Raw genomic sequence first — 446713 nt, 5'->3', positions numbered from 1 at the left:
CAAGCATGGGATTCACGGGCGGCATTCGCCGCGCATCGGCCCGCCAGGGCATCGCCGATCTTGACGTCATCGTGGCAGTCGCCGATTTCTCCAGCGCGCCACAGGCCTTGCCGCAAAGACCGCTGGCCGGCCGGCCCGCCGCCAATAACAGGCCCGCCAACGGGTGTTGCCTTGACTCCCGCTCAACCTTCGGTTAGGGACAGCGCGCAATCGGCGTGGAGGGTTCTTCCGCGCCGCTTGTTTTTTGAACCCGCAGACTGACAAAAAGACGGCCGAACCGCCAGACGCGGTTCATCAAGGCCGACCGAACAGCGAAAGGCAAAAAATGTTCGCAGTCATTAAAACGGGCGGCAAGCAGTATCGCGTCGCCGCCAACGATCTCCTGAAGATCGAAAAAGTCGAAGCCAATGTCGGCGATATCGTCGAGATCGGCCACGTGCTCGCGCATGGCGAGGGCGAGAATGTCACGTTCGGCGCGCCGTTCGTCGACGGCGCCCTGGTTACCGCCGAAGTCGTCGAGCAGGGCAAGAACCGCACGGTCATCGCTTTCAAGAAGCGCCGCCGCCAGAATTCGCGCCGCAAGATCGGCCATCGCCAACTTTTGACCACCGTGCGGATCTCCGAGATCCTGCTGGGTGGCGCCAAGCCGACCAAGAAGGCGGCCGTGAAGGCGGAAGCCAAGGCTGAAGTCGCCGCCGAGGCCGCGCCGAAGGAAGCCAAGGCCAAGAAGGAAGCCAAGCCGGAGGCTGCTCCGAAGGACGAAGCGAAGGCCGAGACGGCCGCCGCGCCGCTGTTCAAGGCGCCGAAGGGCGAGCCGGACGACCTGACCGTGATCAAGGGCATCGGCCCGGTCGCCGCCAAGGATCTCGCCGAGCAGGGCATCATCACCTTCGCGCAGATGGCCAAGCTGACCGACAAGGACGTCGCCAAGATCGACGAGCACATGCCGTTCAGCGCCGACCAGATCAAGGACTGGCGCGAACAGGCCAAGGAACTGGCCAAGAAGTAATTTTTCCGGCGAAACATCAGCCGGATCGGACTTGAAACGGAACGCGAACGCGTTCATAAGGCCTTTTAGGCGCCTTGCGGCGCAACGGAGTTAGTTAGATGGCACACAAGAAAGCTGGCGGCTCGTCGCGCAACGGTCGCGACTCGCATTCCAAGCGTCTGGGCGTGAAGAAGTTCGGCGGCGAAGCCGTCATCCCGGGCAACATCATCATTCGTCAACGCGGCACCACCTGGCATCCCGGCGTCAATGTCGGCATGGGCACGGACCATACCCTTTTTGCGCTCGAATCCGGCGCCGTGACGTTCAACAAAAAAGCCAACGGCCGAACCTACGTATCGGTCAACCCGATTACCAAAGCCGCGGAGTAGCCGGTTCCGCACTAGAACACCGGCGCCCATCTCGGGAACCGGTGTCTGGCAAAACCAGGAAAAGGATCAGGGGAGATGGGTTTCCATCTCCCCTTTTTCTTGTGCCTGGAGGACGTTCAAATGGTTGCCGAAGCGGAAGACAGTGAAGACGAAAGTTACGCGATAGACTGCCCGGTGCTGGTCACCGAACGGCTGGTGATGCGGGCGCCGCGCGAAGAGGACATCGCGCAACTGGTCAAGCTTGCCGACAACCGTCATGTCGCCGAGATGCTGGCGCGCATGCCGCATCCCTATGGCGAGGACGAGGCGCGCGCCTTCCTCGCCATGACCAGGTCGCGCCGGGCCGGCATTGCCTATGCCCTGACGCTGGCCGGCACCGACACTTTCGTCGGCTGCGCGGGCTTGAACACCACCGATCGCGGGCTGGAGCTCGGCTACTGGATCGGCGAACCCCACTGGAAGCGGGGCTATGCCACCGAAGCCGCCCATGCACTGGTCGACCTCGCCTTCCAGAAGACCTCGATCCAGGTGCTGCATGCCTCGACGCGGGTCATCAATCCGGCCTCGCGCCGGGTGATCCACAAGTGCGGTTTCCAGTATGCGGGCCAGGGCATGCTGAACTCGATTGTCGCCGGCCAGGTGCCGGTCGAGCGCTACAGGCTGGACCGCAAGACGTGGACGAGCCTGCGCAACTGGGTGCATTTCTGATGCATGGCACCGGTGAGGCCAATGGTTGAGGACAGCAGCGATATTGAATCGGTCGAGATCGCGCCGCTAGCGCTTGGGCACATCGAAAGCTTTCATCACGCGCTCGATGTCGTTTCGCGTGAGCGAAAGTATTTGTCCTTTCTCGAGGCGCCGCCGCTGGATCAAGCCAGAAGATTTGTGATGGACCGAATCGCAAGGGGCGATCCAGGCTATGTAGCCGCCGTTCGTGGCGAGGTTGTCGGCTGGTGCGACATCACTCGCCATGATCGGCCCATACACGCTCATCGCGGCACGCTTGGGATGGGCATTGTCCCGCATTATCGCGGGCATGGCCTTGGACGGAAGCTCATCAATGCAACTGTGGCGCAGGCGCGCAAGGACGGCTTTGTCCGTATCGAGCTTTTCGTGCATTCCGACAATGCCCGCGCCATCGCGCTTTACGACAAGGTCGGATTTGTGGGAGGGCGTGCAGCGCGACGCGATCTATATCGATGGGGAATATCGCGATGCGATCGTGATGGCGATCGTCGAACGCGAAAACGCTGCGGGATGAATGGTCATCAGCCCAGTTCGACCCACACGGGCAGGTGGTCCGAACCCGCTGCTTTCCGGTCGACCCACAGGCGCTTCAGCGACCGGGCAAGCGAGGCGCTGGTGAAGACATAGTCGATGCGCTTGTGGCGGCTGGCATTGGCAGGATCCTTGGGATCGACCCAGCTGACGAGATCGTCGCCGGCGACATCCAGGCGCACGGCGGCATCGACAGCGAAGTCGGCGGTCAGCGGCATACCGAACTCATGGTCCGGCCGGCCGGCGAGTTCAACATATTCGGGCGAGGCGGCCAGCATGTTGAAATCGCCCATGGCCACAAAGGCCTCGGGATGCGGCAGTTCCGGCAGGCCGATCTCGGCGACGCCGGACAGCGCGCCGCCTTCGAGCGCGTAGTTCAACAGGCGCCGGCGCAGGAACTGGATCTGGCTGGCGCGTTCCACGGGGCTGCGATGATCGAGATGGATGGAATAGAAACGGATGAAACCAAGCGATGTCTCGATCAGCGCTTCCAGCGCGCCGCGCTGGAAGTTCATCATCTCGAAGCTGCGGCTGCGCGGCAAAAGCAGGTTGCGCGACAGATGAATGGGCGTCTTGGACAACACCATATTGCCGAGCTGGAAGGTCGTGGTGATGGCGCGGCCGTTTTCGATGCGCGAACCGATATTGACCTCGAAATTGCTGCCATAGACGGCGAAATAGTCGGGCAGCGCCTCGCCGATCTCAGCGACCATGTCGCGGTTGCCGTTCCTGGGATTGTTGCGAGTGACCTCCTGCAGCGCGATCACGTCGGCGCCGCGTACCGCGTCGGCAATACGCGCGACATCGTAGTGCGCATCAAGGCCGATGCCGTACTGGATGTTGTAGGTTACAAGCTTCATACCGACATCTCTCAGGCCCACCCCGCGCGGCCATTGTCATAAAACGGCCTCGCCCTTCGCCGCACCTTGGTTTAGAGCAAGGCCCAAGGTTTAGAGCAATGCCGCAAGGCCAATAAAAGAAACTGCAATCCCATGAAATTTCTCGATCAAGCCAAGGTCTATGTCCGCTCCGGTGACGGGGGCGCCGGTTCGGTGTCGTTCCGGCGCGAGAAGTTCATCGAGTTCGGCGGGCCGGACGGCGGCGATGGCGGCCGTGGCGGCGATGTCTGGCTGGAAGCGGTCGACGGGCTGAACACGCTGATCGACTATCGCTACCAGCAGCATTTCAAGGCCAAGACCGGCGTCCACGGCATGGGCCGCAACATGACCGGCGCCAAGGGCGCCGACGTCACGTTGAAAGTGCCGGCCGGAACCCAGGTGTTCGAGGAAGACAATGAGACGCTGATCTGCGACCTTACCGTGGTCGGCCAGCGTTTCCTGCTTGCCAAGGGCGGCAATGGCGGCTTCGGCAACCAGCATTTCAAGACTTCGACCAACCAGGCGCCGCGCCGCGCCAATCCCGGCCTGCCGGGCGAGGAGCTCAACATCTGGCTGCGGCTGAAGCTGATCGCCGATGCCGGGCTGGTCGGGCTGCCCAATGCCGGCAAGTCGACATTTCTCGCGGCCGTCACCGCGGCCAAGCCGAAGATCGCCGATTATCCCTTCACGACGCTGCATCCCGGCCTTGGTGTCGCCCGCATCGATGCGCGCGAATTTGTCATCGCCGACATTCCGGGCCTCATCGAAGGCGCGCATGAGGGCGTCGGCATCGGCGACCGTTTCCTCGGCCATGTCGAGCGCACGCGCGTGCTGCTGCATCTGGTTTCGGCCCAGGAGGAAAATCCGGGCAAGGCCTACAAGACCGTGCGCGCCGAATTGGAAGCCTATGGCCAGGGGCTGACCGACAAGGTCGAGATCCTGGCGCTCAGCCAGGTCGACACGCTCGATGCGGATGGGCGCAAGAAGAAGGTCGCCTCGCTGAAGCGCGCCGCCGGCCGCGCGCCGATGCTTCTGTCCGCCGTCACCGGCGAAGGTGTCGAAGCGGTGCTGCGGGCGCTGATGGCGGTGATTGCCGAGGCGCGCGCGGAGGCTGCACCCGTGGTCGAGACGCGCTGGGAAAAGTAGTGCCATGCAGTCGCTGAAAAAATACCGGCGCATCACCGTCAAGATCGGCTCGGCGTTGCTGGTCGACCGCGCGAGCGGCCTGAAGCGCGACTGGCTGGCTTCGCTCGCCGACGACATCGCCGTGCTCGCCGAGGGCGGCGCCGAAATTCTCGTCGTGTCGTCCGGTGCCATCGCGCTTGGCCGCACCATCCTTGGCCTTGGCAAGCGCGCGCTGAAGCTCGAGGAGAGCCAGGCGGCTGCCGCCGTCGGCCAGATCGCGCTCGCCGGCGCTTGGTCGGATGCGCTCGGCAAGGGCAGCCTGAGGTCGGGTCAGATCCTTTTGACCCTTGGTGACACCGAGGAACGCCGGCGTTATCTCAATGCGCGGGCGACGATCTCGACGCTGCTCAAGATGAAGGCGGTGCCGGTCATCAACGAGAACGATACGGTTGCCACCTCCGAAATCCGCTATGGCGACAATGACCGGCTGGCCGCGCGGGTGGCGACAATGATGGGCGCGGATCTGCTGGTGCTGCTCTCCGATATAGACGGGCTCTACACCGCACCGCCGGCGCGCGATCCCCAGGCCAAATTCATCCCGGTGGTCGACCGCATCACACCCGACATCGAGGCGATGGCGGGAGCGGCCGCGTCCGAATTGTCGCGCGGCGGCATGCGCACCAAGCTCGATGCCGGCAAGATCGCCACCGCCGCAGGCACCGCCATGATCATTACTTCGGGCACGCGGCTGTCGCCGCTGATGGCGATCGAGCGCGGCGAGCGCGCGACCTTCTTCCGGCCCAGCGCCAATCCGGTCAAGGGCTACAAGACCTGGATCGCCGGCCAACTCGAACCGGCCGGCCGGCTGACGGTCGATGCCGGCGCCGTCGGCGCGCTCACGTCGGGCAAATCGCTGCTGCCCGCCGGCGTCAAGCTGGTCAGCGGCAATTTCTCCCGCGGCGACACGGTGGCGATCCTGTCGCCCGAGGGCCGCGAGATCGCGCGCGGACTGGTTGCCTACGATGCCGCCGATGCCGTAAGGATCGCTGGCCTGAAGACGGCCGAGATCGAAACCGTGCTCGGTTACGAAGCGCGTTCGGCGATGATCCACCGCGACGACCTCGTGGTGAGTCACGCCGGGGGCGACATAAGCGGAGGATAAGCCATGCTGAAGCTGCATGAAAAATCCGGGGATGACACCGTGGCGCTGATGGCCGATATCGGCCGCCGCGCCCGCGCCGCCGCCCGACCGCTGGCCATCGCAACCACCGACGCCAAGAACGCCGCGCTCCTTGCCATGGCCGACGCGATCGTCGCCCGGGAACAGGATATTCTCGACGCCAATGCCATCGATGTGTCGAATGGCGAGGAATCGGGGCTGTCCGCCTCCTTCATGGATCGGCTGAAGCTCAATCCGGCTCGCATCCGCGCTATGGCCGACGGCATCCGCGAAATCGCGGAACTCAAGGATCCGGTTGGCGATGTCATCGCCGCATGGCAGCGGCCGAACGGGCTGCAGATCGAGCGCGTGCGTACGCCGCTCGGCGTCGTCGGCGTCATCTATGAGAGCCGGCCGAACGTCACGGCCGATGCCGGCGCACTGTGCCTCAAGGCCGGCAATCCGGTGATCCTGCGCGGCGGCTCGGATTCGCTCAATTCGTCCGCTGCCATCCATGCCTGCCTGGTCGAAGGCCTGAAGGCCGCCGGCCTGCCTGAAGACGCCATCCAGCTTGTGCCGACAACCGACCGCGCCGCTGTCGGCGAGATGCTCAAGGGGCTTGGCGGTACGCTCGACGTCATCATCCCGCGCGGCGGCAAAAGCCTGGTCGGGCGGGTGCAGAGCGAGGCGCGCGTGCCGGTCTTTGCCCATCTCGAAGGCATCTGCCACCTCTACATCGACCGCTCGGCGGATCTCGACATGGCGGTGAAGATCGCCGTCAACGCCAAGATGCGGCGCACCGGCGTCTGTGGCGCGGCCGAGACGCTGTTGGTCGACCGCGCGGTGGCGTCCACCCATCTGGTGCCGATCCTTGACGCACTGCGCGCGGCTGGCTGCGAGATCCATGCCGATCAAGAAGTGCTGAAACTGTTTTTCGATGCCAAGCCGGCTGATGATGCCGACTGGGTGACGGAATATCTCGACGCCATCATCGCGGTGAAGCTGGTCGACGGCGTCAGCGGTGCGATCGAGCATATCGAGACCTTCTCCTCGCATCACACCGAGGCGATCATCGCCGAAGATGCGAAGGCGGTGGAGCGGTTCTTCAACGAGATCGACTCGGCCATCCTGCTGCACAATGCCTCGACGCAGTTCGCCGATGGCGGCGAGTTCGGCATGGGCGCCGAGATCGGCATCGCCACCGGCAAGATGCATGCGCGCGGCCCGGTCGGCGTCGAGCAGCTGACCTCCTTCAAATATCGCGTGCGCGGGTCGGGACAGGTGAGGCCTTGACGCTTTTCGTTGCTAGAGCCTGAGGCTATGCTGGCATCCTCCGAAGCGGCGGTCCCCTCCCGTTACCTGAAGATGCCGCATGCCGAAAAGGGCCTCACCGTCGGCCTGTTCGGCGGCTCGTTCAACCCGCCGCATGCCGGTCATGCACTGGTCGCCGAGATTGCGCTCAGGCGCCTGGCGCTCGACCAGTTATGGTGGATGGTCACGCCAGGCAATCCGTTGAAGAGCACGCGCGAGCTGGCGCCGCTGGCCGAGCGGCTGCAACTGTCGGAGCGGATCGCCAAGAACCCGAAAATCAAGGTCACCGCCTTCGAGGCGGCGCATCATGTGCGCTATACCGCCGACACGCTGGCCCTGGTCAAGGCGCGCAATCCGGGCGTCGACTTCGTCTGGATCATGGGCGCGGACAGTTTGCGCGACTTTCACCGTTGGCAGCGCTGGCGCGAAATCGTGCTGACCTTCCCGATCGCGGTCATCGACCGTCCGGGCGCGACGCTGTCGTTCCTGTCGTCGGTCGTCGCCAAGACCTTCGACTATGCCCGCATCGACGAAGGCGACGCGCCGCGGCTCGCCCGCATGAAGGCGCCGGCCTGGACCTTCATCCACGGCCCGCGCTCGTCGCTGTCGTCGAGCGCGATCCGGAAGATGGCAAAGGGGTGATTGGTCCAGCATCACCGACAGCGCTCAATAGTAAGTGAGCGATCCGGCAGCGTTCGCTGCTATCGCAACCCTGACATTGACGGGCTACGGCGCCTCTGCCATCAAAGACGAGTTCGTCGGCGATACAGTTGATCGCGTGCGAGCGCTGTCTACATCAATTTTTATCTCTTTAATTTTTACCTCTTTTCGGCGGGGGAAGTTGTTGTGAGAATTAGTTTCGGCAAAAGGTATGGGGGCTTGGCGCACGGGTTGGACTGCCCTTGTCATAGTCCGCTTGCACTCAACCTCTTCGATCGATTGAACAGAGACATTTCACGCCGCTCTGTTCTTTCCGGTATCGCCGGGATGTTCGGTGTTTCGGCGCTCGGCCTTGCATCCCCATCCTTCGCGCAGGCAGCGGGTAAGCCGATCCTGCTCAGCAATGCCAGGATCTTCGACGGCCAGGCAAGCAAGCTCATCGAAGGCAAGTCTGTCCTTATCGACGGGAAGACGATCAAGGCTCTGCTTGGCGCCAGCGAAACGGTTGCCGATGCCGAGGTTATCGACTGCGCAGGCGGCACGCTGATGCCGGGCATGATAGATGCCCACTGGCATGCCTTGCTTGCCGGTATCTCGCAGGTCGCGGCCATGACAGCCGACGTCCCTTACGTCCATCTCGTCGCCGCGCAGGAGGCCGAGCGGACAGTGTTGCGCGGCTTCACGACGGTTCGTGATGTCGGTGGTCCGTCATTTGCTTTGAAGCGCGCCATCGATGACGGGCGACTGGTGGGTCCCCGCATCTATCCTTCCGGCGCCATGATCTCGCAAACTTCGGGGCATGGCGACTTCCGCATGCGCACGGATTTGCCGCGCACGCCGCAAAGCAACGCGAGCCTGGCGGAAGAGGCTGGTATCGCCGAGATCGCCGATGGTGAGGCGGAAGTCCTGCGCCGTGTACGCGAGCAGCTCATGCTGGGGGCGAGCCAGATCAAGATCATGGGCGGGGGAGGCGTCGCCTCGCCGTACGACCCGATCGATGTTGTGCAATACACTGAAGCCGAGATGAAGGCTGCCGTATCCGCGGCGGCAGACTGGGGCACCTATGTGTGCATCCACGCCTATACGCCCGCCGCCGTGCAGCGTGCGGTCGCCAGCGGTGTGAAGTCGATCGAGCATGGCCAACTCGCTGACGAGGAGACCGCCAAGCGCATAGCCGATGCAGATGCGTGGTGGAGCATCCAGCCCTTCCTTGCCGACGAGGATGCCAACACCTACGCCTTGCCGGAACAGCGCGCGCAGCAGCAGACAATCGCCGAAGGTACGGCGCGGGCCGTCGAGCTTGGGCGCAAATACAAAATCAAGATGGCCCTGGGTACGGATATCCTGTTCAACCCGAAAGGCACCTCGACACAGGGAAAGCAACTCGCCAAGTTCAGCCGGTGGTATGAAAATGTCGATGTGTTGCGGCTGCTGACCAGCGGCAATGCCGAGCTTGCCGGCCTTTCCGGCCCGCGCAATCCGTACCCCGGAAAACTCGGACGCATCGAACCCGACGCCTATGCCGACGTGCTCATCGTCGACGGCAATCCGCTCGAGGACATTTCCCTCATCGCAAATCCGGATCGGACGTTGAAGCTCATCATGAAGGATGGGCGCATCCACAAGAACACGCTGGGGGGATGATCTTGAGAGCAATCCTTGGGATAGGCATGCTTGCCGTCTCCGCCTTCGTTTCCATGGAAGCAAGGGCGGCTGACGTGCTTGCGGGAAGCGCCGATACGACCGCGGATGGCGAAAAGAACTGGGCCCTGCAGGTCACGCCCTATCTCTGGGCGGCGGGCATCAACGGCGACATATCGCCTTTCCGCAGGGCACCGACCATTGGTGTCGACAAATCATTCTCGGACGTCATGAATGATTTGAACATCGGCGGCTTCATCAATGTATGGGGGCGCTACGACCGCTTGGTCTTCTCCGCCGACGCCATGTATGTCGACACGACAGACGAGAAAGCAACTGGCCCGCTTCCGCCCCTGCCCCCGCCATTGCCGCAAATCCCCAGCATCAGCGGCAGCGTGGACACCAAGGAATTCACATCGACACTGCAGGCCGGCTATCGTGTCTACGACAGTCCAGCCTTCACCCTGGATGCGCTGGGCGGTGTTCGCTTGTGGCATATCTCCAACCGGGTGACCGTGCAGGCGGCAGGGTTGTCGGGCAGCTACAAGGAGAGCTTTGGATGGGCTGATCCGGTCGTTGGCGCGCGCGCCTTTCTCAGGATGACGGACAAACTCTCGGCGCAGGTTCAGGCGGATGTCGGCGGCTTCAACGTCGGGTCCAAAACCACCTGGCAGGTGCTGGCAACCGCCAACTACATCATAAACGACCATCTTTCCGTCTCGGGTGGCTACAAAGTACTCAGTGTCGACTACGAGTCCGGCGGTCACGTCTTCGATTCTCGATTGTCTGGGCCGGTGCTGGGGGTGACCTGGCGATTCTAATGATCTGTGCCCAATCGATGACGATGTCAGGCCCCCCGATGAATGCGACCCAATCCGATGGGTTGTCTGAAGGCCGTGTACATCGATCATGATCGTGCTCAACGGTGTACGGGCCGAACGACCACGCTGCACGGTGCGATCCACCTTGGAGTATTCGTCATGTTCCTTTTGATTGCAGCCGTGCCGTAAAGACCTAGATATCCAATTGACGTACTGCACAGGAGTTTGGCCGGCAAAGCGTCGTTTCGAGCACCGTGAATCGGCTGCCGCCGCTGCCATGTCGCTTTTATTGCTCCCTTGGCAGGGTTTCCCAGGCAATCCTGAGCAGACATGCCGATTCTCGATGGAAACCGCACCGAAACCGACCGCGGGCATGGCAGTGCGCCCACGCCGCTGATCGCGATTGCCAGCGTCATCGTGTCGATGGCGCTGATCGCCATCGGCAACGGGCTGATGTTCGCCTACATCCCGGTTCGGCTCGGCGTCGAGGGTTTCGACCCGACCTGGGCCGGGCTGATCATAACCGGCCTGTCGGCCGGCGGCCTCGCCGGCTGCATCCTCACCGGACCACTGGTGCGCAGAGTCGGCCATGCCCGCGCCTTCATGGTGCTGTCGGCGCTGATCGCGCTGGCCAATGCCGCCGTCGGCGCCGGGCCGTATCCGGTTTTGTGGATCGCCGCCCGTGCCCTTTACGGCTTTGCCATATGCGGCCTGTTCATCGTCGCGCAGAGCTGGCTGAACGATGCGGTCGCCAATGCCATACGTGGCAGGGTGATGGCCTTTTTCTACGTCGCCTACGTCGCCGGGCTGGGTGTCGGCTATGCGACGCTGGCGCTGGTCGATATCAAAACGGCGGACGCGCCGCTGATCGGCATCGTCTTCACCGCTCTGTCGATCCTGCCCGTCGGCATGACGCGGCTGGCGCAGCCACCCGCTCCGCAGGCGGCCTCGGTGGCGCTGCGCCGCGCCTGGCGGATCTCGCCGGTCGGTGTTGCCGGCATGCTGGCGGTCGGCGGGCTGTCCATGTCGATTGCGGGTTTCGCGCCGATCCATGCGACGGCCAAGGGTTACAGCCAGGCCGATGTGGCGCTGCTGCTTTCGGTGATGCCGCTCGGCACGCTGATCCTGCAGCTTCCCTTCGGCTGGATTTCCGACCGCACCGACCGCCGTTACGTGCTGATCGGAGCGTCCGCGCTAGCTGCGGCGGCCGGCATGTTCGCGCTCGGTTTCGACGGCGGCGCGCTGCCGGCGCTGCTGGTGATCTATATCTTGTGGGACGGCGCCTCGGAATCGATCTATTCGCTGTCCAGCGCGCATGCCGCCGATCGTGCCGGCAAGGACGACATGGTGACGCTGTCCAGCTCGCTCTTGTTTGCCTGGTCGCTGGCCGGTTTTGTGGTGCCGGGCATCGTGACGGCGCTGTCGGCCGTCTTCGGCACGCAAGCCTTCATCTATGTGGCAATCGTCATTGCCTGTGCTTTCTGCCTTTTCGTGCTGTTGCGTGTGTTCACCACACAGGCCGTGCCTGCCACTGAGACCGGCAGCTTCGCACCGATGACGGCGCAGGCGCCGCTGCCGGTCGAACTCGCCTATGCGCCGGACGAGCCCGCAGGCCGGGCCAAGGACTGAAGGCTGTTTGTCTCGCCGCAACGCCGGGCGGAAACCGCTCCGGATTGCCGCGATTGCTTACTGCTTGCGAGCTTCGGGCGCCGGCGCTTCCGGTGGCGGCAGCGGAATGGAAATACCCTCGCTGTCGAAAGCCTGCTTGGCGCGTTTCGTCATGTCGATATTCGTGGAGAAGTAGTCGGCCGCCGAGGTCCAGTAGCGCAAGGTAAGCGAAACGGTCGTGTCGCCGAGGCTTGCCACGAAGGCGATCGGCGCCGGTTCGCGACGGATGCGTTTCTCGGCGCCGGCAATGGCAAGCAATGTCTTCTGGGCGCCGTCGATGTCGTTCCACGAGCCGATACTCAGGCTGATATCGGCGCGGCGCACGCCATTGCGCGAGAAATTGCGCACCGGCTGGTTCCACAGCGTCGAATTGGGCGCCAGTATGTAGAGGCCGTCGGCGGTCCTGAGCTTGGTGGCGAACAGGCCGATTTCCTCGACCGAACCGGCAATGGAACCGACCTCGACGGATTCGCCGATGCGGAACGGCCGCAGCGCCAGGAGCATGATGCCGGCGGCGATGTTCTGCAGCGTACCTTGCAGCGCCAGCCCGATGGCGAGGCCGATGGCGCCGATGGCGGCGATGATCGAGGCGGTCTGCACGCCGAACTGGCCGAGCACCATGATGACGACGAGTATCAGGATGGCGTAGCGAACGATCTTGGAAAAGAAATGCCGCAACGTCGCATCGAAACCGTGGATATGACCCAGGCCGGCAAAGATCGAACGCTCGGCGAGGCCTGCGACGATGTAGCCGACCACCAGGAGGATGACGGCGCCGATGGCGGAGAAGGAATAGGAGACGATCAGCGTGCTGAGCTGCGCGAGGCCGGCCTGAACGGTGAGAAGGGTGTCTTGCGGGTCGATCGGCATGGCGTGATTCCGGTTGGTCGGTCAGCCGATAACCGCCGCGCGACGCCTGGGTTCCGATCTTTTTTGCGTGCCGCATGGAACAAGCGGGCAATCGGCGAGTTCGCGTGAGTCGGGACTGCGTCTTGAAACTGCAACGGAACTCTGCCTATCTAAGTGGTGTCACCTGCTTTTGGGGGTGATTTGGTTGTTCTTGCTGCGAAAGGAAATACACTGAGAACAGCACTGCGGAAGAAGGCCGATATCATGCCTTCGCCGGCCGGGATCAGCGTAGACGACGCCGTGTCCCGCGCCATCAAGACAGTCCTTGCCAGTCTGGAAGACTCCAAGGCCGAAAATATTGTCTCAATCGACATTCAGGGGAAATCGAGCCTCGGCGACTATATGGTTGTCGCGTCGGGCCGATCGCACCGTCATGTCTCGGCTGTCGCCGACCATCTCCTCAAGGCGCTCAAGGATGCCGGCCTCGGCACGGCGCGCGTCGAGGGGCTCTCCGGTGCCGACTGGGTCCTGATCGATTCGGGCGATATCATCGTCCACGTCTTCCGCCCCGAAGTCCGCGAATTCTACAATCTCGAAAAGATGTGGCAGGCGCCGGATCTCGAGGAAGAGACCCTTCACTAAGCTGCTTCGTGTCGTTGCCCGGAAGTCGGATTTCGCCTTTGGGTGACGTGCATTAACGGCTTATAGAGGCGGGATGAAGATTTCAGTTCATGCCGTGGGCCGAATGAAAGCCGGCCCCGAGAGGGAATTGGCCGACCGCTATTTCGAGCGCTTCGCCAAGAGCGGACCCGCGATCGGGCTTGAATTCGCCGGGATTACCGAGATCGCCGAGGGTCGGTCGCAGAGCGCTGCCGAACGCCAGCGCGACGAAGGCTCCAGGTTGCAGGCGCAGCTGCAGCCGGGCACGGCGCTGATCCTACTCGATGAGCGCGGCAAGAGCCTTTCCTCGCAGGATTTCGCCAATCGCATCGGACAGTTGCGCGATGGCGGGCGCAAGGCGCTTGTGCTCGCCATAGGTGGCGCCGATGGTCACGAATCGTCGCTGCGCGGCCAAGCCGATCTGGTGCTGTCGTTCGGTGCGCTGACCTGGCCGCATCAGCTGGTTCGGGTGATGGTGGGGGAGCAGCTCTACAGGGTGGCGACGATCCTTTCCGGGCACCCCTATCACAGATCCTGAAAGCTCCCGGATCGCACCGAATTCCGCCCCAATGCCGCGCGAGATCGGGCTGGGAGACTATTTTTCCATGTGCATGCCGCTATCCCAGTACAACCGCGCGGTTTTGGGCGACAGGCGTTAACATGGTTGATGGTTCGTTAACGAAGCCGCGGATAGAGTCGACCGGGAATGTCTGAAGGCTGGAAATCGACACCGGGCTCAACAAGGGGCTCATCAACCGGGCGCTTCGGGCGCGCGCGTTGCGGCATCGCGGCGGCGGCGATCCTTTTGTCGCTCCACGCGGCGCGGGCCGAGAACACGCTCGACATGGCGCCTGATCCGGACCAGAGCCGCGCCGAGTACGAGCAGGTTTCCAAGGAAATAACGCTGTCGTCGGAACGGCTGGCCAAGCTCGCCGCCGATATCGCCGCGGTCAAGAAGGAACATGCCTCGATCACCGCCGCGCTGATCCAGTCGGCGATGACCGAGCAGAAGCTTGGCCAAGACATCGAGGATATCGGCGCCAAGCTGGAGGGGTTGAAGGGCCAGCAACAGAAGATCCGCGCGTCGCTTGTGGCGCGGCGTGACGTGCTGGCCGAAGTGCTGGGCGCGTTGCAGCGCATGGGACTCAACCCGCCGCCGGCGATTCTGGTCAAGCCGGAGGACGCGCTGTCGTCGGTGCGCAGCGCCATCCTGCTCGGCGCCGTGGTGCCGGAATTGCGCCAGCAGACCGACCGCCTGCTGGCCGACCTCAAGGAGCAGACCCGGGTGACGGCTTCGATCGAGGCCGAGCGGGCGCGGCTGACGGAAGCGGTCGGCGAGCAGGTGGCGGAAAAGAAGCGGCTCGGCATGCTGCTCGAAGCCAAGCAGAAGCTCGAGGCCGATACGCAGGCGCAAATGGCGGCCGAACAACAGCGTTCAGAGCAACTGGCGGCCAAGGCCTCCAGCCTGAAGGACCTGATCGCCTCGCTCGAAGCGCAGGCCGACAAGACCCGCAAGGCCGCTGATGCCGCCAAGGTGGCCGCCGCGGGCCAAGCGGGTGACGATAAGACGGGCGGCGACACAACGGCATCGCTGGCGGCAATCCCTGTCCCCGAAGGCAACCGGCTCACCGCGACGGCCCCGTTCTCGGCGCTGCAGGGGCAGATCGCGCTGCCGGTCACCGGCCGCATCAAACGCCGGTTCGGCGCCGATGACGGTAACGGCGCGGTGATGCTTGGAGACATGCTTGCGACACAATCGGGAGCCATCGTCACCGCTCCGGCGGATGGGAATGTGCTTTATGCGGGGCCGTTTCGCTCCTATGGTCAACTCTTGATCCTGAATGCCGGGGACGGCTATCATGTCGTTCTGGCGGGGATGAGCAGAATCAGCGTCGTGACTGGCCAGTCGGTGCTCGCAGGAGAGCCGGTCGGCGCGATGGGAGAGGCCCGGGTGGCAAGCACCTCGGTTTCGAAGAATGGAAATGCCACGCCGGAACTTTATGTCGAGTTCCGCAAGGATGGAAAACCCGTCGATCCGGCCCCATGGTGGGCGGACCGTTTTTCTGGAAGGACGTGAAATGATGCGGAAACTGTCGCTTCTGTTTGCCGGTGCGCTGATGGGCGCATCCGCCATGAGCCTTGTCTATGGGGCTCCTGGCTCTTCGGCGAACGCTGCGGGATCGGAGACCTACAAGCAGCTGGCGATCTTCGGCGACATCTTCGAGCGGGTGCGGGCACAGTATGTCACGCCGCCCGACGACAAGTCGCTGGTCGAGAACGCCATCAACGGCATGCTTTCGTCGCTCGACCCGCACTCCTCCTACATGAACGCCGAACAGGCGCAGGACATGCGCGTGCAGACCAAGGGCGAGTTCGGTGGCCTCGGCATCGAGGTCACCATGGAGAACGACCTGGTCAAGGTGATCACGCCGATCGACGATACGCCGGCCGCCAAGGCTGGTGTGCTGGCCGGTGACTACATCGCCAAGATCGACGGCGAAGAGGTTCGCGGCCTGACGCTCAACGACGCGGTCGACAAGATGCGCGGCCTGGTCAACACGCCGATCAAGCTCACCATCCTGCGCCAGGGCGCCGACAAGCCGATCGAGCTCACGGTGGTGCGCGACATCATCAAGGTCAAGGCGGTCAAGTTCCGGGTCGAGAACGACATCGGCTACATGAAGATCACCTCCTTCACCGAAAAGACCTATGACGACCTCGAGAACGCCATCGACACGATCAAGAAGCAGGTGCCGGACGACAAGCTGAAGGGCTATGTACTCGACCTGCGCCTCAATCCGGGTGGTCTGCTCGACCAGGCGGTGAGCGTGTCCGACGCCTTCCTGAAGCGCGGCGAGATCGTCTCGACGCGTGGTCGCGATCCCAAGGACGTCACCCGTTTCGACGCCAAGCCGAAGCAGACCGACGACATCAACGGCAAGCCGATGATCGTGCTCGTCAATGGCGGCTCGGCCAGCGCTTCCGAAATCGTTGCCGGCGCGCTGCAGGATCTGCGCCGCGTCACCGTGGTCGGCACGCAGTCCTTCGGCAAGGGGTCGGTGCAGACCATCATTCCGCTCGGCGAGAATGGCGCGCTCCGGCTCACGACGGCGCTCTATTACACGCCGTCGGGCAAGTCGATCCAGGGCAAGGGCATCACGCCCGACATCAAGGTCGACCAGCCTCTGCCGCCGGAACTGCAGGGCAGGGACCTGACGCGCGGCGAATCCGACCTCAAAGGCCATATCAAGGGCGCCGATGAGAGCTCGACGGGCTCGGGCTCGGCAGCCTATGTGCCGCCGGATCCGAAGGACGATCTGCAACTGATCTTCGCCGAGCAGTTGCTGCGCGGCGAGAAGACCGATCCGGCCTTCCCGCCCAATCCGGAAAAGGCCGTGCTCAACCAGTAAAATTCACGGCCAGCAACAGTCTGGCCGCCTGAACGAAGCAATGCGATGCTGCCGGGGCCGAAAGGTTCCGGCAGTTTGATTCGGGGGCAAGGCGAGGCCCCCAGATATGGCGCCAGGGGTGCGCCGGGGTTGATGAATTTGCGCATGTCTTGCCGAAGGGGTCGCTTTCGGAACCATGCGCTCCGGGGACAGGGCTTGGCTGATATCGGCAAGGACATTGAACGCCCGCTTGGACAGACCGTCCGGACGCCGCGCGCCGCCGGCAAGGTCAGCGTGGGCATTGTCGCGGCGAGCATTGTCGTGCTGGCGGTGGTCGGCGTTTCGGCCGCGATCGCGCTCCGGGACAAGCCGTTTCGCAAGCCGCAAGAGGTCGCCATTTCGACGCCGAAAGTGACGGCGGCCGAGCCCGCCGCCGCGCCATCCGCCCTGGCCCCCGTCGCGTCGTCAAAGGTTGAAACGCCAGCCAAGACCGGTGGTCCCCAGATCATCCATGTGCAGAAGGAGGAGGGCGATGGTCCGCCGCAGGCAGCCATCGTCATTCGCGACCCTTCGAGCATCGGGCAGAACCTGAAGATCGCCCATCTTCCCGACAGGGCGCTGATCGAAGCCAGCGATACCGGACCCTTGCCGATACGCTCCGCCGACGGAAGGCGGCCGTTCGATGTCTATGCGCGGCCATGGTCCGGCGCGCGCGGGGCGCGCGTGGCGATCGTCATTGGCGGGCTTGCCGTCTCCCAGACCGGCACCCAGGCGGCGATCGCCAAGCTGCCGCCGGAAGTGACGCTGGCCTTCGCGCCGCAAGGCAACAGCATCGGCCGCTGGATGCAGGCCGCCCGACAGAGCGGCCATGAGATCGTCATGCAGGTGCCGCTCGAACCGTTCGACTATCCCAACGTCAATCCCGGCCGCAACACGCTGATGGTGGCGGCGAGCGCCGAAGAGAACCTGAAGAACCTGCACTGGGCGCTGTCGCGAACGACGAACTATACCGGTGTCATGAACTATATGGGCGCGCGTTTCTCCGCCGATACGGCGGCGATGGAGCCTTTCATGGCCGAACTCGGCAAACGCGGGCTTGCCTATATCGACGATGGCTCGTCGGCGCGCAGCCTGGCGCCCGACCTGGCGCTGAAGGACGGCGTGCCCTTCGTCGCCGGCGACACCGCGATCGACGCGGTGCAGGATCGGGGCTCCATCCTGAAGAAGCTGGACAGTCTCGAAGCCACCGCGCGGGCCAAGGGAACCGCCGTCGGCATTGGCTCGGCCTTCGACCTGACCGTCGACACCGTCTCGTCCTGGATTGCCGAGGCCAAAAAGCGCGGCATCGAGATCGTGCCGATTTCAGCGGTGGCGATAGACCCGCAAAAAGGCTAGCCACGCCTGGCCGCGAACCTCTCGGAGCACAGATAATGGCGAAGACGAAAAAGGTCGACCGCGAAACGCTACCCTACCGTCCCTGTGTCGGACTGATGATCCTCAATGGCGAGGGCCTGGTCTGGGTCGGGCATCGTATTGTCGAACCCGACAGCGAATTCGCAGGCGCGACGCGGCTCTGGCAGATGCCGCAAGGCGGCATCGACAAGGGCGAGGAGCCGCTGCAGGCCGCGGAGCGGGAGCTCTATGAGGAAACCGGCATGCGCGGCGTCTCGCTGCTCGCCGAGGCACCGGGGTGGATAAACTACGATCTGCCGGACCATCTGGTCGGTATCGCCTTCAAAGGGCGCTATCGCGGCCAGACTCAGAAATGGTTCGCCTTCCGCTTCCATGGCGATGTCAGCGAGATCCAGATCAATCCGCCGCCGGGCGGCCACACCGCCGAATTCGACAAATGGTCGTGGCGGCCGATGCGAGACCTGCCCGACCTGATCGTGCCGTTCAAGCGCAAGGTCTATGAAGACGTGGTGGCGGCGTTCCGGCACCTCGTGCCGTAGCTGGACGGATGGCTGCCATGGTTCGAAGGGCCGCAGTTGCCGCGCCGGCCCAGCGGTCCTATTGATGCTTATCCGCCACAAGGAGGGTCGCCATGAACGACGCCCCCATAAAATTGCCGCCCGAGGACGTTGTTGCCATAAGCGAAGCGGCGGCCGGAGCAATCCTGACCATTGATCTCGATGCGATCCGCGAAAACTACCAGCGTCTGAAGACAAGGCTGGGCGGCGTGCGCTGCGCCGGCGTGGCCAAGGCCGATGCCTATGGTCTCGGTGCCGCGCAGGTGGCACTGGCCTTGATGAAAGAAGGCTGCGACATCTTCTTCGTCGCGCTGCTGGCCGAAGGCATCGCGCTGCGCGAGGTGGTTGGGAGCGAACCGGAAATCTACGTGCTGAATGGACTGCCGCCGGGTTCCGAGCCGGAAGCGGTGGCGGCCGGCCTGTGCGCGGTGATCAACAGCGGTGTGCAGTTGAAAGCCTGGAGCGCGGCCGCGAGCGACGCCAGGCGCCGGCTTCCGGCCGCCATCCAGGTCGACAGCGGCATGTCGCGGCTTGGCATGGCGCCAGCCGAGGTCGAGGCGGTGGCCAAGGATACCAGCGCGCTCGATGGAATCGACGTCAGATATGTGATGAGCCATCTGGCTTGCGCCGACGAGCCGCGCCATCCGGCCAACGAAGAACAGCGGCTGGCTTTCGAGCGGCTGCGCGCCATGCTGCCCGAGGTGCCTGCTTCGCTCGCCAACTCCTCCGGCATCTTTCTTGGTCAGCGCTATCACTATGATCTCGCCCGGCCGGGGGCGGCGCTCTACGGCATCAATCCGAGGCCAGGCGGGCCCAATCCAATGCTGCCCGTGGTGCGGCTGCAGGCCAAGGTGGCGCAGACGCGCCGGGTCGAAAAAGGCACCGGTATCGGCTACGGTCACACCTACTACGCGGACGGTCCGTTGAGCCTGGCGACGATTTCGTTCGGCTATGCGGATGGCTGGCTGCGACGTTCCGCTTCGGCAGCCTGGTTCGAAGGGATACGCTTGCCTTTCCTTGGGCGCGTGTCGATGGATTCGATCATTCTCGACATTTCCGCCCTGCCGCCCGGCAGATTGCGCGAGGGTGATCTCGTCGAGCTGCTGGGTCCTTCGCAGAGCGTCGACGATGCCGCCGGCCATGCCGGCACCATCGGCTATGAAATCCTGGCCAGTCTTGGTCCCCGCTTTCACCGGCACTATGTCGGCGGTTGAGCGGTTTGGCCACGCTTGACAAGCGGGCGCCTGTCGGCAAGGTTCGGGGCATGAGCAACCTCGCTTACATCAGAACCTTGTTCAGGGTCTGCCCGATCGCGGGATCGTAGCCCCGGCGCGGCCGCCTTTTGGCGTCCGTCCGTACCGGGGCATCCATACATCCAAAATCGCCATCAAGCCGTCCAGCCTTTTGCCGCTGGCGGCTTTTCGCAGCGCCGCCAGTGCGGCGGCAAGCGCGCATTCGTTCGACGCGCCGATCCATGAGGTTTGCCATGCAACATGCTACGGGACTGCGTCCAAGCAGCCAGATACTGATCAGCGACACCGACCATGACAGGTTGACCGGCCTGGCGAGAGCCTTGCTCGACCGTGCCCCCGAGACGGCCGAGGAACTGCTTTCGGAGATGGACCGGGCCGTCATCACGGACGCGGCGGCGATGCCGGCCGGCGTGGTGCGCATGGGTTCAATCGTGACGGTCCGCGCCGAGGGCGGCGATACCCAGCGCATCATGCTGGTCTATCCCGGCGAAGCCGACATTGCCGAAAACAGGATTTCGGTGCTGACGCCGATGGGAACGGCGCTCATCGGAGCGGCGATCGGGCAGGCGGTGTGCTGGAGCAGTCGGGGCGGCCGGGAACTGTCGGTGACCATCGAAGCCGTCGACTCGCCGGCCTCCGGCCAGCAGCGGCGCTGATCGTGGAGGCGGTGATGACGAGCACGAATTGCTGCCTGACGACGAAGGACTTCGCCGTCCTCGAAGTCATGCTGGAGCGCCGGCGGGCATTCGCGGATCCGATCGTGCACATGCTTGAACACAAGCTTTCAAGCGCCGATGTCGTCCCGATCGATTCGGTCGGCCCTGATATCGTTACGCTGAACAGCAGGGTGGTGTTCAGCGTCGATGCCGGTCACACCGAGACGCGCACCCTGGTGCAGAACGAGGTGCGCGGACCGGTCGGCTCGAGCCTGTCGGTGGCAACCAGGCGCGGGCTCTGCATGCTTGGCATGGCGCAAGGCCAAACGGCTTCGATCGAGCACGCCGATGGCCGGCGGGAGTCGATCCTGATCAAGGCCGTGCTTTACCAACCGGAGGCTGCCCGGCGCGCGGTCAGGCAGAAAGACCGGCGACCGCACGGGCTCACTCTCGTCTATAGCGCCGCAGCCGATTGGCGGCCTCTTGGCGAGACGGCCGGAATGCGGCAGACAGAAGACGACGACCCCGGTCCCTCGGCGGCGTGAATGGGCCACAGCGCAGGGTTCTCGAAAATCGGCATCGATTTTCATCTGGGATCATGCGCAAATCGAGAAATGCGGTCGCGGCCAATGGCGTCCTGGGGACGCGCGGCGCGGCAAGGAGTGAACGATGAAGATCATGGTACTGGGCAGTGGCGTCATCGGGGTGACCACGGCCTACTATCTCGCCGAGGCCGGCCATGAGGTGACGGTGGTCGACCGCCAGAAAGGCCCGGCACTGGAAACCAGCTTTGCCAATGCCGGCGAGATTTCGCCCGGCTATGCCTCGCCCTGGGCCGGGCCCGGCATTCCGCTCAAGGCGATCAAATGGCTGTTGATGAAGCATGGTCCGCTGGTGGTGCGGCCGGCTTTCGATCCGCATATGTGGACCTGGCTGGTCAAGATGCTGCGCAACTGCACGGCCGAGCGCTATGCGGTCAACAAATCGCGCATGGTGCCGCTGGCCGAATACAGCCGCGACACGCTGAAGGCGTTGCGCGAGGCGACCGGCATCACTTACGACGAGCGGACCCAGGGCACGCTGCAGTTGTTCCGCACGCAAAAGCAGCTTGACGGCACCGCGGGCGATGTCGATGTGCTGAAGAAATATGGCGTGCCCTACGAGATCCTCGACCCGGACGGCTGCATCGCGGCGGAACCGGCGCTGGCCGGCGTGCGCGAGAAATTCGTCGGAGGGCTGCGGCTGCCGCATGACGAGACCGGCGACTGCAAGATGTTCACCGACAAATTGACGGAACTCTGCGTGGCGCGCGGCGTGAAGTTCGAGTACGACACGACGATATACCGCGTCATCCGCAGCCGCAACCGCATCGCCAACCTCAGCACCAGCAAGGGTTTCAAGGCCTCCGACGCCTATGTGATGGCGCTGGGCAGCTATTCGGCGGGCTTCATGCGCCGGATGAAGCGGTCGATCCCGGTCTATCCGGTGAAGGGCTATTCGATCACCGTGCCGATCAAGGATGCCGACTTGGCGCCTGTGTCGACCGTGATGGACGAAACCTACAAGGTGGCGATCACCCGGCTGGGCGACCGCATCCGCGTCGGCGGCACGGCCGAGATCTCCGGCTTCGACCTCAGGCTGCATGAATCGCGGCGCCGCACGCTCGAACATTCGGTCGGCGATCTCTTTCCAGGCGCCGGCGCCATGCGCGAGGCGACCTTCTGGTGCGGGCTGCGGCCGATGACGCCGGATGGCCCGCCGCTGATCGGCCGCACCGAGCTTTCCAATCTCTATCTCAACACCGGCCATGGCACGCTCGGCTGGACCATGGCCTGCGGCTCGGCCAAGGTGCTTGCCGACATCATGTCGAACCGGGTGCCCGACATCGACGCCCGTGCCCTGGCGCAGGAACGCTACCTGAAATAGGAGCGGCGCGTCCTCTTGGGTGGATGCAATTCCGTACGGAAAACCGCTTTACACTTTTCCTGGAATTGCATCAGAACGCCTGCCTGACCCAGGCCTCGTCGAACAGCAGCCGGTAGGCCCAGGGGATCGTCACCTCGGTGGAAACCGGGTTCGAGTGGGCGAGATAGTCGTCGTAGATCGGCTTCATCCTGACGTAGAAGGCGGGATCGAGCACCATCATGCCGTTCTCCGAATCGTGGAAGAAGCTGCGGTTGTTGAGGTTGACCGAGGAGATGGCGACCAGCCTTTCGTCGATCATCATGATCTTGGAATGCAGCACCACGTCGGGCGCCTTGAATTCGCGGATATTGATGCGGTCGCCATATTTCTCGACGAACAGCTTGTTGAGCGCGGTGAGGAACTTGCCGCCAATATCGCCCTTGAGATCGATGCGGCCGACAATGTCGATCTTGACGCCGCGGGCGAGTGCCCGGTCAAAGGCGTGGGCGAGGCTCGGCGTCAGGTTGAGATAGGGGTTGACGATCTGGATATGGTGCTGGGCGGCATCGACCAGCTCGACGAAATAGTCCTCCAGAGCATGGTCGTCCTCGTAGGGCACGGAAATGAAATGCCGGGCGTTGCCCAGGGGGCGGCCATCGGCGCGAACCGGGATGGAGAAGGGGCGCGCCAGATTGGTGTCGGCGTCGCGCTGCCACACGGTCGACAGGTGCGCGGCAAGCGTCTCGACCGTCGGCCTGTCGGCGAACTCGATGTCGAAGTCGCTCCAGTTCGAATAGTAGTTCAGCGAAAAGCCGTCGGTCTTGCCGTATTGCTCAAGGTTCGGATAGCGCGACAGGTCGATCGGCTGGTGGAACAGGAAGCCGTCATGGATGTTGCGGCCGCCGATGATGACGCGCGAGCGCGCGGGGTCCTGCGCCAGCGTCGCCAACATCTTGATGTGAAGGACCTTGTGCAGTTGTGAAATCTGCTCGTCGATCGGCGCGCCATGATCGGCGCGCCAGCGGTATTCCTGCAACTGGACGTTAGGGAACTCGGCCGCCAGGCGGTGCAGCATGGCATCGTCCTTGTCGCGTTCCAGCACATCGGTGACCATGATGCGCACCTTGGTGCCAAGGGCCGCATGATGGCGAATCAGCCGTTCGATGATGCGGCCGGAAAAGTCCGCCTTGAATTCCAGCGAGGACAGATAGATCAGCTTCAGCCTTGGCGCCCTGGAGAAATCGAGCGGCAGTTCCGGGTCGCCCTTGTCTATTGCCGCATCGGACAGCGGCGCGCCCATCAGCGCCTCGACCTTGGCGTTGAAGCCCTCGCGCGACTTGCGCAGCAGCTTGGGTGCGCCGATCGGCATGGCGCAGGTCTGCGACAGCCAGCGGCTGGCATAGAAGGCGCGCTCAAGCGCGTCGAGGCCGGCGCTGTCGGGAACCGGGCAACGCTGGTAGCGGCTGTCGAAGCTGGCGAGCGCCGGATCGGCGGTCTCTTCGCGCCGGATGGTGAGCGGTGCGCCTGCCGGGTCAAGGCTGGAACGGATCCTCGCCGTGCAGCGGCTCAGGCTGTCGCCGGGAAACAGGCTGACCGCATCGTCCTCGCCCGACAGGCGAAAGCGGAATTCCGCGCCGGCGGCGATGGTGCGGGAGGCTCCGGCGGTCCGGATCGCCAATGCGCCGTCGCAGGTGCCCTCGATGTCGGCAGGCTGCTTGCCGGCCTGGCGTACGACGATTTCGGTGCTGCGTGCCTGCAGGCCGGAGAAATCGAAAGTCTTGGGTGCCGAGGCGCGCGCAGCCGCATCGATGTAGAGCGTCTGCCGCGAGACCCGCCAGCGTCCGGCGAAATGGCCTTCGCCGCTGCCGCCGCCGGCTGGCCGCAGATGCGCCTTGGCGACTGGTCCGGCGAGTTGCTGCAGCGTCGAATAGGTCGCCTGGAAGTCGCGATTTTGGACATCGCGGCGGTTGCGCCCGAAAGGGCCGGTGCCGTTGGCGCGATCCATGGCGCCAAGCTGGTTGTGGGCGAGCAGTGCCAGGAACCGTCTTTCATAGTCGTTGGTGCCGGCATCGCCGAAAAACCGCGACGCTGCCACCTGCGGCCCGGGCGTGCTGGCCGACAGCGAGGGCCGTGTGCAGGCCTCCTGGCCAGGCAGGAGGTCGCAGGCATCGCGGCTTGCGCCGGCGCAGCCGGCAAGGGCGATGAGCACCAGTCCGAACACGGCAGGGAGGGCGGATGCGCGGCGGTTCACCCGGCGGCTCCGGCCTTCATGGCGCTCAACTGCGCCGGGTCGCGCGGCGGCATGAAGCCTTGCGGAAAAACCTTGCAGGCCGGGATGGCGAAAGTGGCGATCAGCAGTTCCGCCTCGCCGCGCATTTTTCGCGGCGCCGTCTTGTCGTCGCGGATTGCCCTGGCCGAGGCGACAAGCGCGCCGTCGCAGTCGCAATGATTGTGGCGGGCGATATAGCAGGCGTCATGGGTCTGGCATACCGCATCGAGGCGGTCGACCGGCCGGGCCGACAGATCGCCGGTGCGGGTGCCGGGGCCGCAGTAATTGCCGATGACGAAGGGCGAGGGGCGGGCCATGACGTAGCGGATCGGTTTGGGCAATTCGGCTTCCGGCACCTTCGTCCATGGATTGGCGCATGCGGAAACCAAAAGCAGCGGCAGGATGGCAAGAACGGCTCGCATTTTTATCCGCGCCAGCTTTCTGAACGATTTTCCCCACCCGGTGGCCCTGCCTAGTGGCCGACGACCGCATGCCTGATGCCACACTGGTCGGTTTTATGGCAAGGAAAAGGCGGCGTGTGTTGGCGGGCAGTGATATTGTCGCTGCGATACAATCTTCCTGAAGGGCGCACAAACCCGACAGGCATTTGGGGGACAAACAACGATGCGGATCTACCCTCTCGTTACGATGGTAGGACTTCTTTGCTGCGTTGCAGGAGCCAATGCTGCCGACAAGACCGTTCATGACCGAAACAACGGGGTTTCGCTGACCTTTCCCGAGGAGTGGATCAATGAGCCGCTTTCCGACGAGGGGATTTTGATGAGTGTAAAATCCAGCGATCAGGGGCTTACCTGTATGGTCTCCGGCTCTCTCTACAGCCCATCGGGTTCGCCGCCCGATCCGCGCAAGTTCATCGAGGATTGGTCGATGGATACGTGGAAGTGGATGATAGGTAGATCATACAGCACAGCCAATTTCAGCAATGACAAGCTTGCAAAGTTTCCGGACGGCTACCCCGTGCGGCTTGCCGATCTGGACTTTACGGTTATCGACAAGGATAGGACCCTGTATGGCCATTCCAGGTTTGCGTTTTCGGTGCGAGGAGTGCGCTACGGCTATGTCAACTGCGCGGTGATGAGCCAGAGCGCCGAGCAGGTGAAGCAGATGTGGGCGCCAATGGCGGACAAGGCTGAGCGTGTGGTGAATTCTTTCGTTCTCGACCCGACTTAACAGCGCACTGCGATTGCCGGTTTGCCGAAAATTAGCTGAACAAGCCCCGTTCCCGCTCAACCGCCTTGGTGATGAAGCTGGCGACAATCTGGATGCGACGCAGCGGCCTGACCGATTCGTGATAGACCAGCCAGTAGGCGCGGCGGATGGGCGCCACCACATCGACGGCCACCAGTTCCGGCATCGAACGCGCGACGAAGGTGTGCAGGATGCCGATGCCTGCGCCCGAGCGCACCGCTTCGGCCTGGCCGAGCGCGGACGAAATGGCGAAGCTGGTGCGCCAGTCCGCGCTGAACTCGGCCGCGTAGTCGAGCGATGGGCTGACGATGAGATCCGGAACATAACCGATGAGCGTGTGCTGGCCGAGTTCGGCGGCGGTCCTGGGCAAACCATTGGCGTCGGCATAGGCCCGCGAAGCAAACAGGCCGAGCGAGTAGTCGACCAGCTTTCCGGCCACCAGCCGGCCCTCCGTCGGCCGCTCGACGGTGATGGCGATGTCGGCCTCGCGCCGGGACAGGGAGAAGGAGCGCGGCACCGGCACGAGCTGGATCGTCAGCTCGCGATGCAGTGCGGTCAGTTCGCCGAGACGCCTGGCCAGGAAGGCGACGCCGAAGCCGTCGGGTGCTCCGATGCGCACCGTGCCCGAAACGTCGTCCTCGCCGGCAATGGTCGAGCGCGCGGCGATCATGTCGCCCTCCATGCGCTCGGCAATATCGAGGAAGCGCTCGCCGGCGGGCGTCAGTTCGCTGCCGGTGGTCAGGCGGCGAAAGAGTTTTGTACGCAGCGCGTCTTCGAGCGCGGCGATGCGGCGCGACACGGTGGCGTGGTTGAGCTCCAGCCGTCTGGCGGCGCCAAGGATCTGGCCGGCGCGGGCGACGGCGAGGAAGATGCGGACGTCATCCCAGTTCATGGGAATCCTTCAGGAGATATGTTGTGACCACCATTTGCGAGAATTGATGCGCGCTCGTCAATCGATATCTAATTTTCGCACAACGGTTGCGTTCTCCCTCGCGTTGCCTTCGACCCCGCAAAGGCGGACAATACAGCATCACAAACCAGGGAGAGAAATCATGATCGAATACGGTCATTTCATCGGCGGCAAGCGTGTCGCCGGCACCAGCGGCCGCAAGCAAGATGTCATGCAGCCCATGGACGGCTCCGTGCGCGGCACGGTGGCGCTGGCCTCGCAGGCGGAACTGCGCGCGGCGGTCGAGGATGCCAAGGCGGCGCAGCCGAAATGGGCCGCCACCAACCCGCAGCGCCGCGTGCGCGTGCTGATGAAATTCCTCGAACTGGTCGCCCGCGACTATGACGAACTGGCCGACATACTGGCGCGCGAGCACGGCAAGACGATCGCCGACGCCAAGGGTGACATCCAGCGCGGCCTCGAAGTGGTGGAAGTCTGCATCGGCGCGCCGCATATGATGAAGGGCGAGTTCACCGATGGCGCCGGCCCCGGCATCGATGTCTACTCGATGCGCCAGCCGCTCGGCGTCGTCGCCGGCATCACGCCGTTCAACTTCCCGGCGATGATCCCGCTGTGGAAGATCGCGCCTGCGATTGCATGCGGCAATGCCTTCATCCTGAAGCCGTCCGAGCGTGACCCGGGCGTGCCGATCCGCATCGCCGAATTGTTCCTCGAGGCTGGCCTGCCGGCAGGCATCCTCAACGTCGTCAACGGCGACAAGGAAGTCGTCGACGCCATCCTCGACGATCCCGACATCAAGGCCGTCGGCTTCGTCGGCTCGACGCCGATCGCCCACTACATCTATTCGCGCGGCACGGCGGCCGGCAAGCGCGTGCAGTGCTTCGGCGGCGCCAAGAACCACATGATCATCATGCCCGACGCCGATATGGACCAGACCGTCGACGCGCTGATCGGCGCCGGCTACGGCTCCGCCGGCGAACGCTGCATGGCGATCTCGGTGGCGGTTCCGGTCGGCAACGACACCGCCAACCGGCTAATGGAGAAGCTGGTTCCGCGTGTCGAGAGCCTGAAGGTCGGCCCATCGACGGATTCGGCCGCCGATTTCGGCCCGCTGGTGACGGCGCAGGCGCTGGAGCGCGTGAAGGGTTACGTCGACACCGGCGTCAAGGAAGGCGCCAAGCTGGTCGTCGACGGCCGAGGCTTCAAGATGCAGGGCTACGAGAACGGCTACTATATGGGCGGCTGCCTGTTCGACAACGTCACCGCAGACATGCGCATCTACAAGGAAGAGATCTTCGGGCCGGTGCTCTCGGTGGTGCGCGCCCCGACCTATGAGAGCGCGATCAAGCTCGCCAATGACCACGAAATGGGCAATGGCGTCGCCATCTTCACCCGCGACGGCGACGCCGCGCGTGACTTTGCCTCGCGCGTCCAGGTCGGCATGGTCGGCGTCAACGTGCCGATCCCGGTGCCGATCGCCTATTACACGTTCGGCGGGTGGAAGGCGTCGTCCTTCGGCGACCTGAACCAGCATGGCCCGGACGCCTTCCGTTTCTACACCAAGACCAAGACGGTGACCTCGCGCTGGCCGTCCGGCATCAAGGACGGTGCGGAATTCGTCATCCCGACGATGAACTGATCGGGAAACGTTCCAAATGAAAAGAGGCGGCTCATCCCGCCTCTTTTTGTTTTTGTCGTTCGCTTGCCTCCTTCAGACCGTCGGTATGGTGCCGCCGTCGATGACGTATTCGGCGCCGTGGATTGCCGAAGCGCGGTCCGAAACAAGGAATGCCACAAGTTCCGCAACCTCCTGCGGCCATGCCGGCCGGCCGATCGGGATGCCGCCCAGCGCATCCATGATGCCCTGGCGGGCGGTTGCCTCATCCGAGCCCGAGTGGGATGCCAGCCGCTTCACCATGGCTTCCGATGCGCTGGTGTGGATCCAGCCCGGGGCCACGCTGTTGACCCGGATGCCTTTCGGACCGAGTTCCTTGGATAGCGCCTTGCTGTAGGTTGAAAGGGCTGCCTTGGCCGCCGCATAGGCGATGGTGGATTCGTGCAGCGGCAGGCGGCGCTGGATCGACGATATGTGGATGATCACGCCTGCGCCTTGCTCGATCATGCCGGGAATCAGCAAGCGATCGAGCCGCACCGCCGCCAGCAGATTGAGGCTGAGCTCGTCCTGCCAGAGCTGATCGGTCAGTCCGGCAAATCCGCCGCCGGGGCTTTTCGAACCGCCGACGCTGTGCACGATGATGTCGATGCCGCCAAGCTGCTTCATTATGGCCGCGGCCACTGTCTCGGTGCCCGCCAAAGTACTCACATCGGCCTGCACGAACAGCTCTTGCGATGATGCTTCGGTCGCTGAGCGGGCAGTGGTAATAACGATCGCGCCTGCCGCCGAAAGCCTGCGCACGATGGCTTCGCCGGCGCCCTTGGTGCCGCCGGTGACCAGAACGCGCTTGCCGGCAAATTCCCGGTCGTCGAACGCAAATTTCTGAACGATGGTCATGCGCCGATCTCCAGTCGCATGATCCGGTCGCCGGCCAGCGTGAAGACGTAGTGGAGCGTCGCTGGGCTGCCCGGGAAATTGCCTGAGACGATGCCGGCGATCCACCATGCATCGCCATGGACCGTCGCGTCGGCGACCTCGACGGTCACCCGGTATTTGCGTGTCGTCTCCTCCATCCAGCCGCGGATGGCGGCCGGACCCCGATGGGTTTTGCCTTCGTCCTTGACCGTGGCGTCCGACGCGAAGGGCGCCAGCATGGCGTCGATGTCATGCCTGTTCTTGGCGGCGAAATAGTTGGCCAGCGGCTGCGGAAGGTTTGCGGTCATGGTGTCGTCTCCGGTGCGGGTTGCCGCCGCCGGGGGAGGCCGGCGGCGCTTGTGCGGCCTCTAAAATGAGATATGCTGGTGAAATGACAAGAACCGACGAAAAAGTAAGGTACTTACCTGAAAGTAAGGCTGGGCCTGAAAGTAAGGCTGGGCCTGAAAGTAAGGCTGGGCCTGAAAGTAAGGTTGAGCCCGAGACACTGACGCCGTTGTCGGCGGCCAGCGGCGTCGAGAATGTGCTGCGTATCCTAGAGGGCCGCTGGAAGCTGGTGATCCTGTTTCATCTGTTCGGCGGCAAGGTGCTGCGCTTTTCCGACCTCGAACGGGCGATCCCGACAATCTCGCAGAAAATGCTGATCCAGCAGTTGCGGCAGATGGAGAGCGACGGCATCGTGCGCCGTATTGTGCACCACCAGGTGCCGCCCAAGGTCGAGTACTGCCTGACCGATTGGGGTCAGGCCCTGTGCCCGGCCCTCGACGCCTTGTTGAAATGGGCGGCACTCCGCGACCCGGCGGAAGCTTGACGGGGTCGTCGTCTGCATCGCGCCGCGAGCTCCGGAATGACGCTTGTTTTCGGATCGGGACCTCACCATATCGATTCCAGGGAATGGTAAAGTTCCCAGACGACAGACCGGAAACCAGAAGGAGTGACGTGATGAAGACGTCGAACCCGGCCTGGAGCGTTCCGGTGCATTGAGGCTGCCCCATGTGCCTCCCTTTGCCGGAACGCCAAGGCGAAGGAGGTGCCAAATGGCACACAAATTTTCGTTTCGATGGATCAGGATAGCCGTGATCGGCGCCGCGCTCGCGCTGTCGGCGCTATCGGCGCAGGCGCAGTTTATCTGCGGCGGCCACAGCGACATCGTCGCGGGACTGGCGCAGGCCTTTCAACAAAAGCAGATCGGCTACGGTGTTGTCGGCCAAGCCGCCATTGTCGAGGTCTATGTTTCGGCGAGTGGGACCTGGTCCATGCTGGTGACCGATGTGAACGGCCGAAGCTGCATCTTCGCGACCGGCGATGGATGGGAGAATACCGCCATCAACGCCGCGCAAGGGATCTGATCGCCCGTTCAGCGCGTCGCCGCCGTCTCGGCATGGCCACGCAGGAGCGCCATCAGCCGCTTGGCATCCTTGGCCGCGGCCTCCTCATCGCCGTCGAGGATCGAGCGGATCAGCGCGACGTGATGCTCGGCTGACTCGGCCAGGCCCGTATCCGCCTTGTAGCGGAACCAGAAGCGGCGGCTGTGGGTCTGCAGGGGCGCGGCCAGACGGGCGGCGAACGGATTGTCGGCGGCCAGCGCCAGCGCTTCGTCGAGCGCCTTGTCGGCCTGGATGAAGGCAAGCACATTGCCTGATATGACCGCCTTCTGCATGGCCAGCGCCGCCTCGTGAAACAGATCGGCGGCCTCGCGGGTGACGAAGCGGGCGGCCGAGCGGGCAAGCACCACCTCGACGCCGCGCCGGGCATCGAGAACGCGCAACCAGTCGCCGGGATGCAGCGGCGCGATCGCGATGCCGGCGCGGGGCCTGACGTCGAGCAGCCCTTCCCAGGCCAGTCGCTGGATCGCCTCGCGCACGGGCGTGCGGCCGAGCGCCAGCCTTTCGATGAGCGCGCCCTCGGTGACAAAGCTCGCCGGCGCCAGCTCCAGCGTGACGATCATATGCTCGAGCACACGGTAGGCCTTGGTCGCGGCCGGCTCGGATGCCGATCCTGGTTCGATGGATATCAAAGGTGGTCTCCTGATATATCTAGAATATATCATAACAGATTCCGCATTGACAGCGGCTTTCTTAATAGATATACGACTGATATATCAGATGGAGAGATAGCTATGTGGACCGGAGTTTTCCCCGCAGTCACGACCAAATTCACCGCCGACGATCGGCTCGACCACGCCGAGATGGAGCGCTGCTTCAACCTGCAGATGGAGGCCGGCTGCGACGGCATCATCGTCTGCGGCTCGCTCGGCGAAGGGCCGATGCTGTCGCATGACGAGAAGATCGAGGTGCTGAAGACCGCGCAGAAAGTCGCCGGCAAGAAGCCCGTGCTGCTGACGGTCAACGAGGCGGGTACCCGCGAGGCGGCCAGCATCGCCAAGCGCGCCGCCAAGGAAGGCGCCAACGGCCTGATGGTGGTGCCGAGCCCGATCTACCACACCAACGCGGAAGAGACTGTCGCGGCGCTGCGCGCCGTCGCCGAAGCCGGCGACCTGCCGGTCATGATCTATTCCAACCGGCTTGCCTACCGTGTCGACGTCACCGTCGATCAGATGGAGGAGCTGGCATCGGACAAACGTTTTGTCGCCATCAAGGAATCCTCGGACGACATTCGCCGCTCGACAGAGATCATCAACCGCCTGGGCAGCCGCTACGACCTGTTCACCGGCGTCGACAATCTGGCCTTCGAGGCGCTGTCGGTCGGCGCCATTGGCTGGGTGGCCGGCCTGGTCACCGCCTTCCCGCGCGAGACCGTCGCCATCTATCAGCTGATGAAGCAGGGCCGCCGCGAGGAGGCACTCGCCATCTACCGCTGGTTCCGGCCGCTGCTCGACCTCGACGTCTCGACCTATCTGGTGCAGAACATCAAGCTCGCGGAAGTCTTCGCCATCAACACCAATGACCGTGTGCGCATGCCGCGCCAGCCCTTGTCGGGCGAGCGCCGCAAGGCGGTCGAGAAGATCGTCAAGGACGCTCTGGCGGTTCGTCCGAAGCTGCCGCAGTTCTGAGGGCTTTCTTCTCCCCGTTCACCGGGAGAAGATGGTCGCGGTCAGGGGAGAGGCAGCATAGACGTGCAGGGAAATTCCAAATCTCCAGACGAGAGGCGCCGTCCCTCATCGGCCCTTCGGGCGCCTTCTCCCCGTGAACGGGGGAAGGGGAAGACATCGCCATCATCGGCGGCGGTATCATCGGCATTTGCGCGGCGGCCTTCCTTGCCGAGGCCGGGCGAAACGTAACGGTCTTCGACCGCACCGGCATCTGCGAGGAAACGAGTTCCGGCAATGCCGCCGCCCTTGCCTTCTCCGACGTGCTGCCGATGGCGCACAAGGGCATGATCAAGAATCTGCCGAAATGGCTGGCCGATCCGCTCGGCCCACTCAGCATTCCACCGGCCTACCTGCCGAAGCTGCTGCCCTGGCTGATCCGCTTCTGGCGCGCCGGCGCACCGGCGAAATACGAGGCCAGCCTCGCCGCCCAGGCCGGCCTGATGAAGCTCGCCGAAGCGGAATGGATGGGCTTGCTCGATCGTTCCGGTACAAGGCGCATGCTGCGCGAGGATGGCTCGCTCGAATTCTATGAAAGCGAAGCCGAGTTCCGCGCCTCGCTGCCGGGCTGGGCGGCGCGCGAACGTTTCGGCATCGGCTTCCGCCATGTCGAGGGCGAAAGTCTGGCGGATCTGCAGCCGGGCCTTTCACCGCGCTTCATCAAGGGCACCTTCGTACCGGGCTGGAAGACGGTCGCCGATCCAAAGCTGCTCGGCAAGGCGATTTGGGCTTACGCCGAGGCCAAGGGTGCCCGCTTTGAAATGGCGCGCATCGACCGGATAGCGACGGACCAGAATGGCGCGACACTGACACTGGCCGACGGCACCAGTCGGCAAGCCAGGCAGCTCGTCGTCGCCGCCGGCGCCTGGTCGCACCTTTTGGCGCGACAGCTCGGCGACCGCATCCCGCTGGAGACCGAGCGCGGCTACAATACGACCTTGCCGCGGAACGCCTTCGATGTGAGGCGGCAACTGATCTTCTCAGGCCATGGCTTCGTCATCACGCCGCTCGAAACGGGCCTGCGCGTTGGCGGGGCGGTCGAACTCGGCGGTATCGAGCGGCCGCCCAATTTCAACCGGTCGAAAGCGCTGTTGCGGAAGGCGCAGCAATTCCTGCCGGGGCTCAACCCGTCCGGCGGCCGCGAATGGATGGGGTTCCGGCCCTCACTGCCGGATTCCGTGCCTGTCATCGGCAAGGCGCCGGGAAGCCGGTCGGTTGTCTATGCCTTCGGCCATGGCCATCTCGGCCTGACGCAGGCGGCGGCGACCGGGCGGTTGATCCGGGAACTCGTCCTGGGGCAGACTCCGCAGGTTGATCTGGCCCCTTTCAGCCCACAACGGTTTTGATTTTCGAGGAGCGACATGGCCAAGAAATCCTTCTTCTGCATCGACGGCCACACTTGCGGCAATCCGGTGCGGCTGGTCGCCGGCGGCGGCCCGCTGCTTGCGGGCTCGACCATGATGGAAAGGCGCGCGCACTTCCTCGCCGAATATGACTGGATCCGCACCGGCCTGATGTTCGAGCCGCGCGGCCACGACGTGATGTCGGGTTCGATCCTCTATCCGCCGACGCGCGAGGATTGCGACATCGCGATCCTGTTCATCGAAACCTCCGGCTGCCTGCCGATGTGCGGCCACGGCACCATAGGCACGGTGACGATGGCGATCGAACACGGGCTGATCAAGCCGAAGACGCCAGGTGTGCTGAGGCTCGACACGCCGGCCGGCCTGGTCATCGCCGAGTACAAACAGGTCGGCGAGTATGTCGAAGAGGTGCGCATCACCAACGTACCGTCGTTCCTCTATGCCGAAGGCCTGACGGTCGAATGTCCCGGGCTCGGCGAGATCACCGTCGATGTCGCCTATGGCGGCAATTTCTACGCCATCGTGGAGCCGCAGAAGAACTTTCGCGACATGGCGGATTATTCGGCCGGCGATCTTATCGCCTGGAGCCCGGTGGTGCGGCAGCGGCTCAACGAGAAATACACCTTCGTGCATCCGGAAAACCCCGGCATCAACCGGCTCTCGCACATGCTGTGGACGGGCGAGCCGACGGTGGAAGGGGCCGATGCCCGCAATGCCGTCTTCTACGGCGACAAGGCGATAGACCGCTCACCGTGCGGCACAGGCACCTCGGCGCGCATGGCGCAGCTTCATGCCAAGGGCAATCTGAAGGCCGGCGACGCCTTCGTGCATGAATCGATCATCGGTTCGCTGTTCAAGGGCAAGGTCGAAAAAGAGGTCACCGTGGCTGGCAAGCCGGCGATCATTCCCTCGATCGGCGGCTGGGCACGGATGACCGGACTGAACACGATCTTCATCGACGACCGGGATCCGTTCGCGCATGGTTTTGTTGTCAAGTAGGAGGAATCCTGCCCTTGCGGAAAGGTATGTGGCAAAAGAACGAACCATGTCAGGAACGCAACAATTCGTCCTATCACCTAATTTTGACGGCAGTTTCTTCGAAACGGAGCGCATTATACGTCTGAATCATCAAGGACATTGCGTTATGCCAATGCTAGGGTCCGCGATAGTCCAGGGTCGGGTGCAAAGAATGGGCGGTCGGAACGACGTGAATCGGAAACACGCGGGGCGATCAAAAAAATCACGTTGCAATCCGGGCTCGAAACTTTACGACTAGGGGAAATACGAAAAGGGATGCGTCTGCATGGGCGACATTCCAGGGGAGCCATGTACACATGCAGTACTTTGTCCAGCAGCTTATCAACGGGCTGACGCTGGGATCGATCTATGGGCTGATCGCGATCGGCTACACGATGGTCTACGGCATCATTGGCATGATCAACTTCGCCCATGGCGACATTTTCATGGTGGGCGCCTTCACGGCGCTGATCGTCTTCCTCATCCTCGGCGCGCTGTTTTATTCGGTGCCCGTGGTCATCGCGCTGCTGGTCATGATGATCGTGGCGATGCTGCTCACCAGCCTCTATAACTGGACGATCGAGAAGGTGGCCTACAGGCCGCTGCGCGGTTCGTTCCGGCTGGCGCCGCTGATCACCGCCATCGGCATGTCGATCGCACTGTCGAACTTCGTCCAGGTCACGCAAGGCCCGCGCAACAAGCCGATTCCGCCGATGGTCAGCCAGGTCTATAACATCAACGGCGTCAGCGTTTCCCTCAAGCAGATCATCATCGTCGTCGTCACGGCGCTGCTTCTGGTGCTGTTCTGGTACCTGGTCAACAGGACCTCGCTTGGCCGCGCCCAGCGCGCCTGCGAGCAGGACCGCAAGATGGCCGCGCTGCTCGGCATCGATGTCGACCGCACAATCTCGATCACCTTCATCATGGGCGCGGCCCTTGCCGCCGTCGCCGGCACGCTGTTCCTGATGTATTACGGCGTCATCGCCTTCTCCGACGGCTTCGTCCCAGGGGTGAAGGCGTTCACCGCGGCGGTGCTTGGCGGCATAGGCTCGCTTCCCGGTGCCGTGCTCGGCGGGTTGCTGATCGGCTTCATCGAGAGCATGTGGTCGGCCTATTTCTCGATCGACTACAAGGACGTGGCGGCGTTCTCGATCCTGGCCATCGTGCTGATCTTCCTGCCTTCCGGCATATTGGGCCGGCCAGAAGTCGAAAAGGTCTGAGACCATGGCCGTGACCGTTTCTCCCGACCGCGACACCGTCGCCAACCCCGTGCCGCGCGCATTGCGCGAGGCCTTGTATGCTGGCGCCATCGCGCTTGGCCTGTTCGTGCTGTTCATCGGGCTCAGAACCGACCAGAACATGTCCAACGAACTGGTCGTCGTGCAGCGCTGGGGCCTGCTCGCCGCCGTGGTCATCGCGACCGCGGTCGGACGCTTTCTCTACGTTGCCTACGGCCAACCCTTCATGGCCAACCAGAAGATCGCCAACGTAGCCACCGGCCTGTTGCCGGCCAGCGTGGCGTCGCGTTTCTTCACGCTGCCGGCCTTCATCGGGGCCATCGTCGCGGCGGTGCTGTTGTTCGTGTTCAACAACTCGCTCGCCGGATGGGTGGGAGCGGAACCGGCGGGCTACCTGCAATTCCTGCGCGCCCTGGCGGTCATTTATGTGCTGGCCTGCGTGATCTACTATTTCCGCGGCTTCATCCATGCCAACTTCACCAAGCTCGGCATTGCCGCGCTGGTGCTCTACCCGATTCTTGTCGTCGCCGTGCTGTCGCTCATGTCGTGGTCTGTCGCCACCGGGCTGCAGGGCTCGCTGAAATGGGTCGACAATTTCGGCATCCAGATCCTGATCTATGTGATGCTGGCCTGGGGACTGAACATCGTCGTCGGCCTCGCCGGCCTGCTCGACCTCGGCTACGTCGCCTTCTACGCGGTCGGCGCTTACGCCTACGCGCTGCTCGCCACGCATTTCGGCCTGTCGTTCTGGATCCTGCTGCCGGCCGCGGGCGCCATGGCGGCGCTGTGGGGGGTGCTGCTCGGCTTTCCGGTGCTGCGCCTGCGCGGCGACTACCTGGCGATCGTCACGCTCGCCTTCGGTGAGATCATCCGCCTGGTGCTGATCAACTGGCGCGACGTGACCAATGGCTCGGCCGGCATTTCCGGCATTCCGAAAGTCACCTTCTTCGGTCTGATGACCTTCAACGTTTCGGACCCCAACTACATCGCCAAGGTTCTGCACCTCGCGACCTCGAGCGCCTACTACAAGATATTCCTCTACTACCTGATCCTGGCGCTGGCGCTGCTCACCGCCTTCGTCACGATCCGCCTGCGGCGCATGCCTGTCGGCCGTGCCTGGGAAGCGCTGCGCGAGGACGAGATCGCCTGCCGCTCGCTCGGCATCAACACGACGACGACCAAGCTGACGGCGTTTGCCACCGGTGCCATGTTCGGCGGGTTCGCCGGCTCGTTCTTCGCCGCGCGGCAAGGTTTCGTCAGCCCCGAATCCTTCGTCTTCCTGGAATCGGCCATCATCCTGGCCATCGTCGTGCTCGGCGGCATGGGGTCGCTGGTCGGCATCGCGGTCGCCGCGATGGTGATGATCGGCGGCACCGAGGCGCTGCGCGAACTCGACTTCCTCAAGCAGGTCTTCGGGCCTGATTTCACCCCGGAACTCTACCGCATGCTTCTGTTCGGGATGGCCATGGTCATCGTCATGCTGTGGAAGCCGCGCGGTTTCGTCGGCAGTCGTGAACCAACCGCCTTCCTCAAGGAGCGAAGGGCTGTCTCAAGCTCCTTCACCAAGGAGGGCCACGGCTGATGAATGCGACCACGCAAATGAAAGAAGCCATCCTGCAGGTCGATCATCTGTCGATGAAGTTCGGCGGCCTGGTCGCCATCGGCGACCTGTCCTTCACCGCCAGGCGCGGCGAGATCACGGCACTAATCGGCCCCAACGGTGCCGGCAAGACCACCGTGTTCAACTGCATCACCGGCTTCTACAAGCCGTCGGAAGGCATGATCACGCTCAACCGCGCCGACGGTTCGAGCTATCTGCTCGAACGGTTGCCCAACCATGAGATCCCGGCGCGCGCCAAGGTGGCGCGTACCTTCCAGAACATCCGCCTGTTCTCGGGCATGACGCTGCTGGAGAACCTTTTGGTCGCCCAGCACAACAAGCTGATGAAGGCATCGGGCTATACGATCCTAGGCCTGTTCGGCTTCAGCGGCTACCGCAAGGCCTCGGCCGAATCGGTGGACCTGGCCAGACATTGGCTCGAGAAGGCCGATCTCGTCGACCGGGCCGACGATCCGGCCGGCGACCTGCCCTATGGCGCGCAGCGGCGTCTCGAGATCGCGCGTGCCATGTGCACCGGGCCCGAGCTTCTGTGCCTCGACGAGCCGGCGGCCGGCCTCAATCCGAAGGAATCGGCGGCACTCAACGAACTCTTGATGGACATCAAGCATACAACCGGCACCTCGATACTCCTGATCGAGCACGACATGTCGGTGGTCATGCAGATTTCCGACCACGTCGTGGTGCTGGAATACGGTCGCAAGATCTCCGACGGCAATCCGCAGTCGGTGCGCACCGATCCGCGCGTCATCGCCGCCTATCTCGGCGTCGACGACGAGGAGGTCGAGACCGTGCTGACCGAGGTCGGCGACGAGGACGTCATCGAGCAGCTCGACATCGGGCCGGATGCCGCGCATGGCCCGGGGACATCGTCATCCTACCTGGCAGGACCGGTGACCGACACCGTCGGACACAGCGAGGGCGAGCGCGTCACCGTGTCGAAGGGCGCCTCGAAAGCGGCGCAGATCGATGCCCGCGCGGCCACCGTGGTGAGCAAACCTGTCGGGACACCATCAAGATCGGCCGCGAAGGCCGGAGCGGCGAAGGCCGCACCGAAGAAAACCGCCACCAAGGCGCCCGCGGCGAAGGCTGAAGGCATTTCGAACCGCCTTGCCGCCCCTCGTGGCGGCAAGGCAGACAATCTGACCCGCATCAAGGGCATCGGCACGGTCAACGAAAAGAAGCTCAACGAACACGGCATCTTCCACTTCGACCAGATCGGCGCCTGGAAGAAGGCCGACGTCGAGGCGGCCGAAGCCTATCTCGCCTTCGACGGGCGCATCGCGCGCGAGGAGTGGGTCAAGCAGGCCAAGCTGCTCGGTCAGGGCAAGGATACGGAATTCTCGCGCCGTGTCGACGCGGGCAAGGTGGCAGCCAGCCATACTTCGGCAAAGAGTGCCACTGCGGCATCCGGGAAGGCCGCGGCCAAACCTGTGTCGAGCAAGCGTGGAGGGGGCAAATAATGGCCGGGACAAGGCTGCTCGATATCAAGGGCGTTGAGACCTACTACGGCAACATCCGGGCGCTGAACGGCGTCGATGTCTCCGTCAACGAGGGCGAGATCGTGGCGCTGATCGGCGCCAACGGCGCCGGCAAGTCGACGCTGATGATGACCATTTTCGGGGCTCCGCGCGCCCGCACGGGCACAATCACCTTCGCCGGCACCGACATCACCCAATTGCCGACGCACGAAATCGCACGCATGCGCATCGCGCAATCACCCGAAGGCCGACGCATCTTCCCGCGCATGACGGTGATGGAAAACCTGCAAATGGGCGCCAGCCTCGACAATCTCAAGCACTATGACGAGGACGTCGAGAAGGTGTTCACGCTGTTCCCGCGGCTGAAGGAGCGCATCGCCCAGCGCGGCGGCACGCTGTCGGGCGGCGAGCAGCAAATGCTGTCGATCGGACGCGCGCTGATGGCGCGGCCGAAACTGCTTCTGCTCGACGAGCCGTCGCTGGGGCTGGCGCCGCTGATCGTCAAGCAGATCTTCGATGCCATCCGCGAGCTGAACCGCACGCAAGGGCTGACCGTGTTCCTCGTAGAGCAGAATGCCTTCGGCGCGCTGAAGCTCGCCACGCGCGGCTATGTCATGGTCAACGGCAATGTGACGATGAGCGGCACCGGCAAGGAACTGCTCGCCAATCCGGAAGTGCGCGCCGCCTATCTCGAAGGCGGACATCACTGAGTTCAGGAGTCCTCACCATGCAAGGCATTCTCTACGAAGAACCGTCAATCTGGCAGTTCTTCTTCGTCACCTGCCTGCTCGGCGGTTGGGCAGCCTGGATGACTGGCAAGGCCAGCGCCCAGACATGGCGCAGCTTCATCCAGCTGTTCGCTTATCTGCTCGGGCTCGGCATCGGCATCCGCTTCATCCACCATGCGCTGTTCAACGGCACGATGTTCTCGCTGCATTACTATATCGTCGACACCATCGTACTGATGATACTGGGTTTCGTTGGCTATCAATACACACGAACCAACCAGATGGTCACACAGTATAATTGGCTCTACGAAAGAGCTTCAATCTTGAGCTGGAAACCCAAAGGTTGAGGCTCGTCATTAACGCCGCGTCAGGGATGAATCGGCGTGACAAGTGCCTGAAAATCGGCAAACTATGCTTTCTGCGATAAGGGTGGGCATCGCATGAAAGCTTCATCCACGCCCACTCCGTTAATGGGAGCGTTTAAATGAAAAAGTCACTTTTGTCCGCCGTTGCCCTGACCGCGCTGGTCGCGTTCAGCGGCAATGCGTGGGCTGATGTCATGTTCGGCGTGGCCGGTCCGATCACCGGTCCGAACGCGGCCTTCGGCGCACAGCTGCAGAAGGGCGCCGAAGCGGCCGTCGCCGCGATCAATGCCAAGGGCGGCATCAACGGCGAGCAGATCAAGCTTGAAGTCGGCGACGACGTCTCCGATCCGAAGCAGGGTATCTCGGTCGCCAACAAGTTCGTCGGCGACGGCGTCAAGTTCGTGGTCGGCCACTTCAACTCGGGCGTGTCGATCCCGGCCTCGGAAGTCTACGCTGAAAACAACATCGTCGAAGTCACGCCGGCCGCGACCAATCCGAAGTTCACCGAGCGTGGCCTGTGGAACGTGTTCCGTACCTGCGGACGCGACGACCAGCAGGGCGGCATCGCCGGCGCCTATATCGCCGCGAATTTCAAGGATGCCAAGGTCGCCGTCGTGCACGACAAGACGCCCTATGGCCAGGGCCTTGCCGATGAAACCAAGAAGGCGATGAATGCCGCCGGCGTCACGGAAGTGATGTATGAAGGCGTCAATGTCGGCGACAAGGACTTCTCGGCGCTCATCGCCAAGATGAAGGAAGCCGGCGTCACCCTGATCTACTGGGGCGGCCTGCACACCGAAGCCGGCCTGATCATCCGCCAGTCCGCGGACCAGGGCCTCAAGGCCACGCTGATGTCGGGTGACGGCATCGTCACCGACGAACTCGCAGCGATCGCGGGCGACGCTGTCGCCGGCACGCTCAACACGTTCGGTCCCGACCCGCGCCTGATCCCGGCCAACAAGGAACTCGTCGAAAAGTTCCGCGCGCAGGGCTTCGAGCCCGAGGCCTACACGCTCTACGCCTATGCCGCCGTGCAGGCGATCGCCGAGGCGGCCACCAAAGCCAAGTCGAACGATCCGCAGGCTGTTGCCAAGGCACTGCATGAAAACGGACCGTACCCGACCGTTCTGGGCGATCTTGCCTATGACGCCAAGGGCGACCCGAAGCTGCCGGGCTACATCATGTACGAGTGGAAGAAGAAGGACGACGGAAAGTATTCCTGGTTCCCGAAATAAGCTGCTTCAGCAGGTCTGATATCCATGATGCCCGGCGCGTTGCGCCGGGCATTTTCTTTGACCGTCGACGTGGCATGACGGGCGCCGCACAACAGGCACACAGCACGCTCTTTAGCCGGTAAACATCGAAGCACCGGCGGCGCTCGCGGCCATGAGGCCAAACTTTCGAGCCGATGCGGGCGGGTTCCTGATAAAAAATCCATTTAAATCGGTTTAATCGCGCGCCGATTCTGTTTGCACTGCAGCATTTTCACGCTAATCATTGCGCCGATTTCCCGTCCCCTTCCGCTGCTGGAGCCCAGTCCTTGGCAATCACGAAGATCCTCGTCGCCAACCGGTCAGAAATCGCCATCCGCGTCTTTCGCGCGGCCAACGAACTGGGCCTCAAAACCGTGGCGATCTGGGCCGAGGAGGACAAATATTCGCTGCACCGCTTCAAGGCCGACGAAAGCTACCAGGTCGGGCGCGGCCCGCATCTCAACAAGGACATGGGGCCGATCGAGAGTTATCTGTCGATCGAGGAAGTGATCCGCGTCGCCAGGCTTTCAGGCGCCGATGCCATCCATCCGGGCTACGGGCTGCTGTCCGAAAGCCCCGAATTCGCCGAAGCCTGCGCGCAAGCCGGCATCACCTTCATCGGCCCGAAGCCGGACACGATGCGCCGCCTCGGCAACAAGGTCGCGGCGCGCAACCTCGCTATCGAGGTCGGCGTGCCGGTCATCCCAGCCACGGACCCGTTGCCGGACGATATGGAGGCGGTCAAGAGACTGGCCAAGGAGATCGGCTATCCGGTGATGCTGAAGGCCTCGTGGGGCGGCGGTGGACGCGGCATGCGCGCCATCCGGTCCGAGGCCGATCTCGCCCGTGAAGTCACGGAAGGCAAGCGCGAGGCCAAGGCCGCCTTCGGCAAGGACGAGGTCTATCTCGAAAAGCTGATCGAACGCGCCCGCCATGTCGAGGTGCAGGTGCTTGGCGACACGCACGGCAATGTCGTGCACCTGTTCGAGCGCGACTGCTCGATCCAGCGCCGCAACCAGAAGGTCGTCGAACGGGCGCCCGCTCCCTATCTCGAAATGTCGCAACGCGAGGAGCTTTGTGGCCATGCGCTGAAGATCGCGCGCGAAACCAGCTATATCGGTGCCGGCACGGTCGAGTTCCTGCAGGATGCCGATACCGGAAAATTCTATTTCATCGAGGTCAATCCGCGCATCCAGGTCGAGCACACCGTCACCGAGCAGGTGACCGGCATCGACATCGTCAAGGCGCAGATCCACATTCTCGACGGCTTCGCCATCGGCACACCGCAGTCGGGCGTGCCGGCGCAGAGGGACATCAGGCTGAATGGCCATGCCCTGCAGTGCCGCATCACCACCGAGGATCCCGAGCACAATTTCATTCCGGACTATGGCCGCATCACCGCCTATCGCGGCGCCACCGGCTTCGGCATCCGCCTCGACGGCGGCACCGCCTATTCAGGCGCGGTCATCACCCGCTTCTACGATCCGTTGCTGGAGAAGGTGACGGCGTGGGCGCCAACACCGGCCGAGACGATTGCCCGCATGAATCGCGCGCTGCGCGAATTCCGCATCCGCGGCGTCGCCACCAATCTCACCTTCCTCGAAGCGATCATCAACCACCCGAGCTTCGCGGACAATTCCTATACGACCAAGTTCATCGACACGACGCCGGAGCTGTTCCAGCAGGTCAAGCGTCAGGATCGGGCGACCAAGCTGCTCAACTACCTGGCCGATGTCAGCGTCAATGGCCATCCCGAGACGCGCGGCCGGCCGATGCCGAAGGCCGATGCGGCCGCACCCGTCGTGCCCTACCTCAACGGCAATGTGCCTGCTGGCAGCAAGCAGAAGCTCGACGTGCTGGGGCCGGAGAAATTCGCCGTCTGGATGCGCGAACAGAAAGAGGTGCTGGTCACCGACACGACGATGCGTGACGGCCACCAGTCGCTGCTGGCCACGCGCGTGCGCACACACGACATCGCCGGCATCGCCGGTACCTACGCACGCGCCCTGCCGCAGCTTCTGTCGCTCGAATGCTGGGGCGGTGCGACCTTCGACGTCGCCATGCGCTTCCTCACCGAGGATCCGTGGGAGCGGCTCTCGCTGGTGCGCGAGGCGGCCCCCAACCTGTTGCTGCAGATGTTGCTGCGCGGCGCCAACGGCGTCGGCTACACCAACTATCCCGACAATGTCGTGCAGCATTTCGTCAAGCAGGCGGCGAGCGGCGGTATCGATCTGTTCCGCGTCTTCGATTGCCTGAACTGGGTCGAGAACATGCGCGTCGCCATGGACGCCGTCGGCGCCGAGGGCAAGCTGATCGAAGCGGCGATGTGCTACACCGGCGACATTCTCGACCCGGCGCGGGCCAAGTACGATCTGAAATATTATGTCGGGCTGGCGGGCGAACTGCAGGCCGCCGGCGCCCACATCATCGCCGTCAAGGACATGGCCGGGCTGCTGAAGCCGGCGGCGGCACGCGTGCTGTTCAAGGCGCTGCGCGAGGCGACGGACCTGCCGATCCATTTCCACACCCATGACACGTCGGGCCTGTCGGCGGCGACAGTGCTGGCGGCGGTGGAGAGCGGCGTCGACGCCATCGACGCGGCGATGGACGCCTTCTCCGGCAACACATCGCAGCCTTGCCTGGGGTCGATCGTCGAGGCGCTGAAGGGCACCGAGCGTGACCCGGGCCTCGACCCGCAATGGATACGCAAGATCTCGTTCTATTGGGAAGCGGTGCGCAACCAGTACGCCGCCTTCGAAAGCGACCTGAAAGGGCCGGCTTCGGAAGTCTACCTGCATGAAATGCCGGGCGGGCAATTCACCAACCTCAAGGAACAGGCGCGTTCGCTCGGACTGGAGACACGCTGGCACGAAGTGGCGCAGACCTATCATGACGTCAACCTGATGTTCGGCGACATCGTCAAGGTGACGCCGTCGTCCAAGGTCGTCGGCGACATGGCGCTGATGATGGTGAGCCAGGACCTGACGGTCGCCGATGTCGAGAATCCGGCCAGGGACATCGCCTTCCCGGATTCGGTCGTCTCGATGCTGCGCGGCGATCTCGGCCAGTCGCCGGGCGGCTGGCCGGCAGCGCTGCAGAAGAAGGCGCTGAAGGGCGACAAGCCGATCACGGCGCGGCCCGGATCGCTGCTCAAGCCGGCCGACCTCAAGGCCAACCGCAAGGAAATCGAGGAGAAGCTCGAGCGCAAGCTCTCGGAATACGAGTTCGCCTCGTGGCTGATGTATCCGAAGGTGTTTACCGACTTTGCCGGCGCGCAAGAGACCTACGGCCCGGTCAGCGTCCTGCCGACGCCGACCTATTTCTACGGCATGAAGTCCGAAGACGAGATCTTCATAGACATCGAGAAAGGCAAGACGCTGGTCGTGCGTTGCCTCGCCATCGGCGATGTCGACGAGAAGGGCATGGTCACCGTGTTCTTCGAACTCAACGGCCAGCCGCGTCGCGTGAAGGTGCCTGACCGGGCGCATGGCGCTTCCGCCGCCAAGGCCCGCCGCAAGGCCGAGCCTGGCAATGAGGCGCATGTCGGCGCGCCGATGCCGGGCGTGGTCTCCGCCCTTTCCGTCACTACCGGCCAGGCGGTGAAGGCGGGTGACGTGCTGCTCTCCATCGAAGCCATGAAGATGGAGACGGCTCTGCATGCCGAGCGAGACGGTACCGTCGCCGAGGTGCTGGTCAAGGCCGGCGACCAGATCGATGCCAAGGATCTGCTGATCGCCTTCAACTGAAAGCTCGCGAAAGAGCGGGCAGGCTGTCGGCTTCTGTCGGCAGCCCTTGGTGAGCTGTTCGATAACGGCTTGACCCGTCGCCCCCGGTCGGGCATCGAACCGCTGAAATTCGCTGCCGGCAACTTTGCGAGTCGCGGCGCAGAAACAATCTTTGGAGAAGAACATGGCCGACGATATCACCGAGACCAGCCAGACTGTTGCCGCCGGCCAGCTGCGTGCCCTCATCGAGCGCATCGAGCGGCTCGAGGAAGAAAAGAAGACGATCGCCGACGACATCAAGGAAGTGTTCGCCGAGGCCAAGGGCACCGGTTTCGACACCAAGGCGATACGCACCATCATCCGTCTGCGCAAGAAGGACCAGGCCGAACGGCAGGAAGAGGACGCCATCCTCGACCTGTACATGGCCGCGCTCGGCATGGAGTAGGACCAGAGCGTTCTCCGTTTCACGCAAACGGCGAACTGCCCTATCTCTTTGTTGATGCAATTTCCAAGGGAAGGCGTTTCACACTTTTCCTGGAATTGCTTTGGCCACCCGGAGCCCGATGCGCCTGCAGGAGATACGGTTTGAACCATGAGCGAATTCGACTTCGGCGGCCGCCGCGCCTCGGAATTCCGCCATCGCGGCTTCTGGACGCTGTTCGCTGAGCGGCATCCGGAAGAGAGAGCCCGGCTGGCACGGCGCGGACCCTGGTTCTGGCAGCGCGGGTTGCCTGACTTCGCCCTGGTCATTTCCATGTATGTCGCGCCGGCGCAGAATCATGTCGGCGTCTTCTTCGGCCGCAACGAGAAGTTCGGCGCGACGCAAAGCTGGTCGCGGCTGAAGCCGTTCCAGCCAGAGATCGAGGACCGGCTGAAGCTCAGGCCGGAACAAAGTTGCGAAGGCCTCGGCATCAATTCGATGTGGCGGGTCAATTGCTTTGCCGAGGATAACTGGCCGGCGATGACCGACTGGCTGGTGACCGAATGCTCGCGTGTCGAGCGCGCCGTCACCGAAGTGCTCGGACAGGGATAGGGCGCCGGTGTCACAGGAAGGCGTCAGGTCCTTCTTCCGCTCGCGTTGGCTTGGCTTGGTGCCGATCGGCCGGCTGTTCTGGCGCGACATGTTGCTGGTCGGGACGGGGATCAACGTTGCATCGTCCGCGGCAGCGCTGATCCTGCTTGGGCTGAAGATGCCGCTCGGCCTTGTGCTGGCGGTGCATCTCGCACCGGTGCCGTACAACATCTTTCTCACTATCGCGGTCTGGCGGACGGCCGAGACATCAGGCGCCAAGGCATTGTTGATGATGCTGGGCTCGGCGCTCTGGCTGATAGCGACAGTTGTCATCTGAGGCGATAGTCAGTTGAGCGCGTACGAAAAAGGGCGGCCGAAGCCGCCCTTTGCCGAAACCTACAGGATATCGTTCAGGCCGCAGGCTCGAATGTCAGCGCCACGCCGTTGATGCAGTAGCGCAGACCGGTCGGCGGCGGACCGTCCTCGAAGACATGGCCGAGATGGCTGCCGCAGCGAGCACAGTGGCATTCAGTGCGGACCATGCCGTAGCTGCGGTCGACCGTGGTCTCGATCGAACCCGGCACCGGGTCGTTGAAACTCGGCCAGCCGGTGCCGCTTTCGAACTTCAGCTTGGATTCGAACAGCGGCTGATCGCAGCCGACGCAGAAGAAGGTGCCGGCGCGCTTCTCGTAGAGAAGAGCGCAGCTTCCGGGGCGCTCAGTGCCGTGGTTGCGCATGACCGCATACTGCTCCGGCGTCAACCGGGCGCGCCATTCGGCATCGGTGCGGGTGACGGGGTAGGTGTGGGTGTCCATTTGATCTCCTCAGCCTTGGCGGCTCGTTATTGGTTGCAGCTCATATTCGCATGAACATAGGCATTTGTTACAGGTTCGCCCAGCGGCGGACTTTCGACAAGATCAATGTTTCCGAGAAAGCTGCTTGGTCGCGCCTTCAAGCCCGGCCAGCGTCAGCGGGAACATGCGGCCGCCAAAGATGTCGCGGATCATCGCGATCGAATGGGTGTAGCCCCAGTTCTTCTGGTTTTCCGGATTGAGCCATACCGCGTTCGGCCATTGCTGCAGCAGGCGGCCGAGCCAGACGGCTCCGGCCTCCGGGTTCCAGTGCTCGACCGAACCGCCGGGGTGGGCGATTTCATAAGGGCTCATCGAGGCGTCGCCGACGACGATCACCTTGTAGTCCGGACCGTATTTGTGGAGGAGGTCTGATGTCGGGATTACCTCGGCATGGCGGCGCCGGTTATCCTTCCACACGCCTTCGTAGAGGCAGTTGTGGAAATAGAAATATTCGAGCTGACGGAATTCGGCTCGTGCCGCCGAAAACAGCTCCTCCACGCTCTTGATATGGTCGTCCATCGAGCCGCCGACATCGAAGAACATCAGCAGTTTCACGGCATTGCGCCGTTCAGGCCGCGTCTGCACGTCGAGATAGCCGTGCTCGGCGGTGGCGTGGATGGTGCCGGGCAGGTCGAATTCCTCCTCGGCGCCCTCGCGCACCCAGCGACGCAGCCGCTTCAGCGCTATCTTGATGTTGCGAGTGCCGAGTTCCACCGCATCGTCGAAATTCCGGAACTCGCGTTTGTCCCACACCTTCACCGCGCGTCGGTTGCGGCTTTCGTGCTGGCCGATGCGCACGCCCTCGGGATTATAGCCATAGGCGCCGAAGGGTGAGGTGCCGCCGGTGCCGATCCATTTCGAGCCGCCCTGGTGGCGGCCTTTCTGCTCCTCCAGCCTTTGCTTCAAGGTTTCCATCAGCTTTTCGAAGCCACCGAGCGCCTCGACCAGCTTTTTCTCTTCCTCGGTCAGGTGTTTTTCGGCAAGCCGGCGCAGCCATTCCTCGGGAATATTGGCGACGTCGACCGCATCCGGTCCGCCCAGCGCCTCGATGCCCTTGAAGACATGGGCGAACACCTGGTCGAAGCGGTCGATGTGGCGCTCGTCCTTCACCAAAGCGGCGCGGGCAAGGTAATAAAAACCCTCGACGTCATAGTCGACCAGCCCGGCTTCCAATCCTTCCAGCAGCGACAGATATTCCCTGAGCGAGACGGGAACACGCGCTGCCTTCAGTTCGAGGAAGAAGGGGATGAACATCTTCTACCTATAGCAGATCATACTCGATGAAGCCGGTGCGACGCGCGACATGGTCGTAGAGCTTGCGCGCGGTGGTGTTGGTTTCGTGCGTCATCCAGTAGACATTCCTGACGCCGATTTTTTCCGCCGCGTCCTTCACCGCCTTGATCAGCGCCGCACCGATGCCCTTGCCGCGCACGTCCGGGTCGGCGAACAGGTCCTGCAGATAGCAGTTGTTTTTCTCCGACCAGCCGGAGCGGTGGTAGAGATAGTGGGTGAGGCCGACCGCCTTGCCGTCGAGCGTCGCGATAAAGCCCTTCGGCTCGAACTCGCCTTCCGTGAACAGCCGCTTCCAGGTAACGACGTAGACCTCTTCCGGCAGCTTGGTTTCGTAGAAGGTGAGGTAGTCGGTCCACAGGCGCTTCCAGTCGGCGTGGTCGGACTGCGCGAGCGGGCGGACGATAATCTCAGACATTTCATTCCTCCGAAGGGTTCTGGCCGAAGCTGCCTTCCTGTCCTGCCGGCAGCAACGGTCCACAGAAGGGCAAAGCGCTATTGCTGCCTGCCTATTGCTGCCTTCTCGCCATGAAGGCCAGCCGCTCGAACAGATGGACGTCCTGTTCGTTCTTCAGCAGCGCGCCGTGCAGCTTGGGCAGCGCGTTCTTGGGGTCGGCGCGCAAATCCTCCGGCGCGATGTCGTCGGCCACCAGCAGTCTTATCCAGTCGAGCGCCTCGGAGGTCGAAGGCTTCTTCTTCAGGCCCGGTACGTCACGGATTTCGTAGAACTGGGTGAGGGCCGCCCGCACCAAATTCTGCTTGATGCCGGGATAGTGGACGTCGACGATCCTGTGCAGCGTGTCGACGTCGGGAAAACGGATGTAGTGGAAGAAACAGCGGCGCAGGAAGGCGTCAGGCAGCTCCTTCTCGTTGTTGGAGGTGATGATGACGATGGGGCGCACGGCGGCGCTTATGGTTTCGCCGGTCTCGTAGACGAAGAACTCCATGCGATCGAGTTCCTGCAGGAGGTCGTTGGGGAATTCGATGTCGGCCTTGTCGATCTCGTCGATCAAAAGCACGACCTTCCTGCCGGCCGCGAACGCTTCCCACAGCTTGCCGCGCTTGATGTAGTTCTTGATGTCGTTGAACCTGGCATCGCCGAGCTGGCTGTCGCGCAGTCGCGAGACGGCGTCATATTCGTAAAGACCCTGCTGCGCCCGCGTCGTCGATTTGACGTGCCATTCGATGAGGTCGAGGCCGAGGGCGGCCGCCACCTGGTGGGCAAGCTCGGTCTTGCCGGTGCCGGGCTCGCCCTTGACCAGCAGGGGCCGTTCCAGCGCGATCGCCGCGTTGACGGCCACCATCAGGTCCTTGTCGGCGACATAGGCCGCCGTGCCTTCGAAACGCATTTTTGCTCCTTCGTTCATTCCGGGCGACCGTAAGGAGGCGGCTCGGCCCGCGCAAGAGTGAGGCGGCGATGGCGACGTCGCGAGCCCCGCACGGAAAGAATGGCAACTCTCTGGCGCTCGGGGGACCATCGGCCTATATTGAGGGAGACGGTCTGCGCTTCCCGGCAGGAGAACATTTTCCCCGGGGCCTTAACGATCCTTAGGGAGCTGTCCCTGGGAAGACCCGTGGGTTTTCTCACACGGCGCCCACCTACTTTGTAGGTTCCCGGGATCGCTCTCTCCACCGGTTGCGTGGATCGTCACTTCTTGCATGCGCTCGTGGATTCCGGTGGATGATGCGGTAGAAAACGTCGCTCCTAAAACGCCATCCATATCCGGCCTTTTCTATCGTCCGCGCATGACATCTCTCAAAGACCTGAAAAAACAGCTGCGGCGCGAAGCGCTTGGACGCCGCGACGCGCTCGATGAATTCTGGCGGGTCGAGGCAGCGCTCGAAATGGCCGAGACGGCGCGCGATCATCTCGCTATCGAGCCCGGCCAGATCGTATCCGGCTTCTGGCCGATGCGTTCGGAAGTCGACGTCAGGCCGTTGATGTTCGCCTTGCGCGAAAAGGGCGCGAGACTTTGCCTGCCGGCCATTCTCGACAAGACCACGATCGTCTTTCGCGAGCTGGTTCGCGGGGCACCGATGGTGGATATGGGCTTCGGCACGGTCGGACCCCATGAAGAGGCCGAGGTCCTTGATCCCGAGGTGATGCTGGTGCCGCTCGCCGCCTTCGACGCGCGCGGCCACCGCATCGGCTATGGCGCCGGCTATTACGACCGGGCGATCGCGAAGCTCGTCGACAAGGGGCATGCACCCCGGCTGATCGGCATCGCCTTCGAATGCCAGGAAGTCCCGCAGGTTCCGGATGAGCCCCATGACGTCGTCATCCCGGAAATACTCACAGAGAACGGGTTGCGCCGCTTCGCACCGAAATTGTAGATAATGGAGGCATGATCTTTTCGCGGACGTCATGCAGCTTTTGCTTCGCTGACTTTCGGTGCGGGATCATATGAGACTTCTCTTCCTCGGAGACATGGTTGGAAAAACAGGACGCACGGCGGTGTGGGAACAACTGCCTGGCCTGATCTCGGATTTCAAACTCGACTTCGTCATCGTCAATGGCGAGAACGCCGCCGGCGGTTTCGGCATCACCGAAGAGATATTCCGAGAAACGATCGCGGCCGGCGCCGATGTCGTGACCACCGGCAACCATGTCTGGGATCAGCGTGACGCACTCGCCTTCGCGCCGCGCGAAGAGCGCTTCCTGCGCCCTTCCAATTTTCCCAGGGGCACGCCCGGGCGCGGGTCCGGCGTCTATATCGCCAGGAGCGGGGCCAGGGTCCTGGTCGCCAACATCATGGGCCGGGTGTTCATGCATCCGGAGCTCGACGATCCGTTCCAGGCTGGTGAGCGCGAGCTTGCCGCCTGTCCGCTCGGCGAGCAGGCCGATGCGGTGGTGATCGACTTCCACGCCGAGGCGACCTCGGAGAAGATGTGCTTCGCGCATTTCGTCGACGGCCGCGCCAGTCTCGTCGTCGGAACCCATACCCACCAGCCGACCGCCGATCACCAGATCCTCAATGGCGGCACGGGTTACATTTCCGACGCCGGCATGTGCGGCGATTATGATTCCTCGCTCGGCATGGACAAGGAGGAGCCGCTCAACCGGTTCCTGTCGAAAGTGCCGAAAGGCCGCTTCGAGGCTGCGACTGGACCTGCAACATTGTGCGGTGTCGGCGTGACTATTTCCGATCGCACGGGCCTGACCGAAAAGATCGCGCCGTTTCGTCGCGGGCCGAGACTTGAAGAAACGGCCCCGTCTTTCTGGTCGTGACATTGATATAGAGGTTTGTAGTACCTAACTGCCGGCGACACTGCTCTAGATCGTAGAGGGGACGACCTCCATGCAGCTCATTGAGTTCCTGGCGCCGCATTTTCAGTTTGTATCCGATCCAACGGCCTGGGTCGCGTTGCTGACGCTGGTGGTGCTCGAGATCGTGCTCGGCATCGACAATCTGATCTTCATCTCGATCCTGACCAACAAGCTGCCGGAAGCGCAACGGGCCCGCGCCCGACGGCTCGGCATCTCGGCGGCACTGGTCATGCGGCTCGTGCTGCTGGCCACCATTTCGGTCATCGTCCAGCTGACGACGCCGGTATTCACCGCATTCGACCACGGCTTCTCCTGGCGCGACCTGATCCTGATCGCCGGCGGCCTGTTCCTGGTGTGGAAGGCGACGAAGGAAATCCATCATACCGTCGATCCGGACGACCATCAGGACACGATGCTGGGCGAGACGCTCAAGATTTCGCTGGCCGGCGCCATCTTCCAGATCCTGCTGCTCGATCTGGTCTTCTCGATCAACTCCATCATCACAGCCGTCGGCATGACCGACGAGATCGCCATCATGTATATCGCGGTGATCGTGGCCGTCACCGTGATGATGCTGGCTGCGGGGCCGCTGGCCAACTTCATCGCCCGGAACCCCAGCATCGTCATGCTGGCGCTGGGCTTTCTGTTGATGATCGGCATGACGCTGATCGCCGATGGCATGGGCTACCATGTGCCGAAGGGCTACATCTACGCGGCGATGGGTTTCTCGGCGCTGGTCGAGGGGCTCAACATGCTGGCACGGCGGCGCAAGAAAGCGAAATCCGGCGACGGGCATTGAATCCAGAGTTGGCTCTTCCCCAGAACACCGGCAATCCGGCCGACATCGGTCATCAGGCGCAAGCAGACGTCCCGGATACGGCGCGCTGGACGAATTGAGCCGATTTATCTATAAGCCGGCCATTCCGACAGAGAACGCCGTGCTTCCGTGGGTTGCACCTGGGACGCTCTGAAATTTTGAATTCGAGCATTTTTGCGAAGGGCAAGGTGATCCACCTGGCTGCAGGATGCTCTAGCCGAGAAGACGACAGGGGTGCCATGGCTGGCCATTCGCAGTTCAAGAACATCATGCACCGCAAGGGCCGTCAGGACGCGGTGCGGTCGAAAATGTTTTCCAAGCTGGCGCGCGAAATAACCGTTGCCGCCAAGAGCGGCACGCCCGATCCATCGATGAACCCACGCCTGCGGCTGGCGATCCAGAACGCCAAGGCCGTGTCGATGCCGAAGGACAATATCCAACGCGCCATCAACAAGGCCTCGATGGGCGATGCCGAAAACTACGAGGCTGTGCGCTATGAAGGCTATGGCCCAGGTGGCGTCGCCGTCATCGTCGAGGCCTTGACCGACAACCGCAACCGCTCAGCGTCGAATGTGCGCGCGGCCTTCACCAAGGCCGGCGGCGCGATGGGCGAAACCGGCTCGGTGTCCTTCATGTGGGACCGTGTCGGCGAGATCTACTATCCGGCATCGGCCGGCAGCGCCGACAAGGTCATGGACGCGGCGATCGAAGCCGGCGCCGACGATGTCGAGTCGGACGAGGAAGGCCACACGATCTACTGCGCCTTCGAGAATCTCGGCGAGGTGTCGAAGGCGCTGGAGGCTTCGCTCGGCGAAGCGGAATCGGTGAAGCTGATCTGGAAGCCGCAAAACAATGTTCCGGTCGACGAGGAGCGGGCACAATCGCTGATGAAGCTGGTCGCCACGCTCGAGGACGACGACGACGTGCAAAGCGTCTACGCCAACTTTGAAGTCGACGACGAGACCTTGGCCAAGCTCAGCGCGGCGTGATCGGCGGGATATGAGCAGAGCTCAATCCGATATGAGCGAGAAGCCGTTGCCCGCCATCCGCATCACCTATTGCACGCAGTGCCAGTGGCTGTTGCGCGCCGGCTGGATGGCGCAGGAGCTGCTCTCCACCTTCGGCACGGATCTCGGCGAGGTGACGCTGGTGCCCGGCACCGGCGGCGTCTTCACCGTCTCCTGCAACGACGTGCTGGTCTGGGACCGCAAGCGCGACGGCGGCTTTCCGGATGCGGCAAAACTCAAGCAGCTGGTGCGTGACGTGATCGACCCGGATCGCGATCTCGGTCATTCCGATCGCAAGGGCCACACGTCAAAAGGGCACGCGCAAAAAGACCCTGCCTGAGCTGAGGCTTTTGCGTTTCATCGACTGCTTTGTTTGACGCAATTCCCAAGGGAAAGCGCTGCGCGCTTTTCCCGGGAAAACCGCCTCACACTTTTCCTGGAATTGCTTCTAGCGCAACGCGAAGATAAAGCAGGCCATCGCCACGATGGCGGTGATGGTGCGGACGTGGTTCCACATCACCCATTGGCTCAGATGGTTCGCCCACACGGCGGCACCGTTGCTGCTGGCCGGGTCGACAGCGGCAAGCGCATCGTTGAGAGGCACGTTGAAGACCATGGTCACGATTGGGTTGCCGATGACGTAGATCACCGCGCCGGCGAGCAGCCAGTACGAGCCGGACTGGGCCCAGCCCATAATGGCGGCGGCGATAAGCACCAGACAGAGCAGGCCGGTACCGAAAAGCGCCGTCATGAAAGTGGGCGTGATCACCGTGATGTTGATCGAATTCATCGCCGCGATGCCTTGCGGGACAGGCAGCCGGGCAAGCGCCGCCATGACGAAATTGGAAAAGGCGAAGAACACGCCGGCGACGAGTCCCGAGCCGATCGCGGCAATGATGGTGAGAGCGGGAAGAAGCTTGATCATCTCAGTTGCTCCAGATTCGGCTAGCGGCGGTTTCGGTTGCGTAGGCGGAGAAGTCTTTCGGTGGACGGCGTGCCGGAACGGGAGCCGATCCGTACCGGAATGCCCCGCGCCGTCAGCCGCTCGGCAAGACGGCGGCCGGTCTTGCCGGTGCCGCCGAGGATCAGGATTGGCTTGGTGTCGGTCATGGTGGCTTTCCTTCGGTTCAAAACATGAGTAATACTCACATTTGCAAAACGTGATAAACCCTCGTATTTTGCGAGTCAAGCCATTTCCTCGGCGATCGTGCCGAGTGCTTTATTGGAGACAGCCCATGGAAGGCACGCCGGCCAGCGAGCAGATCGCTTCGCCACGGCGGGCGCCGAGCCAGCAGCGCAGCCGCGAGCGGGTGGAGCGCATGCTGGCCGCAGCCTCGGCGCTGATCACCGAGCAAGGCAGCGATGCCATGCGCATGGGCGAAGTCGCGGAACGGGCGGGGGTGTCGATCGGCTCGCTCTACCAGTTCTTTCCCGACAAGCGGGCGATCATCTGGGCGCTGGCCGAGCGCTACACAGCCGAGAGCCAGGCCTGCATTTCAGCGGCACTCGCCAATGTCGGCGATGCCGAAGGCCTGCGGCGGGCTTTCTCGGACCTTGTCGATATCTATTACGGGCTGTTCCTGGCCGAGCCTGTGATGCGCGACATCTGGTCTGGCACGCAGGCCGACAAGGCGCTGCGCCAGCTCGAACTCGCCGACAGCCGGGCCAACGCTGAATTCCTTGTGGCGGTGCTGAAGCGCCTACATCCGGGCGCCGACCCGGTCTCCCTGGAGACGACCGCATTTCTCGTCTGGCAGATGGGCGAGGCCGCGATGCGGCTGGCCATCTCGGTCGACCGGCAGGAAGGCGACAGGCTGGTCGCCGCCTACAAGCGCATGGCGCTGCGGGAACTGACCGGAGACTGAGTGGCCCTGCGCATGTTCATCTTCCTCCCTCCGGCAAAGATGTGGCCGGCAAGGATGTGACCAACATCGCACCGCCTGGCGGCTGGTGCTCAAGCCGCCAGGCCTTCGGGCTCAGGCCGGTGATGCGCAGGAACTCGCGGTTGAAGTTCGATTTGCTGAGGAAACCGGCGTCGAACATGATGCGGGTGATCGGCGCGTCCGTCGTCGCCAGCAGGCGGCGCGCCTCGTCGATCCGCTGGTTGTTGACATATTGCGACACGCTCGATCCGTGAATGCGATTGATCGCCGACGACACTTGCCGTGCCGGCAGGCCGAGCCGCCTGGCGATGCGCCCAAGGTTGAGATCGACATCCTTGTAGAGTTCCTTCGACTGCATCAGCGCGTCGACCGCCGCCGCGACCGCGGAGTCTTCGCTGGTTATCCGCGGCGCGGCTTGCCCCCGAGGCTCATCCTCTTCTTCCTGGTCTTCGTCCGGTGCGGCGGTTTCGCTGGCGACCGCGGCAGCACCGCCGAGAAGCAACAGCGCCAGCACGTTGCCGCCGGCAATCACCGCGCCGGAATGAGATCCGCCGGTCCATTGCATGTCGAGACTGATGATGATGTCGGTGACCGGCGACGCGAAGATCGCCAGCGCCGTCACCCACAGCGACCGGTAGGACCGCAAGACGCCGTCGAGGCGCGATTCGACAAGGACATCCGGGCCGGCCAGTGCAAGCCAGAGAAGCGCCAGCCCATACGACAGGAACACCAGGATGATCACCGGGCCGACCGGCTCGCGCCAGAAGATCAACAGCAAGGCAACCAGGCAGGCCGGCAGCAGATGCGGCCACAGCCGTGCCAGGCGATGCTCCGATCGTTCCTTCGTCAAGCCGCTGAAGGCGATCCAGGCAAGCGGTGCGATCAGCGTCGCCAGCACCGACTGGACCGGCATCATGGCCCTGACATCATAACCCCAGCGGATGCCGATCAGCACCGACTGCAAGGCATAGGCGGCCATCAGTAGCATGAAGGCGATGTGCTCGCGCAGATCGGCCTCGTTTGCGCGGATCATCTGCACAAGCAGGATCACGAGCAGCAGGGCGACGACGAACGGCAGGGGAATGAAGATCATGATCGCAAGCGTGGTCCCAGGGCTGGCAGCGACCGACAATGACCTGGATTGCGTTCACGGTCGTCCCGGATCGCGATCGAGGTCGCGGAAATCGGCGTCCCGGGTCATTCCGACAGCGCCACGGTCCAGCCGGGACCGCCACACATGATCGGAGATATCAATGAAATCCGCAATTCTTGGCCTGCTGTCATTCGGCAGCGTCGTGCTTGCGTCACCGGCAAGCGGGGATGCCGGCAAGACACTTGATCTCGCCGGCGTGAGCGCCGTCGTCATATCGGGCGAAGCCAGTTCCGTCAGACTCACCACTTCGGCCTCGGCGCCTTACCAGGCGACGATCGGCAGCCGGCGCGAAGGCTGGTTCGCGCGCTGGTATTCGAGCTGGTTCGCCAATGACTGCAGCCTTGCCAGCGACATGAAGCTGGAGGCCTCGACATTGCGTATCGACGTTGCCCCCTCCTCATGGCTGGATCCCTCCGACTGCAGGGTCGAGATCAACGCCAACATTCAGCCCGAGAGTTCGGTGTCGATCGACCAGGCCGCGCTGCAGGCCAACATGTCGGGGGATTTCTCCACCATCGCCATAACCAGCAAGGCGGCCGATATTTCGCTGGATGGGCATGCCTCGACCGTCGACCTCAGAGGCGACGCGCTGAAAGCCGATCTCGCCTTCGGCAGTGTCAGGCAGGACGAAAACATCGCCATCACCGGCAAGGCGCTGGATGCCACGCTGTCCTTCGGGCAGGGGGTTGCGATCAGCTATTCGGTCACCGCGACGGCGTCCTTGGTCGACAGTTCGCTTGTCAGCACCGCCGGCGCCAAACCCTCGGTTGCCATCAAGGGTGACTTTGTTCGTGCCACCATTCGTTGAACAAAAAACCCGCCTCGAAGGCGGGTTTTTGATCTGCGGCAATGCCGAAAGGGCTTAGAGGCCGAAACCTTCGAAACGCTTCTTGAACTTCGACAGGCGGCCGCCGCGGTCGAGCAGGGTCTGCTGGCCGCCGGTCCAGGCCGGGTGCGTGGTCGGGTCGATATCGAGGTTCATCGTATCGCCTTCCTTGCCCCAGGTCGAACGGGTCATGTATTCGGTGCCGTCGGTCATGACGACCTTGATGGTGTGGTAATCGGGATGGATAGCGCTCTTCATGGCTCGGTTCCTGGCTTGCCGGCGCGGCTGACGGGCATGAGCCTGCGTCGATGCGCCTCTTTTTAAAACTCGAAGCCGCAGCTATTGAGGAGCCACGGCTTCTAAAACGGTCGGCGAGCCTATACATCAGGCGGAATTGAATCACAAGGCCGCGGCAAGCGCATATTGCGACGCCTAGAGCTGAAGCGGCTAGAGGAAACACCGAGATGGCGCAATCAAGCAGCGCAGACGAGCGCCGACGCTCGCTCAAGCCGCTCCGACGCCTGTTCCCCTATATCACGCAATATCGCACGCTGGTCGTCGGCGCCCTCATCTCGCTGACCATCGCGGCGGCAACCACATTGGCGCTGCCGCTGGCCGTGCGGCGCATGATCGACCATGGTTTCTCGTCGTCCAGCACCACTTTCATCGCCGAATACTTCGCGGCGCTGGTGGCGATGGCCGCCATGCTGGCGGCGGCATCGGCCTGCCGCTATTATTTCGTCATCACGCTGGGCGAACGCGTCGTCGCCAATATCAGGCGCGATGTCTTTGCCCATGTGACGACGCTGTCGCCTGCCTTCTTCGACACCGCGCAGTCGGGCGAGATCGTCTCGCGGCTCGCCGCCGATACCACACAGGTCAAATCGGCGGTCGGCGCCACGGCCTCGGTCGCGCTGCGCAACGTCATCCTCGGCCTCGGCGCGGTGGGAATGATGGTCATCACCAGCCCGAAACTGTCCGGCCTGGTCATCGCAGCCATTCCCATCATCGTGCTGCCCCTGGTCGCCTTCGGCCGCTCGGTGCGGCGCAAGTCAAGGCAGGCGCAGGACACGCTTGCCGAGGCGACAGCCTATGCCAGCGAGCAGATCGGCGCGGTGCGCACGCTGCAGGCCTTCACCAATGAGAAACTGGTCACCGGGCGGTTTTCGGGCGCGGTGGAAGCTGCCTTCGAGGCTGCACGCGCCTCGATCTTCGCTCGCTCTTTCCTCACCTTCTTCGCCATTTTCACCATCTTCTCGTCTGTCGTGGCGGTGCTGTGGTTCGGCTCGCGCGATGTGCTCGACGGCAATCTGTCGCCAGGCACGCTTGGCCAGTTCCTGCTCTATTCGGTGTTCGCCGCCGGCGCGCTCGGCGCGCTATCGGAAGTCTGGGGCGAACTTGCCCAGGCGGCTGGCGCGGCCGAACGGCTGACCGAAATCCTCGCCGAGAAGCCGGCGATCCAGGCACCGGCCGATCCGAAGCCGCTGCCGTCGGTCGCCAAGGGCGCGATCGTCTTCGACAACGTCTCCTTCTCCTATCCGGCAAGGCCCGACCGTGCCGCCGTCCACTGCTTGAGTTTTCAGGTCATGCCCGGCGAGACGGTGGCCATCGTCGGTCCTTCAGGGGCCGGCAAGAGCACGGTGTTTTCGCTGATCCTGCGTTTCTACGATCCCGAAACCGGCAAGATCCTGATCGATGGCGTCGACGTGCGCGAAGCCGATCCGGTTTCGGTGCGCAAGCGTATCGCCATCGTCCCCCAGGACGTCACCATCTTCGCGGCGAGCGCGCGCGACAATATCGGCTTCGGCCGGCCGGGCGCGGGCAGTGCCGAGATCGAGGCGGCCGCGAAGGATGCGCTGGCCGATGAATTCATCCTCAAGCTCGAACACGGCTACGACAGCCAGGTCGGCGAACGCGGCGTGACGTTGTCCGGCGGCCAGCGCCAGCGTGTGGCGATCGCCCGTGCCATCCTGCGCGACGCGCCGATCCTGCTGCTCGACGAAGCGACCTCGGCGCTCGATGCCGAAAGCGAGACGCTGGTACAGACGGCGCTGGAGCGGCTGATGCAAGGCCGCACCACCATCGTCATCGCCCATCGGCTGGCAACAGTGCTGAAGGCCGACAGGATTCTGGTCATGGATGGCGGCCGCATCGTCGAGGAAGGCACGCATCAGAGCCTGGTCGCCAAGGGCGGCATCTATGCCAGGCTGGCCAAGCTGCAGTTCGAGACCGGCGCCAGCGCCTTCAGGGGCGCGGCGGAGTAGGTTCCGGCAGCCGGAGAGTATTCGAGAAAACGGCTGCACAGTGACTGAGACAGCACGCTGAAATCGCGGCGAGCGTCGAATTTAAGTAAAACAATAAATTAGATCATTCTGAAATGTAGTCGTCATATGCCGACTGTGCGTCTTTACTAGTCTGGGATAAAGTACAAAATCTTCTGAGCTTCGTACCGGAAGATATGTGCGGCAGCTACACATCGTAAAGACGAATACTCACGCGCGGCGGGCGTATAAAATGTGGAGCAGTCCGTTCATCGGACCGGCGTAAGTTTTAGCTGAAATCGGCGCGCCGGAATCGGTTGATCATTCCTGATCCTGAGGAGGCAAATGCAATGAACGACTCCATAGCCATGGCGAAAAGAATACCCAGAGCTTCGCTGTCCAGTTCCATGGAATTCTTCAACCGGGACGGATCGAAGCGGAAGAACGCAAGCCCATTCGTCGATCTGATGACCGGGCTGCGCAAGAAGGCGAGCAGTGCTGCGCAATCCGGCGTGGATCCCATCGCCGCAAGGGCGGAATTGCAGAAAGGGGTGGCAGGCCAGGAGTGGACGGGCGTGCGTTCCATTCCGGCCAACAAGTCGATCAAGAAGCTGGGGCAGAGGCTCATTTCAGAAGCGTTCCTCAGTTCCAGCATCAGTGTCTCCGAACTGGCCGACAGTTTGGGCACTATTCACTTTCGGGACCAATCAGGTGATGGGTCGTGGGGTCAGGATGTTTTCGGAACCCGTATCAATCTGGGCTCTATCGGCTGGTATTGGGACGCGTGGGCCGAGGAGACCGGCGACGGCGTTATCAAGAAAATCGAGACTTACCAGAATGTCGATACGTCCAAGATGGGCGGCTTTCTTCGCGCGGAGAATTTCAGTCCCGATGGCAGGGACTACATAAACGGTCATGCGGAAAGCGGCTTTTGCTGGGACTACACGCCCAGCCGCGATTGCCACTTGGAGATCCGTGCCTTGGTTGTGGAAACCTACTCGCGCAGCCGGCGAAGGCTTGGCGACCAATGGATGCAGGTCAGCAACTGCCAGATAGACCAGGAGAATTACCTCACGGCCGGCTATTTCTCGAGCGGCATAGAAAGCTATGGGAAGGTGTTCCGAGACGTCGGGCCGAGTTCAGCCTATGTCGGCGACGGGGACCACAGCCAGGACGATGCTTCCCAATACGGAACCAAGAATACGTACTATGGGTATCCGGATGTGGACATCGTGACCCGAGGCGACAGCCGAACGTTGGAACTCGCCATTTCACCCATCGGCCAAATGTACAAGGACCGATCCGTGACGTGTTTTCTCGGTGCCAGGTCGCAGATGTTCGCGTCGCTGGACGACGTGACCGCCGACCTCTGGCAGGGAGGTACGTGGAAGGTCATAAATCTGTTCGTCAGGGAGATCTGACGGCAGCCTGCTCAGAGTTGTTTTGATGCAGTTCCGGACGGAAAACTGCCCCACATTTTTCCTGGAATTGCCCTACTGGTGCCGGATCACGAACGATCCCGGACCGACGGGCGTGAGCAGAGACCATCTCATGGTCCCGCTCACGCCCCGTAGCGTTGCTTCAGGTGATTGACGAAGTACACGGCGTTGAGTTTTTCGCCGGTGGCGCGTTCGAGCAGGTCCGGTGTCGACCATCGCGACCCCTGCGACCATATCTTCTTGCGGCGCCAGCCGTTGATTGCTCCGAAATTGCCTTTCGCCAGGTCGTCGTCGGCGGCAGGATGCTCGCGCGTCAGCGCGGCCCATTGCTGCGCCGCCATCATCGCGCCCAGCGTGTAGGACGGGAAGTAGCCGAAGGCGGCGCCCGGCCAATGCACATCCTGCATCGGCCCGTCGGCCGGATTGTCGATGGTGGAGAGGCCGAGATAGTCGCGCATCTTGGCGTCCCAGGCTTCGGGGAGATCAGCCACCTCCAGCCTGCCCGAGACCAGGTCCTGCTCCAGTTCGTAGCGCAGGATGACATGCAGCGGATAGGTCACCTCGTCGGCGTCGACGCGGATCAGGCCGCGCTCGACGCGATGCACATGCGGCAGGAGATCGTCGAGCGACCAGGCCTCGCCGAGATGCTTTTCCACCACCGGCAGCGCCCAGCGCCAGAAGGCGGGATTGCGGCCGATCTGCTTTTCGACGAACAGGCTCTGGCTTTCATGCACGGCCATGCCGCGCGCCTTGCCGAGCGGCCAGTGCGACCATGCTTTCGGCAGGTTCTGCTCGTAGAGCGCGTGGCCAGTCTCGTGCAGCACGCCCATCAGCGCCGACAGGAAATCGGACGTCTTGTAGCGGGTGGTGATGCGCACGTCGCTGGGCACGCCGCCGCAGAAGGGATGGTGCGAGACCGACAGCGAGCCGTGCGTCAGGTCGAAGCCGACCGCCGCCATCATGGCAAGGCCGAGCTCGCGCTGCTTGTCGATCGCATAGGTACCCGAGAGCGGCTTCAGCGGATGCTTGCGCAGCCGCGCTTCCTGGATCGCCAGCGCCTCCGGCACGAAGCCTTTGAGAAAGGCTTTCAGGTCGGCGAAGACGGGGGTGATGTCGGCGGTACGGTTGCCGGGGTCGAATTGCTCCATCAACGCATCGTAAGGGGCGAGGCCGAGCACGTCGGAGCGCAGGGCCGCCTCTTCGCGCACCAGCGCCACCACACCCTCGAGCGCCGGCTGGAAGCCCGCCCAATCGTTCTTGGCGCGCAGATCGCGCCACAGCTGCTCGCAACGCATGCGCGCCGTCGTCTGGCGTTCGACGAATTCGACCGGCAGGCAGGTCAGGTTGGTGTACTGCCGCCGCAATTCGCCCAGCGCCGCGCGCTGCTCGTCGTCGAGCGCCTCGGCTTCGGCGGCGGCGATCCAGTCGGCGATTTCCGGTGCGGTTGCCCTGGTGTGGTACATGCCGGCCAGTGCCGCCATCGCCTCGGCACGCTTCTCGCCGCCGCCGACGGCCATATGCGTCGCTTCGTCAGCGCCGAGGATGGCCAGCGCATGCTCGAGCGCTTCGAGCTTGTGGCCGAGGTCGTCGAGTTTCTGAAAGGACATGGCGACTTCCGTGATTGAGGACGGCGCGAAAAGACACCAACGCAAAAGCGTTGGCAACCCTCAGAGCGGTTCTCCGTTTAACGGAAACGGCAACTTGCTCTCACTCATTGTCTTGACGCAATTCCCCAGGGAAAGCGCTGCGCGTCTTTCCTGGAATTGCTCTGGATACCGTCCGGCAGATGCACCTTGCGCAGCCGATGCCACACATGAAATGCTGCGGGCAACGCGTGCAGGGGGAGCAAATGGCCGGCAACATCCTGGTCGGGCTGGTGGCCTTGATCCATGTCTACATCGTCTATCTCGAGATGATGCTTTGGGACACGCCGCGCGGGCACAAGACATTCCGCCTGACGCCCGAATTCGCCAAGGCCTCGAAGGTGCTTGCCGCCAATCAGGGTCTCTACAACGGATTTCTCGCCGCCGGACTGATCTGGGGGCTCTATCTCGGCGCCTCCGGTTTTCAGGTCAAGGTCTTCTTGCTGCTGTGCGTGGCCATCGCCGGCCTCTACGGCGCGGCGACGGTCGGCCGCAAGGTCCTGTTCATCCAGACCGTGCCGGCGGTGGTCGCCCTCGTCGCGCTCTGGCTTGGTTGGTAGCAAGCTGGGCTGGTGAGGAAAAAGGACGCCCGCGGAATTGGGGTCCCGAAGGCGCCAAGTGGTCCCTTCCTCTTTGACCGTTCCAGAGGCCTCAGCCGTTCGGGTAGTTTCCCCCGTCGGAACCATCGCCCATCAGGAAGCCGCTGCCGGTGTCGACCCTCAGCCGCTGGTCGACATTGTCGAGACGGCGCAGCAGTTCATGATATTGCGCGGCCGGTATCCTGCCGTGATCCGACGCGGCTATCTTCTGGGCTGCCTGGTTGATGCGCGCGGTGCGCATTTCCAGGCGCTCAGCCACGGCCGGGGTAATGTTGTTGGCCAGCCTGGCGTCGACAATGCCCTGGTGGACCCCCTGAACCTGTTGCATGAGAGCCTCGACACGCGGGCCGGTCATGTCTGTCGGGTCGGTCGCGTCGAGAGCGCCCTTGTGATGGCCCGCGGCATAGGCGCCGGCGAGCGGAATGGCGATAAAGGATGCGGTCAGTGCTGCAGTTCTGAGCGTGGGGTTAAAAGAGCGCATCGTCGCGTCTCCTCCAGAAGAGGAAGGCAGCGGTTCTTTCGTCTGCCTTCCAGCCGCGGGCCGTCGGGTTCCGTCGCGTCGCGATGGGAGGCATCGCCGGCGGTTCTCGGCCCTGGGCGGCAGGCTAGGAGCGCTCCGGCGGGAAGTGGAATTAAAAAAAGATAATGTTTTCAGGCCTTGCCGACAGCCGTCTGCGCCCTAGAGTTGAGTCGTCGAACAAATTCGCGTGACATCGCGTGATGATGGTTCAACGTTCGGTGAGCTTCAGTTCAATGCGGCGGTTCTTGTTGCGCGCCTCGTCGGTATCGGCAGGGTCGAGCGGCTGGAACTCGCCAAAGCCGGCGGCGACCAGCCGGTTGGCCGGCACGCCGTTCTCGATCAGGAACTTGACCACCGAAGTCGAACGCGCCGTCGACAGTTCCCAATTGTCGCGGTAGCGGCCGGTGCCGGAGAGCGGCTTGTTGTCGGTGTGGCCATCGACACGCAGCACCCAGTTGATCTCCGGCGGAATCTCCTTCTGCAACTCGATGATGGCGTCGGCGAGTTTCTTCATCTCGACCTTGCCGGCATCGTTGATGACCTCGGAGCCGGTCGGGAACAGCACTTCCGACTGGAAGACAAAACGGTCGCCGACAATGCGGATGTTCTCCCGGTCGGCGAGGATCTCGCGCAGGCGTCCGAAAAAGTCGGAGCGGTAGCGGTTCAATTCCTGCACGCGCTGCGCCAGGGCGACGTTGAGGCGGCGGCCGAGATCGGCGATCTTGGTGTTGGAATCGCGGTCGCGGGCCTCCGAAACGTTGAGCGCGTCCTCGAGTGCTCCGATCTGCTTGCGCAGTGCGGCGATCTGCTGGTTGAGGATCTCCACTTGGCTCAGTGCCTGCTGGCTGATCTGGCGCTGGTTGTCGAGTTCGCCGCCCAGTTCCGCGGCACGCTGGTTGGCCGCGTCCCCGGCGCCGGCACCTTGCGCCAGCAATTGCTCGAGCCGGCTCTTTTCCGCCTCCGCCGCCGACAGCGACGCCTGCAGGTTGGCGAGCGAATCCTCCTTGTCCTGCGCCGTCGAGCGCTCCAGGGCCAGAAGCTGGGTCAGTTCGTTGATCTGCGAGTTGAGACGATTGAGCACCGTGTCCTTGCCGGAGATTTCACGGCCGAGCAGGAACTGCGCCAACACGAAAACGGTGAGCAGGAACATGATGGCGAGCAGCAGCGTCGACAAAGCGTCGACAAAGCCCGGCCAGTAGTCGATGCGGCGATCGGTACGCCGGCCCCTGGCAAGCGCCATGTCAGTGCACCCCGGGCTTCTTCAGGGCGTCGGCGATCTTTTCCAGCGTGTTGCGCATCGCCTTCTGTTCATCGGACTGGGCCTCGACCCAGTCGCGCATGATCTGCTGCTCGGAGCGCATGTTCTTGACCAGGCCGGAAATGCCATCGGCGAGATTGGCCATGGCGGTGGCGACACGAGGATTGGAGCCGCCGCCATTCTCCTGCATGCTACGCAGCCGCTCCGACAACAGGCGGATTTCGTCCGACGGTTCGGACTTGGCCGGATCGGAGACGACGATGTCGGAAGAGAGATCAGTGACCGAAGATAGCCAGTTCTCAAGCTCGGTGTAGAAGCGCGTCTGGGCGCGGCCGGCCTGCAGGTCGAGGAAGCCGAGGACAAGCGAGCCAGACAGGCCGAACAGCGAGGACGAGAAGGCCGTGCCCATGCCGGCCAGCGGCGCCGAAAGTCCCTGCTTCAGCGAATCGAGCACCGCCGCCGCGTCACCGGTGCCGGGGTCGAGCGATTCGATGGTCTCGCGGATCGAGCCGATCGTGTTCAACAAACCCCAGAAGGTACCGAGCAGCCCGAGGAACACCAGGAGGCCGACCAGGTAGCGCGAGGTGTCGCGGCTTTCGTCGAGGCGCGTGGCAATGGAATCGAGCATTGTGCGCATCGAAGAGGTCGAGAAGGCCATGGTCGAGGAACGGCCGATCATGGCTTTCATCGGCGCCAGCAGCACCGGTTCGGTGGTTTCCGAGCCGGCGCGGAAGGAGTTGACCCAGCGCACCTCGCGAAACAGCCGCCCGACCTGGGCGAAGGCGAGCAGGATGCCGACCATCAGCACGCCGATGATCAGGCCATTGAGGCCGGGATTGGTGACGAAAGCCGTCGAGATCTGGCGGGTCAGGATGGCGGCAATGAAGGCGACGATGGCCAGGAAGATGACCATGGTCAGCAGGAACACCTGCGGACTCGATAGTTTATGCGGATCGTAGATCAGTACGTCGGAGCGCCTGCCCATGCCGAAGGATCTGAGAAAAGCCATCCGTGCCCCGTTTCCGATGCCGCTGCCGCCGATCACGTAGTTGGCGACTCTAAACGGAATTGTGACCAAATTGAATGGCGCTTGGCAATATTGCCGCGAGCGGATCAGAAGCGGTTTATCACCAGGCAGTCGACCATGGCCGCCAGATGCAGGCCCGCTCCAGTGACGACGAAGCCGTGCCACAGCGCGTTGTGGAAACGCAGCCCCTTCCAGGCAAAGAAAATGACGCCGCAAGAATAGACGACGCCACCGGCGACGATGAGCACGATCGAGGTCGTCGGCAGTGTCGCGACGAGCGGCTTGACCAGGACGATGCCGCTCCAGCCGATGGCGAGATAGAAGACGATCGCCAGCCGGTCGAAACGGCCGGGAACGAACACCTTGATGGCGATGCCTGTCGCCGCCGCGATCCAGACCAGCGCGATCATCCAGTGGGCCAGCGGCGAGCCGTCGAGCTGGGCCAGAAAGGGCGTGTAGGTGGCGGCGATGAGAAGATAGATCGCGGCGTGATCGAAGCGCCGCAGAACCCATTTGGCCGGTGACGATACCGGCCACAGATTATAGGCCAGCGACACCGAGAGCACGGTGAGCAGCGAAACGACATAGAAGGCGGCGGCGACGTACTCGCCGGGTCCGACCCGAAACGCCGCCAGCGCCAGCAGCGCCGAGCCGGCCGCGATCGCCAGCACGATGCCCACAGCATGGACAATGCCGTCGGCGATCATCTCCGCGCGGGAGTAGTGCCAGCGCCCGACAAAGGGGATTTCGAGTTGCGGCGGTGTTTCGGTCATCGATCGTCCTGCGTCACCCCGTATCTGGGCAACCGCCGGACAGTATTTCAAGCTTTGGTGGCGGTTTTGCGACTGCGACCGTTCAGCGCGGCGGAAGGCTTTAGCGGGGTGCGAGGGGCTTTTTCACCGTCTTCAGCAGCGCGCGCTGGATGACTTCGTTGCCGGCGACGACGGAGCCGTTGTCCAGCATGTCCTGCCCGCCATCCATGTCCGAGACGAAACCGCCGGCTTCGCGGATCAGCAGCAGGCCGGCGGCGATGTCCCAGGGCGACAGGCCGATCTCCCAGAAACCGTCCATGCGGCCGGCGGCGACATAGGCAAGGTCGAGCGAGGCCGAGCCGAGGCGCCTGATGCCGGAAACCTCGGCCATGACGTGGCGCAACTCGATCAGGAAATTGCCGTGCTGGCCGCGCCCCAGATGCGGCACGCCGCAACCGATGACGGCGTCGACGAGCTTGGTGCGGCCGGCGACGCGCAGGCGGCGGTCATTCAGGAAGGCGCCACCGCCGCGCTCGGTCGTATAGAGCTCGTCCATGGCCGGATTGTAGATCACGCCGGCAACGATCTGGCCCTGACGCTCCAGCGCGATCGAGACGGCGAAAAGCGGAATGCCGTGCAGGAAATTGGTGGTGCCGTCGAGCGGATCGACGATCCAGCGGTGCTGGCTGTCGTCGCCGGCGACCGCGCCGCGCTCTTCCATCAGGAAGCCGTAGCCCGGGCGCGCCTTCGACAATTCGGCGAAGACGATGTCCTCGGCCTTGCGGTCGGCCTGGCTGACATAGTCGCCCGGACCCTTCATCGAGACCTGCAGGTTCTGGACCTCGCCGAAGTCGCGCGACAGCGAGCGGCCGGCCTTCATTGCGGCCTGGACCATGACGTTGAGAAGGGCTGAGCGTGCCATATCGTTGAAACTCCAAAAGCCTGGGGCGGATCAACTCAAATTGGATCGCGACCCCGCTTCATCTGCTTGTCTTTGCACGCACGATCTTGTCCGAAAAGTCTGCAACTTTTCGGGATCATGCTCTAGTCGGCGCGGCGCACGTAAGTGATTTCGTTGGTGTCGACGATGATGCGTTCGCCGGCGCCGATGAAGGGCGGCACCAGGACGCGAATGCCGTTCTCCAGCACCGCCGGCTTGTACGAGGATGCCGCCGTCTGGCCCTTCACCACCGGATCGGCCTCGGTGATGGTCAAGGTCACATAGTCGGGTAGCGAGATGCCGATCGGCCTCTCCTCATAGAGCTGGACCGTCACCATCATGCCGTCCTGTAGGAACGCGGCGCGGTCGCCGACGAAATCCTTGTTCAGTTCGAGCTGTTCGTAGCTCTGGGTGTCCATGAACACCAGCGCGTCGTCCTGCTCGTAGAGGAAGGAAAAATCCTTCAGGTCGAGGCGGATCTGTTCGACCGTCTCGGCCGAGCGGAAGCGCTCGTTGAGCTTGGTGCCGTTGATCAGGTTCTTCAGTTCGACCTGGTTGTAGGCGCCGCCCTTGCCGGGCTTGACGGTGTTGGTCCTGACCGCCACCCACAGGCCGCCATCGTGCTCGATGACATAGCCGGGACGGATTTCGTTGCCATTGATCTTGGCCATGATGATGGGATCCGGAATGAGATTTTCGCCGGGACAAGCGATTTAGGGGCTCCCAAGACCACAAATCGCCCGGAGAGGCAAGGGAGCGGGCAGGAATGGACGGTTGCACGAGCGCCATCACGGCAGGCGGTTTGCCTTCTGCAGGGCCTGCTTGGTCTGGTCGTCGCTCAGCCCTTGCAGGAAGTCGTCCATGTCGGGGTCGATGAGACCGGCGCGGCGGGCGACGATGTACCAGGCTCCGGCGAGCACGAGGTCCGGGTCGGTGCCGATGCCTTGCATATAGAGTTTCGCCAGGCGGTTCTGGGCGGCGACATTGCCGCCCTCGGCGGCCTGCTTCGTCCAGCCGAAAGCCGATTTCAGATCACGGGCACCGCCGCGACCCTCGATCATCCAGGCGGCGAGATCGATCTGCGCGGTGTCATAGTTCTGTCGTGCGGCCTGCGCCAAGAAGCGCCTTGCCTGCGCATCGTCGTGCGGCTTGCCGCCGACGCCATTGGCGTAGATCTGGGACATGGCGTATTGCGCGTCGGGGAGCCCGGTCGCGGCGGCGCGCTCATAATAGGAGACTGCTTTGGTCAGGCCGGCGTCGCCGGGATCCTGCTGGACCAGCATCTGCGCGAAATTGAACTGCGCCAGCTGGTTGCCGGCTTCGGCCGCGGCCTGCATCAGGGCATAGGCCTCCTTCGTGTCCTTCTTGACGTAACGGCCGTCGAGCAGCATCAGAGCGTATTGGAACTGTGATTCCGGCACGCCCTGTTCGGCGGCGGCGGCGTACCATTTGGCCGCCTCCGCTGCGTTGAGCGGTACGCCCAGCCCGCGCGACAGGATCTCGGCCACCAATGTCTGCGCCGCCGGGTCGCCATTTTTCGCGCGGACCAGCGCAAGGTTGTAGGCCGTCTTGTAGAGCCCGCGCTGGAAGGCGCCGTAGGCCGCGTCCGCCGGCTTGGCCCCGAAGCGGTCGGGATTGATGCTGTCGGCCGAGGGCAGCGGCGCCGGCTCCGCCGTGGTGGCGGGTTGCGGCAGCTGCTTTTCGATCGGTTTGTCGGTGTGCACGCCGATTTCGGGCTTGGGCTGCGGCAAGGGAATCGTTTCGGCGGCGGCGGCGGCCTGGATCATGACCGCTGCAAGCAAGGCCTGAAGGGGAAGCCTCACCGGAGCCACATCAGTCCTCGAAGCGCGGCGCGGTTTCGTCGAGCAGCGCATTGGCCCGGCTTATTGCCGCCTGCGGATCGACGCCATCGGCGAACACCGCGCTCGACAGCGCGACGAACTCGGCACCGGTGGCGGCCACTTCCTCGACGGAAGCCAGATCGGATCCGGCCATGACGATGCAGGGGATCTGGATCATTTGCGCCCACCACTCGCCCAGTGACAGATTGCGCGGATGGGGCTCCGGCTTGTTGTCGTAGCCGAAGCGGCCGAAGAAGATGTAGTCCGGCCTGACCTCACCGAGTTCGAGTGCGTCATCCCGCTTCTTGGCGCCGCCGGCGCCGACCATCATCTTCGCCTGGAAATGTTCGATCGTTTCGGCGAGTTCGGCCTTGGACGCCTCGACATGGATGCCGTCGGCCTGGACACGGCCCGCGATGCGGGTGTCGCCGGCGATGATCACGGCCACGCCCGCAGCCTGGGCCGTCGGCACGATCTGTTCGGCAAAAGCCTGGAAGGAGGCCTCGTCCATGCCGTTCTCGGGCAGGATCAGCGAGGCGACGTCGCCGCCGTCGAATGCGTTGGCGATGCGGGCGGCCGGCACGCCGGGCGGCGCGATCAGCACGATGCGGCAACGATTTGGGGGTATGGCGTCGTTCATGGTTCTTGGATCCCGGGTTTCGCCTATGCCGGGCGAAGATGGTTGGATTGCGGCATAGAACAAACTGCCGGGATTGAACAGGCGTCAGCTGTCAGACGGCATCAGGCGGAACGAAGAGCATTGCGGGCTTTCGTGACGATGTCGAATACTTTCGACGGATCCTCGATGCCAAGGAATTGCGGCACGGGGTCGAGAGCCGGCGACCAGCTGCCAAAACTTTGATAGCGCGACTGAGACCAGCCGCCCGGACTTCCGAACAACGATGCCGCCGCGCCGAAGCGCAAACTGCCACGCCTTTCGCCCTCGCCGGTGAGCTGGATGTCGGGAAGACGCTCAAGATCGATCGATGTGAAGTTGGCGAAAGGAGGGGTGCGCATGATGAGGATGCGTTTGTCCGTGACCGCATAGGCGATCCGCTGTCTCAGCCACGCGTCGACAGCAAATCGGCCAAAGACGAAGAAGAGCCCGATGCAGATGAACATTGCTCCCCATGCGTCGAAGAAAAGCGGCGCGCCTTGCCTTGCCGCGGTATAGGTCCAGAAGATTGCAAAACCACACCAGAGCAGGCTGAACGGTATTAGAAACATGTCCTTGCTGGTGAAGAACAGGCCCTGCGCGGGAAGGCCGCTCCATAGGATGTGTTCGCGGGGCAATAGCCGCCCCTGAAAAGATCCGCTCGCCACGCCTTTACCCCGTTGCTTTGTGCCCCCATCCACATCGCACGGACGGCGATCGCCGAGCAAATCAGCAACACGTTATCCGCCCGCAAGACCATGGGTTCGAAAGTATCGCCGCCGCGATCCAACAGTCGAGAACGTTATGTCGGCACTTTCGACTTCCACAGCGACCAGCCGAGATTCATGCCGGCCGCCGCCGTCAGGATCAAAGCGGCGCCGGCGACCTGGCTGAGATGCAGCCGATGGCCGAAAGCCACGACGTCGACCAGGATGGCGACGACCGGATAGATGAAGGACAGCGATCCCTGCAGATGCGTCGGCAGCTTCTGGATGGCACCATACATCAGGATGTACATCAGGCCGGTGTGGACGATGCCGAGCGTCGCCAGCATGGTCCAGCTCCACGGGTCGGGGGGAAGATGCGAAAGATCAGCGAAGGGCCCCAGCATGACGACGCCGACGCAGACCTGGATCAGCGCGATCAGATGCGGTGGCGTGCCCTTGAGCTTCTTGGTGACGATGGCCGCGATGGCCCAGAAGAAGGCCGCGGCCAGCGCCATCAGGATGCCGGCAAAATAGTTGGTGCCGACATCGCCGGCGTCAGGGGCGGCCTCGACGATGAGCACCATGCCGGCGAAGGCTATTGTCAGCCAGGTCAGCTTGCTCAGCGTCAGCCGTTCCGCGAAGAAGAGCGCGCCGAAGCCGACCAGCATGAAGGGCTGGGTGTTGTAGACGGCGGTGGCGATCGAGATCGAGGCGCGCGAGAAGGCGCTGAACAGAAGCAGCCAGTTGATGACGATGGCCGCGCCGCCAAGCGCGGCCAGGCCGATGACGCGCAGGGGCAGCCTGTCGCGCAGCAAGCCGAGCGAAGCGCAGATGACGAGCAGTGTCGCCGCGCCGAACGCGCAGCGCCAGAACACGACGTCCATGATCGGTTGGCCGGACATGATGACGAACCATCCGATCGTGCCTAGGATCGTCATTGCGGCCGACATCTCGACCGTGCCGCGTACCGTATCGTTCATGATAGACCTCTGTGCCCGCTGAGGCGGCATAATCTCATGCTAGGTGAGTGCTTTCTATCCGATTGAAAAGGCAGTATGGAGAGATAACCTAATTATATTAGGTCGCGGCTGCGAATTCGTGAGAAATCTAAAATGCTGGACGATCTCGACCGAAATCTCCTCGAAATCCTGGTGCGGGATGCACGGACCTCGCTGAAGGAGCTGGCTGCCCAGGTCGGGCTGTCGTCGCCGAGCGTTTCGGAGCGGCTGCGGCGGCTCGAGGAGCGCGGCGTCATCCGGGCGTTCACCGTCGAGATCGATCCCCTGGCGCTCGGCTATACGCTGCAGGCGATCGTGCGCATCAAGCCTTTGCCAGGCAAGCTGCACATCGTCCAGAAATTGATCGAGGAGATCGCCGAGTTTGGCGAATGCGACAAGGTGACGGGCGACGACTGTTTCGTCGCCCGTCTGTTCGTGCGCTCGATCGGCGACCTCGACGGCATTCTCGACCGCATCGCCGACAAGGCCGAGACCAGTACCGCCATCATCAAGGCGCAGCCGATCCGGCGGCGGCCGCCACCGCTCGGGGCGCCATCGGCCTCATCGGCCTCATCGTCTTGACTCAGCAAGGCAGTGGTGGAAATGCGGCGCCTGTCCACCAAAAGTCGGTCTTCCACCAGACGATTGGCCGAGAGACGAGGAAGAAAACATGGCGCAAAATATCTACGACCAGCCGGAGTTCTTCGCGGGCTACAGCCGGCTTGGCCGGTCGATCGAAGGCCTGGACGGTGCCGCGGAATGGCCGGCGTTGCGCGCGATGCTCCCTGAAGCCGGCGGCCTGCGGATCGTCGACCTCGGCTGCGGTTTCGGCTGGTTCTGCCGCTGGGCGCATGAGCACGGAGCGAGCCACGTCCTTGGGCTGGACCTGTCGGAGAAGATGCTGGCCCGGGCAAGAGCCGCCGGCCCGGACACCGGCATCACCTATGAGCGGGCCGACCTCGACCAACTCAGCCTGCCGCCAGGCGGATTCGATCTCGCCTACAGCTCGCTTGCCCTCCACTATGTCGAGGATGTCGCGCGCCTGTTCAGTGCGGTGCATCAGGCCCTGTCGCCCGGCGGGCATTTCGTCTTCTCCACCGAACATCCGATCTACATGGCCCCGACCAGGCCGGGCTGGGTGGTCGACGAGGAAGGCCGCAGGACATGGCCTGTCGACCGCTATCTGGTGGAAGGTCCGCGCGAGACAGACTGGCTGGCCAAGGGCGTGGTGAAACACCACCGCACCATCGGCACGACGCTCAACGCGCTGATCAAGTCCGGCTTCACGATCAAGCATGTCGAGGAGTTCCGCCCCACGGATGCGCAGGTCGCGGCCAAGCCCGACCTGGCCGAAGAACTCGAGCGGCCGATGTTCCTGCTGGTCTCGGCGCGCCGATAGGATAGTCGAGAGGACAAGGGCGTCATTGGCGAGACGCGCCATGCCTGGATTTGCTGTCGCTCCGCTCAGAATTCTGGGCTATTCAGGCGGTGACGCACTTTCCCTCCAGACCAGTCCCTCCCATGTCAGGCCTGCTTCTCGATCCGTGGTTCTACGCGGCCGCCGTTCCGGCGGTCATTCTGGTCGGGCTGTCCAAGGGCGGTTTCGGCGGCGCTGTCGGTTTCGTCGGCGTGCCGCTGATGGCGCTGACTATTCCGCCGGTGCAGGCGGCCGCCATCCTGCTGCCGATCCTGTGCCTGATGGACATCGTCTCGGTGTGGACATGGTGGGGCGTTTACGACCGCAAGATGCTGGCCGACATGATGCCGGGCGCCGTCATCGGCATCGGCCTCGGCTGGCTGACGGCGGCACTTGTCACCGAGGAGGCGGTGCGGCTCATCGTCGGCGCCGTCGCCATCATCTTCGTGCTGCGCTGGCTTTATCTGCAGTTCCGCCACGGCTCCGACCATGCCGCCGAACCCAATCGTGTGGCCGCCGCGATCTGGGGTACGGTCGCCGGTTTCACCAGCTTCGTCGCCCATGTCGGCGGGCCGCCTTTCCAGGTCTATGCGCTGCCGATCCGCCTCGACCCCAAGGTGCTGTCGGGCACGGCCGCGATCTTCTTTGCCGCGACCAATGCGTTGAAGCTCATCCCCTATTTCGCGCTCGGCCAGTTCGACACCGCCAATCTGACGGCGTCCGCCGTGCTGATGCCCCTGGCGCCGCTGTCGACCATCGCCGGCGCCTGGCTGGTGCGGCGCATGCGGCCGGAGATCTTTTATCCCTTCACCTACGCGACAGTGGCCGTCGTGGCGGTCAAGCTGCTGTGGGACGGCCTCGCCGGCCTGATGTAGCAGGCGAGGCGGCTGCCCAGCCGCTCTCGCCATCAAGGGGATCAGGCGGCGCTGGGCACGAGGCGGTTGCCGCCAAAGGCCAGCGTCGCGCCCATCGCTATGACCAGCGCCATGCCGGCGAGGATGCCGATGTCATGCGTGGTCGGCTTGAGCACCATGTCGGCGACGATCACCAGCATCACCGCATAGTCGAAGCGCGCCGCGCTCATCATGCGCTGGCCAATGGCAAGCACAGCCGGCGTGACGCCCTCCTTGGCGATCATCGCGCCCATGCGCTCGCCGGTCGGCTTGAAGATGAACATGCCGATCGAGAAGGTCGTGGCGTAGCCGACCAGGCCGATGATGATCCACAGGTCGGAGAAGCCGACCCAGAAGCCACACATGATGAGGCCGAAGATCAGGGTGAGCATCGACATCGGCGCGAAGAAACACCCGCCCAACTGCCCGCTGGCGCGCATCGCCTGAAGCTTGTCCGCGATGTTGCCGGCGCGTTCGGCAAGAACGCCGAGCAGGAACAGCACGAAGCCGCCTCCGAGCCACAAAATGGCAGAGACGATATGGAGAAATTTGACGATCGAATACCAGTCCATCGGTTGCTCCTGGGGTATTTCTGGTGGTTTTGCGGCGGAGCGGATATTCGCCTGCCGTCAGAGGAGCGGGCGTTTAGCGTGGCGCCTGTTTCGGAACGATGTCGCGAAAAAACAGCTTTTGTTTCGGCGGTTTTCGGCCAGCGCCGGCTCTCAGCATCCACCGATGCGCGGTTCATTTTCTGCTATCGTGAAAAGTGCGGGAGGGGGCGGCGCGACATCGTCCAGAAACATTGCCGATGCTAGTGCGCCGAGCCGGAAGCCCGGTGGCGACAGAAATCGCCTGACGATCAACCCATTCCCGAAAACGGGAAAAGGCAATTCGAGGGGACAAGCATGCAAGGGGTAGCACGGAATTTCTTTACGCTGGCCATCATCTATTCACTGTGCGGCATGGCGCTCGGCATTCACATGGCCATCAGCGAAGACCATGGCCAGATGCCAACCCACGCCCACACGATGGTGGCCGGCTGGCTGATGTCGGCGGTCTTTGCCTTCTTCTATCATCTGTTTCCGGCTGTCGGGCAAAAGATGATCGCCGTCGTTCACTTCTGGCTGACGGCAATCAGCGGGATCGGGCTTATGATCGGCCTCTACATCCTGCTTGCCGGCAATCCGGCAATCGAACCTCTGCTGGGGATCGCTTCGATCGGCTTCTATGCAGGCATGCTTCTGTTTGCCTTCATCTCCCTGCCGGTGGTCTGGAAGAAGGCCTGAGCAGGGCGGGAACTGACCTCCGGCCTGTGCTGTTACGGCACAGGAATCGGGTGTTCGATCAAAAAACTTCGGGGCTGTTAAAGGTTCATTAAGCTTTACAGGCGTTTACTATGTGCATCCAGTGATCTGGATTCTTACCGAGTGGTTGGAGCCACTTTGTTTGACGCCTCCCTGTTAAACTCCTGAGAGCCGCCTTATCCGCGGCTCTTTTTTTGTCCGCATTCCGGCGGCACCTCGCGCGGCGGATGGCTGTTAACCTTCTGTTAAACATGTGCTTGCCTTCACCCCCTGCGAAGCGCATTTTCAAGCTTCAGTTATATAGGGTGCCGGGTGTATCGGCAGTGAGCCGAATCGACCGGTCGCAAGTGCAGGGGCGTATCAATGAACGAGCCTTCGAAGGGCAGTGCGAAAACCGTGAAGCTGGCGGAACGCCGGGTTTTTTCGCACTCCTTCAAACCGCTTTACCAGGAAGGCATGGGACTGGTCGAACAGGCGGCGGAATATCTCGATGGCAAGGGCCGCGCCGAGGCCAAGAAACTGTCGCGGCTGGCGGCCACGCTCTACGCGGCCGAATCAATGCGGCTGACCACCAGGCTGATGCAGGTTGCCTCCTGGCTGCTTTTGCAGCGCGCGGCGAATTCGGGTGAAATGACCCGGGACCAGGTTGCGTCGGAAAAATCCAAGGTCCGCCTCGATACCGCTTCCGCGCATGACGAAGCCGCCGGCTGGGCCGAACTGCCCGAGGATTTCCTCGACCTCGTCAACCGCTCGCTTCGCCTGCAGGCACTGGTGCGCCGCATGGATGACGAAATATACGGCGACGGCTCCGTGGTCGACATGCAGCCGTTGAGCCGCCGGCCCAATCCGGTTTCGGATCAGATCAGCCTGCTCAATACGGCGTTCGCCCGCAACTAGGCGACTTCGGAATTTTTTCCGGCTCGACAGGTCACTGTTTCCGGTTTGTTCACATTTCGCTGGCATCGCTGTCCGCCCAAGGGGTAAAGTTACCGAATGGGGGACGCGATTCGCATCATTGGCATCGATCCGGGGCTCAGGCGCACCGGATGGGGCATCGTCGAGAGCCTCGGCAATTCCTTGCGCTTCGTCGCCTCCGGCACCGTGCGCTCCGAGGACAAGGCGGCGCTGGCGACGCGGCTATGCCAATTGCATGACGGGCTCGCCGAAGTCCTGCATGCGGCAATGCCGCATGAGGCTGCCGTCGAACAGACCTTCGTCAACAAGGATGCCGTGGCGACGCTGAAGCTCGGCCAGGCGCGCGGCATCGCCATGCTGGTGCCGGCGCGGGCCGGCCTCGTCGTCGCCGAATATGCGCCCAATGCTGTCAAGAAGGCGGTGATCGGCGTCGGCCATGGCGACAAGAAGCAGATCCACATGATGGTGAAGGTGCTGCTGCCGAAGGCGACCTTCGATACCGAACATGCCGCCGACGCGCTGGCCATCGCGATTTGCCACGCGCATCACCGGCAGAGCGCCGCCTATCGGATGGCGCTTGCGTCATGAGAGGCTGTTGGAAATGATCGGCAAGCTCAAGGGCACGCTGGACGAGATCGACGAGGATCATTGCCTCGTCGACGTCCATGGCGTCGGCTACGTCGCCTATTGCTCGGCGCGCACGCTGGCCGCGCTGCCTTCGCCCGGCGAGGCGGTGGTGCTGTTCATCGAGACCTATGTGCGCGAGGACATGATCCGGCTTTATGGCTTCCAGTCGGCGCTCGAGCGCGAATGGTTCCGGCTGTTGATGAGCAATGTGCAGGGCGTAGGGGCCAAGGTGGCGCTGGCCATCCTGTCGACATTGGCGCCGGCCGACCTCGCCAATGCGATCGCGCTGCGCGACATCGCCATGGTTTCCCGCGCCCCAGGCGTCGGCAAGAAGGTGGCCGAGCGCATCGTCACCGAATTGAAGAACAAGGCGCCGGCCTATGCGGGTTCGGCCTCCGGGACCATCGGCCTGAAGCAGGAGCTCGGCGAAGGCGTGGCAGCCGCGCCGATCACCGACGCGGTTTCGGCGCTGGTCAATCTCGGCTACTCGCGCGACACCGCTGCCAATGCGGTTGCCGCGGCGCTGAAGACGGCGGGCGAGGACGCGGACGCCTCGAAGCTGATCCGCTTCGGGCTGAAGGAACTGGCGCGGTGAGGGCTCGCTTGTCCGGTCCTCTGCCTTATGCGAGGAAGGCAGCATGAGCCTTTCGCCCCGTCTCATTGCTCCGGAAAAACGCGGCGAGGATGCCGACCAGACCTTGCGGCCGCAAACGCTTGCCGACTTTGTCGGCCAGGCGGCGGTGCGGGCCAATCTCAAAGTGTTCATCGAGGCCGCCAAGGGCCGTAACGAGGCGCTCGACCACGTGCTGTTCGTCGGGCCGCCGGGGCTGGGCAAGACGACGCTGGCGCAGATCATGGCGCGCGAACTTGGCGTCAATTTCCGCTCCACATCCGGTCCGGTCATCGCCAAGGCCGGCGATCTTGCCGCACTGCTTACCAATCTCGAGGAAGGCGACGTGCTGTTCATCGACGAGATCCATCGGCTGAACCCGGCGGTGGAGGAAATCCTCTATCCGGCGATGGAGGATTTCCAGCTCGACCTGATCATCGGCGAGGGCCCGGCGGCGCGTTCGGTCAAGATCGACCTTGCCCGTTTCACCCTGGTCGCGGCCACCACGCGGCTTGGCCTGCTCACCAATCCGCTGCGCGACCGGTTCGGCATTCCGGTGCGGCTCAACTTCTACACGGTCGAAGAGCTGGAGCAGATCGTGCGGCGCGGCGCCCGCATCCTGCAGATGCCGCTCGGCGACGATGGCGCGCTGGAGATCGCGCGGCGCGCGCGCGGCACGCCACGCATCGCCGGACGGCTGTTGCGCCGCGTGCGCGATTTCGCCTCGGTCGCCGGCGACGGTCACGTCGATCGCCTGATCGCCGACGAGGCGCTGACACGGCTGGAGGTCGACGCGCTCGGCCTCGACGCGCTCGACCGCCGCTACCTCTCCATGATCGCGCGCAATTTCGGCGGTGGACCGGTCGGCATCGAGACGATCGCGGCCGGCCTGTCGGAGCCGCGCGACGCCATCGAGGACATCATCGAGCCCTATCTGATCCAGCAGGGCTTCATCCAGCGCACGCCGCGCGGCCGCATGCTGACGGCCAATGCCTGGCGCCATCTCGGCCTCGACGCGCCGAAGGACCTGGCGCAGCAGCAGATCAACCTGTTCCAGGAAGAGTAGGGACGCAGGCCATCAGGCGCTGGTTCCCGGTCCAGCGATCAAGCATCCGTGAATGCGCGAAATCTGCTCGCCTTTGCCGATTTGCCGGCGCAATCGTGGATTTTATCGGCGCTGTCTCGCGGCATGCCGCCGCGGTGCATGTGCCGGAGCCACGGAATGATAACCAGACGCGGGTTCCTGCGCTTCATCGGCGGGTCTTTCCTGACTGCTGTCGCGCTTGGCGCCTATGCGGTCGGCATCGAGCCGATGCTGCTGGCGCATGTGAAGCGCTATGCCCTGACGCCGCCGCACTGGCCTGATGGCCTGAAGCTGCGGGTCGTGGCATTTGCCGACATCCATGCCTGCCGGCCCTGGATGACGCAGGAACGAATTGCCTCGCTCGTTGACGATGCGAACGCGTTGCAGCCCGACCTGATCGTGCTGCTTGGCGACTATACTGCGGGCATGCCCCTGGTGACGGGGCCGGTTACGCCGTCGCAATGGGCGTCCGCGCTGTCGGGCCTCAAGGCGCCGCTCGGCGTGCTGTCGATCCTTGGCAATCACGATTGGTGGAGCGATGGCTTCGCGCAGCGCGCCGGAGCCGGGCCGATCATAGCACGCAAGGCCTTGGAGAAGGTCGGCATCCCGGTGCTGGAGAACGATGTCGTGCGCCTGGAGAAGGATGGCCATGGCGTCTGGATCGCCGGCCTGGCCGACCAACTGGCGTTGCTGCCGGCCAGGAAGGGCGACCCGTGCAAGGGGCTCGACGATCTCGACGGCACGCTGGCCAAGGTCGGTGACAGCGCGCCTGTCATCCTGCTCGCCCATGAGCCGGATATTTTTCCCACCGTGCCATGGCGCGTCTCGCTGACCCTGTCGGGCCATACCCATGGCGGGCAGGTGCGGCTGTTCGGCTATTCGCCCGTCGTGCCGTCGCGCTTCGGCAATCGCTATGCCTATGGCCATGTCGTCGAGAACGACCGCAATCTGATCGTCTCGGGCGGGCTCGGCTTCAGCATCATGCCGGTGCGTTTCGGCATGAGGCCGGAAATCCTGCAGATCGACCTCGGTTGACTTGAATACAGCACTAACTCTTTGTTTTAACGCAATTCCCAGGAAAGCATTTTCCCGGAATTGCCCTAGTGAAGTGACCGGATCACATCCATCACGTCCGGCTCGGCCTTGTCGCCGTTGAAGGCGTCGACGATGCCGAAGGCGCCGCCATAACTCCACACCGACCATGAGAAACCACGCGCCTCGGCGCGCGCGATCATGTCCTTGACATAGGCGGCGCGGTATTCGGCCGGCATCACATAGGCATTGCCGTATTCCTGGCGGATCATGCCGAACTCGCCCAGCGTGATGTTTTCCGGCTTGATGCCGTTGGCCTTGGCCCACGCCTCGACCCTGCTGAAGGGCGCATCCATCAGACCAAGCAGCTTGGCGGGACTGTCCATGCTGGCGACCTGCTCGTCGAGATATGCAAGCAGGCCGCTCTGCCGTGTCCACGGCGCCTCGGCCTTGATGCGGGCGCGGATGGTGTCCAGCGTCACGTCTAGCTGCGCCTTGGGCACTGACGTCAGCGGATAGGGCAGGCCTGTCACATAGGGAATGAAGTCGCCGGCCCAGGTCGCACCCTGGTGGGTGAGCAGGAATGGATCATAGGAATGGAAGGTCCAGATGACGTTGTCGTCGGGAATCTCCTTCGGATCGATCTTCTCCAGGGACGAGGCGGCGGAATAGCAGGCGCCGGTCAGCACCAGGGTCAGCTTCGTCGCCGACGATCGCGCCGCGGCGAACAATTTCCGCTGGCGGTCCGGCCACAGGCTGGTGCCGGCGCTGTCACAATCGACGATCGGTTCGTTCATCGGCTCGAAGGCAACCTTCTCGGGATCCTCGCCGGCCAGGGTGCGGGCCATCTTGCGTATCATGTCGACATAGCTGTCGAAGGTCCGCGGATCGTCCATCACCTCGGCCATGCCGATCTTGCGGCTGCCGCCGGCCGGGATCAGGTGCATGTCGACGATCACCTTGAGGCCGGCGCGGTTGATCATGCGCACCGAGTCCAGCACGCCGGCATAGAGGTCGTCACGCAACGCCGTTGTCTGGTCGGACAGGAAAGGCGAGGGGTCGACCGGCATGCGCAGGAAATCGAAGCCCGCCTCCTTGAGCGCCTTGAGATCGTCCTCCTTGAGGAATTTGCGCCATTCCGGATAGGGCAGTATGGCCTTGGCATCGCTCCACTGATCCTCGCCCGGCCAGGTGACCCACTGGTCGAGATTGAGGCCGCGCTTCATAGCAAATGTCGCAGCCTGGCCGGGCACCGCCAAGGCCGCCAGCACCAGCAGCGCCGCCATCAAACTCTTGATCATCGCCGTCAACAGTGCCATCCGATGTCAGATCAGGATGACGTTTGGTTGAACCGTCTTCCTGATCTATTTCTTTCTGGAGCATGGTCTCTGGACAAACGGAAACCGTTTGTCCGAAAAAACCGGTTTCCACTTTTCGGGATCATGCTCTAGGTCACGCGCGGAACTGGTGCCTCGCCGCGACTGAAAAAGGAAGCGCAATGGGCGATCATGGTGAATCGGCGACGCTGCTGGCCGGCCTTTCCGGCGCGCTGACGACGTTTGGCCATCGGCTGATGGCGCGGGTCTATTATGCCGACACCGATTTCTCGGGCGTCGTCTACCATGCGCGCTATCTCGAATTCCTCGAGCGCGGCCGCTCCGATTATCTCAGGCTCACCGGCGTGCATCACACCGAACTCGCCGACGGCAAGCATGGCGAGAAGATCGTCTGGGTGGTGCGCCGCATGGAGATCGACTTCCGCATCCCCGCCCGCATCGATGACATCCTGACCGTCGACACCCGCACCGACACCATTTCCGGCGCGCGCATCTTCATGGCGCAGCAGCTCAAGCGCGGCGACGAGGTGCTGGTCGAGGCCAGGGTCGAGGCGGCGATCATTGGCGAGAATGGCCGGCCGAGACGCTTTCCCAAGGAATGGGTAGCGGCCTTCATGCCCAAGGTGGGCTGATATTCAGGTGATGCCGGCCTGCAAACGACTGATACCTGCGCTTCCCCGTTCTACTGCGTCGCAGTAGAACTGAGCTTACGTACCCAAAAGTACGCTCCGCTCCGGTTCTCGGTGTCAGCCGTTTTCGACTCGGCCTGACCTGAATCTCAACCCACCTTTGGCGGCGGATGAGTTGGCCAGGCCGGTCTCGGTGATTGATGGGCGCGGCAATGCGCCGCGCCTAATTCACTAACCCATCCTTAAACCCATCCTTAACCATAACGGTTCATGAAGAGATTGGTGAAGATTGGCGCCATCCAACGCCTTCCTTTCACCAATATTTGCCCTGAAAAGGCCGCTAACGGCACGGTTTGGGGTGTCCGGTAGCTTCGTGCGAACCGACCACAAGGGATGCCAGGGGCCAGCCGCCAGCTTCGCCCGGAAATCTTAAGGACGTAACGATGGAAAATATCGCACTCGCCGATCCGGGCGCGCAATTGTCGATTTGGGCGCTGTTCATGCAGGCCAGCTGGGTGGTCAAGCTGGTCATGATCGGCCTGCTTTGCGCCTCGGTCTGGACCTGGGCGATCATCATCGACAAGCTGGTTTCCTATGGCCGCATGCGGCTGGCGCTGAACCGATTCGAGCAGGTCTTCTGGTCCGGGCAGTCGCTGGAGGAGCTCTACCGCACGCTCGCCGACCGCAAGACGTCAGGCATGGGCGCCATTTTCGTCGCCGCCATGCGCGAGTGGAAGAAGAGCTTCGAGAAGGGCGCCAAGACGCCGCTCGGCCTGCAGACCCGCATCGACAAGGCGATGGACCTGGCGCTGACCCGCGAGATGGAGAAGCTGGAGGGGCGCCTCGGCTTCCTCGCCACCACCGGTTCGGCCGCCCCCTTCATCGGCCTGTTCGGTACCGTCATCGGCATCATGACCTCGTTCCAGGCCATTGCCGGCTCCAAGAACACCAGCCTCGCGGTGGTTGCGCCCGGCATCGCCGAGGCGCTGCTGGCGACGGCGATCGGCCTGCTCGCCGCCATCCCGGCGGTCATCGCCTATAACAAGCTGTCATCGGATGCGAGCAAGATCGCTGTGCGCATGGAAGGGTTCTCCGACGAGTTCTCCGCCATACTCTCGCGCCAAATCGATGAAAAAGTCGCGCCGAAGGCCTGAGGAGTAACTGATGGGTATGTCCGTAGGCATGGCGGGACGCGGCGGGCGCGGCCACAGGCGGCGCGGCCGCCACCATGGGCTGATGTCGGAGATCAACGTCACGCCGATGGTGGACGTCATGCTGGTGCTTTTGATCATCTTCATGGTCGCGGCGCCGATGCTCACGGTCGGCGTGCCGATCGACCTGCCCGACACACAGGCCAAGGCCATGAATGCCGACACGCAGCCGATCACTGTCTCGATCAATGCCGCCGGCCAGATCTATCTCCAGGAAACCGAGATTCCGATCGAGGAACTGGTGGCCAAGCTGCAGGCGATCTCCAAGACCGGCTACGAGGAACGCATCTTCATCCGTGGCGACAAGGCCACCGACTATGGCACGGCGATGAAGGTGATGGCCCGTATTTCGGCTGCTGGCTACAAGAATATCGGCCTGGTTTCGCTCCAGGAACAGGATCAATAGACGCGAGATGAAGACCGGCCTCACCACATCGGTGATACTGCATACGGCGGTGCTGGCCTTCGGCCTGTTCACCCTGTCGGCGCCGGCCGCGCTGCCGTCCGCCGATGTCGAGTCGGTCGCGGTCGACATCGTGCCGATGGAAGCCATTGCGCAGACCTTGCAGGGCGACAAGAAGGCCGTGATGCATGAGAAGCCGGCGCCGCTGCCGACGCAGCGTCCCGACATCGTCCCGGCCGCCCAGAAGGTTGGTGAAAACAGCGTCGACACCGACAAGCCGATAACGCCGGAGGCCAAGCCGAAGCCCGTCGACACGACCTCGGCTCCGCCGCCCGCGCCGACGCCGAAGGAAATCCCGAAGACCGAGGACGTGCCGAAGCCGCAGGAGAAGCCCAAACCCACTCCGGCGACGGAAGTGGCGCCGGCGCCGCAGCCCAAGGAAGAGGTGAAGCCCGAGCCGGTCAAGCAGACGGAGCCCAAGCCCACGCCGGCCAAGCCGGCACCGACCCCGCCGCCGCAGGACAAGACCGCCGCCATCGACCCGACGCCCGAGGTCAAGCCGGATGCCGTCGCCGAGGCCATAGCCAAGGATCCGCCTACCGAAGAGACGCAGTTGCCGAGCTCGGCGCCGGCGCCGGAAGCACGGCCGAAACCGCAGCCGACACCGGCTGAAAGCGCCAAGGCGCCAGATCGCAAGAATGCCGACAAGCCGGTCAAGGAAGCCTCGTCGAAACCGAAATCAGACGACAAGCAGTTCAACGCCAACGAAATCTCCGCGCTGCTCGACAAGCAGAAGCCATCCGGCGGCGGCGCCAAGCGCTCGACGCAGCAGGCCTCGCTCGGCGGCGACAAGGATCAGGGCCAGAAGCTGTCGAGGTCGGAGCAGGGCGCCCTGGAAAGCCAGTTGGGCGGTTGCTGGACATTGCCGGTTGGACTGGAAGGCTCGGAGAATTTCGTCGTCGTCGTGCGCTTCAACCTGGACAACTCAGGCAAGCTCGACGGTCGCCCATCGGTCGAAAAGTCGAGCGGCAATCGGCAGTTCGATGAAAGCGCGGTTCGCGCGGTTCAGAAATGCGACGTGGCCGGCCTGCAGGTTCCCGCCGGCAAGCAAGACATCTGGAACGACATCCGCGTCACGTTCGATCCAAGAGAGATGCTGGGCCTCTAGGCCCTGACATCCGAAAAAAATCAGTATGAGAAGCGAGAAGACATGAAATCAATCCTCAAGCCGCTCCTGATGATAGCAGCCATGGCCATGGGCATGACGGCAGCCGGCACGCTACCGGCGCTGGCGCTCGTCGAGCTCAACGTCAACAAGGGCAATGTCGAGCCGCTGCCGATCGCGATCACCGATTTCCAGGGCGGCGATGCGCTTGGCGCCCAGATTTCCCAGATCGTCACCGCCGATTTGAAACGCTCCGGCCTGTTCGCGCCGATCGACAAGAGCGCCTTCATCGAGAAGATCACCAATCCGGATGCCGCCCCCCGCTTCGACGACTGGAAGGTGATCAACGCGCAGGCGCTGGTCACCGGCAGCGTCAGCAAGGAAGCCGACGGCCGTATTCGCGCCCAGTACCGGCTTTGGGACACTTTTGCCGGCCAGCAGATGGCGGGCGAGCAGTTCTTCGCCAATGACGCCAACCAGCGGCGCGTCGCCCACATCATAGCCGACGCCATCTACGAGCGGCTGACCGGCGAGAAAGGCTATTTCGACACGCGTGTGGTGTTCATCGACGAGTCCGGCGCCAAGAATGCGCGCAAGAAGCGCCTCGCCATCATGGACCAGGACGGCGCCAATGTCCGCTATCTCTCCGACGGCCGGTCGATCGTGCTGACACCGCGTTTCTCGCCGAACCGGCAGGAAATCACCTATATGTCCTACGAGAGCGGCCAGCCGCGCGTCTATCTCCTGCAGATCGAAACCGGACAGCGCGAACTGGTTGGCAATTTCCCCGGCATGACGTTTGCGCCGCGCTTCTCGCCCGACGGCCAGAAGGTGATCATGAGCTTGCTGCGCGACGACGGCAATTCCAACATCTTCGCCATGGACCTGCGCAGCCGCTCGACGACGCGGTTGACCAACTCGACCGCCATCGACACCTCACCCTCCTATTCGCCGGACGGCAGCAAGGTGGTGTTCACCTCCGACCGCGGCGGCCGCGCGCAAATCTATGTGATGGGCGCCGATGGCTCGGGCCAGACCCGCATCTCCTTCGGCGATGGCGTCTACTCGACGCCGGTGTGGTCGCCGCGCGGCGATCTCATCGCCTTCACCAAGCAGACCGGCGGCGAATTCCAGATCGGTGTCATGAAGACCGACGGTTCGGGCGAGCGCATCCTGTCGTCCGGCTTCCAGCAGGAAGGGCCGACCTGGGCGCCGAATGGCCGCGTCTTGATGTTCTTCCGCGACGCCAATGGCGGACCGAAACTGGTTTCGGTCGATCTCACCGGCCGCAACGAACAGCCTATCCCGACCGCGAACTTCGCGTCCGACCCGGCCTGGTCGCCGTTGCTGGAATAAGAGGGAAATGGAGAATTGAGGAATTGAAGAATTGAAGAGATGGAGAAGGCAGGCAGCTACATAAAGCGTGCGAAGGATCTGGAAGTCTATAAGCGCGCTTATGCGGTTTCTCTTGACGTACATAAAGCTACGCTCGCTTTCCCGCAGATTGAGCAATACGCGCTGGCCGATCAGTTGCGTCGTTCCAGCAAGGGAATCTGCGCCAAGTTGGCGGAGGGATTTGCCAAGCAGACCCACTCCAAAGCCGAATTCGCGCGGTCATTTCAATGGCCTTGGGGTCATGCGGCGAGGTCGAGACGTGGATCTCTTACGCATTTGACCTTGGGTACATCACGCAGGCGCAGCTGGATGAATGGCTGCAATCCTATTCCCAGATCTACGAAATGCTGGTGAATCTGAGAGAAGCTGAAGTGATTTGTCTCTTCAGTTCTTCAATTCGCCAGTTCTCCAATTCCTCATTTTCCATGCATTGGTCGCGTTTTGGCCGCATTTCCGCCTAGGGTCCGCGCCAACTGTGGCCCGGATCAAAGAGGTTGCGGACGGGCAGCTAAACCAATTTTTAACCGTGTTTCTTGAATGCCGGTTAACCCAAACGTGGTTACTGGGTGATCAACGAAATCACTCGAATACGATCACTCGCAATACGAAGGAGAGGCGGCATGGGCCGTATCGCAGCACTTACCACAAACCCGGTCATGATCGCGCTGGTGGCGATGCTCGCCATCACCGGTTGCGCCTCCAAGAAGACTCCGAACAACGCCGCTGAGCTTGGCCTCAACGGCGCCGGTGCTGCAACGCCTGGTTCGGCGCAGGACTTCACCGTCAATATCGGCGACCGCATCTTCTTCGATACGGACTCGACCTCGATCAGGGCTGACGCACAGCAGACGCTTTCGCGCCAGGCGCAGTGGCTGAACCAGTACAAGCAGTATGCCATCGTCGTGGAAGGCCATGCCGACGAACGCGGCACGCGCGAATACAATCTGGCGCTCGGTGCCCGCCGCGCCGCCGCCACCCGCGACTTCCTGGTCTCCAAGGGCGTGGCTTCCAGCCGCCTGAAGACCATTTCCTACGGCAAGGAGCGTCCTGTCGCTGTCTGCGACGACATCTCGTGCTGGTCGCAGAATCGCCGCGCGGTCACCACGCTCAGCGGCGCCGGCTCCTGAGTCGGATACATCCGATCGGCGCGTTGCGAGATGCGCCGCTGTCGAGCGACAAAAATACAACACACCCTTGCGAAAGGCGGCCCTCGGGCCGCCTTTTTCATATCTGGACACCTGAAACAAAATTTGGCCGAAGTCTCGGGCCCTGCTATGAGCCGAGGGCGCTTGGCTGGTCCCACTGTGGTTGGAAGGCGCGAAAAGACTAACGACACACGGCGAGAGGCACATGCATTTGAGATCGGTTCTGAGCGGCACGCTTGCGCTGCTGCTCCTATCAGGCGTCACCGCCCCGGCTAGTGGCCTGGGGGCCAGCGGCACGGGGCAATCAACCGACAGCGGCTTTTCCTTCCATCTGCCCAGCATCGAGCTGCCCAGGCTTTTCGGTGAAAAGAAGAAGCCGGATCAGGTCCAGATGGTGCAGTCCGATCCTACTGCCGTCACCAGCCTGGAAGACCAACTGCGGCAGATGAACGGCAAGATCGAGGAACTGAATTTCCAGGTCCTGCAGATGCAGGAGCAAATCCGCAAGCAGCAGGAAGACAACGAGTTCCGCTTCCAGCAGCTGGAAGGCGGCTCGCAGGGCGGACAGGCACCGGCGGCACCGAAGAAGAAGTCCGACGCCACCACCGACACCAACACCGACGTGGCCGCGGCCCCGGCAACCCAGGCGCCGGCTGATGCCGGCGCCGCCACCGGCAGCGATCAGTCGAGCGGCGGCAAGACGGTTGAGGATGTCATCGTCGAATCACCCGATGGCGATCCCGGCAAGGTGATCCCCGGCACGGGAGCGCCGGAAAAGACCTTTGGTTCGATCACCGTCGACAAGAACGGCAATGTGATCGACGCCAGCGGCAACACCCAGGCAACCGCGCCGGCGCAAGACACCGCCCCGGCCGCCGGCGCACCGGCCAAGGCCGGCAAGTCCGACGGCACGGTGGTTGCAGCACTGCCTTCCACCAACGACCCGGAAGAACTTTACCGCAATTCCTACCAGTTCATCCTGTCGGGCGACTACAGCACCGCCGAACAGGGTTTTCGCGATCATATTTCTCGCTTCCCCCGCGATGCGAAGACGGCGGACGCGCATTATTGGCTGGGTGAATCGCTGCTTGGCCAGCAGAAATACCGCGACGCGGCCGAGGTCTTCCTCGCCGCCAGCAAGGACTACCCCAAGGCCAAGAAGGCACCCGACATGCTTTTGAAGCTTGGCGTGTCACTGGTCGGCCTCAAGCAGCACGACGTCGCCTGCGCTACCTTCAGCGAGGTCGGCAAGCGCTACCCCGATATCTCCAATGCGCTCAAGGAACGGGTCAAGCAGGAGAAAGCCCTGGCTGCTTGCTGATTTTTCTCCCGCATGTCCTATCCCCGGAACCGGGACCACTTTTTGGCGACACGCGTTGATGCTCGAGACCGAGCCTGATCTTTCGACCAGACTTTTTTCGCATATCGATTTTACCCGCGGCGCCGTTGCGGCCGTGTCCGGCGGCAGCGACTCGACCGCCCTGCTCCTCCTCCTCAAACAGCATCTTGACCGAACCGCGCCCTCCGTGAGGCTACTGGCCGTGACGGTCGACCATGGCCTCCGGCACGGTTCGGCGCTCGAGGCGCAAGCCGTGGCGCAGCTGTGCGCCGGGCGCGGCATTGCCCACCGCACCATGGTCTGGGTCGGAAGCAAACCATCGGCCGGCCTGCCGGCGGCGGCGCGCGAAGCGCGCTATCGGCTGCTTGCAGAGGCGGGGCGCGCGCATGGCATCGGCCTGATCGTGACCGGCCATACGGCCGATGACCAGGCCGAGACGGTGCTGATGCGGCAGGCGCGGGATGAGCCCCGGGAGTTTGCCGAAATGGCAGGCCGTGGGCTTGCCGGCATGGCACCGGCCACCCTCTATGACTGGCGCGAATGGATCGTTCGCCCGCTGCTGGGCACGCGGCGCGAGGCGCTTCGCGATTTCCTGCGGCGTGAACATATCGGCTGGGCCGAGGACCCTACCAACATCGACGAGGCCTTCGAGCGGCCGCGGATGCGTGCCTCGCTTGCCGGTGACAGTTTTCGGCGTATGGACGATGCGCTGGCGCTGGCCAACCAGGCGGCTGTCGAACGCAGGCAGATTGGCGAAGGCGCCGCCGATCTGATCCATCGCTTCGCCAGCCAGCCGACCACGGGTCTCATCCGCCTCGACCCGCGCCTGCTTTCGGCCGGCGACGACCGGGCGGCCATCTACGCGTTGCGTATCTTGCTGGCCACCGCTGGAGGCGTCGCCTTTCTTCCGGACCAGGCGCGCAGCGAGGCGCTGTTCGGCCGGTTGAAGGCCGGATTCCTTTGCGCCACATTGTCGCGGACCGTGGTCGATTTCCGGCGCGCCGGCATCTTCCTGCGGCGCGAGACAAGGGGCTTGCCGCCCACCGCCACGGCCATCGACAACACCATCTGGGATGGCCGCCGCCACATCACATTGGACGACAGTTCCGGCGCATTGTTGATCGCACCGTTGGGGAGCGCGGCGACGAGACGGCTGGCAATCGCCAAGGGAGAGACACCGCAAAGCCTGATGCGCGCCGCGTGTGCCGCTGAACCGACGTTGCGGCAAGCCGTTGAAAACGCTGGACCGCGAGGCGACGAGCCGGTCCGCCAAGGGTTCGCGGTGCGGCCGGTCGTTGCTCCCTTTGCCCGCTTCCTGCCGTCCTTCGATCTGGCGCCGGCGCGGGCCGTTGCCGAACTGATCGGCGCGCCACCGCTTCCCGCCCCGCCTTTCAGCAGCCACAGTGCCGGCTGATGGTGGTCGAAAGCTTAACCCAGACGTGCTGTTCTGCTTGGCAAGGGGAGGCGCTCTCCCTATGTTAGGCCCAAGTTTCCTCTCATGATGCTGTCCGTCCGCGGACACCAACGGGACAATTGATGAATCCGAACTATCGCAACCTCGCGCTCTGGGCGATCATAGCGGTCCTGCTCATCGCTCTCTTCAATCTGTTCCAGACGCCGCAGACGCGTGGGGCTTCGAGCGATGTGCCTTATTCGCAGTTCCTGCAGGATGTCGCGGCCGGCCGGGTCAAGACGGTGACCATCGCGGGGGCCCGCATCACCGGCACCTACACCGACAATTCCAGCGGCTTCCAGACCTATTCGCCCGGCGATCCCCAGCTGGTGTCGCGGCTGCAGGACAAGAACGTCACCATCAATGCTCGGCCTGAAACCGACGGTTCCAATTCGCTGTTCGGCTACCTGATCTCGTGGCTGCCGATGATTCTCATCCTCGGCGTCTGGATATTCTTCATGCGCCAGATGCAATCCGGATCCGGGCGCGCCATGGGTTTTGGCAAGTCGAAGGCCAAGCTTCTGACGGAGGCGCATGGACGCGTCACCTTCCAGGACGTCGCCGGCGTCGATGAGGCCAAGGAAGATTTGGAAGAGATCGTCGAGTTCCTGCGCGACCCGCAGAAGTTCCAGCGCCTCGGCGGCAAGATTCCGCGCGGCGTGCTGCTGGTCGGCCCTCCCGGCACCGGCAAGACGCTGCTTGCCCGCTCGGTCGCCGGCGAAGCCAACGTGCCGTTCTTCACCATTTCCGGTTCGGACTTCGTCGAGATGTTCGTCGGCGTCGGCGCATCCCGTGTGCGTGACATGTTCGACCAGGCCAAGAAGAATGCGCCCTGCATCATCTTCATCGACGAAATCGATGCCGTCGGCCGCCATCGCGGCGCCGGCCTCGGCGGCGGCAATGACGAACGCGAGCAGACGCTGAACCAGTTGCTGGTCGAGATGGATGGTTTCGAATCCAACGAAAGCATCATCCTGATCGCGGCCACCAACCGTCCCGACGTGCTCGATCCGGCGCTGTTGCGTCCGGGCCGGTTCGACCGCCAGGTGGTGGTGCCGAACCCCGACATCGTCGGCCGCGAGAAGATCCTCAAGGTGCATGTGCGCAACGTTCCGCTGGCGCCCAATGTCGACCTCAAGGTCGTCGCGCGCGGCACGCCGGGCTTCTCCGGTGCCGACCTGATGAACCTGGTCAACGAATCCGCGCTGATGGCGGCGCGGCGCAACAAGCGCCTCGTCACCATGGCCGAGTTCGAGGACGCCAAGGACAAGATCATGATGGGCGCCGAGCGTCGCTCGTCGGCCATGACCCAGGCCGAGAAGGAGCTGACCGCCTATCACGAGGCCGGCCACGCCATCCTGGCGCTCAACGTGCCGTCGGCCGACCCGCTGCACAAGGCCACCATCATCCCGCGTGGCCGCGCGCTCGGGATGGTCATGCAGTTGCCGGAAGGCGACCGCTATTCGATGAGCTACAAGTACATGATCTCGCGCCTCGCCATCATGATGGGCGGCCGCGTCGCCGAGGAGTTCAAGTTCGGCAAGGAGAACATCACCTCGGGCGCTTCCTCGGACATCGAGCAGGCGACCAAGCTGGCGCGCGCCATGGTCACGCGCTGGGGCTTCTCCGACAAGCTCGGCCATGTCGCCTATGGCGACAACCAGGAAGAGGTGTTCCTCGGCCATTCGGTGGCGCGCACGCAGAACATCTCGGAAGAGACCGCGCAGATCATCGACGCAGAAGTGCGCCGCCTGATCGACGAGGCCTATGTCTCGGCCAAATCCATCCTGACCAAGAAGAAGAAGGAATGGATCGCGCTGGCGCAAGGCCTGCTCGAATACGAGACGCTGTCTGGCGAAGAGATCAAGCAGCTGATCGCGGGCAACAAGCCCTCGCGCGACCTCGGCGATGACACGCCGCCGAGCCGTGGCTCGGCCGTGCCGAAGTCCGGTGGTCGCCGCAAGAAGGGCCCCGAGCCCGAAGGCGGCATGGAACCTCAGCCGTCGAGCTGAGCAGAACGTTGTTGAGTTTAAGAAAACGCCGCGGCCTTCTCCGCGGCGTTCTCGTTTGTGAAGGCACCGCCGTGGTACGCCGGGACCAAGGCCGGCCAATTGTTGAAGTCGGCGCCGCCCCTCATTGCCTTGCCGGGCATTTCTCCCCGTATAGTGACGGGGAGAAAGTAGCTTGCCGCAACGCTGGCGCTTTTTTGCGGCGCTAGTGATTGGCGAAACTATAGATGCGAGCGCCCCTCTCCCCGTCACTATACGGGGAGAGGATGCCGGCAGGCAGGTGAGGGGCAGCGCAAACGCGTGTAGATCGCTCGGCAAAGAAAAAGCCAGCGAACCTTGCGGCTCGTGGGCCTTGTGAGCTATTGCTGCCGATCAGGTCTTCAGCTTGGCATTGCACAGGCTGTAATAGCCGCCACCCTTCTGGATCCACTTGAGGCCGCTCAACGTTCCGGCATCCTTGTTGCTATGGTAGCCTTGGAGGCAGGTCTTCATTCGCGCCTTGGCGGGTTTTTCGGCCTGAAATTCGGCCGCGAGCGTGGTCGGGAACGTCACGCCAGCCGGCGCTAAGGCGGGTGCGGTCGCCGCGCTGGCTTCCTTCTTCGGCTGTTGTGCCGCTTTGGCCGTGTTCGCCTCGGCACTTCCCGTAGCGGACGTTGCGCATTTATCCTTGCGGAAAGCGTTCCAGTCCATGCCGTTCAGGGTACCGCTTTCCTTGGCGGTCCGATAGGTCTCGCCGCATTCCTTCATCGTCATTGCGTTTCCCGGGATGGCACCCCAGGCAATAAAAGTCGTTGCAGCCAGCGCCGTCAATTTCAAGCCAGACATCAAACCCTCCATATCGAGTACAGATTGAACATCTTTTGTATACTTTTTGTTCTTCTTATGTTCAACTAGAATCTTCTGCCTCACCCAGAAAACCTCCCGCACCCGGCTGCCGGGCGTGGGGCGACCACGCTATCGGTTCAAGGCCTTCGCGGTAGCGGAAGCAGGACCATTGAGCTTTCAACGCAACAAAAAGCCCGCGAACCTTGCGGCTCGCGGGCTTTGTTTTTCAGATGCAGCTATCGATCAGCCCTTCAGCTTGGCATTGCACAGGCTGTAGAAGCCGCCGCCCTTCTGGATCCACTTCAGGCCACCAAGCGCGTTGGCGTCCTTGAGGACATAGTATTGGTCGAGGCAGGTGTGCATGCGGCCCTTTCCCGGGGTCTCGCTGGCATATTTCGCCGAGATCGCGGACGGGAAGGTGACGCCCTTGGGGGCAACCGTCGTCGGCTTGGCCGGCTCCTTGGTGTAGCTTGCCTCGCTCGGAGCAGGCACGCTGTCGTCATCCGAGGCGGCGGCGCCGCATTCGGCCTTGCGGAAGTCGTTCCACTTCTGGCCCTTCAGCGTGTTCGCGGTCTTCGCAGCCTGGTACTTGGCGCTGCACTCGGCCATGGTCAGGCCCTTGCCGCCATTGTCGGCGGCAGCCGCGGCGGCCTTGGTGGTTGCCGGCTTGGTGGTGTCGGCGGCGGCGGATGCGCCAGCGGCGCACTCGCTCTTGCGGAAGTCGTTCCACTTCTGGCCGTTCAGAGTGCCGGCGGCCTTGGCCGCCTGGTACTTGGCGCTGCATTCCTTGGCCGTCAGGCCTTTCGCGGCGCTGTTGTCAGCGGCCGCTGCCTTGGCAGCCTTGGCCGGCTTGGTCTCGGCGGCCTTCTTCGGGTCGGCCGGCTTGGTGTCCGTTGTGGCAGCCGCGTCGGTGCCGCACTGCGCCTTGCGGAACTGGTTCCAGGTCGCGCCAGCAAGTGTCCCCGCGTCCTTGGCCGCGTTATATTTCGTGCTGCACTCGGCCATCGTCAGCGCGTTGGCTGGCGCAGCCAGGAACAACGTCGCTACGGCGAGGCCGGTCAGAGTGGCAAGTCGGTGGATGAGCATAGCGTTTCTCCGTTGCTGCAGCCCATTATACGTCCCTGCAAATCAATAACGCTCAACGATCGGTTGCGCCAGATGCTAAGTGAGGTATATATCGCCGGCAGCGCGCTCCTCCCGATAAGGTGATGAAATCATTGCCCCTTGCCGGGTTGAAAACAAGATTTTCCGCGTGCACCTGCGCCGAATAGCTCGCAGAACGGTATGTTGCAGTGCTACAGTGCCATGATGTTATGCTGGGGCGTTGTTGCGTGCAGTGCACAACAAGGATTTTCTAAGGATTGGTAACATACAATCACACAATGTGATCATGGCGGACCTCCCAATTGTGGCATGAGACGCCGGCAAAGAACCGTCAGGGAATCTAACCAGCATGGCAGGGAATTACTTCGGCACGGACGGCATTCGCGGACGCGCCAACAAGTTTCCGATGACCGCTGAAATCGCCATGCGTGTCGGCATGGCTGCCGGCCTTTCGTTCCAGCGCGGCAGCCACCGCCATCGTGTCGTTCTCGGCAAGGACACCAGGCTTTCCGGCTACATGATCGAGAATGCCATGGTCGCCGGTCTTTGCGCCGCCGGCATGGATGTGTTCCTGCTCGGCCCGATCCCCACGCCGGCTGTCGCGATGCTGGTGCGTTCACTGCGCGCCGATATCGGTGTCATGATCTCGGCATCGCACAACCCCTATTACGACAACGGCATCAAGCTGTTCGGGCCAGACGGGTACAAACTCTCCGACGAGATCGAAGAGCGCATCGAGAGCATGCTCGACAAGGATATCGAACTCTCACTCGCCGATTCCGACGGGCTTGGCCGGGCCAAGCGCGTCGACGGCGTGCATGACCGTTACATTGAATTCGCCAAGCGTACCTTGCCGCGCTCGATGTCGCTTTCGGGTCTGCGGATTGTCGTCGATTGCGCCAACGGCGCGGCCTACAAGGTGGCGCCCGAGGCGCTGTGGGAGCTTGGCGCCGAAGTCGTGGCCATCAACGTCGAACCCAACGGCTTCAACATCAACAAGGAATGCGGCTCGACCCATCCGGCCGGCCTGCAGAAAAAGGTGCATGAAGTGCGCGCCGATATCGGCATCGCGCTCGACGGCGATGCCGACCGGGTCGTCATCGTCGACGAGAATGGCGCGATCGTCGATGGCGACCAGATCATGGCCCTGATCGCCGAGTCCTGGCACCAGAGCGGACGGCTTGCCGGGGGCGGCGTCGTGTCGACGGTGATGTCCAATCTCGGCCTCGAACGCTTCCTCGGCGACATGAAGCTGCAACTGCACCGCACCAAGGTCGGCGACCGCTATGTCGTGGAACATATGCGCGCGCATGGGCTCAATGTCGGTGGTGAACAGTCGGGCCACATCGTGCTGTCGGATTTCTCGACCACCGGTGACGGCCTCGTATCGGCGCTGCAGGTGCTGGCCTGCATCAAGCGTCAGGGCCGTCCGGTCAGCGAACTGTCGAAGAAGTTCGAGCCGGTGCCGCAACTCTTGAAGAATGTCCGTATCGCCGGCGGCAAGCCGCTCGAGGAGGCTCCGGTCAAGGCCGCGATCGAGGATGCACGCAACCGTCTCGGCAAGGCCGGGCGGCTGGTCATCCGTCCGTCCGGCACCGAGCCGCTGATCCGGGTCATGGCCGAGGGCGACGATCCGCAGTTGGTCGAGGCCGTCGTCAACGACATCGTCGAAGTCATATCGGAAACCCGCAGCGCCGCCTGATTTCCGGCGCGTCCGCGGGGCGCCATAGTCGCTTCGGTTACATCCAGGCCCGCCCTTCCGGCGGGCTTTTTTGTTGGCCCGGAGTGGTGCCGGTCTCCGGTTGTCGAAATTTGCTTATGAATCCCTTGGATTTTAGCGATTCGTGGTTAATCGACAGGGTTAAACGCGTTTTAACTTTTCCAATTCATTATCCACGCCTGAAAGCCAATCTCATTCGGACACGATCGCCGTTCCGAGGTTCCTAGGGGTGACAAGCATGTTCAATACAGCAAGAAAGACACTGCTCGCGCTGCTGTTTGCGGGCTCGGCCGGACCAGTGTTCGCAGCCGACCTGCCAGAGCCGCAGGTCGAAGAAGCGCCGCCGCAGGCTGTCTACGAGCAGCCGGCAGAGGTCGGCGGCTGGTACATCCGTGGAGATCTCGACTACCACAAGTCTGATGTGCGCGGCATCGACTACACGACCTACACCGTAGATCCCATCACCACCATCATCACGCCTGGCGACCGGAGTTTTGATTTCGGCAAGCTCAAGGGCAGTTTCTCGCTCGGAGCCGGCGTCGGCTACAAGATCAATGATCATCTGCGCGCGGATGTGACCGCCGACTACTGGTTCAAGTCTGACTTCAATGGCGGTACTTCGGATCTCCTGACGACATCGACCGAGGTGTCGAAGATGAGCGCCCTGCTGCTGTTGGCCAATGCCTATGTCGATATCGGCACCTGGCATGGCATCACGCCCTATGTCGGCGCTGGTATCGGTGGCGCGCGCGTCAAGTGGGATACCGTCTACGACCCGAATACCACCGAGACCAACCCCGGAGCATCCAACTGGCGCTTCGCTTACGCTCTGATGGCCGGTGCTTCCTACTGCCTGACCGACAAGGTCATCCTCGATGCAGGTTACCGCTTCTCCCATATCCAGGGCGGCCGCATGTTCGAATGGGATGCGAGCAGCTCCGGTCCTGGCTACGACCGCGGCTTCAACACCCACGAGGTGCGAGGCGGCCTGCGCTATCAGTTCGGCGGCAACAATGGGTGCAGTGCACCGGTGGTTGCCTACCAGCCCGAACCTGAGCCGATCTACACCAAGTAAGAAATCCACTGCCTCGAATATACGCGAACCGCCCGGCCTGGCCGGGCGGTTTTCGTTTGAGCTGCCGCCAATGAGGTGCCCAGGCAGGAGGACAATTTGGGGCGTCATGCATTAGCGAGAATGAATTCGCTAACGCTCTGTTAGCCTTAACCGCGACTTAACCACTATGGTTAACAATGCTCCTTGAAACGATGGCTACCGCTGTGATTGCAAGCGTCGCCAAATCCGGGAGTCGGGGACCATGACACTCACATCGCGTATCGTGCTGGCGCTTGCCGGATTCGGGCTCTTGCCGCTGACGCCAGCATTGGCCGCCGACTATGATCCGCCGATCTATGTCGACCAAGCGCCCGACTATGTGCCGGTCGAGGTCGGCTCGGGCTGGTATCTGCGCGGCGATGTCTCGTACCTGGTGCAGAAGAGCTTCAAGGACGATGATTTCGCCTTCACGCCGGCAAGCTTCAGTGAAAAGGAAGATCCGATCTTTGCGAGCATCGGCTTCGGCTACCATTTCAACGATTATCTGCGTGCCGATCTCAATCTCGGCTATCTGCCCGGCAACAAGATCGGCGTCGGCTATGACGATTCGGGGACCACGGTAGCTTACACTCAGGCGTCGGCCGCGCTGAAGAATTACGCGTACTCGCTCATGCTCAATGGCTATGTCGACCTTGGCACCTATGTCGGGATTACGCCCTATGTGGGCGGCGGCGTCGGTATCGTGCAGAGCACGAGCAAGCTTTCGGCGAGCTATTTCACCAACAATAGCGATCCTACCGACGATTTCGTCCAGAGCGATGACAGGACGAAATATTCCCTCGCCTATACGCTGAATGCGGGCCTTGCCTACCAGGTGACGAAGAACGTTTCCGTCGATCTGGGCTATCAGTATTTCTCCGCCCCGAATGCCGAGTATGTGACGGCCGAAAGCCTGACCTCCTATCCGATCAAAAAGGGGATCAGCAATCACCAGGTCAAGCTCGGGCTGCGCTACGACCTCTGGTAGGCCCGGGATAGATCAGCATTTTGACGGCGGATCCCTGCGGTCCGCCGTTTGCGTTTGAAATCACGCGATCCTGATCGCGGATCGCCGGTATCCCGGTAGCGACAAGAACTTTCCTCTTGACGCCCGAAGCCTGAACGCATATCGCCGTCCGTGGGCCACCCCTCCCCAACGAGGGGCCACTATCTGGAAGGATAGACCACGATGACGACGCATACGAAGCCCGGACTCCGTCCGGCAAACCCCAATTTCTCCTCAGGTCCCTGCGCAAAACGTCCCGGCTGGTCGGTCGAGGCGCTCAAAAACGCCGCGCTCGGCCGTTCCCATCGCGCCAAGATCGGCAAGACCAAGCTCGAACAGGCGATCGAGCTGACGCGCGAAATCCTCCAGGTCCCGGCGGACTACCGCATCGGCATCGTGCCGGCGTCCGACACCGGTGCGGTCGAGATGGCACTGTGGTCGCTGCTCGGCGAGCGCGGCGTCGACATGGTCGCCTGGGAAAGCTTTGGTTCCGCCTGGGTCACCGACGTGGTCAAGCAGTTGAAGCTGCCCGACGTGCGCAAGCTCGAGACCGGCTACGGCGAATTGCCGGATCTCACCAAGATCGACTTCGACCGCGACGTGGTCTTCACCTGGAACGGCACGACGTCGGGCGTGCGCGTGCCGAACGGCGATTTCATTCCCGCCGATCGCAAGGGCCTGACCATTTGCGACGCGACTTCGGCCGCCTTCGCGCAGAGGCTCGATTTCGAAAAGCTCGATGTCGTCACCTTCTCCTGGCAGAAGGTGCTGGGCGGCGAGGGTGCGCATGGCATGCTGATCCTGTCGCCACGTGCGGTTGCGCGACTGGAGAGCTACAAGCCCTCATGGCCGCTGCCGAAAATCTTCCGCCTGACCTCGGGCGGCAAGCTGATCGAAGGCATTTTCAAGGGCGAGACCATCAACACGCCGTCGATGCTGTGCGTCGAGGACTATCTCGACGCACTCCTCTGGGCGAAGTCGATCGGCGGTCTTGATGCCCTGGTCGCAAGGGCGGATGCCAATGCGGCGGTTCTCGATGGCTTTGTCGGCAAATCGTCCTGGCTGGGCCATCTCGCCGCCCTGCCGGAGACGCGGTCGAATACTTCGGTCTGCCTGTCCTTCACCGATCCGGATATCGCGGCGCTCGACGCCGACGGACAGGCGGCTTTCGCCAAGGGTCTTGTCTCGGTGCTCGACAAGGAAGGGGTCGCCTACGACATCGGCTCCTACCGCGACGCGCCTCCTGGCCTTCGCATCTGGTGTGGCGCGACCGTCGAGACCTCCGATCTCGAAGCGCTGCTGCCATGGCTCGACTGGGCCTTCGCGGCACAGAAGGCTTCGCTGAAAGCGGCTGCCTGAGATTTCCGTGGCGGCCCGCGGGCCGCCCATTCCCGGATCAATCCCATTTTTCAAGGAGGTCGCCATGGCGCCCCGTGTTCTCGTCTCTGACAAACTCTCTCCCACCGCCGTGCAGATATTCAAGGATCGCGGCGTCGAGGTCGACTACCTGCCCGATCTCGGCAAGGACAAGGAAAAGCTGCTCGAGGTTATCGGCCAGTATGACGGCCTCGCGATCCGCTCGGCGACCAAGGTCACCGAAAAGCTGATCAACGCCGCCACCAGGCTCAAGGTCATCGGACGCGCCGGCATCGGCGTCGACAATGTCGATATCCCGGCGGCGAGCCGCAAGGGTATCATCGTGATGAACACGCCCTTCGGCAATTCGATCACGACGGCCGAACACGCCGTGGCGATGATCTTCGCGCTCGCCCGACAGATCCCGGAAGCCAACGCCTCGACCCATGCCGGCAAGTGGGAGAAGAACCGCTTCATGGGCGTCGAGATCACCGGCAAGACGCTGGGCGTCATCGGCTGCGGCAACATCGGGTCGATCGTCGCCACGCGTGGCGTCGGCTTGAAGATGCATGTCGTTGCCTTCGACCCGTTCCTCTCGGACAAGCGCGCCGAGGAACTCGGCGTCGACAAGGTGGAACTCGACGAACTCTTCGCCCGCGCGGACTTCATCACGTTGCACACGCCGCTGACCGACAAGACGCGCAACATCATCGATGCCGGGGCAATCGCCAAGATGAAGAACGGCGTGCGCATCATCAATTGCGCCCGCGGGGGACTGGTCGTCGAGGCCGATCTGATCGCGGCGCTGAAGAGCGGCAAGGTGGCGGGCGCCGGCATCGACGTGTTCGAGGTCGAACCGGCAGAGCAGAACCCCCTGTTCGGCATGGAAAACGTGGTGGCCACGCCGCATCTCGGTGCCTCGACGGCGGAAGCGCAGGAGAACGTCGCGCTGCAGGTCGCCGAACAGATGTCGGACTACCTGATCAAGGGCGCCGTCTCCAATGCCATCAACATGCCTTCGATCACGGCGGAAGAAGCGCCGCGGCTGAAGCCGTTCGTCAAGCTCGCCGAAGTGCTCGGCGCCTTTGTCGGCCAGGTCACCGAGGATCCGATCAAGGAGGTCGAGATCCTGTTCGACGGCTCGACCGCGACGATGAACACGCGCGCGCTGATCAGTGCCGCCCTTGCCGGGCTGATCCGGCCGCAGGTCGCCGACGTCAACATGGTTTCAGCGCCGATCATGGTGAAGGAGCGCGGCATCATCGTCGCCGAGGTCAAGCGGGACAAGTCGGGCGTATTTGACGGCTACATCAAGCTCACTGTCAAGACCGAGCACATGACGCGCTCGATCGCCGGCACCTGCTTCTCCGACGGCAAGCCGCGCTTCATCCAGATCAAGGGCATCAACCTCGACGCTGAGGTCGGCCAGCACATGCTCTACACGACCAATGCCGACGCGCCAGGCATCATCGGCCTGCTCGGCACGGTGTGTGGCGAGAATGGCGTCAACATCGCCAACTTCCAGCTTGGCCGTAACCGGCCGGGCGGCGACGCCATCGCGCTGCTCTATCTCGATGCGCCGTTCCCGGAGAAGGTGCTGGAGCAGGTGCGGGCGCACAAGTCGATCGACTCGGCCAAGCGGCTGCAGTTCGACGTGGGCGGGATCTGACCCCCGCCTTTCCCAGAGATCGGAAGGCGCGGCCTATGTCGCGCCTTCTTGCTGCTCGGCACGCCTTGGCGGCGGGATCATCGCCATCTTGCGCCCGCTGTATTCGGCAAGCGCGATGCCGCCCAGCACGAGGACCAGCGCCAGTGCCTGATAGAGCTGAAACGTCTCGCCGACGATCAGCACCGAAAGCAGCGTGCCGAAGATCGGCACCAGGTTGATGAACAGGCCGGCGCGATTGGCGCCGATCAACTCGTTGCCCCTGATGTAGGTTACCTGCGAAATGACCGAGGCGCCGATCGCGGTATAGACGATCACGGTCCAGCCGCGCGCGTCGGGCACGATGGCCTTGCCGGCGGCGACCTCCCACAGGAGGAAGGGCAGAGAGGTGACGAGCGCGGCGACCGACATGGCCAACATCAGGCTCTGCCAGTGCATCACCGGTTTCAGCCGCAGGCCGACCGTATAGCCGCTGTAGAGGACGACCGCGACCAGCATGATGGCGTCGCCGAAATTGAGTTCCAGCGTCAGCAGTCGGCGCGGGTCGCCGTGGCAGGCGGTCAGGATCACGCCGGCAATGGTCAGCACGACGCCGGCAATCTGCGCCCAACTCACACGCAGGCGGAAGAAGATGAAGTTGGCGACGATGATCAGCACCGGCATCGCCGCCTGTTCGATCGAGACGTTGATGGCTGTCGTGTAGTTGAGCGCCGTATAGAAGATGGTGTTGAACAGGGTGAAGCCGCTGGCCCCAAGTGCCACCAGCACGAACCAGTGCCGGCGCACCACCGGCCAATCCTGCTGGATCGTGCGCCAGCCGATCGGCAGCAGGATCGCGACCGCCAGCACCCAGCGCAGGAAGACCAACGTCATCGGCGAGACATGATCGACCGCCAGCTTGCCTGCCACCGAATTGCCTCCCCACAGCAAGGTGGTGAGCAGCAGGAATATGTAGGCGCTTCGATGCATCGCGGGATTCCAGCTGCGGCGGGCGCGCCGGGGTGTTTGCCGGCCTACTGCGCCGGCGAGCCCAAGTAAATGATGTCAAAGCCGAAAATTGTTGTGCCTCAGGGCATTTTCGGCGGCAAAGAAAGGTCGCACTCGCGAGGTCTTGACGCTATAGAGGCCTGTCGTTTCGAACCATATCCAGGCCGCTCGGCGGCATCTCAAGGGAAAAGAAACATGGCCAATGTGGTGGTCGTCGGCTCGCAGTGGGGTGACGAAGGCAAGGGCAAGATCGTCGACTGGCTGTCGGAGCGCGCCGATGTCGTGGTGCGTTTCCAGGGTGGCCACAATGCCGGCCACACGCTGGTCGTCGACGGCAAGGTCTACAAACTGTCGCTGTTGCCGTCCGGTGTCGTGCGGCAGGGCAAGCTGTCCATCATCGGCAATGGCGTGGTCTTCGACCCGCATGCTTTCGTGGCCGAAGTGGCGAAACTCAAGGCGCAGGGCGTCGAAGTGACGCCAGATCGCCTGAAAATAGCCGAAAACACAGCGCTTATCCTGTCGGTGCACCGGGAGCTGGACGGATTCCGCGAGGACGCCGCCTCAAATTCCGGAACGAAGATTGGCACGACCCGCCGGGGTATCGGTCCGGCCTATGAGGACAAGGTGGGTCGGCGCGCGGTGCGGGTGATGGATCTGGCGGATTTGGACACGCTTCCCCTGAAGGTCGACAGGTTGCTGACGCATCACAATGCGCTGCGCCGTGGGCTTGGCCACGCGGAAGTCACGCATGACGCGATCATGGCGGAGTTGACGTCGGTCGCGGATGAGATCCTGCCCTATATGGACCGTGTCTGGAAAATCCTCGACGACAAGCGCCGCGCCGGCGAGCGCATCCTGTTCGAGGGCGCGCAAGGCACGCTGCTCGATATCGATCACGGCACTTATCCCTTCGTCACCTCATCCAACACGGTGGCCGGACAGGCCGCCGCCGGCTCCGGTGTCGGTCCGGGCGCCATCGGCTACGTGCTCGGCATCACCAAGGCCTACACGACGCGCGTTGGCGAAGGTCCGTTCCCGACCGAACAGAAGAACGAGATCGGCGAATTCCTCGGCACGCGCGGTCATGAGTTCGGCGTCGTCACCGGGCGCAAGCGCCGCTGCGGCTGGTTCGACGCGGTGCTGGTGCGCCAAGCCGTCGCCGTCAACGGCATCAAGGGCATCGCGCTGACCAAGCTCGACGTGCTCGATGGGCTGGACGAGATCAAGGTCTGCACCGGCTACCGTCTCGACGGCGAGACGATCGACTACCTGCCGGCGAGCCAGGGCGCGCAGGCCCGTGTCGAGCCGGTCTACGAGACGCTGGAGGGGTGGAAAGGCACCACTGCCGGCGCGCGCAGCTGGAACGACCTGCCGGCCCAGGCGGTCAAATATGTCCGCTACATCGAGGAGTTGATCGGCGCGCCGGTAGCACTCCTCTCCACCAGCCCGGAACGGGATGACACGATACTTGTGACCGATCCGTTTCAAGACTAGTTTCTGAAGCCTTTCCGGGCATCGCGGCTGATTTGCGGGGGCCGGCGCGGGAGCAAAATACAGGTCGACTGAAGCATGGCAGATTTCGTTGCTATTCTGAAAAAGGCGCTCGACAAGCACGGCGACGAGACGCCCGAGAAGCGTACGCGCATCTATGACAGCGTTCGAACCATGCTGGCGAAGAAGCTTGCGGAATATTCGCCGCCGCCGGCTCCCGAAGCCATAAACACGCAGAAGCGCTCGCTGGAAGACGCCATCGTGGTCGTCGAGCGGGACTATGCCAAGAGCGTGCCGGAAACAGACCCGCTCGCCGAGCTGGAGCACATCTTTTCCTCCATCGACCGCAACAAGAACCAGCCGAGCCACACGCGCCAGCCGGCGAAGGCCGAGCCGGCGTGGCCGACGCCGCCAGCCGCCAAGCCGGAACCCTACCGGCCGGCGCCACCGCCCGCCGCCAAGGCCGAGCCGAGCTGGCAGAAGCCCACGCCGGTGCAACCGGCGGCTCCGAACCTTGCCGACCATGCCTTGCCGGGCATGGATGCGGACCAGGACGATGACCGGGCCGATGTCTTCCCGAATGACGAAGAGCCGGAGGCGGCCGATACATTCCAGCGCTTGCGTCCGGCCGAACGCAAGCGCAGCTATGGCGGGCTGATCGCCGCCGTTGCCGCCTTGCTGGTCGTTGCCGGCGGCGGCTATGGCATCTGGCTGAACAAGGACGCCTTCAGCAGGATGCTGGGCCTGGACGGCGGCAAGGTTGTTGCCAAGACCGAGCCGGTGAAACCGGCGCCGGCCAAGCCGGCTACCGACGCAGCGGCGACGCCACCGGTGCCGGCAGCCGGCGCCGAAGGAACCAAATTCACGCAGCGCCTGACGCCTGAAGGCGGCGAAACCGATCCCGGCCCGGCCGGGGGACAAAGCGGCATAGGCGAGGGTGAATCCGTCGCCGCGCTGACGACGCCACCTTCGGCGACCAACGCCCCGGCCACTCCGCCACCAGTCACCGGCGCGCCTGCCGCGACCACGCCTGCGCCGGGTGCCGCGCCCGCGACACCGCCCGCCAACGGAACCGCACCCGCGGCACCGGCCGATGCCGCCGCCACACCGTCGCCCGCGCCGGCGGGCGCCTCGCCCGCGGCGCCGGCGGCCGCTCCGGCGACGGAAGCTTCGGTGCCGGTTGGCCAGAAGGCGATCTTCTATGAGGAGCGCACCAGCACGGCACAGGGGTCGGCCGAGCCCGGCAGCATCGTCTGGTCCCTGGTGCAGGAATCGCCAGGTGGCGACCTGCCGCCCGAGCCGGCGATCCGTGCCGAGGCGACCATCCCCGGCAAGGATATCCAGTTGCGCATGACCATCCGCCGCAACACCGACCAGACGCTGCCGGCCAGCCATATCATCGAGATGATCTTTCTGACGCCCGACGGTTTCGAAGGCGGCGGTGTCGACAACATCCTGCGCGTCGCCATGAAGAGCTCCGAACAGGATGCCGGCAGCCCACTGATCGGCATTCCGGCCAAGATCGCCGACGGCTTCTTCCTCGTCGCGCTCAACGACACCAAGGCCGACGAGGACGCGAACATGACCCTGTTGCGCGGCCAGGACTGGATCGACGTACCGGTGGTCTACAAGACCGGACGGCGGGCGCTGCTGACCATGGAAAAAGGTATTCCCGGCGAGAAGGTGTTCGACGAGGCGATCAAGGCCTGGCAGGCGAAGACGGCAGGCTGAGAGAGCGGCCGTTTCAAGAGCAGTATGGCTATAGTCACGGGGTCAAAACGGCCGATACTTGGCTAAGGGCAGTCCGTTGCGCCTGACATAATCGTTCCAGCCTTCGATGGCTTGCTTGTTCTCTTCCTGCCATCGGCGCGTCTTTTCCGCTGCAATCACCTTGGCGATACCGGTCTCCGCGGCACGAGAGATGTCGATGCCTAATCCCTTGGCGTCTTCGAGCAGCTGCAAGCTGATCGATATCTTGACGGATTTTCGCTGAAGTTTGCGTTTCGATTGAAGCATGGGGTTGCCCTCTATGCGTCCAACATAGACGCATAACCTCGCAGGCACCCAACTACCCCTCCATCTCCTCGCGCAGCATCTCCAGCTCCAGCCATTCTTCCTCGAGCGCGGCCAGCGTCGCGCGTTCCTTGTCGAGGGCGGCGATGGTCTTCTGGAACGAGGCCGGATCGCGCTCGTAATAGGCCGGGTCGGCGATGTTGTTCTCCAGCCGCGAGATCGATGCGGTCACCGCCTCGATTTTCTTCGGGAGCGATTCCAGGGCGAATTTCTGCTTGAACGACAGTTTTTTCGCGGGCCCTTTTGGGGCTGCCGGCTCGCTCTTGCCTGCCGCTGGCGCATCGGCGGCTTCCGCCTTGGCACGGGCCTTGCGGTCGTCGAGCCTGGTGCCGCCGCGCTGCGCCAGCATGTCGGAATAGCCGCCGGCATATTCGACCCAGCGGCCGCCGCCGTCCGGCGCGATGACGCTGGTCACGGTGCGGTCGAGGAAATCACGGTCGTGGCTGACCAGGATGACGGTGCCGGCAAAACCAGCGACCAGTTCCTGCAGCAGTTCCAGCGTCTCCATGTCGAGATCGTTGGTCGGCTCATCGAGCACCAGCAGGTTTGCCGGCCGCGCCAGCACGCGCGCCAGGATCAGCCGCGCCCGCTCGCCGCCGGACAGTTCGCGCACCGGCGTGCGCGCCTGCTCCGGCTTGAACAGGAAATCCTTCATGTAGGAGACGACATGGCGCTGCTCGCCGTTGATGACGAGGTTCTCGCCGCGCCCGTCGGTGAGGTATTGCGCCAGCGTCTCCTGCGGGTCGACCGCCTCGCGCTTCTGGTCGAGCGTGGCGATTTCCAGATTGGTGCCGAGACGCACCGAGCCGGCATCCGGCGCCAATTCGCCGGTCAGCATCTTCAACAACGTCGTCTTGCCGGCGCCGTTCGGCCCGACGAGGCCAACACGGTCGCCACGCTGGATGCGGGTCGAGAACCCCTTGACCACGGTAAGGTCGCCAAAGCTCTTCTCGATGTTCTTCGCCTCGATCACCAACTTGCCGGATTCGGCGGCATCGCTCGCCACCATGGTAGCGTTGCCTTCGGCGCCGCGATGGCCGCGGAAGCGCTGGCGCATGGTCTGCAGCTCGCCGAGGCGGCGCATGTTGCGCTTGCGCCGCGCCGTCACGCCATAGCGCAGCCAATGCTCCTCGCGCACGATCTGGCGGCCAAGCTTGTGTTGCTCGCGCTCTTCCTCCTCCAGGATGAGATCGCGCCATTCCTCGAAATGGCCGAAACCCTTGTCCAGCCTGCGGGTCTGGCCACGGTCGAGCCAGACAGTGGCGCGCGACACGCGTTCGAGAAAGCGGCGGTCGTGCGAGATGACGATGAGCGCCGAAGAGGTGCGGACGAGCTCTTCTTCGAGCCATTCGATGACCGACAGGTCAAGATGGTTGGTCGGCTCGTCAAGCAGCAGAATGTCGGGTTCCGGCGCCATGACGCGGGCCAGGGCGGCGCGCCTGGCCTCGCCACCTGAGAGATCGCCCGGCCGCTCTTCGCCCGACAAGCCAAGATGCTCCATCAGATAGGAGGCGCGGTACGGATCGTCGGCGGGCCCGAGCCCCGCCTCGACATAGGCGCGCACGGTGGCGAAACCTTCCATGTCGGGCATCTGCGGCAGATAGCGGACGGTCGCGGAAGGTTGGCGGAAGACTTCGCCGTCCTGCGGCTCGATGAGGCCGGCGGCGATCTTCAGCAGCGTCGACTTGCCGGAGCCATTGCGGCCGACCAGCGCGATCTTGTCGCCGGCCGAAGCGGTCAAGGCGGCGCCGTCGAGCAGCGGCGTGCCGCCGAAGGTCAGTTTTATCCCATCGAGATTGAGAAGAGGCGGGGCCATGTCAGCTTTCGGGCAAAGGATAGGGATGGGCGAGCAGCAGCGCGCGGCCATGGCCGAGCGCGATATCGAGGCGCCCCCCGGTTTCATCGAACTTGACCTCGTTGGAGATGGTCAGTGATGAGCCGAAGGCCACCTCGACCTGGTTCAGCGGCCATTTGGCTCCAGTGACGGTCAGGCCGGCAAGTTCCGAAAAGCCGAGGATCGAAAACAGCGTGCCGTCGGCATAGTCGAAGCCGGCCTTTCCCAACAGCAGGGGCACGCCTTCCTGGGCGCCGCTGGTCAGCAGCACCTCGGTTCCGGCCTCGGCCAGGCGCAGGGCGAGCGCCAGATGCAGGAAGGCATGGTCGGCACGCTTGCCGCCGAACGCGCCCGCCAGCACAAGGCGGGTCGCTCCGCGCTCGAGTGCGGCGGCGATGGCAAGTTCGCCATCGGTCTTGTCTTTTTCCGCCGGGAAGGTCTGGCGAGGCACCGCGGCGAGGTCGTCCGGCAGATCGGCCGGCACTGAATCGAAATCACCCACCCACAGTTCCGGGACAAGGCCGAGCAGCCTGGCATGTCCGATACCGGCATCGGCGGCGATCACGCGCGAGCCCTCGATCTGGCGGTCGAGCCGGGGCGTGCGGATGAGATCGCCGCCAAGCAGGATGGTGAATGTGCTCATATCTGGTGGCCTGTACCAGCCCGGCAGCGGAAACGGAAGGCGGCAAACTCCCACTTGCGCGGTTCCTCGGCCGGGCCTATGTGTCGAAACGCTCTAACGGGGTGCCGGACGCGATCTTTCGCGGACCGGCTGAGAGGCAGTCTCGCCAACCCGCTGAACCTGATCCGGTTTGTACCGGCGGAGGGATTAGACGTTTCGGACAGTCCGACGCCTCAATTCCTTGTCACGCGAACGAAGGAGGCGCCGATGCGCACGCTTTTATACTCTCTAGTCTCAGCCGTGGTTGTTGCGTTGTCGGGGCCGGCCTTGGCCAAGGACAAGCTCACCGTCTACACCTATGAAAGCTTTACCGCCGACTGGGGTCCAGGTCCCGTGGTGAAGAAGGAATTCGAGGCCGAATGTGGCTGCGATGTCGAGTTCGTCTCGGTTGCCGATGGCGTGGCGCTGCTCAACCGCGTCAAGCTCGAAGGCGCGTCGACCAAGGCCGATATCGTCCTCGGCCTCGACACCAATCTAACCGCCGATGCCAAGGCCAGCGGGTTGTTCGCGCCGCACGGCGCGGTGAGCGACGTCAACGTGCCGGGCGGCTGGAGCGACGATACTTTCGTTCCATTCGACTACGGGTATTTCGCTGTCGTCTACGATACCGAGAAGCTGAAGAGCCCGCCCAAGAGCCTGAAGGACCTGATCGAAGGCAGCGCCGACGACAAGATCGTCATCCAGGATCCGCGCACCTCGACGCCGGGCCTGGGCCTGTTGTTGTGGGTGAAGTCGGTCTATGGCGACAAGGCGCCGGAGGCCTGGGCCAAGCTCAAGGCCAAGGTGCTGACCGTGACGCCCGGCTGGAGCGAGGCCTATGGCCTGTTCACCAAGGGCGAAGCGCCGATGGTGCTGTCCTACACGACGTCGCCGGCCTATCACATGGTCGCCGAGAATACGCAGCGCTACCAGGCGGCTTCCTTTGAAGAGGGCGAATACCTGCAGATCGAGGTCGCCGGCATCACCACGACCGGAGCCAAGAACCCGCTGGCGGCAAAGTTCATCGCCTTCATGACCGGACCGAAATTCCAGGACGCCATCCCCGAGACCAACTGGATGTTCCCGGCCGGCAAGACCGACAAGCCGCTCAACCCGGCCTTCGACAAGCTTGTCAAGCCGACCAAGACCTTGCTGTTCAGCCCGGAGGAGGTCGCGGCCAACCGCAAGGCCTGGGTCGATGAATGGCTGGCGGTGATGAGCAAGTAGATTGGCCGTATGATCGAAAGATGATTGCTCTGCGGCGCCCCCCTCTGTCCTGCCGGACATCTCCCCCACAAGGGGGAAAATCGGATGCCATCGGTGATTTCGCCAATCGCCGACGCAGCGGGTATGAGCGAGGCGCGGAAACTGCCAAACTCCCCCCTCGTGAGGGAGTTGTCCGGCAGGACAGAGGGGGGCGCGAAGGAACGCGACGCTCGCTAGAGGCCTTCTGGGCGGTCCAGCGTGCAGCGCGCTGACTCCCGCATCGCCGCCGGCATTGCCGCACTCGTCGCGATCACATTGCTGATCGGCGGAGCGTTTGCCGGCCTGCTCGTCGAAGGCGCTCATGACTTCTCGGGCGCATGGGCAGCCTTCGATTTTTACCTCTTGCGCGTTGTCCGCTTCACGCTCTGGCAGGCGATCCTTTCGACGCTGCTTTCGGTTATCCCGGCACTCTTCGTTGCACGCGCCCTGTCGCGGCATCCGCGCTTCTTTGGCCGCGCCTTCATCCTGCAGCTCTTTGCCGTGCCACTGGCGCTGCCGGCGATCGTCGCGGCGCTCGGCATCCTGGCGCTCTACGGTCGCGCCGGCTACCTCGCCGGGCTGTTCAGTGCGATTGGCGGCCGAGGCTGGCCTGGTATTTACGGCCTGTCCGGCATTCTCGTCGCCCATGTCTTCTTCAATCTACCGCTTAGCGTGCGATTGTTGCTCGAGGCGCTGCAGACCATTCCCGCCGACCAGTGGCGGCTGGCGAGCCAGCTCGGCATGGGTGCGCGGCCGGCGTTCCGGCTGATCGAATGGCCGACGCTGCGCGCCGCTCTGCCCGGCGTCGCCGGGCTGGTCTTCATGCTCTGCATCACCTCCTTCACCATCGTGCTGACACTTGGCGGTGGGCCGGCCGCGACGACGCTGGAGGTCGGCATCTATCAGGCGCTGCGCTTCGATTTCGATCCCGCGCGCGCGGTCGCCCTGACATTGCTGCAGATCGCCCTGACCTTTGTCGTGGTGCTGGCGCTGACTCGACTTGGCGGAAATGTCGTCGGCGACACCAACCTGCCCGTCGCGCCGCGCCGCTATCTCTCCATCAACGGGACGGAGGCGTCGCTCAACGCCGTGCTCATCGTGTTGGCACTGCTGTTCGTTGTCGGGCCGATGGCCGCGACCGTGGTCGCCGGTTTGGGCGCCGATCTCAGCCGGCTGGCAGGCGAGGCCACCGTCCAGCAAGCGACACTGACCAGCGCGGTGCTCGCTTTCCTGTCGGCGCTGCTTTCGGTGATGCTGTCGCTGGCGCTCACCATGGCGCGGCGAGCGCTGGCGCTGAGCCGCCGCGCCGGGCCAAGGACATTGCTTGAGCATGCAACCGACACCGGCGCGGGGTTTGTGCTGGTCGTGCCGCCCATCGTCATCGGCGCCGGCTGGTTCCTGTTGCTGCGCCGTGCCGGCGATGTCTTCGCCATCGCCCCGGTGATGGTTGTCACCGTCAATGCCGTCATGGCGATGCCGTTCGCGCTGCGCGCCGTCCGCCCAGCCTATGACGCGGCGAGCGAGCGTCACGAACGGCTCTGCGCGCTGTTGGGTATCTCCGGCTGGGCCAGGCTGCTTCTGGTCGACTGGCCATCACTGCGGCGTCCGCTCGCCACCGCTTTTGCTTTCGCCATGGCACTTTCGCTCGGCGATCTCGGCGTGATCGCGCTGTTCGGCAGTGATTCCGTGCAGACCTTGCCCTACCTTCTCCTGGCGCGCATGGGCAGCTACCGCACCGAGGACGCCGCCGGCCTGGCGCTGTTGCTTGGCTTCGTCTGCCTCGCATTGGTGCTGGCCGCGGATTGGCTCGGCAGGGAAAAGGTCGGCAATGTCTGATGGGGCAATGGACAGGAAGGGCGTTCCGGTGTGGCTGGACAAGGTTTCGTTCAGCTATGGCGAGGCCCCGCTCGCCTTCGATGTCGCGTTCGCCGCAGCGGAAATCACCGCCATCATGGGGCCGAGTGGTTCGGGCAAGTCGACGCTGCTCAACCTCATCGCCGGGTTCGAGACGCCGTTGTCCGGCCGCGTGCTGATCGGCGGGGCCGATGTCGGCGCCGCGCCACCGGCCGAACGGCCAGTGTCGATGGTGTTCCAGGAAAACAACCTTTTCGCCCATCTTTCCGTCGAGCAGAATGTCGGGCTGGGTCGCTCGCCGTCGCTGCGGCTGACCGAAGCGGACCGCGCCGATATCGCCGGGGCGCTTGCCCGCACAGGCCTTGGCGGCAAGGAAAAACGCTTGCCGCGCGAACTCTCCGGCGGCGAGCGCCAGCGTGTTGCCCTGGCCCGCGTGCTGGTGCGCGATCGCCCGGTGCTTTTGCTAGACGAGCCCTTCGCTTCGCTCGGGCCGGCCTTGCGCGACGACATGCTCGATCTGGTCGCCGGTGTGCATGCGGAGCGCGGCATGACGGTGCTGTTCGTCACGCACCAGCCGGAGGACGCCCGTCGCATCGGCCAGAATGTGGTGTTTCTGGACAATGGCATTGTGGCGGCCACCGGCAGCGCGGGCGATTTCTTTGCCGGGGCTGGTCCCGACGCCTTCCGGCGCTATATCGGTGCCAGTGCCGGGAATGCCGTATCACGAGATATTGCCCGGAAGCGGACATAATTTACGGTCAAACCGGCATCAGGCGATGGGGCGCTTGCTTGCCATGGCAGAAGTAGTGTGGCTAGGTCCGCCCTACTTGTCCGGCACAAGCCGTGATTTGCCTACAGCATCCGCCACACGTCCGGAGGGACGCGTGACGGATGCTGTAGAAGTTTGTTTTTGCGCATGACAGGTTCCGAAGATCGCCCCCGATTTTCGTGATCATGCGCCGGGACCTGAAAGGAAGCCGTTCTGGCGATCGGCGTTGACAAGCTGCGAATGAATCCGCTGGCGCGCTTTGTGGCGCTGGCCGGCTTTGCCGTGGCGCTTGCAAGCTGCCAGATGTTCACGCCTCCGGAAGTCCAGGAATCCGGCTTCCAGCCGTCCGACAAGCCGATCACGGTCGACAATGTCGCCGCCAACAACAAACTCGCGGAACTCGCCAAGGCGCAGCATCCGCGCATTCTGGCCACCTATGGCGGCGAGTATTCCGATCCCAAGCTCGAGCGCATGGTCGCCAAGGTGGTCGGCAATCTGACCGTTGTGTCGGCGAACCCGACCCAGACCTACCGCATCACCATCCTCAACTCGCCCAACGTCAACGCCTTCGCGCTGCCGGGCGGCTATCTCTACATCACGCGCGGGCTGCTGGCGCTGGCCAATGATTCGTCCGAGCTCGCCGCCGTCATCGCGCATGAGATGGGTCACGTCACCGCCAATCACGGCCTGCAGCGCCAGCAGCTCGAGGCCGAGGAAGGCCTGGCGACCAAGGTGGTCTCGGATGTGCTGGGTGACAGCCCGACCGCCAAGGCGGCACTGATCCGTGGCAAGCTCAGGCTTGCTCAGTTCTCGCGTAACCAGGAGCTGGAGGCCGACGCCATTGGCATCAAGTCGATCGGCGAAGCCGGCTACGATCCCTATGCCGCCGGCCGCTTCCTGCAGTCGATGTCGGCCTATACCGATTTCCGGTCGATCAGCGGTGCCACCGATGCCAGCCTCGACTTCCTGGCCACGCATCCCAACACGCCGCAGCGCATCGACCTGGCGCAGCGCCATGCCCGCCAGTTCGGCGCACCCGGCGTCGGCACGCGCGACCGCGATTCCTTCCTCGCCGGCATCGACGGCCTGCTCTACGGCGATACGCCGGAGGAAGGCTATGTTCGCGGCGAGACCTTCCTGCATCCGGGGCTTGGCGTGTCGTTCACGGTACCGGACGGCTTCATCATCGACAATTCGGCGGCAGCGGTGACGGCGACCGGACCGGGCGACATCGCGATCCGCTTCGACGGCGTTTCGATCGACAAGAACCGCGCCTTGACCGACTATATCAGAAGCGGCTGGGTGGCTGGCCTCGACGACAGCACGGTCAAGCAGGAAACCATCAACGGCAACGAGGCGGCGACCGCGCATGCCGGCGCCGAAGGCTGGCAGTTCGACATCGCGGTGATCCGCGCCGGCGGTCAGGTCTACCGGCTGCTGACCGCGGCACCCTCGGCCAGCACCTCGCTGGATTCTGTCGCGCGCTCGGTCAGCGGCTCGTTCCGTATCCTGAGCGCCGCGGAGAAAGCAGCCTTGAAACCGCTGCATATCCGCGTGCTCACCGTGCAGCCGGGCCAGACCATGGGCACGCTCGCCGCGCAGATGGTCGGCGTCGACCGCAAGCTCGACCTGTTCCGGGTGCTCAATGCGCTGTCGCCGGGGGCCGCGGTTTCGGCCGGCGACAAGGTCAAGATCGTCACCGACAAATAAGCCGGTCGCGCGGGATCAGGCGGCTGTCGCCAGAAACTCCGGATTCTGCTTCACCAGCGCGACCTTGAGCTTTTCCATGGCGCGCGCCTCGATCTGACGGACGCGTTCCTTGGAAATGCCAAGCGTCTCGCCAAGCGCCTCGAGCGTGGCGCCCTCGTCGTTCAGCCGGCGCTCCTCGATGATCCTCAGTTCGCGTGCGTTGAGCGCGCGCAGTGCCTCTCGCAGCCAGAGCGAGCGGCGCGCGACATCGATCTTGTCGCCAACGATCTCGTCGGGCAGCGGATCCTCCGAGACCAGGAAGTCCATGCGCTCGGTGCCGCCCGAATCGTCGGCTAGCGGCATGTTGAGCGAGGAGTCGGGTGCCGACAGCCGCGAATCCATCATCGCCACATCAGCCTCGGAAACGCCAAGTGCAACCGAAACTTCGCGGTAGAGAGTTGTGTTGGAGAGTGGCTCCGCGCCGTTCGCCAGCCGGGCGCGCAGGCGCCGCAGGTTGAAGAACAAGGCCTTTTGCGCCGAGCTGGTGCCGCCGCGCACGATCGACCAGTTGCGCAGGATGTAGTCCTGCATCGAGGCGCGGATCCACCACGTCGCATAGGTCGAAAACCGCACTTCGCGTTCCGGCTCGAAGCGGGCGGCGGCCTCGAGCAGGCCGACATGGCCTTCCTGGATCAGGTCGCCGAGCGGCAGGCCGTAATGGCGGAATTTCGAGGCCATGGAAATGACCAGCCGCATGTGGGCGACGGTGATGCAGTGCAACGCGTTCTGGTCGCTGTCTTCCTTCCAGAGCAAGGCCAGCCGATGTTCCTCATCCCGCTCGAGATAGGGGGCCTTCATCGCCGCGCGGACCATGATCCGTCCTGCCGTGTCTTCCATCATGAGGCGCTCCCTGGTTCAGGCGATACGAATTGCGAACTTGGCAGGGCACCGGTTGAAATCGCGGCGTCGCGCCCTAGAACAGCCAAAACTGCCATGCGCGAGAAAGGTTCCGCCCGCGCGGGCGGGGGAGTGACGCTGCCGAGGCGATTTTTAAACCGTCACCAGGAAGCCTTGGTTCCTGCAAAAAATCCCCTTTTGAGCATGACGTTTCGGAGATTCTTTGTTTTCGAAATTTTATTCCTTATTCTTTCTGTCTGCATCTGTCATTTTCCAGCCCACACAACAGGCCGGATTTCAGGCCAAGGACGGGATCACAAAAAGATGAAATGGCTCAAGTCGCTTATCGTCGCCGGAACGCTGCAGGCCCTGGCGGTCACTTCAGGCCATGCGGGCGCCAATCTCGATCAGATCAAGCAGGCCGGCGTCATCAAGGTCGGCACGGAAGGCACCTACGCCCCCTTCACCTATCATGACGCTTCGGGCGCGCTGGTTGGCTTCGACGTCGAGATCGCCAAGGCGATCGCCGACAAGCTGGGTGTCAAGGTCGAGTTCCTCGAAGGCAAGTGGGATGGGCTGATCGCCGGTCTCGACGTCAGCCGCTATGACGCCGTCATCAACGAAGTCGGCATCACCGACGCGCGCAAGGCCAAGTATGATTTCTCCGATCCCTACATCGCCTCCAAGGCGGTGCTGATCGTGCGCGGCGACAACACCGACATCAAGACTTTCGCCGACCTCAAGGGCAAGAAGTCGGCGCAGTCGCTGACCTCGAATTTCGGCAAGCTGGCCGAGAGCAACGGCGCCGAGCTGGTCGGCACCGATGGCTTCGACCAGTCGATCCAGCTTCTGCTGACCGGCCGTGCCGACGCCACGATCAATGACAGCCTGTCGTTCCTCGACTTCAAGAAGCACAAGCCCGACGCCAATGTGAAGATCGCCGCGCAGGAAGAAAACGCCGATTATTCCGGCGTCATCGTGCGCAAGGGCGATCCGGAGCTGGTCGCGGCCATCAACAAGGCGCTGGCCGACATCAAGGCCGACGGCACCTACAAGAAGATCGCCGACACCTATTTCGGCCAGGACGTGTCGAAATAGTTGATTGTCGAGGCCGGTTTTCGGCCTTGCAACATGCCCAGCGGCGAGCCGTTTTTGACGGCCCGCCGCTTTTGTCGTGATATGGCGCCTGCATTCGTATTTCGATAACGCCGCCGCGATCATTCTGGGGGTCTTTCGTGCCGCACTGGCTGCAACTGATGCTGGAGTCGCTGCCTTCGCTGCTCTGGGCCGCTCTCATCTTCACCGTGCCGTTGACGCTGTTGTCGTTCGTGCTTGGCCTGACGGTTGGTCTCGGCGCAGCGCTTGGCCGGTTGTTCGGACCAAGGCCGCTGGTCGCGGTCGTGCGCTTCTATGTCTGGATCTTCCGCGGCACGCCGCTCCTGGTGCAGCTGTTCCTGATCTTCTACGGCCTGCCGTCGGTCGGCATCCTGCTCGACGCCTTCACGGCAGCGTTGATCGGCTTCACACTCAACATCGGCGCCTACACGTCGGAGATCATCCGCGCGGCAATCGGCTCCGTGCCGAAAGGCCAGTGGGAAGCCGCCTATTCGATCGGCATGACCTGGAGCCAGGCGATGCGCCGCACTATCCTGCCGCAAGCCGGTCGGGTCGCGGTGCCGCCGCTTTCCAACACCTTCATCTCACTGGTCAAGGACACATCGCTGGCCGCCGCCATCACCGTGCCGGAGATGTTCCAGGCGGCGCAGCGCATCGTCGCCACGAGCTATGAGCCGCTGATCCTTTATGTCGAGGCGGCGATCCTCTATCTGGCGATGAGCTCGGTGCTATCGGCACTGCAGACGCGGCTGGAGGAGCGGCTCAATCGCTATGGCGGCTTCCTGGAGGCGCGCTCATGATCGGCCTCACCAATATCGAAAAGCGCTTCGGCGACAATCTGGTGCTGAAGGGCGTGACCGTCGCCATTGCGGAAGGCAGCGTCACCGCGCTGGTCGGCCCTTCGGGCGGCGGCAAGAGCACGCTGTTGCGTTGCATCAACCTGCTGGAAATCCCGACTTCGGGCACGGTGCGCATAGGTGACGAGACGCTCGAGTTCCGTCCGGGCGTCAAGGTGCCGGCGAGCGACATCAGGCGGTTGCGCCTGCAGACCGGCATGGTGTTCCAAAATTTCCAGTTGTTCCCGCATCGCACCGCGATCGAGAATGTCATGGAAGGCTTGGTCACGGTGTTGAAATGGTCGCCCGAGAAGGCCCGCGAGCGGGCGCTCGCCTTGCTGGAAAAGGTCGGGATGGCGCACAAGGCCGACGCCTGGCCGGCGACGCTGTCGGGTGGCCAGCAGCAGCGCGTGGCGATTGCCCGTGCTCTGGCGCCATCACCGAAGGTGCTGCTGTGCGATGAGCCGACATCGGCGCTTGATCCTGAATTGGCGCAAGAGGTGGTCGATGTGCTTGGCAAGCTCGCCAGCGAAGGCACGACCATGGTGATGGCGACGCATGACCTGCGGCTTGCCTCCAAGATCGCCCAGGAAGCGGTGTTCCTCGATGCCGGCGTCATCGTCGAGAAGGGGCCGTCCGCGGTGCTGTTCGGCAACCCGGAGCGCGAGCGGACGAAGCGGTTCATCGCGACGCTGAAGCAGGAGGCGGAGAGGGAAGGCGGCAACTGAGCTCTCCACGTCACTTGTGGGGAGGGCAAGTCAAAAAACAAAAAACCCGGCGCGAGGCCGGGTTTTTCAAATTCGAAGGCCAAAGAGCCTCAGGCAGCTTCTTCCTGCTCGGCTTCCTCATTGTCAGCCTTGGCACCGCGCTTAGGGCCCTTGTTGAGGTTCACCTCGATCAGGCGCACGGCTTCGGTTTCCGACATGCGGTTGACGGCCGCGATCTCGCGGGCCATGCGGTCGAGCGCGGCTTCATAGAGCTGGCGTTCGGAATAGGACTGCTCCGGCTGGTTGTCGGCGCGGTAGAGGTCGCGCACGACTTCCGAGATCGAGATCAGGTCACCCGAATTGATCTTGGCATCATATTCCTGGGCGCGGCGCGACCACATGGTGCGCTTGACGCGGGCGCGGCCCTGAACGACCTTGAGCGCGCGCTCGACATAATCCTCTTCCGACAGCTTGCGCATGCCGATGGAGGTCGCCTTGGCGACCGGCACCTTCAGGCGCATCTTGTCCTTCTGGAAGTCGATGACGAACAGTTCCAGCTTGTGACCCGCCACTTCCTGCTCGTCGATCGACACGATTTGGCCGACGCCGTGCGCCGGATAGACGATGTACTCACCAGTCTTGAAACCGTGACGCGCTCCGGTGGACTTCTTCTGCGGGGTGATCGTTGCCATTACGCCCTGAACTCCTTGTTGTGGTACCGGCGTCCTGCCGGCCCGAACTCGTGCGACCGGGGAAACCGATCGTTAGCCGCACAACGGGTGAACCCATCGGAAAGGCTGGGACCGGCAAACCGCATGGATTGCGACCGCCTGGCCCAGATCGCTCTGGTCCGGAATGGGATTTTTCACCTTTCAGTGATTTGGGGCGTCTGCGCCATAAATCGACGTTGTGTCACCGGCATGTTTCGCTGATGTAACACAAAAAGTCGGAAGAATCAAGGTTTTGCTGCGTTCGCGAAGGCCACAGGTTCGCGCCGCCTGTCAAGGCGGTTTATGTGACATGTCTCTTACGCTGCGTAATACCGACCTTTACGGCCGCATTGTCAATCACCTTCACCGGGCTCGGCCGAGAAGTATTTCTCGAACTTGCCGGCCTCGCCGTCGAAGGTCTTGGCGTCTGCCGGAGGCTCCTTCTTGGCGGTGATGTTGGGCCATTTCTCGGCATATTCGGTGTTGATCTGCAGCCATTTGTCGAGGCCTGGCTCGGTGTCCGGCTTGATAGCGTCGGCTGGACATTCAGGCTCGCAGACGCCGCAGTCGATGCACTCGTCGGGATGAATGACGAGCATGTTCTCGCCTTCGTAGAAACAGTCGACCGGACAGACCTCGATGCAGTCCATGTATTTGCATTTGATGCAATTGTCGGTCACGACATAGGTCATCGGTCGGCTCCGGGACGCCCCAGCTTTAATGGGCCAGTTTTGTTGGGCTTTTTCCGTGAGGTAACGCCTTTGTCCGTCGCTTGCAAGGGCGGCCATGCGCGGCGGCATCGTCGTTTCCGGAATGGAATTCCAGACGGCGGGCACGGCGGAAGCCTGTGATGTCCTCGTGAGGGTCTTGTTTGCCGGGTTCGGCCTTGCCCCAAGCCGCGTCATTGCCGTAAAGCCCTATGCGGTGTTGAGCGACAGGGATCACTCTTCGCCAAGCAAGCGGTCGGTCTGTCGGCGTTCTCTCTTGGTCGGGCGGCCGCTGCCGGCCTCGCGCAGCGCCGGAATCGCATCGGGAAGGGCCTCACCCTTCGGTGCGGGTGGCGGCGACATGTCCTCATAGAGGGTGCGGGCTTCCTCCGCCGGGCCGCGCCGTACGCCAGCGCCGATCACCTTCCAGACGAAAATGCGCCGGTCCAGCGTGATGGTCAGCACGTCGCCCGGCTTGACCAGATCGGATGCCTGCGCTGCTTTGTCGCGATTGATGCGCACGCGCCCGGCGACGACGAGCTTCGCCGCCAGCGAGCGCGATTTGACCGCGCGCGAGAAGAACAGCCATTTGTCGATGCGCTGGCGGCCTTCGGCAACCATCGAACCCTACCGAGCCTACTTCTTCAGCTGGTCGCGCAAGGCGGCGAGCTTGGCGAAGGGCGAGTCCGGATCGAAGCGCACCGGGCGTTCCTCGCGCGGCTTCGGCTGGAAGGCCGGCTTTGCGCCCCCCTTGCCGCGATCGGGGCCACCCTTGCCCTCGGGCCGGCCACCCTTCCAGTCGGGGCGGCCTTCGCGGCGCTCGGGACGATCGCCCTGGGGGCGACCGTCACGGCGCTGTTCACCTTCACCCTGCGGCTTGGGCTTGAACTTCGACCGGTCGAAGCGCGGCTTGCCGGCGCCGTCACGCCGCCCTTCATGGGCGGGGCGTTCTCCCGGTACGCCGGTCGCTTGAGCGGCGCCGGCCTCGGCCGGTGCATTGCCGCGGCCGCGCGCTTGTCCGTTGCGCTGGCGGTTGTTGCGGCCTTCGTGATGACGTGGGCGCTGCTCGAAACGGCCCTGGCGCCAGAGCAGGATCGGCTTGGGCGCTTCGGCTTCTGGAGCGGGCTCGCCGGGGGTCGCTTCGGCCATCACGGCAGGCACGTCCGAAACCGCTTCCGTCGCGGGTGCAGCTTCGGGAACTGGCTCCGCCGTGGCTTCGACAGATTCAGCTTCCGCCTCTGGCTCGGCAGCAGGTTCAGCAGCTGCTTCGGCGACAGCCTCGGGCTCATCCGTGACTTCGGCCGGAGCTTCGGTTGGCTCTTCCGCGACTGGCTCTGCTGCGGCTTCCGCGATGACCTCGGCCGGAGCTTCGACAGCAGCCGGTTCCGAACCCTCGATTGCCGCTTCCGCGGCGGCGTCCGTTGCGGCGGCTTCGGCCGCCTTGGCCTGCTCGGCGCGCGCGGCTTCTTCCGCCGCGAACTTGGCCGCGGCGGCTTCCCGCGCGGCGGTGTCCTGCGCCTCGAGCCGTGCCTTGACCTCTGCCGCCGGCTTCGGCTCGGCGCGGTAGCCCAGGCCCTTCAGGATCTCTTCCATGTCGTCGGCGGTGGCGCCGAGGATCGACATCATCGGCGGCGTCACCATGAAGGACTGGCCGTCATAGGCGCCGTCCGGACGCTGGCCGAGGCCAGGCTTCCAGTTGGTCGCCGGACGGATCAGGTCGGCCAGCCGCTCCAATATGTCGATGCGCACGGCGCGGCGGCCGAGATTGCGGTAGCCGGCGAGCTTGTAGAAGGCCTTGTCGAAGGCCGGATCGATGACCACCGAGGTGCGGCCGGACGCCAGCGCGTGGACCACGTCGCCAAAGCCGGGCTTGTCCTTGCCGTCATTCTTCAGGGCCCACAGCAAGGTCACCAGTCCGGCGGGTGCCGGCTTGATCAGCGCCGGGACGAAGACATGGTAGGCGCCGAAGCGCACGCCAAGCCGGCGAAGTGCCGCGCGACCTTCCTGGTCGAGCGATTTCATCTCCTCGGCGATGTCGCGGCGGTTGATGAGGCCGAAATTCTCGACCAGCTGGAAGGCGATACCACGGCCGATGCCGGAAATCTGGTCGGCGTTCTTCAGGTCGACCAGTGGCTTCAGCAGCGACTCGATCTGGAAATTGACGAAACGTTCGGCGCGCGCGGCGACCTTGTCGCGCGCCGGGCCGGTCAGCTGTTCGTCGGCCAGCAGCACGAGGCGCGGCTTCAGCGCGTCTTCGCCGGAGACCAGCGTGCCGATCGGCGCGCCAATCCAGCGCAGCGTGCCGTCCGAGCCAAGTGCCAGATCGCCATTGGCGCAGGCGCCAAAACGGTCGGCGCGCGCCTCGAACTCGGCAGCCAGCGCCTTTTGCGCTGCGGTGCGCACGGCCTTGGCGTCTTCGCCGCCGGCGGTCTGATCGGCGGTGAAGCGGAACCCTTGCAACTCGCCGACATGATGGCCTTCGACAAGGACGGTTCCGGTAGGGCTTATTTCGGCTTCAGGCATGGTATTTTCTCTAAGGCGCCGCATGAGGACGGAAGTCCTGCGGTCTACGAAGCGTTTCGTCAACCGCTCATGCAGCGCATCCGACAATCTGTCTTCGATTTCGCGCGTCTTTTCCTGCCAGTGTGCCTGATCGGCCAGCCAGCCGGGCCGGTTAGACACGAATGTCCAGGTGCGGATCTGGGCAATGCGGTGCGACAGCGTGTCGATGTCGCCCTCGGTGGTGTCGGCGCGGCGCACCTGCTCGGCCATGTAATTCTCGTCGACATGGCCTCGCTTGGCGAGGTCCATATAGATCGACGCGATGAGGTCGGCATGTTGCGCCGGGGCGATCTTGCGGTAATCGGGCAGCGCGCAGGCTTCCCACAGCAGCGCCACGCGTTTGGCGTCGGTAGCCAGCGCGCGGATATCCTCATCGCGGGAAAGATATTCGAGCGCCTGCGCGTCAACCGCCGGCAGCGCCCGGGTCAGGCCCTCCACCGGAGCGTTGGTCTCGATCGAGCGCTTCAGCGCGTCGAGACTGGCGAAGTCGAAATGCGCGGTGCGCCACTGCAGCACCTTCACCGGATCGAAGTCATGGCCTTCGATCTTCTTGACCAGTTCCTCGTCGAGCGGATCGACCTGGCCGGTGACGCCGAAAGTGCCGTCGCGCAGATGCCGTCCGGCACGGCCGGCGATCTGGCCGAGCTCGGCCGCCGTCAGGTTGCGGTACTGGTAGCCGTCGAACTTGCGGTTCTGGGCGAAGGCGACATGGTCGAGATCGAGATTGAGGCCCATGCCGATGGCATCGGTGGCGACGAGATAGTCGACATCGCCCGATTGGAACAATGCCACCTGGGCGTTGCGGGTCCGCGGCGAGAGCGCGCCGAGCACGACGGCGGCACCACCTTGCTGGCGGCGGATCAACTCGGCGATGGCATAGACCTCGTCGGCGGAGAAGGCGACGATGGCGGTGCGGCGCGGCAGGCGCGTCAGCTTCTTCGAGCCCGCATAGGCAAGATGCGACAGCCGGGGCCGCGTCACCACCGAGACGCCCTTCAGCAGGCGCTGCAGGATGCCATGCATGGTGGCGGCACCGAGCAGCAGCGTTTCCTGGCGGCCGCGAAGATGCAGGATGCGGTCGGTGAAGATGTGGCCGCGCTCGAGGTCGCCGGCGAGCTGCACCTCGTCGATGGCGACGAAGGCGGCGTCGGTCTCACGCGGCATGGCCTCGACCGTACAGACCGAATATCTGGCGCCTGGCGGCTGGATCTTCTCCTCGCCAGTGATCAGAGCGACCTTATGAGCACCGACCTTTTCGCAGACGCGCGTGTAGACTTCCCGCGCCAGCAATCTGAGCGGCAGCCCGATGACACCGGTTTCATGCGCCACCATGCGCTCGATGGCGAGGTGGGTCTTGCCGGTGTTCGTCGGACCAAGCACGGCGGTCACGTCGCGGCCCGACAGGATCAGCGGCTCGGTATGTTTCGGCTGGATGTTCATCGGCTCGGAAATAAGGCTTTCTGGCCTCTCATTGTCGGGAGCGTGCCTCAACTGGCGCGTATGACAGGCGACACATAGGGATTTCGGGCGCGAAGCGAAAGCGGAATGTTCCGTAGGCGGCTCGAAGGCCTCTTTGTCCAGCGCTAAATTGGCTGCCGCTTAACTGATGGAACGAGTCTGGAACGAATCAGCGACGAATCAGTGACTCGACCAGATTCAGCTTTTGTTCACGGCTATATGTGGATTTCGTGACCGTGACTCTCACCACATGCTGAATCCCTGAACTGGCCCGTTTTATGCTAGGCGAACTCAACGGTTAAGCTTTGCCGGGAAACGACGACGCCGGCACGATACCCATTACTCAAGATTATGAAATTGTTAATCTTTCTGAATTTGGTGTTAAGGATTTGCAGGCGATTCCGGCCTATTAACGTTAACTTGCGCTCAAAGCCGGAACAAATCGGCTACAAATCAGCGCCGGCGACGTTTTCCCTTTTTGTTCCCCCAATATCTTGTGTTGTGAACAGCTTATCCACCGGCAATCCACAGGCTTGGCCACAGGGTTCCGCACAGGCGGCGTCCGGCCTGACCAGTCTATTGGCGTGGCGGCAATCACACCAAGATAAGTGTCCATCTATTTCGCTAATGGACACTCATTAATGTCGGTTGATGAGGATGTTGTTCTGTCGGTTCGTAAGACCCGACGTGTGCGGGACAAGGAAGAGAACAGCCGGATCGGGGCGGCACTCTGCTGCGGGTGCATCGGTTTCCGAGGTTGGGCGCCGGCACGATGTGGACACCAACGTGGTATTCACTTGGCGTCGTGGAGCCAGACAGGGACAGCTGCCCCCTGTCACCCGATAAACCGGATCGATGAGTTATTGCCATGGAATTGGTCAACGCCTATTTGCTCGAAGAGACAGCCCCTCCGTCAGGCGCTAATTGGTAACGGCAGGGCCGCAATTAGGTGCAAAGAGCCATTCAGGGCGAAGCCGAGGTGATCTCTTTCAGCACCTCAATGAACGTGCTTGTCCTAACGCCCTTCGGATTGTGTTTCGGATCGACAGTTTGAACCACGACCAACCGTTTTGAAGAGACAACGGCAATGACCTGACCACCGTAGCCCGACGCATAGAAGGCATTTGGACCCCAAGTGTCAGCAGGGAGCGTCCACCACATATAACCATAGCCCTGCCGTATTCGCTTGGCGAAGGAATAAGGGGTCGTCGATTCCTTGACCCACGATGCGGGCACAACCTGCTCGTCGCCCCAGCGCCCGCCGTTCAGGAACAATTGGCCGAAACGCGCTGCGTCTCGGGCGCTTAGGTTGAAGGGATAGGCAGGGTGCTCGGAGAACTTCTCGGTAAAGTAGCGGCCATCCTTTGCTGAGAAGTCCTCCATGCCGAGCGGCTCGGCAATTCTGCGGTTGAAGCTCTGGAAGATGTCCTCGCCGGTCTGATGCCGGTAGATCGTTCCCAACGTGTTGAAGTCCCAGTTGTTGTAAAACCAGAAAGATCCGGGCGGATGGCTGCCACGCTGAGGCCGTTTGCGCTTGATGTCCCCAGTCTCATAGGCAGCAGGATGATAGATGCCAGAGCGCGCCATCAAGAGGTCGCGGACAGTTGCCGTCTTCTCGCTTGCCGTCAAACTAGGCGCATTGTCGTCAATGCCAAGATCGGCGAGGCTGCTCGAAAGGTCAATCCGTCCCTCGGAAACGGCAATGCCATAAAGGGCACTAAGAAGGCTTTTTCGGACGGAAGCAACATTTACCTTATGGGATGTATTACCCCAGCTGGCAACGACCCTGCCGTCCTGCACGATCATTACGGCTGTCGGTTTGAGCGCCGTCGAATGTTGCTTGGCGACTTTCAGCTTGTCCGCAGACCAACCTACCGTCGTCGGGTCGACCTCCTGCCACGCTTGGGCATTCGCGGTTCCGGTGAGCAGGGCTCCGATGATCAATAATGATGCGAGCCGAATTCTGAACATACAGCTTCTCCGCCAATGTGGTGCGAAGGAACAGGGGCAAAGCGGCGGTTTTCGGGCGCGCGTCTCCTGAGGGCGGGAACCTCCGATTGGAGATCAGGATCCCCGCAGGCACGCCTCAGGCCGGACGCTACTCCGCAAAGGCGGTGCTGCCGCCATTAACCCTGCATGCCGGATTGGAGGCATTGCGCCGCGGCGGGGGCTCTTTCGCCTCCAAGGGTATCAACAGAAACGGACCGGTTTCCCGGTCCGCTGGTTACAGTCTGAAGCCGTTGGACGTCTCAGGCGACGTACTGGCCGCCATTGGCGGTGAGGGTCGAGCCGGTGATGAAACCGGCATCCTCGGAAGCGAGGAAGACGACGCAGCGCGCGATCTCTTCCGGCTCGCCGAGGCGGCCGACCGGGATCTGCGGCAGGATGCGCTCGTTGAGCACCTTCTCATCGATTGCCTTGACCATCTCGGTGGCGATGTAGCCGGGACAGATGACGTTGACGGTGATGCCGGCGCGAGCACCCTCCTGGGCGAGGGCCTTGGTGAAGCCGATGTCGCCGGCCTTGGCGGCGGAATAGTTGACCTGGCCGGCCTGACCCTTCTGGCCGTTGATCGAGGAGATGGTGATGACGCGGCCGAACTTGCGGTCGCGCATGCCGCCCCACAGCGGGTGCGTCATGTTGAAGACGCCGGAAAGATTGGTGTCGATGACCTCTTTCCACTGCTCACGGGTCAATTTGTGGAACATGGCGTCGCGGGTGATGCCGGCATTGTTGACCAGCACCGAAACCGGGCCGAGGTCGGCCTCGACTCGGCTGATGCCGGCGGCGCAAGCGTCATAGTCAGCGACCGACCATTTGTAGACCGGAATGCCGGTCTCGGCCCTGAATTTCGTTGCCGCCTCGTCGTTGCCGGCATAGTTGGCCGCGACAGAATAGCCGGCGTTCTTCAAGGCGATCGAGATCGCCGCGCCGATGCCGCGCGATCCGCCCGTGACGATTGCAACCTTGGTCATGCATTTCCCCTTTTTTGATATCGCCCTGTTGTCGGGCTTGGCAGGCACTGGATATGAAACGGGCGGCCTGCGCCGCCCGTTCAGTATTTTCTTCAGAGGGCTTCCACGCACATGGCGACGCCCATGCCACCGCCGATGCACAGGGTGGCGAGGCCCTTCTTGGCGCCGCGACGGCGCATCTCGTAGACCAGCGTGTTGAAGATGCGGGCGCCCGAGGCGCCGATCGGGTGGCCGATGGCGATAGCGCCGCCGTTGACGTTGACGATCGAGGGATCCCAGCCCATGTCCTTGTTGACCGCGCAGGCCTGCGCGGCGAAAGCCTCGTTGGCCTCGACCAGGTCGAGATCGCCGACCGACCAGCCGGCCTTCTCCAGCGCCTTGCGCGAGGCGGGAATGGGCCCGGTGCCCATGATCGCCGGATCGACGCCTGCGGTCGCCCAGGAGGCGATGCGCGCCAGCGGGGTGATGCCGCGCCGTGCGGCTTCCGCTTCGCTCATCAGCAGCGCACCGGCCGCGCCATCATTGATGCCGGAGGCGTTGGCGGCGGTCACGGTGCCGTCCTTGTCGAAGGCCGGCTTCAGCTTGGTCATGGCGTCCAGCGTCGCGCCATGGCGGATGTATTCGTCCTGGTCGACGATGGTGTCGCCCTTCTTGCCCTTGATGGTGAAGGCGACGATCTCGTCCTTGAACTTGCCCGCCTTCTGCGCCGCCTCGGCCTTGTTCTGCGAGGCCAGCGCGAGCTGGTCCTGGTCGTCCCGGGTGATCTGGAACTGGCGGGCGACGTTCTCGGCGGTGTTGCCCATGTGGTAGCCGTTGAAGGCATCCCACAAGCCGTCCTTGATCATCGTGTCGATCATCTTGTAGTCGCCCATCTTGACGCCGGCGCGCAGATGCTGCGCGTGCGGCGACAGAGACATCGATTCCTGGCCGCCGGCGATGATCACCTTGGCGTCACCGGTGGCGATCTGCTGCATGCCGAGTGCAATGGCGCGCAGGCCCGAACCGCAAACCTGGTTGAGGCCCCAGGCGGTGGTCTCCTTGGGCAGGCCGGCAATAATCGAGGCCTGGCGGGCCGGGTTCTGGCCCTGGGCCGCGGTCAGCACCTGGCCGAGGATAACCTCGTCGACCTCCGCCGCTTCGACCCCGGCGCGCGACAAAAGTTCCTTGATGACGACGGCGCCGAGCTCATGCGCCGGCGTGGCGGCGAACGCGCCGTTGAAGGAGCCGACGGCCGTGCGCGCGGCGCTGGCGATGACGATGGAATCGGACATTTTCTTCTCCAGACTTCAAGGATGTTGTTCTGTCGTTGAGGACTTTTCTTGCCCTTTCCCAACCCCAAGTCAAACCGGAAATCGGCATGGCGCCCATGCACGCCAAGCAGGTCACGCACCGCCATGCCTGCGGGCTGGCCGCTGCTGCGCAGCATATTTTGCCTGCTATGCAGCATTATATGATCCCGCACTGCACAAACTGCTTGGAATTATAAGGCTTTTGCGCATATCCTCAAAAAGGGCGCAATCGTTACCGGCCGCTTACTCAGGCGCGCCGGTGTCCGGGGAGGATGCAGATGGCCGCAAAAGACGACCCGATCATTATCAAGAAATACGCCAATCGCCGCCTCTATAATACGGGGACGAGCACCTATGTGACGCTCGAGGATCTGGCCGAGATGGTCAAGAAGGGCGAGGAGTTCACCGTCCAGGACGCCAAGACCGGCGACGACATCACGCATCCGGTACTGACCCAGATCATCTTCGAACTGGAGAACAAGGACGGGCAGAACATGCTGCCGATCCCGTTCCTGCGCCAGCTGATCGCCTTCTACGGCGACCAGATGCAGATGATCGTCCCAAGCTTCCTCGAGCAGTCGATGATCGCCTTCTCCAAGGAGCAGGAGCGCTTTCGCGAGCAGATGAAGGGCACGATCGGCAAGTCGCCGCTGGATGTGATGAAGATGGCGACGCCGATGAAGGCGCTGGAAGAACAGACGCGCCGCAACATGGAGATGTTTCAGAACGCGATGCGGCTGTTCACGCCTTTTCCGCCCGCGGGCTCGGCGCCGGCCGCAGCCCCCGCCGAACCGGCCAGGAAGGACGCGCCGGCGGAGAAGTCCGACGATCTGCAGCAGCTGAAGGATCAGATCGCGGCCATGCAGCGCAAGCTCGATACGATGTCGTAGGCCTGCAGCCGGTCGGGCGCAGCCCAAGCAGGCCGTGCCTTATCCGTCGATGGTCAGCTTCCACAATTCCCAGGTGTCGTCGGCCCGCCCGTCAAGTGAGCGATAAAAAGCCTTGGCCGGCAAATTGGATTGCAGCACCGTCCACTTGATGGCGGATGCACCGATGCTGGTGGCATGGTCTAGGAGCCGTTCCACAAGGGCGTGGCCGACCGACATGCCGCGCGCCGCTTCAGCCACGTAAAGTTCCTTCAGCGCCACGACTGGCTTCAGATCATAGGTCCAGGGGATGAGATAATGGACGGCGATGCCGACGATTGTGCCATCGACTTCCGCCACGAACACGCCGAAACGGGGCGATGGCCCCAGCCCATGGTCGACGATGTCGGCCTCGGTGACGCGGAATTTGTCGTCATAGCCCTCGAAGACGGCGAGCGCCCGCATAAGGACGAGCACCTTGCCGACATCCCGCCGCTCGAACGGGCGGACGACCGCTTTGCGCGCTGGGCTCGGAGTTGTTGGGGTCATGACCTCAGAGTGCCAGGCGCCTTGCCCGAGGCGAAAGGAAGCTCTTCATCCTGCCACCCTGTCATGCCACCGATCATGATCTTGACCGGCAGGCCGAGGCTGGCCAGTTTGAAGGCCGCCCGGTCCGCGCCATTGCAATGCGGCCCGGCGCAATAGACGATGAACAGCGTGCCTGCCGGCCATTCCGCCATACGTTCCGCCGAGATCTCGCGGTGCGGCAGGTGTAGCGCGCCCGGCACATGGCGGCGCTCATAGGCTTGCGGCGAACCGACCACATGCAGAAGGACAAAGTCCGGCTCACCGGCGCGCAGTGTCCCGGCGACGTCGGAACAGTCGGTCTCGACCGAAAGTCGACGCAGGAAATGGTCGCGCGCAATCTCCGGCGATGCCGCCGGAATGTCTGTCACCAGGCTCATCAAGGGTCTCCATCACTGATGGAGCTGGTCTCCATCACTTTTGATGGAACCGAGGTAGCGCAACGGGCCAGCGATTGCAGCTGGCAGCTTTGCCATATATCGTCAAGATCATGCCAAATCCGCCTCTTGCCAATCCATTGGTCGTTGCCATTGCCTATGATGGGCTGTGCACGTTCGAGTTCGGCGTGGCGGCCGAAATGTTCGCCTTGCCCAGGCCGGAGATGGGCGCGGATTGGTATCGTTTTGCCGTCGCCGGCATTGATGCCGGCGAAATGCGCGCGATGGGCGGCGTGCGCATCGTCGCCGATGGCGGGCCCGATCTGATCGGCGAGGCCGGCACGGTGATCGTGCCGGGATGGCGCGGTGTGGAGTGTCCGGTGCCGCCCTTGCTGATCGAGGCGCTCCGGGCGGCCAATGAGCGGGGCGCACGCATCCTGTCCATCTGCTCGGGCGTCTTCGTGCTCGCCGCGGCCGGCCTGCTGTCGGGCAAAAAGGCAACCACGCATTGGCGCTACAGCGAGAGACTGAGGGAGATGTATCCCGACATCACGGTGGTTCCTGACGTCTTGTACATCGATGAGGGGAATGTCCTGACATCGGCCGGCAGCGCGGCTGGTATCGACCTGTGCCTGCATCTGGTTAGGCGCGACTTCGGCACCAAGGCCGCCAACATGGTGGCGCGACGGCTGGTCGTGCCGCCGCATCGCGACGGCGGCCAGGCACAATATGTCGAGAGCTCGGTTCCCGAGCCTCATGAACGCAGCCGGCTCGGACCGTTGATCGACAGGATGCGCGCGGATATTTCCGCCGACTATCCCATTGCCACCCTCGCCAAGCTGGCCGGAATGAGCGAGCGGACATTCTTGCGCCGGTTCGCGGCCGCTACTGGTGTCACGCCGGCGCGCTGGCTGCTTTCGGAACGGCTATCGCGGGCGCGCACATTGCTGGAAGACACCGCCATGCCGATCGAGCGGATTGCCGAGACCGCCGGATTTGGCGCGGCGGCGACGTTGCGGCATCATTTCCGTCAGCAATTCGCAACGACGCCCGCCGCGTACCGGGCGCGGTTCGGGACCGGTGCCAACCCAGCCTGACGGCCTCACCGCCGTCAGGGCAGCAATCCCTCATAGCGGCCGCGCGGCCGGATGATGCTGCCGCTCACGATCTGCTCGACCATATGCGCGGCCCAGCCGACGCTGCGCCCAAGTGCGAACAGATGGAACGGTGCATCGCGCGGCAGGCCGAGGCTGCGCGTCAGCACCGCCAGGGCAAAATCGATGTTCGGCTGAGCGCCGGTCGCGGCAATAGCGGCGGTTTCCAGCGACCGCAATGTCTCGTCGGTGTTGCCGATGGCGGCCAGAAGCGCCGTGGCCCGGGGATCGCCTTCGGGGTAGAGTTGATGGCCGAAACCCGGCAATGGCCGGTCATGGCCGAGCCAGCGTCGGATCGTTGCATCGGCGCCGTGCCGTGCCGCATCTTCGGCGAGATGCATCACCGCCTCGCCGGCGCCACCGTGCCGCGGGCCGGACAGCGTCGTCAGCCCCGCCAGTAGGCAAGCGGCGGGTGAAGCTCCCGTGGAGGCGGCAACGCGAGCCGCGAAGGTCGATGCATTGAGTTCGTGATCGGCGAGCAGCACGAGGGCGCGCCGGATCGCTTCCGCACCGTCATTGCCGACCGACCAGCCCTGCGCCAGTCGCCGATGCACCGGATCCGGCCCCGCCTCGGCACCGAGGGCGCCGGCCAGCACGCCGATCGCGCGCGCCGCGTCGGCGCATAGCGAGGCGGCGCTGCGTCCAAGCGAGGGCCGCGCCTGGCCGGCAAGCAAGGCGAGTTGCGCGAAGGCCGGGCCTCGGCCCGGTTGGCGCGGCGCATCTGGCGACGGCGCCTCGAAGCGGACCGGTTCAGGCAGGGCCCAAAGCACGGCGGCGGTTTCTTCCAGCGTCGCATGGTCGGACAGCGCAACGGCATCCCGGCCCCGATAGATGAGATGACCGTGCCAGACGGTCGAAATCGCCGTTGCGATCGACGGTTCGCCCCAGGCAATGGCGCTTTCGGCGATGGCAGAGGGGCTGCGCCCGCGTGCCCTTCGCGTTGCCAGCGCGGCGATGTCGTCGGCGCGATATTCGCTGCGGCGCGGGTCGGCACGGTCTGGACGCATGCCGATGCGACCGCGGCTGACATAGGCGTAGAGCGTCTGCGGTCTCACCCGCAGCTTTTCCAGCGCCTCTTCCCGCGACAACCATTCGGACATGGCGAGCCCTTATATTGATTCTATTGATCAAGATTGATGACGGTCCGGCCTACCCTTATCTCCCACATGGAAAAGCTTCAAGGAGACAAGGCCATGGCGAATGGGCTCGATGATGTGGTGGCGGCCGAAACCGTGCTGTCCGATGTGGATGGTCTGGGTGGCCGGCTGACGATCCGTGGCTATTCGCTGCCGGAACTGGCCGGACGATGGAGCTACCCGCAGGTCGTCCGCCTGCTGCTGGATGGCTTCTTCGATGATCTGCCTGGCGATGCCGAACTGGCGGCGAGACTGGGTGGGGCCCGCGTCGAGGTGTTCGAGCGGCTCCTGCCTTCGCTGCCCTTGCTGGCGCCGCTCAAGATCTACAGCGCCATGCGCGCCGGCATGGCCCTGCTGCCGGATGGCGAGACGCTGGCGGATGCCTTGCGGCTGATTGCGGCGCCCGCCGTGCTGACGCCGGCCTTGCTGCGCCTGCAGCGCGGCGAGCAGCCGGTCGCGCCGGACGGCAAGGCCGGTCATGCCGCCGACATGCTGAGGATGCTCAATGGCGTCGCGGCATCGCCGGCATTGGCAAAAGCGCTCGACACCTATCTGGTGACCGTCTGCGACCATGGCCTGAATGCCTCGACCTTCGCCACCCGTGTCGTCGCCTCGACATTGGCCGGCCTGACCTCGTCGGTGCTGGCCGGGCTCGGCGCGCTCAAGGGGCCGCTGCATGGTGGCGCGCCCGGACCGGTGATCGAGATGCTGGATGCGATCGAGGCGCATGGCGACGCGGCCGGCTGGCTGCGCGACGAAATCGCCCATGGCAAGCGCATCATGGGTTTCGGCCACCGCATCTACCGCGTACGCGATCCGCGTGCCGATGTGCTCAAGGCCGTGGTGCGGCAGCTTGGCGGCGAAGACGAAACCGGCCGCCGGCTGGCCTTCGCGGAAACGGTCGAGCAAACCGCGCTCGAAGTGCTGCGGATCGCCAAACCGCAGCGCTCGCTGCAGACCAATGTCGAGTTCTATACCGCACTGGTGCTGGAAGCGGCGGGTTTCCCGCCGCGGGCTTTCAGCAATGTCTTCGCCGCGGGCCGTGTTGCCGGCTGGATCGCGCATGCGCGCGAACAGCAGACCACCGGGCGGCTGATCCGCCCGCAATCGCGCTATGTCGGCCCGGTGCCAGACCTCGTCGCCTAGCCCATCAAAGGCACGACCTCTCCGCGTCGAAGCGGAGGGCTTTCGGCATGAAGAAATTTCACGTGATCACGCGACCGTGTTCGTGTGTTGCCATGGTCCATCCTTATATGCTGCACTGCAACATAGAGCGATAGTGGCTGCTCTCTCCATTGACGTTGGGGCAGGCTGAGGCATCAGGATGACAGGAACGCCATGACGAAGAACGGCAAGGCGGAGGACAAGAAGAAGATCAACATCGCCCTTCAGGGAGGCGGCTCGCACGGCGCCTTTTCCTGGGGTGTGCTCGACCGCCTGCTGGAGGACGGCAGGCTGGAAATATCAGCCGTTTCCGGTACCAGCGCCGGCGCCATGAACGCGGTGGCGCTGGCCGACGGTTTTGTCCGCGGCGGGGTCGAGGGCGCGCGCAGGAAGCTTGATGATTTCTGGCATGCCGTCGCGGCGAAGGGCCGGTTCAGTCCGGTGCAGCGCTTGCCGTGGGACGTCGCCTGGGGCAACTGGTCGATCGAGAACACGCCGGGCTATGTCTTCTTCGATACGATGTCTCGGGTGTTCTCGCCCTATGTTGCCAACCCGCTTAGCCTCAATCCTCTGCGCGACGTGGTCGCGCAGGAGATCGACTTCGAGAATGTCCGCGCCTGCAAGTCGATGGAACTGTTCATCTCCGCCACCAATGTCGAGACCGGGCAATTGAGGGTCTTTTCCGATGGCGAGATCGACCTCGACTCGGTGATGGCCTCGGCATGCCTGCCGCAATTGTTTCGTGCCGTCGAGATCAAGGGCGTACCCTATTGGGACGGCGGCTATGGCGGAAATCCGGCGCTCTATCCGTTCTTCAAGACAGCGGCGACCGAGGATGTGCTCCTGGTGCAGATCAACCCCGTGGTGCGCGAGGGAACACCGAGGAGCGCCAACGAAATCCAGAACCGCATCGACGAGATCACCTTCAACGCGGGGCTGTTGCGCGAATTCCGCTCGATTGCCTTCGTCAAGGAACTGATCGCCGCCGGCCGCCTGCCGCATGGCGAATACCGCGACATCCGCATGCACCGCATCGATGCCGACGAGGCGTTCAAGGACTTGTCGGCGTCATCGAAGGTCAATGCCGAATGGGCGTTCCTGACCTATCTGCGCGATCTTGGCCGCACCGCCGCCAGCGACTGGCTGGAGGAGAATTACGACGCCGTCGGCAGCCATGCCACGCTCGACCTCTCCGGTGAACTCGATGACGGCTTCAAGCCGGTGCGCGGTCCCGCACCCGGCCGTCGGGTCAAGGAATTCCTCGCCGTGCGCAAGAACCCGGAAGCCGAGCGCCGCCGGGCCTGAACCTGCCGGGCTTGCGCCTCAGCGCCAACTCCGATTTCCGGGAGACCTCGCCGATGTCTCGATCGACCCGGCATCCTTCGCCCGATCCGGCAGGACGACAACCTTCGCGTGTGAAGGATGCTGCATCATGCTGACGCCTCCTGCCACCCACGTGCCGACGATGCAGCGCGGTGTTGCCGAACCGGCGGGCCGGACGATGGCCAGGGCTCCAACGAATAGCACGGAAGACAGTTCGGATTTCCGCGGTCGCACCGCGCCCGTTGTCCTGTCGCGAGCCGGGAGGTTGCGCCGATCCCCGATGTTCCAGAACAGGGCACATCGAGGTTGCCGACACCAGGTTCCATGGCAACGAAACCGACCTCGGCGATCCCGGCCTGATTGGCTTTTTCAGCTATTTCGCAAGTAATTCCAATGCATTGAACATGCTCCCCAAGGCGGGGGTAGCGTCGTTCACCGATTTGGCTCGTCGGTCTAAATTCGCCTCAAGATTCAAGAATCCGCGCGTGGCGGACGTCGTGCTGCCTGTCGGCAATGGCAGACCGGCCATTCGCGCAGGCCATGAGGGAGGGATCGTGAGCCGCCTGCAGGGTCCGCTGAACTGGTATTTTAGCGGATCAACAACAGTTTCGCGGCGGCCGCACCTTGTCCCGTCATGCAATGCTGTTGCAACTTTCGGACTATATTGCGGTGCAACTTTGATGTAGAAGCGCGCTCGCCGATCACGGCAATTTGAACACGGTCAGGCGCGCACCCATATCGGCGACGCGCCCGCGTCATGAAGGCGCGGCACTGGCCGAACCCGCAACGGAAAAACGACGATGCCTAAAATCAGGTTTCACAAACTTGCAGCCATTGTTGTGCTCATCGGCTTCGCGGCCTGGATGGCGACAGGCGAATTCTCGTCGGTCGGAAGCGTCGCGGCGAACAAGGCAAAGGCGGCCGAAGTCGAGCAGGGCAAGGCACCAGACGCGGGCAAGCCGAAGACGGCGGAAGCCGAACCGAAAGCGCCGTTGCGCACCGTCGCGGTGGTGACGCCGCCGCGCAAGACCTATGCGCGTGCCATCCGCATTTCAGGCCTGACCGAGGCCGACAAGCGCGCGGTGCTGGCAACCCGTGTCGGCGGCGTCATCGACAAGCTGCCAGTCAGCCAGGGGCAGCACGTCAAGACGGGTGATCTGGTGCTGATGCTCGCGGCGGAGGAGAAGATCTCCAATGTGGACAACGCCAAGCAGTTGCTGGCGCAGCGCAAGGCCGAACTCGATGCCGCGGAGCGGCTCGCCAAGACAGGCAATTTGCCCAAGCTGCAGCTCGACACCGCCCGCTCCAACCTGACCCAGGCGCAGTCCCAACTGGATACCGCGCAGGCCGAACTCGACCGCAACGAAGTGAAGGCGCCGTTCGACGGCGTTATCGACCGGGTGCCGGTGGAACTCGGCAGTTCCGTCATGCAGGGCAGCGAGGTGGCGACCATCCTCAAGCTCGATCCGGTGATCGCCCGCGGCGAGATCAGCGAGCGCGACCTCGGCTATCTCAAGATCGGCGACAAGGCCAAAGTGCGACTGGTCAGCGGCCAGACCGTCGAAGGCACCGTGCGCTACATCAGCCGCGACGCCTCGTCGGCGACCCGCACCTTCCGTGTCGAGGTCGCCATCCCCAATGCCGACGGTTCCGTGCCGGCCGGCATGACGGCGGAAATCCAGCTCAGCGCGTTGCCCACAGACGCGGTTCTGCTGCCGCGCTCGGTGGTGACGCTGGGCGACAAGGGCGATCTGGGCATCCGCGCCGTCGGCAAGGACAACAAGGTGGCGTTCTTCCCGATCGACCTGGTCGACGACACGCCGACTGGTCTGGTGCTTGGCGGAATCCCGGCCGACGCGCGCATCATCGTTGCCGGCCAGGAACTGGTGAAGGAAGGCGATGAGGTCAATCCGGTCGAAGCCGACCAGGCGACCATCAACAAGCTGATCGGCGAAGCCACCGCCGGCACGCAGTAGCGCAGGGGCGACGACGCCGGACCTTCCGGCGACAGACGTCCGTTCGCCACTTCCGAAAGCAACCGCAGGCATAAGTCATGGATATCGTCAGACTTGCAATCAACAATGCCCGCCTGACCATCTCGGTCCTGGTCTTCCTGCTGATCGCAGGCTGGGTCGCCTATCAGTCGACGCCGAAGGAAGCGGAACCCGACGTTCCGATTCCGATGATGTATGTCAGCCTGATCTATCAAGGTATTTCGCCGGAGGATTCCGAGCGCCTCCTGTTGCGGCCGATGGAAAGCAAGCTGAAAAGCCTGAAGGGCCTCAAGGAAATGCGCTCGGCCGCCTTCCAGGGCGGCGGCTATGTGCTGGTCGAGTTCCAGCCGCAGACCAATCTGGCGACGGCGCTGCAGGACACACGCTCCAAGGTGCAGGACGGCAAGGCCGACCTGCCGCAGGCGGCCGAGGAACCGGTCGTCACCGAAGTCAACATTTCCGAATTTCCGGTGCTCGTCGTCACGCTGTCGGGCGAATTGCCCGAGCGTGTGTTGGCCGCCGCCGCACGCGAGTTGCGCGACCGCATCGAAGAGGTGCCCGGTGTTCTGGAAGGCTCGCTGCAGGGCTCACGCGACGATCTCGTCGAAGTCGTCATCGATCCGATGAAACTATCGTCCTATGGCTTGCAACTCGAGCAGCTGATCGGTGCGGTGGGCGCCTCCAACAGCCTGGTCGCCGCCGGCAACATCGAAGGGTCGGAGGGGAAATACGCCGTCAAGGTGCCTTCGCTGATCGAGACGCCCGAGGATGTGGCGGCGCTGCCGGTGGTTGCCGGTCCCAACGCGGTGGTGCAGGCCAAGGATATCGCGACGATCCGTTCGACCTTCGCCGATGCCGACACGATCACACGCCTCAACGGCAAGCCGGCCATCGCCATCGAGGTGAAGAAGCGGATCGGCGCCAATCTGATCGACACGCTCACCAAGGTGAGGGCGGTGTCCGACGCCTTCGTCAAGACGATGCCCGAGGGGATGCACGTCACCTACACGCAGGACAAGTCGGTCTTCGTCAATCAGCTGCTGGGGGACCTGCAGAACCACGTGATGATCGCCGTCATCCTGGTGTTCATCGTCATCCTCTATGCGCTGTCCGGCCGTGCCTCGCTGCTCATTGGCCTCGCCATCCCGTCGTCCTTCCTGATCGGCATCCTGCTGCTCGCGATGATGGGCTACACGATCAACATGATCGTGCTGTTCAGCCTCATCCTGGCCGTCGGCATGCTGGTCGACGATGCCATCATCGTCACCGAATTCGCCGAACGGCGGATGAGCGAAGGGATGCCGAAGCAGGAAGCCTTCGCGCTTGCCGCCAAGCGCATGGCCGGTCCGGTCATCGCGGCGACGATGACACGCATCGCCGCCTTCTCGCCATTGCTGTTCTGGCCGGGCATCATCGGCGATTTCATGAAGTACATGCCGATCACGCTGATCGTCACGCTATCGGCGTCGATGCTCTACGCGCTGGTCTTCGCGCCGACGCTGGGCGCGATCTTCGCCAAGGCGCCGGAGCATCATGAGGATGACAATCGCGACGGCTGGTACATGGCGGTCGTCAAGCAAGCCGTGCGCTTCCCAATCACCGTTCTGGTGCTTACCGTCGTCCTGCTGGCCGGCATCTTCGTTGGCTATTCGAAGTATGGCGCCGGCGTCGAGTTCTTCCCGAGTGTCGAACCGGATTACGGCCTGCTCTACGTGCATGCCCGCGGCAATCTTTCGCTGGCCGAAATGGATACGGCGACCAAGATCGCCGAAAACAGGCTGCTTGGCTGGCCCGGCATCAAATCGGTCTACACCCGCGTCGGCAAGACGCAAGGCGGCGGCCAAGACGTCCCGGAAGATGTGGTCGGCGTCATCCAGTACGAGTTCATCGACTGGCGCGAACGCAAATCGGCGAACCAGATCCTGAACGATCTGCGCGGTGTCATGGCCGGTATTCCCGGTGTCGACGTCGAGGTTCGCGTGCCGGAAGCCGGGCCGCCGACCGGCAAGCCAATCCAGATCAGGCTTTCGGCCATCGACCCGGCAGGCCTTGACGACAAGGCGCGTGCGGTGGCGGCGCGGATCGCCAAGGTGCCCGGCGTCATCGACATTTCCGATGGCCTGCCGCCACCCGGTGTCGACTGGGCTCTCGAGGTCGACCGTGCCAAGGCTGCCCAATACGGCATCAGCCCGACCTCGGTTGGAACGGTGGTGCAGCTCGTCACCAATGGTTTGAAGCTGTCGGAATACCGGCCTGCCGGCGCCGACAAGGCGGTCGACATCCGGCTGCGCTTGCCGGAGGACCGGCGCACGCTGTCGACGCTCGACGAGCTCAGGGTGCAGACCGCGCAAGGTTCGGTGCCGATCTCGAATTTCGTCGTCCGCAAGGCAAAGCCGAGCGTCGGTATCCTCAACCGCATCGACGGCGCCCGCACCGTGGTGGTGCAGGCCAACGTCGCCGCCGGCGCCCAGGTCGCCGCCGTGCAGCAGGAGGTAACCCAGGCCGTCACCGACATGAACCTCGGCAGCGGCATCCGCTGGAAGCTGGCCGGCTCGAACGAGGACAGCGCGGAAGCCAGCGCCTTCCTCAGCAAGGCCTTCGGCGCCGCGATCTTCCTGATCTTCCTGGTGCTGCTGGCGCAGTTCAACAAGTTCACCAGCGTCTGGCTGGTGCTGTCCTGCGTGGTCATGGCGACGATCGGCGTATTCCTCGGGCTGCTGATAACAGGCGAGACGTTCGGTATCGTCATGTCAGGCATCGGCGTCATCGCCCTCGCAGGCGTGGTGGTGAACAACAACATCGTGCTGATCGACACCTATGACCGGCTGCGTGAAGAAGGCTGGGACAAGATGGACGCCGTGCTGCAGACCTGCCGCGAGCGCGCGCGACCGGTGGTGCTGACGGCGGTGTCGGCCATCCTCGGCGTGCTGCCGATCGCTTTCGGCCTTGGCCTGGAAATCTTCCATCACGAGACGACGATCAACGCGCCGTCGACGCAATGGTGGATTTCGCTGTCGTCGGCGATTGTCTTCGGCCTGTCCTTCGCCACGGTGCTGACGCTGGTGGTGACGCCGTCGATGCTGATGGTGTTCACCCGCGCCAAGGTCAAACCCGGCGCACGGCGTGGCTTGATCAGCCGGCTGTTCCGGCGCGGCAAGGGCGAGATCTCGTCGGACGCGGCGACGGCGGATGCCGGCGCGGAACCCGCGATCGCCTTCCCGAAAGCCGCCGAATAGGCAGGCTTCCCGATCTGACCGGCAAAGGCCGCCCGGAACAACCGGGCGGCCATTTGCATTGTCCCCCAAGAGCGATGCAAGGCATCGTCTCGTAGCAGAGCGTCAAAGCGGGGAATTTCTCATGCCGATCAGCACCGTTGTCATCGTCGTCCTGATCCTTGTCCTCATCGGCGCGGTGCCGGCCTGGCCGCACTCGCGCTCCTGGGGTTATGGACCTTCGGGCATTATCGGCGCGGTGCTGGTGGTGGCTCTGGTGTTGCTGCTGATGGGGCGGCTCTGAGGCGCTTTTCAGTTCGTCGAGACGCCTTTCCAGCGTCAAGAGAAGTGCTGGGATGGCCCGCCGACTGCCTCAGGCCGCTTTCGGCGTGCCCACCAGAGTGGCGATACCGATGTCCTCGAGGGCTTGGGCGACCGCCTGATCGAGTGGCGTATGCGGGATTTTTCCGATGATACCTTCCAGCCGCGTCGAGGCCAGTTGGTGCTGCTCGAAGCGCAGATAGGACATCGAGACGATCTCGCGCCACATCGCCACGAACGGGCCGCCGGCGCGCAGTACCCACCAAGGCATCGAGGTCATCTTGAGCGACCGGCCGAGCGCCTTCTCGGCAGCGGCCTTGATCTCAATATCGGTGACGGCATGGCCGGGAAAGTTCAGCGCCTCGTAGGAGCCGAGCTTGTCGAGATTCCTCGCCAGCGCGACGAAGCCGACAGCGAAGTCTGGCAGGTAGGCCCATTCATGCACGAGGTCGGCCGGACCGGGCGCGGTGTAGACGCCCTTGTTGATCTTGGCGGCGACGACCAGGTCGAACCAGGAGCCGCTGCCAGTGCCGCCGAAGAAATCGCCGGCGCGTAGCACAATGGTGCGCACACGGCCTGCATCGGCCTCGCGGTGGAACAGATCCTCCATGGCGCAGCGGATGCGGCCCTTCTCGGTCGTCGGGTGGAACGGCGTGTCTTCCGTGATCATCGCCGGCATCGGCGAGCCGTAATTGTAGACGGTGCCGGGAAACAGATGCAGCGCGTTGTTGGCATGGCAGGCGGCCATGACGTTTTCGGCCATCGGCAGGCATTTGCCCCAGTCGGTATAGATCGGGTTGAGGCCGTTGAAGATGATATCGACGCCTTCGGTGGCGCGGATCAGCGATTGACGGTCCAGCGCATCGCCGGCAACCGCCGTGGCGCCTTCAAGCTCGGCCGGTACCTTGCCGGTGCGGGTGACGGTGCGGACGTCGAAGCCGGCGTCGATGAAGGCTTTGGCAACCACGCGGCCGAGCCGGCCATTGGCGCCGAGAATTGCGATCTTGGTCATTGTTCGTCTCCTTGTTTGCCCTGAAGCGACGGGACGAGCCCGCCGCTTTCAGGATCGTTCGAGAACCGCCCTTCAGCGGTTGCCGAAGAGGTTGTGGTTGGCGCCCTGGATGACCGGTTGCTGATCGGCGGTCCCGGACTTCTCGATCGACGTGGTGATCGTGCTGTCGGTGCTGGTGGCGGCGGGCTGGTTGGCATCGTTCGAGCCGAACTTGTCGCTGCCGGCAAAAGCAGTGCTGGCGGCGATGAGGAGGGCGGCGGCGGTGAGTGCGATCTTGGTCATTTGAATTCTCCTGGTTGGTGTTTGCAGTCCGTATCGGTGTTTGCAGGGCGAATATGATTGCCTCAGGACTGAATTGAAATTGACCATGGATGCAGTTTTGATATTCATTATTGAATGGACAATATCGATTGGAACCTGATCAAGAGCTTCGTCACGGTCGCGGAAACCGGGAGCCTGTCGGCCGCCGCCCGAAAACTGTCGGCCAGTCAGCCGACGCTGGGACGTCACATCGGGGAGTTGGAGCAGGCGCTCGGTGTCACGCTGTTCCGGCGTGGCCGGAGCGGCTACGCGCTGACGGAAGCCGGCGCCACGCTATTCGAGCGCGGCAAGGCGGTCAGCGAGCAGGCGAGTGCCTTTTCACGGCTGGCGCTGGGTTCGGTCGAGGCCATCGAAGGCACGGTGCGCATTGCCGCCAGCGAGGTGGTGGCGGCCTATGTGCTGCCCGACATGATGGCGCGGCTCGGCATGGAGGAGCCCGGCATCGAGGTCGAGATCGTTGCCTCGAACCAGGTCGAGAACCTGCTGCGCCGGGACGCCGATATCGCCATCCGCATGGTCAAGCCGGCGCAGAACGAACTGGTGGCGCGCAAGGTCTGCGATATCCCGCTTTGCGCCTGCGCGGCCATTTCCTATCTCGATCGGCGCGGCCGTCCAGCGGGGCCGGCCGACCTCGTCAATCACGCCCTGATCGGCTTCGACCGGAGCGATGAGATCATCAGGAACTTCGTCCAGCATGGTATCCCGGTCACCCGTGGCAGCTTCCGCTTCAGGGCCGACAACCAGATCGTGCTGTGGGAGGCGGTGCGGGCGGGAAACGGCATTGGCCTTGGCCAGGAGCCACTGGCCGAGCGCGATCCGCTGGTGGAGAAGGTGCTTCCCGGCCTGCCGTTGCCTGACTTGCCGGTGTGGCTGGCCATGCATCGCGATGTGCGCGGCAGCGTGCGCATCCGCCGCGTGGCGGACTTTCTCCACGAGGAACTCAAACGCTATGCGGCGGGTGCCGTTTCGGGAGCGAATTCGGCGCGGTGAGCGAGGCCCGCCATCAGCAAGACAACGATCAGCAGGACCGACATGGCGATGAAGATCGGCCCGAAGCTGGAATGCTCGGCGACGAAGCCGATCGCCGACGGCGCCACCAGAATGCCCGAATAGCCCATGGTGGTGACGACGCTCATGCCGGTGCCCGATGACATGCCTTCCTGGTTGCCGCCGGCCGAAAAGATGATCGGCACCATATTGGCGATGCCGAAGCCGCACAGCGCGAAGGCCGCGATGGCGAGCCAGGGCGAGGGCGACAGGCCGGCGATCAGCATGCCGGCGGCGGCGACGACAGCCGAGCCGCGCAGCGTCGTCACCGCGCCGAAGCGGTTGCGCACGCCATCGCCGAAGAAGCGCATGATCGCCATGACGCCGGAAAAGGCGGCATAGGCAAGACCGGCGACGGCAAGGTCGGCGCCGAGTTCCTGTCTGAGATACAGCGCCGCCCAGTCGAGCACCGCGCCCTCGGATATCATAGTCAGCAGGGCCATCAGGCCGATCAGGTAGACCAGCGGGTTTGCCGGCAGGGTGAATTTATGATGCTCGGCCGCCCGTGGTCTGTCCTCGGCAACGAGATAGCCGACCGCCATGGCGATCGCCGCGAAGGCAAGCACGGTCACGACTGCGGCATGGGCGAGGTGGCCATAGTGCTGGATGGCAAAGCCGCCGAGGCCGCCGCCGGCGAAACCGCCGAGGCTCCAGAAGCCGTGCGAGGACGACATGATGGCGCGGGACATTTTTCGCTCCACCACCACCGCATTGGCGTTCATGGCGACATCCATGCCGCCGATCGAGCCGCCGAAAATGAACATGGCGATGGCCGCCAGCGGCACGTTGGGCGCCAGCGCCACCAGGAGCAAACCGAGACTGCCGCAAAGGCCGAACCAGCGCAGCACGGTGCGCGAGCCATGTTTCGAAATCAGGTGGCCGCACAAGGTCATGGCTGTGACCGCGCCGGCGCCGAACAGAAGGATCAGCAGGCCGAGCGTGAATTTCGAAATGTCCAGCCGGGTCAGGAATACCGGAATCTGCGGCGCCCAACTGCCGGTCAGGAAGCCATTGGCAAGGAAAATGGCGGCCACGGCCCATCGCCCGCGAATGGCAGTCTGCATGGCGTTCAACGCGTTCATAGGGCGAATCCGGTCAAAAAATGGCTTTGCGCGGCAAATTAGATCGATTCAATTCGCAGTCAAGCGTCGGTCGCAGGGGAATGCTTGGACCAAAGGCCGAAATGGGACAGGATTGTTCGTGTTAGACTTGTCTGACGTTGGAGATCAGCGAAAACGCCTCTGCCTTCGTCATCCACGAGCGTAGCGACGCTGCGCAGACCCTAGATGACGAAGGCGCGGAAGTCTGGCCCATCCGCGACGCCGGAAGAACCTAATGATCCTTAGGCCGCCTGGCCTCGAATTCGGCTTTCTTGGCGTCCGACGCTTCTGTCTGGTTGAGCGCCTGCCACTCGGCGTAAGGCATGCCGTAGACGATCTCGCGCGACTGGTCCTTGGAGAGATCGACACCCTCGGCGTTGGCGGCCTCGCGATACCAGTTCGAGAGGCAGTTGCGGCAGAAGCCGGCGAGGTTCATCAGGTCGATATTCTGCACGTCGTTGCGTTCTCTGAGATGCTCGACCAGCCGGCGAAAGGCAGCGGCCTCGAAGTCGCGCTTCTGCTCGTCGCTGAGTTTGGTCATCGAAACCTCCGTCATAGCGGCCCGGTGCGCGAGCCGAACATTTTCACGACATGTATATCGGGACGGCGGTCGATGGCGTCAACGATCGGCGCCAGGCGCCCGGCCCACGCGATCGCGCCCTTCTGGTCTGAAATCAGGTCCTGGCGGATCTCGATCAACGCGTGGGCATAGCCATTGATAATGGCATGCTTGAACATGGTGTCGCCACGCAGCGCGCCGTCATAGGGCTCATTGTCACCGACGACGAGGCTCTTGTCTTCGGCAAGCATGTCGATCAGCGGCCGCGCCACCCGGTCGTCCCGATCCCAGAGGATGCCGACATGCCACGGCCTCTGCCTGCCCTGCATGACCGGGGTGAAGGAATGCACCGAGAAGATGAAGGGCGCCTGGCCGGAAGCCTGCGCGACCGAGGCAATCAAGGCGCCGACAGCGTCGTGATAGGGCCGGTAGAAGCGGTCGAGCCGCCTTTCGCGCTCCTCGGGTGCGAGCGGATAGTTTCCCGGCACGACAGTGCCGTCATAGAGCTGGCGGATGAGCGTCGGATCGTCCTCGCCACGATTGGGGTCGATCAAGAGCCGTGAAAAGTTGGCGATCAGCGCAGGCACGCCGAGCAAGGCCGCAAGTTCGCGGGTCACCGCTTCGACGCCGATGTCGTAGGCGATGTGGCGGTCGAATTCCGCCGCCGGCAGGCCAAGGCTGCCATAGTCCTCGGGCAGGTCGCGGCGGGCATGATCGGCCAAAAGCACGATGCCTCGCTTGCGGTCGCCCTCGACGATATCGAAAGGCGCGAAAACTGTGGATCGGGTCATTGGCGGGAGATGGTCTGTTCGCTGGCTTCCGGGGAGGATGCTATCGTCATTCCACGAAGACGACGCGTGCGCAATGCCGTTGTTTGGCCAAGGTTTCCGATGAAATCTGGCAAGGGGCGACGGATAGTGCGCCGGGAGCCTTCCTAAATCGATTGGAATTGGTCCAAACGGCGCGTTGACATGCGCGCGGACTTTTCCGAAAAGGGGCGCAGAGAGATGCTGATGTGGTTCTTGAGGGGTATTGGGATGGGTTCCGCCGGCAGGCAGCGCATGCGCTCTGCCTTTGCCATGCCGCTCCTGATCCTGACCGTTGGGGTGTCGGCGGTGGTCATGGCCTCGCCGGCGCGCGCCGATTTCCGCGTCTGCAACGCCACGCAGAACCTGGTCGGCGTCGGCATCGGCTATCGCGCCAAGGCCGGCTGGATCACCGAGGGCTGGTGGCACATTGAAGGATCGAGCTGCAAGACGTTGATCGAAGGGCCGCTGTCATCAAGGTTTTACTATCTTTATGCAGAAGACGCCGAGCGCGGTGGACGCTGGGACGGCCCGATCAACATGTGCGTGGCTGAAAAAGAGTTCAAGATCGCCGGCGTAAACGACTGCGTCGCCCGGGGCTTCCAGCGCGCCGGATTTCAGGAATATGACACGGGCGAACAGGCAAGCTGGATGGTCCAGCTGACCGATGAGCCCGCAACGGGAGGCGCCCCAGCCGCCCCGGGAACCAACAGTCAATGAGACGCAGCCGCAAGGTCAAGATCCTAGCCACAATCGGTCCGGCCTCCTCCTCCGAGGAGATGCTGAAGAAGCTGTTCGAAGCGGGCGCCGATGTGTTCCGCATCAATATGAGCCATACAGATCACGAGCTGATGCGCACGCTGGTCGGACGCATCCGGGCCGTCGAGGAGCAGGTTGGCCGGCCGATCGGTATCCTCGCCGACCTGCAAGGCCCCAAGCTGCGCGTCGGCAAGTTCGCCAATGGCAAGGAAGTGCTGACACCGGGCCAGACCTTCACACTCGACGACAATCCCGAGCCGGGCACGTCGACCAGGGTCTACCTGCCGCATCCGGAAATCCTGAGTTCGGTCGAGGCCGGTCACCGTCTTTTGATCGACGACGGCAAGCTCGAACTGAAGGCGGTTAAAAGCGACGGCAAGTCGATCGTCTGCACCGTCGTCGCAGGCACCACGATTTCCGACAAGAAGGGCGTCAGCCTGCCCGACACCGACCTGCCGGTCGGCGCGCTGACCGAGAAGGACCGCAAGGACCTCGACGCGGTGCTCGCAACGGGCGTCGACTGGATCGCGCTGTCCTTCGTGCAGCGCCCCGAAGATCTGGCCGAAGCGCGCAAGATCGCGCGCGGCCGGGCGCTGATCATGGCCAAGATCGAAAAGCCGCAGGCCGTTTCCCGGCTGGCCGAGATCATCGAATTGTCCGACGCGCTGATGGTCGCCCGCGGCGATCTCGGCGTCGAAATGCCGCTCGAAGCCGTGCCCGGCATCCAGAAGCAGATCACGCGCGCCGCGCGCCGCGCCGGAAAGCCGGTGGTGGTCGCCACGCAGATGCTGGAATCGATGATCACCGCACCGGTGCCGACCCGCGCCGAAGTGTCGGATGTTTCGATCGCCGTGTTCGAGGGCGCCGATGCCATCATGCTGTCGGCGGAATCGGCGGCGGGTGCCTATCCGGTCGAAGCGGTGGCGATGATGAACCGCATCGCCACCAAGGTCGAAACCGATCCGACCTATGCCGGCATCATCAACGCGCAGCGCTCCGAGCCGGAAGCGACCGGCGCCGACGCCATTTCGCTGGCCGCCCGTGAAATCGCCGAAACGCTGAAACTGTCGGCCATCATCACCTACACCGCGTCCGGCACCACCGGCCTGCGTGCCGCCCGTGAGCGTCCCCAGGTGCCGATCATCGCGCTGTCGCCGATCGTCAACACCGCGCGGCGGCTATCGCTTTTGTGGGGCACGCATTGCGTGGTCTCGCCCGATGCCACCGATCTCGACGACATGGTCAACCGCGCCTGCCGCATTGCGCTGGAAGAAGAGTTCGGCAAGCCCGGCGACCGCGTCATCATCACGGCCGGTGTGCCGCTGAGGACGCCCGGCTCGACCAACATGCTGCGCATCGCCTATGTCGGCTCGGACGTGCAAAGCAGCCGGTAATCTGCTGATTTCCCGACGCAACCATCCGGCGCGATTTTGTGCCGAGGTCGCTGTGGCCATATTGCAACGAAGGCACGGACAATGATCCCGGCCTTTGTCTCGACACAGGGTCGCCGCGATCGCCTCCACAAGGCACGGGTGAGGCGGCATCAACGGTCGCCCCTCGCCGTCGGCCTTCCCATCATTTTGAGAGTATAGTGAATGTCATCTCTTGTTTCGCGCCGGTCGCTTCTGACCGGGCTGTCGCTTGTTGGCATATCGGCCATCTCGGCCTGTGCCCAAATGCCCAGACAGTCGATCGGCATGGTAGCTCCTCTCAATCCGCCGCCGCTCGAGCCGGCACCAGAAAAGGCGCCGATCGAAGATGCGGCGCCTGAAGCCGCCGCCCCGGCGTCGCCCGATTACGCCAGCATGTATAGCGCGGCCGAAGATGGCGGCCATTCGCTGCCGGCGATTCCCGTCAGCAAGGTCGACGGCCGGTTCCTGCGGCAGATCGTCGACGATCCGACTGGAGAAAAGCCCGGCACGATCGTGGTCAACACGGCAGACAAGCACCTTTACTGGGTGCTCGAGGACGGCAAGGCGATGCGCTATGGCGTCGGCTTGGGGCGCCAGGGTTATTCCTGGAAGGGCCGCGCGATCGTCCAGTGGAAACGCAAATGGCCGACCTGGACGCCGCCTTCGGCAATGATCCGCAGGGATCCGAAGCTGGAAAAATGGCGCCAGGGCATGCAGCCCGGTGTCAGCAACCCACTGGGGTCACGCGCGCTGTACATCTTCAAGGACGGCGTCGACACGCTCTATCGGATTCATGGATCGCCGGACTGGAAGTCCATCGGCAAGTCAGCGTCATCGGGCTGCGTGCGCATGTTCAACCAGGATGTCATGGATCTTTACGAGCGGGTTCCTGGCAAGACACCGCTGCTGGTCATCTAGCGTAGGGCTCAGCGTAGCCGCCTCTTCCCTGTCGGCCAAAGGAGATCAGGTCGGAGCGAGCTCGGCCTGAGGCTCCTTGAGGTCGGCGCATTTGCCGGCGCCATAGGCGTCGCCGGCAATCCGCGCTTCCGCCGTTCTGGCCATCGCCGCCAGATCGATATCCTTGCCGGCGACCTTCTCGATAGCGCCGACGACGAGGTCGGGGGTGATCCAGTCCGGCTTGTGGCCGAGATTGTGCACCCAGACGAGCTCGGCGCCAGCTATGTCGCGTACCAAGCCGACGGAATGGATGTGGGCGTAGACGACCTTGTCGCGGTCGCCCGAAATGACCACGGTCGGTGCCGTGATCTCGTTGTAGTGCGGTGCGGCACCAAGCGCGTAGCTGTAGAGGCCGGCAACGTCGGTGGCATTGGCGCGAAAGACCGATGGCCGCAACACCAGCGGGATCGCGGCCATGCCGAGATAATTGTCCGGCACCTTGTTGGGCGCGAACACGCAGGTCGTGGCGTCCGCCATTTGCAGTGTTCCGGCCGGGTAGGTCAGCGTCTTGGAAAACAACCAGCCGATCACCGGAATGGTGGTCAGGTCGTAGTACCAGGACGTCGCGCCGCCCGGCCAGGGATGGGTTGCCGGCGCCAGGAAGACGAGACCGAGCGTCTTGTCGGCATGCTCGCGGCCGAAAGCGGCTGTGACCACGCCGCCGAAGGAGTGGCCGACGATGATCGCCTTCCTGATGCCGAGACGGTCCATCAGGGCGGCGATGGTGGCCGCCTGCGCCGAAGGGTTTTCATTGTTGCCGGCGCCGCGCCCGGACCAGCCATGACCCGGCCGGTCGAAGAACAGCATCTCGGCGCGGCCTTCGAGCTCCGGCCTCAGCGGCAGCATCTGATCCCTCAGATTGGCGCTGGCGCCGTGGATGAAGACGATTGGCGGCAGGTCCGCCTTGGTGGAGGCGGGGATATGGACATAATGGATGCGTGCGCCTTTGATGTCGGCAAATTCGCCAACCGGCTGGTCGCGGCGCTCGATCAGCCATGAGCCGACGCGGGTAACGCCGATCAGGGCAAGGACGAGTGCGAGGATAAAGGTGACCGCGGCGTAGATCAGGTTCATGCGGGGAGATACGAGGTGGGACGGGATTAGTTCTGGTAGGGCAGTAGGGCTGTGGGTTCCGCAGGATCCCCTACTGCCTTGCTGCCGTATTCCCTTACTCCCTTCAGAGTATCAAATGCCTTCGCCGGCAAGCTCTTCCGAAAGGGTGGCGACCTGGTCCTGGGCGCTGCGCATCATCGGGTAGATGGCCAGCACCTTCTGCCAGGCTTCGAGCGCCGACTGCTTGTGGTCGGTCAAAGCCATGATCTGCGCCAGACCCGACAGCGCGCCGAAATGCCGCGGCTCAAGCTGCAGCGTGCGGTCGATGTCCGACATCGACTTGCCGTAGTTCTTCATCATGAAATGCACCGTGGCGCGCCGGTTCCAGCCCTCGGCATAGCTCGGCTGCAAGGTCACCACCTGGTCGAGGAAATCGAGCGCGACGTCGAACTTCTGGTTGTCCATCGCTTTTTGCGACCACAGCATCATCAGGTCGATCGAGGCGCTGCCGGACTGGGACCATTCGTTCCAGATATTGCCGGCGATGCGTTCGGCGGCTTTTTCGTTGCGTTCGCGCTTGAGGTCGGAGAACAGCTTGTCCAGCCGAGCCTGTTTGGTCATCGGCGGCGCCGGAGCCTCCGGGGTGGCGGGCACTGCCGGCTGGTCGTCCGCGGCTCTGGCCGGCAAGCTTATGGCACCGCAAACAAGCAGAGCTGTCAAAAATGCAAAAAGAATCCGCATCGCCCGATCCTAGTCCCGGGCGGCGGAACATCAAAGTGATTTTAGCGTGAGAAGGTCGGCGGGCCGACAAGCATCAAGGGGCGGAGGCAAAAGCCTCCGGCCGAAAACTCAACCCTGGCGCGCCTTGTAGCGCGGGGCGGTCTTGTTGATGATGTAAACGCGGCCCTTGCGGCGAACCAACTGGTTGTCGCGGTGACGCGCCTTCAGCGCCTTGAGCGAATTCTTGATCTTCATGGTCTTGCCTGTCGGTGTGGACCCGGTGCCGGGTCGAAATTTTAAGGCGCGCCAGAAGACGCGCCTTTTGAACGGTGGGTGGCTCATAAACGAGGACCCTTGTCCGTGTCAACCGCAAGCGTGCGCCGCATCCTGATATCATCAAATATCCGCAATGTCGTCCCGGCGGCATTGCACCGCTCCGGGCGGACTGGGAAGATACGCTGTATCTCAAGTGATTTGGGGACCATCATGCGCCCAACGTTCTTGTCCGCCTGCCTTGTCTTGTTGGTGGGAGCGTCGGTTGCTCGCGCACAGGAATGCGACCGCTCCGACGACAGCCAGCAGATGATGAACATCTGTGCCGGAGCGGATTACCAGGCCGCCGACGCCAAGCTCAACGCGGCCTATCAGAACCTGATCGGCTCGGATGATGCCGATGGCAAGAGATTGCTGCAGGCGGCGCAGCGCGCCTGGATCGCTTTCCGCGACGCCGAATGCGCGCATATCACCGCCGCCAGCACGGGCGGTTCCATCCACGCGATGGAGGTTTCGCAATGCCTGACCCGGTTGACCAACGACCGCATCAAACAACTCGCCGCCTCGGCCAATTGCGAGGAAGGCGATGCGAACTGCGCCAGTTCCGACGAGGTTGAAGGCGACGAGGTGCAGTAAACTGCGTCCGCGATAAAGCGGTTCACCGTTTCACGGAAACGCCGATCCGATCTATCTTATTGTTTGCACGCAATTCCGGACGGAAAACCGTGTCACACTTTTCCTGGAATTGCTCCAGTGATGCGGGTGAAGTGGCCCATCTTGCGGCCGGGCCGCGCCTCGGCCTTGCCGTAGAGATGCAGCATCAGATCGGGCTCGGCCAGCAGGGCCGGCACGCGCAGCACGTCGTCGCCGATCAGGTTTTCCATCACGCAATCGGAATGGCGATCCGGGCTGCCGAGCGGCAGGCCGGCAACGGCACGGATGTGCTGCTCGAACTGTGAAACGACGCAGGCGGCTTCGGTCCAGTGGCCGGAATTGTGGACGCGCGGGGCGATCTCGTTGGCCAGTAGCGAACCGTCGGCCAGCACGAAGAACTCGACGCCGATGACGCCGACATAGTCGAGCGCGGACAATATCCTCGATGCAGCCGCACGCGCCGCTGCCGCCGTCTCGGGCGTGATGGCGGCCGGCAAGGTCGAAGTGTGGAGAATGCCGTTGCGATGCACATTCTCGGCCGGGTCATAAGCGACGACCGCTCCGTCCAGCCCCCGTGCCGCGATCACGGAGATTTCGCGATCGAACGGCACGAAGCTTTCCAGGATCAGCGGTACATTGCCCATCGCCTCGCAGGTGCCGGCGAAGCCGCCCGTTTCCATGTTGCGGAAGACCCGCTGGCCCTTGCCGTCGTAGCCCATGCGCCGCGTCTTCAGGATGCCGCTGCCGCCGAATGTCTTCAGCGCCGCCGTCAGCTCGCCGTCGGTGTCGACCGGACGAAAATCGGCGGTGGCGATGCCGATGCCGTTGAGGAATGTCTTTTCGTTCACCCGATCCTGCGCCACGTCAAGCGCGCGCGCCGGCGGATAGACCGCGACGTTGGCGGCAAGCGCTTCTGCCGCGGCGACCGGCACGTTCTCGAACTCGTAGGTAATGACGGCACTCGCGGCCGCCAGTTCGGCAAGGGCGGCTGGATCGTCATAGGCAGCTGTTATCTGCCGGTTGGCGACCTGGGCAGCGGGGCAATCCGGCTGCGGCTCCAGCACGATGGTGCGGTAGCCGAGGCGGGCGGCGGCCATCGCCAGCATGCGGCCAAGCTGGCCGCCGCCGATGATTCCGATGGTCGATCCGGCGGGCAGGCTCACGGCGTATCCGTCGGTTCAGCGGCGACCTTGGCGGTCTGCGAGGCTCGCCAGGCGTCGAGCCGCTGGGCGAGCTTGTCGTCGTTCAGGGCCAGCACGGCGGCGGCCAGGAGGGCTGCATTGGCCGCACCGGCCTTGCCGATGGCCAGCGTCCCCACCGGAATGCCGGCCGGCATCTGCACGATTGAGAGCAGCGAATCCTGTCCCGACAGCGCCTTCGATTCCACCGGCACGCCGAATACCGGCAACGGTGTCATCGCCGCCGTCATGCCGGGCAGGTGCGCCGCACCCCCGGCGCCGGCGATGATCACCTTGTAGCCGGCGGCCTTGGCGCCCTTGGCGAATTCATAGAGCCGGTCGGGCGTGCGATGCGCTGATATGATCAGCCGTTTGTGCGGAACGCCCAGCGCCTCCAGCGTTTCGGCAGCCTGGCGCATCGTCGCCCAGTCGGACTGGCTGCCCATGATGATGGCGACGTCGGCGCGTTGGTCGTTCAAGCTATTGCTCCCCGGCGACAAAGGCGCGCCTTAGCGGAATTCGCGCGGGGCCGCAAGGATTTCAGGCCATCGGCCAGATGCCGACGGCCACAATCCGGGTCAAACCGCCGCCTTGCGGAAGCGGGCGACGAAGTCGTCAAGCTCGGGCCGTTCCATGTCGGAGATCGCCCAATAGGAGAAGGCGCCGTCGCTCCATTGCACCATCGAGAAGCCGCCCGAAGAAAGGTCGTCGGGCTGAGTGGCCTTGCCGCCCTGCTTCGGTTCGGCGACCAGCGTGATCAGGTGTTCGCGGTGGCGGTAGACCAGGGCCGGCACCGGCCTGCCCGATATCACCTCGACCCGACCGCCGATCAGCGCGTAACCGTCCTGGGCAAGGTCCGGCGCCGGCGGCGAGACGCCGATCCGGGCGTCGAGCCAAGGCTTGACCGTATGGCGGTCGGACGAGACGATGTCGATCGGGCTCGCCGCAAGCAGGCTGCGGCGATGGCCGCTGGCGACCGCGGCGGCAAAGCCGTCATCGACGCCACTCTGCATCACCCATTGCGTCGCCCCGCTGGCGAGCACCGCGCTGATCATGATCGACGCCGCCATGGCGCGCCAATCGAACGAGCCGAAGCGGCGCGCTCTTGGCGATGGGCGCGCCAGGGAAGGACGTGTCCCGGCTTCCCGTCTCTGGCCGCCGCCGGCGCCTGCAATCAATCCCGGCAATGCCGACGGCGCGCCCCGCTGCGGCTGCGCCACCTCGGCCGGCGCCTGTTGTTCGGTGCCGGCCATGCCGATCGCCGCAATGCGGGCGCGAAAGGCGTCGCTGACATCGGGGCGCGGCAAGCGGCTGACGGCGCCTTGCAAGGCGACAATGCGGGCATGCTCGGCGGCAAGCGTGGGGTCGGCAGCGATGCGCCGTTCCACGGCCAGTGCCGCGGCCGCATCGAGTTCGCCATCTACCAGAGCGTGGATCATCAGCCTGATGCCTTCGGGATCATTGGGCAGTCCGTCGTCGTGCGTCATGACGCTCTCCCCAGTTCAGACGCCAGCAGACCGCGGGCGCGCGCCAGCCTGGACATGACCGTGCCGATCGGCACGGCAAGCATGGCCGATATTTCGCGGTAGCTGAGGCCGTTGATATCGCGCAGCACCAGCGTTTCGCGAAATGGCTGTGGCAAGGCGGCGATCGCGGCCTCGAGTGCCGCCGTATCGGCCCTGGCGATCAGGCTCGCCTCCGGGCCGTCCTCGTCCGGCAGGCTGCTGCCGTGTGCCGCGGCCATGTCGTCGAGATCGCCGAGATCGCCGACGGCCATCATGGCGCGCGGCCGGTTGCGCGACATCCAGGTGTAGGAGGTGTTGCGCACGATGGTCAGCAGCCAGGCGCGGGCGTTGCCGCCGGCATAGCCTGACATGCCGGCATGTGCCTTGATGCAGGCGTCCTGCACGACATCCTCGGCGTCGGCGGCATTGCCGGTCAGCCAGCGGGCAAGCGCCAGCGCGTCGCCGAGATGCGGCAGCACCACCTCGTTGAAGCGTTGTGCCTGCGCCCTCTCGCTCAAAGCAGCACCATGATCCGATACCCCGGGAGGAACAGGCCGTGCGCTTTCAGAGAGCGACGGCGATCTTGCCCTGCCTGCGCGGGCGAAACCCGCGGAAGCAGGCAACGCCGCCTGCTGTGGTGAAAGTGAATTCATCTGTGTCACCAGTGTCAAGCGTCCTGAAGGAGGGACTGGTGACGATCTTGCTCGCCAGCACATGGTGACGGCTGACGCCGCAACCATATCCGCTGTCCTGGCAATGATGCGGCATGCCGATCTCCTCAACGCCAGCAGTGGCGTATACCGAGGAGACTTGTCGCGCCGCCGGTTTATTCCCGCCGCGTGCAAATCCGGCTGATCACAGTCGTGTGATCGGCCCGGGGCATTTCGGGATTGCCGGTCGGCCTGGTACTCAATCCGGCCAGCGCAAGACGCCGGACGAATCCTTGTGGGCGGCTTTCATCGCATCGGCGGGACGGTCCTTCGCGGTTAGTATGGCGCGCAGCCGTTCCGCGACGATCTCGGCCTCGCCGGGATGCAGATTGCAGGGGTCGAGGAAGAAATGGCCGCGCTCGATCTCGTGGTTGCGCACGATGATCGGCGGCGAGCCCGAGGCAAGCGCCGAGGTGAGCCCGGCGGCGGTAAAGCGGCTCTCCGGCGATACGAAGATCTGCAGCCGGTCGAGCGGATTGGCTGTCGGGTCGGGAATGATCTTGGCAAAGATGCCTGGGATCCCCTGCAGCGCGTCCTTCCACAGGTTGAGCGCGGCCTCCTCGCGCCGGCGGATGCCGGCGTGGTCGCGCTTCTCCCAGGCTTCCAGTGCCGCCATGGTGCCGGCGATGCTTTCCTTGCCGACCTTCATGGCCCGCGCCACGCCGCGGTTCTGCAGATAGGCTGATCGCACCAGATCCTTGCGGCCGGTGACGATGCCGCTGGTCGGCCCGCTCAGGAATTTGTGGCCGCTGTAGATGACGACGTCGGCGCCGCGCGCCAGAAAACCGCGCAGATCGTATTCGGACGCGGCATCGACGATCACCGGCACGCCCTTGGCGTGGCAGATCTCGCAGAACTCCTCCAGCGACAGCATGCCGTACTGCACGGTGTGGTGGGCGACGACGTAGAGGCCCGCAGCCGTGCGCTCATTGATCGCTTCACGCACATGATAGTCCTGCGTCACGCTGACCGTGCCGGCGGGTACCACCCTGGCGCCGGCGACGCGGACCGACTGGTCGATCGGTGCGCCGTAGTTGACGATGTGGCCAAGCTGGATGACGACCTCCGACTTGAGGTCGCCGGTATCATCGGGCAGACGCTCGATGGCGAGCAGGTTGGTTCCGGTCATCGCACCGGCGATCGCCATGGTGATGCCGCTGGCGCAGCAGGCGGTGATGAAGCCGGCCTCGCCGCCGGTGAGGCGCGCGACGACGGTGCTAGCGGCACGCTGCAGATCGTCCATCTCCACCCATTGCGAGGCCATTTCGGCCATGGCGCTGATCGCTTCCGGGACGATGATCGATGCGCCAAGCGCGGTCATGGTGCCCGAGACATTGATGATTGGCCTCAAGCCCAGCCGTTCGCGGATGGTGGTGTTGGAGCCGGTGTCGGAATAGGTTTTCATGTGAGCGGATCCCGTGGGTGGCAGATCAGGCGGCGATCTCGACGACCGCTTCGATTTCGACAGTGATGTTTCCAGGCAGCGAGCCGACGCCGATGGCCGAGCGGGCATGGCCGCCGATCTTGTCGAAGACATCGGCGAACAGGTCGGAACAGCCATTCACCACCTTTGGGTGGTCGCTGAAGGTCGGCGTCGCGTTGACGAAGCCGAGCAGCTTGACGACGCGCACGATGCGGCCGAGATCGCCGGCGGCGGCATGCATGACGGCGAGCAGATTGAGCCCGGTCAGGCGCGCATGCTCATAGGCCTGCTCGACGGTCACATCCTCGCCGACCTTGCCGGTGCAGAGCGTGCCGTCGGCGCGCAGCGGGCCCTGGCCGGACAGGAAGATCAGCCGCCCGCTCTCGGCATGGGTGACGAAGTTGGCGATCGGGGTTGGCGGCTCGGGCAGCGTCAGGCCCAGTTCGGCGAGCCGGATGTAAGGCGTCATGGAAGAAGGCTCCCTTGGTTGGCTTCAGCCATCCGATATTCAAAAATGAGACGGCGTCAGCCGTCCGATGTCAGAAATGCGAGGCGCGGAAGCGCGCCAGGAAGGTGCGGAGGCGCTCGTTGGTGGTCTCCGCCGCGAGAATCTCCTTGGGCGGGCCGACGGCGCTGACGCCGCCATCGGCCATGAAGACGATGCGGCTCGAGGCGTCGCGGGCAAAGGCCATTTCGTGCGTCACCATCAGCATCGTCATGCCGTCCTCGGCAAGGCTGCGCACCACGGCCAGCACCTCGCCGACCAGTTCGGGATCGAGCGCCGAAGTGATCTCGTCGAGCAAGAGGATCTTCGGCTCCATCGCCACGGCGCGTGCGATGCCGACGCGCTGCTGCTGGCCGCCGGAAAGCTCCGCCGGCAAGCTGTCGGCCTTGTGGGCGAGGCCGACGCGGCCGAGCCAGTGTTCGGCGGCCTGGCGCGCTTCGGCCTGGCTCTTCCCGCGCACCTTGGTCAAGCCCAGCATGATGTTGCCGGCCGCCGTCAGGTGCGGAAACAGGTTGAAGCTCTGGAAGACCATGCCGGTCTCGGCACGCATGGCGGCCAAGTCGCGCTCGCTGCGGCGCTGGCGCGTTCCGGCTGAGAGATAGCCGACCTCCTTGCCGTCGATGCGGATCGAGCCGCTATCGTAGCTTTCGAGGAAATTGACGCAGCGCAGCAGTGTTGTCTTGCCGCTCCCGGAGGGTCCGATGACGGTGACCACCTCGCCACGCTTAACCTGAAGGCTGACGGAACGCAGCACCTCGACGGCGCCGAAAGCCTTTGAGACATCGCGCACTTCGAGCAGTGCCGGATTGGCGTTTGTGGTGTCGGACATCTGCTATTCCCGAATGAAGGAGAAGCGCCGCTCGAGCCGCCGGCTGGCGAGCGAGAGCGCGTAGTTGACCGCGAAATAGATCAGCGCGCCGAGGATATAGAGCGGCATCGCCTCATAGGTGCGGCCGATGACCTGGTTGATGGCCTGCATCAAATCGGTGATGCCGAGCAGCGAGACCAGGGCGCTGCCCTTGACCGCGTCGGTGACGCCGTTGATCCAGGGCGGCAGGAAGCGCCTGAAGGCCTGCGGGAAGATGACGTAGGTCAGCCGCTGGCGGAAAGTCAGCCCGATCGCCATTGCGGCCTCGGACTGTCCCTTTGGAATCGAGGCGACCGCGCCCCTGAGATATTCGATGACCTGCGCCGTCTTGAACAGGGTCAGCGCCAGCACCGCCGCCCAGAACGACGGCAGATGAAGTCCGATGGCGGGCAGGCCGTAATAGACGAAGAACATCAGCACCAGGATCGGAATGCCACGGATGGTGTCCGAGAAGATGCGCACCGCCCAGCGCAACGGGGCGGGACCGTAGACCAGGGCGACGCCCAGCAGGACGCCGGCGATGAGCGACAGGACCACGACCAGAAGCGATACCCAAAGGGTCAGGGCGAAGCCTTTGGCGAGGAAAGGGAGAGCGTAGAGGATCTGGCCCAGCATATCAGCGCGCCGCCCTGAACCGGCGTTCGACGAGCCTGAGGGCAAAAAGCAAGGCGTAGCCGGTCACCAGATACATCGCCGTCGTCACCAGATAGACCTCGACGATCCGGAAGGTGTTGAAGTTGATCCACTGGGCGCCGAAGGTAAGCTCGGGCACCGAGATGACCGAGGCGATCGAGGTGTCCTTGAACAGCGAGATGAAGGTGTTGGACAGCGCCGGCAGCGTGATGCGCAGCATGGTCGGCAGGCGCACGTGGAGCAGCCTTTGCCAGGGTGTCAGGCCGATTGCCTTGCCGGCATCGAGCTGGCCGCGCGGGACAGCCTCCAGGCCCGAGCGAAACACCTCGACCAGATAGGCGCCGCTGTAGACCGAGAGTGTCAGGACAAACGAGGTCGGCGCGCTGTAGGCCAGGTCGACCACGGTCGGCAGGCCATAGAAGACAAGGTAGACCAGCAGGATCAGCGGCACGTTGCGGATGAATTCGACATAGGCGGCGATGATCGCTCGCACCACGCGCCCGGCCGAGACATACCAGACCGCGAGCACCAGCCCGATGACGACGCCGATGGCGATCGAGATGACGGCAAGCTCGAGGCTGAGCAGCAGACCGCCCCACAGTTTGTCGAAATGCCGCCAGATCAGATTGAAATTGAGGGCATAGCCCATGCGTCCGCCTCGGTGTGAAGGGCGTCGGAAGAAGTAGGCGGAAGGGCGCGGAATGCCCCTTCCGCCCGCTGGGTCAGATGACCGGGAACCCCGGATGACGCGCCGGCGGCTCCTGGCCGAAATAATCCTTGAAGGCGGCGTCATAGAGCGCCGATTCATGGCCGAACATGGCAATGGTGAAGGTCTGGTTGACGAAGGTCAGCCAGTCGAGGTCGCCTTGCCGAAGCGCGGCGCCGTAGAGCATCGAATACCAGCTCTTGCCGGCGTCGAAATATTTGTCCGGATTGCGCGAGGCGAGCCAGCGCACGGTGGACAGATCGACGGCGGCAGCGTCGGCGCGCTTGGATTCCAACGCCTGCAGAACGTTGGCCTGGGTGTCGATCTGCAGCACCTGCGCCTGCGGAAGGGCGTAGTGGACGGAGCTTTCGGCGTCGACATTCTGCAGGATGGAGATGCGCGTCGCCGAACCGCCGGCAAGCAGCTTGTCGAAGGTCTTGTTCTCGGCGGTGGGAAGCGTCAGCAGGGCAACGCCTTCGACATAGTACGGCCGGGTGAAATTGATCAACTGCGAGCGCTGCGCCGTCATCGTCATGAACTGGATGGTGATGTCGACCTTGTTGGTGGTGACGTTGGGGATGCGCTGCGCCGGATCCTGCATGACGAACTCGACCTTGGTCGGATCATCGAACAGGCCCTTGGCAAGGATGCGCCCCATGGTGATGTCCATGCCGACCAGTTCGCCGGCATCGTTCTCGAAATGCCAGGGCGCGTTGGTGCTGCCGGTGCCGACGATCAGCTTGCCGCGATCGAGCACGGTGCGCAGCAGGCTGTCGGACGCGGCCTGGGCGGCGGCCTTCTGCGCATCGACGGTTGCCAGCACGCCGGCGGTGGCCAGTCCCGCCATTCCCAATTTCAGAAAATCACGTCTTCCGGATGTGTCGTTCACGGCGACCTCCTTTCGTGTTGTGTTCCCCTATGCACAGGCAATACACGCGACGGTGATCATCAGAAGATTGTCTCTTACAAGAGACGCATGTATCCTGTACAAGACAGATACTACCACCAGGAATCGACAATGCAAGATGGCAATGCCTTGGCCGTTTCGGCCGACGAAAAGACGACGGCTTCCCGCGAAAAGGGCCTCAACCGGGTGCTCGAGATCCTGGACTTCCTGCACACGACGCAGCGCGCGATCGGCATCGGCGACCTTGCCAAGGGGGTGAATGCGCCGCGCTCGACGACCTACACGCTGGTGCGCTCGCTGGTCGACGCAGGCCTGCTGGAAATGGCCGGCGACGGCAACCGCGTCTATTTCGGCAAGAAACTCTATCTCTATGGAATGGACTATGTGCGCGGCAACGATCTGCTGCGGCGCGGGCGCCAGGAGGTCGACCATCTGTCGCGCGAGACCGGGGAAACCTCGGAACTGTGCATGCTGCAGAGCGGCCGCTACACCATCGTCCACTCCAGCCCCGGCACCAGGCCGTTCCGCATCAGCTCGGCCACCGGCCTGCAGATACCGCTGCCCTGGACCGCTTCGGGCCGGCTGCTTCTGGCGGGGCTGGAGCGGGCCGCGATCGAGGACATGGTGTCGCAGGACGATCTCGTGCTGCCCGATGGTCGCAAGCTGCGGCTCGATGATTTCATCGCCGACATCGCCAAAGCGCGGGTCACCGGCTACTGCGTCACCTCGGGGCTTGTCGACGCCTACACCAAATGCCTTGCCGTGCCGGTCTTTTCAGCGCCGGGCAAGGTCGAGGCGACGATGTGCCTGGTGGTTCCGATCGATACCACCGAGGAGCGGACCGGCAGTCTCATCGGCCTGCTGCGCGAGCGGGCCGGCAGGCTCTCTATCGGGGGATAGGCGAAACGTGACGAGGATCGCGCGGCCCGCGGCTCAAGCGATGATGTCGGGAATGATCTTGTCTTCCAGCTTCATCAGCCGGTCCTTCAGCGCCAGCTTCTTCTTTTTCATGCGCTGGATCTGCAGCGGGTCGCAATTGGTGGCGATCATCGCGTTGATCGCCGCGTCGAAATCGGCGTGTTCCTGCTTCAGCCGGGAAAATTCGAGGCGAATATCGGCCTGTTCCTGATCGGACATTCTCTACCGTCTGCACGTCTGCGGCGCCCAAAACTGGGCCTGATTGGGCGGGGGCGGCAATTTCTGCCACCGGCGCGCAGCCAATATCACATTTCACATTGCCGTGGAATGCTACCACGCAGCATTCGACATCGTTGTCGGAAGGTGGCAAAGTGTCATTGTGCCGTCACAGAAGCGACCTGCGGTGGACGCGCCTTTGGCGGCTGCAATCGAGGAAACCATGAAAGGGAGAACCAATCATGTCTCTTGCATCCCATCTTGATGAGTTGCAGCGGAAACACGGCGACATCGAACGCGAAATCGATGACGCGATGAACCACCCGTCGGTGGACGACCTCGAAATCGTGAATCTCAAGCGACGCAAGCTGGCACTCAAGGATGCGATTGAGAAACTGAAAGCGCAACCGACCACGCATTGATGCCCGACTGACGTAGCCGCCACTATGCGGTCTTCCTTGCCGGCGGCAACCGCCGCCGGTGCAGGTGGTTTGATTTTCAACACTACGTCATAAGCCGCAGCTAATATCCTTCCGGTCACCGTTTTACGCCTCGGCCACCGCTGGATCGTGCCCTGTTTGGGCGCAGGCGGGGGTCAATTGCGGCCAGTGGCGACCTGTCGCCATTGACAAGCCATCTTTGCTCCTCCACCTCATGCCCGGACTTCAGCGCATCGGCCCCGGGGAGTGCTTGTGCGTCCGAGCGGACGTACGGGGCTTCAGAGACAAAAGGCTGCCGGCATGACCGGATATTTTTCCTTTCCCTTCCCTCGCCGCACCTCGGTCGGCGTCGATGTCGGCGGCGTGGTCGTCGGCGGCGGCGCCCCGGTTGTCGTGCAGTCGATGACCAACACCGACACCGCCGATATCGACCAGACGGTCGCGCAGGTTGCCGCACTGCACCGCGCCGGTTCCGAGATCGTGCGCATCACCGTCGACCGCGACGAGAGCGCCGCCGCCGTGCCGCGCATTCATGAGCGGCTTCTGCGGCTCGGCATCAATGTGCCGCTGGTCGGGGACTTCCACTATATCGGCCACAAGCTGCTCGCCGATCACCCGGCCTGCGCCGAGGCACTGGCCAAATACCGCATCAATCCAGGCAATGTCGGCTTCAAGGACAAGAAGGACCGGCAGTTTACCGATATCGTCGAGATGGCGATCAAGCACGACAAGCCGGTGCGCATCGGCGTCAATTGGGGCTCGCTCGACCAGGAACTGCTGACCCGACTGATGGATGACAATCAGGACAAGGGTTTTCCGCTGACGGCGCAGGAGGTGACGCGCGAGGCGATCGTGCAGTCGGCGATCCTGTCGGCCGAGATGGCCGAAGAGATCGGCCTGGGCCGCGACAAGATCATCCTGTCCGCCAAGGTCAGCGGCGTGCAGGACCTGATCGCCGTCTATACGGAACTCGCCACCCGCTCCGACCATGCGCTGCATCTCGGCCTCACCGAGGCCGGCATGGGTTCGAAAGGCATCGTCGCCTCGTCGGCGGCGATGGGCATCCTCTTGCAGCAAGGCATTGGCGACACCATCCGCATCTCGCTGACGCCCGAGCCGAATGGCGACCGCACGCGCGAGGTGCAGGTGTCGCAGGAATTGCTGCAGACGATGGGCTTCCGGCAGTTCGTGCCGATCGTCGCCGCTTGCCCTGGCTGCGGCCGCACGACATCCACCGTGTTCCAGGAACTCGCCCAGAACATCCAGGCGGATCTGCGCAAGAACATGCCGGTGTGGCGCGAAAAATATCCGGGTGTCGAGAACCTCAAGGTCGCGGTGATGGGCTGCATCGTCAACGGCCCTGGCGAATCCAAGCATGCCGATATCGGCATTTCGCTGCCCGGCACCGGCGAGACGCCGACGGCGCCTGTCTTCGTCGACGGCAAGAAGGCGGCGACGCTCCGCGGGCCAGCGATCGCGGCGGATTTCGAGAAAATGGTCGCCGACTACATCGAGCAACGGTTCGGTCGCAGCGGCAAGGCCGCGGCAGAGTAGGCCAGATGCGGCGTTTCCCCCGGGCGGCGCTGATTGTCCTGTGCAGTGTGGCTTGGTCGACGCTTGCCCAGGCCGATCCGCCGCAATCGGCCAAGCAGCGGCTGATCGACAAGGTCTGCAATTTGATCCAGGCCCATGCCGACCAGAACGGCCTGCCCCGGGATTTCTTCGCCCGGCTGATCTGGAAGGAAAGCCGTTTCGACCCCAGCGCCGTCAGTCCCGTCGGCGCCGAGGGCATCGCCCAGTTCATGCCGGGCACCGCCAAGATGCGAGGGCTCGAAAATTCCTTCGACATCAACCAGGCGATCCCGGCCTCGGCGAAGTATCTCGCCGAAATGAAGACCAGCTACGGCAATCTTGGCCTGGCCGCCGCCGCCTACAATGCCGGCGAAAGCCGGGTGTCGCGCTGGCTGGGTTCGGGCGGTTTCCTGCCGATGGAGACCGAGAGCTATGTCTTCGACATCATGGGCGAGCCGGTCGACAAGTTCACCGACCCCGCCTATGCCGGGCAGGTCGCGCCGCTCGACGCCAAGACGGATTTTGCCGTCGCCTGCCGCAAGCTGCCGGTGATCATGTCCCAGACCGTGGCGATGGCCTCGATCAACGTCAAACCATGGGGCATCCAGGTGGCCGGCAATTTCCGCCGCAGTGCCGCAATCAGCCAGTGGCTGCGGGTGAGGAGCCGTTTTCCGGCTCTGCTTGCCGGTCATGATCCGGTGGTGAGCCGGGTGCGTACGCCGATCGGCCGGCGCGGCATCTACGCGGTCAGGATCGGAATCGACGACCGCGCCGCCGCCAATGTCATCTGCCAAAAACTGCAGAGCGTCGGCGGGGCCTGCGTGGTGGTGCGCAACCGTTAAGGGCTGAAGCCGGCTCAATGCTTGAAAGAGAATCGAACGTGAAAGCCAGGATCGTCCTGCTCAATGGCGTCGGCAGTGCCGGCAAAAGCTCGATCGCCAAGGCGTTGCAGACAATAACCGCCGAACCGTTCCTGCATGTCCAGATGGACACCTTCATCGAGATGCTGCCCGATGCCTTGCAGGACCATGCTGGCGGCTTTTCCTACGAGACCATCCGGCAAGGCGGCCAGCCCTCGGTCGTGATCAGGACCGGACCGACGGGAGCGCGTGCCCTGCGCGGCATGCGCCACGCCGTCGCCGCCATGGCCGTGCAAGGCAACAACCTGATCGTCGACGATGTGCTGTGCAATGGCGAAATGCCTGAATATGTCGAACTGTTGTCGGCCTTCAATCTCCATCGGGTTGGCGTCATGGCGCCCCTGGAGGTCCTGGAAGCCCGCGAAGCCCAGAGGGCCGACAGGCGGCCGGGCCTGGCGCGATGGCAATATGGGCGCGTGCACGCGGGCATAGTCTACGATCTCGAGGTCGACACCAGCCATCTCACCCCGCTGGAATGCGCCCGTCGCATCCAGCAACAATTTCGACTATAGGCGGCGATGGATCGGCCGGGTTTGCCCTGCCTGCGAAACGACAAGGGCAACGGAATGTTCGACGCCTACATTATCTGCGGCACGCCGAGAACCGGCAGCACGTTGCTGTGCAAGCTCCTGGCATCCACCGGGACATCAGGCGATCCGCACTCATTCTATCGGCGGCAAGACGTGCCGGAGTGGGCCGAGGAGTGGGGACTGCCCGGCCGCGACACGATGGGCGAGCTTGAATTCAATGTTGCCTATCTCGATGCGGCCATCACCGCCGGCAAGGGCGGCACCGCGATTTTCGGCCTGCGCCTGATGCGCGAAAACCTGGATGAACTTTCGGCGATCCTCGACCGGATTTTCCCAGGGCTGGCCTCGGACACGGCGCGTTTCGAAAGAGCTTTTGGCCGCGTTCTCTACATACATCTGTCGCGGGAGAACAAGCTCGCGCAGGCGGTCTCGCTGATCAAGGCACAGCAGACCGGCCTTTGGCACATCGCGCCTGACGGCACCGAGATCGAAAGGGTCGCACCGGCGCAAGACCTCCAATACAATTTCGAGCGGATCAAAGAACAGCTTGGCGAACTTGAATCCTATGACGCGGCCTGGAACATTTGGTTCACGGCGCAAGGCATAACGCCGCTGCGGGTTGGCTATGAGCATCTGTCCGCCGATCCGGCGGCGGCGTTGCTGGGCATTTGCGAGGCCCTCGGCGTTCAGCCTCCGAATGCCGACGAGATCCGGCCGGGCGTCGCAAAGCTCGCCGACGAGACAAGCCTCGACTGGATGCGCCGCTTTCGTCTGGACGCGGCCAGCTGAGTATAGAAGGCCGAGCAGGCGCAAACGTCATCGGCGGCGTGGATTGTGCCTGTCGGGTATGGCAAGCATTTGGGCTATAGGCGGCGACATGACCGATTTGATCTACAATGATCCCGACTTCGTTCAGTTCTACGACATCGAGAATCAGGATGGCCGCTCCGATTTCGACTATTGCATCCGTCTTGCGCGGGATGGCGGCTCGGTCCTCGATCTTGGTTGCGGCACCGGTCAACTGGCAGCCGACTTGGCCGAAAGGTGCAGCGTCACCGGTGTCGATCCCGCATCGGCCATGCTCGATGTCGCGCGGCGCAGAGCCGGCGGTGACAAGGTCGACTGGGTTGTTGCCGACGCGCGAACGGTGCGGCTTGGAAGACGGTTCGATCTGGTGCTGCTGACCGGTCACGTGTTCCAGGTTTTCCTGACAGAGGCGGATCAGCGGGTGGTGCTGCGCACCATCGCTGAACATCTCGCTCCCGGTGGGCGCTTTATCTTCGACACGCGAAATCCCGCCGTGGAGGCGTGGCTGGAATGGACGCCGCAGCGCTCCGAACGGATGGTGGAGCATCCCAGCCTTGGCACCGTCAGGGCCTGGTATGATGCCGACTGTGATGCCGCCACTGGGGTGGTCACCTATTCGACCTTTTATGAAATTCCGGGCGGCAGACCGATTCTGGGCGCTGAATCGAAAATCGCGTTTCCGAAAAAGCAGGATCTCGCCGGGATGCTGGGCGAGACCGGCCTGCTGGTGGAGCAATGGCTCGGCGACTGGCAGGGCGAACCCTATGCGGACACCTCTGCGGAAATCATCCCGATCGGTCGGCTGCGCTGATCCGGCAGCCCAGCCGGATACACCTCAGGCCGTCTTGGCCATCACCGTTTCGCTGAGCCATGTGCCGATCTTGGCGCCGAGGCGGTCTGGCGAGACCGGCTTCGGCAGATAGTCGTCCATACCGGCCTCGATACATTTGTCGCGATCGCCCTTCAGCGCGTGCGCGGTGACGCCGACGATCGGGATATGGCCGCCCGACGCGGCCTCGATCGCCCGGATGGCGCGGGTTGCCTCGTAGCCGTTCATCTCGGGCATCGAGACGTCCATCAGGATCAGTTTCGGATGCAGCGACCGGTACATCTCGACCGCCGTGCGGCCATTGCCGGCGATGCGATAGCTCAGACCGAGCCCGTTGAGGATCTGGCCGAACACCAGTTGGTTCACCTCATTGTCCTCGGCGATGAGGATGTCGATCGGGCCGTTCGGCGTGGTGGTCGATTCCGATACTGTCATGGCCGGCACGGCTGGGCCACGGATCACCGTGAAGGCAGGCGGAGCCGCCTGCGGCGTCTGGACCGGCTCGCGAACGAAATGCGCCTTGCCGGCCTGCGAGCGGGCCTTCTGGATAACCGAGATGACCGTGCCGAGCAGGATCGCCGAGCGTGCCGGCTTGGTCAGATGCGCCGATATGCCGAACTCGATGATCATCTTGCCGAAATCGACCTGGTCGACGGAGGTCAGGATAACGATCGGGATGGCGGACAGCCGGCTGTCGGCGGCGATGGCTCGGGCGACATCGGCGCCATTCATGCCGGGCATCTGGTAGTCGAGGATGATGCAATCGACGCTGGCACCCAACTGGCAGGCGCGATCGAGGAAGGCGAGCCCCACGGCGCCGCTTTCGGCAGCCGCGCAGTCGAAGCTCCAGCTTCTGAGCTGCTCAAGCAGGATCTCGCGGTTGACCGGGTTGTCGTCGATGACCAGCACGCGCGCGCCGGTGACGTCGACCGGCACGACCGCGTCGCGCGCCTCGGCCCGATGCACGGGCAGCGGCACCGCGAACCAGAAGACGGAACCGCGCCCGATCTCGCTTTCGACGCCGATCTTGCCGGCCATCAGGTCGACGAGGCGCGCGGCGATGGCAAGCCCCAGGCCGGTGCCTTCGTGACGGCGGGTCGAGGATCCGTCGACCTGGGCGAATTTCTCGAACACGTTCTGCAGTTTCTCGGCCGGGATGCCGATGCCGGTATCCTCGACGCGCAGCTTGAGGTGGACAACATCGTTGACGGTCTCGCCGCCGACATCGATCAGCACATGGCCCTTCTCGGTGAACTTCACCGCATTGCCGACCATATTGGTGACGATCTGCCGGAACCGGCCGGCGTCGCCGACGACATGGGCCGGCAGGCGCGGATCGACGCGCACGATCAGTTCGAGGTTCTTTTCGGCGACACGTGCCGAAACCAGCGTCGCCACATCCTCGACCGCTTCGGAGAGACGGAACGGGGCAGGGTCCAGGGTGAGCTGTCCGGCATTGATCTTGGAGAAATCGAGGATGTCGTTGATGATGGTGAGCAGCGCATTGCCCGATTTGACGATGACGTCGGTGAAGGTCTTCTGGCGCGCGGTCAATTCGGTCTTGGCCAGCAATTCGGCCATGCCGAGCACGCCGTTCATCGGTGTGCGGATCTCGTGGCTCATATTGGCCAGGAATTCGGACTTGGCGCGGTCGGCGGATTCGGCCTTGAACAGGGATTCGGCCGATTGGGCAAAGGCGCGGCGGATTGCCTGCTCCATCGGCCGGAAGATCCAGAAGGCGACGATGGCCAGGACGCCGAACAACAGGCCGCTCGCCCACAGCAGCAGCCGGTCGCTGGAAGCGTCGGCCAGATGGCGCTCGTCATCCATCGCGGTGCGGACACGCACCAGCATCGGCTGGACAAACAGGTCGTTCTGGTTGCGGATTTCCCGGTAGCTCCATTCATCGGCTTTTTGCGCCACCGACATCAGGTTGAGGTTGCGCACCATGTCGCGCGGCGACCAGAACAGATCGCCGTTGACCGAAGAGGCTTCGAGTTCGTTGATGGTCTTGGCCGACAGGCGCGGACGTATCGCGGCGAGCTGGGCGGTCAGTGTGTCGATCTCGCGGGTCAGGCGTTCGGAATGGTCACGCGCCGAAGCGGTCAGCGCATCGCGCGTTTCGTTGCGCCAGGCGGACCCCGTCGTCTCGGCGAAGCTGGTCGCGTTGCGCAGGTCGCGGGTGAAGACGACGAGGTTGCTGCTCAGCGCATCGATGTCATGGCGGAAGGAATTGACACGGTCGAGCGCAATCATGATGGCCATGGAAGCCAGCGCGAAAATCAGCAGTCCTGAAAGGTAGCGGATCCGGACAGACCGGATGAAGGAAGAATATTCCGGCATGCGCAACCCCAACACATACGCATTATTTTAACGATCGGGATTACGCTTCATTTACATTAAGATTCCGTTCGCGTGGACGGCGCGATTGCTCTTGCATAGGGCGTCGCGACGGATCAGATCGATGCGGTGATGCCGCCGTCGACATAAAGGATATGACCGTTGACAAAGGACGAGGCATCGGAGGCCAGGAACACGCAGGCCCCGACCAGTTCCTCGACCTTGCCCCAGCGGCCGGCCGGCGTGCGCTTTTCAAGCCAGGCGCTGAAGGCAGGATCGGCGACGAGGGCCGCATTGAGCGGCGTATCGAAATAGCCGGGTGCGATGGCGTTGCATTGCAGGCCGTGTTTGGCCCAGTCGGTCGCCATGCCCTTGGTCAGGTTGCCGACCGCGCCTTTCGTCGCCGTGTAGGGCGCGATGCCGGGGCGGGCGAGTGCTGTCTGCACACTGGCGATGTTGATGATCTTGCCGCGGCCTCGCCTGATCATGTGGCGTGCGACCGCCTGACCGACGTGGAAGACGCTGGCGACATTGGTCTGCAGCATGCGCTCGAACGCATCGGCGGGGAAATCCTCAAGCGGCGTGCGGAACTGCATCCCGGCATTGTTGACCAATATGTCGATCGGCCCGCCGGACAGCTCGAATTGTCAATCGCCGAGCGGACCGCGTCATGATCGGTCGCGTCGAAGGCGAGCGTTTCCGCCGCAGGGATCTGCGCCGCCGCCGCGCCGAGTTTCGCGGCGTCACGGCCGTTGAGGATCACGCTCGCGCCGGCTTGCGCCAAGCCCTTGGCCAGGGCGAGCCCGATGCCTTGCGACGAGCCGGTTACGAGCGCCCGGCGCCCGCTGAGGTCGAACAGATTGGACGACATCGAAGCTGATCTCCCATTTGCCTCTCGCCACGCCGCCGATATCGGACCTGCCGTCAGCTGTTGCGCGTCGCGACGAAGGTCGCGGCTTCCTTCAGCAGCGCCGCCTTGTCGCCATAGGGGTCGAGCAGCGCGTGCGCCTGGCCAACAAGGCCATGCAGCTGGCTGCGCGCCCAGTGCACACCATGCAGCGCCACCAGGGTTGCCTTGCCGGCGGCGGCGTCCTTGCCGGTCGCCTTGCCCATCTGGCTGGCGTCGGCCGTCAAATCGAGCAGGTCGTCGGCAAGCTGGAAGGCGAGGCCGATCGCCGAGCCGAATTCGGCGAGCCGTTCCCGATCCTCTGCCGGCGCGCCGGCGACGATGGCACCCGCCTCGCAGGCGAAGCGGATCAGCGCGCCGGTCTTCATCGCCTGCAGCCTTATGATGCCGGTCTCGTCGGGCGGCGTCTGTTCGGCTTCGAGGTCGAGCTTCTGGCCGCCGACCATCCCGCCGGCACCGGCGGCGCGGGCAAGCGCCAGCACCAGGGCGGCCCGCCGCTCGGCCGGCAACACGGTCGCCTCACCGGCGATGATGTCGAAGGCCAGCGTCAGCAAGGCGTCGCCGGCCAGGATGGCGGTCGCCTCGTCGAAGGCCTTGTGCACGGTCGGCTGGCCGCGGCGCAAATCATCGTCGTCCATCGCCGGCAAATCGTCATGGATCAGCGAATAGCAATGCACGCATTCGAGTGCGGCGGCGACGCGCTGCGCGGCCTCGCCATCGGCGGAAAACAAGGCCGCACTTTCCATGACCAGGAAGGGACGAAGGCGCTTGCCGCCGTTCAGCACGCCATGGCGCATCGCCGCCATCAGACGATCGGGCCGCGCGATCTCGCCCGAAAGCGGACGGTCGTCGAGCAACCGCCGCAGCAGCACCTCGATGGCGGCTGCCCGCCGGATAAGCGCCATTTCGAACGCCATTTCGTCGTCATTCGTCATGGCCGGGAGCGGTAGCCGACACTCAGACGTTGCGCAAGAAGGCAAGCGCCATTATGCCGGAGCAGTAAGAGCCCGTTTGGAAACTCTCCTCCTGCGGTCATCTGAAGGCGTTTTCCGGGCTTCCGGTGCTTGCGTACTCGAATGTACGCTCCGGTCCGGTTCTCGAAAACACCGTCATATGATGCACAGGAGCGAGTTTCAAAACGATCTCTCTGGCACGGGTTGGGCGGCTTGGCGGAACCGATCGTCGATCATGAAACCGAAAAGCTGGACATGGCGACGAGATCGCGCGGCGTGAACCGCAGCAGTCTCAGGCGCTGGGTCCGGCGCGGCCTCATCGCGGCCGCCGTGCTGGCGCTGATCCCGACAGTGCTGACCTTTCTTTACCTGCCGTCCTTCGTGCATCCGGTGTCGACGTTGATGCTGAAGGATCTGGCGACCTTCTCCGGCTATGACCGGCGCTGGGTGTCGATCGACGATGTCGCGCCGGTGCTGGCCCATTCCGTCATCATGTCGGAGGACGGGCAGTTCTGCTTCCACCGCGGCGTCGATCTCGGCGAACTCAGGGGGGTCGTCGACGATGCGCTGGCCGGCGAGGCGACGCGCGGCGCCTCGACCATCACCATGCAGACGGTGAAGAACCTGTTCCTGTGGTCGAGGCCGCTGGGCTCGGTGCGCAAGGTCGTCGAACTGCCGCTGGCCGTCTATTTTGACGCGGTGATGTCGAAACGGCGGATCATGGAGATCTACCTCAACATCGCCGAATGGGGCCCCGGCATCTATGGCATCGAGGCGGCGGCGCAGCACCATTTCGGCATTCCGGCAAAACAGCTGTCCAGACGGCAGGCGGCGCTTCTGGCCGTCACGCTGCCCAATCCGATCGCCCGCAATCCGGCGAAGCCCGGGCCGGGTTTGAGACGGCTCGCCAATCTGATCGAGCGCAGGGCTGGCCGCTCCGGCGCGTATGTCGGCTGTCTCGAGTAGGGTATATCGATGTTCAGGTGATGCCGGCCTGACCTGAACCTCAATACGCCCCAGCCTGGCCGGCTCAAAAAAATTCACTGTAGTGCTGGCCAAAACAGTGTCAGGCGTGTATAGGCACCCGACTTTCTCAGATTTAGGCCCCGACATGGCCCTTTCACGAGGGCGGGCGGGGCTTTTGACCATGTAGTGGAGCATATCCATGGCCGTTCCGAAACGCAAAACCTCTCCGTCCAAGCGCGGCATGCGCCGCTCGGCCGACGCCCTCAAGGCCCCGACCTATGTCGAGGACAAGAATTCCGGCGAGATGCGCCGCCCGCACCATATCGACCTGAAGACCGGCATGTATCGCGGTCGCCAGGTGCTGACCCCCAAGGAAAGCTGATACCAGCTCTTTTTGAAGGTTTGAGTTACAAAGGACCGGCCTCTGGCCGGTCTTTTTGCGTTTGGCGGAACTTAACAAGCAAGGTCGACGCCCGGGCCACCGTCCCCACTCCAGGATACCGACAAGCTCTTGAGGCTGTCTCCGACGGGGGCTGTGCCCAAGCGCGTCGGACACCCGCGCGCCGCGCGACCCACCCTGGCTGACGTCCATCGACGCGACTTCCCTCAACACCAGGCCCAGCTTCCAGCATCTCATCCGTCCATCGACAGGCCTTCTTTCGATGTTTTTCGGCATGGGTGGGATTGTCAATGACGGTTTCTTATGCAATTTTCAAAATAATAGTCGTAAATCGACATCAGTGGGGAATTACATGTGGGATTTCGTCAGCACGAGTGATCTCGACGACACCGAACAGGCGGTGCTTTCCCAACTCAAGGTCGACGGGCGGATGTCGAGCGTCGATATCGCCAAGCGCATCGGCGTCACCGAAGCGACGGTGCGGCGGAAGATGGCGCGCGTGCTCGAGGATCCGGATATCTGCATCCAGGCGGTCGTGCGCCCCCTGCGCAGCGATGTCGGCATTGCCGCCATCGTCGGGTTCGATGTCGATCGCGAGCACATCATCAGCGTCGCCCGGAAACTGTCGGAATATTCGTTCGTCGACAGCGTCTACGCCATGACCGGGCCGTTCGACATCATCATCCAACTCACTTTGCCATCAACGACCAGCTTGCATGACTTCCTGGTCAGCGAACTGGCGAACGTTCCCGGGATCAAGGATTCCGAGAGCTACATGATCGGCCGCGTGTTCAAGCACTCCGGCCGGGCCTACCAGCGCAGCAAAACCGAAGAAAAAAGAGGGTAACAATGGGTGAGTTCCTTTCCGCATCGCGCCGCCGCGTCCTGTCTCTGCTCGCCGCCGCGCCGCTCTTCCTGTCCTTCGCATCCGCCGCTCATGCCGACGGGCTTGTCGACCAGATCAAGCAGCGCGGCACCATCGTGGTCGGTACCGAGGCCGCCTTCGAGCCGTTCGAGTTCGTCCGCGACGGCCAGATCGTCGGCTACAACAAGGATATTCTCGACTATGTGGTGAGCCAGCTCGGCGTGAAGCTCGACCAGCTCAACCTGCCGTTCCAAGGGCTGCTGCCGGGCCTGCTGGCGAAGAAGTTTGACCTGATGGCCACCTCGACCGGCATCAATGCCGAGCGGGCGGCGAAATATGCCTACACGAGGCCGACGGGCTCGTTCGAGAATGTCATCGTGGTGCGCGCCGATGAGGAGCGCATCAAGAAGCCGGAAGACATCAACGGCATGGTGGTGGCGACGCAGCTTGCCTCGTCCGTGCAGCCGATCATCGAAGCCTATGACAAGGAACTCAAGGACAAGGGCGGCAAGGGTGTCGGCGAACTGAAGCTGTTCACCTCCTTCCCCGAGACCCACGTTGCTCTCGCTTCCGGCCAGGTCGATGCCATTGTCATTGCCTCGCCTTCGGCGGCGGTGCTGATGAAGAACGTCCCCGACACCTACAAGGTCGTCGGCTCGATCGGCGAATTCTCCTACCTGTCCTGGGTCGTTCGGCCGGAGGACAAGGATCTGCGCGAATTCATCAACACCAAGATCGGCGAGCTGAAGGACAGCGGCAAGCTGAAGGAGCTGCAGCTGAAATGGTTCGGCTTCGAGATGAAGACGCCAGACCAGGGCTATCTACCGCCCGGCGCGCTCTGAACCGTTTCTCCTGAACTTGTCTGGCGTGGCGTGGGCGATGCGCTGCCGCGGCTATCGCCCGCGCCGACGACGGACAGTGCTTCTCCGTTCGAGCTGAAAAATGTTCCATTTTTCAAAAACACTGACCTTCCTGCCGCAATTCCTGACAGGCGCCGGCATCACGCTCGGCGTCTCAGCACTGGGGTTCCTGGCCGGCACGCTGATCGGCTTCGGCCTGCTGGCCTGCGGCCGGTCGCGCTGGCGCCTGGTTCGCTGGATCGGTGCGCTCTACACCAGCTTCATCCGCGGCACGCCGTTGATCGTGCAGATCTTCGTCGTCTATTACGTGCTGCCGGGGCTGGTCGGTATCGATCTGCCGCCGCTCCTGGCGGGCGTGCTGGCGCTCAGCTTCAACAGCGCGGCCTTCGTCGCCGAGATCCTGCGCGCCGGGCTGACGCGCATTCCGGCCGGCCAGTATGAAGCGGCCAAGGCGCTCGGCCTGAAGCTCGTGGTGACCTGGTTCAAGATCATCATGCCGCAGCTGTTCAGGGCCATCATCCCGCCGATGGTCAACGAGTTCACCATGCTGGTGAAGGCCTCGTCCATCCTGTCGGTGATCGCCGTGGTTGAGCTGACCCGCACCGCGCAGAACATCATGAACGTTACCTACCGGCCGGTCGAGGCGTTCTGCATCGCGGCGGTGCTGTATTTCATCGTGCTGTTTTCCTGCAGCCTTTTGACCCGGCATCTGGAGCGCAAGGCGGAAGGCGCGCGCGCATGACGTTCGATTTCGCCGTCATCGCTGACAACTGGCAGATCCTGGCCAAGGGCTTTGGCAATACGGTGCTGATGTGCGCCGTGTCGCTGCCATTCGGCTTCGCACTCGGCATCTTGCTGGCGCTGGTGAGGCTGAGGGGCGGACGGCTGCCGGGGGCAATCGTGTCGGCCTATGTCGAGATCTTCCGCAACATCCCGTTCCTGATCCAGATTTTCCTTCTGTTCTACGCCTTGCCGATGTTCGGCATCCGGCTCTCGCCGGTGGTGGTTTCGATCGGTGCGCTGTCGGCCTATGCCAGCGCCTATTCCGCCGAGATCATCAGGGGAGCGATCCAGTCCATCTCATATGGCCAGGTCGAGGCCGGCTATGCGCTGGGCCTGCGCTACCTCACCATCTTCCGCAAGATCCTGGTGCCGCAGGTGCTCGGCTATATCCTGCCGGCGGCCACCAACCTCACCATCACATTGATCAAGGAATCGGCGATCCTGTCGGCGATCACCGTGCCAGAACTCACCTACATGGCCCAGAACATCATCGGCCGCACCTTCTCGCCGGTGGAGATCTTCACCGCCATCGCATTGCTGTATTGGGGGCTGACCGCCCTTGTCGCGGCAATCTCGCGCAGCCTGGAGCACAAGCTGCAGCCCCATCTCGCGGCCCGCCGTGGCGCCTGATCCAAAAAAGCCTTTCAACACAGAGGAGACCCCATGTCCAAACTTACCACCGCGCCGCGCGATGTCTTCCAGACATTCCTGAATTTCCCGCAGGTCGAGGATCTCGACACTCTGAAGGCCGATGTCGCCATCATCGGCATGCCCTATGGCGATCCCTACACGATCGACGAGCTGATCAACGACCAGACCAACGCGCCGACGGCGGTGCGGCGCGCCTCGCAGCGCATCAGCCAGGCGCTCGACCGCTATGATTTCGATATTGGCGGGCCGGTCTTCGCCGGCCAAGACATCAAGGTGGTCGATGTCGGTGACGTGCCGGGCAATGCCGCCGATCATGTCGGGCACTACGGCAGGGCCGAGGCGGCGATCCGCAAGATCCTTGCCGCCGGCGCACTGCCGATCACCATCGGCGGTGACCACGGCATTCCGATTCCGATCTTCCGGGCGCTCGACGGCGAAGGCCCGATCACGCTGGTGCAGCTCGATGCCCATCTCGACTGGCGCGACAATGTCAACGGCGTCAAGGAAGGCTATTCCAGCACCATCCGGCGGGCCTCGGAGATGGCGCATGTCAAGGATATCTTCCAGGTCGGCATTCGTGGCCAGGGCAGTGCGCGCACCGAGGAAGTGGAGGCTGCCCGCGCCTACGGCGCCAACATCATCACCACCAACGAATGGCAGGATATCGGCACCGCCGCGCTGCTCAAGCGCATTCCGGATGGCGGCCGCTACTACCTTACCATCGACGCCGACGGACTTGACCCGGCGGTCATGCCGGCGGTGGAGGGCCCACAGCCGGGCGGCATCAGCTACCGCCAGACGATCGACCTGATCAAGGGGCTGGTCGGCAAGGGTCGTCTCGTCGGCATGGATATCGTCGAGATCGCGCCGGCGCGCGATATCAACGAGATCACCTCGATGACGGCCGGCCATATCATCCTCAACGTCATCGGTGCCGCCGTGCGTGCCGGCTACTTCAAGCGCTGAGCCTTTTGTCCTCGTTTGCTCCATGTCAGCCGGGCAACCGGCTGACATGGTTGTTGCATCCGGTCTTCGACCGTGTTTGCGGCTGCGCACGAAAAATCTTGACGGCGTGCCTGCGGCGCATTCTACAGAAGGTGCCCCCTATGGAGACGCCAGATGTTCGGTGCCGTCCCGCTTTTGATCGTGCCTTTCATTCTCTACAATCTCGGCCTGCTGGGTATATTCGGCGGCGGCGACGATCCATGGGCGAGCGAGATCTTCTCATTCCGCATGATGTCGGGTGGAGTTTTCTCGATGACGCTTGGCGACCTGATGGTGCTGCTCGGGCTGATCTTCCTGTTCCTCGAAATGGTCAAGGCGGCGCGCACGACCGGCGCTTCGATCATGGACCACCTTCTGTCGACGCTGGTCTTCGTCGCCTTCCTGGTCGAGTTCCTGCTGGTCAAGGGCGCGGCGCATTCCATCTTCTTCACGCTGATGATCATCGCGCTGTTCGATGTGCTGGCCGGGTTCGCGGTGTCGATGCGGTCGGCGAGCCGGGACATCAACTTGAACTAGGTCCTTCAGCGGAGGTTTGACGGGCGCTTGTGCCGACAGTTGGCGGAACGTCCGTCGGGTCTCCGGCCCTTAGCCTGGGTCGGCGGTAAAGCCGGCGGCCTCGATGCCGGCGATGGCCGCTGCCTCGTCATTGTCCGAGGTGTCGCCGGAAATGCCGACGGCGCCGATGATGGTGCCGGCCTTGTCGCGGATCAGCACGCCGCCGACCACAGGCAGTACGCGTCCGCCCGACACATCGGAAATGCCGGCGACCAGATGGGGCCGTTCCTTGGCGAAGGCCTCGACCTTACGTGAGCCCATGCCGATGGCCAGTGCGCCATAGGCCTTGCCCGCCGACATTTGCGGGCGCAGGAACGAGGCGCCGTCCTGGCGCTGGAAGGCGACCAGATGGCCGCCGGCGTCGAGCACTGAGACACCCAGCGGCTTGAGCTTGAGATCGGCACCCTTGGCGAAGGCGGCATCGATGATTTGACGGGCTTTTTCGAGCGGCAGTGCGGTCATGGCAATCTCCTGTTTGAAAAGGACAATGATCGGCGGCCGGTCGCGCGAAGCAATCCCGGTTTCGGTTGAAATTGCTTCTCGCGAAGCGATGGGATGAAGGCCGGGGCTGTCCGAATGGTGCCGTCGAACTGATGTATCCGAGCAGTGTCGGTTCGCTGGAGAGCGGCGCTATTTCTTCTTGGCGCGCGCAGGCTTCTTGGCTGGCACTGCCGGCGCGTTGGCGAGGTCTTCGGCTTCCTTGGCGAGCCGCAGCGCCCGCAGCTTGTCGGTCTTGGCTTTGCGGGCATCACTCTCCGCGGCGTATTCCGCCATCGCTTTCTGGCGGACGGTTGCCGCCTCTTCCTGCTTCTTGAAGCGCAGATCGGCGCGCGCGCGGGCGGCATCCCGAGAGTTCTCAACCAAGACCTTATCCAATCCCGTGAATTGTGGTTTCCGCTTCTTCTAGCAGAGCCGGCCACTTAGCGGGGAAAATAGTTGGTCACGCGGCCGGGCTGGTACCGAGAGCCTTGCCGGCGACCACGGCTTCATAGGCGGCCTGCAGGGTCGCGCGGACAGAAGGGCCAGTCGCCGGATCGAGCGGCGTGCCGAGATGCTCATGGCGCAACTCGTCCATGAATTTCTCCCACAATGGCGGTCCGCCCTTTTCCAGGAGCTCGGCGCGGATCGAGAGTTCCTCGCTGGTCGGCAGCCAGACCCGGCCCCAGGCGCCAAGATGGGCCAGGATCGGCACCAGCGTGATGGCCATCTCGGTGAGGCTATAGATTGCCTTCTGTTTGTGCGAGGGATCGTCGGCCTTGGTCAGCATGCCGAGCTCCATAAGCCGCTTCAACCGGTCGGCGAGGATGTTTGAGGCAATGCCTTCCATCGATCCGTTGAGCAGCTCGCGAAAATGACGCCTGCCGCCGAAAATCATGTCACGCAGGATGATCAGGCTCCAGCGGTCGCCGAACACTTCCAGCGACAGGTTGATCGGGCAGCCGGATCGGCGATCAAGGCTCATTCGATTCTCTCCATAAAACCAGTTGCATTATCGTATCAGTTTCATTACAGTGCAACTGATTGCAAAATGCAATCAGTTTGGGAGACCATGCAATGGCGACTATCAACCGTCCCCTGATCCTGTCCGAAACCTTCGGCGATCCCGAAAGTCCTCCGCTGCTGTTGATAATGGGCGCGATGGCTTCGATGCTGTGGTGGCCGGTGGCATTTTGCCGGGAGTTGGCGGATGCCGGGCTGTACGTGATCCGCTACGACAATCGCGACACCGGTCGCTCGACCAAATATCCGCCTGGCGAGCCGCCCTACACATTCGACGACATGGCGGACGATGCGATTGGCGTGCTCGACAGTCATGGCATCGGCAAGGCCCATGTCGCCGGCATGTCGATGGGCGGCATGATCGCGCAACTCGTGGCGCTCAGGCACCCCTCCCGTGTTGCATCGCTTACCGTGATCAGCAGCTCGCCGATGGCGATGGACACCTCGCATCTGCCAGGGATGAGCGACGCCTATATCGAGCATTCGGCCGAGGGCGCCGACGTCGACTGGACGGATCGCCGCCAGGTGATCGACTTCATAGTCAGGGATGCGCGCGCGATCGCCAGCATCGCCCATCCATTCGACGAGCCCGGGATGAGAGCCTTCATCGAACAGGATTACGACCGAGCCGGCGGGTTCCTGAGCGCGACCAATCATTTCTCGCTCAAGGGTGGCGCCGAGTGGAAGGGTCGCCTGCACGAGATGCAAGCCCCGCTGCTGGTCATCCATGGCACCGCCGATCCCATTTTTCCGATCGAACATGGCGAGGCGCTGGCCCAGGCGGTCACCGGCGCGAAATTCCTTCGCGTCGACGGCGGCGGCCATGAATTGCATCCTCAGGACTGGCCGGCGATATCGGCCGCCATCATCATGCATATCAGGTCCAACCAGGGGACCTGATGTGCCGGCCTTGACGGGCAAGGCGCGGCACAATAGTGAAGTAAATGCTTCAGTATTGACCCGGCAGGACATGCGGTTCCCGCCCCGCCGACGAACCAGAAACAGGCGAGCAAAGAATGTCCCTGACGCTGCATTTCCATCCCCTGGCCTCCTTCTGCTGGAAGCCGCTGATCGCGCTCTACGAGAACGGCACCGCCTTCAACCCGGTCATCGTGGATCTCGGCGACGAGCAATCGCGCGGGGCCTTCCTCAAGATATCGCCGACCGGCAAGATGCCGGCGCTGCGCGACGATGCGCGCGGCCGCACGGTATTGGAATCGACCATCGTCGTCGAATATCTGGCCGCGCATTATCCGGGGCCGGTCGAACTCGTTCCCGCCGACGTCGACCCGGCGCTGGCCGTCCGCCAGGCTGACCGCTTCTATGATTTCTATGTGCAGGAGCCGATGCAGAAGATCGTCGGCGACCGGTTGCGTCCGCAGGACAAGACCGATCCGTTCGGTGTCGAGCAGGCGCGGGGCCAGCTGCGCACCTCCTACGCCATCATCGAACAGGAGATGCAGTCGCGGAGCTGGGCGGTGGGCGATGCCTTCAGCCTGGCCGATTGCGCGGCATCTCCAGCACTCTTCTATGCCAACAAGGTCGAGCCGTTCGGCGACAAATATCCGGCCGTGAAGCGCTATCACGACCGGCTGCTGCGGCGCCCTGCCTTCGCCAGGGTGATCGAGGAGGCGCAGCCCTACTTCAAGTTCTTTCCCTACAATAATGGCTGACCGGGATGCTGCACGATCCCGCCCAGCTCGACCTGATGTTCCAGGCGCTTGCCGATCCGGCGCGACGGCAGATGGTCGACCGGCTGTCGCGTGGCCCCGCCTCGGTCAGCCAACTGGCCGAGCCGCTGGCGATGTCGCTGTCGGCCGTCGTCCAGCATCTCAACGTGCTGGAGTCGAGTGGCCTGGTGCGCTCGCAAAAACTGGGACGGGTGCGCACCTGCCAGATCGAGCCGAAGGCATTGAGAGCGGCCGAGCACTGGATCAACGAGCGGCGCAACGCCTGGGAACGCAGGCTGGACCGGCTCGGCGATTTTCTCGCCGAAACCACCGGCGAAACATGAAGGAGGCTTGAGTGAACCAACGATCCGTCGTCCACTCCACCTTTGTCGTCGAGCGCTTCTATCCGGCGGCACCTGCAAGAGTCTTCTTCGCGCTCAGCAATCCTGATGCCAAGCGGCGATGGTTCGTCGATCCCCACGACCCGATGTCCAGCCGGCACGAAATGGACTTCCGCGTTGGCGGCAGGGAAACCAATGCCGGCTGCCCGAGCGATGGGCAGATGCATTTCTTCAACGCGGTCTATCAGGACATCGTGCCGGACAGCCGCATCGTCTACAGCTATGAACTGCTGTTCGGTGAAACCCGCGTCTCGGTGTCACTGGCGACGATCGAGCTCATGGCGGAAGGCGGCGGCACGCGGCTTGTGATGACGGAGCAGGGGGCCTTCCTCGATGGCCACGACACGCCGGCCACGCGTGAGCATGGAACGGGCGAACTGCTCGACGCGCTTGGTGCATTCCTGCATGTACAGACCTGACCATCGGGGCGTTGTCGAAGGTTGAGGGCGCTGGATCAGGCCTCCCAGAATTGATCGAGCCAGATGTTGAGCTTCAGGAAGCCGGCGTTGCTTACCGTATAGACACGCCGCGTGCCTTCGGCCTTGGCGTTGACCAGTCCGGCGTCGAGCAAGACTTTCAGATGCTGTGAAACCGCTGGGCGCGACACTGGCAGCCCGGCCGCCAATTCGTTGACGGTCTTCGGACCGCGTCGAAGTTCTTCCAGAAGATGGCGCCGATTGGGGTCGGCGATCGCCATGAAGGCGTCGGAAAACATCATGCCTCATTTGTGAGGCAAAGTTTTTCAAATCTCAACTGTCTGTTTCTTCTTTTCTTCTTGGATCAAGCCGCAATGCTTCCGGCGTCACGGAGCGGTCGGCCGGTTGCGTCTTGAACGCATCGCGATCGCCGATCGGCACCGGAGCGCGGCGGCTGATGCGCAGCAGCGTGTAGCCGGCCAGCGACAGATGCGCGAAGGCGGTCGCCAGGAACAGGCCCTCAGGGCGCATCCAGCCCATCAGCGCGGCTGCCAGCAACGGGCCGATCATGGTGCCAAAGCCATAGAGCAGCAGAAGGCCGCCCGATACCTTGACGAAATCCTCGGCACGGGCGTGGTCGTTGGCGTGCGCCACGGCGATCGAATAGAGCGTGTAGGCGAAAGCGCCGTAGGCAGCGGTGAGGACGATGACGAAAATGCCGGAGCGCGGTTCGAACAGGAAGATCATGAGTGCAAACAGCGCCGCGCCGAAAGCGGCTCCGGCCAGCACGAAACGCCGGTCGGTCTTGTCGGAGAGACGCCCGGCCGGCAGTTGCATGGCGGCGCCGGCGACGACCACAAGGCTCATCATCAAGGCGATCTCGGCGGTGGAAATACCAATGCGGGCGCCGTAGACAGCACCAAGCGTTCCCCAGGCGCCGTTGGCGATGCCGATCAGCAGGCAGGCGATCGCCGACACCGGCGAGTTGGCGTAGAGCCCCTTGACGTCGAGTTTGACGTCCTGCAGCGGTTTGGGGTGCGAGGCCGTCGAAACCGCGGTCGGGATCAGCGACAGGCAGAACAGGATGCCGGTGATCATGAACAGCGATGCCGATTTCACATCGCCGCCGGCGACGATCATCTGGCCTCCCATGATCGAGGCATAGGTGACCATCATATAGAGGCCGAAGACGGTGCCGCGGTTCTCGTTTGTGGCTTTCTCGTTAAGCCAGCTTTCAATGACCATGAAGGCGCCGGCCATGGTGAAGCCGGTGAAGGCGCGCAGCAGGATCCAGACATATTCGTCGATGACCAAGCCGGTGAGCAGCGCCACGATGGCACCGGACGCGGCAAAGGCGCCGAAAGCGCGCACATGCCCGGCGCGGCGCACGATGCGCGGTGCAAAAAAGCAGCCGGTGACGAAGCCGCCGGCCCAGGCCGTGCCCATCAGGCCAAGCGAGGCTGTCGAAAACCCTTCCACCTGGCCGCGCAAGGGCAACAGCAGCCCATGCAGGCCCGATGCCGCCAGCAGGAAGGCAGTGCCGCGAAGCAGGGAGAGGATCGGCCTGTAGGATGCGAGCATTTTTTGATCCGGCTGGACTCTGGGAGGGACAGAAGGTCTGAAGACAGTCGCATTCGGGCTTTTCGGCGGCGGGCCGTTGCGCTCGTCGCCTATCCGCGGCGGAACAGCGCCTCGGCGGCCGATTTGGTGTTGTCCTTGGCCTTGAGTTCGGCCTCCAGCCGGGCGATTTCGTCGCACAGGATGCCGATGCGCTCCGACAACTCGCCAACCGAGAGCAGCGACAGGTCCTGCCCGATCTCGTGCGGACGCGCCTTCTTCTTGGGTTCGTCGTCGAAGATCGCCATGGTTGCTCCTCCTCCGCCAGACCAGATTGGCCATTTGCCTGATTTGGCAATGAGCATACATAGGGCAAGGGTGTCGATGCAAACAGCCGGTAAGAACGCGGCGAGGAAGATGGGAAAGTTCATGGCGAACGGACAGAAGATTCCGGCAAGGATGACAGCGATCGCGATCTCGGAGCCAGGCGGTCCACGGGTGCTGAAACCGGAAACCCGCGACGTGCCCCGGCCTGGTCCCGGCGAGATCCTGATCAAGGTGCATGCCGCCGGCGTCAACCGGCCCGACGTGCAGCAGCGCAAGGGGGCCTATCCGCCACCGCCCGGCGCATCGGACCTGCCGGGCCTCGAGGTCTCGGGCGAAGTGGCCGCGCTTGGCGACGAGGTATCGCGCTGGCGCATCGGCGAACGGGTCTGCGCGCTCACCCCCGGCGGGGGTTATGCCGAATATGTCAAGGTTCATACCGGCAGTGTGTTGCCGCTGCCCGCGGGCTTCACCCATACGGAAGCGGCGGCGGTGCCGGAAAACTATTTCACGGTCTGGCACAATGTCTTCGAACGCGGCGGCTTGAAGAAGGGCGAGACGCTGCTCGTGCATGGGGGCTCGTCCGGCATCGGCACAACGGCGATCCAGCTTGCCTCGGCTTTCGGCGCCTATGTCATCACCACCGCCGGATCCAAGGAGAAATGTGACGCCTGCCTGAAACTCGGCGCCGACCGGGCGATCAACTATCGCGAGGAGGACTTCGTCAAGGCGGTCAAGGAGGCGACAGGCGGCAAGGGCGCCAATGTCATCCTCGACATGGTCGGCGGCGACTATGTCCAGCGCAACTATGAGGCGGCCGCCGTCGAGGGCCGCATCGTCCAGATCGCGGTGCAGGCGGGCGCTGTTGCCACAGCCGACTTTTCCAAGATCATGGTCAAGCGGCTGACACATACGGGTTCGACGCTGAGGCCGCGCACCGTCGAGTTCAAGGCGGCAATCGCGGCGGCGCTGGAAGCCCAGGTCTGGCCGCTGCTCGGTACGCGCAAGGTCGCTCCGGTCATGGACATGATCTACCCCCTCACGGATGCCTGGCGCGCGCATGAGCGGATGGAGGAGGGCGAACATATAGGCAAGATCGTGCTCGACGTCGGCTAGGACGTGTCGATATTCAGGTGAGGCCGGCCTGCGAATGCTGGCCTCCCGCGCTTCCCCGTTCCACTGCGTCGCAGTAGAACTGTGCGCACGTACCTTGAGTACGCTCGGCTCGGCCTGACCTGAATCCCGACACGTCCCGGCGTGGGTGTCAGTGCCTACAAGATGAACAGAAGCTTAATGGTGCAATGCAGCATTTGCATCATTGCTATGCAAAATCGGCCGTTCAAGTCCTCATCGATGATCACTATCTGTGCAGCCTCGAAACGAACACCCCATCAGGAGGACCATCATGAACCCGATCCGCGCTTTCCGTAACTGGCGCATGTACAACGAGACCGTGCGCGAATTGAACCGTCTCAACGCGCGTCAGCTCAGCGATCTCGGTATCAACCGCGCCGACATCGAACGGATCGCCCGCCAGGCGATCTGATTTCAAGCACGACCCGGCCGCAAGGCCGTGCACGTGCCGAGAAGCAGAGCCGTCGCAGACGCTTCCCGTCTCCGGTTCCGAACCCGCTGGACCCCGTCCAGCGGGTTTTGTCTTTTGGGGCAAGCGTATAAGCCGCCGTTAGACCTCTATCAGGCGCCGGGCAGGCTTGACCTCAGTTTTCAGCATGCCATCTTGACAGAAGGGGATCGGTTGCTGCGTGAGGGCGTGGTGGTCCGGCCGGCAAGCCACAACGCCGAAGAAGGCTTCCACGCTCGATGTTGGATGATCTTACCGACAAGATCTACGAAGCTGCTTTCGTGCCGGATCTGTGGCCGGACGTGCTGGAGGGCATAAATGCTGCTTCCACGTCGGTGGGGGGCGCCGTTTTCCTTTTCGCCGACGAGCAGCCGGTGCGCGGAAGAACGGTGCCGTTGTTGCAAGACCTGCTAAGCGAGTTTCTCGTCGGAGACACTCTGCAGTTTTCGACAGCGGTTTCGCGCATGTGCGCGGTTCAACCGGCGAGCTTCGTCGATGTCGAAAGCTTCCTGACGGCCGAGGAAATCGAGAATGATCCGGTCCGTAAACGCCTGCGTGCGCTCGGTATCGGCGCCCATACGTGTACCGCCATTCCGATGCCAAGTGGCGAACTGGCGATCTTCGTGTTTCAGCGTAGGCTGGGCGAAGGCAATTACGACCGCAGCGGCTTCGATGTGCTCGACAATCTCAGGCCGGCCATGGCAAGAGCAAGCCTGGTCGCCGCGCGGCTCGGCCTCGAAAAAGCCAGGGGGACTGTCGCGGCCATGACCGCCATCGGCTTGCCGGCGGCGGTCCTCTCCTCGAGCGGGCGGGTGCTTACCGCCAATCCGTTGCTGGAAGCGATGTCGTCCGTCTTTCTTCCAGTGGCCCTTGGCGGCATGGCTATCGGGGATGCCGATGCCAACCGGCTGTTTCAGCACGCCATCGTCGCGGCACGCAGCGAAGTCGAACCGCCGGTCCGATCGATCCCGATCCCGGCCGCCGCCGGCCGGCAGCCTCTGATCCTCCACCTCTTGCCGTTGCGCCGCGCCGCGCACGAGATTTTCTCCGGCGCGGACATTCTGGTCGCGGCAACGGCGTTGAGCGCCAGTTCCACGGTCCCCTCGCCAAGCTTGCTTGCCGGGCTTTTCGATCTGACGCCTGCCGAAGCGCGTCTGGCCGCATCCCTCTCGCAAGGGAAAATCCTGGTCGACGCCGCCGCCAATTCGAACATCACGGTGAAGACCGCCCGGACGTATCTGGAGCGGATCTTCGCCAAGACCGGGACCGGCCAGCAAAGCCAGCTTGTCGCGCTGCTCAAGAGCGCGGAATTACCCCAGATAAACATGCGCGAGCAGGGATGATCGTCGAACTGACCGATCGTATCTACGAAGCCGCCTTTGTACCCGAGCTATGGCCTGGCGTGCTGGACCAACTGAGCACGGTCTCCAATTCGGCCGCCGCCTCGCTCGTCCTGTTCCGCGATCGCGCGCCACCGAAATTCATTGCGACCGATCTGATTGCGCCAGTGCTTGAGGCCTTCGACGCTGCCAATGGCTGGCAGAAGAGCGAGGAGGTGCAACTCATGTTTTCGATGACGCCGCCTTCAGCCTTTATCTACGACGCCGATTACTTTCCTCCGGAAGCACTGGAGAGCAACCATCTGCGTCTCGAACGAACCCGACCGCTGGGGATCGGCGGGCAGGTCGGCTCTTTCGTCTTCATGCCGACAGGCGACATGGCGCTGTTTTCGACCGAACGATGGCGTCACAATGATCGTCCTTCCGGGGAGGACATGGCGCGCTTGAATGCCTTGCGGCCGCATCTTGCTCGCGCCGGTCTGGTAGCATCAAGGCTTGGGCTGGAACGTGCCCGTGGTACCGTCTCGGCCATGGAGACAATGGGATTGCCGGCTGCCGTCCTGTCCTCGGCGGGCAGGGTTCTGATAGCCAATCCGCTCCTGGAAGCGATGCCGGCTATTTTCCGTCCTGCTGCTCTTGGCCGCATGACGATCGGCGACTCGGATGCTGATCTTCTGTTCCAGAAATGCGTCGGGGCGATGGTTGGCCATGGGGAATTTTCCGTCCGGTCAATCCCGTTGCAGGCGCAAGAGGGACGGCCACCGCTCATCATTCACCTGTTGCCGCTGCATCGCTCCGCTCACGATATTTTTTCGGGCGGCGATATCTTAATGGCTGCGACGGCGCTGAGCGCCAGTTCAATGGTCCCATCACCGACCCTGCTCACCGGCCTCTTCGATCTGACGCCGGCCGAGGCGCGTCTGGCCTCGGCACTCTCGCAAGGCATTGCGCTGAAAGACGCGGCGGCCACGTCGAAGATCACCGTCAAAAGCGCGCGAACGTATCTCGAACGGATTTTCGCCAAGACCGGTACACGCCAACAAAGCCAGCTTGTGGCGCTTCTCAAGGGCGTTGACCGTTTCTCGGCGCCATGATCACGGCTTTTATCTTCGGCCCAAGAGCTCGATCGACTACCGGCGTTGCAGCGGCTCGGTGCTCTTGAGCAGGGCCACGAGTTCGCTTTGCTGTCGTGTGCCGGTCTTGGCGAAAATCCGCTTGAGATAGGTGCGTCCGGTCTCGGTCAATCTGAAGCCGAGCGGCCCGCAGGCGCCAGATACACCCGTCGCCGATCAGCCCAAGCCAAAGGCTTCAGGCCCTCCGCCCGATGCGCCGTCCATTGCCGTACAGCCGAAGGGCGACGCCAGGCCAGTCAATCCTTAGCTGTCGCGCCATTTGCTGGCCTTCCCAAAAACATTGCGAAACGGCAAGGGAACGGTTATACAGGCCGCGAATTTCCCATTTTGGTGGCTCTAAACCACCGCCCGCGCGGGAACGCGGGCGAACGAGAAGGATTTTTAAAATGGCCAATACGCTGCTGATGCCCAAGGCGACCGCCGTCTGGCTGGTCGACAACACCGCGCTCTCCTTTGAGCAGATCGCGCAGTTCTGCGGGCTGCATCCGCTCGAGGTCAAGGCGATCGCCGACGGCGAATCGGCGCAAGGCATCAAGGGCATGGACCCGATCATGACCGGCCAGCTGACCCGCGACGAGATCGCGCGCGCCGAGAAGGATCCGAACCAGCGGCTGAAGCTTTCCGACCCCAAGGTGCGGGTGCCGGAATCCAAGCGCAAGGGACCGCGCTACACGCCGCTGTCGAAGCGCCAGGACCGGCCGAACGCCATCCTTTGGCTGGTGCGCAACCATCCCGAACTCAAGGACGCGCAGATTTCGCGTCTCGTCGGCACCACCAAGTCGACGATCGAGCAGATCCGCGAACGCAAGCACTGGAACTCGGCCAATCTGCAGCCGATGGATCCCGTGACGCTGGGTCTTGCCTCGCAGATCGACCTCGACATGGAAGTCAACCGCGCCTCGCGCGGCCGCGAGCAGGCGCAGCCGGTCGGCGACACGCTGCTGCCCGCCGCCCTGACCGAGCGGCTGGTGCCGGCTCCCGAAAAGCCGAAGGACGAGGATGCCGAACTCGACGCCAATGCCGTGTTTGCCAAGCTCTCGGCGCTGAAGTCGAAGAACGAGGACACGGACGACGAGTAAGGGTCTCGACAGACCAAAAAAAGCCCGCTTCGAGCGGGCTTTTTTATTGGGCGATCTCAGCTTCGCGCCACGCGGTCAGGCGCCATGCCGTAATCCTCGCTGCGCTCCACCGCCCGGTAGAAGTCGGCAAGCTGCTTGCCGCGCTCCGGCTTGAAGATGCGGCCGGCGATCACCACCGAGGCGATGCGGTCAATGCGGAAGGCGCGGAAGTCGTCGCGCATCTCGCACCAGGCGACCAGCGTCCACACCTTGCCCCAGAACCAGAGGCCGAGCGGCCTGATGTCGCGCGCGGTGCCGCGGCCGGCCTCGTCCGAGTAGTCGATGGTCAGCACCTGGCGCTTCTCGACCGCACGCTCGATCAGGTCGATCGCCTCGCGGGCGGCGTCGCTGACCACCCACATCGGCGTGTGGATCTCGGTGCGGGCGATGCGGTCCTTCTCGGCATCGGGCAGCACGGCGCCGATCTTGACCAGCGCCTCGTCGGCGGCGCGTGCCATGGCGGCGCCGCCAAAGGCGCGCACCATGCGCGCGCCGGCAACCAGCGCCACGATCTCGTCACGCGTGAACATCAGCGGCGGAAGGTCGAACCCCTCCCTCATCATGTAGCCAACACCGGCCTCGCCGTCGATCGGCACCCCGGTCGACTGCAGGTCGGCTATGTCGCGGTAGATTGTTCGCTCGGAAACCTCGAGCCACGTGCCAAGCTTCTGGGCGGTGACCAGACGGCCACCCCGCAGATGCTGCACGATCTGAAAGAGCCTGTCGGCGCGGCGCATCGTTTGCTTCCCCAGTGGTTCTCCTATGCATGCCGTGGCTCCCAGACCGGATCCACTTGCAGATGACATGCATTACGGCTTCAGTCCTTCGCGCTTGCGCTGCGCGGCAACGAACTCCGCGCCAAAGGACAGTTTCTTCGTTGTCGGCGTCTTGGCATCGAGCACGCGCCAGAAGGGAGCGATGTCGCTCAGCATCATGCCGCGCTCGAGGTCTTCCTTGGCGGCTTCGGCAACCGTGCGCAGATGATAGCCGACAGTGACCGGACATGTCACTTCGGCGCCGTTTTCGATGGCAAGGGCGGTGCGCAACGCACGGATATCCATCTCGACGCCTTTCGGGATCGAGCGGATGAAATCGTCTACTTGGCGAGCGGTCGGCACCAACATCGGTTGGCCTTCGACCACGTCACCTATCGTGCGCGGCGTCGGTTTCACGCCGTTGATGCCAGGCGTGTTCAGCCTGTCGTTCCAGCTTTTCATCGATCGTCCTCTCGGCCGGCCTTGCGCATTGTCCCACCATCGCACGCGCCTCCTGACAGCATACTGTCAGGAGGCTTCAGCATATTCCCTGGCGAACAGCGTTCGCATCTGAGCGAGATCGCTGCTTCTTTCAGGATAGAGCGTCTTCAAAAAGGCAAGGGCAAAGGTGCCAGGCGCCGATCCCGGCGCGGACACGATCTTGCCGTCGGCGACGGCATGCGGCACGTCCTGATAGTTGCTGTCGCCGGCATAGCCGGCTTCATGGCCGTTGATCCAGTCACGGCCATTGCTGGTATGCTTGGCTTCCTCGAACATGCCGGCCCGGGCCAGCGCCAGCGTGCCGGCGCAGATACCGCCAACCACGCCGCCGCGCGTTGCGACGGCGTTGAGCAGTTCGGCGACATCCGGCGGCGCCTTGCCCGCCCACTGATCGGAACCGATGACGGCGACAGCATCGAGATCGGCATTCTCTTCAACGCCGGCCGAGCGGTCAGGCGTCAGCCGAAAACCGCTGATGCCGGTCACCGGCCTGCCTTCGGGGGTCAGCGACACGGCGCGGGCGCCGAACCATTCAACCGCCGAGGCCGCAAGCAACCCATATTCCCAGTCGGCAAACCCCTCGATGAAAAGGAAACCGATTGTCTTCTGATCGGGCATAAGCTCGCTCCATCCCTCGGCGCGCCGTAGCTCTATTTTCATGCATATTGTGCCCCCAAAAACGGGGGCCACTTTTGGGCGACATGCATTGATATCTGGGCATTGGCGCGTCCACGTCCAATATCGACGTCGAAAAATTCGCCTCAATTGCCGGGGGAGCGACGTTCCGCATACATATCCGGCCAGCCGATATCCTTGCGGATGTCCGCGGGCAGTGCGTTCATGAAACGCTGCGTGCGGATCTCGTTGCGCATCGTGCGAACCTTGCCGACATAGTGCTGCATGCCGCGCAGAATGGTGAAACCGTTCATGGCTATTCTCCTCTCTCTGACTGAAGGCAGTATCGCACACCCCTCCTGACAACAGTCTGTCAGGAGGATGGCAGGGTTCGCGGCGATAGTTCCGCTTGGTACAGATCCTCGGCAGGCCGTCCTCGAACCGCAACCTCGGACCAGCACACGGGAAGGAGGATTGTTCACTGTATGAGTGCTTATCAAGGCGCTATTGTTCAACCCATGACGACGGACTGTCGGGATACAAGGCCTTCAGCGATGGGATCGCAGTTCTGATATGACAGGAGAAAATTCTTCCCCAAAAACAGGGAGACGATCATGAGCCTGCAACTGACAGGAATCCACCATCTGACCGCCATCACCGCCAATGCGCCTGGCAATCTTCACTTCTACACGAAGGTGCTGGGCCTGCGGTTGGTCAAGAAGACAGTGAACCAGGACGATACGTCGGCCTACCACCTCTTCTATGCCGACGGTGAGGCAACACCGGGCACCGACCTCACCTTCTTCGACTGGCCGGTGGGCCGCGAACGACGCGGCACCCACAGCATCGCGCGGACCAGCCTCAGGGTCGGCAGCCAGGAGAGCCTAGCCTGGTGGAAACAGCACCTGGCCGCTGAGAACATCGTGACAGGAGAGATTGCCGACATCGGCGGCTACCCCGGCCTGGATCTCGAGGATCCTGAAGGCCAGCGTCTGCGGCTGATCAGCGATGGCGGCAAGGGCGGCAGCCACCCCTGGGCGCAAAGCCCGGTACCGGCCGAGCATCAGATTCGCGGGCTGGGGCCAATCGTCATCAGCGTCCCCGACATCACCAATACCGAGGCGGTGCTGACCAGGGTGATGAACATGCGCAAGGTCCGTGACTATGCCTCGCCGGACGGCGAGGGCCGGGTCCACGTCTTCGAAATGGGCGCGGGCGGGCCGGCGGCGGAGCTCCATGTCGCCGTGCAGCCCGGCCTGGCGCCGGCAAGGCAAGGCGCCGGCGCGGTTCACCACGTCGCCTTCAGGGCGCCGGACCAGGAGACGCTGCATCAATGGACCGCCCGCCTGGGCGAATTCCGCCTGCCGTCGAGCGGCGAGGTCGAGCGCTACTACTTCCGCTCGCTCTATTTCCGCGAGCCGAACGGCATCCTGTTCGAGATCGCCACGGATGGGCCAGGCTTCACCGCAGATGAGCCGCTGGAGACGCTGGGCGAAAGCCTGGCCCTGCCGCCATTCCTCGAACCGAAGCGCGCCTCGATCGAGGCCGGCCTCAAGCCGTTGAAGTAGATCGCTCCCCAGTCAAGAGCAGGCGCCACGGTCCGGGATCGTGGCGCCGCCCTGTCATTCGCGGATGAATGGAGCGCTTTGACAGCCGGCCGTGATGCAGGTCAAAAAGGGCGGCATGTCGAAACTCCTCGCGCCCAGGCCATGACCGTCAGCCAGTCGATCAAGCAAACCGGCTGGGTCGGCCTGGCACAGCGGGGCGATTCCCAGGTGCTGGCTATGTTGGTGCTGGCCGCGATCTCGGCATCGCTGGCCTTCTACAACATCGATTTCCCGTACGGGATACAGCCGGACGAGTCGATCAAAGTGGCGTTTGCCGCAGGGCAGCACCACAATTACGCACATCCGCCATTGTTGATCGTACTGGCGCGCTTCGCGGGATGGCTTTCCGGCGCGTCGAACGAACATGACTATTTGCTGGCTGGCCGAAGTGTCAGCGCGCTGGCCTGTGTTGCGGCAAGCATCCTCTTCTATATCGTGTTGCGGCGATACGCGGATGATATCAGTGCCTTCCTGTGGGCCTGCGTTTTCGCGGTCTCGCCAGCCATCGCGGTTCACGCGCATTACTTCAAGGAAGACGCTGTCCTGATCTTCGCCCTGTGTGTCGGGCTGCATGCGCTCGTGCGGCTGAAGGAGCAGGCCAACTCAGTCAATCTCGTCTATTTCGGATTTGCGCTCGGCCTCGCCGTCTCGGCGAAATATGTGGGTGCCGGCAACAGCCTCGTTCTTTTCATCGTGGCGATCGTCTACTGCCGGCTCGGCCTCAGGCAGACCATCATCATCGTCGCCACTGACGCGCTTACCATATTGGCGATCTTTGGCGTGTCGCTGCTGACCGAGGCCGGAAGTGGCCTTTCAACGGTGATCAAAGGCCTTGGCTCGGAACTGATGCACGCTGAAACGGGCCACGACCTCAAGGAGTGGTTCTGGGAGGGATATGGACTTACGCATTTCCGTTACCACCTGATCCCCAGCCTCACCGGCCCGACCGTAGCGATCGCGCTTGGGGCGATCGCTTTTGCCATCATCGCCGACCGCAACAAATATGTTGCCGCCTACGCGGGCGGGGCCTTCATCTGGCTCTTCCTGCTCGAACTCTCGCCGCTCAAACTCGTCGGCTCCATGCGTTACGTCCTGCCGGTGGTTGTCTATCTGCTGTTGGCCACGGGTATTGCCTGTTCCAGGTCGATCGGGTCGCGAAGCAGGCCGGTGGCGATCGGACTTGGACTTGCCGCGATGGTTGCCAGCGCGCATGCCGGCATGGCCTATGTCGCGAACCTGGGCCGGGAAAAAGATACACGCTTTGCAGCAATGCGCTTCCTCGAGAAGCAAGGCGTAACGCGTTTCGTCGTGGATTTTCCAATGGGAGAGCCGGCACCGGTAACCAGGGACTACCGCGACCTCTCGTCAGCAGACTACCTCGTATCGTTGAAGTTTCAGCGACATCTGCGTGGCGGAGGATTGAGAGCGCAGGATCCGCTAATCTATCAGCTTGCCGGCATGTTCCATTGCCTCGATGGCCATGTCGCGGCGCAATTTTCGAAGCCATATGGGGACTATGGCTATGTCGCGCCGACGGTAAGGATCTATGATCTGCGCAACGCGCGATCCTGCATCCCCGCTAGCATGGTCCGCTGATGGTATGCGCTGAAACATCTGGCTTCGGCCGGTGGTTCATAAGCAGGTTTTGACAGCCGGTCGCGTTGCTGGTCAAAGGCAGCATGACAAAACTCCTCGCCCTTGTCATCGTCGGCTTCATGGTCATCCAACTGATCAAGCCAATCGGCTGGCCCGGGCTCAAACGGCGCGCCGATTTCTGGAAGCTGGCGCTGCTGGCGATGGCCGCGATCTCGCTGGCGGCCGTGCTCGGGCATTTGACATAGGCCTTCCCAAGACAAGATCGGCTTCCTCGCTGTCAGCTGGCGAGTACCATGCCGACGAGATGTTCCGCCCAGGCCCGGTAACCCGCCTCCGAGGCATGAAAGCCGTCCGAGGCAAAACCGGCCTCGGGATTGGTGATCGGCAGGCGGGGTGCGGGCACTGCGCCGCGCTCCAGGCAAAGTCGCTCGCCCATCCTGTTCATCGCGGTGGCGCGAATTTCGAGGATTTCGCCCAGCAGCGTCGGCATGGCCGGCGCCCGCGTGAACTCCAGCACAGGCGACCACACCACGCGCGCCTCCGGCCATTTGGCGCGCAGCGCGTAGAGCAGTCCGCCGAACTCCTTCTTGAAGCGGGGCACGGAATGAAAATTCTTGGTGTCGTTGGTGCCGATGGCGAGCACGATATGCGTCCACGGATCGGCCGACAGATTCGGCAGGACGTGATCGCGGATCTGGCCCGACGTCGCCGAATTGAAGCCGGCGGCGCGCCAGCGCACGGCGTGGCCGGTACGTTGCGAGATCAGAATGGCGAGCTGCGCGGCAAGCCCGTCCTCGGAATTGCCTATGCCGACCGAGGCGGCGGAGGAATCGCCCAGCACCAGCAGCGAGATCGCCGGTGGCTGGCCTGATATCTCGTGCATGACCGGTCCCTGCGCGGGCAGCATCCGTGAGGTGCGGCGGCGCACACCCAGTCCCTGCCAGACATAGACGGGGAAGGCGAGCCAGGTGAGAAGGGCGGGAAAACGCATGGCGATACCGTGGAATGATCTGCGGCAGGCTTAGCGCATGTTTCGGCGGAGGTGAACGCCTTCAGTCGCAGCAGCCCGGCTGAGCCGACTGCTTGTCCTGATATTCGTCGTGCAGCCGCACCCAGTCCATCAGGCCATGATAGGGGCCATTTTCATTGCGGCCTTTCGGCGTCATATCGAGATAATCATAGGCGCCGATCTGCGCCTCGCCGCCGCGGGCACGCGACAGGAAGGTGAGGAAGATGTCGCCGTTTTCGTCCTTGTAGAAAACACTGGTGCCGGGAAGCTCCTTCGATGTCCGCGGACGTGTCTCGAAATTGTAAGTGGTGTCGCCGGCCGCAATCTGCTTGTCGGTAAAGGAAACCTGCATGTCGAAGTTGAAGTCCGAGGCATAGGACGACACCCAGTCGAATTTCCAGCCCATGCGCCGCTTGTAGGGCGCAAGCTCGGCCAGCGGCGCGCGCGAGATCACCACCAGGGATACGTCGTGATGCCTCAGATGCTGGTTGGCGCCGTCTATATGATCGGCAAGGAACGAGCAGCCCTCGCAATGATGCCTGCAACCCGGCCCGAACATGAAGTGGTAGACGATCAGCTGGCTGTTGGCGCCAAACAGGTCGGCCAGTTTCTTCGGCCCCTGTTCGGTCTCGAAGACATAATCCTTCCTCATCTTCAGCCAGGGTAATTCACGCCGCTCGGCCGCGATGCGCTCGCGAAGCCGGGTCAGTTCCTTCTCGCGGGCCAGATGTGCCTTGTGCGCCTGGAACCAGTCTTCGCGTGAAACGATCTTGTTGCGATGCATGAATCTCTCCCTGTCTGCACCCCAAGGACGTTCGGGATGAGCGCAAACCGACATCGCTCGTTGGTTGAGCATGATCTCTGGACAAACCGGCTGCCGTTTGTCCGAGAAGACCGGCTTCCACTTTTCGGATCATCCTCCAGCGCCGAGAGGGAGATAAGGATGGACAGGCTCCATCCCAAGCCCGGGCCTGCCGCAAACAAAACCCGGGCGCATTGGCCCGGGTTCGAAAAAGACGAGAGAACCGTCTTCAGGCGGCCTGTTCGAGGCTCGCCTTCCATTTTCCGAGCGCCGCCAGATAGTTCATATGAGCGCGATGGGTGAAGGCGGCCTGACCGGCGGCGACGTTCGATGCCTTCCCGCTCCAGGCCTTCTGCGGGGCGGCCTGCAGCGCGCGGCCGTAGGAGAAGGTCAGCTTCCACGGATGCGGACCGATGGCGTTGATGGCGTTGAGGTTGGCGGTTGCCTCCTCGTCCTCCTGGCCGCCGGAAAGGAAGGCGATGCCCGGGACCGCCGCCGGCACCGTCTCGCGGAACAGTTTTATGGTCATCTCGGCGACCTTTTCGGGACTGTCCACCGTGCCCGACTTCTTGCCCGACAGCACCATGTTGGGCTTCAGGATCGTGCCTTCGAGCACGACACGCGCCGCGTAGAGCTCGTCATAGAGCTTAAGCAAAGTCATCTTGCTGATCTCGTAGCACGTGTCGATCGAATGGGCGCCGTCCATCAGCACTTCCGGCTCGACGATCGGCACGATGCCGGCTTCCTGGCAAAGGGCGGCGTAGCGGGCCAGTGCATGGGTATTGGCGCCGATGGAGGTCGCGGACGGCACGCCCTTGGCGGTGTCGATGTCGATCACCGCGCGCCATTTGGCGAAACGGGCGCCAAGCCTGTAGTAGTCGGCAAGGCGTTCACGCAGGCCGTCGAGGCCCTCGGTGATGGTGTCGCCGGGGAAGCCGGCCAGAGGCTTGGCGCCGGCATCGACCTTGATGCCGGGGATGGCGCCTGCCGCCTTGATTATGTCAACCAGCGGCGTGCCGTCGGCGGCCTTCTGGCGGATCGTCTCGTCATAGAGGATGACGCCGGAAATATACTTGGTCATCGCGTCCTTGGCGCGGAACATCATCTCGCGATAGTCGCGGCGGCTGTCGGCGGTCGATTCGACGCCAATGACATCGAAGCGCTTCTTGATCGTGCCGGAACTTTCATCGGCAGCCAGCAGGCCCTTGCCGTTGGCCACGATCGCGGCGGCAATGTCTTCGAGACGTTCGCTCATCATGCTTCTCCTGAACCGGTTGATCTGCGCCTAGCAGAACACTACCGCCAAAGGAATGACGCCGGAAAGCTCGAATCGATTGAAAGTCTCAGGCGCCCTCGTTTGCTCCCGGTGAGTTGATCAGGCTGTTTGTTTTGGCCGCATTTCTGCAACGCCAGGCATTTCTGCCTGGCTGCGAAATGCCATTGCGCGGTTCATCGTTTTGCGAAAACGCCGAAACACTCAATCTCTCTGCCTTGACGCAACTCCGGACGGAAAGCCGTTGCACGCTTTTCCTGGAATTGTTTACCGCTTCAGCACGTCGACGCCGGGCAGGGGCTTGCCTTCCATCCATTCCAGGAAGGCGCCGCCGGCGGTCGAGACATAGGTGAAATCGTCGGCGACACCGGCGTGGTTGAGCGCCGCCACCGTATCGCCGCCACCGGCAACGGAGACCAGCTTGCCGGCCTTGGTGCGCGCCGCCGCGTGCTGGGCGGCAGCCACCGTGGCGTGGTCGAACGGCGCGATCTCGAAGGCGCCGAGCGGGCCGTTCCAGACCAGCGTCGCGGCACGGTCGATCCACTCGCCGATCGTCGTCACAGTCTTGGCGCCGACATCGAGGATCATGCCGTCGGCCGGCACCTCCGATATGGCAACGGTCTCGCAGGCCGCACCCGCCTTGAACTCCTTGGCGACGACGCCGTCGACGGGCAGGATGATGGCGCAGCCGGCCTCGGCCGCCTCGATCATGATCTGCTTGGCGGTCGAGGCCAAGTCATGCTCGCACAGCGACTTGCCGACATCGGTGCCGCGCGCGGCAAGGAAAGTGTTGGCCATGCCGCCGCCGATGACCAGGGCGTCGACCTTCTTCACCAGGTTCATCAACAGGTCGATCTTGGTCGAGACCTTGGCGCCACCGACAATGGCGACGACCGGACGGACCGGGTTGCCCAGGCCCTTCTCCAGCGCTTCGAGCTCGGCCTGCATGGTGCGGCCGGCAAAGGAAGGCAACAGACGCGCCAGCCCCTCGGTCGAGGCGTGGGCACGGTGCGCCGCCGAAAAGGCGTCATTGACGAAGATGTCGCCATTGGCGGCGAGCCTTTCGGTGAAGGCCGGGTCGTTCTTCTCCTCGGCCTTGTAGAAGCGGGTGTTTTCAAGCAGCAGCACGTCGCCCTTGTTCATGGCGGCGACAGCACTTCCCGCCGTGTCGCCGATGCAATCCGAGGCGAAGCCAACGGGACGGCCGAGCACCTCGGCCGTCGCTTTCGCGATCGGCTCGAGCGAGAATTCGGCCGATGGGCCATCCTTGGGGCGGCCGAAATGAGCGAGCAGGATGACCTTGGCGCCCTTGCCCGACAGTTCGGCGATGGTCGGCGCGATGCGTTCGATGCGGGTGGCGTCAGTGACCTTGCCGTCGGCGACGGGAACGTTGAGGTCGACGCGCACCAGCACGCGCTTGCCGCTGATGTTGCCGATGTCGTCCAGTGTCTTGAAGGCAGCCATGCCGGTCCCTTTCCTCGGAAAATCGCCGGGACCATACCTCGCATCAATGACGATGCAAGGCTTTGGCCGCGGTGCGGTGCGAAATTTTGAGACGGGCGGGGACATAGTCCGTGAAGATCGCCCATGCGGAAGGGGTGACGCAAACGATCGCCCTTGTCAGCTTCCGGTCGTTGCCTTTTCAACCGGCGGCTCGGGGGCGTCTTCCGGCTCTGCCGGCGCCTGCGTCTCGATCGGCTTGCGCCAGTTACGGACAAAGGCACTCAGACGGTCGCCCATCTCGCCGGCGCTGAGGAACACCGGCACCCGGGCCACCGGTGCGGTCGGCTCGAAGGAAAGACCGAGGCCCGTGATCCTGCCCTTGTCGTCGACGTCCCTGACGATCAGTTCGATCGAGCCGATGAGCACGCGGTCGGCATATTCGGCGTGCCCGCCGAGTCGCGCCGTGACCAGCGCGCCGACGGTCTGCTTCTGCTCCGCCTCGGTCAGGCCCGGCGCGTAGGCGGCCTCCAACTCGGCGGCGGAGCGCGCCGGATCGACGGCGAAGGCGCCGAAGAAATCGGCATCCTCGGGGTCGACCACCGCGCGGCTGGCAAACAGCTTGTCGAGCAGGCGCGGATAGCGGTCCGGCACGAAGATGTAGACCTGGTCGCCGGCGGCGAGCCGGCCCATGTCCTGGAAGCGCATCGATCGTCCGTCGCGAAGCACCAGCGAGGGCCGTGCCCAGCGCGGAATGCGCTCGCCGCGCGCCACCGGGCTGCCGTGCGCCACGCGATAGGCGAGAAGCTCATGATGGGCGGAGCCGGGAAGTTCAAGTTCGACCTTGTCGAGCGGGCCGAGGCGCGCCGGCACGATGAGACCAAGGCGGCGCGCCAGCGGGCCGACGGTCCAGCCCTGGATGACCAGCGACACGAGCACGATGATGAAGGCGGTATTGAAGATGACACGGCCATTCTCCAGCCCGCCGAGCAGCGGGGTGATGGCGAGCAGGATGGAGACCGCGCCGCGCAGACCGACCCAGGAGACGAAGGCGACTTCGGGGCGCGGCAGGCGGAACGGGATCAGGCAGAGCCAGACCGCGATCGGCCGGGCGATGAACATCAGGAACAGGCCAAGCGCAATCGCCGGCACCATGATCGCCGGAAACTGCGAGGGCGTCGCGAACAGTCCGAGGATCAGGAACATGATGATCTGCGCCAACCACGACATGCCGTCCTGGAAGCGCTTCAGGATGGTGACGGCGCGGATGTCGGAATTGCCGGCAATGAGGCCGGCGAGATAGACCGCCAGAAAACCCGAACCGCCGATCGCGCCGGCGGCGGCGAAGACCATCAGCGACAGGGTCAGCACGAAGATCGGCAGCAGGCCATGGTCGAGGTTGAGCCGGTCGACGAGGCGCACGATGGCGAGGCCGCCTAGCACGCCGACAATGGCGCCGAGGCCCATATTGAGGATGAAGCCGAGGATCAGGTTGGTGACCAGGACATTGGTCTCGGGGTTGGCGTGGGCGGCGATGATCTCGACCAGCGTGATGGTCAGGAAGATGGCGATCGGGTCGTTGGTGCCGGATTCCACCTCGAGCGTCGAGCGCACGCGTTCGCGCAGATTGATTTCGCCGGCGCGCAGCAGGAAGAACACCGCGGCTGCATCGGTGGAAGCGACGGCCGCACCGAGCAGGAAAGATTCGAGCCAGGTCAGGTCGAGCAGGTAGTGGGCGGCGGCGCCGAACAGGCCGGTGGTGATAAGCACGCCGAAGGTCGCCAGCGACAGGGCCGGCCCCGCCGCCTGCCGCAGCGCGTTGAGCGGCGTGCCGAAGCCGGAATCGAACAGGATGACAGCCAGCGCCAGTGAGCCGGCAAAATAGGCAATACGGGCATTGTCGAATTCGATGCCGAGGCCGTCGGTTCCGGTGGCGAGACCGATGCAGAGAAACAGAAGCAGCAGGGGGGCGCCGAAGCGGAAGGCGATCAGGCTCGAAAACGCGGCGGCGACAACGAGCGCCGTGCCGACCAGCGTGACGAGATAGATCGCATGCTCCATCCGTGATTTGCCCCTCGAATTCCTCTTTGTATCGATTTACGGGAGAGTGGGGCGAAGGGATGGCCAGTGCAAGGCGGGAGGGTGGTTTTTTGGCCGAAGCCGATGATTTTCGGGCGGTCAGGCGTTGCTGCTCCGGCAAACGAAAAACGCCCGGACAAAGCCGGGCGTTTGAAGCTGCGAGACTGCGAGCCTGTGATCAGGCGATGGTCTTGCCGAAGGCGACGGCGGTATCGCCCATGCGGTTGGAGAAACCCCACTCATTGTCGTACCACGACAGCACCGAAACGAAGTTTCCGTCCATCACCTTGGTCTGGTCGAGCGCCATGATCGAGGACCGCGGATCGTGGTTGAAGTCGATCGACACGTTCGGGTGATGAGTGACGCCAAGAATGCCCTTCAACTTGCCATTGGAAGCGGCGATGACCGCGTCGTTTATTTCCTGGACCGTGGTCGGGCGCTTGGCGATGAACTTGAAGTCGACGACCGAGACGTTCGGTGTCGGCACGCGGATCGAGATGCCGTCGAGCTTGCCCTTGAGATCGGGCAGCACGAGGCCGATCGCCTTGGCGGCACCGGTCGAGGTCGGGATCTGCGACAGGGCCGCGGCGCGGGCGCGATAGAGATCCTTATGCATGGTGTCCAGCGTCGGCTGGTCGCCCGTGTAGGAGTGGATCGTCGTCATCATGCCCTTTTCGATGCCGACCGTCTCGTGCAGCACGGCGGCCAGCGGCGCGAGGCAGTTGGTGGTGCAGGAGGCGTTCGAGATGACGATGTGGTCCTTGGTCAGCTTGTCGTGGTTGATGCCATAGACGACGGTGAGGTCGGCGCCTTCGGCAGGGGCCGATACCAGCACGCGCTTGGCGCCGGCGGTGAGGTGCGCGGCGGCCTTGTCGCGGGCGGTGAAGATGCCGGTGCATTCGAGCGCGATGTCGACGCCGAGTTCCTTCCACGGCAACTGCGTCGGGTCCTTGATGGCGGTGACCTTGAATTTTTCCTTGCCGACCGTGATCTGGTCGCCGGACACCGACACTTCATGCGGGAAGCGGCCGTGCACGCTGTCGTAGCGCAGCAGGTGCGCGTTGGTCTCGACCGGGCCGAGGTCGTTGACGGCGACGACGTCGATGTCCTTGCGGCCGGATTCGTGGATGGCGCGCAGGATGTTGCGGCCGATGCGGCCGAATCCGTTGATGGCAACTCTGACGGTCATTTTTCTCTCCCTGGGAGCTGGAGGGCAGACGATGGGTCCGCAGCTTCATAGCGGCGCAAGCGGAAAGAATCCAGCCGCAGCGACGCGGATTTAAATCGATTAGGTTGGGCCAGACCGGCGAAATCGCTTTGCGTGACTTCGCCGGGGCATTCTTGTTTCGTGCATGTCTTTACTCCAAAACCGCAATACGGTTTGGGCACATGCACAGGCCTTACTTGGCGTGCAGGCGTGCTTCCGCCGCCTTGGCCGCCGCTTCGGCGGTGATGCCGAAATGCGGGTAGAGCTGCTCGATCGTGCCCGAGGCGCCGAAGCCGGTCATGCCGACGAAGATACCGTCCGAGCCGATGAGATGATCCCAGCCCTGGCGGATGCCGGCCTCGATCGCCATCTTGATCGGCGCGTTGCCGATTGTCTTCTTGCGATAGTCGTCGCTCTGCTTGTCGAACAGCTCGAAGCAAGGCACCGAGACGACGCGCGTCGGGTGGCCGTGCTTCTCAAGCAAGTCACGGGCGCCAAGAGCGATCTCGACCTCGGAGCCGGTGGCGAAGATGGTCACCGCCGCCTCGCCGCTGGCCGCGGCCAGTTCATAGGCGCCCTGGCTGCTCAGGTTCTTGGCGGAGTGCTCGGTGCGCACCGTCGGTAGGTTCTGACGGGTCAGCGCCAGGGTCGACGGCGTCTTTTCGGATTCGAGCGCGATCTGCCAGCATTCGGCGGTTTCCACCGCATCGGCCGGACGGAAGACATTGTGGTTGGGAATGGCGCGCAGGGCCGCCAGGTGCTCGACCGGCTGATGGGTCGGGCCGTCTTCGCCGAGCCCAATGGAATCATGGGTCATGACGAAGATCGAGCGGATGCCCATCAGCGAGGAAAGCCGCATCGACGGGCGGGCATAGTCGGAGAAGCACATGAAGGTGCCGCCATAGGCGATGAGGCCGCCATGCAGCGTCAGGCCGTTGATCGCGGCCGCCATGCCATGCTCGCGGATGCCGTAGTGGACATAGCGCTGACCATAGTCGTCGGGCGTGATGTTCTTGGTCTGGCTGGTCTTGGTGTTGTTGGAGCCGGTCAGGTCGGCGGAGCCGCCGATGGTTTCCGGCACGGCGCCGTTGATGACTTCCAGCGCCATCTCGGACGATTTGCGGGTGGCGACCTTCGGCTTGTCGGCCGAGAGCTTCTTCTTGTACTCGGCAATGACGGCGTCGAAGTTGGACGGCAGCTTGCCGGTAAGACGGCGCTCGAACTCGGCCTTCAGCTTCGGCTCGGCCTTGGCGAGGCGGCCTTCCCAGTCGGTACGAGGCTTGGCGCCGGCCTTGCCGGCTGCGCGCCAAGCCTCGAGGATTTCGGCTGGAATCTCGAAAGGCGGCGACTCCCAGTTGAAGAATTTGCGCGCGCCGGCGATCTCGTCGGCGCCGAGCGGCGAGCCGTGCGCCTTGTTGGTGCCGGCCTTGGTTGGAGCGCCGAAGCCGATGGTCGTCTTGCAGGCGATCATCGTCGGCTTGTCGGAATGGCGGGCGGCCTCGATGGCGTAGGCGATCGCTTCCGGATCGGTGCCGTCGATATGGCTGGCATTCCAGCCGGAAGCCTGGAAGCGGGCGACCTGGTCGGTGTTGTCGGCGAGCGAAACCGGACCGTCGATCGAGATGTTGTTGTTGTCCCAGAAGACGATCAGCTTGTTGAGCTTCAGATGCCCGGCAAGCGCGATGGCTTCCTGGGAAACACCTTCCATCAGGCAGCCGTCGCCGGCCAGCACATAGGTGTAGTGGTCGACGAGGTCGTTGCCGAAGGCGGCGTTCATGATGCGCTCGCCAAGCGCGAAGCCGACCGAATTGGCCAGTCCCTGGCCGAGCGGACCGGTCGTCGTCTCGATGCCGGTTGCATGACCGTATTCGGGATGACCGGCGGTTTTGGAGCCCAACTGGCGGAAATGCTTGATCTGGTCGATCGTCATGTCCTCGTAGCCGGTCAGGTAGAGCAGCGAATAGAGCAGCATCGAACCATGGCCGGCTGACAGGATGAAGCGGTCGCGGTCGGCCCAGTGCGGCGCCTTGGGATCGTATTTCAGGAAGCGGGTGAACAGTACCGTGGCGATGTCGGCGCAGCCCATGGGCAGGCCGGGATGGCCGGAATTCGCCTTCTCGACAGCGTCCATGGAGAGAAAACGGATCGCATTGGCCATCCGGTCATGTTGTTCACGCGACGTCATGGTTCCTCCAGGGTGGGGGTTTGGGGGCTTGGGAGAACCCTTGAAAAGGGTGCGCGACACATAGCAGGCGCGGGCTTTTAGTCAACAAATCGGGCGCACATTTGCCAGTCTTGTGATGCCGGCGGCGGACCTACATTAGCGTTAGCGGGGGACAGTCGCGAGAGCTTTGTTGACGTTGCCTTCACCCGGTGCCTAATGTTTCCCAGATAACGCGTTCTGAACGCGAACGATTCGGTGATGGGCAGGGCACAGGACGAAGCCATGACCGGGGAAAGCACGCTCAAGGAAGTAATCGCCAGGCTGGGCAAGGCCATCGAAGGGCTGGAGAACGCCGTCGCGGCCAAGCTGGAGCACGAGCGCGACTATTCGGAAGCCGAGGCCGAAGTGCAGCGGATGAATGCCGACCGCTCACGGCTGGCGCAGGAACTCGACAATTCCGAAGCGCGCGCCGAACGTCTGGAAGACGCCAACAAGGAAGTCTCGCGACGGCTGGTGACCGCCATGGAAACCATCCGCGCCGTGTTGGACAGATAGGAGCTGGCCCATGGCACAGGTCACGGTTTCAATCGACGGCAAGCAGTATCGCATGGCCTGCGACGAGGGCCAGGAAGAGCATCTGATCGACCTTGCCGAGCGCTTCGACCGCTATGTCTCACACCTGAAGGACTCGTTCGGCGAGATCGGCGACCAGCGGCTGACGGTCATGGCCGGCATCATGGTGATGGACGAACTGTCGGAGCTGCAGAAACGCGTCAAGGGCATGGAAAGCGAAGTGCTGACCTTGCGCAAGACGCGCGACGAGGCGTTGACCAAGGCCGACAAGAGCGACAGCGTGCTGACCAACGCGCTCGGCGCGCTGGCGCAGCGCATGGAAGATCTGACGGCGACGCTGGCGATCAACAAGGCCTGAGTTGCCGAGGCCTTGCGCGTGCAACCGGAAGCTCTTGCGCCGATGCCGTCGGCAGGATGAAAATGCTCATTCCGCCGCCGACAAGAGTTTCATATTATCTTGCGGTCACGATTTTTGCGCTAAGATGCGGCTGTGCCGGTGGGCGGGCGCTTGGTGGCGGCACGGTTTGCCGCCCGTCGCGCTGACCGGGGACCAGATCAGTTACAGGGGAAATGTGCCATGAGCCTTCGTATCAACGACATCGCGCCGGACTTCACCGCAGAGACCACGCAAGGAGAGATCAAGTTCCATGACTGGATCGGCGACGGCTGGGCGATCCTGTTCAGCCATCCGAAGAACTTCACACCGGTCTGCACGACCGAGCTTGGCACGATGGCGGGACTGGAAGGCGAGTTCAAGAAGCGCAACGTCAAGATCATCGGCATCTCCGTCGATCCGGTTGCGAGCCACGACAAGTGGCAGGCCGACATCAAGACGGCGACCGGCCATTCAGTGAACTATCCGCTGATCGGCGACAAGGACCTCAAGGTCGCCAAGCTTTACGACATGCTTCCCGCCGGTGCCGGCGAAACCTCGGAGGGTCGCACGCCCGCCGACAACGCCACGGTGCGCTCGGTCTATGTCATCGGACCGGACAAGAAGATCAAGCTGGTGCTGACCTATCCGATGACCACCGGCCGCAACTTCGACGAGATCCTGCGCGCGGTCGATTCCATGCAGCTCACCGCCAAGCATCAGGTGGCGACGCCGGCCAACTGGAAGCAGGGCGAGGATGTTATCATCACCGCCGCCGTTTCCAACGAGGATGCAATCAAGCGTTTTGGTGCCTTCGAAACCATCCTGCCCTATCTGAGGAAGACCAAGCAGCCATCCGCCTGAGCGCTTCGGAACGGTTTTTGGCTTTCTTGCCCTTGTGAGCGAAGGGATGCTTGACTGGGCCACCCGAGTGGACAACCATGCTCCTCTCGGGTGCCGCCAGAGAAAATCATTCCTGTCGGCTGGAGCGGTCCATCGTTTCACGGAACCGTGGAACACTCTAATCCGTTGTTTCGACGCAATTCCGCACGGAAAACCGTGTCACGCTTTTCCAGGAATTGCTTCAGGGGTTTGGGGAAGCCGAAATTGGACGTAGCTTTGGCCAGGCCGCAGGTCAGCGGCTTCTATGACAAGCCGACCGGGGCCATCCAGTATGTCGTCGCCGACCAGGCGACGAAGCGATGCGCCATCATCGATCCGATCCTCGATTTCGACGAGAAGTCCGGTGCGACCGGTACGAAGAATGCGGACGCCTTGCTCGATTTCATCCGGGAAAACGGGCTCGAACTCGAGTGGATCCTCGACACCCATCCGCATGCGGATCATTTCTCGGCGGCGCACTACCTGAAGCAGAAGACCGGGGCACCCACCGCCATCGGCGACAGGGTCGTCGAGGTCCAGAAACTATGGAAGGCGATCTACAACTGGCCGGATTTTCCCGCCGATGGCTCGCAATGGGACAGGCTGTTCAGGGAAGGCGAGACGTTTCGGATCGGCAGCCTTCCGGTCAAGGTGCTGTTCTCACCCGGACATACGCTGGCCTCGATCACCTATGTGGTCGGCGACGCCGCCTTCGTGCATGACACCCTGTTCATGCCGGACAGCGGCACGGCGCGGGCGGACTTTCCCGGCGGCAGTGCCGCGCGGCTGTGGCGGTCGATCCAGGGCATACTGGCGTTGCCCGACGAGACGCGCGTCTTTGTCGGGCATGATTATCAGGCCGGTGGCCGCGAGCCGTTGTGGGAAAGCACGGTAGCCGCGCAGAGGGCGACCAACATCCATCTCGTTGCAGCGCGCAATGAGGCCGAGTTCGTCGCCTTGCGCGAGGCACGCGACCGGACATTGCCGATGCCGCGGCTGATCCTGCATGCGCTCCAGGTCAACATGAATGGCGGACGGCTGCCGGAACCGGAAGCCAATGGCCGGCGGTATCTGAAGTTTCCGCTGGATTCGCTTTGAGGGTACGCCGTTGCTGAAACTGCCAATCTCCCCCGCAAGGGGAGATTGGCAGTAGCCTCGTCTTCGCCAACCGACGGCGCCGACGCTAAGACACAAAAAAGCGGCGCCAGTTTCCTGACGCCGCCGTTCTGTTTCATTACCGAACCCGGGCTTTAAGCCGCCGGCTGGGCCTCGATGGTGCGCAGGGCCTGGGTCTGGCGCTTGGCGGCGGCCTTGACAGCATCCTGCACCTTCTCGAAGGCGCGCACCTCGATCTGGCGCACGCGCTCGCGGCTGATGTCGAACTCGGCCGACAGCTCTTCCAGTGTCAGCGGCTCTTCGGCGAGGCGACGGGCCTCGAAGATACGCCGCTCGCGCTCGTTGAGCACGGCAAGAGCGCCCGACAGCATGCCGCGCCGGTTTTCCAGCTCGTCCTGCTCGATCAGCATCTCTTCCTGGCTTTCGTGGTCGTCGACCAGCCAGTCCTGCCATTCGCCGGATTCGCCTTCCGTCGCCCGGATCGGCGCGTTGAGCGACGCGTCGCCCGACAGGCGGCGGTTCATCGACACCACTTCGGCTTCGGAAACGTTGAGCCGTGTGGCGATCTCGGCGATCTGGTCGGGCTTGAGGTCGCCGTCGTCCAGCGCCTGAATCTTGCCCTTCACCTTGCGCAGGTTGAAGAACAGACGCTTCTGGTTGGCGGTCGTGCCCATCTTGACCAGGCTCCACGAGCGCAGGATGTATTCCTGGATCGAGGCCTTGATCCACCACATGGCGTAGGTCGCGAGGCGGAAGCCGCGCTCGGGTTCGAATTTCTTGACGGCCTGCATCAGGCCGACATTGCCTTCCGAGATCACTTCGCCGATCGGCAGGCCGTAGCCGCGATAGCCCATGGCGATCTTGGCGACGAGCCTCAAATGGCTGGTGACGAGCTTGTGCGCAGCGGAAGTGTCTTCATGCTCGGCATAACGCTTGGCGAGCATGTACTCTTCCTGCGGCTGAAGCATGGGAAAGCGGCGGATTTCTTCCAGATAGCGGCTGAGGCCGCCTTCGCCGGAAACGATACTGGGTAGTGACTGGGCCATGATAGCGCCCCCTCTCTATTGGAGTGATGCCCCCGAAACGCGGCGGGCATGTGACGCGAACACCAAAAGGCTCGCTCGCGACATCAGATCTTATACAGGAACAAAACCAGAAAAGACAGACATTTGTTCAACACGAAACAGTGTGTCACGTTGAAGTGAACAATGCCGGTCAGGTTTTTGATGGCTGGTTTCGAGCTCGTTGATGGCAGGTTCAGAGATTACGGAAGCCGCCGACGAGTTCCTCCATGTCCCCCGGTATCGGCGCCTCGAACCTCATCGGTAGATGGGTATCCGGATGGCGAAATGCAAGGAGCCAGGCATGCAAAGCTTGCCGGGAAAATGCCTTGACCTGACTTTTCAGGGGCTCCGGCAGCCGATTGGCCTTGGTTCGGAAGGCCTGGCCGTAGTCGGGGTCGCCGATCACCGGGTGGCCGATATGGGCCATGTGGACGCGGATCTGGTGGGTGCGGCCCGTTTCCAGCCGGCATTCGACCAGGCTGGCGGTTGCAAATGCCTGTTGGTTCTCGCCAAAACGCTCCTGAACGGCGAAATGGGTGACGGCATGGCGGGCGTCGTCGCGGCCTTCCGGCACCACGGCGCGGCGCACCCGGTCGGCGGCGCGGCCAAGCGGCGCATCGACCGTTCCGGTCGGCCTTTGCGGGATGCCCCAGACCAGGGCCAGGTAGGCGCGTTCGAGATCGCCGGTCCGGCCATGGTCGGCGAAGGCTTCGGACAGGGCCTTGTGGGCGCGGTCGGTCTTGGCCACCACCATGACGCCGCTGGTCTCCTTGTCGAGACGATGGACGATGCCTGGCCGGCGCACCCCACCAATACCGGAAAGGCTGTCGCCGCAATGATGGATCAGCGCATTGACCAGCGTGCCGGTCCAGTTGCCGGCGCCGGGATGCACGACCAGCCCCGCCGGCTTGTTGATGACGATCAGCGTGTCGTCTTCATAGAGTACGTCGAGGGCGATGTCCTCGCCCTGTGGCGTGGCCGGCTCCGGCTCCGGCATCGCGACCGATACACGTTCGCCTGGTGTCATCTTGCGCTTGGTCTCGTCGACCGGCTTGCCGTCGACCTTGACCGCGCCTTGCCGGATCAGCATCTGCACGCGGCTGCGCGACATATCAGGGCCAAGGCTGGCCGCCAGCCATTGGTCGAGCCGCTGGCCGGCCGCATCCTCGCCCGCTATCAGCACGGCGCGTGCCGCCTTCGTCAATTGGTCCCCTATCAATTCGGGGGCCTCTTCGTTATGAGCGCTCATCGAAAAACCGTTCCGGAATGTTTTGCCATGGCCCGGCCCGCTGCCGAAGAAGATCAGGAAAAGCCGCTCGATCCCGAGGTCGAAAAGATGCGTGGCAAGCTCGTCCGCTTCATGGCCATCAATCTCGGCCTGCTGTTGCTGGCCCTTATGGTGGTGATCGCGGCGATTGTCTACAAAGCCCGTAAAGCATCTCCCGAGAACCCGCCATCGGCCGGCGATATCCAGGTGCCCGCCGGCGAGCCGTTGAGCGGCGACATCGTGCTGCCGGTCGGCGCCAAGGTGGTCAGCCAGTCGCTGTCGGGCAATCGCATCTCGATCGATGCCGAACTTCCCGACGGCGGCCGCACGATCTTCGTCTATGACATCGGCGAGCGCCGCCTGATCGGCCGTTTTGCTGTTCGCAACAAATGACAGGCCGCAACAACGAACAGGCCCAAGGCATGAAGGGTTTTGCCGAACATCGCCGTGTCGCGACCGTGGCACTGGTCGTCGCCAATTATGACGAGGCGATCGCCTGGTATGTCGGGCGGCTGGGCTTCCTGTTGCTCGAGGATGTCGATCTCGGCGGCGGCAAACGCTGGGTGACGGTGGCGCCGGCCAACGGGCAAGGCGCCAGGCTGCTGCTGGCCGAGGCGTCCGACGAGGCGCAAAGGCAAAGCATGGGCAACCAGACCGGCGGCCGGGTTTTCCTGTTCCTCGAAACCGATGATTTTGCAGGTGACCATGCGGCGATGCTGGAAAAGGGAGTCGAATTCCGCGAGGCGCCGCGTTTCGAACCCTATGGCACGGTTGCTGTTTTCGCCGATCTCCACGGCAATCTCTGGGACCTGATCGAGCCGAAACGGTAAGGCGCGGGCGGCTTTTCATTCGATCTGGTAAAGCCGCCGAACGCCAGTTGCTTTTTCCCGGCCGTCAGCCTATATCGCCGGTTCTTGAGCGCGCCCATCGTCTAGCGGTCAGGACACCGCCCTCTCACGGCGGGAACAGGGGTTCGATTCCCCTTGGGCGTACCAAGCTTCCCTCTCTGTCCAGATTGGCCATTTTTTGCCGCTCGGCTTACCCTGAGCATGCGCCTGGCCGCACTCTGGCTGTCGATGGCCTCAAGCCGCTCACCTTGCGCGAAGAAGGCACAGGGATGATGATGACGGCCGCAAGGCTTCCTCGTTCGTATGGATTGAAGGGGGAACCTGCACCGACCTCCAGGGCTGCCAACCAGATGTTGCCTCCATGATCGACCCTTCCAACCGCCAGGGCGGCCATCCCGACGACGCCATCGAGCCGGCTTTTCAGGCAATCGAGGCAGGCAGGGTTCCCTTGCCCGGCGGCTACCGACAAGGTGTGATCTCCGCGATCACCGTATTGCTCGGATTTTCGCTTCTCTTCCTGCGTTACTGGAATTTCGAAGCTGATGGCGGATGGACGATTGCCTCGATCCTGGCGACGGTCCTTCTCGCACTGGCCATCGTTCTGCAACTCGTCGCACTGTGGCGTTCGCTGCTCCCACGCGACGACGACGAGCCGGTCTATCGGGTCACGCTGCGCTGGTTCCTCGCCTCCATCATCGCTCTCCTTGCGGGCGTGCTGCTGGCCGGGCTGACCGCCTCGCACGTCTTCAATCTTTGATCGAGGCGATTCCGGCTGCGCCACTATCCGCGCCTGCGCCCCGAGATCGTCCTGATTGCCTGCATGGGAAGGCCCGCCGACCGGGAGTCAGGCGGGCCTTGGAGTAGTCGCAAAGGGACTGGCTTCGGACTGCTCGGTGATCCGTAGGATCACGTTCAATATGGCCCTCAGGATGAGTTGGCGCATCGGCCGAATGGATGAAAGAGGCAGCCCTATCCACGTTTCGTGGCGATCCAGCTCTGAGAATAGAGAGGGCTCGGACGATGCTCGGGCACGCATCCGCGCGGATCGCGTCTGGCCAGGGGATTGGCGAAATTTCCGAGAGCCCGGAGGCTTAAAGCCTTCGATCCACCCAATTTAAGTCAGGCTGCGGCGCTTGAAAGCGCAGCGATCTCTGTTACTTGCGGTGCCGGGGTAGCATCCGCGGCAGTGCGGATTTTTGGGTCGGTAGAGTTGGAATGGCGTCACTGAAGATGATTTGCCCGCGTTGTCATGGCGGCGGCAAGGTTTTCGATTGCTCCAGATGGAGTGCCTCGAAAGGGCACTGCTGCCCACAAGGGACACATCAGACCAGTTGCCCGGGGAAGACCCTCACTTGCACAGAGTGTGGCGGCGTGGGGATGCTTGCGGAAGCCGAGCTCAGGGCCGTCGCCTAGTCTCGCTTCGGCCGGCACGCGATGCGGACGGCTTTCGCGTCGCGATCGTGCCGCCATCCCTTGAAGATCCCGCAGGCTTTTGCGGCCAAGAGCGGTCTCGCCCTTCGTGCAATGATAGGACGTGCCGCTTCTGGCGCGGCGTCGCCGATTGCATTAGCATCACGTCATGGATTTCGAGGCACGGCTGAAGCGCCGCGCGGAATGCCGGGTGCCAGGCAGATCCTGACGGGCAATCGATGCCGCGGGGAGAAGGCCAATGCAGAAACTGCAATCGCAGGGCGTCCACCACATCACGCTGGTCGGCGCAGGGCGCCAGACCTCGATCGATTTCTGGGAAGGCGTGCTCGGCATGCCGTTCATCTTCGAGCAGCCCAACCTCGACAAGGCCAGCGAAAGCCATCTCTATTTCGATCCAGGCGACGGCCGGCTCATCACCGTCTTCACCGATGAGAGCCGCACACCGGTCAAGCGGCGCACGCCGACCGATACGGGCTGCGTGCATCATATCGCTTTCGCGGTGTCGCGCGTCACCTTCCTGCAGGCGGTCGCCAGGCTCGACGAGCGTGGCATCAAGCACAGCGGCGTCAAGGATCGCGGGTTCATGGATTCGATCTACTTCGAGGATCCGCTCGGCCTGCTGATCGAACTCGCCTCCTACCGCTTCGAGCCGCCGGCGGGTTTCACCCATGCCGACGTGCTGATGCAGGCACACAGGCTGCGCGTCGCGCGCGGCGACTACAACATCGCCGAGGTGCATCTTGCCGATGCGATCCAGGCGCTTGTCGAAAGCTCCCGCGCGACCTTGTCGGACGACCGGTCGCCGAAGAATCCATACTGACGGCCAACGAAACAGAGGGAGGACAACAATGGTAAAGACAGTGACCAAGAGCGTGAAGAAACCGGGTGCCAAGGTAAAGCCGAAAGCAGCCGCCAAGCCTGCCGCAAAAACAGTCGCGAAGCCGGCGGTGAAGGCAGCAAAGGCCGCGCCGAAGGCGGCCGCGAAAGCCTCGGCAAAACCGGCAGCCAAAAAGCCGGCGCCGAAGACCGCCAAGGCCAAGGCAGCGAAAAAGCCGGCACTGAAGCTCAGCATGCTGAAGCCGAGCGTCAACAACATGACGGTGCGGGTGTTTGCCCGCGCTGCAGGGTTCGATGCCGCCGAGACGGACGCCTGGGGTCACACGCGCTCGTCCGAATACATGGCGCGCAATCCGGCGCATCTGACGCCGATGATCGAGGACAAGGGGTTGCCCAGAGGCGTGCTTTGGGAAAGCTGCGCCATCATGCAGTATCTGGCAAACAAGTACGGGCTGGAGAAATTCTATCCCAAGGCGCCGGCCAGGCGGGCGATGGTCGATAGCGCCATGTTCTACCTGATTGGCACACTGTACCCCTATGTGGCGCGCGCCACATACCCCGCGCTGGGGTTCCCGCAATATGCCGGCGAGGTCGGCCACAGCGATGCCCATCCCGACAAGAAGTCCGAAGCGCAGAAGGCCGCGATGGCAGCGATCGCCGAGCCGCTGGAGGTTTTCCATAGCTTCTTCAGGGACGGCAAGCCGTTCATCGGCGGCCAGAACCCGTCGATCGCTGACATCCGGCTGGCGGCGACGCTCGAGTTCCTGGCGGTCATCGACTACGCGCTGCCGCCATGGGCGACCGAATATATGGCGGCAATCGAGAAGAAGCTTGGCAAGGCCTACACCGAGCCGGCCGGCGACGTGCGTGGCTACATCGCCTATGTGAGATCGCAGGCGAAGGCCTGACGTTAAGGATTCGTTAACCAAAGCCCTATCTACTGTCAGGAATTCGCCGCGCGACCACGGATGTACTGGCGCAATATCGGTGAAAGGAAAGGTCGGCTCCGTGCCGGCCTTTTTGCTTTTCCGAGCCCCCTGCCGGGACATCGCGTGACGGTGACCAGGCAAACCCGGAGCATCAACTTTTTGCGTCGGGATATTGTCATCGTCGACGTTGGCTCTAACATCCCGTCCGGCGAATCCGGCCTGGAATGCCGGCCTGGAGTGAGATGAGGGTTTGCGATGAAATGCGTGGCGGCAATGCTGATGATCGCCGGTGGAATGCTTGCCGGGACGCTTCTCCCATCGCGGGCCGCGACGCTCAATACAATGGATGATGTCGGGGCCGCGATCCAAGCGTGCTGGACGCCGCCTGCGGATGCAGGAAATTCCACCGTCACTTTGAGTTTCAGCTTCAAGCGCGACGGCTCGCTCATCGGTCCGCCGCGGCCGACCGCCGCCAAGGTCGCCGGCGATGACAAGGCGCGGAAGGCGTTCATCGACGCGGCCATTGCCGCCGTCAGGAATTGCACGCCCCTGACTTTTTCACCGGCCTTGGCGCAGGGCATTGGCGGCAACGTCTTCACGCTGCAACTGACTTCCCCGAAGCAATAGCAGTCCGCCGGCCCTTCAGCGGGAAGTGGCGGCACGTGGATTTCGTAACCTCGCGACTGGGCGAGGAAATGCTTCCAAACGGCAGATTGACCGTCAGGGCTTTCCAACCCGCCAGACCGGTTCTTCAAACCAACGGCTCAATGGCTTAGGCGTCGTACCTCGGCATGCCGGGCCAGGTCCGGTGTTTCGAAGACGTAATCGCTCCAGGCCGATTCCGGAATTTGTCCGGCCAGGTAGCATTCCAGCAGCAGATTTTGCTCGGGATTGAGCGGTCGTGGCGCGCGCTCGTGATCCAGCCCGAGGGAATGAAAAAGGTTCCTTGTCAGTTCCGATACCGTGAAGTGGATCGACATCTGCGTTCTCCCTTGTCCATGAACGCCGCGGCCAGGCAAAGGTTTCAGCGTCATGCACCCGGTAACGCCGGATTGATCGTTCGCCAGAGACCATGGCCTGTCAACGTCGACAGCGCCGGTCTGGTCGTACTTGTTTTCCGGTTCGTCTCAATCTTGAAATAAAAATGTAATACCGAATTTACAGGAGTCCTTCTATTGCACTAGATAAAAGTCTGTCTAGATCGGAAAGTCTTAAGTATTAGGTATAGCTCATTTAGTACAAGATTACCCAAGTAGAAATAACGCCTTCCCCACGTCGTCAGCAACAGGGACAGTGTCGTCGCGATGATCCGTTTCTGGCTTCCCATGATGGTCGCGCTGCTGACGGTGGCTGCCTTTGCACTCGGCACGACGTCTTCCTATGCGGATAGTTGCAGCGCGATCAGAAGCCAGTTGCTTTCTGGCGGCCGCGGCGGGGGCGTGAGCCCCGAACTGGCGCAATTGCGCCGCCAGCTTGCGGCAATCCGGGGCCTGGAGAGGCAGCGCAGGTGTACGGCGCAAAGTGCCACGGGCGGCTTTTTCAACGCCTGCGCCGACCTTGCCAGAAACCGGGCGGAGGTGCAGCGCCAGATGGCGGCCGCGTCCAATTCCGGCCGGGACATTTCGGGCCTGCAGGCGCGCCTCGCGGCGCTCGGCTGCACATCCGGGGCAAAGGAGCAGCGTTCGGCACCGAAGACCCAAGCCGCAACGGGTGGAGCAACGTATACCGGCAATACGATGCTGTTTTGCGTGCGCCTGTCGGATGGATATTTCTTCCCGGCGCCAAAGTCGCAATTCGCCGGCAGCGGCGATCTCAAGCAAACGGCCGATCAGTGCCGTTATATCTGCGATGATCCGGCCGTCGATCTCTACACGTTGGGCGATGCCAGTCTGGAAACCGAAAAGATGATCGCGCTTGATACGCGCAAACCCTACACCGAACTGCCATCGGCTTTCCGCTACCGAGACGATGCAAATTTCAAGGCCTGCGACGTCAAACGTTATTATTCGCGTGTTGCCGAACTCAGGGCAAGGACGGTGACGCCGACAGACATGTCCAACGCCATCATTCCCCTGCCTCAGCCGAAGCCGGACCTCGGCAGTGTCGCGGCAATCCCGCAATCCGGCACCGAAGCCCCGGGTGTTGCCCAGCTGCAGTCGATCGAGGCCGGCAAGCGGACGGTGCGCGTGGTCGGCCCGGCCTTTTTTCCGGCGGAATAGACCACTTCTTTCTTCCCATTCGGCGGATACGACTTGCAGCGAGCCGCCGGCGCGGCGGCAAGGTCAGTTGGAACAGAGGGGCGCTCACGGCGTTGTGATCGACATCAGCCAGGAGAAACGCCATGGCCACGTTCCGGGAAATGCGGGTGCAGGAAATCGTCGAGGACGAATCCCTGTCCACCGAACAAAAGATCGCCGAGTTGCGTGAGATCGAATCCGAGGCACGTGGGCTGCAACGGGCGGCATCGGAGAGCTCGATGGGTGATGATGACGGCTGGCAGGACGATTTGCGCCAGGTTCGGTTCGCGCTCGACAAGCTTGGTGCAAAGGAGCCGAAGAAAGGCGCGGCATCACTGTAGAGCCTGCTCGCGACTTCGGTTTGTACTTCCAGGGCTCAGTCGCAGACCATGCGGACTCGCTGGCCTGGCGCGCTCACGTTCCTGCACGCCAGTTGTTTTTTCGGCTCCGAGGACGCGGGAGACGGCGGTGAAAGCCTCGTGTGGTGTCGTCTCTGTACGGCAGGTTTCGAAATCCTGCGTTCGGAAAATTGTTCGGGCGGCTGTGGTGGCACCGGAAAGGCACCATTGTCGACTTGCGGCGCGTAATCGACATTCGGGGGCGGCCGTTCCCAGAAGCGCCTGGCGTCGAGCGGCCGCGGGATGATGACCGTGCCGTCATAGCTGCGCGAACAGCCACTGCCGAAAAGCAGTGTCACGCCCAGCAAGAAAGGCCCTATCCGTCCGTACATTAGCAACACCCCTGCATGGACTTATAACGCAGCCTTGGTCCGCCCGACAACCGGGCGGAATAACGCAGGCCGAGCGTGCCGGTCGCGCCGTTAAGGTTAGCGGATCGTTAATGCTTCTCGGGCACATTCCGCCGACGAACCGCGGAGGGAGGGTTCGACCTTGATTTTCGGGGTGGGGACAGCATGGCGGAAGCGGACGAAGCAATCGGTGCGCGCGGCAGGCGTGGGTCCGGCAAGGCGGTGCATCGTGGTGACGCGCCAGCATGCGCGGACATGGATTCGGCCGACGCGCTTCGCCAGCTGGTCGAGGCAGGCTCGGACTGGATCTGGGAGACCGACGCCGAACTGCGCTTCTCCTGGCTTTCACCCACCTATCAGGCGGCCACCGGCATCGATCCGGCTGATGTGCTCGGCCGGTTCCGCTTCGATTTCCTGACCCAGGTCCTGAAAGGCAAGCGCAGCGCGGCGGCGCATCTGGAGGATCTGGAGGCGCACCGGCCTTTCCGCGACTTCGTCTATGAACTGAAGGGAGGTCGCGCCGGCTGTCGCTGGGTGCTGACTTCAGGCTTCCCACGGTTCGACAGCGAAGGAAAATTTGCCGGCTATCGCGGCATAGGCCGCAATGTCACCGCACTGGCCAGCGCGTTCGAAGACATCGCGTTCGAAGACATGGAGCCAAGGCAGGAACCGCCAGTCGGCGGCGACACCGCCGGGCATCTTGCCGATCTCGAGCGGACGATGGATGCCATGCGCATGGGGATCGTGCTTCTCGACGCGAAGCTCGACACGCTGATTATCAACAAGGCCTATCGTGACATCTCCAAGATGTCGGAAGGCGATGTGGCCGTCGGCGCACCCTTCAGCCTGCTGATGGAGATCAATCGGCGCAACGGCATTTATGGTGATATCGCCCAGCCGGAATGGGAGCGCTATCTCGCCAGCCGGCTGGATGAGATCCGAGCCGGCAGCATCTCGGCTCGCCAGTTCCGCCATGCCGACGGCAAGACGATGCTGTTCTCCATCACAGCCTTGTCGGGTGGCAAGCGACTGCTGACCTATTACGACGTCACCGAGCTGAAGCTGCGCGACGCCGAGCTCGCCGATGCGCTGGAAAAGGCGCGGCTCGCGGAGGCGGTAATCAACGCCGTCGAGGATCCGATTTTCGTCAAGGACGATCATCTCCGGTTCGTCTTCGTCAATGAGGCATTCGCGAAACTGTTCGGCCAGACACCGCAAGCCATGCTTGGCAGACCCGGTGGCGATTTCCTCGGGCCGACCCAGGTCGCGCTCTTCGAACGCAGTGAACGGGAAGTCCTGTCGACGGGACAAATCTATGAAGTCGAAGAGAATTTCGACGATGAAGGCGCCGCTCGTTCGCGCATTGTCAGGAAAAACCGCGTCCGCATGCCAAGCGGCCGCGACTATGTCGCCGGCTTCCTCTTCGACATTTCCGATATGAAACGGCGCGAGACCGAGGCGCAGGATGCGCGCAAGCATCTCGCCAGCGTGCTGGAATCGCTGCCGGCCGGTGTGATCATCTACGATCGCGATGACAAGTTCGTCTTCGCCAACCGCAAGCTGCAGGATACGCTGCCGGCGTTGAAACCTTTCTGGCAGCCCGGCCGGAGTTTCCGCGAGGCGTTGGAATTCGGCCGCTCAGTCGGCTATTTCCGCTCGAGCGGCGATAGCGGGATCGACGGGCTTTACGAATCCGAACCCGAACGCTGGCTCGACAGCATATTGGAGCGCTACCGGCTGCCAAATTCTTCCTACGAGCGCCTCAATGCCGATGGACGCTGGTATCAGGTCTACGACATGCGCGCCGATGACGGCACGTTCATCGGTGTGCGCGTCGACATCACCGATATCAAGAGCCGCGAAGCCGCCCTGCGCGATTCCATGCGCCAGATCGACCTGTTCCGGCACGTCATGGATGAGTTGCCGGTGGCCGCCTTCATCAAGGCGCAGGACCTGAGCATCGAATTCGTCAACAAGGCCTGGTGTGCGATCACGGGCCTCGCCAAGGAAGACGTCATCGGCCGGACCGACCGCCAGCTGTTCGGCGCCGCGGAAGCGGAAGCCTACAGCCATGACGACACCGATGTCGTGGCGACCGGCGCCGTGCGCGAGGTCGAGGAGCCCGTCACCCATCGCGACGGCACGGTGCGGCAATTGATGACGCGCAAGAGCCGCCTGGTGGCGACCGACGGATCGGTGCATCTGGTCGGCTCCAGCACCGACATCACCGACGTCAAGGCGCGCGAGCGGGCTCTGGAAGAGAGCATGCGCGAGAACGAGGTGTTCCGCAGCCTGATCGACAATGTGCCGGTGTCGATCTACGCCAAGCGCTCCGACCTCAGGCAGTTCTATGTCAACAAGGGCTGGTGCGACCTTACCGGCTTCAGCAAGCAAGAGGCGATCGGCAAGACCGATGTCGAGATCTTCGGCCCGGATGGCGAGGCCTTCGTCGCCGGCGATCTGGCCGTGCTGCGTACCGGCGAAACCCAGGAGATCGAGGAGAGCGTGACGCTTCCCGATGGCAGCGTGCGCCACCAGTTTGCGCGCAAGGGCGCGATGATCGCGTCGGACGGGTCGCTCTACCTCATCGGATCGACCACCGATATCACGGAGCTGAAGATGCGCGAGGCGGAGCTCAGCGAGGCGCGCCAGCGCGCCGTGCTCGCCGACCGCGCAAAGTCGGAATTCCTCGCCAATATGAGCCATGAAATCCGCACGCCAATGAACGGTGTGCTGGGCATGGCGGAACTCTTGGCCAAGTCCAATCTCGATCCGAAGCAGAAGACGTTCACCGACATCATCGTCAAGTCGGGCAACGCGCTCTTGACCATCATCAACGACATCCTGGACTTCTCCAAGATCGATGCCGGCCAGATGGTGCTCGATCCGGCGCCCTTCAACCTTGCCGAGGCGATCGAGGATGTGGCGACGCTGGTGTCGACGCGTGCCAAGGAAAAGGACCTCGAGCTTATCGTGCGCGTCGAGCCAAGGCTCGAAAACCTGTTCATCGGCGACGTCGGCCGCATCAGGCAGATCGTCACCAACCTGCTCGGCAACGCGGTGAAATTCACCGATGAAGGCCATGTGCTGGTCGACGTGACCGGCGAGAGGGTCCCGACCGGAACCAAGCTGACGATTTCGGTCACCGACACCGGGATCGGCATCCCCGAGGAAAAACTGAAGCTGGTGTTCGAAAAATTCAGCCAAGTCGACACCTCTTCGACACGGCGGCACGAGGGCACCGGGCTTGGCCTTGCCATCACCTCGCGGCTGGTCGAACTGATGGGCGGCGAGATCGGCGTCGAGAGCGCCGAGGGCAAGGGCTCGACCTTCTGGTTCACCGTGACGCTGCCCAGTGCCGGGCAGCAGAACGGGCAGCGCATCATGCCGGTGGACGTGACAGGCGCACGGGTGCTGATCGTTGACGACAATGCCGTCAACCGGGCCATCCTGACCGAGCAGATGACCTCGTGGACGTTCGATTCCTGCGCCGCCGAAAGCGGCGCCGAGGGCCTCAAGGTGCTGATCGCGGCCGCCGCCTACGGCGTGCCCGTGGATTGCGTCGTGCTCGACTACCAGATGCCTGGGATGAGCGGCGCAGAAATGGCGCGCATCGTGCGCAACACCGAAGGTCTCGCCGACACGCCGATCATCATGCTGACCTCGGTCGACCAGTCGCTCGCCAACACCAGCTACCGCGATCTCGGCATCGACGCCCAGTTGATCAAGCCGGCGCGTTCCTCGGTGCTCCTGGAGACGTTGGTCGCGACCATACAGCGCCATCGCCATGCCACGGATGGCCACGCCGCCCAGCCGTTCGCAGGCGAGGGGCCTGGCGCTTCTCCGCCGCTGGCATTGTCCGAACAACGCGCGCAATTGCAGCCGCCACCGGTTCGCCCCAGGCTGCCTGCCACCGCTGCTGGCGGAGACAGGCTGGACATCCTCGTGGCCGAGGACAATGAGGTGAACCAGATGGTCTTCACCCAGATCCTTGGCGAAACCGGCTATGGTTTCGAGATCGTCGGCAATGGCCGCAAGGCGCTCGACGCCTTCGGCAAGCTCAATCCGTGCATGATCCTGATGGACGTCTCGATGCCGGAGATGAGCGGGCTCGAGGCGACCGCCGCGATCCGCCGGCTGGAGCAGGAAACCGACACGCATGTGCCGATCGTCGGCGTCACCGCGCATGCGCTCAAAGGCGATCGCGAGCGGTGCCTGGAGGCGGGCATGGACGACTATCTGCCCAAGCCGATCAGCCCCAGGGCCCTGCTGGAGAAGGTCGAGCGCTGGATCGGCGCCGGCCGCCAGGTCCAGCGCAACGCGGGATAGCATCGCGTTGCCTGTCCCGGGGATGTCAGAGGCAAGCCAAGGGAATCAATCGCGGATTTACCGCTACGCCCGCGTGCAATGACTATGGCGCGATCGCACCATATCTAAGGTGGCGCCCAGCCGAGACAATAGCAAAATCGAATTCCGCCCTTGCAGTTACGGGCGGGAGCAGCGACCGCCGGCAAAGAAGCAGCGTCAACCTACCCCAACGGACCTGTTTTTGGCGATGGCCCGGCCACGACACGCTCTGGCCTTGAGCAACGCGCTCCCGTCCGGATTTTCTTCCCCCGAGAAAGCCCCGTCGAATCCGGCGGCGGCTCCGGCTGGCGGATGGCCCAAGTCACTGATTCCGAGAGCAAACTCGGATCAGGCCGCGACCGCCCGATGCCACCGCCCTTGCCAGTGCCCGTGACGCGTTACCGGGCTGACACGAAACTGTCATGCGACTGTTATAATCGAAGGCTATTGGCCTCAGCGGGCGCCGGTTACGAATGGCGCCGAGAGACCATCTTCCGAACAGGAGCAGGCCACATGAGACATTTCATCCGCTCGGCGGCCGTTGCGATTGCAATGGCTACGGCGTCTACCTTCACCCTTTCCGCGGCAATGGCAGCTGACCTTTCCGGCGCCGGCTCGACATTCATCTACCCGGTGTTCGCCAAGTGGGCCGACACCTACAAGAAGGACACCGGCATCGGCCTCAACTACCAGTCGATCGGTTCGGGCGGCGGCATCAAGCAGGTCATCGCCAAGACCGTGACCTTCGGCGCCACGGACAAGCCGATGTCCGACGCCGACCTGGAAAAGAACGGCCTCGTGCAGTTCCCGATGGTGATGGGCGGCATCGTGCCGATCGTCAACCTCACCGGCGTCAAGCCGGGCGAACTCGTGCTCGACGGCAAGACGCTGGCCCAGATCTATCTCGGCGCCATCACCACCTGGGACGACGCCGCGATCAAGGCGCTGAACCCCACCCTCACCCTGCCGTCTACCGCGATCGCCGTCGTGCATCGTTCGGACGGTTCGGGCACCACCTTCAACTTCACCGACTACCTGGTGAAGCTCTCGCCCGACTGGAAGGACAAGGTCGGTTCCGACACCGCCGTCGAATGGCCGACGGGCGTTGGCGCCAAGGGCAGCGAAGGCGTTGCCAACACCGTCAAGCAGACCGACGGCGGCATCGGCTACGTCGAATACGCCTATGCGTCGCAGAACAACCTGTCCTATTCCAAAATGCTGAATGCTGCCGGCAAGGTCGTCGAGCCGTCGCTCGAATCCTTCGGTGCGGCAGCTTCGAATGCCGATTGGAAGGGTGCCAAGAACTTCAACGTCATCATCACCAACGAGCCGGGCGACACCACCTGGCCGATCGCGGCTTCCACCTGGGTTCTGATCCACAAGGCTCCGGACGACGCAGCCGCCACCGGCGACGCCCTGAAGTTCTTTGCCTGGGCCTACAAGGACGGCAAGGAAACCGCCAAGGCGCTCGACTATGTCTCGATCCCCGACAGCGTCGTCGACCTGATCAAGGCTTCGTGGAAGGCCGACATCCAGGCCGGCGGCAAGCCCGTCTACGCCGGCGAGTAACATCTTCCAAAGGAGCGCCGCGACCGTGGCGCTCCTTTCCCTTCAACCTGAAAGAGCCGAGCTTGACATGAGCGCTGTCCAGGAAGCCTTGCCAGCCGTCAGAGGTTCCCGCGATGCCATCGTTCGACGGTTCGCGCTGACCGACTCAATCTTCCACGCGACAACCCGCGCCGCCGCGATATTGGTGCTGGTCCTGCTTGGCGGGGTCGCGATCTCGCTGTTTGCCGGCTCCTGGCAAGCCCTGTCGACTTTCGGCTTTTCCTTCCTGACCAGCGAAAGCTGGAACCCGGTGACGGAGAAGTTCGGTGCTCTGGCCCCGATCTACGGCACCATCATCACCTCGGCGATCGCCATCCTGATCGCCGTGCCGCTCGGCATCGGCATCGCCATCTTCCTCACCGAGCTCTGCCCGCGCCCGCTTCGGCGCCCGATCGGCATGGCGGTGGAATTGCTGGCCGGCATCCCTTCGATCATCTACGGTATCTGGGGCCTGTTCGTGCTGGCACCGTTCCTGCAGACGGCCGTGCAGCCTTTCATCATCAGCGTGTTCCACGGTATTCCGGGCCTCAACAGCCTGTTCGCCGGCCCCCCTTATGGCATCGGCCTGCTGACCTCGGCGATGATCCTGGCCATCATGATCCTGCCTTTCATCACCTCGATCACCAAGGACGTGTTCGATACGGTGCCGTCTGTGCTGAAGGAATCGGCCTATGGGATCGGCTGCACGACCTGGGAGGTCACGCGCCGGGTCGTCATTCCCTACACGCGCATCGGCATCATGGGCGGCGTTATGCTGGCTCTCGGCCGCGCGCTTGGTGAAACAATGGCGGTGACCTTCGTCATCGGCAACGCCCACCGCATCAGCACTTCGCTGTTCGCGCCGGCAACGACCATCTCGGCGACCATCGCCAACGAATTCACCGAAGCCGTCGGCGATCTCTACACCTCCTCGCTGGTCGCGCTCGGCCTGATCCTGTTCGTTATCACCTTCCTGATCCTTGCCATCGCACGCTATATGCTGATGCGCATCGATGCCCGCACGGGAGCCTGACCGATGTCGATAGCCGCATCGCTTCACCACAGCCGCAAGCGCAAGAATGGCGTGATGATGACGCTGTGCGTCGTCGCCGCCGGCATCGGCTTGGCCTGGCTGGCGCTCATCCTCGGCGCTCTGCTCTACAAGGGCCTCGCGGGCGTCAATCTTTCGGTCTTCACGGAAATGACGCCGCCACCCGGCGACGCCGGCGGCCTGCTCAATGCCATCTACGGCAGCGTGGTGATGACGGTCATCGCCGTTATTGTCGGCACGCCGATCGGCGTGCTGGCGGGCACTTATATGGCCGAGTACGGCCGCTTCTCGAAGCTCACTACCGTGGTGCGCTTCATCAACGACATCCTTCTGTCGGCGCCATCGATCATCATCGGCCTGTTCGTCTATGAGCTGATGGTGCGGCCGATGGGGCATTTCTCGGCGATCGCCGGTGCCGTCGCGCTGGCCATCCTGGTCATCCCGGTCGTCGTGCGCACCACCGAGGACATGCTCAATCTGGTGCCGAACGCGTTGCGCGAAGCCGGCACCGCGATCGGCGCGCCGCGCTGGGTGGTCATCCGTTCGGTTGCCTATCGCGCGGCACTTTCGGGCATCGTCACCGGCATATTGCTGGCTATCGCCCGCATCTCCGGCGAGACCGCACCCCTTCTTTTCACGGCGCTGAACAACCAGTTCTGGTCCAGCAATCTCAACGCTCCGATGGCCAGCCTGCCAGTCACCATCTTCCAGTTCGCTCTCAGTCCCTACGAGGAATGGCAGCAGCTGGCCTGGACCGGCGCACTCATAATCACATTGACGGTTCTCGCGCTCAGCATCTTTGCGCGCAGCCTGACCGGACGCAGAGAGGACAAATGAGCCAGATGTTGTCTCCAGACATGACGATCGCCGCCGAGGCGGCGGCCAAGGCCAAGATCGAGGTCAAGAACCTCAACTTCTACTACGGCCAATCGAAGGCGCTGAAGGATATCACGCTGTCGCTGCCTGAGCGCAGCGTCACCGCCTTCATCGGCCCTTCCGGCTGCGGAAAGTCGACGCTGCTGCGCGTCTTCAACCGCATCTACGAACTCTACCCCAAGCAGACCGCCGAGGGCCAGGTGCTGCTCGACGGCCAGAACATTCTCGACCGCTCGCAGGACCTCAACCTGCTGCGCACCAAGATCGGCATGGTGTTCCAGAAGCCGACGCCGTTCCCGATGTCGATCTACGAGAACATCGCCTTTGGCGTCAGGCTCTATGAGAAGATCAGCAAGGCCGAGATGGACGGCCGTGTCGAGCAGGCGCTGAAGCGCGCCGCTTTGTGGACCGAGGTCAAGGACAAGCTCAATGCCAGCGGCCTCAGCCTGTCGGGCGGCCAGCAGCAGCGGCTGTGCATCGCCCGCACGGTGGCGGTGAAGCCGGAGGTCATCCTGCTCGATGAGCCGGCCTCCGCGCTCGATCCGCTGTCGACCGCCAAGATCGAGGAACTGATCGACGAGCTGCAGGCCGACTACACGATCGTCATCGTCACCCACAACATGCAGCAGGCGGCGCGCGTCTCGAAGCAGACCGCCTTCATGTATCTGGGCGAACTGGTCGAGTTCGACCGCACCGAGAAGATCTTCACGTCGCCTCGCGAGAAGCGCACGCAAGACTACATCACCGGCCGCTTCGGCTGATCGCACGCATTACGAGGACCAGGATCATGGCCGAACACACAGTCGCAGCCTTCGACGAGGATCTCGGACAGATCAGCAGGCTGATCAGCGACATGGGCGATCTCGCCGGCTCGATGGTCGGCGGCGCCACCAAGGCACTGCTGAATTCCGACAACGCGCTGGCACAGCGCGTGGTTTCCGACGACGCCATCATGGATGCGCGCCAGCGCGAACTCGACGATCGCGCCATCACGCTGATCGCCAAGCGCCAGCCGATGGCAGACGATCTGCGCCATGTCGTCGGGTCGATCCGCATGGCTGGCGACCTCGAACGCATTGGCGACCTTGCCAAGAACATCGCCAAGCGCGTCGGCACCGTCGGTCTCACCGCAACGCCGCGCGACCTGTCGCATTCCATCGACGCCATGGCGCAGCTGGTGCTGATCCAGGTGCAGGGCGTGATCGAGGAGTATGCGGCGCGCGATGCCGCCGCGCTTGCGAAGCTGCGCGCCGACGACGAACGCATCGACGTCAAATACACCTCGGTGTTCCGCGAGCTGCTGACCTACATGATGGAGGATCCGCGCAACATCACCGCTTGCACGCATCTGTTGTTCTGCGCCAAGAATCTCGAACGCATCGGCGACCATGTGACCAACATCGCCGAGAACGCGTACTATGTCCTGACCGGCACGCAACTGCCCGCCAACCGCCCCAAACAGGACGAGACGGCGATGTCGGCGCCGGCGGCTTGAGCGTTGGAGCGGTTCATCGTTTCGCGGAAACGCCGAACCGCTCTATCTCTTTGTTTCACGCAATTCAGGATGGAAAACCGTTACATATTTTTCCCGGGATTGCTTTAGAGGTGACCAGTCAATGATCGCACCACGCATCATGGTGGTGGAGGACGAGGAGCCGCTCGGCGTGCTCCTCCGCTACAATCTGGAATCGGAAGGCTATCAGGTCGAGGTGGTAACCCGCGGCGATGAAGCCGAAATCCGGCTGCAGGAAAACGTGCCCGATCTTCTGGTGCTCGACTGGATGGTGCCGGCGGTGTCCGGTATCGAACTCTGTCGCCGGCTAAGAATGCGGCCCGAGACCGAACGGCTGCCGATCATCATGCTGACGGCGCGCGGCGAGGAGAGCGACCGCGTGCGTGGCCTTTCGACCGGTGCCGACGATTATCTGGTCAAGCCGTTCTCGACGCCGGAATTCATGGCGCGCGTCAAGGCGCTGCTGCGCCGCGCCAAGCCCGAAGTGCTGTCCAGCGTGCTCAAGGTCGGCGACATCGTGCTCGACCGTGAATCGCATCGGGTCTACCGCAAGAAGAGCGAGATCCGGCTCGGGCCGACCGAATTCCGCCTTCTGGAATTCATGATGCGCCATCCCGGCCGCGTGTTCTCGCGCAGCCAGTTGCTCGACAATGTCTGGGGTGAGACGATTTATATCGACGAACGCACCGTGGACGTGCATGTCGGCCGCCTGCGCAAGGCGGTCAACAATGGCCGCATGCCCGACGTCATCCGCACCATCCGTGGGGCAGGCTACGCGATCCGCGAGGATTAAAGGAGCGCTCAGCCGGCGCGAGTGCGAAAGATAATAACGGCAAACATCAATACGCCCGCGAATACCAGCAAAGATGATGCCGCGACAACGGAAGTCCACGTGGCGAAACATTCCTCGCCTCGCGGAAATGGCCATTCAATTCGCCGTGCCGTTGCCATGTCGAGCGTGCTGTCGGGTTTGCGCATCTGCACCGGTGTCGAACTTTCCACTGTCTCCTGCGTCGGCGTCGCTCCGATCACACGGCATGGATGTCGCGATTGCCGAAGCCGTCGATGGCTTGGGACGCTCAGTCAAGCGGTTGAGACGCGCAGTCACGGCGCCCGGCCGTGCCTTTCCAGAAGTCCAAGGGGTTCCGCGCGGGTTTCAGGCAACGCTCTTTCCAGCACTCCCTCTTGCCTGCACGCCCGGCGCGAAGATCTCCTGATCGACGAAGGTCAGTGCGCGCATGGCGCAGCCCTCGCGGATCAGGGGGAGTTCGTTCGGTTCGGTGTCGAACGAAATCGATTTCGAGTGCTGGCCGCCGGCGGTCTGGGCGATCGCCTCGCGCAATGCCGGCTCGATCAGGTCGAAGGCGGCGGCGCTGACGCCGACCATGGCCACGGGTGCGGGATCGATCAGCGCGAACAGGCTGCCGAGGCCATAACCCAGTGCTTCGCCGGCCTTGCGATAGGCTTCGCGCTCGGGCCCGGCCCGTTCCCGTGCCGTCGTCGCCAGTGCCCGCATCTGCGTGTCGCTGACGTCGGCGACCGGTTCGGTGTCCTCGCCAAGCTGCCTGGCATTGCGCCAGATGGCGTAGTTGCCGGCATAGGCCTCGACGCAGCCGCGCCGCCCGCAGCGGCAGAGCGCGCCGCCTGGCCGATGGATCATGTGGCCGAACTCGCCACCCGACGAATGGGTGCCGGTGAACAGTTCGCCCTTCAGCACCAGGCCCATGCCGATGCCGTGCGACAAAAGGATGGCGATGAAGTCGTCGCGGTAGCGTTCGGGGTCGCGCCAGCGCAGCGCCACCGCCATCATGTTGCAGTCGTTCTCCATGGTGGCCGGGATGCCGAACTCGGCTTCCAGTATGTCGGCGAAGGCGATGTCGGTCTGCGGTGTGATCGGCGACCACAGCATGGCCCTGGCCTTGGTGTCGGTTATGCCCTGGATCGCCAGTGCGATGCGGGCGACGCTGCGCACGTCGATATCGGGATCCTCGAGGCGGCGCCGTACAATGGCGACGCATTCACCGATCAGCGCCTCGCGCGACATGGTCAGCGTGTCCAGCCGGCGCTGTTCCTCTGATATCACCTGGCCGGCATAGTCGATGACGGCGACGGACAGGAAATTCAGCGACAGCACGACGGTCATGATGGCCGCGGCCTCCGGGTTGAGGCCGAGGCCGACCTGTGGCCTGCCGCGTTTGAGCGTACCGGCCTCGCTCGGCTTGCCCTCGGCCAGGATGCCTTCGCCGATCAGGTCGGAAGAGATCGCCGATATGGTCGAATGGCTGAGGCCGGTGGTCGCGGCGATCTCGGTGCGCGAGGGTTGGCCGGCCCGGCGCACGGCCGCAATCACCATGGCGCGGTTGCGCCGGCGCAGATCGTCGTGGCGGATTCCGACCGACATACTTTCCCACATCCTCCCGGTCGCCGCGGTTCTTCCTGCCCCTCGAACACTGCCGGCAACTGGGGCAAATACTGGCAGAAGCGGCTGGTGCTGTCATTTATTTATTGCGGGGCTCGAAAAAAGTCCGCGACACCTCAAGATCCATCAGAATCGATGTTGACAGCGTTCCGACGATGGATCAGTATTTTTTTTGAGGCTCGAAAAAATAGAGCCTCTGTGCCGGCCTTTGGGTCAGTTTGGTCGCGCCATACGCGGCGCAGGGAGGATATCATGAAGAGATTCACGGCCGCCATCCTGGCGGGTGTCGCCATGTCGCTGACGCTTGCGTCGGTCGCGCAGGCGAAGGACAAGGTTATCGGCGTTTCGTGGTCGAACTTCCAGGAAGAGCGCTGGAAGACCGACGAGGCCGCTATGAAGAAGGCGATCGAGGCCGCCGGCGACAAGTACATTTCCGCCGATGCGCAGTCCAATCCCGGCAAGCAGCTTACCGATGTCGAGAGCCTGATCTCGCAGGGCGCCAATTCGCTGATCATCCTGGCGCAGGATGCTTCGGCGATCGGCCCGGCGGTGCAGAAGGCACTGGACGAAGGCATTCCGGTCGTCGGCTATGACCGCCTGATCGAGAACAAGGACGTCTTCTACCTGACCTTCGACAACAAGGAAGTCGGCCGCTTGCAGGCCAGCGCAGTGTTCAAGGTCAAGCCGGAAGGCAACTATGTCTTCATCAAGGGCTCGGGTGCCGATCCGAACGCCGATTTCCTGTTCTCGGGCTCGATGGAAGTGCTCAAGGCGGCCATCGACAGCGGCAAGATCAAGAATGTCGGCGAGGCCTATACGGACGGCTGGCTGCCCGCCAACGCCCAGAAGAACATGGAACAGTTCCTGACCGCCAACGACAACAAGGTCGATGCCGTGGTCGCCGCCAATGACGGCACCGCAGGCGGTGTCGTCGCGGCGCTGACGGCGCAAGGCCTTGCCGGCACCGTGCCGGTGTCGGGCCAGGACGGCGATCATGCCGCGCTGAACCGCATCGCGCTCGGCACCCAGACGGTGTCGGTGTGGAAGGACGCGCGCGAGCTCGGCAAGAATGCCGCCGAGATCGCCTCGCAGCTGGCTGACGGCAAGAAGATGACCGACATCGCCGGCGTGAAGGATTTCACGACCCCCGGCGGCAACACCGTCAAGTCGCTGTTCCTGACCCCTGTCGCCATCACCAAGGACAATCTCAATCTCGTCATCGATGCCGGCTGGATCAAGAAGGATGAAGTCTGCGCGGGCGTCGCCGCCGGCAGCGTCGCGGCCTGCAACTAGAACGGCGCAGCACGGTTCGTCATCGACGCCGCGGCCCAAAAGCCGCGGCGTTTTCTCAAAAAGATTTGTGTTTCCGCATCAGGCGGATAGCTTCTAGGCTGCGTTCCGGCTCCGCGCCGGATGGCCGGCCGGTGGGAGGAATCATGACCGACACGACGTCCAGCCCGCAGGCCGACACCGCGCGCGCGTCGGAGCTTGGCGCGGTCGCCCGGTTCCTGAAGGCAACCGAGATCGACACCCGCATGCTCGGCATGATCGGTGCCCTGTTGCTGATCTGGGTCGGGCTGCACGTGATTTCGAGTCTGCGTCTGGGCGTCAATCCCCTCGATTTCGACAGCCGCACCTTTCTCACTCCGCGCAATCTGTGGAACCTGTCGGTGCAGACTTCCGCTGTCGCGATCATGGCCTGCGGCATGGTGCTGGTCATCGTCATGCGCAATATCGACCTGTCCGTCGGCTCTGCCGAGGGTCTGATCGGCATGGTCATGGGCTTCGCCCAGGTGCATTTCCTGGTCCGGTTCGTCGGGCTTGAACTCGGCAATCCTTGGATCTGGGTTCTAGCACTGGTCATCGGGCTGGCGCTCGGGCTGCTGATCGGCGCTTTCCAGGGCTTCATCATCGCCTATCTCGAAGTGCCGGCCTTCATCGTCACGCTGGGCGGCCTACTGGTCTGGCGCGGTGCCGCCTGGTGGGTCACCAGCGGCCAGACCGTGGCACCGCTCGACGCCACGTTCCAGCTGATGGGCGGCGGCCCGGCCGGATCGATCGGTGCCACCTGGAGCTGGATCGTCGGCATCGTCGCCTGCCTCGCCGTCGTGTTTGCACTGTTCAATGGGCGGGTGCAGCGCAAGCGCTTCCGCTTCCCGTTGCGCCCGGTCTGGGCCGAGGCGCTGCTTGGCACCGTCACCTGCGCCGTCATCATGGGCGCGGTGTGGCTGGCCAATTCCTATCCCTGGCCCATCGGCATCGTGAACAGATACGCCGCCGCCAACAACATCACCGTGCCCGAGGGTGGCCTGTTCATCGCCCACGGCATTGCCATCCCGGTGCTGATGGCGATCGCCGTCGGGCTGATCATGACCTTCATCACCAACCGCACCCGTTTCGGCCGCTATGTCTTTGCCATCGGCGGCAATCCGGAGGCCGCCAACCTGGCGGGCATCAATACACGCTGGATCACCATGAAGGTGTTCATGATCATGGGCGTGCTGGCCATGATCGCCGCCGCGATCTCGTCTGCCCGGCAGAACTCGTCGACCAACGTGCTTGGCACATTGGACGAGCTGCTTGTCATCGCCGCCGCCGTCATCGGTGGCACGTCGCTGGCCGGCGGCTCCGGAACGATCATCGGCGCCATGCTCGGAGCACTGCTGATGCAGTCGCTGCAGTCCGGCATGGTGTTGCTTGGCGTCGACTCGCCGTTGCAGAGCATCGTCGTCGGCGCCGTGCTGGTCATCGCCGTGTGGCTCGACACCGTCTATCGCAAACGGGTTTAGGGGGAGAAAGATCATGGCTGACAAAACCTCTCCCGCCGCCGGCACGCCGCTGATCGACATGCGCAACATCTCGATCGCCTTTGGCGGCATCCGGGCCGTCGACGACGCCTCGATCGATCTTTTCCCGGGCGAGGTCGTGGCGCTCCTCGGCCACAACGGCGCCGGCAAGTCGACGCTGATCAAGATCCTGTCGGGCGCCTATAAGCGCGACGCCGGACAGATCTTCGTCAATGGCGAGGAGGCTTCGATCTCCAACCCGCGCGACGCCAAGAGATACGGCATCGAGACGATCTACCAGACGCTCGCCTTGGCCGACAATGTCGACGCCGCTGCCAATCTCTTCCTCGGCCGCGAACTGATGACCGCCTGGGGCACGCTCGACGATGTTGCCATGGAGGCCGAGGCGCGCAAGGTGATGGGGCGGCTCAATCCCCGCTTCCAGCGCTTCAAGGAACCGGTGATCAAACTGTCGGGCGGACAGCGGCAATCGGTGGCGATCGCACGCGCGATCCTGTTCAACGCCCGCATCCTGATCATGGACGAACCGACGGCGGCCCTCGGTCCGCAAGAGACGGCTCAGGTCGGCGAACTGGTCAGGCAGCTCAAGTCCGACGGCATCGGCATCTTCCTGATCAGCCACGACATCCATGATGTGTTCGAGCTGGCCGACCGGGTCTGCGTGATGAAGAACGGACAGGTCGTCGGCACCGCGCGCACCACCGACGTCACACAGGACGAGGTGCTCGGCATGATCATCCTGGGCAAATGTCCCCCTGGCGCCATTCCCGGACCAGGTGCGTTGAAGATCGCCGCCTGAGGGCTTTCGGCGGGGTGCATTGGCTCTCCCGCACGTCCCCGTTGCCGCTCACGTGATGTGCCAGTGATCGCGATGGGTTGGCCTTGCCATTGTGTTGGCCCGGCGACTTGACCATAAAGGTCCGGTATTGCTCATGGGCCGCATCATCCGTTGAAAAAGCTTTTTCCGATTGTCGCGTTCATCGCCGTTGCGCTGATCAGCATGACCATGGCGGGGTTCGCCTATTTCGCGACGCAGGAAGCCGCCCGCATCAAGTTCGAGGCGGCGGCCGATGACGCACTCAACCGGATCGAGAGCCGTATCGATCTGCATTTGTCGCTGCTGCGGTCGACGCAGGCCCTGTTCGACGCCCGCAATGGCGACATCTCCCAGAACGAGTTCAAGGCGTTCTTCAACGCGCTGGATGTCGACACCAATTTCGCCGGCCTGCGCGGCATCGGCTTCCTCGGGCTGGTCAAGACGGGCGATGAGGCGGCGGTCGAACGCGACATCCTGCACGATTTTGGCGCCAGCCATCCGGTCTATCCGGAGACGACGCAGCCATGGCGCGCGCCCATCATGCTCTTCGAGCCGATGGACCCGTCCAACCAGGCCAGCATCGGCTACGATATGTTCAGCGAACCAGTGCGGCGCGCGGCGATCGAGAAGGCGATGGCCGATGACCAGCAGCACGCGAGCGGGCTGCTGCAACTGGGCCAAGGTACGGGCGCCACGCAGACCTTCACCGGCTTCCTGGTCTTCGTCCGGCTTAACGTCGAAACAGCGCCCGAGGTCATCAACGCATCGCGATCCTCGACCGCGGGCTTTCTCTACGCGGCCTTCCGCGCCCGCGACCTGTTCCAGATCGCGCTCAGCCGTGCGCCGCTGTTGCCGGTCAACACGGAAATCTATGACGGCGCGGTGAACAGCGACGACCTTCTGTTCCAGTCGGAGACGCCGCCGGTTTCGTCCTTTGGCGATCGGCTGCTGGTCACCCGCAAGATCACGGTGGCCGGCCGGCCATGGACGGTATTGTTCAGGCCGACCAGCGCCTTCTCGCAGCCGTCGTCGCGCGCCATCCCTGTGATGCTTGGGCTGTTCGGCCTGCTGGCGGCGGGCGCCATCGCGCTGGTGGCGCGCTATCAGGAGCGTGCCTATGAGGCGGCGTCGCGCTTGCACGAGACAACCGAGAAGAGCCTGCTCGAAAAAGACCTGATGCTGCAGGAGATGAAGCATCGCATCAAGAATTCGATCACCAGGGTGCTGGCGATCGCGCGGCAGACAGCTTCGCGAGCCACCGACGTCAATGAGTTTTCGGCCTCGTTCTCGGCCAGGTTGCAGGCGATGGCCGCTTCCCAGGACATGCTGACGCGCTCGCGCTGGCAGAAGGCCGATCTCGCCGATCTCCTGCGCATCGAACTTGGCCAGGTATTCGGCAAGGACCTGCCGGAGGGGTTGTTGACCGGTCCCGAGGTGCTGCTCGACGAGACCACGACGCAGGCGCTTGGCCTCACCTTCCATGAACTGGCGACCAATGCGCTGAAATATGGCGAAGCCGGCAATTCCGCCAATGCGCACCGAAGTGACTGGGCGCTTAAAGTGGACTGGTCGCTGGAAGGGCGGGGGCGCGAGCGGACGCTGGCTCTGAACTGGCGAGAAGCCGGGAAGAAAAAGGTCGAGGCGCCGGTCGAGACCGGATTCGGTACCAAGCTGATCGACCTCAATGTCACGCGCGAGTTGCGCGGCACGATCAAGCGCGATTTTCAGGCCGATGGTTTGAAGGTGGAAATAAGAATTCCGCTCACGGGCTGATGGTCAGTGACCGCGCCGGTAGCGATGGAATGCCATACGTGCAAAATCCGGAGGCTGGCATGGCCGGCCTCCGGATCGAAGTTTCGACTATCGCCGAATTAGTTGCAGCGGGCCGTGTAAATCCGGCCGTGACGGTCGCGATACTGGCAATAGCCGTTGCGCAGGTTGCGAACCAGCAAGCCCGATCCGGCACCGACAGCCGCCCCGATCAGGGCACCCTTGCCGCCGCCCACCAGACCGCCAATGCCAGCACCAATCAAGGTGCCGCCAGCCACGTCCTTCTCGGTCGAGGTGCAGCCGCTGAGAGCGGCAACCGCAACCATCGCAATAATCATCTTCCGCATTGAGTCACTCCTCACTTGTGTCCACACTTTAGTTGGCTCCAGCAGCCATTTAGCTTAGTTGGGTCCAGCAGCCATTTAGCACGAACTGACGGCCTTTGCTGCTCGAATTTATTGTTGGCTAAGATAGTCTTTTTCTGGGCGCGCCGCCGCCGATGCCATCACCACATTGGAAATCGCCAATGATGCATTGAGGCTGCCGTCGGGGCGCACATTCCAGACTATTTGATCGTAGTCATCCTCAAGCGCGGGATCGACCGCGAGGCATTTGGCGACAACATGCTGCGCCTGCCCTTGCACGTCGCCCATCGCGAATGGCCGTTCAGCGGCGCATTCGTCGGCGGTCGCGAAAACACTGACGGGCACCTGCAATTCGTGGCAATCGGCCATTGAGTTCGAACAGCCGATGACCAGCAACAACGCGGCTATGTGTTCCATGACGAGATGTCCTCTCGCCGCAACAACGGCGCACATCGTCAAAAAGTTCCTGTCATGCCACAAGGACAAGCAAATAATGACGGTGTGAAGAACTGAGTTTCCGCACGGCCAGAAGGCTGCCAGCGACAAGCCGGCCTGGGACCTGGGCAAGTTAGCGGCTTCCAGCCGAGAGCGCCGGGGAGGGCGAGCAGGACTTCGGTCAGGTCAACTGGAACAGAGCGGCCAGGAGTATTATCGCGGCCAGCGTCAGGCCGATCCCTTTCATCAAGCCGTGACGTGCATGAGGGCGTGTTTCCGCGGCAGCTTCGGCATCCAGAAATTCGCCCATCGAAATACGGGCGGCCTGTTCCAATCTGTTGATGTCGGCAACCGTCAAAACATTCCTCCCCTACCGTCTGAAGTCCTGCTGCCAACAATGTCCGAAGGCTGGACAGGTTCCGGCGGTGTCTGGGTAAAAAACCATCCGCTTTTATGGTGAACGGCTGGTTAAAGTCGTTGCTTGCCGCAAGCCGCTCACTGCGCCTCGAAATTGCTGTGTGGGACGACGAGGCGGTATTCGAGGCGGCCACCCGTGATGTCGAGCGTCGCGGTTCCGCTCAGGGATGTCGGCACCACCCGCTCCAGCGCGACGCTGCCGAAGCGCTTCTCCGTCCCCCGACCGCCATTGACTCCGATGGCTTCGGCCCATGTCAGCGAGAGTGTAACCTCACCGGTCGCGGCGGTGTTGAGATCGGCGGTTACCTCTACAAATCCATCCGGCCGGGACAGAGCGCCGTAGCTGACCGAGTTTACGGCGAGCTCATGCATTGCGAGGCCGATATGAAGCGCGGCGTTGGGATTGAGGTAAGGGTTAGCACCCCGGAAGCGAAGGCTGTGCGGTGTGTTCGTCCCATAGCGGCCAACCTGGCTCGTCACCAGTTCATGAAGCGCCGCACCGCGCCAGTTCGAGGACGTAACGAGATCCTGTGAGGAGGCAAGGGACTGCAGCCGGCCGCGAAAGCGCGTCAGGAAGTCGCCGATGCCATCTGAATAGCGGCCGGTCTGGCTCGCGATGCTCTGGATGATCGCCAGGAGATTCTTCGAGCGGTGGCTGACCTCGCGCAGCAGCGTTGTCAGTGTCTGTTCGCGCCGCTTCTGCTCGGTCGTCTCGACCATGGTGGTGACGACACCCTGCACGTCACCGGCGTCGCCCCGATCGGCATCGACCCAAACCTGAAACCAGCGGACGCCATTCTCGACCGGAACACTGATTTCAAGGCGCTCCGGATTGCCGGTCGCAACCACATCGCGCTTGGCGGCGCTGATCCGGTCGGCCTGCGCCGTCGGCAGGATGCCGTTGCCGTCGGAATTGTCCGAAGCCCAGGGCGCACGCATGTTGCGAGCCCACACGGTCTTCATGTCGCGATCCTGATAGAGGACGGAAATGCCTGCATTGTGCAGTGCGTGGAGAAGGGCGCGGCCAAGCTGCATGCCACTTTCAGCCGGATGCAAGGCGATGACTTCATCGCTCCGTGCGCCTTCCGTTTTATCTGCAGTCCTGGAGCGCATCGGTCTATCTGTCCACCCAACTCAGGCTGAACGGCTCACTGTCGAATGGGTTCCAAAATGAAATGTCCCGAGAACCTGCCCCTCTAAAGCGGTCCGCCGGACGGTGTCCCTTGGAGGGATACCGCCCGGCGGTGGCTGGAAACCGTTTGAGGGGTGCGGCTTCCAGTGTTCGCTCGGAGAAGCGCTCGCCCTCACGCCCGTTTGAACAGGCCGGCCAGAAGCGAAATGACCAGGAAGGCGAGAAAGATGAAGAACAATATCTGCGCTATACCGGCGGACGTGCCGGCGATGCCGCCGAAACCAAGCGCGCCGGCAATGATTGCCACGACGAGAAATACAAGCGCCCAGTAAAGCATGGTTCATCTCCTTCCGAATGGTGCAGGGAAAACGTGGGTGGATGCGGTTTGTTCCACCATTTGCCGAAAAAGACGATGCTTGCAAACCGTTAGAGGCGGAACCGATAGCGAAATTCAGGAATGACGGTCTCGGCTGCCAAAAGGCCGCCCGACGCATCGCGTCGGACGGCCTCTGATTCTGGAATATTCGTGCTGGAAAACAGCGAACCTATGCGGCGGCCTTTGCCTGGCGGTCGAAGAACAGCGCCTGGCTGATCAGTGCCTTGACCATATCGGGATTGAACGGCTTGGTCACCAGGAAGGCCGGTTCGGGGCGCTCGCCGGTCAAGAGCCGCTCGGGGAAGGCGGTGATGAAGATAACCGGCACCGAGGTTGACGACAGGATCTCGTTGACCGCCTCGATGCCCGAACTGCCGTCGGCGAGCTGGATGTCGGCCAGCACCATCTTCGGCCGCGTCTTGCCGAACATCGTCACCGCCTCGGCATGCGTGCGCGCCGTTCCAACGACACGATGACCGAGGCTCTCGACCATCTCCTCTATGTCCATGGCAATCAGCGGTTCGTCCTCGATGATGAGCACGTCGGTCGCCACCTGGCGGGAAATCTCATTGCTTGCCTGGGCAAGCAGTTCGGAGAATTGCTGGTCGCCGACATCGAGAATCTCGGCCGCCTCGTCCTCGCTGAAGCCTTCGACGGCAACCAGCAGGAAAGCCTGGCGGGGCAGCGGCGCGATCGCATTGAGATTGGCGGCGGCGCGCTGCTCCCACGCCGATTGCGCCTGTTCCTGCGGCACGCGGATGGCGACGGAAGTGAACAGCTTGGCGAAAACCTTGTACAGAGCGATGCGGTCGCTCGATGCCTCGGGGAAGATGTCGATGTCGGCGATGATGGCCTCAAGCATCGCAGCGACCAGCGCGTCGCCGCTCTCTTGCGATCCCGAGACAGCGCGCGAGAAGCGGCGCAGGAACGGCAGATGCGGTGCGATGGTGGCGGATAAACTCATGGTAAAACGTCTCCCTCAGAATGACGTGATTGCCTGGATTTGCAGGTCAAGCTGATTGCAAGCCCCGCTAATACAACGCGGGTTTTGTGAAAAAGTTCCGGCCGATATGGAACGAATAGGCGGGAACGGCGTTTGGTGTCGGGATGGGCAACCAGACGAGGGTGCCGCTCGCCTTGTATTGAGTTGAGTATGAGCGGCCTAACGCTGGGAATATAAGGGCGAAATGAAGGATATGACGAAAGATATTGTGGCTGGCGCCGAGGACAGGCGCCGGAACGGTGTCGGCGACCCTCTGGGGCCGAACTCCGAGATCGGACGCAAACTCAAGCAATATTATGACGAGCTGGTCTCGGATGATGTGCCGGATCGCTTTGCCCAGTTGCTTAGCCAACTGGAACAGACCGAACCCGCACAGAAGAAGGACTGAGGCATGGCCGCGGTCTCCCAAGGCTTCAAGACCGATCTGCTTGGGGCAATCCCGAGCTTGCGGGCCTTTGCCGTGTCGCTGACGCAGAATGCCGACAAGGCTGACGACCTTGTCCAGGAAACGCTGGTCAAGGCCTGGGACAAGCATGAGAGCTTCCAGCCCGGCACGAATCTCAAGGCATGGCTTTTCACGATCCTGCGCAATGAATTCTACTCGCAGATGCGCAAACGCGGCCGCGAGGTTCAGGACAGCGACGGCATCATGACAGCCAGGCTCGCGGTGCATCCCGCCCAGCACGGCCAACTCGACCTCAAGGATTTTCGTGGCGCTCTCGAGCAATTGCCGGAAGACCAGCGCGAGGCCATCATCCTCATCGGCGCATCGGGCTTCTCCTATGAGGAGGCCGCCGAAATCTGCGGTTGCGCGGTCGGAACGATCAAGAGCCGCGTCAGCAGGGCCCGCACGCGCCTGCAGGAAATCCTGAAGATTTCCGGCGAGGACGAATATGGTCCCGATGCGATCTCGGCTCAGGTCACGGGGACCGCGGCGCATTGACGTAAGGTTCCGCGAGCGGATTCGAACGCACTGTATCAATCTCACCCCGCAGAGCCGCGTCCGTAGGCCCGCGCCACCGCTTCGACGAGATCCTCGCCTGAATAGGGTTTGGTGACCAGCCTCACCCCCGGGAAGGACGCCTTGATCTCGTCCGCATCCGAATAACCGGAGGCAAACACGAACGGGACGCCTGTTTCCCGCAAGCCGGCGGCGAATTCGAGCGTCGACGTGCCGCCCAGCATCAGATCGACAATGGCCGCGTCAAACTGCATCGCGACCTTTCCGCCGTCGACCTCGGCCAGGTCTCGGGCTATCACCACCTCCCGCGCACCGTGGTCGCGGCAAAGCTGCTCGACATCCATGGCGATGAGGAATTCGTCCTCCAGGACAAGAATCCGCAATCCGTCAAGCAATGTGGGCATCACAGGTGAAGGCTCCTTGAAACGCCGGGAGTCATGATCGCAATTGGGTGTGTTGTCATTTAAAAAAGACATGCCTTTCAACCCGGAACTCCGGTCCCGGCAAAACGTTTAAGGATACCTGCTGACCGGCAGGCTTTCGAGAGGGGTCGAAATGCCAGGGCAGAACGGGCGTGCTTCATCGAGTCGACAATATCCTTGCGAGAAATGTCCTCTACGGCCATTGCCGGTTTTCCGCGAGTTCGAAAATCAGGAACTGGCCTTCATCAGCAAGTTCAAGAAGGGCGAACTCGCGGTCGACAAGGGCGCCACGGTGCTCGTGGAGGGGAGCCATAGCGCCCATCTCTACACCGTACTGTCCGGCTGGGCGTTCCGCTACAAGCTATTGCCGGACGGCAGACGACAGATCCTCAACTATCTCATGCCCGGCGATCTCATCGGCCTGCAAGGCAGCGTCATGGGCGAGATGCAACATTCCGTCGAGGCCTTGTCGCCGATGCTGCTTTGCGTTTTTGAACGCGACAATCTGCACGAACTCTACCGCAACCATCCGGGCCTCGGCTACGACATCACCTGGATCGCGTCGCGCGAAGAACGCATGCTGGACGAGAACCTGCTCAGCGTCGGCCGCCGCAGCGCGATCGAGCGCGCCGCTTATCTGATTGCCTTCATAGCCAGCCGCGCCAAGGTCGTCGGGCTGAACGGCAAGCAATCCATCCAGATTCCGATCACGCAGCAGCACATCGCCGATACGCTTGGCCTGTCGCTGGTTCACACCAACAAGACGATCCGCAAACTGATGGACCGCAAGCTGATCTTTTGGCGGGATGGCGGTTGCGAGGTGGTCGACACTGAAGGGCTCAAGCAACTCGCCGGCTGGGAAGGGTTGGGCGAGGGGCGTCGCCCACTGATCTGACGACGCGCGCCTCTCCTCATGGTTTGGTGACTGGTGCGTACGCGCGCGTTTTCGGCTAGTTTAGCCCGATGCCGGAACCTTGAGACGCAAGGCGCGTTTGAAATCGAGCAATCACAAGGAGTTAAGCAATGGCAACCGCCGCAGGAAAGACCGCCAACGAAGCGCGGACGAATTCGGACCTCGAAGCCGACATCAAGCAGCTGAAGGCTGATATCGACAAGCTTACCAAGCAGTTGGCCAAGACCGGCGAACACGGCTATGGCACGGCGCGCCGTGCGGCTGCCGAGGGCGTCGAGCAGTTGCGTGCCCAGGGGGAAGCGGCCTTCGACAGCCTGCGCGGCAATGCCAGGGATATCGAAGCACAGATGGTGGCGAGCGTGCGCGAAAAGCCGGTGACGTCGCTGGCGATCGCAGCGGGCGTCGGCTTCCTCTTCGCGCTGCTCGCGCGTCGCTAGATCCGCCCCAGATGGGACTGCTGGCATCCCTGCTTTCGGGTTTCGCCTCGGGTGAGACCGTGGCCGCCATACGCCGCGCGCGCACGGCGGCCATCATCTATGCGCTTGCCGCGTTGGCGGCTTTGTGCGGTCTCGGCTTTCTGGTTGGGGCAGCCTATATCTGGGCCGCGGCCCGCTATGGATCGTTCGCGGCGGCGCTTGGCTTCGGCATCGGCTTCCTGGTGGTCGCCGGCCTCGTTCTTCTCGTCCATCGCTTGATGTCCGGCGCCCGCGCTCGCCGCGAGGCTCGGCGGCGCAACGCCGATATGAAGGCGATCGGCATCACGGCCGCACTTGCCGTGCTGCCGGCCTTGCTCAAGGGAAAGGGTGGCCTCGGCATTATTCTGGGTCCGGCCGTGGCACTCGCCGCCTATGCCATATACCGCGAGAATACGAAGCCCGACGATCCGGATGCAGGGCACGGGACATGACGCCGCCGCTCCGGCCCTGGATCAGATCCGTCACTTGGACAGATCTTCCAGCGGCATCGATATTTCGGCGAAGACGCCCTCGGGCCGGAATTCATGGGTGACTTCGCTTGAAATGACCTTGGCCAGGCTGCGGCGGATGAGAATCGAGCCGAAGCCATGGCGCTGCGGCGGGGCGACTTCAGGGCCGCCGCTTTCGCGCCAGGTCAGCACCAGGCGCCGGTCGCCCTTCCTGCCTTGTGTCTTCCAGTCGAGATCAACCTTGCCCGATGCAACCGACAGGGATCCATATTGCAGCGCATTGCTGGCCAGTTCGTGCAGGATGAGCCCGAGGCCGACGGCCTGATCGGGTGACAGCAAAAGGTCGGCGCCGGAGATGGTGATACGCGGCTGGTCGTCGGTGTCAAAGGGCCTGATCTCGATCTGGACGAGTTCGCGGATGCCGATGCCGCGCCACTCGCGGTCGGACAAGAGATTGTGGGCGATGCCCAATGCCTGAAGCCGGGCGCTGAACGCCTCGAGGAATTCACTCGGCTGGCGGGCATGGCGAACGGTCTGCGTCGCCAGCGCCTGGACGGTCGCCAGCGTGTTCTTGACGCGGTGGTTGAGTTCGCGCAGCAGGAGCCGCTGCCGCTCTTCGCCGAGCTTGCGTTCGGAAATGTCGTAGTTGACGCCGAAGATCAGCGTCGGCTTGCCGTCGCCGTCGCGCTCGATGACGCTGCCGCGCGTGGCCACCCAGCGCGGCGGATGAAAGTCTTTCACCCGGTATTCGCCGAAATAATCGTCGCTGCCGGTCAAGGCGTCTCGAAAGCGGGTTTCGGTCTGATAGACATCGCGCGGATCGATGGCGGTCAGGACGTCGCGTGCCCGCAGCCGGGTCGAACGCGGCAGGTTGAACAATTCCGACAATCGGACATCGCATTCGATGATGTCCGTGCGGACATCCCATGCCCAGCTGGCCAGCGATGCAGCGTCGAGCGCGATGGCACGCCGCTTCTCCTCGCGCGCAAGTGCTGCCTGGGCGATGGCGCCGCTGCGGGTCGCATCCTTCAAGGTAAACAGGCTGGCGGCAAGGCCTGCCAGCGTCTTCAACTGGTCGAGCTTGGCCTGTGACGGAAAGGCATGTGGCTTGCGGTCGAGCACACACAGCGTGCCGATCCTGGCGCCTGCCACGAGCATCGGCGCGCCGGCGTAGAAACGCACATGGTGCCTGCCGGTGACCAGCGGATTGGCCTTGAAGCGCGGATCTGTCGCCGCGTCGGTCACCACCATGGGATCGTCGCCGGCGGCGATGGCGTGGGCACAGAAGGAGATGTCGGTCGAGGTTTCGGTCTCGTCGAGACCAAAGCAGGACTTGAACCATTGCCGATCGACATCGACGAGCGTCACCAGGGCGACAGGCGCCTGCATCACGGATGCGGCAAGGCCGGTGATGCGGTCGAAATCCGGGTCGGCCGCCGTATCCAGCATCTCCAGCCCGTGCAGCACGGCCAGCCGGTCTTCGTCCTCTATCGAGCGCGCGACCTCGGCCGGCAGGCTCGACCCTATTTCCGCCTTGCTATTCACCCCAATCCCCAATGCCCACGCCGGTCTTCGCCGACTTGCCAACCAACCGGCCCGCCACGGGCTCGCTTTCCCGGAACCATCCTAGCAGGGAACCGTTACCCGACCATGTTTTGCCGAGTGCGCCAACAAGCGCAGAACGTAACAAGGATCGGCCATGACCAAGATCATTCCCGAAAACAAGGCGCGACAGGGCCGATGGGGCTGGCACGGCCTGCGCATCCTGATCGCCGCGCTGCTCCTGGCTATCGCTGCCTGGGGCATCGCCGAAATCTATGGTGAGGTGGCCAAGACACCGGCGACGGAGCAGGGAAGTGCGCCGAGCGGCTAGCGCAATTCCAGGAAAAGCTTGAAGCGGCTTTCCGTCCGGAATGGCGTCAGAACAATGCTCTGGATTCTCGGCCGTCATGGTTCGGGACAGCATCAGGCGGCCTTTGCCTCGGCGATGCTGGCGGGCACCAGGACGTTCAACGCACGAGGCTTGATCTCGATGGTCGTTTCACGATCGAGCCGGACGAGTTCGCCATCCATGACGGCGCGGAACCTTCTGCTGCCGGAATGGATTTTCAGGACAGTGCGGTCGGACTGATGGATTTCCACATGTTCATTGTCCCGCCATTTGCCGCGCGCCACGTTGAAGAAGAACTTCACCAGTTCGGCGCGCTGCTGCGCCACGGTGACATAGATGCCGAGCACGCCGCCCGAAGGGTTGTCCGCATAGGGGAGGTGGCCCTCGCCGAACAGGTTGTTGGTGACGCCGATGCCTGTTATGCGCGCCGTCATCTCGGCGTCGCCGATGCCGAGCGTCACGTTCATCGCAGGCGGATTCTTGATCGTCGCCCATGCCGCCTTGGCCGAAGCTCCGATCTTGCCGAGGCGCGACCCAAATTCCATGCCTTGGCGCAGTTGAACCATCTTGGCATGCATGCCGATCGAGAACTGATGGACGAAGGGTTGGCCATTGGCCGTGGCCATGTCGACCGCGATGATCTCGCCGTCGGCGAAGGAGTCCAGCGCGGCATTTAGCGACTGCGGAATGCCGAGACCGCGTGCGAACAGGTTCATGGTGCCGGCCGGCAATATGGCCAGCGCCTTCTTCTTGCCCATCAGCCTGGCGGCCGCGGCTGAAATGGTTCCGTCGCCGCCACCGGCGAGCACGACATCGATGGTGCGGCGCGAGGCGGCGCTGTCGAGGGCTTCCACAACGTCCTTGCCGGCAACGACATCGATGCTGAGAGAATGGCCTGCCGTCTCCAGCGTCTGGCGCATCTTGTCGGAAAGGGCGGCGAGGTCGGTGGTGCGCAACGTGCCGCCGTCCCGGTTCAGCACCGCCGCAAATTTCATGCCCCGCTCCGTTTGTCAGTCAAAACGTGCCGGGGCGAAGCCCAGCCGCAGGCTGCAACGTGGCGGTCCGGGAAAGGTTCCATTGGAGCGGTGCAATTCTGCGCATGTTCTCAAGCCGCCGCGCAACCGCTCGAATCCTGGCCAATTTTGTCGGAACAACAGCATGGTCACGACGTTGTGAACCCGTGGAGATGCCACGCCCGATCTTCCCAGCGACGGTTCAATCGGGCGCGGCGTGCACGAAATGACGCACGAGGAGAGACTAACATGATCCGCACCCTTTTAGCCACGACCGCACTCGCAACGCTGATCGCGACCGGTGCCTTCGCACAGAGCGCGACGACCCCGGCTCCAGCGGACGCACCTGCCGTTCAGGAGCCGGCCGCAGTTGCACCGGTGCCGCGCGCCGAAGGCAGCATCGTCACCAACATCATCGGCGAATCCGTCTATAACGGCACGGGCGACGATGCCGAGAACATCGGCAAGGTCAGCGATGTCGTCTTCGACAAGGATGGCATGGCGAAATCCGTCGTCATCGGCGTCGGCGGCTTTCTGGGCGTAGGCGCGAAAAATGTCGCCTTCGACTACGACAAGCTGCAGTGGGCCGAGAAGAATGGCGACCGCTGGCTGGTTGCCCAGACAACCAAGGAAGAACTGACGGCGCATCCGGAGTTCGACAGCAAGCCCTATGGACCCGCACCAGCGCCAGCCGCTTCCACGGATGCGACAGCTCCCGCGGCGCCCGCCACGACGGATACCGCGCAGAAACCTGTCGACATGAATGCTACCCCGGCCGAGCCGGTGAAGCGCGCCGACGGCAACCTTGCCACCAATATCATTGGTGAGACCGTCTACAACGGTACCGGTGACGACGCGCAGAATATCGGCAGCGTCAACGACATCGTGCTTTCCAAGGAAGGCAAGGCCGAATCCCTGGTTATCGGCGTGGGTGGGTTTCTTGGTCTAGGCGCCAAGAATGTCACCTATGATTTCGGCAAGGCACAGTGGGCCGAGAAGAATGGCGACCGCTGGCTGGTGGCGCAGACGACAAAGGAAGAGCTGCAGGCGCAGCCGGATTTCAACCGCAAGGCTTATGATCCGGCGCCGGCGACGACCGCTTCCAATGAACCCTCGACGACTGCACCGGCCGCGACCACGGCTCCCGCCGCCGCTCCGGCGGACAAGACAGCCGAGGCTCCGGCCGCGACGGCTCCCGACCAGACGCAGACGGCTGCCATCGACAAGTCCACGCTGACCGCGATGCCGGTCGGCGAGATCAGGGCCGACGACCTCAAGGGCACCACGGTCTACGGCGCCAATGATGCCAAGGTCGGCGAGATCGGCGATGTCGTGCTGACGCCGGACAACAAAACCGATGCCGTGATCGTCGACGTCGGCGGCTTCCTCGGCATCGGCGGGAAGGAGGTCGCGGTTGGCCTGGATAATCTCAAATTCATGACCGACAAGGACGGCAAGAAGTATCTCTATACGACCTTCACCAAGGAACAGCTGCAGGCGCAGACTGCCTATGACAAGGGCAGCTATGCCGAGAAGCGTGACCAGCAGCGGATGATTGTGAGGTAGGGCAGTAGGGCAGTAGGGCAGTAGGGCAGTAGGGTCGGCGTCGGTGCCGATGGCCCAAACATACCGCCTTGCTGTCCTATTCCCTTGTTGCCTTGCTCACATGGCCAACCACGCCATTTTCCGTCAATTCCGCCAGCGCCAGTGACTGGTCGAGATGCTCGGCCCGCCAGGCGAGAAGCCGCTCGGCGAATTCCAGGCGAGTGGACAGATGTGCGGGGCTGGTGGCGAGGTTGGTCAGTTCGCCCGGGTCCGCCTCGATATTGAAAAGCAACGGCGGCAGGCCGCCGCCAAAATGCACGTATTTGAATTTCTTGGTCCGGATGACCGCCAGGTTGCACTGGCGTGAGCCAATGCCGAAATGCGCTTCAGCCTCGCCGCCTGCGATCGAGCGGAAGTCGAATTCCCAGTGCGCGGCATCGCGCCAGCTAGCCGGGGTTCCGCCGCTCAGGAATGGTTTCAGCGAACATCCGTCGAGATGCGGTTTGGGCGGCTCGCCAAGCAGGTCCACAAGCGTGGGCAAGATGTCCACCGCTTCGGTGAAGCGATCGATGCTGGTGCCGGCAGCCTTGCGATGTCGCGGGTCGCGAATGATCAGCGGAATGTGGTAGCTGCCGTCGAAATAGCCGCCCTTGCCCAGCATGAAATGATCGCCCATCATTTCGGCGTGGTCCGAGGTGAGAATGATGATGGTATCGTCCCACGCGCCTGAAACCTTGACTGCCTGCCAGATGCGGCCAAGCTGTGCGTCGACCTCCGAAATCATGCCGTAGTAAATCGCCCGGATGCGGCGGAAATCGTCCTCGCTCCAGTCGTGCACCCTGCCTGTCGTGCCGGGACGGAACTTAGCGCGTTTCTGGCGGCCAAGATCATAGGCGAGATAGGGATGGCTCTGCGCTTCAGCCCGCCAACTCTCCGCGCGGTGAAACGCCGGGCCATCGGCCGGATCATATAGCGTGTTGTAGGGCTCCGGGACGATGAAGGGTGGATGCGGGCTGATGAAGGAGAGATGCGCGAACCAGGGCGTGGCCTGCTCCTGCTCGCCGAGCCAGCGGATGAACTCGCCAGCAAGGAAAGCCGTCGGCGTATGGTCTTTGGAATAGATTGGCGGCGTCTCGGTCACCGCGTCGGCGTCGCCTTCCTCGTCCACGGGACGATGGATGTCGGGAGATCCGGCGCTGGCATCGATGCCACGCAGCTTCAGCCAGGACAGCCATTGCTTCTGGTGCTCGGGCAACAGTTGCCGCACCGTGAAGCCAGGCAGGACGCCTTCATAGCTTTTCAGCCTTGGATCGCTTGAAGCCAGCAAGCGAGGATCGAGCGACACGTCGGTGTAACCGAACAGGGTCGGATCGTAGCCGAGGCCGCGCGCGTGCAGTGCGATGTTGCCGTGGCGGGCGTCAAGTGGCGAGCCGTTGCGGCAGACCCGGTTGTTCATCTGGTAGAGGCCGGTGTAAAGGCAGGCACGGGCGGGCGAACAGGGCGCCGCGCCGCCATAGTGACGCTTGAACAATACGCCCTCGGCGGCCAGCGCATCTGCGTTCGGCGTCTTGACCACGGCGTGGCCGGCGGCCGACAGGCAATCACCGCGCCACTGGTCGCAAGTGATCAGGAGAACGTTGGGGCGCCTGGCTTTTCCTGTCACTCGCGATACCTTTCGCTGCATGTTCGACGCCGCTCATGGAAACGATTTCCGGCAACGGCGCAAGGCCGCTTCCGTTGCCTAATTGGTGAACAAATCTCTTTTGATTGTTCACTTTTACAGCACAGTCCATTCTGCGTTTGCCGCCTTTGCCGCAAGTGGTGGTGTCCTCATATTGGCGTGGACAGCGGCGAGGGCCGCACAAACACAAGGGAAGGAGCAAGACAATGCTCGACCAGATCAAGGGCCTCCATCACGTCACCTCCATGGCTGGGGATGCGCGCCGGAACAATGATTTCTTCACCCACAAGCTCGGCCTGCGCCGGGTCAAGAAGACAGTCAATTTCGATGCGCCCGACGTCTACCACCTCTATTATGGAGACGAGGTCGGCACGCCCGGTTCGGTGATGACCTATTTTCCGTTTCCCAACATCGGCAAGGGCCGCCGCGGCGTCGGCGAAGTCGGCACCACGGTCTACTCCGTGCCGCAAGGCACGCTCGCCTATTGGGAAAAGCGCTTCGCCGACGAAGGCGTGGCGGATGTCGCCCGCGAGGAGAGCTTTGGTGAGAAACGGCTCAGATTTGCGGGTCCCGACGGAGACGGTTTCGCGCTCGTCGAGGCCAAGGCAGACAGCCGTGCGCCCTGGGTCAAGGGCGGTATTCCGGCCGACGAAGCGATCCGCGGCTTCCACTCGGTTGCGCTTCGGCTGAAGGATGGCGGCGCCACCGAAGAGCTCTTGAAGTTCATGGGCTACGAGGAGATCGAGAAATCAGCCAATGTCAGGCGGCTGGCCGTGAAGAACGGCAATGGCGCCGATGTCGTCGATATCGAATCGCTGCCGACCGCGGCCTTCGCCGATCTCGGCGCCGGCTCCGTCCACCATGTCGCCTTCGCCGTCGAGAACCGCGCCAAGCAGCTCGAAGTGCGCAAGGCGTTGATGGATACGGGTTATGGGGTGACACCGGTGATCGATCGCGATTACTTCTGGGCGATCTATTTCCGCACGCCGGGTGGCGTGTTGTTCGAAGTCGCCACCAACGAGCCCGGTTTCGACCGCGACGAGGACACCGCGCATCTGGGCGAAGCGCTGAAGCTGCCGACGCAGCATCAGCATCTGCGGCCCTATCTCGAGCAGCATCTGCAGAAGCTGGAAGGCTGAGATCATGAGCAAGGACGCTTACATCCACAAGGTGCTGCCCGGTTCGCCGGGCGGTCCCATGCTTTTCGTCTTCCATGGCACTGGCGGCGACGAGAGCCAGCTTCTGTCGCCGGGGCGCGATCTTGTGCCCCAGGCCACCATCATCTCGCCGCGCGGCGATGTGTCGGAACACGGCGCGGCGCGCTTCTTCCGCCGCACCGGTGAGGGTGTCTACGACATGGACGACCTGGCGCGGGGGACGAGCAAGATGGCTGAATTCGTCAAGGCGCATGTCGAAGCAGCCCATGTCGGGGCGGCCAAGCCGTCGGCGGTGCTGGGCCTCGGCTACTCCAACGGCGCCAACATACTGGCGTCCGTGGTGTTCGCCGAGCCAAGTCTGTTCGACGCCACGGTGCTGATGCATCCGCTGATCCCGTTCGAACCAAAGGTGGAGGGTAGCCTCGCCGGCCGACACATCCTGCTGACCGCCGGCAAGCGCGATCCGATCTGCCCGCCGAACCTGACGACGCGGCTCGAAGCCTATTTGCGTGCCGACGGCGCCGATGTCACAGTGGAGTGGCACGAAGGCGGGCACGAGGTGCGGCCAAATGAAATCGAAGCGGCGCGGCGGCTCTTTGCCGGTGTCGCGCAAGGAGTCTAGAAATGCCCGACCAACTGCCTGAGATCGAACTGGAAGACCGCGGCTCCAAGGGCCGCTATGTCCTGCGCGGCCCCGGTGGCGCCGAGGCCGAGATGACCTTCACCAAGATTGGCGAGCACCAGATCATCATCGACCATACCGAAGTGCCGGACGCGTTTCGCGGCCAGGGTGCCGGACTTCGGCTGGTCACCCGCGCCGTCGAGGATGCGCGCGCGGCGGGCAAGAAGATCATTCCGCTTTGCCCGTTCGCCAACGCCCAGTTCCGCCGCCATCCGGAATGGGCCGACGTGCTGAAGCAGTAGGGAGCGCGGCACTTCGTTGACAGGCGGCAGCGGGTGGATAAAGGGGCAACTCCCGCTGCCGGTCGGCTTTGTCATTTGCCGCGACCGGATATCTTGCCTAGATATGATATCTCGCCGTGCCGACAAACGAACTGAATGATCCCCTGATGACCGAAACAGACCTCGTCCCCGTCTTCGACGGCCACAACGATACGTTGCTGCGCCTTTATCAGTCCAAGAACGCGGACGTCGAAAAGCTGTTCATCGAGGGGAAATCGGGCGGTCATATCGACCTGCCGCGCGCGAAAGCCGGCGGCTTTGCCGGCGGCATGTTCGCGATCTTCCCGCCGCCGGTCGAGAAGGCCAGGCGAAGTGCCGTGCCATTGGCGCCCAGCGACAGCGAGCCGCTGCCGCCGGAGGTGCCGCGCGCCGATGCGCTCAATTCGACGATTGCGATGGCTTCGATCCTGTTCCGGCTGGAAAGGGCCGGGGCGCTTGCCGTCTGCCGCAGTGCCGGCGACGTGCGCAACGCCATGGCGCAAGGTACGATTGCCGCAGTCTTTCACATCGAGGGCGTCGAGGCGATCGATCCCGAACTCACCATGCTCGATGTGCTGCATGCCGCCGGCCTGCGTTCGCTCGGCATCGTCTGGAGCCGTCCAAATGCCTTTGGCCACGGCGTACCGTTCCGCTTTCCGTCCTCGCCGGACACGGGCCCGGGTCTGACCGATGCCGGCAAGGCGCTGGTCAAGGCCTGCAACGAGCTGAAGATCATGATCGATCTTTCGCATCTCAACGAAAAAGGCTTTCGCGATGTCGCCGGGCTCAGCGATGCGCCGCTGGTCGCCACGCACTCCAACGTGCATGCGATATGCGGCCACTCGCGCAATCTGACCGACTGGCAGCTCGGCGCGATCCGCGAGTCCGGCGGCATGGTCGGGCTGAACTTCGCCACCGGATTCCTGCGCGAGGACGGCCGCATGAATGCCGATACCAGCCTCGACATCATGGTACGCCATGTCGATTCCCTGCTGCAGGCGCTGGGCGAGGATGGCGTGGGCCTCGGCTCGGATTTCGACGGTGCCATGGTCCCGGCGGTCATCGGCGACGTCGCCGGCCTGCCGAAGTTGATCGATGCGCTGGCAGCGCGCGGTTTCGGCCGCGCCTTGATCGAAAAGATCGCCTATCGCAACTGGCTAAGCATGCTCGAAAGAACGATAGGTTAGAATTCGAAGCCCATGCGCTTCAGCCAGTCCCTGCCGACGCCGCGATCGCGGATGATCGGCAGCGGATCTTCGGAATCAAGCCGCGCGCAGATGCGGTAGACCTCGAGTGTCTCGGCGCTCATTTCGCCGCGCTTGTAGAAGAACATGGCAGCGGCATAGCGCGTGCGGCCGGACCATTTTTCACCGAGCGGCGTGTTGACCAGGTCCCACTGCTCGGCGGCTTCCCCATCTTCTTGCTGCTTGTCCGCTTCGTCGGCCATGGTCAGAAATCCGCCGGCGGATTGGCGGTGCGGCGGTCGAGTTTTATGAAGGGCCGTGCCACCACCTTGGCCCGCTTCATCAGCTTCTGGTATTGCAGCTCGCGCATGGCGTAGATCTCGACCCAGAGGTCGTCCACCATGGTATCACCATAGGGCCGCGCCAGCGAGGCGATGGCGATGTTGCGCTTGGCCATCGGCGACCACATGGCGGCGCTGACCAGGCCAACCTCCTGGCTTTTCTTGTGGTAGACGATGGCGTGTTCGGCGGGGATGTTGCCTTCGATCTCCAGCCCGACCAGCACATGGCGCAGCCTGCGTTTGGCGCGCGCTTCGAGGATGGCGCGGCGGCCGTTGAAGTGTCCTTTCTCCGGATCGATCATGAAGCCGAGCCCGATCTCGTCGGGCATGCGCAGGCGATCGGCGCGGATGGCATGTTCGGCGGTGGTGAAGTCGGCATTGGCAACGATCAGCCCGGCCTCGAGCCGCGCGCGATTCAGCGCCGTGTAGCCGATGGCACGGATGCCGCGCAGTTCGCCCGCTTTCATCAGCCGGTCCCACAGGCTCAGCGCCTTGTCGGCGGTCACGAACAACTCGTAGCCGAGATCGCCGGTGAAGCCGGTGCGCGAGATGGTGACGGTGCCGCCGTCATGGGCGAATTCGGCGAGGTCGAAGATCTTCAGTCTCTCGACACCGGTGAAGCCGGCATCGCGCAGCACGGCGAAGGAAGTTGGCCCCTGCAGGGCGAGCCCGGCGACGCCCTCGGTTTCTTCCTCGACGGTGACGTCGAATCCAATGGCGCTGTCCAGCAACCAGGGCAGATGCCGCTCCTGCGAACACAGGCGAAAGCGCGTCGGCGACAGGCGAAACAGCGTGCCGTCGTCGAGGACAAAGCCTTCGTCGTCACACCAGGCGGTATAGTGGACACGGCCAGGTCTCAGCTTGGTCACGTCGCGCAAGGTCACGCGGTCGAGGAAGGCCTCGGCATCCGGTCCTTCGATCCGGTATTTGGTCATCGGCGAGATGTCGAACAGCGCCGCCTGGCTGCGGATGGCGAAATATTCCAGCTCCTCGTCCCACAGCGAATGCGGCGCGCGGTAGCCCGCCCAGTTATACCAGTCCTGAGTCCTGGCCAGTGCATCGAGGCGCGGCTGGAACGGGGTGCCGAGGCGCAGCGTGCGGAAATGGCCTTGCGCGGCGATGCGCGCGGAAACAGCCGCGCTGGCGGTCTTTGCAACGGGCTTCTTCCTGGTTGCCTGGGCCATGACCTACCTCTTCATCGCAATGATGCGCCGCGCGGCGTTGAGCCCGGGTGCGCCGGAGACACCGCCACCGGGATGCGAGCCGGCACCGGCCAGGAACAATCCTTCAAGCGGCGTGTCGTAGCCGGACCAACCCGAGACGGGACGCGAGATCAGCATCTGGTCGGCCTGCAATTCGCCGTGGTGCCAATGGCCTCCCGGCATGCGGTAACGCGTGTCGATATCGGCCGGCGTCAGCAACTCGGCATGGACAACGCTCTTGCCGATGCCCGGCGCGTAAGCCTCGAGCTGCGCCATGACTGCCTTGAGGAATTTCGGCTTGCCGGTTTTCCAGCCTTCCTTCAGCGCGTAGGGGGCGTATTGCACCACAGCCGACAGCACACAGGCTCCATCAGGCGCGAGCGACGGATCGGCGAGGCTGGGCAGGGTGATCTCCATCACCGGCTCGGCCGAGAACTCGCCATATTTGGATGGATTGAAGGCGCGTTCGACATGATCGGGCGAAGGCGCGATGACCAGCCTGCCCTTGTGGCCGGCGGCATCGACGCCGGCGAATTGCGGCGGCCGATCGAGCGCCAGATTGAGTTTCGCCGCGTCGCCCTTCATCCGAATGTTCTTCACCTTGCGCACGAAGCCGGTGTCGAGCTCGCGCGGCCCGACAAGGTCGAGGAAGGTTGTCGCTGGATTGATGGCGGAGATGACCGTCCTGGCGCGCAGCTCCTCGCCGGTGTCGAGCGTGACGCCTATGGCGCGGCCTTTCTCGACGATGATCTTTCCAACGGAAGCCGATGTCCGGACGGTGACGCCGGCCATCTCCGCCGCGGCGCGGATGGCGGCGACAACGGCCCCCATGCCGCCTTGCGGCAGCATCTGTGCTCCGGATGCCCCGCCGTTCTCGCCGGCGAGGCGATAGTAGAGGCCGAGCAGCGAGGTCGGCGAGCGCGGGCCGAGATGGCTGCCGAGCGTCGCATCGAAGGCGAGCAGGCCTTTCAGCCGGTCGTCTGCGAGCTGTTCGTCGAGCAGGTCGGCGACGTTCATGAGCAGCACGCGCAGGAAGTCGCGCATGTCTTCCTTGCCGAGCTTTTTCAGCGCCAGCGCGGTCTGGCCGAGTGACGCGGTCTCGAGCAGCGACATGCCGGCGAGATCGGGCGCGCGTCGAGACAGGAACGGCTTCAGGATGCCGGCATAGCGCAGCAGCTGCGCGCGCAATTCCTTCCAGGCCGATTGCTCGGAGGAACTGGTACCGGTCAGCACTTCGCCATAGGCGCCATGCAGGACCAAAGATGGGCCGTCCTTCGACAGTGCCGCCGATGGCAGGAAGTCCGCGCGGGTGATTTTCAGCCCGTGTTTCTCCAGCTCCAGCGTCTTCACCACGTCGGGGTGCAGCCGGTTCAGCACATGGGCGATCGATGAGACGCGAAAGCCCGGCGCGAATTCCTCGGTGCGCGCGGCGCCGCCGGTTTCGCTGCCCGCTTCCAGCAGGAGCACCTTGCGGCCGGCCTTGCCAAGCGTCGCCGCGGCGACGAGACCGTTGTGGCCGCCGCCGATGACAAGCACATCCCATCTTGGTGCATCAAATGACGTCATGGGCCGGGCTCATATGCGAGGTGGATTTGGCGAGATCGCGCAGGATTTCGGCAGCGGCATTGCGGCCGGGCGCGCCCATGACGCCGCCGCCCGGATGGGTGGAGGAGCCGCACATATAGAGACCGCCGACCGGCGAGCGGTATTGCGCGTAGCCCGGCACCGGGCGATTGAACAGAAGCTGGTCGAAGGTCAGTTCGCCCTGGAAAATGTTGCCTTCGGTGAGGCCGACCTCGGCTTCGATCTCGCGCGGCGTGCGCACCTCCATGTGGATGATGCGGTCGCGGAAGCCCGGCGAATACTCTGATATCTGCGCAATCACGCTCTCGGCGAAGCCGTCGCGATCGGCATCGGTCCATTCGCGGCCGTTCACCTTGGGCGGCGCGTATTGCACGAAGCAGCTCATGAAATGCTTGCCCGGCGGCGCCATGGTCGGGTCGAGCATCGTCGGGATCACCATGTCGAGGAAAGGATCGGCCGACCAGCGCCCGGCCTTCCAGTCGTCATAGGCGCGTTCCATGCGTTCCATCGAATCGGTGAAATGCATGTCGCCGCGATAGACCGGCGAATCCTTCGGCAGCGCCGGGAATTCCGGCATCGAATCGAGCGCGATGTTGACCTTGCCTGACGAGCCGCGGATCTTGAAGTTCCTGACCCGGCGCAGGAAAATGTCGGGCAGTTCCTTCTCCTCGACAAGCTTCAGGAAGGTGCGCTTCACGTCGGCATTGGAGACGACGAGCTTGCCGTAGATCTCCTCGCCGCCAGCCAGCACCACGCCCTTGGCTTTGCCGCGTTGGACCAGCACATGGTCGACCTCGGCGCCGGTGCGGATGGTGCCGCCCGAGGCCTTGAACGACGCGGCCAGCGCCTTGGTGACCGCGCCCATGCCGCCGCGCGCATAGCCCCAGGCGCCGACCGAGCCGTCGACCTCGCCCATATAGTGATGCAAGAGCACGTAGGCTGTGCCGGGCGACATCGGCCCGAGCGCGGTGCCGATGATGCCGGACAGAGCGAAGTTGGCCTTGATGACATCGGTCTCGAAATACTCGTCGAGGAATTCCGAGATCGACATGGTCCAGAAGCGTAGCGTCAGCGCCATTTCTTCCGCCGACAGGCCGGCAAACTTCCTGCCGAGATAGAGCAACTCGCCGAGGTCGCGCGGCTTGAGGCTGGTCGGGTCGGGCGCGGTGCGCATCAAGAGCGGCTGAATGAAACGGCACTGCCGTGTCACGTCGCGGGCGTAGCGGTCATAGGCTTCGGCGTCTCGCTTCGAGAAGCGGGCGAATTCGCGCCGGTGCGCATCATGGTCGCGGTAGTTGGCGAGGTAGTCGCCGTCGCGGGTGAACACCGCGCCGCCCTCATAGGAGATGACCTGCAGGCCGAAGCGCGGCAGTTCGAGGTCACGCATGATTTCGGGACGGAACAGCGAGCAGACATAGGAGCAGTTGGAATAGAGGAAACCGGGTGTCAGCTCGCGGCTGGTGGCGGCACCGCCGACCCAGTCGTTCTTCTCCACCACCAGCACGTCGAGCCCGGCGCGCTGCAGATAGCAGGCGTTGACCAGGCCGTTGTGTCCGCCGCCGATAACGATCGCGTCCCAAGCTTTCATTGTGGCCAGTCTCTTTGTTTCTGCGCAATTCCCAAGGCGTGCGCTGTGCGGTTTCCCGGGAAAACGCTCATACTTTTCCTGGAAATGCCCAGTGCGACCCGCTGTTCATTTTTGCGTGATCTATTCCCGAATATGCGGAATTTGGCATGGCATCGGCCATTCTGTCCAGCCATTCTGAATGAATGTTCAACAAATGATGTTGCGTTTTCTCGGGCATGCGCTAGGCTTTGCCGGCGTTCGAACTGGGCAATCATCGATTGGGGATCGAGGGCTGATGATCGAAACGGCAGACGCCGAGCCGGAGTATGACGACACCGCGATCCGCTTCCTCGAGGCGCTGTGGGGCGAGGGATATCTGTCGCCGGGCGGTCCCGATGAGGTCGACCGGGTGGTCGAAGGGCTTTCGCTCAAGGGCAAGACGGTCCTCGATATCGGCTGCGGCTCCGGCGGCATCACCTTGCATCTGATCGAGCGCCACGGCGCCGCCCATGCCACCGGCTTCGATGTCGAACAGCCGGTGATCGAAGCGGCCAGACAGCGAGCCGCGACGCGTGGCTTCGCAAATCGCGCCAGCTTCGTTCAATCGCCTCCTGGACCGCTGCCTTTTGCCGATCGCTCCTTCGATGTCGTCTTCTCCAAGGATGCGCTGCTGCATGTGCCCGACAAGGACGCCTTGTTCGCCGAAATCTTCCGCGTGCTGAAACCGGGTGGCGTCTTTGCCGCTTCCAACTGGATGATTTCGCATGACGGCGAACCGTCACCCGAGATGAAGGCCTATGTCGCCGCCGAAGGGCTGTCCTTCGCCATGGCCTCGCCGGCGCGCTATGCGCAGGCGATGCGTGGCGCCGGCTTTGGCGACATCACCGTGCGCGACCGCAACCCCTGGTACCGCGAGGTCGCGCGCGGGGAACTCGCACGGCTCAAGGGACCGCTCTACCTCCAGGCCGCGGCCGCGGTCGGCGCGGCCTATGTCGACAAGAACATCAGGACCTGGGAGGCAATGCAGAAGGTGCTTGACAGTGGCGAGCACCGCCCCACTCATCTGCGCGGTTGGAAGCCGGTTGGGTAGCCGGCAATGCTGGAGACCGTCACATCCATGAAGACTTCCGAGGCCAGGGACGTTCTCGCCGAAACGACGCGAAAGAGCGACGCCGAAAAGCGCGGCCGCAAGGCTTCGAAGGAGGTCCGTCAATTGCAGCTGATCGAGGCAACGATCGATTCGCTGGCCAGGCGCGGCTACGCCGAGACGACGATGGCCGATGTCGCCGATGGCGCCGGCCTCTCGCGTGGCATCGTCAACTTCCATTTCGAGAGCAAGGAAAAGCTGCTGATCGCGACGCTGCAGCATATGTATGACGAGTACTCTGCGCATTGGCGCGCCGCGCTGCAGAAGGCAGGCGACGATCCGGCACGGCAGCTGCAGCAACTGGTGTGGGCCGACTTCGATCGCTCGATTTGCAACAAGCGCAAGCTCGCCGCCTGGCTGGCCTTTTGGGGCGAGGCCAAGTCGCGGCCCACCTATCAGGCGCTGAGCAGTTCGCGCGATAATTATTACCAGCAGGTCTTCATCGATCTCTGCACGGCGCTCAAGCAGAGCGGCGCGTATGCCTATGAGCCCCAGGTGATGGCGCTGGCGCTGTCGGCCATGCTGGAAGGGCTGTGGCTGCGGCTGATGATGGGCACCGAGGACACAACGCGCGAAACAGCCTTGCAGGCGGCCAATGCTTTTTTGGCCGCTGCCTTCCCGAAGCATTACGGTTAGCAACAGCCGGCCGCCAAGACCGGCAAGACCAAAAGAGGATGGAACAGCATGAAGAAACTTAGCCGACGCCTGACATTGACATTGGCGCTGGGCGGCGCGCTTGCGGCTTCGGCGGCAGCGTTCGCCGTCGCCGCGGACAAGGACCTGATCGTGTTCGACTGGTCCGGTTACGAGGACCCGAGCTTCCACCCGAAATATGTCGAGAAGAACGGCGATTCGCCGACCTTCGCCTTCTTCGGCGACGAGGACGAGGCTTTCGAGAAGGTCCGTTCCGGCTTCAAGGCCGATCTCGGTCACCCCTGCTCGCAGAGCGTGACGAAGTGGCGCGAAGCCGGGCTGCTGCAACCGCTCGATACCTCGAAGATCACGGGCTGGAAAGACCTCAATCCCGGCATCATGGCGATGAAAAATCTCGCCACTACCGATGATGGCAAGGCATGGTTCATGCCGTGGGACTGGGGCAACACGCAGCTCACCTACAATTCCTCCAAGATCGACGCCAAGGACGTGCAGTCGCTGAAGGCGTTCGCCGATCCGAAGTTCAAGGGCCGGGTGTCGATCGGCGACAATGTCGACGATGCCTATGCGCTGGCGAGCCTGGCCATCGGCCTGCGGGACTGGACCAAGATGACGGACGACCAGTTCAAGCAGGCGTCCGACTTCCTGCGCCAGGTGCACAAGAACGTCCGCTCCTACTGGACCGATACCACTGACATCGTGCAGCTGCTGAGCGGCGGCGAGGTCGACCTAGCCTGGGCCTGGAACGACGCGACGGTGCAGTCCGTCAAGGCAGGCGTGCCGATCAAGTCCGTAAAGGATACCAACGAAGGCATCTCGACCTGGGTCTGCGGCTATGTGCTGTTCAAGGATGCGCCCGGCAACATCGACAAGGCCTATGATTACCTGAACGCTGTCAACGATCCGGAGACCGCCAAGGTGCTGGTCAAGGACTGGGGCTATGGCCAGGCCAATGCCAAGGGCATGGCCGGCGTCGATCCTGCGATCCTGAAGGAAAAAGGCTATGACGACGTGCAGAAATTCGTCGACAAGACGCTGTTCCAGTCGCCGCTGCCGTCCGATCTCAAGCTGAAGATGATCGCTGAATTCGAGAAGATCAAAGCCGGGTACTGAGCTCGTTCCACGGTCCGTCCGCTGCCGCCTCGGTGCAGCGGACGACCCTCGCCAAAGCAGATGATTTCTCCTAACCTCGCGGCAGCTTTTTCGCCAAGGGGGAGTTTCACATGACGCCAATGCTACGCCGCCTTGCACTTGCCGCCGCCTGCATGATCGGCGCCGGCGGGGTCTATGCCTGGGCGGAAGGCGGCGGCGATCTCGTGGTGTTCGACTGGTCCGGCTACGAGGACCCGCTGCTGCATCCGGCCTACACCGCCAAACACGGCGCCGAGCCTACCTTCGCCTTCTTTGGCGACGAGGATGAAGCCTTCGAGAAGATGCGGGCAGGCTTCAAGGCCGATATCGCGCATCCCTGTTCGCAAAGCGTGGCGAAGTGGCGCGATGCGGGGCTGTTGCAGCCGCTCGATACATCCCGGATTGCCGGCTGGAAGGACCTCAATCCCGGCATCATGGCGATGAAGAACCTCGCCACCACCGAGGACGGCAAGGCCTGGTTCATGCCGTTCGACTGGGGCAATACGGCATTGCTCTACCGCACAGACAATGTGACGGCCGAGCAGGCGCAGTCGCTGCGGATCCTGGCCGACCCGAAATTCAAGGGCCGCGTCACCATCGGCGACAATGTCGACGACGCCTACGCGCTGGCGAGCCTGGTGATCGGCCTCAAGGACTGGACCAAGATGACCGACGCGCAATTCAAGGAGGCATCCGATTTCCTGCGCCAGGTGCACAAGAACATCCGTCTCTACTGGACCGACTCGAGCGATATCGACCAGGCCTTTTCCGGCAATGAGGTCGACCTCGCCTGGGGCTGGGGCCAGACACTGATCGCCATGAACGGGCAAGGCGTTCCCGTCGCCATGAACCGCGATACCAAGGAAGGCATGTCGACCTGGGTGTGCGGCTACGTGCTGATGAAGGACGCGCCGGGCAAGCTCGACCAGGCCTATGATTTCCTGAATGCGGTCAACGCGCCCGATATTTCGAAATACATGGTCACGACATTCGGCTACGGCCATGGCAACAGCGCCGGCATGGCCGCGATCGACCACAAGGTGCTGGCCGAGCGCGGCTTCGACGACATCGACAAGTTCCTCGACAAGACGCTGTTCCAGCAGCCGGTCGCGCCTGATCTGAAGAAGCGCATGGTCGACGAATTCGAGAAGATCAAGGCGGGCTATTGACGAGCGAACTGGAAAGAACCGACGTCGTCGTCGTCGGTGCCGGCTTCACCGGCCTGTCGGCTGCGCTTGAGTTGAAGCAGGCCGGCATAGGCTTCCTGCTGCTCGAAGCGCGCGACCGTGCCGGTGGACGGGTCGAGGCGGTCCGCAACGGACTTGGCGAGCGCATCGACAGCGGCGGCCAGTTCCTGTGCGAGGACATGCCGGAAGTGATGGCGCTTGCGAAGGCACGCGGCAAGACGTTCGTCACCACCTATGTCGAGGGCGATTTCATCACCCATCCGTCGATGCCGGCCAAGGAGGCCAAGCAGACCTATCATGGTGCGATGGCGATCCGCGAGCGCATGAACGGCATCGAGCCGGGCGATCCTTCGATAGAAGGCATGAGTGTCGCGACCTGGCTGGAACGCCAGCGTGATCCCACCGATGCCAAGACGGCCTTCCGCTCGATGATCGAAGGCCTGTGGTGCCTGCCGATGGACAAGGTGCCGCTCTGGTACCTGATCGACAATGACCGGCGCATCACCAACGAAGTGCCCGAACTGCAGTATTCCCTGCGCGAGACCATGCAGTCGCTGGCCGAGGATCTTTCTGGCGATCTCGGCGACCGGGTGCGGCTGAACGAACCGGTCACGCGCATCGAGCATGGGCCGCAAGGCGTTCGTGTCGTCACGGGCAATGGCGCGATCGAAGCGCGACACGTGCTGGTCGCGTTCCCGCCGGCGAGGTCCGCGAAGCTCGATTTCGCACCACCCTTGCCGACGAGACTCGCGACGGCGCTTGGCGTCTGGGAAAGCGGCGCGGTGATCAAGATCCTGGTGCGCTATCCCAAACCATTCTGGCGCGAGCAAGGTTTGAGCGGCATGGTGATGTGGCGCGACCTGCCCGGGCTGTTCGCCTGCGATGCCAGCAAGGATGCGGAGCATGCCGCGCTCGTCGTCTTCATCGGCGGACCTCTCGCGCTGCGCTGGCGGGGGCTGAGCGAAACGGCACTTCGTGCGGAAGTGACGGCACGATTGCAGGAAGCGCTCGGTCCGGATGCCGGCGATATCCTTGATTTCAGTTCGCGCGATTGGATACACGATCGCTGGAGTGGCGGCGCCTATAGCGACCTCATCGTCGACGTGACGGCCAGGGATGCCGAGCGGACGATTCTTGCGGGTGCGCCGCCGGTGCATTTCGCCGCTTCGGAACTGTCGCCGTCATTCCCCGGCTATGTCGAAGGCGGGATCGTCGCCGGGCGCATCGCGGCCGGAAAGATAATCGCCGAGCTTGTTGGCTGAGCATGATCCTTTCCGCTATTGGGGATGATACTTCAATCCCCCATCGCCACCAGCGCTTCCGGATCGTAGGCGAGACGGATCGGGGTGCCGACGGGAATGTCGTCGGCACCGAAATCGTTGGTCTCGGTCACCGATAGCGGCTTTTCCAGTCCGGGTATCTCGACGATCAGATGGGTGATCTCGCCGAAATAGTGGCGTTCGACCACCTTGCCGGCGACCTCGAATTTTGCCGTCGCATTGTCCCACAAAACACGCAGGCGCTCGGGCCTTATGCCGAGCGTAGCGGCGCCGCCATTGCGCACGAAAGTCTTCGGCTTGTCAGTCTTGACGCGACCGAAGCCCAGCGTGTCGACGACCAGCGAGGCACCGTTCTCCTCGACGATCTCGGCCTTGACGAAGTTCATGCCGCCGAGGAAGTCGGCGACCTGGCGGTTGACCGGACGCTGGTAGATTTCCTTGGGCGAGGCGACCTGCGCGATCCTGCCGCCGAACATGACGGCGATCCGGTCGGACATGGCGAGCGCTTCGTACTGGTCGTGGGTGACCAGCACGAAGGTGATGCCGACTGCCTGCTGCAGGCGGCGCAGTTCGACCTGCATCTGCTCGCGCAGCTTCTTGTCGAGCGCCGACAGCGGCTCGTCGAGCAGCAGCACCTTGGGCCGCATCACCAGTGCGCGGGCAAGCGCCACGCGCTGGCGCTGGCCGCCTGACAGTTCGGTGGCCAGCCGCTTGCCAAGGCCGGTCAGCGAAACCTGCGCCAATGCCTCCTCGACGCGGCGCTTCTCTTCGCCGCCCTGCAATTTCAGCCGCTTCAGCCCATAGGCGACATTCTGCTCGACATTGAGGTGCGGGAAGATCGCATAGCTCTGGAACACCATGTTGGTCGGCCGTCGGTTGGCCGGGATGCCTTCCATCGGCTGGCCGCCGACCGCGATCGAACCGCTGGTCGGGTTGTCGAAGCCGGCGATCATGCGCAAAAGCGTGGTCTTGCCGCAGCCGGACGGCCCGAGCAGCGAGAAGAATTCGCCCTCCCGGATGGTCAGGGAGGCATCGTCCAGCGCCTTGAACGATCCATAGTTGCGGGTGACGTTGCGGATCTCGATCATTGCCCGATCGGACTGGGCCCGATCGGATTGGAGGCGCTCGATCTGCGGCTGTTCAGGCATAGAGGCCTCCCTCGTTCTGGGTGCGTCTGGCCGCGCGGCGGCGCAGGATTTCGGCAACTGTCATCAACAGGAAAGAAGCAACGAGCAGCAGCGTGCCCAGCGCCAGCACGCCTGGCAGTTTCGAGGCGAAGCGCAACTGGCCCCAGATGTAGATCGGCAGCGTCGCTTCGGTGCCGGTCAGGAAGAAGGCGATGATGAATTCGTCGAGCGAGATGGTGAAGCAGACGAGCAGGCTCGAGATGATGGCCGGCGCCACCATCGGCAGCGTCACCCGCCGGAAGGTGCCGAAGGCGCTTTCGCCGAGGTCGGCGGAGGCTTCCTCCAGGCTGCGGTCAAAGCCTTCGAAACCGGAGGTCAGCACCGTCATCGAATAGGGGATGCAGACCAGCACATGGCCGAGCACGACGGTGAACAGCGACAGGCTCAAGCCCAGTTGCAGCATCACCAGCAGCATGGAGATGGCGACGATCACCTCGGGCAGCACCAGCGGCGCCATGATCAGGCCGTTGATGGTGCGGCGACCGGGATAGCGGTAGCGGGTGATCGAGCGGGCGGCGAGGATGCCGAGCACCGTGGCGAGAACCGATGCGCAGACACCGACTTTGAGGCTGTTCCAGGCGGCGTCGAGCAGGGCCGGCGTGTGCGGCAGGTCCGCATACCATTGCAGGGTGAAGCCGGTGAGCGGGAATTTCGGCGTAGGTGCGGTGTTGATCGAGAAGATCGGCAGGAAGATGACGGGCAGATAGAGGAAGACGATATAGAGGAACGCATAGACGGACAGCCAGCCGCCCGAAAGGAAACGCCGTGCCCTCATCGTGCCAGCCTCTGCAAGGCGCGGATGATCAGCACCGTGGCGCCGGCCATCAAGGTGACGATCAGCATGGTGGTGACGGAAAGGGCGGCACCAAGCGGCCAGTTGGCGGCCTTGCCGAACTGCGCCTGAATGGCATTGGCGATCATGACGCCGTCCTTGCCGCCGACGAGCTTCGGCGTGACGTAGTCGCCAACGGTCGGGATCATGACGATCAGCGCCGCCGAGATGACGCCTGGCGCCGACAGCGGCAAGGTCACGCGCAGGAACGAACGCAAGGGGCCATCGCCAAGATCGGTGGCCGCTTCGACCAGCGTGCGGTCGACCTTCTCCAGCGAGACGAAGATCGGCAGGATGGCGAAGGCCGCCCAGGCGTGGGTAAGCGTGATGATGACGGCGCTCGAATTGTAGAGCAGGGCCGTCGAAGGCTCGTCGATGATGCCGAGGCCCATCAGGCCGGAATTCAGGACCCCATTGTAGCCGAGGATGACCTTCCAGGACATGACGCGCAGGAGATAGCTGGTCCAGAACGGGATGGTGATGAGAAACAGCCACAGGCTCTTGTGACGGCCGCCATGGAAGGAAATGAAATAGGCGATCGGGTAGGCGAGGATGACGGTGAACAGGCTCACCGTCAGCGAGATGTAGAGCGAGCGCAACAACAGATCCCGGTAGATCGGTTCGGTCAGCGCGACGCGATAGTTTTCCAGCGTGAAGGTGCGGTCGATGGTCAGGTAATGCTGCGTCCAGAAGGAATGGGCGATGACCACCAGGATCGGTAGGACCAGCAGGATGAGCGCGTAGAGAAAGGTCGGGCTGATCAAGGCAAAGCCCTGTACCGGCTCGGACTGCAGAAGGGCATTTCGTCTGGCCCGCGTCATGCGCAGCGGGGGCGACCCTTCCGCAGCCGCCGTCATTGCCAGGCTCCCGGGGGCAGGGTTCCGGGCGTGATTTCGGTTGCTGGCCTGGACTGTTCCGCCATGCGGCATCCCATTGTGCTGGCGCCGACTTGTTGTTCCCCTTGCCGGCTTTCTTTCATCATGCCCGTATCCGCGGATTGAAATCAAGCGCTATTTCTGCAATATTGATTGAACGGACATTCAGAATGAAGCCAAGAAAGCCAGGATTTTCGGCATTTGACGCTGAATTGCATGCCCGAGAAGAAATCGACGAGATGATGTGGAGGCGATCATGGCGGCTGCGAGAGATCTAAGGGCGACCGAGACGGCCGAGGCCGGCGGCGACGATGCCATCGAACTGGCCAAGCACCATCTCATCCAGCCCTGGCCTTATGCCGGTTCCGTCGGTGCGGAAGCACGCGCGCTGATCGGCGAGGGCGACGGCATCTACATCACCGACAACACCGGCAAGCGGCTGATCGACGGTCCGGCCGGCATGTGGTGCGTCAATGTCGGCCACCGCCGCGAGGAACTGGCGAAGGTGATGTACGACCAGGCGATGGCGTTGTCCTACAACACGCCCTGGTACACGATGAACGCGCCATCGGCGGAGCTTGCCATGCGCATCGCCGGCCATGCGCCGGGCGATCTCAGCCATGTCTTCTACACCACTGGCGGCTCTTCGGCCGTGGAGACGGCACTGCGCTTCATGCAGTTCTATAACAATGTGCGCGGTCGCCCGGAAAAGAAGCTGATCCTCTCGCGCGGCGGTGCCTATCACGGCTCGACCTATCTGTCGGCCTCGCTCAACGGCCGCCCGCGCGACCGCGACTGGATGGATGGTGCCGACGAGCTGGTGATCAAGCTGTCCTCGCCCGATCCGTTCCGCCGTCCGCAAGGCATGAGCCTTGCCGCTTTCACCGATTTCCTCGTCGACCAGTTCCGCGACACGGTCGCCCGTGTCGGCGCCGACAGAATAGGCGCCTTCGTCGGCGAGCCGGTGCAGGCCTCCGGCGGCGTCGTCGTGCCGCCCGATGGCTATCTCGGACGCATCCGCGAGATCTGCCGCGACAACGACATCCTCTATGTCTCCGACGAGGTGGTGACGGGCTTTGGCCGGCTTGGCCATGTCTTCGCCTCGGGCGACGTGTTCGGCATCGACCCCGACATGATCACCTTCGCCAAGGGCGTCACCTCGGGCTATTTTCCGCTCGGTGGCGTCATCATCTCGGAACGGCTGCTTGAAGAACTGCGCCGCTCGAACCATCCCGATGCGATGTTCGGCCACGGCCTGACCTACACCAGCCATCCCGTCGGTTGCGCCGTGGCGCTGAAGAACCTCGACCTGCTGGAAGAAAGCGTGCTTGCGCACACGCAGGCGGTTGCCCCTTATTTCCAGGCGCAGCTGAAGACGCTGGAAGAATTGCCGTTGGTCGGCGAGGTGCGCGGCGTGGGGCTGATGGGCTGCGTCGAATGCGTCGCCGACCGCGACAGCAAGGACCCGCTGCAACTTGACAAGGATGTCGGCAAACGCATCGACGCCCATTGCCATGAGCTTGGCCTGCTGGTGCGTCCGCTGATCAACATGTGCGTGATGTCGCCGCCGCTGATCATCACGCGCGAGCAGATCGACGATATGGTCGAAATCCTGCGCGAAGGCATTTCACGCACGATGGATGACTTGCGTCGGGAAGGCGTGTGGCAGGGGTAAGGCTGACCTTCTCCCCTTTTCACGGGCGTGAACGTCTGTTGGACCATCCGGGCCCAGCAGTGCAACGCGCCCCGCGCTCCAAATTGTGCGACCCGACCAGCACGGTGAAGCCGTGCGTAACCAGGTCCTTCCCGATCTGAAGGCCGATGCCCTGGTTGGCCCGGTGACCAGGGCGACGGGTTTGTCCTGCATGGTGATCTCCTCCGGTCTTCCGGATCTATGCAGCGGCGCGTTCGCCGGCAGGCCGGCGGCGCAGATCGGCTTGCAGGATCGCCGGCGGGTTGTAGTTGGCCTCATTCAGTCCGACATCGGTTCCCGGCGGGACGATCTGATCGATCCGATCCAGAACGTCGTCGCCGAGGCGAACCTCGGCGCCGGCGAGCAGATCGTCGAGATGCTGCATTGTGCGCGGTCCAAGAATGGCCGATGTCACGCTCCGATGAGCCATCACGAAAGCCATCGCCATGTGGGTGAGTGACAGTTCGGCTTCGTTCGCCAACGGGATGAGTTGCTCGACCGCATCCAGGCTGCGCTCATCCGACATTTGCCTGGGCATGTATTTTACCCGCAGGCTGTCGGGCATCTTCTGCCCCTTGCGGTAACGCCCGGTGAGCATGCCTTTCGACAATGGACTCCAGACCATCGCTCCCATTCCATGTCGCTCGCAGGTGGGAAGCACGTCGCGCTCGATGCCGCGATCGAGGATCGAATAGGGCGGCTGTTCCGTGCGGAAACGGGCTAGCCCGTGCCGCTCGGCGACCCATTGGGCCTCGACGATCTCGGAGGCCGGGAAGGTCGAGGATCCGATCGCCCGCACCTTGCCGGCGCGCATCAGATCGGTGAGCGCGGAAAGCGTTTCCTCGATGTCTGTGTCCGGTGCTGGCCGATGGATAAGGTAGAGATCGATATGGTCCGTTTGCAGACGGCGCAGCGACGCCTCCACAGCCTGCATGATCCAGCGTCGTGAATTGCCCTGGCTGTTCGCGTCTTCCCCCATGGGGCCCATTCACCTTGGTGGTCAGCACGATGTTGTCGCGCCGGCCCTTCAGCGCCTTGCCGACGATCTCCTCCGACTCGCCGCGGCTATACCGGTCGGCGGTGTCGATAAAGTTGATGCCGTGATCCAGGGCCTTGTGGATTATGCGGATGCAATCGTCGTGGTCGGGATTGCCCAGTCCGCCGAACATCATCGCGCCCAGGCAGTAAGGGCTGACCTTGATGCCGGTCCGTCCCAGTGTGCGGTAGTGCATAACGTTCTCCTTGGTGCAGGGTTGTGGCCAGCACTGCCTTGCTGTGCTATTCAGCCTAAGCGGAACAGTATTCCGTTTTATACGGAACAATGTTCCGTTTTGTAAGCGGGTGTGCCGTGAACGACCAGACAGACGATTCGGATGGTGGCCTGGAGCCTCAGGCTCGCGCCGACCGGCGCGTGCGCGCCGACGCTCGGCGCAATCTCGAAACGCTGCTCCAGACGGCCATGGCGGTGTTTGCGAGCTCCGGCGTGGATGCGCCGGTGCGCGAGATCGCGGAAAGGGCGGGCGTCGGCGTCGGCACCGTCTATCGGCACTTTCCGCAGCGCTCCGACCTGATCGCCGCCGTCTTCCGCCGCGAGATCGATGCCTGCGCGGACGCAGCATCGATCCTGTCGGCCGGCCACGGACCCTTCGATGCGCTGGCGAACTGGATGCAGCGATACGCGGCCTTCGTCGCGGCCAAGCGCGGGCTCGCCAAGGCCCTGCATTCAGGAGATCCGGCCTTCGACAGTCTGCCGGGTTACTTCGACCAGAGGTTGCGGCCTGCCCTGCGCACGCTTCTGAAGACCGCGACCGACGCCGGCGAAATTCGTGCCGATGTCGATGCCGACGAGCTTCTGGGCGCGGTGGCGAGCCTGTGCATGTCGGCCCACAATGCCGGAAGCGGCCGCGCGGAGCGCATGGTCGCTCTCCTCGTCGACGGGCTGCGCCACGGCGCGAAGTCGTCGTAGCGGGGCCGCACCAGCATCGCTCGGCCCGGTTTGAAGCGAGCCACATTTGCCCGCACGGGGTCCGGTTGCGCCTCGCCTGGAGCAATTCCAGGAAAAGTGTGAAACGGCTTTCGGTCCGGAATTGCGTAAAAACAAATAGCCAGAGCGGTTCGCCGTTTCCGTGAAATAGTGAACTGCTCTAGGACCGCGACCTGAGCGCGTCGTTCAGATTCCACATGTCCTTCTCCTCGGGCGCGGTCTCGAGGCCCAGCACCGGCAGCATCTTGCGCAGATGGTCGTGGTGGGTCCGCACACCGTATTCGAGGTCTGAGAGATAAAAGCCCTCAAAGGCTTCGGAGAGCATGGATTCGTTCGACCACACGGACAGTTGCACATCTTCCGACATGGTGTCGCGGTCGATGCGGAAGGACAGGTACCTGGCGGCGGCCTGCTCGCGGCTTTCGTCACGGTAACGGTAGATGGCGCCGCGCAGCAGGGTCTGACCCGTCGACAGCGGAAACTCCTGATAGAACTGCACGGATTCCGGCATCACCGAAATGACCGCATTGGGGAAAATGCCGTAGTAGACCCATGCCTTCTTCAGATAGTCCGGCAAGTGCGTCGGCTCAGGCGCGATCTTGACGTAGTTCCTGACGCTCCAGCGGCGGCCGGCATGCGGGTTGTAGGTGGCGAAGGATCGCGACACGCCGTTGATGAAGGGCTCATCGAAATAGGTCGCGCCATAGAGATCCTGCAAGGCGGGATGCGCCATGGCGACGTGATAGCCCTCATTGTCGACATCGCGCACCGACTTCCAGTTGACCGGGGTCTTCTGGGTCCAGATGCCCCAGGACGGCACCATGTCGGCGGCATTGTAGTGCGCGAATTCGGGTTCGATCGGCTTCATCAGTTCGGCGACCGAAGGCTGCGGGCCGCCATTGCGGAAGCGGATGAAAATGAAGCCCATCCAGATTTCGAGATCGAGCTGCATCAGGCCGAACTCGGTCTTGTCGAGGTCGGGGAAGGAGCGCGGGCGCGCGGCGCCGCGTAGTGTGCCGTCGAGATTGTAGACCCAGCCATGGAACGGGCACACCAGCGCGTTCTTGCAATTGCCCTGGCTGTCAGCGACGACGCGGCTGCCGCGATGGCGGCACATGTTGTTGAAGCCGCGCACGACGCCGTCCTTGCCGCGCACGATGAGGGCACGTTCGCCGACCACGTCCATGGTCAGGTAATCGCCGGCGTTCGGGATGTCGGAAACATGGCCGACGATCTGCCAGTGGTTGCGGAAAACATGCTCCTTCTCGAGTTCGAGAAGGGCATCGGAATGGTAACTCCAGCCCGGTAGTCCCCGCCGGTCCCAATCGTTGGGGATCGCCACGTCACGGAGGTGCGGGTTCATAAAACGTCTCTTCTTTTTGTTGAATAATCATTCAATAAAATCATATTTTGCATTGAAATGCAATGGCTTGTGAAAATACGAAGGATTCTGAGGCGAGACTTGGGCGTCGCCTTCGGCTGAATTCGATATGGCTGCTGCCCAGGAAAATCGCGGAGAATCCGGGTGTTAGCCTCGGTTCCGAGACGCCGTTTCAGCACGATTTCCCGAGGCGCGGAAACCGAAGGGCAAGACGCCTGGCCGGAGGCAAAAAGCGCGCCGCGCCCCGGCCGATCTGCTGTTCGGCAGGCGCTGGGGCCGGGATCGCGTGTGGGACTTGAGGTTCGCTTGCCTCGGCCAAATTCGAGCTGGGATGACCGATTCTGCCCGATTTTGCCCGAAACTTCTGTTTCGGCCTGGTTACATTTCCAGGTCTACACCACGTTCATGCTGTTACAAAGCGCGAGTAAGTTCGTTTCATCATCAAAAAGAAACGCAACGAAGGGGAAGGCAATGCATGCGAAAGTCAAGATCATCAGCGGCGAGCACCGCCTCCAGGCTCCAGAGCGCGCTGACCGCCGCCCGAAACTGGCGCTGCGCCAACGCGCCAGCGACCACCCGATGGCTATGTTCATGGGGCTGGCTGCTTGCGCCTTCGTCGGCATGGCGCTTACGCCGACAGTCGGGCCGGCCTTCGCTTCGTTGAACCCGCCGGCCAACGTCGTTGACGGCGCGCCGACGACAATCAAGACCGCGCGCCTGCCGATGCCGACGCTCGATTTCGCCTGCAAGGGACAGGCCTGGGGCGCCGAGAGCGTGGATTGCCTGCGTGCTATCGCCGAGCAGTCCGGCACGCACAAGGCTCGCGCGATCCGCATGATCGCCAATGCCGCACCGCTGACCAAAACGCCAAACATTTTCTGATTTCCGTCGAAGCGTGATCCCGAAACCGGTTCCCATTTCGGGATCACGCTCTGACCTCCCCGAGCGCTCCCTCCAGCGCTCTCTTCGGCTCCCGCCGCGCAGTCGGCCGGGAGCCTCTTTTTACCCTTTCGCCGCCGCCTGCTCGGCAATCGTTGAAAGCACGCTGCGCACGTCCAGCGTGCTGAACGGCTTTTCCAGGATCTGCGGCCGCTGCTGCGCCGGCAAGGCCTCGATTTCCGCCTTGGCGCCGATCAGATCGCCGGTGACCAGCACGAAACGTCGTGCGAGGTCAGGCCTCTCCGCAAGCAGTTCGCGGTAGATCGCAATGCCCGATGTGCCGGGCATGCGCAGGTCCGAAAAGACGATGTCCGGCGGCATATGGCCGCTCAAGGTGGCGGTGCCCGATACCCAGACAGGCGCGATCCGCGACTTGATGCCCATCAGTTCGAGAATGTCCGACAGCGAGCCGGCGACGTCAGGTTCGTCGTCGATGATCAAGGCATGGCGCAGGCCGCTCGAGCGTGGCTGCGTCTCGCCGGCGGCGGCGATGCCCGTCGAGATGGCCGGTAGATGGACGACGAAACGCGCGCCTCTGGGCACAACTTCCTCGAACCAGACATTGCCATTGTGCCGTTCGATGATCGATTTCGAGATCGACAGGCCAATGCCGGTGCCCACGCCGACGGGCTTGGTGGTGAAATAGGATTCGAAGATGCGGTTGCGGATCGCCTCGGGAATGCCGGGCCCGTTGTCCTCGACCGAAAAGCCGGGATTGCCGCGATCGGTACGGAATGTCCGCACCTTGATCAGCCGGTCGCCGGCAATGCCGGCAAGCGCATGCTGGCTGTTGATCAAGAAGTTGGCAGCCACCTGCGTCACGTGGTCGGCGTCCGCCATGGCCAGCAGCGGGCCGGGCGCGAAATCGGTATCGATGATGATGCCGCTCGAGCGGGCGCCATAGGCTGTCACCTCCAGGGCGGCGCGGATCACCTGGTTGAGATCGGTCTCGGTCTGCGCCGCCGGATGCAGGCGCACCATGGAGAGGAAGCTCTTGACGATGCGGCCGCAGCGCTCGGCGGCGGCGCGGACCTTCTCGGCACGGACCTTGGTCTGTGGATCGGTGGCGAATTCATGCAGCAGTGTCGATTGCGCGACCACCACGGCCAGTGGGTTGTTGAGCTCGTGCGAAACACCCGCGAGCAGCGAGCCCATCGCCGCCATCTTCTCGTTCTGGTGCAGTTTCTCGCGCTGCCGGTTGATCTCTTCCTCGGCGCGTAGCCGGTCGCGCAAATCGCGGATCGAGCCGAAGATCAGGCGGCGGTCGGCCACCCGCATCTCGGTCGCCGTCAGTTCGATCGGAAACACCTCGCCCGCGGCATTCTGCGTCACGGTCTCGAGCCGCTGGCCAACCATGGGGGCGCCGCGGCCCGACATGTAATCGGCGCCCGAGGAATAGCCCTTGCGGTAGTATACGGGCACGACGGTGTCGAGCAGGTCCTTGCCGAGGATGTCGCTGCGCCGGAAGCCGAACATCTTTTCGGCGGCAGGATTGAATTCGATGATCGATCCGGCCTCGTCGATGACGATAATGGCGTCGAGCGAGGCCTGTAGCATGGTTCGCCGGATGACTTCGCTGGCATGGGCGTCGGAGGGCGAGTGTTCGATGGCGTCGCCGATGGCGAGCGCGATGATGTGCAGCGTCGCCTCTTCCTCATCGGTCCACTCGCGCTCGCCGACGCAGTCATTGACGGCCAGCGTGCCCCACAGATGACCATGCGCGAAGACCGACACCGACAGGAACGACTTGATGCTCTGCTTTTCGAAATCGGTTCTCAGGAAGCCTTCGAGATTGCGCGTGTGCCCGGCGAAGATCTTGCCTTGCCGTTCGTCCTCGGCTACCCGCTCCAACAGCGGATCGGAGTTGACGATCGACTGCATGATGACGGTCGGCGAGGCCAGTTCTCCACCGAAGTCGGGGTCGATCCAATAGGCGGACACCGACTGGGCAAAACCCTGTCCAGGCAGCTCACGCAAGCGGAACAGGATGCCGCGCTGGCATTCGATGGCCCGGCACAGCGTTTCCAATATCCCGACCATTTCGCGCTGCCAGTCGCCGGCCTCGCGTAGCCGACGAACGACGCGCACGGCCGCCATCGCCGCGCCCTGCCTGAATCCCTGCATATCCGTGCTTGTTGCTTCGCCCGTCATTGTCAGCCGTTATTCCAAGGTCATTGCCAATTCGATCGGCCCAAATTCGATCGGCGAGCAACGGCTGCGAACCTGAACCCTGTGGGCCTGACGCTCAGTTGCCGTCGCCGGTCGGCAGCGAGAAGATATAGCCTTCGCCGCGCACCGTGCGCAGGAATTTCGGGTTGGCCGGGTCCATCTCGATCTTCTTCCTCAGGCGCATGATGCGGATGTCGACGGCGCGCGACGATTCCGGATCCTCGGTGAAGCCGATGGCCTCCGAGATCGCGGCGCGCGTCAGCAGCCGGTTGGCGCGGGTCAGAAAGACCTCCAGCACGTCGAATTCGCTCTTGGCCATGTCGATCACGGCGCCATTGGCACCGGTGACCAGCCTGCCGTCGAGATCGGCCTGGAACGGGCCGAAGGCGACCGAGCGGCGATCTGTCTTCGCTTTCCTGTCGAGCAGCTCGGTCGGCTGCGGAACGCGGCGCAGCACGCTGCGGACCCTCGCCAGCACTTCGCGCAATTCGTATGGCTTGACGATGTAGTCGTCGGCGCCGAGTTCCAGCCCGACGATGCGGTCGAGCGCGGTGCCGGCGGCGGTCGCGTAGATGATGCCGATCGGCATTTTCGAGCGCAGCCAGCGGCCAAGCGACAGCCCATCCTCGCCCGGCATGGCGATGTCGAGGATGGCCAGATGGAAGGGTTGCGTCTCGATCAGGCTGCGCGCGGCGGCCGCGGTTTCCGCGGTCGCCACGTCATAGCCGGCGGCGCCGAGATATTCGGCAACCGCGTCCCTCAGGTCGGGCTCATCCTCGACGATAACAATTCTTGCCCGCACGATGCACTCGCTCCCACTTTCAGTGGAAAGTAGATTGGGTATAAACATCATGTCCAGCACTCATATCCGGTTGCAAGGGAATGGTTGGAAAACATGGCCTCACGAGCCGTCATCGCGCTTGTTTCCGTCGCCGAGGTGGTCGCGACCGAACTTGCAGACCATCTCGAGCGGCGTGGCCATGACGTGCGCCAGGCGCGACAGCCGTGGGAGGCGGAATCGCTGCTGGCGGGCAAGGGCATCGATGTCGTTGTCGTCGGTGACAGTCTCAGCCAGGCGGAAGGGCGGGATCTGCTCAGGCGTCATGGCGGCCAAGGCGAGGGCGGCGGGGATGGCCCCGACTTCATCCTGATCTGCCGGCCTACCGATCTGGTCGACAAGGTGCTGGCGCTCGAACTGGGTGCGGCCGACGTTGTCGAAAGCCCGCTCAATGTCAGGGAACTCGCCGCCCGTGTCGGCGGCCTGCTTTCGCGGCGCGGCAGGGGCACCCAGGAATTGATCGTGCTGGAGAATGCGACCGTCGATTTGAGGTCGGCCATCGTCATGCACCGCTCCGGCGCGGAAGAACAGCTTTCGCCCGGCCAGGTGGCGCTGCTCAGGCTGTTCCTGGCGAGCCCCCGCAAGGTGCTGACGCGTGACGACATCATCGCCGCGGCACCGGCCGAGAACGCCGACGCCTTCGATCGCTCGATCGATTCGCGCATCGTGCGGCTGCGTCGCAAGCTCGACACCGAGACCATCACCACCATACGCGGCGCCGGTTACCGGTTTGATCCGCCGCAGCAATTCGCCGACTGATGGCAGGGTGCCCGGAAGATCTTTCTGGCTGAGCATCGGATTTCCCCCCCCTCGTACCGATGCTCCCGAAGCTCAGCGTACCACCAGCAGCGACGGCCCTGATGGCATGTCGTTGCTCATGACGAGTTCATTGGCCTGGGCACGATCCCTCAGAAGCACGGTGGCAAGGGCGGCAAAGCCGAGCAGGCCCTGCGCATAAAGCAATGCGGAAAGCACCGACGCCGCGAATTTCGTTTTCATCGTTCCAACTCCCCAGAAATGCCAATTCGTCAAAAATCAATGTGCCGCGGGTCACTTCAGGAAACTCCCGAAGTGCCCGCGCCGCCCACGGAGCCCCCCGTCGCGGCGCGGGCCTTCGGTCCTCTCGGCAGCAAGTAGCCGGAGGGGCCGCGCAATGCCAGCAAGGCCAACCCGCCAGAGGGCCTTGAGCCGGGCGATGCGCAGGCTGGAAACAATCCAGACCGTGGCTGAAAACAGGGCGGCGTGCAGGGTAGAGATCTCGTTCGAACTCATCGCCGCCAACCTCGCCACGGAACCGCCGGCAACCGTGCCGACACCGCCGATGACCGCTGCCGCGATGCTGATCCTGAAAAGCCAGGACCGCGTGTTCGTTTTCGTTCCCATGGTCGTTGCCGTCTGCTTTCGTTACGTCAACTTTGCTTCGGGCCCGTATCCGGATCATGCCGCCAGACCTAACGTTTTGTTGCAGATTGGTTTCGAGATTGACATCCGGTCTTTCATATAAGGAAATACGAACTTTCGTTTCATGGAAAATACCTATGTGCCGCATCCCGTCCCGGTTTGTGCGAGCGAATGCAGGGCGTCGCGGTCGTTTGATTTGTTAACCAGAGGAAACAGATTCGAAACACAAACGAGCACACCGCGAAATCTGTCCGAAACATGCCGCAGCGATAAGCCGCTCATCGAATTGGAGCCGGCCGGACCGGCAGAGAGAGGGGATATCATGCACACCACCATTTCCGCCAAGCTCATCAACATCACCGCCGCCGCGTTCACGGGTGCCGCGCTTCTGTTCGGCGCCGACGCAGCGCACGCCGCCAACAAGATCGTTGCACGGGTCTCGCTTTCACAACAGATCATGGAAGTCTCGGTCGATGGCCGGCCGACCTTCGCCTGGAAGGTTTCCACCGGCGACCGGGCGCATGTGACGCCGACTGGCTCGTTCAAGCCGACGCGCATGCATGAGATGTGGTATTCGAAGAAGTACGACAACGCCCCGATGCCACACTCGGTGTTCTTCAGCGGCGGCTACGCGGTGCATGCCACCTATGCGATCAAGCGCCTCGGCCAGCCGGCCTCGCATGGCTGCGTTCGGCTGCATCCCGACAATGCGGCCGATTTCTACCAGCTTGTCGAGACCTTCGGGCCGGCCAACACCAGCATCGTCATCGTCAAGTAGCAGGCTGGGAGCGGGCCGGCGGACCGCCGTGCCCGTTCAGGACTCCCGCAGGACCATTTCCCGCGGTTGAGCGCAGCCAAAAAAAGAGGCCGGGAAATTCCCGGCCTCTTTTTTGTTCTTCGGCTTTCTATCAATCCGGCAGCGCCGGCATCAATTTCGGATCCGGCTTTTCCGCGTGATGCGGCAAGTCCTTGCTGGCGATGAAGGTGTAGAACATGGGCACGACGAAGAGCGTGAACATGGTGCCGACCAGGATGCCGGTGAAGATGACCAGGCCCATCGAGTAGCGGGCCGCGGCACCAGCGCCGCTCGACGTGATCAGCGGCACAACGCCAAGCGCCATCGCCGCCGTCGTCATCAGGATCGGCCGCAGGCGCACCTTGGCCGAGGCGATGATGGCGTCGCGACGCCGCATGCCATGGGCCTCGCGCTGCTGGTTGGCAAACTCGACCAGCAGGATGCCGTGCTTGGTGATCAGGCCGATCAGCGTGATCAGGCCGACCTGCGTGTAGATGTTGAGCGTGCCAAGGCCCAGATTGAGCGGCACGATAGCGCCGAAAATCGACAGCGGCACCGCCATCATGATGATCAGCGGGTCGCGGAAGCTCTCAAACTGCGCCGCCAGCACCAGGTAGATGACGATGACTGCCGCGCCGAAAGCGATCAGGATCGTGTTGCCCTGTTCCTTCTCCTGCCGGGACTGGCCGGAATAGTCGATGAAGAAGGTATCGGGCAGGCTCTCCTTGGCAATGTCCTCCAGGACCTTCAAACCGTCGCCGGTGGTGACGCCGGGCAGCGGCAGCGCGGAAATCGTCGACGAATTCAGCTGGTTGAACTGCTCGATTGCCGCCGGGGAGGCATTGTTCGAAATCTTTACCACGGCCGACAGCGGCACCATCTCGCCCGTCACGCTGCGCACGAAATACTCGCCGAGCCTTTCCGGGTTGTCGCGGAATTCCTGCGGCACCTGAGGGATGATGTCGTAACTGTTGGAGTCGCGATCGAACTGCGCCACTTCGGCGCCGCCGACCAGCAAGGTGAGCGTGCGACCGATATCGGCGATCGGCAGGTTGAGCGCCGCTGCGCGGTCGCGGTCGATGGTCACCGTCACCTGCGGCGCGTCATAGGCCATCGAATTCTGCACGACGATGAAGCGGCCGGAGGCCTGCGCCTTGTTCTTGATCTGCTCGGCCGCCTCGTACACTTCAGCGGAATCACCGGTCGAGCGTACCACCAGGGAGATGGGCAAGCCGCCGCCGGACCCCGGCAGCGTCGGCGGTGCGAAGACGAAGGCCTGGACGCCCGCCACCTTGGCGATACGAGCGGTAATGTCGGCCTGCAGCTCTTTCGAATTGCGCTTGCGCTCCGCCCAATCCTTGAAAGCAAAACCGACGAAGGCGCTGTTCGTCGTACCGCCGAAGGCAACGGCCGAGAACTGCGCCCGCGTTTCCGGAATGTCCCTCACCAGGCCGAGAATCTGGTTGACGTAGGTCTCGGTGTAATCGGATGTCGCATAACGCGGCGCGGTCACCAGCGAGAGCAGGAAGCCCTGATCTTCTTCCGGTGCCAGCTCGCTCGAGGTCTTGGTGAACATGAAGCCGGTCACGCCGACAAGAGCCAGCACGATGAGCAGCGTCAGCGGGCGGTAGTTCAACGAACCGGTGACGGCTCGCTCATAGACGTGCTCCACCCGCGCGAACGTGCCGTCGACAATGCGCTGGAAACGGCCTGCTTTGCCGGGCTTCAAGAGGCGTGCCGACATCATCGGGGTGATGGTGATGGCGATGATGCCCGACAGCACCACCGAGCCGGCGAGCGTCACCGCGAATTCACGGAACAGCGCGCCGGTCAGGCCGCCCGTAAAGGCCAGCGGTGCGAACACGGCAGCCAGTGTCATGGTCATGGCGACGATGGCACTGGCGATTTCGCGCATGCCGTTGAAGGCGGCCTGCATCGGCGACATGTGGTCCTCTTCCATGTGGCGGTGGATGTTCTCCACCACCACGATGGCGTCGTCGACGACAAGGCCGATCGCCAGCACCATGGCCAGCAGCGACAGAAGATTGATCGAGTAGCCGACCGCGAACAAAAGGAAACAGACGCCGATCAGCGACAGCGGGATGGTGATGATCGGCATCATCACCGAACGGAAGGAGCCAAGGAACAGGAGGATGACGACGACGACGATGGCAACCGCCTCGCCGATGGTCTTGAACACTTCGTCGATCGAGGCGCTGATCTGTCCGGTCGCGTCGTAAACGACCTCGATCGTCATGCCTTTCGGCAGCGTCTCCTGGATCTGCGGTACGAGCTTGGTCAGCGCTGCCGCAGTGGTCAGCGGATTGGCCGCCGGGGTCGGGAAGATGGCGAGGAAGGTGCCGGGCTTGCCGTTGAACGAGACCCTGGTGTCGGTGTTCTCAGCGCCGAGTTCAACGCGGGCCACGTCGCGCAGCCGCACGACATTGCCGTCGGTCGAGCGCAGCGGCAGTTCGGCGAAGGCCTCCGGCGTCTGCAGCGTCGAGCGCACGGTGATCGACGAAACGACGTACTCGTTCTGGGTGTTACCGGGGGCCGACAGGAAGTTTGAGTTGTTGATCGCCGCCAGCACTTCCGCCGCCGTCACGCCACGCGCCGCGAGCCTGACCGGATCGATCCAGACGCGCATCGAGTATTCCTGGGCGCCGAAAATCTGCACGTCGGCGACGCCTTCGACCGTCGACATGCGGGGCCTGATGACGCGCTCGATATATTCCGTCAACTGCTCCTTCGTCATGTTCGGATTCTGCATCGAGATGTACATCATCGCGAACTGCTGGCCGGTGCCCTTGACGATGACCGGATCCTTGGAGGCGTCCGGCAAGGTGCCGCGCACGCCCTGGACCTTGGACAGCACTTCGGTGAGCGCGACGTCCGGGTCGGAGCCGAGCTTCATCTGCACCGTCACGGTGCTGGAGGATGGACGGCTGGACGAGGTGACGTAGTCGATGTTCTCGGTCGAGGCGACGGCGCGCGCGATCGGGGCTGAAATGAAGCCCTGGATCAGGTCGGCGCTGGCGCCCGGATAGGCCGTCGTGATCGTGATCGCGGTTTCGTCAACCTTCGGATACTGCCGGATCGACAGGTTGAAGATGCCCTGGAAACCGAGCAGCAGGATCATGCAGGCAAGAACCGTCGACAGGACGGGCCGGCGAATGAAGAGATCGGAAAAGCTCATTGCTGGTCGGCCTGCTTGTTCGCCGATTTGGTCGGGTCGATCGTGTTGTCGACGTTGACGGACATGCCGTTGAAGAGGCGGTTCTGACCCGCGGTGACGACCTCGTCGCCAGCCTTCAGCCCTTCGACGATCTCGACCATGCCTTTATTGCGGCGGCCGGGCTTGACGAAGACCTGCGACAGGACAAGCGCGGGCTTGTCGCCTTCCGCCGCCGGTTTGGCAGGGTCGGCGGCTGCCGGTTTGGTGGCATCGGAAGCGGCCTTGTCCACTGGCTTGGCGGCATCGGCGGCAGGCTTCATGGCATCAGCCGCCGGTTTCATCGCGTTGGCCGGCTTGGCGTCCGCCGGCTTGTCGGTGGCGGCCGACGCCGGCTTTTCCTCTGGTTTGGCGGTCTGGGCCGGGGCCGCCCCGGCGGGCTTCGCCTGCTGCACCACGAAGATGTAGTCGCCATAAAGGCTGGTGGTCAGCGCCGTTTGCGGCAGCGCCAGCACGTTCTGCTCCTCGGGCAATTCGACACGCACCTGCACGAACTGGCCAGGAGTAAGCTTGCCTTCCGGATTGGCGACTTCCGCCCTGATGTTCACCAGCCGGCTGGACGAGTCGATCTTGGGGTCGATGCCGCGAATGGCGCCGGCGAACGGCATGTCCGCGCCGCTCAGGCCCAGCCGAACCGTCTGACCGATCTTGAGCAGCGGCAATTGCTGTTCGGGAACCGAGAAGTCGACCCGCATCGTGTCGAGATCCTGCAGCGTCACCACCGAGGTGCCGGGTGCAATGTACTGGCCCAGGTCGATCCTCGGAATGCCGACCGTGCCGCCGAAGGGCGCCGTCAGTTGCTTCTGGTCGAGCACGGCCTGCAACCTGGTGACCTGGGATGCCGAAGCGGACGCCGCCGCTCGCGCACTGTCCAGCGTCGAGTCGGAGCCGACGCCACGCTTGGTCAGTTCGATGGCGCGGGTCAGCGACACCTGATCGAGCGCGGCCTGCGCCTTCTGTGCGTCTAGATCGGCGCGTTCGACGGCGTCGTCGAGTTGCAGCAGCACCGCGTTGGCCGCCACCTTCTCGTTGGCATGGAAGGGGATTTCCTTGACGATGCCGGCGGTCTCGACGGTCAGGTCGACACCGCGCACGGCGCGCACCGTACCGATCGCCTCGATGCCCGGCGTCCAGTTCGACGGTTTGGCGATGGTCGTCGAAACGGTCGCCGCCGGCGGCTTCATCGTGGCGAAATACTGCTTGATGCCGTTGTCGCGCAGGAAGTTGAAGCCGACGATACCGCCGACCACAATGACGAGCACGGCCAGGACGAGAACGATGAGAAAGATACGTAGTATGCGCTTGAACAAGGAAGTCCCCTCAGTCGAAATCCGGCGCGAAGCTCGGACATCGGGACACATATCGACCGCGGGTCCCGATTTCAAATAGTGGCGGTCTTACTGTACCGTCTGGACGGTCTTGTCAATTGGGCCTAAGCTTGCGATGGGAGGCGCCATGAGAGCCCCACGACCGAACTCGCGCGAGAAGATCCTCGCAGCGGCGGCTGATGTTGCCCGGGAATCCGGGCCCGGCAGCCTATCGCTGGACGCCGTCGCCAGCCGCGCCGGCGTATCGAAAGGCGGGCTGCTCTACAATTTCCCGACCAAGGCCAAATTGATGCAGGGGTTGGTCGAGGGTTATCTGCGCGATTTCGAGCAAGCGCTGGAAGCCGCCAGCAGCGGCGACGATGGCGAAAACCCGCTCGCCGCCTATATCAGGCTGTCGGCCAGTGAGTGCGAGGAAAAGCAGCCCTCGGCCTCCTGGATTTTCTCGGCGATCGCCGAGGATCCCGATTTCATGACGCCGATAAAGACATTCAAGCGGCAGCTTTTCGAGCGGCTGAAGGGCGAGACATCAGACCTCAAATCGCTGCTGATCTGTTATCTCGCCATCGAGGGGCTGCGCAGCATGAACCTCTTCGATTTCGACGTGCTGTCGAAGGATGAGCGCGAGTTCTTGGTGGCGTCGTTGCTGGAGATCGCCGGATCACCCGAATCGGAGCAAGTCTCCGGGACGCGATCCTGAAGGGCTTTCACGAGCAGGCACGGCTTCCATTTTCGGGTCAGGCTCAAAAAGCCCTGCCCGTGTCAGGGTCGAAGAGCCGCAGCGCGTCCTCGTCTAAGGCAAAGAGGCTTGCCTGACCCTTCGAGACGCGGGCTGCCGGCGGCAAGCAGGCGGTCAGCCGCTGTGTGCCCACCCGCGCGGTCGTGACCAGTTCGGGGCCGGTCAATTCGACAACCTCTATTTCGACCGGCACTGACGGTTCGGCAGCCCCCGCCGCGATCCGCAGCGCCTCGGGTCTTATGCCGACCACGACGCGCGCGCCGTCCCCAACCGCATGGCTGAAACGGGCCGGCAAGGGCAGCCGCGCGTCCGAGCCATCGATTGCCAGCGCGGCTCCCTTGACGGTCGCCTGCAGCATGTTCATCGACGGCGCGCCGACGAAGCCGGCGACGTAGAGCGTGGCCGGCTCGTTGTAGATCTCCTCGGGTGTGCCGAGTTGCTCGATCCTGCCGTCGCGCATGACAGCGATGCGGCTCGCCAGCGTCATCGCCTCGATCTGGTCGTGGGTAACGTAGACGACGGTGGTCTGCAGCATCTGATGCAGGCGCTTCAACTCGGTGCGCATTTCCAGCCGCAGCTTGGCGTCGAGGTTGGACAACGGCTCGTCGAAGAGGAAGACCTGGGGCTTGCGCACCAGCGCCCTGCCGATGGCGACGCGCTGGCGCTGGCCCCCGGAAAGCTGGCTCGGCTTGCGGTCGAGCAAGGCCTCTATCTGCAGCAGCCTTGCCGCCTCGTTCACCGCCTTTTCGCGCTCATCGGCGGCGACGCCGCGCATCTCCAGGCCAAAGCCGATGTTGCGGCGGACAGTCAGGTTCGGATAGAGCGCGTAGGACTGGAAGACCATGGCGATGTCGCGATTCTTGGGGTGAACGCCAAGGATCGAGCGGCCGCCGATCAGCACATCGCCGCTTGTCGCTTCTGCGAGGCCCGCGATGATGTTGAGGAGCGTCGACTTTCCGCAGCCCGAGGAGCCGAGCAGCACCAGGAATTCCCCGCTCTGCAGCGCAATGTCGATGCCCTTGAGCGTTTCGACATTGCCGTAGTTCTTGCGAACGTTACGGATTTCAAGCGCGCTCATGCGTGGCGTCCTCGAGGTGCATCGGCCCGCCATAGTTGCGGGGCAAGGTGGAGATGGCGCGCGAGGCGACATGCGTCGCGGCTGAAAGGCAAGCGGACAGTGGCTGGTCCCGCGCCATGGCCGCCAGGAAAGCGGCGTTGAAGACATCGCCGGCGCCGATCGTGTCGACCACGCGGACATCGGGCGCCGTTGCTTCGACAAGCGTGCCGTCGGGACCGACGGCGATGGCGCCTCGCGGTCCGCGCTTGACGACGAAGGTTGCGCCGTGCCGCATGCTGGAGCGGATCTGGCGCGCGGCGTCCGTTGGGCTCGACATTCCCGCCAGGGTCACCGTCTCGACTTCATTGAACAGCGCCAGCGCGCAGCGCGAGAGCCATGCGCGGGTGGCAGCGCAATTGGCCTCGGTCCAGCCATCCATCGGCCAGCCGGTGTCGAGCGCGACGGCGATGCCGTGGCTGTCCGCCCAGTCGAAGAACGCATCGTATTCGCGGGTAAGGTCGTCGGTCAGGAAAGAGCCGCACAACAGCGCGTACCCGCCGGAGAGCGCACTGCCGTCAAGGACAGAAAAGACGTCGGCAAGGCTGAAACGCGGCAGGTGTCCGCGCGTGGTGAAGAAGGTCCGTTCGCCATCCGGGTGGGTCATGCCCACGGACAGCGTCGTGCCTTCGGGACGGACCGGCCAGATCTCGGCGCGATGGCCAAAAGCCTCGCGAAGCCAGCGGCCGAACTGGTCGTCGCCGACATTGGCGGCAATGGTGAAGTCGACGCCCAGCGCTTCCCAGGCGAGCGCGCTGTTGCCGGCCTGGCCGCCGACGCGCAATTCGTCATGGTCGACGACGGTTTCCGTTCCCGCCTTCGGCCATGGCTCGACGGGACCGACGATCAGGTCGACATTGACGTTGCCGATCACCGCGAGCGGACGCATCACTCGCTCCTGGTGATCTTGGTGGAGCGCACGGGCGTGCCGGCATTGTCGACACGGCTATCGGCGAAGGCGATCATCAGGCGCTGCGCCACCGGCAGCATGGCGAAGACCGCGGCGAGACCCGAAGCCGGCTTGAAGGAGAGCGTGGCGGCGCCCTCGATGGGTGGTTGCCCGGAGGCGTCGAAGATCACCAGCGGCGCGCCGGCCTCGACCACGGAAAGAGCCATCGCCGTCACCAGCTCCGCCGTTGGGTCGTTGCCGCGAAACAGGATGACGCCGACCTTCGGCCCGAGCATCTCCATAGGTCCATGCCGCAACTGGCCGCCTTCGAGCGAAAAGCAGGGCAGGCGCGATAGCTCGGTAAGACCGAGCGCCAACGCCTCGGCAACGCCTTGCAGCCGGCGTCCCGAGGTGACGATGGTGGTCACCTTTTCCAGCGCTGCGAGTGCCTGTGTGATGTCGTTGCCCTGCCCCTGATCCAGTGCGCCGAGCGCGGCAGTCGGATCCTCCCCAAGTGCGGCAAGAATGGCCAGATGCAAGGCGAAGGTCACGGTCAGGCTGCGGGTCGCGGCGAAGGCGAGTTCCGTTCCGCCGGCGCCAACCAGGCAAGGCGCGGTGCGGGCGAGGAAAGAGCCGCCCTCAAGCGTCAGGCCGAAAATATCGGCAGTGTTGCCGGCCTCCGCAAACCACCTGACGACTTCGGCGCTCTCGCCCGACTGGGAAGTGACGAGTACCGTCCGACCCGCCAGCGGCAGAGGCTGGCCGAGCTGTTCGGAGAGCGGCAGCGCCAGCGCATCGATGCCAAGCGCGCGGTAGAGCGGCTCGACGGCGCGCCCGACCGCATGCGAGCCGCCCATGCCGAGCAGCAGCAGACGCCCGGTCTTCCTGATCGAGGCGGCAACGTTTGCCGCCATGGCGGCATTGCTCTCGAACGAAGCACGCGCGTCCGTGTGCTGGCGCGCCATTTCGCGGTCGATGGCGAGCAGTCCCGCCGGCCGAATTTTTGTTGCAGTCATCATCATCCTTTCACGCCGCTACTGGTCAGGCCCGAGATCAGCGCACGCTGCATGACCAGGCCGATCAGAACCGGCGGCAGCGCGGCCAGTACGCCGGCCGTCGCGATCAATCCGTAGTCGGAGACACGGCCGCCGGCCAGATCTGCGATGGCGACGGTCAAGGTCTTGGCCCGCTGGTCGGAGGTGAACAGCAGCGCATAGAAGAATTCATCCCAGGCCAGCAGCACGGCAAACAGCGCTGACGTTGCCATGACAGGTGCCGCCAGCGGCAGCGTGATGATGCGCAAGGTCTGGAACAGGCCGGCACCGTCGATCATCGCCGCCGCCTCGATCTCGCGCGGGATAGAGTCAAAGCCGGACTTCATCAGCCAGGTGGTGAAGGGCGCCAGAATGGTCAGGTAGACAAGCGCCAGGCCGAAGACATTGTTGAGCAGGCCGAGATGCGACAGGCCCATATAGAGCGGCACGGCGAGCGCCACTGGCGGCAGCATGTAGGTGGCGATGACCATCGACAGCGACCAGCCGATCGCCGGCGTGCGCGACACCGCCCAGCCGGCGGGGATCGCCAGAGCGAGTGCCGCCAGCGTTGCCATGCCTGATATCTCCAAGCTGTTGCGCAGTGACGAGGTGAAGGCCGCGCCAGCACTGTTTTCGGCTGTCGACAGCAATGTCTGGTAGCGCGAGAAGTCGGCTGTTTGCGGCCACCAGCGCAGCGGCTTGGCGGCGAGATCGGCGGCCGGCGAAATGCTCATGATGAACAGCCAGGCGATGGGCGCCAGGATGATGGCGGCAAGCAGCAGTGCGCAGGCATGGATGAAGACGGTGAAGGCGGGGCTCCTGCGTTCCATCAGGCAGCGCTCCCGGCGGTTTTCCTGACCAATGCCGCATAGGCGGCGGCGAGCACGGTGACGAGCAGGGTTACGATCAGCGCCAGCGACGCACCGGAGCCGGCGCGCTGGAAGGAGAAGGCTTCCTGGTAGACAAGGATCGACAGTGTGCGCGTGCTGTTGGCCGGGCCGCCGCGGGTCATCACCCAGATGATGTCGAAGACCTTGAAGGCCTCGATGGTGCGCAGCACCAGCGCCACCATCAGCGGGCCGGCGAGATAGGGCAGGATGACGAAGCGGAAGCGGTTGAAAGCTCCGGCGCCATCGACGAGCGAAGCAGCGGTGATGTCGCGCGGTACTGCCTGCAGCGCGGCAAGCGCGATCAGCGCCACCAGCGGAAAGTTCTTCCAGCAGTCGGCGACGATCAGGGCCGCCAGTGCCGTGCCGGGTTCGCCGAGCCAGGAGCGATAGGCGTCGATCAGATGCAGTTGCGTCAAGGCAGCGTTCAGCGCGCCATATTCGGGGTTGTAGATCAGCCGCCACAGCGTGGCGTTGACCACGGTCGGCAGTGCCCAGGGCAGGATCATCAGGGCGCGCAGGACGGCGCGGCCGTGAAACTGCTGATTGAGCAGCAGGGCGGCGAGCACGCCGATCACCATTTCGGCGGCAACCGAAATCACCGCGAACAGCGTCGTGGTAACCAGCGTGCGCGAAAAATTCGAGCTCGACAGCATGTTGGTGTAATTGTCGAAGCCGACGTAATTGCCACCGGTGCCGACTAGCTTGGCGTCGGTGAAGGACAGGCCGACCGTATCGACCAGCGGCCAGCCGATGACGGCGACCATGACCACGAGCAGCGGCAGCATCAGCAACCAGGCACGGGTCGTCATCCAGGTGCTCGACATCAGAGCAGCCTCTCTTCGTTCACGGTGATTTCAGACATAGCACGGGCGGCACTCGCGCATGACCCCGGAAGTCGGAACCGACTTCCGGAAAGGATCATGCGCAAGACTTGGAAAGCGCTACAGCGTCCTTTGCCCGTCCAAGTGGACGGGCGGCGCTGTAGTGCCGCCCGTGATCGGAGAACAATACCTAGAGGCCGCTGTTCTGCGCGGCGGTCTTCAGCGCATCCTCGGGCGAGGACTGGCCAAGCAGCGATTCCTGGATGGCCTGCTGCAGCGCGGTCGACAGCTCCTGGTACTTGGGCGTGGTCGGGCGCGGATACATGGCGGCCAGGCCGAGCTTGGCGGCGGCGATCAGTTCCTCCTGGCCCTTGGTCACGGCCGGGTCGTCATAGGACGAGGCCCAGATCGGCAGCGAGAGCTTGGCATACTGGTTCTGTGTCGCCTGCGAGGTCATGAAGGTGATGTACTTCCAGGCCTCGTCCGGATGCTTGGAGACCGCGGTGACGCCAAGACCCATCGAGCCGTTGACGGCCGACACCTCGCTGATGCCGGTGACGCCGGGCGCCGGCACGACGCCGACCTTGCCGGCCACCTTCGAGTCCTTCGGGTCGTTGGCCATGTTGTACATGTAGGTCCAGTTCAGCGCGAAGGCGGCATCACCGTTTTCGAAGACCTTGCGCACGTCCTCTTCCAGGAATTCCTTGGAATTCGGGTTGGTGAGGCCGGACTTGTAGCTGTCGACCATGTATTTCAGTGCCGAGAGGCCGCCGCCGTTCTGGAAGTCGGGCTTGCCGTCCTTCAGGAAGTCGCCGCCATAGGCACTGACCAGCGTGGTGTAGTCGCAGATCGCGGCTTCCGCCTGCGACCAGCTCCACGCGATCGGCGTCTTCAGCAGACCCTTGTCCTGGATGATCTTGGCCTGTGCGCCGAGCTCTTCCCAGGTCTTCGGGGGTGTCTTGATGCCGGCCTTTTCCAGGATGTCCTTGTTGTAGAACAGGTATTTGGTGTCGAGGATCCATGGCATGCCGTAATATTTGCCGTCATACTGGACGGTGGTCCAGGCGCCGGGCAGCACGCCCTTCTTCATGTCGTCGGTGATCTTCGACGTCACATCGACCAGCACCTTGTTGGTGGCGTATTCGGCCGGCCAGATGACGTCGAACAGCACGACGTCGTAGCCGCCGCCCGAACCCTGTGCGAGCACGGTCTTATCGTGCAGGCCTTCATAGGGAACGAATTCGAGATTGACCTTGACGTCCGGGTTGGCCTTGGTGAAGGCGTCGGTCATGGCCCGCACGTCGGCCTCGCTGTAGGCGGCCTGAGCCATGAAAAGCGCATTGAGCGTGGTTTCGGCGAAGGCGTGGGGGACAAGCAGTCCTCCGGCGAAGACCGCGCCGATTAGTGTCTTGGTGATTGTCCTAAGCATTTTCTTCTCCCATTTCCGGCGTTGACGGGCCGGCAATGCGGGCGTTTCGCATCGTCTTCCCGGATCCATGTCGCGTGACCTGATGGTTATCCGGCTGACCAGTGGCGACAGGCGGAGGCCCTGGCCATCTTGTTCTGGGTCGTTCCGTTTGCATTAAGTCAACTCGCTTGACTTAATTAGTCGATCAATATTCTAATGGAGTCAAGAGGGGAAACGCCGATGGACGACATCAGCCCGATCCGCGCCAAAAGCGGCACCAATCAGGAAGGCACCAGCGCGCACAACCGCCGCGTCATGATCGAGGCGCTGCGCCTCAATGGCGCCCTGTCGCGGGCCGACCTGGCGCGGGCGACGCAGCTCACCAAACAGGCGGTGTCCAACATCATCGAGGATCTCGAAAGCGACGGCCTGGTCGCCGCGCTCGATGCGGTGCGCAAGGGCAGGGGACAACCCTCGACCCCCTACAGGCTGGTGCCCGAAGGCGCCTTCGCCATCGGCCTGCAGATCGACCGCCACCTGACGCGGGCGGTTGCGGTCAATTTGATGGGCAGCGTGCTGGCGCGCGCCGAGGCGAACCTGCCTTTCGATGAACCGTCGAAGGGCGTCGAGGTCATTCTCGGCCTGATCGACGGCGTGCGTCGCGACCTGGCCGGCATCTCCTCGCAATCGGAGAAACGGCTTGTCGGTCTCGGCATTGCCATGCCCGGCCCTTTCGGCCTGAAGAACTCAGATGACAAATGGATGATGCCGGCCTGGCAGAAGTTTCCGCTGCTGGAGACGCTGGCTGCGAGGACGGGACTGAATGTCGGCCTGCAGAACGATTCCGCCGCCTGCGCCACGGCCGAGCGCATCGTCGGCGCGGCGCATGGCGTCGATCACGCGGTCTGCCTCTATGTCGGCTATGGCATCGGCACCGGGCTGATCCTCAATGGCGAACTCTACAGCGGCGGCCATGGCAATGCCGGTGAAATCGGCATGGCACTGCTGGCGCCTGCCGGTCCGGGCTCGACGCCGCTCGAACACCGCGCCTCGCTGGCCTCGCTCTATCAGCACCTCGGCCTCAATCCGGCTGACAGTGATATCTACGAACAGATGAACGCCCTGGTGCTGGCCGAGGATGCGAAGATGATGGCCTGGATCGATGGCGCGGCGCACGATCTGCGCTGGAGCGTGCATCTCATCGAAACGATCTTCGATCCGCAGACAGTCATCCTGACCAGCGGCGCGCCGGAAGCGCTGGCGCGCCGCCTTGTCGAGGCGATGCATCCGCTGTTGCCGTCGATCGCCGACCGGCCAAATAGGACTTTGCCGCGCCTGCAGCTCGGCACCACGGACCCCTGGTCGATCGCGCTCGGCGCGGCCGCGGCGCCGATCAGCCGCGCCTTCGATCCCTTGTTCTCGGCGATCCTGAAGACCAGCCCCGGACTTGCGTGAAGGAGCGGCCACCCGGAGGGCAAACGCCTCTCCGGCGTCACACAGGGTTCATCGTCCGGACATAGCGTTCCCCCCGGTTCTTTGCTGCGATGCAATAGGAGTGGGACATGGTGGACATAGTTTCTAGCGAGGCGGGCATTCCGAGACCGGATCATCCGCTGGACAGTTCGGGCAGCGCGAAGTGGTTCCTGCCGGCTTTCGGCGTGCTGGTGCTGGTCGGCATCATCTATGTCGGCTACGCACTGAGCCAGGACCTGGCCGAAGCCAAGACCGTGCCGTGGATCCTGCTGGGCATCGCCTTGCTGATCGCGTTGGGCTTCGAATTCGTCAATGGCTTCCACGACACCGCCAATGCGGTGGCGACGGTCATCTACACACGCTCCCTGCCGGCCGAGTTCGCCGTCATGTGGTCGGGCGTCTTCAATTTCCTCGGCGTTCTCACGTCCAGCGGCGCGGTCGCCTTCGGCATCCTGTCGCTGCTGCCGGTCGAGCTCATCCTGCAGGTCGGCTCCTCCTCCGGTTTTGCCATGGTGTTCGCGCTGCTGGTCGCGGCGATCGTGTGGAATCTCGGCACCTGGTTCCTCGGCCTGCCTGCCTCGAGTTCGCACACGATGGTCGGCTCGATCATCGGCGTCGGCCTTGCCAACCAGTTCATGGCACCGGCAGGCAGCGCCACCAGCGGCGTCGACTGGTCGCAGGCGACCAATGTTGGCGTGACCTTGCTGGTGTCGCCGATCATTGGCTTCTTCGCCGCCGCGATCCTGCTCTATGCGATGAAGCTGCTGGTGCGCAATCCGGCACTCTACGAGGCGCCGAAAGGCAACACGCCGCCGCCATGGTGGATCCGCGGCCTGCTGATCTTCACCTGCACCGGCGTCAGCTTCGCGCATGGCTCCAATGATGGGCAGAAGGGCATGGGCCTGATCATGCTGATCCTGATCGGTGTCGTGCCGACGGCCTTTGCGCTGAACCGCACGCCCGACATCAACTATCTCGAGGCCTACAAGTCGGCTTCTGCCGGCGTCGAGCAGGCGCTGGGCAAATATGTGAAGCCCGGTATCACTGTCGCCGACGCCAAGGCTGCCGTTCAGGATGCCGTGCGCACCCGGACCTGGAGCGACCAGACGACGGTCGCGCTGCAGACCTACATCCACAACACCACGGCTTCGCTGCAGCCCTATGCCTCGGTCGACAATGTTCCGACCGACCTGGTCAGCAACGCCCGCAACGACATCTACCTGATCGGCGAGGCGCTCAAGCTGATCGACAAGAAGCAATTGCTGCCGATGCAGGCCGCCGATCTCAAGGCGGTTACCGACTACCACAAGGCCGTCGACAACGCGACGAAGTTCATTCCGCTCTGGGTGAAGGTCGCGGTGGCGCTGGCGCTGGGCCTCGGCACCATGGTCGGCTGGAAGCGCATTGTCGTCACTGTGGGCGAAAAGATCGGCAAGAGCCATCTGACCTATGGTCAAGGTGCGGCGGCCGAACTCGTCGCCATGGTGACCATCGGCATGGCCGATCGGCTCGGCCTGCCGGTGTCGACAACCCATGTCCTGTCGTCGGGCGTCGCCGGAACGATGGCCGCCAACGGTTCGGGCCTGCAATGGTCGACGGTGCGCAACCTGCTGCTGGCCTGGGTGCTGACCCTGCCGTGCTCGATCGCGCTGGCCTTCGTGCTGTTCATCATCTTCCGCCAGGTGTTCTGAGCGGAGCGCAAGAGCTCTCAAACAAAAGGCAGCGCCGGTCGCCGGCGCTGCCTTTTCCTTGAGGGGGGTGCGGTGTTCAGGAGGCGAGAACGTATTCGTTTCTGGTGGCGTGGAACGTACCTGGGAAATTGGCCAAAACATCGCTTCGTCATCCTGTCGCGGAGCAAGGAGCGAAGCGACTCGGCGCAGACCCCTGGAGCTGCTCCGCAGCCCAAGGGATCCATGCCGCGACTTCAAGCGCGCTGCCGCGGTGCGGAATTCTGCGTTGCCGCGCCCTTCGATCGAGGATCCCTGGATCTTCGCTCCGCTTCGCCCAAGGGCGACGAAGTCGGGGCTATGTCGGGTCTTCGCGATGCAGGTCGTGGATAGCGACGCCGTCGACATTGGTCGGCAAGGTCAGCCAGTTGCGATGACGCAAGGTGCGCTGGGTGTCTTCCAGGCCTGTCTCCCAGTGCTCGCGCATCGAGGTACCGGAGAATTCATAGTCCTTGGCGTGCCCTTCATAGCCTTTGTGCTGGTAGATCAGGTGCACGATGTTGACGATGCCGGCGTCGGAATAGTCCGCGATCAGCGCTTCCTCCGTCGGCGTCAACTGCTCCTTGGGCACGCGCTTCAACGCATCGAGCAGGCGCATCTTCAGGCCATGGATGCGCTTGAAATTGTCGGTGTTCTGGCGCGTGCGGCTGGAATACATGATGTCCTTGTGGCGGGACAGCACGTCCGGCATGCTGCGTGGCAGCACGCCGCGGGCGCTGAACAGGTCGACCTGGAACACCAGGGAAGACCGGTCCTCTTCCTGATCGAGCAGATATTGAAGCGGCGTGTTGGAAACGATGCCGCCGTCCCAATAGTACTCGCCCTCGATGCGGACCGACGGAAAGGCGGGTGGCAGCGCGCCGCTGGCCATGATGTGCTCGGGTCCGATGCGCACCTTCTCGGTATCGAAATAGACGAAGTTGCCGGTGCGGACATTGACCGCGCCGACGCTCAGCCGCTTCTTGCCGTCGTTGAGGATATCGAAGTCGATCAGGCTCTCCAGCGTGTCCTTCAACTCGGCGGTGTTGTAGAAGCTGGTGGCGCCCTCGGCGCCCGGATGCTCGAACCAGGGATTGGGATTGCGCGGCTTGAAGAAGCCGGGCTGGCCCATGGTCATGGTCATCCATGACGAGGTGCGGTTGCGAATGTCGCGGTAGATGTCGCCTTCCGGCGTATAGGCCCAGATCTTGCGGCCAGAGATCGTCTGCCAGAACTGTTCGAGCCGCTGCAGTCGTCGGCTCGGTTCGTTGCCGGCGATGATCGAGGCATTGATGGCGCCGATCGAGACGCCGGACAGCCAAGTCGGCTCGCAGCCGGCATCGGCCAGCGCCTGGTACACCCCGGCCTGGTAGGCGCCGAGCGCGCCGCCACCCTGGAACACCAGGGCGATGCGGTCATACTGCGCCGAGATTTCCTCGATGGTGGCCGCGGCTTCCTTGTTTCGGTTGCGTTCAAGCACGAATTTTCTCCGGCTGGGCTGTGCTGGTTGCGAGCCGGTCGTGATCGGCAAGATAGTCGTGGACGACCTCGCCCAGCCCAAGTGTCAGATCGGCCTTGAAGTGGACGGCGGAGACGATGTCGAGCACCGGCAGCTTCGCCACGTCGGCCATGACATGGGGCCGCAGGTCGAGTGCCGCAGGCGCCGTCCATGCCTCCTTCAGGGTGATATCCGTGAGGTAGTAGCGCACCAACTCGCAAATGCGGGGCGTGCCGTCGACATGCGGGATGATCTTGATCAGGAAGTTGGGGGCGGCGAGCGCGGCGAGCACGGAATCGTGATCGGCTTCCCGGTGCTTGTAGCCCATCGTGCCGGTGGCGCACAGAACGCTGCCATAGTGCAGCGTGCCGACGATCACCTCGCCCTCATGGACGATCTTTGGGTTGGCCAGTTTCTTCGGAAACCCCCAGAGCTCACGGCCGCCGGCGATCGGCGCGTCGTCGTCGAGATACATTGAATGGACGTAGCCGCCGTGCCGGCCCTTGTATTTCACCGGAATGACCTGGCCGGTCTCGGTGTAGTCGCCGAAGCCCGTGGAATCAGGCATGCGGATGAATTCGTACTTGACCAGCGGCTCGTCGATTTCCAGCGGCGCCGGCACGACGGCCTCGAGCGCCTCGCGTGTCGTGCGATAGGTTATGATGATGTATTCCCGGTCGAAGAAACGGTAGGGCCCGGGCGGGAAAGACGGATTGGTCAGCGGCATCGCATAGGCGCGCTTCACGACATCGGCGATTTCCAAGCTGCACCCCCCAAGGTTCCGTCAGGCGAAGTTCTGTCGGGCGAATTTCGTTCAGGAATGACCGCGCGAATGCGCTACCGATTATGTTGCACGGCACCATGACAGTGCCGTGTCAGCCAGACGACCATGGTCTCGAGCCGGTTGAGGCCACACGGAGGCTGTCGTCTGGCTGTAATCGCATCGACACATGGCTCTGTCATTGTCATGCTGCGACGCACAATTATATCTTCCTATTCCCCTCCCACCTCTCGCGAGATCACCATGGGTTCCCTGTCTTCGAAGAATGCCCTCGTTACCGGCTCGACCAGCGGCATAGGCCTGGCCATCGCCCGCGCCTTTGCCGCCGAGGGCGCCAACGTCACCATCAACGGCCTTGGCGATGCCGCTGCCATCGAACAGGAGCGCGCCGGCATCGAGAAGGATTTCGGCGTCAAGTGCCGCTATTCCGATGCCAACATGATGGACGGCGCTGCCGTCACGGCGATGGTTCACGACGCCGAGGCGGCGTTTGGCAGCCTCGACATCCTGGTCAACAATGCCGGTATCCAGCATGTCGCGCCGATCGAGGAATTCCCCGACGACAAGTGGGAAGCGATCATCCGCATCAATCTCCTGGCGGCCTTCTATGCCATCAAGGCGGTGGTGCCGGGCATGAAGGCACGCAAATGGGGCCGCATCATCAACACGGCGTCGGCGCATGCGCTGGTCGCCTCGCCGTTCAAGTCGGCCTATGTCTCGGCCAAGCACGGCATTGCAGGCCTGACCAAGACGGTCGCCCTGGAAGTCGCGCAGGACGGCATCACCGTCAACGCCATAGCGCCGGGCTACGTCTGGACGCCGCTGGTCGAGAAACAGATTCCCGACACGATGAAGGCGCGCGGCATGACCGAGGAACAGGTCAAGCATGATGTGCTGCTCGCTGCACAGCCGACAAAGGAATTCGTCACCGTCGAGGAGCTTGCCGCGTTGGCGCTGTTCCTGTGCTCGGATTCCGCCAGGCAGATCACCGGCACGACGTTGCCGATGGATGGCGGCTGGACGGCGCAGTAACGCGTCCGTCGGAACATTTCTGCTTTTATCGACCAGTACCCAAAAAGGCGGTTCCCTATCGCTGAGGGATGATTGTATCCTGATGGCGGCCGCGGAAGGATTGGGAGGTTTTCCGCAGCCATGGGCCGTGTCGGACTGACCGGCTGATGAAGGGAGAGAGGAGAGCTTTCCCTTCCGGCGATCGCATGTGCCGGTCCATGGCCCGGTGATGCAGGCCGCAGCCTTTGTTGGACGTTCATCGGAAAGTCCCTACCGATGCATATTCCTGCCTTTCCGCACAGCTTGTGTCCAGGGACAAGCCCATCATCCGCCTAAGTGACAGGCACGCTGCCGCTGTCGTGTCGCGACGGGTCAGGAGGCCTGTTCGAGCGGAGGAAGCTCGAGCAGCGCCTGGGCGGCGGCGACGTCGGTGATGAGAAGCTTGGCGTTGGTCGCCGCGATGCCGGCGCGGATGGCGTGGATCTTGCGCAGTCCGCCTGACGAGATGATGACCTTCGGCACCCTGCTGATGTCGGCGGGATTGATGGCCATGGCGCGATGGTTGACGGGATGGTCAAGCACATTGCCGTCGGCATCGACGAAATGGCAGAGCACATCGCCGACGGCACCGGCATCCTTGAGGCTCTTGGCGTCCGACCAGTTGAGGATGCCGCGGCGGAAGATCGAAGCCTGGGTGCCGACATCGCCGACGCTGAGCAGAGCGATGTCGACGGCACGTGCCCGCTCGTAGAGTTGTTTGAGATCATCCTGTTTCCACAGTGCGTCGGCCAGTTCGCGGTCGGGCACAAAGACAGGCGCGGTGATCTGGTAGAGTTCCGTGCGGTAGAATTCGGCGAAGCGCCAGGCGACGGCCGACGGATTGTGCGCGGTCGCATGGGTCAGGCCGCCGAGCAGTGAAATGACGGTCATGTCGTCGACCTCGCGCCAGATCAGCGACCGCATGCAGACCTGCAGCGTGGCGCCCCAGCCAACCCCAATCGACAGTCCGTTGGTGACCTGTTCGGAAATGTAGCGTCCGGTGGCGTGGCCGACGACGGCCGCGACGCTCTCCTCGTCCTGGCTCGACGCGGGCACGACGATCGCCTCGGTCAGGCCGAGGTGCTTTTCCAGGTTCCGCTGCAGGCGGATCAGCGATTCGGCCTGCGAATTGATGGTGATCTGGACCGTGCCGTCCTCACGCGTCGCCGCAAGCAGGCGCAGGGCCTTGATGCGGCTGATGTCGAGATGCTGGGCAACCTGTTCCTGGGTCATGCCTTCGACATAATAGAGATAGGCGGCTCTCAGCTTGAGTTCGTCCTGGTCGGACTGGAATTTCGTCCGCCTCGGTCGCTTTTCCGAACCTGCCATGCCCACTTCCCTCAAGACGTATCCCCATTAGACGATTTGCCGGCGGAGGGAAATCACGCGGCCGCTCGCGCGCCGGCCGCCCGTCGAAGTCGAGCAAGCCGAAAAGCTTGGTCGATTCATCTTACGGAATTGTACAATAATTCTCAATATGACATAAATGTACGAATTGTGAAGACGCTTGGGCGCAGCCAGAAGGATACGATATGCGAATACTGCTCTCCAATGATGACGGAATCGACGCGCCCGGTCTGGCGATCCTGGAAAGGGCGGCGGCGCTGCTGAGCGACGACATCTGGACCGTGGCGCCGAGCGGAAACCGCAGCGGCTTTGGCCATTCGATCACGCTGCGGCAGGCCTTTGCCGTTGAGCAGGTCGCGTCCCGGCGCTATTCGTGCACCGGCACTCCGGCCGACTGCGTCATAGGGGCGATGCACTGGGTGTTCCGCGACGGCGCGAAACCCGATCTGGTTCTGTCGGGCATCAATGAGGGACGCAACGTCGCCGAGGATGTCTCCTATTCCGGCACCATGGCGGTGGCGCGCGAGGCGGCCCTGTGCGGCATTGCAGGCGTCGCTTTCTCGATGCCGCGCGACAGCCAGACCTATGGCGATGGCGAGGTCGCATGGCTGGCGGCGCGCATCGAAGGTTTTTGGAACACCCGCCAGGAATGGGCCCAGGAGGGGCATTGGCTGAGCGTCAACCTGCCGCGCAATGTGCCGGCGCCGATGCGTTCGGCGCGCATCGGCCGCGATAAATGCGCGACGCGGGTCATCATCCATGCCGAGGATGGGCGCAGCGCCCGCATCGAGCCGCTGGCCGACCGCAACTACGCCACGACGCCGGGTGACGAAAACAGCCTGATCGATTCCGGCATTGCCTCGGTCACCTGCCTGAACTGGATGGGCCATGCCGTCGTGCCGGCGGGCGCCTTGTCGGAACTCGACGGGGCCCTCGAACAGGCGGTCGCCTAGAACTTGATCTCGAAAAGATCGGACTAACCGGATTCGAACTGAAAAGGGCGCCCGGATCACCGGATCGCCCTTTTTGCGTTATCGACCATTGGGAGATCAGTATTTCGGGTAGACCTCGAGCAGGCAATCGTCGAGATAGCTGTTGACGAAGCCGGGAATGGTCACCGCGCGGGTTTCGATGCCGCCGTCGTCATGCAGCACGTGCTCGAGATAGCCGACCTCGCGGTTGCCGCCCATTTCGGGCACCAGTTCCTCGCGGGTGGTGAAGGCGATGGACGAGCACCATTCGAGCCTCACACCATCGTGGCCGCGCGAGCGTTGCTGGTGAAGATGCCCGCTGGCGATCATCTTCAGCTGCTTGTGCTCCATCAATTCGTGCAGGTTCTCACGGCCGATCGGATCGACTGTCCAGTAGGTCAGCTCGGTGCTTTCCGGCGTGTCGACATAGAGCGGCTGATGCGAGAACAGCGCCAGGTGCCGCTGGCCAAGCGTTGCCAGCTGTTCGCCGATCCAGTCATATTGCTGCTGCTCGCCGTCCAGTCCCGAACCGACACGCAGCGAATTGATGCCGAGCAGCCGCCAGTTGCCGCGGTCGATCGACCATCTGTCGGCGCCATAATAGCGCTCGTAACGGTCAAGCCTGGTCGGACTGATGGCGCTGCCCATGGCGGTTTCGGGCTGCGACAGGCGTGGATTGTCGCCGACATCGTGATTGCCGGGAATATAGCGGATGTCCTTGCCGGCGCGCTCCAGGAACGAGCGGCAGAAGGGGTAGTCTTCCTCGAAGCGTATGCCGTCGAGCGTGATGTCGCCGGTATGGACGATCAGGTCGTGATCGGCGGCCTTCAGCACGTCGATCATGAGTTCGTTGTTCTCGTGAAACCGGTGGGTTCGCGGCGACAGGTGGGTGTCGGATATCTGCATAATTCGAATCGAGGCCATGGATCTCTCTTTGCCAGTGGTCGTGGTCTGACGCGTCGCTGCTTCAGAATTGTACAATTGTATTGACTTGAGAATGATAGTTCAATATTCGATTTTAGCGATCAACGGATCGCCAGCCCGAGCGCGCCTTCGCAGCGCGGATTCCGGAGGGATCGGGCGGGAGGTTACCGGAACAGGGAGGCACCATGTCCGGCATCGAGATCAGGAACCTCAACAAGAGGTGGGCGACCTTTGACGCCGTGAAGGATGTCAGCTTCGAGGTGAAGCCCGGCACCCTGACGGTGCTGCTTGGGCCGTCCGGCTGCGGCAAGTCGACGACGCTGCGGCTGATTGCCGGCCTCGATGCGGTCACTTCGGGCCAGATCTTCATCGGCGGCAAGGACGTCACCGCGCAGCCGCCGGCCAAGCGCGGCCTGGCCATGGTGTTCCAGTCCTATGCGCTCTTCCCGCACCTCAGCGTTGCGGAAAACATCCTATTCGGTCTCAAGGTGCGGCGGGTGCCGGCCGGGGAGCGGGCGCGCCGCCTCAAGAAGGCAGCCGACATTCTCGGGCTGGGGGCGCTTCTTGACCGCAAGCCTTCCCAGCTTTCGGGCGGTCAGCAGCAGCGCGTCGCCCTCGGCCGGGCGATCGTCGCGGAGGCGTCGGTGTGCCTGATGGACGAGCCGCTGTCCAACCTCGACGCGCAGCTTCGCCACGAGATGCGCAAGGAAATACGCACCATCCAGCAGGCGCTGGGCATGACCATGGTCTATGTCACCCACGACCAGATCGAGGCGATGAGCCTTGCCGATCAGGTCATCCTCATGCGCGGCGGCCGCATCGAACAGAAGGCGGAGCCGGCAGGGCTTTATCTGCGGCCGGCGACATCGTTCGCGGCAAGGTTCATCGGCACGCCGCCGATGAACCTCGTCTCGCTGGCCGATGGGCCGGCCGGCGCCATCATCAAGGGATCGGCGGGGCCGGCACTGGTCGAAGGCAAGGGCGATGGACTGTCGCTCGGGTTGCGGCCGGAGGAGATCCGGATCGAGCCGGATGGCGTCGTTCCCGCCATCATCCGCGGCATCGAATATCACGGCGCCGACAGCATTCTGGAGTGCGCCGTCGGCGACCAGCTTCTGCAGGTGCGCGTGGACGGCATCCGCCGGCAGTCCGTTGGCGACCAGGTGCGGCTGGGCTGGCTGCCCGATGCCATGCACGTCTTCGACGAGGCGGACGGCAACAGGGCCGAGCGTAAGGTATTGGTCGGTCAAGCTGCCGGCGAGCGCGTGCTGCGCGCGGTGCCCTGACCTGCCGGGAACGGCCCACGGCCTCGAAACAGGCCGATTGGCGACGACAACGAGAAAACATCACAAACCGGAGGAAACGATGTTTGTAAGAAGTGGCAATTGGCTTGGCGCCGCGCTGTTGGGAGCAGGCCTGAGCCTCGGCGTGGCGCAGGCCGAGCCGGTCGAAATCAGTTTCTATTATCCCGTGGCCATCGGCGGACCGGTGACCAAGATCGTCGATGACCTGATCACTCGGTTCGAGGCGGCCAATCCCGACATCAAGGTCAAGGCGATCTACTCCGGCACCTATTCCGAGACGATCAGCAAGTCGCTGACCGCGTTCAAGGCCGGCCAGCCACCGGAACTGGCGGTCATGCTGTCGGCCGATCTCTTCACGCTGATCGACGAGGGCGCGATCGCGCCGATCGACGACATGGCCAAGACCGACGACGACAAGGCCTGGCTCGCCGGATTCTCGCCGGTGTTCATGATCAACAGCAAGAGCGAGGACAAGACCTGGGGCATCCCCTTCCAGCGCGGTACGACCGTGTTCTTCTGGAACAAGGATGCCTTCAAGGCGGCCGGCCTCAACCCGGATGTCGGCCCGCAAAACTGGGAAGAAGTCGTTGATTTCGCCACCAAGCTGACCAAGCGCGACGCCAGCGGCAACGTCACGCAATGGGGCATGCAGGTGCCGTCGTCGCTGACCTCCTACTGGTTGCTGCAGGGCTATGTCGCCCAGAATGGCGGCACGATCGCCGATGTTTCGGGCGACAAGACCTATTTCGATTCCCCCGAGGTCGTCGAAGGACTGCAGTACTGGACGGACCTTGCGCTCAAGCACAAGGTGATGAAGCCCGGCGTGATCGAGTGGGCGACCAACCCGAAGGACTTCTTCGAGGGCCGTGCCGCCATGATCACCACGACCAGCGGCAACCTGACCAATGTCAAGACCAACGCGCCGTTCCCGTTCGGCGTGCAGATGCTGCCGGAGCACAAGAAGCGCGGCGCGCCGACCAGCGGCGGCAACATATTCATCTTCAACGGCACGGCGCCCGAGAAGCAGCAGGCGGCCTTCCAGTTCGCGAAATGGCTGACCTCGGCCGACCAGGCCGCCGAATGGAGCATCAAGACCGGCTATATCGCGCCGCGCGACGATGCCTGGAACACGCCGGCAATGCAGGCTTATGTCAAGGAATTCCCGGGTGCCGCCGTCCCGCACGACCAGATTCCCTACATGGTGCCGGAGCTTTCGACGCATGAGAACCAGCGTGTCGCCCGCGTCATCGATGACGGCATCGAGGCCGCGCTGACCGGCACCAAGACGCCGGCACAGGCGATGAGCGATGCGCAGCAGGAAGCCGACCGCATCCTGAAGCAGTATCGCTGACCGATACGAAGGGCGGTGGGTCGAAGCCGATCCGCCGCCCTTTCCGCCACAGCGACAGGAAAGGGTGTCTCGTGACACAGGGACGAAATCAGATCACCGCCTGGCTGCTGCTGTTGCCGGCCGTCGTGCTGCTGGCGGCGTTCACCCACATCCCGGCGGTGATGACGCTGGTCAACAGCTTCTACAACACGCCGCGCGGCGTACGCCCGGCAAAGTTCGTCGGGCTCGGCCACTACAGCGACATGCTGAGCGACCCGGTGTTCCTGGCCGCGCTGAAGAACAATGCCATCTATGCCATCGGCACGGTGCCGGTGGCGATCGGCCTCGCCATGCTGATGGCGTTGATCGTCAACTCGTCCATCCGCGGCAAGGCCCTGCTGCGCATGTCGTTCTTCCTGCCCACCATCCTGCCGATGATCGCGGTGGCCAACATCTGGCTGTTCTTCTACACGCCCGGCTACGGTCTCATCGACCGCTTCCTTGGCCTGTTCGGCTTTGCCGAACGCAACTGGCTGGGTGATGGCTCGACGGCGCTGGGCAGCCTCATGGTGCTGGCGGTCTGGAAGGAAGCCGGCTTCTTCATGATCTTCTACCTGGCGGCGCTGCAGCAGATCAGCCCGTCGCTGTCGGAGGCCGCGGCTCTCGAGGGCGCCGGGCGCTGGTACTTCTTTCGCCGCGTTACCTTCCCGCTGCTGATGCCGACGACCTTGTTCGTGCTGATCAACGCCATCATCAATTCGTTCCGTCTGATCGACCACGTCATCGTCATGACCCGTGGCGGCCCCGACAATGCCAGCACGCTGCTCCTCTACTACATCTACCAGACGGCGTTCCGCTTCTGGGATACCGGCTATGCCGCCGCGCTGACCATGGTGCTTTTGGCACTGCTCGCAGCACTCGCCTTCGTGCAGTTCGGCATTCTCGACCGGAGGGTCCACTACAAATGACCGTCACCGCTCTCCCCCAGCCGATCCAGTCGCGCGAACAAGGTTTCTGGCACGCCATCGAGGTGATCGGCTGCTATCTGCTCGGCGCGCTGTGGATCCTGCCGCTGCTCTATGCGGTGTGGATGGCGTTCCATCCCGCCGAGTACGAAGTGCGCTTCGACCTGACGGCGCCCCTGACATTCGGCAATTTCATCCAGGCCTGGAATGCGGCTCCGTTCGCGCGCTATTTCCTCAACACCTTCGTGCTGATCACGGTCATCCTGGCCTGCCAATTCGTCATCTGCACGCTCGCCGCCTATGCCTTCGCCCGCTACGATTTCCGCGGCAAGACGCTGGTGTTCATGTTGGTGCTGATCCAGCTGATGATCATGCCCGAGGTGCTGCTGGTCGAGAATTACCGCACCATGGTCAAGCTCGGCCTCGTCGATACCGTGCTGGCGATGGGCCTGCCCTACATGGCGTCGGCCTTCGGCATCTTCCTTCTGCGCCAAGCCTTCCTGACCGTGCCCAAGGAGCTCGACGACGCCGCACGCGTCGAAGGGGCCGGGCCGCTTGGCATCCTGCTCAAGGTCTACGTCCCGCTGTCGCGCCCGATCTATGTCGCCTATGGGTTGGTCTCGGTCAGCTACCACTGGAACAATCTCCTGTGGCCGCTGGTGATTACCAACTCGGTCTCGACCCGGCCGCTGACGGTCGGCCTGCAGGTCTTCGCCTCGCCCGACCAGGGCGTGCAGTGGAGCATCATCTCGGCGGCCGCCTTGATACCTCGGCGCCGCTGCTGATCGGCTTCCTGCTGTTCCAGCGCCAGTTCGTGCAGAGTTTCATGCGGGCTGGCATCAAGTAGCCGCCTCTGCCGGAACATCGCGGCGTCCGCCGCTCGGCTTTGCGGCTCGACGGCTGTTCCGCATCCCGGACAGCCTGCCGCAACGCGTGGCGTCCGGCTTTTGCCTGCGGCCATTCCGTGCCTGTCGGAAGCCTCCGGAAAGGGCACGAAAGTGCGGTGATTTTGGACATTAGTCTTGACAGAAATACAGATGTTCAATACCCGTCAAGCACTTGAACAAGCCTGCAATGTGGGAGGAATAAGCGGTATGGCTTCCAATATTTCGTTGACGGGCCTTGCCCGCGATCTCGATGAGCGTGGCAAGTCGGGCAAGCCCATCCGCATCGGCCTGATCGGCTCCGGCGAGATGGGAACAGACATCGTCACCCGCGTCGCCCACATGTCCGGTATCGAGATCGGCGCGATCTCGGAGCTGAACCTGCCGGCCGCCAGCAAGGCGGTGGATATTGCCTTCCAGGAAACCGGCCATGCGCGGGAAGTGTCGAACGCTTCGGCGATGACGGCTGCCATGGAAGCCGGCAAGGTGGCGGTCACCAACGATGCCGACCTTGTCATCAACAATGATCTCATCGACGTGGTGATCGACGCGACCGGCGTTCCCGCCGTCGGTGCCGAGATCGGCTTGCGCGCCATGGAGCACGGCAAGCATCTGGTGATGATGAATGTCGAGGCCGACGTCACCATCGGCGCCTATCTGAAGAGCGAGGCCGACCGGCTCGGCGTCACCTATTCGCTGGGCGCCGGCGACGAGCCGTCCTCCTGCATGGAACTGATCGAGTTCGTTTCGGCCATGGGCCATCCGATCGTCGCCGCCGGCAAGGGCAAGAACAACCCGCTCAACATCGACGCCACGCCGCCCGCCTACGAGGAAGAGGCCAAGCGCCGGCACATGAATGTGCGTATGCTGGTCGAATTCGTCGATGGCTCCAAGACCATGGTCGAAATGGCGGCGATCGCCAATGCCACCGGCCTGGTGCCGGACAAGGCCGGCATGCATGGCCCCGCGGCGACACTCGGCGAACTCTCGAAAGTCCTGGTGCCTGAAAAGGATGGCGGCGTGCTGTCCAAGGTCGGCGTCGTCGACTACTCGATCGGCAAGGGCGTGGCGCCCGGCGTCTTCGTCGTCGCCGACATGTCGCATCCGCGCATTTCGGAGCGCATGGAAGACCTGAAGATGGGCAAGGGCCCGTATTTCACCTTCCATCGCCCCTATCACCTGACCTCGCTCGAAGTGCCGCTGACCTGCGCCCGCGTCGTCCTTTACGGCAAGGCTGACATGGTGCCGCTGGCAACGCCGGTGGCTGAAGTTGCCGCGGTCGCCAAGAAGGACATGCAGCCGGGCGATAAGCTCGATGCGATCGGCGAATATTGCTACCGCGCCTGGATCATGACGGCGCCGGAAGCGCATGCGGCGCGAGCCATTCCTTGCGGCTTGCTGCAGGGCGGTTCGGTGACGGCGCCGATCAAGAAGGGCGAGCTCATCACCTATGCCAATGCCGCTCCTGTGCCGGGCTCCAAGATTGCGGAGCTGCGCGCCCGCCAGGACAAACTCGTCTACGGAACCGTGGGAGCCTGATCATGGCCACAGCCAGCAAAGCCGTCGCGGACAGCCGCGCCAACCTGCCTTTCGTCTATCGCCAGTACAGCGCCGAGCAGCTCAAGCAGGTGCTCTACAAGATGTACCTGATCCGCCGCTTCGAAGAGGGCGCGGAGGAAAGCTACATGCGTGGCCTGATCCACGGCACCATGCACCTGTCGATCGGCCAGGAAGCCAGCGCCATGGGCATCTGCATGCCGCTTGGCGAGGATGACCAGATCACCTCGACGCATCGCGGCCATGGCCACTGCATCGCCAAGGGTGCGGAGGTGAAGCGCATGTTCGCCGAGTTCTTCGGCAAGACAACCGGCTACTGCAAGGGCCGTGGCGGTTCGATGCACATCGCCGATGTCGCCAAGGGCAATCTCGGTGCCAATGGCATTGTCGGCGGCGGCATTCCGATCGCCGTCGGTGCTGCGCTCTCCTCCAAGATGATGAAGACCGGCAAGGTCGTCGTCTCCTTCTTCGGCGATGGCGCCAACAATGAAGGCGCCTTCCACGAAGCGCTGAACATGGCGGCTGTCTGGAAGCTGCCTGTCATTTTCGTCTGCGAGAACAACGGCTACGGCATGTCGACATCGACGGCCCGTTCGACCGCGGTGAAGAACATCGCCGATCGCGCCGCCGCCTATTCGATGCCCGGTGTCATCGTCAACGGCAACATTTTCTCCGAAGTCGCCGAGGCTTCGTACAAGGCCGTCGAGCGGGCGCGCGCGGGCGAAGGGCCGACGCTCATCGAATCCAAGACCTACCGCCATCGCGGCCATTCCAAGAGCGACCGCAATCGTTATCGCACCAAGGAAGAGATCGAGGACTGGATGTCGAACCGTGACCCAATCACGCTGTTCGAGAACGAATTGCGGGAATTCGGCTTCATCGACGACAAGGGCATCGAGGCCATTCGCGACGCCGTGGCGCAGGAGATTGCCGACGGCATCGAGTTCGCCAAGGCGAGCCCTTCGCCGGATGTGAGCGAGACTGGAAATTATGTGTATACGGAGCAGGCGTGATGGACGCGATGGTGCGTGAACTGAGCTACGCCCAGGCGATCCAGGAAGCCATGGCGATCGCCATGGACATGGACGAGCGCGTCTTCCTGATGGGCGAGGATATCGGCGTTTATGGCGGCGCCTTCCAGGTGACCGGCGACCTGGTCGACCGTTATGGCACTGACCGGGTGATGGACACCCCGATCTCGGAGCTGGGTGGTGCGGGCGTCGCTGTCGGCGCCGCCGTCACCGGCATGCGGCCGATCTTCGAATTCCAGTTCTCCGATTTCGCCACGCTCGCCATGGAGCAGATCGTCAACCAGGCGGCCAAGATGCGTTTCATGCTGGGCGGCGAGGTTTCCGTTCCCGTGGTGATGCGCTTTCCGGCCGGCTCCGGCACGGGTGCCGCCGCGCAGCACAGCCAGAGCCTGGAGGCCTGGCTCGGCCATGTGCCGGGCCTGAAGGTCATTCAGCCGGCGACGCCCTACGATGCCAAGGGCATGCTTTTGGCCGCCGTCGCCGATCCCGATCCGGTGATGATCTTCGAGCACAAGCTGCTCTACAAGGTGAAGGGCCCGGTGCCTGAAGGCTACTACACGGTTCCGATCGGCAAGGCCGACATACGCCGCGAAGGCCGGGATCTCACCATCGTCGCCACCTCGATCATGGTGCAGAAGGCACTCGAAGCCGCCGCCACGCTGGAAGCCGAGGGCATCGACGTCGAAGTCGTCGATCTTCGGACCATCCGGCCGATGGACAAGCAGACCGTCATCGACAGCGTCAAGAAGACGTCGCGGCTGATGTGCGTCTACGAAGCGGTCAAGACATTGGGCATCGGCGCCGAAGTCAGCGCCATGATCGCCGAGAGCGAGGCGTTCGACTATCTCGACGCACCGATCGTGCGGCTGGGCGGCGCCGAGACGCCGATCCCCTACAATCCGGAGCTCGAAAAGGCCACCGTGCCGCAGGTTCCCGACATCATCACCGCCGCGCGCGACCTCGTGAAAGGGGTTCGCTGAGACATGCCGACAGAAGTCATTCTTCCCAAGGTCGACATGGACATGGCGACCGGACAGATCTCGCGCTGGTTCGCCACGGAAGGCCAGCAGGTCAAGAAGGGCGACGTGCTGTTCGAGATCGAGACCGACAAGGCGGCGATGGAGATCGACGCGCCGGCCAGCGGCGTGCTGCGCGACGTGACCGGCAAGGAAGGCGTCGACATTCCGGTCGGCGCGCCGGTCGCCTGGATCTATGCCGATGGCGAGGCTTATGGGGCCAAGCAAGACACGGCGCCAATCTCCCCCCTTGTGGGGGAGATGTCGACCAAGTCGACAGAGGGGGGCGCTGTCCCGCCAACGTCGCATTCTGTCACGCCCCCCTCTGCCTTGCCGGGCATCTCCCCCTCTGGGGGGAGATCGGCCAATCGCCGTCGGGCGCACGCGCGACACCGCTTGCCCGACGTCTGGCGCGTGAGGCGGGCCTTGCCCTTGCCAGCGTCACCGGCACCGGTCCTTACGGCCGCGTGGTCAAGGCGGATATTGACGCGGCGATTGCCAAGGGCGGTGCCAAAGAGGCCCCAGCATTGGCTCCTGAAGCTCCCGCCGCCGCCGCTGCTTCCGCGCCTGCCGTGAAGGCGATGTCGGACGACCAGGTGCTGAAGCTGTTCGAGGAGGGCTCCTACGACCTCGTCCCGCACGACAATATGCGCAAGACCATCGCGCGCCGCCTCGTCGAGGCCAAGACCACCATTCCGCATTTCTACCTGACGCTCGACTGTGAACTCGACGCGCTGCTGGCATTGCGCACGCAGATCAATGCCGCCGCCCCGGTGAAGAAGACCGACAAGGGCGAGGCGCCCGCCTACAAGCTGTCGGTCAACGACATGGTCATCAAGGCGATGGCCATGGCGCTGAAGGCGGTGCCGGATGCCAATGCCTCATGGACCGAAAGCGCCATGGTCAAGCACAAGCATGCCGATGTCGGCGTCGCCGTCTCGATCCCCGGTGGCCTGATCACGCCGATCATTCGGCATGCCGACGAGAAGTCGCTGTCCACCATCTCCAACGAGATGAAGGATCTGGCGAGCCGTGCGCGCAGCCGCAAGCTGAAGCCGGAAGAGTATCAGGGCGGCACCACGGCGGTGTCGAACCTCGGCATGTTCGGCATCAAGGACTTCGCCGCCGTCATCAACCCGCCGCATGCGACGATCCTGGCGGTGGGTGCCGGCGAGGAGCGGGCCGTGGTCAAGAACGGCGAGATCAGAATAGCCACCGTGATGTCGGTGACGCTGTCGACGGACCATCGTGCCGTCGATGGGGCACTTGGCGCCGAACTGCTGGTCGCCTTCAAGCGGTTGATCGAAAACCCGATGGGGCTGTTGGTATAGGGCGTGTTGACAATTGGGTGAGGCCGACCTGCAAAGCCGGCTCACATTCAGAAACGACTTGTCAGGCGTCGACCCTTGACCCATGTTCCCCAGTGGATTGCGTTCAAGGGAGGCCAGCATGCCTGCATTCGACCCGTCTGACGTCAAAACCTTATTCGGCAAGGTCATGGGTGCCTCGCCGTCCGATATCAAGCTTGTAGCGCAGCGCCTGCACGATCACGCTTTCGAGCCGCGCATGTCGGCGGACGAGACGAAGCAGCTTGTCGCCGGCCTTGGTTATGACAGCCTGGACGCGTTCTGTGCCGATATCGGCCTGCCCGCCCATATTGCCGAGCGCTGGAGCCGTTTCGGCGTTTCCGGCGAGATGAAGCAGGTGTTCACGTTGCTGGTGGCCCAGCGCAGGCGGATTGCCGAGGCGATCGCCGAATTCGAATCAATGACGCATGTCGGCGTCGAGGATTTTTTGCGCGAGCGCGGACTTATTTAGCTCGAACCGACGGCCAGAGCGAAAGCTGTCTTAGCCGCCCTTGGCCAGCAGCGCGGTGGCCGTGTCGCTGTCGGTGATCAGCACATTGGTGCTGACGGCTTCCAGCGCGGCCAAGATCGCCGCCACCTTGCGTTTTCCGCCAGCGGCCAGCACGACATTCGGCACCTGGCCGACCATTTCGAGATCGATGGCCATGACGCGCCCGTTGACCTCGTGATCGACCAGCCTGCCGGCGGCATCGACAAAGTAGCACAACATATTGGCGACCGCGCCTTTCGCCTTCAATGGCGCGATCAGCGATGACGGCACGATGCCATGGCGGAAGATGGTGGCGTCCGGCGACATGTCGCCGACGGTGAGCAGAGCAATATCGGCGGCCGCGGCGCGGCGGCGCACGTCCTGCAGGGTCGGCTGTGCCCATAGGAGATCGCGAAGCGAAGGATTGTCCACCATCACCGGCGCGGTGATCTGGTAGCTGTCGACCTCGAAGACATCGGCGACCTTGGCCGCGACGATCGACGGGTTGATCCATTGCGAATGCGGCAGGCTGCCGACAAGGGCCACCACCGAAGCGTGCTTCAGCTGCCGGCGGGCGAGGAAACCCAGGCTGGCATGCAGCGTCGCGCCGCCGCCGATCGCCAGCGTCATGCCGTCCCGCATCTGCTCGCCGAGATAGGCCGCCACGGCATGGCCGATCGCCTTCTCCAGATGCTCATGCGCCGAGGGTGTCGGGATGACGACGGCGGCGTTGAGGCCCCAGCGCTTTTCCAGCTGCCGCTCGAGCGCCACCTGCTCTGCTGTCGGGGCGTTGATCATGGTGACGACGATGCCTTCCGCGGTGCAGGCGGCCAGCGTGCGCATGACCTTCACCCTGGAAACATCGAGCTTCTCGGCGATCTGCTCCTGGGTGAAGCCCTCGACATAGTAGAGCCAGGCCGTCTTGACGTTGAGGTCCGACGAGACCATCGGCAGGCGAGCCGGTCTGGGTTTTTCGGCGGGCATCGGTTCTGGTCCCTCATGAGCCGTGGTCTGACGGCGTTGCCCTCATCGGAGGAACGCCGGCCGGATGTCAACTGGATGCCGGGTTGCGGCATGCCGATTGTCGCACATCTCTGTTCATTTGTAATTGACATTGTACATATGAACATATTTTGTGGGTTCCGCGCGCTGTGTCATCCACCAGTCATATGCGCCGTGCAGGGAGGAAGAGACGGGGAGCCGGCCAGGGGCCGGACCGGTCATGCACAGACAAGACAGGAGGTCTCATGAAGACGCTATTCATCAAGCTGCTGGCCAGCCAGCTGGCGCTCGCCACAACTTTGTTTGCCGGCGTGGCAAGTGCCGAAACACTGACGCTCTACACATCGCAGCCGGAAGCCGACGCGGCCAAGACGGTGGACGCCTTCAAGAAGGCGCAACCCGGCATCGACGTGACCATCTATCGTTCCGGAACCAGCGACATCCTGACCAAGATGGCGGCCGAGTTCGCCGCCGGAAGCCCGCAGGCCGACGTGCTGTTGATCGCCGACGCGGTCTCGATGGAGCTGCTGAAGAAAGATGACAGGCTGATGGCCTATCCCGAGGCCAAGCTCGACGGCATCGAGGCCGACGCCTATGACGCCGACAAGACCTATTTCGGCAGCAAGCTGATCACCACCGGGATCGTCTACAACACCGCCGCCGCGGAAAAGCCGGAGCATTGGGCCGACCTCGCCAAGCCGGCCTATGCCGATGGGTTGGTCATGCCGAGTCCGCTCTATTCGGGTGCGGCCGCCTATCTGCTCTCGGGCTTCGCCGGCGATACGAACTATGGCTGGGATTTCTTCCAGAAGCTCAAGACCAACAACACCGTCAGCGTGCGCGGCAATGGCGCGGTGCTGAAGTCCGTGGCATCAGGCGAGAAGCCATATGGCATCCTCGTCGACTTCATGGCGATGAACGCCAAGAAGAAGGGGTCGCCAGTCGAGTTCGTGTTCCCCTCGGAAGGCGTTCCGGCGGTGACCGAGCCGGTGGCCATCATGAAGACAGCCAAGAACGTCGATGGCGCCAAGAAGTTCGTCGACTTCATTCTGTCGGACGAAGGCCAGAAGCTGGCGCTGTCCATGGGTTATCTGCCGGCACGCGCCTCGGTCGGCCGCCCCGACTGGCTGCCGGAAGGCGTCAAGGTCAAGGTAATGCCGTTCGACACCAAGGCAATCGTCGCCAAGACCGACGCCGACAAGGCGAAGTTCCAGGAACTGTTCGGCGGCTGAGCCGGCAATCGCGGGGGATGCCGATCAGACGGCATCCCGACCGCGTCGACGGATCGATTCCAGGAAGCACAATCATGTCAACACGCATCAGGGAAAGTCGGGGGCAGGAAATGGCCCTGACGACGGCGGTGGCGGTCGTTATCGTGCTGCTTTCGCTGCTGCCCATGCTGCGCCTCGTCAAGGAGATCGTGGCACCCGGCGGAACCCTGTCGACCGTGGCCGTGCAGGCCGGGCTGAGAAGCCCGGCGACCTGGATCGCGACATGGCACACACTGGTCGTCGGCATCGGCGGGACATTGCTTGCCGTGCTGTCGGGAACGCTGGTGGCGGTCCTGGTCTCGCTGACCGACATACGCGGCCGCGGCGCCCTGGTGCTGTGCTACGTCATGCCGCTGATGATCGCGCCGCAGGTGACGGCGCTGGCCTGGCTGCAACTGTTCGGTCCAGCAAGCCCCTTCCTCAAGCTGTTCGGCGCCGCACCGCCACTGGGCACGAAGAACCCGCTCTATTCGACCTCGGGCATCATCCTGCTGCTTGGCGTGCAATACGGCCCGCTGGTCTTCCTGCTGGTGCGGGCCGGCCTGCGCAAGCTGCCGCGCGAACTGGTCGAGGCCGCACGCGCCGGTGGCGCCGGCTGGTTCACCGTGCTTGTCACCATCGTGCTGCCTTTGATGACGCCGTCGATCATGGCGGCCGCGGCGCTGGCCTTCGTCTCCTGCGTCGGCAATTTCGGCATTCCGGCCTTTCTCGGCATTCCGGCCAACTATCTCGTGCTGCCGACGCTCATCTATCAGAAGCTGGCCGGCGGCGGTCCGGCGGTGCTCGGCGAAACCGCATTCCTCTCGGTGCTGATCGGGGTCATCGCCATGGCCGGCATCCTTGTCCAGGAGGTGATGAGCCGCCGCCGCGACTACCGCATTTCCTCGACATCGCTGCCGGCTGAACCCTACGAGCTCGGCCGCTGGCGGCCCGCCGTCCAGGCCGGCATGTGGCTCCTGATCGTGCTGGTACTGTTCCTGCCGCTGTTCGGGCTGGTGCTGACCTCGCTGGTGCCGGGCTATGGCATCGCATTGACCGCCAAGACGGCGACGCTCGACAATTACCGTTTCGTTCTGTTCGAGCACGATGCCGCAAAGCGCGCCTTCTTCAACAGTTTCTGGCTGTCGATCGCGGCGGCTTTCTTCGCGGTCATCGTGGCCGTGCCTGTCGGCTATCTCATCGCCTGGGGCAAGCAACGCTGGGTGCGGCTGCTCAACCTGTCGGTCGAACTGCCCTATGCCTTGCCCGGCGTGGTGCTGGCGATCGCCTCGCTGCTCTTGTTCCTGCGGCCGATCCCGTTCACCGGCATCCAGCTCTACAACACGGTCTGGATCATCCTCTACGCCTATCTCGCCAGATTCCTGGTGTTGGCGCTGCGGCCGACCATCAGCGGCTATCACCAGATCGACCGGGCGCTGGAAGAGGCCGCGCAGGTGGCCGGCGCCGGCCTGTTCACGCGCATGCGCACCATAGTCTTTCCACTGGTCGCCCCGGCGGCGATCGCAGGCGGCCTGTTGATCTTCATGACGGCGCTCAGCGAACTTACCGTCTCGGCGCTGCTGTGGTCCTCGGGCTCCGAGACGATCGGCGTGGTGATGTTTTCCTTCGAGCAAGGCGGCGATTCCAACTATGCGGCGGCGATGTCGGTCATCACGGTCGCGGTCACCTTCGTGCTCATGCTGGTGACCAATCTGCTTGCCCCTCATCTTCCGAGCGGAGTTCTGCCATGGCGCGATTGACCCTTGACCATGTGACCAAGAGCTTCGCCGATTTCGATGCGGTGAAGGACGTCTCGATCGACGTCGCCGACGGCGAGTTTCTCGCCGTGCTCGGGCCTTCCGGCTGCGGCAAGACGACGTTGCTGCGGCTCGTCGCCGGCTTCGAGAAAGTGACATCGGGCGAAATCCGCATCGGCAGCGAGGTGGTGTCGGCCAAGGATGGCAGCGTCGCGCCGGAAAAGCGGCGCGTCGGCATTGTCTTCCAGAATTATGCGCTGTGGCCGCACATGACGGTTGCCGAAAACATCAGCTATTCGCTGAAGGTGGCGAAGCTCGACAAGGCGGTTGCGCGCCAGAAGGTCGAGGACGCGCTCGCCTTGGTCAATTTGCAGGGGCTTGGCGAGCGCAGACCCGCCAATCTCTCCGGCGGCCAGCGCCAGCGCGTGGCATTGGCGCGATGCCTTGTCGCCGCGCCCTCGCTGGTGCTGTTCGACGAGCCGCTCGCCAATCTCGACGTGCATCTCAGAGCCTCAATGGAGGACGAGTTCGCAGCCTTCCACAAGCGCACCGGCACAACCATCGTCTACATCACCCATGATCAGGCCGAGGCAATGGCGCTGGCCGATCGCATCGCGGTGATGGATCACGGCAGGCTCGTGCAGCTGGCGACGCCGCGCAAGCTCTATCATGAGCCGGCAAATGAAATGGTGGCGTCCTTCATCTCGCAAGGCATATTGCTGCCGGCGGATGTTCTGACGGGCGAGGAGGGCGGCCATTGCAAGGTCAGGGTTCTCGGAGCCGAGCTGGTGGTCCGCTGCGGCCTCGGCGAGCGACCGCGCGCGGGTGCCAAGATCTGCTGTCGGTCCGCGGATCTCGACGCATCACCGGATGGTCCGGGTTTCGACGGCCTCGTCAAGCGGGTGATCTATCAGGGCGGCGCGGCGCGCGTCGAATTCACGCCTGCGGCCGGTCCCGAGCTTACCTTGCATTTTGAACAGCCAGACCCGGTCACGCTCGAGAGCGGGGCTCAGGCGCGGCTGCGGATAAGATCCGGATGGCTCATCCCGGCGGAGGCGGTATCGTGATGATGCTGGACCTGCTCGGCGGCTTTGGGGAAAAGGGCCGTACCAGCCTCGCTGTCAACAACGGCGACGACCGCATCCTGCTCGATGTCGGCATCAAGGTCGGCGCTTCCGGCGCGGAGTATTATCCGGCGCTCAACGGATCGGTCGGCGACATCGATGCGCTTTTTGTCTCGCACGCCCACGAGGATCATGTCGGCGCGCTGAGCTGGCTGTTGTCGCGCGGCTATACCGGCCCGATCTTCATGACAACCGAAACGCGCGACGAGGCGCCGGCCACGCTCGCTGCCTATGCCGAGCCGGAGGATTTCAGGCGCTTTCCGTTCCCGCACGATCGTGTCGAAATCTTCGAACCCGGTGATACATTGAAGAGTGGCAATCTTACGGTCCGGACCGGGCGGTCGGGACATGTCGTGGGCGGTGTCTGGTTCGCCGTCGATAACGGGAAAAGCCGCGTCGCCTATTCGGCCGATGTGGTGCCAGATAGCCATGTGTTCGTGATGGACACGATCCCGCACTGCGATCTTCTGGTCTTCGATGCCTCCTACGGCGCCGATCCAGTATCAGGGACGGCGCGTGCGCGGGAAATTTCCGAATGGGTGGCAAGGCATCCGCAGGGGTGCCTCCTGCCGACGCCTTTGTCGGGGCGGTCGCTGGAATTGATCGCGGCTCTGCCGGGCCCGTTTGCCATCCATGCCGGCATGCGTTTCTCCCTGGAAGCACAGATTGGCGCCACGGCGGCCTTGTTGCCTGGGGTTTCCGAGCTTCTGCGTGTCCGCTTGGCGGGCGCTGTCGACTGGACCGATGCCGATCCGTTGCCGCCGCTGCCGTTGCTGGCCGATGACGGCATGGGCGAGGCCGGGCCGTCGTCGCGCCTGTTGCCGCGCGCCGATCAGGCCGGGTTCCCTGTACTGCTTACCGGGCATCTGCCGGCGGGTTCTCCGGGCGATCTCCTGTACAGGGCCGGCCGGGCGGACTGGGTGCGCATGCCGACCCATCCGACGCTGTCGGGCAATGTCGATATCTGGGAAAAGGCAGGGCGGCCTGAGGCGCTGGGACATTCCTGCGCCACGGATCTTCTCGCCGACCTCAAGAGCCACATCCCGTCACTGCGCACGCAATGCCGCACAGGCCAGCGCATCGCGGTGCCGCAAGGAAGCAAATAATGAGAATCCTGATCTGCAATGACGACGGCATCGAGGCGCCGGGCCTTGCCCGCCTCGCCAACGCCGCCGGCGGGTTGAGCGACGATGTGTGGGTGGTCGCGCCCGATGGCAAGCGCACCGCCGCCAGCTCGTCGCTGACCATTGCGAGGCCGTTGACGATGCGGCGCGTCAAGCCGAACTGGTACTCCTGCTCCGGCACGCCGGCCGATTGCGTGGTGAGCGCGATGACGTGGCTGTTCGCAGACGCCATGAAGCCGGATCTGGTGCTGTCGGGTGTCAATGACGGCCGCAACGTCGCCGAGGACCTCGCCTATTCCGGCACGCTCGGCATTGCCCGGGAGGCAACTTTCTGGGGGGTGCTGGCGATCGGCTTCTCACGGGTGAAAAATCCTGACTTCACTGATGGCGACGACCAGTGGCTTGGCGCGCTGATCGCCTCATTGTGGCAGTCGCGCGCCGATTGGGCGAGCGAAGGCCATTGGCTCAGCGTCAATCTGCCGACCGCCTTGCCAGCTGAAATCCGTCAGCCGCGCATTGGCCGCGATAAGATCGGCCGCAAGGCCGAGGTCGTGGAAAGCGACGGCGATCGCACGGTCATCACGGTTCCGCGCGGGCGCGCCCATGCCAGTGAGCCGGGCGACGAGAACGAGGCGATCGATGCCGGCTTCGTCAGCATCAACCGGCTGAACTGGTTTGGCGAAACGCGGCTGGACGAACGATTTCTGGACGGGATTCCGGGCAACGGCGACGCCAGCTGATTTCAGGTCTGGATCGTCGAGCTGCGCGAGTGACGCTAGCGTTTTGGAGGCCGGCTCGCGAGACCGCAGATCACCAAGCTGTCAGCGGTCAAATTGCGTCAATCCAATGCTTATGCTTGAAGCTGCCGTTATTTCATTCCACATCGGGCGCAATGAATGGCAAGATACGAGAGTGGTTTCGCAATTGGCGATGGGCCTTGGCCGCATCGCTGATCCTGCATGCCATGATCGCGGCGTTCTTGTTCTTTGGCGTGCCGAGGTCCGAGCAGCAACCGGTTCAGCAGGAACAGCCCGTCAATGTCGCGATCGTGCCGCCGCCCGAGAAGCCTAAGCCGAAACCTGCTCCAAAGCCACCGGAGCCTAAGCCTGAAAAGAAGGCTGAAAAGCCACCTGAACAAAAGCCGCCTCCGGAACCGCCGAAACCGCCAGACGAACAGGTTCTGAAGCGCGTTTTTCAGTACGGCCAGAAAGATACTGGGCCGGAGAAATCGCTCGACGGAAGCAGCGCTAAACCCAGCACGCCGTCGCCGGCCAAGGATGAGGCGGCGAAGCCGCCTATAACACCGACGCCTGCGCCGGCCCAGCCCGCCCCGGCTGCAACGCCTCAGCAGAAGGCAGAGCCCAGCAAACCTGACGAGAAGCCTGCCACCGTTCCGCCCGACGAAAAACCCGCGCAAAGCGAGGAAAAGCAAGCGACCGAGGATGCCGATAAGCAACAGTCGGACAAGCAGGAGCCAGCATCGCAAACCGCCGAAAAACCAGAGGTCGTGACGCCAAAGCCATTGGCGGCTGAGACCGGTGACAAGCCGGCGCCTCCAGCCTCAACTGGAAAGGCAAAGCCCAAACCTGCCAAGACAATGGCGTTCAAACCGGCAAGAGCCTTCAAGGCGCCGGTTGGGAATGCTGGAAGGTCAAACCCCACCAACAACGACGTTGCGGGATCACCGATCTATTCCGGCCTTCCGGGCGTCAGAAAGCTCTACTCGCCGGGAGCAACCGGCGATGCGTTCGCCACGAGCTCAATGGATAAAGTGCCGCGTGGGGTGCGCGCGGCCACCCTTTGCGGCAACGTTCTGAGCCGAGAATTGCAGAATGCCGACTATACGATCAAGTGGGTTCCAAACAGCCCGTTGGACGCAGGCAATGTCCTCAATCCTCCGAAAGCCGCCTTCAGCACCAGAAGCGCCTGGTACAATCTGGACTTCCGGTGCGAAGTCGACGCCGATGCGACGAGGGTCCTGTCCTTCAACTTCCATGTGGGCTCATTGGTCCCGCGTGGCGAATGGGCCAGTCGCGGATTTACAAAGTATCCGCTGAATTAGGCTGGCACGCCGAGCCGGGACAATTGCTGGCTATTTTCTTGCCAGTCGGCGCAGACGAATCGGCACCAGCCTCCGTCAGGTGGGCGGCATGGCGGCAGCGAACTGTCCGGTCCCCTTGTCTTGATGGGGCGGATCGTGTGGCAGCGGCTCGTTGAGCCGCCCCTGCGCCTTGGCCGGGCTGGCCCGGGTGTGGTGAATCGACAAGCTACACGCGCAAATCCAATGCCTATGCTTGAAGCCGCCGCTATTTCATTCCACATCGGTCAGGATGAAGGACGAGGCACTGGAACGGCGTCGGTATCTGTTGTGGGGCATCCCCGCATCGCTGATCCTGCACGTGCTTGTCGCGGCAATCCTGATATATGGCCTGCCAATTCCTCCGCAAAAGCCGCAGGAGGAGCAGCCAGTCAATGTGGCGCTCGTACCTCCGCCCGATCAGCCGAAACCGAAACCTACTCCCGTATCGCCCCCTAAGTCACCGGAACCGAAGTTTGAAAAACCACCGGAGCCTAACGTAGAACAACCGCCCGAGCAGAGAGTTGAAAAGCCACCTCCGCCCGAAAAGCAGGCACAGAAGCCCCCGCCGGTAGAGGTCCTGAAGCCCGTTTTTCAGTTCGGCGACAAGGATAACGGCCCGAGGAAATCCTTGGATGGGGCCAGCGCTCAGGACAGTTCGCTGGCGCCGGCCAAGGATGACGCTTCGAAGCCGCCGGTCGAGCCGCCGGCAGAAAACCAGCCTGTCAAGCCGGCAGACTCCGAGCAGCAGGCAGATCCAACCAAGGCTGAGGAGAAGTCGGCAACCGCGACGACGGACGCCAAGCCGACACAGGATGCGGAGAAACAGGCGGCGATCGACGCCGCCAAGCAACAGGGCACGGCACCAGCGCCTTTGGCTGCCGACGGCGAGATCGAGCTTCCCCCATCAGCCGAAGCGCCGAAGTCCAAACCTGCAAGTGCGCCGAAGCCCAGCACTTCTAAGGCCTCGAAGTCTGCATCGCGGAACGGTTCGGGCCTTCCAAGTGTTCGCAGGCTCTATTCGCAGGGCGCAACCAGCGATGCGCTGGCCACCACCTCGATGGGCGGCGTGCCTCGCAATGAGCGTGCTTCCCTACTTTGCGCCAGCGAGTTGCAACAGCAACTGGTGGAAGGTTCCTATTTTCCTATTCAGTGGCCGAAAGTTCCGCTGAAGGGGGGCAATATAATTTACGCTCCGGATGTCGCCTTCAGTACGACAACCACATGGTACCATCTGAGCTTCCGGTGCGAGGTCGACACCGATGCGACGAGGGTCTTGTCGTTCGACTTCCGTGTCGGCGCTGAGCTTCCACGCAGCGAATGGCCGCGGCCTCTCTAGCCTGCCAGTCTAGGCCGGCACGCGGAGCCCGGCCAATTGCCGGCTAATTTCATGCCAGTCGGCGCAGACGAAATCGGCGCCGGCCGCGGTCAGCCGCGCGGCATGCTCGGCATAGGTGTGGCCGCCGCCGGTGTAGCCGATCGCCGTCATGCCGGCGGCAACCGCGCCCTGGATGCCGAAAGGCGAATCCTCGACGACGATGCAGTCGGCCGGGTAGGCGCCCATTTTGGCGGCGGCGAACAGGAAGATGTCGGGCGCCGGCTTGCCGTTCTTGACCATCGAGGAGCTGTAGATCGCATCGCCGAAGAAATGCGCCAGCCCGGTGACGGCAAGGCTGTGGTTTATCCGCTCGACGGAGGACGACGAGGCAACGCAGCGGTCGCCCTCGAGCGCTTCCAGAAACGCGGCGATCCCAGGGGTGGGCTTCAATTCCTCGGTGAACAGGACCTTGGTCTCGGCCCAGATGTCGCCGTCGGCCGAGGCCGGAAACTGGTGGCCCGTCAATTCCCTGATCCGCACGATGATGTCGGACTGCTTCATGCCGACGCACTGGGCGATGATGCCGCCATGGACGCCTGGCATGCCGTGCTTTTCATAGACGCGTTCATAGGCCCTGGCTGCCAGCGGCTCGCTGTCGACGAGCACGCCGTCGCAATCGAAAATGATAGGCCTTGGTCGCGCCACGCACTTGTCTCCTGAAGTCAATTTCCGCACATCGCTATCGGCAAAAAGTCAAATGTTCAATAGTGCGACGGGCTGATGGCGCTTGGGCTCGAAAACGGAGAGCAGTCAAAGCTGGCGCAACGCATCGCTTGCGCGGGAGGATCCGAGCGCCCGTTGCATGGCTTGCCGGGACTGTGCGCGGTCGGGTGTTATCCAGTTCGGCTCGGCACCGAGGAAGCGGTCGAGGAAAGCCACCGCGTAGGCCGGCATCTCGGTGACATTCTCGCGATAGGACCACCATGTGCGCAGGTCGTCGGCGCATTTGTCGATGCTGGGCGCCTTGCCGAACTCCTGTTCGTAGATGGCCGAGATCACCGAGACGCAGTAGTTGGTGTAGAGGAAGCCTTCCGGCCAGAAGCGGATGATTTCCAGCGTGCCGGCATTCTGATCCGTCTCGACGAGCTGCGCGAGGCCGGAGATCTCCCTTGCCGGCGCCTGTTTGATCAGTTCGCGCAGCACGAGGCCGGCGGCAAAGACGATGAAGTCGGCGCGGTCTATCGCGGCAAAGCGCTTCTGCGCCTCCATGATCTCGACCCAGTCGAGAAAAGCTCGGGTGAGCTTCGCCTCGTCGATCTCGTAGCGCACGCCGAACGTGTCCGAAACCACCTTGGCGCTGCCGCGGAAGGTGGCGCGGAACCAGCGCAGCTGCCGCAACCGATGGCGCAGGTCGGGCATAAGGGCCAGTTCATCCCTGAAGGGCAGTTCCATTGCATGCATCCCGTTTGGTGGCAGGTTAGCACAGCCGTGCCGCCGCCGAAATCGGCCGACGGTCCTGTGGATGACCGCGACCAAGGCCAATATCATACATATTGACATTCGCGGAAACAAATGTTCTCACTTTGCTGTTGTCGCGCGCCGGTCCAAGGTGCGGTTCAACTGAGGCTTCGGGAGGAGAACCGAATGGCGATTTGGCAGTGGGGACTGCTTCTGCTGGTTATTGTGTGGGCGCTGCAGTCGCTCGGCGTCTGGCTGCAGATGCGGCACTATTCGGATGTCTTCCGGGGCGTCACCGACCAGTACAAGGATGGCTTCGTCGGAGCCGGCAATTTTCGCGGCCGGCTGGCCAAGGGCACCATCGCGCTTGTCGTGGTGACGCCCGACCTGATCGTGCGCCGCATGATGGTGATGAGCGGCCGTTCCGTTTTCACCAAGTTCAAAAGACATGAAGAATTCGAGGGTGTTCCCCTCGATCGACTCCGGTCCAACCCTGCGATCATGGGGGAGGGGGAACCCGGTGTGGCCGAGGCCGTGAAGCGGGCGATCGAACAGATCGACAAAGCACGGTCGGAGCCGGGGAAGAAGCCGGGCCTGGCCGGCTTGAATGTAGCAAGGGCATAGAGGACGCCGTGCGCCGACTGGGATCAACCGGCCGACCGGCATAAGGAGGAGAAATGTCTGTATTTTCGTTGTTGGCGCAGCATGCCGACATGGCCGTGCACAATCTGCATGTCGCAGGTGCGATGGTCTCGGATGCTGCATTGCATGGCAAGCTCGCCGTCGAGCATGCTTCCGATCATCTCGTTGTCCTTGCGCAAGCAGACAGCGGGCCCATCACCGTCGACCAGTTCAAGGAAAAGCTGAAGGACGTCCAGCAGGAAGAGCAGCTCGGCTGGCTGACCGCCATCGGCAAGTACTTCATCGGCATCTTCCAGAAGGGCGGCGAAGTGTTCGCCGGCTTCGTCACCGGCATTATTCCGACGCTGGTGGTGCTGATGACCGCCTTCTACGCCGTCACCGAACTGGTCGGCGAGGAGCGCGTGCATGGCCTGGCACGCGGCGCCGGCAGGATTGCCTTGACCCGCTATACGCTGCTGCCGCTGCTGGCGGTGTTCTTCCTCACCAATCCGATGGCCTATACGTTCGGATCGTTCCTGGAAGAAAAGCACAAGCCGGCTTTCTATGACGCGGCCGTGTCCTACGTGCATCCACCGCTTGGCCTGTTCCCGCACATCAATCCCGGCGAATATTTCGTCTGGGGCGGCATTCTCGTGGCTCTGCTCGAGCTTGAGAAGAAGGGCGTCGTCGTCGCCGGTTACCATGTCAAGGTGGCGATCTGGTACGCCATTGTCGGCCTCGTCGTCATCCTGCTCAAGGGCATGCTGACCGAGCGCATCACCACCATCATGGCACGCCGCCAGGGCGTCGAGCTGTAAGGGCGGGGAGGACAATCATGGCCAAGACATACAAAGCCGTAAAGATCTCCCGGGGCTCCACCGGCTGGGGCGGCCCGCTCGTCATCGAGCCGACCGCGCAGCGCGACAAGGTCGTCTCCGTCACCGGCGGCGGCATCCATCCCGTAGCCCAGCTTATCGCCGACATGACCGGTGCCACGGCCGTCGACGGCTTCAAGGCGCCGCCGGTCGAAGGCGAGATGGCTGTTGTCGTCGTCGATTGCGGCGGCACCGCACGCTGCGGCGTCTATCCGCGCAAGCGCATCCCGACCGTCAATCTAACGCCGGTCGGTCAGGCTGGGCCGCTCGCCCAGTTCATCACGGAGGACATCTACGTTTCGGGCGTGAAACCGGCCAACGTCACAATGGCGGACGGATCCGAGGCGGTCACCACCGCGGGGGGAGCAGCATCGATGAGTTCAGGCAACAACACTGCAGCCGCGGCGCCACAGCCGCTGCCGAGCGAAGGCGGGCTGATCGGCCTGATCAGCTCGATCGGCCGCGTCATGGGCCGGGTGGTCGGCATTTTCTTCAATGCCGGCCGCCGTACCATCGACCAGGTGGTGCGCAACGTGCTGCCGTTCATGGCCTTCGTGACCATGCTTATCGGCCTGATCCTCTACACCGGCATTGGCGATGTGCTCGCCCAGCCGATGGGTCCGCTGGCCAACAACATCGTCGGCCTGCTGATCATCTCGGCCATTTGCGGCCTGCCGTTCCTGTCGCCCATCCTGGGGCCGGGCGCGGTCATCGCGCAGGTCATCGGCGTGGCCATCATCGGCCCGCAGATCGCCAACGGCACGATTTCGCCGGCGATGGCCCTGCCGGCGTTGTTTGCCTACAACACCCAGGTCGGCTGCGACTTCGTGCCTGTCGGCCTGGCGCTTGGTGAAGCCAAGCCGAAAACCATCGAAATCGGTGTGCCGGCGGTGCTCATCAGCCGCCAGATCATGGGTCCGGTCTCGGTGTTGATCGCCTGGGTCGTCTCACTGATCGTGTTTTAAAGAGAGTAAGGAAATGAGGTTCGCCATATGACGGTTCTGTTGAGAACACGGGTCACTTCCATCGGACCCGAAGTGGCGGATCTTGCCGAAGGGGGCGTGCTCATCCTGTTCGCGGATGGCTCGCCGCCGGAGCTTGCCGAAGTCTCCGTCCTGCACAAGACGGAGCAGGGACCAAGTGACGGAGCGCCCGCCAAGGGCGCTTCGATCACCGTCGGTTCGGTTTCAGCCGTCATAACGGCGGTAGGCTCCAGCGCATGGAGCAAGGTGCTCGAGATGGGCCATGTCGTCATCTCGTTCAACGGCGCCACCGAGGCCGAGAGGCCGGGCGAGATCTGCGCATCGCAGGTCGATACCCAAGCGCTCGTGGCCGCCCTGGAGACAGGCGCGATCATCACCATCGCCGCCTGAACACACGCGCTGGGACCGTCCGGTCTTGGCGCCAAGAGCAATTCCAGGAAAAGTGTGAAACGGTTTTCCGTCCGGAATTGCGTCAAAACAAAGAGTTAGAGCGATTTCGCCGAAATGGCGAAATAGCTCCAGGAAAAGCAGAGTATTTGCCATGGAACGCTCGACCATCGTCAGAGTGCATGAAGGTTTGCACGCCCGTCCCGCCACGCGGTTCGTCAAACTCGCGAAGGGTTTCGAATCCGATGTCGAACTGGTCAAGGACGGCAAGGCGGTCAGCGCCAAGAGCTCGGTCAAGCTGATGCTGCTGGCGGTCAAGGAAAACCAGGAAGTCACCGTTCGGGCGAACGGCGCGGATGCCATCGAGGCCATCGAAGCGCTGATCGGCTATCTCGAAAACCCCAAGGCTGGTCTCGACGATGAAGCGGGGCCGCAGAGCCCGGCCAATGATGCCGGGCCGGAAGCGGCACCCGCGCCGGCCGAATCTGCGCTCGCTGCCTCCGGCGAAGCAAATGGCTTGCGCGGTGTCGCGGCAAGCGAGGGTGTCGCGATCGGGCCGGCTTTCGCGCATTTCCCGCCTGATATCACCGGGCAAGGTCGCACGCTGCGGGCTGAAGAGATCGCCGGCGAGATTGACAGGTTCCGCGCCGCCGTCGCCGCCGTCCAGGCGCGCATGGACCGGGCCTTGGCGCAGGACAGCCTGTCGGCCGGAGACCGTGGCATCGTCGCGGCACTCAGGGATATCGCCGCCGATGACAGCCTGACCGGCGAGGCCGAGAAGGCGATCAAGGGCGGCAACGACGCGGTCTCGGCCGTCATCACCGCCGCGTCCGCCATCGCCGCCGATTTCAGCGCAGTCGACGATCACTATCTGAATGCGCGCGCTGACGACGTTCATGCCGTCGGGCGGCAGATCTGTCTCGTCCTGCTTGGGCAGGACGACGTCAGCCTCGAAAACATTCCGCAGGGGGCCATCCTGATCGCCGACGACATCGGCGCCTGGGATCTGGCGCGCGCGCCGCTGAAACGCATAGGCGGGGTGATTTGCGGCCATGGAGGCGCCACCTCGCACATCGCCATCATTGCCCGCTCGCACGGCATTCCGGCGGTGTTGGGCCTCGGCGACCAGATCAATGCCTTGCGCACGGCGCACGACGTGGCGCTCGACGGCAACACCGGCCATGTGATCATCGACCCCGACGAGGCGACGCGTGCCGATTTTGCCGGCCGTGTCGAAGCGGCGGCGAGCGAGCGTGCCGGCCTGACCGCCTTCAAGACGGTGACGCCGAAGCGCGCTGACGGCAGGGTCATCGAGGTCGCGGCCAATATCGGTTCGCTCGAGGAAATCGAAGCAGCGCAGGAGGCCGGAGCCATGGGCGTCGGCCTGTTCCGCACCGAGCTTCTGTTCATGCGCCACATGCACCTGCCCTCCGAGGACATGCAGGCCGAGACCTATGCGGCGCTGGCCAAGGCCTTCGAGCCCTATCCGGTCATCGTGCGCACGCTCGACATCGGCGGCGACAAGCCGATCGCCGGCATCGAGTTCCCCGACGAGGAAAACCCCTTTCTCGGCTGGCGCGGCATCCGCATGTGCCTCGACCGGCCCGACATCTTCAAGCGTCAGCTCAGGGCGCTGCTGAGGGCGGCCGTGCATGGCAACATCAAGGTGATGCTGCCGATGGTGTCCGATATTTCCGAAGTCACGCGCACCCGCGCACTGGTCGATGAATGCGCCGCCGAACTCAAGGCCGAAGGCGTGCCGCATGCGACGTTCGATCTCGGCGTGATGATCGAGACCCCGGCCGCGGTGCTGATCGCCCCGGCGCTGGCCAAGGAAGTGGCCTTCTTCTCGATCGGCACCAACGATCTGACCCAGTACATCATGGCCGCCGACCGGCTGAACCCGACCGTGGCCAAGCTCAACGACGTCACCAATCCGGCGGTCATGTCGGCGATCGAGCTGACGGCAAAAGCCGGCGTCGCCGCAGGCATCATGGTTGGCATGTGCGGCGAAGCGGCCGGGCGACCGGACCTGATCCCGGCCTTCGTGAAGATGGGGCTGACCGAGCTTTCGATGAGCCCGGCCTCGATCCAGCGCGCCAAGAAAACGATCACGGCCATGATAGCCGGGGAATAGATTTCCGAAAGCGCTGCTGGGGCTACGGCAAATGCGCAAGCAAGGTGGCGAAGACAGGCGTCAGCTCGTCGACCGGGCTTGCCTTGGCGCAGGCCTGCAGAATGCGGTCATGACGGATATCGACCGCCAGGATCGCGATCTCCAGCATGTCCGGCTCCGGCGCGCCGTCGCGACCGGTGGTCGCCAGGCCGCAGGCCAGAACGACCGGCGCCAGGCAGCTTATGTCGAGTGCCCGCTCCCTCGCCATTTCCGGCGCGGCTTCGCCAAAGCGGACCGGACGCTGGCCGAGCAACTCGACCAGCAATGCCGCGCAGGTGGCCGCGATTGCCGGCAGCCCGGCACCCGGCGCGGCCAGGGCCGCCAACAAATCAGCATGGCGCTTGCGCATGGCGGCGTGAGCGGCTGCGAAATCGGCTTCGTGGATGCGGGCGTTTTCGATCTTGAGCCCGGCAAGCACCGCCTTGGCCAGATAGTACATGTCGCGCCGGAACAGGCGCTCGGCACTCAATTGCCGCTCTTCGTTTCCGGCCGGGAAATAGGTGCCGAGGCCCTTTACGGTCGTGCCGTCCACCTTGATCGGACGCTCATGCGGAACAAAGGATTCAGCGATCGACAACGCGTCGTCGACGGCGCTGGCGGCATGGCTGAGCAAGCCTTCGATGCCCTTGCCGGGAAACGGCGGCAGATGGCTGGTCGCCTCGCGCAGGACGCTGGCGTCGCCGCTGCCGTCATGGCGGCTCTGCCGGATGATGTCTCGGACTTCCCGCAACCGGTCCTTCAGGTTGACGCGGACGTCTTCGGAGATTTGTCGGAGCATCGCGGTTCGCCTCGAAAGTGCCGTGGATTGCCGCCAGCAAGGGGCGGCCACCAACTCTACATTGTTCCTATCGATTGGTAGATCAATAGGCGATAGTAGACCAGCATGCAGAATCGGTGACGGCGCGCGCATCCGTCACCGCGGGGGAGGGATGACTTGGCCAGGCGACGACAAATCGACGAAGGTCGGGCGGGAGCCGAAGCGACCGAACAGGTCGTCAGCGAAAGCCGGACGGATCGTCTGAGGATTCGGGCGGCCTGGATGTATTTCGTCGAGCAGATGACGCAGAACGAGATCGCCGACGTGCTTGGCGTCGGCCGCGTCACCATCGTGCGCATGCTGGCGGAGGCGCGTTCGCGCAACGAGGTCAAGATCACCATCGAGAGCGAATTGTCGGAGATCGTGCGGCTGGAGCGCGCGCTGGAGCGGACGTTCGGCCTGCAGCAGGCGCTGGTGGCGCCGCTCACCGCGCCCAATGCCGACCCGATCCCCGCGATCAGCGCCAAGACCGGGATCTTCCTGTCCGATACGATGAAATCCGGCATGCGCGTCGGCGTCGGCTGGGGCAGGACGTTGTTCTCGAGCCTGCCGTTCATCAGCGCCAAGTCGCTCTCGGACTTCAAGGTCATCTCGCTGCTGGGCGGCGTTGGCGTCGCGCGTCGCTACAATCCGGCGGAGTTCGCCTGGCGGTTCGCCCAGGTCTTCCAGGGTGACGGCTATCTCATTCCGACACCGGCCGTTGTCGACAGCGTCGAGACCAAGATCGCGCTGGTGGAGCGCTGCGGCCTGCAGGAAATCTTCGAGATGGCCGACACGCTCGACGCCGTGCTGCTGTCGATCGGCGGCATCGCCTCGGCGACGACCTTTTATCGGGGCGGCTTCCTCAAGGAGGCGGAGCGTGAGGCGCTGGTGTCGCGCGGCGCGGTCGGCGACCTTCTGTTCCATTTCTTCGACCGCAATGGCGATCTGGTCGACCATCCGATCAACAGCCTGGTGATGTCGGTGGATGTCGACCGCCTGCGCAAGGCGCCGATCCGTATCCTGACCTCCGGCGGCGAGGAGAAGATCGAGGCTCTGCTCGGCGCCATGAACCTGATCGCGCCGACGATCCTGATCACCGACGAGGAGACCGCAAAGCGCATGCTCGAGGCGGTCAGCGCAGGCTGAAGGACCTGGTAATGTAATCGGGCCAGGCCCGCTGCTCGTCGAAAACGGCGGCAAGATCCGGTGTGTCCGCCAATATCCCGCTGAGAACCAGTGCCGTGGCGATGCCGGAACCGTTTCCGCCCGCAATGTCATGCTCGACGCTGTCGCCAACGCAGACCACGCTGGCGCGATCGGGCTCGCCGGCCAGTGCCAGGGCCGCGTCGAAAATCGCCGGATAGGGCTTGCCGATGCGGGTGACGCTGCCGCCGAGGTCTTCGTAGAGATCGGCGATCTCGCCCGCGCCGAAACGGGGGCCTACCGCCGTCAGCATGATCTTGTCGGGATTGGTGCAGAAGCACGACACCTGACGCGCCGCCGCCGGGGCAAGCAGCCGGCGATAATAATCGAGGTCATGGCGGTCGCCCTCACTGGCCGAGATCAGTACCAATTCGGCGTCTTCGCCGGCCTGCGTCAGCACAAAGGGCAAGCCTTCGACCGCGGTGCGGTCGTCGTCGCGGCTGATCAGCAGGCACTTTGTCCCCGGGCGCAGCCTTCCCGATGCCGCCATGTCATTGAAGGAGAGCCACGCCACCTCGCCGGAGGAGACAAAATGGTCCCAGCTTCCGGCGGCGAAGCCGAGCTTCAGCAGGCGATCCTCATTGGGCCTGGCGCGCTTGCCGGAGTTGGAAATCAGCACCACCGTCTTGCCGGCGCTCTTTAGCGCCGACAATGCCTCTACCGCGCCTGGATAAGGGGCCCGCCCGTCATGCAGCACGCCGAACTGGTCGAGCAGGAAAACCTGGTAGAGGCCAGCCAGCGGTCCGATACCGTCGAGTCGTTCGATTGTTTTCGCGCTCATAGGAGTCCGGCCTTGCTTGCGCCCCTCAGCGCCAGCCGCGCGGTGCCGGCGGCGGCCTCGTCGGAAAGTGCGGGCAGGAAGTCGACGCCGAGCTTGCGCCGCCGGATATCAGTCCATGCCGGATTTGCGGCGCCGCCTCCCACGCTCCTGACCGATGTCAGCGCCGGCGCGCCAAGTTCGGCCAATCTGCGATAGCCGAGTGCCTCGATCGCCGCCATGCCTTCCAACATCGCCTTGAGGTATTCGGTGTCGTCAGCCGGCCTCGGGGCAAGGCGCGGCGGAAGGGTCGGATCGGCGATCGGGAACCGCTCGCCTGGTACGCTGAGCGGGTAATAGTCGAGGCCGGTCTCGGTCGCGGGATCGATTGCCGCGCTGAGCTCGATGATCCGCGCCAGTGGAAAATGCTGAGCCAGCACCTTGCCGCCGGAATTCGATGCACCGCCGGCCAGCCAGGCATCGCCGAGGCGATGGCTGTAGATGCCGAAGCGTGGCGCCGAGATCGGCCGGTCGGACAGTATCTTGATGGTCAGCGAGGATCCCAGCGCCGTGACGCCGTCGCCGGCCGCCGTGGCGCCCGTCGCCAGGAATGAGGCGCAGCCATCCGTGGTGCCGGCGACCACGACCACATTGCGCGACAAACCGAACAGCTCCGCGGCGGCCGCGGCGAGCGTGCCGGTGACGTCGCCCGGCTCGACGACATCAGGCAGCAAGTCCATGCGCATGCCGGTGGCCGCGATCCAGTCCGGCCAGCGGCGGGCCCCGACATCATAGCCTGTCTTCAGGGCATTGTTCTCGTCGCTGACATCGAAGCGGCCGGAGAGATTTCCGGCAATCCAGTCGGCCTGGTGCAGCACGGCCGCGATATCAGGCAGATGCTGGAACCGCAACGCCTTGGCGAGGCCGGACGTCGCGCCGTGGGCGGCGCTCGCATCCGGCGCGTCGCGGGCGATCGCGGCCAGTATATCCCCTTCGGCGACCTTGTCGTTGTACATCAGCGGCTCCGCCAGCGGCTGCCCTGTGGCGTCGACCGGCAGCAGTGTACCCGACGTGCCGTCGACGGCGATGGCGCGGACTGAGGCGCGGTCGATGCCCGAAAGCAGTTCCATCAGAGCCGCCTGGGCCGCTCGCCACCATGCCGAGGGGGCGCGGGGGTCTTGGCCGAATCTGTCGAGCCGGACGGCGGACTGGCCGGCAATCGAAAAGTCCGGGCGCATCGCGACAGCGCGCGCGCCCGATGTGCCGATATCGATGCCGATGACAAGTGGCATCATGTCTTCAGTCCTTTGCTAACCGGCGGCATTCAGCTTCTGGCGATACTGTTCGGCGTCCCAATTGACCAGTTCGTCATTCTCGGCGGCGGTGAGATAGCTCAATCGGGCCGTGACATCGACGCGTGCCGTCACATCGGCCAGGCATCTCTGCATGGCGTCGGCGCCGGCGCTGGCGTCGCCGCGCATCAGCACACCGGCGTCGGGAAACAGGATCGCCACGGGTGCCGCGCCAAGCCGCGCGGTGACTGCTGCGGCGTTTTCGCCGGGCCTCGCCACGACCGAGCCCTGGCCGAGGAAGATGACATGGTCGGGATAGAGGCTGCCGGCCCCGGCCATGCGGCGGCTTTCCGGATCGAGCGCTACGGCATGGGCTTCGACATCCGCCGGCAATCGGTAGGCGCTTTCGCCGGCAAGCGATGTCAGGGCCGCGATGTCGGGTGCGATGGTCGCGCGCGCCGGGCGCGCCAGCAGTGATCGGACGCGGCGGAGCAGCCGGTCCGCCTCGGCGACGGTTTCGGCGGCGACGACCAGCCCGTGATTGCCGAGAATCAGTACATCGACGCCAGGCCGCAGCTTCTCGGCAATGCCGCGGGCAAGCGGCAGGCCCGGCCGGAAATAGGGCACGTAGGCCCATTCGATGCCCCCCAGCCGCCTGGCGACCTGGGCTTCGCCATCGGCCTGCACGGCAAGCGAAATCGTGTCGACGCAGTGGACATGCAAAACCACGCGCTGCGGCATCAAAGCGTGCACCGTGGTCTCGATCGATGGGCGCAGGCCGCGCGAATTGAGCGCCGCAATGGCGAAGCCCTGCGGCTTGTCGGCGGCCGGGTCGCGCTCTTCAACTGCCTTGAGCAGCGGCGCCATCGCCACCGGCACCATGATGTCGTCGGTGAGCGCATCCTTCAGCCAGGTGCCGGACGCCTTGATCCAAAGCGTGTCGCCGGCCTTGAGCGAGGTGTTGCCGCCCGCCGCCTGGGTCATATGCGCGTCCAACCCAATGCCGGCTGAAAGTGCCCGCAAGGCCGCCAGTTCCTGCGCGTCAGCTTGGGTTGCCATGGCGCCTTTCCTTCCACGCTGCACGAAATCCCGTCGCCGGGCCGCTGTTGGCGCTGATATCGCAGATGCGAGCGACTTACGTCAACAGTGATCTACTATCATCAAAACTGGCTTGCAATCTCACTGATGTTGAGTAAGTTGCGCCAATTGCCATGGGAAAATGGCATTGGGAGGAAGAAGTTGAGCGACTCCGGCCGCCAGCGTCAGATCGTCGAACTGCTGCGGGATCGCCCGTTTGCCTCGGTGCGCGAGCTGCAGGAGCGGCTTGGCGTTTCGGCTGCGACGGTCAGGCGCGACATCGACCGGATCGACGAGGCCGGTGAGGCGCGCAAGGTCTATGGCGGCATCTCGGCGCTCGACGGGGCCTCGCAGGCGGGCATTGCCTATGCCCGGCCCTATGACGAAAACCGTGACCTCGCCGTCGAGGCCAAGCGGCAGATCGCGGCCGTAGCGGCGACCATGGTGCGCGACGGCGACGCTGTCATCGTCCATGGGGGCTCGACCTGCTTCCACCTCGGAGTCAAGCTCGCCGACCGCAACATCCGCCTCTACACCAATTCGATGCCGCTGGCCGCCTATCTCAGCGACCACGGCCATTGCAGCCTGACTGTTGCGGGTGGTGACCTGCATCGCGAGCCCGGCATCATCCACTCCCTGACCCAGGCAACGCCCTTCTACGCATCGAAATTCTTTCTCGGCGCACAAGGTCTCAACCAGGAAGGGGTGCTGGAATCGCACCCGCTGCTGGTGCGCTCCATCGTCGACCTCAGCCTCTGCTCCGACCAGATCGTGGTGCTGGCCGACAGCCGCAAACTGTCGATCCACGCGCGCAATGTCGCGCTGCCCCTGTCGCGCATCGGCACGCTGGTGACCGATGACGGGCTCTCCGATGCCGATGCGCGCATGCTGGAGGATGCCGGCGTCATGGTGCGGATTGCTTCCACTTCGGGGGCGATCCCGTGAGGCTGGCGGTGCTCGATTTCGGCAAGACCAATTCGAAGCTGTTCGTCTTCGGCCAGGACGGACGCATTCTCGACGAGCGCCGGACCCAGCCGAAATGGACGCGCAAGGACGGGTTCAGCGTGCTCGAGGAGGCCGAGCTCCATGATTGGGCACTCGGTGCCGTCACCGACGCGATCGAAAACCATGGCGTGGAAGGGGTGATGGTGTCGGGCCATGGCTGCACCTTTGCTCTCGTCGATGACGCGGCGCTGACGCATCCGATCCTCGACTACGAGCAGGAGCCGCCGGCCGAAATCGCCGCGCGGATCGATCGCGGCATCCCGGACTTCTCCGAGACGTTCTCGCCCCGCCTGCCGCTCGGCTTCAACTATGGTCGTCACATGCTGTGGCTGCAGGAGGTCGATCCCGATGCGTTCGCGGCGTCGAAATCGATCCTCGCCTATCCGCAATACTGGAGCTGGCGCCTGGGCGGCCGGCCAGCCTGCGAAGTGTCCTATCTCGGTTGCCATTCGCATTTGTGGGCGCCGCGCAAACGCGATTTCTCCTCACTGGTCGATGCCCAGGGGTGGCGCGGGCGGATGCCGGCCTTCGAGCGCGCCGGCACGGTCATCGGCGAACGGCGCCTTGCAGGCGCGGCGCGGCCGATCGCCATCCACAATGGCGTTCACGACTCGAATGCGGCGCTGCATGCCTATCGCCGGCAGGACCTGGGCCCGCTGACCGTCGTGTCGACAGGCACCTGGGTCATCGTGCTCAATCCCGACTGCCCGCTGGAAGTGCTCGATCGTGAGCGCGACATGCTGGTCAATGTCGATGTCGACGGCGGCCCGGTGCCGACCATCCGCTTCATGGGCGGGCGCGAATTCGCCGTCATCAGCGACGGCTGGCAAGGCGCGATTCCGCATGGCTCGATCCAGCAAGCGATCGACGCCGGCATCATGGCGCTGCCGAGCTTCGCGCCGGGCGGTCCGATGCCGGACAGTCCCGGCCGGCTGGTAGGACGCACGCCCGATGCCGGAGAACGCGCCGCGGCGGCTCTGCTCTATGTGGCGCTGATGGTCGATCTCTGCCTTGACCTCATCCATTCGCAAAACACCGTCATCGTCGATGGCGGGCTGAACGTCGGCGGGCTGCTTGCCGGGCTCATTGCACAATTGCGTCCCGGACAGGCATTCCTGCAGGGCGCCTCATTGGAAGGCAGTGCCACGGGGGCGGCAGCGCTCGCATTCGAGAGCGTTGGGCGCGAATTCGCCGCCGAGGCGCCAGAGCCGGCGTACGCGACGGGCTTCGGCGGCCTCGCCGGCTACCGCGACGCCTGGCGCGATCGCATTGTCGCGCAGGGGGCCGCCGTCAAGGCTGCGGGTGGTGCACGATGAGCGTGACCGCGCAGAAACACGCAAGCAGTCATCCAGTGCTGGAGATGCGCCACATCTCCAAGACCTTCGGCGCGATCCGCGCCCTTCATGATGTCTCGCTCACCGTTCATGCCGGCGAACTGCACGCGCTGATGGGCGAAAACGGCGCCGGCAAGTCGACGCTGATGAAAGTGCTGTCGGGCGCCTATCGTCCGGATGCGGGCGGCGAGATCCTGATCGATGGCGCGCCCACCGCGACCGGTGATCCGATCAAGGCGCGCGCCGCGGGTATCGCGGTGATCTATCAGGAGTTGTCGCTGGCGCCTAACCTGACGGTGGCGCAGAACATCTTCCTCGGCAACGAGCCGCGGCGCTTCGGCATCGTCGACCGTGACCAGTGCAGCCGGCGCGCGAACGAAATCATCGCGCGGCTCGGCGTCTCCTTCTCGGCGCGCGCCCTGGTCTCCAGCCTGTCGCTCGGCGAGCGCCAGCTGGTCGAGATCGCACGTGCGCTGTCGACCAATGCGCGCATCATCGTCATGGACGAGCCGACCACGTCGCTGACCTCGCGCGAGACCGACCGGCTGTTCGAGGTGATCGCGACGCTGAAATCGCAAGGCATCGCCATCATCTACATCAGCCATCGCATGGAAGAGGTCTACCAGCTCGCCGATCGCGTCAGCGTGCTGCGCGACAGCGGCTATGTCGGCACGCTGGAGCGCGCCGACCTCAACGCTTCGCGGCTGGTGTCGATGATGGTCGGACGCGATCTCTCCGCCTTCTACAAGAAGGATCATCGCCCACCGGACGAGAAGCGCGCGGTCGCGCTCTCGGTGCACGGCATGTCCGACGGGCGGCTGTTGAAGAACTGTTCGTTCGATCTTCACAAGGGCGAGGTGCTGGCTCTGGCGGGTCTTGTCGGTTCCGGCCGCACCGAGCTTGCCCGGCTGATCTTCGGCGCCGACAAACGCATATCGGGCACGGTGGAGCTCGAGGGCAAACTGATCTCCATCGGCTCGCCGCGCGAGGCGCTCGATGCCGGCATCGCCTACCTCACCGAGGATCGCAAGGAACTCGGCTTGTTCCTCGACATGTCGATTTCCGACAACATCAACATGGGCGTGCTGGCTAGGGACGCGCGGGCCGCCGGATTTCGCGATTTCAGCGCCGCCGACAGGCGTGCGGCAAAAGCGATTACCGACCTGTCGATCCGTACCCGTTCCGCGCAGGCCAATGCGGGCTCGCTGTCGGGCGGCAACCAGCAGAAGGTGCTGCTCGCCCGGCTGCTGGAAACCGAGCCGAAGGTCGTCATCCTCGACGAGCCGACCCGCGGCGTCGACGTCGGCGCCAAGTCGGAAATCTACCGGCTGATCGACAATCTCGCCAACAAAGGCATCGCCATCCTGATGATCTCTAGCGAATTGCCCGAGGTGATCGGCGTCGCCGACCGCGTGCTGGTGATGCGCGACGGCACCATAGCGGGCGAGGTGGCTGCATCCGGGGGCGAGCCGCTTCGTCAGGAAGCGATCATGGAACTTGCGACGGGAGCGGCCCAGGAATGACCGACAGAACAACGACGAGCGTGGATCAGGCCGCGGTCAGGAGCCGCCGGCTGCGCACCGCCTTCGCAGCACTTGGCATGCTACCGGTGCTGGTGCTGCTGGCGGCCGGCTTCCAGTTCATCAATCCCCGCTTCCTCACCGAAACCAACCTGCTCATCGTCACGCAGCAATCATCGATCAACATCGTGCTGGCGGCTGGAATGACCTTCGTCATCCTGACTGGCGGCATCGATCTGTCGGTAGGCTCCATCCTCGCCGCCGCGGCGATGGTGGCGGTGCTGGTGTCATTGGTGCCTGACTGGGGTCTCCTCGGCGTGCCGGCGGCCATCCTGGCCGGCCTCGGCTTTGGCCTCATCAATGGGCTGCTCGTCGCCTATATCAGGCTGCCCCCCTTCATCGTCACGCTGGGTTCGCTGACGGCCGTGCGCGGCATTGCCCGCCTGCTCGGGCAGGATACGACCGTGTTCAACTCCGACCTGCCGTTCGATTTCATCGGCAACGGCTCGTTGTTCGGCATTCCCTGGCTGGTCGTCATCGCATTGTCGGTCGTCGTGCTGTCCTGGCTGGTGCTGAAGCGCACGGTGCTCGGCACCTGGATCTATGCCGTCGGCGGCAATGCCGAGGCGGCGCGGCTGACCGGCATCAAGGTGCCGCTGGTGCTGCTCTTCGTCTACGGCGTTTCCGGCCTGCTCGCCGGGCTCGGCGGCGCGATGTCGGCGGCAAGGCTCTATGCCGCCAACGGCCTGCAGCTCGGCCAGTCCTACGAACTCGACGCCATCGCCGCGGTCATCCTGGGCGGCACCAGCTTCGTCGGTGGCGTCGGCTCCATCTGGGGCACGCTGATCGGCGGCCTGATCATCGCGGTGCTCTCCAACGGGCTCATCTTGGCCGGCGTTTCGGACATCTGGCAGTACATCATCAAGGGATTGGTCATCATCGTGGCGGTCGCCCTCGACCGCTACCGGCTCCAGGCAGGGGCGAGAACGTGAGTGACCTGGTCGCCGGCATCAAAGGCCGGCTTGTGTAACGCACCGTGAGAGGCGCGGGGCAATCGGAGGAAGTAAGCGTAATGAAGACCATCGCCAAACTGCTCTGCGGCGCCGCATTCGCGGCCGTCGCCATCGCGCCGGCATCGGCCAAGGACCTTAACAAGGTCGGCATCTCGGTCGGCCTGCTCGGCAACCCCTTCTTCGTCGCCACCATCAAGGGCATCGAGGACGCGGCCAAGAAGATCAACCCGAAGGTCGAGGTGACGTCGGTTTCGGCCGATTACGACCTCAACAAGCAGGTCTCGCAGGTCGATTCCTTCATCGCCGCCGGCGTCGACGTGATCATGCTCAACGCTGTCGACGCCAAGGCGATCGCACCGGCGGTGAAGAAGGCACAGGCCGCCGGCATCATCGTTGCCGCCTTCGACGTTTCGGCGCCGGGCGCCGACGTCACCGTGATGACCAACAACGTCAAGGCCGGCGAGGAAGCCTGCCAGTACCTGGTCGACCACACTGGCGGCAAGGGTGACTACGTCATCCTCAACGGCCCGGCGTCGTCGTCGATCCTGGAGCGGGTCAAGGGCTGCAAGAACGTGCTTTCGCAGCATCCCGACATCAAGATCCTCTCGGACGACCAGAACGCCGAAGGTTCGCGCGACGGCGGCCTGAAGGTGTTCCAGTCGCTGCTCACCCGTTTCGACAAGATCGACGCGGTGTTCGCCATCAACGATCCGACCGCGATCGGCGCCCAGCTCGCCGCCAAGCAGCTCAACCGCTCCGAGTTCATCATCACCGCGGTCGACGGCGCGCCCGACATCGAAAAGGAGCTCTCTTCCGGCACCTCGATGATCAAGGCCTCGGCCTCGCAGGACCCCTATGTGATGGCCGGTCAGTCGCTGACGATGGCGGCGGAGCTGCTCGCCGGCAAGAAGCCGGCGGAGGCAACCGTGCTGCTCGATCCCAAGCTGATCACCGCCGAGAACCTGAAGGACTACAAGGGCTGGACCGCGGCCCGCTGATCAGTCCGACACAGGCGCGGCCGGGTTGATCCGGCCGCGCCTTCCTCATCGCCGCCAACCCGGAGACGATCATGTCGCGCATCGGAATCCATTCTTTCGTCTGGTCGGCAAGCTCGGCGCAGGGCGAGCTCGAACGCACGCTGGCCAACACCAGGGAGGCGGGCTTCGACCTGATCGAATTCTCCTACCTCGATCCCGCCGATGTCGACATTGGCGGGCTTGCCAAACGTATCGCCGATCTCGGCCTCGGTGTGGCGATCAGCATCGGATTGCCTGGTGACGGCGACATATCGAGCGCCGACAAGGCGGTCGCCGCGCGCGGCGTCGAAATCCTCAACGAGACCATCGCACTGACGCGCGACCTGGGCGGCCGCAAGGTCGCCGGCATTCTGTCGGCCAGCCACGGCTTGCAGGTCGAAGCGCCGACGCGCGACCAATGGAGCCGCAGCGCCGGAACACTGGCCAAGGTTGCCGAGACGGCAAAGGCGGCCGGCGTCACGCTCAATCTCGAGATCGTCAACCGCTTCGAAAGCAATCTGCTCAACACCGCCGCGCAAGGGTTGGCCTTCATCGAGGACACCGGGTCGGACAACATCTTCCTGCATCTCGATACGTTCCACATGAACATCGAGGAGGTCGATCTCGGGCTGGCCATCCGCCATGCCGCGGCCAAGATCGGTTATGTCCATATCGGCGAAAGCCATCGCGGCTTCCTGGGCACCGGCAACATCGACTTCGCCGCGATCTTCGATGCGCTGACGGCAATCGGCTACGCCGACGATCTCAGCTTCGAATCCTTCTCCTCGGAGATCGTCGATGAGAACCTGTCGAAGAAAACCGCGATCTGGCGCAATCTGTGGACCGACAATATGGCGCTCGCCAAGCACGCGCGCGCCTTCATCGGTCTTGGGCTGGAAACGGCACGCCGCAAGGCCGAACTCGTCTCGGCCCGGCACAAACCGTAACGCGGGAACGGGCAGCAGGACGTCCCAAGCTGGATTGCCTGATGCGGAAACGCCGCTGGTTCTCCTGGTATTTGCATTGCTCCCGTCATGCGCATCGGCTATCCGACCTCTCGGACAGCAAAAGGAGCCCGGCATGACGAACAAGACGATCCTCAAATTCGGCCCCGTCGAACACGCGGAAGGCGGCGACCTGCCAGGCTGGATCGCGGTCGAGGGCCAGCCGACCATGCAAACCGCTGTCCAGCACACGACCGCGGACGGCAAGGTGATATCGGGAACCTGGCGGGCGTCGCCCGGCACCTATCACGCGACCTACACCGACTACGAGTTCGTGCACATGATCGCCGGCCGCATCATCATCACGCCGGACGGCGGCACGCCTGTCGAAGTGGGCCCCGGCGACGCTTTCGTCGTGGAAGCCGATTTCAAGGGAACCTGGAAGATCATCGAGCCGGTGACCAAGCATTTCGTGGTCAGGGTTGGCTGAACCAGCCTGATCGCAGTTGCAGCATGAGAGGCCCGCCATGGCGAACCATGGCGGGCTTTTCCTTGCCATATCGGTTTGGCGGCTTGCCTCGCTTGGAAAGGCGGACGCCAGTGCCTCTCATGACACGCCTTGCCATCGCATGATCCGTACAGAAGAGGACGATGCCTATTTCGACTACGTCATCGGCAAGGCCGAGCGTTGGAGAAGGCTTATGCGCCAGCTCATGAAGTCGTCCCGGGAAAACGGACATCGGCAACGGACCGCCGTTGCCGGAGCATGCTCGCGACCTATATCCGCTAGCGCATTTGTGATCGAACGGGACCCCAAACTGCCTGTCGCGGTGGAGGTAATCCGTTACGGTCGCGCCGCCCGCAGCGAGAGGATACCCGTATGACAAGGTTCAATTCCACGGTCAGGCTGATGGCCGTGACGGCCTTGATGGTTCTGCATCAAGGGTTGGCAATGGCGCAGATGCCTGCGCAGCAGGCGGACGCCAAGTCGTTCAAGCTTGGCGAGCTTGACATTATCGCCTTGCATGACGCCCAGTTCGTGAAACCAAATGATGGCACGACCTTCGGCCTCGATCACAGCCCCGCGGAAGTCGGCGAATTGCTCAAGGCCGCGGGGGCTCCGACTGACACCATCACGCTGAGCGTCGATGCCTTGCTGGTGAAATCAAAGAACAGCGTTGTGCTGATCGACACCGGGGTCGGCGGCGCGCTGCAGGACAGCCTGTCCAAGGCCGGGGTGAAAGCAGGTGACGTCAGCGAAATATTGATCACCCATTCTCACCCCGATCATATCGGAGGACTGGTCAAGGACGGGAAACTCGCTTTCCCCAACGCCACGATACGGATGTCGGACGTGGAGTGGAATTTCGCCAAGTCCAACGAGGCCGTGGCCGATATCGTCAAGGTGATCACCGATCACGTGAAACCGTTCAAGGCCGGCGCCCAGGTGGCCCCCGGCATTACCTCGGTAGCGCTCAAGGGCCATACGCCAGGCCATGTCGGCTATCAGATCAAATCCGGAAAGGAACGGCTTTTCGATATCGGCGATACCGTGCACAGTTCGATCCTCTCGCTTGCCAAGCCCGACTGGGCGGTGGCCTTCGACGGCGACAAGCCGGAGGCGGAGCACAGCCGGGCCAAGACTTTGGCGACACTTGCCAAGGACCACGAAATGATCTTTGCGCCACATTTCCCCTTCCCGGGTGTTGGCTATATCGAGAAAGACGGCGATCACTTCAAATGGGCGCCGAGCGACAAGCCTCGGTAGGCTTCTGGTCCTTGGTCGAAGAGGGCTATGGCGCGGTGACTTGGAGGGACAGCTGTCTGACCATTGGCGCGCTGGAGCAGCAAATCATCGCCTTCCGTCGAGAATGCGCCATCCGCGCGATCCCGGATTTGGGTTCGTGATGAAATAGACGTTGATGCCGGCTGACGCCAAGTTGTGCGGTCCAGGCAATCATATTCGGCTCGACAGTCGCCATGCGCGACAAACCCGATGTCGGGGCCCGCTTCTTTTTCAAAGGCGAGCCGCATTTCAGAATTTCATTTCTATCTAAATCTATAAATTAAGTGGAATTTAGTCCAACGCTCTTGGCCAGGGCGGGCAATCGAGGGGTTTGCCCTCTGTTCAAAAGGATTGAATGCCATGCGAAAACTGATTTCCGCCACCCTTGTCGGGTTTGCCCTGGCAGCCATTTCCGCTGCAGCGCACGCCGCCGACAAGAAAGTCGTCATCGCCTACCAGACCGGTGCCAACCCCTACAATCTCGGCATCGCCAATGGCGATCTTGCCAAGAAGACCGGCTGGGACATTGAGTTCCGCCGCTTCAACTCAGGTGCCGACATCTTTGCCGCCATCGCGTCCGGCGACGTGCAGATCGGGGACGTGGGATCGAGCCCGTTCGCCGCTGCCGTCAGCAAGGGCATCGACGTGAAGGCGTTCTACATTTCGTCGGTTTCTCGTGACGGTGAAGCCCTGGTGGTGCGACCCGAGATCAAGACGCCGGCCGAACTGCGGGGCAAGAAGCTCGCCGCCGCGCCGGTTTCCACCGACCACTACCAGCTTCTCGCCGTGCTCAAGCAGGAAGGCATTTCCGAGAAGGAAACCCAGGTCATCGCCATTCCGCAGCCAGAGATCGTCGCGGCCTGGAAGCGCGGTGACATCGATGGCGCCTTCGTCTGGGATCCGGCACTCTCCGAACTCAAGAAGAACGGCAAGGTCCTGCTCACGGCCGGCCAGGTTGCCGATCGTGGCGCGCCGACCTTCAGCGCGCTGGTCGTGACTGGCGATTTCGCCAAGGCCAATCCCGACTTCCTCGGCCAGTATGTCCGGCTGATCGACGGCTACACCACGTCCTATCTGGGCAACCCGGCCGCCTGGGGACCGGACTCCGAGAACGCCAAGGCGATCGCCAAATTGCAGGGCGGCACGGCGGCCGAGAATTCCGAACAGTTGAAGACGACTGTCGTTCCGCCGCTCGACGAGCAGGTGTCGGATAAATGGCTGGGCGGTGGCGACAAGAGCGCAGTTGCGAAGATACTCAAGGACACCGCGGGCTTCCTGAAGGATCAGAAGAAGATCACCACCATCAAGGACAGCTACGCAGCGGCCGCCGATCCGCAATACGCGGAGGCCGCCAAGGCCTCCAACTAGAAATCCCCGAACGACATTCGGTTCTGGCTGGCGGAAATCCCGCCAGCCAGGCTGCCTGGAGGCCACCATGCTTCGAATTCGCGACGCCAGTGTCACCTTTCCAGCCTCGGATGGCCAGGAGGTACACGCGCTCGATCATGTCTCGCTCGACATCGCCCCGGATTCCATCGTCGTCGCGGTCGGCGCTTCCGGATGCGGCAAGTCGACATTGCTCAACGCGATCGCCGGCTTCCTGCCGCTTACCGAAGGCTCGATCACGCTGGATGGAAAGGAGATTGTCGCGCCCGGCGGCGATCGGGGCGTCGTGTTCCAGAAGGATACCTTGCTGCCCTGGGCCAGCGTGCTGGACAATGTTGCTCTCGGCCTGAAATACCGAGGCGTGCGGCGCGGCGACCGACGTGAGCAATCACGACGCCTGTTGGATCTGGTCGGGCTCGCCGATTTCGCCGAAAAACCGCCCTACGAACTTTCCGGCGGCATGCGCCAGCGCGTCGGCATCGCGCGTGCGCTGGCCACCGATCCGAAGATACTGTTGATGGACGAGCCTTTCGGCGCCCTCGACAGCCTGACACGCGAGACGATGCAGCAGCTTCTGGCCTCGGTCTGGGCCAAGACCGGCAAGCAGATCCTGTTCATCACGCATTCCATCGAGGAAGCCCTTACGCTCGGCACGACCATCGTTGTGATGTCGCCTCGGCCCGGCCGTATCGTTGCTCGGTTCGACGCCGATTTCGTGCGCGAGTTCGCTGAGAGCGGCGACATCGGGCCAATCCAGTCCCACCCACGCTTCATCGAACTGCGTCAAGAAATCCGCTCGCTCATCCACCTGCCGGAAGGCGCCCGCAAAGGAACCTTGCAATGACGCTTGCCGCCAATTCGGGAACCTCATTTCCAGCTTCGACAACTCACAGCGCGCGGTCCGCTCGGCCACGCCGGTCGACATCGACAAGCACACTCGGCATCAGCCTGGTCACGCTGGCTGCGCTGATCGCGTTGTGGTTCCTCGCCGCGCATTTCGGCTGGGCCTCGCCGCTGTTCCTGCCTTCGCCCGCCGAGGTGCTGACCCAGTTCAGGGCCGTCTGGGCCGACGGTTATGCCAACGGCACGCTCCTCGACCACACGCTGGCAAGCCTTGGCCGCATCGCCGCGGCGCTCGGCGTTGGCATTTTTCTTGGCATTCCGCTTGGCCTGCTGATGGGGCTCAATCGCTGGGTCAAGGGCATCTTCAGCGTTCCGATCGACCTCTACTGGGGGCTGCCGCCCTTGGCCTACCTGCCGCTGCTGATCATCTGGCTGGGCATCGGCGAGACTTCCAAGATCGTGCTCCTGTCGCTGTCGACCTTTGCTCCGATCTGCTTTGCCGCACAGGCCGGTGTCAGGTCCGTGCCCATCGAACGGATCAATGCCGCACTGTCGCTTGGCGCCAGCCGCCTGCAGCTCTTCACCAGCATCATCCTGCCGTCCGCATTGCCGGAGATCATGACCGGCCTGAAGATCGCCATCGGCGCCGGCCTGTCGACGCTGGTCGCGGCCGAGTTGATCGCGGCCCAGTCGGGCCTTGGCTACATGATCATGTCGGCGGCCAATTTTCTCGCCACCGATGTCGTATTCGTCGGCCTCATCGTCATCGCCATCCTTGCTTTCGCCTTCACCAGCGGCATGCGCTGGCTGGAGCATCGCCTCATCCCCTGGAAGGGCAAGATCTGACGCCTGCCCTACATTCCACAGCCCTGAAGGAGCAACCCATGTCCAGCAACACCCGTCCGCTCGACCTCTACTGGTACCTGCCGACCCATGGCGATGGACCGTATCTCGGCACGGACGAACGGCACCGTCCGGCGACGTTCGGATATCTCAGGGAGATTGCCCAGGCCGCCGACCGGCTTGGCTTCAAGGGTGTGCTCCTGCCCACCGGGACGCGGTGCGAGGATGCCTGGATCGTGGCGGCGGGGCTGATCCCGCTCACCGAACGGCTCAAGTTCCTCGTGGCGCTGCGGCCGGGCAGCGGAACGCCGGCCCTGTTCGCGCGTCATGCGGCCACCCTGGACCGCATTTCCGGTGGTCGTGTCCTGCTCAATGTCGTCACCGGAGCCGACCCGGCCGATCTCGCCGGCGACGGCAACAAGCTCGGTCATGACGAGCGCTATGCGCAGACCGACGAGTTCCTCACCATCTGGCGGCGGATACTTTCGGGCGAGCCGGCTGATTTCGAGGGCAAGTATCTGTCCGCCCATGGCACCGACATTTCCTTCCCGCCAGTTCAGCAGCCCCACCCGCCACTGTGGTTCGGAGGCTCATCCGACGCCGGCATTGCGATCGCCGCCAAGCACGTCGACGCTTATCTGAGCTGGGGCGAGCCGGTGGACCAGCTTGCCGAAAAGATCGATCGCGTGAGGAAGGCCGCCGCGGCGCAAGGCCGGACGATGCGCTTCGGACTTCGCATTCATCTGATCGTGCGCGAAACGGAAGATGAGGCCTGGGCGGCGGCCGACCGTCTGATCAGCCATGTCACCGACGACCTGATCGCCGAAGCCCAGAACGGGTTCACCAATATCTCGGAATCCGTCGGCCAAAAGCGCATGTCGGCGCTTCATCAGGGGCGGCGCGACCGGCTGGTCGTCGGCCCGAATTTGTGGGCGGGACCCGGGCTGGTGCGCGGCGGTGCGGGAACGGCGCTGGTCGGCAATCCCGACAATGTCGCGGCGCGGATTCGCGAGTATCAGGACATCGGCATCGAGACGATCATCGCATCGGGCTACCCGCATCTGGAAGAGGCGTTCAACGTTGCTGAACTTCTTTTCCCCAAACTCGGACTAAGCGGTGAGGCCGCGCAAGCGGAGCGTAGCTGGGACGTCGAGTTCGGACGTGGAGTCCGCCCCCAAGCCGCCGCATCCGCTTCGTGATGTCGTGCTGCCCGTGATCTGGGCGCATGTGGACCGGCCAAAGGCCGGCCTTCACATCCTCCCGGGCCGCTGGAGTCATTCGCCGTGACGAAATTCCAGAGGTGGCTTGGCCAAGGCCGTCGTCCAAAGCTCTCGGACGCCAACCGATCAAAGCCTCCGTTCACCGCTCCAGGCAGATCGCCACACCCTGGCCGCCGCCTATGCAGAGCGAGGCCAGGCCCTTGCGGGCCTTGCGCCTCGTCATCTCGTGAAGCAGCGTCACCACGATGCGGCAGCCGGAGCCGGCCAGTGGGTGGCCGAGCGCTATGGCGCCGCCACTCATGTTTATGATCTCTTCGTTCCAGCCCATCTCGCGGTTGACCGCGATCGCTTGCGCGGCGAAGGCTTCGTTGATCTCCATGACGTCGAGCTCGGACGGCCGCCAGCCGGCCTTCTCCAGCGCAAGGCGCGACGCCGCGACAGGGCCCAGCCCCATATCCATCGGCTCGACACCCGCCGAAGCATAGGACGCGATGCGGGCGAGGGGCTTTAGCCCGAGTTCGTTCAACCGTGTCTCCGACATCACCAGCACGGCGGCGGCGCCGTCGTTGAGGCCGGAGGAGTTGCCGGCCGTGATTGTCCCCTCTCGCTCGAAGACCGGCTTCAGCCGGCCAAGCCCTTCGAGGGTGGTCGAGGGGTTTGGATGCTCGTCGCGGCCGACAATGACATCGCCTTGCGTGGTCTTTAAGGAGACAGGCACAATCTCATCGTCGAACCTTGCCGAGCGGATGGCGGCGTCGGCTTTCTCCTGCGAGCGCAGCGCGAAACGGTCCTGCTCATCGCGGATGATCTGGTAGCGCCGCGCCAGCGACTCGACCGTGACGCCCATATGGACCTGATGGAAGGCGTCCCACAGCCCGTCGGTGATCATCGAATCCTTGACGACCCGGTCGCCCATGCGCACGCCGCCGCGAACGCCTGGAATGAAGTGCGGCGCCGATGTCATCGAATCCTGGCCGCCGGCAATGACGCAATCGGCGTCGCCGCAGCGAATGGCCTGCGCGGCAAGGTGGATCGACTTCTGGCCGGCGCCACACACCTTGTTGACCGTCATGGCGGGGACGCTGACCGGCAGGCCGGCCTTGAGCGATGCCTGTCTTGCCGGGTTCTGCCCGGCGCCGCCGGTCAGCACCTGGCCCATGATCACTTCGCTGACGGCCCCTGGCGCAAGCCCGGTTTCGGCCAGCATCGCCCGAATGACCTGTCCGCCCAGTTCCGCCGCCGAAAGGCTGGCGAGCGCGCCATTCAGCTTGCCGATCGGCGTGCGTTTGGCCGCGACGATATACACCGCATCTTGCAATTTCCCGTCCTCCACCTTCGCGGCACACAGGCTGTGTTCACCGCTTGACATTCTGGTTATAACCAATAATCTGAAAGCAACATGCAGACAAGATGACGGCTTCGTGCCGGCCTGCATTCCGGGAGGAAATTTATGTCATCCGTGCTTTGGGCGCCGGCGCCGGCCGCGTTCGAATCGTCCAATCTTGCGCGCTTTTGCCGGGCCAACGGCTTCGACCCGCGCGACTACGAAACGCTGCATCGCTGGTCGGTCAGTGACACCGGCGCCTTCTGGCGGTCGGTGTGGGACTTTGGCCGCGTGATCGGCGATCCCGGCGCGCGATCTTTCCTGCGCGACGATCAGGCGCCGATGACGCAGAGCCGGTTCTTCCCCGACGCATCACTCAATCTCGCGGAAAACCTGCTGCGGGGCGACGATGATCGGGCCGCGGTCATCGAGGCGGACGAGAGTGGCCATTTCCGTACCTTCACCCTTGGCGAGTTGCGTCGGCGCGTCGCCAGGACGACGCAAGGCCTGCGCGCGGCCGGCGTGGCGAGGGGCGACAGCGTCGGCGGCATCCTGCCCAACCGCGTCGAAGGTCTCGTGGTACTGCTGGCGACGCTGTCGATCGGCGCCGTCTGGTCGTCCTGCTCTCCGGATTTCGGCGCCGCGGCGATCGTCGACCGCCTCGGCCAGATCGGCGTCAAGGTGCTGTTTGCCGCGCCGCGCTATCATTACGCGGGCAGGAAACACGACATCTCCGAGCGGCTGGCCGAGATCGTCGCTGCGATGCCGACCGTGACCACGCTGGTGTTGACCGGCGAGCCGGGCGCAAGGCCGGACTGCGCGGCGACTTGTCTCGCCTTCGACGATTTCGGCGGCGACGGCGCGCTCGCCTTCGAACGCGTGCCCTTCGACCATCCGGCCTATGTGCTCTACACCTCGGGCACCACGGGTGCGCCGAAGGCGATCGTCCACCGCACCGGCGGCGTGCTGCTCCAGCATCTGAAGGAGCATCTGCTGCACGGCGATGTTCGCCCCGGCGACGTGATGAGCTGGTACACCAACACAGCCTGGATGATGTACCATTGGCTGGTCTCGGGCCTCGCCTGCGGCGCGACCGTGGTGCTCTATGACGGCGCGCCGATCCTGAAGACCACTGATGGCCTCGACCCCAGTCCGCTGTGGACAATGGCGGAGCGTGCACGCGTCACCCATTTCGGCACCAGCCCGAAATATCTGGCGACGCTGGCCGCCGAAGGTTACGCGCCGGGACGGCTGCACGACCTGTCCTCGCTGCGCTCCCTGCTCTCAGCCGGCGCGCCGGTCTCTCCCAGCCAGTTCGACTGGGTCTACGCGCATGTGAAGTCGGACATGATCTTTGCCTCGATCTCGGGCGGCACCGAGATCATCGGCTGTTTCCTGCTCGGCTCGCCGATCCACGCCGTTCGCCGCGGCGAGCTGACCGTCAAAGGGCTGGGCCTCGCGGTGGCTGCCATGGACGAGCGCAACGCCCCGGTCATCGGCCGGCAGGGTGACCTGGTCTGCACCGAACCGTTCCCGTCCATGCCGCTGACCTTCTGGGGCAAGGACGGTGACGCGCGTTACCACGCCACCTATTTTGCCGCACGCCGGGAAATCTGGACGCATGGCGATGTCGCGGAGATGACGGCGCACGGCTCGGGGATCATCCATGGCCGTTCGGACACGACGCTGAAGCCAGGCGGCGTGCGTATCGGCACGGCCGAAATCTACGCCGCCTGCGAGACCTTCGCCGAGATCGAGGATTGCCTGGTCTTCGGCGCGCCGGTCGAAGGCGACGAAGAGATCGTGCTTTGCGTCAAGCTGAACGCCGGTTTGGGCCTTACGACCGAGCTTGCCGCGCGGATCCGCCGCGCCATTCGCGAGGGCGCTTCGCCGCGTCACGTGCCGCACCGCATCCATGCGGTGCAGGCCGTGCCCTACACGCTCAACGGCAAACGGGTGGAAGGGGCGGCGCGAACGACACTTGAGGGCAAGCCGGTGAAAAATATCGCTTCGCTCGCCAATCCCGCATGCCTGGAGGAATACCGAGCGCTCGACAGGAGCAAGGCGGCATGAGCCGAGCCAAGGGAGCGATCGTCGGTATCGGCGAGTTGAAGCCACTGCGCCTGACCAGCGGCGTGACGACGCTGGAGATGATCGCGGAGGTCTCGCGTCTGGCGGTGCTCGATGCCGGGCTGGAGCCGGCTGATATCGACGGGCTGCTGGTCGGGCCGCAGGTCGGCGAGACGCCGCAGCATGTTCCGGCGACGATTGCCGAATATCTCGGGTTGGCGCCGACCATGGCCAATGTCGTCGACCTCGGCGGCGCTTCGGGGGCAGGGATGGTCTGGCGCGCGGCGGCGGCGATCGAGGCCGGCATGTGCGAGACAGTGCTGTGCGTGCTCGCCAACAACCGCGAGGCGGCGGCGCCCCGCTCGCCCAACCGCAATCCGATCCGCGAGTTCGACGTGCCGTTCGGCGCCTCGGGCGCCAACATCTCTTACGCGCTGCTGATGCAGGCGCATATGGCGCTGCATGGCTCGACCGCCAGGGATTTCGCGCTGATCGCCGCCGCGGCGCGGGCCAATGCGCAGCTCAACCCCGACGCCATCTTTTTCGGCAAACCGGCGGATGTGGACGCCGTGCTGGCTTCGCCGATGGTCGCTTCGCCATTGCATCTCTACGAGATCGTCATGCCGGTCGCCGGCGGCGAGGCTGTGATCGTCACTTCGGCCGAACGTGCGCGCGCGCTGCCCAGAAGACCCGTGCATCTGCTTGGCGCCGGCGAGAAGGTCACGCATCGCGCGGTCAGTCAGGCGCCCAGCCTCACCTCCGGTCCGCTGAAGAGCGCCATGGCGCGAGCCTTCGCGCAGTCTGGCACAGACGCCAATGGGATGGATCTCCTGTCGCTCTACGACTGCTACACGATCATGGTCGCCACGACGATCGAGGATGCCGGGCTCTGCGCGCCGGGCGCGTTCGGCGCATGGCTGCGCGACCATGATCTTTCTCACCAAGGCGACAAGCCGCTCAACACCCATGGCGGCCAGCTCGGCTTCGGCCAGCCGGATCTTGCCGGCGGCATGACGCATGTCGTCGAGGCGGTGCGTCAACTCAGAGGCGAGGCGGCCGAACGCCAGATCGACAAGGCCGAGCTGGCACTGGTCACCGGCAATGGCGCGACGATGAGCGAGGCGACCGCGCTCGTGCTGGGAGCCGCCTGATGTCCGTCGATCTCGACACATTGAAAACCCCCGCTCCGACGATCACCGCGTCGACTCAGCCATTCTGGGACGCCGCGGCGCAAGGGCGGCTGAAAATCCAGCACTGCGAGGACTGCGACAAGGCCGTCTTCTATCCTCGCCCGATGTGCCCGCATTGCTGGAGCAAGCGCCTCGTATGGACGGAGGCGTCGGGCAGGGGCCAGCTGAAATCCTTTTCACAAGTGCACAAGCCGGGCCATCCCGGCTGGCTGCCGGCGGCACCTTACGTGGTTGGGCTGGTCGAACTGGCCGAAGGCCCGACCATGCTCAGCTTCATCTTGCCGGGCATGCGATCGCCCAAGGTGGGGGACGCGCTGTTGCTCGCGCCGACAGCCATAGGCGGCCGTGTCCTGCCGGCCTTCAAACCCGTCGAAACCGCAACAGAGGAGAAGCCGAAATGAGCACCGAGACGAAAGACGGCTGGGCAGGCGTGGTGAAGGGCCGTCCGCAGGTCGGCGCCTTTGCCGAACGCACGCGCCGCACGCGCATCAGCGACATTGAAGCCTTCACCGACATCACCGGTGACCGCAATCCGCTGCACTATGACCGCGCGCTGGCCGAGAAATCGGTGTTCGGCAAGCTGATCGTCCAGGGCGGCGTCACCTCGGGTATCCTCAATGCGCTGGTCGCCGAGGATCTGCCGGGACCCGGCACCGTGTTCCTCGAGGTCGCCTGGAAGTTCGTCAAGGCGGTTGGCGTCGACGAGGAGATCACCGGGCGCGTCGAGGTCAAGGAGGTGCGCCCCGACAAGCCGATCTGCAAGATCGAGACCAGCGTGCGCAACGGCCAGGGCGAGCTTTGTCTCACCGGCACGGCGACCGTGTTCACCGTTCCGCTGCAAGGCGCATGAACACGGTGGGCGACAGCCGGCTTGGCGTGGCGGCCGACTGCGAACGCTGGCGCGTTCTGTCGCTGCTTTGCCTGGCGGTCGTCCTGTCGCTGACCACCTGGTTTTCGGCGACCGCCATCCTGCCCGAACTGAAGCAGGAGCTTGCGCTCGGCCCTGGCGCCGAGGCCTGGCTGACCAATGGCGTTCAGGTCGGCTTCGTGATCGGTGCGCTGGCGGCGAGCCTCGTCAACCTTCCCGACCTGGTTCGGCTCAGCCGTCTCATGGCGGCGGCAGCAATGATTGCCGCGCTCGCCAATGCCAGCCTGCTGTTCCACCCCGATCCGGGCGGCGCCATCGCCGCGCGCATCGTTACCGGCGCGGCACTCGCCGGCGTCTATCCCCCGGCCCTGAAGCTGGTCGCAACCTGGTTCACGCGCGACAGGGGGCTGGCGCTCGGCGCGGTCATTGGCGCGCTGACCATCGGCTCGGCGCTGCCGCATCTGTTCCGCGCCGCCTCAGGCGCGCTCGACTGGCGGCCGGTGGTCGCCGCCGCCAGCCTGGCGACGGCCATCGGCGCGCTGCTGTTCCTGCTGTTTGCCAGGGAAGGGCCCTATCCCTTCGGCAAGGCGGTGTTCGAGCCGGCGCGCATCGGCCAGGTGTTTCGTGAAAAGCCGCTGCTGCTGGCCAATCTCGGTTATCTCGGCCATATGTGGGAACTCTACGCCATGTGGGCGTGGCTGCTTGCCTACACGCGCGCCGCTTTCGAAGCGCAGGCGATCGGAACAGCCGCCGCCGCTTCGCTGTCGACCTTCTTCGTCGTCGCCTCCGGCATGCTCGGCTGCCTGCTCGGAGGCTATCTGTCGGACCGCATCGGCCGAACGGCGACCACAGCCGGCATGATGATCGTCTCGGGGAGCTGCGCCCTGCTGATGGGCTTTCTGTTCACCGGGCCGCTCTGGCTGTTCATGCTGGTGGCCGTCGTGTGGGGCATTTCGGTGATCGGCGATTCCGCGCAGTTCTCCGCCGCCATCACCGAGCTTGCCGACCGCCGCTTTGTCGGCACGGCACTCTCGGTGCAACTCGGCGCCGGTTTCGCGCTGACGGTGCTCGCCATCTGGCTGACACCGCACTTTGCCGACCTCATCGGCGGCTGGCGCTGGGCCTTCCTGCTGCTGGTTCCCGGCCCGCTCCTCGGAGCCGTCGCCATGCTGTGGTTGCGAAACTTGCCGGAGAGCGTGAATATGGCTGGCGGCCTCCGTTAGGGAGGACGCTGCCGCTCCTTGAGTCGCGGCAAATGATTTTGCGGCGGGACCGAATGGAACAAACGACCAGAATGCGTGGGCGTCCTCGCTACGACCAGGAAGATGCCGGAGCCGCCGAGGCGTTCCGCTCGATCGGCTCCAAGGTCGAGCTCAACCGCGACGAGGCGGCACCGCTGTGGGTGCAATTGCGCAACCAGGTCGAGGAAGCCATCAACACCGGCCTACTGGCGGCCAATTCGCGCATCCCTTCCGAGCAGGCGCTGTGCGACTTCTTCGGCGTCTCGCGTCCGGTCGTGCGCGCCGCGATCGGCTCGCTGTCCAGCGAAGGCCGCATCATCAAGATGCCGCGCAAAGGCATGTTCGTCGCCGCACCGCGCGAGCATGTCGACTTCATGACCGCCAATCTCGGCGTGTTCGACGACCTCACGGCGAAGGGCCACAAGGTCTCGACGCGCACGCTCGAGATCTACCGCTGCCCGCCGAACGAGAAGGAATCCAGCGTCTTCGGCATTCCCGCCAATGGCAGCGTGGTCCGCATCAGCCGCGTCTACATGACCGACGGCGCGCCGATCACCATGACGCGCATCAGCCTGCCGGGGCACCGGGTGCCTGGTCTCGAAAACATCCTGTCGGAAAACCAGTCGATTTTCGGCACCATCCGCGCGGTGTTCGGCCTGACGGTGAAGCGCGCCGACCGCTGGCTGCGCGCGGCCTTGCCCACCAAGGAAGAGGCCGAGCAGATGGGCGTTGCCGCCAACACGCCGCTGATCGAGATCGAGTCGATCGCCTATGACGCGGACGGCGCGGCGCTCGAATATTACGAGGCCTTCTACAACTCCTCCGTCGCCCGCATCCACATGGCGGTCGAGCAACCGTCGGCGACGGTGAACGGTGTCGATCGCACCTGAATCACATCCGTGAAAAAGAATCCGTTTTCTGGTTATAACCAGATTGACGGACCCGGGAAGCTTCTGTAACGTCCTTGTCATGGGGTCGGGAGGAGCCTGACCCTGGAGGCATTATCAGGATCGATCGGCTTGCGACGCCGCCTTGGCGGCGAGGGAAAGATTTTGCCCGCGTGCAAGCCTGGCCCGATGGAGGATCTGCGTGGATTACCGGTCGCAATTCGACCTGACGGGCGAGGTTGCCGTCGTCACCGGCGGCGCCAGCGGCATCGGCTTGGAGGCCGCCAAGGCGCTTGGCACTTGCGGCGCGCGCATCGTCCTTCTCGACATGAATGCGCAAGGGCTGAAAGCCGCCGCCGACGAACTCACGGCGGCCGGTGTCGCAAGCGTCGACGGCCGCGTGCTGGACGTCACCGATCCGCAAGCCGTCGAGGCGATGGCCGCCCGGGTCGTCAGCGATTTCGGCCAGGTCGACATACTGGTCAACAGCGCCGGCATCGCCCGCCTCAACACCGCGCTCGACACATCGGACGAGGAATGGCGCCTGGTGATGGATGTCAACGTCAACGGCGTCTACTGGGTCTCACGCGCTTTCGGCCGCTCGATGGTCGCCCGCAACAAGGGCTCGATAGTCAATCTCGGTTCGATGTCGGGCCTGGTCATCAACCGTCCGCAGACCGCGCCCTCCTATATGGTGAGCAAGGGCGCCGTGCACATGATGACCAAGGCGCTCGCCGTCGAATGGGCGAAATCGGGCGTTCGCGTCAACGCCCTGGCGCCGGGCTATGTCGGCACCGAGATGACGCTGAAAATGCGCGAGCGTCCGGAACTCTTCAACACCTGGATCGACATGACGCCGATGGGCCGGCTCGGCGAGCCGCACGAGATCGCTTCGGCGATCCTGTTTCTCGCCTCGCCGGCGTCGAGCTACGTCACCGGCGCGATCCTGTCGATCGATGGCGGCTACACGGCCTGGTGACGGGCCGAGCAAGGATTGGAATATCGCATGACCGTTTCGGACCTAGAGGCACGCCAGGCAATCATCGATGCCTGCCTCAAGATGAACGCGCTGGGCATCAACCAGGGCACCTCAGGCAATGTCAGCCGGCGCCATGGCGAGGGCATGCTGATCTCGCCGACCAGCACGCCTTACGATAGGCTGGTGCCCGAGGACATCGTCTTCATGGCCTGGGACGGCGAGATTGACGGGCGCCTGCCGCCGTCGAGCGAATGGCGTTTCCATCTCGACATCATGAAGGCGCGGCCCGAGGTCAACGCGGTCGTCCACGCGCATCCGAACTATTGCACGACCATCGCGATCATGGGCAGGAAGATACCGGCGATCCATTACATGGTGGCGGTCGCCGGCGGCAGCGACATTCGCTGCGCCCCTTACGCCACCTTCGGCACGGCGGAGCTTTCGGCGCATGCGGTGGAGGCGCTGCGCGACCGCAAGGCCTGCCTGCTCGCACAGCACGGCATGATCGCGGTCGGTTCCAGCCTCAGCCAGGCGATGTGGCTGGCGGTAGAGGTGGAAACGCTGGCGCGGCAGTATCACGGCGCCCTGCAGATCGGCGAGCCGCCGATCCTGTCCGAGGAGGAGATCGAGAACGTCATCAGGCGCATGGCCAGCTACGGCCTGCGCGACAAGGAGGCTGCTGCCTGAGCGGCGGCCATCTGGCACAATCCTCCGGGAAGGCCCGGAGCGATCAACAAGGGAGGAAATGAAATGACCGGATCAATGAGAGGCCTCGTCAAGGCGCTCGCTTTGGGGTTGGCGGCGGCTTGCAGCCTGGCTGCCATCTCAGGCGCGAGTGCCGAGGAACTGTCGCTCAAGGGCAAGCGCATCGGCGTCTCCGCCATCGGCACGGACCACTATTGGGACCTGATGGCGTTCCGCGGCATCCAGGACCGTGTGAAGGAGCTCGGCGGCGAAGTGATCGCGCTCGACGCCGGCCGCAAGGACCAGCAGCAGATCGCGCAGCTGCAGACGCTGATCGCGCAGAAGCCCGACGCCATCATCGAGCAACTCGGCAATCTCGAAGTGCTGAACCCGTGGCTGCAGAAGATCCGCGATGCCGGCATCCCGCTGTTCACGGTCGACACCGCGACGCCGCACGCCATCAACAACACCACGTCCAACAACTACAACATCGGCGCCGAGATCGCGCTGCAGATGGTCGCCGACATGGGCGGCAAGGGCAATGTGCTGGTCTTCAACGGTTTCTACAGCGTGCCGGTCTGCAAGATCCGCTACGACCAGCTGAAATATGTGCTGACTTCGTTCCCGGATGTGAAGATCGTCGAGCCGGAACTGCGCGACGTCATCCCGAACACCGTGCAGAGCGCCTATTCCAACGTGACGGACATGCTGACCAAGTCGCCCGAGAAGGGCTCGATCGGCGCGGTGTGGGCCTGCTGGGACGTGCCGCAGATCGGCGCCACGCAGGCGGTCGAGGCCGCCGGCCGCAACGAGGTCAAGACCTATGGCATCGACGGCAGCCCGGAAGTCATCAAGATGGTGATGGATCCGAAGTCGTCGGCAGGCGCGGTGGCCGCGCAGCAGCCTTATGAAATCGGCAAGACATCGGTTGACAATGCCGCCAGATATCTTGCCGGCCAGAAGGTTGCGCCCTTCACCTTCGTGCCCGCGGTGCTGATCAACAAGGAAAATGCCGCGGAAAAAGGAAAGCCGTTCCTCGACGCCGCCGAAAAGGCAGGCGTTAAATAGGCGGAACGAAACGGCGGGCAGCCATCTCCAGGGAAATGGCCGCCCGCCACCATCAACCAGGATTGACGGCCATGCAGACAGCAAAGCGTGAAATTGCTGTATCGATGACGGACATATCGAAGCGGTTCGGCCCGGTGCGGGCGCTGGAAAACGCGAACCTCGAGATCGCGCGCGGCTCGATCCTCGGCCTTGTCGGCCAGAACGGCGCCGGCAAGTCGACGATCATCAAGGTGCTGGCCGGCATCATCAGGCCGGACAGCGGCACCGTGGTCATCAATGGCGAGACCGTGACCTCGCTGTCGCCGGCATCTGTGGAAAAGCTCGGCGTGCATTTCATCCATCAGGACAGGCTGCTGGTGCCGACCGCGACGGTCGGCGAGGCGGTGTTCCTCGGCCACGAAATCGGCCTCGGCCCGTTCGTCAGCCGCCGCGCCATGGAGCGCAAGGCGGGCGATCTGCTGAAGCGGTTCTTCGGCATGGAATTGCCGGCGGGAACCCTGGTCAAGGACCTGACCACGGCACAGCAGAAAGTGGTGCAGATCACGCGGGCGCTGGCGCAGAAAGCGTCCGTGCTGGTGCTCGACGAGCCGACGGCGGCGCTGGTCAAACGCGAGGTGGACAGCCTGTTCGATGTGCTGCGCCGGCTGCGCGACGACGGCATCGCCGTGGTCTTCATCTCCCACTACATGCAGGAAATCGAAAAGCTCTGCGACCGCGTCACCGTGATGCGCAACGGCACCGATGTCGGTACGGTCGACCCGCGTGAGACATCGATCGACGAGATCATATCGATGATGATCGCCCGCGATGTCGGCGAGATGTTTCCCAAGCGTTCGGTCACGTTGGGCGCGCCGGTGCTCGAAGTCGCCAATCTGCGGCTCGGCGGGAGCTTCGAAAACATCGGCTTCAACGTTCGCGCCGGCGAGATCGTCGGCCTCACCGGCCTCCTCGGATCCGGCGCCAAGGAGATCGTGCAGTGCCTGTTCGGCCTCAAGACCGCCGAGGGCGGCTCGATCAAGGTCGAGGGCAAGCAGCTGTCGCTGTCGACGCCGGTCAAGGCAGTTCGTGACGGCATCGCCATGCTGCCGGAGGATCGTCGCGCGCACGGCGTGGCGCTCGGCCTGTCGGTACGCGAAAATATTTCGCTGGCGAGCCTGCGCCGCTATTCCAGAAGCGGGCTGGTCAGCCGCAACAGCGAGAACCAGGCGGTCGACGGACTGATCAGGGAATTGTCGATCAAGACGCCGCATCGCGACGCGCTGGTGCGCGAACTCTCCGGCGGCAACCAGCAGAAGGTGGCGATCGCCAAATGGCTGAGCTGCCAGTCGCGGGTCTATGTGCTTGACGAGCCCACGGTGGCTGTCGATGTCGGCGCCAAGGTCGAGATCTACAATCTGCTGAACCGCCTGGCGGGCGAGGGCGCGGCGATCCTGCTTCTGTCGTCAGACCTGCTCGAACTGGTCGGCGTCTGCGACCGGGTGCTGGTCGTCTATCGCGGCCGGCTGGCCGGTACCTTCTCCGGTACGGCGATGAACAGCGATGCGTTGCTCGCGGCCTCGTCGGGCGCGCGCTCCAACGCTGACGGGGTGGCGGCATGAGCGCGACAACTGTCCACGCCCAGGCCGGCGTGTCCGACCAAGCCAGCGCCACAGGCAAAAGTGCTGGGCGGCGGTTCGCCACCCTCGTCGTGCGGCTCGGCGCGATTGCCGCTTTCGCCGCGATCATGGCCTATTTCGTCGTCTTTGCGCCGGGCTTCACCTCGACCTTCAACCTGATCAACGTCGTCGAGCAGTCGGCGATCCTGGGCGTGCTCGCCTATGGCATGACTTCCGTCATCATCGGCGGCGGCTCCGATGTCACCGAAGGCGGCATCGACCTGTCGATCGCCGCCAATATGGGGCTGTGCGCCGCCGTCTACGCCACGCTGCTGTCGATGGGCTATGGCGACTTCCTTTCGGTGCTGGCGGCCATCGCCGTCGGCATGGCGGTCGGCGCGCTGAACGCCCTTGCGGTCGTCGGTCTCGGCATCCTGCCACTGCTGGCGACGCTTGCCGTGCTCAACGTCGCCGCCGGCATGGAACTCACGCTCACCCAGAACACGGTCGTCGGCGCATCCTCCCCGCTGCTCGGCTTCCTGGTCTCGGGCAGTTTCCTCGGCATCTCCGCGCTTGCCTGGGCGCTGATCGTCTTCTCCGCGATCATGATCGTGATCGTTCACGGCACCGCCTTCGGGCTTCGGCTCTACGCGGTCGGCGGCCATCCCGAGGCCGCGCGCGCGGCCGGTCTCAGCGTGCCGTTCTACGTGTCCTTCACCTATGTGCTGAGCGGCTTCTGCGCGGCGGTGGCGAGCGTCCTCACCGTTTCGCGGCTCTCGGCCAGCACGCCCGGTTCCGGCGAACTGCTTTTGTCGGTGCTGGCGGCGGCGCTGCTCGGCACCGTCTTTTCCCGCCGCTTCGTGCCGACCATGGGCGGCACGCTGCTCAGCGTGCTGTTCATCGGCCTGCTCGCCAACGGCTTCCAGTTGCTCAACGTCTCGAGCTACTGGGTCAACGGCGTGCAGGGAGCGCTGATCCTGCTGGTGGTGGCCATCACATCCTTTGCCCGCGGCTCGGAGGGTTCACGATGAGCGTCTCGGCCAACGACAGTCCCAAGATGAGCCTGCGCGCCTTCCTTGCCAAATACAGCGTGCTCATTGCTTTTGCTGCAATCGTCATCTTCTTCGCGATGGCGAGCCCGACCTTCCTGACACCGGCCAACCTCTTCAACGTGCTGGTCAACAATGTCGTCATGCTGGCGATCGTGGCGCTCGGGCTCACGATCGTCATATCGTCCGGCGGCATCGATCTTTCCGTCGGCGTGTCCGTCGACATGGCCAGCATGGTCTTCGTCATGCTGCTCGCCGCCGGCTATAGTGGCGTGGTCGGCGTCGGTGGCGGCCTGGGTGCTGCCCTGGTCGTCGGCATCCTCAACGCCATCCTCATCACCAGGCTCAACATCAGCCCGTTCTTGGCAACGCTTGGCGTGCTGTTCATAGGCCAGAGCACACAGCAGCTCGCCACCAGCGGCGGCCAGCCGATCTACCTCACCAGCGGCTATGCCGGCGACCAGTTCAACGCCATTGCCCGCACCGCTCTGTTCGGCGTGCCGACACCGGTGATTGTGCTGATCGTCTCGGCCATCGCGGTTCACGTCCTGCTGCACCGCTCTGTCTTCGGCCGCTATGTGCAGGCGATGGGCGCGCAGCCGGGCGTAGCCTGGTATTCCGGCATCCGCGTGCCGCGCGAATTGTCGATGGTGCATGTGCTGTGCGCGCTGCTGGCGGGCGTCACCGGCATCCTGCTGTCGGCAACGGTCAAGTCCTACGTGCCGCTGTCCGGCAACGCCTTCCTGCTCGACGCCATCGGCGCCACCTTCATCGGCACGACGCTCAGCCGCGAGCGCAAGCCCTCGGTGATCGGCACGCTGCTCGGTGTCCTGCTGCTTGCCATCGTCAAGAACGGGCTGCTCCTCGTTGGCTGGAATTTCTACTGGCAGCAGGTCGGCATCGGCGTGCTGGTCTTCCTGGTGCTCGCCGTGAGCTTCGGCCTGCGCCGCGCCACCCATTGAGTTCGACCACATGAGTTCGAAAGGTCAGCCAACCATGCCACAATTCGACGTCAGCTCGATCGGCTTCTACGTCCTCGACATCCTGGGGCGGCCGGTGTCGCGCATCCCCGAAGGCGGCCGCGCCGACTATATCGAGGAGATCCGCATGACAGTCGCCGGCACGGCCGGCGCGACCGGCATGGACTGCGCCATCCTCGGGCTGAAAACGCGGGCCGTTACCACGCTCGGCACCGACGATATGGGCGACTGGTTCCTCGCCAAGCTGAAGAAATATGGCCTGGAGTGCGGCCTGGTGCGCCGCGACGGCAGCGTCCAGACTTCCTCCACCATTCTGCCGGTGCGGCCAAATGGCGAGCGTCCGGCATTGCATGTGCCGGGGACGGCCGCCGTGTTCGAGGTCGCAGACGCCGATCTCGACGCCGCGCTTGACGCCACGGTCGTCCATGTAGGCGGCACCGGGCTGTTGAAGCGTTTTGACGGGGCGCCGACGGTCAAGCTGTTGAAACGCGCCAAGGAACTTGGCCGCATCACAACCTTCGATCTGATCCAGGCGACGCCGGAAACCTGGAAGCTGGTCGAGCCGTGTCTGCCCTATATCGACTATTTCGTGCCGAGCATCGACGAGGCAGGCGAGATGGCGCACGACCGGGATCCGGCCCGCGTTGCCGCCTTCTTCAAGGCGAGGGGCGTGAAAAACTGCATCCTGACCCTCGGCGCCGATGGCGTGCATGTCTCGCCGCAGCATGGCGAGGATTTCCACCTGCCGGCCTTCGACGTCGAGGTCTTCGACACCACGGGCTGCGGTGACTCCTTCACCGCCGGCATCATCGTCGGAATCGTCAAGGGCTGGGACCTCAAACAGTCGGCGCGGTTCGCAACCGCCGTCGCCGCCAAGGTGGCGATGGGGCTCGGCTCCGACGGCAAACTCGTTTCATTCGACGACACGGTGGCGGCGATGAATTCGCTCCCTGTCAAGACATCAAAGGTGCAAGCAGCATGACCATTCTTCCTGAGGCCAAGGGCAAAACGGCTCTCGTCACCGGCGCCAGCCGCGGTATCGGCAGGGCGCTCGCCAAGGGGCTCGCCGACGCGGGCTTCGACGTCGCCGTCACCGACCTGCCGTCGCAGGCGGCGGAGCTTGCCGCAACCAAGGCCGAGATCGAGGCGGCCGGCCGCAAGGCCTATGTCTACACAATGGATGTCAGCAGGAAGCACGAGATCGAGGCGACGGCACAGGCGCTGCTTGAGGCGGCTGGCAGCATCGACGTGCTGGTCAACAATGCCGGCATCCTGAAACCCAGCCTGCTCCAGGATCTCGACGAGGCCAGTTGGGACGCGCATTTCGACATCAATGCCAAGGGCGTGCTGATGATGTGCCAGGCCGTGCTGCCGCATATGCGCGCCAGGAGATCGGGCAGGGTGATCAACATCGCCTCGATCGCCGGCCGCCAGGGCGTGCCGACGCAGGGTCATTACGCGGCGACCAAATCGGTGGTGATCACGCTCACCCGCGTGCTGGCGCAGGAAGTCGGCATGGACGGCGTCACCGTCAATGCCATCTGCCCCGGCATCATCCTGACCGAGATGGGCAAGAACAACCTCGGCAGCGAGGCGGCGATCCGCCATTGGGAAGATGTCGCGGCGCTGAAGCGCCTCGGCGCACCGGAAGACGTCGTCGGGCCGGTGCTGTTCTTCGCCTCGGATCTGTCGGCCTTCGTCACCGGCCAGTCGCTCAACGTCGACGGCGGCATCTACTACCACTGACGGGCCGCCGCGGGCTTGCACAATCGCGACGTCCACGTCTGGCGTTGAAGATACGACACGAGAGGATCCGTCCAAGCGGCGAAAGCGGTGATCCAGAGACTGGATGTCGCCCCGGCAGCTGACGCGCGTTGCCGGGGGAGAGGGTTCTGTGGCAAACTTTCAGTAAGTGGACCGTGGCATGGAACGCTCCGCGGCATTGGAGGTGCGAGCAATGTTCAAGGGTCGCGCCAGGGGTCAGGGGATTCGTGCCAAATCCCAATTTCCTGCCCAAGGATCATCGCGTCGCGGAACGCGTCCGGCCAGCGCGTGATCGACTATCTGACCAGAAGGTTGAAGGGCGCCTCGCCCTCCCATGAAAAGGAACCTTCGGGCTGCCTGATAAGCTCGGGAAAATGACCGGGCACGATGCGATCGGCCGTTGCAAGAATGTGCTTTATGGTGGCTGTGCCTGCTTCCAGCGTGTCGAAGGCCATGTCGCATCGCGCCAGGATCGCCTCCTTTATATATTTGATGGCGTCGCCGGCGATGATGACTCGGCCCTTTTCCGCACTCTCGAAGCGCAGCGCATAGCTGCCGGGTGTGTGGCCGGGCGCCGGGAAATAGGAGATGCCGGGTTCCAGTTCGCCCTCGCCATCGATCAGGTCGACCTGGCCGCGCGACAACTGGTCGAGAATGCCCCAGGGAACCAGCAGATCATCGGGATGCGGGTTGGCTGCGTAGTTCCACTCGGTCCGGCTGACGACGATCCGCGCGTTGCGAAACAGATCGATGTTGTGCGCGTGATCGAAATGCAGATGCGACAGGAAGACGGTCTTTATGTCGGACGGCTCGAGGCCACGTTCGCGCAACTTCTTCAGCAGGCCGAGTCGGGAAATGTAGCCACCGGTATCGAAGAGGATCGGACCGCGCCCGCCATGGATCAGCGTGACATTCGACATCCCCAGGAAATCGTCTTTCAGGCGCAGATTGTTCCCGGCAACGACGATCTCGTAGGACGGGTTCAAGAGGCTTGCCTTTCCTCTACCCAGCGCAATGTCTCGGGCAAGGTATTCCAGCCGCCATGCGCCCGCTTGTAGGCTTCGAGCGCGGGCTGCATGTGATCGACCGACAGGCTGATGAAACCCTCCCGGTCACCGGTGCGCAACATATCGATCATGCGGCCATGCTCTTCACGCGCAAGCTTCAGGAGAACCGGGTCGCCGATGCCATAGCAACGGATGCCGAGGGTTTCCACCCAGACGCGGTCGATCAGGCCGGCCAGACAGACATTGCCGCATGCCGCCCAGATGCGGCGATGGAACTTGTTATTGAGCGTGCAGACCTTCTGAAGTTCGCCACTCTCGTGCGCGGCGCAATAGTCGCGATGGATGGCCTCGAGGTCGGCGATCAACTCCCTGCTGGCGGGCAGGGGAATGCGCCGTGCGGCTTCGGTCTGCAGCAGCGCCCGGGTCTCGTAGATCTGCTCGACCTCTTCGACGGAAAAATCGCGTACCGTCACGCCCTTGTTGGGGCGGCGCGAGACAAGCCCCATCTGCTCGAGATCAGCCATGGCGGAACGCACGATGTGCCGGGAGACGTCGAACTGAGCGGTGATGTCTTCCTCAATCAGGCGTTCGCGTGGCCTGAGTCGGCCAAAGATGATCTTCTGCTTGATGAAATCGACGATCTGAGCCACATGCTGGCTGTTCTTGTTCTGGGCCAAAATCTCAACTCCGTTCCAATAGTTTTCCGACAGCATACTCGGCAAGCGCGAGCGCGGATGTCAGACCGGGTGATTCTATCCCGAAAAAATTCACTAGCCCCGGGATTCCATGGTCAAGTGGGCCTTCGACCAGAAAATCCGCGCTCGGCGCGCCAGGGCCGCTGATCTTGGGCCTGACACCGCAGTGCGTACAATTGAGTTCCCTGTTCATGACCCCAGGCCAGTATGATCGCACGAGGGTGTAGAACTCCTCTGCAACCTGTGCATCAGGTATATAGTCGATTTCATCAATCCAATGAAGATCGGGACCGAGGCGCATCCGGCCGGAGAGATCCAGAGTCAGATGAATACCGAGACCGCCCTCCACCGGCACGGGGTAGATGAGGCGAGAAAAGGGTGTCGCTCCCGAAACCGAAACGTAATTTCCTCTCGCCAGGAAGCGGCGAGGGATTCGGCCCGGTGGATGGTTCTCGATGCTGCCGGCGACCGCCTGGGCTCCGAGCCCCGCGCAATTGATCAGATTTCTGCAGCTTATCGATATGGCATTGGCACCGTTTTCGCCGGCTGCTTGAACGTCGAATCCATCGGCTCGCTGTCTCGCGGCATTCACCCGCGTGCGCAGAACACATTGGGCGCCATGGGCCTCGGCGTCGCCTTGCAAGGCGAGCATGAATGCATGGCTGTCGATGATACCGGTCGAGGGCGAGTGAAGCGCGGCCAGGCATTCGAGTTCCGGCTCCATGCGCCGGGCTTCAACACCATCGAGAGCGATCAGATCAAGAACGCCGTTTTCGGCTGCCCGCTTCGCCAGGGCTTCGAGTGTTTTTATCTGCGCGGGGGTGGTGGCGACGATCAGCTTGCCGAGCCGGCTCACCGGAACCCCGCGGCGCTCGCAATAGTCGTAGAGCATCCGCCGTCCGGCGACGCATAGCCGCGCCTTCAAGCTTCCGGACGGATAGTAGATCCCGGCGTGGACGACCTCCGAATTGCGCGACGAGGTGTGTGTGCCGATGGCATTTTCCTCTTCGAGCACAAGAACTTCCTGGCCATGCAGCGCCAGTTGCCGCGCGACCGCGAGGCCGATGACGCCAGCTCCGACGACGATCGTTTCGATATCCAATCCAACACCTCTTTTCCGCAATTGGCCATATGTCGGCAAAATCTGCAACAAGATTGTTGACAAAATTGTCGCCGTGCAATCTCATGATGGCGAGGAATGCGTTTGCGCAAGAGTGGGGAGGGCGTTTTGGAGCGGCTGCTCGTCAACGGGATTTCCGTTCACGTCGAGGAGATCGGACCTGTCGGTGCGCCGGCGGTGCTGATGAGCAACAGCCTTGCGGCGGACACCTCGATGTGGGCCGCGCAAGCTCAGCAGTTGGCGCAGAACTACCGTGTCATCCGCTTCGACGCCCGGGGACACGGGCGGACGGAAGCTACGGCGGACGACTATTCTCTCGATCTTCTGGTCGATGACGTCCTCTCGCTTCTGGATGCGATGGACATCGAAAAAGTGCATTTCGTCGGACTTTCGCTGGGCGGAATGATCGGACAGCTTCTCGCCGTGCGCGCGCCCCATCGGCTGTCCAGTCTGGTCCTGTGTGCGACGTTTGCCTCGACCTCGATCGAGATGTGGGACGAGCGCGTCAAGCTTGCGCGCAAAGAGGGCGTCGAACCCCTGATCGAACCGACCCTCACGCGCTGGTTGACGCCTGGATTTCGGGCGGCGCGTCCCGATGTCGTGGACGCGGTGCGCGGCATGATCGGCAAGACTTCGGCAGAAGGATATGCCGGATGTGCTGCCGCAATCCGCGATATGGATATTTCCGGTGCCGCCCAGCATATCTCGCTGCCGACGCTTTTGGTCGCCGCGGCCGACGATCCTTCGGCGCCGCCTGAGACGATGGCGCGGCTTCATGAACGTATCGAAGGCGCGCGTTTCATCGTTCTGGAGGACGCGGCCCATCTGTTCACGATCGAGCAGCCCGATCGCGTGACCCGCGTCATTGCCGAGTTCCTTGCCGAAGTTACGGCCGAGCTCGACCCGCAGACAGGCGGATCAGATGCGTCCGCCACACAAACCCGCTTGGGGTGACAAACCGGAGGAGAACAAATGACCGAGGAGATCAAATCACCTGCCGTGCCCGGCCTGAGCCGCCGCACATTCCTGACAGCAGCCGGCGGCACGATGGCCGCCGCGGGCCTTTTGAGCGCTGGACTGGCCACGCCGGCAATTGCCCAGGCCAAGAAGGTGAGGGTCGGCTTGGGGCTGAATTACGGGCCCTTCAATCAGCCCTGGCGGCGCGGCTGCTACACGCTGCTGAAGAAGGTCGTGGAACTGGGCGGCGAGGCCGTCACCGTGCGCGGCACACCCAGCAAGCAGAGCGAACAGGATTCGGCGCGTTCGCTGTTGGATCGCGACATTGATGTCCTGGTGCTTGGCATCTATTCGCTGGAATCGGAAACCGCCTACCTCGTCGACGAGGCGAAGAAGCGCAACATCAAGACAGTTGGCTTCGCGGTACCGGTCAAGGATTCGCCATTTGTCACGGAAGACACCTACGGCACAGGCGCCACGCTGTCCTATCATGTGCTGAACGTCACCGGCCGGCAGGGTACATTCGTCCAGACCGCCGAAAGCAAAGGGTTCTATACGCCGTTCGATCAGGAGGCGGACCAGTTCAGCCTCATGGCCAGCTACGAGCCACGCATGAAGGTGCTGCCATTCGTCTCCGGTTCGGTCTCGACCCAGGACCAGATATCCAAGGGCCGCGAGAACGCTCTGGCGCTGCTCCAGGCCAATCCTGAACCTGGCTCGTTGACCGGTATCATCTCCTGGTGGTGGCCGCTGACGATCGGCGCCGCGCAAGCGATGCAGCAGATGGGCCGCACCGATGTCCGCATCTTCAACCACTACTTCTCGAACCAGTTGCTGGAAGAGATGGTCAAACCGAACTCGCCGGTCGAATTCTCGACCGACGTGCCTTGGCATCTGATGGGTGAGCAGGTCGCCGAGATCGCCATCAAGCTTGGACAGGGCGAGACGGTGCCGCCCTATCAGAGCCGGGTTCCGGTGACGGCGATCACCAAGGACCAGGCGGGTCAGGCGCTGGCCGAGGTGCAGAAGATGGACGAGGAAGCGATCGCCTTCCTTAAGGACTACGGCGGCTGAGCCAAGTCGAAATGGGGCCGGGCTCGGACCCGGCCCCTCATGATCGTGTTGACCAGGTCTTTGTGGAGTAGGCGATGCCTGTCGTTCAGGTGAATATCAAGGATGGGCGCACGCTCGACCAGAAGCGCGAACTGGTTTCGCGCATCACGGATGCGCTGGTCGACGTATGCGGCGCGGCCAGGGACCGTGTCCACGTCATCATCAACGAAGTTGCGGAAGAGAGCTGGGGTCGCGGCGGGCAACTGCTGTCCGACATCGCCGCAATAGCCGTTCAGGAAAAGGAACGAAAATGAGCGGACGTCTGAGCGGAAAGCGCATCATCATCACGGGCGCTGTCGATAATATCGGCAAGGAAGCCGTGCGTGGCTTCGTGGCCGAGGGTGCAAGAGTCGTCATCGGCGACAGGGATGAGAGAGGTGCGGCCACCGCGCAAGAGTTTGGCGGCGCGGTGCATTTCATAAAGGTCGATGTCACCGAGGAAGGCAGCGTGCGGTCGCTGATCGAAGAGGGTGCCGCATGGCTCGGAGGCCTCGATGTCCTTTGCCAGAACGCCGGTCTCCAGCACTCAGGCGCCGTGACCGATTTCGATGCCGCGAAATGGGACGCGCTCTTCGCGGTCAATGCGCGAGCCCATTTCTTTGGCGCGAAGTACGCGGTTCCGATGCTGCGCAAGAACGGGAAGGGGTCGATCATCAACACCTCCTCGCTGGCCGGCAAGCGCGGCGGGCCGGGGATGACCGCCTATTCGGCCTCGAAAGGCGCGGTGATCGCCTTCACCACCGCGCTCGCGATGGAGCTGGCGGCCGACAATATCCGCGTCAACGCGATTTGTCCGGGTTGGGTCGATACCGCCTTCAACCAGCCGGCGATCAATTTCATGGGTGGCCTCGACGCCCAGGCGAAAGCCGTGTCCTCGGTGGTGCCCTTGGGCCGGCAGGCCCTGAGCAGCGAGATCGCGCCGATGTTCGTCTATCTCGCCTCGGACGAGTCCTCTTACATGACCGCACAGGCGATCACGATCGATGGCGGCGTCTACAATTCCTGAGTCCTCTCGCTGAGAAGCTCGGATCGGCCTGGGAGGAGAATGAGATGGCACAGTCAACAACTGAAATCGGTTCGGGGACAGTCGCGATGCAAGGCAAGCCGAAGCAGGATCGAGGATCGCCTCTGGTCAATTTTCTGCGCCGCTGGGGCACGATCGTTGTCATCGTCGCCACGGGCATCGGCTTCGCGCTTGCCTCGCCCTGGTTCCTGACGCTGTCGAACTTCAACAACATCCTGTTCTCGATGATCGTCAGCTGCCTGGTTTCCGTCGGGCTCACCTTTGTGGTGGTCGGTGGCAGCTTCGACCTCTCCGTTGGTCTGACCGTAACCACGACGTCGATCGTAACCGCCTTCCTTATCCCGATCGTCGGGCCGTGGCTGGCAATCGTCGGCGCCTTGTTCGTCGGCGCCTTCATCGGTCTGCTCAACGGCTTCCTGGTCACCTACGGGCGGCTGTCCGGCATCGTCGTCACGCTCGGCATGATGTTCGTGCTCGGCGGCATCAACATCTTCCTTACCGATGGCTACCAGATCGCCGTCGACTACAAGGAAACGGCGTTCGCCTTCATCGGTCAGGGCAAGATCGGCTTCGTCGCCTTTCCGGTCCTGATCCTGCTGGCGGTGGTGGCGCTGATGCATGTCGTCTCGACGCGCACCAAGCCCGGGCACTACATCGCCGCCGTCGGCGACAATCCCATGGCTGCCTACTATTCGGGCGTGAAAGTTTATCACTGGTTGATCCTGGCCTTCATACTGGCTGGCGTCATGTCGTCGATCGGCGGGATCATTCTGACCTCCGTCTCCTCCTCGGCGCAGCCGGTGGGTGGCGAAGGATATCTGCTGGAGGCGTTCGCCGCGGTGTTCCTGGGCGCGACCGTGCTCGGCAAGGGCAAGCCGCATGTGTTCGGCACGCTGCTTGGCGTCTTCTTCATCTACATGGTCAATTCCGGAATGAGTATGGTCGGCTTCCCCTTCGCCGCGCGTCAGCTGTTCTCGGGCCTTATCCTGATCCTCGCCGTCGGCGCCAATGCGATGCTGAACCGCGAGGAAATTCACCTCAAATTCATCTGAGCCGGAGGACACCATCATGTCGCAATGGCTTCTCGAGGTTCGCAACCTCACCAAGGATTTTAGCGGGACCAAGGTGCTGAAAGGCATCGATCTTGGCTTCCGGCGCGGTGAGGTCCACGGGCTGCTCGGTGAAAATGGAGCCGGCAAGAGCACGCTGATCAAGATCCTGACCGGCGTCTATGGCGCCAGCAGCGGTGAAATCTTGCTGGAGGACAGGCCGGTGCGGATCGGCAGCCCGCTCGACGCCCATAGGCTCGGGCTTGGCGCCGTCTATCAGGATGCTGAACTGATCGGGGGATTCACCGTCGGGCAGAATCTGCTGCTCGGCAACGAGCCGGGAAAAGCGCTGATCAGCAACAGGAATATCCATGCTCAGGCGCAGGCAATCCTCGACCGCATCGGCATCGAGATCGACGCCACGCGCCTTGCCAGGACGCTTTCCGCAGCCGAAATGCAACTCGTCACCTTGGGCACGCTGTTTCACCGCAATTACAAGGTGATCGTTCTCGACGAGCCGACGGCTCGACTGTCGGCTAGCGAGGTGGAGTTGTTGTTCCGGATCATCCAGAACTTCCTGTCGCAAGGCATCACCATCATCTACATCTCGCACCGGCTGGAGGAGATCAAACGCATCTGCGATCGCGTGACTGTCCTGCGCGGCGGCACGGTTTCGGCAACGCTCGACCGTGACGAGATCACTGAGGATCGGGTGACGGAGCTGATGGTCGATCGCAGCCGCAGCGATCTGGAAACCTACAACACCGGCCATTCGACGGCGCAGGTGGTGCTCGAACTGGAAGCCGTCGGAACGGCCAAGCTCGAACCGCTGTCGCTCAAGGTTCATGCCGGCGAAGTTCTCGGCATCACCGGTCCGGTCGGCGGCGGCATGGAGCAGCTGGAGCTTGCACTCGGCGGGATAGCCGCGGCCTCGGGCACGGTGCGCGTCGATGGGACGGCGCGGCAGATTCCGGATCCGCCCGCCTCCCGGCGGGCGGGCATCGCAGTCATCCCCGAGGACCGGCGCAAGCAGGCGCTGTTTCCCAATCTGACAATGGCGGAAAATATCTGCCTGCCCGTGCTCTCAAGACTGTCCCGATGGGGCCTGGTCAACGGACGCCTCAAGGATGGTTATGCGCAGGCGGTAATGGGCCAACTCAATGTCATGCCACGACAGCCGGACACCATCGTCAAGTTCTTCTCCGGCGGCAACCAGCAGAAAGCCGTGATCGGCAAATGGCTGAAGGCCGAGGCACGTGTCTACGTATTCGTCGAGCCGACCTCCGGCGTCGACGTCGGCGCGATCAAGGAGATCTACGACATCATTCTGCGGCTGGCCGAAAGCGGTGCGGCGGTGATCATCATCTCCTCGTCGATCAAGGAGATCCTTTCGCTGGCTGAGACGGTGGTGGTGGTCCGCAAGGGCGCGATCGTCCACGCGGCCAGGAAGACGGACTGCAACTACGACCAGCTTCTCGCTCTTTCCATGGGCGGGAGCACAACAGAAATCGCAGCGTAACATCAAGGAGAAGAGGACGTGACGATCACTGCCGAAAAGATACAGGCCGGACTGCAGGCGGGTCTGAAGAAGGCGCGCGAATTGAACTCGCCGTCCAGCATCGCCATCGTGGACGAGGGGCGGAACCTGCTGGGTTTCGTGCGCATGGAAGGCGCATTGCTCGCCAGTGTCGAAATCTCGCAAGCCAAGGCCTATACCTCGCGTTCGCTCAACATGAAGACTGGCGACGTGATGCCGTTGGTGCAGCCCGGTGGGCCGCTCTACGGAATGGAGAATTCACACCGCTTGCCGCTGGTGGTGTTTGCCGGCGGCGTTCCGGTTTCACGCGGTGATCAGGTCGTCGGCGCCGTCGGCGTGGCCGGTGGCATGCCGCCGGATGACGAGGCGATCGCTTCCGCCGCCGCTGCCGCCATGGCAGGCTGAGCTACCAAAGATACGATGCGGCTTACCGCGTCCCCCGCTTCAGCAATGGGTGGGGGACGTTGTCGTTGGCTGGACAGGAAGCTAACCCCTCACGGCGATGATGGCGCCGGCCAGAACGAGGCCGGCGCCGAACAACCTCAACAGGCCAAGCGGATGGCTTGAGGCGCCAAGGACTCCGAAGCGATCCACGAGCAGCGCGGCCCCTATCTGTCCGGCGATGACAAGGCAGATCGCAGTCGTCGTGCCGAGCGCACCGACACTGACGATCGCCCCGGTGACATAGATCGCGCCGAGCAATCCACCAAGCCAGACCCAGCCCGGTATGGATACGGCCTGTTCCATCGGGGGGAGTGGCGTTCTCAGAAGCAGCTGCGCGGCCATGAGCGCGAGCGTCGCGACAAGGAAGGAGATGCCGGCCGCTATCAATGGACTGCCAAGACCTGCCGCAAGCCGTCCGTTGACGAGCGCCTGGATTGGCAGGACGGAGCCGGCAACCAGGGCGATCAGAACAGCCTTCAGCATGCATCGTCCTCAGCGCGGGATATTGCCGTATCAAAGCCGTAGAGCTGCTCCGCGTTGGTTACGAACAGCTTGCGGCGAAGGTCGGGGTCCGTGGTCCAGTCCAGTGCCATATCGACCAGGTCGCCGTCATTAGGCATTGGCACTGATATGGCCGGGTGTGGCCAGTCCGTCGCCCATAAGACCCTTTCTGGGTTGGCTGCCAGCAATGCCTCCGCGAAAGGCCTGACGTCGTCATAGGGCGGACGCGGTATGCCGGTGATGCGGTAGGCGCCGGAGAGCTTGACCCAGGCACTGCCTTCGCGAACCAGATCCAAAAGCGCCTGGAAGCCGGGGTCTGCCAGGCCCCTTGTCGCCGGCACGTGGCCGAAATGATCGAAAACCGCCGGCACGCGCAATGCCCGTACCCAATCCGCCAGATCGGGTATCGTCGACACGTCGACGAGGAACTGCAGGTGCCAGCCGAACTCGCGGATGCGACTGGCCAAGGCGCGGGCCGTGGCAAGGCCATTGCCGGCCTTGAAGACGAGATTGATCCTGACGCCGCGCACGCCGAGTTCATGCAAGGCAAGCCATTCGCGCTCCGGCAGGGTCTCATCGACAACGATGACGGCCCGCATGGGAATGCGCGCCTCGCGCAACGCGTCGAGTGTACGCCTGTTGTCGGTACCGTAGACGCTGGGTTGCACCACCACGGCCCGGGAAAAACCGATCTTGCGCGCCAGATGCTCGTAGTCAGCAAGGCTGGCGTCAGGAGCGGTGTAGCTTCGGCCGGATGCGAAGGGATAGTCCGGCCGGGGGCCGAAGACATGGAAATGCGTATCGATGGCATTGGCCGGGAGACCGCTCCGAGGCGCTCGCGGCGCAAGGTCTGCTGGCTCGCAGATTGGGATGTCCAAGTCCGGCACCTGAGTGGCCGGTCAGGACTGGGGTGTCGGGCGATAGATCGGGCCGCGGCGCATGGTTCGTTCGAGCATATGGTTCGTCAGATAATCGGCCACCTCATGGGGGTTGTAGGATACGGACTCCTGCCCGGGATAGCCAAGCACCGTGTGCACTTCGGGCGCCATGTAGTAGCCGCCGGAAGCGGCCAGTGTCAGCGCATTGAAGGCCTCCGGATCGTCACGCGAAAGATCGTTGATGCTCCTTGACAAGGCATCCGCGTCGATACCAGCCAGGCCGCGCCGAAAGCTCTCCACGATGTCGGGCCTGAACGCCAACACATCGTCAAGCAACTTTTCATGCACGCCGACCGCAGTGGCCGAGGGGAATTGTTTGTAGGCGGGGATCAGCATGTCGGCGATCCGGCCGAAAAGCTTGCGCATGTCCGTAGTGATCTGGTTGGCGCTCGGCATCACGCGGCCTCCAGGTTGCGGCGTTCAGAAATCATGCGACGGGTCTGCCGCAAGGCGACAGACATGATGGTGGCCGTGGGGTTGAGGCCGGCCGAGGTCGGGAATGTGCTGCCGTCGAAAATGAAGAGATTGGGAACGTCGTGGGTCTGGCCCCATTCGTTGACGACCGAGGTTTCGCGGTCGGTTCCCATGACGCAGGTGCCCAGCAGGTGCCATCCTGTATCCGGCATCTGATGAACGACCGAGATCTCCACGGCTCCGCCGGCCTGACAGGCCTCCGCGCAGCGCTCTTCGTGGAATTTGAGCATGCGTTCGGAGTTCTCGGAGACCTTGTAGATCAACTTGGGGGCGGGGATGCCATCGGTATCGGTCAGTTCCGGATCAAGAAGGACCTGATTGGATTCCTCCGGGAGATCCTCGCCAATGATTCCCCAGACCATGGTGCGGCCGAAGCGACGGGAAACGAGGTCATGGAGGTTCGTTCCCCACATGTCCTCGACCTTGGCGTTGGGGTCGGCAAAGACCTTGGAACCGACGAAGCTTGTCGCGCCAAGCGGTCCGCCACCCGGCATGGCGCCCCATTTGGCGCCGCGCAAGAAACCACGTTTCTCGTCCGTCTCGTAGAACTCGTAAGAGGAGACATTCTGGCCAAACGGCCCGCGCCACGATTCGAGATCCTCCTCGAACGTGGCCTGCACGGCCGAGAAGGGATGCATCATCAGGCGCTTGCCGACCAGTCCGCTCGAATTGGCGAGACCGTCGCGAAAGCGTGCCGACTTCGACAGCAGGAGCAGTCTCGGCGTACCGATACCGTTCGCGCACAGGATCACCGTGGCCGCCCGCTGACGCCGCTCGCGGCCATTTTCGTCCATGTAGATGGCACCGGTGGCGAGGCCCCGTTCGTCGACGGTGATTTCCCGCACCCGGGCACCGGTGACGAGGCGGGCGCCAGCCTTGATCGCGTGTGGCCAATGGGTGAGATCGGTGGTCGATTTGGCGCCTTCGGGACAGCCGCTCATGCAGGTGCCGCGTCGCACGCAGGCATTCAGGCCATTATAGGGCACAGACGGTATCGCGTTGGTCCCCGGCCACCAATGCCAGCCCATTCTGTCCAGGCATTCCGCAGCCTTATGGCCGACCTTGCCGATCGGCAGGGCAGGGGTCGGATAGGCCATCTTGGGCGGATAGGCGGGATTGCCGCCCAGTCCGGAAACGCCGACTTCGCGTTCGATGACCTCAAGGTATGGCGCCAGATCTTCGTAGGTGAAAGGCCAATCGTCGGCGATACCGTCAAGCGTACGCACCTTGAAGTCCGACGGCATGAACGGCGTCCAGTGGCCGGCATAGAGCGTGGCGCTGCCGCCGACACCACAGAACATCAGTGGATTAACGTCTGATTCCGTAGTGTTGATGGGATAGTCGCGAGGCATGTCGCGAAAATTGGGATTGGGATGCCACTGCTTCTGGGTGACCAACTCCCATTCGGGGCGCCGGCCGGGATAGCGGCCGGCATCCGGCATGTGGCCTTGCTCCAGCGCGACCACCTTGAAGCCGGCCTGCGCCAGATGTTTTGCCGCAACGGAACCGGACGGCCCCGCGCCAATGATCAAAACGTCGGCAATATCCTCCCGCCCGGCGCGAGAACCGGACGCTGCGATCGCAGCCATGATCTCCTCCCTTGAGACAAGCACTATTATTTCGGTGTCGACCGGAAGATTGGACCCCGGTCGATCACCTGCTGCAGCATGCCGTTGGCGACATATTCCGGAACGGCATCCGGGTTTGCTTCCGGGCGACTCTGCTGTCCGGGATAGCCGATCAGGTCCCGCACATGCGGGGTCATATAGTAGCCGGCGGAAGCCACAAGGCCGATCGCGGAGAGCGCATCGGCATCGGTGCGGTTCAGCTCGTTGGCGACCTCCGATGCGTCGCGTCCGCCAGCCTTCGAAAGGCCGCGCAGGAAATTCTCGCGCAGGTCGGGCCGCAGCTCCAGAATGCGGTCAAGCATGTCGCCTTGCACGTTCATCTCGCTGGCCGCGGGCATGCCTTCGGCATTGGGAATAAGCACATCGGCAATGGCTGCGAATGTCTCGCGAATGTTGGCGTCCAACTGGCTCATGCCGCCACCTGCTGATCACGACGGTTGGCGATGAGGTGCTTGACCGAACGCAGCGCCACGGCCGCGATCGTGCCCGTCGGATTGAAGCCGGAGGAGGTCACGAAGACGCTGCCGTCATAGACGAACAGGTTCGGCACGTCGTGCGAGCGGCCGTGCTGGTCGACGACCGAGCGCTCGGGATCGTTGCCCATGCGGCAGGTGCCCATGAGGTGCCAGCCGCAGTCGCGCATCAGAGGCGTGGTGGAAATGTCCACCGCGCCAGCGGCGAGCATGGCTTCCTTGGCCCGTTCTAGATGGAAGTCGATCATCTTCTTGGTGTTGTCGGAGTTCTTGTAGATGATTTTCGGCGCGGCAATGCCGTCGCTGTCCTTCAACACCGGATCGAGCACAACGGCGTTCGTCTCGTCAGGCAGATCCTCGGCGATGATGCCCCATTCGAAGGCGCGGCCGAAGACCTTGCGGGTGTTGCGGTGCAGATTGGCGCCCCAGGCCTCGTCGAGCGGCTTGCCACCATAGGCGGCGCGCATGCCGAGCGGGCCACCCGAGGGCATGACCTGCCATTTGGCGCCACGCACGAAGCCGCGCGACTTGTCGGTTTCGTAGAACTGCATCGACTGGATCGTCTGGCCGGCCGGTCCGAGCCAGCTCTCCAGCGGTTCGTCGAAATAGCCCGTTACAGCGGCATAGGGGTGCATCATCAGGTTCTTGCCGACCAGTCCGGAGGAGTTGGCGAGCCCATTGGGAAAACGGCCGGAGGTCGACAGTTGCAGCAGGCGCGGTGTGCCGACACCGTTGGCGCAGACGATGACGGTCTGCGCCTTTTGATGCCGCTCACGGCCCTGGCGATCGATATAGGTGGCACCGTTGGCACGGTTCTGGGCGTCGAGCGTGATTTCGCGAACACGCGCGCCGGTGATGAGAACGGCCCCGTCGCGAAGCGCGTCGGGCCAATGGGTGTGATCGAAGGAGGCTTTCGCGCGTTCGGGGCAGCCGGTCAGGCACGTGCCCCAGCGGACACATTGGTTGCGCCCGCCATAAGGTTTGGAGGGAATGGAATTGGGTGCCGGCCACCAATGCCAACCGAGCCTGTTCATGCCCTCGGCGGCCTTCATGCCGATCTTGCCGATCGGCAGTGGCGGCAACGGCGATGCTTTCCCCGGCGGATAGGCTGGATCGCCGTTCAGAGCCGACACGCCCATCTCTATGTCCATCTGATCGTAGAACGGCTCGAGATCCTCGTAGGTGAAAGGCCAGTCGTCGGCGACGCCATCCAGCGTCTTGACGCGGAAATCCGACGGCATGAAGCGCTGCCAATGCGCCGCATAGAGAATCGTGCTGCCGCCGACGGCGCTGTACATCAACGGGTTCACGTCCGATTCAGACGTGTCCACGGGATAGTCCTGCTCGAGATCGCGAACGTTGGGGTTGGGATGCCAGCGCTTCTGCGACATCAACTCCCATTCCGGCTTGTTGCCCCAGAATTCGGCATTGTCGACACGCCCGCCCTGCTCGAGGCAGACGACGCTGAAGCCGTTGGCGGCGAGGTGCTTCGCCGCAACCGAACCGGATGCGCCGGCGCCAATGATCAAAACATCCGCGACTTGGGGTGGTCTACCCTGGGGTGCCATGCGGTTCCTCCTCCCAAACATCATGACGGGCGGCCCAGAGAGGACTGCCATATCGTCACCTTTGCACACCAAAAACGTTCTGACAACATTGTCGACATTATAGTTGACATTTTTGGTGGCGCGCGCTGTATGGGTCTCAAGACGGCTGCGGGAGGCGGCATCAATCCGGGGCTCACGGCCCATCGGAGGCGCGCTGACGGCGCGGCTTTAAGGGGAGGATCAATGCATATTGCGGTTGTTCTGCGCATCGTGCCAGACGTAACGGAAGAGATCGAGATCGCCGGCAACGGCATCGAGATCGATCGTGAATGGATCGGCCTCAAGCTCAACGAGTTCGACGATCATGCGCTGGAAGAAGCGGTGCTCCTCAAGGAGTCGACCGGCGCGCGCGTGACGGCTGTTACGCTTGCCGGCGATGGCGCGGAACGCCAGTTGCAGACCGCGATCGCGCGTGGCGCCGATAATGCCATGGTGGTCAATCATGACCAGGAAGGCGCGGTAGGCGCACGTGCCGCCGCGCATCTGCTGGGTTCGGTCCTGAAAAATCTTGGTGCCGATCTGGTGCTGACCGGCGTGCAGACGCCCGAGGATGTCTTCGGGCAGTTGGCGCCGTTCCTGGCGGCGGACCTGCAATGGCCGGTGCTGAATGCGATCAACGGCGTGTCCGTTGCGGAGGGCGGGCTCGAGGTGACGCAGGAATACAGCGGCGGCTATTCATCCCGCCTCGCCGTGAAACTGCCGGCAGTCCTTGGAATCCAGGCCGCGTCGAAGCCGCCGCGTTACATCTCGGGCAGCAAGCTGCGCCAGGCAAGCACAGCCACGATCGCATCGGTGGTGTCGACAGTCCCGGACGGTTTCCGAGCTCAGGTCTCGACGCGCCTTGGCGCGTCTCAATCCGGCACCAAGGCCGACATGATCACCGGAAGCGCCGAGCAGATTGCCGCCAAGCTCGTGGATATGCTCGCCGAACGCGGACTGGTCGGAGCCTGAACGATGAAGATACTCGTCTATCTCGATCTTCAGGACGGTGTTCCCACCGCGCTGTCGCGTGAACTTGTGGCCGGCGCGCGCCGGCTCGCCGGGCAGGGCGGCAGCATCGAACTGGCGCTGATTGGCGGCAACGCCGACGCGGCCAGGAAGCTGGGCGCCTCCCGCGTCTTCACATCGACCCCTTCGCCCTATGATCCCGTGGCGCATGGCGCCTATCTCCAGGGCATCGTGGCCGACAACGGGTTCGACCTCATTGTCTTCGGTTGTACAACCTCGGGTCTCGACCTTGCGCCTGTCCTTGCGTTCCGCAACGACCTGCCGCTTCTCAGCTACTGCACGGCGGTGCGGATTTCCGGCGGCACGGTGGAGGCGGATAGCCAGATCTATGGGGGCAAACTTGTTTCCACCGCCGAGGCTTCAATGCCTGCCGTGCTCCTCGTGAATGCCGGCACCTTCAGCGAGGAAAACGGCAGCCAGGCCGAAAATGCCGAGATCATTCAGCTTCCCGACAGGCCTCAGTCCTCGGTGCGGCTGCTGTCCGCCAATCGGCCGGATCCGAATGCAGTCGATATCACCAAGGCCAGCCGCTTGCTCTGCGTGGGCCGCGGGATTGGCGAACAGGACGTCATCGAGGAGGCGCGCGAAGTCGCCGATTTGATGGGCGGCGAAATCGTCGGCAGCAGGCCGATCATCGACGCCGGCTGGCTGCCGAAGGAGCGCCAGGTCGGCAAATCGGGCCGCAAAGTCAAGCCGCAGCTATACCTCGCCCTGGGCGTTTCGGGTGCGCCTGAACATATCGAAGGCATGGGGGGTGCGGGCACGATCGTGGCGATCAACACCGACGCCGGCGCGCCGATCTTCGACCATGCGCATTTCGGTGCGGCTGTCGACGTCGCCGATTTCCTGCCTGCCTTCAAGGAGGCTCTGGCCAGGAAGGTGGGCTGACGTGCTTCAGACGCAGCTTGTTCTGACCGCCCTGGTCGCCGCCACCGTCGCCATATCCGGATATCGGTTCTATAGGATCCTGGCACCGGTGTTCCGGGGGGCGTCCGTGTACAGGCTCGACCACCCCGGGCAGCGTGCTGCTGGAGCCGCGGCCGATGTTGGCCTGCACAGACGGCTATTCCGGAAACGCTATTCCGGGCTGCTCCATGCGATGCTGTTTTCCGGCTTCGTCGTGCTCTTCACCGCGATCATCCAGAGCTTCGGTTCCGGATTTTTCCCCGGTTTCTCGCTGGCTGCGATCGGCGGCAACACCTGGATCGCGCTGGCGCAGGACATCTTCGCCGTGCTGATCATCGCGGCGCTGGCGCTGGCGGCGTTCCAGCGCGGCTTTCTGCGGCCGGCTCGCTTCAAGGGCTCGAATGCCGTCGATGCCTGGGTGATCTACGGGCTGGTCGGCTGCGTGGTCGGCACGATGTTGCTGGAGAACGCGTTCCATATCGTGGCCGTCGGAACGGCGACTTCCTGGCGCCCAGTCTCCGGCGCCATAGCTTCGTTTCTTGTCGTCCTGGGCATAAGCCCGGCCGTTGCGGCTGGAGGGGCCGAATTCTTCTACTGGGCGCATATATGCGTCGTGCTTGCCTTCCTGATCTACATTCCGGGTTCCAAGCACCGCCATATGTTCCTGGCCATTCCCAACATCTATTTCCGCAACATCGGGCCAAAGGGCCTGCTCACGCCCGCCGGCTCCGAGGCTGCGGGCATTACCGACATCGATCAGTTCCACTGGAAGCACAAGCTCGACCTGGTTTCGTGCACCGAATGCGGCCGGTGCCAGGAGGCGTGCCCGGCCAACGCCGCCGGGCTTCCGCTCAGCCCCAAGAAGCTGATCATGGATCTGCGCGATCATATGATGGACCGCGAGCGTGGCAATTGCCGCGACGTGCCGCTGATCGGCGGGGTGATCAAGGAAGAAACGCTTTGGGCGTGCACGACCTGTCGCGCCTGCCTGGACGTTTGTCCCGTCCATATCGAGCCGATGACCAAGATCATCGAAATGCGTCGCAGCCTGGTTGAGGAAGGCGATGTCGAGCCGATGCTGCAGGATTCGCTGGCGAGCCTGCAGCGCAACGGCAATTCACTGGGCAAGCCGGCGCGCCAGCGCGCCAAATGGACCCGGGACCTGGACTTCAAGATCAAGGACGCGCGCGAGGAGCCTGTCGACATCCTCTGGTTCGTCGGCGATTACGCGTCCTTCGATGCCCGGGTCCAGCGCATCACGCTGAAGGTGGCGCGCGTGCTGCACGAGGCCGGAGTGGACTTCGGTATCCTCTACGACGCCGAACAGAACAGCGGCAATGATGTCCGCCGGGCCGGTGAGGAAGGCGTCTTCGAAGTGCTGGCTCGCCAGAACATCGAAGTGCTCGACGCTTGCCAGTTCAATCGGATCATGACGACCGATCCGCACAGCCTGAACGCGTTGCGGCAAGAATACCGCTTCTTCGACCGCAATTATGAGGTGATCCACTATACGCAGTTGCTGCTGGAGCTTCTGGAGTCGGGCCGGCTAAAGCCTTTGGCCAACGACGGAGGCGTCGTCACCTATCACGATCCCTGCTACCTCGGCCGCTACAATGGCGGCTTCGACGCTCCGCGCGAAATCATCCGCAAAGCGGGCTACGAACTGCATGAAATGGGCCGCTGCCGAGAGAACAGTTTCTGCTGCGGCGCCGGCGGCGGGCGTATCTGGATGGACGACAGCAAATCGGTTGAACGGCCGAGCGAGAACCGCATCAAGGAGGCGCTGGCTCTGGGCGATGCCAGACAGTTTGTCGTGGCCTGCCCGAAGGACACGGTCATGTACACGGCGGCGGTTCAGGCGCTTGGCGTTGGTGATCGCATCACCGTGCGCGACATGATCGATCTCGTGTACCTGTCCTGATCCCGCTGCCGCCCTACCAGGAATTGCCCCAGTTGGGCGCACCCTGTCATCGAGGATAGCTCAGTAGGCGGAAAGCTCTCGCGTTAGATGTTTGATCCCGGGCTTTGATGGAGCATCGCTTCCGCGGCGCGCCCGTCCCGCATTTCCATCGCGCTGAAATGGCCGCTGTGGCCGGCGACAATGCTCTCTCGCCGCGTTGGCGGTGAAGTCCGGCGGGATCTAATCAGCCGACTTCCCGATCGTGGCGCTCGCCCTAAAACCTTCTTGCCGGCTATTGGAAGCGGAGCATGAACGGGCCCGCTGCGCTGATGTCGATCGCCGCTGGCTTTCTGCCCCGCGTGCTCGGTTACGGGTTTCGCCCAATCCACTTTGCAATGCCTATCTCATGCCCGCGCCAGCTATGGATGCGCCAACGGTCCGCATCATCGGCGATGCATCCGGGAGCATGGAAATTTCCTTGCTCAGCAGAAATGCAATCCGGCCGTATTGAGATAGACGGCATAAAGCGAACTGTCGGCAGTGATGAACAGGCGATTTCGATGAGGTCCGCCAAAGCACACATTGGCGACAGTCTCCGGGACAAGAATCTTGCCAAGAAGCGTACCGTCCGACGCAAAGCAATGAACGCCATCGCCTGCCGACACCCATAAATTGCCGTCAACATCGATACGAAACCCATCAGGGATGCCGGGATCGATCTCGGCAAAGACGCTGCCGCCCGAAAGGCGGCCGTGTTCGTCCACATCGAAGCGGCGGATATGGTGCGGCTTATCCCAGCCATGGGAACGGCCGCTGTCGGCGACATAGAGCTGTGTCTCATCCGGGGAAAAGGCAAGGCCGTTCGGCTTGTCGAAGTCGCCGGCAACTACCGATAGCGTACCTGACTTGGGATCAAGGCGGTAGACGTTCCAGGCTCCGATCTCACTGGGCGCCTTGTAGCCCTCATAGTTGCTCAGGATACCGTAGGGCGGATCGGTAAACCAGACAGTATCGTCAGATCTGACCACCACATCGTTGGGCGAATTGAGACGCTTGCCCTCGAACCGATCGGCCAGGACGGTGATACTGCCATCATATTCAGTACGCGTGACGCGCCGTTCCCCATGTTCGCAACTGACGAGGCGTCCCCGCCGGTCGCGCGTATTGCCGTTGGAAAAATTCGAAGGATAGCGGAAAGTGGAAACATCACCCGTCACTTCATCCCACTTCAGCATCCTGTTGTTGGGAATGTCGCTGAAGAGCAGAAAGCGCCCATCGGCGAAATACACGGGCCCTTCGGCCCAGCGCATTCCAGTGTGAAGTTTTTCGAGTTTGCACAACGGGATAATGAAGTCGTGGAAGCGACGATCAAGAACCTCGTAGTATGTCATCTTCAGGTGCCTTGCTTGCTGGGTTGCCTTGCCGATCGGCCGGTTCCTTCGGGCTTGCACATGGCCCGATAGAGCGTTTCAACGTCGCGTAAACGCCTGCGCAGCTCGCGCTCGGCCCCGTCGGCATTATGGGCAATGAAGGCCCGATAGCCGCGGACGTCGCATCCCATCGCAGAGCTAAGTGCCTCGGGGTGCTGAAGAGATGTATGACGCCTCATTGACAGGTCCGCCAACAGCTTCAGATATCCTTGTTCTTGGCGCTGAGACCGTGAATCAGCAGCATGACCAGGATGATCGCGCCGAAGATCATCTCGCGCGCGGCGGCGGGCATCTGCATCACCGAAAGGATCGACGACAGAAGCGTGATGAAGATCGCGCCGGCGAAGGTGCCGACATAGTTCCCCCGACCGCCTTGAATGGAGGTTCCTCCGACCACCACAGCCGAGATGACCGGCATGAGATAGGGGTCGCCCATGCCCTGATAGGCCTGGTTGGTGTAGCCCAGCAGCAGGATAGCGCCGAAACTGGAAAACGCTCCGGCAAGGACGAAGGTTGCCACTGTCACCAGGCGGACCCGCGCCCCGGCAAGGAACACCGCACGTCGCGAATTACCCAGTGCATAGAGGTAGTTGCCATAGACGGTACGCCGGAGCACCCAGACTGTGATCACGGCAACTCCCAGCCATACGAGAAAGGCGTTGGGGATGCCGAAGGTCCGACCGATCGCCGCCTGTGTCGCCAGCCAGGGAACCTCACCGTTGGGACGGCTGTTGCCGGTGTAGAAAACCGTGGCGCCAAGCAGCATGGCGTTCACCGCCAGCGTCCAGACCATCGCGGGTACCCGAAAGATAGCAACACCGATGGCGTTCAAGAGCCCAATAACCATGCCAAAGCACAGGCCCAGTGGAATTGCCAGGCCGGCGATCACGGGATTGGAACTGCCAGAGGCCGAGATGACAACAATCGCCGTGCCTGTGATCGTCCAGGGCACCGAAAGGTCGATCTCGCCAAGCAGGATCACCAGCATGGCACCGGTGGCGATGATACCAAGAAAGGCGGCGATCTGAAGCTGTTGTAGAATGTAGCTGGGCTTCAGGAAGCCAGGATACAATAGCGAGCCACCCAAGAGCAGGGCGATGCAGCCCAGCCCAATCAGCAGGACGGACACATGGTCCCGGCTTAACCAGCGGCGGGATTTGTAGGGTGCGGCGCGTCGTGCGGTTGCATCAGTCATCAGCGGTACAACTCAAGCCGGCTGCGCACCCGGAAAACGCCGAGCGCGCCCAGTGCAATTGCAGTTGCGAGGATCAATCCCTCGAAGAACGGCTGCGCCAATGGCGGCAGCCCGGAGAAGAACATCAGCGACGAGATTGTCTTGAGGATCAAGGCGCCGATAACGGCACCGATGGGGTTGCCGACGCCACCGCTCAGCGCCACTCCGCCCAACACGATGGCGCCGATCGAATTCAGCGTGTAGGACGGCGCGATATTGGGATCGCCAGTAAGCGTGACCATGCTGACATAGATGCCGGCAAGGGCCGCGATGAAGCCGCTGCTGCCGTAGGCGATGAGCTTGAGCCGGTTTACGCGAAGGCCGGTCATGTAAGCCGACTGTTCAGACGATCCGACAGCATAGAGGCCGAGGCCGAGGGCCGACCGGCGCAGAAAGACCATCAGTGCGACAAGAACGACGACAAGAATCATCGCCGAGACCGGAACGTCCGCAACTGCATAGGTGAGCGCGTCCGACATCGTCTCATCGATGCTGCCTCCGGGCGTAGGCCGCAAAAGCAGAGCGATGCCGCCGAAGATGCCACCCGTCGCAAGGGTGGCGACGATTGGCTGCACCCGGCCATAGACAACCGCGATCCCGTTCACCAGCCCACATGCCACCCCGACGGCCAGCACTGCAATCATCCCAAGGGCGATCGAGGTCGGAGATCCGTTTAGAAGGAACGACGCCACCACGTTGGTCAGTGCAATAATGGATCCTACCGACAGGTCGATTCCCTTGACCAGAACCACAAAGAACTGAGCGATCGCGGCAAGCCCAAGCAGTGCCCCCTGGTTCGACCAGATTGTAACCACATAGGTTGAAAAGCCGCGCGGATGGACGACCATATAGCCGGCGAAAAGCACTATCAGCGCGAGCGCGGCAATCGCTTCCTTGGCATTTTGGCGAAGCCAGGACATCATGCTCGGGCCTCAGCGTGAAGGTGCACGTTCATCGAGGCGGCGATGAGCGCATCGGCGGACAGGGTGTCGCCCTTTAGTTCCCTGGCCACACTGCCCCGGTAGAAGACATAGACCCGATCGCACAAGTGGATAAGTTCCTCATAATCGGTCGATTGCAGGATCACTGCCATTCCCTCGGCCGCCAGGTCAGTGAGCAGCCTGTAGATCTGGGCCTTGGTCGGCAGGTCGATGCCGCGCGTCGGGTCCATCAGCAGCAGACATTTGGGCGACAGCACCAGCCATTTGGCCAGCACCACCTTTTGCTGGTTGCCGCCCGAGAGCGTCGCGACGGGATCATCGAGCGAACCGTAGGTCAATGCCAGCCGTTCGATCAGGCCTTGAAGCCGGGCCTCGTTACCGCCGTTCAGGTCGAGCAGGCCGAAGGGCGCGCGCCCAAGAACTGCCAAGCGCAGGTTCTGCGCTACCGACATGCCGGGGATCAGCCCCTCGGTCTTGCGATCCTCGGGCACGAGCGCCAGACCGACATCGGATTGTTTCACCCTTGGCGGCTGCAAACCATTCAGTCGCTTGCCATTCAACGTGATGCGGCCCGTCACTCCGCGCAGCACACCGAAGACGGCATGCATGATCTGCTGCTGGCCCTGGGCATCCAAACCGCCAAGCCCGACGATTTCGCCGGCGCGAGCGGCGATCGACACGTCGACAAGCTGGTTTTGCCAACTGACGTTGGACACATCCAGAACGATCGGCGCCGTGTCGGGCACAGGCGGGCGGCGCGGCGGAAACAGCTCCTCCAGCGAGCGGCCAATCATCAGGCCGACGATCTCATCGGTCGTGCGTGCGCCAACGTCGAAGGTCTCGATATGCTTGCCGTTGCGGAAGACGGAAATGCGGTCGGCGATGGCCTCGACCTCGTGCATGCGATGCGAGATGAAAAGGATGGCGACGCCCTGCTCCTTCAGCATTCTGAGGACACCGAACACCGTTTCGACGAGTTCGCTGGTCAACGCCGAGGTTGCCTCGTCAAGGATAAGAAGCTTGGGCTTGCGGAACACGGCCTTGGCGATTTCCACAAGCTGGCGTTCGGACAGCGACAGGCCGGAGACTCGGGCGCCGAGCGGGATCGACTTGGCCCCTACCAGATCCAGCGCCGCGCGCGCCTCACGATAAACACCGCGCTGCATCAATCCCATCCGGGTGCGGGGCGCGGCAAGCACGATATTGTCGCCGACCGAAAGGTGCGGCATCAGCGACAGTTCCTGGAACATGCAGACCGTGCCCTGTTCGGCCGCCTCGCGCGGCGAGGAAAATTGCACCGTCTGCCCGCCGATGGAGATCGTTCCCGTATCCGGCTGGATGACACCGGCCAACAATTTCATCAGCGTCGATTTGCCGGCGCCATTTTCGCCGAGAATGGCGTGCACGCGTCCTGGCTCGCAGCGGAAATCCACCATGGTCAAGGCTGGAACGCCACCATAGGATTTCGACACCGATTTCAGTTCAACATAGCGGTCGGCCATGCGCGCTCCCTGCCGTCGACCTGGCCGGCGCAGACGCCGGCCAGGCTCCTGTGTGATTGCCTAGTTGGAGTTATCGGCCGTCTGGCCGTTCAGCTCATCGGGCGTGAACACGGGGAAGCACTGCGGAAAACCGGTGGCCGTGTAGAAGGTCTTGGGCAGGTTGGGAAAGAAATCCTTGCCCTCTGTCAGGTCCGCGTTGTCCTTGTGCGGGATTGGCAGGAAAACCTTCTGCGGCAGCGCATTGCCCTCCAGCAGCACGACCGAGGCCTCCAGCGCCATGGCGGCCAGCGCCGGCGCCTGAGCGGCGGTAGTCCCCGGATACTTGCCCTTGCTGACCAGCATCCGCGTGCCGTTGCCGGCATCGACGCCGACCGGGACCACGGGGTGCTTGGCCGCGGCCATCGCCTCAAGCGCGCCAACGGAGCCCTCCTGGACAACGATGCCGTCAAAATTGCCGTTGGTGGCGATGGCGTCGGACGTTACCTTCGACGCCTTACCCACGTCCCAGTCGCCTTCGACCTTGACCGTCTTCAGATCGGGGTACTTGGAGAAGACCTCGCTGAAGCCCGCCTGGTTGTCGCGGTCGACGCTGTTGCCGGGGACGCCATCGATTTCCAGAACCTGACCCGAAACATTGCCTTTCTTGGCCTTGATGCCATCAACCACGGCCTGCGCCTTGATCCGGCCCAGCTCGACCTGATCTTCATTGATCTGCACGACCTGGTTGGAGTCGAGGACGTTGTCATAGGTAACCAGCACCACGCCAGCTTGCTTGGCACGCCTCACGACTGCGTCGAAGGCGGTGGGATTGACGGCATTGATGATCACGGCGTCGTAGCCGGCGGCGATGAAATTGTCGATCGCGGAGATCTGCGCCGTGGAATCGTTGCCCACCGATATGATCTTCAGGTCGGACAGCTTGGACTTATTCTCAGGACGCGCGCCCCAGGCTTTTGCGGTCTGGATGGAGTTGGCACGCCAGTCATTGCCGACATAGCCGTTGACCAAGGCAATTTTATAAGGCCCGGACTTCTTCGGATAGGAGATCACCGAAGCACTGTCCGGTGCAGGAGCATAGCAGTCCGGCTTGTAGGTGTCCTGCGCCCGGGCGCTTGTGAGCGTTGCGGTGGATGCTGCAAGGGCGCCCATCATCAGAAGCGTCATATGTCTTTTCATTTCACTTTCCTCCCGTTGTCCGGCGACCACCGCCGGCTTTCAAATTGATGTGAGCTTTCCTCCGCCGCAGTTGCCGTTGCGGAGGCCAAATTCCTGAGATGGGCGCATATGGTCGGATCATCGGTCCTGCTGCCATCAACGCCGGTTCAACGAGACGGCAATGATGATGGCTCCCTTGATGACCTCCCGGATGCTGGCCGAAAGACCGAGCACGAGAAGACCAAACCCGAGAATGCCTATGAAGATCGCACCGACGACCGAACCGACGATTGATCCATAACCGCCAAAGAGACTTGTCCCGCCTATGATCACGGCCCCGATCACGTCCAGTTCGAGACCCGTTGCCAGGCTGGGATTGCCTGCCGTGGAGCGGGCCGCGAGCATCAGGCCCGCAAGGGATGCGGTCGTGCAGATTGATCACCGGGCGCATACCGGCTTCGCCGGTGACAAACTTCCCGTCAATCAGCATGAGATAGGATTTATTGTCTTCTGCTGCCATGGTTCGATCGCTTTTGCGTGCGTTGCAGGCGTGCCGACGCTAAGGGTTGGATTTCGCCGCAGCCATCTGGACCGCGAACTCGATCGCCTCGATCAGACTGTCCTCATTGGCGATGCCCTTGCCGGCAATGTCGAAGGCCGTGCCGTGGTCGACGGAGGTGCGGATGATCGGAAGGCCGAGCGTGACATTGACACCGGAGAGCGCTTTCCACTCACCGGTCGCGGGATCGACGTTGAAGCCGAGCAGCTTCACCGGGACATGGCCTTGATCGTGATACATCGCGACCACCGCGTCATACTGGCGGGCGCGCAACTTGACGAAAACCGTATCGCCCGGAACGGGCCCAACCACCGTAAAATCCGCAGAGGTGTAGGAGGCCACGATCGGGGTCGTGATGTCGATGTCCTCGCGACCGAAAATGCCGCCCTCACCAGCGTGCGGGTTGAGCGCGGCAATCGCAATGCGGGGATGGGCAATGCCGAGGACGCGCAACGCCTCGACCGTCAACTGGATGACCCGCCGCAGCCGAGGCTCGGTCAGTTTCGACGGAACCTGGGCCAGCGCTACGTGGGTCGAGACATGGCTGACGCGGAAATCGCCATGGGCAAGCATCATCACGGAATCGCGGGCGCCTGTCAGTTCCGCCAGCATGTCGGTGTGACCGGCATAATGATAGCCGGCCAGATTGAGCGCTTCCTTGTTGAGAGGAGCCGTAACGATACCTGCGATTGAACCGGCCTGCGCCAGGCGTACAGCTTTTTCGATCGCCAGATAGGCGAGGCGCCCGCCTTCAGCCGACATGACGCCTGTCTCAATGGGGGTCCGCTCCGGTCCAGCCTCAAGAATGGCCACGGGCGGAAAGGTCCCCGTTGCCGAAGCTGACGGTTCTTCCAGCTCGATATGTCCTGAAATGGACTCCATAGCGCGCATCGCGGTGACGCTGCCGATAATGAGAAGCGACAATGATCCGTCGGCAAGCCGCGGTTTCAGCCTTGCGCATGCTTTTGCAATGATCTCAGGGCCGATGCCCGCAGGATCACCCATTGTGATGCCGAGTCTTGGACCAGACATAAACGCCTCTAATCGGTCAATTGTGGTCATCTTGTAATCCTTTCAACCATCGACGTGCAATAGTTTTCTTTTTCGGTCATCCGTAATCATGCGAACGTGAGAATCGCCTCTTCGCCTGCCTCTCTGTGGCGTGCGATCCGAGGTGTCAGGCTCTTGAAATATCGTTTGACGTCATTTGACCGGCGGAGACGGACCCGTCGGTGCTTTTGGCCGCAGATCGTCTTGATCAGCGATGCGCGAGGGCCGCGAGCCTGCAGAGCAGGGCGCTGTCGCCGAATGCGCCGGATTTCGAAATGGTGGCCAGCCCCTCGAAAACACCACCTTTGACTCTGGAGACCGGAAGCCCTGGCTCGATCTCGCATTCGACCGTCAGTTCGATGACGCCCAGGCTGTCGCACACCGATCGCAATGTTTCACCGCCGGTGACGAGTAACGTGCCGGGCTTGGGCAAGCCTGCGAGAAGCGAGGCAAACACCTTGCCGATATGGGCTGCCGCGGCGTGGCGATCACCCGATGCAACGACACTGACGACCGACGGCTCCCCGCGCATCATCCTTTTCGCCAAACGCCTTCTCGTTTTGTCGATATCGTGCTCCACGACCACATGCGCATCCGCATGCCTGGCTGCAAAGAGGGCTACCTGTCCCGCCGTGACCTCATGATTTGTGCCGACAAGAGCCAGAAATGGATCGGAAAACGCAGGAACAGGCTTGTGCGGCACATTCATGTGCCGTGCGAGTGCCGCCGCCAAGCCGCCAGTGCCGACCCACAATGTCGCTTGCTTCGGCACGGTCGCGACGATCTTGTCCAGGTCCGCATTCGTTTCGGCATCGTAGAGTGTGATGAAATCAACTGGTTGCGACCCTGGTGCCGAACGCCCAGCCGCGAAGCGCTGGCCTAGACCGGCGACCAGGTCGGGACCTACCATTTCAGTTTGATCAAGCCGCCATTGCCGCCCAAGGCGCGTGGCGCGTCGCTGAAATGGGAACGCAGGTGCGATGACAACCCGCTGGTACGTTCCGTTGACGATGCAGGCCTCAATTTCAGCGATGACGTGGCCGCGCAAAAGGCTGTCGATCTTCTTGAAACTCAACTGTCCGCCGGCGAGCCATGGCGCAAGCGCCCGGTGTCGCTCGACCGCCGTCGCCGCAGGCCCCTCTCGGGTGGCGGTGTCGATAGCCATACGTCCCGCAAACGTACGGTCTAGCTGCCAGCTTACCCCAATGCCACTCCCAGGTGATGCAAAGGAAACCGCGCTATCCAGGGCGCCGGTCAAGTCGTCCGCGACGACCCGGATATCCGTAACCTCAGGAGTGCTCAACTTAACAACCCGAACGGCTGACGCGCACGACCTTGACGTCTACATCGAGCGTCCGAAGATTGGTGAGGTGAGCCGGATCGATGCCCTCGTCGGTAATGATCTGGTGGATCTCGGTCAGACGGCAGATCGTGCAAAAATTGGGGACAGTGAACTTCGAATGGTCGGCAAGCACGACGACACGACGCGCCGCCGCAATCATCGCCTGCTTCATTGCCGCAACCTCCAGCGAGGTCTCCGTGAGCATGTCTCCGGTGATGGCATGAGTGCCCAGAATGGCCACATCGGCGTGAATGGTCCGCAGGAAATTCTCGCCAGGCTGGCCGATCAGAGTAAGCGAACCAGGCTTGCAGGTGCCTCCGGGCATCACGAGACGCACTCCCGGCACAGGTGCAAGTATCTGCGCGATCGCAAGGCTGTTGGTGACAGCCGTAAGCGGGATAGGCGCCGCGGCGATAGCGCGGGCGACTTCCAGAACGGTCGTGCTTGCGTCGAAAATGACGCTCTGTCCGGCTCGAAGTTCCGACATCATGGCGGCGCCTATGGCCTCTTTCTCGGCTCTGGCGAATTGCGCTGCAGTGGCGAGATCCGGCTCGAATGTGGCCAGTTCCGTGCGCTGAAGCATTGCGCCGCCATGCGTCCGCTCCAACGCTCCTTGCCGTTCAAGCGTCTCGAGATCGCGCCGGATCGTCGAAGGCGAGGCGCCGATGAGATCGATGAGTTCCTGAACGCCGACGGCTCCTTCTCGTTTAAGGCATTCGAGGATGAAGGCGTGACGCTTGGCCGGAATCAGATCGACCCGCCCGCGTCCGCCATCGTCCTCCCATGCCCCGGCGGACACGACAGGCGCCACGTCCTCCGCTGTTGATTTTCGGACATTCCTTGCCACGTTCGTATCTCCGCATGGTCGCGACGCGCTCACCTGATTCACAGCGCACTCTGTGTCGCGAATATCACGAATCCCTCGGGCTAGCCCAATGATTTGTCACCCTGATGCGTGATTCCTATCATTATTGGCTGATTTTGACTGAACCTGGGAAACAGATATCGTCATTTGGCGGTTAACAAGCGAGCAATTTTGGTCAAACCGTCTAACAAGCGGCCTAAAGGCGGCGCGTTCCTTCTCGCCACCCTTCTCCGCAACATCCCCTTGATTGGTCAAGAATAGCTCTCCCAGGTCATCCACGGGGTGGTGCATGATGGAGATGTCGCCTGTCGGCACGCTCTGCACACTGAAGCCGCAATATGAGACGCTTACGGGCAAAGCCGGGCTCGATGGCCAGGGGAGGCGGGACTATCCGCTATTCCGCATCGAGATGAAGGTGATCGATGACGAGAACAAAGCACGGCCTGGGGACGGCAAGACCTTCGGGCGCGCCCCAAGTGAGGAGGCGGCCATCTCACGCGCGAGATACAGCGGCGCTGGCGCCGGGAAAAGTACGGCACCGACCTTCCAACCATTTGATTTAATTGGTGATCCCGACAGGAATCGAACCTGTGACCTACAGATTAGGAATCTGCCGCTCTATCCTACTGAGCTACGGGACCACGCGGCCAGACACATAGCCGCTTCGGATCGTTTCGCCAAGAGGCCGGCCGCATGCAATTCGGCCGGCTCCTTGCGCGGCGGGCCTCAAGCGGCCAGCGCGGTTTCCGCCAGTTTCACCCAGTAGCTCATGCCGTGCGGGATGGCTTCGTCGTTGAAATCGTAGGCTGGGTTGTGAAGACCGGCGGTGTCGCCATTGCCGATGAAGATGAAGGCGCCGGGGCGGGCTTCCAGCATGTAGGAGAAATCCTCGCCGCCCATCACCGGCTGGATGCTGCGGTGGACATGGCTGTCGCCGGCGACGTTTGCCGCAACGTCGCTGGCAAACACCGTCTCTTCGGCGTGGTTGAAGGTGACCGGGTAATTTGCCTGGTAGTCGACCTCGATCTTGGCGCCGAAAGCAGTCGCCAGTCCGTCGCAGATGGTGCGGATGCGCTCTTCGGACTTCTTGGCGATCTCCTTGCGCAAGGTGCGCACTGTGCCGGCGATCTCGGCCGATTCGGGAATGATGTTGTAAGCGTCGCCTGCATGGAACTTGGTCACCGACACCACCACGGCCTCGACCGGATCGGTGCTGCGCGAGGCAATCGTCTGCAGCGCGCCGACCAGCTGGCTGGCGATGACGATCGGGTCGATCGTGCCATGCGGCATCGCGGCGTGGCCGCCGCGGCCTTTCACGGTGATGGTGAATTCGGCCGTCGCCGCCATGATCGGGCCCGGCCGGATGGCGAACTGGCCGACAGGCAGTCCCGGCATGTTGTGCATGCCGAACACTTTTACAATGTCGAAGCGCTCCATCATGCCGTCCTTGACCATCTCATTGCCGCCGCCGCCGCCTTCCTCCGCGGGCTGGAAGATCACGGCCACGGAGCCGGCGAAATTGCGCGTCTCGGCGAGATATTTGGCGGCGCCCAGCAGCATCGCCGTGTGGCCGTCATGGCCGCAGGCATGCATCTTGCCGGGAACGGTAGACGCATAGGCCTTGCCGGTGATCTCGTTGAGCGGCAGCGCGTCCATGTCGGCGCGCAGGCCGATGGTGGCGCCTTCGCCCTGGCGGCCGCGGATGATGCCGACGACGCCGGTCTTGCCGAGGCCGGTGACCACATCGTCACAACCGAACTCCTTCAGCTTTTCGGTGACGAAGGCGGCCGTCTTGAAGACGTCGAAATTGAGCTCCGGCGTCTGGTGCAGGTGCCGACGCCAGCCGGCAACTTCGTCCTGCATTTCAGCGGCGCGGTTCAGGATTGGCATGATGGTTCCATTTCGTGGTTGGAGCAGCCGGCTTCAGCCTGGTGTTTTGCAACTGGGCCCAGTGTTCTGCAATTGTGCCCGTTTTGCAATTGTGCCGGGTGTTTTGCAATTGTGATTGTCAGGTGCTTTGCCATGTTGGCGTCACATAGGGTAAATAGCACCGCAACGATGCGGTCCGTTTTTTGAGGGACGGACTCCTTATGCTGGCGATCACGTAACGAAATCTTACGGAGCCAGGGGCGATCAGGGCAAGAGGCGATTTCGGATTCGATCATGCGGCACAGGCATTTCCTCAAACTATTCTCGGCCGGCGCAATCGCGCTCTCGGTCCTGGCCGGGCCGGCGCTGGCCAATCCGGTGGTTGTCTTCGACCTGAAGAATGGCCAGATCCTGCAGCATCAGGATGCGTTCAAGCGCTGGTATCCGGCCTCGCTCAGCAAGCTGATGACCGCCTACGTGACCTTCCGGGCGATCGCGGCCGGCGAAGTCCAGCTTGATTCGCCGATCAAGGTGACCAAGCACTCCGCCGGCGAACCGCCGAGCAAGATGGGTTTCAAGCCAGGCTCGGTGATGCGGCTCGACAACGCGCTGAAGATGATGCTGGTCAAATCGGCCAACGACATCGCCATGGCGGTCGGCGAGAATGTCGGCGGCTCGCAGGCCGCCTTCGCCGAGAGGATGAATGCCGAGGCGACCCGGCTCGGCATGAACGGCACCCATTTCGTCAATCCGAACGGCCTCTACTCGCCCGACCAGTACACCACGGCGCGCGACCTTTCGGTGCTGGTGATGGCGATCCGCCACGAGTTCCCGCAATATGCGCCGTGGTTCTCCATCGAAGGGCTCGCGGTCGGCAAGAAGGCGATCCCGAACTACAATCTCCTGATCGGCCGCTATCCCGGCGCCGATGGCATGAAGACGGGTTTTGTCTGCCCCTCCGGCTTCAACATGATCGGTTCGGCGACGCGCAATGGGCGTACGCTGGTCGCGGTTGTGCTTGGCGAGAAATCGGCGGTCAGCCGTGCCGAGACCGCGGCAAGACTGCTCGACCAGGGATTTGACACCCAAGCCGCCGGTTCGGCCACTGTCGCGACGCTGGCGCCCTACGGTGACACGGTCTCGCCCAACGACATGCATGACGAGGTCTGCAAGAAAAAGACGCCGGAGGAGCAGTCCGAGGCGCCGCCGGCCGCCGCCGCAAAGGACGTGCCGAAATCGCCCTACCAGGAAAAGCTCGACCATGTGCCGACGCTGGTCGCCGTCGGCCTCGGCGGCGCCACAGGTCCGGCGCCGAAGGCGATGCTCGACCAGGGCGGCCAGGAATATGCCGACGTGCCGATCCCGAGCTGGCGGCCGGATCGGCCAGCGCCGACCGGCGCCGGTCCGGCCGTTGCCGGTTCCGCCGCGCAAGGCGATCAGCCGGTCAAGGTCGCGAACTAACCTGATGAGCGGATTCCCGATCCCTGTCTCGGTGCTGACCGGCTTCCTCGGCGCCGGCAAGACGACATTGCTCAACCGGCTCCTGAAAGATCCGGCGCTGGCCGATACGGCGGTCATCATCAACGAGTATGGCGAAGTGGCGATCGACCATCTGCTGGTCGAGCAGTCTTCCGACGGCATCATCCAGCTTTCGGACGGCTGCCTGTGCTGCACCGTGCGCGGCGAACTGGTCGACACGCTGGCCGACCTCGTCGACCGGCTGCAGACCGGCCGCATCGCCCGGCTTGCCCGCGTCATCGTCGAGACAACGGGGCTTGCCGACCCGGCGCCGGTGCTGCAGTCGATCATGGCGCATCCAGCGCTCGTCCAGGCTTTTCGGCTCGACGGTGTCATCACGCTGGTCGATGCGGTCAATGGCAATGCCACGCTCGATGCCCATGTAGAGGCGGTCAAGCAGGTCGCCGTCGCCGACCGCATCGTGCTGAGCAAGGCCGACCTGGTCACCGATCCGGGTGACCTCGAAACGCTGCGGGCACGCCTGCGGCAGATCAATCCGGGCGCCGAGCTGCTTGACGCCGGCAATTCAGCAACAGGCGTGGCGGCGCTGTTTGATTGTGGCCTCTACAATCCCGCCACCAAATCCGCCGACGTGCGGCGATGGCTCGGCGAGGAAGCGGCGCATGAGCACCATCATCACGGTCATGACCACGATCACAGTCATGATCATGACCATCGCCACGATTCCCGCGTGCGCTCCTATTCGCTCGTCCATGATGGTCCGGTGCCGTTTTCGGCGATAGAAATGTTTCTCGACCTGTTGCGTTCGACGCATGGCGAAAAGCTGCTGCGCATGAAGGGCGTGATCGAACTCAGGGAGGATCCGTCACGCCCGCTGGTCATCCACGGCGTGCAGAAGATCCTGCATCCGCCGGCACGGCTGCCGGCCTGGCCCGACGGCCAGCGCGGCACACGGCTGGTGCTGATCACGCTCGATATGCCCGAAGACTATGTGCGCCGGCTGTTTGCCGCCTTCACCAACCGGCCGTCGATCGATACGCCCGACCGCGCGGCGCTGGAAAACAACCCGCTGGCGATCGCCGGGCTTTGAATTTCTACGATCGCTGTTCGCCGCGCTCGACCAGGAAGCGATGACCGCCGGAAACGGCCGACGTTTCCACCAGATGATGGCCGCTGTCGGCACAGAATGCCGGTATGTCGATGACGGCCAGCGGATCGGTGGTTTCGAGCCAGAGTCGACTGCCGGGCTCCATCCCGGCCAGGCGCTTTTTCGCCTTGAGCACGGGAAGCGGGCAGTTCAGGCCCTTGAGGTCATAGCTGGCGGTATCCGCGGTCAAGATTAAGCTCAGCCGCCGAACATGCCGAGCAGCTTGTTCTTCAGCTTTGTCACCCGGCTTTCATCAGCGCTCGCGGCCTGCGTTTCGGCGACCGGCGCGACATCCGTGGGGGCCGCGATGGTGGCGGTGGCGACAGGGGCTTCCTTCGCGGCCTTGGCCGCTTCCTTTGCAGCAACGGCTTGCGCCTTGGCAGCTTCCTTTTCGGCCAGCGCCTGGGCCTTGGCGGCTTCCTTGGCTTGCTTGGCGGCCTCTATGGCCGCCAGCCGCTGCTCCTCGGCCTTCTGCTTGGCGGCTTTCTCGGCATCCAATGCCGCCATCTTGCGGCCGGCCGGCGAATCGATACGACCCATGCGCGCCGTCTCGGTCACCGAGCCGTCGGAATTGAGCGATGGCGGATCGATCGGCACGCGCTCGCCGCGCGCCCGGCGCTTCGACCAATCCGAAACGATGCTGGCTTCCTTGATGCCTGCAATGGTCGGCTTGGGCGGCGGCACGCTGGCCTTGAGCGCGCCGTTGAATGCAGCGTCGTAGGTGCTCTGGTAGGCGTTGTAGGCGCTCTTCAGCGAATCCGGCTGGGTGGTCGCCGGGCACGGTCCGGTCGGATCGAATGTCTGGCCGTCGGCGGCGACCTGGTTGAAGACGTAGCGCTTTTCGCAGACGTCGACCTTCGGCGGCACCTTGGTAATCTCGAAATTGTCGTAGCCGACCTTCAGCATCTTCCAGAATTCATAGTTCGGGTCGTTGCGATAACGCGCCATGTTGGCGGCGGTCATGCGGAACGGGAAGGCCTGGATCTGGAATTCGGTCTGGCCGCCCTGGAAGGCGTCGCGGCCGAAGGCATAGATCTGCTCGATCTGCGCGTCGGTCATCGAGTAGCAGCCCGACGACGAGCAGGCGCCGTGCACCATCAGGTTCTGACCCGTGCGACCGTTGGCACGGTCATAGGCGTTGGGAAAGCCTATGTTGAAGGACAGGTGATAGTTCGACCTGGGATTCATCTGCGACGGACGCACCGTGTAGAAGCCCTCAGGCGCCTGGCGGTCGCCCTCGGTGTATTTGGGGCCGAGCTTGCCCGACCATTTGCAGATGTCATAGGAAGCGACGAGACCGTAGCGGCCATCGGTCTTGGCCTTCCAGATCTCCAGCTTGCCCTCTTCCTTGAAGATGCGCGCCATCACCGAAGAGGTGCGCACCATCCCCTTGGCCCTCATGTCGGCCAGTATTTTGTCCGGCAGCGGCTTGTTGGCTTCCGGGGCAAAGTCCTTCATCGACGAATCATTGCAGCCGGCGATGGCTATCGAGGTGATGAGGACTCCGGTGCGGGCGAGCTTGGCAAACATGGATACGGCTATGTCTTTTCCCTCGGGCCAATGGCTTCAAAATGCCGGGCCCGCATGCTGAACACCCACGGACCGTAAGCCCGTTAACCTTGAAAATTCCTTACCGCAAGCCTCGGCCAACGCCTCGCGGCAATTTCATTGAACCGAATGCGACGGCATTTTTGTGGCGGAATCGTGCCTTCCCGCCACTTTGCCGTGTGGTGGCCGGGGCAATCCCAAGGCGATCACACGTTTTGACAGATCCGGATTTGCCGGGGACCAGGTAACGCTGCCGCCTTCGTTATGTCCACTGGCGGTTGGGAACTCGCCTGTTGCGCCGCTAGTGCTTGTAGTCGGGCCGCTTTGACCAGCGTCGGTCCCTCGTATTTTTCATCTCGGATCCCCGTAAAACGACAAGCTTAATTAGCCGCCGTTAAATCAGGGTGTCCATCGTGACCCAGTCCCCTAGAGGCTGCGGCCCATGGCCAGGTATTTCTCGCGGCGCTGTTCGCGGAAATCGGTGTTGGCGCCGGCGAATTCCTTCATCGTCTTGGCGATGAGGTCGCCGGTCGCGGCAATCACCTTTTCGGGCGCGCGCTGGGCGCCGCCCATCGGCTCGGGGATGATGGCGTCGATGATCTTCAGTTCCAGAAGATCCTGCGCGGTGATCTTCATGTTGGTCGCAGCGTCCTTGGACCGCGTCGTGTCGCGCCACAGGATCGAGGCGGCGCCTTCCGGCGAAATCACCGAATAGATGGCGTGCTCGAGCATGTAGACGCGGTTGGCGGTGGCGATCGCGATGGCGCCGCCCGAACCGCCTTCGCCGATGACCACCGAAATCGACGGCACTTTCAGCGCAAGGCAGGCCGAGGTCGAGCGGGCTATGGCTTCGGCCTGACCGCGCTCCTCGGCACCGACGCCGGGGTAGGCACCCGCCGTGTCGACCAGCGTCAGGAGCGGGATCTTGAAGCGGTCGGCGAGTTCCATCAGCCGCACGGCCTTGCGGTAACCCTCGGGACGCACCGAGCCGAAATTGTGCTTCAGGCGGCTTGTCGTGTCGGAGCCCTTTTCCTGGCCGATGATCGCGACGGGCTCGCCGCGGAAGCGGGCAAAGCCGCCGACAATCGCCTGGTCCTCGCCGAAATTGCGGTCACCGGCGAGCGGCGTGAAGTCGCTGAACAGGCCCTTGATGTAGTCGACGCAGTGCGGCCTGTCGGAATGGCGCGCCACCTGCACCTTCTGCCACGGCGTCAGTGCCTTGTAGAGATCGCGCAGCGCGTCGCGCGAACGCTTCTCGAGCCTGGTGATCTCATCGGCGACATCGACCGCCTCGCCGTTCTCGGCGAGCTTCTTGAGCTCGAGGATCTTGAGTTCAAGATCCTGCACGGGCTTTTCGAAATCGAGATAGTTGTACATGCTTGAGCGGACCGATACGTCGGAAGGCAAGGACCGCGGAACCCTTGAAACCAAGGTTCCGGGCGGTGAAATGTTGTCCTCACATAGCGATATGAGGCCTAGTCGGCAAGCGGATGATGATCGTTGACCAGCCGCACCAGCCGCTCCTCCAGCACATGGGTGTAAATCTGTGTCGTCGATATGTCGGCATGACCGAGCAGCTGCTGCACCGCCCTGAGATCGGCACCATTCTGCAGGAGATGGCTGGCGAAAGCATGACGCAGCACATGCGGCGATATCTTGCCCGAAGCGATGCCGGCTCGCGCTGCCAGTCCTTTCAGGTCGCGGGCAAAGACCTGGCGCGAGAGGTAGCCGCTGTCCGATGCGGCCGGAAACAGGAACGGGCTGTCGGCGAAGGCCGGCACCCCGGCCCGGGCGGCTAGCCAGGTCCGCATCGCCGCGCGCGCCTTGGCCGACAGCGGCACCATGCGCTCCTTGTCGCCCTTGCCGCGCACCATGAAGAAACGGTCGTCGCGCTGCGCCACCGTCACCGGCAGGCCGACAAGCTCGGACACGCGCAAGCCCGTGGCGTAAAGCACTTCGACCAGCGCATGCAGGCGCAGGGCCGCCAGCCGGTCACCATTGCCGAGCCCGGCGTCGGCGGCTTCCTGCGCGGCACGGTCGATCAGCCGGCCGGTCTCGGCCTCGCTCATCGTCTTGGGCAGGGGCCGGCCCTTTTTCGGGCTGTCCAGCGTGCCGGTCGGGTCGTCGCCGCGCAGACCCTCGGCATAGAGGAATTTGAAGAATTGGCGGATCGCCGACAGTTTGCGCGCTTGCGAGGTCGGCGCGAAGCCGCGCGCGGCGATATCGTCGAGATAGGCGCGGATATCGGCGACGGCCGCACCGGCAAGTCCGCCATCGATCTCGCCCGAAGCGTCTTCGAGGTCGCGCCGGTAGGAGGAAAGCGTGTTTTCGGCAGCGCCCCGCTCGGCGCTCATCATTTCCAGGAAGGCCTCGATGCGGGCGGCGCTGTTCATCCTAGGATCAGTTTCCTCGGGTCAATTTTTCTTGGGATGTCAATTTTTCTTGGGATTCAGCTTGTCCGGGGGGATGCGCACGCTCATCTCCGCTTTTTTCGGCTCGACGAACATCACCAGTGCGAACATCGTACCATAGGCAATGCCGGCCAGAATCGCGAGGGTCACGACAAAGCGAAACAGTGTCGGCATCAATTTTCGCTCGTCTTCTTGTTCTGCGTTTCCAAACCCTGTGCCCTTATGGGACGCCAATCCGACCAATTCAAGGACGAAGCGGAGGCCTGTTAGCAACTTCTGATGCAGGCGCCCATCCGCCCATATCGGGCCCCGGGCGCTCGGCACGCTTGACGCAAACCGGCTTTTCATGTCGATACGCCGGCAAAGAGGGCCCAAGAAACAGCTGATGAACGCGCACCAGGCAAATCCTCCAGGCGAGACCCACGCCGCGCTGCTTGGCCGGCTGGGCGGCAGGTCCATTGTCTTTGTCGGCCTGATGGGCGCCGGCAAGACGGCGATCGGCCGCAAGGTGTCGACCATGCTTTCGCTGCCCTTCATCGATAGCGACCAGGAGATTGAAAGCGTTTCGCGCATGACGGTGCCGGAGCTGTTCGAGCGCTATGGCGAGACCGAGTTCAGGGCGCTGGAGCAGCGTGTCATCCTGCGCGTGCTGGAAAATGGCCCGCAGGTTCTGTCGACCGGCGGTGGCGCCTTCATGAACGCGCAGACGCGCGAGGCCATCGCGGCCCATGGCGTGTCGGTGTGGCTGAAGGCCGAACTCGACCTTCTGATGGAACGGGTCTCCAAGAAGCAGAACCGGCCGCTGCTGAAGAGCGCCGATCCGCGCGCCGTGCTGGAACGGTTGATGGGAGAGCGCTATCCGGTTTATGCGACCGCTGATGTCACCGTGCTGACCCGCGACGACCGCAAGGAGATCATCGCCGCCGAGGTGCTGGACGCACTGTGCCGGCATTTCGGCATCGATGAAATCGCAGCGACGGGCGAGGTCGAATCGTGAGCGCGGATCAACCCGTCACCGTCGAAGTCGGGCTTGGCGACCGGGCCTACGACATATTGATCGGCTCCGGCCTTCTGTCGCGCGCCGGTGAGGAGATTTCTCGCCGGCTGCCGGGCACGCGCGCCGCTGTCGTCACCGACGAGAATGTCGCCGCCGCGCATCTCGATACGCTGAAGGCCGGGCTCGAGAAGGGCGGCATCCGGCCCACAGTCATCACAATGCCACCGGGTGAGAAAACCAAGAGCTTTGCCCATCTCGAAGAGGTGGTCGATGGCGTCCTGGCAGCCAGGCTGGAGCGCGGCGACGTCGTCATCGCGCTTGGCGGTGGCGTGATCGGCGATCTCACCGGTTTTGCCGCCGGCATCGTGCGGCGCGGCATGAATTTCGTGCAGATCCCGACCTCGCTGCTGGCGCAGGTCGATTCCTCCGTCGGCGGCAAGACCGGCATCAACAGCCCGCGCGGCAAGAACCTCGTCGGCGTCTTCCTGCAGCCCAAGCTGGTGCTGGCCGACACCGAAGTGCTCGACACGCTGCCGATCCGCGAATTCCGCGCCGGCTATGCCGAACTCGCCAAATACGGGCTGATCGACCGGCCAGAATTCTTCGCCTGGCTGGAAGTGAACTGGAGACAAGTTTTCGCCGGAGGGCCGCAGAGGGCACAGGCGATTGCCGAGGCCTGCCGGGCCAAGGCCGATGTCGTCGCGCGCGATGAGTTCGAGACCGGCGACCGCGCGCTGCTCAATCTCGGGCACACGTTCGGTCACGCGCTCGAAGCCGCCACGCAGTATGACGGAGCCCGTCTCGTCCATGGCGAGGGGGTCGCCATCGGCATGGCGCTGGCGCATCGGTTCTCCTCGCGGCTCAATCTGGCGAGTCCCGACGACGCGGCGCGCGTCGAGACGCATCTGCGCGCCGTCGGCCTGCCGTGGCGGATGTCCGATATTCCAGGTGACTTGCCCGATGCCGAGGCGCTGCTTTCCTTCATCAGCCAGGACAAGAAGGTATCGCGCGGCGCGCTGACCTTCATCCTGACGCGCGGCGTCGGCCAAGCCTTCATCGCCAAGGACGTGCCTGCTTCGGAAGTGTTGTCCTTTCTGAGGGAAAACCATCCCACCAGCCGGAAAGCCGGCTGAGATGGACAACGAGACGGGCTGGATCGTCGTCGCCGTCCTTGGCATCGTCATCCTGCTGGTCGTTGCCGTGCGCACGCGTCTTCTCGCCATGTTCGGCTATGAGCTGTCGCGAATAGAGCCGCAGCGGTCGAGCCAGGACGAATTGCGTGGCGCGGTGGACGATTTCCGCCGCGACGGCCAGGTGGTGCGCGAGGACCGCGACCGCGTCGGCGGCCTGTTCGATCTCGAAGAGCTCGAAGTCTCCGATATCATGGTGCACCGCACCAACATGCGATCGGTGAATGCCGACAACGCGCCGGAAGCGGTGGTGCGCGAGATCCTGCAGAGCCCGCACACGCGCATGCCGTTGTGGAAAGGCTCGCTCGACAATATCGTCGGCGTGCTGCACGCCAAGGATCTGCTGCGTGCGCTGAACGAAGTCGGCAATGATTTTTCCAGGATCGACGTGATGAAGATCGCCTCGAAACCCTGGTTCGTGCCCGACACCACGACCCTGCAGGAACAGCTCAACGCCTTCCTGCGCCGCAAGGCGCATTTTGCCATCGTCGTCGACGAATATGGCGAGGTCGAGGGGCTGGTGACCCTGGAGGACATCATCGAGGAGATTGTCGGCGAAATCGCCGACGAGCACGATGTCGACATACAGGGCGTCAAGCAGGAGGCGGACGGCTCCGTTGTCGTCGACGGCACGGTGCCGATCCGCGACCTGAACCGGGCGCTCGACTGGAATCTGCCGGACGAGGAGGCGACCACCATCGCCGGCCTCGTCATCCATGAGACACAGTCGATACCAGAGGAGAAGCAGGCCTTCACCTTCCACGGCAAGCGCTTCATCGTCATGAAGCGCGACAAGAACCGGATCGCCCGGTTGAGGATCAGGCCGGCCGGCGACGCTTAGAAACCGTAGACGTTCGGGATTGGCGCAGCCCCAACTTCGTCATCCACGGGCGGAGCAGCCGCGAAGCGGCGTCGCGGAGACCCGAGGATCCATGCCGCGACCCCGGCCGAAGGATGCGGCGGAGCAGAATTCTGGACCACTGCAACGCATTGAAGTCGCGGCATGGATTCTATGGTCTGCGCCGCTTCGCTTCGCTCCTTGCTTCGCCATAGGATGACGACGTGATGGGCGTTTTCGCCAATCTCCAAGGCATGTGGTCCGTCAAGACAAGCACGTCCGACCCGCCAAGCCGAGGACCACGTTACCAATCCTTCATTGGAACTTCGTGGCGTCCCGGTGCATTTTGCGCGGGGCAGCCAGGAGAAAATGATGATCGATCGGCGAACTCTGCTTCTGGCTTCGATGGCGGCTTTTCTGCCAGCCACGACTTTCGCGCGCCAATCCTCTCCCAAAACCCTCGATTACGGGCCGGCCAAGCTCGACATCTACGCGCCCGACGGCGCGAAAGGACTGCCTGTCGTCTTTTTCGTCCATGGCGGCGCCTGGGAGTTCGGCAAACGCAGCCAGGTGGGCGCCAAGCCGGCATTCCTGCTCGCCAACGGCTTCTGCTTCGTGTCGATCGACTACCGCATGCTGCCTGAGGCCGATGTCGCCACCCAGGCCGCCGATGTGGAAAAGGCCTACGCCTATGTCAGGGCTAACATCGCCGGGCATGGCGGCGACCCCAATCGCATTGTCGGCATGGGCCATTCGGCCGGCTGCCACCTGATCGCGCTGACCGGCATGCGCGGTGGATTGCCCGGCGTCGCCGGCCTGCTCCTTGACGATACCAGGGCCTATGACCTGCCGGCGCTTGAGAAAAATGGCGGCATGGTGAGGGCTTATGCCCGGGTGTTTTCCGATCCCTCGCAATGGGCGGCACTTTCGCCGGCCAGCTATGTCGACGGCCGCAAGCATCCGCCGACCTTCATCGCCTATTCGCGCGCCGAGGGCCGTGGCGAGGAGTCCAGGGCCTTTGCCGAGCGCCTGCGCGCCACGGGTACTGAGGTGACGCTGTTCGACGGCAGTGCCTATACGCATATGTCGATCAACCGCGATTTCGGCAGGGATGGTGACGCGCTGACCGCTGCCGCCTTGGCATTCCTCAAATCCGCGGCCCGCTGATAGCCGGCGACGTCCGCTCGTCCACTCCGGCAACTGGATCATGCCAAAAGTGGCGGCGGGATATTGCCGCGTGGACATCCGCGGGTGCAATTGCTCCATCTGTCTGTCTTGACGCAATTCTCCAGGGAATGCGCTACGCGCCTTTCCCGGAATTGCTCCTGACCGCGAATGGGAGAAAAATCACATGAATGGTGCCGATGTGCTGTGCGACGTGCTGCTGGCCAATGATGTGACGGTCTGCTTCGCCAATCCCGGCACCTCCGAGATGCATTTCGTTGCCGCGCTCGACCGCAAGCCGGAAATGCGTTGCGTGCTTGGCCTGTTCGAGGGCGTCGTGACGGGGGCGGCCGACGGCTATGCGCGCATGGCCGACCGTCCGGCCGCGACTTTGCTGCACACAGGTCCGGGCCTGGCCAATGGGCTGGCCAACATGCACAATGCGCGCCGTGCGTTCAGCCCGATGATCAATATCGTCGGCGACCATGCCTCCTACCACCTGCCGCTCGACGCGCCGCTGACCAGCGACATCGAAGGCTTGGCGGCGCCGATGTCCAACTGGGTTCGCCGCATCACGGGACCAGCCGATGTCCAGTCGGCCACGGAGGCGGCTTTTCACGCCTCGCTCACCCCGCCGGGCGTCACGACGCTGATCCTGCCGGCGGATGCGGCCTGGGGCGATGCTGCTCTGGCCTCACCGGGCAAGGTCGTCCTTTCACCGCCGCCGGCCGTTGACAAGGACGTCGTCGGCGAGGCCGCCGCGGCGATCCGTTCGGCTCCGGGGCGCGTCGGCATGATCGTTCGCGGGCGGGCGGCGCGGGCCGATGCGCTGGAGCTCGCCGGCCAGATCTCGACGGCTTGCGATGTGCGTCTGTTCAGCGAGGTGCTGGTCGCACGGATGCAGCGCGGGCTTGGGCGTGTCGCGCCGACCCGCATCCCCTATCCAATCGACGCGGCCACGGCGTTGCTGAGTGACATCGACGTTTTGGTGCTGGTCGGCGGCAAGGAGCCGGTCGCCTTCTTCGCCTATCCAGGGAAACCGGGCCGGCTTGTGCGTGACGATTGTCGGGTTTTGACGCTCGCGGCCCATGGGCAGGATCTGTTTGCGGCGCTGGAAGCGCTTCGCGACGAACTCGGCGTCAAACCATCGCAATGGACTGACTTCGCAACCGCCTTTCCCGACGAGGCAGCGCCGCGCGGCCAGCTTACGGAAGACGCCATCGCGCTATCGGTGGCGCGCAAGCTTCCGGCGGAGGCAATCATTTGCGACGAAGCGGTCACCTCGGCGCGGCGTTTCTTCGCGCTGTCGGCCTTTGCCGCTCCGCACGACTACATGATGGGCACCGGCGGATCGATCGGCGGCGGCATTCCGATGGCCACGGGAGCTGCGATCGCCTGTCCCGACCGCAAGGTGATCAATCTGGAGGCTGATGGCAGCGGCATGTACACGGTACAGGGGCTGTGGACGCAGGCGCGGGAAAATCTCGACGTGGTGACGATCGTCTTTTCCAACCGCACCTACGCGATCCTGCATGGCGAGATGAAGAATGTCGGCGTCAATGCGATCGGCGAGAACGCCAGGCGCATGCTCGACCTCGACCATCCCGCGCTGGACTGGGTGTCGCTGGCCAAGGGCATGGGGGTAGAGGCGGCGCGCGCCGACACCTGCGAGCGGTTCGATGCGCTTCTGGACAGCGCCCTGTCGCGGCGCGGCCCGTTCCTGATCGAAGCGGTGATCTGACCGTCCAACCAACGGGCGAGCAGGGCTGACCTACCAGCGCGTCTTTTCGCCAGGGGCCGCCGGTTCGATCGCCAGCGCGTGCACGCCGGCCTTCAGTTCGTCGGCCAGCAGTTCATTGACGGCGCGGTGGCGGTCGATGCGGCTCATGCCGGCAAAGGCGGCTGAGACGACGCGGACGCGAAAATGCGTCTCGCCGGTGCCGTCATAGGTGCCATGATGGTCGGAGCCGTGGTGGTGGTGGCCCGCGTGGAGATGGCTTTCGTTGATGATGACCAGCCGGTCCGGCGAAAATGCCCTGTTGAGCTTGTCTTCCATGGTCGCCTGTATGGACATCGCCGTCTCCGTTCACCACATATGGCTGGCGTACCAGCGTGAAAACCGGAAGCCGGTTTCACAAGGGGCCCGCTGTTTCGCAACAAAATCCGCCATTCGCCTGCTTTATGCCGCGATTCAGCGGTTAGGGCGATGATCGCGAAAATGTCAATTCTTGTTTCGCATCTGCGAACGCCCCATAAATGGGTGAGATGAAGCCGTACCCCAAATATTTCGAGAAGATTCGCATCCGCCCGGAGAAGGACGCGGAGCTGAAGTCGCACTCGCCGATCTGCCAGTGGGACGGCTGCAAGGAGCCGGGCACCCATCGCGCCCCGGTGGGGCGCATGAAGGAGGGCGAGTATTTCCGCTTCTGCTTCGACCATGTGCGCGAGTACAACAAGGGCTTCAACTATTTCTCCGGCGTGCCGGATACCGAGGTGGCGCGCTTCCAGAAGGAAGCGATGACCGGCCACCGGCCGACCTGGAAGATGGGCGTCAACGGCGCCTCGACGCGTTCGTCGCCCGATATGGCGCAGATGCGCTCCGGCCGCGCCGGCTACTACAACCGCATGCGCGACCCGTTCGACCTGTTCAAGGGACCGAAGGATCCGCGCGAGGCGCGCGAGCGCAAGGCCAAGCCGCTTGAGGCCAAGGCGCTGGAAACGCTTGGCCTTGATACAAAGGCGACTGGCAAGGATATCAAGGCGCGCTATAAGGAACTGGTGAAGCGTCACCATCCGGATGCGAATGGTGGCGACAGAGGTTCGGAAGACCGGTTCCGCGATGTGCTGCAGGCCTATCGCGTGCTCAAACAGGCGGGCCTGTGCTGAGCGACCCTATGGTTTGTGTCGTTTTCCAACTTTCCTAAGGTTGGAAAAGGCTTTAAGACCGCCCCCGAACAAAATCGATTGCCGGCGAAACGGGACGTTTCGCCCGTGGAGACGTTGAGAGATATGAACAAGGTCGATCGCGACATCGCCAACCTGCCCGACACGACGGTGTCGGTTAAGGAGAAATTCGGCTTCGACTCCAAGATGGTGGTGCCGGCCTACTCGGTGACATCGGAACATGTTCCTGATATCGATCCGGACTATCTGTTCGACAAGGCGACGACGCTGGCGATCCTTGCCGGCTTTGCCTACAACCGCCGCGTCATGGTCTCGGGCTATCACGGCACCGGCAAGTCGACCCATATCGAACAGGTCGCCGCCCGCCTCAACTGGCCCTGCGTGCGCGTCAACCTCGACAGCCATGTCAGCCGTATCGATCTCGTCGGCAAGGACGCGATCGTCGTCAAGGACGGGCTGCAGGTCACCGAATTCCGCGACGGCATCCTGCCCTGGGCCTACCAGCACAATGTCGCGCTCTGCTTCGACGAATATGACGCCGGCCGCCCGGACGTGATGTTCGTCATCCAGCGCGTGCTGGAATCCTCGGGCCGGCTGACGCTGCTCGACCAGAGCCGGGTCATCCGTCCACATCCGGCATTTCGGTTGTTTTCGACCGCCAACACGGTCGGCCTCGGCGACACCACCGGTCTCTATCACGGCACCCAGCAGATCAACCAGGCGCAGATGGACCGCTGGTCGATCGTCACCACGCTGAACTACCTGCCGCACGACAATGAAGTCGCCATCGTGCTGGCCAAGGCAAAGCACTATCGCGACAACAAGGGCAAGGACATCGTCAACAAGATGGTGCGCGTTGCCGACATGACGCGCTCGGCCTTCATCAATGGCGATCTGTCGACCGTGATGAGCCCGCGTACGGTCATCACCTGGGCCGAGAACGCCGAGATTTTCGGCAATATCGGCATGGCGTTCCGGCTGACCTTCCTCAACAAGTGCGACGAACTCGAGCGCTCGGTGGTGGCCGAATTCTACCAGCGCGCCTTCGGCGAGGATCTGCCCGAGAGCGCCGCCAACGTGGTGCTGGGCTAAGAGCGCGATGCCGGAAGGTCATATGACTTGTCCGGCAACATCGTGCTCCAGGGAATAATCGATGGCGGGTCCGGGCGACAACACGCGCAACAAGTCGAAGACGGGTTCTGAAGCTGACAGCTTCAAGCGCGCAGTCACCGTCTGCATGCGTGCCATCGCCGGCGACAAGGACCTGGAAGTCGCTTTCGCCAAGGATAGGCCGGCACTCGCCGGCAGCCGCGCCCGCTTGCCCGAACTGCCAAAGAAGGCGTCGAAGACCGACATCGCCATCACCCGCGGCCTTGGCGATTCCATGGCGCTGAAGCGCGCCTGCCACGATGCGCGCATCCACACCAAGCTGGCGCCGGAAGGCAAGGCGGCCCGCGCCATCTATGACGCGGTCGAGCAGGCCCGCGTCGAGGCGATCGGCAGCCGCGCCATGCAGGGCGTCGCCGACAATATCGGCTCGATGCTGGAGGATAAATACGCCAAGGCCAACCTTGTCGACGTCAAGGACAAGGCCGACGCGCCGATCGAGGAAGCGCTGGCGCTGATGGTGCGCGAGAAGCTGACCGGCCGGCCGGTCCCGAAGAGCGGCGAGCGGCTGGTCGAACTCTGGCGGCCCTGGGTCGAGGAGAAGGCCAAGGCCGACCTCGACGGGCTGTCGGCCAAGCTCGACGACCAGCAGGCCTTCGCCCGCGTCGTGCGCGAAATGCTCGCCTCCATGGAAATGGCCGAGGAACTCGGCGACGACCAGGAGACGGAAGATTCCGAGGACAATGACGACAACCAGCCGCAAGGCGAGGAGCAAAGCGAGGAAGGCGGCGAAGAGGATTCCGGCTCTGAGCAGTCGCAGTCCGAGGATGCCGAGGCTTCGGCCGATGACGAGCAGTCGTCGGAAACCGAAGCCTCCGACGCCACCGCCGACGATCTGTCCGACGATGACGATGCCGATGCCGAGACGCCCGGGGAGGCGCGCCGCAACGACAATCCCTTCACCAATCTGCCGAAGGAAATCGACTACAAGGTCTACACCACTGCCTTCGACGAGACGGTCGGCGCCGAGGAGCTTTGCGAAGAAGAAGAGCTCGACCGGCTGCGCGCCTTCCTCGACAAGCAGCTTGCCAATCTGTCCGGTGTCGTCGGGCGGCTCGCCAACCGGCTGCAGCGCCGCCTGATGGCGCAGCAGAACCGGTCCTGGGATTTCGACCTGGAAGAAGGCTATCTCGACCCGGCGCGGCTGGTACGCGTCGTCATCGACCCGATGCAGCCGCTGTCCTTCAAGCAGGAACGCGACACCAAATTCCGCGACACGGTGGTGACGCTCGTGCTCGACAATTCGGGCTCGATGCGCGGCCGGCCGATCACGGTCGCCGCCACCTGCGCCGACATTCTGGCGCGCACGCTGGAGCGCTGCGGCGTCTCGGTCGAGATCCTCGGCTTCACCACGCGGGCCTGGAAAGGCGGGCAAGCGCGCGAGAAATGGCTGAAGGACGGCAAGCCGCCGAACCCCGGCCGCCTCAACGATCTACGCCACATCATCTACAAATCCGCCGACCATCCGTGGCGCCGAGCCCGGCGCAATCTCGGCCTGATGATGCGCGAAGGCCTGCTCAAGGAAAACATCGACGGCGAGGCGCTGCTGTGGGCTCACAATCGCCTGATCGCCCGGCCGGAGCAGCGCAAGATCCTGATGATGATTTCGGACGGCGCGCCGGTCGACGATTCGACACTGTCGGTCAATCCGGGCAATTACCTTGAGCGGCACCTGCGCGCCGTCATCGAGCTGATCGAGACGCGCTCGCCGGTGGAATTGCTTGCCATCGGCATCGGCCATGACGTCACGCGCTATTACCGCCGCGCCGTCACCATCGTCGATGCGGAGGAACTGGCCGGCGCCATGACCGAGCAACTGGCCTCGCTGTTTGCCGAAGAAAGCGTACGCGACACGCGGCGCGGCGGCATGCGGCGCGCCGGATGATCCTTTCGCGGGGCGGGTTTCGGCAAACGGTTCTTGCCGCTTGCGCACTCTCCGGCGTGGTGCTTTCGCCAGCGATTGCGGCCGGGCCGGCTTCGGTCGAGCCGGCCGAGGTTTCGGCGAGACCGATAAGCCAATTCAAGATCGGACATGACGAGAAACAGTTCGGTCCGCTGGAATTCGTGGGCGGGCTGGAAATGACCTCGCCATCGCGCGATTTCGGTGCGCTGTCTGCCTTTCGGTTTCTGAAAGGAGGGAGCGATTTCATCGGCGTGGCCGACACCGGCTACTGGTTCTTCGGGACGGTGGCCCGTGATGCCGACGGGCGACCCGTGGCCATCCAGAACTTCCGCATGCAGCAGATGGTCGACCAGAGCGGGCAGCCGATCGACGAGAAATGGGAAGTCGACGCCGAGGGCCTTGCGGTCAAGGATGGCATCGCCACGGTCGGTTTCGAGCGCAACCACCGCGTCTCCCAGTTCAGGATCGACCCGACCAATATGAAGGCGCCATACCGGCAACTCGATTTCCTGGTACCGGCGCGAGAGCTGCGCCAGAACCGCGGCTTCGAGACGGTCACCCATGCCAATGCCAATGGCCAGCACGAGGGCGGTCTGGTCGTGGTCTCGGAAAAGAGCCTGGACAAGGCTGGCAATATCTATGCCGCCATCATCGAAGGGCCGCACAAGGGCGTCTTCACCGTCAAGCGCAACGGCGATTTCGACATCACAGATGGCGCCGTCCTGCCGGACGGCGACCTCTTGCTGCTGGAGCGCAGCTTTTCTATGGCGGGTGGCCTCAAGATGCGCCTGCGGCGCATCTATGGCGAGAGCGTCGCAAAGGGCGCTGTCGCCGACGGGCCGGTGCTGCTGGAAGCCGACATGGGCTACCAGATCGACAATATGGAAGGTCTCGACGTCTGGACCCGCTATGACGGCGCGCTGATGGTGTCGCTGATCTCCGATGACAACCACTCGATCCTGCAGCGCAACCTCTACCTGGAATTTATTCTCCACCAGGATTGAGCCGCAGCTCCAACTGCGAAGCTGAAGTTGAGGGTTTTCGACGGCGGGTTCGATTTGGTCTGATCCTTCCCCCACTCTGTCGCTGCTTCGCGGCGAAGCTCGACGGAGTGGGGGGTCGACTGTTCACCACGAGCCGTTGGTGGCGATCCAGATGACATGGCGCGCGCCACGCTTGCCGTTGGCGCGCGTGTTGACCTCCTCGACAGCGAAACCCGCCTGCTTGAGCCGCCGCGTGAAACCTGTATCCGGCCCCTGCGACCACACTGCCAATACGCCGCCGGGTTTGAGAGCACTGCGCGCGGCGCCAAGGCCCGCCAGGCTGTAGAGGGCGTCATTGCCCTTGTGGACGATGCCTTCGGGGCCATTGTCGACATCGAGCAGGATGGCGTCCCAGGCTGCGGGCTCGAAGCGTATCAGCTGCCCGACATCGGTCTCCTCTATGGCGACGCGGGGATCGTCGAGGCAATCGCCGAAAACTTCCGCCATCGGGCCACGTGCCCAGGCGACGACCGCCGGCACCAGTTCGGCGACAACGATGCTGGCATCCTTGCCGAGTTCGGCAAGAGCAGCGCGCAGCGTGAAACCCATGCCAAGGCCGCCGATGAGGATCCTCGGCTGCCGATGGCCCGCAATCTTTTGGCAGGACAGTTTCGCCAGCGCTTGCTCGGAGCCGCTGAGGCGGCTGTTCATCAGCTCGTTGGTGCCTAGCATGATCGAGAATTCGCTGCCGCGCCGCTTGAGGCGAAGTTCTTGGACACCGTCCCCGGTCTTTGCCGAATCGAGCTGGACCCAGGGTATCACGGGTCTAGGCCGCGACTGCCGGCTGGCTCCATCGAGCAGCGAGCAGCCGGTAGGGGATGAGCGCGACCACGGCAATGATCAATTTCACCGAGAGATCGCCCAGCGCCCAGGAAACCCAGCGCATGGCCTCGATGTGGAAGACGCCCATCAGGGGCGCCGTTTCGAGCGCAAAGCTGTCATTGGGGCCAGCAAAGGCGAAGGCGGCCGAGAACGCGATGGTGAAGAAGACCATCGTGTCGAACACCGATCCGACCAGCGTGCCGACGATCGGCGCCCGCCACCAGCTCTGCCTGCGCAGCCGGTTGAACACGGTCACGTCAAGCAATTGCGCGGACAGGAATGCCGCGCCTGAAGCGGCGGCGATGCGCGCCAGCCGGTCAGCGGCGGTCTCGAATTCGATCAGGCCATGGCGGAACAGGAAGGGCGGGACGAGGATCGAGCAGACCACCGCTGTCATGAAGCCGACAAAGACGATCCGGCGCGCCACGGCAGGCCCGTAGCGGCGGTTGGCGAGGTCGGTGACGAGGAACGAGAAGGGATATGTGAAAGCGCCCCAGGTAAGCAGGTCCGCCAGCGACAGGCCACCGATCTGGCCCTGCATCGGGAACTGCACGAGAATGTTCGACGCCACGACGACAAGCGCCATGGCGGCCACGAAGGGCAAATATCGCGAGAAGGAATTCATTTTTTTATCCTGGGTAATGGAACCAGCGGAGCATCTGCCCATCGGGCGGTGCTCGCTTCGTAGCTGAGCATCGGATTGTCGAACCTTGCGGATCTATCCGATGCCCCAAGGCCAACAAGTGGTTGGCCAGAGGCCAACGAAATGTTGGCCAGGGCGGTCGTCCCCCGCCTTTATCCGATGTTACGCGGCGACCTGTTCGGCCAGCTTCTTGGCGATCTGCTTCTTCAGCAGGCGCGCGCGCTGCGACAGTTCCTTGACGTCGGCCTTGGCCAGGAAAGCGTCGAGACCGCCGCGATGTTCGACCGAACGCAGCGCGTTGGCCGAGATGCGCAGGCGCACATTCTGGTTCAGTGCTTCCGAAATCAGCGTCACATTGACGAGGTTCGGCAGGAAGCGACGCTTGGTCTTGTTGTTGGCGTGGCTCACATTGTTGCCGGTCTGGACTGCCTTGGCAGTGAGTTCGCAGGTGCGGGACATAATTCTAACCTTCAGTTCTCTCGGGACCTGTCAAACCCTTGTGCCCACGCCGGGTGGCGCGCGGTTCTGGTCAGGCGGCCTTATGGAAAAAGTTGGCGTTCCATAGTTGCATTTCACCGGGGCGTCAAGCTCCGGCTTCGCCACGGAAGCGCGCGGCATTTCATATTAAGGCCGGATTTCACCCTATAAGCGGTCTTATAGGGACATGCCAGACCGGAGTTGCCCGCCTCCGGCCGAAAATCAAGGATCCGATCCCGCCATGCCTCGTTTGTCTCACGCACTTGTTGCCGTGCTTGCCATCGCCTTGCCGTCGGCCGCGTCCGCGGCATCGCCGCAGTCCTTCAAAGGAGAATATACGGTTTCGTTCCTTGGCCTCTCGATCGCAAGATCGACCTTCTCAAGCCATTACGAGAACGGCGCCTACGCGATCGACGGTACGGTGACGGCGGCCGGTCTCGCCAAGCTGTTCGACGACACGCGGGGTACGATCTCTTCCAAGGGCACGATTTCGGGCCAGAAAATGGTGCCCCAGGCATTTCGTGCCGATTACACCTCCGGCAAGAAGGCGTCCGCGATCGACATCCGCTTTACCAATGGCAACGTGACCTCGACGCAGGTCATCCCGGCGCCCGGCAAGCGTGACCCCAATGCCTGGGTGCCGATCGGTGCCGGCGACTTGGCCGCGGTGCTCGATCCAATGGCGGCGACCGTCATCCATGCCGACAGCCTCGACCAGGTCTGCGGCCGCAAGGTCAAGTTCTATGACGGCGAGATGCGCGCCGACCTGACGCTGACCTACGATTCGAAAGGCACGATCTCGGTCCCGGGCTACAAGGGCGACACCGTCACCTGCCAGATGGGTTTCGAGCCGGTGGCCGGCTATCGCAAGGGACGTAAGGCGCTCAACTATCTCAAGAACAAAAGCCGCATGATGGTGACGTTTGCGCCGCTCGGCCAAACCGGAGTATATGCGCCGATCCACGCCACGGTCGGAACGCAGATCGGCACCTTGACCATCAGCGCCGGGCGTTTCGAAGCGGTACAATAGGCACGCCACCGGAAACAGAAGAGGGCGCGCCACGGGAGAAAGAATGGGGCGCGCAACACTGATCGGCTTTTCGGCGGTCGCCATGTGGGCGCTTTTGGCGCTGCTCACCGACGCATCCGGCAAGGTGCCGCCGTTCCTTTTGTCGGCAATCACCTTCTCGATCGGTACAGGGGTCGGTCTTGTCGCGCGTCTCCTGATTCCGGCGGCCGACAGGAGCCAGAAGATACCACCCCAGGTCTGGGTCATCGGTATTGCCGGCCTGTTCGGCTACCACTTTTTCTATTTCACCGCTTTGCGCAACGCGCCGGCGGTGGAGGCGAGCCTGATCGCCTATCTGTGGCCGCTGCTGATCGTGCTGGGCTCCGCGCTGATGCCGGGTGAAAAACTGGCGTGGAACCATGTCGTCGGCGCGCTGCTCGGCCTGGCCGGCACGGTGCTGATCGTGACCAAGGGTGGCGGGCTGGCCTTCGATGCACGCTATACCTTCGGCTATGCGATGGCCGCCGTCTGCGCCCTGCTGTGGTCGTCCTATTCGCTCCTGTCGCGGCGCTTTCCGTCTGTACCGACCAGCATCGTCACCTGGTTCTGCGCGGCGACCGCCGTGCTGTCGCTCGTTTGCCATCTGGCGCTGGAGCAAACGGTCCTGCCGGACGGCGCCGGACAGTGGCTGGCGGTGCTTGGCCTTGGCCTGATGCCGGTGGGGGCTGCCTTCTATGCCTGGGACATCGGCGTCAAGCGCGGCAATATCCAGGTGCTGGGCGCGGCGAGCTATGCGGCGCCGCTGTTGTCGACGCTGGTGCTGATTGCGGCCGGCGTCGCCGAGCCATCGCTGCGCATTCTCGCGGCCTGCGTGCTGATCACCGGCGGCGCGGCCCTGGCTGCGAAGTCGCTGTTCCTGCGCAAGCCGGCCGCGGCTGAGGGCGAGGCCGGGGCATCCGAAAGCGGAGCCGGGGCATGACGATGCCGTTTGCCGGCGGCATCGATGCCAACGCCAATGCAACGCTGATCTTTTCGCTGGTGGCGGCGGCGATCTACGCCTTCTCGTCAGGCATGGCGCCGACGCTCGCCCGCTCGGCGGCAAAGACGCTCGCGGTCGCGATGCTTGCCGTGCTGGCGGCGCTGCAAGGTGGCCCACTGCTGCTGGTCGCCGCTCTTGCGCTGAGCGCCATTGGCGACGCGTCCCTGTCGCGCGACGGCGACAAGGCGTTTCTCGGCGGTTTGGCCAGCTTTCTCGTCGCCCACATCGTCTATATCGCGCTGTTCCTGCGTAGCGGTGGCGGGTTGGCGCTGCTTGGCGCAGAATCCTGGCGCGGGGCGATTGCCCTGGCATTGGCGGTATTCGTGATCGTCATGCTGGCCGCGCTCTGGCGCCGCGTCGGCCCCAGCCTGCGTGTTCCGATCACCTGTTATGTCGTGGCGATCCTGGCGATGGGCATGGCGGCACTGACGACAAGCAATGCCTGGGTCATCGGCGGCGCAGTGCTGTTCATGGCATCGGACGGGCTGCTGGCCACGGAGAAATTCCTGGTCGCGGCCATCTCGCCACATCGCGGCTGGATGCGTTTCGCGGTCTGGGTCTTGTATTACGCTGCCCAGCTCGCGATCACGCTTGGTTTCCTGCTGGGCTAGGCTGCCAGCCCGGCGCTGCCAGTTCGAAGGCGGCGAAATCAAACCCCGGCGCGACGGTGCAGCCGACCAGCGTCCAGTCGCCCAGGCTGCGCGCCGATTGCCACCAGCCTGCCGGCACGACGATCTGCGGCCGTTCGCCCGCCGCGAGTTCGATGCCCAGCACCTGCTCGATCACGGCTGCGCCTTCTTCCCACATCGACAGCGCCAGCGGCGCGCCGGCGTGGAAATGCCAGACCTCGGCGGCGTCCCTGACCCGATGCCATGCCGAAAGCTGGTGCTGTTCCAAAAGGAAGTAGATCGCGGTCGAATGGCCACGCGCACCGCCGGCTTCGTCGCGAAATGTCTCCGCGTACCAGCCGCCTTCCGGATGCGGCTTCAGACCAAGCAAAGCGATGATTTCTGCGGAACTCGTCATGGGGTCGACGATACCACCAGGCTCAGAAATTGTCCTTGCGCTTGCGGATTTCGGCGAACACTTCGGCATCCCCGGCCTTTTCCATGCCGAGATGCTTGCGGATCGCCGGATCGTGCCAGCGCAGGAAGGGATTGGTCGACAGTTCCTCGCCGATCGTCGTCGGCAGTGTCGGCTTGTTGTCGACCCGCAGCGCCTCGATCCTGGCGGCGCGCTCCCTCAAGGCCGAATTGGTCGGGTCGACGGTCAGCGCGAAACGGGCGTTGGCGAGCGTATATTCGTGGCCGCAATAGATTGTCGTCGCGGCGGGAAGCGCGGCCAGTTTCTTCAGAGAATCATACATCACCGGCGGTTTGCATTCGAACAGCCGTCCACAGCCGAGCGCGAACAGCGTATCGGCGGTGAACGCCACCTGCGATGCCGGCAGATGATAGGAGACGTGCCCGGCGGTATGGCCGGGGGTGGCGATCACCTCGATGCGCTCATCGCCGAGATGAAGGACGGAGCCTTCCTCGACGGTTTCGTCAATGCCGGGGATCTTGGCCTTTTCCACCTCCGGGCCGACGATGCGCAGCTTGAAGCGCTCCTTCAGCGCCAGATTCGCCTCGACGTGATCCATATGATGATGCGTGGTCAGGATCATCGTCGGTGTCCAGCCGGTGCGCTTGATCGCGGCCAGGATCGGCGCCTCCTCGGGCGCGTCGATGATCGCGGTCTGACCGCTCTTGGGGTCAAGCACCAGCACACCGAAATTGTCGGTGCGGCACATGAACTGTTCGATTTCGATCGCCATCGCGTCTCTCCATTTGTCGCCGCAGACATAGGGCGCCAGAGGGCGGATGTCATCTAGGGGTGACGAATGTCATCCCCGGGAAGACCAATGTCATCCGGGGGATGTGCCGGCCCCCCTCAGGACCCTTTGTTGAAACCTGCCGATATCACGGCTACATCCCTGACATGCATTCCGACATCGTCGACCTTCGCTCGTTCTACTCGACAACGCTCGGCCAGTTCGCCGAACGCTCGATCACCATGGCGCTGTCCTCGATATGGGCTGCCGTGCCAAACGAACGCTTGGTCGGTCTCGGCTATACCTTGCCCTGGTTGGAGCGTTTCGGCTCTGACGCCGAGCGGGTCTTCGCCTTCATGCCGGCGACGCAGGGCGCCGTGGTCTGGCCGGCAACAGGGCCGACGGCAACCGCGCTGGTCTTCGACGAGGAACTGCCGCTGGTCGATTCCTGTATCGATCGCATGTTGCTCGTCCATTCGCTCGAACATGTCGAAAACCCGCGCGAGACGCTGAACGAGATCTGGCGGGTGCTGTCGCCCGCCGGGCGTGTCGTCATAGTCGTGCCGAACCGGCGCGGGGTCTGGGCGCGCTTCGAGCACACGCCGTTCGGCAATGGCCGGCCTTTCTCGCGCGGGCAGCTGACGGAACTGCTGCGCGAGGCGAATTTCACGCCCGCGGCGTGGTCGGATGCGCTGTTCTTCCCGCCATCGCGGCGGCGCTTCATGATGCGCTTCCACAACGTGCTGGAGCGCTTCGGCCGGCGGCTGTGGCCGATCTTTTCCGGTGTCATCGTCGTAGAGGCGCAGAAGCGGCTCTACCAGGGCGTGCCGGTGGTCCAGCGCGCGTCTCGCCGCGTCTTCGTGCCGGTGCTGTCGCCGCATGGCGCGACACGGCTCGGCCGCCGGGCAGACGCCGGAGGCGCGGCAACGTCGACTCGCCAGGTGAAACCTTCGTGATCGGTGCGGAAACTCTCCCCGCGCGGCATTTTTCCGACCTATCTGTCGTGCACGGGCGGCGGCCGTCGGCCCTCTTCATCCGGTTTCAGCATCGCATCTGAGCGCAAGGACTTCTGATATGGCTGATCAACTGGACAATCAGGCCACCGTTCAGCCGGTCGCCGTGGCCAGCAGCCTGCGTGATCAGGTCGCGACGATCAAGCAAGCGCTGGTGGTGTCGCCGGTTCGCAAGTGGTTGCTGTGGACATCGGTCGGCATCATGGCCGTCATCGTCGCGACATCGATCGGCCAGGTCCTGCTCAATCGCTGGAACCAGCCTTTCTACGATGCGTTGGCGCGCCGCGACATGGCGGCCTTCCTGCACCAGCTCCTTGTCTTCGCTGTGATCGCCGGCGGGCTGCTGGTGCTCAATATCGGCCAGACCTGGCTCAACCAGATGATCCGGCTGAAGCTGCGCGAGGCGCTGACGCTGGACCTGATCGACCAGTGGATGCGGCCGGCGCGCGCCTTCCGCCTGGCCAATGCCGGCGCCATCGGCGTCAATCCGGATCAGCGCATGCAGCAGGATGCGGCGCATCTGTCGGACCTGTCGACGGACCTCGGCGTCGGGCTCCTGCAGTCGCTCATCCTGCTCGTGTCGTTCGTTGGTGTGCTGTGGGAACTGTCTTCGGGTTTCGTCTTCCACGTCAACGGCTGGTCGCTGGCCATACCGGGCTACATGGTCTGGGCCGCGTTCCTCTACGCCGGCACCGCCTCCTGGCTGAGCTGGCTGGTCGGGCGCCCGCTCATCAGCCTGAACAGCGACCGCTACACGCGCGAAGCGGAGCTGCGCTCCTCGATGGTGCGCGTCAACGAGAATGTCGATGCCATCGCGCTCTACCATGGCGAGGGGGATGCCAGGCGACGGCTCGAACTCGACCTCGGCACGGTGCTGGGCGCCATGCGGCGCATCTATACCGCCCAGATCAACCTGTCCTGGGTAACCGATACCTATGGCTGGATCACCGTCGTGGCACCGATCCTGGTCGCCTCGCCTGTCTATTTCTCGGGCGATATCAGCTTCGGCGGGCTGATGATGGCGGTCGGCGCCTTCAACCAGGTCCACTCGTCGTTGCGCTGGTTCATCAACAATATCGGCAGCATCGCCGACTGGCGCGCCACGCTGATGCGCGTCGCCGATTTCCGCATCGCGCTCAATGAAACCGATGTGCTGCACGACACCGAAAAGCGCATCACCTTCGACCAAAACGCCAATGGCAGCCTGACCTTCGAGAAGCTCGAAGTGGCCTCGCCGGAGGGCTGCACAAAACTCTCCGACGAACATGTCGAAATCCGCGCCGGCGAGCGCGTCATGATCACCGGCGAGCCAGGCGCCGGCAAGACGCTATTCTTCCGCGCCATCGCCGGGCTTTGGCCCTGGGGCAGCGGAAAGATCGGCCTGCCGGCGGGAGAAACCCTCATCTTCGTGCCACGTGTCCCGTATTTGCCCACCGGCACCCTGCGCGAGGTGCTCAATCATGCGAACGGGCATGCGCCCGCGAGCGATGCCGACATTTCGGCGATGTTGGCCGAGGTTGGTCTTGAACGGCTGTCGTCTTCGCTCGACCGTGTCGGGCGGTGGGACCATGAGTTGGGTGATGACGAACAGCGCTTGCTGGGCGTGGCCAGGCTCGCCCTGCGGCGGCCGAAATGGGTGATCATCGACGAAGCGATGGATGCGTTCGATGGACCCGCGCTACGCCGCGTGCTGGCGATGCTGGAAAAGCATCTGACGGGAGCCACGATCATCAATATCGGGCGCGGCCAGCACAACAACCAGTTCTTTCCGCGCGGTTTGACGATCGTGAAGGATTCCGGTGCGCCGGCGCTGAAGCCCGCCTGCGTCAGGGCCGGCGCCATCGATCCGCCTCCCGCCGTCCGCCGCAAGAAGTAGGCTGTTTCTCCGGTTGCGTGCGCAAAACCTTATTTTGCCGTGATCGCGATGGAAGATTTCCCGGGGAAACAACCCTGGCGCCGCCATGTTTGATGCTCTTCTGATTGCCTGTCTCACCTGCGCGCAGGCTGCCCCCATTGCCTCGCCACCGGCGCTGGCCGTCGACGTCGAACTGGTCCTGGCGGTCGACATCTCGTTGTCGATGGACGAGAAGGAGTTCGCGTTGCAACGCGCCGGCTATGTCGAGGCACTGCGGCATCCCGACTTCATCCAGGCCGTCCGTTCCGGCAATACGGGCCGCATCGCGCTCGCCTATTTCGAATGGGCGGGCACCGTGCGCGATGACGCGATCATCGGCTGGCAGATCATCGACGGCGCGCAAAGCGCCAACAGCTTTGCCGACAAGGTGGCGGCGCGCCCGTTCCGGAGTTTTCGCGGCACTTCGATTTCCACCGCGCTTGCCTTCGGTGCCGGGCTTTTCGACAGGACGAACTTCGCCGGCGAACGCAGCGTCATCGATATATCCGGCGATGGTCCCAACAATATCGGGCCGCCGGTCACCGCGACGCGCGACGCGGCCATCGCCAAAGGCATCGTCATCAACGGCCTGCCGATCCTGATCAACCCGTCGCCGACCTTCAGCCATCTCGACCAGTATTATGCGCAGTGCGTGACCGGCGGGCCTGGCTCCTTCGTGCTGCCGATCCATGCGGCCGCCGAATTTTCCACCGCCATCCGACGCAAGCTGATCCTCGAAGTGAGCGGTATTCAAGACAAGGCCGAGATCATTCCCGTCGACACGGACGCGCCGATCGACTGCCTGAAGGGCGAACGGGACAGGCGGTTCCTGTCGGATCCCTATTTCCCGGAACTCGACCGGTAGGCCTGGCGGCACCTAAGCCGGCCGGGCGCCGAACCGGTTGCGAAACTCATTGTAGAGATTGCGGCGCCAACGCCGGCCATGGCTCGGGCATCTACCCGGACGAAGTCATGTCCGCTTTCTTGCAACTGGCTGGTGAGCAAGGTGCGCACGGACAATTCCCAATCCGATGTGGTGTTCGCCGACGGTGTCGAGCATCCGCACAAGGCCACGGATGTCCTGGGCTAGACGTTCCGTGCCTTACCGCTTCAGCAAGAACACCGCTTGCTGGCCGAAGAAATTCCAGAACCACCAGGGCATCGACAGGCCGATCTTCTGGCCGGCGGCGTCGAGCGCGGTCGCCTTTTCCACCGTCGCGCCAAGCTCATCGCACAGGTTGACGAAGTCGCGGATGGTGCAGAAGTGGATGTTGGGCGTGTCGTACCAGGAGTAGGGCAGGTCCTGGGTCACTGGCATGCGGCCCTTGATGAAGAGCGACAGGCGTACCCGCCAATGGCCGAAATTGGGGAAAGAGACGATCGCCCTGTTGCCGATCCTGAGCAGTTCGTCGAGCACCAGCTTCGGGTTGCGGGTCGCCTGCAAGGTCTGCGACAGGACGACGAAGTCAAAACCCTTGTCGGGATAGAATTCGAGATCCTTGTCGGCATCGCCCTGGATGACAGAGAGGCCGCGCGCCACGCATTCGTTGACGCCGCGCTGCGACAGTTCAAGCCCGCGGCCGTCGACCTGCTTGGTTTCCTGCAGCAATTCAAGCAAGGAGCCGTCGCCCGAACCGACGTCGAGCACGCGCGACCGTGGCGGGATGAGGTTGGCGACGACCTCGAGGTCGACGCGCTGGCTGCCGTTGACGCTCATGATGTCGCCTCCTGTGTGGCGCATGATCCCGATCCTGAAAGTCTGCAACTTTGCGGGGTCATGCGCTCAGCCCTCTTGCGCGGGCCGCCGAGCCGATGAAGCCGTTGATGGCGGCGAACAGTTCCGGCTCGTCGAGCAGGAAGGCGTCGTGGCCGCGATCGGTCTCGATCTCGACGAAGGACACCGAGGCGCCGGCGGCGTTGAGCGCGTGCACGATGGAGCGGCTCTCCTCGGTCGGAAACAGCCAGTCCGAAGTGAACGACACCAGGCAGAAACGGGTCTTGGTGCCGGCAAAGGCATCCGCCAGCCTGCCGCCATGATCGGCGGCGAGGTCGAAATAGTCCATCGACCGCGTCATGTAGAGATAGGAGTTGGCGTCGAAGCGGTCGACGAAGGTCATGCCCTGGTGGCGCAGATAGCTTTCGATCTGGAAGTCGGCGTCGAAGCCGAAAGTCAGGTGGTCGCGATCCTGCAAATTGCGGCCGAATTTTCGATGCAGCGCGGCTTCCGACAGATAGGTGATGTGGGCCGCCATGCGCGCCACCGCCAGGCCCTTTTCCGGGCGCTTGCCATGCTCGAAATATTTGCCGCCATGCCAATCCGGATCTGCCATGACGGCCTGCCGGCCAACTTCATGGAAGGCGATGTTCTGCGAGGAATGGCGGGCACCCGTGGCGATCGGCAGCGCCGAAAAGACACGCTCGGGATAGCTCGACGCCCATTCCAGCACCTGCATGCCGCCCATCGAGCCGCCGAGCACGCAGAACAGTTTCTCGATGCCGAAATGATCGACCAGCATCTGCTGCGCGCGCACCATGTCACGGATGGTGATGACCGGTAGGTCGAGCCCATAGGGCTTGCCGGTGGCGGGATTGGTCGAGGCGGGGCCGGTGGAGCCGAGGCAGCCGCCGATGACATTGGAGCAGATGACGAAGAAGCGGTTGGTGTCGATGATCTTGCCGGGGCCGATCAGCACTTCCCACCAGCCCGGCTTGCCGGTTACCGGGTTGGTGTTGGCGACATGCTGGTCGCCGGTCAGCGCATGGCAGACGAGAATGGCATTGGAGCGGGCATCGTTCAGCGTGCCATAGGTCTGGTAGGCGATCTGGAATGGCGACAAAAGCGTGCCGGCGTCGAGCTTGAGAGGCTTATTGGGCCCGAAGCGCAACACCGGGCTCGACGGCTGGTCGGCCTCGTTGTTGGTCTTTCCTGCGCGCAGAGCGGCCATTCACGTACTCACTTGCTGCATCGTGCCCGACGAAAAATCGCCGCCGACGCGTTTTGTCCGGCCGGCCGCGGACAATAAAAAACCGGCATTGCCTTCGCAAAGCCGGTTACGTCACGCAAACGGCCCTTTAGCGAATTGTTTAACGTGGCTGCAAGCCGACCGGCCAAATCACCACGGAACTGTCATTGTCCTTCTAGAACTCGCCCGCCTCGCCGTCAATGCCGGAGGCTGTGCCGGCGCTGGCCCCACCGCCGCCTCTCGACATTGCCGGCCATGGCTTGTATTTCCGCTGCGGCCTCCGGATGGAGGCATTTTCGACGGATTTTGCAAAAATGAACCACACACCGGATCAGGCACGTCCAACCCCGCGCGCGGGCATCATGGACATAGACGCCTACGTGCCCGGCAAGAGCACGGCGCCGGCCGGTGTCGCCAAGGTCTACAAGCTGTCGTCGAACGAGAACCCGCTCGGCCCCTCACCGAAGGCGATCGAAGCCGCGCGTGAGGTTGCCGCCAAACTCGACATCTATCCCGACGGTACCGCCAAACGGCTGCGCGAGGCGATCGCCGAGGTGCATGGGCTCAATGCGCAGAATATCATCTGCTCGAACGGTTCCGACGAGATTTTGGGCCTGCTGGCACAAACCTATCTCGCGCCCGGTGACGAAGCGATTTTTACCGAACATGCCTTCATGGTCTACAAGATCTACATCCAGTCTGCCGGCGCCGCGCCGATCGCGGTCAAGGAGACCGACGAGCGTGCCGATATCGATGCGATGCTGGCCGCCGTCACGCCACGCACGAAAATCGTCTTCCTCGCCAATCCCAACAATCCGACCGGCACCTATGTGCCGTTCCAGGAGGTGCGCCGCCTGCATGCCGGCCTGCCGCGAAACGTGCTGCTGGTGCTCGATGCGGCCTATGCCGAATATGTCCGCCGCAACGATTATGAAGCCGGCATCGAGCTGGTCGGCAGCGCCGAGAACGTGGTGATGACGCGTACCTTCTCCAAGATCGGCCTTGGCGGGGCGCGGATCGGCTGGATGTACGGGCCGATGCACATCGTCGACGCCATCAATCGCGTGCGCGGCCCCTTCAACGTCAATGCGACGGCGATCGAGGCCGGCATCGCCGCGATCCGCGACCGCGCCCATGTCGAGCGCAGCGTGGCGCATAACGAGACCTGGCTCACCTGGCTGACCGCAGAGATGACCGGGCTCGGACTGCGGGTGACGCCCAGCGTCGGCAATTTCCTCCTCATCCATTTTCCCGACGACCAGAAGCATTCGGCGGCGGCGGCGGACGATTACCTGACCGCGCGCGGCTATATATTGCGGCGTGTTTCCGGCTACGGCTTCCCCAACGCGCTGCGCATGACTGTTGGCACAGAAGAGGCCAATCGCGGCGTCGTCGCCGCGCTCGCGACATTCCTGAAAAGCTAGAACGCCCGAAAGCTGTAACGCCCGAAAGCTGTAACGACATGACATCACCGATGTTTGAAAAGATCGCGCTGGTCGGCATCGGCCTCATCGGCTCGTCGCTGGCCCGCGTCATCCGCCGCGAGGGCCTTGCCGGCCACGTTGCCATCTCGACCCGCAGCACGGCGACGCTGGCGCGGGCGCAGGAGCTTGGGCTGGGTGATTCCTACACGACCGATGCCAAGGAAGCGGTCCGCGACGCGGATCTGATCATCGTCTCGGTGCCGGTCGGCTCGTCCGGCGCGGTGGCGCAGGAGATCGCGCCGGCGCTGAAGAAGGGCGCGATCCTCACCGATGTCGGCTCGACCAAGGCCTCCGTCATCGCGCAGATGCAGCCGCATGTGCCTGACGGCGTGCATTTCATTCCCGGCCATCCGCTGGCGGGTACCGAAAAATCCGGTCCGGATGCGGGTTTCGCCGACCTGTTCGACAATCGCTGGTGCATCTTCACGCCGCTGCCGGGCACCGATCCGGACGCGCTGGAGAAGCTGTCGGAATTCTGGCGCCGCTGCGGCGCAAACATCGACACGATGGACCCGCAGCATCACGACATGACGCTCGCCATTGTTTCGCATCTACCGCACATCATTGCCTACAACATCGTCGGCACCGCCGACGATCTGGAATCGGTAACCAAGACGGAAGTCATCAAATATTCCGCCTCCGGCTTTCGCGACTTCACGCGCCTGGCCGCTTCCGACCCGACCATGTGGCGGGACGTGTGCCTGCACAACAAGGATGCCATCCTCGAAATGCTGGCGCGGTTTTCCGAAGACCTGGCGTTCCTGCAGCGCGCGATCCGCTGGGGCGACGGCGACAAGCTGTTCGACCTGTTCACCCGCACCCGGGCCGTGCGCCGCTCGATCATCGAGGCGGGCCAGGACATCGATGTGCCCGATTTCGGACGTCAGGCCGTAGAACACCCGGCGAAAACTTAAACCTGTCAGGCGGGCCAGGTCGCCGCGACCATTGCCAGTGTCTCGGCCCGGTCCGGTGCGCCGAGCCTGCCGCCGAAGCGCTGGCATTTGAGCGCGGCGGCGGCACTGGCAAAGCGCAAGGCTTGCTCGACCGGCATGGCTTCGCCCAGCCCGACGGCAAAGGCGCCGTGGAAGACATCACCCGCCGCCAGCGTGTCGACCGCCTTGATTTTGGGCGCCGCGACATGACGGGATGATTGCGTCGCGCGATCGAACCACCAGGTGCCTGCCGCGCCACCGGTGACCGCGACGAAGGCGTCGGTGCGGGAGGCGAGGTCGGTGCAAGCACTCTCCAGATCCAGGGCCTGGCCGCATATGATGCGGACCGCCGGCTCGGAGGCGACGATGTGCGAAGCCAGCGGCAACAGCTGCTCCAGCACCGCCAGCGGCGCGGTATCGGCATCGAGAATCGCCGGCCGGTTGGCGGCGTGCGCCGCCTTGAGGGCAAGGGCCGCGGCACCCGGCCAGCGCACGTCGACCAGCACGGCATCGAACGCCGCGATGTCGGCGAAAGGCAAAGAATCGGGATCGGTCTGGGCCAAACTGTCATAGAAAGGCACGATGATGCGTTCACCATGGGCGTCGACCAGGATCGATGCCAGCGCCGAGCGGGCGCCGCTGACGCGGCGCACGTAGCTGCAGTCGACGCCTTCGGCCTCGATCCCGGCAATCAGCTGATCGCCGACCGGATCATCGCCGGCACTTGCCCACAGCGACACGTTGGCGCCCAGGCGATGCGCGGCGCAGGCAGCGCTGGTGGCCATGCCAGAGGCGATCTGGACGCCGTCGGAGGCGATGAATTTTCCCTGATGCGCGGGCAGCGCCTCGACACGCAGGATCGTGTCCAGCGTCAGCGCGCCGACACTCAGGAGTCTCGGGGGTCTTGCCACGGCAGCGCTATTGAACCGGCTTGATCTTGCCCAGCGGAATGAAGCCAAGCGAGGCCTTTCCCTTGACCACCTTCAGCGGCATCGACGGTTCGCTGCCGAGCAAAGCGAGGGCGGCAAAGCCCTGTTGGATCGCATTCTTCTGCTCGGGTATGGCGCCGGCAAGGATAGATGCTACGGCCTTCGGATCCTTGATCCGGATCATCAGATCGGCATCGACCAGGCCTTCGGCATCGACCGACAACGGCCCGGAAACGGTAACCCTCGCCGTGCCCGACGATAAATCGAGGTTGCGTATCTCTATCCTTTGGCCGCGCAGGCTCTTCACCTGCGTGCCGATCAGCGCGACGCCGTTCTTCAGCGTGGCATCGCCGCTGGCATCGAGCGCCGGCAGCACGCGCCCGCCGATCGCATCCGGGTCGATCTCGAGATCACCAAAGCTCCCGACATAGTCGAGATCGCCGCCATTCGGCTGCAACTGGGCAGCGGCCTTGCCAGCGCTGAACAGTTCAACCGGATCGGTGTCGTCAGCCGGATCGGTCTGGCCGGACAGGCCCTCGGCCTGCAGGGATATACGGTGCGGCAGCGGGTACCACAATTTGACGTTGGCCTGCAGATTGTCCCAGTCAATCCACAGCGGCATCATGCCCGGGACGGAGGTTCTGAGCGGTCCGCGCAGATTGGCAACCGGGGACAGGGGTTGGATGATCTGGGCGACGGCGTTGAAGGAGCCGGCCGAGGCGGCGATGTTCTTGGCATCGTCCTCGTAGGCGAGGTTGTCGCAGGAGACGGTAAAGTTCAACGGATAGCCGCTGACCTGGAGATTGGCGCAGCCGGCCTCGACGCCGCTCTTGTTGAGCGTGGCAACCGCCTTGTCGGCTTCAGCCCTGACCCTGTTGGCCAGGTAGAACCAGCCGCCGCTGTAGATGGCAAACAGCACAACGATCAACGCCACGAGCCAGAGCAGGCCGCGGCGGGACTTTGGTTGGCGTTCGTCACTTGACGTCATGCTTTGGCTCTCATTAACGCATGGGTATTGGTGGACGGAGCTTCGATTCCGACAACAATAGGTAGACAGACACGGACGGAAAAAACACCGATTCGGATGCGGTGTCGGCAATCTTTTGCAATCAGGCGCGGCGATATGGGCGATTTTTGGGTGTTTGGCTACGGTTCGCTGATCTGGCGACCGGGTTTCGCGCATGTCGAGACACGACGCGCCCGGCTGCACGGCTACCGCCGCTCACTTTGTGTCTATTCCTTCGTGCACCGCGGCACGCGCCAGCGGCCCGGGCTGGTGCTCGGCCTCGACCATGGCGGTTCCTGCGTCGGCCTGGCTTTCCGTGTGCCCGGGGAATTGCGCGACGAGGTCATCGCCTATCTGCGCGAGCGTGAACTCGTCACATCAGTCTATCTCGAGCGCACCCTCAAGGTCCGGCTCGACGGTGGCGATGGGGTCGAAGCCGTGGCCTACATCGTCGACCGCAAACATGAGCAATATGCCGGCGCGCTGGACGCGGCGGACGCGGCGGCGGTGGTGCGCGGCGCTGTCGGCCAATCCGGCAACAATGAGGATTATGTTCTCAGCACGCTGAAGCATCTGGAAGCACTTGGCATTCGCGACCATTGGCTGGAGGAGGTGGCACGGGGGATAGCGCCTTTGTGAAGCGCTGGCTCTGCGGAAAGAGGCGGCCAGGCCTTTGATCTCGACGAGGCAAGACCTAGGTTAGGCTCCGAACCCAGCCAGCGGGCGGCATCCGCCCGGTCCCAATCATAACGGAGATTCGCCTTGCAGAAACGCCGTCTCGGTCGCACCAACCTTTCCATCGCGCCGCTGGTTCTGGGCGGCAACGTCTTCGGCTGGACCGCCGACGAGAAGACCTCGTTCGACCTGCTTGATCGCTTCGTCGGCGGCGGACTCAACGCGATCGATACGGCGGACGCCTATTCGCGCTGGGTGCCGGGCAACGAGGGCGGTGAATCGGAAACCATCATCGGCAAATGGATGAAGGACCGTGGTAACCGTGACAAGGTCGTGGTGATCACCAAGGTCGGTTCGGACATGGGGCAGGGCCACAAGGATCTGTCCGCCGCCTATATCGAAAAGGCTGTCGAAGCCTCGCTGAAGCGGCTGCAAACCGATTTCGTCGACCTCTATCTGTCACATTGGCCGGACCCGGCCACGCCCTACGAGGAAACCCTCGGCGCTTACGAGAAGCTGCTTGCCAAGGGTAAGGTCCGCCATATCGGCTGCTCGAACCTCGACGCCGGCCAATTGCGCGCCGCACTCGATGTGGCGAGCCTGCGCAGCCTGCCGCGCTACGAGGTGCTGCAGCCGGAATACAATCTCTACGATCGTTCCTCCTTCGACGGGCCGTTGCGCGATCTGTGCGTGGCCGAGGATATCGGCGTCATCACCTACTTCAGCCTGGCCAAGGGTTTTCTGAGCGGCAAATACCGCAGCGAGGCCGATCTTGGCCAAAGTGAGCGCGGCGGCGGGGTTAAAGACTACCTCAATGCGCGCGGCATGCGCATTCTGGCCGCTCTTGATGCCATATCCGCCAAGCATTCGGCGAAGCAGGCGGAAGTCGCCCTTGCCTGGGTTATCGCGCGGCCAGGTGTCACCGCGCCGATCGCCAGCGCCACCAAGCCCAGTCAGATGGACAGCCTGATCAAGGCGGCATCGTTGAAGCTGACGGCCGACGACATGGCCGAGCTCGACAGAGTTAGCGGCTGAGGTTTCGGCCGTCGCTGTACGCACGAACGTCCAAGACCCACGCTCCTGTCTTGCCATAGCGTCCTGCGCTCGTGGCAAGACAGAGGGTGCAATGACTGAGCCGCTTCTTTCGCAGCCGGAGCTTTGGCGACCGCTGCTCGCACTGGTGCTTGCAGCGACCGTCGTTATGGGTAGTCCAGGGCCGGCAACGATAAGCGTCACCGCTGTTGGTGCCGCCTTCGGCCTGCGCGATTCGCTGCGCTACACCTTGGGGATCGTCCTGGGCACGATCGCTGTTCTGCTGGTCGTGGCGACCGGGATCATGGCGGTGCTTGGGTCGATGCCGAGGCTGGCGCCGTTGCTGGTTGTCGCGTCCGCGGCCTACATTCTCTATCTTGCCGTCAAGATCGCCACCGCGCCGCCGCTGGCGGCGCGCGCGGTCGAGGCTTCGCGTCCGACCTGGCTGGCCGGGTTTCTGCTGGCGGTCGCCAACCCCAAAGCCTATGTGGCGATCGCCGCCGTGTTCGCCGGCGCCTCTTCGAGCCAGGGCGGTGTGGAACTCGGCCTATGGCTGAAGCTGACGGTGCTTGCGGCGATGATCGTCGTCATCCACGCCGCGTGGCTTCTTGCCGGTGCGGCGTTCGCCCGCTTCCTGCGCAGGCCTGTCGCCTCGCGCATCACCAATCTGGTCTTCGCCGCGGCGCTGGTGCTGACCACGCTGCTGGCTGTCTACGGCTGATTGCCTGGCCGGAGGGACTTCAGACTTTCGCGCCCAGTTCCCGCAACCGCTTCACCGCCGTCGGCGGCAGTGCCGGCGGGTTGGATGCGCGCGATGCCTCGACGAGCATCTGGTCGCAGGCGGCTTCCGTCTCGCCGATCAGCCGCGCCATGAATTCGTCCTTGCCAAGGCCCGGTGGAATCGGCGGCAGGAACCGCGCCTTGATGGTGCCGGGATAGCGCAAAAACTTGCGGCGCGGCCAATAGAGGCCGGCGACATGGGCAACCGGCACCACGGGAACACCAAGCTGCGCATAGATTTCGACGATGCCGTATTTGTAGGCCGGTTCGTCGCCCGGCGCCCGGCGCGTGCCCTCGGGATAGATGATCAACTGGCGTGGGTTGCGCGCCATCTCTTTCTTGGTCGCCGCGACCACCGCCTTCAAGGCCTTGGAGCGGCTGCCGCGATCGACCGGGATCATGCGCATCTTCATGATGTACCAGCCGAAGAACGGGATCCAGGTCAGCTCGCGCTTGAGGATGTACAGCGGGTCCTGAAGGAAGGGGAAGAAGGCGATCGCGTCCCAGAACGACTGGTGCTTGGGCGCCAGGATGAAGGAACCCTGGGGCAGGTTTTCCTGCCCGGTGATGTCGCTCTTGGTGCCGGCGATCTTGTCATAGAGCCACATGCAGCTGCGCGACCAGAATTTCGGCACGAACCAGGCGCGGTGGCGGGGCGACAGGAAATAGTATGGGGTCCAGAGGATCATCTGGACGATCAGATTGACGTAGAAGACGAAGTTGAACGCCAGCGATCTGACATAGAGCATGGGGGAGGTCCGGTGGGGAATTGTGCGTTGGTTACACCAAGCGAGGGGAAAAAGGAAACAGAGCGATGCGGCTCATTGCTACCAAGTCGCCTGCGCCAGACGTTCCCTCAGGCGTGGGGCGGCGAAATCAAGGAAGGCGCGCAGTTTCACCGGCAGCCGGCCCTGGCCGGCATGCACCAGGTTTACCGGCCACGGCTCGGGCTCGAAGTCCCTGAGTACCGGGCAGAGTGTCCCTGAGCGCACAGCGGTGACAATCTGGTAGGAAAGCACGCGCGTTATCCCGAGGCCGGCAATCGCGGCATCGATCGCCGCCTCCGCGGTATTGACCCGGAGCCTTGAGCGGACCGGGACAGGAAAGTCGGCCTTGTCCGCTGCAAAGGTCCATGTGGCGAGCGAGCCTAGACCCTCGAAGGTGATGCAACTGTGTGTCTCGAGATCTCCTGGGGTCTTCGGCGCGCCATGCTCGGCCAGATAGGCGGGGCTCGCGCAGACAACATGACGGATCGAACCGACTCCGAGGGCAACCATGCGCGAGTCCGGCAGCCGGCCGATTCGGATGGCGAGGTCGATATGGTCCTCGGCCAACTGGGCTATCCTGTCGCCAAGCGTCAGGCGGATATCCACCTGCGGGTATGCGGCAAGGAACGCGGTGACGATCGGCAGCACGTGAAGTCGGCCGAAGACGATCGGCGCGGTGATGATCAGTTCGCCGGTCGGGGCACTGTATTCGCCGCCCGCAACGCGTTCGGCCTCGCCGACCTCGTCGAGAATGCGGCGGCAGGCGGCAAGATAGGCGTCGCCCGCGTCGGTCAGCGTCAGCCGGCGTGTCGAGCGGTTCAGCAGACGTGTCTGGAGATGCCGTTCAAGATCGGAGACCTTGCGGCTGACGGTCGCAAGCGGAACGCCCGAACGGCGTGCGGCGGCGGAAAGGCTGCCGGCCTCCACCGTCGCGACGAAAAGGGACATGGCCTCCAGGCGATCCATCAGTTCTTCCAGAAATTGGAAGGATTGATTGCAAATATGCCATCTACATCCGGCAAGTGGAAGAGTGCAAATAAGCGGCGTGACCAACAGGGAAATCGCAATGCCGCGCATCGCCACGCCATCGTCCATCACCGCTGCTCCCACAGCAACGCAACCCGTGCTGCAGGCTGTCGAGAAGCAGCTCGGCGTCGTGCCGAACCTGTTTCGCATGGTCGCCAACAGTCCAGCCGCGCTCGAAGGCTATCTGGGCATGTCCGGGGCGTTGGCCAAGGGTCGGTTGCCTGCACCGACGCGCGAGCGCATCGCGCTGGCGGTCGCCGAGATCAATGGCTGCAGCTACTGCCTGTCCGCACACACCTACCTTGGCAAGAACCTCGCCCGGCTCGACGATGCCGAGATGCTCGCCAACCGCCACGGTGGCTCCACGGACCCCAAGGCGGCCGCGGCGGTGCGTTTTGCCGCCAAGGTTGCGCACAGTCGCGGCCATGTCGGCGACGAAGATCTCTCCGCCGTCAGGCTGGCAGGCTACGACGATGGAGAGATCATCGAGATCGTCCAGCATGTCGCCCTGAACGTCTGGACCAACTATATCAATGAAGTTGCCCAGACCGAGATCGATTTTCCGGTTGTTTCTGTCCGCGATGCTGCCTGAATCCGGAAAGGGCAGGCGGTGTCCGCCGGTCCCCACCTTTCATGTCGCAGAGGATTCCCATGTCTGAAAGCCGCCCGCCGCTTCCGCCCTTCACCGCCGAAACAGCCGCGCAGAAGGCGCGCATGGCCGAGGATGCGTGGAACTCGCGTGATCCGGCACGGGTCGCGCTTGCCTATACGACCGACAGCCGCTGGCGCAACCGCGCCGAATTCCTGCAAGGCCGCGATGCCATCCAGGCTTTCCTGACGCGCAAATGGAGCCGCGAGCTCGACTATCGACTGATCAAGGAAGTCTGGGCTTTCCACGGTAACCGCATCGCCGTGCGCTTCGCCTATGAATGGCACGACGACAGCGGTTCATGGTTCCGCAGCTACGGCAACGAGAACTGGGAGTTCGACGAGCACGGGCTGATGCGCCTGCGCATCGCGAGCATCAACGATCTTCCGATCGCGCAAGCCGACCGCAAATATCACTGGACGCTCGGGCGCCGCCCGGATGACCACCCAACATTGTCGGAGCTCGGGCTTTAGAGCAATTCCGGGAAAAGTGCGAAACGGTTTCCCACAGGAATTGCGCCAACTGCCGCAAGCCCCGCCCCATGCAAGGAGGCTTTCGATGAACGCACATGCTTTTGCCAGCGACGTCGCCTTCACGCCGACCGTCAAGGCGATCCAGACACGCAAGGGCTCGCGCCAGTCCTACTCCCGCGTCGAGGAGCGCGGTGGCTGGAAATCGGTGATCACGCCGGACCTTGCCGCCTTCATCGAGATGCAGACCAGCGTCTTCCTGTCGACGGCCAATGGCGATGGCCAGCCCTATATCCAGCATCGCGGCGGGCCGGCCGGCTTTCTCAAGGTGCTCGACGAAAGGACGATCGGCTTCGCGGATTTTTCCGGCAACAGGCAGTTCATCACGCAGGGCAACCTGGCCGACAACCCACGCGCCTTTCTGTTCCTGATCGACTATATGCTGCGCCAGCGTATCAAGATCTGGGGTACGGCGCGCGTCGTAGAAGACGATGCCGAGTTGATGGCCAAGCTGATGCCGCAGGATTACAAGGCGCGGCCCGAGCAGGTCATCCTGTTCACCGTCTCGGCATGGGATGCCAACTGCCCGCAACATATTCCGCAGCGTTTCGAGGCCGCCGATGTCGCGGCAGCGCTTGGTGAACGCGACAAGCGTATCCAGCACCTCGAGCAGGAGATCGCGCGCCTGAAGCAGGCGTCGACGGGGACAGACAAGGAATGACGGTACAGTCGAGGGGTCAGCCGCCGGCGGCGGTCTCGGCCAGTGCGATGCCGTCCGGGGTCGGTTTCACCGGCACGATGCCGCGTGCCAGCGCCAGCAGATATTTGTTGTACTCGGTGAACAGTACGCGCAAGGCCTGCGGCTTGGTCAGCCAGCCACCATTGTCGAGGTTGGAATTGACCACCGGATAGGGTTCCAGCTTGGCGCCATGCAGAAGCCGGCTCATTTCAAGCAGGCTGCGCGGCATGTGGTAGTTGTTGGTGACGAGGATCACCGTGTTGTAGGCGTGGCTTTCGACCCATTTGGCGCTTTCCTCGGCATTGCCGATCGTGTCGAGCGCGGCGCGGTCGATGTCGACGCAGCACGAAAACAACTTCTTGTCGCCGCCGGTCGCTACCTGGAGCTGGCGCCGACTCGCCGAGGGATGCACGCCGCTGATCAACAGGCGCTCGCCTTTGCCGGACGCCAGCAGCTCCATCGCGGCGTCGAGACGGGACTGGCCGCCAGTGAGCACGATGATGGCGTCGGCCTTGGCCGGATTGGCGGGCGTGGTCAGATGGCTGACCTTGTTGGCGAACCAGCCGAAGCCGCCGGCAAATAGGGTTGCGAGGACGAGAAGAGAGAGTGCGGATATCCGAAGTGCGGTCTTTAAACGGCTAATCCGGCCGTGGTCGCGCAAACGAGCAACCACCACTGGCATCTGTCCAGCCGTCCCGGTCGAGTCCCGCACGTCCATGGCCATATGGTTAATCCTGAAATGCGGCCTTTGGTAGGAAAAAGACGCACTTTGCGTTACGCCGTTTCTCCATCCGTGATCACCTTGCTTTCGACCTCGCCAAAGCATGTTCGCTTCTCACGCGTCGGGTTGGCGAACGTCGATGTCGCTGAGATAGGCGACGACGGTGGCATGCGAGGTTGCCGCCGTCAGCGCGCCGATCACCAGCACCATGAGGACGACGCCGAGATAACCCGCAGAGCCGATGGCGAAATTGCCGAACAAGGCGGTTGCCTGGTCGGCCTGCGGCGTTGCCATGTTGCGCGACGACCACCAGGAAAAGACGATGAAGACGAGAACCGCCGCCGCGCCGCCGGCGGCAGCGCCCTTCATGCCGGTGACCAGGAAATGCCGGCGGAATTCGCGCGCGATGAAGCGCGCCTCGGCGCCGACGAAATGCAGCACCTCGATGATGTGGCCGTTGCCGGCCATGGCGCCGCGCGTGGCGAACACCACCGTCAGCACGGTCGCCGACAGCATCAGCGCCAGCACGGCAATGCCGATGGTCACCGTGGTGCGCGCCATCGCCACCAGTCGGTCGACCCAGGTTCGGTGATCGTCGAGCGACGCGCTTGGCAGCTTCGGCGTGATCGCGGCGCGCATGGCGGCGAAGTCGGGGGGGCTGTTCTCGTCGATTGTGACGATGACCAGGCGCGGCACCGGCAGGTCGTCGATGTTGAGGCCCGAACCCAGCCATGGCTCCAGCAGCCTGGCGGTCGCATCGCGATCGATGATCCTTGTCGACTTCACGCCGGGGAATTCGCCGGCGATCTGCGATGCCTGGGTGAGGGCGGCCTCCATGTCGAGGCCGTCGACCGGCTTGATCTGGATCGTCGCCTCGCGCGAGATCTGGTTTTCCCAGACCGAGGCGGTGTCGCGCACCAGTGTCACCGCGCCGAAGGTCAGGCAGGACAGGAAGGTCATGATGGCGATGACCAGGACCAGCGCCCGGCCGGCAATGTTCTGTGCCGGCACGATCGGTGCCATCCGGCGCTGGGCACGCGGCCGTGCCGCAGTTGCCTCGGTTTCCTGCTCTTGCTCTTCGAAATGTTCGGCGGACAGGTCAGTCATAGATATCCAGCCTTCCGCCGGCCAGGATCATGCGGCGCGCGTCGACCTGCTCCATCAGGCCAAGATCATGGGTGGCGATCACCACGGCGGTGCCGAGACGGTTGAGTTCGATGAACAGCCGTAGCAGCCGCCGCGCCAGCGGGGGATCGACATTGCCGGTCGGCTCGTCGGCCAGCAGTATCTCGGGCTGCTCGATCAGCGCCCGCGCGATCGCGGCGCGCTGCTTCTCGCCACCCGACAGGACCGGTGGCAGCACATGCATGCGCTCGCCCAGCCCCACCCATTTCAACAGCTCGGTGACATCGGTGCGGTAGCTCGCCTCCTCGCGCCCGCGCACGCGCAGCGGCAGTGCGACGTTCTCATAAGTGGTCATGTGGTCGAGCAGGCGAAAATCCTGGAACACCACGCCGATGCGGCGCCGCAGATGAGGCAGCTCGGTGCGCGAGATGCGCGAGCGGTCCTTGCCGAATATGGTGATCAGGCCGCGTGTCGGCTTCAGCGACATGAACAGCAGGCGCAGCAACGTCGTCTTGCCGGCACCCGAAGGCCCGCTCAGGAACTGGAAGGAGCGCTCCGGTATATGCAAGGAAATGTCACGGAGGATTTCCGGACCCATGCCATAGCGGAGGCCGACATTTTCGAAGCGAATCAATTTCGACGACCTGAAGTTCCGGGTTGCGGCGAACCATCCCGTTCTGGGAAAAGACCATCGGCCGGCATGGTTAACCGGCGGTTAATTCCTGGCTTGTTTCGGCGCGTCACGAGGGCTCCGGTGGGGAAGCGTTAACCATTTATGTTTACGCAAAAGAAACGAAAAGCGAACACGCGCAATACTGGGGCCATGATGGCTGACGAACGAACCGCGCGCCCGGTTTCCGGCGAAATCATGACCGATCCCCCGGCAATTGCCGTGGCGGACCGGATCGTGCGCGGTCCGGCGGCCGATATCGTCGATGCGGACTATGAAGTGATGCCGCGCTTTGTCCCTGCCATGGAAAGCGTTTCACCGCCGCCGCGCCTGATCGTCACGCCGTCCATCGAGGGCATGGACATGCTGCGCAAGCCGGAAGCGCCGGCGGAACGGCCGCCGGCCGTGCGTGGTGGGCCGATCTTCTGGATCGCCGGCATCGGTGCCGCGTTGGCCGCCTTCTGGGTCTCCGGCGGGCATGCGCTGGTGCGCCAGGCGCCGTTCCTGCCCGATGCGCAAGCATCGGCGCTGACCATTTCAAGCGTCACCTCACGCGTCGATGCCTCGGGAGCCAATCCGGTGTTGTTCGTCGATGGCGAGGCCGCCAATGACGGGAAGGGGCCGGCGACAATGCCGCCGCTTGAAATCCGCGTGACGGGCAATGATGGGCGCACAACCCGCTATACGTTGGGGACATCCGGCCATTCGCTGGCATCGGGCGAAAGATTCGGCTTTGCCAGCCGGCTCGACGTGCCTAAGAACGGCGTAAGGACCGTTTTGGTTACTTTCGCCGAATAGGCGATCACCAGGGAAGACCATCAATGCCCATCGTACGTGGCAAGGACATCGAAGTCCTGTTTTCGGCGTCGGCGATCGCGCGGCGCAATCTCGAGCTCGCCAAGGAGATCGCCGGGCACGACTATCACGATCTGCTGGTGATTTCGGTGCTCAAGGGCTCGTTCATCTTCGCCGCCGACCTGATCCGCGCCATGCACGATGTCGGCCTGTCACCAGAGGTCGAGTTCATCTTCATTTCCAGCTATGGCGCCGGCACCACCAGCGGCGAGGTGAGGGTGCTGCGCGACATCGACAATGAGGTCGCCGGCCGCGACGTGCTGCTGATCGACGACATCCTGGAATCGGGCAAGACACTGACCTTCACCCGCGACCTGATGCTGTCGCGCGGCGCAAAAAGCTGTTCCATCGCCGTGCTGCTCGACAAGCGCATGCGCCGCCAGACCGCGCTCACCGCCGACTATGTGGGCTTCGACTGCCCCGATTACTTCGTCGTCGGCTACGGCATGGATGTCGCGCACGCCTTCCGTGAATTGCCGTTTGTCGGTGTTGTGAAAGGCGATGCGTGAGGCGAGCGCCTCGCGTCGGCGAATTCTTGAAAAGGCCTTAACGGCGTCAGGAAAATTAGCCCCTGTCGAGCGCCGGGGCTTTCAGGAAAAGTCAACTTTTGCCCGCCAAATATGCCGGCCATGGCAAAGCTTCTGATCGTCGAGGACGATGAATCCGTCCGCACCCTCGCAGCCCGCGCGCTCGAACGCGCCGGCCACGCAATCGATATCGCGGCGGACGGCGCTCAAGGCCTGGCGCTGATACGAGCCGCGCATGGCGGCTATGATCTCGTCGTCTCCGACATCCGCATGCCGGAGATGGACGGCATCGAGATGGCGATCGCGGCGGCGGCCCTTTTCCCGGCGATGAAGATCATGCTGATGACCGGCTACGCCGACCAGCGCGAGCGCGCCGAGGAGTTGAACGGCATCATCCTCGACGTCGTGCAAAAGCCCTTCACACTGGCCGAAATCCGCTCGCGCGTCGAACGGGCGCTGATCTGCTTCGCCTGATCACGCCGGATCGGCAGTTGCCAGCCCGGGGGCTTGGCTCCTGCGCCGTTCCGTGTTGAGCGCCAGCAGGCCGGCGCCGATGATGAGGGCCGCACCGATCACGGTCGTCGACCTGGGCACCTCGGCGAAGAACAGAAAGCCCCAGAGCGGCGACCATAGAATGCCGGTGTATTCGAAGGTGGCGACCCGATTGGCCGGTGCCAGCCTGTAGCCCTGCGACAGAAGGATCATGCCGGCGGAGGCGACGAAGCCGCAGGCGGCCATCTTGAGGAAATCCGGCAGCGTCGGCCATATCCATGGCCGCACCAGGAACTCAAGGCTCGGGTGGACGGCGTGGGTTATGCCGGCCAGGTGGAATGTGCCGGCAACCACGGCCGCACCGATGAGATAGGCGCCGTTCTGGTAGAAGGCCATGACCGTGGACGATTCGGTGTCGCCGATCTTGCGCGCCATCAACTGCGAGAACCCATAGAGCAGGGCCGAGCCCAGCGACAGCAGCGCCGCCCAGTCGAACAGTCCCGCGCCTGGGCGCACCATCACGATGACGCCAAGCAGTCCGATCAGCACCGTCGCCAGCGTCCGCCAGGACACGCGTTCGCCGAGGTAGGGTCCGGCCAGCGCCATGATGAACAGCGGCGCCATGAAATAGAGCGCCACGGCGTCAGCCAGCGGCAGCGCGGCGATGGCCAGATAGTACACCGTGTAGGAGGTGAACTGGATGAAGGCGCGTATCGTCAGCAGGCCGAACCGCTTCGACAGGATTGCCGGCAGCCCGACATCGGCGTGGACGAGGATGATCAGGATGGGCAAGGCGACGATCGAGCGGATCGCCATCACTTCAGTCACCGGATAGGAGCTCGACACGGCTTTGACGAGCGGGTCCTGCAGCGAGAAAACCAGCACGCCCAGGCACAGGCTCAGGATGCCGCGCACCATCCTATTCTGCATCTGGTTTCCGGCTCCTGCGCGTATGGTCCGAAGCTATCGCCTGCGGAGTAAAAAGAACCCGCCACCGTTTCGGGCAGCGGGCACGAGTGAGGACTCTTTGATTGGTCCGCGGCCGATTTCGCGGCCGCTTATCCAATGGGTATGGCGACTATTATCCGGCGTTTGACATGTTGCAAACGAATTGGAATGATATCAGCAATCAAATTTTCTTATGATGGAAATCATGCGCCCGACCCTCGACAGCGATCTCCTGCGCACCTTCGTCGCCATCGCCGAGGCCGGCAATTTCACCAGGGCGGCCGAGCAGGCCGGCCGCACCCAGTCGGCCGTGTCGATGCAGATGAAGAAGCTCGAAGAACTGATCGGCGACAGCCTGTTCGAGCGCGGCTCGCGCGGCGTCGCGCTGACGCGGCGCGGCGGCGAACTCATCGTCAACGCCCGCCGCATCGTCTCGCTGCTCGACGAAACGGCGGCGTCGATGGCGGCCGCGCCGCTCGGCGGACCGGTGCGCATCGGCATTCCAGAGGAATATGGCCACGCCATCCTGTCGCGCGCGCTCGGCGCATTTTCGAAACGCCACACCAAGGTAGAGGTCACCGTGCGCTACGCGCATTCGGAGGCGCAGCTGGCGGCGCTCGCCGCCGGCGAACTCGATCTGTGCGTGGTGTTTGAATGGCAGGACCCGGCCGGCGGCGAAGTGCTGATGCACGACCCGACCGTCTGGGTGACGTCGGCCGTGCATCACATGCACGAGGAACGGCCGGTGCCGATCGCGCTCTACAACCGAGTCAGCTGGTGCAAGGACTTCGCCATCAAGTCGCTGGAGCAGCGCGGGCTTGCCTATCGTGTCGCCTATACCAGCGACACCACGGGCGGGCTGAAGCTTGCCGTCACGTCGGGACTGGCGATTGCCCCGATCTCGCGCAGCAACATTCCGGACGGCTGCCGCGAACTGACCTCCGCCGATGGATTCGGCGACATCGATTCCTCCAATGTGGTGATGCATCGCAACTCGAATGCATCGGGCGAGGCGATCGACGGCATGCAGGAAGCGATCCGCGAAGCGTTCGTCAACCGGCAAGGTTAGTCTCTTACATCCTCATAGAAGGTCAGGCGGTTGCCGAACGGGTCGTTGACCGTGACCTCCTTCGTCTTCCAAGGCGTCTCCTCCAACCCCGGCCTGGCAAAGCGGTACTTTCTTTCGGTCAACTCATGGTGGAGCCTGGCGATGTCGGTCGTCTCGATCCGGACGTGAGAACCTGGCGCGCCGTCGCCATGATGTTCGCTCAGATGCAAGACACAGCCGTCGCGGTAAACGCCTGTGTAAAGCGGCGTGTTGTCTTCGAAACGGTGTTCGAACTGCACTTCGAAACCCAGAAAACCGACGTAGAATTCATGCGCCTTGGCAACATCGAAGATGCGCAAGATGGGCGTGACAGTACCGAGCTTCGGCATGGTGTTGCGACCGTTCGGGCGGGATTTGGGGGCGGCGGTTCCTATTTCAGCTCAAGCAGCCGTTCCAGATAGCTGCGCTCGATATCGGGGCTGAGCGCGTTGCCGAGCCGCTTGCGGATCGCTTCCAGGATCTGGCGGGCGCGCTGGACGTCGATTTCGTCGGGCACCTTCACCGAATCGCCGAAATCGGGACCCTGGCTGGCGCGCGGCCGGCCGAGCGGGTCGCGGTCGGCATTCTGCTGGCGGCCACCCTCCTGGCTGCCGCCCTGGTCGCCCTGCATGGCCTGCATCTGCTTCATCATGTCCTTGGCGCCCTTGCGCAGCGCCTCGAGTGCCCGGCCCTGGTGACCGACCGCTTCGTCGCCCTGGCCCTCGCCAAGCGCCTGCTCGGCGCTGCCCATGGACTTGCCCGCCTCGCCAAATCCTTCATTGGGCTCCATGCCCATGCCTTCGAGGCTCTTCTTCAGCTGCTCGAGATCGCTCTTCAGCTGGCCCTGGCCTTCCTGCAGCTGCTTCAGCGCATCGGCGAATTCCTGCGGCGTCATCGGCTTCTGCCTGGCGAGCGGGTCGCGGTCCTGGCCGACGCCGGGCTGGTCCTGGTCCTCGCCACCGTCCTGGCCAAGCTGCTCGTCGCGGTTCTGTCCCCGCTGGCGTTCGCCGCGCTGCATCTGGTCCATGCGGAAGGTGTCGTTCATCATCTCCTGCTGGCGCCGCAGGATCTCGCCAAGCTTGTCCATCTGCTGGCGCATCTGGCTGTCCTGCTCGCCGCCCTGCTGCTGACGGCCGGCCTGGAGATTGTTCATCATGTCCTGCAACTGCGACAGCAATTGCTGCGCCTTGTCGCGATCGCCCGACTTTGCCAGGTTTTCGATCTGGTCCATCATCCGGTCGATGTCGCTCTGGCGCAGTTCCTGGCCATTCTGCTGCATCTGCGGCGCGTTCGGGTTCTGCTTGGCGCGTTCGGCGAATTCCTGCAGGAACTGGTTCATCGCCTCGCGCAGTTCCTTCATCGCCTTTTCGATTTCCTGGTCGCTGGCGCCGTTCTTGATGGCGTCCTGCAGCGCCTGCTGTGCCTGGCGCAGCCGCTTCTCGGCCGCCGAGAGATTGCCCTCCTCGATGCCAAGCGCGATTTCCCAGAGATAGCCGACCTCGCCGCGCAGCTGATCGTCGTTCCCGGCCAGCTTCAGCCGGCTGCGCGCGCTCATGATGGCGAGGTAGTGCGACATGTTGTCGAAAGTGTCTTCCGGCCGCAGCGTAATGGCGTCGATCAGGTCGAGCACGCGCGGTTTGGCATTGGCGTCGAGCGCCAGCAGGCGCCGCTGTTCGATCACCGCACGCGCCAGCGGGTTGGCGAACGGGCGCTCGGGCATAACAAGCGTCTTGGTTTCGCTGGACGCGGTGTGTCCGGCATCGTCAGTGGCGACCAGCGTCAGCTTGATGCTGCTGCCGGCCCAGACATGTTCGGTCAGGTCTTTTGTCGTCTTGGCGGCATTCGACTTGCCGCCGCGGCGCGGCAACGTCAGCGGCATTTCGGGCGGGCCGTAGAGCGCATGCGCATCCGGCGCCTGCGGGTCGGCCAGCGCGAACACCGCCTTGGCGGTGGCGGCGCCATAGTCGTCGTCGATCTGGTAGTTGAGTTCGAAGGCGCCGTTGGCGGCGCGCTTTGGCTCGCCGACGAAGCGGATCTGCGGCGGCTTGTCCCGGATCACCGCGAAGGCCCAGCGGCCAAGCTGATCCTCGCCCGATTTCAACGTCAGCGTGCCGTCGCCGGTCAGCTTGCCGGTGAACTGGCGCACCCTTGAAGGTGAACTGGTGGACGGCGCCGCGGGGTTTGCGGCAGGCTTGGCCGTCGCGGCAGCCGGGTCGATGGCGCGCGAATTGCCATCCTTGTCGGCATAGGCAAGCGTTTCTTCGCCCGAGCCGCCGGTGACGCGCAAGGAGACATCGCTACCCTCGGGCACATGAAACGTCGGCGTTGCCTGGTTGGCGTCGGCGGTCAGGAAGACCGGCGGCTTGCCGGTGTAGGCCGGCGGCGTCACCCATGCATCGATGCGCGGCGGCACGGCATCATGCGCGCCGTGGGCGCTGAAGCCGTCAGTTACCCTGCCGCCGGTCGGCCCGAAGGAGAAGGCAAAGGCGGTGACCAGCAGGAGGGCCGCCACGGCGCGCAGCCCCCAGGGGTCGCGCTCCGGCACGCGCGTGCGCGGCAGGTCGGCGCCGAGGCTGTCGAGCTTTGCGGCCATGCGCTTCTGATGTTCGCGCCACAACGCTTGCGAGAAGCTGCTCTCCCGGCCGCTTGGCCGGTCGGTCTGCACCAGCACGGGGCTGTGCAGCAGCCTGTTGGCGGCCTCGATGCGGCGATCGACCTCGGCGGCCGAGGGCATGCGGAAGAAGCGCAGCGGATACAGCGCAGCCAGCCCTGCCAGGCCGAATGCCGCGACGAGGCCGATGCGCGCGATATCCGGCAGCCGGGAGAAGATGCCGAACCAGGACATGCTCAGGAACAGGCTGGCGACAATAAGCAGCGGAAGCAGCAGCGGCCAGCCGCGCTCGACCATCATCGAGACCCGTGTCGCCAGCCGGCTCAAGGCAAGGCGCCCGGCCAGGCCGCGGTCGTTGCTGAAGGTGGGTCGTTCGGTCATCGGCCCTTCCTGGAGCCTGTTCCATCCCGAAAGAACCGGGGTGGGGCTCTATCTCTTTGAGCATGATCGGTTTTCGGGATCATGTCGTGAGGCGGGGCAGGATAGCCCAAGCCTCACGACTCGAAGAATACCAGCAAACACGGCAAAGGCGAGGCAGTTTGAAAAAACGTGAACCCGGCCGAAACGGCTGCAATCAGAAATTGGCGGGGTTTGCGTTGGCGCCGCAGACCAGCACGGCAACCCGTTCGCCCGGCGACGGTACATAACGGCCGGACAGCACCGCGGCGAAGGCTGCCGCCCCGCCCGGCTCGGAAATGATGCGCACACGGTTCCACAGGGCCTTTTGGGCAGCAATGATATCGTCGTCGCTGACCAGGATGGAGCGTTCGACGAAGGCTTCGGCGATCGGGAACATCATTTCGCCGACGCGTTTCGGCGCCAGCGAATCGGCGGCGATGCCTTCGGCCGGCGCATCGACTGGATGGCCGGCCTCGAAGGCGCGATGAAGCGTCGGCGCACCCTCGGGCTCGACGGCGACGATGCGGATGCGGCCGGCATACCAGGCGGCGATGCCTCCGATCAGGCCGCCGCCGCCGACAGCGACCAGCAGCGTGTCGATCTCTGGCAAGTCCGCCTCGATTTCGAGACCGAGCGTGCCCTGGCCGACCAGCGTTTCCTCCTGGTTGAAGGCATGGATCTGCAAGGCGCCGCTTTCCTGGGCGAAACGTTCGCTGGCGGCCAGCGCTTCCGCATAGCGAGCGCCACCGACGACAAGGTCGGCGCCATAGAAGCGAATGCGGTCCAGCTTGGCTTGCGGGCTTACTTCGGGAACGAAGATTGTTGCCTTGTGGCCGAGCCGCATGGCTGCATAGGCGACGGCGGCGCCATGATTGCCGCCCGATGCCGCGACGACACCGGCCGCCGGAACCTGCCGCTCGAGCAGATTGGTGAAGGCACCGCGCGCCTTGAACGAGCCGGAATGCTGCAGGCATTCGAGCTTGAGGTCGATGGCCAGCGGCGCCCGGTCGAAGTCGGCCATGTCGACGCGCAGCACCGGCGTGTGGCGCACATAGGGGCGGATGCGCGGTTCCATCGCGGCAATACGTTCGCGGGTGACGGTGTTGCCCTGCGCCATGACTTGCTCCTCGTCGTGAGATTCCGCCTTATGCCAGCCAATCGGGGACCGAATCCAGCCCGATCAGGTCGTCATAGGTCAGGCGCGGACGCACGACGTGGAAGCGGTCGCCGTCGACCAGCACCTCGGGCACCAGCAGGCGGGTGTTGTAGGTGCCGGCCTGCACGGCGCCATAGGCGCCGGCCGTGGAAATAGCGACCAGATCGCCGGCCTTCAGCCTGGGCAGGTCACGGTCGAGGCCGAGATAGTCACCGGTCTCGCAGACCTGGCCGACAACATCGACCATCATGCGCGGCGTATCGGCCGGCGGCTGCACGACCGGCCTGATGTCGTGGAAGGCATCGTAGAGCGTCGGCCGTATCAAGTCGTTCATGGCGGCGTCGACGACGAGGAAATTCTTCGCGTCGCCTTCCTTCACGAAGATCACTTCCGAAACGAGGATACCGGCATTGCCGACGATCAGCCGGCCCGGCTCGAACATGACCTTCAAACCGAGCTTGGTGACATGCTTCCTGACGATCTGGGCATAGGCGTCGGGAAGGGGTGGCGGGTTGTTGTCGACGCGGTAGGGAATGCCCAGCCCACCGCCGAGATCGACGTGCTCGATCGAATGGCCATCGGCGCGCAGCACGCCGACCAGATCGACAAGCAGGGCGAAGGCATCGTCGAAGGGCTGCAGTTCGGTGATCTGGCTGCCGATATGGGTGTCGATGCCGGTGATCTTGATGCCCGGAAGCGTTGCGGCGCGGGCATAGACCTGCCGTGCGCGCTGCCACGGAATGCCGAACTTGTTCTCGGCCTTGCCGGTGGAGATCTTCTTGTGGGTCTTGGCATCGACATCGGGATTGATGCGCAGCGAGATCGGCGCCACCTTGCCGAGTGCCACGGCGCGGGCCGAGAGGAGGTCAAGCTCCGGTTCGGATTCGACGTTGAAGCAAAGGATGCCGGCTTCGAGCGCGAAGTCCATTTCGCGCGCGGTCTTGCCGACGCCGGAGAACAGGATTTTGCTCGCCGGAATGCCGGCGGCCAGCGCCCGGCGCAATTCGCCTTGCGAAACCACATCGGCGCCGGCGCCGAGCTTGGCCAGCGTCCGCAGCACGGCCTGGTTGGAGTTGGCCTTCATGGCGTAGCAGACCAGCGTGTCGAGGCCGGCAAAGGCCTGGGCGAACACCCGGTAGTGCCTGGTCAAGGTGGCGGTGGAATAGCAGTAGAACGGCGTGCCGACCTGAGCGGCGATATCTGGGATTGCCACGTCCTCGGCATGCAGCACGCCGTCGCGGTAGTCGAAATGGTTCACGAGAGTGGTTCCGGAAAGTTGGAGCACGATGAGATCGGGTTCAGAAGACTAAACCCGGTCCGATCGGTGCTAGATCAGCGGGTCGAGGATGAATTTCTTGTCCTTGACCGGTTTTTCCGGCTCCGGCGGCAGGGGCTGCTTGGCCCTCTCGGCATCCTTGCGCGCCTGGACGGCCGCCTCGTAGGGCGTGTCGAGACCGGCCCTGCGGCCGCAGGCGGTCACGACGGCCATCGTCGCCAGAAGCGTCAGCGTCACCAAAATCCTGCTTCCGGTCATCGATCCATCCGTCCGAAACGTTCTGTCAGCCGCCGCTTTTAGCCGAGTTCTCTGTGTATTGCACCCCGGATATTGCGATCGCAATATTGGGCATCACGCCTTCGCCAGTCGCTTTTTCCAATAGCGGATCTGCTTCCTCACCTCCGACGGCGCGGTGCCGCCGAAGCTGGTGCGGCTCTTGACCGAATTCTGCACAGCCAGCACGGAGAAAATATCGGATGTGATGCCTGGATTGATCGACTGCAGCTCTTCCAGCGAGAGCTTCTCCAGCCCCACCTTCTTGCCCTCGGCAAGCGCCACCGCACGGCCGGTGACGTGATGCGCCTCGCGGAACGGCAGGCCCAAAGTACGCACCAGCCAGTCGGCGAGATCGGTCGCGGTCGCGTGGCCGGAGCCGGCGGCCTTCTTCATCGCGGCGGCGTTGACCGTCATGTCCGAGACCATGCCGGTCATTGCCGCCAGCATCAGGTCGAGCGTCTCGGCGGCATCGAAGACCGATTCCTTGTCTTCCTGCATGTCCTTGCCATAGGTCAAAGGCATGCCCTTCATCACTGTCAGCAGGCCGACCAGATGGCCGTTGACGCGGCCGGTCTTGCCGCGCACCAGTTCGGCGGCGTCGGGGTTCTTCTTCTGCGGCATGATCGAGGAGCCGGTGGAGAAACTGTCCGACAACCTGATGAAGCCGAATTGCGGCGTCGACCAGATGATGATCTCTTCGGCCAGCCGCGACAGATGCGTGGCGCAGATCGCCGCCATGCCGAGGAATTCCAGTGCGAAATCGCGATCGGAAACGCTGTCCAGCGAATTGCGCATCGGCTCGCGGAAGCCGAGCGCCTTGGCCGTTTTATGGCGGTCGATGGGGAAGCTGGTGCCGGCCAGGGCGGCGGCGCCGAGAGGGCTCTCGTCCATGCGCTCGATCGCATCGCGCACGCGCGACAGGTCGCGCGAAAACATCTCGACATAGGCCATGCAGTGATGGCCGAAGGTCACGGGCTGCGCTGCCTGCATGTGGGTGAAGCCCGGCATAACGGTCGCCGCGTGCTCCTCGGCCCGCTCCAGCAGCGCGGTGATCAGCCCTTTCAGCGCCTCGGCGACGCGAGAGCACTCGTCCTTGACCCACAGCCTCAGATCCACCGCCACCTGGTCGTTGCGCGAGCGGGCGGTGTGCAGGCGGCCGGCGGCGGGGCCGATCAGCTCGGCGAGGCGAGCCTCGACATTCATGTGGATGTCTTCAAGCTTGGTCGAAAACTCGAAGCTGCCGGCCTCGATCTCCTTCAGGATCGTGTTCAGGCCGTGAGCGATTTTTTCTTGATCGGCCGCCGAAATAATGCCCGTTTGCGCCAGCATCTCGCTATGGGCGATGGAGCCGCGTATGTCCTGCGCGTAGAGTTTGCGGTCGAACGAGATCGACGCGTTGATCGCTTCCATGATCGCGGCCGGACCCGAGGCAAATCGTCCGCCCCACATCTGGTTGCTGGTCTTCTTGTCGCTCATCGCTATAAAACCCGTGCTTCGGAGCAGTTTTGAGAAAATGGCAGACGGAAACAGATTTTTCCCGGCCCCGCGCCTGATCCTCGCCGCCCTGGTGGCGGGAGCGCTGGCCGGCGCGGTCGCGGTATATGTCAGCGAGAGCCGGTCTGGCAACAACGCCGCGCCCCAAGTGGCGGTCGGCGAGAGCAAGGACGACATCGCCTGCGCCGCCAAGAACGACCGCGCCAAGAAGGTAGCGGCCTCGGCCACCGGCGAGGTCGCCGCACTTTTGCCCGCCGATCCGCCGCAATCCATGAGGAGCCTCGCCTTCAATGGCCCGGACGGCAAGCCGATGACGATCGCCGACCATGCCGGCAAGACGGTGCTGCTCAACCTCTGGGCCACATGGTGCGCGCCGTGCCGCGCCGAAATGCCGGCGCTCGATGCGCTGCAGAAGGAGAAAGGCAGCGCCGCCTTCCAGGTCGTCGCCGTCAATGTCGATGCCGGCGACGATGTGAAGCCGAAGAAGTTCCTAAAGGATACCGGCGTCGAGGCGCTCGGCTATTACCGGGATTCGACGGTGGCGCTGTTCAACGATCTCAAGGCACGCGGCCTGGCACTCGGCCTTCCCGTCACCCTGCTGATCGATGACGAAGGCTGCCTGATCGCCCATATGAACGGTCCGGCGGAATGGTCGGGGCCCGACGCCAAGCGGCTGGTCGAGACAGCGCTCGGATCGTGAACATCAGCGTGTTTTGACGCAATTCCTCGGGGAAAACCGTTTTACCCTTTTCCTGGAATTGTTCACGCCGAGCGCACGTTTGGTTTGAGCAAGACGAGATTGTCGTCCTGGCGGTCGATGCGAGCCGGAGTGCGCTTGCCATGGCCGGTCAGATCGTCAAACGCTTCGATCGGTGCCGGCTTGCCGAGATAGTAGCCCTGGCCGATCTCGCAGGCTTCCGCGTCCAGGAACTTGAGCTCGCCAAGCGTCTCGACGCCTTCGGCAAGGACCGGCAGGCCGAGCCCACGTCCCAACCCCAGCACGGCGCGCACGATCGCGGCGACCTGGCCGTTCGTGTCGACCGCCTTGATGAAGGAGGCGTCGATCTTGATCTTGTCGAATGGGAAGGCGCGCAGGTTGGAGAAGAGGAATAGCCAGTTCCGAAATCGTCCATGGCCACGCGCACGCCAAGCGCCTTGACCTGCCGCAGGGTTGCCAGTGCGCGCGGCATGTCCTTCACCAGCGCGGTTTCGGTGATCTCGAGTTCCAGTCGTGTCGGGGCAAGGCCTGTCTTCAGCAGGGTCTCGTGGACCTTGCGGCTGAAATTGGGATTGTGAAGCTGTACCGCTGAGACGTTGACTGCGACCGTCAGCGGATTTTCCCAGCGGGCGGCCTCCTCGCAGGCCGCGTCGAGCACCCAGTCGCCGATCTGTCCGATGGCGCCGCTGTCCTCGGCGACCGGGATGAATATGGCCGGGGAAACGTCGCCGCGTTCGGGATGGCGCCAGCGGATCAGGGCTTCGAAGCCTACCATCCTGCCGCTGCTGATCTCCTTCTGCGGCTGGTAGACGAGGTAGAATTCGCCACGCGCGACGGCCTGGCGCAATTCGTGCTCCATCACGCGCCTGTCGCGGGCCTCGGTGCCCATCGACGCCTCGAAATAACGATAAGTGTCCCTGCCTTCGGTCTTGGCCCGGTAGAGTGCCGTATCGGCATGGCTGATCAGGCTGGTCTGGTCCTCGGCATCGAGCGGATAGATCGCGATGCCGATGCTGGCCGAGACCAGCCCGCCACCGGCCGCTGACCGGTTTTCCTCACGCATGGCGGCAAGAACCGAGCCTGCGATACGGCCCGCAGCCTGCGGGTCGGGCAGGTTGGGGGCGATGATGGCGAATTCGTCGCCGCCAAGGCGTGCAAGCAATTGTCCGTGGCGCAGAACGCCCGCCGCGCAGCTTGCCACCTTCTGCAGCATCGCATCGCCGGCGCCGTGTCCGTAGAGGTCGTTCACTTCCTTGAAACGGTCGAGGTCGAACAGCAGAAGTGCGAGATGCCGGCCTTTGACGGCCGTCTCGGCATTGGCCGTCCGGTTCATGGATGCGATTTCCGCGTCGAGGCGGCTCGAGAAACTGCGGCGATTGGCAAGCCCTGTCAGCGGGTCGAAATGGGCGAGGCGAAGGATTTCCTCCTCGGCCTTCTTGCGTTCGCGGATGTCGCGGACGGCGATGACGTTATGGGATTTGCCGCAATAGTCGATGCTTCGGGCGATCAGCTCGACGGGAATTTGCGTGCCGTCGCGGTTCCTCAACTCGGCCTCTCGCGGCTGACCTTCCAGGCTGGCCGCGTCGGTTGCGGTGCGTTCGTCGAAGAGCTCGCCCAGTTCCTTGCCGTTCAGCGCCGCGGCCGGCGTGCCGGTCAGCTTGCCCATGCTGTCATTGGCGCTGACGATGCGGTTGCCGTCGCAGACGATCAGTCCCTCCACGGCGGCATTGGCCAGGCCATGCATGCGGTCGACCTCGAGCTTCTGGCGACGGAAGCGCAGGTCGATCCACAGTGCCGATGCCGACAGCACCAGGATGACCAGCGTGGCGGCTGCGGCCGCGAAAGCCTGCGAGGTCGGGGCGATCGTATATTCGGAGATGGTGATCGAGGAATCGGGAAAGATCGAGGCGGCGCCCATGCCGATGAAATGCAAGGTGCAGATCGCCAGCGTCAGAAGCACCGCGCCGACGGACGTCGCCGGCAGGGAGGGGCGGCGCAGCACGACACGCAGCGCCAGCGCCGCAAGCGTTACGCCCGCCAGCAGGGAAACGGCGACAAGCAACAGGTTCCACTCGATCCGGCCCTGAACCTCGAATGCAGCCATGCCGATGTAGTGCATGGCCGCGATGCCACCACCCAGAACGGCGCCGCCGACGAGATGATAGTCAAGTTCGTCCCGCAAGGTGGCGATCCACATACCTGCCGCCGTCAGTGTGACCGAGGCGGCGAGCGAGAGCACGGAGAGCCCCGGATCGTAGGCGCTGGGTATGCCCGGCGTGAACGCAAGCATGGCGATGAAATGCGTTGCCCAGATGCCGAAGCCGGTCGAGGTGGCCGCGATCATCAGCCAGGCAAGCCGGTTCCGGTCCGTCGAGCGGCTGATGTGGTGAAGCAGATTGACAGCGGAGAAAGAGGAAATTCCGCAGATCAGTGCAGCGAGTGCGACCAATCTCAGATCGTGCTGGTTCACGATACAATTATAGACCGTCAACATCTTATTTCCCCAAGCCCATCGGAAATAAAAAACGAAATATGACTGATTAATGCTTGGCTGTTGAAGGATCGATGAAGCCGCCTGCAACCGTAGCGTGCCTTTCGGGCGTGGAAAGGCCGCAGCATGACAGGATATCTTCCGGCGGAAACCAGCGAGCGGCCACCGCCAGGGCTTCATGGTTCAAATTCTGGCGACGCCGGGCCGTCGATTTCGATCGGACCGAGGGTCGGAATGATGGCGGCATGCCGCAAATGGATAGCGCTGTCGCCAAGGCCACGGGCATCGGGTGCCCGTGGGCGTTGCGTCGGTTGCCGCACGGCATTTCATCATTCCCTTAGCCGGATAATCATGGTGGCTTCGCAGTCTTTACGTCCTCCGCGGTCGCCCTAGCTATCCAAGGCGCCGGTGTGACGTTTTGATGCCGGCCAAGCCGCCGAGGAGAGGAGCGAGCAGCTGTGCAAAGGCCTGAGCGCCACAGCAGAACTGTCACATACGTTCTCTAAGAGAGCGGGCAAGGACTTGCGCAAGACCCTTGTCACCAGCCACTCAAGAGGGAAAAACCATGACCATGATCAAGCGGGGCTTTGCTGCCCTTGCCGCAGGTGCGCTCAGCACCGCGCTGGCGATGCCTGCCTTTGCGGAGCCGGTAAAATTTGATTTCTGGTTCGGCCTTTCGGGCGACCTCGCCCGCGTCGTCGACACGCTGTGCAAGAACTTCAACGAGTCGCAGAAGGACTATGAAGTCGTCTGCACCAGTCAGGGCAACTACGACGCCACGCTGCAGAACACCATTGCCGCCTTCCGCGCCGGCAAGCAGCCGGCCGTCGTCCAGGTCTATGACGTCGGTACCGCCACCATGATGCTGTCGGGCGCCTACAAGCCCGCCGACAAGCTGATGGAAGAAAACGGCTACAAGATCGACTACGCGGATTATTTTCCCGGCATCGCGCGCTACTACGCGACGTCGAAGGGCGAGATGCTGTCCTTCCCGTTCAATTCATCGACCGCGCTGATGTACTGGAACAAGGACGCCTTCGCCAAGATCGGCAAGACCGAGGCGCCGAAGACCTGGGAAGATGTCGGCGCCGACCTCAAGGCGATGAAGGACGCCGGCTACGAGTGCCCGATGGCGATCAACATCTCGGCCAACGAAAGCTGGCAGCTGATGGAACAGTTCTCGGCGCTGCACAACCAGCCGATCGCCACCAAGAGCAACGGCTATGATGGCCTCGACGCGCGCCTGGAAGTCAACAAGACCAAATTCGTCCAGTACGTCACCGATCTCAAGAAGTGGTATGACGCCGGTCTCATCAAGATCAAGTCCAAGGATCTTGGCCAGGATATGGTCCAGGCCTTCGCCTCGGGCACTTGCCAGGTCATCCTGACCTCGGTCGGCGACCACGGCACCGTCGGCAAGACGCAGAAGGAAGGCATGAACTGGGACGTCGCCGAACTGCCCGTCTATGCCGGCACCGAGCGCAAGAATTCGCTCGTCGGCGGCGCTTCGCTGTGGGTTCTCTCCGGCAAGTCGGATGCGGAATACAAGGGCGCGGCCGCGTTCCTCAACTTCATCCACGACCCCAAGACCGCCTTGTTCTGGTCGACCAACACCGGCTACATCCCGGTGACCAAGTCGGGCTTCGACTACATGAAGTCGAGCGGGTTCTACGACAAGGCTCCCTACAAGGGCCGTGAAGTCGCGATCGCCAGCCTGACCGCTTCCGAACCGACCGAAATCACCCGCGGTGTGCGCCTGGGCAATTTCACCCAGATCCGCGCCGAGTTCGGTACGCAGATGCAGGCGATCTTCGCCAACAAGGTCAGCGTCCAGGAAGGCCTTGATACGTTGGTCAAGAATGGCGATGCCATCCTCGACCGCTTCCAGCAGACCTATCCGGGCAAGACCCTGCCCTAATCCCGGATAGCGGAGCGGCCGTCCGTCGAGACTCGACGGGCGGCCATTTCGTACAGGTTTTGATTTACGCATGTTCTTATCCCGAAACCGGGGCCCACTTTCGGGAGACATGCTTTAGTCTTCCGCCGAGAAAGCGGACTGGCGGTTCAACGGCATCGGCGGATCGATGGAAAAACGCGTCACTTTCGGGAAATGGACGATCGGCATCCTCTTCGCGGTGCCGCAACTCCTCCTGATCTTCACGTTCTTCTATTGGCCCGCCGGCCAGGCCGTTTACTGGTCGCTGACGCTGCAGCAACCCTGGGGCGGCGGCAACATCTGGGTCGGGCTCGACAATTTCCGCTCGATCCTGTCCAACGCCGATTACTGGAACTCCATCACCGCCAGCCTGGTTTTTGCCGGGCTCAGCACCGGGCTTGCGATGTTCATCGCGCTGGTGCTCGCGGCCCTGACCGATCGGCAACTCGCCGGCTCGCGTCTCTATCGCGTGGTGCTGATCTGGCCCTATGGCATCGCCGCGCCGGCGCTGGCGATGGCGTTCCGCTTCATCCTGGCGCCGGAAGCCGGCTTCATGGCCGTGGTCAACCGGGTCTGGCCCGGCTTCTGGGATCCCGGCCTCGATGGCGCCGACGCCATGGCTTCGATCATCATCGCCTTCTCGTGGAAATATGTCGGCTACAACTTCATCTTCTTCCTGGCCGCGTTCCAGGCCATCCCACGTTCGCTGATCGAGGCCGCCGCGATGGACGGTTCGGGCGTCATCAGGCGTTTCTGGGACATCCAGTTCCCGCTGATCACGCCGACGATCTTCTTCCTGCTGGTCATCAACATCACCGAAAGCTTCCAGGATTCGTTCGGCATCGTCGACATCATGACCGCTGGCGGCCCGGCGAACGCCACCAATCTGATGGTCTACAAGATCTATTCAGACGGCTTCAAAGGCCTCGATTATTCGGGCGCCGCCGCGCAGAGCATCATCCTAATGCTGCTCATCATCGTGCTCACCATCTTCCAGTTCCGCTTCATCGAGCGGCGCGTGCATTACAGGTGAGATCTCCATGGTCGAGCGCACTCCGTTCCTCAATGTCTTCACGCACCTGATCCTGTTCATCGGCTTCGTCTTCTGCATCGCGCCGTTCGTGGTCGTTGCGATCGCCGCGTCGCACAATCTCCGGGATGTCAACGATGTGCCGATGTCGCTGCTGCCGGGCAGCGACTTCTGGGTCAATATCAAGACCGCCTGGACGACGGCAGACCTCGGCCCCAAGCTGCTCAACAGCTTCATCATGGCGGCAGGTGTGGCCGCCGGCAAAGTGATCATCTCGGCGCTCACCGCCTTCTCGATCGTCTACTTCCGCTATCCTGGGCGCACCTTCATCTTCTGGCTGATCTTCGTGACGTTGATGCTGCCACTGGAGGTGCGCATCGTGCCGACCTACGCGGTCGTTGCCAATGTCCTGTCGCCCTATCAGGCCATTCTGGACGTGACCGGCCTGAGCTGGCTGATCGAGAAGGTGTCGGGCGTGCAGGTCTCGCTCAGCCTCGGGCTGCTCAATTCCTATACCGGGCTGATCATGCCGCTGATCGCCACGGCCACCGGCACGTTTCTCTACCGGCAGTTCTTCCTGACGGTGCCGGATGAACTGACCGAGGCGGCGCGCATGGACGGCGCCGGTGCGCTGCGGTTCTTCATCGATATCCTGTTGCCGCTGTCGCGCAACAACATGGCGGCACTTGGCACCATCATGTTCCTGTGGGCCTGGAACCAGTATCTGTGGCCGCTGCTCATCACCACCGACCAGTCGCACGCGACGGCGGTCACCGAGCTCAAGCAGCTGATCCCCAATGTCGGCGGCATTCCGGAATGGAACATCGCGATGGCCGGGACGCTGATCGTCATGCTGCCGCCGCTGATCGTCGTGGTGCTGATGCAGCGCTGGTTCGTGCGCGGTCTGATCGCCACCGAGAAATAAGAGGAGACAAGATGGCCTCCATCGCAATACGCGGCGTCAAGAAGAACTACGCCAAGACGCAGGTCGTGCACGGTGTCGACCTCGACTTCGCCTCGGGCGAATTCGTCGTCATCCTCGGGCCTTCCGGCTGCGGCAAGTCCACGCTGCTGCGCATGATCGCGGGGCTGGAAGAGATTTCCGATGGCGAGATCGCGATCGACGGCACTGTCGTCAACAGGCTGGAACCACGCGAGCGCGGCTGCGCCATGGTGTTCCAGAACTACGCGCTCTATCCGCATATGAGCGTGGCCCAGAACATCGGCTATTCGCTCAAGGTCGCCGGCGTGCCCTCGGCCGAGCGCATGCAGCGGATCCAGGCGGTCGCTCGCACTTTGGAGCTCGAACATCTGCTCGACCGCAAGCCGATGGCGCTTTCCGGCGGCCAGCGTCAGCGCGTCGCCATGGGCCGCGCGATGATCCGCGAACCGAAGGTGTTCCTGTTCGACGAACCGCTGTCCAATCTCGACGCCAAGCTGCGTGTGCAGATGCGCTCGGAAATCCGCAAGCTGCATCGCCGCCTGAACGCCACCTCCGTCTTCGTCACGCACGATCAGGTCGAGGCGATGACGCTCGCCGACCGGCTGGTGGTGATGAATGGCGGACGCGTCGAACAGGTCGGCACACCCGGCGAAATCTACACCCGCCCGGCCAGCCGCTTCGTCGCCACCTTTGTCGGCGCGCCGGCGATGAACATTCTGGAAGGCACGGTCGAACTCGACGGTCTGTCGCTGCTCGGCGGCGGTAGGCGCCTGGCTATCGCTCGCGCAGGCCTGCCGGTCGGCACGAAGGTGGCGATGGGCATCCGGCCGGAAGCCGTTCGGCTGGTTGCACCGGGCACGGCCGGTGCGCTCGACGCCACCGTCGACCTGGTCGAGGAACTGGGTGCGGGACGGGTGATCTATGTCGATCTCGACGGCGCGCCGTTCTCGGTGATGACGTCGGAGGCGGTCCACCCCGAGCCCGGCAGCGCTGTCGGCCTGAAGATCTTGCCCGAGGACATGCATTTCTTCTCGTCGGAGACGGGAAGCCGCCTCGATGTCTTCAAGGCGTCCGTGCCCGAGCCGGCGCTCTGATTTTCAGGCCTCCTTGAGCAGTGGCCGATCTGTTCAGCCGATATCGGCGAACGCATCGCCGCCTGAACTGTCCGTTGCGCGCCGGCAGTGCCGTCGCCCTTCAGGCGAACACATGCGCCTTTCCCGACACGGTGAGCCGCACGATTTCGCCGACCGCTGGCGCGTCCATGCCCGATTTGCGCAGGATCAGCGGCGTGTTGCCTATCGCGGCGGCGTCCGGCGGATCGGCGTTGTTCAGGAGCCGCACCGCGATCGTGCATGTCGCGCCGGCGAATTCCGATTCCGTCACCTCGCCGAACAACATGTCCGGCGTGCCCGACATGCCTTCGCGCGACGTCCGTTTCAGCCCGATCTGCTCCGGCCGCAGCATGATGCGGGCGACATCGCGGCTGTCCGACGTGTCGACGGCGATGCGACCCAGCGGCGAGTTGGCGAAGCCCCCCGAGATGCTCGCCGGCAGGATGATGGCATCGCCGAGGAACTCCGCGATCATACGGTCCTTCGGCTTGAGGTAGAGATCGCGCGGCGTGCCGACCTGCGAGAATATGCCGTCGCGCATCACCGCCACCTGGCTGGCGAAGGACAGTGCCTCGGCCTGGTCGTGCGTCACCAGGATGGTGGTGATGCCGGCCGCCTCCAGAAGCTCGGCCACCGCCTTGCGCATCGAGGCGCGCAGGCCGGTGTCGAGCGCCGAGAACGGCTCGTCGAGCAGCATCAGCCGCGGCTTCATCGCCATGGCGCGGGCCAGCGCCACGCGCTGCTGCTGGCCGCCTGAGAGTTCGTGCGGGCGGCGCTTGAGGATCGCCTTGTCCAGCCCCACGATATAAGCGAGCTCGACAATGCGCTCTGCGCGCTTGTCCTCGCCCCGGTCCATGCCGAAACCGATATTGTCCGATATGGTCAGATGCGGGAACAGGGCGCCGTCCTGTGCCACCACACCGATGCCGCGGCGATGTGCCGGGACAGCGGCGCCGCCATTGGCCAGCACCTTGCCGTCGAGCATGATACGGCCCTGGTCCGGTGCCTCGAAGCCCGCGATCAGCCGCAGCAAGGTCGTCTTGCCGCAGCCGGAGGGGCCGACGATTGCGGTCCGGCTGCCGCTGGCGACACTGAGGTCGATGCCGGCAAGGGCCGCGACCGGGCCGTAATGCTTTTTCAGGCCGCTGATTTCGAGAAAGCTCATCGTCCCGCCATCCGTTTCGACTGGACATAGAGCAGCCATGTCAGCGGCAGAGACATCGCCACCATGATGAAGGCGTAAGGCGCCGCCGAGGCGTAATCGATCTCGCCGCTGTAGGACCAGAACGCCATTGCCAGCGTGCGGGTGCCGTTTGGCGCCAGCATCTGGGTCGCGGTCAGTTCGTTCATGATGCCGAGCGCCACCAGCGCCATGCCGGCCGCGGCACCGGGCGCCGACAGGCGGATGGTCGTCGACCAAAGCGCGTTGAGCGGCGGCCTGCCGAGGCTGGACGCGGCGCGCTCGAGCTCGACCGGGGCCTGGGCGATCGAGGCGCGCAGGCTGACCAGGGCACGCGGCAGGAACATGAGTGCATAAGCGACCAGAATGGTGAACAGCGTCTGATAAAGCGGCAGGGCGATACGAACGGTGATGGTGACCAGCGCCAGCGCGATGACGACACCCGGTAGCGAGCCGACGATGTAGTTGCAACCCTCCAGCAGGCGCTGCAACGGTCCCGGCGCGCGGATCGAGATCCAGGCCATCGGCATGGCGGCGACGGTGGCAAGCAAGGCCCCGGCAAGCGACAGGAACAGTGTCTGGCCGAGCGCCGGGCCGATCTCGTCGAGACGCCAGACCTCGGCGCCGCCGGCGATGAGCCAGCGGCCGATGGTCACGAACGGCACGCCAAGCGCCAGCAGCGTGGTGACGGCAAGCAAGGCCAGGCTCGGGATCGTGGCGCGGCCGAGGTTCGTGCGTTGCTGGTAGCGCGCCGCGCCGGAGCCGACTCGGGCATAGCGCTCTTCTCCGCGCACCAGCACTTCGAGGCCCAGAAGCACGAAGCAGCAGGTCACCAGGACGCCGGCCAGCATGTTGGCGGCCGGTCCGTTGAAGGTCGACTGGAACTGGTCGACGATCGCCGTGGTGAAGGTATCGAAGCGGATGAAGACGTAGAGACCATATTCGGCCAGCAGATGCAGTCCGACCAGCAGCGAGCCGCCGCAGATGGCGAGCCTGAGCTGCGGCACCACGACGCGCCAGAACACGCGCCAGGGCCCAAGGCCAAGGGCTGAGGCCGCGTCCTCCAGGGCAGGGTCGAGGCGGCGCAGCGCCGCCGATATGGGCAGATACAGGAAGGGGAAATAGGCGATCACGGATACCAGCACGCCGGCCCACAGGCCGTGCAGCCCGGGAACCATGGTGATCCAGGCATAGGAGTGCACGAAAGCCGGAATGGCGAGCGGCGCCACGCACAGCCAGGCCCAAAGCCTGGCGCCAGGCAGGTCGCTGCGCTCGGTGAGCCAGGCCAGCGCGACAGACAGCACGATGGCGATCGGCACGGCCAGCAGGACCAGCAGGGCGGTGTTGACCAACAGTTCGCCGACGCGTGGCCGGAAGACCAGCGCCGAAACGGTTTCCCAGCCGGTCTGCACCGCGGTCCAGATGATGAAGGCGAGCGGCAGAAGGGCGAGCAGCGAGACGAGAACAGCGGCGGTGACAAGCCAGGGTGCCGCCCGCCGCGCCTTTCGGCGCATCGTCGGCGGCGAACCAGCGCGCGCGAGATCGACCGCAGGCTGCATCGGCTCAGACACCCCACGGTTGCGGCGCGGCGGCGGAAATAAAGGGACCACGATCGCGGTCAGGAACGCAGCGTGTCGTCATCGACGAATGCCATTTCGAAAACAAACGCTCCCGCGGAAGGCGAAGTCCCGCGGGAGCTCGGTCGGTTTGTCCTTATTAGGACGAACAGAAACTAAAGCAAGCCGGCTGCCGTCATCAGGT

General features: G+C 63.4%; 437 protein-coding genes, 2 tRNA genes, 1 other RNA gene, 10 pseudogenes and 2 riboswitches (1 of these 452 only partly in view). Of the genes and pseudogenes, 266 read left to right on the top strand and 184 right to left on the bottom strand.

Annotated elements, in window-relative coordinates:
• The first annotated feature begins 325 nt into the window (after positions 1 to 325).
• From AC1VON_RS02555 to AC1VON_RS02540, 4 genes and pseudogenes are all read left to right on the top strand, one after another.
• Positions 326 to 1009 carry a 50S ribosomal protein L21 gene (locus AC1VON_RS02555; protein WP_172348060.1) on the top strand — a complete coding sequence of 228 codons (684 nt, stop codon included), beginning with the start codon at positions 326 to 328 and terminating at the stop codon, positions 1007 to 1009.
• 98 nt (positions 1010 to 1107) lie between these two features.
• Positions 1108 to 1377, top strand: a complete 270-nt coding sequence (gene rpmA, locus AC1VON_RS02550) for a 50S ribosomal protein L27 (protein ID WP_010912120.1) — start codon at positions 1108 to 1110, stop codon at positions 1375 to 1377.
• 120 nt (positions 1378 to 1497) lie between these two features.
• Positions 1498 to 2085 carry a GNAT family N-acetyltransferase gene (locus tag AC1VON_RS02545; RefSeq protein WP_172348061.1) on the top strand — a complete coding sequence of 196 codons (588 nt, stop codon included), beginning with the start codon at positions 1498 to 1500 and terminating at the stop codon, positions 2083 to 2085.
• 3 nt (positions 2086 to 2088) lie between these two features.
• A pseudogene (locus AC1VON_RS02540) lies at positions 2089 to 2638 on the top strand (GNAT family N-acetyltransferase).
• A 7-nt stretch (positions 2639 to 2645) separates the two neighbouring features.
• On the opposite strand, the gene AC1VON_RS02535 reads toward AC1VON_RS02540, so the two are convergent.
• Entirely contained in the window at positions 2646 to 3515 is an 870-nt protein-coding gene (locus AC1VON_RS02535) for an endonuclease/exonuclease/phosphatase family protein (RefSeq protein ID WP_172348063.1), read from the bottom strand.
• Positions 3516 to 3647: 132 nt separating this feature from the next.
• Between AC1VON_RS02535 and obgE the strand changes: the two genes are divergently transcribed.
• The 7 genes from obgE (at position 3648) to AC1VON_RS02500 (ending at position 11879) form a co-directional block, all read left to right on the top strand.
• The gene (gene obgE / locus AC1VON_RS02530; protein ID WP_172348064.1) at positions 3648 to 4679 is read left to right on the top strand and encodes a GTPase ObgE; all 1032 of its coding nucleotides are present in this window, start codon (positions 3648 to 3650) and stop codon (positions 4677 to 4679) included.
• 4 nt (positions 4680 to 4683) lie between these two features.
• Positions 4684 to 5820, top strand: coding sequence for a glutamate 5-kinase (gene proB / locus AC1VON_RS02525; protein ID WP_483120307.1), 1137 nt, complete (start codon positions 4684 to 4686; stop codon positions 5818 to 5820).
• A gap of 3 nt (positions 5821 to 5823) precedes the next feature.
• Positions 5824 to 7110, top strand: a complete 1287-nt coding sequence (locus tag AC1VON_RS02520) for a glutamate-5-semialdehyde dehydrogenase (protein ID WP_483120306.1) — start codon at positions 5824 to 5826, stop codon at positions 7108 to 7110.
• Between the two features lie 72 nt (positions 7111 to 7182).
• Positions 7183 to 7770: a nicotinate-nucleotide adenylyltransferase gene (locus AC1VON_RS02515; RefSeq protein ID WP_172352825.1), complete on the top strand. Its 588-nt coding sequence runs from the start codon at positions 7183 to 7185 to the stop codon at positions 7768 to 7770.
• A gap of 345 nt (positions 7771 to 8115) precedes the next feature.
• On the top strand, positions 8116 to 9432 hold the full coding sequence (locus tag AC1VON_RS02510; RefSeq protein ID WP_483120305.1) for a metal-dependent hydrolase family protein: 1317 nt from the start codon (positions 8116 to 8118) through the stop codon (positions 9430 to 9432).
• Between the two features lie 26 nt (positions 9433 to 9458).
• On the top strand, positions 9459 to 10250 hold the full coding sequence (locus AC1VON_RS02505) for a hypothetical protein (protein ID WP_172352826.1): 792 nt from the start codon (positions 9459 to 9461) through the stop codon (positions 10248 to 10250).
• A 330-nt stretch (positions 10251 to 10580) separates the two neighbouring features.
• The gene (locus tag AC1VON_RS02500; RefSeq protein ID WP_483120304.1) at positions 10581 to 11879 is read left to right on the top strand and encodes an MFS transporter; all 1299 of its coding nucleotides are present in this window, start codon (positions 10581 to 10583) and stop codon (positions 11877 to 11879) included.
• Positions 11880 to 11936: 57 nt separating this feature from the next.
• Here AC1VON_RS02500 and AC1VON_RS02495 read toward each other — a convergent pair whose 3' ends face one another.
• A complete protein-coding gene (locus AC1VON_RS02495) occupies positions 11937 to 12788 on the bottom strand; it encodes a mechanosensitive ion channel family protein (RefSeq protein ID WP_172348069.1) in 852 nt (283 codons plus the stop codon).
• Positions 12789 to 13031: 243 nt separating this feature from the next.
• On the opposite strand from AC1VON_RS02495, the gene rsfS reads away from it, so the two are divergent.
• The 10 genes from rsfS to AC1VON_RS02445 all read left to right on the top strand — a co-directional run bounded on the left by rsfS (position 13032) and on the right by AC1VON_RS02445 (position 22621).
• Entirely contained in the window at positions 13032 to 13409 is a 378-nt protein-coding gene (rsfS, locus tag AC1VON_RS02490) for a ribosome silencing factor (protein ID WP_023766075.1), read from the top strand.
• A gap of 73 nt (positions 13410 to 13482) precedes the next feature.
• Positions 13483 to 13965 carry a 23S rRNA (pseudouridine(1915)-N(3))-methyltransferase RlmH gene (gene rlmH, locus AC1VON_RS02485; RefSeq protein ID WP_483120303.1) on the top strand — a complete coding sequence of 161 codons (483 nt, stop codon included), beginning with the start codon at positions 13483 to 13485 and terminating at the stop codon, positions 13963 to 13965.
• Positions 13966 to 14133: 168 nt separating this feature from the next.
• A complete protein-coding gene (locus tag AC1VON_RS02480) occupies positions 14134 to 15504 on the top strand; it encodes a murein hydrolase activator EnvC family protein (protein ID WP_483120302.1) in 1371 nt (456 codons plus the stop codon).
• 1 nt (position 15505) lies between these two features.
• On the top strand, positions 15506 to 16837 hold the full coding sequence (locus tag AC1VON_RS02475; RefSeq protein WP_172348072.1) for a S41 family peptidase: 1332 nt from the start codon (positions 15506 to 15508) through the stop codon (positions 16835 to 16837).
• A gap of 195 nt (positions 16838 to 17032) precedes the next feature.
• Positions 17033 to 18211, top strand: a complete 1179-nt coding sequence (locus tag AC1VON_RS02470; protein ID WP_172348073.1) for a divergent polysaccharide deacetylase family protein — start codon at positions 17033 to 17035, stop codon at positions 18209 to 18211.
• A 35-nt stretch (positions 18212 to 18246) separates the two neighbouring features.
• The gene (locus AC1VON_RS02465) at positions 18247 to 18768 is read left to right on the top strand and encodes an RNA pyrophosphohydrolase (RefSeq protein ID WP_172348074.1); all 522 of its coding nucleotides are present in this window, start codon (positions 18247 to 18249) and stop codon (positions 18766 to 18768) included.
• A 92-nt stretch (positions 18769 to 18860) separates the two neighbouring features.
• Positions 18861 to 20000 (top strand): alanine racemase, encoded by a 1140-nt coding sequence (gene alr, locus AC1VON_RS02460; protein WP_483120301.1) that lies wholly within the window; start codon positions 18861 to 18863, stop codon positions 19998 to 20000.
• A gap of 272 nt (positions 20001 to 20272) precedes the next feature.
• The gene (gene rnk, locus AC1VON_RS02455; protein ID WP_483120300.1) at positions 20273 to 20695 is read left to right on the top strand and encodes a nucleoside diphosphate kinase regulator; all 423 of its coding nucleotides are present in this window, start codon (positions 20273 to 20275) and stop codon (positions 20693 to 20695) included.
• 14 nt (positions 20696 to 20709) lie between these two features.
• On the top strand, positions 20710 to 21240 hold the full coding sequence (locus AC1VON_RS02450) for a GreA/GreB family elongation factor (protein ID WP_172348077.1): 531 nt from the start codon (positions 20710 to 20712) through the stop codon (positions 21238 to 21240).
• Positions 21241 to 21364: 124 nt separating this feature from the next.
• Positions 21365 to 22621, top strand: coding sequence for a D-amino acid dehydrogenase (locus AC1VON_RS02445; RefSeq protein WP_483120299.1), 1257 nt, complete (start codon positions 21365 to 21367; stop codon positions 22619 to 22621).
• Between the two features lie 70 nt (positions 22622 to 22691).
• Here the strand turns inward: AC1VON_RS02445 and AC1VON_RS02440 are convergent, their stop codons facing one another.
• Both AC1VON_RS02440 and AC1VON_RS02435 read right to left on the bottom strand, forming a co-directional pair.
• Positions 22692 to 24851: a phospholipase D-like domain-containing protein gene (locus tag AC1VON_RS02440; RefSeq protein ID WP_483120298.1), complete on the bottom strand. Its 2160-nt coding sequence runs from the start codon at positions 24849 to 24851 to the stop codon at positions 22692 to 22694.
• Positions 24848 to 25291: a phospholipase A2 family protein gene (locus AC1VON_RS02435; protein ID WP_172348080.1), complete on the bottom strand. Its 444-nt coding sequence runs from the start codon at positions 25289 to 25291 to the stop codon at positions 24848 to 24850. Before AC1VON_RS02435 ends, AC1VON_RS02440 begins: the two co-directional genes overlap by 4 nt.
• A 202-nt stretch (positions 25292 to 25493) precedes the next feature.
• On the opposite strand from AC1VON_RS02435, the gene AC1VON_RS02430 reads away from it, so the two are divergent.
• On the top strand, positions 25494 to 26060 hold the full coding sequence (locus AC1VON_RS02430; protein WP_172348081.1) for a hypothetical protein: 567 nt from the start codon (positions 25494 to 25496) through the stop codon (positions 26058 to 26060).
• 31 nt (positions 26061 to 26091) lie between these two features.
• Here AC1VON_RS02430 and AC1VON_RS02425 read toward each other — a convergent pair whose 3' ends face one another.
• Positions 26092 to 26970 carry a LysR family transcriptional regulator gene (locus tag AC1VON_RS02425; RefSeq protein ID WP_172348082.1) on the bottom strand — a complete coding sequence of 293 codons (879 nt, stop codon included), beginning with the start codon at positions 26968 to 26970 and terminating at the stop codon, positions 26092 to 26094.
• Positions 26971 to 27130: 160 nt separating this feature from the next.
• Here AC1VON_RS02425 and AC1VON_RS02420 point away from each other — a divergent pair, with 160 nt between their 5' ends.
• The gene (locus AC1VON_RS02420; RefSeq protein ID WP_483120297.1) at positions 27131 to 28627 is read left to right on the top strand and encodes a CoA-acylating methylmalonate-semialdehyde dehydrogenase; all 1497 of its coding nucleotides are present in this window, start codon (positions 27131 to 27133) and stop codon (positions 28625 to 28627) included.
• A gap of 72 nt (positions 28628 to 28699) precedes the next feature.
• Here the strand turns inward: AC1VON_RS02420 and AC1VON_RS02415 are convergent, their stop codons facing one another.
• Together AC1VON_RS02415 and AC1VON_RS02410 are read right to left on the bottom strand one after the other, a co-directional pair.
• Positions 28700 to 29500, bottom strand: a complete 801-nt coding sequence (locus tag AC1VON_RS02415; RefSeq protein ID WP_483120296.1) for an SDR family oxidoreductase — start codon at positions 29498 to 29500, stop codon at positions 28700 to 28702.
• On the bottom strand, positions 29497 to 29826 hold the full coding sequence (locus AC1VON_RS02410; RefSeq protein ID WP_483120295.1) for a nuclear transport factor 2 family protein: 330 nt from the start codon (positions 29824 to 29826) through the stop codon (positions 29497 to 29499). The genes AC1VON_RS02415 and AC1VON_RS02410 overlap by 4 nt, the downstream gene beginning before the upstream one ends.
• Before the next feature lie 197 nt (positions 29827 to 30023).
• Between AC1VON_RS02410 and AC1VON_RS02405 the strand changes: the two genes are divergently transcribed.
• Both AC1VON_RS02405 and AC1VON_RS02400 read left to right on the top strand, forming a co-directional pair.
• Positions 30024 to 30347 (top strand): winged helix-turn-helix transcriptional regulator, encoded by a 324-nt coding sequence (locus tag AC1VON_RS02405; protein WP_172352827.1) that lies wholly within the window; start codon positions 30024 to 30026, stop codon positions 30345 to 30347.
• 265 nt (positions 30348 to 30612) lie between these two features.
• Positions 30613 to 30885 carry a hypothetical protein gene (locus AC1VON_RS02400; protein ID WP_483120294.1) on the top strand — a complete coding sequence of 91 codons (273 nt, stop codon included), beginning with the start codon at positions 30613 to 30615 and terminating at the stop codon, positions 30883 to 30885.
• A gap of 8 nt (positions 30886 to 30893) precedes the next feature.
• Here AC1VON_RS02400 and AC1VON_RS02395 read toward each other — a convergent pair whose 3' ends face one another.
• Positions 30894 to 31586, bottom strand: a complete 693-nt coding sequence (locus AC1VON_RS02395; protein WP_483120293.1) for a GntR family transcriptional regulator — start codon at positions 31584 to 31586, stop codon at positions 30894 to 30896.
• A gap of 69 nt (positions 31587 to 31655) precedes the next feature.
• On the opposite strand from AC1VON_RS02395, the gene AC1VON_RS02390 reads away from it, so the two are divergent.
• The 13 genes from AC1VON_RS02390 to AC1VON_RS02330 all read left to right on the top strand — a co-directional run bounded on the left by AC1VON_RS02390 (position 31656) and on the right by AC1VON_RS02330 (position 46723).
• A complete protein-coding gene (locus AC1VON_RS02390) occupies positions 31656 to 32549 on the top strand; it encodes a dihydrodipicolinate synthase family protein (protein ID WP_140776560.1) in 894 nt (297 codons plus the stop codon).
• Positions 32550 to 32704: 155 nt separating this feature from the next.
• The gene (locus AC1VON_RS02385; RefSeq protein WP_483126257.1) at positions 32705 to 33931 is read left to right on the top strand and encodes an NAD(P)/FAD-dependent oxidoreductase; all 1227 of its coding nucleotides are present in this window, start codon (positions 32705 to 32707) and stop codon (positions 33929 to 33931) included.
• A gap of 15 nt (positions 33932 to 33946) precedes the next feature.
• Positions 33947 to 34948 (top strand): 4-hydroxyproline epimerase, encoded by a 1002-nt coding sequence (locus tag AC1VON_RS02380; protein ID WP_483120292.1) that lies wholly within the window; start codon positions 33947 to 33949, stop codon positions 34946 to 34948.
• Positions 34949 to 35283: 335 nt separating this feature from the next.
• Positions 35284 to 36186, top strand: a complete 903-nt coding sequence (locus AC1VON_RS02375; protein ID WP_172348089.1) for a branched-chain amino acid ABC transporter permease — start codon at positions 35284 to 35286, stop codon at positions 36184 to 36186.
• 4 nt (positions 36187 to 36190) lie between these two features.
• Entirely contained in the window at positions 36191 to 37786 is a 1596-nt protein-coding gene (livM, locus tag AC1VON_RS02370) for a high-affinity branched-chain amino acid ABC transporter permease LivM (protein WP_483120291.1), read from the top strand.
• Positions 37786 to 39285, top strand: coding sequence for an ATP-binding cassette domain-containing protein (locus AC1VON_RS02365; protein ID WP_483120290.1), 1500 nt, complete (start codon positions 37786 to 37788; stop codon positions 39283 to 39285). Before livM ends, AC1VON_RS02365 begins: the two co-directional genes overlap by 1 nt.
• Positions 39285 to 40013 carry an ABC transporter ATP-binding protein gene (locus AC1VON_RS02360; protein WP_140776550.1) on the top strand — a complete coding sequence of 243 codons (729 nt, stop codon included), beginning with the start codon at positions 39285 to 39287 and terminating at the stop codon, positions 40011 to 40013. The genes AC1VON_RS02365 and AC1VON_RS02360 overlap by 1 nt, the downstream gene beginning before the upstream one ends.
• Positions 40014 to 40030: 17 nt before the next feature.
• Positions 40031 to 40378 (top strand): DUF6867 family protein, encoded by a 348-nt coding sequence (locus AC1VON_RS02355; RefSeq protein WP_115140877.1) that lies wholly within the window; start codon positions 40031 to 40033, stop codon positions 40376 to 40378.
• A gap of 137 nt (positions 40379 to 40515) precedes the next feature.
• Positions 40516 to 41631 (top strand): branched-chain amino acid ABC transporter substrate-binding protein, encoded by a 1116-nt coding sequence (locus tag AC1VON_RS02350; protein ID WP_172348091.1) that lies wholly within the window; start codon positions 40516 to 40518, stop codon positions 41629 to 41631.
• Between the two features lie 305 nt (positions 41632 to 41936).
• On the top strand, positions 41937 to 45395 hold the full coding sequence (gene pyc, locus AC1VON_RS02345; RefSeq protein WP_483120289.1) for a pyruvate carboxylase: 3459 nt from the start codon (positions 41937 to 41939) through the stop codon (positions 45393 to 45395).
• A gap of 163 nt (positions 45396 to 45558) precedes the next feature.
• A complete protein-coding gene (locus AC1VON_RS02340; protein ID WP_027053014.1) occupies positions 45559 to 45819 on the top strand; it encodes a DUF2312 domain-containing protein in 261 nt (86 codons plus the stop codon).
• 147 nt (positions 45820 to 45966) lie between these two features.
• A complete protein-coding gene (locus AC1VON_RS02335) occupies positions 45967 to 46407 on the top strand; it encodes a hypothetical protein (protein ID WP_140776542.1) in 441 nt (146 codons plus the stop codon).
• A 7-nt stretch (positions 46408 to 46414) separates the two neighbouring features.
• A complete protein-coding gene (locus tag AC1VON_RS02330; RefSeq protein WP_483120288.1) occupies positions 46415 to 46723 on the top strand; it encodes a hypothetical protein in 309 nt (102 codons plus the stop codon).
• Between the two features lie 73 nt (positions 46724 to 46796).
• On the opposite strand, the gene msrB is transcribed toward AC1VON_RS02330, so the two are convergent.
• From msrB to AC1VON_RS02310, 4 genes are all read right to left on the bottom strand, one after another.
• Positions 46797 to 47201: a peptide-methionine (R)-S-oxide reductase MsrB gene (gene msrB / locus AC1VON_RS02325; RefSeq protein WP_172348094.1), complete on the bottom strand. Its 405-nt coding sequence runs from the start codon at positions 47199 to 47201 to the stop codon at positions 46797 to 46799.
• 102 nt (positions 47202 to 47303) lie between these two features.
• Positions 47304 to 48494, bottom strand: coding sequence for a vWA domain-containing protein (locus tag AC1VON_RS02320; protein ID WP_483120287.1), 1191 nt, complete (start codon positions 48492 to 48494; stop codon positions 47304 to 47306).
• Between the two features lie 7 nt (positions 48495 to 48501).
• Positions 48502 to 48948 (bottom strand): GNAT family N-acetyltransferase, encoded by a 447-nt coding sequence (locus AC1VON_RS02315; protein ID WP_172348096.1) that lies wholly within the window; start codon positions 48946 to 48948, stop codon positions 48502 to 48504.
• Positions 48949 to 49039: 91 nt separating this feature from the next.
• Complete coding sequence (locus AC1VON_RS02310) at positions 49040 to 49879, bottom strand: AAA family ATPase (RefSeq protein ID WP_483120286.1); 840 nt, start codon at positions 49877 to 49879, stop codon at positions 49040 to 49042.
• Between the two features lie 146 nt (positions 49880 to 50025).
• On the opposite strand from AC1VON_RS02310, the gene ssrS reads away from it, so the two are divergent.
• The 6 genes from ssrS to AC1VON_RS02280 all read left to right on the top strand — a co-directional run bounded on the left by ssrS (position 50026) and on the right by AC1VON_RS02280 (position 53962).
• A non-coding RNA gene (ssrS, locus tag AC1VON_RS02305) (6S RNA) lies at positions 50026 to 50181 on the top strand.
• A 95-nt stretch (positions 50182 to 50276) separates the two neighbouring features.
• Positions 50277 to 50864 carry a 5-formyltetrahydrofolate cyclo-ligase gene (locus AC1VON_RS02300; protein WP_483120285.1) on the top strand — a complete coding sequence of 196 codons (588 nt, stop codon included), beginning with the start codon at positions 50277 to 50279 and terminating at the stop codon, positions 50862 to 50864.
• 70 nt (positions 50865 to 50934) lie between these two features.
• Positions 50935 to 51759, top strand: a complete 825-nt coding sequence (locus AC1VON_RS02295) for a TIGR00282 family metallophosphoesterase (RefSeq protein ID WP_483120284.1) — start codon at positions 50935 to 50937, stop codon at positions 51757 to 51759.
• Positions 51760 to 51829: 70 nt separating this feature from the next.
• On the top strand, positions 51830 to 52597 hold the full coding sequence (locus AC1VON_RS02290) for a TerC family protein (protein ID WP_483120283.1): 768 nt from the start codon (positions 51830 to 51832) through the stop codon (positions 52595 to 52597).
• Between the two features lie 257 nt (positions 52598 to 52854).
• The gene (locus AC1VON_RS02285; RefSeq protein WP_172348101.1) at positions 52855 to 53604 is read left to right on the top strand and encodes a YebC/PmpR family DNA-binding transcriptional regulator; all 750 of its coding nucleotides are present in this window, start codon (positions 52855 to 52857) and stop codon (positions 53602 to 53604) included.
• Between the two features lie 10 nt (positions 53605 to 53614).
• Positions 53615 to 53962 (top strand): Rdx family protein, encoded by a 348-nt coding sequence (locus tag AC1VON_RS02280; RefSeq protein WP_483120282.1) that lies wholly within the window; start codon positions 53615 to 53617, stop codon positions 53960 to 53962.
• Positions 53963 to 54070: 108 nt separating this feature from the next.
• Here AC1VON_RS02280 and AC1VON_RS02275 read toward each other — a convergent pair whose 3' ends face one another.
• Positions 54071 to 54547 (bottom strand): anthrone oxygenase family protein, encoded by a 477-nt coding sequence (locus AC1VON_RS02275; protein ID WP_172348103.1) that lies wholly within the window; start codon positions 54545 to 54547, stop codon positions 54071 to 54073.
• A gap of 65 nt (positions 54548 to 54612) precedes the next feature.
• Positions 54613 to 54732 (bottom strand): annotated as a pseudogene (locus tag AC1VON_RS02270) (NmrA family transcriptional regulator); the annotation flags it as partial.
• Between the two features lie 125 nt (positions 54733 to 54857).
• Here AC1VON_RS02270 and AC1VON_RS02265 point away from each other — a divergent pair.
• On the top strand, positions 54858 to 55487 hold the full coding sequence (locus AC1VON_RS02265; protein WP_483120281.1) for a TetR/AcrR family transcriptional regulator: 630 nt from the start codon (positions 54858 to 54860) through the stop codon (positions 55485 to 55487).
• A gap of 16 nt (positions 55488 to 55503) precedes the next feature.
• On the opposite strand, the gene AC1VON_RS02260 is transcribed toward AC1VON_RS02265, so the two are convergent.
• Positions 55504 to 56598 (bottom strand): AraC family transcriptional regulator, encoded by a 1095-nt coding sequence (locus AC1VON_RS02260; protein ID WP_483120280.1) that lies wholly within the window; start codon positions 56596 to 56598, stop codon positions 55504 to 55506.
• Between the two features lie 160 nt (positions 56599 to 56758).
• On the opposite strand from AC1VON_RS02260, the gene AC1VON_RS02255 reads away from it, so the two are divergent.
• The gene (locus AC1VON_RS02255; RefSeq protein WP_483120279.1) at positions 56759 to 57466 is read left to right on the top strand and encodes a hypothetical protein; all 708 of its coding nucleotides are present in this window, start codon (positions 56759 to 56761) and stop codon (positions 57464 to 57466) included.
• A gap of 54 nt (positions 57467 to 57520) precedes the next feature.
• On the opposite strand, the gene rpmE is transcribed toward AC1VON_RS02255, so the two are convergent.
• A complete protein-coding gene (gene rpmE, locus AC1VON_RS02250) occupies positions 57521 to 57742 on the bottom strand; it encodes a 50S ribosomal protein L31 (protein ID WP_096451251.1) in 222 nt (73 codons plus the stop codon).
• 206 nt (positions 57743 to 57948) lie between these two features.
• Here rpmE and AC1VON_RS02245 point away from each other — a divergent pair, with 206 nt between their 5' ends.
• Together AC1VON_RS02245 and AC1VON_RS02240 are read left to right on the top strand one after the other, a co-directional pair.
• Positions 57949 to 59748 carry an ABC transporter transmembrane domain-containing protein gene (locus AC1VON_RS02245; protein WP_483120278.1) on the top strand — a complete coding sequence of 600 codons (1800 nt, stop codon included), beginning with the start codon at positions 57949 to 57951 and terminating at the stop codon, positions 59746 to 59748.
• Positions 59749 to 60095: 347 nt separating this feature from the next.
• Positions 60096 to 61166 (top strand): hypothetical protein, encoded by a 1071-nt coding sequence (locus AC1VON_RS02240; protein WP_483120277.1) that lies wholly within the window; start codon positions 60096 to 60098, stop codon positions 61164 to 61166.
• Positions 61167 to 61306: 140 nt separating this feature from the next.
• Here the strand turns inward: AC1VON_RS02240 and AC1VON_RS02235 are convergent, their stop codons facing one another.
• A complete protein-coding gene (locus AC1VON_RS02235) occupies positions 61307 to 62791 on the bottom strand; it encodes a carboxypeptidase M32 (protein ID WP_483120276.1) in 1485 nt (494 codons plus the stop codon).
• Between the two features lie 242 nt (positions 62792 to 63033).
• On the opposite strand from AC1VON_RS02235, the gene AC1VON_RS02230 reads away from it, so the two are divergent.
• A complete protein-coding gene (locus tag AC1VON_RS02230; protein ID WP_483120275.1) occupies positions 63034 to 63387 on the top strand; it encodes a DUF1304 domain-containing protein in 354 nt (117 codons plus the stop codon).
• A gap of 91 nt (positions 63388 to 63478) precedes the next feature.
• On the opposite strand, the gene AC1VON_RS02225 is transcribed toward AC1VON_RS02230, so the two are convergent.
• The 10 genes from AC1VON_RS02225 to AC1VON_RS02180 all read right to left on the bottom strand — a co-directional run bounded on the left by AC1VON_RS02225 (position 63479) and on the right by AC1VON_RS02180 (position 72106).
• The gene (locus AC1VON_RS02225) at positions 63479 to 63907 is read right to left on the bottom strand and encodes a hypothetical protein (RefSeq protein ID WP_172348111.1); all 429 of its coding nucleotides are present in this window, start codon (positions 63905 to 63907) and stop codon (positions 63479 to 63481) included.
• A 247-nt stretch (positions 63908 to 64154) separates the two neighbouring features.
• Complete coding sequence (locus AC1VON_RS02220) at positions 64155 to 65186, bottom strand: peptidoglycan -binding protein (protein ID WP_056575382.1); 1032 nt, start codon at positions 65184 to 65186, stop codon at positions 64155 to 64157.
• A gap of 1 nt (position 65187) precedes the next feature.
• The gene (locus AC1VON_RS02215; RefSeq protein WP_172348113.1) at positions 65188 to 66213 is read right to left on the bottom strand and encodes a MotA/TolQ/ExbB proton channel family protein; all 1026 of its coding nucleotides are present in this window, start codon (positions 66211 to 66213) and stop codon (positions 65188 to 65190) included.
• A 104-nt stretch (positions 66214 to 66317) separates the two neighbouring features.
• The gene (gene trhA, locus AC1VON_RS02210) at positions 66318 to 67004 is read right to left on the bottom strand and encodes a PAQR family membrane homeostasis protein TrhA (protein ID WP_483120274.1); all 687 of its coding nucleotides are present in this window, start codon (positions 67002 to 67004) and stop codon (positions 66318 to 66320) included.
• A 100-nt stretch (positions 67005 to 67104) separates the two neighbouring features.
• Positions 67105 to 67905 (bottom strand): inositol monophosphatase family protein, encoded by an 801-nt coding sequence (locus tag AC1VON_RS02205; RefSeq protein ID WP_483120273.1) that lies wholly within the window; start codon positions 67903 to 67905, stop codon positions 67105 to 67107.
• 122 nt (positions 67906 to 68027) lie between these two features.
• Positions 68028 to 68594 carry an elongation factor P gene (efp, locus tag AC1VON_RS02200; protein ID WP_019861758.1) on the bottom strand — a complete coding sequence of 189 codons (567 nt, stop codon included), beginning with the start codon at positions 68592 to 68594 and terminating at the stop codon, positions 68028 to 68030.
• Between the two features lie 117 nt (positions 68595 to 68711).
• Positions 68712 to 69755: a tetratricopeptide repeat protein gene (locus tag AC1VON_RS02195; RefSeq protein ID WP_483120272.1), complete on the bottom strand. Its 1044-nt coding sequence runs from the start codon at positions 69753 to 69755 to the stop codon at positions 68712 to 68714.
• Position 69756: 1 nt separating this feature from the next.
• The gene (locus AC1VON_RS02190; protein WP_483120271.1) at positions 69757 to 70404 is read right to left on the bottom strand and encodes a thiamine phosphate synthase; all 648 of its coding nucleotides are present in this window, start codon (positions 70402 to 70404) and stop codon (positions 69757 to 69759) included.
• A 101-nt stretch (positions 70405 to 70505) separates the two neighbouring features.
• On the bottom strand, positions 70506 to 71087 hold the full coding sequence (locus tag AC1VON_RS02185; protein WP_483120270.1) for a PH domain-containing protein: 582 nt from the start codon (positions 71085 to 71087) through the stop codon (positions 70506 to 70508).
• 134 nt (positions 71088 to 71221) lie between these two features.
• Positions 71222 to 72106 (bottom strand): DMT family transporter, encoded by an 885-nt coding sequence (locus AC1VON_RS02180; RefSeq protein ID WP_483120269.1) that lies wholly within the window; start codon positions 72104 to 72106, stop codon positions 71222 to 71224.
• Positions 72107 to 72238: 132 nt separating this feature from the next.
• On the opposite strand from AC1VON_RS02180, the gene AC1VON_RS02175 reads away from it, so the two are divergent.
• The 3 genes from AC1VON_RS02175 (at position 72239) to AC1VON_RS02165 (ending at position 74416) form a co-directional block, all read left to right on the top strand.
• The gene (locus AC1VON_RS02175) at positions 72239 to 72706 is read left to right on the top strand and encodes an Lrp/AsnC family transcriptional regulator (protein WP_483120268.1); all 468 of its coding nucleotides are present in this window, start codon (positions 72239 to 72241) and stop codon (positions 72704 to 72706) included.
• Positions 72707 to 72794: 88 nt separating this feature from the next.
• On the top strand, positions 72795 to 73523 hold the full coding sequence (locus tag AC1VON_RS02170; protein WP_483120267.1) for a class I SAM-dependent methyltransferase: 729 nt from the start codon (positions 72795 to 72797) through the stop codon (positions 73521 to 73523).
• Between the two features lie 122 nt (positions 73524 to 73645).
• Entirely contained in the window at positions 73646 to 74416 is a 771-nt protein-coding gene (locus tag AC1VON_RS02165) for a sulfite exporter TauE/SafE family protein (protein ID WP_483120266.1), read from the top strand.
• A 41-nt stretch (positions 74417 to 74457) separates the two neighbouring features.
• Here AC1VON_RS02165 and AC1VON_RS02160 read toward each other — a convergent pair whose 3' ends face one another.
• The gene (locus AC1VON_RS02160; RefSeq protein ID WP_172348123.1) at positions 74458 to 75006 is read right to left on the bottom strand and encodes a DUF2269 family protein; all 549 of its coding nucleotides are present in this window, start codon (positions 75004 to 75006) and stop codon (positions 74458 to 74460) included.
• 333 nt (positions 75007 to 75339) lie between these two features.
• Here AC1VON_RS02160 and AC1VON_RS02155 point away from each other — a divergent pair, with 333 nt between their 5' ends.
• The 6 genes from AC1VON_RS02155 (at position 75340) to AC1VON_RS02130 (ending at position 80009) form a co-directional block, all read left to right on the top strand.
• Entirely contained in the window at positions 75340 to 75720 is a 381-nt protein-coding gene (locus AC1VON_RS02155; RefSeq protein WP_172348124.1) for a hypothetical protein, read from the top strand.
• A gap of 381 nt (positions 75721 to 76101) precedes the next feature.
• Positions 76102 to 76635, top strand: coding sequence for a protease adaptor protein RcdA (rcdA, locus tag AC1VON_RS02150; protein ID WP_172348125.1), 534 nt, complete (start codon positions 76102 to 76104; stop codon positions 76633 to 76635).
• 96 nt (positions 76636 to 76731) lie between these two features.
• The gene (gene ruvC / locus AC1VON_RS02145) at positions 76732 to 77241 is read left to right on the top strand and encodes a crossover junction endodeoxyribonuclease RuvC (protein WP_056575418.1); all 510 of its coding nucleotides are present in this window, start codon (positions 76732 to 76734) and stop codon (positions 77239 to 77241) included.
• A gap of 13 nt (positions 77242 to 77254) precedes the next feature.
• A complete protein-coding gene (gene ruvA / locus AC1VON_RS02140; RefSeq protein ID WP_056575421.1) occupies positions 77255 to 77875 on the top strand; it encodes a Holliday junction branch migration protein RuvA in 621 nt (206 codons plus the stop codon).
• A gap of 43 nt (positions 77876 to 77918) precedes the next feature.
• Complete coding sequence (gene ruvB / locus AC1VON_RS02135) at positions 77919 to 78956, top strand: Holliday junction branch migration DNA helicase RuvB (RefSeq protein ID WP_010912034.1); 1038 nt, start codon at positions 77919 to 77921, stop codon at positions 78954 to 78956.
• 156 nt (positions 78957 to 79112) lie between these two features.
• Entirely contained in the window at positions 79113 to 80009 is an 897-nt protein-coding gene (locus tag AC1VON_RS02130) for a metallophosphoesterase (protein WP_483120265.1), read from the top strand.
• Between the two features lie 65 nt (positions 80010 to 80074).
• Here AC1VON_RS02130 and AC1VON_RS02125 read toward each other — a convergent pair whose 3' ends face one another.
• Positions 80075 to 81325: a glycoside hydrolase family 5 protein gene (locus tag AC1VON_RS02125; RefSeq protein WP_483120264.1), complete on the bottom strand. Its 1251-nt coding sequence runs from the start codon at positions 81323 to 81325 to the stop codon at positions 80075 to 80077.
• Between the two features lie 179 nt (positions 81326 to 81504).
• On the opposite strand from AC1VON_RS02125, the gene ybgC reads away from it, so the two are divergent.
• The 10 genes and pseudogenes from ybgC (at position 81505) to ftsH (ending at position 92095) form a co-directional block, all read left to right on the top strand.
• Entirely contained in the window at positions 81505 to 81975 is a 471-nt protein-coding gene (gene ybgC, locus AC1VON_RS02120; protein WP_172348128.1) for a tol-pal system-associated acyl-CoA thioesterase, read from the top strand.
• 440 nt (positions 81976 to 82415) lie between these two features.
• Entirely contained in the window at positions 82416 to 83126 is a 711-nt protein-coding gene (tolQ, locus tag AC1VON_RS02115; protein ID WP_172348129.1) for a protein TolQ, read from the top strand.
• 10 nt (positions 83127 to 83136) lie between these two features.
• Complete coding sequence (gene tolR / locus AC1VON_RS02110) at positions 83137 to 83589, top strand: protein TolR (RefSeq protein ID WP_172348130.1); 453 nt, start codon at positions 83137 to 83139, stop codon at positions 83587 to 83589.
• Positions 83590 to 83596: 7 nt separating this feature from the next.
• Positions 83597 to 84754 (top strand): energy transducer TonB family protein, encoded by a 1158-nt coding sequence (locus AC1VON_RS02105; protein WP_483120263.1) that lies wholly within the window; start codon positions 83597 to 83599, stop codon positions 84752 to 84754.
• Positions 84755 to 84796: 42 nt separating this feature from the next.
• Positions 84797 to 86107: a Tol-Pal system beta propeller repeat protein TolB gene (tolB, locus tag AC1VON_RS02100; protein WP_056575446.1), complete on the top strand. Its 1311-nt coding sequence runs from the start codon at positions 84797 to 84799 to the stop codon at positions 86105 to 86107.
• Positions 86108 to 86146: 39 nt separating this feature from the next.
• A pseudogene (locus AC1VON_RS02095) lies at positions 86147 to 86607 on the top strand (four helix bundle protein).
• 159 nt (positions 86608 to 86766) lie between these two features.
• Positions 86767 to 87273, top strand: coding sequence for a peptidoglycan-associated lipoprotein Pal (pal, locus tag AC1VON_RS02090; protein ID WP_172348133.1), 507 nt, complete (start codon positions 86767 to 86769; stop codon positions 87271 to 87273).
• Positions 87274 to 87496: 223 nt separating this feature from the next.
• A complete protein-coding gene (gene ybgF, locus AC1VON_RS02085; RefSeq protein ID WP_483120262.1) occupies positions 87497 to 88612 on the top strand; it encodes a tol-pal system protein YbgF in 1116 nt (371 codons plus the stop codon).
• Positions 88613 to 88670: 58 nt separating this feature from the next.
• Positions 88671 to 90044, top strand: a complete 1374-nt coding sequence (gene tilS, locus AC1VON_RS02080; protein WP_483120261.1) for a tRNA lysidine(34) synthetase TilS — start codon at positions 88671 to 88673, stop codon at positions 90042 to 90044.
• A gap of 122 nt (positions 90045 to 90166) precedes the next feature.
• Positions 90167 to 92095 (top strand): ATP-dependent zinc metalloprotease FtsH, encoded by a 1929-nt coding sequence (gene ftsH, locus AC1VON_RS02075; RefSeq protein ID WP_172348136.1) that lies wholly within the window; start codon positions 90167 to 90169, stop codon positions 92093 to 92095.
• Positions 92096 to 92464: 369 nt separating this feature from the next.
• Here ftsH and AC1VON_RS02070 read toward each other — a convergent pair whose 3' ends face one another.
• On the bottom strand, positions 92465 to 92917 hold the full coding sequence (locus AC1VON_RS02070; protein WP_172352829.1) for a hypothetical protein: 453 nt from the start codon (positions 92915 to 92917) through the stop codon (positions 92465 to 92467).
• Positions 92918 to 93160: 243 nt separating this feature from the next.
• Positions 93161 to 94003, bottom strand: a complete 843-nt coding sequence (locus AC1VON_RS02065; protein ID WP_483120260.1) for a hypothetical protein — start codon at positions 94001 to 94003, stop codon at positions 93161 to 93163.
• Between the two features lie 367 nt (positions 94004 to 94370).
• On the opposite strand from AC1VON_RS02065, the gene glmM reads away from it, so the two are divergent.
• The 5 genes from glmM to serA all read left to right on the top strand — a co-directional run bounded on the left by glmM (position 94371) and on the right by serA (position 100865).
• Positions 94371 to 95723, top strand: a complete 1353-nt coding sequence (gene glmM, locus AC1VON_RS02060) for a phosphoglucosamine mutase (RefSeq protein WP_056575467.1) — start codon at positions 94371 to 94373, stop codon at positions 95721 to 95723.
• A 256-nt stretch (positions 95724 to 95979) separates the two neighbouring features.
• A complete protein-coding gene (locus AC1VON_RS02055) occupies positions 95980 to 96816 on the top strand; it encodes an outer membrane protein (RefSeq protein WP_172348138.1) in 837 nt (278 codons plus the stop codon).
• 241 nt (positions 96817 to 97057) lie between these two features.
• Positions 97058 to 97822 carry an outer membrane protein gene (locus AC1VON_RS02050; protein ID WP_483120259.1) on the top strand — a complete coding sequence of 255 codons (765 nt, stop codon included), beginning with the start codon at positions 97058 to 97060 and terminating at the stop codon, positions 97820 to 97822.
• Positions 97823 to 98023: 201 nt separating this feature from the next.
• Positions 98024 to 99199: a phosphoserine transaminase gene (locus tag AC1VON_RS02045; RefSeq protein WP_483120258.1), complete on the top strand. Its 1176-nt coding sequence runs from the start codon at positions 98024 to 98026 to the stop codon at positions 99197 to 99199.
• A 64-nt stretch (positions 99200 to 99263) separates the two neighbouring features.
• On the top strand, positions 99264 to 100865 hold the full coding sequence (gene serA / locus AC1VON_RS02040; RefSeq protein WP_172348141.1) for a phosphoglycerate dehydrogenase: 1602 nt from the start codon (positions 99264 to 99266) through the stop codon (positions 100863 to 100865).
• 33 nt (positions 100866 to 100898) lie between these two features.
• On the opposite strand, the gene AC1VON_RS02035 is transcribed toward serA, so the two are convergent.
• A complete protein-coding gene (locus AC1VON_RS02035; RefSeq protein ID WP_172348142.1) occupies positions 100899 to 101831 on the bottom strand; it encodes a DMT family transporter in 933 nt (310 codons plus the stop codon).
• A gap of 213 nt (positions 101832 to 102044) precedes the next feature.
• Between AC1VON_RS02035 and AC1VON_RS02030 the strand changes: the two genes are divergently transcribed.
• Together AC1VON_RS02030 and AC1VON_RS02025 are read left to right on the top strand one after the other, a co-directional pair.
• Positions 102045 to 103343, top strand: a complete 1299-nt coding sequence (locus AC1VON_RS02030) for an adenylosuccinate synthase (protein ID WP_172348143.1) — start codon at positions 102045 to 102047, stop codon at positions 103341 to 103343.
• A gap of 75 nt (positions 103344 to 103418) precedes the next feature.
• Positions 103419 to 105071 carry a hypothetical protein gene (locus tag AC1VON_RS02025; RefSeq protein ID WP_483120255.1) on the top strand — a complete coding sequence of 551 codons (1653 nt, stop codon included), beginning with the start codon at positions 103419 to 103421 and terminating at the stop codon, positions 105069 to 105071.
• A 42-nt stretch (positions 105072 to 105113) separates the two neighbouring features.
• Here AC1VON_RS02025 and AC1VON_RS02020 read toward each other — a convergent pair whose 3' ends face one another.
• The 3 genes from AC1VON_RS02020 to AC1VON_RS02010 are packed head-to-tail and all read right to left on the bottom strand — an operon-like array spanning position 105114 to position 107890.
• Complete coding sequence (locus AC1VON_RS02020; RefSeq protein WP_172352830.1) at positions 105114 to 105356, bottom strand: type II toxin-antitoxin system CcdA family antitoxin; 243 nt, start codon at positions 105354 to 105356, stop codon at positions 105114 to 105116.
• Positions 105357 to 105408: 52 nt separating this feature from the next.
• Positions 105409 to 107229 carry an ABC-F family ATP-binding cassette domain-containing protein gene (locus AC1VON_RS02015; RefSeq protein ID WP_483120253.1) on the bottom strand — a complete coding sequence of 607 codons (1821 nt, stop codon included), beginning with the start codon at positions 107227 to 107229 and terminating at the stop codon, positions 105409 to 105411.
• Between the two features lies 1 nt (position 107230).
• Positions 107231 to 107890 (bottom strand): thiamine diphosphokinase, encoded by a 660-nt coding sequence (locus tag AC1VON_RS02010; protein WP_483120251.1) that lies wholly within the window; start codon positions 107888 to 107890, stop codon positions 107231 to 107233.
• Positions 107891 to 107977: 87 nt separating this feature from the next.
• Positions 107978 to 108093, top strand: a riboswitch (TPP riboswitch).
• A 43-nt stretch (positions 108094 to 108136) separates the two neighbouring features.
• On the opposite strand from AC1VON_RS02010, the gene thiB reads away from it, so the two are divergent.
• The 4 genes from thiB to AC1VON_RS01990 all read left to right on the top strand — a co-directional run bounded on the left by thiB (position 108137) and on the right by AC1VON_RS01990 (position 113486).
• Positions 108137 to 109135, top strand: a complete 999-nt coding sequence (gene thiB, locus AC1VON_RS02005) for a thiamine ABC transporter substrate binding subunit (protein WP_483120249.1) — start codon at positions 108137 to 108139, stop codon at positions 109133 to 109135.
• 237 nt (positions 109136 to 109372) lie between these two features.
• Positions 109373 to 110989, top strand: coding sequence for a thiamine/thiamine pyrophosphate ABC transporter permease (gene thiP, locus AC1VON_RS02000; protein ID WP_483120247.1), 1617 nt, complete (start codon positions 109373 to 109375; stop codon positions 110987 to 110989).
• Positions 110982 to 111758 (top strand): thiamine ABC transporter ATP-binding protein, encoded by a 777-nt coding sequence (thiQ, locus tag AC1VON_RS01995; protein WP_172348149.1) that lies wholly within the window; start codon positions 110982 to 110984, stop codon positions 111756 to 111758. Before thiP ends, thiQ begins: the two co-directional genes overlap by 8 nt.
• 258 nt (positions 111759 to 112016) lie before the next feature.
• Entirely contained in the window at positions 112017 to 113486 is a 1470-nt protein-coding gene (locus tag AC1VON_RS01990; protein ID WP_172348150.1) for a M48 family metalloprotease, read from the top strand.
• A 15-nt stretch (positions 113487 to 113501) separates the two neighbouring features.
• Here AC1VON_RS01990 and AC1VON_RS01985 read toward each other — a convergent pair whose 3' ends face one another.
• On the bottom strand, positions 113502 to 114365 hold the full coding sequence (locus tag AC1VON_RS01985; RefSeq protein ID WP_172348151.1) for an RNA polymerase factor sigma-32: 864 nt from the start codon (positions 114363 to 114365) through the stop codon (positions 113502 to 113504).
• A gap of 321 nt (positions 114366 to 114686) precedes the next feature.
• On the opposite strand from AC1VON_RS01985, the gene AC1VON_RS01980 reads away from it, so the two are divergent.
• From AC1VON_RS01980 to AC1VON_RS01970, 3 genes are all read left to right on the top strand, one after another.
• Positions 114687 to 115460, top strand: a complete 774-nt coding sequence (locus tag AC1VON_RS01980) for an amino acid ABC transporter substrate-binding protein (protein WP_172348152.1) — start codon at positions 114687 to 114689, stop codon at positions 115458 to 115460.
• Between the two features lie 137 nt (positions 115461 to 115597).
• Positions 115598 to 116278, top strand: a complete 681-nt coding sequence (locus AC1VON_RS01975; RefSeq protein ID WP_202325587.1) for an amino acid ABC transporter permease — start codon at positions 115598 to 115600, stop codon at positions 116276 to 116278.
• On the top strand, positions 116275 to 117042 hold the full coding sequence (locus AC1VON_RS01970) for an amino acid ABC transporter ATP-binding protein (RefSeq protein WP_172348154.1): 768 nt from the start codon (positions 116275 to 116277) through the stop codon (positions 117040 to 117042). The genes AC1VON_RS01975 and AC1VON_RS01970 overlap by 4 nt, the downstream gene beginning before the upstream one ends.
• An 89-nt stretch (positions 117043 to 117131) precedes the next feature.
• On the opposite strand, the gene AC1VON_RS01965 is transcribed toward AC1VON_RS01970, so the two are convergent.
• The 4 genes from AC1VON_RS01965 to AC1VON_RS01950 all read right to left on the bottom strand — a co-directional run bounded on the left by AC1VON_RS01965 (position 117132) and on the right by AC1VON_RS01950 (position 122440).
• Positions 117132 to 117713, bottom strand: a complete 582-nt coding sequence (locus AC1VON_RS01965) for a CarD family transcriptional regulator (RefSeq protein ID WP_010911999.1) — start codon at positions 117711 to 117713, stop codon at positions 117132 to 117134.
• A gap of 371 nt (positions 117714 to 118084) precedes the next feature.
• Positions 118085 to 118423, bottom strand: a complete 339-nt coding sequence (fdxA, locus tag AC1VON_RS01960) for a ferredoxin FdxA (RefSeq protein ID WP_008873823.1) — start codon at positions 118421 to 118423, stop codon at positions 118085 to 118087.
• A 249-nt stretch (positions 118424 to 118672) separates the two neighbouring features.
• The gene (locus AC1VON_RS01955; RefSeq protein WP_483120241.1) at positions 118673 to 119059 is read right to left on the bottom strand and encodes an RNA-binding S4 domain-containing protein; all 387 of its coding nucleotides are present in this window, start codon (positions 119057 to 119059) and stop codon (positions 118673 to 118675) included.
• A 15-nt stretch (positions 119060 to 119074) separates the two neighbouring features.
• Positions 119075 to 122440, bottom strand: a complete 3366-nt coding sequence (locus AC1VON_RS01950) for a helicase-related protein (RefSeq protein WP_483120239.1) — start codon at positions 122438 to 122440, stop codon at positions 119075 to 119077.
• A 669-nt stretch (positions 122441 to 123109) separates the two neighbouring features.
• On the opposite strand from AC1VON_RS01950, the gene AC1VON_RS01945 reads away from it, so the two are divergent.
• A complete protein-coding gene (locus tag AC1VON_RS01945; protein ID WP_483120237.1) occupies positions 123110 to 123304 on the top strand; it encodes a transposase in 195 nt (64 codons plus the stop codon).
• A gap of 117 nt (positions 123305 to 123421) precedes the next feature.
• Here the strand turns inward: AC1VON_RS01945 and AC1VON_RS01940 are convergent, their stop codons facing one another.
• From AC1VON_RS01940 to AC1VON_RS01930, 3 genes are all read right to left on the bottom strand, one after another.
• Positions 123422 to 124429 (bottom strand): serine hydrolase domain-containing protein, encoded by a 1008-nt coding sequence (locus AC1VON_RS01940; protein ID WP_483120235.1) that lies wholly within the window; start codon positions 124427 to 124429, stop codon positions 123422 to 123424.
• 278 nt (positions 124430 to 124707) lie between these two features.
• Positions 124708 to 125433, bottom strand: coding sequence for an acetoacetyl-CoA reductase (gene phbB / locus AC1VON_RS01935; protein WP_172348158.1), 726 nt, complete (start codon positions 125431 to 125433; stop codon positions 124708 to 124710).
• Positions 125434 to 125525: 92 nt separating this feature from the next.
• Positions 125526 to 126704 (bottom strand): acetyl-CoA C-acetyltransferase, encoded by a 1179-nt coding sequence (locus AC1VON_RS01930; protein WP_483120233.1) that lies wholly within the window; start codon positions 126702 to 126704, stop codon positions 125526 to 125528.
• Between the two features lie 296 nt (positions 126705 to 127000).
• Between AC1VON_RS01930 and phaR the strand changes: the two genes are divergently transcribed.
• Entirely contained in the window at positions 127001 to 127612 is a 612-nt protein-coding gene (gene phaR / locus AC1VON_RS01925; RefSeq protein ID WP_172348160.1) for a polyhydroxyalkanoate synthesis repressor PhaR, read from the top strand.
• A gap of 39 nt (positions 127613 to 127651) precedes the next feature.
• Here the strand turns inward: phaR and AC1VON_RS01920 are convergent, their stop codons facing one another.
• Both AC1VON_RS01920 and AC1VON_RS01915 read right to left on the bottom strand, forming a co-directional pair.
• Positions 127652 to 128137, bottom strand: a complete 486-nt coding sequence (locus AC1VON_RS01920) for a GNAT family N-acetyltransferase (RefSeq protein ID WP_483120230.1) — start codon at positions 128135 to 128137, stop codon at positions 127652 to 127654.
• Positions 128134 to 128553 carry a rhodanese-like domain-containing protein gene (locus AC1VON_RS01915; protein WP_483120228.1) on the bottom strand — a complete coding sequence of 140 codons (420 nt, stop codon included), beginning with the start codon at positions 128551 to 128553 and terminating at the stop codon, positions 128134 to 128136. Before AC1VON_RS01915 ends, AC1VON_RS01920 begins: the two co-directional genes overlap by 4 nt.
• Positions 128554 to 128663: 110 nt before the next feature.
• On the opposite strand from AC1VON_RS01915, the gene ftrA reads away from it, so the two are divergent.
• A complete protein-coding gene (ftrA, locus tag AC1VON_RS01910) occupies positions 128664 to 129647 on the top strand; it encodes a transcriptional regulator FtrA (RefSeq protein ID WP_483120226.1) in 984 nt (327 codons plus the stop codon).
• Positions 129648 to 129661: 14 nt separating this feature from the next.
• Here the strand turns inward: ftrA and AC1VON_RS01905 are convergent, their stop codons facing one another.
• The gene (locus tag AC1VON_RS01905; RefSeq protein WP_483120224.1) at positions 129662 to 130804 is read right to left on the bottom strand and encodes a citrate/2-methylcitrate synthase; all 1143 of its coding nucleotides are present in this window, start codon (positions 130802 to 130804) and stop codon (positions 129662 to 129664) included.
• Between the two features lie 93 nt (positions 130805 to 130897).
• Here AC1VON_RS01905 and AC1VON_RS01900 point away from each other — a divergent pair, with 93 nt between their 5' ends.
• The 5 genes from AC1VON_RS01900 to AC1VON_RS01880 all read left to right on the top strand — a co-directional run bounded on the left by AC1VON_RS01900 (position 130898) and on the right by AC1VON_RS01880 (position 138837).
• Positions 130898 to 131986 (top strand): citrate synthase/methylcitrate synthase, encoded by a 1089-nt coding sequence (locus AC1VON_RS01900; protein ID WP_483120222.1) that lies wholly within the window; start codon positions 130898 to 130900, stop codon positions 131984 to 131986.
• 192 nt (positions 131987 to 132178) lie between these two features.
• Positions 132179 to 133309 (top strand): patatin-like phospholipase family protein, encoded by a 1131-nt coding sequence (locus AC1VON_RS01895; protein ID WP_172348166.1) that lies wholly within the window; start codon positions 132179 to 132181, stop codon positions 133307 to 133309.
• 818 nt (positions 133310 to 134127) lie between these two features.
• Entirely contained in the window at positions 134128 to 135303 is a 1176-nt protein-coding gene (locus tag AC1VON_RS01890; RefSeq protein ID WP_172348167.1) for an efflux RND transporter periplasmic adaptor subunit, read from the top strand.
• Between the two features lie 77 nt (positions 135304 to 135380).
• Positions 135381 to 138557 carry an efflux RND transporter permease subunit gene (locus AC1VON_RS01885; RefSeq protein WP_172348168.1) on the top strand — a complete coding sequence of 1059 codons (3177 nt, stop codon included), beginning with the start codon at positions 135381 to 135383 and terminating at the stop codon, positions 138555 to 138557.
• Positions 138558 to 138678: 121 nt separating this feature from the next.
• Complete coding sequence (locus tag AC1VON_RS01880) at positions 138679 to 138837, top strand: DUF3309 family protein (RefSeq protein ID WP_172348169.1); 159 nt, start codon at positions 138679 to 138681, stop codon at positions 138835 to 138837.
• A 69-nt stretch (positions 138838 to 138906) separates the two neighbouring features.
• On the opposite strand, the gene AC1VON_RS01875 is transcribed toward AC1VON_RS01880, so the two are convergent.
• Both AC1VON_RS01875 and AC1VON_RS01870 read right to left on the bottom strand, forming a co-directional pair.
• On the bottom strand, positions 138907 to 139866 hold the full coding sequence (locus AC1VON_RS01875) for an SDR family oxidoreductase (RefSeq protein WP_483120218.1): 960 nt from the start codon (positions 139864 to 139866) through the stop codon (positions 138907 to 138909).
• 72 nt (positions 139867 to 139938) lie between these two features.
• On the bottom strand, positions 139939 to 140148 hold the full coding sequence (locus tag AC1VON_RS01870) for a DUF680 domain-containing protein (RefSeq protein WP_483120216.1): 210 nt from the start codon (positions 140146 to 140148) through the stop codon (positions 139939 to 139941).
• 114 nt (positions 140149 to 140262) lie between these two features.
• Here AC1VON_RS01870 and AC1VON_RS01865 point away from each other — a divergent pair, with 114 nt between their 5' ends.
• Complete coding sequence (locus AC1VON_RS01865) at positions 140263 to 141177, top strand: LysR family transcriptional regulator (protein ID WP_483120214.1); 915 nt, start codon at positions 140263 to 140265, stop codon at positions 141175 to 141177.
• On the opposite strand, the gene AC1VON_RS01860 is transcribed toward AC1VON_RS01865, so the two are convergent.
• The 3 genes from AC1VON_RS01860 to AC1VON_RS01850 all read right to left on the bottom strand — a co-directional run bounded on the left by AC1VON_RS01860 (position 141135) and on the right by AC1VON_RS01850 (position 143684).
• Complete coding sequence (locus tag AC1VON_RS01860; RefSeq protein ID WP_483120212.1) at positions 141135 to 142316, bottom strand: MFS transporter; 1182 nt, start codon at positions 142314 to 142316, stop codon at positions 141135 to 141137. The two genes, AC1VON_RS01865 and AC1VON_RS01860, sit on opposite strands and share 43 nt — an antisense overlap.
• Before the next feature lie 250 nt (positions 142317 to 142566).
• A complete protein-coding gene (locus AC1VON_RS01855; protein ID WP_202325602.1) occupies positions 142567 to 142875 on the bottom strand; it encodes a DUF1244 domain-containing protein in 309 nt (102 codons plus the stop codon).
• A gap of 11 nt (positions 142876 to 142886) precedes the next feature.
• On the bottom strand, positions 142887 to 143684 hold the full coding sequence (locus AC1VON_RS01850; protein WP_172348175.1) for an N-formylglutamate amidohydrolase: 798 nt from the start codon (positions 143682 to 143684) through the stop codon (positions 142887 to 142889).
• Between the two features lie 288 nt (positions 143685 to 143972).
• Between AC1VON_RS01850 and AC1VON_RS01845 the strand changes: the two genes are divergently transcribed.
• The 3 genes from AC1VON_RS01845 (at position 143973) to AC1VON_RS01835 (ending at position 146788) form a co-directional block, all read left to right on the top strand.
• Positions 143973 to 144419, top strand: coding sequence for a DUF1036 domain-containing protein (locus AC1VON_RS01845; RefSeq protein ID WP_483126256.1), 447 nt, complete (start codon positions 143973 to 143975; stop codon positions 144417 to 144419).
• A complete protein-coding gene (pyk, locus tag AC1VON_RS01840) occupies positions 144416 to 145852 on the top strand; it encodes a pyruvate kinase (RefSeq protein ID WP_172348177.1) in 1437 nt (478 codons plus the stop codon). Before AC1VON_RS01845 ends, pyk begins: the two co-directional genes overlap by 4 nt.
• A gap of 201 nt (positions 145853 to 146053) precedes the next feature.
• Positions 146054 to 146788 carry a L,D-transpeptidase gene (locus AC1VON_RS01835; protein ID WP_483120209.1) on the top strand — a complete coding sequence of 245 codons (735 nt, stop codon included), beginning with the start codon at positions 146054 to 146056 and terminating at the stop codon, positions 146786 to 146788.
• Positions 146789 to 146833: 45 nt separating this feature from the next.
• On the opposite strand, the gene AC1VON_RS01830 is transcribed toward AC1VON_RS01835, so the two are convergent.
• The 3 genes from AC1VON_RS01830 to ykgO form a co-directional block, all read right to left on the bottom strand.
• Positions 146834 to 147901: an alpha/beta fold hydrolase gene (locus AC1VON_RS01830; protein ID WP_483120207.1), complete on the bottom strand. Its 1068-nt coding sequence runs from the start codon at positions 147899 to 147901 to the stop codon at positions 146834 to 146836.
• 111 nt (positions 147902 to 148012) lie between these two features.
• Positions 148013 to 148621 carry a tetratricopeptide repeat protein gene (locus AC1VON_RS01825; protein ID WP_172348180.1) on the bottom strand — a complete coding sequence of 203 codons (609 nt, stop codon included), beginning with the start codon at positions 148619 to 148621 and terminating at the stop codon, positions 148013 to 148015.
• 108 nt (positions 148622 to 148729) lie between these two features.
• Positions 148730 to 148855, bottom strand: a complete 126-nt coding sequence (gene ykgO / locus AC1VON_RS01820; protein WP_006327841.1) for a type B 50S ribosomal protein L36 — start codon at positions 148853 to 148855, stop codon at positions 148730 to 148732.
• A gap of 120 nt (positions 148856 to 148975) precedes the next feature.
• On the opposite strand from ykgO, the gene AC1VON_RS01815 reads away from it, so the two are divergent.
• Complete coding sequence (locus AC1VON_RS01815) at positions 148976 to 149509, top strand: lysozyme inhibitor LprI family protein (protein ID WP_483120204.1); 534 nt, start codon at positions 148976 to 148978, stop codon at positions 149507 to 149509.
• Between the two features lie 92 nt (positions 149510 to 149601).
• On the opposite strand, the gene AC1VON_RS01810 is transcribed toward AC1VON_RS01815, so the two are convergent.
• From AC1VON_RS01810 to AC1VON_RS01760, 11 genes are all read right to left on the bottom strand, one after another.
• A complete protein-coding gene (locus AC1VON_RS01810; RefSeq protein ID WP_172348182.1) occupies positions 149602 to 150690 on the bottom strand; it encodes a 5-(carboxyamino)imidazole ribonucleotide synthase in 1089 nt (362 codons plus the stop codon).
• Positions 150687 to 151184 (bottom strand): 5-(carboxyamino)imidazole ribonucleotide mutase, encoded by a 498-nt coding sequence (gene purE / locus AC1VON_RS01805; protein WP_027141852.1) that lies wholly within the window; start codon positions 151182 to 151184, stop codon positions 150687 to 150689. The genes AC1VON_RS01810 and purE overlap by 4 nt, the downstream gene beginning before the upstream one ends.
• 99 nt (positions 151185 to 151283) lie before the next feature.
• Positions 151284 to 152192, bottom strand: coding sequence for an anti-sigma factor family protein (locus AC1VON_RS01800; RefSeq protein WP_172348183.1), 909 nt, complete (start codon positions 152190 to 152192; stop codon positions 151284 to 151286).
• Positions 152189 to 152728, bottom strand: a complete 540-nt coding sequence (locus AC1VON_RS01795; protein WP_172348184.1) for a sigma-70 family RNA polymerase sigma factor — start codon at positions 152726 to 152728, stop codon at positions 152189 to 152191. Before AC1VON_RS01795 ends, AC1VON_RS01800 begins: the two co-directional genes overlap by 4 nt.
• A gap of 46 nt (positions 152729 to 152774) precedes the next feature.
• A complete protein-coding gene (locus AC1VON_RS01790) occupies positions 152775 to 152978 on the bottom strand; it encodes a hypothetical protein (RefSeq protein ID WP_172348185.1) in 204 nt (67 codons plus the stop codon).
• A 141-nt stretch (positions 152979 to 153119) separates the two neighbouring features.
• Complete coding sequence (locus tag AC1VON_RS01785) at positions 153120 to 154325, bottom strand: aminotransferase class V-fold PLP-dependent enzyme (protein WP_172348186.1); 1206 nt, start codon at positions 154323 to 154325, stop codon at positions 153120 to 153122.
• Positions 154326 to 154350: 25 nt separating this feature from the next.
• The gene (locus AC1VON_RS01780) at positions 154351 to 154812 is read right to left on the bottom strand and encodes a RidA family protein (protein ID WP_010911960.1); all 462 of its coding nucleotides are present in this window, start codon (positions 154810 to 154812) and stop codon (positions 154351 to 154353) included.
• A gap of 70 nt (positions 154813 to 154882) precedes the next feature.
• A complete protein-coding gene (locus tag AC1VON_RS01775; RefSeq protein WP_172348187.1) occupies positions 154883 to 155677 on the bottom strand; it encodes an amino acid ABC transporter ATP-binding protein in 795 nt (264 codons plus the stop codon).
• Positions 155678 to 155680: 3 nt separating this feature from the next.
• Positions 155681 to 156331, bottom strand: a complete 651-nt coding sequence (locus AC1VON_RS01770) for an amino acid ABC transporter permease (protein WP_172348188.1) — start codon at positions 156329 to 156331, stop codon at positions 155681 to 155683.
• Between the two features lies 1 nt (position 156332).
• The gene (locus AC1VON_RS01765; RefSeq protein WP_172348189.1) at positions 156333 to 156998 is read right to left on the bottom strand and encodes an amino acid ABC transporter permease; all 666 of its coding nucleotides are present in this window, start codon (positions 156996 to 156998) and stop codon (positions 156333 to 156335) included.
• Positions 156999 to 157071: 73 nt separating this feature from the next.
• The gene (locus AC1VON_RS01760) at positions 157072 to 157902 is read right to left on the bottom strand and encodes a transporter substrate-binding domain-containing protein (protein ID WP_171883346.1); all 831 of its coding nucleotides are present in this window, start codon (positions 157900 to 157902) and stop codon (positions 157072 to 157074) included.
• 171 nt (positions 157903 to 158073) lie between these two features.
• On the opposite strand from AC1VON_RS01760, the gene AC1VON_RS01755 reads away from it, so the two are divergent.
• Entirely contained in the window at positions 158074 to 158862 is a 789-nt protein-coding gene (locus tag AC1VON_RS01755; protein WP_172348190.1) for an IclR family transcriptional regulator, read from the top strand.
• A gap of 33 nt (positions 158863 to 158895) precedes the next feature.
• Here the strand turns inward: AC1VON_RS01755 and AC1VON_RS01750 are convergent, their stop codons facing one another.
• Positions 158896 to 159099: a YdcH family protein gene (locus tag AC1VON_RS01750; RefSeq protein WP_010911954.1), complete on the bottom strand. Its 204-nt coding sequence runs from the start codon at positions 159097 to 159099 to the stop codon at positions 158896 to 158898.
• Between the two features lie 239 nt (positions 159100 to 159338).
• Here AC1VON_RS01750 and AC1VON_RS01745 point away from each other — a divergent pair, with 239 nt between their 5' ends.
• From AC1VON_RS01745 to AC1VON_RS01720, 6 genes are all read left to right on the top strand, one after another.
• A complete protein-coding gene (locus tag AC1VON_RS01745; protein ID WP_010911953.1) occupies positions 159339 to 159518 on the top strand; it encodes a YdcH family protein in 180 nt (59 codons plus the stop codon).
• 318 nt (positions 159519 to 159836) lie between these two features.
• Positions 159837 to 161090, top strand: a complete 1254-nt coding sequence (gene ispG / locus AC1VON_RS01740; RefSeq protein WP_172348191.1) for a flavodoxin-dependent (E)-4-hydroxy-3-methylbut-2-enyl-diphosphate synthase — start codon at positions 159837 to 159839, stop codon at positions 161088 to 161090.
• Between the two features lie 5 nt (positions 161091 to 161095).
• Positions 161096 to 161950 (top strand): lytic transglycosylase domain-containing protein, encoded by an 855-nt coding sequence (locus AC1VON_RS01735; protein ID WP_172348192.1) that lies wholly within the window; start codon positions 161096 to 161098, stop codon positions 161948 to 161950.
• Between the two features lie 38 nt (positions 161951 to 161988).
• Complete coding sequence (locus AC1VON_RS01730; RefSeq protein WP_172352831.1) at positions 161989 to 162540, top strand: chloramphenicol phosphotransferase CPT family protein; 552 nt, start codon at positions 161989 to 161991, stop codon at positions 162538 to 162540.
• 54 nt (positions 162541 to 162594) lie between these two features.
• Entirely contained in the window at positions 162595 to 163347 is a 753-nt protein-coding gene (locus AC1VON_RS01725) for a Stf0 family sulfotransferase (RefSeq protein ID WP_172348193.1), read from the top strand.
• An 88-nt stretch (positions 163348 to 163435) separates the two neighbouring features.
• Positions 163436 to 164176, top strand: a complete 741-nt coding sequence (locus tag AC1VON_RS01720; RefSeq protein ID WP_172348194.1) for a class I SAM-dependent methyltransferase — start codon at positions 163436 to 163438, stop codon at positions 164174 to 164176.
• 24 nt (positions 164177 to 164200) lie between these two features.
• On the opposite strand, the gene AC1VON_RS01715 is transcribed toward AC1VON_RS01720, so the two are convergent.
• The 3 genes and pseudogenes from AC1VON_RS01715 to AC1VON_RS01705 form a co-directional block, all read right to left on the bottom strand.
• Positions 164201 to 166537 carry a response regulator gene (locus AC1VON_RS01715; protein WP_483120196.1) on the bottom strand — a complete coding sequence of 779 codons (2337 nt, stop codon included), beginning with the start codon at positions 166535 to 166537 and terminating at the stop codon, positions 164201 to 164203.
• Positions 166538 to 166650: 113 nt separating this feature from the next.
• Positions 166651 to 167405: pseudogene (locus AC1VON_RS01710) on the bottom strand (SDR family oxidoreductase).
• Between the two features lie 53 nt (positions 167406 to 167458).
• On the bottom strand, positions 167459 to 168376 hold the full coding sequence (locus AC1VON_RS01705) for a polyprenyl synthetase family protein (protein ID WP_483120194.1): 918 nt from the start codon (positions 168374 to 168376) through the stop codon (positions 167459 to 167461).
• A 222-nt stretch (positions 168377 to 168598) separates the two neighbouring features.
• On the opposite strand from AC1VON_RS01705, the gene AC1VON_RS01700 reads away from it, so the two are divergent.
• The 8 genes from AC1VON_RS01700 (at position 168599) to AC1VON_RS01665 (ending at position 174440) form a co-directional block, all read left to right on the top strand.
• The gene (locus AC1VON_RS01700) at positions 168599 to 169360 is read left to right on the top strand and encodes a biosynthetic peptidoglycan transglycosylase (protein ID WP_483120192.1); all 762 of its coding nucleotides are present in this window, start codon (positions 168599 to 168601) and stop codon (positions 169358 to 169360) included.
• A gap of 199 nt (positions 169361 to 169559) precedes the next feature.
• Entirely contained in the window at positions 169560 to 169742 is a 183-nt protein-coding gene (gene rpmF / locus AC1VON_RS01695; protein ID WP_008834724.1) for a 50S ribosomal protein L32, read from the top strand.
• A gap of 280 nt (positions 169743 to 170022) precedes the next feature.
• A complete protein-coding gene (locus AC1VON_RS01690; protein WP_483120190.1) occupies positions 170023 to 170607 on the top strand; it encodes an Lrp/AsnC family transcriptional regulator in 585 nt (194 codons plus the stop codon).
• Positions 170608 to 170609: 2 nt separating this feature from the next.
• Positions 170610 to 171467 (top strand): transporter substrate-binding domain-containing protein, encoded by an 858-nt coding sequence (locus tag AC1VON_RS01685; RefSeq protein ID WP_172348199.1) that lies wholly within the window; start codon positions 170610 to 170612, stop codon positions 171465 to 171467.
• 100 nt (positions 171468 to 171567) lie between these two features.
• Positions 171568 to 172227: an amino acid ABC transporter permease gene (locus AC1VON_RS01680; RefSeq protein ID WP_483120188.1), complete on the top strand. Its 660-nt coding sequence runs from the start codon at positions 171568 to 171570 to the stop codon at positions 172225 to 172227.
• Positions 172224 to 172898, top strand: a complete 675-nt coding sequence (locus AC1VON_RS01675) for an amino acid ABC transporter permease (RefSeq protein WP_172348201.1) — start codon at positions 172224 to 172226, stop codon at positions 172896 to 172898. Before AC1VON_RS01680 ends, AC1VON_RS01675 begins: the two co-directional genes overlap by 4 nt.
• A 33-nt stretch (positions 172899 to 172931) precedes the next feature.
• Positions 172932 to 173885, top strand: a complete 954-nt coding sequence (locus AC1VON_RS01670) for an agmatinase (protein WP_483120186.1) — start codon at positions 172932 to 172934, stop codon at positions 173883 to 173885.
• Between the two features lie 153 nt (positions 173886 to 174038).
• Positions 174039 to 174440 (top strand): hypothetical protein, encoded by a 402-nt coding sequence (locus tag AC1VON_RS01665; protein ID WP_483120184.1) that lies wholly within the window; start codon positions 174039 to 174041, stop codon positions 174438 to 174440.
• A 69-nt stretch (positions 174441 to 174509) separates the two neighbouring features.
• Here the strand turns inward: AC1VON_RS01665 and AC1VON_RS01660 are convergent, their stop codons facing one another.
• From AC1VON_RS01660 to AC1VON_RS01650, 3 genes are all read right to left on the bottom strand, one after another.
• Positions 174510 to 174941, bottom strand: coding sequence for a GlcG/HbpS family heme-binding protein (locus AC1VON_RS01660; RefSeq protein WP_172348204.1), 432 nt, complete (start codon positions 174939 to 174941; stop codon positions 174510 to 174512).
• Positions 174942 to 175109: 168 nt separating this feature from the next.
• On the bottom strand, positions 175110 to 175343 hold the full coding sequence (locus AC1VON_RS01655; protein WP_056576497.1) for a hypothetical protein: 234 nt from the start codon (positions 175341 to 175343) through the stop codon (positions 175110 to 175112).
• A gap of 76 nt (positions 175344 to 175419) precedes the next feature.
• Positions 175420 to 175941 (bottom strand): winged helix-turn-helix transcriptional regulator, encoded by a 522-nt coding sequence (locus AC1VON_RS01650; protein WP_172348205.1) that lies wholly within the window; start codon positions 175939 to 175941, stop codon positions 175420 to 175422.
• 92 nt (positions 175942 to 176033) lie between these two features.
• Between AC1VON_RS01650 and AC1VON_RS01645 the strand changes: the two genes are divergently transcribed.
• The 4 genes from AC1VON_RS01645 to AC1VON_RS01630 all read left to right on the top strand — a co-directional run bounded on the left by AC1VON_RS01645 (position 176034) and on the right by AC1VON_RS01630 (position 178469).
• Entirely contained in the window at positions 176034 to 176879 is an 846-nt protein-coding gene (locus tag AC1VON_RS01645; protein ID WP_483120180.1) for an alpha/beta fold hydrolase, read from the top strand.
• A 116-nt stretch (positions 176880 to 176995) separates the two neighbouring features.
• A complete protein-coding gene (locus AC1VON_RS01640) occupies positions 176996 to 177652 on the top strand; it encodes a glutathione S-transferase family protein (protein WP_483120178.1) in 657 nt (218 codons plus the stop codon).
• A gap of 5 nt (positions 177653 to 177657) precedes the next feature.
• A complete protein-coding gene (locus AC1VON_RS01635; protein WP_483120176.1) occupies positions 177658 to 177993 on the top strand; it encodes an ArsR/SmtB family transcription factor in 336 nt (111 codons plus the stop codon).
• Between the two features lie 11 nt (positions 177994 to 178004).
• Positions 178005 to 178469 (top strand): SRPBCC family protein, encoded by a 465-nt coding sequence (locus tag AC1VON_RS01630; RefSeq protein ID WP_483120174.1) that lies wholly within the window; start codon positions 178005 to 178007, stop codon positions 178467 to 178469.
• Positions 178470 to 178504: 35 nt separating this feature from the next.
• Here AC1VON_RS01630 and AC1VON_RS01625 read toward each other — a convergent pair whose 3' ends face one another.
• The 3 genes and pseudogenes from AC1VON_RS01625 to AC1VON_RS01615 all read right to left on the bottom strand — a co-directional run bounded on the left by AC1VON_RS01625 (position 178505) and on the right by AC1VON_RS01615 (position 180331).
• Complete coding sequence (locus tag AC1VON_RS01625) at positions 178505 to 178768, bottom strand: ArsR/SmtB family transcription factor (protein ID WP_027031521.1); 264 nt, start codon at positions 178766 to 178768, stop codon at positions 178505 to 178507.
• Between the two features lie 31 nt (positions 178769 to 178799).
• A pseudogene (locus tag AC1VON_RS01620) lies at positions 178800 to 180071 on the bottom strand (MFS transporter); the annotation flags it as partial.
• A 65-nt stretch (positions 180072 to 180136) separates the two neighbouring features.
• The gene (locus tag AC1VON_RS01615; RefSeq protein WP_483120172.1) at positions 180137 to 180331 is read right to left on the bottom strand and encodes a DUF1192 domain-containing protein; all 195 of its coding nucleotides are present in this window, start codon (positions 180329 to 180331) and stop codon (positions 180137 to 180139) included.
• A 121-nt stretch (positions 180332 to 180452) separates the two neighbouring features.
• Between AC1VON_RS01615 and AC1VON_RS01610 the strand changes: the two genes are divergently transcribed.
• The 5 genes from AC1VON_RS01610 (at position 180453) to AC1VON_RS01590 (ending at position 185481) form a co-directional block, all read left to right on the top strand.
• A complete protein-coding gene (locus AC1VON_RS01610; RefSeq protein WP_483120170.1) occupies positions 180453 to 181463 on the top strand; it encodes an NAD(P)H-quinone oxidoreductase in 1011 nt (336 codons plus the stop codon).
• Between the two features lie 289 nt (positions 181464 to 181752).
• Positions 181753 to 181893 (top strand): DUF1127 domain-containing protein, encoded by a 141-nt coding sequence (locus tag AC1VON_RS01605; RefSeq protein WP_064987068.1) that lies wholly within the window; start codon positions 181753 to 181755, stop codon positions 181891 to 181893.
• A gap of 275 nt (positions 181894 to 182168) precedes the next feature.
• Positions 182169 to 183272 (top strand): helix-turn-helix transcriptional regulator, encoded by a 1104-nt coding sequence (locus AC1VON_RS01600; RefSeq protein WP_483120168.1) that lies wholly within the window; start codon positions 182169 to 182171, stop codon positions 183270 to 183272.
• On the top strand, positions 183269 to 184363 hold the full coding sequence (locus AC1VON_RS01595; RefSeq protein WP_483120166.1) for a helix-turn-helix transcriptional regulator: 1095 nt from the start codon (positions 183269 to 183271) through the stop codon (positions 184361 to 184363). Before AC1VON_RS01600 ends, AC1VON_RS01595 begins: the two co-directional genes overlap by 4 nt.
• A gap of 425 nt (positions 184364 to 184788) precedes the next feature.
• Positions 184789 to 185481, top strand: coding sequence for a DUF1013 domain-containing protein (locus AC1VON_RS01590; protein ID WP_032931999.1), 693 nt, complete (start codon positions 184789 to 184791; stop codon positions 185479 to 185481).
• A gap of 56 nt (positions 185482 to 185537) precedes the next feature.
• Here the strand turns inward: AC1VON_RS01590 and AC1VON_RS01585 are convergent, their stop codons facing one another.
• The 4 genes from AC1VON_RS01585 to AC1VON_RS01570 all read right to left on the bottom strand — a co-directional run bounded on the left by AC1VON_RS01585 (position 185538) and on the right by AC1VON_RS01570 (position 187705).
• Positions 185538 to 186257: a helix-turn-helix transcriptional regulator gene (locus AC1VON_RS01585; RefSeq protein WP_027041910.1), complete on the bottom strand. Its 720-nt coding sequence runs from the start codon at positions 186255 to 186257 to the stop codon at positions 185538 to 185540.
• A gap of 72 nt (positions 186258 to 186329) precedes the next feature.
• Entirely contained in the window at positions 186330 to 186737 is a 408-nt protein-coding gene (locus AC1VON_RS01580; RefSeq protein ID WP_483120163.1) for a hypothetical protein, read from the bottom strand.
• Between the two features lie 66 nt (positions 186738 to 186803).
• Positions 186804 to 187394, bottom strand: coding sequence for a DJ-1/PfpI family protein (locus AC1VON_RS01575; protein WP_483120161.1), 591 nt, complete (start codon positions 187392 to 187394; stop codon positions 186804 to 186806).
• A gap of 143 nt (positions 187395 to 187537) precedes the next feature.
• Positions 187538 to 187705: a hypothetical protein gene (locus tag AC1VON_RS01570; protein ID WP_081295019.1), complete on the bottom strand. Its 168-nt coding sequence runs from the start codon at positions 187703 to 187705 to the stop codon at positions 187538 to 187540.
• A 300-nt stretch (positions 187706 to 188005) separates the two neighbouring features.
• Here AC1VON_RS01570 and AC1VON_RS01565 point away from each other — a divergent pair, with 300 nt between their 5' ends.
• From AC1VON_RS01565 to AC1VON_RS01555, 3 genes are all read left to right on the top strand, one after another.
• On the top strand, positions 188006 to 188959 hold the full coding sequence (locus AC1VON_RS01565) for a ring-cleaving dioxygenase (protein WP_483120159.1): 954 nt from the start codon (positions 188006 to 188008) through the stop codon (positions 188957 to 188959).
• 141 nt (positions 188960 to 189100) lie between these two features.
• Positions 189101 to 190594: an ArnT family glycosyltransferase gene (locus AC1VON_RS01560; RefSeq protein WP_483120157.1), complete on the top strand. Its 1494-nt coding sequence runs from the start codon at positions 189101 to 189103 to the stop codon at positions 190592 to 190594.
• An 83-nt stretch (positions 190595 to 190677) separates the two neighbouring features.
• Positions 190678 to 190839, top strand: coding sequence for a hypothetical protein (locus AC1VON_RS01555; protein WP_140776964.1), 162 nt, complete (start codon positions 190678 to 190680; stop codon positions 190837 to 190839).
• Between the two features lie 32 nt (positions 190840 to 190871).
• Here AC1VON_RS01555 and AC1VON_RS01550 read toward each other — a convergent pair whose 3' ends face one another.
• The 7 genes from AC1VON_RS01550 to tkt all read right to left on the bottom strand — a co-directional run bounded on the left by AC1VON_RS01550 (position 190872) and on the right by tkt (position 200589).
• Entirely contained in the window at positions 190872 to 191585 is a 714-nt protein-coding gene (locus AC1VON_RS01550) for an SGNH/GDSL hydrolase family protein (protein ID WP_172348218.1), read from the bottom strand.
• 61 nt (positions 191586 to 191646) lie between these two features.
• Entirely contained in the window at positions 191647 to 192387 is a 741-nt protein-coding gene (locus AC1VON_RS01545) for a DUF899 domain-containing protein (protein ID WP_483120154.1), read from the bottom strand.
• Between the two features lie 247 nt (positions 192388 to 192634).
• A complete protein-coding gene (locus tag AC1VON_RS01540; protein WP_483120152.1) occupies positions 192635 to 193660 on the bottom strand; it encodes a class I fructose-bisphosphate aldolase in 1026 nt (341 codons plus the stop codon).
• A 285-nt stretch (positions 193661 to 193945) separates the two neighbouring features.
• Entirely contained in the window at positions 193946 to 195142 is a 1197-nt protein-coding gene (locus tag AC1VON_RS01535) for a phosphoglycerate kinase (protein ID WP_172348221.1), read from the bottom strand.
• Positions 195143 to 195298: 156 nt separating this feature from the next.
• On the bottom strand, positions 195299 to 197179 hold the full coding sequence (locus tag AC1VON_RS01530) for a potassium/proton antiporter (protein WP_483120150.1): 1881 nt from the start codon (positions 197177 to 197179) through the stop codon (positions 195299 to 195301).
• 196 nt (positions 197180 to 197375) lie between these two features.
• Positions 197376 to 198386 (bottom strand): type I glyceraldehyde-3-phosphate dehydrogenase, encoded by a 1011-nt coding sequence (gene gap / locus AC1VON_RS01525; protein ID WP_065005509.1) that lies wholly within the window; start codon positions 198384 to 198386, stop codon positions 197376 to 197378.
• A gap of 211 nt (positions 198387 to 198597) precedes the next feature.
• A complete protein-coding gene (gene tkt / locus AC1VON_RS01520) occupies positions 198598 to 200589 on the bottom strand; it encodes a transketolase (RefSeq protein ID WP_483120147.1) in 1992 nt (663 codons plus the stop codon).
• A 261-nt stretch (positions 200590 to 200850) separates the two neighbouring features.
• Between tkt and AC1VON_RS01515 the strand changes: the two genes are divergently transcribed.
• From AC1VON_RS01515 to AC1VON_RS01500, 4 genes are all read left to right on the top strand, one after another.
• The gene (locus AC1VON_RS01515; RefSeq protein WP_056576508.1) at positions 200851 to 201123 is read left to right on the top strand and encodes a DUF4164 domain-containing protein; all 273 of its coding nucleotides are present in this window, start codon (positions 200851 to 200853) and stop codon (positions 201121 to 201123) included.
• Between the two features lie 10 nt (positions 201124 to 201133).
• Positions 201134 to 201499, top strand: a complete 366-nt coding sequence (locus AC1VON_RS01510) for a cell division protein ZapA (RefSeq protein ID WP_056575728.1) — start codon at positions 201134 to 201136, stop codon at positions 201497 to 201499.
• A gap of 219 nt (positions 201500 to 201718) precedes the next feature.
• Positions 201719 to 202378: a peroxiredoxin gene (locus AC1VON_RS01505; RefSeq protein ID WP_172348224.1), complete on the top strand. Its 660-nt coding sequence runs from the start codon at positions 201719 to 201721 to the stop codon at positions 202376 to 202378.
• A gap of 243 nt (positions 202379 to 202621) precedes the next feature.
• Positions 202622 to 203494 (top strand): MBL fold metallo-hydrolase, encoded by an 873-nt coding sequence (locus AC1VON_RS01500; protein ID WP_483120144.1) that lies wholly within the window; start codon positions 202622 to 202624, stop codon positions 203492 to 203494.
• A 152-nt stretch (positions 203495 to 203646) separates the two neighbouring features.
• On the opposite strand, the gene rpoH is transcribed toward AC1VON_RS01500, so the two are convergent.
• Positions 203647 to 204558: an RNA polymerase sigma factor RpoH gene (gene rpoH, locus AC1VON_RS01495; RefSeq protein WP_019861619.1), complete on the bottom strand. Its 912-nt coding sequence runs from the start codon at positions 204556 to 204558 to the stop codon at positions 203647 to 203649.
• A gap of 211 nt (positions 204559 to 204769) precedes the next feature.
• Positions 204770 to 205825: an RluA family pseudouridine synthase gene (locus tag AC1VON_RS01490; RefSeq protein WP_483120142.1), complete on the bottom strand. Its 1056-nt coding sequence runs from the start codon at positions 205823 to 205825 to the stop codon at positions 204770 to 204772.
• 27 nt (positions 205826 to 205852) lie between these two features.
• Here AC1VON_RS01490 and AC1VON_RS01485 point away from each other — a divergent pair, with 27 nt between their 5' ends.
• The 7 genes from AC1VON_RS01485 (at position 205853) to AC1VON_RS01455 (ending at position 210515) form a co-directional block, all read left to right on the top strand.
• A complete protein-coding gene (locus tag AC1VON_RS01485; protein WP_172348227.1) occupies positions 205853 to 206236 on the top strand; it encodes a fimbrial protein in 384 nt (127 codons plus the stop codon).
• A 29-nt stretch (positions 206237 to 206265) separates the two neighbouring features.
• Positions 206266 to 206673: a VOC family protein gene (locus AC1VON_RS01480; protein WP_483120139.1), complete on the top strand. Its 408-nt coding sequence runs from the start codon at positions 206266 to 206268 to the stop codon at positions 206671 to 206673.
• A gap of 90 nt (positions 206674 to 206763) precedes the next feature.
• Positions 206764 to 206838: transfer RNA gene (locus AC1VON_RS01475), tRNA-Glu, on the top strand.
• A 214-nt stretch (positions 206839 to 207052) separates the two neighbouring features.
• Entirely contained in the window at positions 207053 to 207448 is a 396-nt protein-coding gene (locus AC1VON_RS01470; protein ID WP_206681895.1) for a hypothetical protein, read from the top strand.
• A 912-nt stretch (positions 207449 to 208360) separates the two neighbouring features.
• Complete coding sequence (locus tag AC1VON_RS01465; protein WP_483120137.1) at positions 208361 to 208942, top strand: VOC family protein; 582 nt, start codon at positions 208361 to 208363, stop codon at positions 208940 to 208942.
• Positions 208943 to 208970: 28 nt separating this feature from the next.
• Positions 208971 to 209867, top strand: coding sequence for a glutathione S-transferase family protein (locus AC1VON_RS01460; RefSeq protein ID WP_172348230.1), 897 nt, complete (start codon positions 208971 to 208973; stop codon positions 209865 to 209867).
• Positions 209868 to 210143: 276 nt separating this feature from the next.
• Positions 210144 to 210515 carry a hypothetical protein gene (locus AC1VON_RS01455; RefSeq protein WP_172348231.1) on the top strand — a complete coding sequence of 124 codons (372 nt, stop codon included), beginning with the start codon at positions 210144 to 210146 and terminating at the stop codon, positions 210513 to 210515.
• Between the two features lie 137 nt (positions 210516 to 210652).
• Here the strand turns inward: AC1VON_RS01455 and AC1VON_RS01450 are convergent, their stop codons facing one another.
• On the bottom strand, positions 210653 to 210868 hold the full coding sequence (locus tag AC1VON_RS01450) for a hypothetical protein (protein WP_140772725.1): 216 nt from the start codon (positions 210866 to 210868) through the stop codon (positions 210653 to 210655).
• A 324-nt stretch (positions 210869 to 211192) separates the two neighbouring features.
• On the opposite strand from AC1VON_RS01450, the gene AC1VON_RS01445 reads away from it, so the two are divergent.
• From AC1VON_RS01445 to phoB, 9 genes are all read left to right on the top strand, one after another.
• A complete protein-coding gene (locus AC1VON_RS01445; protein WP_483120134.1) occupies positions 211193 to 212107 on the top strand; it encodes a DUF2865 domain-containing protein in 915 nt (304 codons plus the stop codon).
• A 122-nt stretch (positions 212108 to 212229) separates the two neighbouring features.
• Positions 212230 to 212466, top strand: coding sequence for a hypothetical protein (locus AC1VON_RS01440; protein ID WP_056575770.1), 237 nt, complete (start codon positions 212230 to 212232; stop codon positions 212464 to 212466).
• A 572-nt stretch (positions 212467 to 213038) separates the two neighbouring features.
• Entirely contained in the window at positions 213039 to 217202 is a 4164-nt protein-coding gene (locus AC1VON_RS01435; RefSeq protein WP_483120131.1) for a PAS domain-containing protein, read from the top strand.
• Between the two features lie 531 nt (positions 217203 to 217733).
• Entirely contained in the window at positions 217734 to 218789 is a 1056-nt protein-coding gene (pstS, locus tag AC1VON_RS01430; RefSeq protein WP_172348234.1) for a phosphate ABC transporter substrate-binding protein PstS, read from the top strand.
• A gap of 67 nt (positions 218790 to 218856) precedes the next feature.
• A complete protein-coding gene (gene pstC, locus AC1VON_RS01425; protein ID WP_172348235.1) occupies positions 218857 to 219840 on the top strand; it encodes a phosphate ABC transporter permease subunit PstC in 984 nt (327 codons plus the stop codon).
• A 3-nt stretch (positions 219841 to 219843) separates the two neighbouring features.
• A complete protein-coding gene (gene pstA, locus AC1VON_RS01420) occupies positions 219844 to 220695 on the top strand; it encodes a phosphate ABC transporter permease PstA (RefSeq protein ID WP_172348236.1) in 852 nt (283 codons plus the stop codon).
• Positions 220692 to 221495 carry a phosphate ABC transporter ATP-binding protein PstB gene (pstB, locus tag AC1VON_RS01415; protein ID WP_172348237.1) on the top strand — a complete coding sequence of 268 codons (804 nt, stop codon included), beginning with the start codon at positions 220692 to 220694 and terminating at the stop codon, positions 221493 to 221495. The genes pstA and pstB overlap by 4 nt, the downstream gene beginning before the upstream one ends.
• Before the next feature lie 26 nt (positions 221496 to 221521).
• Entirely contained in the window at positions 221522 to 222229 is a 708-nt protein-coding gene (phoU, locus tag AC1VON_RS01410; protein WP_172348238.1) for a phosphate signaling complex protein PhoU, read from the top strand.
• A gap of 121 nt (positions 222230 to 222350) precedes the next feature.
• The gene (gene phoB, locus AC1VON_RS01405; RefSeq protein WP_010911896.1) at positions 222351 to 223040 is read left to right on the top strand and encodes a phosphate regulon transcriptional regulator PhoB; all 690 of its coding nucleotides are present in this window, start codon (positions 222351 to 222353) and stop codon (positions 223038 to 223040) included.
• Positions 223041 to 223048: 8 nt separating this feature from the next.
• On the opposite strand, the gene AC1VON_RS01400 is transcribed toward phoB, so the two are convergent.
• A complete protein-coding gene (locus tag AC1VON_RS01400) occupies positions 223049 to 223249 on the bottom strand; it encodes a hypothetical protein (RefSeq protein WP_483120127.1) in 201 nt (66 codons plus the stop codon).
• Between the two features lie 154 nt (positions 223250 to 223403).
• Entirely contained in the window at positions 223404 to 224648 is a 1245-nt protein-coding gene (locus tag AC1VON_RS01395; protein WP_483120126.1) for an ROK family protein, read from the bottom strand.
• A gap of 270 nt (positions 224649 to 224918) precedes the next feature.
• Between AC1VON_RS01395 and xylF the strand changes: the two genes are divergently transcribed.
• From xylF to AC1VON_RS01375, 4 genes are all read left to right on the top strand, one after another.
• Entirely contained in the window at positions 224919 to 225959 is a 1041-nt protein-coding gene (gene xylF / locus AC1VON_RS01390; protein ID WP_056575790.1) for a D-xylose ABC transporter substrate-binding protein, read from the top strand.
• A gap of 143 nt (positions 225960 to 226102) precedes the next feature.
• Positions 226103 to 227455 (top strand): sugar ABC transporter permease, encoded by a 1353-nt coding sequence (locus tag AC1VON_RS01385; protein WP_483120124.1) that lies wholly within the window; start codon positions 226103 to 226105, stop codon positions 227453 to 227455.
• 13 nt (positions 227456 to 227468) lie between these two features.
• Positions 227469 to 228272, top strand: coding sequence for an ATP-binding cassette domain-containing protein (locus tag AC1VON_RS01380; protein WP_172348241.1), 804 nt, complete (start codon positions 227469 to 227471; stop codon positions 228270 to 228272).
• A gap of 150 nt (positions 228273 to 228422) precedes the next feature.
• Positions 228423 to 230063 (top strand): CHASE domain-containing protein, encoded by a 1641-nt coding sequence (locus AC1VON_RS01375; RefSeq protein ID WP_483120122.1) that lies wholly within the window; start codon positions 228423 to 228425, stop codon positions 230061 to 230063.
• A gap of 98 nt (positions 230064 to 230161) precedes the next feature.
• On the opposite strand, the gene AC1VON_RS01370 is transcribed toward AC1VON_RS01375, so the two are convergent.
• The 6 genes from AC1VON_RS01370 to AC1VON_RS01345 all read right to left on the bottom strand — a co-directional run bounded on the left by AC1VON_RS01370 (position 230162) and on the right by AC1VON_RS01345 (position 233749).
• Complete coding sequence (locus AC1VON_RS01370; protein WP_056575798.1) at positions 230162 to 230407, bottom strand: YMGG-like glycine zipper-containing protein; 246 nt, start codon at positions 230405 to 230407, stop codon at positions 230162 to 230164.
• 108 nt (positions 230408 to 230515) lie between these two features.
• Positions 230516 to 230842: a hypothetical protein gene (locus tag AC1VON_RS01365; protein WP_483120120.1), complete on the bottom strand. Its 327-nt coding sequence runs from the start codon at positions 230840 to 230842 to the stop codon at positions 230516 to 230518.
• Positions 230843 to 231041: 199 nt separating this feature from the next.
• Positions 231042 to 231218: a hypothetical protein gene (locus AC1VON_RS01360; protein ID WP_172348244.1), complete on the bottom strand. Its 177-nt coding sequence runs from the start codon at positions 231216 to 231218 to the stop codon at positions 231042 to 231044.
• Between the two features lie 137 nt (positions 231219 to 231355).
• Complete coding sequence (locus AC1VON_RS01355; RefSeq protein WP_483120118.1) at positions 231356 to 232390, bottom strand: sensor histidine kinase; 1035 nt, start codon at positions 232388 to 232390, stop codon at positions 231356 to 231358.
• A gap of 191 nt (positions 232391 to 232581) precedes the next feature.
• Complete coding sequence (locus AC1VON_RS01350; protein ID WP_027031438.1) at positions 232582 to 232746, bottom strand: DUF1328 domain-containing protein; 165 nt, start codon at positions 232744 to 232746, stop codon at positions 232582 to 232584.
• 208 nt (positions 232747 to 232954) lie between these two features.
• The gene (locus AC1VON_RS01345) at positions 232955 to 233749 is read right to left on the bottom strand and encodes a response regulator (protein WP_027059087.1); all 795 of its coding nucleotides are present in this window, start codon (positions 233747 to 233749) and stop codon (positions 232955 to 232957) included.
• Positions 233750 to 233972: 223 nt separating this feature from the next.
• Between AC1VON_RS01345 and AC1VON_RS01340 the strand changes: the two genes are divergently transcribed.
• Both AC1VON_RS01340 and AC1VON_RS01335 read left to right on the top strand, forming a co-directional pair.
• Entirely contained in the window at positions 233973 to 234176 is a 204-nt protein-coding gene (locus AC1VON_RS01340) for a NepR family anti-sigma factor (RefSeq protein WP_172348246.1), read from the top strand.
• A 3-nt stretch (positions 234177 to 234179) separates the two neighbouring features.
• Positions 234180 to 234731: an RNA polymerase sigma factor gene (locus AC1VON_RS01335; RefSeq protein ID WP_010911883.1), complete on the top strand. Its 552-nt coding sequence runs from the start codon at positions 234180 to 234182 to the stop codon at positions 234729 to 234731.
• A 41-nt stretch (positions 234732 to 234772) separates the two neighbouring features.
• On the opposite strand, the gene AC1VON_RS01330 is transcribed toward AC1VON_RS01335, so the two are convergent.
• On the bottom strand, positions 234773 to 235225 hold the full coding sequence (locus AC1VON_RS01330; protein ID WP_140772841.1) for a response regulator: 453 nt from the start codon (positions 235223 to 235225) through the stop codon (positions 234773 to 234775).
• A gap of 79 nt (positions 235226 to 235304) precedes the next feature.
• Between AC1VON_RS01330 and AC1VON_RS01325 the strand changes: the two genes are divergently transcribed.
• The 3 genes from AC1VON_RS01325 to AC1VON_RS01315 all read left to right on the top strand — a co-directional run bounded on the left by AC1VON_RS01325 (position 235305) and on the right by AC1VON_RS01315 (position 236991).
• Entirely contained in the window at positions 235305 to 236066 is a 762-nt protein-coding gene (locus AC1VON_RS01325) for a Crp/Fnr family transcriptional regulator (RefSeq protein WP_172348247.1), read from the top strand.
• 128 nt (positions 236067 to 236194) lie between these two features.
• The gene (locus AC1VON_RS01320; RefSeq protein ID WP_140772693.1) at positions 236195 to 236521 is read left to right on the top strand and encodes an ElaB/YgaM/YqjD family protein; all 327 of its coding nucleotides are present in this window, start codon (positions 236195 to 236197) and stop codon (positions 236519 to 236521) included.
• Between the two features lie 11 nt (positions 236522 to 236532).
• Complete coding sequence (locus AC1VON_RS01315; RefSeq protein WP_172348248.1) at positions 236533 to 236991, top strand: hypothetical protein; 459 nt, start codon at positions 236533 to 236535, stop codon at positions 236989 to 236991.
• A gap of 30 nt (positions 236992 to 237021) precedes the next feature.
• Here AC1VON_RS01315 and AC1VON_RS01310 read toward each other — a convergent pair whose 3' ends face one another.
• Positions 237022 to 238554 carry a sensor histidine kinase gene (locus AC1VON_RS01310; protein ID WP_483120112.1) on the bottom strand — a complete coding sequence of 511 codons (1533 nt, stop codon included), beginning with the start codon at positions 238552 to 238554 and terminating at the stop codon, positions 237022 to 237024.
• 154 nt (positions 238555 to 238708) lie between these two features.
• Between AC1VON_RS01310 and AC1VON_RS01305 the strand changes: the two genes are divergently transcribed.
• On the top strand, positions 238709 to 238882 hold the full coding sequence (locus AC1VON_RS01305; RefSeq protein ID WP_483120110.1) for a hypothetical protein: 174 nt from the start codon (positions 238709 to 238711) through the stop codon (positions 238880 to 238882).
• Positions 238883 to 238974: 92 nt separating this feature from the next.
• Here AC1VON_RS01305 and AC1VON_RS01300 read toward each other — a convergent pair whose 3' ends face one another.
• Positions 238975 to 239895 (bottom strand): diacylglycerol/lipid kinase family protein, encoded by a 921-nt coding sequence (locus AC1VON_RS01300; RefSeq protein WP_483120108.1) that lies wholly within the window; start codon positions 239893 to 239895, stop codon positions 238975 to 238977.
• Between the two features lie 267 nt (positions 239896 to 240162).
• Here AC1VON_RS01300 and AC1VON_RS01295 point away from each other — a divergent pair, with 267 nt between their 5' ends.
• On the top strand, positions 240163 to 241479 hold the full coding sequence (locus AC1VON_RS01295) for a PRC-barrel domain-containing protein (protein ID WP_483120106.1): 1317 nt from the start codon (positions 240163 to 240165) through the stop codon (positions 241477 to 241479).
• A 76-nt stretch (positions 241480 to 241555) separates the two neighbouring features.
• Here the strand turns inward: AC1VON_RS01295 and AC1VON_RS01290 are convergent, their stop codons facing one another.
• The gene (locus AC1VON_RS01290) at positions 241556 to 243121 is read right to left on the bottom strand and encodes an alkaline phosphatase family protein (protein ID WP_483120104.1); all 1566 of its coding nucleotides are present in this window, start codon (positions 243119 to 243121) and stop codon (positions 241556 to 241558) included.
• A gap of 224 nt (positions 243122 to 243345) precedes the next feature.
• Here AC1VON_RS01290 and AC1VON_RS01285 point away from each other — a divergent pair, with 224 nt between their 5' ends.
• The 4 genes from AC1VON_RS01285 to AC1VON_RS01270 all read left to right on the top strand — a co-directional run bounded on the left by AC1VON_RS01285 (position 243346) and on the right by AC1VON_RS01270 (position 246425).
• Positions 243346 to 244278 carry a VOC family protein gene (locus AC1VON_RS01285; RefSeq protein ID WP_483120102.1) on the top strand — a complete coding sequence of 311 codons (933 nt, stop codon included), beginning with the start codon at positions 243346 to 243348 and terminating at the stop codon, positions 244276 to 244278.
• 4 nt (positions 244279 to 244282) lie between these two features.
• Positions 244283 to 244918: an alpha/beta hydrolase gene (locus tag AC1VON_RS01280; RefSeq protein ID WP_483120100.1), complete on the top strand. Its 636-nt coding sequence runs from the start codon at positions 244283 to 244285 to the stop codon at positions 244916 to 244918.
• A 2-nt stretch (positions 244919 to 244920) separates the two neighbouring features.
• Entirely contained in the window at positions 244921 to 245220 is a 300-nt protein-coding gene (locus tag AC1VON_RS01275; RefSeq protein ID WP_140772677.1) for a GNAT family N-acetyltransferase, read from the top strand.
• Between the two features lie 146 nt (positions 245221 to 245366).
• Positions 245367 to 246425, top strand: a complete 1059-nt coding sequence (locus AC1VON_RS01270; RefSeq protein ID WP_483120098.1) for a dipeptidase — start codon at positions 245367 to 245369, stop codon at positions 246423 to 246425.
• Here the strand turns inward: AC1VON_RS01270 and AC1VON_RS01265 are convergent.
• The 4 genes from AC1VON_RS01265 to AC1VON_RS01250 are packed head-to-tail and all read right to left on the bottom strand — an operon-like array spanning position 246422 to position 251137.
• The gene (locus AC1VON_RS01265) at positions 246422 to 246685 is read right to left on the bottom strand and encodes a hypothetical protein (RefSeq protein ID WP_483120096.1); all 264 of its coding nucleotides are present in this window, start codon (positions 246683 to 246685) and stop codon (positions 246422 to 246424) included. The two genes, AC1VON_RS01270 and AC1VON_RS01265, sit on opposite strands and share 4 nt — an antisense overlap.
• Before the next feature lie 2 nt (positions 246686 to 246687).
• A complete protein-coding gene (locus AC1VON_RS01260) occupies positions 246688 to 247947 on the bottom strand; it encodes an aminomethyl transferase family protein (RefSeq protein ID WP_483120094.1) in 1260 nt (419 codons plus the stop codon).
• Between the two features lie 3 nt (positions 247948 to 247950).
• A complete protein-coding gene (locus tag AC1VON_RS01255) occupies positions 247951 to 249531 on the bottom strand; it encodes a phytoene desaturase family protein (protein ID WP_483120093.1) in 1581 nt (526 codons plus the stop codon).
• Positions 249518 to 251137: a phytoene desaturase family protein gene (locus AC1VON_RS01250; RefSeq protein WP_483120092.1), complete on the bottom strand. Its 1620-nt coding sequence runs from the start codon at positions 251135 to 251137 to the stop codon at positions 249518 to 249520. The genes AC1VON_RS01255 and AC1VON_RS01250 overlap by 14 nt, the downstream gene beginning before the upstream one ends.
• Positions 251138 to 251411: 274 nt before the next feature.
• Here AC1VON_RS01250 and AC1VON_RS01245 point away from each other — a divergent pair, with 274 nt between their 5' ends.
• From AC1VON_RS01245 to AC1VON_RS01225, 5 genes are all read left to right on the top strand, one after another.
• On the top strand, positions 251412 to 252206 hold the full coding sequence (locus AC1VON_RS01245) for a class I SAM-dependent methyltransferase (RefSeq protein ID WP_483120091.1): 795 nt from the start codon (positions 251412 to 251414) through the stop codon (positions 252204 to 252206).
• Positions 252207 to 252212: 6 nt separating this feature from the next.
• Positions 252213 to 252899, top strand: coding sequence for a transcriptional regulator BetI (betI, locus tag AC1VON_RS01240; RefSeq protein ID WP_056575858.1), 687 nt, complete (start codon positions 252213 to 252215; stop codon positions 252897 to 252899).
• A gap of 48 nt (positions 252900 to 252947) precedes the next feature.
• Complete coding sequence (locus AC1VON_RS01235; protein ID WP_483120090.1) at positions 252948 to 254030, top strand: ABC transporter substrate-binding protein; 1083 nt, start codon at positions 252948 to 252950, stop codon at positions 254028 to 254030.
• A gap of 110 nt (positions 254031 to 254140) precedes the next feature.
• Positions 254141 to 255217: an extracellular solute-binding protein gene (locus AC1VON_RS01230; RefSeq protein WP_172348262.1), complete on the top strand. Its 1077-nt coding sequence runs from the start codon at positions 254141 to 254143 to the stop codon at positions 255215 to 255217.
• Complete coding sequence (locus AC1VON_RS01225; RefSeq protein ID WP_483120089.1) at positions 255214 to 256497, top strand: flavin monoamine oxidase family protein; 1284 nt, start codon at positions 255214 to 255216, stop codon at positions 256495 to 256497. Before AC1VON_RS01230 ends, AC1VON_RS01225 begins: the two co-directional genes overlap by 4 nt.
• Before the next feature lie 32 nt (positions 256498 to 256529).
• On the opposite strand, the gene AC1VON_RS01220 is transcribed toward AC1VON_RS01225, so the two are convergent.
• The 3 genes from AC1VON_RS01220 to AC1VON_RS01210 are packed head-to-tail and all read right to left on the bottom strand — an operon-like array spanning position 256530 to position 259391.
• Positions 256530 to 257603 (bottom strand): ABC transporter ATP-binding protein, encoded by a 1074-nt coding sequence (locus AC1VON_RS01220; RefSeq protein ID WP_483126255.1) that lies wholly within the window; start codon positions 257601 to 257603, stop codon positions 256530 to 256532.
• 52 nt (positions 257604 to 257655) lie between these two features.
• Positions 257656 to 258477, bottom strand: coding sequence for an ABC transporter permease (locus AC1VON_RS01215; protein ID WP_140772657.1), 822 nt, complete (start codon positions 258475 to 258477; stop codon positions 257656 to 257658).
• Complete coding sequence (locus tag AC1VON_RS01210; RefSeq protein ID WP_172348264.1) at positions 258474 to 259391, bottom strand: ABC transporter permease; 918 nt, start codon at positions 259389 to 259391, stop codon at positions 258474 to 258476. The genes AC1VON_RS01215 and AC1VON_RS01210 overlap by 4 nt, the downstream gene beginning before the upstream one ends.
• A gap of 274 nt (positions 259392 to 259665) precedes the next feature.
• On the opposite strand from AC1VON_RS01210, the gene AC1VON_RS01205 reads away from it, so the two are divergent.
• Positions 259666 to 261084 carry an aminotransferase gene (locus AC1VON_RS01205; protein ID WP_483120088.1) on the top strand — a complete coding sequence of 473 codons (1419 nt, stop codon included), beginning with the start codon at positions 259666 to 259668 and terminating at the stop codon, positions 261082 to 261084.
• 217 nt (positions 261085 to 261301) lie between these two features.
• Here the strand turns inward: AC1VON_RS01205 and AC1VON_RS01200 are convergent.
• Positions 261302 to 262334: pseudogene (locus tag AC1VON_RS01200) on the bottom strand (aldo/keto reductase).
• A 116-nt stretch (positions 262335 to 262450) separates the two neighbouring features.
• Between AC1VON_RS01200 and AC1VON_RS01195 the strand changes: the two are divergent.
• Positions 262451 to 263068 (top strand): TetR/AcrR family transcriptional regulator, encoded by a 618-nt coding sequence (locus AC1VON_RS01195; protein ID WP_483120086.1) that lies wholly within the window; start codon positions 262451 to 262453, stop codon positions 263066 to 263068.
• Positions 263069 to 263246: 178 nt separating this feature from the next.
• Here AC1VON_RS01195 and AC1VON_RS01190 read toward each other — a convergent pair whose 3' ends face one another.
• Positions 263247 to 264449 carry an aromatic ring-hydroxylating oxygenase subunit alpha gene (locus AC1VON_RS01190; RefSeq protein WP_056575872.1) on the bottom strand — a complete coding sequence of 401 codons (1203 nt, stop codon included), beginning with the start codon at positions 264447 to 264449 and terminating at the stop codon, positions 263247 to 263249.
• Between the two features lie 489 nt (positions 264450 to 264938).
• Here AC1VON_RS01190 and AC1VON_RS01185 point away from each other — a divergent pair, with 489 nt between their 5' ends.
• Entirely contained in the window at positions 264939 to 265349 is a 411-nt protein-coding gene (locus tag AC1VON_RS01185) for a hypothetical protein (protein WP_483126254.1), read from the top strand.
• 120 nt (positions 265350 to 265469) lie between these two features.
• Here AC1VON_RS01185 and AC1VON_RS01180 read toward each other — a convergent pair whose 3' ends face one another.
• Both AC1VON_RS01180 and AC1VON_RS01175 read right to left on the bottom strand, forming a co-directional pair.
• Entirely contained in the window at positions 265470 to 267557 is a 2088-nt protein-coding gene (locus tag AC1VON_RS01180; protein ID WP_172348268.1) for an ATP-binding protein, read from the bottom strand.
• A 94-nt stretch (positions 267558 to 267651) separates the two neighbouring features.
• Positions 267652 to 268425, bottom strand: a complete 774-nt coding sequence (locus AC1VON_RS01175; RefSeq protein WP_171883347.1) for a response regulator — start codon at positions 268423 to 268425, stop codon at positions 267652 to 267654.
• A gap of 45 nt (positions 268426 to 268470) precedes the next feature.
• Between AC1VON_RS01175 and AC1VON_RS01170 the strand changes: the two genes are divergently transcribed.
• The gene (locus AC1VON_RS01170) at positions 268471 to 269172 is read left to right on the top strand and encodes a winged helix-turn-helix domain-containing protein (protein ID WP_483120083.1); all 702 of its coding nucleotides are present in this window, start codon (positions 268471 to 268473) and stop codon (positions 269170 to 269172) included.
• Between the two features lie 72 nt (positions 269173 to 269244).
• Here the strand turns inward: AC1VON_RS01170 and AC1VON_RS01165 are convergent, their stop codons facing one another.
• Positions 269245 to 269412 (bottom strand): hypothetical protein, encoded by a 168-nt coding sequence (locus AC1VON_RS01165; protein WP_140772640.1) that lies wholly within the window; start codon positions 269410 to 269412, stop codon positions 269245 to 269247.
• A 196-nt stretch (positions 269413 to 269608) separates the two neighbouring features.
• On the opposite strand from AC1VON_RS01165, the gene AC1VON_RS01160 reads away from it, so the two are divergent.
• Together AC1VON_RS01160 and AC1VON_RS01155 are read left to right on the top strand one after the other, a co-directional pair.
• The gene (locus tag AC1VON_RS01160) at positions 269609 to 269917 is read left to right on the top strand and encodes a hypothetical protein (RefSeq protein WP_483120081.1); all 309 of its coding nucleotides are present in this window, start codon (positions 269609 to 269611) and stop codon (positions 269915 to 269917) included.
• A 219-nt stretch (positions 269918 to 270136) separates the two neighbouring features.
• Positions 270137 to 270592 (top strand): L,D-transpeptidase, encoded by a 456-nt coding sequence (locus AC1VON_RS01155; protein ID WP_172348271.1) that lies wholly within the window; start codon positions 270137 to 270139, stop codon positions 270590 to 270592.
• Between the two features lie 130 nt (positions 270593 to 270722).
• On the opposite strand, the gene AC1VON_RS01150 is transcribed toward AC1VON_RS01155, so the two are convergent.
• Together AC1VON_RS01150 and AC1VON_RS01145 are read right to left on the bottom strand one after the other, a co-directional pair.
• Positions 270723 to 273806: an efflux RND transporter permease subunit gene (locus AC1VON_RS01150; RefSeq protein WP_483120079.1), complete on the bottom strand. Its 3084-nt coding sequence runs from the start codon at positions 273804 to 273806 to the stop codon at positions 270723 to 270725.
• The gene (locus AC1VON_RS01145; protein ID WP_483120077.1) at positions 273803 to 275152 is read right to left on the bottom strand and encodes an efflux RND transporter periplasmic adaptor subunit; all 1350 of its coding nucleotides are present in this window, start codon (positions 275150 to 275152) and stop codon (positions 273803 to 273805) included. The genes AC1VON_RS01150 and AC1VON_RS01145 overlap by 4 nt, the downstream gene beginning before the upstream one ends.
• 145 nt (positions 275153 to 275297) lie before the next feature.
• Here AC1VON_RS01145 and AC1VON_RS01140 point away from each other — a divergent pair, with 145 nt between their 5' ends.
• Positions 275298 to 275867: a TetR/AcrR family transcriptional regulator gene (locus AC1VON_RS01140; RefSeq protein WP_483120075.1), complete on the top strand. Its 570-nt coding sequence runs from the start codon at positions 275298 to 275300 to the stop codon at positions 275865 to 275867.
• Positions 275868 to 275910: 43 nt separating this feature from the next.
• Here AC1VON_RS01140 and AC1VON_RS01135 read toward each other — a convergent pair whose 3' ends face one another.
• From AC1VON_RS01135 to AC1VON_RS01110, 6 genes are all read right to left on the bottom strand, one after another.
• A complete protein-coding gene (locus AC1VON_RS01135; RefSeq protein ID WP_483120073.1) occupies positions 275911 to 276984 on the bottom strand; it encodes an ABC transporter ATP-binding protein in 1074 nt (357 codons plus the stop codon).
• Positions 276971 to 277909: a PfkB family carbohydrate kinase gene (locus AC1VON_RS01130; protein WP_172348276.1), complete on the bottom strand. Its 939-nt coding sequence runs from the start codon at positions 277907 to 277909 to the stop codon at positions 276971 to 276973. Before AC1VON_RS01130 ends, AC1VON_RS01135 begins: the two co-directional genes overlap by 14 nt.
• The gene (locus tag AC1VON_RS01125; protein ID WP_172348277.1) at positions 277909 to 278931 is read right to left on the bottom strand and encodes an SIS domain-containing protein; all 1023 of its coding nucleotides are present in this window, start codon (positions 278929 to 278931) and stop codon (positions 277909 to 277911) included. The genes AC1VON_RS01130 and AC1VON_RS01125 overlap by 1 nt, the downstream gene beginning before the upstream one ends.
• Positions 278928 to 279773, bottom strand: a complete 846-nt coding sequence (locus AC1VON_RS01120) for a carbohydrate ABC transporter permease (RefSeq protein WP_483120071.1) — start codon at positions 279771 to 279773, stop codon at positions 278928 to 278930. The genes AC1VON_RS01125 and AC1VON_RS01120 overlap by 4 nt, the downstream gene beginning before the upstream one ends.
• Entirely contained in the window at positions 279773 to 280657 is an 885-nt protein-coding gene (locus tag AC1VON_RS01115) for a carbohydrate ABC transporter permease (protein ID WP_172348279.1), read from the bottom strand. The genes AC1VON_RS01120 and AC1VON_RS01115 overlap by 1 nt, the downstream gene beginning before the upstream one ends.
• 187 nt (positions 280658 to 280844) lie before the next feature.
• On the bottom strand, positions 280845 to 282083 hold the full coding sequence (locus AC1VON_RS01110; RefSeq protein ID WP_172348280.1) for an extracellular solute-binding protein: 1239 nt from the start codon (positions 282081 to 282083) through the stop codon (positions 280845 to 280847).
• Positions 282084 to 282302: 219 nt separating this feature from the next.
• Here AC1VON_RS01110 and AC1VON_RS01105 point away from each other — a divergent pair, with 219 nt between their 5' ends.
• Positions 282303 to 283517 carry an ROK family transcriptional regulator gene (locus AC1VON_RS01105; RefSeq protein WP_172348281.1) on the top strand — a complete coding sequence of 405 codons (1215 nt, stop codon included), beginning with the start codon at positions 282303 to 282305 and terminating at the stop codon, positions 283515 to 283517.
• Positions 283518 to 283624: 107 nt separating this feature from the next.
• Entirely contained in the window at positions 283625 to 285226 is a 1602-nt protein-coding gene (locus tag AC1VON_RS01100; RefSeq protein WP_172348282.1) for an inorganic phosphate transporter, read from the top strand.
• A gap of 334 nt (positions 285227 to 285560) precedes the next feature.
• Here AC1VON_RS01100 and AC1VON_RS01095 read toward each other — a convergent pair whose 3' ends face one another.
• Both AC1VON_RS01095 and AC1VON_RS01090 read right to left on the bottom strand, forming a co-directional pair.
• Positions 285561 to 286721 (bottom strand): patatin-like phospholipase family protein, encoded by a 1161-nt coding sequence (locus AC1VON_RS01095; RefSeq protein WP_483120069.1) that lies wholly within the window; start codon positions 286719 to 286721, stop codon positions 285561 to 285563.
• On the bottom strand, positions 286714 to 287502 hold the full coding sequence (locus AC1VON_RS01090) for an acetoacetate decarboxylase (RefSeq protein WP_172348284.1): 789 nt from the start codon (positions 287500 to 287502) through the stop codon (positions 286714 to 286716). Before AC1VON_RS01090 ends, AC1VON_RS01095 begins: the two co-directional genes overlap by 8 nt.
• A 261-nt stretch (positions 287503 to 287763) precedes the next feature.
• Here AC1VON_RS01090 and AC1VON_RS01085 point away from each other — a divergent pair, with 261 nt between their 5' ends.
• Positions 287764 to 288552, top strand: a complete 789-nt coding sequence (locus tag AC1VON_RS01085) for a 3-hydroxybutyrate dehydrogenase (RefSeq protein WP_483120067.1) — start codon at positions 287764 to 287766, stop codon at positions 288550 to 288552.
• 351 nt (positions 288553 to 288903) lie between these two features.
• On the opposite strand, the gene AC1VON_RS01080 is transcribed toward AC1VON_RS01085, so the two are convergent.
• Positions 288904 to 289899, bottom strand: coding sequence for a sugar-binding transcriptional regulator (locus AC1VON_RS01080; RefSeq protein ID WP_172348286.1), 996 nt, complete (start codon positions 289897 to 289899; stop codon positions 288904 to 288906).
• Between the two features lie 203 nt (positions 289900 to 290102).
• Here AC1VON_RS01080 and AC1VON_RS01075 point away from each other — a divergent pair, with 203 nt between their 5' ends.
• Complete coding sequence (locus AC1VON_RS01075; RefSeq protein WP_172348287.1) at positions 290103 to 290870, top strand: 5'/3'-nucleotidase SurE; 768 nt, start codon at positions 290103 to 290105, stop codon at positions 290868 to 290870.
• A 96-nt stretch (positions 290871 to 290966) separates the two neighbouring features.
• Here the strand turns inward: AC1VON_RS01075 and AC1VON_RS01070 are convergent, their stop codons facing one another.
• On the bottom strand, positions 290967 to 291812 hold the full coding sequence (locus tag AC1VON_RS01070) for a metallophosphoesterase family protein (RefSeq protein WP_172348288.1): 846 nt from the start codon (positions 291810 to 291812) through the stop codon (positions 290967 to 290969).
• 185 nt (positions 291813 to 291997) lie between these two features.
• On the opposite strand from AC1VON_RS01070, the gene AC1VON_RS01065 reads away from it, so the two are divergent.
• The 9 genes and pseudogenes from AC1VON_RS01065 (at position 291998) to AC1VON_RS01025 (ending at position 301717) form a co-directional block, all read left to right on the top strand.
• Positions 291998 to 293098 carry an ABC transporter ATP-binding protein gene (locus AC1VON_RS01065; RefSeq protein WP_172348289.1) on the top strand — a complete coding sequence of 367 codons (1101 nt, stop codon included), beginning with the start codon at positions 291998 to 292000 and terminating at the stop codon, positions 293096 to 293098.
• A gap of 79 nt (positions 293099 to 293177) precedes the next feature.
• Positions 293178 to 294467 carry an ABC transporter substrate-binding protein gene (locus AC1VON_RS01060; RefSeq protein WP_483120064.1) on the top strand — a complete coding sequence of 430 codons (1290 nt, stop codon included), beginning with the start codon at positions 293178 to 293180 and terminating at the stop codon, positions 294465 to 294467.
• A gap of 71 nt (positions 294468 to 294538) precedes the next feature.
• Positions 294539 to 295414 carry a carbohydrate ABC transporter permease gene (locus AC1VON_RS01055; RefSeq protein ID WP_140772575.1) on the top strand — a complete coding sequence of 292 codons (876 nt, stop codon included), beginning with the start codon at positions 294539 to 294541 and terminating at the stop codon, positions 295412 to 295414.
• Positions 295411 to 296258 (top strand): annotated as a pseudogene (locus AC1VON_RS01050) (carbohydrate ABC transporter permease). The gene AC1VON_RS01055 and the pseudogene AC1VON_RS01050 overlap by 4 nt, the downstream one beginning before the upstream one ends.
• A gap of 247 nt (positions 296259 to 296505) precedes the next feature.
• Positions 296506 to 297834, top strand: coding sequence for an NAD(P)H-dependent oxidoreductase (locus AC1VON_RS01045; protein WP_483120062.1), 1329 nt, complete (start codon positions 296506 to 296508; stop codon positions 297832 to 297834).
• Positions 297835 to 297836: 2 nt separating this feature from the next.
• Positions 297837 to 298865: a thiamine pyrophosphate-dependent dehydrogenase E1 component subunit alpha gene (locus AC1VON_RS01040; RefSeq protein WP_172348293.1), complete on the top strand. Its 1029-nt coding sequence runs from the start codon at positions 297837 to 297839 to the stop codon at positions 298863 to 298865.
• A complete protein-coding gene (locus AC1VON_RS01035; protein WP_172348294.1) occupies positions 298865 to 299863 on the top strand; it encodes an alpha-ketoacid dehydrogenase subunit beta in 999 nt (332 codons plus the stop codon). The genes AC1VON_RS01040 and AC1VON_RS01035 overlap by 1 nt, the downstream gene beginning before the upstream one ends.
• 3 nt (positions 299864 to 299866) lie before the next feature.
• Positions 299867 to 301230 (top strand): annotated as a pseudogene (locus AC1VON_RS01030) (pyruvate dehydrogenase complex dihydrolipoamide acetyltransferase).
• A gap of 118 nt (positions 301231 to 301348) precedes the next feature.
• Positions 301349 to 301717: a hypothetical protein gene (locus AC1VON_RS01025; protein WP_483120059.1), complete on the top strand. Its 369-nt coding sequence runs from the start codon at positions 301349 to 301351 to the stop codon at positions 301715 to 301717.
• Positions 301718 to 301747: 30 nt separating this feature from the next.
• On the opposite strand, the gene AC1VON_RS01020 is transcribed toward AC1VON_RS01025, so the two are convergent.
• Positions 301748 to 302719, bottom strand: coding sequence for a sugar-binding transcriptional regulator (locus AC1VON_RS01020; RefSeq protein WP_483120058.1), 972 nt, complete (start codon positions 302717 to 302719; stop codon positions 301748 to 301750).
• A gap of 263 nt (positions 302720 to 302982) precedes the next feature.
• Here AC1VON_RS01020 and AC1VON_RS01015 point away from each other — a divergent pair, with 263 nt between their 5' ends.
• The 7 genes from AC1VON_RS01015 (at position 302983) to AC1VON_RS00985 (ending at position 311408) form a co-directional block, all read left to right on the top strand.
• Positions 302983 to 303969 carry an ABC transporter substrate-binding protein gene (locus AC1VON_RS01015; RefSeq protein WP_483120056.1) on the top strand — a complete coding sequence of 329 codons (987 nt, stop codon included), beginning with the start codon at positions 302983 to 302985 and terminating at the stop codon, positions 303967 to 303969.
• Positions 303970 to 304043: 74 nt separating this feature from the next.
• Positions 304044 to 305747, top strand: coding sequence for an ABC transporter permease (locus tag AC1VON_RS01010; RefSeq protein ID WP_483120054.1), 1704 nt, complete (start codon positions 304044 to 304046; stop codon positions 305745 to 305747).
• Entirely contained in the window at positions 305735 to 306811 is a 1077-nt protein-coding gene (locus AC1VON_RS01005) for an ABC transporter ATP-binding protein (RefSeq protein ID WP_483120052.1), read from the top strand. The genes AC1VON_RS01010 and AC1VON_RS01005 overlap by 13 nt, the downstream gene beginning before the upstream one ends.
• Positions 306811 to 307974, top strand: a complete 1164-nt coding sequence (locus AC1VON_RS01000) for an MBL fold metallo-hydrolase (RefSeq protein WP_483126253.1) — start codon at positions 306811 to 306813, stop codon at positions 307972 to 307974. Before AC1VON_RS01005 ends, AC1VON_RS01000 begins: the two co-directional genes overlap by 1 nt.
• The gene (locus AC1VON_RS00995; RefSeq protein WP_483120051.1) at positions 307974 to 308732 is read left to right on the top strand and encodes a 5'/3'-nucleotidase SurE; all 759 of its coding nucleotides are present in this window, start codon (positions 307974 to 307976) and stop codon (positions 308730 to 308732) included. The genes AC1VON_RS01000 and AC1VON_RS00995 overlap by 1 nt, the downstream gene beginning before the upstream one ends.
• 152 nt (positions 308733 to 308884) lie before the next feature.
• A complete protein-coding gene (locus AC1VON_RS00990) occupies positions 308885 to 310054 on the top strand; it encodes a DUF930 domain-containing protein (protein ID WP_483120049.1) in 1170 nt (389 codons plus the stop codon).
• Positions 310055 to 310322: 268 nt separating this feature from the next.
• The gene (locus AC1VON_RS00985) at positions 310323 to 311408 is read left to right on the top strand and encodes a DUF930 domain-containing protein (protein WP_483120048.1); all 1086 of its coding nucleotides are present in this window, start codon (positions 310323 to 310325) and stop codon (positions 311406 to 311408) included.
• A gap of 9 nt (positions 311409 to 311417) precedes the next feature.
• Here AC1VON_RS00985 and AC1VON_RS00980 read toward each other — a convergent pair whose 3' ends face one another.
• Together AC1VON_RS00980 and AC1VON_RS00975 are read right to left on the bottom strand one after the other, a co-directional pair.
• Positions 311418 to 312092 (bottom strand): HAD family hydrolase, encoded by a 675-nt coding sequence (locus AC1VON_RS00980; RefSeq protein ID WP_483120046.1) that lies wholly within the window; start codon positions 312090 to 312092, stop codon positions 311418 to 311420.
• A gap of 105 nt (positions 312093 to 312197) precedes the next feature.
• Positions 312198 to 312839 (bottom strand): hypothetical protein, encoded by a 642-nt coding sequence (locus AC1VON_RS00975; protein ID WP_483120044.1) that lies wholly within the window; start codon positions 312837 to 312839, stop codon positions 312198 to 312200.
• Between the two features lie 192 nt (positions 312840 to 313031).
• Between AC1VON_RS00975 and AC1VON_RS00970 the strand changes: the two genes are divergently transcribed.
• The 5 genes from AC1VON_RS00970 to ptsP all read left to right on the top strand — a co-directional run bounded on the left by AC1VON_RS00970 (position 313032) and on the right by ptsP (position 317848).
• Complete coding sequence (locus AC1VON_RS00970) at positions 313032 to 313469, top strand: transcriptional regulator GutM (protein WP_115140659.1); 438 nt, start codon at positions 313032 to 313034, stop codon at positions 313467 to 313469.
• 53 nt (positions 313470 to 313522) lie between these two features.
• On the top strand, positions 313523 to 314284 hold the full coding sequence (srlA, locus tag AC1VON_RS00965; protein WP_027054143.1) for a PTS glucitol/sorbitol transporter subunit IIC: 762 nt from the start codon (positions 313523 to 313525) through the stop codon (positions 314282 to 314284).
• 17 nt (positions 314285 to 314301) lie between these two features.
• Entirely contained in the window at positions 314302 to 315306 is a 1005-nt protein-coding gene (gene srlE, locus AC1VON_RS00960; RefSeq protein WP_172348304.1) for a PTS glucitol/sorbitol transporter subunit IIB, read from the top strand.
• Positions 315307 to 315333: 27 nt separating this feature from the next.
• Entirely contained in the window at positions 315334 to 315714 is a 381-nt protein-coding gene (locus AC1VON_RS00955; protein WP_140772543.1) for a PTS glucitol/sorbitol transporter subunit IIA, read from the top strand.
• Positions 315715 to 315865: 151 nt separating this feature from the next.
• On the top strand, positions 315866 to 317848 hold the full coding sequence (ptsP, locus tag AC1VON_RS00950) for a phosphoenolpyruvate--protein phosphotransferase (protein WP_483120041.1): 1983 nt from the start codon (positions 315866 to 315868) through the stop codon (positions 317846 to 317848).
• A 22-nt stretch (positions 317849 to 317870) separates the two neighbouring features.
• On the opposite strand, the gene AC1VON_RS00945 is transcribed toward ptsP, so the two are convergent.
• Positions 317871 to 318665: a hypothetical protein gene (locus tag AC1VON_RS00945; RefSeq protein WP_172348307.1), complete on the bottom strand. Its 795-nt coding sequence runs from the start codon at positions 318663 to 318665 to the stop codon at positions 317871 to 317873.
• A gap of 156 nt (positions 318666 to 318821) precedes the next feature.
• Between AC1VON_RS00945 and AC1VON_RS00940 the strand changes: the two genes are divergently transcribed.
• Entirely contained in the window at positions 318822 to 319832 is a 1011-nt protein-coding gene (locus AC1VON_RS00940) for a sugar-binding transcriptional regulator (protein WP_445299300.1), read from the top strand.
• On the opposite strand, the gene AC1VON_RS00935 is transcribed toward AC1VON_RS00940, so the two are convergent.
• Genes AC1VON_RS00935 through AC1VON_RS00925 form a run of 3 tightly spaced genes read right to left on the bottom strand, consistent with a single transcriptional unit; the run spans position 319819 to position 322997 of the window.
• The gene (locus AC1VON_RS00935; RefSeq protein WP_483120039.1) at positions 319819 to 320670 is read right to left on the bottom strand and encodes a TIGR01459 family HAD-type hydrolase; all 852 of its coding nucleotides are present in this window, start codon (positions 320668 to 320670) and stop codon (positions 319819 to 319821) included. The genes AC1VON_RS00940 and AC1VON_RS00935 overlap by 14 nt on opposite strands.
• Entirely contained in the window at positions 320667 to 321941 is a 1275-nt protein-coding gene (locus AC1VON_RS00930; RefSeq protein ID WP_483120037.1) for an FGGY-family carbohydrate kinase, read from the bottom strand. The genes AC1VON_RS00935 and AC1VON_RS00930 overlap by 4 nt, the downstream gene beginning before the upstream one ends.
• A 15-nt stretch (positions 321942 to 321956) precedes the next feature.
• On the bottom strand, positions 321957 to 322997 hold the full coding sequence (locus tag AC1VON_RS00925; protein WP_483120035.1) for a class II aldolase/adducin family protein: 1041 nt from the start codon (positions 322995 to 322997) through the stop codon (positions 321957 to 321959).
• A gap of 180 nt (positions 322998 to 323177) precedes the next feature.
• On the opposite strand from AC1VON_RS00925, the gene AC1VON_RS00920 reads away from it, so the two are divergent.
• From AC1VON_RS00920 to ssuD, 12 genes are all read left to right on the top strand, one after another.
• A complete protein-coding gene (locus tag AC1VON_RS00920) occupies positions 323178 to 323960 on the top strand; it encodes a DeoR/GlpR family DNA-binding transcription regulator (protein WP_483120033.1) in 783 nt (260 codons plus the stop codon).
• Positions 323957 to 325336 carry a carbohydrate kinase gene (locus AC1VON_RS00915; RefSeq protein WP_483120031.1) on the top strand — a complete coding sequence of 460 codons (1380 nt, stop codon included), beginning with the start codon at positions 323957 to 323959 and terminating at the stop codon, positions 325334 to 325336. The genes AC1VON_RS00920 and AC1VON_RS00915 overlap by 4 nt, the downstream gene beginning before the upstream one ends.
• Positions 325333 to 326877 (top strand): sugar ABC transporter ATP-binding protein, encoded by a 1545-nt coding sequence (locus AC1VON_RS00910; protein ID WP_483120029.1) that lies wholly within the window; start codon positions 325333 to 325335, stop codon positions 326875 to 326877. The genes AC1VON_RS00915 and AC1VON_RS00910 overlap by 4 nt, the downstream gene beginning before the upstream one ends.
• Entirely contained in the window at positions 326874 to 327866 is a 993-nt protein-coding gene (locus AC1VON_RS00905; protein WP_140772523.1) for an ABC transporter permease subunit, read from the top strand. The genes AC1VON_RS00910 and AC1VON_RS00905 overlap by 4 nt, the downstream gene beginning before the upstream one ends.
• An 80-nt stretch (positions 327867 to 327946) precedes the next feature.
• Positions 327947 to 328885 (top strand): ABC transporter substrate-binding protein, encoded by a 939-nt coding sequence (locus AC1VON_RS00900; RefSeq protein WP_140772521.1) that lies wholly within the window; start codon positions 327947 to 327949, stop codon positions 328883 to 328885.
• A gap of 71 nt (positions 328886 to 328956) precedes the next feature.
• Complete coding sequence (locus AC1VON_RS00895; protein ID WP_483120027.1) at positions 328957 to 329850, top strand: sugar phosphate isomerase/epimerase family protein; 894 nt, start codon at positions 328957 to 328959, stop codon at positions 329848 to 329850.
• A 133-nt stretch (positions 329851 to 329983) separates the two neighbouring features.
• Positions 329984 to 330337, top strand: a complete 354-nt coding sequence (locus AC1VON_RS00890) for a cupin domain-containing protein (protein WP_172348315.1) — start codon at positions 329984 to 329986, stop codon at positions 330335 to 330337.
• 390 nt (positions 330338 to 330727) lie between these two features.
• Complete coding sequence (locus AC1VON_RS00885) at positions 330728 to 331615, top strand: MBL fold metallo-hydrolase (RefSeq protein WP_172348316.1); 888 nt, start codon at positions 330728 to 330730, stop codon at positions 331613 to 331615.
• 378 nt (positions 331616 to 331993) lie between these two features.
• Complete coding sequence (gene tauA / locus AC1VON_RS00880; RefSeq protein WP_483120024.1) at positions 331994 to 333001, top strand: taurine ABC transporter substrate-binding protein; 1008 nt, start codon at positions 331994 to 331996, stop codon at positions 332999 to 333001.
• Positions 333002 to 333068: 67 nt separating this feature from the next.
• Complete coding sequence (locus AC1VON_RS00875) at positions 333069 to 333863, top strand: taurine ABC transporter ATP-binding protein (protein WP_172348318.1); 795 nt, start codon at positions 333069 to 333071, stop codon at positions 333861 to 333863.
• Complete coding sequence (locus AC1VON_RS00870) at positions 333860 to 334708, top strand: ABC transporter permease subunit (protein WP_172348319.1); 849 nt, start codon at positions 333860 to 333862, stop codon at positions 334706 to 334708. Before AC1VON_RS00875 ends, AC1VON_RS00870 begins: the two co-directional genes overlap by 4 nt.
• A 38-nt stretch (positions 334709 to 334746) precedes the next feature.
• Positions 334747 to 335904, top strand: a complete 1158-nt coding sequence (ssuD, locus tag AC1VON_RS00865; RefSeq protein WP_172348320.1) for an FMNH2-dependent alkanesulfonate monooxygenase — start codon at positions 334747 to 334749, stop codon at positions 335902 to 335904.
• Positions 335905 to 336064: 160 nt separating this feature from the next.
• Here the strand turns inward: ssuD and AC1VON_RS00860 are convergent, their stop codons facing one another.
• Positions 336065 to 337294 carry an acetyl-CoA C-acetyltransferase gene (locus AC1VON_RS00860; RefSeq protein ID WP_281411431.1) on the bottom strand — a complete coding sequence of 410 codons (1230 nt, stop codon included), beginning with the start codon at positions 337292 to 337294 and terminating at the stop codon, positions 336065 to 336067.
• 81 nt (positions 337295 to 337375) lie between these two features.
• Here AC1VON_RS00860 and AC1VON_RS00855 point away from each other — a divergent pair, with 81 nt between their 5' ends.
• From AC1VON_RS00855 to AC1VON_RS00790, 14 genes are all read left to right on the top strand, one after another.
• A complete protein-coding gene (locus AC1VON_RS00855; RefSeq protein ID WP_172348322.1) occupies positions 337376 to 339322 on the top strand; it encodes an acetoacetate--CoA ligase in 1947 nt (648 codons plus the stop codon).
• Positions 339319 to 340470 (top strand): thiolase family protein, encoded by a 1152-nt coding sequence (locus AC1VON_RS00850; RefSeq protein WP_172348323.1) that lies wholly within the window; start codon positions 339319 to 339321, stop codon positions 340468 to 340470. Before AC1VON_RS00855 ends, AC1VON_RS00850 begins: the two co-directional genes overlap by 4 nt.
• Positions 340470 to 340910 carry a Zn-ribbon domain-containing OB-fold protein gene (locus AC1VON_RS00845; protein WP_172348324.1) on the top strand — a complete coding sequence of 147 codons (441 nt, stop codon included), beginning with the start codon at positions 340470 to 340472 and terminating at the stop codon, positions 340908 to 340910. The genes AC1VON_RS00850 and AC1VON_RS00845 overlap by 1 nt, the downstream gene beginning before the upstream one ends.
• On the top strand, positions 340907 to 341359 hold the full coding sequence (locus AC1VON_RS00840; protein WP_172348325.1) for a MaoC family dehydratase: 453 nt from the start codon (positions 340907 to 340909) through the stop codon (positions 341357 to 341359). The genes AC1VON_RS00845 and AC1VON_RS00840 overlap by 4 nt, the downstream gene beginning before the upstream one ends.
• Positions 341356 to 342600, top strand: coding sequence for an MFS transporter (locus AC1VON_RS00835; RefSeq protein WP_172348326.1), 1245 nt, complete (start codon positions 341356 to 341358; stop codon positions 342598 to 342600). Before AC1VON_RS00840 ends, AC1VON_RS00835 begins: the two co-directional genes overlap by 4 nt.
• Before the next feature lie 71 nt (positions 342601 to 342671).
• Positions 342672 to 343508 (top strand): GntR family transcriptional regulator, encoded by an 837-nt coding sequence (locus AC1VON_RS00830; RefSeq protein ID WP_056577120.1) that lies wholly within the window; start codon positions 342672 to 342674, stop codon positions 343506 to 343508.
• 199 nt (positions 343509 to 343707) lie between these two features.
• The gene (locus tag AC1VON_RS00825; protein ID WP_483120019.1) at positions 343708 to 344484 is read left to right on the top strand and encodes an SDR family NAD(P)-dependent oxidoreductase; all 777 of its coding nucleotides are present in this window, start codon (positions 343708 to 343710) and stop codon (positions 344482 to 344484) included.
• A gap of 27 nt (positions 344485 to 344511) precedes the next feature.
• Positions 344512 to 345171, top strand: a complete 660-nt coding sequence (locus AC1VON_RS00820) for an L-fuculose-phosphate aldolase (protein ID WP_172348328.1) — start codon at positions 344512 to 344514, stop codon at positions 345169 to 345171.
• 63 nt (positions 345172 to 345234) lie between these two features.
• Positions 345235 to 346236 (top strand): sugar ABC transporter substrate-binding protein, encoded by a 1002-nt coding sequence (locus AC1VON_RS00815; RefSeq protein ID WP_206681896.1) that lies wholly within the window; start codon positions 345235 to 345237, stop codon positions 346234 to 346236.
• A gap of 71 nt (positions 346237 to 346307) precedes the next feature.
• A complete protein-coding gene (locus AC1VON_RS00810; protein ID WP_172348329.1) occupies positions 346308 to 347834 on the top strand; it encodes a sugar ABC transporter ATP-binding protein in 1527 nt (508 codons plus the stop codon).
• Positions 347831 to 348862: an ABC transporter permease gene (locus AC1VON_RS00805; RefSeq protein WP_172348330.1), complete on the top strand. Its 1032-nt coding sequence runs from the start codon at positions 347831 to 347833 to the stop codon at positions 348860 to 348862. Before AC1VON_RS00810 ends, AC1VON_RS00805 begins: the two co-directional genes overlap by 4 nt.
• Entirely contained in the window at positions 348859 to 349842 is a 984-nt protein-coding gene (locus AC1VON_RS00800; protein ID WP_483120016.1) for an ABC transporter permease, read from the top strand. The genes AC1VON_RS00805 and AC1VON_RS00800 overlap by 4 nt, the downstream gene beginning before the upstream one ends.
• Positions 349843 to 349876: 34 nt before the next feature.
• Entirely contained in the window at positions 349877 to 350842 is a 966-nt protein-coding gene (locus tag AC1VON_RS00795) for a carbohydrate kinase family protein (protein WP_172348332.1), read from the top strand.
• Complete coding sequence (locus tag AC1VON_RS00790; RefSeq protein ID WP_172348333.1) at positions 350839 to 351606, top strand: SDR family NAD(P)-dependent oxidoreductase; 768 nt, start codon at positions 350839 to 350841, stop codon at positions 351604 to 351606. The genes AC1VON_RS00795 and AC1VON_RS00790 overlap by 4 nt, the downstream gene beginning before the upstream one ends.
• Positions 351607 to 351920: 314 nt before the next feature.
• Here the strand turns inward: AC1VON_RS00790 and AC1VON_RS00785 are convergent, their stop codons facing one another.
• Genes AC1VON_RS00785 through AC1VON_RS00775 form a run of 3 tightly spaced genes read right to left on the bottom strand, consistent with a single transcriptional unit; the run spans position 351921 to position 354428 of the window.
• Positions 351921 to 352610, bottom strand: coding sequence for an N-acyl homoserine lactonase family protein (locus AC1VON_RS00785; protein WP_172348334.1), 690 nt, complete (start codon positions 352608 to 352610; stop codon positions 351921 to 351923).
• Positions 352607 to 353308: a GntR family transcriptional regulator gene (locus tag AC1VON_RS00780; RefSeq protein WP_206681897.1), complete on the bottom strand. Its 702-nt coding sequence runs from the start codon at positions 353306 to 353308 to the stop codon at positions 352607 to 352609. Before AC1VON_RS00780 ends, AC1VON_RS00785 begins: the two co-directional genes overlap by 4 nt.
• Positions 353309 to 353312: 4 nt before the next feature.
• The gene (locus tag AC1VON_RS00775; protein ID WP_172348336.1) at positions 353313 to 354428 is read right to left on the bottom strand and encodes an NAD(P)/FAD-dependent oxidoreductase; all 1116 of its coding nucleotides are present in this window, start codon (positions 354426 to 354428) and stop codon (positions 353313 to 353315) included.
• A 96-nt stretch (positions 354429 to 354524) separates the two neighbouring features.
• On the opposite strand from AC1VON_RS00775, the gene pcaD reads away from it, so the two are divergent.
• The 7 genes from pcaD (at position 354525) to AC1VON_RS00740 (ending at position 360531) form a co-directional block, all read left to right on the top strand.
• Positions 354525 to 355400, top strand: a complete 876-nt coding sequence (gene pcaD / locus AC1VON_RS00770) for a 3-oxoadipate enol-lactonase (RefSeq protein WP_172348337.1) — start codon at positions 354525 to 354527, stop codon at positions 355398 to 355400.
• Positions 355401 to 355418: 18 nt separating this feature from the next.
• The gene (locus AC1VON_RS00765) at positions 355419 to 356477 is read left to right on the top strand and encodes a sugar ABC transporter substrate-binding protein (RefSeq protein WP_172348338.1); all 1059 of its coding nucleotides are present in this window, start codon (positions 355419 to 355421) and stop codon (positions 356475 to 356477) included.
• Between the two features lie 74 nt (positions 356478 to 356551).
• Positions 356552 to 356770 carry a 2-hydroxymuconate tautomerase gene (locus AC1VON_RS00760; protein ID WP_172348339.1) on the top strand — a complete coding sequence of 73 codons (219 nt, stop codon included), beginning with the start codon at positions 356552 to 356554 and terminating at the stop codon, positions 356768 to 356770.
• Complete coding sequence (locus tag AC1VON_RS00755; protein ID WP_172348340.1) at positions 356767 to 357522, top strand: SDR family NAD(P)-dependent oxidoreductase; 756 nt, start codon at positions 356767 to 356769, stop codon at positions 357520 to 357522. Before AC1VON_RS00760 ends, AC1VON_RS00755 begins: the two co-directional genes overlap by 4 nt.
• A gap of 44 nt (positions 357523 to 357566) precedes the next feature.
• Positions 357567 to 358592 (top strand): ABC transporter permease, encoded by a 1026-nt coding sequence (locus tag AC1VON_RS00750; RefSeq protein WP_246740894.1) that lies wholly within the window; start codon positions 357567 to 357569, stop codon positions 358590 to 358592.
• Positions 358593 to 358608: 16 nt separating this feature from the next.
• Positions 358609 to 360108, top strand: a complete 1500-nt coding sequence (locus AC1VON_RS00745; protein WP_172348341.1) for a sugar ABC transporter ATP-binding protein — start codon at positions 358609 to 358611, stop codon at positions 360106 to 360108.
• A gap of 18 nt (positions 360109 to 360126) precedes the next feature.
• On the top strand, positions 360127 to 360531 hold the full coding sequence (locus tag AC1VON_RS00740; protein ID WP_206681898.1) for a GlcG/HbpS family heme-binding protein: 405 nt from the start codon (positions 360127 to 360129) through the stop codon (positions 360529 to 360531).
• 81 nt (positions 360532 to 360612) lie between these two features.
• On the opposite strand, the gene AC1VON_RS00735 is transcribed toward AC1VON_RS00740, so the two are convergent.
• From AC1VON_RS00735 to AC1VON_RS00710, 6 genes are read right to left on the bottom strand one after another with little or no spacing between them, the layout of a single operon-like run.
• Complete coding sequence (locus AC1VON_RS00735; protein WP_172348342.1) at positions 360613 to 361053, bottom strand: DMT family transporter; 441 nt, start codon at positions 361051 to 361053, stop codon at positions 360613 to 360615.
• Positions 361047 to 361949: an amidohydrolase family protein gene (locus AC1VON_RS00730; protein ID WP_172348343.1), complete on the bottom strand. Its 903-nt coding sequence runs from the start codon at positions 361947 to 361949 to the stop codon at positions 361047 to 361049. Before AC1VON_RS00730 ends, AC1VON_RS00735 begins: the two co-directional genes overlap by 7 nt.
• Before the next feature lie 21 nt (positions 361950 to 361970).
• On the bottom strand, positions 361971 to 362405 hold the full coding sequence (locus tag AC1VON_RS00725; protein ID WP_172348344.1) for a gluconate 2-dehydrogenase subunit 3 family protein: 435 nt from the start codon (positions 362403 to 362405) through the stop codon (positions 361971 to 361973).
• Positions 362405 to 364072, bottom strand: coding sequence for a GMC family oxidoreductase (locus AC1VON_RS00720; RefSeq protein ID WP_172348345.1), 1668 nt, complete (start codon positions 364070 to 364072; stop codon positions 362405 to 362407). The genes AC1VON_RS00725 and AC1VON_RS00720 overlap by 1 nt, the downstream gene beginning before the upstream one ends.
• Positions 364073 to 364098: 26 nt before the next feature.
• Positions 364099 to 364524 (bottom strand): hypothetical protein, encoded by a 426-nt coding sequence (locus AC1VON_RS00715; protein WP_172348346.1) that lies wholly within the window; start codon positions 364522 to 364524, stop codon positions 364099 to 364101.
• The gene (locus AC1VON_RS00710; RefSeq protein WP_172348347.1) at positions 364521 to 366152 is read right to left on the bottom strand and encodes a GMC family oxidoreductase; all 1632 of its coding nucleotides are present in this window, start codon (positions 366150 to 366152) and stop codon (positions 364521 to 364523) included. The genes AC1VON_RS00715 and AC1VON_RS00710 overlap by 4 nt, the downstream gene beginning before the upstream one ends.
• Before the next feature lie 222 nt (positions 366153 to 366374).
• On the opposite strand from AC1VON_RS00710, the gene AC1VON_RS00705 reads away from it, so the two are divergent.
• Genes AC1VON_RS00705 through AC1VON_RS00695 form a run of 3 tightly spaced genes read left to right on the top strand, consistent with a single transcriptional unit; the run spans position 366375 to position 370026 of the window.
• Entirely contained in the window at positions 366375 to 367142 is a 768-nt protein-coding gene (locus AC1VON_RS00705) for an electron transfer flavoprotein subunit beta/FixA family protein (protein ID WP_483120010.1), read from the top strand.
• Positions 367143 to 367145: 3 nt separating this feature from the next.
• Positions 367146 to 368087 carry an electron transfer flavoprotein subunit alpha/FixB family protein gene (locus tag AC1VON_RS00700; protein WP_483120008.1) on the top strand — a complete coding sequence of 314 codons (942 nt, stop codon included), beginning with the start codon at positions 367146 to 367148 and terminating at the stop codon, positions 368085 to 368087.
• Between the two features lies 1 nt (position 368088).
• Positions 368089 to 370026 (top strand): (Fe-S)-binding protein, encoded by a 1938-nt coding sequence (locus AC1VON_RS00695; RefSeq protein WP_483120006.1) that lies wholly within the window; start codon positions 368089 to 368091, stop codon positions 370024 to 370026.
• A 461-nt stretch (positions 370027 to 370487) separates the two neighbouring features.
• On the opposite strand, the gene AC1VON_RS00690 is transcribed toward AC1VON_RS00695, so the two are convergent.
• From AC1VON_RS00690 to AC1VON_RS00640, 11 genes are all read right to left on the bottom strand, one after another.
• Positions 370488 to 371396: an SMP-30/gluconolactonase/LRE family protein gene (locus AC1VON_RS00690; RefSeq protein WP_483120004.1), complete on the bottom strand. Its 909-nt coding sequence runs from the start codon at positions 371394 to 371396 to the stop codon at positions 370488 to 370490.
• Between the two features lie 238 nt (positions 371397 to 371634).
• A complete protein-coding gene (locus AC1VON_RS00685) occupies positions 371635 to 372630 on the bottom strand; it encodes an ABC transporter permease (RefSeq protein ID WP_483120002.1) in 996 nt (331 codons plus the stop codon).
• Complete coding sequence (locus AC1VON_RS00680; RefSeq protein ID WP_483120000.1) at positions 372630 to 373535, bottom strand: ABC transporter permease; 906 nt, start codon at positions 373533 to 373535, stop codon at positions 372630 to 372632. Before AC1VON_RS00680 ends, AC1VON_RS00685 begins: the two co-directional genes overlap by 1 nt.
• Positions 373536 to 373588: 53 nt before the next feature.
• Entirely contained in the window at positions 373589 to 375112 is a 1524-nt protein-coding gene (locus AC1VON_RS00675) for a sugar ABC transporter ATP-binding protein (RefSeq protein WP_483119998.1), read from the bottom strand.
• Between the two features lie 60 nt (positions 375113 to 375172).
• Positions 375173 to 376318 (bottom strand): sugar ABC transporter substrate-binding protein, encoded by a 1146-nt coding sequence (locus tag AC1VON_RS00670; protein ID WP_483119996.1) that lies wholly within the window; start codon positions 376316 to 376318, stop codon positions 375173 to 375175.
• Between the two features lie 105 nt (positions 376319 to 376423).
• Complete coding sequence (locus AC1VON_RS00665) at positions 376424 to 376702, bottom strand: ABC transporter permease subunit (protein WP_483126252.1); 279 nt, start codon at positions 376700 to 376702, stop codon at positions 376424 to 376426.
• A 124-nt stretch (positions 376703 to 376826) separates the two neighbouring features.
• A complete protein-coding gene (pdxA, locus tag AC1VON_RS00660) occupies positions 376827 to 377858 on the bottom strand; it encodes a 4-hydroxythreonine-4-phosphate dehydrogenase PdxA (protein WP_483119994.1) in 1032 nt (343 codons plus the stop codon).
• Between the two features lie 226 nt (positions 377859 to 378084).
• Positions 378085 to 379179, bottom strand: a complete 1095-nt coding sequence (locus tag AC1VON_RS00655; protein WP_483119992.1) for a four-carbon acid sugar kinase family protein — start codon at positions 379177 to 379179, stop codon at positions 378085 to 378087.
• Between the two features lies 1 nt (position 379180).
• On the bottom strand, positions 379181 to 380065 hold the full coding sequence (locus AC1VON_RS00650; protein ID WP_246740896.1) for a DeoR/GlpR family DNA-binding transcription regulator: 885 nt from the start codon (positions 380063 to 380065) through the stop codon (positions 379181 to 379183).
• 582 nt (positions 380066 to 380647) lie between these two features.
• Positions 380648 to 380724: transfer RNA gene (locus AC1VON_RS00645), tRNA-Arg, on the bottom strand.
• 85 nt (positions 380725 to 380809) lie between these two features.
• A complete protein-coding gene (locus AC1VON_RS00640) occupies positions 380810 to 381973 on the bottom strand; it encodes a M20 aminoacylase family protein (RefSeq protein ID WP_172348358.1) in 1164 nt (387 codons plus the stop codon).
• Between the two features lie 273 nt (positions 381974 to 382246).
• Here AC1VON_RS00640 and AC1VON_RS00635 point away from each other — a divergent pair, with 273 nt between their 5' ends.
• A complete protein-coding gene (locus AC1VON_RS00635) occupies positions 382247 to 383413 on the top strand; it encodes a D-alanyl-D-alanine carboxypeptidase family protein (RefSeq protein WP_483119990.1) in 1167 nt (388 codons plus the stop codon).
• Positions 383414 to 383417: 4 nt separating this feature from the next.
• Positions 383418 to 384521 (top strand): CobW family GTP-binding protein, encoded by a 1104-nt coding sequence (locus AC1VON_RS00630; protein WP_483119988.1) that lies wholly within the window; start codon positions 383418 to 383420, stop codon positions 384519 to 384521.
• 4 nt (positions 384522 to 384525) lie between these two features.
• On the opposite strand, the gene AC1VON_RS00625 is transcribed toward AC1VON_RS00630, so the two are convergent.
• The 5 genes from AC1VON_RS00625 to AC1VON_RS00605 all read right to left on the bottom strand — a co-directional run bounded on the left by AC1VON_RS00625 (position 384526) and on the right by AC1VON_RS00605 (position 388711).
• Positions 384526 to 384768, bottom strand: a complete 243-nt coding sequence (locus AC1VON_RS00625) for a sulfurtransferase TusA family protein (protein WP_172348362.1) — start codon at positions 384766 to 384768, stop codon at positions 384526 to 384528.
• Between the two features lie 8 nt (positions 384769 to 384776).
• Complete coding sequence (locus AC1VON_RS00620) at positions 384777 to 386108, bottom strand: L,D-transpeptidase family protein (RefSeq protein ID WP_483119986.1); 1332 nt, start codon at positions 386106 to 386108, stop codon at positions 384777 to 384779.
• Positions 386109 to 386552: 444 nt separating this feature from the next.
• Positions 386553 to 387503 carry an acetyl-CoA carboxylase carboxyltransferase subunit alpha gene (locus AC1VON_RS00615; protein ID WP_140608701.1) on the bottom strand — a complete coding sequence of 317 codons (951 nt, stop codon included), beginning with the start codon at positions 387501 to 387503 and terminating at the stop codon, positions 386553 to 386555.
• Positions 387504 to 387601: 98 nt separating this feature from the next.
• Positions 387602 to 388519, bottom strand: a complete 918-nt coding sequence (locus AC1VON_RS00610; RefSeq protein WP_483119984.1) for a site-specific tyrosine recombinase XerD — start codon at positions 388517 to 388519, stop codon at positions 387602 to 387604.
• Positions 388520 to 388558: 39 nt separating this feature from the next.
• Positions 388559 to 388711, bottom strand: coding sequence for a hypothetical protein (locus AC1VON_RS00605; protein WP_056575994.1), 153 nt, complete (start codon positions 388709 to 388711; stop codon positions 388559 to 388561).
• A gap of 211 nt (positions 388712 to 388922) precedes the next feature.
• Here AC1VON_RS00605 and AC1VON_RS00600 point away from each other — a divergent pair, with 211 nt between their 5' ends.
• From AC1VON_RS00600 to AC1VON_RS00580, 5 genes are all read left to right on the top strand, one after another.
• Complete coding sequence (locus tag AC1VON_RS00600) at positions 388923 to 389534, top strand: shikimate kinase (protein WP_483119982.1); 612 nt, start codon at positions 388923 to 388925, stop codon at positions 389532 to 389534.
• Positions 389531 to 390667, top strand: coding sequence for a 3-dehydroquinate synthase (aroB, locus tag AC1VON_RS00595; RefSeq protein WP_483119981.1), 1137 nt, complete (start codon positions 389531 to 389533; stop codon positions 390665 to 390667). The genes AC1VON_RS00600 and aroB overlap by 4 nt, the downstream gene beginning before the upstream one ends.
• Before the next feature lies 1 nt (position 390668).
• Positions 390669 to 391565 (top strand): HlyC/CorC family transporter, encoded by an 897-nt coding sequence (locus AC1VON_RS00590; RefSeq protein WP_172348367.1) that lies wholly within the window; start codon positions 390669 to 390671, stop codon positions 391563 to 391565.
• Positions 391566 to 391934: 369 nt separating this feature from the next.
• On the top strand, positions 391935 to 392729 hold the full coding sequence (locus tag AC1VON_RS00585; protein WP_483119978.1) for an alpha/beta hydrolase: 795 nt from the start codon (positions 391935 to 391937) through the stop codon (positions 392727 to 392729).
• Positions 392730 to 392913: 184 nt separating this feature from the next.
• Positions 392914 to 394467: an acetolactate synthase large subunit gene (locus tag AC1VON_RS00580; protein ID WP_483119976.1), complete on the top strand. Its 1554-nt coding sequence runs from the start codon at positions 392914 to 392916 to the stop codon at positions 394465 to 394467.
• Between the two features lie 30 nt (positions 394468 to 394497).
• On the opposite strand, the gene AC1VON_RS00575 is transcribed toward AC1VON_RS00580, so the two are convergent.
• The gene (locus tag AC1VON_RS00575) at positions 394498 to 394800 is read right to left on the bottom strand and encodes a BolA family protein (RefSeq protein ID WP_172348370.1); all 303 of its coding nucleotides are present in this window, start codon (positions 394798 to 394800) and stop codon (positions 394498 to 394500) included.
• A gap of 182 nt (positions 394801 to 394982) precedes the next feature.
• On the opposite strand from AC1VON_RS00575, the gene AC1VON_RS00570 reads away from it, so the two are divergent.
• The 4 genes from AC1VON_RS00570 (at position 394983) to AC1VON_RS00555 (ending at position 399704) form a co-directional block, all read left to right on the top strand.
• Positions 394983 to 395612 carry a J domain-containing protein gene (locus tag AC1VON_RS00570; RefSeq protein WP_019861454.1) on the top strand — a complete coding sequence of 210 codons (630 nt, stop codon included), beginning with the start codon at positions 394983 to 394985 and terminating at the stop codon, positions 395610 to 395612.
• Positions 395613 to 395735: 123 nt separating this feature from the next.
• Positions 395736 to 396722 carry a cobaltochelatase subunit CobS gene (gene cobS / locus AC1VON_RS00565; RefSeq protein ID WP_172348371.1) on the top strand — a complete coding sequence of 329 codons (987 nt, stop codon included), beginning with the start codon at positions 395736 to 395738 and terminating at the stop codon, positions 396720 to 396722.
• Between the two features lie 61 nt (positions 396723 to 396783).
• Positions 396784 to 398682 (top strand): cobaltochelatase subunit CobT, encoded by a 1899-nt coding sequence (cobT, locus tag AC1VON_RS00560; protein ID WP_483119973.1) that lies wholly within the window; start codon positions 396784 to 396786, stop codon positions 398680 to 398682.
• Positions 398679 to 399704: an esterase-like activity of phytase family protein gene (locus AC1VON_RS00555; protein ID WP_483119971.1), complete on the top strand. Its 1026-nt coding sequence runs from the start codon at positions 398679 to 398681 to the stop codon at positions 399702 to 399704. Before cobT ends, AC1VON_RS00555 begins: the two co-directional genes overlap by 4 nt.
• A gap of 123 nt (positions 399705 to 399827) precedes the next feature.
• On the opposite strand, the gene AC1VON_RS00550 is transcribed toward AC1VON_RS00555, so the two are convergent.
• From AC1VON_RS00550 to rpmB, 3 genes are all read right to left on the bottom strand, one after another.
• A complete protein-coding gene (locus AC1VON_RS00550; protein WP_172348374.1) occupies positions 399828 to 400505 on the bottom strand; it encodes a spermidine synthase in 678 nt (225 codons plus the stop codon).
• Positions 400506 to 400509: 4 nt separating this feature from the next.
• Complete coding sequence (locus AC1VON_RS00545) at positions 400510 to 401190, bottom strand: queuosine precursor transporter (RefSeq protein WP_483119969.1); 681 nt, start codon at positions 401188 to 401190, stop codon at positions 400510 to 400512.
• A gap of 180 nt (positions 401191 to 401370) precedes the next feature.
• Positions 401371 to 401667, bottom strand: coding sequence for a 50S ribosomal protein L28 (gene rpmB, locus AC1VON_RS00540; protein ID WP_010911765.1), 297 nt, complete (start codon positions 401665 to 401667; stop codon positions 401371 to 401373).
• 259 nt (positions 401668 to 401926) lie between these two features.
• Between rpmB and AC1VON_RS00535 the strand changes: the two genes are divergently transcribed.
• The 3 genes from AC1VON_RS00535 to AC1VON_RS00525 are packed head-to-tail and all read left to right on the top strand — an operon-like array spanning position 401927 to position 404344.
• Positions 401927 to 402715: a DUF3108 domain-containing protein gene (locus AC1VON_RS00535; RefSeq protein WP_172348376.1), complete on the top strand. Its 789-nt coding sequence runs from the start codon at positions 401927 to 401929 to the stop codon at positions 402713 to 402715.
• Positions 402716 to 402758: 43 nt separating this feature from the next.
• Positions 402759 to 403673 (top strand): aromatic amino acid exporter YddG, encoded by a 915-nt coding sequence (gene yddG / locus AC1VON_RS00530; RefSeq protein WP_483119966.1) that lies wholly within the window; start codon positions 402759 to 402761, stop codon positions 403671 to 403673.
• Positions 403670 to 404344, top strand: a complete 675-nt coding sequence (locus AC1VON_RS00525; protein ID WP_483119964.1) for a lysoplasmalogenase family protein — start codon at positions 403670 to 403672, stop codon at positions 404342 to 404344. Before yddG ends, AC1VON_RS00525 begins: the two co-directional genes overlap by 4 nt.
• Here the strand turns inward: AC1VON_RS00525 and AC1VON_RS00520 are convergent.
• Both AC1VON_RS00520 and gloB read right to left on the bottom strand, forming a co-directional pair.
• On the bottom strand, positions 404319 to 404759 hold the full coding sequence (locus tag AC1VON_RS00520; protein WP_172348379.1) for a cupin domain-containing protein: 441 nt from the start codon (positions 404757 to 404759) through the stop codon (positions 404319 to 404321). The genes AC1VON_RS00525 and AC1VON_RS00520 overlap by 26 nt on opposite strands.
• Positions 404760 to 404781: 22 nt before the next feature.
• Positions 404782 to 405549, bottom strand: a complete 768-nt coding sequence (gene gloB / locus AC1VON_RS00515) for a hydroxyacylglutathione hydrolase (RefSeq protein WP_483119961.1) — start codon at positions 405547 to 405549, stop codon at positions 404782 to 404784.
• 164 nt (positions 405550 to 405713) lie between these two features.
• On the opposite strand from gloB, the gene AC1VON_RS00510 reads away from it, so the two are divergent.
• From AC1VON_RS00510 to AC1VON_RS00495, 4 genes and pseudogenes are all read left to right on the top strand, one after another.
• Complete coding sequence (locus tag AC1VON_RS00510; RefSeq protein ID WP_483119959.1) at positions 405714 to 406502, top strand: class I SAM-dependent methyltransferase; 789 nt, start codon at positions 405714 to 405716, stop codon at positions 406500 to 406502.
• Between the two features lie 118 nt (positions 406503 to 406620).
• The gene (locus AC1VON_RS00505) at positions 406621 to 408435 is read left to right on the top strand and encodes an ABC transporter ATP-binding protein/permease (protein WP_483119957.1); all 1815 of its coding nucleotides are present in this window, start codon (positions 406621 to 406623) and stop codon (positions 408433 to 408435) included.
• A gap of 85 nt (positions 408436 to 408520) precedes the next feature.
• Positions 408521 to 409318, top strand: a complete 798-nt coding sequence (locus AC1VON_RS00500; protein WP_172348383.1) for a DUF1194 domain-containing protein — start codon at positions 408521 to 408523, stop codon at positions 409316 to 409318.
• 141 nt (positions 409319 to 409459) lie between these two features.
• A pseudogene (locus tag AC1VON_RS00495) lies at positions 409460 to 409543 on the top strand (DUF1330 domain-containing protein); the annotation flags it as partial.
• A 12-nt stretch (positions 409544 to 409555) separates the two neighbouring features.
• Here AC1VON_RS00495 and metW read toward each other — a convergent pair.
• A complete protein-coding gene (gene metW / locus AC1VON_RS00490; protein ID WP_172352844.1) occupies positions 409556 to 410170 on the bottom strand; it encodes a methionine biosynthesis protein MetW in 615 nt (204 codons plus the stop codon).
• Positions 410171 to 410228: 58 nt separating this feature from the next.
• Positions 410229 to 411398, bottom strand: coding sequence for a homoserine O-acetyltransferase MetX (gene metX / locus AC1VON_RS00485; protein WP_172348384.1), 1170 nt, complete (start codon positions 411396 to 411398; stop codon positions 410229 to 410231).
• Positions 411399 to 411505: 107 nt separating this feature from the next.
• Positions 411506 to 411583: riboswitch (SAM riboswitch) on the bottom strand.
• Between the two features lie 147 nt (positions 411584 to 411730).
• On the opposite strand from metX, the gene hisC reads away from it, so the two are divergent.
• Together hisC and AC1VON_RS00475 are read left to right on the top strand one after the other, a co-directional pair.
• The gene (hisC, locus tag AC1VON_RS00480; protein WP_172348385.1) at positions 411731 to 412840 is read left to right on the top strand and encodes a histidinol-phosphate transaminase; all 1110 of its coding nucleotides are present in this window, start codon (positions 411731 to 411733) and stop codon (positions 412838 to 412840) included.
• Between the two features lie 38 nt (positions 412841 to 412878).
• Entirely contained in the window at positions 412879 to 413814 is a 936-nt protein-coding gene (locus tag AC1VON_RS00475) for a prephenate/arogenate dehydrogenase family protein (protein ID WP_483119954.1), read from the top strand.
• A 5-nt stretch (positions 413815 to 413819) separates the two neighbouring features.
• On the opposite strand, the gene AC1VON_RS00470 is transcribed toward AC1VON_RS00475, so the two are convergent.
• Together AC1VON_RS00470 and AC1VON_RS00465 are read right to left on the bottom strand one after the other, a co-directional pair.
• Positions 413820 to 414743, bottom strand: coding sequence for a sugar kinase (locus AC1VON_RS00470; protein ID WP_483119952.1), 924 nt, complete (start codon positions 414741 to 414743; stop codon positions 413820 to 413822).
• Between the two features lie 7 nt (positions 414744 to 414750).
• Positions 414751 to 415749: a DUF2125 domain-containing protein gene (locus tag AC1VON_RS00465; protein WP_483119950.1), complete on the bottom strand. Its 999-nt coding sequence runs from the start codon at positions 415747 to 415749 to the stop codon at positions 414751 to 414753.
• Positions 415750 to 415884: 135 nt separating this feature from the next.
• Between AC1VON_RS00465 and AC1VON_RS00460 the strand changes: the two genes are divergently transcribed.
• The 3 genes from AC1VON_RS00460 to AC1VON_RS00450 all read left to right on the top strand — a co-directional run bounded on the left by AC1VON_RS00460 (position 415885) and on the right by AC1VON_RS00450 (position 418195).
• Positions 415885 to 416406 (top strand): gamma-glutamylcyclotransferase, encoded by a 522-nt coding sequence (locus AC1VON_RS00460; RefSeq protein ID WP_172348389.1) that lies wholly within the window; start codon positions 415885 to 415887, stop codon positions 416404 to 416406.
• Positions 416407 to 416529: 123 nt separating this feature from the next.
• Positions 416530 to 417477 (top strand): aldo/keto reductase, encoded by a 948-nt coding sequence (locus AC1VON_RS00455; RefSeq protein WP_483119949.1) that lies wholly within the window; start codon positions 416530 to 416532, stop codon positions 417475 to 417477.
• Between the two features lie 91 nt (positions 417478 to 417568).
• Positions 417569 to 418195, top strand: a complete 627-nt coding sequence (locus tag AC1VON_RS00450) for a LysE family translocator (RefSeq protein WP_483119948.1) — start codon at positions 417569 to 417571, stop codon at positions 418193 to 418195.
• Between the two features lie 19 nt (positions 418196 to 418214).
• Here AC1VON_RS00450 and AC1VON_RS00445 read toward each other — a convergent pair whose 3' ends face one another.
• Together AC1VON_RS00445 and AC1VON_RS00440 are read right to left on the bottom strand one after the other, a co-directional pair.
• Entirely contained in the window at positions 418215 to 419003 is a 789-nt protein-coding gene (locus AC1VON_RS00445) for a lysophospholipid acyltransferase family protein (protein WP_172348392.1), read from the bottom strand.
• Between the two features lie 78 nt (positions 419004 to 419081).
• Complete coding sequence (locus tag AC1VON_RS00440; RefSeq protein WP_483126251.1) at positions 419082 to 419987, bottom strand: LysR family transcriptional regulator; 906 nt, start codon at positions 419985 to 419987, stop codon at positions 419082 to 419084.
• 100 nt (positions 419988 to 420087) lie between these two features.
• Between AC1VON_RS00440 and AC1VON_RS00435 the strand changes: the two genes are divergently transcribed.
• The 3 genes from AC1VON_RS00435 (at position 420088) to AC1VON_RS00425 (ending at position 421887) form a co-directional block, all read left to right on the top strand.
• A complete protein-coding gene (locus tag AC1VON_RS00435) occupies positions 420088 to 420639 on the top strand; it encodes a carboxymuconolactone decarboxylase family protein (protein WP_483119946.1) in 552 nt (183 codons plus the stop codon).
• Positions 420640 to 420698: 59 nt separating this feature from the next.
• Entirely contained in the window at positions 420699 to 421169 is a 471-nt protein-coding gene (locus AC1VON_RS00430) for a nuclear transport factor 2 family protein (protein ID WP_172348394.1), read from the top strand.
• Between the two features lie 85 nt (positions 421170 to 421254).
• On the top strand, positions 421255 to 421887 hold the full coding sequence (locus tag AC1VON_RS00425; RefSeq protein WP_172348395.1) for a pyridoxamine 5'-phosphate oxidase family protein: 633 nt from the start codon (positions 421255 to 421257) through the stop codon (positions 421885 to 421887).
• Positions 421888 to 421903: 16 nt separating this feature from the next.
• On the opposite strand, the gene AC1VON_RS00420 is transcribed toward AC1VON_RS00425, so the two are convergent.
• From AC1VON_RS00420 to ftsE, 3 genes are all read right to left on the bottom strand, one after another.
• Entirely contained in the window at positions 421904 to 422629 is a 726-nt protein-coding gene (locus AC1VON_RS00420; RefSeq protein ID WP_172348396.1) for a YdcF family protein, read from the bottom strand.
• 111 nt (positions 422630 to 422740) lie between these two features.
• Entirely contained in the window at positions 422741 to 423733 is a 993-nt protein-coding gene (locus AC1VON_RS00415; RefSeq protein ID WP_172348397.1) for a cell division protein FtsX, read from the bottom strand.
• Positions 423726 to 424385, bottom strand: coding sequence for a cell division ATP-binding protein FtsE (gene ftsE, locus AC1VON_RS00410; protein ID WP_010911739.1), 660 nt, complete (start codon positions 424383 to 424385; stop codon positions 423726 to 423728). Before ftsE ends, AC1VON_RS00415 begins: the two co-directional genes overlap by 8 nt.
• 189 nt (positions 424386 to 424574) lie before the next feature.
• Between ftsE and AC1VON_RS00405 the strand changes: the two genes are divergently transcribed.
• The 3 genes from AC1VON_RS00405 to AC1VON_RS00395 all read left to right on the top strand — a co-directional run bounded on the left by AC1VON_RS00405 (position 424575) and on the right by AC1VON_RS00395 (position 426277).
• Positions 424575 to 425219, top strand: a complete 645-nt coding sequence (locus AC1VON_RS00405; RefSeq protein WP_172348398.1) for a hypothetical protein — start codon at positions 424575 to 424577, stop codon at positions 425217 to 425219.
• Positions 425220 to 425242: 23 nt separating this feature from the next.
• Positions 425243 to 425785: a hypoxanthine phosphoribosyltransferase gene (hpt, locus tag AC1VON_RS00400; RefSeq protein WP_172348399.1), complete on the top strand. Its 543-nt coding sequence runs from the start codon at positions 425243 to 425245 to the stop codon at positions 425783 to 425785.
• Between the two features lie 120 nt (positions 425786 to 425905).
• Positions 425906 to 426277, top strand: coding sequence for a response regulator (locus AC1VON_RS00395; RefSeq protein ID WP_010911735.1), 372 nt, complete (start codon positions 425906 to 425908; stop codon positions 426275 to 426277).
• Here AC1VON_RS00395 and AC1VON_RS00390 read toward each other — a convergent pair whose 3' ends face one another.
• The gene (locus AC1VON_RS00390) at positions 426278 to 427225 is read right to left on the bottom strand and encodes a DMT family transporter (protein WP_172348400.1); all 948 of its coding nucleotides are present in this window, start codon (positions 427223 to 427225) and stop codon (positions 426278 to 426280) included. It abuts the gene before it with no gap.
• A gap of 223 nt (positions 427226 to 427448) precedes the next feature.
• Between AC1VON_RS00390 and AC1VON_RS00385 the strand changes: the two genes are divergently transcribed.
• Positions 427449 to 428312, top strand: coding sequence for a LysR family transcriptional regulator (locus AC1VON_RS00385; protein ID WP_172348401.1), 864 nt, complete (start codon positions 427449 to 427451; stop codon positions 428310 to 428312).
• Here the strand turns inward: AC1VON_RS00385 and AC1VON_RS00380 are convergent.
• From AC1VON_RS00380 to argH, 6 genes are all read right to left on the bottom strand, one after another.
• Positions 428309 to 428680: a glyoxalase superfamily protein gene (locus AC1VON_RS00380; protein ID WP_172348402.1), complete on the bottom strand. Its 372-nt coding sequence runs from the start codon at positions 428678 to 428680 to the stop codon at positions 428309 to 428311. The genes AC1VON_RS00385 and AC1VON_RS00380 overlap by 4 nt on opposite strands.
• 41 nt (positions 428681 to 428721) lie before the next feature.
• On the bottom strand, positions 428722 to 431322 hold the full coding sequence (locus AC1VON_RS00375) for a TIGR02302 family protein (protein WP_172348403.1): 2601 nt from the start codon (positions 431320 to 431322) through the stop codon (positions 428722 to 428724).
• 193 nt (positions 431323 to 431515) lie between these two features.
• Positions 431516 to 432457, bottom strand: coding sequence for a threonine/serine dehydratase (locus tag AC1VON_RS00370; RefSeq protein ID WP_172348404.1), 942 nt, complete (start codon positions 432455 to 432457; stop codon positions 431516 to 431518).
• A gap of 28 nt (positions 432458 to 432485) precedes the next feature.
• Positions 432486 to 433754, bottom strand: coding sequence for a diaminopimelate decarboxylase (gene lysA / locus AC1VON_RS00365; protein ID WP_172348405.1), 1269 nt, complete (start codon positions 433752 to 433754; stop codon positions 432486 to 432488).
• Between the two features lie 69 nt (positions 433755 to 433823).
• Positions 433824 to 434030 (bottom strand): hypothetical protein, encoded by a 207-nt coding sequence (locus tag AC1VON_RS00360; protein ID WP_172348406.1) that lies wholly within the window; start codon positions 434028 to 434030, stop codon positions 433824 to 433826.
• A gap of 93 nt (positions 434031 to 434123) precedes the next feature.
• On the bottom strand, positions 434124 to 435524 hold the full coding sequence (gene argH / locus AC1VON_RS00355) for an argininosuccinate lyase (RefSeq protein ID WP_172348407.1): 1401 nt from the start codon (positions 435522 to 435524) through the stop codon (positions 434124 to 434126).
• Positions 435525 to 435561: 37 nt separating this feature from the next.
• Between argH and tlpA the strand changes: the two genes are divergently transcribed.
• Positions 435562 to 436242 carry a thiol:disulfide interchange protein TlpA gene (tlpA, locus tag AC1VON_RS00350; protein WP_172348408.1) on the top strand — a complete coding sequence of 227 codons (681 nt, stop codon included), beginning with the start codon at positions 435562 to 435564 and terminating at the stop codon, positions 436240 to 436242.
• 62 nt (positions 436243 to 436304) lie between these two features.
• Here the strand turns inward: tlpA and AC1VON_RS00345 are convergent.
• Positions 436305 to 438754: pseudogene (locus AC1VON_RS00345) on the bottom strand (putative bifunctional diguanylate cyclase/phosphodiesterase).
• Positions 438755 to 439316: 562 nt separating this feature from the next.
• Between AC1VON_RS00345 and AC1VON_RS00340 the strand changes: the two are divergent.
• From AC1VON_RS00340 to ugpC, 4 genes are all read left to right on the top strand, one after another.
• Positions 439317 to 440669: an extracellular solute-binding protein gene (locus AC1VON_RS00340; RefSeq protein WP_172348410.1), complete on the top strand. Its 1353-nt coding sequence runs from the start codon at positions 439317 to 439319 to the stop codon at positions 440667 to 440669.
• A 166-nt stretch (positions 440670 to 440835) separates the two neighbouring features.
• Positions 440836 to 441720, top strand: a complete 885-nt coding sequence (locus AC1VON_RS00335) for a carbohydrate ABC transporter permease (RefSeq protein WP_483119939.1) — start codon at positions 440836 to 440838, stop codon at positions 441718 to 441720.
• A 7-nt stretch (positions 441721 to 441727) separates the two neighbouring features.
• Positions 441728 to 442642, top strand: a complete 915-nt coding sequence (locus tag AC1VON_RS00330; protein ID WP_172348412.1) for an ABC transporter permease subunit — start codon at positions 441728 to 441730, stop codon at positions 442640 to 442642.
• Positions 442643 to 442653: 11 nt separating this feature from the next.
• On the top strand, positions 442654 to 443754 hold the full coding sequence (ugpC, locus tag AC1VON_RS00325; protein ID WP_483119936.1) for a sn-glycerol-3-phosphate ABC transporter ATP-binding protein UgpC: 1101 nt from the start codon (positions 442654 to 442656) through the stop codon (positions 443752 to 443754).
• A 100-nt stretch (positions 443755 to 443854) separates the two neighbouring features.
• On the opposite strand, the gene AC1VON_RS00320 is transcribed toward ugpC, so the two are convergent.
• From AC1VON_RS00320 to AC1VON_RS00310, 3 genes are all read right to left on the bottom strand, one after another.
• On the bottom strand, positions 443855 to 444937 hold the full coding sequence (locus tag AC1VON_RS00320; RefSeq protein ID WP_483119934.1) for an ABC transporter ATP-binding protein: 1083 nt from the start codon (positions 444935 to 444937) through the stop codon (positions 443855 to 443857).
• Entirely contained in the window at positions 444934 to 446511 is a 1578-nt protein-coding gene (locus tag AC1VON_RS00315; protein WP_483119932.1) for an ABC transporter permease, read from the bottom strand. The genes AC1VON_RS00320 and AC1VON_RS00315 overlap by 4 nt, the downstream gene beginning before the upstream one ends.
• Positions 446512 to 446684: 173 nt before the next feature.
• Positions 446685 to 446713 carry the 3' portion of an iron ABC transporter substrate-binding protein gene (locus tag AC1VON_RS00310; protein ID WP_483119930.1) on the bottom strand. It continues 979 nt past the right edge of the window, so 29 of the gene's 1008 nt are visible here — the last part of the coding sequence; its start codon lies off the right edge, out of view — the gene reads right to left on this strand; the stop codon is at positions 446685 to 446687.

Source organism: Mesorhizobium sp. HAY1-8B, from assembly GCF_056868045.1.
The sequence above is the reverse complement of the archived record's forward strand: the minus strand, read 5'-3'. Positions and strand labels throughout refer to the sequence as shown.

Excerpts from the sequence above, each read along its gene's own strand:
- AC1VON_RS02555 (WP_172348060.1), top strand. The coding sequence starts at position 326 with ATGTTCGCAGTCATTAAAACGGGCGGCAAGCAGTATCGCGTCGCCGCC.
- rpmA (WP_010912120.1), top strand. The coding sequence starts at position 1,108 with ATGGCACACAAGAAAGCTGGCGGCTCGTCGCGCAACGGTCGCGACTCG.
- AC1VON_RS02545 (WP_172348061.1), top strand. The coding sequence starts at position 1,498 with ATGGTTGCCGAAGCGGAAGACAGTGAAGACGAAAGTTACGCGATAGAC.
- AC1VON_RS02535 (WP_172348063.1), bottom strand. The coding sequence starts at position 3,515 with ATGAAGCTTGTAACCTACAACATCCAGTACGGCATCGGCCTTGATGCG.
- obgE (WP_172348064.1), top strand. The coding sequence starts at position 3,648 with ATGAAATTTCTCGATCAAGCCAAGGTCTATGTCCGCTCCGGTGACGGG.
- proB (WP_483120307.1), top strand. The coding sequence starts at position 4,684 with ATGCAGTCGCTGAAAAAATACCGGCGCATCACCGTCAAGATCGGCTCG.
- AC1VON_RS02520 (WP_483120306.1), top strand. The coding sequence starts at position 5,824 with ATGCTGAAGCTGCATGAAAAATCCGGGGATGACACCGTGGCGCTGATG.
- AC1VON_RS02515 (WP_172352825.1), top strand. The coding sequence starts at position 7,183 with ATGCCGCATGCCGAAAAGGGCCTCACCGTCGGCCTGTTCGGCGGCTCG.
- AC1VON_RS02510 (WP_483120305.1), top strand. The coding sequence starts at position 8,116 with ATGTTCGGTGTTTCGGCGCTCGGCCTTGCATCCCCATCCTTCGCGCAG.
- AC1VON_RS02505 (WP_172352826.1), top strand. The coding sequence starts at position 9,459 with ATGCTTGCCGTCTCCGCCTTCGTTTCCATGGAAGCAAGGGCGGCTGAC.
- AC1VON_RS02500 (WP_483120304.1), top strand. The coding sequence starts at position 10,581 with ATGCCGATTCTCGATGGAAACCGCACCGAAACCGACCGCGGGCATGGC.
- AC1VON_RS02495 (WP_172348069.1), bottom strand. The coding sequence starts at position 12,788 with ATGCCGATCGACCCGCAAGACACCCTTCTCACCGTTCAGGCCGGCCTC.
- rsfS (WP_023766075.1), top strand. The coding sequence starts at position 13,032 with ATGCCTTCGCCGGCCGGGATCAGCGTAGACGACGCCGTGTCCCGCGCC.
- rlmH (WP_483120303.1), top strand. The coding sequence starts at position 13,483 with ATGAAGATTTCAGTTCATGCCGTGGGCCGAATGAAAGCCGGCCCCGAG.
- AC1VON_RS02480 (WP_483120302.1), top strand. The coding sequence starts at position 14,134 with ATGTCTGAAGGCTGGAAATCGACACCGGGCTCAACAAGGGGCTCATCA.
- AC1VON_RS02475 (WP_172348072.1), top strand. The coding sequence starts at position 15,506 with ATGATGCGGAAACTGTCGCTTCTGTTTGCCGGTGCGCTGATGGGCGCA.
- AC1VON_RS02465 (WP_172348074.1), top strand. The coding sequence starts at position 18,247 with ATGGCGAAGACGAAAAAGGTCGACCGCGAAACGCTACCCTACCGTCCC.
- alr (WP_483120301.1), top strand. The coding sequence starts at position 18,861 with ATGAACGACGCCCCCATAAAATTGCCGCCCGAGGACGTTGTTGCCATA.
- rnk (WP_483120300.1), top strand. The coding sequence starts at position 20,273 with ATGCAACATGCTACGGGACTGCGTCCAAGCAGCCAGATACTGATCAGC.
- AC1VON_RS02450 (WP_172348077.1), top strand. The coding sequence starts at position 20,710 with ATGACGAGCACGAATTGCTGCCTGACGACGAAGGACTTCGCCGTCCTC.
- AC1VON_RS02445 (WP_483120299.1), top strand. The coding sequence starts at position 21,365 with ATGAAGATCATGGTACTGGGCAGTGGCGTCATCGGGGTGACCACGGCC.
- AC1VON_RS02435 (WP_172348080.1), bottom strand. The coding sequence starts at position 25,291 with ATGCGAGCCGTTCTTGCCATCCTGCCGCTGCTTTTGGTTTCCGCATGC.
- AC1VON_RS02430 (WP_172348081.1), top strand. The coding sequence starts at position 25,494 with ATGCGGATCTACCCTCTCGTTACGATGGTAGGACTTCTTTGCTGCGTT.
- AC1VON_RS02425 (WP_172348082.1), bottom strand. The coding sequence starts at position 26,970 with ATGAACTGGGATGACGTCCGCATCTTCCTCGCCGTCGCCCGCGCCGGC.
- AC1VON_RS02420 (WP_483120297.1), top strand. The coding sequence starts at position 27,131 with ATGATCGAATACGGTCATTTCATCGGCGGCAAGCGTGTCGCCGGCACC.
- AC1VON_RS02415 (WP_483120296.1), bottom strand. The coding sequence starts at position 29,500 with ATGACCATCGTTCAGAAATTTGCGTTCGACGACCGGGAATTTGCCGGC.
- AC1VON_RS02410 (WP_483120295.1), bottom strand. The coding sequence starts at position 29,826 with ATGACCGCAAACCTTCCGCAGCCGCTGGCCAACTATTTCGCCGCCAAG.
- AC1VON_RS02395 (WP_483120293.1), bottom strand. The coding sequence starts at position 31,586 with ATGATATATTCTAGATATATCAGGAGACCACCTTTGATATCCATCGAA.
- AC1VON_RS02390 (WP_140776560.1), top strand. The coding sequence starts at position 31,656 with ATGTGGACCGGAGTTTTCCCCGCAGTCACGACCAAATTCACCGCCGAC.
- AC1VON_RS02380 (WP_483120292.1), top strand. The coding sequence starts at position 33,947 with ATGGCCAAGAAATCCTTCTTCTGCATCGACGGCCACACTTGCGGCAAT.
- AC1VON_RS02375 (WP_172348089.1), top strand. The coding sequence starts at position 35,284 with ATGCAGTACTTTGTCCAGCAGCTTATCAACGGGCTGACGCTGGGATCG.
- livM (WP_483120291.1), top strand. The coding sequence starts at position 36,191 with ATGGCCGTGACCGTTTCTCCCGACCGCGACACCGTCGCCAACCCCGTG.
- AC1VON_RS02365 (WP_483120290.1), top strand. The coding sequence starts at position 37,786 with ATGAATGCGACCACGCAAATGAAAGAAGCCATCCTGCAGGTCGATCAT.
- AC1VON_RS02360 (WP_140776550.1), top strand. The coding sequence starts at position 39,285 with ATGGCCGGGACAAGGCTGCTCGATATCAAGGGCGTTGAGACCTACTAC.
- AC1VON_RS02355 (WP_115140877.1), top strand. The coding sequence starts at position 40,031 with ATGCAAGGCATTCTCTACGAAGAACCGTCAATCTGGCAGTTCTTCTTC.
- AC1VON_RS02350 (WP_172348091.1), top strand. The coding sequence starts at position 40,516 with ATGAAAAAGTCACTTTTGTCCGCCGTTGCCCTGACCGCGCTGGTCGCG.
- AC1VON_RS02340 (WP_027053014.1), top strand. The coding sequence starts at position 45,559 with ATGGCCGACGATATCACCGAGACCAGCCAGACTGTTGCCGCCGGCCAG.
- AC1VON_RS02335 (WP_140776542.1), top strand. The coding sequence starts at position 45,967 with ATGAGCGAATTCGACTTCGGCGGCCGCCGCGCCTCGGAATTCCGCCAT.
- msrB (WP_172348094.1), bottom strand. The coding sequence starts at position 47,201 with ATGGACACCCACACCTACCCCGTCACCCGCACCGATGCCGAATGGCGC.
- AC1VON_RS02320 (WP_483120287.1), bottom strand. The coding sequence starts at position 48,494 with ATGTTCATCCCCTTCTTCCTCGAACTGAAGGCAGCGCGTGTTCCCGTC.
- AC1VON_RS02315 (WP_172348096.1), bottom strand. The coding sequence starts at position 48,948 with ATGTCTGAGATTATCGTCCGCCCGCTCGCGCAGTCCGACCACGCCGAC.
- AC1VON_RS02310 (WP_483120286.1), bottom strand. The coding sequence starts at position 49,879 with ATGCGTTTCGAAGGCACGGCGGCCTATGTCGCCGACAAGGACCTGATG.
- AC1VON_RS02300 (WP_483120285.1), top strand. The coding sequence starts at position 50,277 with ATGACATCTCTCAAAGACCTGAAAAAACAGCTGCGGCGCGAAGCGCTT.
- AC1VON_RS02295 (WP_483120284.1), top strand. The coding sequence starts at position 50,935 with ATGAGACTTCTCTTCCTCGGAGACATGGTTGGAAAAACAGGACGCACG.
- AC1VON_RS02290 (WP_483120283.1), top strand. The coding sequence starts at position 51,830 with ATGCAGCTCATTGAGTTCCTGGCGCCGCATTTTCAGTTTGTATCCGAT.
- AC1VON_RS02285 (WP_172348101.1), top strand. The coding sequence starts at position 52,855 with ATGGCTGGCCATTCGCAGTTCAAGAACATCATGCACCGCAAGGGCCGT.
- AC1VON_RS02280 (WP_483120282.1), top strand. The coding sequence starts at position 53,615 with ATGAGCAGAGCTCAATCCGATATGAGCGAGAAGCCGTTGCCCGCCATC.
- AC1VON_RS02275 (WP_172348103.1), bottom strand. The coding sequence starts at position 54,547 with ATGATCAAGCTTCTTCCCGCTCTCACCATCATTGCCGCGATCGGCTCG.
- AC1VON_RS02265 (WP_483120281.1), top strand. The coding sequence starts at position 54,858 with ATGGAAGGCACGCCGGCCAGCGAGCAGATCGCTTCGCCACGGCGGGCG.
- AC1VON_RS02260 (WP_483120280.1), bottom strand. The coding sequence starts at position 56,598 with ATGATCTTCATTCCCCTGCCGTTCGTCGTCGCCCTGCTGCTCGTGATC.
- AC1VON_RS02255 (WP_483120279.1), top strand. The coding sequence starts at position 56,759 with ATGAAATCCGCAATTCTTGGCCTGCTGTCATTCGGCAGCGTCGTGCTT.
- rpmE (WP_096451251.1), bottom strand. The coding sequence starts at position 57,742 with ATGAAGAGCGCTATCCATCCCGATTACCACACCATCAAGGTCGTCATG.
- AC1VON_RS02245 (WP_483120278.1), top strand. The coding sequence starts at position 57,949 with ATGGCGCAATCAAGCAGCGCAGACGAGCGCCGACGCTCGCTCAAGCCG.
- AC1VON_RS02240 (WP_483120277.1), top strand. The coding sequence starts at position 60,096 with ATGAACGACTCCATAGCCATGGCGAAAAGAATACCCAGAGCTTCGCTG.
- AC1VON_RS02235 (WP_483120276.1), bottom strand. The coding sequence starts at position 62,791 with ATGTCCTTTCAGAAACTCGACGACCTCGGCCACAAGCTCGAAGCGCTC.
- AC1VON_RS02230 (WP_483120275.1), top strand. The coding sequence starts at position 63,034 with ATGGCCGGCAACATCCTGGTCGGGCTGGTGGCCTTGATCCATGTCTAC.
- AC1VON_RS02225 (WP_172348111.1), bottom strand. The coding sequence starts at position 63,907 with ATGCGCTCTTTTAACCCCACGCTCAGAACTGCAGCACTGACCGCATCC.
- AC1VON_RS02220 (WP_056575382.1), bottom strand. The coding sequence starts at position 65,186 with ATGGCGCTTGCCAGGGGCCGGCGTACCGATCGCCGCATCGACTACTGG.
- AC1VON_RS02215 (WP_172348113.1), bottom strand. The coding sequence starts at position 66,213 with ATGGCTTTTCTCAGATCCTTCGGCATGGGCAGGCGCTCCGACGTACTG.
- trhA (WP_483120274.1), bottom strand. The coding sequence starts at position 67,004 with ATGACCGAAACACCGCCGCAACTCGAAATCCCCTTTGTCGGGCGCTGG.
- AC1VON_RS02205 (WP_483120273.1), bottom strand. The coding sequence starts at position 67,905 with ATGGCACGCTCAGCCCTTCTCAACGTCATGGTCCAGGCCGCAATGAAG.
- efp (WP_019861758.1), bottom strand. The coding sequence starts at position 68,594 with ATGGCCAAGATCAATGGCAACGAAATCCGTCCCGGCTATGTCATCGAG.
- AC1VON_RS02190 (WP_483120271.1), bottom strand. The coding sequence starts at position 70,404 with ATGAACGACGCCATACCCCCAAATCGTTGCCGCATCGTGCTGATCGCG.
- AC1VON_RS02180 (WP_483120269.1), bottom strand. The coding sequence starts at position 72,106 with ATGAACGATACGGTACGCGGCACGGTCGAGATGTCGGCCGCAATGACG.
- AC1VON_RS02175 (WP_483120268.1), top strand. The coding sequence starts at position 72,239 with ATGCTGGACGATCTCGACCGAAATCTCCTCGAAATCCTGGTGCGGGAT.
- AC1VON_RS02170 (WP_483120267.1), top strand. The coding sequence starts at position 72,795 with ATGGCGCAAAATATCTACGACCAGCCGGAGTTCTTCGCGGGCTACAGC.
- AC1VON_RS02165 (WP_483120266.1), top strand. The coding sequence starts at position 73,646 with ATGTCAGGCCTGCTTCTCGATCCGTGGTTCTACGCGGCCGCCGTTCCG.
- AC1VON_RS02160 (WP_172348123.1), bottom strand. The coding sequence starts at position 75,006 with ATGGACTGGTATTCGATCGTCAAATTTCTCCATATCGTCTCTGCCATT.
- AC1VON_RS02155 (WP_172348124.1), top strand. The coding sequence starts at position 75,340 with ATGCAAGGGGTAGCACGGAATTTCTTTACGCTGGCCATCATCTATTCA.
- rcdA (WP_172348125.1), top strand. The coding sequence starts at position 76,102 with ATGAACGAGCCTTCGAAGGGCAGTGCGAAAACCGTGAAGCTGGCGGAA.
- ruvC (WP_056575418.1), top strand. The coding sequence starts at position 76,732 with ATGGGGGACGCGATTCGCATCATTGGCATCGATCCGGGGCTCAGGCGC.
- ruvA (WP_056575421.1), top strand. The coding sequence starts at position 77,255 with ATGATCGGCAAGCTCAAGGGCACGCTGGACGAGATCGACGAGGATCAT.
- ruvB (WP_010912034.1), top strand. The coding sequence starts at position 77,919 with ATGAGCCTTTCGCCCCGTCTCATTGCTCCGGAAAAACGCGGCGAGGAT.
- AC1VON_RS02130 (WP_483120265.1), top strand. The coding sequence starts at position 79,113 with ATGATAACCAGACGCGGGTTCCTGCGCTTCATCGGCGGGTCTTTCCTG.
- AC1VON_RS02125 (WP_483120264.1), bottom strand. The coding sequence starts at position 81,325 with ATGGCACTGTTGACGGCGATGATCAAGAGTTTGATGGCGGCGCTGCTG.
- ybgC (WP_172348128.1), top strand. The coding sequence starts at position 81,505 with ATGGGCGATCATGGTGAATCGGCGACGCTGCTGGCCGGCCTTTCCGGC.
- tolQ (WP_172348129.1), top strand. The coding sequence starts at position 82,416 with ATGGAAAATATCGCACTCGCCGATCCGGGCGCGCAATTGTCGATTTGG.
- tolR (WP_172348130.1), top strand. The coding sequence starts at position 83,137 with ATGGGTATGTCCGTAGGCATGGCGGGACGCGGCGGGCGCGGCCACAGG.
- AC1VON_RS02105 (WP_483120263.1), top strand. The coding sequence starts at position 83,597 with ATGAAGACCGGCCTCACCACATCGGTGATACTGCATACGGCGGTGCTG.
- tolB (WP_056575446.1), top strand. The coding sequence starts at position 84,797 with ATGAAATCAATCCTCAAGCCGCTCCTGATGATAGCAGCCATGGCCATG.
- pal (WP_172348133.1), top strand. The coding sequence starts at position 86,767 with ATGGGCCGTATCGCAGCACTTACCACAAACCCGGTCATGATCGCGCTG.
- ybgF (WP_483120262.1), top strand. The coding sequence starts at position 87,497 with ATGCATTTGAGATCGGTTCTGAGCGGCACGCTTGCGCTGCTGCTCCTA.
- tilS (WP_483120261.1), top strand. The coding sequence starts at position 88,671 with ATGCTCGAGACCGAGCCTGATCTTTCGACCAGACTTTTTTCGCATATC.
- ftsH (WP_172348136.1), top strand. The coding sequence starts at position 90,167 with ATGAATCCGAACTATCGCAACCTCGCGCTCTGGGCGATCATAGCGGTC.
- AC1VON_RS02070 (WP_172352829.1), bottom strand. The coding sequence starts at position 92,917 with ATGTCTGGCTTGAAATTGACGGCGCTGGCTGCAACGACTTTTATTGCC.
- AC1VON_RS02065 (WP_483120260.1), bottom strand. The coding sequence starts at position 94,003 with ATGCTCATCCACCGACTTGCCACTCTGACCGGCCTCGCCGTAGCGACG.
- glmM (WP_056575467.1), top strand. The coding sequence starts at position 94,371 with ATGGCAGGGAATTACTTCGGCACGGACGGCATTCGCGGACGCGCCAAC.
- AC1VON_RS02055 (WP_172348138.1), top strand. The coding sequence starts at position 95,980 with ATGTTCAATACAGCAAGAAAGACACTGCTCGCGCTGCTGTTTGCGGGC.
- AC1VON_RS02050 (WP_483120259.1), top strand. The coding sequence starts at position 97,058 with ATGACACTCACATCGCGTATCGTGCTGGCGCTTGCCGGATTCGGGCTC.
- AC1VON_RS02045 (WP_483120258.1), top strand. The coding sequence starts at position 98,024 with ATGACGACGCATACGAAGCCCGGACTCCGTCCGGCAAACCCCAATTTC.
- serA (WP_172348141.1), top strand. The coding sequence starts at position 99,264 with ATGGCGCCCCGTGTTCTCGTCTCTGACAAACTCTCTCCCACCGCCGTG.
- AC1VON_RS02035 (WP_172348142.1), bottom strand. The coding sequence starts at position 101,831 with ATGCATCGAAGCGCCTACATATTCCTGCTGCTCACCACCTTGCTGTGG.
- AC1VON_RS02030 (WP_172348143.1), top strand. The coding sequence starts at position 102,045 with ATGGCCAATGTGGTGGTCGTCGGCTCGCAGTGGGGTGACGAAGGCAAG.
- AC1VON_RS02025 (WP_483120255.1), top strand. The coding sequence starts at position 103,419 with ATGGCAGATTTCGTTGCTATTCTGAAAAAGGCGCTCGACAAGCACGGC.
- AC1VON_RS02020 (WP_172352830.1), bottom strand. The coding sequence starts at position 105,356 with ATGCTTCAATCGAAACGCAAACTTCAGCGAAAATCCGTCAAGATATCG.
- AC1VON_RS02015 (WP_483120253.1), bottom strand. The coding sequence starts at position 107,229 with ATGGCCCCGCCTCTTCTCAATCTCGATGGGATAAAACTGACCTTCGGC.
- AC1VON_RS02010 (WP_483120251.1), bottom strand. The coding sequence starts at position 107,890 with ATGAGCACATTCACCATCCTGCTTGGCGGCGATCTCATCCGCACGCCC.
- thiB (WP_483120249.1), top strand. The coding sequence starts at position 108,137 with ATGCGCACGCTTTTATACTCTCTAGTCTCAGCCGTGGTTGTTGCGTTG.
- thiQ (WP_172348149.1), top strand. The coding sequence starts at position 110,982 with ATGTCTGATGGGGCAATGGACAGGAAGGGCGTTCCGGTGTGGCTGGAC.
- AC1VON_RS01990 (WP_172348150.1), top strand. The coding sequence starts at position 112,017 with ATGAATCCGCTGGCGCGCTTTGTGGCGCTGGCCGGCTTTGCCGTGGCG.
- AC1VON_RS01985 (WP_172348151.1), bottom strand. The coding sequence starts at position 114,365 with ATGATGGAAGACACGGCAGGACGGATCATGGTCCGCGCGGCGATGAAG.
- AC1VON_RS01980 (WP_172348152.1), top strand. The coding sequence starts at position 114,687 with ATGAAATGGCTCAAGTCGCTTATCGTCGCCGGAACGCTGCAGGCCCTG.
- AC1VON_RS01970 (WP_172348154.1), top strand. The coding sequence starts at position 116,275 with ATGATCGGCCTCACCAATATCGAAAAGCGCTTCGGCGACAATCTGGTG.
- AC1VON_RS01965 (WP_010911999.1), bottom strand. The coding sequence starts at position 117,713 with ATGGCAACGATCACCCCGCAGAAGAAGTCCACCGGAGCGCGTCACGGT.
- fdxA (WP_008873823.1), bottom strand. The coding sequence starts at position 118,423 with ATGACCTATGTCGTGACCGACAATTGCATCAAATGCAAATACATGGAC.
- AC1VON_RS01955 (WP_483120241.1), bottom strand. The coding sequence starts at position 119,059 with ATGGTTGCCGAAGGCCGCCAGCGCATCGACAAATGGCTGTTCTTCTCG.
- AC1VON_RS01950 (WP_483120239.1), bottom strand. The coding sequence starts at position 122,440 with ATGAACATCCAGCCGAAACATACCGAGCCGCTGATCCTGTCGGGCCGC.
- AC1VON_RS01945 (WP_483120237.1), top strand. The coding sequence starts at position 123,110 with ATGAGGATGTTGTTCTGTCGGTTCGTAAGACCCGACGTGTGCGGGACA.
- AC1VON_RS01940 (WP_483120235.1), bottom strand. The coding sequence starts at position 124,429 with ATGTTCAGAATTCGGCTCGCATCATTATTGATCATCGGAGCCCTGCTC.
- phbB (WP_172348158.1), bottom strand. The coding sequence starts at position 125,433 with ATGACCAAGGTTGCAATCGTCACGGGCGGATCGCGCGGCATCGGCGCG.
- AC1VON_RS01930 (WP_483120233.1), bottom strand. The coding sequence starts at position 126,704 with ATGTCCGATTCCATCGTCATCGCCAGCGCCGCGCGCACGGCCGTCGGC.
- phaR (WP_172348160.1), top strand. The coding sequence starts at position 127,001 with ATGGCCGCAAAAGACGACCCGATCATTATCAAGAAATACGCCAATCGC.
- AC1VON_RS01920 (WP_483120230.1), bottom strand. The coding sequence starts at position 128,137 with ATGACCCCAACAACTCCGAGCCCAGCGCGCAAAGCGGTCGTCCGCCCG.
- AC1VON_RS01915 (WP_483120228.1), bottom strand. The coding sequence starts at position 128,553 with ATGAGCCTGGTGACAGACATTCCGGCGGCATCGCCGGAGATTGCGCGC.
- ftrA (WP_483120226.1), top strand. The coding sequence starts at position 128,664 with ATGCCAAATCCGCCTCTTGCCAATCCATTGGTCGTTGCCATTGCCTAT.
- AC1VON_RS01905 (WP_483120224.1), bottom strand. The coding sequence starts at position 130,804 with ATGTCCGAATGGTTGTCGCGGGAAGAGGCGCTGGAAAAGCTGCGGGTG.
- AC1VON_RS01900 (WP_483120222.1), top strand. The coding sequence starts at position 130,898 with ATGGCGAATGGGCTCGATGATGTGGTGGCGGCCGAAACCGTGCTGTCC.
- AC1VON_RS01895 (WP_172348166.1), top strand. The coding sequence starts at position 132,179 with ATGACGAAGAACGGCAAGGCGGAGGACAAGAAGAAGATCAACATCGCC.
- AC1VON_RS01890 (WP_172348167.1), top strand. The coding sequence starts at position 134,128 with ATGCCTAAAATCAGGTTTCACAAACTTGCAGCCATTGTTGTGCTCATC.
- AC1VON_RS01885 (WP_172348168.1), top strand. The coding sequence starts at position 135,381 with ATGGATATCGTCAGACTTGCAATCAACAATGCCCGCCTGACCATCTCG.
- AC1VON_RS01880 (WP_172348169.1), top strand. The coding sequence starts at position 138,679 with ATGCCGATCAGCACCGTTGTCATCGTCGTCCTGATCCTTGTCCTCATC.
- AC1VON_RS01875 (WP_483120218.1), bottom strand. The coding sequence starts at position 139,866 with ATGACCAAGATCGCAATTCTCGGCGCCAATGGCCGGCTCGGCCGCGTG.
- AC1VON_RS01870 (WP_483120216.1), bottom strand. The coding sequence starts at position 140,148 with ATGACCAAGATCGCACTCACCGCCGCCGCCCTCCTCATCGCCGCCAGC.
- AC1VON_RS01865 (WP_483120214.1), top strand. The coding sequence starts at position 140,263 with ATGGACAATATCGATTGGAACCTGATCAAGAGCTTCGTCACGGTCGCG.
- AC1VON_RS01860 (WP_483120212.1), bottom strand. The coding sequence starts at position 142,316 with ATGAACGCGTTGAACGCCATGCAGACTGCCATTCGCGGGCGATGGGCC.
- AC1VON_RS01855 (WP_202325602.1), bottom strand. The coding sequence starts at position 142,875 with ATGACCAAACTCAGCGACGAGCAGAAGCGCGACTTCGAGGCCGCTGCC.
- AC1VON_RS01850 (WP_172348175.1), bottom strand. The coding sequence starts at position 143,684 with ATGACCCGATCCACAGTTTTCGCGCCTTTCGATATCGTCGAGGGCGAC.
- AC1VON_RS01845 (WP_483126256.1), top strand. The coding sequence starts at position 143,973 with ATGCCGCTCCTGATCCTGACCGTTGGGGTGTCGGCGGTGGTCATGGCC.
- pyk (WP_172348177.1), top strand. The coding sequence starts at position 144,416 with ATGAGACGCAGCCGCAAGGTCAAGATCCTAGCCACAATCGGTCCGGCC.
- AC1VON_RS01835 (WP_483120209.1), top strand. The coding sequence starts at position 146,054 with ATGTCATCTCTTGTTTCGCGCCGGTCGCTTCTGACCGGGCTGTCGCTT.
- AC1VON_RS01830 (WP_483120207.1), bottom strand. The coding sequence starts at position 147,901 with ATGAACCTGATCTACGCCGCGGTCACCTTTATCCTCGCACTCGTCCTT.
- AC1VON_RS01825 (WP_172348180.1), bottom strand. The coding sequence starts at position 148,621 with ATGCGGATTCTTTTTGCATTTTTGACAGCTCTGCTTGTTTGCGGTGCC.
- ykgO (WP_006327841.1), bottom strand. The coding sequence starts at position 148,855 with ATGAAGATCAAGAATTCGCTCAAGGCGCTGAAGGCGCGTCACCGCGAC.
- AC1VON_RS01800 (WP_172348183.1), bottom strand. The coding sequence starts at position 152,192 with ATGACGCACGACGACGGACTGCCCAATGATCCCGAAGGCATCAGGCTG.
- AC1VON_RS01790 (WP_172348185.1), bottom strand. The coding sequence starts at position 152,978 with ATGCCGCATCATTGCCAGGACAGCGGATATGGTTGCGGCGTCAGCCGT.
- AC1VON_RS01785 (WP_172348186.1), bottom strand. The coding sequence starts at position 154,325 with ATGAAAACCTATTCCGACACCGGCTCCAACACCACCATCCGCGAACGG.
- AC1VON_RS01780 (WP_010911960.1), bottom strand. The coding sequence starts at position 154,812 with ATGACGCCTTACATCCGGCTCGCCGAACTGGGCCTGACGCTGCCCGAG.
- AC1VON_RS01775 (WP_172348187.1), bottom strand. The coding sequence starts at position 155,677 with ATGTCCGACACCACAAACGCCAATCCGGCACTGCTCGAAGTGCGCGAT.
- AC1VON_RS01770 (WP_172348188.1), bottom strand. The coding sequence starts at position 156,331 with ATGCTGGGCCAGATCCTCTACGCTCTCCCTTTCCTCGCCAAAGGCTTC.
- AC1VON_RS01765 (WP_172348189.1), bottom strand. The coding sequence starts at position 156,998 with ATGGGCTATGCCCTCAATTTCAATCTGATCTGGCGGCATTTCGACAAA.
- AC1VON_RS01760 (WP_171883346.1), bottom strand. The coding sequence starts at position 157,902 with ATGGCGGGACTGGCCACCGCCGGCGTGCTGGCAACCGTCGATGCGCAG.
- AC1VON_RS01755 (WP_172348190.1), top strand. The coding sequence starts at position 158,074 with ATGCAAGATGGCAATGCCTTGGCCGTTTCGGCCGACGAAAAGACGACG.
- AC1VON_RS01750 (WP_010911954.1), bottom strand. The coding sequence starts at position 159,099 with ATGTCCGATCAGGAACAGGCCGATATTCGCCTCGAATTTTCCCGGCTG.
- AC1VON_RS01745 (WP_010911953.1), top strand. The coding sequence starts at position 159,339 with ATGTCTCTTGCATCCCATCTTGATGAGTTGCAGCGGAAACACGGCGAC.
- ispG (WP_172348191.1), top strand. The coding sequence starts at position 159,837 with ATGACCGGATATTTTTCCTTTCCCTTCCCTCGCCGCACCTCGGTCGGC.
- AC1VON_RS01735 (WP_172348192.1), top strand. The coding sequence starts at position 161,096 with ATGCGGCGTTTCCCCCGGGCGGCGCTGATTGTCCTGTGCAGTGTGGCT.
- AC1VON_RS01725 (WP_172348193.1), top strand. The coding sequence starts at position 162,595 with ATGTTCGACGCCTACATTATCTGCGGCACGCCGAGAACCGGCAGCACG.
- AC1VON_RS01720 (WP_172348194.1), top strand. The coding sequence starts at position 163,436 with ATGACCGATTTGATCTACAATGATCCCGACTTCGTTCAGTTCTACGAC.
- AC1VON_RS01715 (WP_483120196.1), bottom strand. The coding sequence starts at position 166,537 with ATGCCGGAATATTCTTCCTTCATCCGGTCTGTCCGGATCCGCTACCTT.
- AC1VON_RS01705 (WP_483120194.1), bottom strand. The coding sequence starts at position 168,376 with ATGACGAATGACGACGAAATGGCGTTCGAAATGGCGCTTATCCGGCGG.
- rpmF (WP_008834724.1), top strand. The coding sequence starts at position 169,560 with ATGGCCGTTCCGAAACGCAAAACCTCTCCGTCCAAGCGCGGCATGCGC.
- AC1VON_RS01690 (WP_483120190.1), top strand. The coding sequence starts at position 170,023 with ATGTTTTTCGGCATGGGTGGGATTGTCAATGACGGTTTCTTATGCAAT.
- AC1VON_RS01685 (WP_172348199.1), top strand. The coding sequence starts at position 170,610 with ATGGGTGAGTTCCTTTCCGCATCGCGCCGCCGCGTCCTGTCTCTGCTC.
- AC1VON_RS01680 (WP_483120188.1), top strand. The coding sequence starts at position 171,568 with ATGTTCCATTTTTCAAAAACACTGACCTTCCTGCCGCAATTCCTGACA.
- AC1VON_RS01675 (WP_172348201.1), top strand. The coding sequence starts at position 172,224 with ATGACGTTCGATTTCGCCGTCATCGCTGACAACTGGCAGATCCTGGCC.
- AC1VON_RS01670 (WP_483120186.1), top strand. The coding sequence starts at position 172,932 with ATGTCCAAACTTACCACCGCGCCGCGCGATGTCTTCCAGACATTCCTG.
- AC1VON_RS01665 (WP_483120184.1), top strand. The coding sequence starts at position 174,039 with ATGTTCGGTGCCGTCCCGCTTTTGATCGTGCCTTTCATTCTCTACAAT.
- AC1VON_RS01660 (WP_172348204.1), bottom strand. The coding sequence starts at position 174,941 with ATGACCGCACTGCCGCTCGAAAAAGCCCGTCAAATCATCGATGCCGCC.
- AC1VON_RS01650 (WP_172348205.1), bottom strand. The coding sequence starts at position 175,941 with ATGAGCCTTGATCGCCGATCCGGCTGCCCGATCAACCTGTCGCTGGAA.
- AC1VON_RS01645 (WP_483120180.1), top strand. The coding sequence starts at position 176,034 with ATGGCGACTATCAACCGTCCCCTGATCCTGTCCGAAACCTTCGGCGAT.
- AC1VON_RS01640 (WP_483120178.1), top strand. The coding sequence starts at position 176,996 with ATGTCCCTGACGCTGCATTTCCATCCCCTGGCCTCCTTCTGCTGGAAG.
- AC1VON_RS01635 (WP_483120176.1), top strand. The coding sequence starts at position 177,658 with ATGCTGCACGATCCCGCCCAGCTCGACCTGATGTTCCAGGCGCTTGCC.
- AC1VON_RS01625 (WP_027031521.1), bottom strand. The coding sequence starts at position 178,768 with ATGATGTTTTCCGACGCCTTCATGGCGATCGCCGACCCCAATCGGCGC.
- AC1VON_RS01615 (WP_483120172.1), bottom strand. The coding sequence starts at position 180,331 with ATGGCGATCTTCGACGACGAACCCAAGAAGAAGGCGCGTCCGCACGAG.
- AC1VON_RS01610 (WP_483120170.1), top strand. The coding sequence starts at position 180,453 with ATGGCGAACGGACAGAAGATTCCGGCAAGGATGACAGCGATCGCGATC.
- AC1VON_RS01605 (WP_064987068.1), top strand. The coding sequence starts at position 181,753 with ATGAACCCGATCCGCGCTTTCCGTAACTGGCGCATGTACAACGAGACC.
- AC1VON_RS01600 (WP_483120168.1), top strand. The coding sequence starts at position 182,169 with ATGTTGGATGATCTTACCGACAAGATCTACGAAGCTGCTTTCGTGCCG.
- AC1VON_RS01595 (WP_483120166.1), top strand. The coding sequence starts at position 183,269 with ATGATCGTCGAACTGACCGATCGTATCTACGAAGCCGCCTTTGTACCC.
- AC1VON_RS01590 (WP_032931999.1), top strand. The coding sequence starts at position 184,789 with ATGGCCAATACGCTGCTGATGCCCAAGGCGACCGCCGTCTGGCTGGTC.
- AC1VON_RS01585 (WP_027041910.1), bottom strand. The coding sequence starts at position 186,257 with ATGCGCCGCGCCGACAGGCTCTTTCAGATCGTGCAGCATCTGCGGGGT.
- AC1VON_RS01580 (WP_483120163.1), bottom strand. The coding sequence starts at position 186,737 with ATGAAAAGCTGGAACGACAGGCTGAACACGCCTGGCATCAACGGCGTG.
- AC1VON_RS01575 (WP_483120161.1), bottom strand. The coding sequence starts at position 187,394 with ATGCCCGATCAGAAGACAATCGGTTTCCTTTTCATCGAGGGGTTTGCC.
- AC1VON_RS01570 (WP_081295019.1), bottom strand. The coding sequence starts at position 187,705 with ATGAACGGTTTCACCATTCTGCGCGGCATGCAGCACTATGTCGGCAAG.
- AC1VON_RS01565 (WP_483120159.1), top strand. The coding sequence starts at position 188,006 with ATGAGCCTGCAACTGACAGGAATCCACCATCTGACCGCCATCACCGCC.
- AC1VON_RS01560 (WP_483120157.1), top strand. The coding sequence starts at position 189,101 with ATGACCGTCAGCCAGTCGATCAAGCAAACCGGCTGGGTCGGCCTGGCA.
- AC1VON_RS01555 (WP_140776964.1), top strand. The coding sequence starts at position 190,678 with ATGACAAAACTCCTCGCCCTTGTCATCGTCGGCTTCATGGTCATCCAA.
- AC1VON_RS01550 (WP_172348218.1), bottom strand. The coding sequence starts at position 191,585 with ATGCGTTTTCCCGCCCTTCTCACCTGGCTCGCCTTCCCCGTCTATGTC.
- AC1VON_RS01545 (WP_483120154.1), bottom strand. The coding sequence starts at position 192,387 with ATGCATCGCAACAAGATCGTTTCACGCGAAGACTGGTTCCAGGCGCAC.
- AC1VON_RS01540 (WP_483120152.1), bottom strand. The coding sequence starts at position 193,660 with ATGAGCGAACGTCTCGAAGACATTGCCGCCGCGATCGTGGCCAACGGC.
- AC1VON_RS01535 (WP_172348221.1), bottom strand. The coding sequence starts at position 195,142 with ATGGCTGCCTTCAAGACACTGGACGACATCGGCAACATCAGCGGCAAG.
- AC1VON_RS01530 (WP_483120150.1), bottom strand. The coding sequence starts at position 197,179 with ATGGAGCATGCGATCTATCTCGTCACGCTGGTCGGCACGGCGCTCGTT.
- gap (WP_065005509.1), bottom strand. The coding sequence starts at position 198,386 with ATGACCGTCAGAGTTGCCATCAACGGATTCGGCCGCATCGGCCGCAAC.
- tkt (WP_483120147.1), bottom strand. The coding sequence starts at position 200,589 with ATGACGTCGCGTGAACAACATGACCGGATGGCCAATGCGATCCGTTTT.
- AC1VON_RS01515 (WP_056576508.1), top strand. The coding sequence starts at position 200,851 with ATGACCGGGGAAAGCACGCTCAAGGAAGTAATCGCCAGGCTGGGCAAG.
- AC1VON_RS01510 (WP_056575728.1), top strand. The coding sequence starts at position 201,134 with ATGGCACAGGTCACGGTTTCAATCGACGGCAAGCAGTATCGCATGGCC.
- AC1VON_RS01505 (WP_172348224.1), top strand. The coding sequence starts at position 201,719 with ATGAGCCTTCGTATCAACGACATCGCGCCGGACTTCACCGCAGAGACC.
- rpoH (WP_019861619.1), bottom strand. The coding sequence starts at position 204,558 with ATGGCCCAGTCACTACCCAGTATCGTTTCCGGCGAAGGCGGCCTCAGC.
- AC1VON_RS01490 (WP_483120142.1), bottom strand. The coding sequence starts at position 205,825 with ATGAGCGCTCATAACGAAGAGGCCCCCGAATTGATAGGGGACCAATTG.
- AC1VON_RS01485 (WP_172348227.1), top strand. The coding sequence starts at position 205,853 with ATGGCCCGGCCCGCTGCCGAAGAAGATCAGGAAAAGCCGCTCGATCCC.
- AC1VON_RS01480 (WP_483120139.1), top strand. The coding sequence starts at position 206,266 with ATGAAGGGTTTTGCCGAACATCGCCGTGTCGCGACCGTGGCACTGGTC.
- AC1VON_RS01470 (WP_206681895.1), top strand. The coding sequence starts at position 207,053 with ATGATCGACCCTTCCAACCGCCAGGGCGGCCATCCCGACGACGCCATC.
- AC1VON_RS01465 (WP_483120137.1), top strand. The coding sequence starts at position 208,361 with ATGCAGAAACTGCAATCGCAGGGCGTCCACCACATCACGCTGGTCGGC.
- AC1VON_RS01460 (WP_172348230.1), top strand. The coding sequence starts at position 208,971 with ATGGTAAAGACAGTGACCAAGAGCGTGAAGAAACCGGGTGCCAAGGTA.
- AC1VON_RS01455 (WP_172348231.1), top strand. The coding sequence starts at position 210,144 with ATGAAATGCGTGGCGGCAATGCTGATGATCGCCGGTGGAATGCTTGCC.
- AC1VON_RS01450 (WP_140772725.1), bottom strand. The coding sequence starts at position 210,868 with ATGTCGATCCACTTCACGGTATCGGAACTGACAAGGAACCTTTTTCAT.
- AC1VON_RS01445 (WP_483120134.1), top strand. The coding sequence starts at position 211,193 with ATGATCCGTTTCTGGCTTCCCATGATGGTCGCGCTGCTGACGGTGGCT.
- AC1VON_RS01440 (WP_056575770.1), top strand. The coding sequence starts at position 212,230 with ATGGCCACGTTCCGGGAAATGCGGGTGCAGGAAATCGTCGAGGACGAA.
- AC1VON_RS01435 (WP_483120131.1), top strand. The coding sequence starts at position 213,039 with ATGGCGGAAGCGGACGAAGCAATCGGTGCGCGCGGCAGGCGTGGGTCC.
- pstS (WP_172348234.1), top strand. The coding sequence starts at position 217,734 with ATGAGACATTTCATCCGCTCGGCGGCCGTTGCGATTGCAATGGCTACG.
- pstC (WP_172348235.1), top strand. The coding sequence starts at position 218,857 with ATGAGCGCTGTCCAGGAAGCCTTGCCAGCCGTCAGAGGTTCCCGCGAT.
- pstA (WP_172348236.1), top strand. The coding sequence starts at position 219,844 with ATGTCGATAGCCGCATCGCTTCACCACAGCCGCAAGCGCAAGAATGGC.
- pstB (WP_172348237.1), top strand. The coding sequence starts at position 220,692 with ATGAGCCAGATGTTGTCTCCAGACATGACGATCGCCGCCGAGGCGGCG.
- phoU (WP_172348238.1), top strand. The coding sequence starts at position 221,522 with ATGGCCGAACACACAGTCGCAGCCTTCGACGAGGATCTCGGACAGATC.
- phoB (WP_010911896.1), top strand. The coding sequence starts at position 222,351 with ATGATCGCACCACGCATCATGGTGGTGGAGGACGAGGAGCCGCTCGGC.
- AC1VON_RS01395 (WP_483120126.1), bottom strand. The coding sequence starts at position 224,648 with ATGTCGGTCGGAATCCGCCACGACGATCTGCGCCGGCGCAACCGCGCC.
- xylF (WP_056575790.1), top strand. The coding sequence starts at position 224,919 with ATGAAGAGATTCACGGCCGCCATCCTGGCGGGTGTCGCCATGTCGCTG.
- AC1VON_RS01385 (WP_483120124.1), top strand. The coding sequence starts at position 226,103 with ATGACCGACACGACGTCCAGCCCGCAGGCCGACACCGCGCGCGCGTCG.
- AC1VON_RS01380 (WP_172348241.1), top strand. The coding sequence starts at position 227,469 with ATGGCTGACAAAACCTCTCCCGCCGCCGGCACGCCGCTGATCGACATG.
- AC1VON_RS01370 (WP_056575798.1), bottom strand. The coding sequence starts at position 230,407 with ATGCGGAAGATGATTATTGCGATGGTTGCGGTTGCCGCTCTCAGCGGC.
- AC1VON_RS01365 (WP_483120120.1), bottom strand. The coding sequence starts at position 230,842 with ATGGAACACATAGCCGCGTTGTTGCTGGTCATCGGCTGTTCGAACTCA.
- AC1VON_RS01355 (WP_483120118.1), bottom strand. The coding sequence starts at position 232,390 with ATGCGCTCCAGGACTGCAGATAAAACGGAAGGCGCACGGAGCGATGAA.
- AC1VON_RS01350 (WP_027031438.1), bottom strand. The coding sequence starts at position 232,746 with ATGCTTTACTGGGCGCTTGTATTTCTCGTCGTGGCAATCATTGCCGGC.
- AC1VON_RS01345 (WP_027059087.1), bottom strand. The coding sequence starts at position 233,749 with ATGAGTTTATCCGCCACCATCGCACCGCATCTGCCGTTCCTGCGCCGC.
- AC1VON_RS01340 (WP_172348246.1), top strand. The coding sequence starts at position 233,973 with ATGAAGGATATGACGAAAGATATTGTGGCTGGCGCCGAGGACAGGCGC.
- AC1VON_RS01335 (WP_010911883.1), top strand. The coding sequence starts at position 234,180 with ATGGCCGCGGTCTCCCAAGGCTTCAAGACCGATCTGCTTGGGGCAATC.
- AC1VON_RS01330 (WP_140772841.1), bottom strand. The coding sequence starts at position 235,225 with ATGTCTTTTTTAAATGACAACACACCCAATTGCGATCATGACTCCCGG.
- AC1VON_RS01325 (WP_172348247.1), top strand. The coding sequence starts at position 235,305 with ATGCCAGGGCAGAACGGGCGTGCTTCATCGAGTCGACAATATCCTTGC.
- AC1VON_RS01320 (WP_140772693.1), top strand. The coding sequence starts at position 236,195 with ATGGCAACCGCCGCAGGAAAGACCGCCAACGAAGCGCGGACGAATTCG.
- AC1VON_RS01315 (WP_172348248.1), top strand. The coding sequence starts at position 236,533 with ATGGGACTGCTGGCATCCCTGCTTTCGGGTTTCGCCTCGGGTGAGACC.
- AC1VON_RS01305 (WP_483120110.1), top strand. The coding sequence starts at position 238,709 with ATGACCAAGATCATTCCCGAAAACAAGGCGCGACAGGGCCGATGGGGC.
- AC1VON_RS01300 (WP_483120108.1), bottom strand. The coding sequence starts at position 239,895 with ATGAAATTTGCGGCGGTGCTGAACCGGGACGGCGGCACGTTGCGCACC.
- AC1VON_RS01295 (WP_483120106.1), top strand. The coding sequence starts at position 240,163 with ATGATCCGCACCCTTTTAGCCACGACCGCACTCGCAACGCTGATCGCG.
- AC1VON_RS01285 (WP_483120102.1), top strand. The coding sequence starts at position 243,346 with ATGCTCGACCAGATCAAGGGCCTCCATCACGTCACCTCCATGGCTGGG.
- AC1VON_RS01280 (WP_483120100.1), top strand. The coding sequence starts at position 244,283 with ATGAGCAAGGACGCTTACATCCACAAGGTGCTGCCCGGTTCGCCGGGC.
- AC1VON_RS01275 (WP_140772677.1), top strand. The coding sequence starts at position 244,921 with ATGCCCGACCAACTGCCTGAGATCGAACTGGAAGACCGCGGCTCCAAG.
- AC1VON_RS01270 (WP_483120098.1), top strand. The coding sequence starts at position 245,367 with ATGACCGAAACAGACCTCGTCCCCGTCTTCGACGGCCACAACGATACG.
- AC1VON_RS01265 (WP_483120096.1), bottom strand. The coding sequence starts at position 246,685 with ATGGCCGACGAAGCGGACAAGCAGCAAGAAGATGGGGAAGCCGCCGAG.
- AC1VON_RS01260 (WP_483120094.1), bottom strand. The coding sequence starts at position 247,947 with ATGGCCCAGGCAACCAGGAAGAAGCCCGTTGCAAAGACCGCCAGCGCG.
- AC1VON_RS01255 (WP_483120093.1), bottom strand. The coding sequence starts at position 249,531 with ATGACGTCATTTGATGCACCAAGATGGGATGTGCTTGTCATCGGCGGC.
- AC1VON_RS01250 (WP_483120092.1), bottom strand. The coding sequence starts at position 251,137 with ATGAAAGCTTGGGACGCGATCGTTATCGGCGGCGGACACAACGGCCTG.
- AC1VON_RS01245 (WP_483120091.1), top strand. The coding sequence starts at position 251,412 with ATGATCGAAACGGCAGACGCCGAGCCGGAGTATGACGACACCGCGATC.
- betI (WP_056575858.1), top strand. The coding sequence starts at position 252,213 with ATGCTGGAGACCGTCACATCCATGAAGACTTCCGAGGCCAGGGACGTT.
- AC1VON_RS01235 (WP_483120090.1), top strand. The coding sequence starts at position 252,948 with ATGAAGAAACTTAGCCGACGCCTGACATTGACATTGGCGCTGGGCGGC.
- AC1VON_RS01230 (WP_172348262.1), top strand. The coding sequence starts at position 254,141 with ATGACGCCAATGCTACGCCGCCTTGCACTTGCCGCCGCCTGCATGATC.
- AC1VON_RS01220 (WP_483126255.1), bottom strand. The coding sequence starts at position 257,603 with ATGATCGAGATCCGCAACGTCACCCGCAACTATGGATCGTTCAAGGCG.
- AC1VON_RS01215 (WP_140772657.1), bottom strand. The coding sequence starts at position 258,477 with ATGAGGGCACGGCGTTTCCTTTCGGGCGGCTGGCTGTCCGTCTATGCG.
- AC1VON_RS01210 (WP_172348264.1), bottom strand. The coding sequence starts at position 259,391 with ATGACGGCGGCTGCGGAAGGGTCGCCCCCGCTGCGCATGACGCGGGCC.
- AC1VON_RS01205 (WP_483120088.1), top strand. The coding sequence starts at position 259,666 with ATGGCGGCTGCGAGAGATCTAAGGGCGACCGAGACGGCCGAGGCCGGC.
- AC1VON_RS01190 (WP_056575872.1), bottom strand. The coding sequence starts at position 264,449 with ATGAACCCGCACCTCCGTGACGTGGCGATCCCCAACGATTGGGACCGG.
- AC1VON_RS01185 (WP_483126254.1), top strand. The coding sequence starts at position 264,939 with ATGCATGCGAAAGTCAAGATCATCAGCGGCGAGCACCGCCTCCAGGCT.
- AC1VON_RS01180 (WP_172348268.1), bottom strand. The coding sequence starts at position 267,557 with ATGACGGGCGAAGCAACAAGCACGGATATGCAGGGATTCAGGCAGGGC.
- AC1VON_RS01175 (WP_171883347.1), bottom strand. The coding sequence starts at position 268,425 with ATGTTTATACCCAATCTACTTTCCACTGAAAGTGGGAGCGAGTGCATC.
- AC1VON_RS01170 (WP_483120083.1), top strand. The coding sequence starts at position 268,471 with ATGGCCTCACGAGCCGTCATCGCGCTTGTTTCCGTCGCCGAGGTGGTC.
- AC1VON_RS01165 (WP_140772640.1), bottom strand. The coding sequence starts at position 269,412 with ATGAAAACGAAATTCGCGGCGTCGGTGCTTTCCGCATTGCTTTATGCG.
- AC1VON_RS01160 (WP_483120081.1), top strand. The coding sequence starts at position 269,609 with ATGCGCAGGCTGGAAACAATCCAGACCGTGGCTGAAAACAGGGCGGCG.
- AC1VON_RS01155 (WP_172348271.1), top strand. The coding sequence starts at position 270,137 with ATGCACACCACCATTTCCGCCAAGCTCATCAACATCACCGCCGCCGCG.
- AC1VON_RS01150 (WP_483120079.1), bottom strand. The coding sequence starts at position 273,806 with ATGAGCTTTTCCGATCTCTTCATTCGCCGGCCCGTCCTGTCGACGGTT.
- AC1VON_RS01140 (WP_483120075.1), top strand. The coding sequence starts at position 275,298 with ATGAGAGCCCCACGACCGAACTCGCGCGAGAAGATCCTCGCAGCGGCG.
- AC1VON_RS01135 (WP_483120073.1), bottom strand. The coding sequence starts at position 276,984 with ATGAGCGCGCTTGAAATCCGTAACGTTCGCAAGAACTACGGCAATGTC.
- AC1VON_RS01130 (WP_172348276.1), bottom strand. The coding sequence starts at position 277,909 with ATGCGTCCGCTCGCGGTGATCGGCAACGTCAATGTCGACCTGATCGTC.
- AC1VON_RS01125 (WP_172348277.1), bottom strand. The coding sequence starts at position 278,931 with ATGATGATGACTGCAACAAAAATTCGGCCGGCGGGACTGCTCGCCATC.
- AC1VON_RS01120 (WP_483120071.1), bottom strand. The coding sequence starts at position 279,773 with ATGGAACGCAGGAGCCCCGCCTTCACCGTCTTCATCCATGCCTGCGCA.
- AC1VON_RS01115 (WP_172348279.1), bottom strand. The coding sequence starts at position 280,657 with ATGTCGAGCACCTGGATGACGACCCGTGCCTGGTTGCTGATGCTGCCG.
- AC1VON_RS01110 (WP_172348280.1), bottom strand. The coding sequence starts at position 282,083 with ATGCTTAGGACAATCACCAAGACACTAATCGGCGCGGTCTTCGCCGGA.
- AC1VON_RS01105 (WP_172348281.1), top strand. The coding sequence starts at position 282,303 with ATGGACGACATCAGCCCGATCCGCGCCAAAAGCGGCACCAATCAGGAA.
- AC1VON_RS01100 (WP_172348282.1), top strand. The coding sequence starts at position 283,625 with ATGGTGGACATAGTTTCTAGCGAGGCGGGCATTCCGAGACCGGATCAT.
- AC1VON_RS01085 (WP_483120067.1), top strand. The coding sequence starts at position 287,764 with ATGGGTTCCCTGTCTTCGAAGAATGCCCTCGTTACCGGCTCGACCAGC.
- AC1VON_RS01080 (WP_172348286.1), bottom strand. The coding sequence starts at position 289,899 with ATGGCAGGTTCGGAAAAGCGACCGAGGCGGACGAAATTCCAGTCCGAC.
- AC1VON_RS01075 (WP_172348287.1), top strand. The coding sequence starts at position 290,103 with ATGCGAATACTGCTCTCCAATGATGACGGAATCGACGCGCCCGGTCTG.
- AC1VON_RS01070 (WP_172348288.1), bottom strand. The coding sequence starts at position 291,812 with ATGGCCTCGATTCGAATTATGCAGATATCCGACACCCACCTGTCGCCG.
- AC1VON_RS01065 (WP_172348289.1), top strand. The coding sequence starts at position 291,998 with ATGTCCGGCATCGAGATCAGGAACCTCAACAAGAGGTGGGCGACCTTT.
- AC1VON_RS01060 (WP_483120064.1), top strand. The coding sequence starts at position 293,178 with ATGTTTGTAAGAAGTGGCAATTGGCTTGGCGCCGCGCTGTTGGGAGCA.
- AC1VON_RS01045 (WP_483120062.1), top strand. The coding sequence starts at position 296,506 with ATGGCTTCCAATATTTCGTTGACGGGCCTTGCCCGCGATCTCGATGAG.
- AC1VON_RS01040 (WP_172348293.1), top strand. The coding sequence starts at position 297,837 with ATGGCCACAGCCAGCAAAGCCGTCGCGGACAGCCGCGCCAACCTGCCT.
- AC1VON_RS01035 (WP_172348294.1), top strand. The coding sequence starts at position 298,865 with ATGGACGCGATGGTGCGTGAACTGAGCTACGCCCAGGCGATCCAGGAA.
- AC1VON_RS01025 (WP_483120059.1), top strand. The coding sequence starts at position 301,349 with ATGCCTGCATTCGACCCGTCTGACGTCAAAACCTTATTCGGCAAGGTC.
- AC1VON_RS01020 (WP_483120058.1), bottom strand. The coding sequence starts at position 302,719 with ATGCCCGCCGAAAAACCCAGACCGGCTCGCCTGCCGATGGTCTCGTCG.
- AC1VON_RS01015 (WP_483120056.1), top strand. The coding sequence starts at position 302,983 with ATGAAGACGCTATTCATCAAGCTGCTGGCCAGCCAGCTGGCGCTCGCC.
- AC1VON_RS01010 (WP_483120054.1), top strand. The coding sequence starts at position 304,044 with ATGTCAACACGCATCAGGGAAAGTCGGGGGCAGGAAATGGCCCTGACG.
- AC1VON_RS01005 (WP_483120052.1), top strand. The coding sequence starts at position 305,735 with ATGGCGCGATTGACCCTTGACCATGTGACCAAGAGCTTCGCCGATTTC.
- AC1VON_RS01000 (WP_483126253.1), top strand. The coding sequence starts at position 306,811 with ATGATGCTGGACCTGCTCGGCGGCTTTGGGGAAAAGGGCCGTACCAGC.
- AC1VON_RS00995 (WP_483120051.1), top strand. The coding sequence starts at position 307,974 with ATGAGAATCCTGATCTGCAATGACGACGGCATCGAGGCGCCGGGCCTT.
- AC1VON_RS00990 (WP_483120049.1), top strand. The coding sequence starts at position 308,885 with ATGAATGGCAAGATACGAGAGTGGTTTCGCAATTGGCGATGGGCCTTG.
- AC1VON_RS00985 (WP_483120048.1), top strand. The coding sequence starts at position 310,323 with ATGAAGGACGAGGCACTGGAACGGCGTCGGTATCTGTTGTGGGGCATC.
- AC1VON_RS00975 (WP_483120044.1), bottom strand. The coding sequence starts at position 312,839 with ATGGAACTGCCCTTCAGGGATGAACTGGCCCTTATGCCCGACCTGCGC.
- AC1VON_RS00970 (WP_115140659.1), top strand. The coding sequence starts at position 313,032 with ATGGCGATTTGGCAGTGGGGACTGCTTCTGCTGGTTATTGTGTGGGCG.
- srlA (WP_027054143.1), top strand. The coding sequence starts at position 313,523 with ATGTCTGTATTTTCGTTGTTGGCGCAGCATGCCGACATGGCCGTGCAC.
- srlE (WP_172348304.1), top strand. The coding sequence starts at position 314,302 with ATGGCCAAGACATACAAAGCCGTAAAGATCTCCCGGGGCTCCACCGGC.
- AC1VON_RS00955 (WP_140772543.1), top strand. The coding sequence starts at position 315,334 with ATGACGGTTCTGTTGAGAACACGGGTCACTTCCATCGGACCCGAAGTG.
- ptsP (WP_483120041.1), top strand. The coding sequence starts at position 315,866 with ATGGAACGCTCGACCATCGTCAGAGTGCATGAAGGTTTGCACGCCCGT.
- AC1VON_RS00945 (WP_172348307.1), bottom strand. The coding sequence starts at position 318,665 with ATGCTCCGACAAATCTCCGAAGACGTCCGCGTCAACCTGAAGGACCGG.
- AC1VON_RS00935 (WP_483120039.1), bottom strand. The coding sequence starts at position 320,670 with ATGAGCGCGAAAACAATCGAACGACTCGACGGTATCGGACCGCTGGCT.
- AC1VON_RS00930 (WP_483120037.1), bottom strand. The coding sequence starts at position 321,941 with ATGATGCCACTTGTCATCGGCATCGATATCGGCACATCGGGCGCGCGC.
- AC1VON_RS00925 (WP_483120035.1), bottom strand. The coding sequence starts at position 322,997 with ATGGCAACCCAAGCTGACGCGCAGGAACTGGCGGCCTTGCGGGCACTT.
- AC1VON_RS00910 (WP_483120029.1), top strand. The coding sequence starts at position 325,333 with ATGAGCGTGACCGCGCAGAAACACGCAAGCAGTCATCCAGTGCTGGAG.
- AC1VON_RS00905 (WP_140772523.1), top strand. The coding sequence starts at position 326,874 with ATGACCGACAGAACAACGACGAGCGTGGATCAGGCCGCGGTCAGGAGC.
- AC1VON_RS00900 (WP_140772521.1), top strand. The coding sequence starts at position 327,947 with ATGAAGACCATCGCCAAACTGCTCTGCGGCGCCGCATTCGCGGCCGTC.
- AC1VON_RS00895 (WP_483120027.1), top strand. The coding sequence starts at position 328,957 with ATGTCGCGCATCGGAATCCATTCTTTCGTCTGGTCGGCAAGCTCGGCG.
- AC1VON_RS00890 (WP_172348315.1), top strand. The coding sequence starts at position 329,984 with ATGACGAACAAGACGATCCTCAAATTCGGCCCCGTCGAACACGCGGAA.
- AC1VON_RS00885 (WP_172348316.1), top strand. The coding sequence starts at position 330,728 with ATGACAAGGTTCAATTCCACGGTCAGGCTGATGGCCGTGACGGCCTTG.
- tauA (WP_483120024.1), top strand. The coding sequence starts at position 331,994 with ATGCGAAAACTGATTTCCGCCACCCTTGTCGGGTTTGCCCTGGCAGCC.
- AC1VON_RS00875 (WP_172348318.1), top strand. The coding sequence starts at position 333,069 with ATGCTTCGAATTCGCGACGCCAGTGTCACCTTTCCAGCCTCGGATGGC.
- AC1VON_RS00870 (WP_172348319.1), top strand. The coding sequence starts at position 333,860 with ATGACGCTTGCCGCCAATTCGGGAACCTCATTTCCAGCTTCGACAACT.
- ssuD (WP_172348320.1), top strand. The coding sequence starts at position 334,747 with ATGTCCAGCAACACCCGTCCGCTCGACCTCTACTGGTACCTGCCGACC.
- AC1VON_RS00860 (WP_281411431.1), bottom strand. The coding sequence starts at position 337,294 with ATGTCAAGCGGTGAACACAGCCTGTGTGCCGCGAAGGTGGAGGACGGG.
- AC1VON_RS00855 (WP_172348322.1), top strand. The coding sequence starts at position 337,376 with ATGTCATCCGTGCTTTGGGCGCCGGCGCCGGCCGCGTTCGAATCGTCC.
- AC1VON_RS00850 (WP_172348323.1), top strand. The coding sequence starts at position 339,319 with ATGAGCCGAGCCAAGGGAGCGATCGTCGGTATCGGCGAGTTGAAGCCA.
- AC1VON_RS00845 (WP_172348324.1), top strand. The coding sequence starts at position 340,470 with ATGTCCGTCGATCTCGACACATTGAAAACCCCCGCTCCGACGATCACC.
- AC1VON_RS00840 (WP_172348325.1), top strand. The coding sequence starts at position 340,907 with ATGAGCACCGAGACGAAAGACGGCTGGGCAGGCGTGGTGAAGGGCCGT.
- AC1VON_RS00835 (WP_172348326.1), top strand. The coding sequence starts at position 341,356 with ATGAACACGGTGGGCGACAGCCGGCTTGGCGTGGCGGCCGACTGCGAA.
- AC1VON_RS00830 (WP_056577120.1), top strand. The coding sequence starts at position 342,672 with ATGCGTGGGCGTCCTCGCTACGACCAGGAAGATGCCGGAGCCGCCGAG.
- AC1VON_RS00820 (WP_172348328.1), top strand. The coding sequence starts at position 344,512 with ATGACCGTTTCGGACCTAGAGGCACGCCAGGCAATCATCGATGCCTGC.
- AC1VON_RS00815 (WP_206681896.1), top strand. The coding sequence starts at position 345,235 with ATGACCGGATCAATGAGAGGCCTCGTCAAGGCGCTCGCTTTGGGGTTG.
- AC1VON_RS00810 (WP_172348329.1), top strand. The coding sequence starts at position 346,308 with ATGCAGACAGCAAAGCGTGAAATTGCTGTATCGATGACGGACATATCG.
- AC1VON_RS00805 (WP_172348330.1), top strand. The coding sequence starts at position 347,831 with ATGAGCGCGACAACTGTCCACGCCCAGGCCGGCGTGTCCGACCAAGCC.
- AC1VON_RS00800 (WP_483120016.1), top strand. The coding sequence starts at position 348,859 with ATGAGCGTCTCGGCCAACGACAGTCCCAAGATGAGCCTGCGCGCCTTC.
- AC1VON_RS00795 (WP_172348332.1), top strand. The coding sequence starts at position 349,877 with ATGCCACAATTCGACGTCAGCTCGATCGGCTTCTACGTCCTCGACATC.
- AC1VON_RS00790 (WP_172348333.1), top strand. The coding sequence starts at position 350,839 with ATGACCATTCTTCCTGAGGCCAAGGGCAAAACGGCTCTCGTCACCGGC.
- pcaD (WP_172348337.1), top strand. The coding sequence starts at position 354,525 with ATGCGTTTGCGCAAGAGTGGGGAGGGCGTTTTGGAGCGGCTGCTCGTC.
- AC1VON_RS00765 (WP_172348338.1), top strand. The coding sequence starts at position 355,419 with ATGACCGAGGAGATCAAATCACCTGCCGTGCCCGGCCTGAGCCGCCGC.
- AC1VON_RS00760 (WP_172348339.1), top strand. The coding sequence starts at position 356,552 with ATGCCTGTCGTTCAGGTGAATATCAAGGATGGGCGCACGCTCGACCAG.
- AC1VON_RS00755 (WP_172348340.1), top strand. The coding sequence starts at position 356,767 with ATGAGCGGACGTCTGAGCGGAAAGCGCATCATCATCACGGGCGCTGTC.
- AC1VON_RS00750 (WP_246740894.1), top strand. The coding sequence starts at position 357,567 with ATGGCACAGTCAACAACTGAAATCGGTTCGGGGACAGTCGCGATGCAA.
- AC1VON_RS00745 (WP_172348341.1), top strand. The coding sequence starts at position 358,609 with ATGTCGCAATGGCTTCTCGAGGTTCGCAACCTCACCAAGGATTTTAGC.
- AC1VON_RS00735 (WP_172348342.1), bottom strand. The coding sequence starts at position 361,053 with ATGCTGAAGGCTGTTCTGATCGCCCTGGTTGCCGGCTCCGTCCTGCCA.
- AC1VON_RS00725 (WP_172348344.1), bottom strand. The coding sequence starts at position 362,405 with ATGCCGAGCGCCAACCAGATCACTACGGACATGCGCAAGCTTTTCGGC.
- AC1VON_RS00720 (WP_172348345.1), bottom strand. The coding sequence starts at position 364,072 with ATGGCTGCGATCGCAGCGTCCGGTTCTCGCGCCGGGCGGGAGGATATT.
- AC1VON_RS00715 (WP_172348346.1), bottom strand. The coding sequence starts at position 364,524 with ATGAGCCAGTTGGACGCCAACATTCGCGAGACATTCGCAGCCATTGCC.
- AC1VON_RS00710 (WP_172348347.1), bottom strand. The coding sequence starts at position 366,152 with ATGGCACCCCAGGGTAGACCACCCCAAGTCGCGGATGTTTTGATCATT.
- AC1VON_RS00705 (WP_483120010.1), top strand. The coding sequence starts at position 366,375 with ATGCATATTGCGGTTGTTCTGCGCATCGTGCCAGACGTAACGGAAGAG.
- AC1VON_RS00700 (WP_483120008.1), top strand. The coding sequence starts at position 367,146 with ATGAAGATACTCGTCTATCTCGATCTTCAGGACGGTGTTCCCACCGCG.
- AC1VON_RS00690 (WP_483120004.1), bottom strand. The coding sequence starts at position 371,396 with ATGACATACTACGAGGTTCTTGATCGTCGCTTCCACGACTTCATTATC.
- AC1VON_RS00685 (WP_483120002.1), bottom strand. The coding sequence starts at position 372,630 with ATGACTGATGCAACCGCACGACGCGCCGCACCCTACAAATCCCGCCGC.
- AC1VON_RS00675 (WP_483119998.1), bottom strand. The coding sequence starts at position 375,112 with ATGGCCGACCGCTATGTTGAACTGAAATCGGTGTCGAAATCCTATGGT.
- pdxA (WP_483119994.1), bottom strand. The coding sequence starts at position 377,858 with ATGTCTGGTCCAAGACTCGGCATCACAATGGGTGATCCTGCGGGCATC.
- AC1VON_RS00640 (WP_172348358.1), bottom strand. The coding sequence starts at position 381,973 with ATGCCAATCCTGAACCGCGCCGCTGAAATGCAGGACGAAGTTGCCGGC.
- AC1VON_RS00635 (WP_483119990.1), top strand. The coding sequence starts at position 382,247 with ATGCGGCACAGGCATTTCCTCAAACTATTCTCGGCCGGCGCAATCGCG.
- AC1VON_RS00630 (WP_483119988.1), top strand. The coding sequence starts at position 383,418 with ATGAGCGGATTCCCGATCCCTGTCTCGGTGCTGACCGGCTTCCTCGGC.
- AC1VON_RS00620 (WP_483119986.1), bottom strand. The coding sequence starts at position 386,108 with ATGTTTGCCAAGCTCGCCCGCACCGGAGTCCTCATCACCTCGATAGCC.
- AC1VON_RS00615 (WP_140608701.1), bottom strand. The coding sequence starts at position 387,503 with ATGTACAACTATCTCGATTTCGAAAAGCCCGTGCAGGATCTTGAACTC.
- AC1VON_RS00610 (WP_483119984.1), bottom strand. The coding sequence starts at position 388,519 with ATGAACAGCGCCGCCCGCATCGAGGCCTTCCTGGAAATGATGAGCGCC.
- AC1VON_RS00605 (WP_056575994.1), bottom strand. The coding sequence starts at position 388,711 with ATGCCGACACTGTTTCGCTTTGTCGTGACCCTCGCGATTCTGGCCGGC.
- AC1VON_RS00600 (WP_483119982.1), top strand. The coding sequence starts at position 388,923 with ATGAACGCGCACCAGGCAAATCCTCCAGGCGAGACCCACGCCGCGCTG.
- AC1VON_RS00590 (WP_172348367.1), top strand. The coding sequence starts at position 390,669 with ATGGACAACGAGACGGGCTGGATCGTCGTCGCCGTCCTTGGCATCGTC.
- AC1VON_RS00585 (WP_483119978.1), top strand. The coding sequence starts at position 391,935 with ATGATCGATCGGCGAACTCTGCTTCTGGCTTCGATGGCGGCTTTTCTG.
- AC1VON_RS00580 (WP_483119976.1), top strand. The coding sequence starts at position 392,914 with ATGAATGGTGCCGATGTGCTGTGCGACGTGCTGCTGGCCAATGATGTG.
- AC1VON_RS00575 (WP_172348370.1), bottom strand. The coding sequence starts at position 394,800 with ATGTCCATACAGGCGACCATGGAAGACAAGCTCAACAGGGCATTTTCG.
- AC1VON_RS00570 (WP_019861454.1), top strand. The coding sequence starts at position 394,983 with ATGGGTGAGATGAAGCCGTACCCCAAATATTTCGAGAAGATTCGCATC.
- cobS (WP_172348371.1), top strand. The coding sequence starts at position 395,736 with ATGAACAAGGTCGATCGCGACATCGCCAACCTGCCCGACACGACGGTG.
- cobT (WP_483119973.1), top strand. The coding sequence starts at position 396,784 with ATGGCGGGTCCGGGCGACAACACGCGCAACAAGTCGAAGACGGGTTCT.
- AC1VON_RS00555 (WP_483119971.1), top strand. The coding sequence starts at position 398,679 with ATGATCCTTTCGCGGGGCGGGTTTCGGCAAACGGTTCTTGCCGCTTGC.
- AC1VON_RS00545 (WP_483119969.1), bottom strand. The coding sequence starts at position 401,190 with ATGAATTCCTTCTCGCGATATTTGCCCTTCGTGGCCGCCATGGCGCTT.
- rpmB (WP_010911765.1), bottom strand. The coding sequence starts at position 401,667 with ATGTCCCGCACCTGCGAACTCACTGCCAAGGCAGTCCAGACCGGCAAC.
- AC1VON_RS00535 (WP_172348376.1), top strand. The coding sequence starts at position 401,927 with ATGCCTCGTTTGTCTCACGCACTTGTTGCCGTGCTTGCCATCGCCTTG.
- yddG (WP_483119966.1), top strand. The coding sequence starts at position 402,759 with ATGGGGCGCGCAACACTGATCGGCTTTTCGGCGGTCGCCATGTGGGCG.
- AC1VON_RS00525 (WP_483119964.1), top strand. The coding sequence starts at position 403,670 with ATGACGATGCCGTTTGCCGGCGGCATCGATGCCAACGCCAATGCAACG.
- AC1VON_RS00520 (WP_172348379.1), bottom strand. The coding sequence starts at position 404,759 with ATGACGAGTTCCGCAGAAATCATCGCTTTGCTTGGTCTGAAGCCGCAT.
- gloB (WP_483119961.1), bottom strand. The coding sequence starts at position 405,549 with ATGGCGATCGAAATCGAACAGTTCATGTGCCGCACCGACAATTTCGGT.
- AC1VON_RS00510 (WP_483119959.1), top strand. The coding sequence starts at position 405,714 with ATGCATTCCGACATCGTCGACCTTCGCTCGTTCTACTCGACAACGCTC.
- AC1VON_RS00505 (WP_483119957.1), top strand. The coding sequence starts at position 406,621 with ATGGCTGATCAACTGGACAATCAGGCCACCGTTCAGCCGGTCGCCGTG.
- AC1VON_RS00500 (WP_172348383.1), top strand. The coding sequence starts at position 408,521 with ATGTTTGATGCTCTTCTGATTGCCTGTCTCACCTGCGCGCAGGCTGCC.
- metW (WP_172352844.1), bottom strand. The coding sequence starts at position 410,170 with ATGAGCGTCAACGGCAGCCAGCGCGTCGACCTCGAGGTCGTCGCCAAC.
- metX (WP_172348384.1), bottom strand. The coding sequence starts at position 411,398 with ATGGCCGCTCTGCGCGCAGGAAAGACCAACAACGAGGCCGACCAGCCG.
- hisC (WP_172348385.1), top strand. The coding sequence starts at position 411,731 with ATGAACCACACACCGGATCAGGCACGTCCAACCCCGCGCGCGGGCATC.
- AC1VON_RS00475 (WP_483119954.1), top strand. The coding sequence starts at position 412,879 with ATGACATCACCGATGTTTGAAAAGATCGCGCTGGTCGGCATCGGCCTC.
- AC1VON_RS00465 (WP_483119950.1), bottom strand. The coding sequence starts at position 415,749 with ATGACGTCAAGTGACGAACGCCAACCAAAGTCCCGCCGCGGCCTGCTC.
- AC1VON_RS00460 (WP_172348389.1), top strand. The coding sequence starts at position 415,885 with ATGGGCGATTTTTGGGTGTTTGGCTACGGTTCGCTGATCTGGCGACCG.
- AC1VON_RS00450 (WP_483119948.1), top strand. The coding sequence starts at position 417,569 with ATGACTGAGCCGCTTCTTTCGCAGCCGGAGCTTTGGCGACCGCTGCTC.
- AC1VON_RS00445 (WP_172348392.1), bottom strand. The coding sequence starts at position 419,003 with ATGCTCTATGTCAGATCGCTGGCGTTCAACTTCGTCTTCTACGTCAAT.
- AC1VON_RS00440 (WP_483126251.1), bottom strand. The coding sequence starts at position 419,987 with ATGGATCGCCTGGAGGCCATGTCCCTTTTCGTCGCGACGGTGGAGGCC.
- AC1VON_RS00435 (WP_483119946.1), top strand. The coding sequence starts at position 420,088 with ATGCCGCGCATCGCCACGCCATCGTCCATCACCGCTGCTCCCACAGCA.
- AC1VON_RS00430 (WP_172348394.1), top strand. The coding sequence starts at position 420,699 with ATGTCTGAAAGCCGCCCGCCGCTTCCGCCCTTCACCGCCGAAACAGCC.
- AC1VON_RS00425 (WP_172348395.1), top strand. The coding sequence starts at position 421,255 with ATGAACGCACATGCTTTTGCCAGCGACGTCGCCTTCACGCCGACCGTC.
- AC1VON_RS00420 (WP_172348396.1), bottom strand. The coding sequence starts at position 422,629 with ATGGCCATGGACGTGCGGGACTCGACCGGGACGGCTGGACAGATGCCA.
- AC1VON_RS00415 (WP_172348397.1), bottom strand. The coding sequence starts at position 423,733 with ATGACTGACCTGTCCGCCGAACATTTCGAAGAGCAAGAGCAGGAAACC.
- AC1VON_RS00405 (WP_172348398.1), top strand. The coding sequence starts at position 424,575 with ATGATGGCTGACGAACGAACCGCGCGCCCGGTTTCCGGCGAAATCATG.
- hpt (WP_172348399.1), top strand. The coding sequence starts at position 425,243 with ATGCCCATCGTACGTGGCAAGGACATCGAAGTCCTGTTTTCGGCGTCG.
- AC1VON_RS00395 (WP_010911735.1), top strand. The coding sequence starts at position 425,906 with ATGGCAAAGCTTCTGATCGTCGAGGACGATGAATCCGTCCGCACCCTC.
- AC1VON_RS00390 (WP_172348400.1), bottom strand. The coding sequence starts at position 427,225 with ATGCAGAATAGGATGGTGCGCGGCATCCTGAGCCTGTGCCTGGGCGTG.
- AC1VON_RS00385 (WP_172348401.1), top strand. The coding sequence starts at position 427,449 with ATGCGCCCGACCCTCGACAGCGATCTCCTGCGCACCTTCGTCGCCATC.
- AC1VON_RS00380 (WP_172348402.1), bottom strand. The coding sequence starts at position 428,680 with ATGCCGAAGCTCGGTACTGTCACGCCCATCTTGCGCATCTTCGATGTT.
- AC1VON_RS00375 (WP_172348403.1), bottom strand. The coding sequence starts at position 431,322 with ATGACCGAACGACCCACCTTCAGCAACGACCGCGGCCTGGCCGGGCGC.
- AC1VON_RS00370 (WP_172348404.1), bottom strand. The coding sequence starts at position 432,457 with ATGGCGCAGGGCAACACCGTCACCCGCGAACGTATTGCCGCGATGGAA.
- AC1VON_RS00360 (WP_172348406.1), bottom strand. The coding sequence starts at position 434,030 with ATGACCGGAAGCAGGATTTTGGTGACGCTGACGCTTCTGGCGACGATG.
- argH (WP_172348407.1), bottom strand. The coding sequence starts at position 435,524 with ATGAGCGACAAGAAGACCAGCAACCAGATGTGGGGCGGACGATTTGCC.
- tlpA (WP_172348408.1), top strand. The coding sequence starts at position 435,562 with ATGGCAGACGGAAACAGATTTTTCCCGGCCCCGCGCCTGATCCTCGCC.
- AC1VON_RS00340 (WP_172348410.1), top strand. The coding sequence starts at position 439,317 with ATGACCATGATCAAGCGGGGCTTTGCTGCCCTTGCCGCAGGTGCGCTC.
- AC1VON_RS00335 (WP_483119939.1), top strand. The coding sequence starts at position 440,836 with ATGGAAAAACGCGTCACTTTCGGGAAATGGACGATCGGCATCCTCTTC.
- AC1VON_RS00330 (WP_172348412.1), top strand. The coding sequence starts at position 441,728 with ATGGTCGAGCGCACTCCGTTCCTCAATGTCTTCACGCACCTGATCCTG.
- ugpC (WP_483119936.1), top strand. The coding sequence starts at position 442,654 with ATGGCCTCCATCGCAATACGCGGCGTCAAGAAGAACTACGCCAAGACG.
- AC1VON_RS00320 (WP_483119934.1), bottom strand. The coding sequence starts at position 444,937 with ATGAGCTTTCTCGAAATCAGCGGCCTGAAAAAGCATTACGGCCCGGTC.
- AC1VON_RS00315 (WP_483119932.1), bottom strand. The coding sequence starts at position 446,511 with ATGCAGCCTGCGGTCGATCTCGCGCGCGCTGGTTCGCCGCCGACGATG.